Below are 453,787 nucleotides of genomic sequence, written 5' to 3' on the forward strand. Positions count from 1 at the left end.
CGTGCTGGTGGACTTCTTCCTGGGGATGCTGTTCCTGGAGATCGCCGGCCTCGTGGCCACCATCGTGTTCTTCGTCGACGTGCGCCCGGCCCTCAAGCAGGTCTCGGGCGGCGGCCGGGGCGGCCGGCGCAGCGGCGGGAGCAGCAGCGACGGTCCGTACGGCCCGTACAACGGCGGCCGCTGACGCAGGCGCCGGCCCTTCAGGACGCGTCGCGGGAGAGCAGCACCACGGCCACGTCGTCGGTGAGCTCGCCGCCGTTGAGGCGGCGGGCCTCGGTGACGGAGGCCTCCAGCAGGCCCTCCCCGGTGAGCCCGCGGTCGAGGTGCCGGTTGATCATCTCGACCATCCCGTCCTGCCCCAGCCGCTCCTTGCCCTCGCCGATGCGGCCCTCGATCAGCCCGTCGGTGTAGAGCATCAGGCTCCAGGAGCCGCCCAGCTCGACCTGGCGGCGCGGCCAGCGGGCCTTGGGCAGCAGTCCGAGCGCCGGGCCGCTGTTCTCGTACGGGAGGAGCTGCGCGCGGCGGCCCGGCCGGGATATCAGCGGGGCCGGATGGCCGGCCAGGCACAGGCCGGCGCGGCGCCCGTCGGGGGAGATGTCCACCGTGCACAGGGTCGCGAAGATCTCGTCGCCCGGGCGCTCCACCTCCAGGACCTCCTGAAGGGTCGACAGCAGGTCATCGCCGCACAGGCCGGCCAGGGTCAGGGCGCGCCAGGCGATGCGGAGCTCGACCCCGAGGGCGGCCTCGTCGGGGCCGTGGCCGCAGACGTCGCCGATCATGGCGTGGACGGTGCCGTCGGGCGTGCGGACGGTGTCGTAGAAGTCCCCGCCGAGGAGGGCGCGGCTGCGGCCGGGCCGGTAGCGGGCGGCGAAACGGAGGTCGGAGCCTTCGAGGAGCGGGTTGGGCAACAGCCCCCGCTCCAGGCGGGCGTTCTCCTGGGCCCGAAGTTTCGATTCTGCGAGCTTGTACTGGGCGATGTCCGCCCGTTTTCTCTCCACCGCGTAGCGGATGGCCCGGCTCAGCAGCCGGCCGTCGAGCTCGTCGCGGAAGAGGAAGTCCTGTGCGCCGACGCGCACGGCCTCGGCGGCGCGCTCGGCGTCGGCCTCGGCGGTCAGCACGAGGACGGCGTGGCGGGGCGCGATCCGCAGCACCTCGCGCAGGGTGTCCAGCTGGTCGACGACGGCGGTGCGGGCGCCGCCCGCCGTGGTGGATCCGGCGGCCGGGAGGGAGAGGTCGAGCAGGATGCAGTGCACGTCGTGGGTGAGCAGGCGCGCGGCCTCGGTCAGGTTGCGGGCGGTGCGGAGCCGGATGCGGTGGCGGTCGGCGTCGAGGATCTCGGGGACGGTGAGCCCGCCCCCGGGGTCGTCCTCGATCACCAGCAGGGTCAGGGACGCCTGGGGTGCGGTGGCGTGCGCGGCGGGGACGTGCGCGGCTGCCGGCGGGTCTGCCTGCGGGTTTGCCTGAGCGCTCTCCGTGGCGGGGGTGTCCCTCTGCCGCGGTACGGGTACGGCCATCGTCTCCGGTTCCTTCCCTCCCCCCGAGGGTGCGTCCGGCAGACCCTAGCGGGCGGTGGCCCGGGAGCGTAATGCCGCTCCGGGCCAGGGCCGCTGTCATATGCCGCTATCGCGGGGGAAAGTCCGCCTCACTGAGTGCCCACTGAATGAGAAACGTCACGGAGACGGCGATCGCCGTCCCGCCCAGCGAGACGCCGCCGGGCCCCGCGGGGTTCCCTCCCGGCAGGGCCGCGATCACGCGTCGGGGCGGACCACTGCCTTGATCGGCATCGAGCCGGCTCCGGCCAGGGTGACGCTGCGGCCCGGGCGGGGGGCGTGGACCATCGCGCCGTCGCCCACGTACATCCCGACGTGGCTCGCGTCGTCGAAGTAGATGATCAGGTCACCCGGCCGCATGTCCTTGATCGCGACCTTCGGCAGCAGCCGCAGCTGCTCCTGCGAGGTGCGCGGGATGCCCTTGCCCGCCGCCCGCCAGGCCTGCGAGGTCAGGCCGGAGCAGTCGAAGGAGTCCGGGCCCTCGGCGCCCCACACGTACGGCTTGCCCATCTGGGCCGTGGCGTACCGGACCGCCTTCTTCCCCGACTCGGAAGCCGAGCTGTTGAGCTCCTTGAGCACGCCCGACGAGAGCCAGGCCGTCTGCGCCTTGTACTGCGCTTCCTGCTCCAGCTGGATCAGCCGGGCCTTCTCCTCGGCCTCCAGCTTGCTCTCCAGCGACTCCGCCGACTTGATCTTCTCCTCGATCTGCTTCTTCGCGTTCTCCTGCTTGATCCGGTTGGCTTCGAGCTTCTCCCACTGCGCGCTCGCGTCCTTCGCGTACTGCTGCAAGTCGCTCTGCGTGCGGTTCATTTCGGAGAGCAGGTCGGTGGTGGCCTTCTCGCCCTGGCGGATCCGGTCCGCCCCGTCGAGGAACTGGCTCGGGGTGCCGCTCAGGGCCAGCCGCGCGCCGGCCGGCATCCCGCCCGAGCGGTACTGGGCGCGCGCGGCGGCCCCCGCGCGGTTCTTCAGGGCCGTGATCCGGTCCTGGCCGGCCACCACCTGCTTCGCGATCTCGACGATCTTGGCGGACTGCGCCTTGGCCTCGCTCTCCGCGAGGTTGTACGCGTCGGTCGCCGTGCCCGCCTGGCGGTACAGCTCGTCGATCTCCTGGCGCACCTGCTCAAGGGACTTGGCGCCGGGCTCGGGCATCGGCGCGGCCTGTGCCACGCCCGTCATGGCCGACACCGCCAGCAGTGCGGTCGCGCACAGCAGCGTGAGAGCGGACGCGCCCCGCCGCCTTCGCTCCACGGTCCCCATGGTCCCCCCAAGGTGCCCCGAGTCGGATCCCGTATCAGATCTGACTATTCATCAGTAACTTTGCTCTGCCTTCGGGATGGTGCCACGAGTGGGTGAATTCCAACACCCTCACGGATGGGCGTCCCGATCTTGGCTCCGGCCACGGGGCCGGCCCCTCCCAGTCCCCCATACCCGTCCCCGACGACTCAACGGGCCACCCCGGCAACCGGTTCCCCGCCGCGCCACATTCACCCCGCCGGGCGCAACGCCTCCCAGCGCACCGTCAGTTCCCCCTGCCGCCACCGCCGCGGACCGTCCGCCAGCGGCCAGTCCGCGGCCAGCGCCCGCGCCGTCCGGATCCAGCGCTGCCGCGCCCCGTACGAGGCGTACGGGGCGGCCGCCGCCCACGCCCGGTCGAAGTCGCGCAGGAACGCGTGCACCGGTTCCCCCGGAACGTTGCGGTGGATCAGCGCCTTCGGCAGCCGCTCCGCCAGGTCCGAGGGGCGCTCCAGGGAGCCCAGCCGGGTGGCGAACGTGACCGTGCGCGCCCCCTCGGGCCCGAGCGCCACCCACACGTGGCGCCGCCCGATCTCGTCACAGGTGCCCTCGACGAGCAGCCCGTCCGGGGCCAGCCGGGCGCACAGCCGCTCCCACACCGCCGCGACCTGCTCCTCGTCGTACTGGCGCAGTACGTTCGCCGCGCGGATCAGCGCCGGGCGGACCCCGCCCTCCAGCGGCACCTCGAAGCCGCCGTGCCGGAAGCAGAGCCCTTCGCGCTCGTACGGCTTGGCCCCCGCGACCCGGGCCGGCTCGATCTCGATTCCGACCACGCGCACCCGCGGCGCCGCTTCCCGCAGCCGGGCCAGCAGCTCCACCGCCGTCCACGGCGCCGCCCCGTAGCCGAGGTCCACCGCGACCGGGGCCTGCGCGCGCCGCAGCGCCGGCCCGTGCGTGGCCGCGATCCAGCGGTCCATGCGGCGCAGCCGGTTCGGGTTCGTCGTCCCGCGCGTCACCGTGCCCACGGGGCGGCGCGGGGGCGGGGCGGCGGAGCGGGAGGACATGCGCCGAGGGTAAGCGGAGGGCCCCCACCTGACGGAATCCGTCCCCCGGACAGGCCCTCCGCGCAAACGCCGGGGAAAAATGCACGCTCCCCCGGAATGCGGGACGCGGCCATCCGGGTTGCACTCCTTGAAGGGCGCCCCGTGCGCTCCTTCCGTCATGCCCTGTCCGTGTCCCGTCCGCGCCCCGCACGGTGGTCCACCCGCTCCACCGTGCGCCGTCCGAGTGTCGTCCGAGCGAGAGGAACTGCTCCCTTGAGCCAGTACGTGTCCCGCCTCGGCGGCAGCCTCGGCGGTCGTATCGCCGCCGCCCGCGGCACCCGCCTCGACCCGCCGCGCCTGCGCCTGCCGGCCGTCGGCCACCACCGCAGGCCGCGCCGCGTGGCCATGCTCAGCGTGCACACCTCGCCGCTGCACCAGCCGGGCACCGGCGACGCCGGCGGCATGAACGTCTACATCGTGGAGCTGGCCAAGCGCCTGGCCGCGATCAACATCGAGGTCGAGATCTTCACCCGCGCCACCGAGGGCGGCCTGCCGCCCGTGGTCGAGCTGGCCCCCGGGGTCCTCGTACGGCACGTGGACGCGGGCCCGTACGAAGGCCTCGCCAAGGAGGAGCTCCCGGCCCAGCTGTGCGCCTTCACCCACGGCGTCATGCAGGCCTGGGCCGGCCACCGCCCCGGCTACTACGACCTCGTCCACTCCCACTACTGGCTCTCCGGCCACGTGGGCTGGCTCGCCGCCGAGCGCTGGGGCGTCCCCCTCGTCCACGCCATGCACACGATGGCCAAGGTCAAGAACGCCGCGCTCGCCGAGGGCGACACCCCCGAGCCCGCCGCCCGCGTCATCGGCGAGACCCAGATCGTGGCCGCCGCCGACCGGCTCATCGCGAACACCACCGAAGAGGCCGACGAGCTCGTCCGCCACTACGAGGCCGACCCCGGCAAGGTGGCCGTCGTCCACCCCGGCGTGAACCTCGACCGCTTCACCGCGGGTGACGGCCGGGCCGCGGCCCGCGCCCGCCTCGGCCTGCCGCAGGACGCCGTCATCCCGCTCTTCGCGGGCCGCATCCAGCCGCTCAAGGCCCCCGACATCCTGCTGCGCGCCGTGGCCGAGCTCGTCGACCGCGACCCGACGCTGCGCCGGCGCCTGTGCGTCCCGGTCGTCGGCGGGCCCAGCGGCAGCGGGCTCGCCAAGCCGGAGGGGCTCCAGAAGCTGGCCGCGAAGCTGGGCATCGCCGACATCGTCCACTTCCACCCGCCGGTCCGCCAGGACGCCCTCGCCGACTGGTTCCGGGCGGCGTCCGTGTTGGTCATGCCCTCGTACAGCGAGTCCTTCGGGCTCGTCGCGATCGAGGCCCAGGCCACCGGCACGCCCGTACTGGCCGCCGCGGTCGGCGGGCTGCCCGTAGCCGTCAACGACGGGGTGACGGGGATCCTCGTACCCGGGCACGATCCGGTGGACTACGCGCGCGAGCTGCGGCGCTTCGTGGACGAGCCGGGGCTCGCGGACCGGATGGGCGCCGAGGCGGCGCGGCACGCGCAGTTCTTCGGCTGGGACACGGCGGCGAGCGGCACGGCGGACGTGTACACCGCGGCGATGCATGATCACCGCCGTCGCGTACGCTCCCACCATGGCTGACACCGCCGCGATCATCGAGAGCACGCTGACCGAGGCCGGACTGGGCTGGGAGAGCCCCGAGCCCGGTTCCTACGTCGTCCAGCTCCCCGGCACGCGCAAGCTGTCCACGACCTGTGCGCTGCGGGTCGGCCGGCACTCCCTGTCGGTCAACGCCTTCGTGATCCGCCACCCCGACGAGAACGAGGCCGGCGTCCACCGCTGGCTGCTGGAGCGCAACCTCAAGCTGTACGGGATGGCCTACGCGGTCGACCCGCTCGGCGACGTCTACCTGACGGCCCGGCTCCCGCTGTCGGTCGTCACCCCGCAGGACCTGGACCAGCTGCTCGGCACGGTCCTGGAGGCGGCGGACGGCGCGTTCAACACCCTGCTGGAGCTCGGCTTCGCGGGCGCGATCCGGCGCGAGTACGAGTGGCGGGTCTCGCGCGGCGAGTCGACCCGCAACCTGGACGCCTTCAAGCACCTGACGCAGCCGTCGCAGCCGTCGTAGAGTCGCACCCCCCGTCGCGTCGCACCCGTCGTAGCGTCGGCCTGAGCGCTGCGCGTCCCGTACGTACGGGCTACGCCTCGGCGGCGGCCGGGGCGGGGGACGGCAGCGGGGTCGGAGCCGGATCCGGGGCCGGGGCGGCCGACGCCGTGACCACGGACCCGGGAGCCGGCTCGCTCTCGGCGAGGTTCCGCATCAGCAGCCAGTACCCGAGGGCCGCCACGGTGCCCAGCACCGCCATGGACGCCCAGAGCCAGCCCGCGCCCCACCGGTCGATCATGGCTCCTGCCATCAGCGGGGCCACCAGCGCGGCCACCGCCCAGGACATCGTGTACATGCCCTGGTAGCGGCCGCGGCCGTGCAGCGGGGAGAGCCGCGCGACCAGGCCCATCTGGGTCGGCGAGTTGATGATCTCGGCCAGCGTCCACACGACGACCGTCAGCCCCAGGCTCCACACCGACCCGGCGAAGGCCGTCAGCCCGAACCCGTACCCGGCCAGCAGCGCGGAGACCACCAGCAGCTGCTGCGGATCGCCCTTCTCGATGAACCGGGTGACCGGGATCTGGAGCAGCACGATCAGCACGCCGTTCACGGCGATGACCAGGCCGTAGTCCCCGGTGGAGAACCCGCCCGTGCCCATGGCCAGCGGCAGCCCGAACGACCCCTGCATGAAGATCAGCGAGATCAGGAACGACAGCCCGACCACGCCCATGAAGCGCCCGTCCCGCAGCACCGTGCCGAGCCCGATCTCCGGCTCGGCGGCGGTCCGCTCCGCGGCGGTCCGCTCCGGCCGCGACTCCGGCAGCTTCACGTACACGAGCACCGCGCAGAGCAGCGTGAGCGCGGCCTCGCCGAGGAAGCCGGCCAGGTAGCTGTACTCGGCGACGAAGCCCGCCACCGTCGCCGAGACGGCGAAGCCGAGGTTGATCGCCCAGTAGTTCAGCGCGAAGGCGCGGACCCGGTCCTCCGGGCGGACGATGTCCGCCATCATCGCCTGCACCGCCGGGCGCGAGGCGTTCGAGGTCAGGCCGACCAGCAGCGCCACCGCCGCGATCGCCGCCGGGTGCTCCATGAAGCCGAGCAGCGCCACCGAGAAGGCCGTCGAGGCCTGGGCCGCCAGCATCGTGGGGCGCCGGCCGAGGCGGTCGGTCATCACGCCCGCGCCGAGCGAGGAGACGACCCCGCCGAGCCCGTGCAGGGCGACCACGAGTCCCGCGAAGGAGGCCGAATAGCCCCGGTCCACGGTCAGGTACAAGGTCATGAACGTGGCGACGAAAGCCCCGAGCCGGTTCACCAGGGTGCTGGTCCACAGCCACCAGAACTCGCGGGGGAGGCCGGACACGCTCTCGCGTGCCGCCCGTCTGAGACTGGCGACCGACATGATGGATTCCCCCCGGTGGTGTAAGTGTCTCTCCTGCTCACCGCACCCTACGACCGGGAGTCCGCGAAGGCCACCGGATTGACGCGCACCGTCAATCGGCGGCTCCTCGGCGGAGGCGTGGACGCGCGCGCGGGCGCGCCAGCGCGTCCATTAGGCTCGTACGCATGGCCGACGCACCGTACAAGCTGATCCTCCTCCGCCACGGCGAGAGCGAGTGGAACGCGAAGAACCTGTTCACCGGCTGGGTGGACGTCAATCTCAACGAGAAGGGCGAGAAGGAGGCAGTCCGCGGTGGCGAACTCCTGAAGGACGCCGACCTCCTGCCCGACGTGGTCCACACGTCCCTCCAGAAGCGCGCGATCCGCACCGCCCAGCTCGCGCTGGAGGCCGCCGACCGCCACTGGATCCCGGTCCACCGCTCCTGGCGCCTGAACGAGCGCCACTACGGTGCGCTCCAGGGCAAGGACAAGGCCCAGACCCTCGCCGAGTTCGGCGAGGAGCAGTTCATGCTGTGGCGCCGCTCGTACGACACCCCGCCTCCGGCCCTTGAGGACGGGACGGAGTTCTCCCAGTCCGAGGACCCGCGCTACTCCACGATCCCGCCGGAGCTGCGCCCGAAGACGGAGTGCCTGAAGGACGTCGTCGTCCGCATGCTCCCGTACTGGTACGACGGCATCGTCCCGGACCTCCTCGCGGGCCGCACGGTCCTGGTCGCCGCACACGGCAACTCCCTGCGCGCGCTGGTCAAGCACCTGGACGGCATCTCCGACGCCGACATCGCGGGCCTGAACATCCCGACCGGCATCCCGCTCGCCTACGAGCTGGACGCCGAGTTCAAGCCCCTCAAGCCGGGCGGCACCTACCTCGACCCGGCCGCCGCGGCCGCCGCCATCGAGGCCGTCAAGAACCAGGGCAAGAAGAAGTAGCCGTTGCGATCATGCCTCCCACCTGCGCTCATGGCGCGAGTGGGAGGCATTTTCGTGGGTCTTGCGGGGCTCAGTCGACCGCCTGCCCGTCGTACATGCCGCCCTTGCAGACGTTGTTCGACAGATCGGCCGTTCCGCCGCCCTGCTTGCACTCGGACGGGGTGACGGAGGATGGGGCGGCCTGGGTGGTGGGGGCGGCGGTAGCGGTGGCTGCGCCCGCGAGGCCGAGCCCGGCGAGGGCTGCCGTGGCGATGACGGCGGCGAATGTTCGTCGAATGCGCATGTGGTTTCCCTTTCACGGATTGCCGCGGTTGGGGCACTAGCCAGCCTGATCTTCACCCATGTGGGTGGCACGTCGGGTTGCTCCATTCGGGTGAAGCCACCGCCGGGCCCGACGGCTGCCTCGGCGTGTTCCGGTAGGCCCGGGACCTCGGCCACGAGGGCCGGCAACGGCGAGAGGCCCCCTGCCCGCGGATCTCCGCGGGCAGGGGGCCTCTCCTTGCTCCTGGTGCCGTGACGGCCGGGCCGCCGGGCCGGTTCGGCGGGGTCAGCCGCCGCACTGGCACGGCGCGCCGGACTGGCAGCCGCAGCCGCAGCCCGAACCGCAGCCGCAGGCCGCGAGCAGCGGGAGCCGCAGCGGTTCGGGCCGCGGCTGTGGCTGCTCGTGCTCCGGTGTGATGGGGACGGGGGAATCGGGCATGGATCCTCCTCGCAGGCGGCGTGCGTGGCGTCGTACTGCCTTCGCCCTCATTCATGCCCAGCCGTACGGGCGCGTCAACGGCGCACTGGAGCAGAACGGCTCAGACGCCGTCGACCACCGTCGGGGTCTGCAGCTCGTCCGCGTGCTCGCCCGTCACCAGGTAGACCACGCGCTTGGCCACCGACACCGCGTGGTCCGCGAAGCGCTCGTAGTAGCGGCCCAGCAGGGTCACGTCCACCGCGGTCTCGATGCCGTGCTTCCAGCGGTCGTCCATCAGGTGCTGGAAGAGCGTGCGGTGCAGCTGGTCCATCTCGTCGTCGTCCTGCTCCAGCTGGAGGGCCAGGTCGACGTCCTTCGTGATGATGACCTCGGCCGCCTTCGCCATCAGGCGCTGCGCCAGCTGCCCCATCTCCAGGATGGTGGCGTGCAGGTCCCGCGGTACGGCGGTGTCCGGGAAGCGCAGCCGCGCCAGCTTCGCCACGTGCTGGGCCAGGTCGCCCGAGCGCTCCAGGTCGGCGGACATGCGCAGCGAGGTCACCACGATGCGCAGGTCGGTGGCGACCGGCTGCTGGCGGGCCAGCAGTGCGATGGCGCGGGCCTCCAGGTCGTGCTGGAGGTCGTCCACCTTCTGGTCGGCGGCGATGACGCTCTCGGCGAGCTTCAGGTCGGCGTCGAGCATGGACGTCGTGGCCCGCCCGATCGCGGAACCGACGAGCCGGGCCATCTCGACCAGGCCCTCCCCGATCGAGTCCAGTTCCTCGTGGTACGCGTCGCGCATGGGTTGTCCCTCTCTTGCCTACTGCCTCTGCTGCCCGTGTGGGACGGGCCGGGGCGGCCTCGTGCCCCCACGTTGACACGGTGGGGCGCAAACGCGTCCGACTCCGGCATCACAAGTGAATCAACCCCGTCGCCACGGTGAACTCTGGGCGACGAGTGTTCGAGGTGCCACCCGAACGGCTGTGGAAGTGCCGTCGGGCCTGCTTAACCTTGAGGCATGGACGTGAACGCGGCGGTCGCCGCAGCTGCAGCGATCGCCGGTCTTTGCACCGGTGTGATCGCGATGCTGGCGTTCCGCTGGAGCGAGCGCGACCAAGCCCGCCCCACCCGGAGCTCCATGCGCCCCGACATCAACGCGGTGCTCCCGCCCGGCGTGGACACCGTCCTCTCCGTGCTCCGCTCCTCCGCCGTCGTGCTCGACGAGGGCGACGCGGTGGTCAAGGCCAGCTCGGCGGCGTACGCCCTCGGACTGGTGCGCGGCGGCAAACTGGCCGTCGAGCCCATGCTCCACATGGCCCGCGACACCCGCCGGGACGGGGAGATACGCCAGGTCGAGCTCGACCTGCCCCGGCGCGGCACCGGCCGCGGCGAGGCCCTCGCGGTCTCGGCGCGCGTCGCACCGCTCGGCTCGCGCCTGGTCCTGCTGCTGGTCGAGGACCTCACCGAGGCCCGTCGCATCGAGGCCGTACGGCGCGACTTCGTCGCGAACGTGTCGCACGAGCTGAAGACGCCGGTCGGCGCCATCTCCCTGCTGTCCGAGGCCGTCATGGACGCCGCGGACGACCCCGAGGCGGTCAGCCGCTTCGCCGGCCGCATGCAGATCGAGGCCACCCGCCTGATCAACCTCGTACAGGAGCTCATCGACCTCTCCCGGGTGCAGAACGACGACCCGCTGGAGGACGCGGAGCCCGTACGGGTGGACACGCTCGTGGCCGAGGCCATCGACCGCTGCCGCCACACGGCGTCCTCCAAGCAGATCACCATGGCCGCGGGCGGCACCGCCGACCTGCGCGTCTGGGGCAACCGCGGCCAGCTCGCGGCGGCCCTCGGGAACCTGGTCGAGAACGCCGTCAACTACAGCCCCGCCCGCACCCGCGTCGGCATAGCCGGACGCAGGGTCGCGGCACCCGGGGGAGACTTGATCGAGATCGCCGTGACCGACCAGGGCATCGGCATCCCGGAAAAGGACCGCGAGCGCATCTTCGAGCGCTTCTACCGCGTGGACCCGGCCCGCTCCCGTGCCACGGGAGGAACCGGCCTCGGCCTTGCGATCGTGAAGCACGTAGCGGCCTCACACGGCGGGGAGGTGTCCGTATGGAGCTCCGAGGGTCAGGGCTCCACGTTCACCCTGCGCCTGCCGGAAGCAGCCGCTCCGGCACCCGCACCCGCGGCCGCCCCGGCCGCGGAGCCCGCCCCCGCATCAAGCCACCCCACCCCTGCCTGAACCACGCGCCCCAAAGAACCACGCCAGCCATTCCTGCCCCGGAGGTCCTTCCGTGACCCGAGTGCTCGTCGTCGAGGATGAGGAATCCTTCAGCGACGCCCTGTCCTACATGCTCCGCAAGGAGGGCTTCGAGGTCGCCATCGCCGCGACCGGGCCCGACGGGCTCGACGAGTTCGAGCGCAACGGCGCCGACCTCGTCCTCCTCGACCTGATGCTGCCCGGCCTGCCCGGCACGGAGGTCTGCCGGCAGCTGCGCGGCCGCTCCAACGTGCCCGTCATCATGGTGACGGCCAAGGACAGCGAGATCGACAAGGTCGTCGGGCTGGAGATAGGAGCCGACGACTACGTCACCAAGCCCTTCTCCTCGCGGGAGCTGGTCGCCCGCATCCGCGCGGTCCTGCGCCGCCGCGGCGAGCCGGAGGAGGTCACGCCGGCCGCGCTGGAGGCCGGCCCCGTACGGATGGACGTCGACCGCCACGTGGTCACCGTCGCCGGCGCCAAGGTGGACCTCCCGCTGAAGGAGTTCGACCTGCTGGAGATGCTGCTGCGCAACGCGGGCCGCGTGCTGACGCGCATGCAGCTGATCGACCGGGTCTGGGGCGCCGACTACGTCGGCGACACCAAGACCCTGGACGTCCACGTCAAGCGCCTGCGCGCCAAGATCGAGCCGGACCCGGGTGCCCCGCGCTACCTGGTCACGGTCCGCGGCCTGGGCTACAAGTTCGAGCCGTAAGCCGCGGGCGTCGGCGCAGTGCTCCCGACCGGCCACGGCCGGTCGGAGGCCGGCCCAGGGGCCCGAAGCCCGGGAGGCCCTCCAGGGCCGAGCGGCGCGAGGGGCGCACGTGGGAGGGGATCGAGCCGGACCCGGGCGCCCCGCGCTACCTGGTCACGGTCCGCGGCCTGGGCTACAAATTCGAGCCGTAAGCCGCCGTGACGCGCCCCGCCTGACGTAGGCGGGTGTACGAAAGGGCCCCGGCCGCTGCTGCGGACGGGGCCCTTCGTACGTTGCGGCGCGGGCTCAGTGGCCGGCGCTGGGCGAGGGGGAGCCCGACGGGGAGCCCGAAGCGGAGCCCGAGGGGGTCGTGGCCGGGGAGCCGGACGGGCTGCCCGAGGGGGTGCCGGAGGGGCTGCCCGACGGCGTGGCGCCGGGGGCGGCCACCGGGGCCTCGGTCGGGCCGAAGCCGGCGTACATGCCGGTGCCCGGGACGACGAAGGCGGCGATCTCCACGTCACCCGCGTTGCTCAGCTGGAACACGAGCGGCTGCGCGTTGCCCTTCTGCACGGCCTCGCCGCCCTCGATCACGGCGGAGGCGTTGCCCTTGCCGCCCAGGACGATCGAGCCGCCGGCCGGCACGGTGACCTTGGAAGCGCCCTCGGCGGGCTTCAGGGTGACCTTGGCGCCCTTGCCACCCACGAGGGTGATGGCGTCAAGGGTCTGCGGCTTGATGCCGGTGTTGAAGAGCGTCGCGGAGACGGCGGCCGGGCCCTTCTCCTTCTCGCCCTGAGTGATCACCAGAGCGTTCTGGATCTTGATGTTGCCCTTGGTGACGGCGGCGTTGTCCGGCTTGATCTGGAGCGTTTCCGCGTGGTTGCCTGCACCGCAAGCGGCCAGCGAGGCGATCGAGAACACGATGGCGGTGGCGGCGAGGGCGCCGCGTCGAAGGCTGCGGCTCACGGCGGCGGCATCTCCTTGGACGTACGGAACGGAAGGGTGGGCAGTCTCGGAGCGGCCGAGGTAAAGCCGCCCTAAGGGTGTGTCAGCGCGCTTAGGTTACCGAGCCGCCGCCCCGCCCCCGCACCCGACCCTCCGCAGCGCACGGGCCACCCTGGCCCGGCCCCGCGATCTTGCATTCGGCCCGACCTTCGCCCGACCTTCGCCCCGACCTCCGGCCCGGCCTTCGGCGTGCGCTTCGGCCCGCCCTTCCGCTCCGGACTTCCCGCGCCGTTCATCCGCCGATCATGTGCCGCCCGCATATCGCCCGCACGGTGCCCGGTGATCAATTCCGGGATTCCTTCGAACGCCCCTCCGTGATCAATTCCGGATTGGGCCTGAACCGCTCCGTACGAGTGGTCGCCAGTCGAACGGAGTAGTTCGGTTTCCCGGCTTCGAAACCGGCAAAACGGGACGTACATCACACCTCTGCGGCCGGTGGCCGGGTGTAGCTTGGCCGTTTCGCCCGGTCCGCACAGCACCTCCGACCTGCGAATACCCCCCTCCGGAACCCCTTCGCAGCACGATCCCGGCGTTGTTGTCAAGCCCTGAGATGGGCCCTGACCTGCGAAAACGCCATTCATAACAGTCGGTTCTCGTGTTACCCTGGATAGCCACGGAAGGGGTACCTGTCACATGACGTTCAAGGTTGGCGACACCGTGGTCTATCCCCATCACGGGGCCGCGCTGATCGAGGCCATCGAAACTCGCCAGATCAAAGGCGTGGACAAGACCTACTTGGTGCTCAAGGTCGCCCAGGGCGACCTGACGGTTCGTGTGCCTGCGGACAATGCGGAGTTCGTCGGCGTTCGCGACGTAGTCGGCCAGGACGGGCTGGACCGGGTCTTCGAGGTGCTTCGTGCACCGTATGCCGAAGAGCCGACGAACTGGTCCCGGCGCTACAAGGCAAATCTGGAGAAGCTCGCTTCTGGCGATGTCATCAAGGTCGCCGAAGTGGTGCGTGACCTGTGGCGTCGTGAGCGTGAGCGCGGGCTTTCCGCGGGCGAGAAGCGCATGCTCGCGAAGGCGCGCCAGATCCTGGTGAGCGAGCTCGCGCTCGCTGAGAACACCAACGAGGACAAGGCCGAGGCCCTCCTCGACGAGGTTCTCGCGTCCTGACGCGAAAGCTTCACACAGTTGTGCCGCGGTGCCCGATGACTGGCCCTCTCCTCCACGAGAGGGCTGTTGCCGGGCGCTGCGGCATGTCTGTACCCACACCTTGCTGCACTTTTTCCCACCGGCGTGCCGGGTCCTGAAGCCTGCCCGACCAGCCTGCTCGACCGGTCGTCACGGAAAGGGCGAGGGCGTCGCACCCGGCACCCTTCAGGCCATACCCATGTCGGCCGAAGTCACAAACCTGGCTCGGAGCTACTGATGTCTGACGAATCGCGCCCCCACCGCACCGCCGCGGTGATCCCGGCCGCCGGCCGCGGGGTACGCCTCGGCCCCGGTGCCCCCAAGGCCCTCCGGGCCATCGGCGGCACCCCCATGCTCATCCACGCGATCCGCGCGATGGCCCGCTCCCGGGCCGTCTCCCTCGTGGTGGTCGTGGCCCCGTCCGACGGCGCCGCCGAGGTGCGCCGGCTCGTCGACGAGCACACGCTGCCCGACCGGACCGAGATCCTGGTCGTCCCCGGCGGCGAGACCCGCCAGGACTCCGTACGCGCCGGCCTCGCCGCGCTCCCCGCGGACATCACCTCCGTCCTCATCCACGACGCGGCCCGCCCGCTCGTCCCCGTGGACACCGTCGACTCCGTCGTCGAGGCCGTACGCGACGGTTCGCCCGCCGTGGTGCCGGCGCTGCCGCTGGCCGACACCGTCAAGGAGGTCGAGCCCGGCGAGCCCGGCGAGGCCGAGCCGGTCGTGGCCACCCCCGAGCGCGCCCGGCTGCGCGCCGTACAGACCCCGCAGGGCTTCGACCTCGCGACCCTCGTACGGGCGCACGAGGCCATCGCCGTCAACGGCGAGGGCGCCACCGACGACGCCGGAATGGTGGAACAGCTCGGCATCACCGTCATGGTGGTCCCCGGCCACGAAGAGGCCTTCAAGGTCACCCGCCCGCTCGACCTGGTCCTCGCCGAGGCCGTACTCGCCCGCAGGAGGGCCACCGATGCCTACTAGCCCCAGCGGTTCCGCCGCCCCCCTGATCCCGCTCGTCGGGATCGGCACCGACGTGCACGCCTTCGAGGCCGGGCGCGAGCTGTGGTGCGCCGGGCTGCTCTGGGAGGGCGAGGACGGCCTCGCCGGCCACTCCGACGGCGACGTCGCCGCCCACGCCGCCTGCGACGCCCTGTTCTCCGCCGCCGGCGTCGGCGACCTCGGCGCCCACTTCGGCACCTCCCGCCCCGAGTGGTCCGGCGCCGCCGGGGTCACCCTCCTGGCGGAGGCCGCCCGCATCGTCCGCGCCGAGGGCTTCGAGATCGGCAACATCGCCATCCAGGTGATCGGCGTGCGCCCGAAGATCGGCAAGCGGCGCGAGGAAGCCCAGAAGACCCTGGCCGCGGCCGCCGGAGCCCCCGTCTCCGTCTCCGGCACCACCACCGACGGCCTCGGCCTCACCGGCCGCGCCGAAGGCCTCGCCGCCATCGCCACCGCACTGGTGTACCGGACGAATCCGTAGTCCCGGGGACACCTCTTCCGCAACAAAGCACCCCCGCGCCCCGAAAGGGTCGCGGGGCACTGCTACAGGCCCACTACCCTGGATGCCGTGACTATTCGCCTGTACGACACCAGCGCCCGGCAGATCCGCGACTTCACCCCGCTCGTCCCGGGCTGCGTCTCGATCTACCTCTGCGGCGCCACCGTCCAGGCGGCCCCGCACATCGGGCACGTCCGCTCCTACCTGAACTTCGACATCGCGCGCCGCTGGTTCACCTACCGCGGCCTCGACGTCACCTTCATCCGCAACGTCACCGACATCGACGACAAGATCATCACGAAGGCCGAGGACCAGGGCCGCCCGTGGTGGTCCATCGGCTACGAGAACGAGCGCGCCTTCAACGACGGCTACGACGCGCTGGGCTGCCTCCCGCCCACGTACGAGCCGCGCGCCACCGGCCACGTGCCCGAGATGATCGAGATGATGCGCGGGCTCATCGAGCGCGGCCACGCGTACGAGGCCGACGGCAGCGTCTACTTCGACGTGCGCTCCTTCCCGGGCTACCTGGAGCTGTCGAACCAGAGCATCGACGACCTGCGCCAGCCCGCCGAGGAAGGCATCACCGGCAAGCGCGACCCGCGCGACTTCGCCATGTGGAAGGCCTCCAAGCCCGGCGAGCCCGACTGGGAGACCCCGTGGGGCCGCGGCCGTCCCGGCTGGCACCTCGAATGCTCCGCGATGGCGCACAAGTACCTCGGCAGCGCCTTCGACATCCACGGCGGCGGCCTCGACCTGATCTTCCCGCACCACGAGAACGAGATCGCCCAGGCCAAGGCCTTCGGCGACGAGTTCGCCCGGTACTGGCTCCACAACGCCTGGGTCACCATGTCCGGCGAGAAGATGTCCAAGTCCCTGGGCAACTCGGTGCTCGTCTCCGAGATGGTCAAGGCCTGGCGCCCGATCGTCCTGCGCTACTACCTCGGCACCCCGCACTACCGCTCGATGATCGAGTACAGCGAGGAGGCGCTGCGCGAGGCCGAGTCGGCCTTCGCGCGGATCGAGGGGTTCTACCAGCGCGTCATCGAGAAGGCCGGCAAGACCGTCGACCCGGCCGCCGAGGTCCCGCCCGCCTTCGCCGAGGCCATGGACGACGACTTGGGCGTCCCGCAGGCGCTGGCCATCGTCCACACCACGGTCCGCCAGGGCAACAGCGCCCTCGCCGCCGACGACAAGGACGCCGCCATCGCCCGGCTCTCCGAGGTGCGGGCCATGCTCGGCGTCCTCGGCCTGGACCCCCTCGACCCGCACTGGGCCGGGGAGTCCGACCGCGGCGAGGACCTCCACGGCGCCGTCGACACCCTCGTACGCCTCGTCCTGGAGCAGCGCGAGTCCGCCCGCGCCCGCAAGGACTGGGCGACCGCCGACGCCATCCGCGACCAGCTCCAGCAGTCGGGCCTGGTCATCGAGGACAGCCCCACCGGACCGCGCTGGTCGCTCGGCCCGCGCTGAGCGCGCGCGGCCGCCCGGAGCAGTCCGACTGTGCCGCCCGGCCTCCCGGGCGGCACACTCTTCATACGTACATATCGCAGCATCAACGAAAACAGGTAGAGGTCATGGCCGGGAACAGCCAGCGCAGGAACCGCCGCACGTCCAACAAGAAGGGCGCCACGGTCGGCAGCGGTGGCCAGCGGCGCAAGGGCCTGGAAGGAAAGGGCCCCACGCCCAAGGCCGAGGACCGCAAGAAGCACAAGGCGAACCGCATCGCCAATGCCATGGCCCGCCAGGCCGCCAAGCGCCGCCCGGCCCCGCGCCGCGGCGGCCCCAAGGGCACCAGCGAGATGGTCGTCGGCCGCAACCCGGTCTTCGAGGCGCTGCGCGACGGCGTCCCCGCCACCACCCTCTACGTCCAGCAGTTCATCGACAACGACGAGCGCGTCCGCGAGGCCCTCCAGCTCGCCGGCGAGCGCGGCACCATCAACCTGATGGAAGCCCCGCGCCCCGAGCTCGACCGCATGACCAACGGGCTCAACCACCAGGGCCTGGTCCTCCAGGTCCCGCCGTACGAGTACGCGCACCCCGAGGACCTCACCTCCGCCGCGTACGACGAGGGCGACGACCCGCTGATCGTCGCCCTCGACGGGGTCACCGACCCCCGCAACCTCGGCGCGATCGTCCGCTCCGTCTCCGCCTTCGGCGGCCACGGCGTGGTCATCCCCGAGCGCCGCGCGGCCGGCATGACCGCCGGTGCCTGGAAGAGCTCGGCCGGCACCGCCGCCCGCACCCCCGTCTCCCGCGTCACCAACCTGACCCGCGCCCTCCAGGACTTCAAGAAGGCCGGCATCGCCATCGTCGGCCTCGCCGCCGAGGGCACGCACGAGGTGCAGGACCTGGAGGCGCTCGGCGGCCCGGTCGTCATCGTCGTCGGCTCCGAGGGCAAGGGCCTCGGCCGCCTCGTCGGCGAGAACTGCGACTACCTCGTCCGCATCCCCATGCCGGGCGGCGCCGAGTCGCTGAACGCCGGTGTCGCCGCGGGCGTCGTGCTCTACGAGGCGGCTCGCCGCCGGGCCACCCGCGGCCGCGTCTGACCCCCGGGCGGCCCCGCCGCCTTGATCCACTTGGCTCAGGGAACGTGACCCGTGAGCGTGCCACCCCGCCCCTTTCGGGCGGGGTGGCTTGATCTTGACGGGTCTCGGACACATCCCTGCTGTCAAGGCAGTGTCCTAAACACTGATCACTCGGTTAGATGAGTGTGGACACCAGAACGTCAGGGTTCGACGACCAGCCCGCGCTGAGCATGGTCAAGGTGCCGTGCGACCCCGCACAGGTCATCGTCAACCACGCCAGCTTCCGCGTGCGGCTCGCACCGAGCCCGAGCGCGCGTTCCAAGCCCGCGAACGCCCCCGGCCGCGTGCCCGTCCTCGGCGGCGCCGCGGTCGCCGCCGCTGCCGGCGCCGGCCGCCGCCGGGCCCCCGTCGTCTGGAGCGGCAAGTCCGCCCCCGGCGACACCGCCGCCATGGGCGGACTCCTCCAGGCCGTCCGCGAACACGGGCGCGGGTACGATGAGTTCGACGGCGGCGCCACCCAGACCATCCCCCGCGTCGACCTCGCGCACGACCTCGCCGAGGACACGCTGGCCACGCCGACCGTCATCGGCCAGCGCACGTACGGCGACCCGGACGAGACCCGCCGGCTGACCCCCGTACGCGACCACCCCCACGGCCCCCGGTACGCGGGCGGCGGCGGCCCGTACGACGGCCCCGGCGGCGGCAGCGCCGCCGACACCCGCCGCGCCCCCGCCGACACCCGCGGACAGGCCTCCTACTACCCCGGCCGCCGGATGAACCTCGGCGTCGTGCTGCTCCCGCTGCGCGTCTTCCTCGGCTTCATCTGCATCTACGCCGGCATGGGCAAGCTGTGCGACCCCGTCTACTTCGACGGCGGCGAACGCGGCTCCATGGTCACCTGGCTGCGCACCCTCCACCCCTGGGCGCTCGCCGAACCCCTGCGTGACTTCGCCCTCGCCCACCCCGTCGGGGCCGGGCTCAGCGTGGCCTTCCTCCAGGTCATCGTCGGCGTGCTGACCGTCCTCGGCCTGTGGCAGCGGTTCGCCGCCTGCATCGGCGCCCTGCTGTCCGCCGCCCTCCTGATGACGGTCAGCTGGAAGACCGTCCCCGCGTACGACGCCCCCGACATCATCTACCTCGCCGCCTGGAGCCCGCTGATCATCGCCGGCGCCCCCGTCTACTCCCTCGACGGGCGCCTCGCCGGCGAGGCCTGGCGGACCCTCGGACCGCGCTCCGAGATCTGGCGGCTGCGCCGGCGCGTCCTGCGCCGCGGAACCATCATGGCCACCCTCGTGTGCGGACTCACCCTGCTCATCGGCTCGCTCCTCGGCGGCGCCGTCCGCTCCACCACCGTGGTCACCGTTCCCGGGCCCGGCCAGGCCCCCAGCAACTACCTGCCCGGCTCCCCGCTCCCGCAGCCCCCCTCCGGCAAGCAGCAGCGGCCCCAGCAGCAGCCCGCCACCCAGCAGCCCTCCAAGCCGGCCGAACCCACCGCCAGCGCCTCGGCGCCCGCGGCCAAGTCCAGCCGCGGGAACACCGGTTCCACCGCCAAGCAGAGCGCCGGAACCGGTTCGCAGTCCCCGGCCGCCACCCGCGGCTCGGGCAGCGGCTCGAACTCGGGCGTCCCGCCCAGGCAGTCCACCCCGAAGCCCCCGTCCTCCAGCTCCGGCAGCGGAGGCGGCAGCGGCGGCGGGGACACGGCCCCGAAGAAGCCCGGACTGGTCGGCGGCCTCCTCGGCTGACGCCGGTACGAACGCAAGAGGGGCCCGGCGCGCACGCTGCGCGCCGGGCCCCTCTTCCGTGGGCTCAGGAGCCGCTCTGGGCGGCCAACTCCCGCGCCGCCTCGGTCAGGTCCTTCGCCGTGTCGATCGCCCGCCAGTAGGCCCCCTGCGGCAGCGGGAAGCCCGCCAGCCGCCGCTCCCGGGCCAGCCGCGGGAACGTCGTACGCTCGTGGTCGCCCAAGTCCGGCAGCAGCGCGGCGAATTCGGGGCCGAAGACGTACACCCCCGCGTTGATCAGGTACGGCGAGGGCGGCGACTCGATGAAGTCCAGCACCTGCCCGAACTCGTTGGTCTCCACCGCCCCCCACGGGATCCGCGGCCGGGCGAGCGCCAGCGTCGCCGTCGCCCCCCGCTCGGCGTGGAACTCCGCCATCTCGCGCAGCGAGAACCGCGTCCAGATGTCCCCGTTCGTCGCGTACCACGGCCGGTCCGCGTACGGCAGGTGGCGGGCCGCGTACTTCAGCCCGCCCCCGCGCCCCAGCGGCTCCTCCTCCACCACCGTGGTCACCCGCAGCGGCAGGTCCGCCTCCGCCAGCCAGTCCTGGAGCACCTCCGCGAGGTGCCCGCACGAGATCACGGCGTCCGTCACCCCCTCGGCCGCCAGCCAGGCCAGCTGGTGCCCGATGATCGGCACCCCGGTCCCCGGGATCTCCACCATCGGCTTCGGCCGGTCGTCCGTATACGGACGCAGCCGCGAACCCTGGCCCCCCGCCAGTACGACCGCCTGAACGGGCGCCTGAGCGGGGGAGGCCGGGTACGCGGCCGCGGAAACGGAGGAGCGGGACTCGGGGGGTGCGTCGGTCATGGCCGCCAGGGTAGGGGCCCCGGTACGGACGGGGACGGCGACGCCCGGCGGCCGTCAGCCCATCGAGGCGACGCCGGTCGCGTACGAGGTGTCGCACACGGGACGCGCGAAGGACTGCGCCTTCGTCGGGCCGTACACGTCGACGGCGGCCCGGCCCAGCGCCCGCGCGATCCCCACGCAGTGCTCGGCCAGCGACGGACGCCGGTCCACCTCCTGCTGGAGGTGCGTCAGGACGTCACCAGGCGTCTCGCCCTGCTGGAGCTCGCCCAGCAGCTTGTCGCGCAGCACGTCCTGTGCGGCGCGCGGCTTCGCGGGGACGGAGACGTCCTCGGCGGACGCGGTCAGGATCTGGGAGGGCGTGTTGTCGGCCCAGGGGACCATGGTGACCGCGAGGGTCCCGGACAGGACCAGGACGACGGGCAGGACCAGGGCGAGGGAACGGCCGATACGGCGGGCAGAGTGGGTCACGAGGGCGAGAGTAGCGCTCGGTGAAGATTTGGCGACATTTAGTCACCCGGTCGGGGGATGGTTCGACGTGGCTTTTCGATTTAAGGGTTGACGACCGGGGTCGAATGGCCCGGTCTGCCCCGGATGCCCGGCGGGGGCGCCCCTCCCTCGGGAGGAACGCCCCTGTCCGTGCCTGCTCTTGGCGGCGGGTCAGCCGGAGAGCCGCTCGCCCGACGAGGTCGAGAAGACGTGGATCTCGCCGGCCCGCGGCACCACGTGCAGCGTCGAGCCCTTCTCCGGCACCTGGCGGCCGCCCACGCGCACCACGATGTCCTGCGCGCCCTCGGCCTCCGTGGTGCGGCCGTACACGTAGCCGTCGGCGCCGAGCTCCTCGACGACGTTGACCGTGATGGTCAGGCCGCCCTCGGTACCGATGTCGAAGTGCTCGGGGCGCACGCCGACGGTGACGGTGCGGTCGCCCGCGTCCGCGGCGGCGGACAGCGCCTCGCGCGACACCGGGACCACGCTGTCGCCGAACTTCACGCCGCCGTCGGCGATCGGGACCTCGACCAGGTTCATGGCCGGGGAGCCGATGAAGCCGGCGACGAACAGGTTCGCCGGGCGGTCGTACATGTTGCGCGGGGTGTCGACCTGCTGGAGCAGACCGTCCTTGAGGACCGCCACGCGGTCGCCCATCGTCATGGCCTCGACCTGGTCGTGGGTGACGTAGACGGTGGTGATCCCGAGGTCGCGCTGGAGCGCGGCGATCTGGGTACGGGTGGACACGCGGAGCTTCGCGTCGAGGTTCGACAGCGGCTCGTCCATGAGGAACACCTGCGGCTTGCGGACGATGGCGCGGCCCATGGCGACGCGCTGGCGCTGGCCGCCGGAGAGCGCCTTCGGCTTGCGGTCGAGGTACTGGGTGAGGTCCAGCATCTTCGCCGCGTCCTCGACCTTCCTGCGGATGGTCGCCTTGTCCTCGCCGGCGATCTTGAGCGCGAAGCCCATGTTGTCGGCGACGGTCATGTGCGGGTAGAGCGCGTAGTTCTGGAACACCATCGCGATGTCCCGGTCCTTGGGCGGCAGGTGCGTGACGTCGCGGTCGCCGATGCGGATGGCGCCGCCGTTGACGTCCTCCAGGCCGGCGAGCATGCGCAGCGAGGTGGACTTGCCGCAGCCGGAGGGGCCGACGAGGACGAGGAACTCGCCGTCCTCGATGTGCAGCTCCAGCTCGTCGACGGCGGGCTTGTCGCCGCCGGGGTACAGCCGGGTCGCCTTGTCGAAAGTGACAGAAGCCATGGTGGTGAATCCCTTCTACCGGCAGGAACGTGCCGGACGATCCGAGTGGAAGGTCTAGTCCAGCAAGCCGGACTCCGCCCGACGCTACCCCGCGACTCCCCGTCCTGTCAGCACCCCGCCGGCCGTGACTTCCGCCTCTGTCAGTGGCGTCTGCTTGGCTGCGCCCCATGAACGTCCACGACCTGATCCGGGCGCTGCCCGACATCCCCACCCTCCGCAGCCGCTGCCGAGCCATGGCGGCACTGGAGTTGCTGATCGGCGGGAACACCGAGTACGGCTACTTCTCGTACGCCCCGATGTGGGCGCCGGGGGTCGAGGCCGCGCTGATGGACGACGGCTCGGGAGGCGAGTACGCCGTCGTCTTCACGGCGGACGGGGCGTTCGGGCGCGGATTCGACCACGAGTCCCCGATGAGCCCGTGGGGTGACGAAGACATCGCACTGTGGCCCGGCCTGGTGGACACCGTGCCGGAGGTCTTCCGGCCGTGGGTGACGGAGCCCGCCTTCTGCGCCGAGGAGGGCGTGCTCCAGGCGACGGTGGTGTTCTGGCGCGAGACGTCCGACACCGCGTGGCGGGCCGGCGAGGTGGAGATCCCCGTGGGTGCCACCGACGGCGCCGGGCGCCTCTTCGCCGTCCTTGCGGCGGGCACCTCGGAGGGCTACCGCGCCTTCGCCGAGGACTACTACGAGACCGCCCTCGACCCGGCGGCGATCGAGCACGTCTGGAACCTCCGACCCCTGACGGAGACCGTCGTGAAGGCCCTCGACCCCGACCTCACCCCCGCCCGGGCGGCCGCCGCGGTCGCCCTGATCGGGTACCCCGGGGGCGGGACAACGTGATGGCCCGGGGGATGGGGCGCTGTGTAAAGTGAGGGCGGTTACGCGCCTCCTTAGCTCAGTCCGGCCAGAGCAACGCACTTGTAATGCGTAGGTCGTCGGTTCGAATCCGACAGGGGGCTCCGCGGGAAGCCCGGCTCAGACCCGTCTGAGCCGGGCTTCCGTGTCAGTGGCGGCCTGAGATGCGGTCGGCCAGGCGGGCCAGGGGGGTCGTCCGCGGGGTGTGGGTCGCCGTCTCGTGGCGGTCCGCCTCGCGGTAGGCCGCGTAGAGGGCCTGGACGCCGAGCCAGCGGAAGGGCTCCGGCTCCCAGCGGCGCACCCGGTGGTCGACCCAGGGGAGGGTGGTCAGGTCCGAGGTCTCGCCGAGGACCAGGTCGCGCAGGGTGCGGGCCGCGAGGTTCGAGGTGGCGACGCCCGAGCCCACGTAACCGCCCGCCCAGCCGAGGCCCGTCGTGCGGTCCAGGGTGACCGTGGCGCACCAGTCGCGGGGGACGCCGAGGACGCCCGACCAGGCGTGGGTGATCTCCACTCCCGTGAGGGCCGGGAAGAAGGAGGTCAGGAGCGCGGTCAGGGAATCGATCGTCGACTGCTGCGTGGTGCCGTCCGTGTCCGTGCGGGAGCCGAAGCGGTACGGGACGCCGCGGCCGCCGATCGCGATGCGGTCGTCCGCGGTGCGCTGGGCGTACATGTAGGCGTGGGCCATGTCGCCGAGGGTGAAGGCGTCCGACCAGCCGATGCGGGACCAGACCTCGGGCGGCAGCGGGGCCGTGGCGATCATCGAGGAGTTCATCGGGAGCCACGAGCGCTTCTGGCCCTTGAGGGCGGCGGTGAAGCCCTCCGTGCAGCGCAGGACGTACGGGGCGCGGACGGTTCCGTACGGGGTGATGGCCCGGCGGGGGGCGATTTCGGTGACGGGCGTGGATTCGTGGATGACCACGCCGAGGCGTTCGCAGGCGGCGGCCAGGCCCTTGACCAGCTTGAGGGGGTGGATGCGGGCGCCGTGCGGGGTCCAGGTGGAGCCGACGGCGTCGGCGACGTCGACGCGGGCGCGGGTGTCGGTGGCGTCGTAGAGCTCGCGGTCGCTCTCGCCGAAGGCGAGTTCGGCGGCGTGGAAGGCCCTCAGACGGCTCAGCTGGGCGGGGGTGCGGGCGACTTCGAGGACGCCGCCGCGGTGGATGTCGGCGTCGATGGACTCCTTGGCGGCGGTGTCGATGACCTCGGTGACGGTGTCGTTCATGGCCCGCTGGAGGCGGAGCGCGGCGTGGTGGCCGTGGAGTTGGGCGTAGCGGTCGCGGCCGGCGATGCCGTTGTAGAGCCACCCGCCGTTGCGGCCGGAGGCCCCGTAGCCGCAGAACTTCTGCTCCAGGACGGTGACGCGCAGGTCGGGGGCGGCGGTCTTGAGGTAGTACGCGGTCCACAGGCCGGTGTAGCCGCCGCCGACGATGACGACGTCGGCCGTGGCGTGGCCGGTGAGGGGGGCGCGGGGTGGCCGGTGGGTGGCCGTCTGATCCGTCGCGTACCAGAAGGAGATGCCGCCGTTGATCGTCATGGGGAGTTGGTACAGGGCGTGGTGGAGGGGTGTCCAGGTACCGGATGTCGGGTTTCGGGGTGGCGGAGGTGGCCGTTTGGCCGATGTGCGGGGGTGGTGGGGTCCGTAGGGTGCCGGTGGGGGGTTTGTGCCGGTTGAGAGAGGTTTGGTTGATGGTGGGCGTGCGGAGGGCAGGGCGTGTCGTCGGGGTGGTCGTGGCGGCGGCTCTGTGCGGTGGAGCGGTGGCCGGGTGCGGAGCGGGGGCGGGACCGGGGGTGGGCTCCGGTTCGGGCGCGGCCGGGGCGGTCGTGCGGACGAGTCCGGTCGCGGGCCGGTTGGCGGACCTGCCGGCCCGGGTCGACGGGCCGAAGATCGTCGTCGGGGATCCTGGGGCGCCGCGTACGGCGCAGGTGCTGGTGGATCCGCGGTGCGGCTACTGCGCGAAGTTCGAGGGCGCGGGCGGCGAGGTGCTGCTGGAGCTGGCCGCGGAGGGCAAGGTCAAGGTCGAGTACCTGCTGGCGTCGTTCCTGGACGGGGGCGGAGGCGGGGACGGTGTGGGGGCGAGCGGTTCGGTCCGGGCCGTGAACGCGCTGCGGGCGTCGGTGGAGGCGGGGAAGTTCGCGGAGTACCAGGCGGCGGTGTTCGCGAGCCAGCCGAAGGGGAGGTTCACGGACGGGCACCTGCTGGCGATCGCCGCGGCGGTGCCGGGGCTGCGCGGGGAGGCGTTCGACCGGGCGGTGGCGGAGCAGACGTACAAGGGGTGGGTCGGCGAGGCGGAGGAGGCGTTCGAGGCGACGGGGGCGCAGGGGACGCCGATGGTGCGGGTGGACGGCCGGCCGGTGGGGGCGAAGGACGGGGCGATGTTCGACGCGGCGGCGTTCGCGAAGGCGTTGGAGGGCGTCGGCATCGGCGGCGCGGCAGCCTAGTTTCCATGGTGGAGATTCCGGACGGGCTGGTGCGGGCGCAGATCGGGTACGAAGGGGACGGGGGGCGGGAGTTCATCGCCGGGCTGCCCGCGCGGGCGGCGGAGTTCCTGGAGCGGTGGGACCTTCGGCGTACCGGGCCCGGGATGCACGGGATGACGGCCCTGGTGCTGCCCGTGGAGCGGGCGGACGGGTCGGCGGCCGTGCTGAAGCTGGGGCGGGTGGACGAGGAGAGCGCGGGGGAGCCGCTCGCGCTGCGCGCGTGGGACGGGCGGGGCTGCGTACGGCTGTGGGAGCACGATGCGGCGACCGGCGCGCTGCTGCTGGAGCGGCTGGACGAGCGGCGGCCGCTGTCGGCGCTGGCGGAGCGCGAGCCGCGGCAGGCGGTACGGGTGGTGGGGGAGCTGCTGGTGCGGCTGACGGGGGTGCGGGCCCCGGCCGGGGTGCGGGGGCTCGGGGGTGTGGCGGCGGGAATGCTGGAGTCCGTACCGGCGGCGCTGGAGCGGGTGGTGGCCGGGCGGGCGCGGGGGCTGGTGGCGGACTGCGCGGCGGCGCTGGCGGAGGTGGCGGGCGAGCCGGGGGACCGGCTGCTGCACTGGGACCTGCACTACGGCAATGTGCTGGCGGGCGGCGGGGGCGGCCGCGGGCCGTGGCTGGCGATCGATCCGAAGCCGCTCGCGGGTGATCCGGGTTTCGAGCTGCTGCCGGCGATCCGGAACGAGTTCGCGGCGGACGAGGTGCGGTGGCGGTTCGACGCGCTGACGGGGGCGTTGGGCCTGGACCGGGAGCGGGCCCGGGCGTGGACGCTGGGACGGGTGCTGCAGAACGTCCTGTGGGACGTGGCGGAGGGGGAGTCGGAGCCGGAAGAGGAGCAACTGCTGGTGGCGGAGGCCCTGCTGGGTCGGCGGTGACGGCACCCCCTAGCATGCGGGCATGATCCGGAGTGCTGTCGTCGAAGACGTTCCCTTCATCCACGCCATGATCCGCGAGCTGGCGGAGTACGAGAAGGTGCCGCACGAGGCGCGGGCCACGCCGGAGCAGTTGCGGGAGGCGCTGTTCGGGGAGCGGCCGGCGGCGTTCGCGCACATCGCGCAGACGGAGGACGGGGAGGCCGTCGGGTTCTCGGTGTGGTTCCTGAACTTCTCGACCTGGCGCGGGGTGCACGGGATCTACCTGGAGGACCTGTACGTACGCCCGGACGCGCGCGGCGGCGGGTACGGGAAGGCGCTGCTGGCGGAGCTGGCGCGGATCTGTGTGGAGCGCGGGTACGAGCGCCTGGAGTGGGCGGTGCTGAAGTGGAACGCTCCGACGATCGCGTTCTACGAGGCGTTGGGGGCGCGGCCGCAGGACGAGTGGTCGGTGTACCGGCTGACGGACGAGCCGTTGAAGCGGCTGGGTGCGCCGCGGGGCCCGGCGCGGGACTGAGGCCGCTGCGCCGGGCCGGTGGCGCCCCGGGGCGGGTCAGGCCGCCGTGATCTTCGCCGTGAAGGAGTCGAGGTTCGCGCGGGTGCGCTCGATCTTCTCGGGGAGCGTCAGGGTCTCCTCGTACTGGCCGGCGCGCAGCTTCGGCTGGCGCTTGCCCCGGACGTAGAGGGAGCAGGCGAGGTCGGAGCAGAGGTAGATGCCGATCGTGTTGCCCTCGCGGCCGCGGGCCCCGGCGAGGGGGGCGACCAGGAGGGAGACGCCGGAGGCGGCGTGGCCGGTGAGGCAGATCTGGCAGACGCTGGACTTGAGGGCGCTGGTGCGGCTCGTGCCCGGGACGCGCAGGGTGATGCCGACGGGGGTGCCGTCGGAGTCCTGGTGCACGAGGTGGGCGCGCAGCGGGGCGCCGGGGTCGACCCAGCCGAGGAAGTCGAGGTCTTCCCAGGGGAGTTCGCTGAAGTCCAGCGGGAGCTTGAGGCGTGCGGCCTCGCCCTTCGTGCAGTTCACGAAGGAGGAACGGATCTGTTTTTCGGTGAGCGGGTCCACGTGGGTGGACGGTACGTGGGGATACGGGCCGCTGTCATCCGATATTGCCGGCGGGGCCGGTGCCGGGGCCGGTGCCGGGGGCCGGGGCCGGGGCGTCTCAGGGTTCGAGGACGACCTTGCCCGTGGTGGCGCGGGTCTCCAGGTCGTGGTGGGCGGCGGCCGCTTCGGCGAGCGGGTAGCGCTGGAGGGCGGGCCGGAGCCGGCCGGCGGCGGCTTCGGCGAGGGCGAGGGTTTCGAGGTGGCGCATGGGGTCGTCGCCGCCGCCGGCCGCCGCGGCGCGCCGGAGCATGGCGGGGCCGAGGACGTTCTCGGTGGTGACGCGGCGGGCGGCCAGGCGGGCGCGGTCGGCGTCGGTGAGGGGGACGGGTCCGGCGGACCAGCCGAAGACGAGGTGGCGGCCGCCGGGGGCGAGGAGGTCGAGGGCGGCGCGGGCGGTGGTGCCGCCGACGGAGTCGAAGAGGACGGTGGCGCCGGCCGGGTGGGCTGCGCGTACGGCGTCCGGCCAGCCGGGGGCGGTGTAGTCGAGGGCGAGGTGGGCGCCGTTCGCGGCGGCGAGGGCGGTTTTGGCGGGGCCGCCGGCGAGGGCGATGACGGTGGCGCCGGCGTTCCGGGCGTACTGGACGAGCAGGGTGCCGATGCCGCCCGCGGCGGCGGGGACCAGGACGGTGGAGTCCGGGCCGAGGTCGGCGAACTGGAGGATCCCGAGGGTGGTGCGGCCGGTGCCGATCATGGCGACGGCCTGGGCGGGGTCGAGGCCGGACGGTACGGGGTGCAGGCGGTCGGCGGCGGCGACGGCGTACTCGGCGTAGCCTCCGGGCGCGAAGCCGAGGTGGACGACGACCTGCCGGCCGAGCCAGGCGGGGTCGGTGCCGGGGCCGAGGGCGTCGACGGTGCCGGCGACCTCGCGGCCGGGGACGGTGGGGAGCTCGGGGAGGGTGTGGGCGGGGCCCGGCACGCCTTGGCGCAGGGCGGTGTCGAGGAGGTGGACTCCGGCGGCGGCCACGGCGATGCGGACCTGGCCGGGGGCGGGTACGGGGATGCCGGTGCGTTCGAGGGTGAGGTTCCCGGCGGGGCCGAAGGCGTGGAGGCGGATGGCGCGCATGGTCTGCGAGGTGTCCATGGCGACAGGCTCCGACCTCAAGCGCGGTTGAGGTCAAGGGGCTGCGGGCCGTTGTCAGTGGGGCGGGGGACGATGGGGGGATGGCGCGCAAGGATCAGCAGGGGCAGCGGGAGACGGTGAGGGCGGCGCGGCGGCCGGAGGTGCGGCTGCCGGAGCTGACCGCGTGGGAGGGCGGTGAGCTGGAGCCGGACGGGGACTACGACGGGCTGGACTTCGCCGACCTGGACTTCGCGGGGCAGGAGGGCGTCGGGGCCCGGTTCATGGACTGCGCGCTGCGGCGGTGCGCGCTGGACGAGGCGGGGCTGGCGAAGGCCCGGATCCTGGACTCGGTGCTGGAGGGGGTCCGGGGGGTGGGGACGGATCTGTCCGGGGCCTCGCTGCGGGACGTGGAGGTGGTGGAGGCCCGGCTCGGCGGTGTGCAGCTGCACGGGGCGGTGCTGGAGCGGGTGGTGTTCCGCGGGGGCAAGATCGACTATCTGAACCTGCGCAAGGCCCGGCTCAGGGACGTGGTCTTCGACGGGTGCGTGCTGGTGGAGGCGGACTTCGCGGGCGCGGTGCTGGAGCGGGTGGAGTTGCCCGGGTGCGCGCTGCGGGGGGCCGACTTCACGGGGGCGCGGATGACGGACGTGGACCTGCGGGGGGCCGCGGAGCTGGGCATCGCGCGCGGGGTGGAGGCGCTGGCCGGTGCGGTGATCAGCCCGCCCCAGCTCTTCGACCTGGCCCCGGCCCTGGCGGCGCAGCTGGGGCTGCGCGTCCTGTCGTAGCCGCGCGTCCTGGCGTAGCCGCCCGGCCCGATCGGGAGGGCCCGGCCTACGCCGGGACGCGGGGGAAGCGGGACTGGAGGGTCCAGATGGTGGGGTTGTCGGCCAGGGTGTCGTGCATGTCGGTCAGGTCCGCGATCAGGTCGTGCAGGAAGTCGCGGGCCTCGCGGCGCAGCAGGCGGTGGCTGAAGGTCAGCGGTTCCTCCTCCGCCGGCATCCAGTCGGCCTCGATGTCCACCCAGCCGAAGCGGCGCTCGAAGAGCATGCGGTCGGCGGACTCGGTGAAGTCGAGTTCGGCGTACTGCCGGTGGGCGGAGCGGCTGCCGCGTGGATCCCGGTCGAGCTGCTCGACGATGTCGCACAGCGCCCACGCGAAGTCCAGTACGGGAACCCATCCCCAGGCTGTGGACACTTCCCGGTCCTTGACGGTGTCCGCGAGGTAGACGTCCCCGCAGAACAGGTCGTGGCGCAGGGAGTGGACGTCCGCCGAGCGGTAGTCGGTCTGCGGAGGGTCCGGGAAGCGCCGGGAGAGGGAGTAGCCGATGTCGAGCACGTACCCGATGGTGTCACGGGTGCGGCCCGGCGGTGTTACCGGTGTGCGGCCGTGTACGGCCCTCCCCGTCCCGGCGGTGGGGTCAGCGGACGTTGACGGCCGCCCAGGCCGCGGCGACGCGGCCGTATTCGGCGCTCGACGGGCCGTAGAGGTCGGCGGCGGCCATGAGGGTGGCGCTGCGGGCGCGGGCGTAGTTGGTGGTGGAGTTCATGTACGTGCTCAGGGCCCGGTACCAGATGCGGACGGCCTTGTCCCGGCCGATGCCGAGCAGCTTCGAGCCGTCGTAGGTGGGGGAGTCGTAGGCGATCTTGTTGATCACCTTGGGGCCGCTGCCCTCGGCGAGGAGGTAGAAGAAGTGCCGGGCGGGCCCGGAGGCGGCGTACGGGTCCAGGGTGCCGATGTCGCGTGACCAGTAGTCGCAGGAGTGGCCGTCGAGGCTGGGGTGGTCCATGCGGCGCAGGGGGCCGCTGGTGAAGACGCGTTCGCCGATGAAGTAGTCGCCGACGTCGGCGGGGTTGTCGGCGAAGAACTCGATGGCGGTGCCGAGGATGTCGGCGCTGCCCTCGTTCAGGCCGCCGGGTTCGCCCGCGGAGCCGAGGCCCGCGGTGGAGGCGATCACGCCGTGGGTGAGCTCGTGGCCGGCGATGTCGAGGGTGGCGAGGGTCTTGCCGGTGACGGGGTCGTCGCCGTAGTTGGCGCAGAAGCAGCTCGGGTCGAAGAAGGCGTTGGGGTAGTTGCTGCCGTAGTGCACGCGGGAGGTGATGCCGGTGCCGTCGCCGCGGATGCCGTTGCGGCCGAGGACGCCCTTGTAGAAGTCCCAGGTGACGGCGGTGGCGTAGTGGGCGTCCACGCCGGCGGACTGGCGGTCGGCGGGGGCGCCGGCGCCGCCCCAGTCGTTGTCGGGGTCGGTGAAGAGGGTGCCGCCGCCGGTCTGGTTCATGGCGTCGAGGGTGCGCTGGTCACCGCGGCCGGGGTCGCGGAGCTGGTAGGCGCTGCCGGTGAAGTAGGTGCCGAGGGGGACGGTGCCGGAGTGCTGGCTGTGGCCCGTGCCGGTGGCGGCGGGGCCGGGGCCGACTCCGGTTCCGGTCGCGATCACGGCGCCGGCGCCGGCGGCTCCGTACGGGGTCTCGGCCGCGGCCGTCGCCGGGGCGGTCACCGCCGTGGCCGTCAGGGCGGCGGCCGCTCCGAGGAGGAGGGCGAGGCGGGTGCGGCGAGAGGACGTGGGGTGGGTCACTCGGGCTCCTTCGCGGTGGCCGGGGTGGCGGCGCGAGAGAGCGTGACAGGGCGCGGGCCGTCTTTGGCAGGTCTACGACAAGGATTCCCGCGGATCCCGGAACGTTGTCCGAACACGCCCCGGCGGGTGTCCGGATCCCGCCGGACGCCGGACGCGAAGCCGGACGCCGGACGCGAAGCCGGACGGCGTACGCCCGACCTCGTGGACCCCGCCGGACGCGACGGCAGACGGCCGGACCTCGTGGACCCCGCCCGACGCGGCCTACGACAGCAGGCGCTGCTCCTTGGCCACCGCGACCGCCCCCGCGCGGGTGTCCACGCCGAGCTTGTCGTAGATGCGGCCCAGGTGGGTCTTGACCGTGGCCTCGCTGATGAACAGGGCCCGGGCGATGTCGCGGTTGCCCAGACCGCGCGCCAGCTGGCCCAGGATGTCCCGTTCGCGGTCGGTCAGCGTCGGGCGCGAGCCCCGCATGTGGGCCATCACGCGGCTCGCCACCGGCGGGGAGAGCGTGGTGCGGCCCGCCGCCGCCGAGTGGATCGCGGCGAACAGCTCCTCCGGGCGCTCCGCCTTCAGCAGGTAGCCCGTGGCGCCCGCCGCGATGGCCCGGGTGACGTCCGCGTCCGTGTCGTACGTCGTCAGGACCAGTACGTGCGGCGGGCCGGTCACCGCCGTGATGCGGCGCGTCGCCTCCACCCCGTCGATGCCCTCGCCCAGCTGGAGGTCCATCAGCACCACGTCCGGCCGCAGCTTCGCCGCCAGGGCCACGGCCTCCTCGCCGCTGCCGGCCTCGCCCAGCACCTCGATGTCGGGCGCGCTGCCCAGCAGCGCCAGCAGCCCGGCGCGCACCACCGCGTGGTCGTCGCAGAGCAGGATCGTCGTCGTCGGGCCGGTTCCGGTCGTCATACGGGGGGCTCCAGGGGGATGGCCGCGGAGAGGACCGTGCCCTCGCCGGGGGTGGATTCGAGGGTCAGGGTGCCGCCGAGCTGGCGGACGCGGGCGCGCATCGCCGGGAGGCCGTGCCCGCGGTCCCCGGCCGCCTCCCGGGGCTCGGTGAAGCCCTCGCCGTCGTCGGCGACGTCCAGGACCACCTGGTCGCCCAGGAAGCTCAGGGTCAGGGCCGCGGTCCGGGCGTGCGCGTGCTCCCGTACGTTGGCCAGCGCGCCCTGCGCGATCCGCAGCAGCGCCGACTGGACGCGGTCCGGGAGCGGGGCCGGCGAGCCCTCCAGGTGGAAGCGGACCTCGATGTCCGGGCCCGCGTCGAGAGCGAGCAGCGCGTCGGCGAGCCCGCCGCCCCCTTCGAGCTCCGGCGGGGCCAGGTCGTGGACGAGGCGCCGCGCCTCCGCCAGCCCGCGCGCCGCGATGCCGGTGGCGGTACGGACGTGCGCTCGGGCGGTGGCAGGGTCGCTGTCCCAGGTGCGGTCCGCGGCCTGGAGCAGCATCTGCTGGCTGGACAGGTGCTGGGCGAGCGTGTCGTGGATCTCCATCGACAGCCGCTGCCGCTCGGCGAGGGTGCCCTCGCGCCGCTCGGTGGCGGCGAGTTCGCGCCGGGTGCGGATCAGGTCGTCGATCAGGGCGCGCTGGGACTTCGCCTGCCGCTCCATGTGGACGAAGACGGCGGTGGCCAGGGCCGCGATCGCGGGCGGGGCCAGCAGCAGGTTCGGGTCGAACTCGCGCGAGAGCTCGAGCTGGGCCGCCACCACGAACACCGTCAGCAGGGCCACGAGGACGATCGCCGCGCGCGGCGGCAGGGTGCGCAGGGCGGTGAAGAAGAGGGGGACGGCGCACCAGGCGAAGCTGGGCGCGAGGACCACCAGTACCACCCAGACCGCCACCACCAGCCCGAGCCAGAGCAGCCGGCGCGCGGTGGGCGCGGCCCCGAGCGCGGGGCCGAGCACGTACAGCAGGGCCAGCGTGATGCTGAGGGCGATGATCCACGGGGTGCTGGGGGAGCCCGGGTGGCGCAGCAGGAAGCGGGCCACCGAGGCGCCGAGCAGCAGGAAGAACGCCGTGTGCATGACGGCCGCCAGGGCCCGCGTGTCCGCCTTCCCGGGCGCACCGGGCGCACCGGGCGCACCCGGCCCACCCGGAGCCTGGGGCGCCTGTGGCGGTACGCGGCTCACGTGGCTCACTGCGTGCTCCCGGGTCGGTGTCTGGCTCCTCCATCGTGCCTGGTCGTACGCGATGGCGCCGACCAGCCAATCCGCATCCGTACCCGCTCCGCATCGACCGATCGGTTGACCCCCGGGTCAGCCGGAGCGGCAGCCGTCGCGAGCCGGTACGGGGAGGGGCCGGGGCCGGGTGCGGCCCCAGGCTTGGAGCAGCAGGAACGAGCCGACGTACGCAACCAGCCGACGCACCCAGGAGCAGCAGACATGAACACCCGCACCCGCGTTCTCACCGGTACCGCCCTCGCCGTCGCGCTCGGCGCCGGGACCTTCGGCGCCGTCAGCGCCAGCGCCGCGCAGTCCGAGACCGCGCCGGCCGCCGCTGCCGCCGCCACCGCGAAGAAGGACGGCGGGGTGGACGAGAAGGACTTCACCACCACGACCCACCTCACCGTCGACGCCGCCACCCGCGCCGCCCAGGCGGCGCTGGAGGCCGCGCAGAAGGAGAACCAGAAGGTGACGGTCGCGGTCGTGGACCGGAACGGCAACACCATCGTCACCCTGCGCGGCGACGGCGCGGGCCCGCAGTCCTACGAGTCGGCGCAGCGCAAGGCCTTCACCGCCGTGTCCTGGAACGCCCCGACCTCGGTGCTGGCGGGCCGCCTCGCCCAGACCCCGAACCTGAAGGACATCCCCGGCACCCTGTTCCTCGGCGGCGGCACCCCGGTGCAGGCCAAGGGCGCCCCGGTCGCCGGCATCGGCGTGGCCGGCGCCCCCAGCGGCGACCTGGACGAGAAGTACGCCAAGGCCGGCGCCGACTCCCTGGCGAAGTAATCACCCCGAAGTACGACATCGGGCCCGCATAGGATCGGGCGCGTGGACCACCGCCGCGCGCTCTCCCGCCTCACCTCGGCCGCCCCCGCAGCCGCCGCTGCCGCCCTGCTCGCCCTCACCACGGCGTGTACGGCCGGCACGGTGCAGGGGCGGCCGGGTGCGTCCGGGCTGCGCGACCCGTACTTCCCCAAGGCCGGCAACGGCGGCTACCAGATCGAGCACTACGGCCTGGACCTCGACTACGACCCCGCCGACGGGGAGTTGAACGCGACGGCCGTCATCACGGCCCGCGCCGGACAGGGGCTCAGCTCCTTCAACCTCGACCTCGCGGGCCTGGAGGTCGAGGGCGTGACCGTGCAGGGCGCGGGCGCCCGGTACAACCGGACCGGCCGGGAGCTGACGGTGCGTCCCGCGAAGGACCTGAAGAAGGGCGAGGTCTTTCGTACGGAGATCGACTACCGCGGCAAGCCGAAGCCCATCGCGGACGCGGACGGCTCCAAGGAGGGCTGGATCGCCACCGCCGACGGCGCCGTGGGGGTCGGCGAGCCGATCGGGTCGATGGCCTGGTTCCCCGGGAACCACCACCCCAGCGACAAGGCCACCTACGACATCAGCCTGACCGTGCCCAAGGGGTACGAGGCGGTTTCGAACGGCGAGCTGGCCTCCCGGAGCGACACCGGCGACGGCCGCACGGAGTTCGTCTGGCACAACCCGCAGCCGATGGCGAGCTACCTGGCCACCGCCGCGATCGGGAAGTTCAAGGTGACCACCGGCCGGACCCCCTCCGGGGTCGCCCTGTACGAGGCCGTCGCGCCCGCCGAGGCGGCCGCGAGCGCCCCGGCGCTGGCGAAGCTGCCGGAGATCGTGGAGTGGGGCGGGCGCCGGTTCGGCCCGTACCCCTTCGGGACCGCCGGGGCGATCGTGCTGCCGGCCGGTTCCCTCACGTACGCGCTGGAGACGCAGACCAAACCCGTCTTCTCCGGCGCGCCCGACGAGGACCTCGTCCTGCACGAGACGGCGCACCAGTGGTTCGGCGACTCGGTGTCGCCGAAGTCCTGGAAGGACATGTGGCTCAACGAGGGTTTCGCGACCTACGCCGAATGGCTGTGGTCCGAGGACCACGGCGGGACCACCGCCCAGCGGTACTTCGACGCCTACCTCAAGGGCGACACCTCCGTGGTCGAGGACGCGGACGCCGACTGGGCCGCCTTCCCGCCCGCCGACCCGCCCGGTGCCAAGGACATCTCCGAGACCCCGGTGTACGTCCGGGGCGCGATGGTCCTCCAGCGGATCCGGCAGGAGGTCGGCGACGAGAAGTTCTTCGCCCTGCTGCGCGGCTGGGCCACCGACCACAAGTACGGGAACGCGAGCACGGCCGATTTCACGGCGTACGCGGAGCGCTCGACGGGCCACGACCTGAAGAAGGTCTGGGACGTGTGGCTGTACGGGGAGGGCCGGCCGAAGTAGCCCGTACGGCCGCACCCGTACGCGGCTCGACCGCGCGTCCCGTACGCGTCCCCTACAGGGCCTTGCGCATCACGGTGCACTCGCGGCCGTGCTCGCGGTCCCGCGAGCTGCGCAGTGCGGAGTAGCCCTGCGCGTGCCAGAACGCCAGGCCGGCCGCGTTGGCGTCCAGTACGGCGAGCCGTACGCCGCTGCGTCCCGCGGCGCGGAAGCGGTCCTCGACGAGGCCGGCGACGGCGCTCCCGTACCCCTCGCGGTGGGCGGTGGCGTCGATGAGCAGCAGGCCGATCCAGGGGTCCGGGTCCCCCGAGGAGGGGCCCGGGTGGTGGGCGAGGGTGGCGGCCAGCCCGACCAGGCGGCCGCCGGAGCGGGCCAGGAGCACCTCGGCGCCGTCGTGGGCGAGTTCGTCGGCGAGGGCCGCCGCCACCTGTTCCACCGTGATGCGGCCCGGGTCGGGGAAGTCCCCGCTGAGCTCGAAGAAGGCGTGGTTGGTCGCGTAGAGCGCGGCGACCTCGGTGAGGACCGGGCCCGGCAGGGCGCCGTCCACGGGGGTGAGCGGTTGCAGGATCACCTGCCGAACCGTAGCGAAGCCCCCTCCCCGGACGGCCGGGAGGAGGGGGCTTCGCCACGGCGGGGCCCGCAGGGCGGGCTCAGCCTCAGACGTTGACGCCGAAGTCCTGGGCGATGCCGGTCAGGCCGGAGGCGTAACCCTGGCCGACCGCGCGGAACTTCCACTCGGCGCCGTTGCGGTAGAGCTCGCCGAAGACCATGGCGGTCTCGGTGGCCGCGTCCTCGGAGAGGTCGTAGCGGGCGATCTCGGCGCCGCCGGCCTGGTTCACGACGCGGATGTACGCGTTGCGGACCTGGCCGAAGTTCTGGCTGCGGGCGTCGGCGTCGTAGATGGAGACCGGGAAGACGATCTTGTCCACGTCGGGCGCGAGGGCGGCGAGGTTGACGTTGATGGACTCGTCGTCGCCGGAGCCCTCGCCGGTGCGGTTGTCACCGGTGTGGACGATGCTCTGGTCCGGGGTGGACTTGTTGTTGAAGAAGACGAAGTGACCGTCGGAGACGACCTTGCCCATCGGGTTGACCGCGATGGCGGAGGCGTCCAGGTCGAAGTCGACACCGGTCGTCGTACGGACGTCCCAGCCGAGGCCGACCGTGACGGCGCTGAGGCCGGGGGCCTCCTTCGTGAGCGAGACGTTGCCGCCCTTGGACAGGCTTACTGCCATTTTGACTGGTGTCCCTTCGTCTTCAGATGGCCGCGAGATCGTGGCCAAGGTACCGCTGCCCTTCATAACGCGGGGAGGGGGCCGCGAGGTTCCGCAGCCGGGGATACGGGAGGCAATACGCCGTGAAATACGGGTGACGGCGGCCCCGGCGGGGCGCGATCATAGGACGCATGCCTGGTCCCTATGTCATCCGCGGTTCGGTCGCGCTCCCCGAGGCGGAGCTCGCCTGGCGCTTCTCGCGGTCCTCCGGACCGGGCGGGCAGCACGTGAACACGTCCGACTCGCGCGTGGAGCTGCTCTTCGACGTGGCGGCGACCAAGGCGCTGCCGGAGGTGTGGAAGGAGCGGGCCCTGGAGCGGCTCGCCGGCCGGCTCGTGGACGGGGTGCTGACCGTACGGGCCTCGGAGCACCGGTCGCAGTTCCGCAACCGGGAGATGGCGCTGGTCCGGATGGCGTCCGTGCTCGCGGAGGCCACCGCCGCGCCGCCGAAGGCGCGCCGCGCGACGAAGATCCCCCGGGGGATCAACGAGCGGCGGCTGCGCGAGAAGAAGGCCCGCGCGCAGACGAAGCGCGGCCGCACCGGCCGCGACTGGTAGCGGTCCGCGACGGGCGGCGGCGCAGAGCTCCGGGCCCGTCGGGACGTCAGCCCCGCAGAGCTCCGGGCCCGTCGGGACGTCAGCCCGCCAGGTGGCGGTAGCGGCCGCGGAAGTACGTCAGCGGCGGGGAGTCGGGGGACGGGAGCGCGGCCGTCAGGACGCGGCCGACGACCAGCGTGTGGTCGCCCGCCTCGACGCGGTTCTCCGTACGGCATTCGAGGGTGGCCAGGGCGCCCGTCAGCAGCGGGGCCCCCGAGACCTCGCCGCGCCCGTAGGGCAGGTCCGCGAAGAGCAGCCGGTCGCTGATGCGGTTCTTCATCGAGAAGCGGCTCGCCACCTGGACCTGGTGGTCGGCGAGCACCGAGACCGCCCACAGCGGCTGCTCGGCCAGCAGGTCGTCCATGCGGGAGCCCTCGCGCAGGCTGACCAGCACCAGCGGCGGGTCCAGGGACACGGACATGAAGGCGGTCGCCGTCATGCCGACGTCCTCGCCGTCCGGGCCGGCCGGCGTCAGGGGCGGCTCGTGCGCGGTGATCAGGCACACGCCCGCCGCGAGTCGGGACATCGCGGCACGGAACTCGTCGTTGCTCACGCCCTCAGGATGAAGGGTGGCGGGGATCGGCAGGGGTACGGGGGTCGTCTTCGGCACGTTCGGAACGCTAGTCTCGCCCTCCCGCACCGCGCATCGGGCCGGAGCCCGAGCCGCGCCCCCGCCCCTCGCCCTAGGCCTCGGCGTATCGTTTGCTCCCGGGAATGTGGGGGAGCGCTCCCATGCGGTACGAGCCCCCTCGCCCACCTTTATTCATCTCATGTGACTTGAGTCACAGAGGGCAAGATTTGTTGACCCTGTGTACCTGCCGCACAGCTCACTGTGATTCAGTGGACGGGACACCGCAACGAAACGCCGATGACAAACCTGGAGTTGCTGTCGAGGTCTCGGGGAGAGCGAGCAATGGAGACCGAGTCGGAGCCGTACGTCCGTCTTGCGACCCTGCGGCAGCTCCATCAGGTGGTGGCCGAGCTCAACACGGCCAGGAGCCTGGCGGACACCCTGCAGACCGTCGTGGACGGCATCGTCGTGGGCCTCGGCTACGAACTCGCCTGTGTCAACCTCGTACGCCCTGACGGGGATCTCGTCGTCGCCGCCTTCGCCGGAGACCCCGCCGCCGAGGCGCTCATCACCGGCCGCGTCGGCTCCCGCGCCTCCTGGGAGCGCCGTCTGACGATGGGTGAGAGCTGGGACGGGCTCCGCTTCATCCCGCACACCGAGGGCTGGGTCCTCCTGGAGGACGACGTGCCCCAGTGGCACACGGACGGCCCCGATCCGCGCTTCGCGGACGAGTGGCATCCCGAGGACCGGCTCTACGCCCCCATGTATGCGTCCGGCGGGGAACTTCTGGGTGTCATTTCGGTGGACAGACCGCGCAACGGGCGCCGCCCCGGCGCGTGGGGGCGCGAAGCGCTCCAGATGTACGCCTTCCAAGCGGCGATTGCGATCAGCAACGCACGGCTGCGCGCGAACATGCAGCGGGCCCTGGTCCGGCTGGAGCGGGAACAGCAGGCGCTGCGCGCCAGCGAGGAGTCGTTCCGGCAGGCCTTCGAGTACGCGCCCAGCGGCATGGCGATCGCCGAGATGGGCGGGGACCAGCACGGCCGGCTGCTGCGGACCAACGACGCGCTGTGCCGGCTGCTGGGCCGGCCCGCTTCCGTACTGCGCCGGTACTCCTTCTCCGACCTCGTCCACCCGGAGGACATCGGGACCCTGCTGCGGACCTCCGCCGAGGGCGGCCGGGCCGAGCTGCGGCTCGGGCGGCGCGACGGCACGTACGTATGGGTCTCGCTGCGCAACTCCGTCGTCGCGGACGCCGCCGACGGGCCGCGGTTCCTCCTCACGCACGTCGAGGACATCGAGGAGCGCAAGCGCCACGAGCTCCAGCTCGCCCACCGGGCCAGCCACGACTCGCTGACGGGCCTGCCCAACAGCGCCGAGCTGCGCTCCCGGCTCGGCGCGCGGCTGTGCCGCCGGCCGCAGTCGGTCCGCGCGACCGCCGTGGAAGCGCTCGACGCGGCGTACGAGGGGCACGGGGCGCACGGCGGCAACGGGGCCCACGGCGCCCACGCCGGGCACGGGGCCTACCCGGGAGGCGCCGTCGAGGCGGGCGGCGCCGTCGGGGAACACGGCTTCCGGCCCGACGCCTACCCGGAACCCTTCGACTACACCGGCGCCCCGGTGGTGCCCGCGCCCGGAGCCCCGGGCCCGTACGACCACCACGTGCACGCGGTGGCGCCCGCGAGCGACGTCGATGACGGGACGAAGGGGCTCGCGGTCCTCTTCTGCGACCTCGACGGGTTCAAGTCGATCAACGACCGGTTCGGGCACCACACGGGTGACGCGGTCCTCATCGAGGTGGCCAGGCGGCTGACGACGGGCGTCAGGGACGGTGACACCGTCGCTCGGCTGGGTGGTGACGAATTCGTCGTCCTCGCGGACGGACTGGGCGCGGCCGACGCCGCGGACCTGGCCGTCCGGCTGCGCAACGCGATCATCCCGCCGATCCGGGTGGACGGCCGCGCGGTCCGCGTGGGCGCGAGTTTCGGCATCGGCTGGGCCAGCTGCGGCATGTCGGCGGATGAGGTGCTGCGCTCCGCCGACCAGCGCATGTACATCGAGAAAAGGTCCCGCTCCAAGGCGCACCGCCGGGCCGGCTGAGGCGATCGGCCGCCCGTGGGTGCACCTGTTCGGGGTAGGCTCCCGTGGGTCGAAAGGAGTGACCTGCGATGACGACGCCCGCGAACCACGGCCCGAACAGTGGGGCGAACAAGCCCGAGGACGACGATCCGTTCGGCTATCTCTACGCGGACGGCCAGGCCGCCGGAGCCACCCCGCCCGCCTCGGGCGGTGGATACGGCTACCCCGGCCCGGGGGTCGGCGGGCAGCCCGGCGTGCAGCCCGGTGTCCCCCGTACCTCGTACAACCAGGTGCGCACGGTCGGTGAGCGGACGTACGGCGGCCAGCGCGGCGCCCAGGTCCCGCCACAGCCGCAGCCGGGTTACCAGGCCCAGTACCAGTCTCCGGAAGCCCTCCAGGCCGGCGGCTACGGGGTTCCGCCGCAGCAGGGACAGGCCACGTCGACGATCCCCGCGCCGGGCGGCCACGGCGGCCGCGGCCAAGGCGGCGGTTCCAGCCGCAAGGGCATGCTCATCGCGGCGGTCGCGGTGGTCGCCGCGGTCGCGATCGGCATCGGTGCGGCCGTGGCCTTCGGCGACAAGGGCGACGACAAGAAGGACAAGGGCAACACGGCGGGCGGGCAGCAGTCCGCGCAGCCGCAGAACTCCTCGTCGGCCGGGCCGAGCCCCTCTCAGTCCTCGGAGGCCCCGCTGCCCAAGGCGGACGCCTCGGGCGCGGGCATGTCCCTCACGGGCGGCGCGCACCTGGAGGGCACGGTCCCGGGCGCCAAGAGCGCGGGCGGCCAGTACGTGACGGGCTTCAACGCGCCCGGTGCGGCGCTGACCTGGACCGTGGACGTCCCGGCGGCCGGGGACTACACGCTCTTCGTGAACTACGGGGTGCCCGGCAAGGACGCGAAGGCGACCCTCACGGTCAACGGGCAGAGCCCGACGCAGTCGCTGAACCTGTCGAACTTCGCCAAGGCCGGGGCCGGTGCCTGGGACAAGGGGTGGACCCGCACGTTCGCGTGGATCACCCTGAAGAAGGGCACCAACACGATGAAGATCTCGTGCGAGTCCGGTGACCAGTGCGACGCGGTCTTCGACCAGCTCGACCTGGGCCGGGGCCACGTCAAGCGCTGACCTCCCGCCACGGCTTCGAAACGGGTCCGGCCCCACCGCGCACGCGGTGGGGCCGGACCCGTCATGTGCCGATCCGGTACCGATGTCCCCTGGCGGGGGCGTCAGTTGCCGGCGGTGATCGTGATGGTGTGGCGTAGTTCCTCGTAGGTGCCGGGGTCGAAATCGCCCGCCGTGGGGGCGTGCACCGTGGCCGCCGAGAGGGCCACGGCCCGGGTCAGGCGGGCGGGCCAGTCCAGGCCCTCCGTGAGGGCCGACAGCAGGCCCGCCACGGCGGAGTCGCCCGCTCCGGTCGGGTTGCCCGTCAGGGCGCGCGGTGGGGCCGCCCGCCAGGTGCCCTCGGGGGTGGCCGCCAGCAGCCCGCCCGGGCCGAGCGAGGTCACCACGGCGTGCGCGCCGCGGCGGCGGGCGTCGCGGGTGGCCTGGAGGGGCTCGCGGGAGCCGGTCAGCTCGGCGAGCTCGGCTGCGTTCGGCTTGATCATCTCGGGCCGGGCGGCGACCCCGCGGCGCAGGGCCTCGCCGCTGGTGTCCAGGAGCACCGGCACCCCCGCCGCGCGGGCCGCCCGTACGAGCACCGCGTACGCGCCCACCGGGACGCCCGGCGGGAGGCTGCCGCACAGGGCCACCGCGGCGGCCCCGGCCAGCAGCTCCTCGTAGCGGCCGAGGAAGGCGGCCCATTCCGCGGAACCGATCAGCGGGCCCGGCTCGTTGAACTGCGTGGTGTCGCCCGAGGCCTCGTCGACCACGGCCAGGGTGCGCCGGGTGGTGCCCGCGCAGGGGACCAGAGCGTCCGTCAGCCGGTCGGTGCCGGCGAGCAGTTCGCGTACGACGGCGCCCGTGCGCCCGCCCGTGAAGCCGGTCGCGGTGACCTCGTGCCCGAGCGCGGCCAGTACCCGGGCGACGTTGAGGCCCTTGCCGCCCGGCCGCTCGCTCACGGCGGTGACCCGGTGCGAGGTGTGCGGAATCAGCTTCGGTACGTGGTGGGTGACGTCGAGTGCGGTGTTGAGCGTCACGGTGAGGATCATGGCAGGCCCCGGTCTCGGTGTGTGCCGGGATCATGCCAAACAGGAGTGCGGGCGGCCCAGTCCCGCGGGCCGTCCGCTCCCCTGCGTACCTGCTCGGACCAGCGGCCGCGGCCGCCCTCAGGCCAGCGGGTCCACGATCCACTCGCCGCGCCGCATGACGCCCTTGACGTCGAACTCGGCGTCCAGGACGACGAGGTCGGCGTACTTGCCCGGCTCCAGCGAGCCGACCTCGTCGTACAGGCCGATCAGCTTGGCGGGATTGGCCGAGATCGCCTGCACCACCGACTCCACGGGCAGCTTGTCCAGGGTCACCGACCGCTTGAACGCGGTGTCCAGGGTCAGCGTCGAGCCGGCGATCGAACCGCCCTCGACGAGGCGGGCCACGCCCTCCTTGACCTCGACCTCCAGCGGCCCCAGGTGGTAGATCCCGTCGCCGAAGCCGGCCGCGTCCATCGCGTCGGTGATCAGCGCCACCCGGTGCGCGCCCGCGTGGTGGAAGGCCAGCTCCAGCATCGCGGGGTGCAGGTGGGTGCCGTCGTTGATCAGCTCGACGGTGACCCGCTCGTCCTCCAGCAGGGCGGCGATCGGGCCGGGTGCGCGGTGCTCCATTCCGGGCATCGCGTTGTACAGGTGCGTGGCGACGGTGGCGCCCGCGTCGATGGCCTGGCGGGTCTGCTCGTAGGTGGAGTCGGTGTGGCCGATCGCGGCGATGACCCCGTGCTCGGCCAGCAGCCGTACGGAGTCCAGCCCGCCCGGGAGCTCGGTGGCGAGGGTGAACATGCGGGCGGCGCCGTGCGCGGCGTCGATCAGCTTGCGGACCTCGGCCGGGTCGGGGTCGCGGAGCAGGTCCTCCTTGTGGGCGCCCTTGCGGCAGGGGTTGATGAACGGCCCCTCGAAGTGGACGCCGGCGATCTCGCCCTGCTGGGTCAGCTCGGCCAGCAGTCCGGCGCGGCGGGCCAGTTCGTCCAGGTCGCCGGTGACGGTGGAGGCGACGAGCGTGGTGGTGCCGTGCTCGCGGTGCGTCCGTACGCCCTTGAGGACCTCCTCGGCGGTGCCGGAGGTGAAGGAGGCGCCGCCGCCGCCGTGGTTGTGCATGTCCACGAAGCCGGGGACGAGCCAGTGCCCGGACAGGTCGACGGTGCGCGCGCCCTCGCCGGCGCTGCCGGCGATGCGCTCGCCGTCGACGATGACGCGGCCGCCCGCCACGGTCCCGGTGGGCAGGACCACCCTGGCGCCGGAGAGAACGGTGCTGTGTGCGCTTCCGGACATCAGGCAGGTACCTCCGTGGCGAGTAGGTCCCAGGCGAGCAGCCCTGCGCCCAGGCATCCGGCGGTGTCCCCGAGGGCCGCCGGCACGATGTCGGGCAGCCGCTGGAACGTCACGCGCTCCTCGACGGCCGTCCGCAGTGGTGTGAACAAGGTTTCCCCCGCCTCGGCGAGCCCGCCACCGATGATCAGCGTGCGCGGGTCCAGCAGGGTGATCGCCGTGACCAGGCCGTCGGCGAGGGCGCCGACCGCGGCCAGCCACACCTCGTGGGCGCGGGCGTCGCCGGACTCCACGGCCTTGGCGCAGTCGGCGGCGTCCGCGGCCGGGTCGCCGGAGGCGGCCGCCCAGGCGCGGCTGACGGCGGACGCGGAGGCGAGGGTCTCCAGGCAGCCGTACTGGCCGCAGCCGCAGGCGGGTCCGCCGGGGCGGACCACGATGTGCCCGATCTCGCCCGCGTAGCCGTGGGCGCCCGCCTCGATGCGGCCGGCGATGCCGATGGCGCCGGCGATGCCGGTGCCGAGGGGGACGAACAGGAAGCGGTCGGCGCCCCGGCCGGCGCCGATGCGGCCCTCGGCGAGTCCGCCCGTGCGGACGTCGTGGCCCAGGGCGACCGGGATGCCGCCGAGCCGGCCGCTGAGCAGCTCGCGCATGGGTACGTCGCGCCAGCCCAGGTTCGCCGCGTACACGGCGATCCCGTTCTCGGCGTCGACGATGCCGGGGACGGCGACGCCGGCCGCGGCGGCGGGCGCGGCGAAGCGCTCGCGGCCGAGGGCGGACAGCTCGGCGGCGAACTCCAGGATCGTCTCGACGACGGCGTCGGGGCCCCGGTCGCGGCCGGTGGCGCGGCGCGCTTCGTGCAGCAGGGTGCCGTCGTCGGCGATGAGGGCGGCCTTCATCCCGGTGCCGCCCACATCGAGGGCGATGACGTGTTTCACGGGTTTCACAGGTGACAGTCTCGCGTGCTCGGCGGGGAAAGGTCTAGTCCATTGGAGGGGATTGTTGAGCGGCCATACAAAATCGAACGCCTTGGTCGGGCGACGAACCGCACACCGTGCGTTCCGGATGTGGACGAGCCGCCAAAGTGGTGTAGACCTTACGTGGATCGTACGTACAACAAGGGGTGGATCGAGAACTGTGAAGGGCCGTTACCAGAGCCTGGCCGCGACCGGCGCCGCGCTGAGCCTGACCGCCGCGGCACTCACCGGCTGCGGAGCCGTGGGGAGCATCACCGGGGACAACGAGGTGACCCTGCGGGTCGTGGCGGCCGACTACGGGGACAATCCGCAGAACTCCTCGGCGGGCTACTGGAAGGACCTCGCCGCGGGCTTCCAGAAGGACCATCCGGGCGTCAAGGTCGAGGTCAGCGTCTACTCCTGGTCCGAGGTCGACGCCAAGGTCGCCGAGATGGTCAAGGCCGGCAAGGCCCCCGACATCGCGCAGATCGGCGCGTACGCCGACTACGCGGCCGCCGGAAAGCTGTACACGGCGGAGGAGCTGCTCTCCGTCAGCACCGAGGCCGACTTCCTGGCGCCGCTCGCCGACGCCGGCAAGGTCCGGCGGGTCCAGTACGGGATGCCCTTCGTGGCCAGCACCCGCCTGCTCTTCTACAACGAGAAGCTGCTGACGGACGCCGGGGTCCTGCCGAAGGACGCCAAGGGCGGCTGGCAGCCGAAGAGCTGGGCCGACCTGGAGGCCGCCGCGAAGAAGCTCAAGGCCGCGGGCGTGGCGACGCCGTTCGCGCTGCCGCTGGGCCGCGAGGAGGCGCAGGCCGAGACGATGATGTGGATGCTCGCGGGCGGTGGCGGCTACACCGACAACGAGGAGGCGTACGCGATCGACTCCGCCGACAACGTCAAGACGTTCGAGTTCCTGCGCGACAAGATGGTCGGCCAGGGGCTGACCGGGGCGCTGGAGCCGGCGAAGACGGACCGGCAGGCCGCGTTCGACGCCTTCACGCGGGGCGAGGTCGGCATGCTCAACGGCCACCCCACGCTGCTGAAGCAGGCGGCCGAGAAGGGCGTGAAGTTCGGCATGGTGGCCCTGCCGACCGAGGACGGCACCGAGCACCCGACGATGGGCGTCGCGGACTGGGTGATGGCTTTCAAGAACGGCCACCGCAAGGAGTCCGGGAAGTTCCTGGACTACCTGTACGAGGCCAAGAACGTGACGACGTTCACCAACAAGTACGACCTGCTCCCGGCCACCACGACCGGCTACCGGGCGATGGACGCCAGTACGGGCGGCTCGGCCACGCAGCTCAAGACGTTCCTGCAGGCGCTGCCGAACGCGCGGCTCTACCCGGTCGGCAAGAAGTCCTGGGCCGGGGTCAGCGAGGACGTCAAGCGGAACATCGGCAAGAGCGTGCAGCCGGGCGGACAGCCGGCCAAGGTCCTGGAGGCCATCGCCGAGTCGGCGCGCAAGGCGGACGCGCAGTAGGGGCGCGGGCCGGGCGGGCGGTGGCGGCGCGGGCCGGGCGGGCGCCGGGGGGCGCGGCCCGGCCGCTGTCACCGGGCGACGTTAATCTGGCGGTATGACGGACGACGTGGGGCTGACGGCCACCGAGGCCGCGGTGCTCGCGTACGAAGGACGCACCTGGCCCGGGCCCGGAGCCAAGGAGCGGGCGATACGGGAAGGGCTGGGGATGACCCCGGTCCGCTACTACCAGCTGCTCAACGCGCTGATGGACGACCCGCGCGCGCTGGCCCACGCCCCCGGCACCGTCAACAGGCTCCGCCGCATCCGCGAGGCGCAGCGGGCCCGGCGCTGAGGCCCGCCCGTGGCGCCCGGGGGCCGCGCCGTAGCCGTGGCCCGGCGGGGCCGTTAGGGTCGTCCGTATGGGGAGCCATCCGCACGACTTGCCGATGCCCGTCACCGCTGCCGGACGTGAGGGCCTCGAAGCCCTGCTCCGCGCACCCCGCCGTTCCGTGGTCGCGCTCGATTTCGACGGTACCCTCGCCGAGATCGTCCCCGACCCGGACCAGGCCCGGGCCCACCCAGGGGCCGTTCCGGCCCTGTCCGCACTCGCCCCCGAGGTCGATTCGGTGGCCGTGATCACCGGTCGGCCGGCCGGCGTGGCCGTCCGCTACGGGGGCTTCGCCGGCGTTCCCGGACTGGAACACCTCGTGGTCCTCGGCCACTACGGCGCCGAGCGCTGGGACGCGGTGACCGGCATCGTCCACGCCCCCGCCGAGCACCCGGGGGTCGCCGCCGTACGGGCGGAGCTGCCCGGGTTCCTGGAGTCCATCGGCGCCTGGCGCGGCACGTGGATCGAGGAGAAGGGCCGGGCGCTGGCCGTCCACACGAGGCGCGCCGACGACCCGGCGGCGGCCTTCGCGGCACTGCGCGAACCCCTGGCCGAACTGGCGGCCCGCCACGGGCTCATGGTGGAGCCGGGCCGCGCGGTCCTGGAGCTGCGCCCCCCGGGCATGGACAAGGGCGTCGCCCTGACGGAGTTCGTGGCGGAGCGGGATGCGGAGGCGGTCCTCTACGCGGGCGACGACCTGGGCGACCTCGCCGCCTACTCCGCGGTGGAGAAGCGCCGGGCCGACGGTCTGCCGGGGCTGCTGGTGGCCAGTGGCTCGGTGGAGGTCCCCGAGCTCGCCGCCCGGGCCGACCTGGTCCTGGGCGGCCCGGCCGAGGTGGTCGGCTTCCTGGCCGCCCTGGCCGGAGCCATCCGCGGCTGACAGGCCCGGCCCTGCGGGGCCGGTCCTCCCCGTCCCCGTCCCGTTCACCGGGGCAGGCCCCTCACCTCCCGGGCCCGCCCGGGGCCGGGAGGGCCCGGGAAACGGTGGTAGGGCGGGTAGGGGGAGCGCTCCGCGCAGCGGCTGCCGTCAGGCCTCGCGCAGGGCGTCCAGCTGGGCCGTGAACCAGGCCGTCGGGGGCAGGGCGGTGGCGGCGGCGGCCAGGCGCTTCGTGCGCTCCAGCCGCTCGCCCGCCGGCATGGACAGCGCCGCGTGCAGCGCCTCCGCCGTCGCCGTCACGTCGTACGGGTTCACCGTCAGCGCGTCCTCGCGCAGCTCCCCGTACGCCCCCGCCCCGGTCGACAGCACCAGCGCGCACCCCGCGTCCGACACCACCGGGATCTCCTTGGCCACCAGGTTCATCCCGTCCCGCACCGGGTTGACCAGTGCCACGTCCGCCAGCCGGTACGCCGCCAGGGAGCGGGCGAAGTCGTCCTTCACCGACACCAGCACCGGCTGCCAGTCCCGCGTACCGAACTCCTCGTTGATCCGCTCGGCCAGCTCCCGTACCGCCTGCGTGTAGGACCGGTAGACCTCCAGGTCCTGCCGGGAGGGGTACGCCGAGGCCAGGTGCACCACCCGCCCGCGCCACTCGGGGTGCGCCGTCAGCAGCTCCCGGTAGGCCAGCAGCCCCCGGATGATGTTCTTCGACAGCTCCGTCCGGTCCACCCGGACGATCGCCTTGCGGTCCCCGACCTCAGTCCGCAGCGCGGCCAGCTTGTCGTTGACCTCCGGCCGGTGCGCCAGCGCCCGCAGCTCGTCCTCGTCCACGCCCAGCGGGTACACGGCCACCTCGGTGGAGCGCGCGTCCGCGCCCGCCTTCCGGTGCCGCACGCCGCGCCGCCGGTCCCCGGCCGGTCCCGCGCTGCCGCTCGCGTCGTCGATGTGCGCCCCGGCCACGAAGGCCTCGGCCCAGGCCCAGGTGTGGAAGCCCACGACGTCCGCCCCGAGCATCCCCCACAGCAGCTGCGCGCGGATGTCGTCGGGAAGCATCCCCAGGAACTCCGGCGAGGCCCACGGGGTGTGCGTGAAGTGGCTGATCCTCAGGTCGGGCCGCAGTTCGCGCAGCTCACCGGGGACCAGCGCCAAGTGGTAGTCCTGTACGAGCACGGCCGCGCCCTCGCCCGCCTCCTCGGCCAGTGCCACCGCGAAGGCGTGGTTGTACGCGGCGTACGCGTCCCACTGCTGCCGGAACCGCGCGTCGAACACCGGCTCGCGCGGGATGTCGTACAGGTGGTGGTGGGTGAACCACAGCACCGAGTTCGCGATGCCGTTGTACGCGCCGTCGTACGTGGTGGGATCGATGTCCAGCATCCGGACGCCGGTCTCGGAGACGCCCCGCCGGACCGCCTCCCGGTCCGCGTCCGACAGCGCCGCGCAGATCCACAGCGCCTCCGGCTGGCGGGCGAGGGCGGCGGAGAGGCCGGAGACGAGTCCGCCCCCGCCGCGCCGGGCCGTGAGGGTGCCGTCGTCGCCGAGTTCGTAGGAGAGCGGGCCGCGGTTCGCTGCAACGAGTACCTGAGAAGCCATGCGGCGAACCTAGCCCGGGGCCCGCCCGCTCAAACGTCAGTTCCCTCACGCCACCCGGCGGCCGGAGTACTCCTTGACCCCGGCCATCGGCGGCCGCTCCTCGGTGTCCACGGGGTGGGTGCGCGGCGTGAACCCGTCCGGGCCGCGCTCGAACTGCGTCAGCTCCGGCCGTACGGGCGGGTGCCCCCAGCGGTGGCCGGCGGAGTTCCCGGGCGCGAGCCGCAGCTGCGCCGTCCGGTAGATCGCCGCCGCCATCCGGCCGAGTGCCTGGCCGTCCTGATGGCGGTGGAGCCGTACGCCCACGTCCACCTGGGCCAGCGCGTCCAGCCCGACGGTGTGCAGCGCGTCGACCAGCAGGCCGAGCTCCACCCCGTACCCGACGGGGAAGGGCAAACGTTCCAGCAGGGACCGGCGCACGGCGTACTCGCCGCCCAGCGGCTGGACGAAGCCGGCCAGCTGCGGCCAGTGGAGATTGAGCAGGGGGCGGGCGACGAGCTCGGTGACCCGGCCGCCCTGGCCGGGGGCGTCGCCCAGCGGGCGGTCGTACATCGCCTTGACGAACTGCACGTCCGGTTCGGTCAGCAGCGGGCCGACGATCCCGGACACGAAGGCGGAGGAGAAGTCCCGCAGGTCCGCGTCGACGAAGCAGACCACGTCCCCGCCGGTCACCAGCAGCGAGCGCCACAGCACCTCGCCCTTGCCGTGCACGGCCGGGATCCGCGGCAGGATCTCGTCGCGGTGCACCACCCGGGCGCCGGCCTTGGCGGCCACCTCGGCGGTCCGGTCGGTGGAGCCCGAGTCGATCACCACCAGCTCGTCGACCAGGGGCAGCCGCATCCCGTCGATCAGATCGCGCCGGATCACCTCGACGATCGCCCCGACCGTCTCCTCCTCGTCGAGCGCGGGCAGCACCACGCTGACCGTGGTGCCCGTCGCCCGCTTGGCCGACAGCAGCTGGTCGAGCGGTCGGTCGGCCGCGGACCAGGAGCGGTCCGCGAACCAGCGCTCCACCTCTTCCAGCACGTTCAGCACTCCCTGGTCGTCCGTAGGTAGCCCGTAGCCCTCGGCGCTTTCGGCCGAAAAGTGATCCATCTCGCGGTTCGGACGGCTGTCTCAACCACCCGGACCTTCGGTTACAGTCTTGAACAACGCGAAGGACCACCGCATGCCGGGGGTCCCCGCGCACAAACGCCCGGACGTGCCGCAGAGCGCGCGAGCCGGTGCCATACCGCTCATCCAGAGGGGCAGAGGGACACGGCCCGTTGAAGCCCCGGCAACCCTCCAGTCGGTTCTCGCGCTTGCTTGCAGCAGCGAGGTCCCCGGCTAGGGAAGGTGCCAATTCCGTCTCATGGCGAAGTGCGCCATGGGGAAGATGAGGAGAAAGGGCCTCGCCATCATGGCTGCACAGACTGTTGCCACCTCTGTCGATCTCGGACCTGCCACCGGCCTCTCGTGTCGTGAGTGCGGTACCCGTTTCGAGCTCGGCCCCATCTTCGCCTGCGTCGAGTGTTTCGGTCCGCTGGAAGTCGCGTACGACCTCCCGGCCGGCGACCCCGAGGCGCTGCGCGCGGCGATCGAGGCCGGCCCGAACAACATCTGGCGCTACGCCCCGCTGCTGCCCGTCCCCGCGGACGTGGCCTCCAAGCCCAGCCTGAACCCCGGCTTCACCAAGCTCGTGGACGCGGCCAACCTGGCCAAGGAGCTCGGCGTCACCGGCAAGCTGTACGTCAAGGACGACTCCGGCAACCCGACGCACTCCTTCAAGGACCGCGTCGTCGCCATCGCCGTCGAGGCCGCCCGCGCCTTCGGCTTCACCACCCTGTCCTGCTCCTCCACCGGCAACCTGGCCGGCGCCGTCGGCGCCGCGGCCGCCCGGGCCGGCTTCCGCTCCTGCGTGTTCATCCCGCACGACCTGGAGCAGGGCAAGGTCGTCATGGCCGGTGTGTACGGCGGCGACCTCGTCGGCATCGAGGGCAACTACGACGACGTCAACCGCTTCTGCTCCGAGCTCATCGGCGACCCGCTCGGCGAGGGCTGGGGCTTCGTCAACGTCAACCTGCGCCCGTACTACGGCGAGGGCTCCAAGACCCTGGCGTACGAGATCTGCGAGCAGCTCGGCTGGCGGCTGCCCGACCAGATCGTGATCCCGATCGCGTCCGGCTCGCAGCTGACGAAGATCGACAAGGGTCTGCAGGAGCTGATCAAGCTCGGGCTCGTCGAGGACAAGCCGTACAAGATCTTCGGTGCGCAGGCCGAGGGCTGCTCCCCGGTCTCGACCGCCTTCAAGGCCGGTCACGACGTGGTCCGCCCGCAGAAGCCGGACACCATCGCCAAGTCGCTCGCCATCGGCAACCCGGCCGACGGCCCGTACGTCCTGGACATCGCCCGCCGCACCGGCGGCTACGTCGAGGACGTCACCGACGAGCAGGTCGTCGAGGCCATCAAGATCCTCGCGCAGACCGAGGGCATCTTCGCCGAGACCGCGGGCGGCGTGACCGTCGGCGTGACCAAGAAGCTCATCGAGAACGGGCAGCTCGACCCGGCGCTGACCACGGTGGTCCTCAACACCGGTGACGGCCTCAAGACCCTGGAGGCGGTGGCCGCGGACAGCGGGCAGACCGCAACCATCCGCCCGAGCCTGGACGCGTTCCGCGCCGCCGGCCTGGCCTGATCCGCCGGACACCCCTCCCCTCCCCTCGCACCCGGAAAGGCAGTAGCGCCATGAGCGTCAACGTCCGCATCCCCACCATCCTGCGCACCTACACCGGCGGCCAGGCCGAGGTCTCCGCCGAGGGCGCGACCCTCTCCGAGGTCATCGCCTCCCTGGAGGCGAGCCACCCGGGCATCGCCGCCCGCGTCCTGGACGACCAGGGCAAGCTGCGCCGCTTCGTGAACGTCTACGTCAACGACGACGACGTGCGCTTCGAGGGTGGTCTGGACGCGGTGACGCCGGACGGCGCGGGCGTCTCGATCATCCCCGCCGTCGCGGGCGGCTGCTGATACGCGAAAGCCCAGAATTACCCCCTCCGGTAAAAGCGGAGGGGGTAATTCTGCTTGGTTGGGCGCGGTAGAGTTGGGGAAGTCCCCTCCGCTGTTCTTGCCCGCCGCATATGAGCGGGTCGCGTGATGGTTGACATTGAGTCAATGTCCGAGTGCGGTATGGGGCTTTGGCGAGATATGCCGGGTCCGAGTTGCCCAGGAATATGCCAACTTTTCACTCTATTTCAATGTATCCCCGTGTCCAGATTTCTCGTCGGATTGACCTGTTGCAGACAGCAGCGGTGCAGATACATTCAGCCCCGGTCGAGGCGTTCCGGCGCAAGTTCTGACCCGGGACCGCGAAGTGCGGTCCTGCGCAAGGGCCAGTAATAGGGGAGTTAGGCATGGCTCAGGGCACCGTCAAGTGGTTCAACGCGGAGAAGGGCTACGGCTTCATCGCGGTCGACGGTGGTGCGGATGTGTTCGTCCACTACAGCGCCATCCAGATGGACGGGTACCGCACCCTTGAAGAGGGTCAGCGGGTCGAGTTCGAGATCTCGCAGGGCCAGAAGGGTCCGCAGGCGGACATGGTCAAGCTCGCCGTCTAGTCCCGGCGCGATCGACCACCGACACGTACACGCGGGGCCCGCACCTCAGAGGAGGGGTGCGGGCCCTTCGTGCTGCCCGGGGCCGGCCGGGACCCGCCTTCTCCGAAGCCGCTTGCACTCTCGGGGGTCGAGTGCTAATCATTGGCGTTAGCACTCTCTGCTTGAGAGTGCTACTACACAGGACCGGGTCGGTGAGGCCCGCAGGGTCCGGCGGGAAGGAACCGCCGGGCACGCAGGCCGTCCGTCGCGGGCGCGGGCGCGGTCCGGAGCAATCCAAGCCTCCCCTCGTACCCGACGGTGCAGGGGGAACCCCAGTCCTGGAGGACCACTTCAGATGGCCAAGATCATTGCGTTCGACGAGGAGGCCCGGCGCGGTCTCGAGCGCGGGATGAACCAGCTCGCCGACGCCGTCAAGGTCACCCTCGGCCCCAAGGGTCGCAACGTCGTCCTTGAGAAGAAGTGGGGCGCCCCCACGATCACCAACGATGGTGTCTCCATCGCCAAGGAGATCGAGCTCGAGGACCCGTACGAGAAGATCGGCGCCGAGCTGGTCAAGGAAGTCGCCAAGAAGACGGACGACGTCGCGGGCGACGGTACGACCACCGCCACCGTGCTCGCCCAGGCGCTCGTCCGCGAGGGCCTGCGCAACGTGGCCGCCGGCGCCAACCCGATGGCCCTCAAGCGCGGCATCGAGAAGGCCGTCGAGGCCGTCTCCGGCGCCCTGCTGGAGCAGGCGAAGGACGTCGAGACCAAGGAGCAGATCGCTTCCACGGCCTCCATCTCCGCCGCCGACACCCAGATCGGCGAGCTCATCGCCGAGGCCATGGACAAGGTCGGCAAGGAAGGCGTCATCACGGTCGAGGAGTCCCAGACCTTCGGTCTGGAGCTGGAGCTCACCGAGGGCATGCGCTTCGACAAGGGCTACATCTCGGCGTACTTCGCCACCGACATGGAGCGTATGGAGGCGTCGCTCGACGACCCGTACATCCTGATCGTCAACTCGAAGATCGGCTCGGTCAAGGACCTGCTGCCGCTCCTTGAGAAGGTCATGCAGTCCGGCAAGCCGCTGCTGATCATCGCCGAGGACGTCGAGGGCGAGGCCCTGTCGACCCTGGTCGTCAACAAGATCCGCGGCACCTTCAAGTCCGTCGCCGTCAAGGCCCCGGGCTTCGGCGACCGCCGCAAGGCCATGCTCGGTGACATCGCCATCCTCACGGGCGGCACGGTCGTCTCCGAGGAGGTCGGCCTCAAGCTGGAGAACGCGGGCCTGGACCTGCTCGGCCGCGCCCGCAAGGTCGTCATCACCAAGGACGAGACCACGATCGTCGACGGTGCCGGTGACAGCGACCAGGTTCAGGGTCGCGTCAACCAGATCCGCGCCGAGATCGAGAACTCCGACTCGGACTACGACCGCGAGAAGCTCCAGGAGCGCCTCGCGAAGCTGGCCGGCGGCGTGGCCGTCATCAAGGCCGGTGCCGCGACCGAGGTGGAGCTCAAGGAGCGCAAGCACCGCATCGAGGACGCCGTTCGCAACGCGAAGGCGGCCGTCGAGGAGGGCATCGTCGCCGGTGGTGGCGTGGCCCTGCTCCAGGCCTCCGCGGTCTTCGAGAAGCTCGACCTGCAGGGTGACGAGGCGACCGGCGCCAACGCCGTGAAGCTCGCCCTGGAGGCCCCGCTCAAGCAGATCGCCGTCAACGGTGGTCTTGAGGGCGGCGTCGTCGTGGAGAAGGTCCGCAACCTGACCGTCGGCTGGGGCCTCAACGCCGCCACCGGCGAGTACGTGGACATGATCGCCGAGGGCATCATCGACCCGGCGAAGGTCACCCGTTCCGCGCTGCAGAACGCGGCGTCGATCGCGGCCCTCTTCCTCACCACCGAGGCCGTCATCGCCGACAAGCCCGAGAAGGCCGGCGCCCCGGCCGGCGGCGGCATGCCGGGCGGTGACATGGACTTCTGATCGGCCCCTGGCTGATCGGCTGTTCTTCGACCGAGGGCGGCACTCCCCACACGGGGGGTGCCGCCCTCGGGCGTTTCCGGGGCCCCTAGAAGCCGGTGGTGTCGAGGGAGAAGCCGAAGGGCTCGGGGACGGGCAAGTCCTCGCCGAAGGCGACGGTCTTGCGAGAGCGGTAGCCCTGCGGGGAGGGGTCCGAGAAGCAGGTGATCTCGGATCCCTGCATGTCCACGACCAGGTAGACGGGCACGATCCGGCCGTACACCTCCAGCTTCTCCTCCCAGTCGGCGTCCTTGGTGGACACGGAGGTGAACTCGCCGACGAGGGACAAGGCGGCGCCGTCCGCGTGGCGGCCCTCCTCATCGAACGCGGCCTCGTCCGCGACGTACAGGTCCGGCCCGTAGCCGCGCTGAACCGACGGGAACTGGAAGAGGAAAGGGGAGGTGTCTGCGAAATGCCCCTCGGGAAGGTGCGCCTGAAGCTGCTCGCGCAGCGCCCGCATGCGACGGGAGTAGCGAAGCCTGGACCACGGTGACACGACGATCTTCCCCCGGATGAGCTCGGCCTTGTAGCCGTCAGGTGTGTCCATCTCCTCGACCGTGCGCAGGAGCGTCTCGAATGTCGGTGGTGCCGCCTGCTCTATCGGTGTGGCCCGTTCAACCATGATCGTCACCGTTGTCCTCCGCGTGGCGTGCCGTGCACGGGGCGTGAGCCCCCGTTCCAGGCTAGCGGCGCAAGGAAGGACCCGCCCGGTCCCCGGGACGGATCGCCACCCAACAGGGCGGTTTGGTTGACTGGGGGGATGAGCGAGCTGTTCGTGAAGATCTGCGGGCTGAAGACCGGGCCCGATGTCGACGTGGCCGTTGCGGCCGGGGCGGACGCCGTCGGCTTCGTCTTCGCCCCGGGGAGCCCCCGTACGATCGGCGCCGACGCGGCGCGGGAGCTCGCGGCGCGGGTACCGGAATCGGTGCTGACCGTCGGGGTGTTCCGGGGGCAGCCGGTCGAGGAGGTGCGGCGGCTGACCGAGGAGAGCGGCGTACGGGGGGTCCAGCTCCACGGGGACGAGGGCCCGGAGTACTACGAGGCGCTGCGCGCCGAGGGCCGGACCCTGCTGCGGGCCACCGCCGAGCACGTGGAGCGCTGCGGGGAGTACGGGGAGGACCTGCTGCTGCTGGACGCGCCCGACCCCGGCTCCGGCAAGCCGTGGAACTGGGGCTCGGCGCAGTTCACCGCCCCCGAGGGCCGCTGGCTGCTGGCCGGCGGGCTGACCCCGGGCAGCGTCCGGGAGGCCGTGGAGACCACCGGCGCCTGGGGCGTGGACGTCTCCAGCGGGGTGGAGCGGGAGCGCGGGGTGAAGGACCCCGCCCTGATCCGCGCCTTCGTCGAGGCCGCCCGGGGCTGAGCCCTGACCCCCTGGGGGGCTGGCCGCGTCAGGCCGCGCGCCACACCGTCATGTCCGCGGTGATCCAGCCGGGCAGATCGGGCAGCCGCACGACCGGCTTGGTCTGGATCACGAGCAGTGCGATGTCCCCCGAGGGGTGCCGGAGGCAGATCTCGGTGCCGGGCGCCGATGCGGCCAGCGGCAGCTCGTGCTGCGTGGCGGCCTTCGTGAGGAGGCCGCACGTGTCGAGGTTGCCGGTGCCGGGATCGGCGTACAGCTGGACGATCACGCTCGTGTCGCTCGCCAGCGCGCAGCTGTTCTTCTCGCAGTCCAGACGGATGTCCCCCGTGCGGTCCTCCCGCCGGACCGGGTCCTTGATGCCGATCGAGTTCTCCTGGTCCAGCCGAACCTGGGGGAAGGGGACGGCTGCGGGCGCCTTGGAGGCCTTGGGCGTACTCGCCGCGGACCCGCCGGGCCCGGTGGACCCGCCGGACCCCTTGGACCCGCCGGACCCGGTGGTCTTGCCGCCGCTCGCCGGGCCGGAGGAGGTGGCCGCGGCCGCGCTCCGTTCGCGCGCCCGGTCCGCCGCGTCCATGACCTTCCAGGCCAGCCCGGTCAGCAGGACGGCCGACACCGTCACCACCGCGCCGACGATCAGGGCGGTACGCCGCCTGCGCCGCCGCCGCTCCTCCGGCGTGAGCGGCGTCGTGGCCGGCGGTTGCCAGGCCATCGGGGACGGCTGCGACGGCTGCGGCGAATGCGGTGGCCGCGACGGCTGCGTGCCCAGGGCCCGCGTGTGCACCGACGTGGGGTCCGGGACAGGGGCCGGGACCACCGGCTCCGGCCCGGCCACCTCCCGCCAGACGGCCGGACCGCCACCCGCGTCCGCGTCCCCGCCCAGCCGCTGCCTGCACCACGCCACGACCTCCGCCGGGGTGGCGCGATCGTCGGGATCGGCTGCCAGGCACCGGGCGATCAGCGGGCGCAGCGACTCCGGCAGCCGGGACAGGTCGGGCTCGGAGTGCACGATCCGGAACAGCACGCTGACGGACGGGCCGTCCCCGTACAGCGGCTCGCCCAGCGCGGCGAACGCCGCCGTCTGTCCCAGTGCGAAGACATCGGTGGCCGCCGTGGTCTCACCGGCCAGCGCCTGCTCGGGGGCCATGTACTGGGGCGTGCCGATGGCGCTGCCCGTGGCGGTCGGCGAGGTGGTGTCGGACGCCAGCGAGATGCCGAAATCGATGACGCGGGGCCCGTCGGCGGCCAGCAGTACGTTCGACGGCTTCAGATCGCGGTGCACGATCCCCGCACCGTGGATGACCTGCAAGGCCTCGGCCACTCCGGCCATCAGCCACAGCACCGCCGGGACCGGCAGCGGTCCGCGCCGGGCCACGGCCTCCGACAGCGAGGGCCCCGGCACGTACACGGTGGCCAGCCAGGGCGGCGACGCGTCCACGTCGGCGTCGATCAGCTCGGCGGTGTACGCACCCCGGACCCGCCGGGCCGCCTCCACCTCCCGGCGGAACCGCCGCCGGAACGCCGGGTCCTCGGCCAGTTCCGGCCGCACCACCTTGATCGCCACCGGGCGGCCGCCCGGCGTGTGCGACAGGTAGACCCGGCCCATGCCGCCCGCCCCGAGCCGGGCCGCGAGGCGGTAGCCGGAAACCGTCTGCGGATCGTCCTCGCGCAGGGGCTGGAACGCCTCGGTCGCGCTGTTCATCGGTCTCCCCCCGAATCCCCCGACCAACCGACGGGTTGATCGTCCTCACCCTAAGTGGCGGGCGGGCGGGGCGGCGCAGCGGCCGGGAGCCGTCAGCCTGCCGAGGTGCTGCCGTCCTGCTCGACGGCCTCGACGCCCGGCAGTGCGTGCAGCGCGGCCACCTGGCCGGGGCTGAGCGGGGCGGCGAAGCCGTGCAGGGTGGAGCGGAACACGTGGACCGGGGTGACGCCGACCAGCTGCGCCACGCCGGCCGGGTCGAGGTCCCTCCGTACGGTGACGATGTAGGTGGGGTGGTCGGCGGGGGCCGCGTACGGGGCCGGTTCGCGGGTGGCGGCCGTCGCCGCCGGGGCGGGCAGGGCGGCGAAGGCGGCCAGTACGGCGACGGCTGCGGGCAGGGTCCGGCTCAGACGGGTGCGCATGGGCCGAGGCCATCACGTGCGACGGCGCAGGTCAACCACGTCCGAGGGGGTGGCGGGGGCATCGGGGGGCGCACCGGCCGTGCGCTCGCTGGTGTGGGGGCGGACCGTACGGGTGATCTTGCTTGGCGGTCGTCGGCGGTACGCGGCGGGGCCGTTCGGGGCACGGCCTTGACGGCACAGGGGATAACCCTCTCTGCAGTTTGTGCGACCGGGAGCGCGGGCGTCGACGGCCGGCGACCGGCCAGGCGGTGCACGGTGGTTCATGACGCGCCCGGGTGGCACCGATGGAAGGGAAGGCCGCCCCGCAGGCACTCGTCCTGGTCGGGGCGGCTCCTTCATGCCGACCTGCCGTCCCACCCCTCCAGGGAGTTCCTTCCATGCGCCTGCTCGCACGCCTGGCCACCGCCGCCCTGCTCACCGTGCCCCCGGTCGCGGCCGGTACCGCCGCCGCCGACACTCCGGAGCCGACCCCGGTCCCGCTGCACACCGCCGCGAACGCCGTACCCGGCAAGTACATCGTGACCCTGGAGAAGGGGGTGGACGCGGCGAAGGCGGCGACGAGCCTCGGCCTGAAGCCGTCGTTCGTCTACTCGAAGGCCATGAACGGCTTCGCGGTCCCGCTGACCCCGCTCCAGCTCCAGATCGTCCGGGTCAGCCTCGGGGTGAAGTCGGTCACGCAGGACGCGAAGGTGCAGTCCGGGCTGATGCCGAACAAGACCCCGGGCATGCGGGCGCCCTCCACGTCGTGGGGGCTGGACCGCATCGACCAGAGGGAGTGGGACCGGGTCAACGGAAAGGGCGACGGCCAGTTCACCACCACGGGCAACGGCACCGGGGTGACCGCGTACATCCTCGACACCGGCATCGACTACACGCACGACGAGTTCGGCGGCCGGGCCACCTTCGGCTTCGACGCGATGGGCGACGGGCGCAACGGCCTCGACTGCAACGGCCACGGCACGCACGTCGCCGGCACGGTCGCGGGCAAGACGTACGGGGTGGCGCGCAAGGCGAACCTGGTCAGCGTCCGCGTCCTCGGCTGCGACGGTACGGGCACGTACTCGGGGATGATCGCCGGACTGGACTGGGTGGCCAAGAACGCCAAGCAGCCGGCCGTCCTGAACGGCTCCCTGGGCGGGGACAAGTCGGTCGCGCTGAACGACGCCGCGACCGCCCTCTCCGACGCGGGCGTGCTGCCCGTCATCGCGGCGGGCAACTCCTCGAAGGACGCCTGCACGGTCTCGCCCGCGTCCGCCGACCGCGTGTTCACGGTCGGTGCGAGCAACAAGTGGGACGAGGAGACGAGCTTCTCCAACTACGGCACCTGCCTGGAGGCCTACGCCCCCGGTGAGGCCATCGTCTCGGCGAAGCTCGGCGGCGGCAGCGTGGCCCTCGACGGCACGTCGATGGCCTCGCCGCACGTGGCCGGTGTGGCCGTCCTCTACAAGCAGGCGCACCCCACGGCGGCCCCGGACGAGATCGCCGAGTTCCTGGAGACGGAGTCCACCAAGGACGTCCTGACCAACATCAGCAAGGCCAGCCCGAACATGCTGCTGTTCACCGCCGGTCTCTGACCGTCTCCGGGTCCGGACGGACCCGCTCCGGCCCGTGCGGCAGCCGCGCACGGGCCGGGGTCATGTCCTGGCGCGTGCGCGGCTAGGCTGCGGGCCGGGGGGATCATGGACACGCCACCGCCGCCGCTCGTGAAGCGGCTCCGGGACCACGTACGGCTCGCCGCGGCCTGCGCGTTCAGCGCGGTCGCGGTGCTGTGGGCCGTGCTGTGCGTGAAGTTGACCGCCGCGGACATGGCTCCCGCCCTCGTGTGCGGGGACGGGGGCTGTCCGCGCGGGCTCGGCACGCTGGTGCTGTGGGCCGTGGCCGCCGGGCCGGCCGCGGGCGGGCTGTGGTGGTCGGTCGTGAAGGGCCGCGCGTACCGGTCCGCCGGCGGCTGGACCGCGGCGGTCGTCGTCGCGCTCGTCGCGCTGTGGCCCGGCTGGCTCGGCTTCTCGTGGCTGCGCGGCCCGCACATGGACCTCTTCTCGTACCAGGCCCCAGGGAGTTCGGCAGTCGGGAAGCCGCTCGGCTCCTGGGCGGGGCCCCCGGCCACCGGGTTCGTGGTCCGGGCCGGCGCGGACGGCGTGACCGGTTACGACGGGGAGGGCCGCCACGGCTGGAGCCTGCGCGTTCCGGCGGGCGGGGCGGTGTGCGCGATGAGCGCGGACAGTCCCTCCGGTACCGGTCTGCTGACCTTCGCCACCGTGCTGGACGGCTGCGGAGGCCGCCTGGTGGCGGTGGACGTCACCTCCGGCAAGCAGCTCTGGACCATTAACATCCCGCACCTCGTGGGTCGGCCGGCCGCGGGCGGCTCCTTGGCCGTGACCGCGACCGCGGACGCCGTGGTCGCGTACGACCTGGCCACCGGTGCCGATCGGTGGCGCTCCCCGCTGCCCGCGGGCGCCTCCGCGACGGAGGTGGCCGCCGGCCCCGATCGGGTCCTGCTCCTGGCCCGGACCGGCGAGGGGGTCGAGCTGTTCGCGCTCGACGCCCGCACCGGCGGCGTCGCCTGGCGGCACCCGATGCCGGTCGGGTACGAGTCCCCGCGCATCGTGTCGGCCTCTCCGCCCGCCGCCGTCGGTGACGGCCGCCTGGTGGTGTTCGACGAGGCGGGCCGCCCGCGCGCGGAGCCGGAGGCGCCGTACGTCCCGACCACGGGCGAGGCGGACTGGCTGGTCGCGGGTGACGTGCTGTACGCGTCGGTCCCGGAGCGCGAGAAGCGTGAGCTGCTGGCGGCGTTCTCGCTGAAGGACGGCCGCCACCTGTGGACCCGCGCCTTCGACCAGGACTGGCGGGTCCGCGCCCTGGCCGCCGACCGGTACGGCCGGATCGCCGTGGTCACGGAGGGCGGGTACACCCACCTCTGGCACCTCGCCCCGGGCACCGGGAAGCCGACCGGCGAGCCGACGGTCCTGCGGGGCCTGCGGCTGGGCGAGTCGTTCGCCCTCTACGGCAGGACGTTCGTCAACCTCGACGACGACGGCCGCCTCCCGCCGGTCTTCGACGTGGCCCCGACGATCGGCTGGTGAGTCAGAGGCTGGTGACGAACGCGGTCCAGGCAGGGCCGTTGAAGGTGAGGTGCGGGCCGTCCGGGACCTTGGAGTCCCGGACGGGGACGATGCCGGGGTGGCCGTCGGCGACTTCTAGGCAGTTGCCGCCGTCGCCACCGCTGTGGGTGGACTTCCGCCAAGTGGCTACCGACAGATCGTACTCAGGCATGCTGATCATGTTCGTAATCCTCCGCCACCGACTCGACCAGGGCCAGGGACTTGCGCGGCGACAGCGCGCTGGCCGTAAGGAGATCGTAGGTCAGGGTGTGGCGGGCAACGGTGGCCGGATCGTCGAACAACTGGCCCATCCCGATGCCGTCCACGTAGGCGAGTGGGGGTGCGTCATCGAAGGACATGAGCTTTAGGGCGCCGTCCAGTCCCGCGTGGAAGCCTGCGCTGAACGGCAGTACCTGCACGATGATTCTGCGCGACCGAACCAGGCTCGCGATGTGTCGCAGGGCCTCCGCCAGGATCGCCGTGTTCTCGCCCGCCCTGCGGAGGACCGCCTCGTCGAGCACACACCAAAACAGGGGGGTTGTTGGATCACTGAGCAGCGCGGCCCTAGCCAGTCGGTTCGTGACCAGCTCGTCGATGGTCTCCTCCGTGGCCGTCGGCTGGTACGCGCGGAATACCTCCCGCGCGTACGCCTCCGTCTGGAGCAGTCCGGGGATCAGCTGGGGCGCGTACTCGCGGATGGCCTTCGCCAGAGCTTCGGCCTCGGCCGCCGCCGCGAAGTGGTCCGGGTACTTGGACTTCGCCGCCGCCCCGCAGTTGCGGCTGAAGAAGCCGTCCGTGCCGAGGATGTCGTCGATCTGCCGGGCGAACTCGATGTGCATCCGCCGGGTGCCGGCTTCGAGCTGGCCGATGAACGAGCCGCTGACGAAGAGGGGTTCGCCCAGCTCGGCCTGGCTGAAGCCCGCGCGTTCGCGAGCCACCCGCAGTTCGGCGCCGAGCAGGGCGCGGGGTGAGGAGGACGGGTCGAGGTTCTTACCTGCCATCGCAACTCTCCTGGCAACACGTGCCGTTGTTGAGGTGTCCGTATGGAAAGGCTAGCGAGCGCGCCGCCACTCTGTGTGTCGAAGTTGAACACTCAGAGTAGAAAGGTGACATGTCATGGTGCTCAGTCCTCAGGAGCGGATGCAGGCCGCAGAGGAGGCCGTGCGGCAGCTCAAGGACTCGCTGACCGGGGTCGGGGTCGTGTTCCCGTCCCTCGGGGTGGACGGGGTTTCGGCGGCCGGTACGTACGGGCTGCCGCTGGTCGATCTGGGTCGCTGCAACCTGGACACCGCGCTCCGGCTGGCCGCCGTGCTCCACGAGCGGGCCAACCCGTGATCGGGGACGCCGCCGCCGAATGGGGCTTCGAACTCGGCTGGAAGCTGCGCGGACTGGAGCACGCCCTCCTCGGCAGCGGTTGGAAGCGCGACGGGCGGCCGGGGCCGTCCGCCTCGGGCGTGCAGCGGTTCACGCTGATCCACTGGCCGGTGGGGGAGGACACCCGCTTCGAGGACGCCCGCTACGACGGGCTGAAGAAGCGGCCGCCGCAGGGCTGTGAGGTCGAGGAGATCGGCGGGCGCTTCGGGCTGCGCTGCGAGCGGCCGGGCGCGCGGCTGCTGGAGGCGGTGGCCGAGCTGTGCGGGGAGGTCCGGGCCGGGCACGGGCTGCTCATGACCGACCTCGGGGTCGAGAAGTTGTGGGAGCGGTCGGCGGACGGCACGGACGGCTGGGGCGCGGAGGTCGTGGGCCAGCTGCTCCTGATGGCCGCCGAGCGGGGCCCGCGCCTCGGCTACGGCGTCGATGACCTGGTCCGCTTCCTGCGGACCGCAGCCGGGCCGGGCCCCGCGGGGGTGGTCAGACCCTGACCGTGGCGAGGCGTTTGCCGCAGAGGGCCGTCAGGTCCTCCGGGTCGGAGGTCAGGACGGTGACCGGCCCGGGCGCCGCGAGCGCGGTGGCGGCGAGCATGGCGTCGATGGCGTGCTTGTGCCCGTGGAGTCCCGCTTCGCGGAGCAGATCGGTGGCGCGGTGGGCGATCTCCTCCGTGACGGGTTCGACGACCACGCGGGACAGCGCCCACTTCAGTGCCGGCACGTTGATCTGAGGGTGGATCACCTCGACGAGGGTGGCGGTGCTGGTGATGACGCGCAAGTCGTCGGCGCGGGCGAGGGCGAGCCACCGCGTGATCATGCGGTCCCGCAGGACGGCCTTGGCGAGCCCCTCGCTGTCCAGGACGAGCGTGCCGCCCGGTGTTGCCGCCTGACGGGTCATGAGGCCTTCCTCTCGGGCTCGCTGTCGGACGTCTGCTCGGCGCGGGCACGCCGCTGGATCTCGCGTGTGGCCTCGATCTCTTCCTCGGTGATGGGCCCGTGCTCCGCCTCGGCGACGGCGATGAGCTCGGCGAGGTTGTCGCGCTCGATCTGGCGGGTGACGGCTGCGGTGACGTAGGCGGACAGACCCGAGGGGCCGCTGCGGGCACGAGCGGCCTCGGCGACGTCGCGGGGCATCGAGATCGAGTACTTCTGGGTGGGCTCGCTCATGCCACCCATGCTACTTCCGATGCCACCGCCGTACCCGGCGTGTGGGGTGAGGGAATACATGGTGCATAGGCTGCTGGCATATGCCGATCTGTGAAGGGTTCATCGCTGTGTGTTGGCTCGATGGTGTGATCATGCGGCGAGATTCAGGCGGGGACCGGGCCGGCCGTGCGGGTCCGGTGCCGGATGTCCGGGTCCGTGCCGGAGACGGCCGGCGAAGGGGCGTCGTATGCCGGGGCTCCGGTTCAAGAGCCCAGCGCGTCCTCGATGTTCTGCTGCCAGTACGTGACCGTCAGCGAGCTGTCGTAGTAGATGCCCTTGGCCGGCAGGGGCGGGGTGGCGGACGCGCCGCCGCTGCTATTGGGCGTGCGGCCCTGGAAGGCGATCGTGAGCTTCTGTCCGGTCGTTCCGCCCTCGCCGCTGCCGTCGGCGGCTGCCAGCATGGCCGCCGCGTGGCCCGACTGGCCGGGCGCGAGGGACACCACGGCCTGGGGGCGGGTCTCCTGCCGCGGAGCCGGGGCCCACTGCATCTCGTCGAAGCGGAGGACCGGGTAGTACGTCAGGTCGCAGGACTTCGAGCCGGTGTTCTTCACCGAGATCAGCATGTGGTTGAGCGGCCGGGCGACCGGCTGGACGGTCACCTCGGTGTTGGAGCCGTTGCACAGGACGTGATTGCCCGCGGCGGCGGCCGGGTCCGACGAGCCGCCCTTCGCCTGTCCCGAGCCGGTGCCCTTGCCCGTGCCGGTACCGGTCTTCGTGGAGCCCGGGGCGGGGGTGCCCGGGGCGGGGCTCGTGGCGCCCGTCGGCGAGGGCGACGCCGTGGAGGAGTCCGAGGCGGTCGCGGCTCCTCCGTCCTTGAGACCCGTGCCGTTCTGGCACGCGGTGAGGGCGAGCGCGGCGAGGGCGACGGCGGCGGCACCGGCGAGGCGCCGGGTCGTACGGGTGGTGCGGAGCGCGGTCATGGCTGATTGCCTTTCATATGGCCCGGCAGGGGAGGCGGTTCGTCCCGACCGGAGCCGGGAGCCGTGTGCTTGGATGACCTCAGCCTGTGGGGTGATCCGTCCCAGCCGCCGCACCCGAGGGGCAGTCAGGGACGCTGGGATGCTGAAGCAGGCTCTGAGCTGCTGAAACAGCCTGTTGCTGGGATGCGTGACGGGACACGGGGTGGGAGGAACAGTGTCGGAAGACACTGCTGATGCCGGGTTCGCCCGGCTGCTGCGAGAGCTGAAGGACAGGTCCGGGCTCAGCTACGGAACGCTCGCCAAACGGCTCCACATGAGTACGTCGACCTTGCACCGGTACTGCATCGGCGACGTGGTCCCCGCGGACTACGCACCGGTCGAACGGCTCGCCCGCCTCTGCAAGGCATCGCCCGAGGAACTCGTCGAACTGCACCGGGCCTGGGTGCTGGCGGACGCCAACCGCCCGCGCAAGGGCGGTGAGCCGGGCGCCAGGACACCGAGCGCGCCGGCGCCCCCGCCGAACGGGCGCCGCCGGATGCGCACGGCCGTCCTCGTGGGGACCGCCGTGGCCGTCGTGGCCGGGGCGGGGGCGGTCATCGCGTACCTGCCGATACGGGAGAGCGGCGTCCGGGAGCGCCCCGCCGGTGCCGTGTCCCTCGCGGACGGCGCGGGACAGCGTACGGACGGCGGGACGACGGGGGCGTCCGAGGCGGCACGTTCGGGAGCCTCGCCCTCGCCCTCGCCCTCGGACTCCGCGCCGGCGGCCGGCGCCGTACCCACCGCGAGCCCGTCCCCCGCCGGTCGCGGCGGCGACACCGCGTCCGGTACGCCGGTGAAGGTGACCACCCAGCCCTACACCTGGGAAACACCGTGCGAGCAGCACTACCTGATCGAGAGGCCTCCGGCCCAGGTGGCCCCGCCGCCCCTGGAACGGGACGCGCCCGCGTGGGTGGGGGCGGTCGGAGCCGTGTCCGCGGGCGGGCAGTACGTCACGCTGACCCTCCAGGGCACCGGCAAGGACACCGTGGTCCTGGAGAGCCTGACCGTCCGTATGGCGGGCAAGCGTGCGCCGCTCGCCTGGAACGACTACGCCATGGGCTACCCGGGCGTCGGCTGCGGCGCCGGGGTGCCGACGCGCTCCTTCACCGTCGCCCTCGACGCCGTGCGCCCGGCCGTCGTACCCGAGGCGGGGCAGCCGAACTTCCCGTTCAAGGTGAGCGAGTCCGAACCGGAGGTGTTCTACGTCAAGGCCGACGCCTCCGCCTACGACGTGAGCTGGTACCTGGAGCTCGCCTGGACGAGCGGGTCCCGCCACGGCACCGTCACGGTCGACAACGGCGGAAAGCCCTTCCGTACCAGCGGTCGCAACGGGCGGCCCGGCTACGAGTTCCCCCTCGGCGGCGACGGCTGGGTCCCGGCGGGAACGACTCACTGAGCGGCCGTACCGGACCGCCACGGCGGCCGGCGGCGCCGTCAGGTCATCGCCGGTTCCTTGTCGGCGTCCGCCGTCGGGGCGGTGGCCGCAGGCGGCTCCTGGTCGGCGTTGAGCTCGGTCAGCATCTGGCGCGTGAAGCCGAAGAAGTACGTGGCGGCGAAGCCGGCCAGGTAGCCGGTCAGCAGCCCGCCCGCGTAGATCGCCAGGTTCGTGCCGAGCCCCGAAGGACCGTCCAGCAGCGGGAACAGGGCCCAGCCGGACGGGCCGATGGCGGTGGCGCCGAACGGGAGCCCGAGCTGGTTGAAGAGCCCGACGAACGCCCCGCCCGCCGCACCGCCCACGCAGGCGGTGACGAAGGGGCGGCCGAGCGGGAGCGAGACCCCGTAGATCAGCGGCTCGCCGACGCCCAGGAAGCCCGCCGGGAGCGCGGACTTGATGGTGGTGCGCAGGGACCGGTTGCGCGGCAGCCGGCAGTAGACGGCGAGCGCCGCCCCGACCTGGCCCGCGCCCGCCATGGCGAGGATCGGCAGGAGGGCGGTGTGGCCGGTCTGCTCGATGAGGGTGGTGTGGATCGGGATCAGCGCCTGGTGCAGCCCCAGCATCACCAGCGGCAGGAACAGTCCGCCGAGGACGAGCCCGGCGAAGGCCCCGCCGGCGGAGAGCAGCCAGGTGGCGGCGGAGCCGATGGCGGTGGCGACCTCACCGGCCAGGAACATCAGGCCGTAGATCGTCACCAGCCCGGACACCAGGACGGTGAGCGTGGGGGTGACCAGCGCGTCCACCGTCTCGGGGACCCACCGGCGGCACAGCCGCTCCACGTGGACGGCGAGGAAGGCGGCGGCCAGGGCGCCGAGGACCCCGCCCTGCCCGGGGGAGAGGTGCTGGCCGAAGGCGTCGATCTTCGCGACGCCCGGGAAGACGATGATCGCGGCGACGGCGCCGCCCAGGACCGGCGTACCGCCGAACTCCTTGGCCGTGTTGTAGCCGACGAAGACGGCGATCAGCGACATGAATCCGGAGGCGATCGCGGCGAGCGCGGGGACCACGGCGGGCAGCCAACCCGTGTTGAGCAGGACGCCGTTCAGGCCCGCGATGATGCCGCAGCCGATGAGAGCCGGGATCAGCGGGACGAAGACGTTCGCGATCCGGCGCAGGAACAGTTTCACCGGCGTGCTGTTGCGGGCCTTCTGTTCCTGCTTCAACGCGGCGCCCCGGTCGGCGAGTTCCTCGGCGGTGACCGGCGTCCGGGGGGTGCGGGGGGAGCGGCCCTCCTCGACCAGCGCCTCGAACTCCGGGGTCACCCGGGCGACCGTCCCCGGCCCGAGCACGATCTGGTAGGTCTCGTCCTCGACGACGCCCAGCACCGCGGGCAGCGCCCGCAGCGCCTCGTCGTCGACCAGCGAGCGGTCGTGCAGGGCGATGCGCAGCCGGGTCATGCAGTGGGCGATGGAGCTGATGTTGTCCGGGCCGCCGACCAGGGGGAGGATCGCGGCGGCGGTGGCGCGGTTCTTGTCAGTGGACATGTGGTGATCGCCTTGCGTCGGGGAAACGGGGCAGTCAGCGGGTCAGGTCGGCGGGTCAGCGGGTCAGCGGGTCATGGGGCGGGCGTACGGGCCGAGGCCAGCGCCTCGCGGAGGTGGCCGTGCGCGGCCGTGAGCAGTTCGGCCGCCGCCGGGCCGTCCACGCCGCCGAGCAGTACGAGCACGGCCTGCTTGACCTCGCCGCCCGTGGCGTCGAGCGCGGCCTCGATCTCCTCGTCCGGCGCGCCGGTGGCCAGTGCCACGATCCGGCGGGAGCGGGCGCGCAGCTTCTCGTTGGAGGCGCGCAGGTCGACCATGAGGTTCCCGTACGTCTTGCCGAGCCGGATCATGGTGATCGTCGAGATGAGGTTCAGTACGAGCTTCTGCGCGGTGCCGGCCTTCAGGCGGGTGGAGCCCGTGAGCAGCTCGGGCCCGGTGACCACCTCGATGCCGTGTTCGGCGGCGGCGGCCAGCGCCGAGCCGGCGTTGCAGGACAGCCCGACCGTGAGCGCGCCCCGCGTACGGGCGTGCTCGACGGCGCCGATCGCGTACGGGGTGCGGCCGGAGGCGGAGACGCCGATGACGGTGTCGTCCGCTCCGACGTCCAGCGCGGTGAGGTCCTCGGCGGCCAGCTCCTTCGAGTCCTCGGCGCCCTCCACGGACCGGACCATGGCGCCGGGCCCGCCCGCGATCAGGCCGACGACCTGTGCCGGGTCGGTGTTGAAGGTGGGCGGGCACTCGCTGGCGTCCAGGACGCCCATCCGGCCGGCCGTACCGGCGCCCGCGTACACGAGCCGCCCGCCGCGGGCCATCCGCGGGGCGATGGCGTCGATCGCGGCGGCGATCCGCGGCAGCTGCGCGGCGACGGCGGCCGGGACGCGGGCGTCCTCGGCGTTCATGGTGCGGGCGATGTCGAGGGTGGACAGCCGGTCGATCTCGGCGAGTTCGGGGCGGAAGGCCTCGGTGGTCAGGGTGTCGAGCTGGGCGCGGAGTACGGCGTACGGGCCGTCGGCGTACGGGCCGGTCATGGGCGGGGGCTCCTGGCGGATCGGCGGGGGGCGAGCGCCTCGTACGAGGCGGCGAGGGCGGGGGCGGCGGTCTCGTACGTGCGCTGCGCGACGGCGACGAACAGGCAGTCGACGACGAGGAGCTGGCTGGTGCGGCTGGACATGGCGGCCGGGCGCAGCCGGGTCTCGCGGGCGGCCGAGGTGGCCAGTACGAGGTCGGCGTAGTGGGTGACGGGGGCGTTCGGGCGGCCGGTGAGCGCGATGGTGGTGGCGCCGCGCTCGAAGGCCGTACGGAGGGGGTCGATCACGTCGCCGGTGGAGCCGGAGTGGGTGATCGCGACGGCGGCGTCGCCGGGGCGCAGCTGGACGGCGCCGGTGACGGCCAGGTGGGGGTCGGCGTGGGCGTGGGCGACGAGGCCGATGCGCAGCAGTTTCTGCGCGAGGTCCTGGCCGACGAGGGCGGAGGCGCCGACGCCGTAGATGTCGATCCGGCGGGCGGTCGCGAGCGCGGTGACGGCGGCGCCGAGCGCGGTGAGGTCGAGTCCGGCGGCGGTGTCGGCGAGGGTCTGGGCCTCCTCGTGGGCCAGTTTCGCGACGACGTCGGCGAGCGGGTCGTCGACGGCTATGTCGGCGGTGACGGCGGGGGCCGCGCCGGAGTCCTGCTGGGCGGCGAGGGCGGCGAGGGCCAGGCGCAGGTCGCGGTAGCCGGGGTAGCCGAGGAGGCGGGCGGTGCGGACGACGGTGGCCTCGCTGGTGCCGGTGCGGGTGGCGAGGGCGCTGACGGTGAGGCGGGAGCAGCCGGCGGGGTCGGCGGCGACGGTTTCGGCGACGGCTTGGACGGAGCGGGTCATGGAGGGCCCGAGGCTGCGGACGCGTGCCCGCAGCGGGACGGTGTCCGGGACGGCTCCGGGGGCGGTTCCGGGGGCGGCTCCGACGAGGGCGCCCGCACCCTCGCTGAAAGTTTCTTTCGGGTCGTCGCTCATCTTTGAAATCTATTTTCGGCCGGGGCGGTGGTCAAGGCACCATTCGGGCAACGGTGCGGGACCGGCCTTCACCACGTGACCCGTACGGGTTCACAATGGGCGCATGGACCACGCGACCCCCCTGGAACAGGCGCTTCACGTCGCTCGCGCCCTCGTCCTCGCCGATCTCGCCGCCGGAGAGGTCGCGGACGCCGATGTCGTCTCCCTCGTCGAGGACTCGGTCACGCACCGCCGGTGGTGGGTGGAGCAGTGGCCGGAGGGGGTCGACTACCTCGCCGGACTCGTCGCCCAGGACGTACAGGACGCGCTGCTGGAGAAGTACGGGCGCTGGCCGCTGTGCCCGGTCTGCTCGCACGGCGATCCGCACGCGCTGGACGTGGAGCCGGAGTTGGGACCCGATCCGCACTGGGTGTGCGCCAAGGCCGGCGTGAAGGTCGCCGCGGTCGGCGGCCTCGCCCCCGTGTTCGGCGCCGGCCGGTGAGGCGCCGGTGACGCTCTACATCGACCCGCCGACCTGGCCGGGCCACGGCCGCATGTGGTCGCACCTGGTCAGCGACGTCTCGTACGAGGAACTGCACGCCTTCGCGGAGTCGATCGGCTGCCCGGCGAAGGCGTTCGAGCGGGACCACTACGACGTGCCCTCGCACCGCTACGCGTCCGCGGTCGGCGCGGGCGCGGTGGAGGTCGGCAGCAAGGAACTGGTCCGGCGTCTGACGGCCGCGGGCCTGCGCCGTCCGAAGGGGCGCCCGGCGGCGTAGCGGCGGGCCCGGGTCCAGGCCTGAGCCCGGGTCCGGACCCGGGTCAGCGGGTGGCCGACGGCGCGGTGGCCGGGGTTGCCGCCTCCGGGACGGAGGACGCGATCACCCGGGTCGGGGGCTGGGGCGTGCGAGTGTGCAGGCGCAGGGCGATCGCGCCCAGGGCGATGGCCGTCACCGTCATCGCGGCGCCCGCCCAGGCGGTGGCGGCGAAGCCGCGGCCGGCGTCGATCACCGCGCCGCCGAGCCAGGGGCCGCCCGTGTTGCCCAAGTTGAACGCGGCCGTCGTGGTGGCTCCGGCCAGGGTCGGGGCCGCGCCCGCCACGTTGAACATGCGGGCGTTGAGCGCCGGAGCCGTGGCGAACGCCGAGAGGCCCATCAGGAACGACAGGGTGACGGCCGCCACGGCCGAGGAGGCGAACAGGGCCAGTGCGACGAGGAAGACCGTCGACGCCGTGATGCCCCACAGCATGACGCCGAACAGGTGGGCGTCCGCGATCCGCCCGCCGATCGTCGTGCCGGCGAGCGCGCCGACGCCGAACAGCGCGAGCACCCACGGCACCCAGCCCGCGTCCAGCCCGGCGACCTCCGTCAGCAGCGGCGACAGGTAGCTGAAGGCGCAGAAGACCCCGCCCGCGGCCAGCGCCGTGACGCCGATCGACAGCCACACCTGGCGGTCGCGGTAGATGCGCAGCTCGCGCGAGAGGGTGGGCCGTACGGCGGGCCGCGGGATGTCCGGGATCAGCGCCAGGATGCCGACGAGGGCGACCGCCGAGGCCGCTGCGACCGACCAGAACGCGGACCGCCAGCCCAGGTGCTCACCGAGGAAGGCGCCGGCCGGGACGCCGAGGACGTTGGCGATGGAGAGGCCGCCGATCATGACGGCCATGGCGCGGGCCCGCTGGTCCTTGTCGACCATCGCGATGGCGACGGCCGCGCCGACCGCCCAGAAGCCCGCGCAGGCGAGCGCGGAGACGATGCGGGAGGCGAAGAGGAGCTCGTACGAGGGGGCCAGCGCGCCCGCCACCTGCCCGAGGCCGAAGAGGCTGATGAGGGCGATGAGGGTGGTGCGGCGCGGGAGCCGCAGGGTGGCCACCGCCAGCAGCGGCGCCCCCACGACCATGCCGATCGCGAAGGCCGATATCAGCAGGCCGGCCTGCGGGATCGTGACGTCCATGTCCCGCGCGATGGGAGGCAGCAGCCCCGAGAGCATGAACTCGCTCGTCCCGAGCGCGAAGACGGACAGGCCGAGGACGTAGACGGCGACGGGCATGCGCGAGCGGACGGGGGACGGCGGTATGGCGGAGGGCATGCTCTGCACGAACCGCCGCGAACGCGATCTCATTCCCCGGCGGCCAGAAGGGCCAGCTCGGCGGCGAGGTTGCGGCGGGCCGGGGCCTCCCAGTGCGCGGCGCCGTACGGGGTGCGGAAGAGGCGGGGCAAGCCCAGCAGCTGGCGCAGTACGGCGGCCCGGCCGGCGCGGAAGGCGTCCTCGGGGACGAAGCCGTACTCGGCGCGGACGGCGGCCGCGTACGCCGCGTACGCCTCGGGCGCGCCCGCGAGCACCGCCAGGTCGGCGTCGCAGAGCGCCTCGCCGTTGGTGTCGCCGGGGGCCGGGTCGTGGGTGACGGTCAGCCGCACCAGGCGGGCGACCTCGGCGGTGCGCGCCGCGCCGATGCCGAGCTCGGGCAGGGCGCGCTCGGCGAGGGCCGCGCTGCGCTCCTCGTTCTCGGAGCGGTCGGGGCGGTAGACGGCGTCGTGGAACCAGGCGGCCAGCTCGACGGCGGCGGGGTCGGCGGCGTACGGGGCGAGTTCGTCGATGCGCGCGAGTACGTCGGCCAGGTGCGCGGTGGTGTGGTAGCGGCGCTGGGGCTCCGCCCAGGCGGCGAGGAGGCGGTCGGCGTACGGGTCGGGGTCGCGGTCGGCGGCTGCGCCGGCCGCGGCGGTGGTCGCGTGCCAGCGGGCGCGGAGCGGGGCGGTGTCGGGCGCGGTGTCCATGCGCACATTGTGCGGGTGGCGTGATTGTGCTGGTGGAGGGTGGGCGGGGGCCCGTACTCTGGATATTGGACTAGACCTATTTTCCATACCAGCAGCTTTCCGGAGGAGTGGGGCCCAATGAGCAACCGTGCAGTCCTGGAGGTGATCGCCCTCGACGCGGAGGACGCGGTCGCGGCCCAGGCGGGTGGGGCGGACCGCCTCGAACTGGTCACCGACATGGCCGCCGACGGGCTCACCCCGCCGCGCGAGACCTTCGCGGCGATCAGGGCGGCGGTCGACATCCCGCTGCGCGTGATGCTCCGTACGGCCGACGGGTTCGCGGCCGGCACCGCCGCGGACGTGGAACAGCTGGCCGCGCGGGCGAGGGCGCTGCGGGCCGAGGGGGCGGAGGAGTTCGTCCTCGGCTTCCTGGACGCGCACGGCAATCCGGACCTGGCGGCGATCGAGGCGGTCGTGGCGGAGCTGGACGGCTGCAAGTGGACCTTCCACCGGGCCATCGACCGGGCCGCGGACCGGGACCAGCTGCGCAAGGCGATCGCCGAGCTGCCGCGGTCCGCGGCGCCGGACACGTACCTGACGGCGGGGGCGGCGGCCGGCGTGGACGCCGGGCTGCCGGTGCTGCTGGCCGAGGCGGCGCGCCGGGGCGAGCCGGGCTACACCGCGCAGATCCTGGTGGGCGGCGGGCTGGCGCTGTCCCACCTGCCGGTGCTCCGCGCGGCCGGGATCGACGCGTTCCACATCGGCGGCGCGGCCCGCCCCGACGGCTGGTCCGCCCCCGTCTCGGCGGCGGCAGTCGAAGACTGGCGCACCGCCCTGTCCTGACACCGCGGCTGCGCCCCGGAGCCCGTGAGGGGCCGGGGCGCAGCTCCGGAGCCCCTACGACGCCAGCGCCGCCGGCAGCGGATCCGCGTGGAGCAGCGTCAGGCCCGACACCGCCCGGGTGAGGCAGACGTAGAGCCGGCGCAGCCCGGTCCGCTCGTCCGGCTCGCCCGACACGATCGCCGCCGGCTCGTCCAGGACCACGTAGTCGTACTCCAGGCCCTTCGCCAGCGAGGCCGGGACCAGGGTCAGGCGCGAGGCCGCCGTTGTCTCCTCGCCGGGCGACAGGTACGCCATCCCGGCCGCCTCCAGCGCCCCGGCCAGCTCCGCGATCCGCGCGTCCGCCGCGATCAGGCCGATCGAGCCCTCGTGCCCCAGGGAGGCGCGGCACGCCTCGATCACCGAGGCGGTCAGGTCGGCGCCGTCCACCGCCGGCGAGACGACCAGCGAGCCCGGCGTCTCACGCACCGAGGAGACCGCCGCCAGCCCCGGCGAGATCGACGGCAGCAGCCGCGAGGCGTACGCGATCACCTCGCGCGGCACGCGGAAGCCCGCCGTCAGCTCCTCCAGCACCGCCTCCGCCTTGCCCAGGTGCGCCAGCGCCTCGTCCCAGCTGCGCGTGGCCCACGGGGTCGTGCCCTGCGCGAGGTCGCCGAGGACCGTCGCCGAGCCGGTCGTACAGCGCCGCCCCACCGCCCGGTACTGCATCGGCGACAGGTCCTGCGCCTCGTCGAGGACGACATGGCCCAGCGAGTGCGTACGCTCCACGAGGTCGGCCGCCTCGTCGATCAGGACCAGGTCGGCCGCCGACCACTTCGCCGACTTCACGCTGCGCGGCGGCTTCGCCCACAGCAGCAGCTCCTGCTCCTCCTGCGAGAGCACCCCCTGCGCGTGCTCCGCCAGGAACTGCGCGTCCGACAGCAGGCGCAGCACCAGCTTCGCCGGGTCCACGGCCGGCCACATCGCCTTGACCGCCGTCTTCACGGCGGCGGTGCGGGCCACCGCGTCCTGGACGCGGTCGTCCGGAGCCTCGCCCGCCTGCTCCATCCGTACGAGCACGGTGTGCGCGATCCGCTGCGGCAGCGCGTCGCGGGCGGCGCCGTAACGGATGTCGCGGGCCTGGAGCTCCGCCACGATCTCCTCCAGCTCGTACGCCGGCACCCGCCACCGGCGCGAACCGCGCACCACCATCAGCGGCTCGGTGGGCGCGGTGACGTGCGAGCGGACCGCGCGGCGCAGCACCTGCGCCATGCGGGCGTCGCCCTTGACGACGGCCGTGGCGGCGGCGTCGGCGCCGCGGATCTCCAGACCGCCCTGGGTGACGAGGTCCTCGACGGTGGCCTGCTTGACCTCCAGCTCGCCCAGCGCCGGGAGGACCTGCTCGATGTAGTGCAGGAAGGAACGGTTCGGCCCGATGACGAGCGTGCCGGTGCGGGCGAGCCGCTCGCGGTGGGCGTACAGCAGGTACGCGACGCGGTGCAGGCCGACGGCCGTCTTCCCGGTGCCGGGGCCGCCCTGCACGCAGACGGAACCGGACAGGCCGGAGCGGACGATCTCGTCCTGCTCGGGCTGGATCGTCGCGACGATGTCGCGCATGGGGCCCACGCGCGGGCGCTCGATCTCCTGCTGGAGCAGCTTGCTGACGGCGGCCGCCTCCGAGGGGTCGGAGAGGTGCTCGTCCTCGTACGCGGTGAGCTCGCCGCCGGTGTAGCCGAAGCGGCGGCGCAGCGCGATGTCCTGCGGGTCCTTCTTGGAGGCCCGGTAGAAGGGCTGGGAGACGGGCGCGCGCCAGTCGATCACCATCGGATCGCCGTCGGCGTCGTGGACGTGGCGGCGGCCGATGTAGAACTGCTCGCCCTCGGCCCCTTCGGCGAGCTCGGCGCCGGGTGCGTGCAGGTAGTTGAGGCGGCCGAAGAAGAGCGGGGTGTGCGCGAGGTCGGCGAGGGCCTTGATCCGGTCGTCGATCTGGGCCTGGAGGACGATCGCGTTGACCCAGTTCGCCGTGACGTCGCGGATGTCGAGGGCCTCGACGTCCTCGCGCATGGCGCGCAGCGCGGCGCGGGAGGCGGTGAGGTGGGCCTGCTCGCGGGCGAGGGGGTGGGCGGCCCCGGAGTCGTGGTCGCTGTCGTCGTCGATGCCGGTCTCGGGGGCGTGCGCGGACACGGGGATGCCTCCAGCTGCTGATCGGTACGGAACGAAGCCCGCCGGTTTCCGACCGGGGGGCGGCTCTCCCCGAAACGGCGGCGGGAGGCGGCAAGAGCGGAGATTGTAGTCAGGGGGTGGCCGGGACGCGAACGGAATTCACCCCTCCCCGGCCGTGCGGCCATCCGGTGTCGTACCGGGGGGTGTCAGACCCCGGGCAGAGCCACTAGGGGACGGCATGGGCCGGGAGGAGTAGGCGCGAGGACCTGCGGTTCCACCCCGAGACCGATGTGATGTCCGGGAAGAGAACGCACCATGGATACATGAGCACCGCAACCTTGACCCCGATCCGGGGCGGCCGCCCTAGCGGCGCCACCGCCACCTCCGACTCCCGCCCCCGCCACCTGGTGGGCAATGCCCTGCGCGCCGCGAAGGTCTTCGCGTCCGCCGCCGTCAGCGTGGTCGTGCTGGGCGAGTACGCCGAGGACGCCGGCGTCATACGCCGCTGACCCGCCGGCTGACCGCCGAGCCGCTGGCCTGCGTCCACGCTCCGCGTGGCCGGATAGCGGCGGAGTGGCCGTGGTGATCCACTAGGGTCACGCGCGTGACCCGGAGCCTTCCTTCCAGCCCCCCGACGTCGCCCTTGGTCGGCGTGCTGGTCGCGGGCCCGCTCCTCGTGCTCGGCGTGCTCTGCATCGTGGTGCGGATCCCCATCGCCGACGGCCTCGCCGCCGGGCTCAGCGCCGCCGAGTGGCAGCCCCCCGCCGCGTACCCGCCGTTCGCGGCGATCCTGTTCACCCCGGCCGCCTGGCTGCCCTCCGGCGTGCTGAAGGCCGTTTTCGCACTCGGGAACGCGGGCCTGCTCACGCTGCTGATCCTGATGTCCTGCCGCCTCGCGGGACTGCGGGCCCGGCCCGGGCCCGTGCTGGCCGCCACCATCGCCGGGCTGTGGGTGGAGCCGCTGTTCCAGAGCCTGCTCGCCGCGCAGATCAACCTGGCGCTGGCCTGCCTGGTCCTGTGGGACCTGCGCCGGCCCCGCGCAGCCCTCGGCCAGGGCTTCGCGCTGGGCACCGCCGCCGGGATCACCCTGACCCCGGCGCTGCTCATCCCGTACCTGCTGCTGACCGGCCGGATCCGGGCCGCGCTGACGGCGCTCGGCGCCTTCGCCGGTACCGCCCTGCTCGGGCTGCTGGTCCTCCCGCAGGCCTCCGCCGAGTTCTGGGCCCGGCACCTGCCCGCCTCCGGCCGGGCCCTGCTGCCGGACTGGCCGCACCTGTGGGTCTGGTCGGTCCCGCTGCTCGCCCTCCTGGCCCGGGCGGCGGCCCGCCGGCGGCCGAAGCCCCCGCCGGACCTGCCGGACCTGGTCCCGGTCCCCCTCCCCGTCCGCAGGTCACCCCTCGGGCAGCAGGATGTCCGCGTCGTCGAAGATCCTCAGCACCACGAGCAGCAGACGGCCGCGCGACACCACGTACTCGGCCAGGACCTGTGAGGTGAGCCGGCCTGCCGGACGTGCGTCCTCCTCGGCGTAGCGACCGGGCGGCGAGCCGCTCAGTCGCTCAGTCGCTCAGTCGCTCGTCAGGATGTCGTCGGCGTCCATGATCCGGTAGGCGTAGCCCTGTTCGGCCAGGAAGCGCTGGCGGTGGGCCGCGAAGTCCTGGTCGATCGTGTCGCGCGCGACGACCGAGTAGAACCGCGCCTCGTGGCCGTCCGCCTTCGGGCGCAGCACGCGGCCGAGGCGCTGGGCCTCCTCCTGGCGGGAGCCGAACGTACCCGACACCTGGATCGCGACCGTGGCCTCGGGCAGGTCGATCGAGAAGTTCGCGACCTTCGACACCACCAGCACGCTGATCTCGCCCTCGCGGAAGGCGTCGAAGAGCTTCTCGCGCTGCGCGTTGGAGGTCTCGCCCTTGATCACGGGGGCGTCCAGGTGCTCGCCGAGCTCGTCCAGCTGGTCGATGTACTGCCCGATGACCAGCGTCTGCTCGCCCTTGTGCTTGGCGACGAGCGCCTCCGTCACCTTCCGCTTCGTCGCCGTCGTCGCGCAGAAGCGGTACTTCTCCTCCGTCTCGGCGGTCGCGTACGCCAGCCGCTCGCTCTCGGTCAGGTTGACCCGCACCTCGACGCAGTCCGCCGGCGCGATGTAGCCCTGCGCCTCGATCTCCTTCCACGGCGCGTCGAACCGCTTCGGGCCGATCAGCGAGAACACGTCCGACTCGCGGCCGTCCTCGCGGACCAGCGTCGCGGTCAGGCCGAGCCGGCGGCGGGCCTGGAGGTCGGCGGTGAACTTGAACACCGGCGCCGGCAGCAGGTGCACCTCGTCGTAGAGGATCAGGCCCCAGTCCCGGGAGTCGAAGAGCTCCAGGTGCGGGTAGACGCCCTTCCGCTTCGTCGTCAGGACCTGGTACGTGGCGATGGTGACCGGCCGGATCTCCTTGCGGGTACCGGAGTACTCGCCGATCTCCTCCTCCGTCAGCGAGGTCCGCTTGACCAGCTCGTGCTTCCACTGGCGGGCCGAGACGGTGTTCGTGACCAGGATCAGCGTGGTCGCCTTGGCCTTCGCCATCGCACCGGCCCCGACCAGCGTCTTTCCGGCGCCGCAGGGCAGCACGACCACGCCCGAGCCGCCGTGCCAGAAGCCCTCGACGGCCTGCTGCTGGTAGGGGCGCAGCGCCCAGCCGTCCTCTTCGAGCTCGATCGCGTGCGCCTCGCCGTCGACGTACCCGGCGAGGTCCTCGGCAGGCCAGCCCAGCTTCAGCAGGGTCTGCTTGATCTGCCCGCGCTCGGAGGGGTGCACGGCGACCGTGTCGGGGTCGATCCGGTCCCCAACCAGCGGGGCGACCTTCTTCGAACGCAGGATCTCTTCCAGCACCGGCCGGTCGGTGCTGGTCAGGACCAGCCCGTGCACGGGGTGCTTGGAGAGGGTGAGGCGGCCGTAGCGCGCCATGGTCTCGGCGACGTCGACGAGCAGCGCGTGCGGGACGGGGTAGCGGGAGAACTCGACGAGCGCGTCGACGACCTGCTCGGCGTCGTGCCCGGCGGCCCGCGCGTTCCACAGGCCGAGCGGGGTGATCCGGTAGGTGTGGATGTGCTCGGGGGCCCGCTCCAGCTCGGCGAAGGGGGCGATGGCCCGACGCGCGGCCCCGGCGAGCTCGTGGTCGACCTCGAGAAGCAGTGTCTTGTCGCTCTGGACGATGAGAGGCCCGTTCACAAACGTCCCTTTCCTGCGTGGGGTGGCCGCCCGAACGCGGACGGCCAAACCTCCAGTCTGCCGCATCCGGGGCCCGGTGTGGGGGCCGCGCGTCACCGCACGAGGCTCGGTGGGCATGGCGAAGGGGCCCGGCGCGTGGTGTGCCGGGCCCCTTGCGTGGTGCGGGTGATCAGGCGCGCGTCGCGCGGCGGCGGCGGGCGCCGAGCCAGGCGGCGGCCCCGCCGAGGGCGACGAGGACGGCGGCCAGGCCGGAGTACAGGCCGGTGTTCGAGTCGGCGCCGGTGTGGGCCAGGGAGCCCGTGGAGCCGGTGGCCGTGGTGTTGGTGTTCGCAGCGACGGCCGCCGTGGTGGAGGACGAGGGCGACGGGGAGGCGGACGCGGAGGGCTGGGTCGTGGCGGACTTGCTCGGGGTCGGCGAGGGCGACGTGGTCGCGGTGGCCGGGGCGAGCTGGAACTTCGTGTCGTCGCCGGAGAACTCGGTGCTGTTGTCCTCGGCGAGGCGGACGCCCGCGTGCAGGGTGACGTCGGTGGCCTTCTTGTAGTCCGTGTTCGGGCCGAACGAGGTCCGCAGGCGCAGGACGCGCTCGCCGGAAGCGGCGCTGAAGCCCTTCGGGATCGTCGGCAGCATGAAGTGGTACGGGTCGTCGGTGCTCAGACCCTCCCACTTGCCGTTGACCTGAGCCCACACCTGGAGGTTGGGCACCTTGACCTGGGAGCCGAAGTTCAGGTCCAGCGAGGTGTAGAGGGCGTCGTCGAACGAGCCGTCGCCGGTGAGCCGGTACGTCAGGTCCATCTCCCGGCACTGGAGCGCCGGGACGCCCTTGCAGTCTCCGACGTTCTTGAACGCGGTCTCCAGCTTGCCCTTCTTGACCGAGGGGTCCGTCTTGAAGGTCATGGTGGCGGAGCCGTCGTCCGCCGCCTCGCCCGTGTAGCTCGTGGCCGTCAGCTTGAAGTCGCCGTTGGTGGTCGGGTAGCTCTTGCCGAGGCCGATCGTGACCTTCCAGGTGAGCTTGGCGCCCGCCGGGATCTCGAAGCCCTCTCCGCCCGGCTTGCCCGCCGGGTGGAACATGCCCTGCCACTCGCCGTCCTGGTGCCCGATGAAGGACTCGGTCGCCGGCGCGGTCACGCCCTCGACCTTGAAGCTGACGTCGCTCTGCCGGAGCGGGCTCGCACCGGCGTCCTCCAGCAGGATCCACGGGTGGAAGGAGCTCGCCTTGTCCGCGGGGTTGGTGACCGTCAGTTCGAAGGTCTCCGCCGCGCCGCCGCGGGTCAGCGGGCCGCTCGGCGCCGGGGCGCCCATCGTGATCTTCAGCGCGTGCAGGTTCTCGGCGGCCGGAGCGGCGTACGCCGACAGTGGCATCAGGGCCGTACCGGCGACGACGGCGACGACGGCGGTGGCGGCCGCGGAGCGGAGGGTGGTGCGGCGGGCGGCGGTGCGAGCGGACATGGTGGACTCCCCCCAAGGAATCACGAAGGCAGGCGAGCAGCGCAGAGCGGTGGCGGCCGGCAGGGCAGACGGAAGAGGACGTGCGAGGTGCCGCGGCAGAGCGCCGACGGCGGGTGGTGCGGGTTTTCGCTCCGGCGCCGGTTCCTACTTCCTCGGCCGCTTGCTGCGATGAACTGATCTTCACACATCGTGGATCACCAATCCATCGTCCGTCTGTCACCGCTCTGCAACAGGAACCGGAGATCCTCACACCCCTTCTGAACTGGGGAAACGACGGTTCGGATTCCGCTTCGGCGGTGCTGATCCGCTACGCGCCCAAGTGCCCCAGCGGGGGCGCCGGATACGGGGTCTCCACCGGCAGCAGCGCCCGCGCCGCGGCCTCGTCCCCCGAGCGGACCAGGCCGTGGATCTCCCGGGCCATCGCGGTCACGTCGCGGATGGAGACCGTCCACTCGTCGGCGTACGCGCGCGAGGCGGCACCGGACAGGCCCAGCTGCAGCGAGCGGTGGCCCAGCGGGTTCAGGTGCAGGTCGCGCTCCGGGTCCCACTGGACGCGGGCGGGGGAGTCGCGCAGGGACCGCTGCCACGCCTCGTGGTCGGCGTGGGTGCCGCGTTCGTAGTGGGACAGGCAGGCGCGGCGCAGCGCGTGGTCGAAGCCCTCGCGGGTGATCTCGACGGCCAGGACCGTCTCCTGGTCGGCCTTGGTGGCCCAGCCGCAGCGGTACATCATCCACAGGAACGACGGCTTGATCCACGTCATCCGCTCCCGCTTCCAGGCGGCCGGGAACCGGCCGTCGCGGGCCGCGGGCAGGCCGAGCGCGGGTGCGTACGCCTGGTAGACGGTCACCGTGGTCTCGGTGTGCGCCGCCCTGATCCGCCGGTCGGGCCGGTCGGTCAGGTCGGGCCGGTCGGTCCGTGCTTCTTGCATGCGGCAAGGGTGCTCGGCCCGCGCCCCGGACCGCCAGTCCTTTTTACAGGTGCTCCTCCGCCAGCTCGGCGACCCCCGTGATCCGGTGCAGCGCGTACGTCCGCACCTCGTCCGCCGTGTGGTCGTACCCGGTGACGAAGCCGCCCTCCACCCGGACCGGGGCGATGACCCGCTGGCTCGCCGCGCCGTCCGCGTTCACGTACCCGATCCACACCGCCGACCCGGTCAGCGCGGCCGCCTGCACCGTGGCGAGGGTCTCCGCCGGGCTCGTACGCGGGAGTTCGCCCGGCACGACGGACGCCGATGCCGCCGCCGGCTCCTTGCGCACCGCCGTAGCCGCCAGGTCGCCCGCGCGGATCGCCCGTACGGCCGCCGCCAGCAGCGTCGTGTCCGGTACCGGCGGGCCGTCCGGCACCGGGACCGGCGCCGAACGCGCCGGGGTCCGGTGGGCGTCGGCCCGCGTCACCACCACGTCGCCGGTCGGCGACTCCGCCGCCGGGGCGTACCCCATCGAACGCAACCCGTCGAGCAGCGCGCCCGGTTCGGCCTGCGCCGCCAGCACCGTGGGGGCCAGGCGCCGCAGCCCCAGCCCGGCGGAGCGCCGGTCGGCCATGATCTCGTTCAGCATGCCGTCGTCGTCGCAGCGCACGTACGAGGAGGCCGCGCCCACCCGCAGGTGCCCGTGCCGCCGCGCCACGTCGTCGATCAGGTAGGCCAGCGGCTGCGGAACCGGGGTGATGCTGTGCTCGGCGAGGAAGGCGTGCAGGTCGGAGGCGGTCCGCCCGGAGTCCAGCGCCCGCCGTACGGAACCGGGCGTGAAGCGGTACACCGTCGCCCCGCCCTTGGACTCCACGTCCGCGAGGACGGCCAGCACCTCGCCGACCCCCCGGCGCAGCGGCCCCGGGGCGACCGCCGTCAGGTCGGCCTGGAGCAGTACGTGGTCCACCGGCTCGGGGAACAGCGGCGCCAGCAGCGGCGCCGGGTCGCGGTGCTCCAGCAGCGCGCGGCCGTGGGCCGCGAGCGCGCCGCGGCCGGTCACGCCGAGCACCTCGGCCTCGGTCAGCGCCCACCGCGCGAGGCGGGCGCGCAGCGGGCTCGCCCCCCGTACGGGCCGCTCCCAGTCCAGCCGGGCGAGCAGGGCCTCCGGGTCGGCGGAGCCGCCCTCGGGCAGCGCGGCGAGGAGTTCGAGGACGCGGCGGCGCACCTCCGGGGCGGCGGAGCGGTCGAGGTCGGGGCCCAGCGCGGACAGGGTGCGGCCCTTGGCGTCCTGTTCGCCGACCAGGCCGCAGGTCCGGGTGGCCGGCAGCCAGGCCCTGGCGAGGGCCGACCACCGCTCGGCGGGCGGGAGTTCCACCCAGTCGTCGAAGGCGGGGGTGGGCGCGTACCGCTCGTCGGCCTCCCCGTCGCTGGCCAGCAGCCCGGCCGCGTAGGCGAGTTCGATCCAGAACGCGGCCACCGGCTCGGAGACGTCCAGCGTGACCGCGGTGCGCTTCAGGTCCCGTACGGACAGCCCGCCGGCCCGCAGCACCGGCGGCCCGGCGTGCTCCCAGGACTTCACCAGCTCCTCGACGGTGGCCAGCGCGGCCAGCGCCTGCCCCGCCGCGTTGGCGTCCACAAGCTGTGGACGGTGCTCGTGAGCCGCGGGCACCGCCGGGGCCAGCGGCTCCGTCTCCCGGTGCGCCAGCCCGCCGCGCAGGTGCAGTGCCACCTCGCGGGGCAGTACGACGGTCCGCGCCGAGGCCGGCAGCAGCAGCCCGCGGTCGCGCAGCCAGCGCACCGGCGGGGTCGGGTTCGGCGTGACCTCCCCGTACGGAGGCCCCCACACCAGCCGGCCCAGCACCTGGTGGGCCTCGGCCGGGGCCTCGTCCAGCAGCGCCGACATCCGCTCCGGGTCGGTGAACAGGCCGCTCAGCGCCGCCACGGCGGACACCGGGTCGTGGGTGGCGGGCAGCCCCGCCGCCGCCACGATCTCCTGGATCCGGGTCGGCGACATCCCGGACGTGGCCTCGGCGACGGTGGGCCCCAGCCCGGTCGGGGAGGGCCGGCCGGCGGCCGGCGCCAGCAGCTCGCGGGCGGTGCGGACCAGCCGCAGCCGCTCGTCGTCGCCCCACACCAGGGCCTGGTCGCGCAGGGTGGCCAGGGCGCGCGGGAGTTCGGCGCGGGCGCCGTTGTCCTCGCGGGAGCCGGATCCGCCGCCGTGCTCGCCGGCCAGCAGCGATTCCAGTACCGGGTACGGGCACGGGTCCGGGGCCACCGCGAGGGCCTCCGCCGTCTGGAGCGCGAACCGGTCGAGCCGGTCCAGCGCGCGGACCACCGAGGCCCGGGTGCCGGCCCGGGTGGCCAGCTGCGTGATGTCACCCGGCACCGGGCCGAGCAGGTCCGGGCGCGCGTGCAGCAGGGTGGCGAGCGACGCGTCGTCGCGGGCGCGCAGCGCCTCGGCGAGGGAGCGCGGGGCGCTGCTCGCTGTGGCGCTTCCCGCAGCACTGCTGGGCTCGGGCAGCTCAGGCACGGTCGCCTCCATGGTCGCGTCGGCCGGTCCCCATCCGGCCAACGGTATCCGCTGAGCCCTCGGCAGCTCCACGGGCGCACGCGCTACCTTTCCCGTGGGTGGTACGGGAGGAGCCGGGCATGGGGATCGAGAGCGACCATCTGGTCTACGAATATCTGAGCCGGGTCGGGGACTTGGCGCAGCGGCGGCAGCTGTCCTCCGGGGACCGGATGCGGCTGGTGGCGCGGTTGAGGGACGAGATCGACCTGCGGCGCGCCAAGTACGAGCCGGAGACCCCGGCGGCCGTACGGCGCATCCTGGAGCGGATCGGCACGCCCGAGGAGGTCCTCGACGGCGTCGGCGCGTCGCCGGCCACCGAGACGCGGGCCGCCACCCCCGATCCGGCCCCGGCGGTGCCGACCCAGCGGGGCCCCGGCAGGCTGCTGCGCAAGTCCGTGCCGGAGCCGCGTCCGGCGGACACCGCGCCCGCGCCGCCGCACCTGGCGGGGCTCGACGAACTCGGCGCGGACGGTGGGGCGGAGCCCGACTGGTGGCGCGTCGCGCCGGGCCCGTACGGGGCCGGGCCGCAGGTGGAGGGCTTCGCGGGCGGCATCGAGATCCCGGAGCTGTTCACGCACCCGGAGGAGGAGAAGCCCGGGTCCCCGGCGGGGCCGGCCGGCGCGCCCGCCGCAGCCGCCGGGGACGAGTCGGCCGTACGGGGCCTCCTGCGGTTCCTCAAGCAGCGCCGGCAGGCCAAGGCGCAGGCCAAGGAGGCGGCCGCGCCCGGTGCGGGGGCCGCGCCCGCCGCCGTCCCGCGCCCGAAGCCGTACGCCTTCCTGCTGCTGGCCGCGGCCGTGCTCGTGGCGGGCGCCGTCACCGGCTCCTGGCTCCTGCTGATCGGCGGCTGGCTGCTCGCGTACGCCTCGCGGGTGCTGGGGCCGGCCGAGCGCAAGGCGGTCGTGTTCGGGCTGCCGGGGGCCGTCTTCGCGGGCGCGGTGGTGTGGCTGTGGGGCCGCCTGGAGGGGCGCTGGGGCGCGCCGCTGACGGACGAGGGGCTGGGCGGGGTCTTCCAGGGCATGTGGCCCTGGCTGGCCCGCGGCGCGGCCGTGGCCTCGGCCCTCTACCTGGCCTGGCGCTCGCGCCGCCGCTGAGGCCGGCCGGCGTCAGGCCGCCGGGCTCCACGGGGACGACGGGACGATCGGCGGCGAGCCCGTCACGCGCGGTGCGACGGGCCGTCAGGGCGCACGTGACGGGGCCGCGCGCGGGACGGGGACCCCGGGGACGGGCGCTGACATGTCACCACATTTCACCGTCCGGTAAGGCGAGGCTACGTCCGCGTTCCCGCCCGTGCGTACCGGCTCGGCACAATGGAGGCATGAGCTCCGAGACCCCCGCCGTGCCCGCCGTGCCCGCCCAGCTGACGGTCGGCTTCGACCTCGACATGACCCTCATCGATTCGCGCCCGGGCATCAAGGCCGCCTACCTGGCGCTTTCCGCCGAGACGGGTACGTTCATCGACGCCGACGAGGCGGTCACGCGGCTCGGTCCGCCGCTCGACGAGGAGCTCGCGTACTGGTTCCCGGAGGCGGAGATCCCGGCCATGGCCGACCGCTACCGGGAGATCTATCCCACTCACGCCATCGAGCCGACCCCGGCGATGCCCGGCGCCCGCGAGGCGATCGAGGCCGTCCAGGCGCTCGGCGGGCGCGCGATCGTCGTCACGGCCAAGCACGAGCCCAACGCCCGGCTGCACCTCGCCCACCTCGGCATCGAGCCGGACGCGGTGATCGGCTGGCTGTGGGCCGAGGCCAAGGCGGGCGCCCTGCGCGAGTACGGCGCCCAGGTCTACGTCGGCGACCACGTCGGCGACGTGCGCGGGGCCCGTACGGCCGGCGCGCTGTCGGTGGCGGTGCCCACCGGCCCGTGCCCCGAGCCGGAACTGCGGGAGGCGGGCGCCGACGTGGTGCTGCCGGACCTCACCGCGCTGCCGGGGTGGCTCGCGGAGTACGTTCGCGCGCAGGCGGCCTGACCCGACGGGGAGTCAGGCCTGGGAGGCGCGGGCGGCCCGGCGCTGGGCCGCCGCCGAGCGCAGCACGCCCGCCGCGGAGATCAGGAAGCCGACGCCCATCAGCATGCACACCGCCCAGGCGTACGAGGGGAACGGGTCGGTGTCCAGGAACAGCGGGGCCATCGTCGCGAGGGTCGCCACGGCGCCCACGATGAACACGATGCCACCGGCGCGCACCAGGCCGTCGCCCGGCCGCGCTTCGTCGGGGTGAGGAGTAACAGTCACCTCACCAGGGTAGTTCCCTGGCCGAAGCAGCCGACGGCGCAGCCGGATGGGAAGAGCCGGCGAAGGACCGGGGAACGTCTTGTCTCCTGTGAAACGCCCACTAGCCTGGATACGGCGGGTCACCATGACCCGCTGCGCTGTTGTCCGGACCCGCCGCGCGGCGTCCCGGACCCCGACGAGCACAAGGACAGAGGACGGACGTGCCTACCGGCAAGGTCAAGTGGTTCAACAGTGAGAAGGGCTTCGGCTTTCTCTCCCGCGACGACGGCGGAGACGTCTTCGTCCACTCGTCGGTGCTCCCGGCCGGGGTCGACGCCCTCAAGCCCGGCCAGCGCGTCGAGTTCGGCGTCGTCGCCGGACAGCGCGGTGACCAGGCGCTTTCCGTGACGGTGCTGGACCCGGCGCCCTCGGTCGCGGCCGCTCAGCGCCGCAAGCCGGACGAGCTGGCCTCGATCGTGCAGGACCTCACGACCCTGCTGGAGAACATCACTCCGATGCTGGAGCGCGGCCGCTACCCCGACAAGGTGCACGGCACGAAGATCGCCGGCCTGCTGCGCGCGGTGGCCGACCAGCTCGACGTCTGAGTCCGCTCTGAGCCCGTACGCACGACGGTGCCCCGGCCCTCGAAAGGGCCGGGGCACCGTCGTACGCACGTCCGGCGCAGCCGGAGAACGACTACGGGAAGTCCAGCGCGTCCGCCGCGATGGCCGGTACCAGACCCTCCGCCGCGGCCCGCGTCAACAGCCCGCGCACCGCCGCGTACCCCGCGTCGCCCAGGTCGGCGGTGAACTCGTTGACGTAGAGCCCGATGTGCTGGTCGGCGACGGCCGGGTCCAGCTCCTGCGCGTGGGCGCGCACGTACGGGCGGGATGCCTCCGGGTCGTCCCAGGCCATGCGGACCGAGGCACGGGCCGACTCGGCCAGCGCGCGCAGGGTCTCGGCGCCCAGCGAGCGCTTGGCGATGATCGCGCCGAGCGGGATCGGCAGACCGGTCGTGGACTCCCAGTGCTCGCCCATGTCGGCGAGGCGGTGCAGCCCGTAGTCCTGGTACGTGAACCGGGCCTCGTGGATGACCAGTCCGGCGTCGACCCGGCCGTCGCGGACGGCCGGCATGATCTCGTGGAACGGCAGGACGACGACCTTGCCGACGCCCTCCGCCAGCACGTCCGCGGCCCACAGCCGGAACAGCAGGTAGGCGGTGGAGCGTTCGCTGGGCACGGCCACGGTCTTGCCGGTCAGGTCCAGTCCCGGCTCGCGCGTCAGGACGAGGGGCCCGCAGCCGCGCCCGAGCGCCCCGCCGCAGGGCAGCAGCGCGTACTCCTCCAGCACCCACGGCAGTACGGCGTACGACACCTTCAGCACGTCCAGCTCGCCGCGTTCGGCCATGCCGTTGGTGATGTCGATGTCCGCGAAGGTGACGTCGAGGGCGGGCGCGCCCGGGATCCGGCCGTGCGCCCAGGCGTCGAAGACGAACGTGTCGTTCGGGCAGGGCGAATAGGCGATGGCGAGCGGTCGGGCGGGCGCTGCGGCGGATGCTCCGGCGAGCCGGTCAGCGGTGCTCATGGCGTTCTCCCCAGGTGACGAGTACGGGCCCCAGGGCGCGGAATCCGGCGGTGAGCGCGGCCAGCGCGTCCCCGATCCGCCAGGCGTCGCGGTCGCGGGGGCCGACGGCGTTGGACACGGCGCGGATCTCCAGTACGGGCAGCCCGTGCGCCGCGGCGGCCTCCGCGACCCCGAAGCCCTCCATGGCCTCGGCCCCGGCGAGCGGATGCCGGGCGGAGAGCCGGGCCGCGCCCTCGGCGGTGCCGGTGACGGTGGAGACGGTCAGCACGGGCGCCAGCAGCGCCCCGGTGGCCTCGGCGGCGCGGGCGGCGAGCTCGGCGGGCGGGAGGTGCACGCTGTGCCCGAAGCCCAGCTCCTGTACGTCGAGGAAGCCGTCGGCGGTCTCGGCGCCCAGATCGGCGGCGACGAGGGCGTCGGCGACCACGAGGGAGCCGACCGGGGCGGCGGGCGCGAACCCGCCGCCGATGCCGGCGGAGACGACGAGGGAGTACTCGGACAGCGCGAGCGCGGTGGCCGTGGCGGCCGCGGCGGCGGCCGGCCCCACCCCGCCGACGAGCACTTCGGCGGCGAGACCGGGCAGATCGCGCCGGGAGAGGAGGTACCGGCCGGGAAGGACGCGCGGCTCCGGCGTGACCGGGTCCTGATGAGGGGTGGACCCGGTCAGGCCACTGACGACGGAGTCTGCCTCCGCCGCCACCGCGGTCACGATGAGCGCGCGCACCGTCGGTACGGGGTTACTTGAGCTTGACGTTGTAGGCCCAGACGGCGAGGGGCTTGCCGTCCTCGCCGACCTGGACGATGTTCAGCTTCTTGGAGGACGGGGCCTCGCCCTGGCCGCCGGTGGCGAAGATGTCGGCGCCCGGGAAGCTGCGGTAGGTGTTGGCGGAGGGCTCGGTGATCGGCTGGCCGTCCAGGACCGCCTGCCACCGCTTGCCGTCCTCGACGACTTCCGGCTCGACGCCGAGACGCAGGGTGTCCCCGCGGCCGTAGTCGACGGTCTTGGCGTCCTTCATGTCGGTGAGGCACTCCTGGACCTTGTCCATGGAGAGCTCCTTGGAGTCGGAGCAGACGGCCTCGGTGGACACCGACGACGTGCCGACCGTCACGGTCGCCAGCGGCGTCGGCTTGTCGCAGGCGGAGAGGAGGAGGAGGCCGGCGGACACGGCTCCGAGGGCCGCGACGCTGCGGCGGCCCCTACCCGAGAAAAGCGGTGCGGTCATGAGCCGAAGGCTATCGGGCCACCCCGCTCTGCCGCCGCACGGGGGTGTCCGTGGCCTGCCGCGCGGCGCGCGGGCCGCCGGACGGGGTCGATTTGCCCCGCTCAGGGGGTGTTCGGCGGGCCGGGGCCGCGGGGACGGGCATCCCCGGGCCCGCCCTGATCCGAAAGACACGGCCTAGGCCACCCGGGGGTGGGGAGAACCCGGATGGTGGTGGCGCGGGGCGCAGAGGCGGCCGCGTACGGCCATAGTGGTGCCCGCCGCGACGATCACCGCGGCCCCGGCCATGCCGAGCACCCCGTTCAGCGGCAGCGCGATCCCGATCGCGCCGCCCAGCACCCACGCCATCTGGAGCAGCGTCTCCGAACGGGCGAACGCGGAGTTCCGCACGGCCTCCGGCACGTCCCGCTGGATCATCGCGTCCAGCGACAGCTTCGCCAGCGCCTGGCAGAAGCCCGCCGTGGCCGCCAGTACGGCCATGAACAGCCCGCTGAAGAACACCGCCGCCAGGATCGCGACCCCGAGGGTCACCGACAGCACCGACGCGATGATGGTCTCCGGGGCCCGCGCCCGCAGCCACGCGCCCACCGCCGTCCCGCAGGCGTTGCCCACGCCCGCCGCGACCCCCACGATGCCCAGCGAGACGGCCGCGCTCTGCCCGGCGAGCGGGTGCTCGCGCAGCAGGAACGCCAGGAAGAAGATCAGGAACCCGGAGAGCGCCCGCATCGAGGCGTTCGCCAGCAGGCCGCACAGCACCGACGGGCTCACCGTGCGCAGGCCCGGCTTGCGCGAATGCGGCTCGTGCGTGGAGAGCCGGGCCCGCCGCTCGCCCTTGGCCTCGTCCACTTTCGGCGGCAGCGACAGCGCCGCGAACGTGCCCCACACGAAGATGGCGCAGGCCCCGTACAGCGGCCACGGCGGCCCGATGGCGTGCAGCCCGGCCGCGACGGGCGCCGCCGCGCCGGTGGCGAGCAGGCCCGCCAGGGTGACCCGGGAGTTCGCCTTGACGAGTGAGAACTTCGGCGGGAGCAGCCGCGGCACCACCGCGCTGCGCACCACCCCGTACGCCTTGGACGCCACCAGCACGCCCAGCGCCGCCGGATAGAGCTCCAGCCCGCCCGTGGCCACCGCGCCCGACATCATCACCGCGAGCAGCGCCCGCGAGAGCATCGCGACGGCCATCGCGGCCCGCCGTCCGTGCGGCAGCCGGTCCAGCGCCGGACCGATCACCGGGGCCAGCAGGGTGAAGGGGGCCATCGTGATCGCCAGGTACAGCGCGACGCGGCCGCGTGCCTCGTCCGTGGGTACCGAGAAGAACACCGTCGAGGCCAGCGCCACTGTGATCATCACATCGCCGGCGCCGTTGATGGCGTGGAGCTCGATCAGCCTGCCGAGACCCGATTCGCCGGCCCCGTGCGCGTGCGTGGCCCGCCGGATCCCGCGCGCCGTGACGGTGAACGGCCGCCGCAGGGCACGCCCGACGGCCCGGCCGGCCCGACCGGCCGGTCCCGAGCCGTCGGGGGACGACCGTACGGGTGCCACACCCGCCATAGTGCCCCACGGACCCCTCCCGGTCCCGCCCCGGCGCGTTACGGGCGCCCGTCGGATCGCCGTCGGGCCGGCGTCGGGGGGTCGTAGGAGGGGTGTCGCCGCGCGCTCTCGTCCGCGAATCGGACCTTGCATGTGGGCCCGGGGCTTCGGAGGAGGTAGCGTGCGTAGCGCGCCACCGGCGGTTGCTCTCGGCCGCGCGCCTCTTCGCGATCCCGCAGAATGGATTGCAGGTAGGTGCGCCCGAGGCCGATCGGGTGCGGACGTCGACGCGGCCCTCTGGTCCGCTCCGCCCGCGCCACGTACGGACAGGACCGACGGGTCGTTCAGGACGACAGTACGGACGGCGCACTCGTGAGACGGCGTAGGAGAGAACGAGACCTGTGAGTGCTGCGACGACGCGAAGCCGTACCCCCGACCGCCTGTGCGCCGAGGCGGTAGACCTCGCCCGCACGGCGGCCGAGGAAGCCGCCGCTCCCTCCGTGGTGGGCGAACACGTCTCGGCCGTCGCGGAGGGCGACCGGGTCGTCACGCACTTCTTCGAGTGCAAGGACCCCGGCTACCGTGGCTGGCGCTGGGCCGTCACCGTCACGCGGGCCTCCCGCGCCAAGAACGTCACCCTCGACGAAACGGTGCTGCTCCCCGGCGACGACGCGCTCCTCGCCCCCGAATGGGTGCCGTGGAGCGAGCGGCTGCGCCCGGGCGACATGGGCCCCGGCGACCTGCTGCCCACCGACGCCGAGGACCTGCGGCTGGAGCCGGGCTGGTCCGGCGAGGACGCGCCGCCGCCGAACTCGGTCGTCTCCACCGAGATGGCCGAACTGGTCGAGGCCGAGGACGCCGACGTCACCGACCGCGCCGTGGTCCCCGTACGGGGCTCCATCACCTCCGTCGCGGAGGAGCTCGGCATGCGCCGCGCCCGGGTCCTGTCCCGGTACGGGCTGCACAGCGCGGCCGACCGCTGGGACGAGTCCTTCGGCGCCAAGACCCCGATGGCGCAGGCGGCCCCCGCCTCCTGCGTCTCCTGCGGGTTCCTCGTCGCCATCGGCGGCTCCCTCGGCCAGGCCTTCGGCGTCTGCGCCAACGAGTTCGGCCCGGCCGACGGACACCTCGTCTCCCTCTCGTACGGCTGCGGCGGCCACTCGGAGGCCGCGGTCATGCCGAAGCCGCTGCGGCCGGCGCCGCCGGTGCTCGACTCGATGGCCACGGACGAGTTCCCGCTGCGCCCGGCCGCCGACTCGGGCTCGGTCCCCTCGACGGACCTCCCGGCCGCGGACCTCGGGCACTCGTAGCGCGGAGCGGGGCCGCGAAGCCGCACCGGCCCGGGCAGGGCGGCGTACCCTCGGCGCATGGGGGAAGACGGCATGATCGGGCTGGACGGCCGGGTGACCGGCACGGTGGGCCCCGGGCTCGTGGGCGAGGTCATCGTCCGCATCCGGGGCGGCGCGGAGCACTTCCTCGCCCATCCGGCGCACGGGACGGGCCGGCTGCCGGTCGGCACCGTCGTGACGGTCGTCGAGTACCTGCCTCCGCGCACGGTGTACGTGATGGCGGCGTACGACAACTGAGCCCCGGCGCGACCTGCGCGGATGTGGTTCGTATCAAGATGGCGACAAGAAAGCGCGAGCGTCTTCTTAACGGCCCGCCACAGGAGCACACTCGCCCTCGTCAGTGTCGAACGGCACTGCGATAAGGGGGCGTTGCCGATGGCTATCGGCGTCGTGGCGGGAATCGTTCTCGCCGCAATCCTGGCTTTGATCGGCCTGTTCAAGCTCATGTGGCGGGTGGCCGAACCGAACGAGGCACTCGTCATCTCCGGCTCCACCCACCGCACCGAGGGCATCGGCGAGGGCATGGGGTTCCGGATCGTCACCGGGCGCGGAACCCTCGTGGTCCCCGGCGTCCAGGCGGTGCGCAAGCTGTCGCTGGACCTCAACGAGACCCAGCTGAACGTGGACTGCGTGACCCACCAGGGCATCCCGCTGCGGGTGAAGGGCGTCGTGATCTTCAAGATCGGCGACGACCTCGTCTCCATCGCGAACGCGGCGCGCCGCTTCCTGGACCAGCAGAAGATGATGCCCGAGCGGGTGCACATCGTCTTCGCGGGCCATCTGCGGTCCATCGTGGGCGGGTTGACGGTCGAGGACATGATCCGCGACCGGGAGAAGCTCACCGGGCAGACCCGGGCGGCCTGCGGTACGGAGATGGAGAAGCTCGGCCTCATCGTCGACTCGCTCCAGATCCACGAGATCGAGGACCCGACCGGCTACATCAAGAACCTGGCGATGCCGCACGCGGCCGCCGTCCAGCGGGACGCGCGCATCGCGCAGGCCGAGGCGAACCGTTTGGCCACCGAGGCCGAGCAGACCGCCTTCGCGCGGATGGCGGAGGCCACCCGCGACAGCGAGATCCTCCAGGCCGGCTACCAGGCCGAGCGCGACAAGGCCGCCGCGACCGCCCGCCAGGCGGGCCCGCTCTCCGAGGCGGCCGCCCGCCAGGAGGTCGTCGTGCAGGAGACCCGGGTCGCCGAGCTCGAAGCGCACCGGCGCGAGCAGCAGCTCCAGGCGGACGTGCGCAAGCCCGCGGACGCGGCGGCGTACGAGACCCGCACCCGCGCCGAGGCCGAGCGCGACGCGCGCATCTCGGCGGCGCAGGCGAAGGCCAAGGAGACCGAGCTGGCGGCCGCGGCCGAGGCCACGCGCGTGACCACGGCGGCGACCGCGGACGCGGCGGCCACCGAGGCCCGGGGCCTGGCGGCGGCGAAGGCCACCCGGGCGACCGGTGAGGCCGAGGCCGCCGCCACCCAGGCGAAGGGCCTCGCGATCGCGGCTTCGGCGAAGGCCAAGGGCCTCGCCGAGGCCGACGCGATCAAGGCGCGGGCCGCCGCACTCGCCGAGAACCAGGAGGCGGTCGTCGCCCAGCAGCTCGCCGAGAACTGGCCGGCGATCGTGGAGGCGGGCGCGGGCGCCTTCGGCAACGTGGAGCACATGGTGCTCCTGAACGGCGCCGAGGGCATGTCGGAGATGTTCGCGAAGGCGCTGACCATGGGCGGTACGGGCCTCGGCCTGGCCCGCCAGCTGCTCGCGTCGATGTCCCAGCCGGGGACCGCCCCGGGGGCCGCGTCGGACACCGCGCCCGGCAGCACCCCGGGCGCCGGCCCGGTGAACGGAAAGACCGCGCCGGCCTCCCACCAGATCCCGATCGCGGAGGCGTAACCCGCAGCCGGGCGCGAGCCCGACCCGCCGTGCGGGTTAGGCTCGCGCCCATGAGGCTGTTCGCCGCGGTGATGCCGCCCCAGGAGGCCGTCGAGGAGCTCCGCGAGGCGGTGGAGCCCCTCCGGGACGACCGGCTGCGCTGGACGGGGGAGGCGGGCTGGCACTTCACCCTCGCCTTCATGGGCGAGGTACGGGACGAGCTCCTGCCGGACCTGCACGCCCGCCTGGCCCGCGCCGCCCACCGCACCGAGCCCTTCGCCCTGCGCGTCCACGGCTCCGGCCACTTCGGGGACCGCGCCCTGTGGGCCGGCGCCGCCGGCGGGATCGACCCCATGCGGATGCTCGCCGAGCGCGCCGACGCAGCCGCCCGCCGGGCCGGGGTGCCGATGGAGCACCACCGCCGCTACACCCCCCACCTCACCCTGGCCCGCAGCCGCACCGGCGTCGACCTGCGCCCCTACGTCGAGGCCCTGGCGGGCTTCGAGGGGACGCCCTGGCGGGTCGGGGAGCTCAGCCTGGTCCGCAGCAACCTCCCGGCCGCCGGTGTTCCCGGGGAGCAGCCCCGCTACGAGGTGGTCGAGGCCTGGCCCCTGGCCGGCTGACCCCCGTACGGGAACCGGCGCGGCCCGCGTTACGCTCGACGGGTGGATCCCAAGACCCGAAACCGTGTGATGGCCGGTGTACTCGTTCTGATGTTCGTCGTCGTGGCCGTGGCGGCCGCCGTGGGGCAGTAGTCCGGCCCGGACGCCTCCCCGCCCGCGCGGGCCCTTGCTTCGAGTGGACTCCAGGCAGTTGGCTTGGGCGTCATGAAGTACACACAGCTCGGACGCACCGGACTCAAGGTCAGCCGACTCGTCCTCGGCACGATGAACTTCGGTCCGCAGACAGACGAACCCACCAGTCACTCGATCATGGACGCCGCGCTCGGCGCGGGCCTGAACTTCTTCGACACCGCCAACGTCTACGGCTGGGGCGAGAACAAGGGCCGCACCGAGGAGATCCTCGGCACCTGGTTCGCCCAGGGCGGCGGCCGGCGGGACAAGACCGTGCTGGCCACCAAGGTGTACGCGAACATGGCCGGCGAGGGCGACCCGTGGCCCAACTACGACCGGCTCTCGGCGCTGAACATCCGCCGGGCCGTCGAGGCCAGCCTCAAGCGGCTCCAGACGGACTACATCGACCTGTACCAGTTCCACCACGTCGACCGCCGGACCCCCTTCGAGGAGATCTGGCAGGCCGTCGACGTGCTGATCCAGCAGGGCAAGGTGCTGTACGCCGGGTCGTCGAACTTCCCCGGCTACAAGATCGCCCAGGCCAACGAGACGGCCGCCCGGCGCGGTTCGGTCGGGCTGGTCAGCGAGCAGTGCCTGTACAACCTCGCCGAGCGGCGCGCCGAGATGGAGGTCATCCCGGCGGCGCAGGAGTACGGGCTCGGCGTGATCCCGTGGTCCCCGCTGCACGGCGGGCTGCTGGGCGGTGTCATCAAGAAGGAGGTCGAGGGCGGCCGCCGCGCCTCCGGGCGCTCCGCGGACGCCCTGGCCAACAGCTCGGTACGGGCGCAGGTGCAGGCGTACGAGGACCTGCTCGACAAGCACGGCCTGGAGCCCGGCGAGACGGCGCTGGCGTGGCTGCTGACCCGGCCCGGGGTGACGGGCCCCATCGTCGGCCCGCGCACCGCCGAGCAGCTGGAGAGCGCGCTGCGGGCGCTGGAGCTGGAGCTGAGCGAGGAGGTGCTCTCGGCCCTGGACGAGGTCTTCCCCGGCCCCGGTGCCTCGCCGGAGGCCTTCGCCTGGTGACCCGCCCGAAGTGACCTCGCGCCCGGTCCGCCCTCCCCTGCGGGGCGCGGACCGGCCGCAGGGGCGGGGGACGCGGCCCCGCGGGCCCTCAGGGCGTCCGGTAGGGGCCGCCGATCCCCCAGGCCTGGTGCAGGACCGCCGCGAACTCGCCGGCCAGGCGGTGCTCGCCGGAGGCGTTGGGGTGGGTGCCGTCGTAGGTGTCGTGCGCGATCTCGTACGAGGCCGGGCGGGCGGCCAGCAGGATCGGCGAGGCGTCGGTCGACAGGTCGGCGACGGCCTTGGCGAGGAGCTCGTTGAACCGGGCCACCTCGGCCGCGAACGGCGCGTCGGACTCGGCCCGGACGTTCGGGATGACGGGGAGCAGGACCATCCGGATGCCGGGGCGGGCCGCCCGGGCCTCCGCGACGAAGCGGCGGGCGTTGGCCGCGGTCTCCTCGGCTCCGGTGTAGAAGCCGAGGTCGATCAGGCCGAGGGAGACGAGCAGGACGTCGGGCTCGCCGGAGCGGACGGCGGAGCCGATGAGGGGGGCCATGTGCTGCCAGCCCTCGCCCCAGCCGGCGAGGTGGCGGCGGGCGGGCCCGGGGAAGCCGGGGTCGGCGTAGGCGTGGCTGGTGGGCTCGTTCGTGCCGGTGTCGAAGAGCGCGGTGCGCGGGCCCACGATCTCGTACGGGCCGCCCGGGACGGTGCTCAGGTGCTGCCACATCCGGTAGCGCCAGGTGTAGTCGCCGGCGCGTCCGATGGTCATGGAATCGCCGACGAACATGAAACGCATCCGGTCATCATCGCGGATCACGCGCCGGGCGCCCCTGTGATGCCGGACACGCGGGACGGGCTGGCAGGCTTGGGGTATGCGCCTGCTGCCGTTGACCGCCGTCATTGCCCTTGTCGTGCTGCCGGGTTCGGCCGCCGCCGCTGCCGGGTCGGCGCCCGCCGGCGCCTCCGGGTTCACGATCACCGACCCGCGGATCAAGGAGTCGAGCGGGCTGGCGGCCAGCCGGATCCACCCGGGCGTGTACTGGACGCACAACGACAGCGACGACGGCCCGTACGTGTACGCGGTGGACTCCGCGACCGGCAAGACCGTGGCCCGGGTGACGCTGACCGGGATCGGGACCCCGCGCGACGTCGAGGCGATCTCGCTGGGCCCGGACGGGCAGCTGTACGTCGGCGACATCGGGGACAACCTGAACGGGACCTGGGACCACGTCTGGATCTACCGTTTCCCGGAGCCGAAGCAGCTGGCCGATGTCACGGTCAAGGCCGAGCAGTTCACGGTGAGGTACGCGGACGGGGCGCGCAACGCGGAGGCGCTGATGGTGCATCCGGTGACGGGCCGGGTCTACATCGCGAGCAAGAGCGAGGACAAGGGCGGGCTGTACGAGGGGCCGGAAAAGCTCTCCGCCTCGGGGACGAACGTGTTCCGGCGGGTCGCGGACCTGCCGTGGGTGACGGACGGGGCCTTCTCCCCGGACGGCGGCCGGCTCACGCTGCGCGGCTACTTCTTCGCCAAGACCTATCCCTGGAAGGACGGGAAGCCCGAGGGCGAGGGCGAGCGGGTGGACGCGCCGTGGCAGGGGCAGGCCGAGTCGGTGACGTACTCGGCGGACGGGTCGACGCTGCTGTTCGGCTCGGAGGGGGAGTCGAGCCGGGTGGTGGCGGTTCCGGTGAAGCCCGCGGCCGGAGGCTCGGCGTCCCCCGCTCCCGGGAAGCCGGGCGGGACCCCGGCCCCCGGTGCCCCCGGCCCCGCGGGGGAGCAGGGCGGGGGCGGCTTCACCAAGGGCGCGGCCGTCCTGGCCGTGGGCACGGCCCTGGTCCTCGGCGCCAAGCGGCTCCTGCGCCGCCGGCCGCGCGACTGACGTAGGGTGCGCGACGGACGTAGGGTGCGCGCCTGACGTACGGTGCGCGACTGACGTACGGCGCCTACGCGGCGGTGACCAGCTCGCGCTGGCGCGGCGAGGGCACGAACGTGACCCCGCGGCGGCTCACGCTGAGCCGGAGGTTGCCGACCCGGGACAGGATCAGCGCGATCGTCACGGCGGCGGCCAGGGAGACGAGGCCGCCCGCGGCCATGCCGATCCGGGCCCCGTACGTGTCCGTCACCCAGCCGACGACCGGGGCGCCGATCGGGGTGCCGCCGGTGAACACCATCATGTAGAGCGCCATCACCCGGCCCCGCATCTCGGGGTCGGTGGCCATCTGGACGCTCGCGTTCGCGGTGACGTTGACCGTCAGCCCGAACATCCCGATCGGCACCAGCAGCGCCGCGAACAGCCAGAACCCGGGCGCGAAGGCCGTCACGGCCTCCAGTACGGAGAACAGCGCCGCCGCCGCGACCAGCAGCCGCAGCCGCGAGTGCCCGCGCCGGGCCGCCAGCAGGGCGCCCGCCAGGGAGCCCGCCGCGATCAGGGTGTTGAAGAGCCCGTACGTGCCCGCGTCCCCGTGGAACACGTCGCTGACGAACGCCGACAGCCAGATCGGGAAGTTGAACCCGAACGTGCCGATGAACCCGACCAGCACGATCGGCCAGATCAGCTCGGGCCGGCCGGCGACGTACCGCAGGCCCTCCCGCAGCTGCCCCTTGGCGCGCGGCTGCGTCTCGACCGGGTGCAGTTCGCGGGTGCGCATCAGCAGCAGGCCGGCGATCGGCGCGGCGAAGGACAGCCCGTTCAGCAGGAAGGCCCAGCCGACGCCGACGGCGGTGATCAGCACGCCGGCGATCGCCGGGCCGACCAGCCGCGCGGACTGGAAGTTCGCGGAGTTCAGGCTGACGGCGTTGGCGAGCTGCTCCTTGCCGACCATCTCGGACACGAAGATCTGCCGCGCGGGGTTGTCCACGACGGTGACGAGGCCGAGCAGGAAGGCCGCGAGGTACACGTGCCAGACCTGTACGTGTCCGGCGAGGGTGAGCGCGGCGAGGGCGACGCCGGTCAGGCCCATCAGGGTCTGGGTGGCGAGCAGCAGCGGCCGCTTGGGCAGCCGGTCCGCGAGTACGCCTCCGTAGAGGCCCAGCAGCATCATCGGCAGGAACTGCAGCGCGATCGTGATGCCGACCGCGGAAGCCGAGCCGGTCAGGGACAGGACCAGCCAGTCCTGGGCGATGCGCTGCATCCAGGTGCCGGTGTTGGAGACGGCCTGTCCCGTGGCGAAGAGCCGGTAGTTCCGGATCCTCAGCGAGCTGAACATCGAGTTGTTCTTGCCCGTGGAGCGGGTGGAGCGCGTCGGGCGCCCGGTGGTAGTGGTGGATATGTGGCCGGGTGCGGAATCTGCTCCGTTTCCCGTACTCAAAAGCGTTCGCCTCCTGGCGTCGTCCGTTACAAGTGCGCGAGCTTCTCCAGGACGGGCGCGGCCTCGCGGAGCTTGGCCCATTCGTCCTCGGTGAGCTCGGCCGCGAGCCCGGCCAGGAAGGCGTTCCGCTTGCGACGGCTCTCTTCGAGCATCGCCTCGGCCTCCTCGGTCTGGGTGACCACCTTCTGGCGGCGGTCGTCCGGGTGCGGCTGCAGCCTGACCAGTCCCTTGGCCTCCAGCAGCGCCACGATGCGGGTCATCGACGGCGGCTGGACGTGCTCGCGCCGCGCCAGCTCACCGGGGGTGGCCTGGCCGCACCGGGCGAGGGTGCCGAGGACCGACATCTCGGTCGGGCTCAGCGATTCGTCGACGCGCTGGTGCTTGAGGCGCCGGCCCAGCCGCATGACGGCGGAGCGGAGGTCGTTCACGGCGGCAGCGTCGTCGCCATGGGAGAGGTCACGCATGTATTTAGACTACCTCATTACTCTGGCTAAAGAATGCCATTGAAGCGTGTCACTCGTACGGGTGAGTCGGCGGCGGAAAGTGACACGCGTCCACGTCCTGTGCCACGACCCTTTCGGCATGGGGACACACGTGCTGAGCATGCGCATAGACGGGGAGCTGCTCGACCGCCTCCGGACTCATGCGGCCAAACGCGGAATGAGCGTCCAGGACTATGTCGTCCGGACGCTCATTCGCGATGACTTCGACGAGCGCTTCAAGGCGGCCGTCGACGAGACGGAGAAGTTCTACGGGCTCACGTGAGCCCGCGCGGCGTACAGGACGGCTGAGGCTTCACGGCCTCGGTCGGCCGCCGAAGGAGGATCCGTTCCACCTGCCCGCGCTCAGTCGGCGGTGCCGGACGGGACGACCCAGCGGGCGGCCTGCCCGGTGATGGCCGCGATCATGTCGTAGTCGCCGTCGTAGTGCAGGACCGTGACGCCGTGCCGCTCGGCGGTGGCGGCGATCAGCATGTGCGCCATGGAGAGGGCCCGGTGGTTGCCCCGGAAGAGGGCGAGGCGTTGGACCTCCTTGGCCCGGTCCCAGACCTCGTCCGTGCAGGGCAGGTGGTCGAAGCCCCTGAGCAAGTGGCTCAGCCGGTCGGCCTCCGCTGCGCTCCGAGCACTGTGCAGGACCTCCATCTCGACCGCCGCACTCACCGCGAGGAGTGCGCGTTGCGAGAGGTCGTCGAGAACCGGCCGTACCGTCGGCTTCCCCCAGCGGGCCAGAGCCGACTTGTCGATCAGATAGCGCTCCCGGGTCACGCCGCAGCCGAGTCGCCCGGCTCGTCGAGGAGGTTGAACTCCCCGTTGGCGATGGCATCGGCAAGCTCTATCCGCCGGGCCAGTTTCACGGCCTCCAGCAGGGCGGCGTTGACCGTGGCGACCTTCGTCGTCGTGCCGAACAGACGCTGCGCCTCTGCCAGCAGGTCCTCGTCGAGGTCGATCACCGTGCGTGCCATGGCCGCTCCTCCCTCTGCAGGCAACGAGAAAACGATACCTTCCAAGCGTCGCTTTTGATATCGCCGATCACCCCGGCAACGGCCACAGCACCCTCGGGGAAGGTGGGGCCGGAAGCCGGGCAGGGGGATCGGGTGGCCTTACGTGAGGCCGAGGGCCGGCATCGCGTAGTAGAAGACGAACACCGCCGATACGACGTACATCGCCGCCGGGACCTCGCGGCCCCGGCCGGTCGCCAGTCGCAGCACGCAGAAGCTGATGAAGCCGAAGCCGATGCCGTTGGTGATCGAGTACGTGAAGGGCATCATCACCATGGCCAGGAAGGCCGGGACGGCGATGGTGAAGTCGCTCCAGTCGATGTCCCTGACCGAGCCCGCCAGGATCAGGAAGCCGACCGCCACCAGGGCGGGGGTGGCCGCCTGGGACGGGACCATGGTGGCCAGCGGGGTCAGGAACAGCGCCACGGTGAAGAGGCCGCCGGTCACGACGTTCGCGAGGCCGGTACGGGCGCCCTCGCCGACGCCGGCCGTGGACTCCACGAAGCAGGTGGTGGCCGAGGACGAGGTGGCCCCGCCGGAGGCGACGGCCAGGCCGTCGATGAGCAGCACCTTGTTGATGCCGGGGAAGTTGCCGTCCTTGTCGATCAGCTTGGCCTCGTCGCCGACGCCGAGGATCGTGCCCATCGCGTCGAAGAAGCAGGACAGCAGGACGGTGAAGACGAACAGGACGCCGGTCAGCACGCCGACCTTGCCGAAGCCGCCGAAGAGGCTGACCTGGCCGACGAGCCCGAAGTCGGGCGCGGCCACCGGATTGCCCGGCCACTCGGGGACGGTCAGGCCCCAGCCCGAGTCGGGCAGCCCGACGATCAGCTGGACGGCGACGGCGACGACGGTCATGACCACGATGGAGATCAGGATCGCGCCGGGCGTCTTGCGGATCAGCAGGGCGAGGGTCAGCAGCACGCCGACGATGAAGATCAGGACCGGCCAGCCGTGCAGGTGGCCACCGGTGCCGAGGGTGAGCGGCACGGTGGTGTGCGCGGCGTCCGGGATGCGGGTGACGAAACCGGAGTCGACCAGGCCGATCAGCATGATGAACAGCCCGATGCCGATCGCGATGCCCTTGCGCAGGCCGAGCGGGACGGCGTTCATGACCCGCTCGCGCAGGCCGGTCGCGACCAGCAGCATCACGACGAAGCCGGCCAGCACCACCATGCCCATGGCGTCGGGCCAGCTCATGCGCGGGGCGAGCTGGAGGGCGACGACGGTGTTCACGCCGAGGCCGGCGGCGAGCGCGATCGGGACGTTGCCGATGACGCCCATGAGGAGCGTGGTGAAGGCCGCCGTCAGGACGGTCGCGGTCACGAGCTGGCCGCTGTCGAGCTGGTGCCCGTACATGTCCTTCGCGCTGCCCAGGATGATCGGGTTCAGCACGATGATGTAGGCCATCGCGAAGAAGGTGGCGAAGCCGCCGCGGACCTCGCGGGCGACGGTGGAGCCGCGCTCGGAGATCTTGAAGTGGCGGTCCAGGGCGGAGGTCCCGCCGGAGGCGGGGTCCGGGCGGGAGGGCGCGGGGGCCGGGGCCGACGACGTGCTCATGCGGTCCTCTGGGTCTTCATCGCGGGGGCATTGGGGTATTCATACGAAGAAAATGGGCCATGCCCACACCGTTTCAGTATGAACACATGAACGAAAGCCCGTCCATCTCCGCGCGTAGACCCCGTTTCCGCGCACCTAGACTGGGCGTCATGGCGAAATGGACTGCGAAGCACGAGGCGCCCGCGCCCCTTGAGGGCCCGGTCGTCGCGACCGTCACCGGCGGCACGATCATCTGGTTCGCCATGTTCGTCGTCCAGCTCCCGTTCTACGGCTGGTTCGCCGACCGGGACCTGCTGTGGTGGGTCTGGTGCTGCGCGGCCGGCGCCTTCCTCGGCCTGATCGGCCTCTGGTACGTACGCGGCCGTGACGCCGCGCTCAAGCGGCACGCGGCCGAGCAGGCCGCCCGGGACGCGGAGGGCTCCGCCGGCTGAGACGGGCGCCGGGGTCCGGGGGACCTGGGGACGATTCGGGTCATCCCGAAGTCGGATCTTCGGACTTCTCGGCGGGTGGAGCGGTAAAACCCCCTTTACCGTCGATTGCATGACGCAGCGGGCAGAGATCGAACCAGGCGGTCCCGAGCCGGGCAGCGGCGGCGGGCCCGGCGGCGCGGCCATCGACGCGGGGGCCGAGCTGGATCCGGTACACCCGGTCCGGCCGCCCGCGCCCCGGTTCAAGCCCGGCGGGCTGACCACCGCCGAGGTCGCCGAACGCGTCGCGCGCGGGGCCGTCAACGACGTGCCCGTCCGCAGCAGCCGCTCCACCGCCGACATCGTCCGCGCCAACGTCTTCACCCGGTTCAACGCCATCATCGGCGTGCTCTGGGTGATCATGCTCATCGTCGCGCCGCTCCAGGACAGCCTGTTCGGCTACGTGATCATCGCGAACACCGGCATCGGCATCATCCAGGAGATGCGCGCCAAGAAGACCCTGGACGGCCTCGCCGTCATCGGCGAGGCCAAACCCAGCGTCCGCCGCGACGGCCGGACCGCCGAGATCTCCACCTCCCAGATCGTCCTCGACGACGTCATCGAGCTCGGACCCGGCGACAAGGTCGTCGTCGACGGCACGGTCGGCGAGGCCGAGGGCCTGGAGATCGACGAGTCCCTGCTCACCGGCGAGGCCGACCCCGTCCTGAAGAAGCCCGGCGACCCCGTCATGTCCGGGTCCTTCGTCGTCGCCGGCGGCGGCGCGTTCACCGCCACCAAGGTCGGCCGCGAGGCCTACGCCGCCCAGTTGGCCGAAGAGGCCACCCGCTTCACGCTCGTCCACTCCGAGCTGCGCTCCGGCATCTCCACCATCCTCAAGTACGTCACCTGGATGATGATCCCGACCTCGATCGGCCTGATCATCAGCCAGCTCGTCGTCAAGGACAACAACCTCAAGGACGCCATCGCCCGCACGGTCGGCGGCATCGTCCCGATGATCCCCGAGGGCCTGGTCCTGCTGACCTCCGTCGCCTTCGCGATCGGCGTCATCCGGCTCGGCCGCAAGCAGTGCCTGGTGCAGGAGCTGCCCGCCATCGAGGGCCTCGCCCGCGTCGACGTGGTCTGCCTCGACAAGACCGGCACCCTCACCGAGGGCGGCATGGACGTCACCGAGCTCCGCCCGCTCGGCGGCGCGCAGGACACGTACGTCAAGAAGGTGCTCGGCGCGCTCGGCGAATCCGACCCCCGCCCCAACGCCAGCCTCCAGGCGATCATCGACGCCTATCCGGACAGCGCCGAATGGCGCTGCACCGAGTCCCTGCCCTTCTCCTCCGCCCGCAAGTACAGCGGCGCCAGCTTCAGCGAGGGCGACGGCGAGAACAGCACCTGGCTGCTCGGCGCCCCCGACGTGCTCCTGGCGCCGGGCGACCCGGCCCTCGACGAGATCAACGGCCTCAACGAGCAGGGCCTGCGCGTCCTGCTGCTCGCCCGGGCCGCGCGCGAGCTCGACGACGCGGCCGTCGCCGCCGGGGCCAAGCCGACCGCCCTGATCGTCCTGGAACAGCGGCTGCGCCCCGACGCGGCCGACACCCTGCGCTACTTCGAGGACCAGAAGGTCCACGCGAAGGTCATCTCCGGCGACAACGCCGTCTCGGTCGGCGCGGTGGCGGGGAAGCTGGGCCTGCCAGGCGCCGAGAACACCGTCGACGCGCGCAAGCTGCCGGCCGACCGGGCCGACATGGCCAAGGTCCTCGACGAGAACGCCGTCTTCGGGCGGGTCACCCCGCAGCAGAAGCGCGACATGGTCGGCGCGCTGCAGTCCAAGGGCCACACCGTCGCGATGACCGGCGACGGGGTCAACGACGTCCTGGCCCTCAAGGACGCCGACATCGGCGTGAGCATGGGCTCCGGCTCCGAGGCCACCCGGGCGGTCGCCCAGATCGTCCTGCTGAACAACAGCTTCTCCACCCTCCCCTCGGTGGTCGCCGAAGGGCGCCGCGTCATCGGCAACATCACCCGGGTCGCCACGCTGTTCCTCACCAAGACCGTCTACTCGGTGCTCCTGGCGATCCTGGTGGTCTGCTTCCAGGTCGAATACCCCTTCCTGCCGCGGCACCTGACGCTGTTGTCCACGCTCACGATCGGCATCCCGGCGTTCTTCCTGGCCCTCGCGCCGAACAAGGAGCGCGCGCGGCCGCACTTCGTGAAACGGGTGATGCGGTACGCGATCCCGGGCGGTGTGATCGCGGCGGTGGCCACGTTCGTGACGTACCTGGTCGCCCGCCACCACTACACGGGCCCCGAGGCCCTCCAGGCGGAGACGAGCGCGGCGACGCTCACCCTGTTCCTGACCTCGATGTGGGTCCTGGTCATCATCGCCCGCCCGTACACGTGGTGGCGGGTCGCCCTGGTCGGCGCGATGGGCGGGGCCTTCCTGATCGTCCTGGTCGTACCCTGGCTGCAGAAGTTCTTCGAGCTGAAGCTGGTGGGCACGCAGCTCCCCTGGACCGCGGTGGGCATCGCCGCGGCGGCCTCGGCCCTGATCGAGGTCACCTTCCGCTGGGTCAACCGCAGGTTCCCGGCGTAGGCCGTAACACCGTCGGGGGGTGTCCGGCGGATCGGGGCGCGCCCGGGGCGCGCCCCGATCCGGCCTCAGTCGAACCAGCGGTCGCGGGCCAGTTCCGCCGTGCGGGAAGGGTCTTCCAGGAGGGCGGCCACCTCGAAGCGGCGGGGCCACTGGGCGGCCGCCCAGGCAAGGCCCGCCGCCACGCCCTCCAGGGTGGAGGCGTGCAGGGTGCCGTCCGGGGTGCGGCGCCAGTCGAGTTCCACGCCGCCCGCGATCAGCTCCTCGTGCTCCAGGTAGGTCTCCGGGGCCGAGGGGCCCAGCAGGATCCGTACGGACTCGGGCACCTCGTGCTCCTCGCCCGGCGTCGTGACCTCCGCCGGGACCGTCTCCGAGACGCGGCGCACCTGGAGCAGCTCCGCCAGCTCGGCCGCGCGGGCCGGGGCCACCGGGAGCAGGGGGAGGCCCGCCGTGAGCGGCAGCAGGTCCGGGGCGTCCGCGATCAGCGCGTCCGCCGCGTCGACCACGACGACCTCGCCGTCCACCACCGCGCGCAGCTCGTCCGGGAGCGTGACCTGCTCGGGGTCCAGTTCGGCCAGTGCCCCGTACAGGGCGTGCAGCTGACGGTCCGACACCTCCCGGCCCGGGTCGGCGAGCCGGCCCAGGAGCTCGGCGGCGCCACCGGGTTCGTCCAGCAGCGCCGACACGGTGGTGCGCACACCGAGCGCCCGCAGGACCTGCTCGTCCTCGAAGCCCGTCGCGTCCGCCGGGGTGTAGAGCCCCGCCAGCAGCGGGTCGCCGCCCGCCGCGCGCAGGCCCGCCGGGCGGCGCCCGTCGAGCACCGGGTGGTCGCGCAGCCACCAGGCGGTGTACGGGCGCACCGACTGCGTGGTGCCGTCCGGCAGCAGCACCCGTACGGGCTGGGTCAGCGCGTCGCGCAGCGGCGGCTGCGCGAGCATGGCCAGGGCCTGGGGCCAGCAGTCGTCGTCGACCAGGTCGAGGTCGCGGACCGCGACGAGCTCCGTGGCCACGGGCGGCAGCGGGGTCTCGGGGAGCTGGTCCAGTACGTCCTCGCACCACACGTCCACCGCGTCCAGCAGCCCCGCGTCGTCCGGCTCGGCGAAGTCCCCTTCGCGCGGCTCCAGTTCGTCCGGGTCGAGGACGACGTCGGTGGCGCGGACCAGCTGGAAGACGGCCAGCACCCCGCAGGCGGTCAGCGGCTGCGCGCCCCACCGCTCGGCCAGCTCGCCGTCCACGTACGGGATTTCGTCCTCACGGATCACCGAGGCCAGCGGGGAGCCCGGCAGCAGCAGCTCGCCCGCGGGGGTGAGCTCCCCGTCCTCGTCCGGCAGGGCCAGGGCGCCCAGCCACGGCTCGTCGCCCGGCGCCAGATCGGCGTCGCGGACCAGCCGCAGGACCACCTCGGCCAGTTCGTCGGCGTCGAGGGCGTCCTCGTCCCAGATCTCCCCGGCATCGAGGGAGGCGGCCACCGCGGCCCGCACCTGCGGGGTCGTCAGGACCGCTCGGGGCGTGGCCGGGAGCGCGCCGAGGCGCTCCAGCAGCGGGTGCACGGCGTCCGGGTGCGCCACCTTCAGCCCCAGCCGGGCCAGGTCCTTCGGGGTGTCGGCATCGGGCAGCAGTACGTGCCGCGGGCCGATCGTGGTCCGTCCGTCGGCCAGCGGCACCGGCAGGCCCGAGAGCCGGTCCGGGTCCACCCCGGCCAGGGTGTCGTACAGCCGGTGCCACCACTCCGGGCCGCGCTCGATGCCCGCGATCCGCTCGATGGCGTCGCCCAGCGGCAGCCTGCCCACGCCCAGCGTGCGCAGCTCGGGCCGGCGCTCCAGCCCGGCGGGCAGCAGCGTCGGCAGCACCTCGGACAGGACCCGTACGGTCTCGGCGCCCGCGCCCTCCACCACCTCGGCCTCGAAGGGGCGCAGGGCGGCCCGCTCCTCGGCGTGCTCGGCGTGCTCGGCCGGGGCCGCCGGGGCGAGGAACGCCGTACGCGGCAGCCGCTCCAGCACCGCCGCGCGCAGCGCCCCGTCCAGCGGGCCCTGGCCGAGCGGCCCGGGTACGAGGTCCACCAGGGCGGTGCTCACTGGGTCCCAGGAGCCCAGCAGTTCGGCGTACGCGTCGGCCGCCCGCTCCACCAGGAAGTCGGTCAGCGGCCCCGGCGCGGGGTGGCGGCGGGCGGTGTCCAGCGGCAGCGTCGCGATGAGCAGCGCGGGGATGCCCAGCGGCTCGTCGGTCGGGGTCGGCGCGTGCACCACGCTCGCGGTGGCCGGGCGTACGGGGGCGCCCTCGGTGTCGACGGGCACGGCCCAGGCCACCGTCCAGACGGGTCGCAGCCGCTCCTCGACAGGGCGGTCGGCGAGCAGCGCCCGCTCGATGAGGCCGCTGTGGCGGACGGTGCGCCAGCGCCGGGTCTCGCCGCCGGCGCCTCCCGCCGAGTCCTCCACGACCGTGTACGGGCCCTCGTCGCGGCGGCGCAGGGTACGGGTGCCCTCCTGCGGGGTCTCCACGACGATCTCCGCCAGCCCGGGCAGGGTCAGCAGCAGCGCGTCGTCGATGCCGGCCAGCAGCCGCTGCACCAGGTCCCCGGCGGAGGCGTCGCGCAGCGGGAGGACGACCACGGTGTCGTAGCCCTCGGGGGCGGTGCCCTCGGCGGGCAGCGGCAGCCGCAGCAGCGGGACGTGCCCGTCGCGGCGGCGCAGTTCGTCGCCGAGGCCGGGGCTGCCGGTGGCGGCGTCGCGGGCCATCTCGCGGGCCTCGGCGAGGGACCAGCGGACGCCGCCGTGGCGCCCGAGCACGGCGGGCTCGTCGGACACCGCGAGGACGGCAGCGAAGCCGACGCCGAAGCGGCCGACGGTGTCGGCGGAGCCGGCCGGGCCGGCCGTCGTGCCGGGCGGGCCCGCGGGCTCCCGCTTCGCGGAGGCCCGCAGGGTGCTCAGGGATTCCACGCCCGTCGCGTCCAGCGGGGCACCGGTGTTGGCGACGGCCAGCACCGCGTGCCCGCCCTCGCCGGGGTGCAGGGTGAGCCGCAGCCGGCCGGGCACCCCGGCCCGGGCCGCGGCGTCGGCGGCGTTCTGCGCCAGCTCGACGACGAGCCGGTCGCGGTAGCCGCCGAGGGCCAGGTCCTCCTCGGCGTTGGCGTCCTCGCGGAAGCGGGCCGGGCCCGCGCCCCAGGCGTCGAGCACCCCGCGCCGCAGCCTGGCCGTGCCGAAGGGGTCCGCGCCGCCCTGGGCTGCCGTCACTCGCACGCTCACGCCGCTGCCTCCATGCTGTCCTGCGCCGTACCGCATTCGCGGGAAATGCCGAATGCCGAGGCCCTGAAGGTATCGCGTGCGGGTGCCGGCGGTCGGAGCGGCCGGGCCCGGTCGCGCCCTTCCTACGCCTGTCCGGTGAGGTGGGCGAAGACGACGACGTTGGAGTCCCAGTGGCGGTCGGCGGTGAGGTTGCCGCCGCAGGTGATCAGGCGCAGCTGGGCGGAGCCGTGGGTGTCCCCGTAGACCTTGTCCGTGGGGAAGGCGTCCTTCTTGTACGTGTCGACTCCGTCGACGGCGAAGACGGCGGTGGTGCCGTCGGCCCGGTGGACCTCGATCTTCTCGCCCCTCTTCAGGGTCTTGAGGTCGAAGAAGACGGCCTTCGGGGCCTGCGGGGTGTCCATGTGGCCCACGATGGCGGCCGCGCCCGCCTCGCCCGGGGTCGGGCCGTCCTTGTACCAGGCGGCGTCGTCCGGCTTGGCGAAGTCCGGCTCCCGCATGACGCCTTGGCCGTCGAGGCCGACCGTGTCGAGCGGTGCGTCGACCTTGATGTCGGGGATCTCGATGCGGTCCGGGACGGACGGGGACAGCGCGGACGCCGCCTTCGCGGGCCCGGCCCCGCCGGAGGCGCTGCTCGCCGACGCCGAGCAGCCCGAGGTGAGGACGGCGGCGAGGGCCGCGGCCCCCGCCAGGGCGGCGGCGCGGCGTGCGCGGCCGCCCCGGCGGGAAGGGGCGGACCGCTGCTCAGCCACGGGTGTTCGGGGCGTCGGCCGGGCCGGCCGGGGCCGCCGTGCCCGCCGGGGCCCGGCCGGTGTTGACGGAGCCCTTGGGCTTCTTGTGCTCGCCCGGCTTCAGCGGGGTCACGGGCTTGACGTCGGGCGTGCCGCCACCGCCGCCGCCCGCCTCGGTGGAGAACTTGACGGTGTCGAACTCCTTGCCGCCCGCGAAGGCGTGCACGCCGTAGTAGCCCGTCTTGACGCCCTTGGCGACGACCGCGGTCCCGGTCCAGGTGCCGTGGCCGTCGCCCACCAGGTCGACCCGGCCGCCGAAGGCGTCGGAGCTGACGTACGCGCTCTTCACGTCGGCCGCCGTCCTGACCGTGACACCGATCTTGTCGCCGGGGCGGCCGGAGTCCTTCGACAGCTTCAGGGAGGAGACCGGGGCGGGCGGGGTCACTGCGGCCTTGACGGTCAGCTGCGCGGTGGCCTGGAGCTTCGCGCCGTCCGGGCCGGCGCCGGTGAGGCTCACGCCGTAGGTGCCGTCCGCGACCGCGGCCGTCTTCGCGGTGCCGGTCCAGGTGCCCTCGCCGGCCGGGCTCAGCCGTACGTCCGTCAGGGCCTTGGAGGAGACCGACAGGGCGGTGGAGCCCTTGGGGGCCTTGACGGTGACCTCGACCGCCTCGCCGGGCTTGCCGGAGGCGGCGGACAGCGCCAGGGAGGCGGAGCCGTCGCTGCGGTCCGGGCTCTGGCTGGCGGAGGGGGACGGGCTGGTGGCGGCGGCGAACGCGGGGGCGGCGGCGCCGAGGGCCAGCGTCGAGGTGAGGGCTACGGCCGCGAGGGTGACTGCCTTGCGCATGGGATTCCTCCTGAACGGGAGGCCGGGCTTCGTTCCCGGCACACCAGACATGAGGGTCATATCGGATGGTTCGGTTGCGGGCCCGCGGAGGGCCCCGCGGCACCCCTGCCAAAGGTCCCTGCGCGTAAAGCCGCAGGCCTCGGACCCGCCAAGGTGGTTCGTTTACAGGCTCTTTGCCCCGATTTTTGGGACCAAGGTCCCGGGGTCCGGGCGTTCCCGGCAGCCCCTGGCGACAAGGAGTCGCCAGGGGCCCGTACGGTGCCGTTCAGGCCGTGGTCAGAGCTGCTCGATCACGTAGTCGATGCACGCGGTCAGCGCCTGCACGTCCGCCGGGTCGATCGCCGGGAACATCGCGATGCGGAGCTGGTTGCGGCCGAGCTTGCGGTACGGCTCGGTGTCCACGATGCCGTTGGCACGCAGCACCTTGGCGACGGCGGCCGCGTCGATGTCGTCCGAGAAGTCGATCGTGCCGATGACGGCGGAGCGCTTGTCGGCGTCCACGACGAACGGGCTGGCGTACTTCGACGCCTCCGCCCAGCCGTACAGGTGGCGCGCGCTGGCCGCGGTACGGCCCGTCGTGAACTCCAGGCCGCCCTGGCCGTTCATCCACTTCAGCTGCTGGTCCAGCAGGAAGAGGGTGGACAGGGCCGGGGTGTTGTACGTCTGGTTCTTCAGCGAGTTGTCGATCGCCGTCGGCAGCGAGAAGAACTCCGGGATGTGCCGGCTGCCGGAGGCGTGCACGCGCGCCGCCCGCTCCAGGGCGGCCGGGGAGAACGCCGCAAGCCACAGGCCGCCGTCGGAGGCGAAGGACTTCTGCGGGGCGAAGTAGTAGACGTCGCTCTCGGTGATGTCGACGGGCAGACCGCCGGCGCCCGAGGTGGCATCCACCAGGACGAGTGAACCGGCGTCGGCGCCCGCGACGCGCTTGACCGGCGCCGCCACACCCGTCGAGGTCTCGTTGTGCGTGTACGCGTACACGTCGACGCCCGCCTCGGCCACCGGCTCGGGGTGCGTGCCCGGCTCGGAGGAGATGACGGTCGGCTCGTCCAGCCACGGCGCCAGCTTCGCGGCCTTGGCGAACTTGGACGAGAACTCGCCGAAGGTCAGGTGCTGGGACTTGCGCTCGATGAGCCCGGCGGTCGCGATGTCCCAGAAGGCGGTGGAGCCGCCGTTGCCCAGGATCACCTCGTAACCCTCGGGGAGGGAGAACAGGTCCCGGATGCCGTCCCGTACCGAGCCGACCAGGTTCTTGACCGGGGCCTGGCGGTGGGAGGTTCCGAGCAGGGAGGTACCGGTGGCGGCCAGGGCGTCCAGCGCCTCGGTCCGCACCTTGGAGGGGCCCGCGCCGAAGCGTCCGTCGGCGGGCTTGATGTCAGCGGGAATCTGGATCTCGGCCACGAGCGGAGCGTATCGGGTCCCGGTCCACCCCTCGGAGGCGCGTCCACCGGATGAGACGGGCCCGGCCGGTGGCAGGGTGGGACCCGTGACGTCACCCGGGGAACTCGAACGGACATTGCGGGAGAACCTCCGCGGGGAGGTGGACTTCGGGGCCGCGGCGCGCGCCCTGACGACGATGGACGCCTCGAACTACCGCCGCGTGCCGGTGGGCGTGGTCCGGCCGCGCGACGCCGGGGACGTGGCGGCCGCGCTGCGGATCTGCGCGGAGGCGGGCGTACCGGTCGTCCCGCGCGGCGGCGGGACCTCGATCGCCGGGCAGGCCACGGGCACCGGGGTGGTGCTGGACCTGACCCGGCACATGAACGCCCTGGTGTCCCTGGACCCGGCCGCCCGCACCGCCGTGGTCCAGCCGGGCCTCGTCCTCGACCGGCTGCGCGAGGCGGCCCGCCCGTACGGGCTGACCTTCGGCCCGGACCCCTCCACGCACTCCCGCTGCACGCTGGGCGGGATGATCGGCAACAACGCGTGCGGGGCCCACTCGGTGGCCTGGGGGACCACCGCCGACAACGTGGCGGAGCTGGCGGTGACGGCGTACGGGGGCGCGTCGTACCGGCTCGGGACGGGCTGGGCGGGGGCGCCGCAGGGCCTGCGGGAGCTGGTGGCGGGGAACCTGGCGGTGCTGCGTACGGGCATGGCGGGAGGTTTCTCGCGGCGGATCTCCGGATACGGCGGACTGGACGCGCTGCTGCCCGAACGGGGCGTGGAGGTGGCCCGGGCCTTCTGCGGGAGCGAGGGCACGCTCGGGGTGGTGACGGAGGCGGTCGTACGCCTGGTGGAGGCGCCGCGCGCACCGGCGCTCGCGGTCCTCGGGTACGCGGACGAGAGCGCGGCGGCCGACGCGGCGGCCGGGCTGCTGGGGTACGGGCCGCTGACGGTGGAGGGCATGGCCGCCGACCTGGTGGGCGCGGCTCCCGGGCTGCCGAGGGGCGGCGGGTGGCTGTTCGTCGAGATGCCGGACGAGGGGACGGCGCGGTCGCTCGTACGGGCCGCCGACGCGGTGGACTCGGTGGTGGTCACGGACCCGGCGGCGCAGCGGGCGCTGTGGCGGATCCGCGAGGACGCGGCGGGCACGGCGACGCGGATGCCCGACGGGGGGATGGCCTGGCCGGGGTGGGAGGACTGCGCGGTCCCGCCGGCCCGGCTGGGCGCCTACCTGCGGGAGTTCCGCGGCCTGCTGGCCCGGCACGGGCTGCGGGGGACCCCGTACGGGCACTTCGGCGAGGGCTGCGTGCACGTACGGATCGACTTCGACCTGGCCTCCGAGGCGGGGATCGCGCGCTTCCGCTCCTTCTCCACCGACCTGGCGGACCTGGTGGTCTCCCACGGCGGCTCGCTCTCCGGTGAGCACGGGGACGGCCAGGCGCGGGCGGAGCTCCTGCCGAGGATGTACGGGCCGGAGGTGATCCGGCTCTTCGGGGCGTACAAGGACGTGTGGGACCCCGCGGGCGGGATGAACCCGGGGATGCTGGTCCGGCCGGACCGCCTGGACGAGAACCTCCGCTTCGCGGTGCTGCCGCCGACGCCGTTCGCGGGGGAGGTGGCCCGCTGCGTGGGCGTCGCGAAATGCCGCTCCGATACCGCGGCGGGGCCCGAGGTGATGTGCCCGTCGTACCGGGTCACGGGGGAGGAGCGGCATTCGACGCGCGGCCGGGCGAGGCTGCTGCACGAGATGCTGGCGGGTGAGGTGCTGACCGGCGGCTGGCGCTCACCGGAGGTCGCGCAGGCGCTGGACCTGTGCCTGGCCTGCAAGGGCTGCCTCAGTGACTGCCCGGTGGGCGTGGACATGGCCTCGTACAAGGCGGAGTTCCTGCACCGTCACTGGGCGGGACGCCTGCGCCCCCTGTCCCACTACACCCTGGGCGGCCTGCCCGCGTGGCTCCGCCTGATCGCGGCGCTCCGCCTGGCGCCCTTCGCGAACGCGGCGGCCCGCCGCCTCCCGGTCCCGGGCCTGGCGAGGGAGCGTCCCCTGCCGCCCCTGGCCGCCGAGCCCTTCACCCGCTGGTGGCGGCGCGCGGCCCGCGCGGCCGCGGCGCCGCAGGGGCCTCTGCGTCCGGGCCCGCTCCCGGGCCCGGCTCCGGCCGGGTCCGGTGTCACGCTCTGGCCGGACACGTTCACCGAGTACCTGTCCCCGCGGACCGGCAGGGCGGCCGTCCGGGTCCTCCGGGACGCCGGGCTCGCCGTCTCCCTCCCCCCGAAGGGGGTCTGCTGCGGGCTGACCTACCTCTCCACCGGCCGCCTCGACCGCGCCCGCGCCGTCCTGCGCCGCACCCTCGACGCCGTGGGGGACGTACGGGGACCCGTGACGGTCCTCGAACCCAGCTGCGCCGCCGCCCTGCGCACCGACCTCCCCGCCCTCCTCCCCGAGGACCCCCGCGCGGAGCGCCTCGCGGCAGCCGTCCGCACCTTCGCCGAGACCCTGGAGGAGTACGCCCCGCAGTGGCGGCCGCCCCGCCTGGACCGTCCCGTCGTCGGCCAGACCCACTGCCATCAGCACGCCGTCCTCGGTGACGCCGCCGACCGCCGGCTGCGCGAGCGCGCGGGTCTCGGGGGCGAGCTCAGCGGCGGCTGCTGCGGGCTCGCCGGGAACTTCGGCTTCGAGCCGGGCCACCACGAGGTGTCCGTGGCCTGCGCCGAGGAACAGCTGCTCCCCGCCCTGCGCGCGGCTCCGCCGGGGGCCGCGGTCCTGGCGGACGGGTTCTCGTGCCGTACGCAGATCGCCCAGCTCGCCGGGCTCCCCGACAGCAGCCGGGCGCGCCACCTCGCGGAGCTCCTGGCGGAGGCCCTGTAAGCCAACACACGGCGCCGCGGCCCTTACGTACCCCTTAGTCTGGATTAATGCCCGCAACCTCGCCCAAGTCCGACCGCGCCGCCCTGGCGCCCGCCGACCTCACGACGTCGGCCGGCGCCGCCCCGTCCCGCTTCGGCCCGGTCGTGCTGGTCATCGCCGCGGGCATCTCGGTGCAGTTCGGCGCCGCCCTCGCGGTCATGATCATGCCGGGGACGGGCGCCGCGGGCGTGGTCACGCTGCGGCTCGCGGCCGCCGCGCTGGTGCTGCTGCTCCTGTGCCGGCCGAAGGTCCGCGGGTACGCGCGCGCCGACTGGGGCACGGTCGTCGCCTTCGGCGTCGCCCTGGCCGGCATGAACGGGCTCTTCTACCAGTCCATCGACCGCATCCCGCTCGGCCCGGCCGTCACCCTCGAAGTGCTCGGCCCCCTCGTCCTGTCGGTCGTCGTCTCGCGCCGCCTGGTCAGCCTGCTGTGGGCCGGTCTGGCCCTCGCCGGTGTGGCCCTGCTCGCCGGTCACGGCGGCGGCGAGGGCTTCGGCGGCCTCGACCTCCTCGGCGCCGGCTTCGCGCTCGGAGCGGGCGCGATGTGGGCGGCGTACATCGTGTTCAGCGCGCGTACGGGCCGCCGCTTCCCGCAGGCGGACGGGCTGGCCCTGGCCATGGCGGTGGCCGCGGTGCTCTCGCTCCCGCTGGGCGTGGTCGAGGCCGGCTCCGCGCTCCTGGTGCCGAGCACGCTGGCACTGGGCGTCGGCGTCGCCGTCCTGTCCTCCGTCCTGCCGTACACGCTGGAGCTGCTGGCGCTGCGGCGCCTGCCCGCCCCGACGTTCGCGATCCTGATGAGCCTGGAGCCGGCGATCGCGGCCACGGCCGGGTTCCTGGTCCTGGACCAGGCGATGTCGGCCGTCGACGCCCTGGCCATCGCGCTGGTCATCGCGGCGAGCATGGGCGCGGTCCGCTCCCAGACCCGGAAGGCGTCCGCCTGACGCCGGCGGCGACGGCCGCCGTACGGGACGCCTTCGCGGGCCCGTCCGCACCTGACCGCCCCGCCGGGTGCGGGGGTCGCTCGGCGGGGCGGGTGGCGGGGCTCAGCCGAGCGGCAGGTCCAGGTACGAGGGCGTGGCCTCCGGGGAGGTGAACGCCAGCGTCGCGCGCGGCAGGTTGGCGTCCGCGTAGAACGGGTCGCGGGCGTCGATCACCAGCATCAGCCGGTGCCCGCGCGGGACGTCGTACGCCGTCGCCTGGAGCTCGATGTCGGCGCTGACCAGGCTGTCGGGCGCCGCGTCGAGGTGTGCGTACGGGGCGTGCGTGACGATGTGCGCCCTGCCGTCGGGCGCCACCGCGAGCAGGTAGGCGACGAACGAGGAGTCGGGGTTCGCGGCCCGGTACGTGACGCGCAGCCGCGGCGTGCCGCGCAGCCGGGCGGTCTCCGCCTCCGGGTCCGCCGTCCACACGGCGGCGACGGTGCGGTCGATGTCGTCGGTGCGGTACGTCTTCGGGCGGCCCGCGATCTCGTCGTACCCGGAGCGGACGATCTCGTCGGCCACGGTCGCCGGGGTGTCCACCCCGCACAGCACGCCCGCGCTCCAGCCGGCCTCGGGCCGCTCGGTGAGCTCCCCGCCGCTCGCCAGGTGTAGCCGGCGCACCTGTTCGGTGACGGAGTCCCAGGTGGGGCGGGGTTCCAGGGTCTGGCCCCACATGACCTCGCTGAGGACCTGGCCCTCGTCCGCGATGCCGTTGTCGATGTCCCTCAGATGGTGGTCGAACCAGCGGTGGGCATTGGTCCAGATCCGGTTGGGCAGGCCGATCATGCCCGTCATCTCGGGCCCGGAGTGGTCGCCGATGGAGAGGTCGAGCCGCTTGGGCCCGGTCAGCTCGTTGAAGAGCTTCAGCGTCTGGTTGCCGGGGAAGAGCGTCTCGTGCCAGGCGTGCGAGAAGTAGACGGGAACCTGGCGCCGGTTGAGCTCCTTGATGTGGGTGAACGGCGAGCGCTGCTCCGCCCAGCGCAGGGTGCCCTGGACGTCCCGGCCCGCGAGGACGTTCTCGAACACGCTCTGGGTCTGCGGGCTCAGCCGGGCCTTCGAGGCGGCCCTGAGCAGCGCCTCCACGGCGGCCACGTGCCGGGTCCGGTTCTCGTAGAAGGCCTCGCCGAGGTCGCCCCAGGTGCTGAGCGCGACGACCGCGTCGACGCGCGTGTCGTGCGCCGCGACGAGCTGGCTGATGCCGGAGCCGTACGAGTCCCCCAGGAAGCCGATCTTCGTGACCGGGCCGGCGGTGCGCTCGATGAGGTGGTCCAGGGCCCGGCTGCCGTCCGCGACGTCGAGCGGGCCGGCCACGTCGACCTGGCCCTCGGAGCCCGCGAAACCGCGGGTGCTGTAGGCGAGCACGTTGTAGCCGCGGGCCGCGAACACGCTGGCCTGGACGGCGTACGGGAACCAGCCGTGGTTCGTCCACGGCGAGGGCATCACGATCACCGGTCGCGGCAGGGCCGCGTTGTGCCGCCACAGCGCGGCGTCGAGCAGGTCCCCGTCGGAGCCGGCGACCTTGACGCGGCTGAAGACGGCGACGGACCGGGCGTCGGCGACCTCGGTGGCGCGGGCGGGGGCGAGGCCCGTGACGTCGCCGGTTTCGAGGGCGGCGACGAAGGCGGTGAGGGTGTTCGCATCGAGTTCGGGATAGAGGGAGAAAGCGGCTGAGATCACTTCGGTCATCCTCTTCGTCGAGTGACGTTCGGCGAGTGTCTGCTGCGCGTGGGGGTGGCTTCGCGGGCTTCGCTGGCGACGAAGCGTTCAGTATCGGGGCGGCGTCCGGCCCGGGTCGGGCGCTTGGCGGCGTACGGCCTGAACCGTGCCCTCCGGGCCCGCGGGGCAGGTGCCCCCTGACCTGCCCCGCGTGGTGACTCGAAGCCAAATCCAGCCCCGTGCACGTGACTTGGCGGCGCTGGCGGGAAGGGGTCCCGGCGGCAGGTGCCGGTCGGCCAAATCATGCAAGCATGCTTGATTGTTTTGTGTGCGGCTGCCAGTCTTCCCCTCACGCCGAAAGGGGAGCCCGCCGTGCTCGATCCGTCAGCCGCCGCCAGCGCCGACATCGCCGCCGTCTTCGCCGATCTGCGCGAGGAAGGCCTCGCGCTCGAAACCCTCGTACGGGACCTGCCCGACGCCGGCTGGGCCGAGCCCACCCCGGCACCCGGTTGGACCGTCGCCCACCAGATCGCCCACCTGCACTGGACCGACCGGGCCGCGCTGGTCTCGCTCACCGACCCCGAGGGCTTCGCCGCGCTGGTCGAGGAGGCGGCCAAGGCCCCCGAGTCCTTCGTGGACGAGGGCGCGCAGGAGGGCGCCGCGCTGGCGCCCGCCGAGCTGCTGGCCCGCTGGCGGTCCGGGCGCGCCGAACTCGACGCGGCGCTCGCCGCCGCCTCGGCCGACACCCGCTTCCCCTGGTACGGGCCGCCGATGAAGGCCGCCTCCATGGCCGGCGCCCGCCTCATGGAGACCTGGGCGCACGGCCAGGACGTGGCCGACGCCCTCGGCGTACGCCGTACCCCGACCGCGCGGCTGCGGCACGTGGCGCGGATCGGCGTACGGGCCCGCGACTACGCCTTCGCCGTACGGGGACTGCCCGCGCCCGCGGGGGAGTTCAGGGTGGAACTCGTACCGCCGGACGGCGGGGAGCCCTGGGTGTACGGTCCGGCGGACGCGGCGGACCGGGTCACCGGTCCGGCGCTCGACTTCTGCCTCCTGGTGACCCAGCGGGCCCACCGCGCCGACCTGGACCTGACCGCGACCGGCCCCGACGCCGACCGCTGGCTGGACATCGCCCAGGCCTTCGCGGGCCCGGCGGGCCCCGGCCGCGCCCCCGGGACGGCCCGGTGACCCGCGGCCGGCGGCCGCTGCGCGTCGGCAACGCCTCGGGGTTCTACGGGGACCGGTTCAGCGCCTTCGAGGAGATGCTGACCGGCGGCCCGCTGGACGTGCTGACCGGCGACTACCTCGCCGAGCTGACCATGCTGATCCTGGGCCGCGACCGGCTGAAGAGCCCGGAACTCGGCTACGCGAAGACCTTCCTGCGCCAGCTGGAGCAGAGCCTGGCCCTCGCGCGGGAGCGGGGCGTGCGGATCGTCGCCAACGCGGGCGGCCTGAACCCTGCGGGCCTGGCCGACGCGATCCGCGCGCTCGCCGCAGCGGCCGGGATCCCGGTGTCGGTCGCCCACGTCGAGGGCGACGACCTGATGCCCTTCGCGGAAGGAGCGCTGACGGCCAACGCCTACCTCGGCGGGGCGGGCATCGCGGCCTGTCTGCGGGCGGGCGCGGACGTGGTCGTCACGGGCCGGGTCACGGACGCGGCGCTGGTCAGCGGGCCGGCGGCCTGGTGGTTCGACTGGGCCCCGGACGACCACGACCGGCTGGCCGGGGCGGTGGTGGCGGGACACGTCCTGGAGTGCGGGACCCAGTCCACCGGCGGCAACTACTCCTTCTTCACGGCGCACGACGTCCGCCGCCCCGGGTTCCCGCTGGCGGAGATCGCGGAGGACGGCTCCTCGGTGATCACCAAGCATCCCGGTACGGGCGGGGTCGTCTCGGTGGGCACGGTCACGGCCCAACTCCTCTACGAGACCCAGGGCCCCCGCTACCTGGGCCCGGACGTGACCGCCCGCCTGGACACGGTGCGCCTGGCGCAGGTGGGCGCGGACCGGGTGTCGATCACGGGAGTCGTCGGCGAAGCCCCGCCCCCCACCCTCAAGGTGGGGGTGACCCGGATCGGGGGCTGGCGCAACGAGGTGGTCTTCGTCCTGACCGGTCTGGACATCGACGAGAAGGCGGCGCTGGTCCAGGCCCAGTTGGCGGACGCGCTGTCCCAAGTGGCCACGGCGGACTGGACGCTGGCGCGCACGGACCACGAGGACGCGCGGACGGAGGAGACGGCGAGCGCGCTGCTCCGCCTGGTGGTGCGCGACCCGTCCCCGGACCGGGTGGGCCGCGCGCTCACCTCGGAGGCCGTCGAACTGGCCCTGGCCAGCTACCCGGGCTTCCACGTGACGTCCCCGCCGGGCCCGGCCCAGCCGTACGGCGTCTTCACGTCGTCGACCGTCCCGTCGGCCACCGTCCCCCACGTGGCGGTCCTCCCGGACGGCACCCGCCACCCGGTCCCGAGCCCGCCGGTCCCGACCGACCCGAGCGCCCCGGTCCCGACCGACCCGAGCCCGCCGGTCCCGACCGACCCGAGCGACCCGGTCCCGCCGGACCCGACCCGCCCGCTCGACCAGGCCCCGGCCGCGCCGGCCCCCGCGGAGCCCACCGTCCGCGTGCCCCTCGGGCGGCTCGCCGGCGCCCGCAGCGGGGACAAGGGCGGCGACGCCAACATCGGGGTGTGGGTCGAGGGCGACGAGGCCTGGGAGTGGCTCCACGCCACCCTCACCGTCGAGGAGCTCCAGGCCCTGCTCCCCGAGACGGCAGGGCTGCCGGTCACCCGCCACCCCCTGCCCAACCTCCGCGCGCTCAACTTCACCATCGCCGGGATCCTCGGCGCCGGCGTCGCCTCCGCCCACCGCTTCGACCCCCAGGCCAAGGCCCTCGGCGAATGGCTGCGCGCCCGGCACGTCGACGTACCCGCCCGCCTCCTGCCGACGCACCTCCCGCTCACCCCGGAGGGGACCGCCCCATGACCCGCCTCACCACCACCGTCGACCCGCACACACCCGACTTCCTCGCCCACCGCGAGGCCGCCGCCGCCCGCCTCGCCGAACTGGACGCCGAGCACGCCAAGGCCCTCCTCGGCGGCGGAGAGAAGTACACGGCCCGCCACAAGGACCGCGGCAAACTCCTCGCCCGCGAGCGCATCGAGCTGCTCCTCGATCCGGACACCCCGTTCCTGGAGCTGTCCCCGCTCGCCGCCTGGGGCAGCGACTACCCCGTCGGCGCGTCCATGGTCACCGGCATCGGCACGGTCGAGGGCGTCGAATGCGTGGTCACCGCCAACGACCCGACCGTCCGCGGCGGCGCCTCCAACCCCTGGACCCTCAAGAAGGCCCTGCGGGCCAACGAGATCGCCCGGCAGAACCACCTGCCCTGCATCAGCCTCGTCGAGTCCGGCGGCGCCGATCTCCCCTCCCAGAAGGAGATCTTCATCCCGGGCGGCGCGATCTTCCGCGACCTGACCCGGCTCTCGGCCGCCGGTATCCCCACCGTCGCCGTCGTCTTCGGCAACTCCACCGCCGGAGGCGCGTACGTCCCGGGGATGTCCGACCACACCATCATGATCAAGGACCGCTCCAAGGTGTTCCTCGGCGGTCCGCCGCTCGTCAAGATGGCCACCGGCGAGGAGAGCGACGACGAGTCCCTCGGCGGCGCCGACATGCACGCCCGCACCTCCGGGCTAGCCGACCATTACGCCCTCGACGAGCACGACGCGATCCGCCGGGCGCGCCGCGTCGTCGCCCGCCTGAACCACCGCAAGCCGCACCCCGATCCGCAGCCGGCGCAGGAGCCGAAGTACGACCCGGAGGAACTCCTCGGCATCGTCCCCGCGGACCTCAAGACCCCCTTCGACCCCCGCGAGGTCATCGCCCGCATCGTCGACGGCTCCGACTTCGACGAGTTCAAGCCCCTCTACGGCACCAGCCTGGTCACCGGCTGGGCCACCCTCCACGGCTACCCGGTCGGCATCCTCGCCAATGCCCAGGGCGTGCTGTTCAGCGCCGAGTCGCAGAAGGCCGCCCAGTTCATCCAGCTCGCCAACCAGCGCGACATCCCGCTCCTGTTCCTCCACAACACCACCGGCTACATGGTCGGCAAAGAGTACGAGCAGGGCGGCATCATCAAGCACGGCTCGATGATGATCAACGCGGTCTCCAACTCCCGCGTACCCCACTTGTCCGTCCTCATCGGCGCCAGCTACGGGGCCGGCCACTACGGCATGTGCGGCCGCGCCTACGAGCCCCGCTTCCTCTTCGCCTGGCCCAGTGCCAAGTCCGCCGTCATGGGCCCGGCCCAGCTGGCCGGGGTGCTCTCCATCGTGGCCCGGCAGTCCGCGGCCGCGAAGGGGCAGCCGTACGACGAGGAACAGGACGCCGGGATGCGCGCCTTCGTCGAGGCGCAGATCGAGTCCGAGTCCCTGCCGATGTTCCTGTCCGGGCGGCTGTACGACGACGGGGTCATCGACCCGCGCGACACCCGTACCGTCCTCGGCCTGTGCCTGTCGGCCGTCCACAACGCCCCCGTCGAGGGCGCCCGCGGCGGCTTCGGCGTCTTCCGGATGTGAGCCCGCACATGACTCAGCAGCCCCTCACCTCGCTCCTCGTCGCCAACCGCGGCGAGATCGCCGTACGGATCTTCCGTACCGCCCGCGCCCTCGGCCTCGCCACCGTCGCCGTCCACTCCGACCCGGACGCCGACGCCCTGCACGTACGGGAGGCCGACGCGGCCGTACGCCTGCCCGGCGCCGCCCCCGCCGACACCTACCTGCGCGGCGACCTCGTCATCGAGGCCGCCCTCGCCGCCGGCGCGGACGCCGTCCACCCCGGCTACGGCTTCCTCTCCGAGAACCCGGACTTCGCCCGCGAGGTCGTCGCCGCCGGGCTCACCTGGATCGGTCCGCCGCCCGAGGCCATCGAGGCCATGGCCTCCAAGACCCGGGCCAAGGAGCTGATGCGCGCCGCTGGGGTCCCGCTCCTCGACCCCGTCGACCCGGCGACCGCCACCGCCGCCGACCTGCCCCTCCTCCTCAAGGCCGCCGCGGGCGGCGGCGGCCGCGGCATGCGCGTCGTACGGGACCTCGACACCCTTAAGGAGTCGCTCGACGCCGCCTCCGCCGAAGCGGCCTCCGCCTTCGGCGACGGCGAGGTCTTCGCCGAGCCCTACGTCGAGCGGGGCCGCCACGTCGAGGTGCAGATCCTCGCCGATTCCCACGGCACCGTCTGGGCCCTCGGCACCCGGGACTGCTCCCTCCAGCGACGCCACCAGAAGGTCATCGAGGAGGCCCCGGCCCCCGCCCTCCCCGAGACCCTGCGCACCACCCTCCACGAGGCCGCCGTGGCCGCCGCCCGCGCGGTCTCCTACCAGGGCGCGGGCACCGTGGAGTTCCTCGTCACCGCCGACGGACGCCCGTACTTCCTGGAGATGAACACCCGCCTCCAGGTGGAACACCCCGTCACCGAGGCCGTTTTCGGCATCGACCTCGTCGCCCTGCAACTGCGCATCGCCGAGGGCGCGGCGCTGCCGCTGACGCCCCCCGAGCCCGCCGGCCACGCCATCGAGGCCCGTCTGTACGCCGAGGACCCCGCCCAGGACTGGCGTCCGCAGACCGGCGTCCTGCACACCCTCGCCGTCCCCGGTGAGGTCCGCGTGGACACCGGCTTCGCGGACGGGGACACCGTCGGCGTCCACTACGACCCGATGCTGGCCAAGGTCATCGCCCACGCCCCGACCCGGGCCGAGGCCGTGCGCGCCCTCGCCCACGCCCTGGCCGGAGCCCGCGTCCACGGGCTCACCACCAACCGCGAGCTGCTCGTACGGTCCCTGCGGCACCCGGAGTTCACCGAGGCCCGGCTCGACACCGGGTTCTACGAGCGCCACCTCGACGCCCTCACCGAGCCCGCCCCGGACACCGCCGCCCGCACCGCGCTGGCCGCCCTCGCCGCGGCGCTCGCCGAGGCGGCCCCGGAACCGGGCGCACCGCTGGCCCGGCGGCTGGGCGGCTGGCGCAACGTCCGGTCCGCGCCGCAGACCCGCCGCTACACCGTGGCCGGCGCCGAGCACGAGGTCCGGTACCACCCCGTGGACCATCCCGGGGTGCGGGTCCTGTCCGCCGAACGCCACCTGGTGGCCCTCGAAGTCGACGGGGTGCGGCGGCTGTTCCACGTGAAACACAATTCGAACAAGCCTGAGGTGTACGTGGATTCGCCCTTCACCGGCGCCCACACCCTCACGCCCGTGCCCCGGTTCGCCGATCCCCAGGACCGCACCGAACCCGGCTCCCTGCTCGCCCCCATGCCCGGCACCGTCGTCCGAGTGGCCGAGGGCCTCGCCCCCGGCGACGCCGTCACCGCCGGGCAGCCCCTGCTCTGGCTGGAGGCCATGAAGATGGAGCACCGCATCGTCTCGCCCGCCTCCGGCACGCTCACCGCGCTCCACGCCACCCTCGGCCACCAGGTCGAGTTCGGCGCCCTGCTCGCCGTAGTCCAGGAGGAATCGCCAGCATGAGCCCCGCCATCGGCACGACCGTCGAGACCGAAGAGCACAAGGCCCTGCGCGCCGCCGTCGCCGCACTCGGGCAGCGGTACGGACGCGAGTACCTCGCCCGGGTCGCCCGCGAGGGCGGCCACCCCGACGAGCTGTGGGCCGACGCGGCCAAGCTGGGCTACCTCGGGGTCAGCCTCCCCGAGGAGTACGGCGGCGGAGGCGGCGGCATCGCCGAACTCTCCATCGTCCTGGAGGAACTGGGCGCCGCGGGCTGTCCCCTGCTGATGATGGTCGTCTCGCCCGCCATCTGCGGCACGGTCATCTCGCGCTTCGGCACCGAGGCCCAGAAGCAGGCCTGGCTGCCCGGCCTCGCCGACGGCAGCCGCACCATGGCCTTCGGCATCACCGAGCCGGACGCCGGCTCCAACTCCCACCGCATCACCACCACCGCCCGCCGCGACGGCGACGAGTGGGTTCTGACGGGCCGCAAGGTCTTCATCTCGGGGGTGGACATCGCCGATGCCACCCTCATCGTCGGACGCACGGAAGACGCCAGGACGGGAAGCCTGAAGCCCTGCCTGTTCATCGTCCCGCGCGACGCCCCGGGCTTCTCCCGCTCCGTCATAGACATGGAACTCCACGCCGCGGAGAAGCAGTTCGAACTGACCCTGGACGATGTGAGGCTGCCTTCCTCCGCCCTGGTGGGGGACGAGGACGCGGGCCTGCTCCAGCTCTTCGCGGGCCTCAACCCCGAACGCATCATGACGGCCGCCTTCGCCATCGGAATGGGCCGTTACGCCCTCGCCAAGGCCGTGGACTACGCGAAGACCCGCCAGGTCTGGAAGGAGCCGATCGGCGCCCACCAGGCCATCGCCCACCCCCTGGCCGCGGCCCACATCGACCTCGAACTCGCCCGCCTGATCATGCAGAAGGCCGCCCACCTCTACGACGCGGGCGACGACATGGGCGCCGGCGAGGCCGCGAACATGGCCAAGTACGCCGCCGCCGAGGCCTGCGTGAAGGCCGTGGACCAGTCCGTCCACACCCTGGGCGGCAACGGCCTCACCCGCGAATACGGACTGGCCGCCCTGATCACGGCCTCCCGGGTCTCGCGCATCGCCCCCGTCAGCCGCGAGATGATCCTGAACTTCGTCTCCCACCAGACCCTGGGCCTGCCCAAGTCTTACTAATCTGGACGGCGCAGCTCCCCGGCCGGGGGCGGGGACGGGGTGGGGTGGTGCCAGGGGCCGGAACGAGATGATTTCGGCGCGGGGCACCGCCCTGCAACCGGAGCGCGCCCCGGGCGCCGAACATCGAAGCCCGCCCCGGGCACCACCCCACCCCTGCCCCACCCCCGGCCACGCCGGACCGCATCGGCACCGGCACCGGTACTGCCCGGCACCCGGGTCCGCCCGAGCGCGGGTCCAGGCCGCGGGGGAGCTCCCACGATCCGCACAACCTCCGGAGGACATGGCATGAGCCGCCCCGTCGGCGCCGCGCGAGCGCTCGGCATCACCACCCTCACGCTCGACTCCCCGGCCAACCGCAACGCCCTCTCCGCGGACCTCGTCGGCGAGCTGCGCGAGGCCCTCGCCGCCGCGGCGGCGGACGCGGGGACGCGGGCCGTCGTCCTCACCCACACCGGCAACACCTTCTGCGCGGGCGCCGACCTGAAGTCCCCCTGCGATCCCGCCGACTTCCTCGCCCTGCTCCGCGAAATCGCCGAGCTCACCAAGCCCGTCGTGGCCCGCGTCACGGGCCACGTCCGGGCCGGCGGCCTCGGCCTCCTCGGCGTCTGCGACATCGCCGCCGCAGGTCCCGCCTCCACGTACGCGTTCACCGAGACCCACCTGGGCGTGGTCCCGGCCGTGATCTCCGCGCCGCTGCTCCCGCGCCTGGACCCGCGCGCCGCGGCCCGGTACTTCCTCACCGCCGAGGCCTTCGACGCCGCCGAAGCCGCCCGCATCGGCCTGCTCACCCTGCACGGCGAGGACGTGGACCAGGTCCTCGCCCCGGTGCTCGCGGGCCTGCGCAAGGCGGGCCCGGAGGCCCTCGCGGCCACCAAGGACCTGCTCACCGCCCCGGTACGGGCCGTCCTGGCGGCCGACGGCGGCGCGCTCACCGAGCTCTCCGCCCACCACTTCGGCTCGGCCGAGGCCCGCGAGGGCATCACCGCCCGCTTCGAACGACGGGACCCGTCATGGGCCCTGTGACCGACACCCAGCCGGCCGAGGACGCCCTGTCCGCCGGCGATCCGCAGCCTGCGGGCCACGCCCCGTCCGCGGGCGGCGACACCCCGTCCGGCCCCAAGCAGGCCCGCAGCCGCGTCACCCGCCGCCACCTCCTGGAGGCGGCCGTCGCCTGCCTCGCCGAACAGGGCTGGGCCGGCTCCACCGTCGCCGTCGTCGCCGAACGCGCCGGAGTCTCCCGCGGCGCGGCCCAGTACCACTTCCCCACGCGCGAGGACCTGTTCACCGCTGCCGTCGCCTACGTCTCCGAGGAGCGCTACGCGGCACTGCGCGACCTCTTCCAGGCCGGACCCGCCGCCCGCCCCGCCGTGGTCGAGGCCATCGTCGACCTCTACACCGGAGCCCTCTTCCGCGCGGCCCTCCAACTGTGGGTCGCCGCCTCCAACGAGGAGCAGCTGCGCCCCCAGGTCACCGAACTGGAGGCGCGCGTGGGCCGCGAGACCCACCGCATCGCCGTGGAGCTCCTCGGCGCGGACGAGTCCGTCCCCGGCGTACGCGAGACCGTCCAGGGCCTGCTCGACATGGCCCGCGGCCTCGGCCTGGCCAACGTCCTCACCGACGACACGGCCCGCCGCGCCCGCGTGGTCGCCCAGTGGTCCCGGATCCTGGACGCCGCCCTCGGCTGAGGCCGCTGCCCCGCACACGCCGAGGGCGCCTCTCCCGTGTCCCCACGGGAGAGGCGCCCCGACCGGTGTGCGAAGGCCTGCGAAGGCGTACGAACAGAAGGCTCAGGCCGTGTCGGCGATGTCGGCGTACCCCTCGATCTCGCGCGGGTCGCGCCGTCCCGGGCCGATGTAGCGCGCCGACGGCCGCACCAGGCGGCCCGTGCGCTTCTGCTCCAGGATGTGCGCCGACCAGCCGGCGGTCCGGGCGCAGGTGAACATGGAGGTGAACATGTGCGCCGGGACCTCCGCGAAGTCCAGCATGATCGCGGCCCAGAACTCCACGTTCGTCGCGAGCACCCGGTCGGGGCGGCGGGCGTGCAGCTCCTCCAGCGCGGCCTTCTCCAGCGCGGCGGCCACCTCGTAGCGCGGGGCGTCCAGCTCCTTGGCCGTACGCCGCAGCACGCGGGCGCGCGGGTCCTCGGCCCGGTAGACGCGGTGCCCGAAGCCCATCAGCCGCTCGCCCTTGTCCAGGGTTTTCTTCACGTACGCCACGGCGTCGCCGGTGCGCTCGATCTCCTCGATCATGCCGAGGACGCGGGAGGGCGCACCGCCGTGCAGCGGCCCGGACATGGCGCCCACGGCGCCGGAGAGGGCGGCGGCCACGTCGGCGCCGGTCGAGGCGATCACGCGCGCGGTGAACGTGGAGGCGTTCATGCCGTGCTCGGCGGCCGAGGTCCAGTACGCGTCGACGGCCTTGACGTGCTTGGGGTCCGGCTCGCCCCGCCAGCGGATCATGAACCGCTCGACGACGGACTCGGCCTTGTCGATCTCGCTCTGCGGCACCATCGGCCGGCCCTGCCCGCGCGCGGACTGCGCGACGTACGACAGCGCCATCACGGCGGCGCGCGCGAGGTTGTCGCGGGCGGTCCGCTCGTCGATGTCGAGCAGCGGTTTCAGACCCCACACGGGGGCGAGCATGGCGAGGGCGGACTGCACGTCGACGCGGATGTCGCCGGAGTGCACGGGGATCGGGAAGGGCTCGGCGGCGGGGAGGCCGGGGTTGAACGCCCCGTCGACCAGCAGGCCCCAGACGTTGCCGAACGAGACGTGTCCGACGAGATCTTCGATGTCGACCCCGCGGTAGCGGAGCGATCCGCCTTCCTTGTCCGGTTCGGCGATCTCGGTCTCGAACGCGACGACCCCTTCGAGCCCGGGTACGAAATCGGACATCAGGCGGCTCCTCAGATAGTGCGAACACGCGCGGCTCCCGGCGTGACTCGCGGTCCGGCGCGGTCATCCCCGTTGATGCCCGGCACGGCCGTCGGTCACCCGTGTGGGGACCTCCGGACCGGCCCCAAGATTTTGGCTGTTCCGGATGGCAGGCGGAAGCGTGACATACGGCACACTGCCGCGAGCACTCCTGCGGCAGGATGGCACGCGTGACCGACCAGGACATTGACCCCGCCACGATGCGCAAGCAGTACCGCTCGGAGATCGTCCACGAGGACGGGCTCGCCGAGGACCCCATGCGGCAGTTCGCCGAGTGGTTCCAGCAGGCCGCGGACTCGCACCTCTTCGAACCCAACGCGATGGTCGTCTCGACGGCGACCCCCGACGGCCGGCCCAGTTCCCGCACGGTGCTGCTGAAGCAGTTCGACGAGCGGGGATTCGTCTTCTACACCAACTACGGCTCCCGCAAGGGCCGTGAGATCGACGCCAACGCGCACGTCGCGCTGCTCTTCCCCTGGCACCCCATCTCCCGCCAGGTCATCGTCACGGGCACGGCCTCGCGGACCGGCCGTGACGAGACGGCGGCGTACTTCCGCTCCCGTCCGCACGGCTCGCAGCTGGGCGCCTGGGCGAGCGAGCAGTCCCGGGTGATCGCCTCCCGCGCCGAGCTCGACCGGCGCTACGCGGAGCTCGCGGAGCGCTACCCCGAGGGCGAGCAGGTCCCGGTCCCGCCCGAGTGGGGCGGCATCCGGGTCGTCCCCGACGGGATCGAGTTCTGGCAGGGCCACGAGAACCGCCTGCACGACCGGCTGCGCTACGTCCTGGAGGACGGGAAGTGGCGTCTGGAGCGCCTGTGCCCGTAGCGCACCGCCGCCCGTAGCGCCCTGGCGTCCGTACGCCCTGGCGCCGACACGCAGACGACCCGCGAGCTCGGGTTTCTCTCCTGCAGTGAGAGAAGCCGGCCGGACGTACCGGCGAGCTCGCGGGTCGGGTGACTGCTTGGGATTGGCGCCTGGCTACCCGCCGGGCACCGCACTGGGTGCGTGCGACGACGGGCCCTTAGCCCGCAGCCACCTCACGCGTCCGGTTTCCGTACATTTCGGGAACCACCTCCCTTCTCGTGTAAGGCAGAGCCTAGAACCGCTGCCCGAGGTCCTCAAGCTATTTATTTCGGGGCGATTCGGGGAATGCGGTGTGGGCTGCGTCACGTTCCAGTTCAATGATCTGACGTGCCGCACACGCGAACACCTGCAGGGGGTGCCAGGTGAGTGCTTCCGGACGTGGTGAGACCACCGACGATCTGCTCGCAGCGCTGCTCGACGGGATGGACGCCGCCTTGTGCGCGTTCGACTCCGACGGCGTGATCACGCACTGGAACCGCGAGGCCGAGCGGATCCTCGGCTGGAGCGCCGCCGAGGCGGTCGGGCGCAAGGGCTTCGCCGGGTGGGCCGTGCGCCCCGCCGACGCGCAGGACGTGGAGGAGCGTCTCATGTCCGCCCAGGACGTGCCCGGGCGACAGGTGCACGAGTTCGCGCTGCTGACCAAGGAGGGCGGACGGGTACTCGTACGGACCCAGTCCGCCGGGGTGCCAGGGGCGGACGGGAAGCCCGCCGGGGTGTACTGCGCCTTCAGCGAGGTGCACGCCCAGATCGACCTGGAGCGGTCCATCGCTCTCAGCGAGGCGCTGATGGACGACGCCTCGTGGGGCGTGGTCCTCGTCGACGTGGACCTGAGGCCCGCGGTGGTCAACGCGCACGCGGCCCGCGCCTTCGGCTCCGGGCGCACCGCGCTGCTCGGGCGGCCGCTGGGGGACCTGCTGGCCCAGGGGGTCGAGGAGCTGGAGGGGGCGCTGCAGCACGTGCTCGCCGAGGGCTCCCCGCCGGCGCCCATGGAGCTGTGGGTGTCGGTCCGCACGCCGGAGGGGGTGCGGCGGCGGTGCTGGCGGTCGGGGTTCCTGCGGCTGGGCTCCCCGCTGGCGGAGGAGCCGGTGCCGCTCGGGGTGGGCTGGCTGTTCCAGGACATCACCGAGGTCCGGCAGGCGGCTCTGGACACGGCGCAGCTGCGCTTCCGGGCCGGCCAGCTGCACCGCTCGGGCCGGGCTGCCGCCGAGTGCGAGGACCCGGCCGAGGCGGCCGCCGTACGACTGGACTTCGCGCTCGCCGGCTTCGCGGAGCACGCGCTGCTCGACGTACTGGAGCGGTCGGGCGATCCGGACCGGCGCCGGCTCGTACGCATGGCGGCGTCACCGCCCCTGCTGCCGGGCGCGGGCGCGCTCCCGGCCCGGTACGCGCCCGGGCACCCGGCGCTCCAGGCGCTGGACCGGATCGGCTCGGTGCGTACGAGCGCTCCGCGCGGGGAGCCGGCCGGGAGCTGGGCGCGGGAGCGGCAGTGGCCCGAGGACGCGGCGCACGTGCTGTGCACGGTGCTGCGCAGCCGCGGACGGACCGTGGGGGCGCTCACCTTCGTACGGGCCGCTTCGCGGGCCGCCTTCGAGCAGGCGGACGCGGCGTACGCGGAGGAGGTGGCGGCCCGGGTGGCGGCCGACCTCGACCTGGCGTCCCGCCCCCGCCCGCCCAGGGACGGGGAGCTGCCCGGCGCGTAGAGGTGCGTGGAGGCGTGTGGACGTGTGGACGTGTGGAGGGGAGGGCCGGTGGCGGAAGGGAGCTCAGTGGCGGAAGAAGATCCGGTCGCCGTACTCCTTGAGGACGCGGCCGTTCCATTCGTGGCCGCCGTCCACGTTGCCCGAGCGCAGCAGCGGGGGCTCCAGGCCGCGGGCGGCGAGCTCGCCGGCGGCCGCCGCCATCACGGCCTGCATGATCGCGCTGGTCACGACGGTGGAGGCGGGGGCGAACGGCGCGTCGATGCCGTCGAGGCTCAGCTCGGCGTCGCCGACGGCGATCTTGCTGTCGAGGACGATGTCGCAGTGGTCCTTGAGGAAGCTGCCGGAGGCGTGCCGCGACTTGGTCCCCGTCGCGTACGCCACCGAGGTCACGCCGATCACCTTGAGGCCGATGGCCCGGGCGTTCATGGCCATCTCCACCGGAAGCGCGTTGCGCCCCGAGAGGGAGATGATCACGAGGACGTCCCCGTCGGTGGCCGGGCTGCTGTCGAGGACGGCCCCGGCGAGGCCGTCCACCCGCTCCAGGGCGCTGCCGAGGGTGGCCGGCATGACGTCGATCCCGACGGTGCCGGGGACCGCGAGGAAGTTCATCAGCGCGAGTCCGCCGGCCCGGTAGACCACGTCCTGCGCGGGGAGCGAGGAGTGCCCGGCGCCGAAGGCGAAGAGCCGGTTCCCGGCGGCCACGGCGTCCGCGATGACGGCGCCGGCCTCGGAGATGTGCGCGGCCTCCTCGGTCCGCACCCGCTCCAGGAGCCCGATCGCTGCGTCGAGGAACTGACCGGCCAGCTTGCTCTCGCTCATACGCCGATGGCCCTTCCAGAGGTGGGGTTCGTCCGTGTCCGCCGCTCACCGTGCGGTCTGGACCAAGGGCGTGTCAATACGAACGTCAATCCCGGGGCCGGGTCGTCCGGGGATGTCCCGGGCGGGGTTGACGTCCGGCACGGGACGGTTGTCGGCGCGATGCGTCAGAATTGGGTGCAGGGCCAGCGCACGATATCCGAGGGGCACGAATGTCCGGACTGATCGATACCACGGAGATGTATCTCCGCACCATCCTCGAGCTGGAAGAGGAAGGCGTGGTCCCCATGCGCGCCCGCATCGCCGAGCGGCTCGACCAGAGCGGCCCGACGGTGAGCCAGACGGTGGCGCGCATGGAGCGCGACGGCCTGGTGGCCGTGGCGAGCGACCGCCACCTGGAGCTGACGGAGGAGGGGCGCCGGCTGGCGACGCGCGTGATGCGCAAGCACCGGCTCGCCGAATGCCTCCTCGTCGACGTCATCGGCCTGGAATGGGAGCAGGTGCACGCCGAGGCCTGCCGCTGGGAGCACGTGATGAGCGAGGCGGTGGAGCGGCGGGTGCTGGAGCTGCTGCGCCACCCGACGGAGTCGCCGTACGGGAACCCGATCCCGGGCCTGGAGGAGCTGGGCGAGAAGGCCGAGGCCGACCCGTTCCTGGAGGACGGCATGGTCAGCCTGTCGGAGCTCGACCCGGGCGCCGACGGCAAGACGGTGGTCGTGCGCCGGATCGGGGAGCCGATCCAGACGGACGCCCAACTGATGTACACGCTGCGGCGGGCGGGCGTGCAGCCCGGCGCGGTGGTCAGCGTGACGGAGTCGCCGGGCGGGGTGCTGGTCGGCAGCGGCGGCGAGGCCGCGGAGCTGGATGCGGAGATCGCCTCGCACGTGTTCGTGGCCAAGCGCTGACGGCCTCGGCACGGGCGGGCGCGCGGCACTGTCGGTGGCAGCACGGTCGATGGTGGGCGTGGGCGGTCCCGGCGCCTTGCGGCGCCGGGACCGGTCCTCCCCTTTGCTGACCCGGAGCCCCGAGCTCTCAAGGTCATCCCCTCGGACCGTCTTCCCCGAGCGGCCCGCCTCCCTGTTGAAAGGATCTCCATCGGCAGGGGCGGCCAATCCTTGAGCAAGGTCACTCGAAAGAGCGGTGTTGAAGGCGAGAACCCCGTTTTCGAATACGGGTTCGATAGTCTGGCCGCGAGCGAAGGGGGTGCATCTGCCGTGGTACAGCGCATCGATGTGACAGGGGCAGACGGTGTGCGCCTGGCCGCCTGGGAGTTCCGGGAATCACCCACGAGTGCGCCCCCGGATCCGGACGTGCCCCGGGTGCTGTTACTCCACGGTCTGATGGGCCGCGCCTTCCACTGGGCGGGCACCGCCCGCTGGCTCTCCGAGCACCGCCGCGTCATCGCCCTCGACCAGCGCGGTCACGGCCAGAGCGAGCGCCCCGCCGCCGGCCCGGGCGCCTCGACCCCCCTGGGACGCGACGCGTTCGTGGCCGATGCAGAGGCCGTCATCGAGCAGCTCGGCCTGGCCCCCGTGACCCTGGTCGGCCACTCCATGGGCGCCCTCACCGGCTGGCAGCTCGCCGCCCGCCGCCCCGACCTGGTCGAGGCCCTGGTCATCTGCGACATGCGCGCCTCCGCCCTCGGCGAGGCCTCCCAGCAGGAATGGGAGGAATGGTTCCGCCGCTGGCCCCTCCCCTTCCCCACCCAGGACGCCGCCCGCCGCTGGTTCGGCGAGGACGATCCCCGGGTGGAGCGCCCCGATCCCGGCCGCGGCGCCTTCTTCGCCGAGGTGATGCACCAGGCCACGGACGGCTGGCGCCCCCTGTTCTCCCGCCGCCAGATGCTGACCGCCCGCGAGACCTGGGTCCACGACGCGCACTGGGAGGAGCTGGCCCAGGTCCGCTGCCCGACCCTGGTCGTCCGCGGCCTCGACGGTGAACTGGGCCGCGCGGAAGCCCAGGAGATGGTCCGCGTCCTGCCGGCCGGCCAGTACGCCGAGATCCCCGACGCCGGCCACTACCTCCACTACGACCAGCCGGCGGCCTGGCGCGCCGCCCTCGAACCCTTCCTGGACCGGATCGCGAGCGCCGCCCGCTGAAGACGCGGGAGGGGGTGACGGGCGCGCAGCCCGTCACCCCCTCCCGCGTACCGGCCGCTCAGCCCTTGCTGACCGCCAGGAGGATCTCCGGCAGGGTCCTGGCCACCATCGGGGCCGCCAGGCGCAGTCCCGCCCAGGCCGCGAAGGTGCCCCAGGCCGCGCCCAGCGGGAGCACGATCCAGGTCAGCGCCTGCTGGTCCGTCACGTTGAGGAAGACCGTCAGTGCGATCACCGGCGAGCAGATCAGCGCCGACACCAGCATGCCGCCGAAGATGCCCGCCCACGCGAGCCCGCCCTGGCCCGGCGCCACGTTCTTGAACGCGCCGTCCGACGGGATCGAGTACGGGAACCGGGCCGAGGCCAGCGCGCCCGTGCACAGCATCGAGCCGAGCAGCGCCAGGCTCACCCCGAGCCCCGCCGGGAGCGCGGCCCAGTCCTCCAGGAGCGCCGCCGTGACCGCCGTCAGCACGACCGTGTACGGGACGGTCACCAGGGCCAGGGCGTACGCGCGGGCGCGCAGCTCCTCGAACGCCTCCCGCGGGGTCGAGATGGTCTGCGCGACCATCCAGAACGCCGAGGTGTCCTGCCCGAACTGGTTGTACATCTGCATGCCCAGCATGCCCGCGCCGAAGCAGGCCAGGTACATCGAGCCCGTGCCCTGCAGGGCGTTGAAGACCGGGACGATCGCACCGACCGCCAGCGCCGTCACCCACGCCGACTTCGTCTTCGGGTCGCGCACCACGTAGCGCAGCGAGCGCTGCATGACCGCGCCCGTCCGGCCGGCCGGCAGGAACGCCCACGCACCGGCGCCGCCCGCGGACTCCCGCTTCCCCGACGGCTTCGCCGCCGCGATCGTCGACCCGTCCGGGGTGACCATCAGCGCGGTCAGGCTCCGCTCCCAGAACCGCAGCAGCAGGACCAGTGCGAGGACGGTCACCGCCAGCTGGCCCGCCGCCACCCCGTACGAGCCCTTGCTCGCCGAGTCCACCATGCCGACGGCCGTCGCGGGCGGCAGCCACCGCACCACGGCCTCGGCCGGCTCCAGCTGCGCGAGCCCGCCCGAATCGAAAAGGCGCTGGCTCGCGAAGTTCGCCACCTGCGCGCCTATCGCGATCAGCAGACCGCTGAGCAGCGCCAGGTCGCGCCCCTTGCGGCTGGTCAGCAGCCGCACGTTGGCCGTGGCCACCGAGCGGGCCAGTGCGACGCAGCCCAGCACCAGCAGCGGCACGGCCACCACGGCCGCCACGATGCCCGCCGCGCCCCGCGCGACGGCCACCACCGAGCCCACCGCCAGGCAGACCGTGAACAGCGGGCCGATGCCGACCAGCGAGGAGGCCAGCAGGGCCCGTACGAGGGGCCGCGGCCGCAGCGGCAGCATGACGAGCCTGCTCGGGTCGAGCGTCTCGTCCCCGCTCGGGAAGAACAGCGGCATGAAGGTCCAGCCCAGCGCCAGGATCGCGGCGAGCAGTACGACGACGGTGCCCGCGTGCGCGTTCCCGTGCAGTACGGCCAGGCCGGTCATCGCGAGGCAGGCCACCGCCAGCGACAGGGCCAGCGAGGTGAAGTACGCGGCCTTGCGCTTCGAGGAGCCCTTGAGCCCGTTGCGGAGCAGCGAGAGCTTGAGGCGGACGAAGACCGAGGTCAGGTTCACCGCGGGAGCGGCGGCCGGGGCCGCGGCCGAGGTGCGCCCGGCCGCCGGGGCGGGGGCGGATGCGGCGCTCATCGGGCGGCCTGCCCGCCGAGCCAGTCCAGCGAGTCCCCGGCGTCGCGCCCGCCCGCGCCGACCAGCTCCAGGAATGCGGCCTGCAGCGAGGGTGCGTCGCCCCGTACGTCGGCCAGCGGGCCCGCGGCGCGGATCCGGCCGGCGGCCATGACGGCGACCCAGTCGCACAGCGACTCGACCAGCTCCATCACGTGGGAGGAGAAGACGACGGTGGCGCCGGACGCCGTGTACCGCTCCAGCACCCCGCGGATGGTCTGCGCCGACACCGGGTCCACGCCCTCGAACGGCTCGTCCAGGAAGAGGACTTCGGGGTTGTGCAGCAGGGCGGCGGCCAGGCCGATCTTCTTCCGCATGCCCGTCGAGTAGTCCACGACCAGCTTGTGCTGCGAGCCCGCGAGGTCGAGCACGTCCAGCAGCTGCGTGGCCCGCTTGTCGGTCTCGTCGCCCGGCAGCCCGCGCAGCCGGCCCATGTAGCCGAGCAGTTCGCGCCCCGAGAGGCGCTCGAACAGCCGCAGGCCCTCCGGCAGCACGCCGATCCGCGACTTCACCTCGACCGGGTCGCTCCACACGTCGTGTCCGGCGACGAAGACCCGCCCCATGTCCGGGCGCAGCAGCCCGGTCACCATCGACAGCGTCGTCGTCTTGCCCGCGCCGTTCGGCCCGACCAGGCCGATGAACTGCCCCGCGGGCAGCTCCAGATCGATCCCCGCGACCGCGACCTGCTCGCCGAAGCGCTTCCACAGGCCCTCGACCCGTACCGCCGCCCGTCCGGCGGACGGCGCGGATCGCGCGCCGTCCCGTCCGTCCGTCCCGCCCGTCGCAACTGCCTGGTCCGGCATGTGCGCCTGCCTCTCGTCCTGATCCCCGTGGTCTTGCCCTTCTCACGATAGGAGGGCGGGGAGGGGCTGGGCAGTTACTTATGTTATGAGTTCCCGGGCACGAACATCCCGGTCCTGACCTGCGATCTCGGCGGTTCGGCTCAGGCGCCCCGCCGGTCCCGGTCCGCCGCAGCCTCGCGTCCGCACGCGTACGCCAGCGCCGCGATCAGCTCCTCGGTGTCCGGCAGCCACCGGTTGGCCGGGGTGGGCCGCCGCGCCCACTGGACCGCGCCGCGGCCGCCGAAGCGGGTGGGCGGGGCGGCCACGTACTCGCCCTCGCCCCGCGCGGTCAGGTCGATCGAGGCGGGCGACCAGCCCAGCTTGCGCACCAGGTCCGGCACCTTCGCCCCGGCGCCCGGCAGGACGAAGAACAGCATGCGGTGGTCGGGCGTCAGGGCGACCGGGCCGAGGGTGCGCTCCATCCGCTCCAGGCGCGCCAGCGCCAGGAACCCGGCCGAGTCAGGCACGTCCAGCGCGTCGAAGGTCCGCCCCGTCGGCAGCAGGATCGAGGCCTCGGGCCGCTTCGCCCAGATCCGCCGCACCTGGACGGCGCTGCCCGTGGCCAGAGCCGCCCAGTCCTTCACCGTGGGGTGGGCGCCGGGCGCCGGGCAGTCCTGCGCCCCGCAGGAGCACACCTCCCGCCCGTCCGCGGACTCCAGCCAGGTGCCGGCGAAGACGTCCCAGTGCCGTTCTTCCGCGTACCGCACGGCATGGTCCAGCAGCTGCTCGCCGCGCTGCTTGGGGATGGGTGCGGTCTCCGTGACTCCGATGGTCTCTTCCACGCCCATCACAACTCCCGGGGTCACTCGGGGTTACGGGCGTAAACCGGCCGGTGGCCGGAGCATCGATCCTGCATACGGGGCGCACTGGAGCACGTGTGGGGGCGCGTAGGAGGTCGGGGCGCCGGAGTTGGGTAGCGACACGACGCAGAGCGGATGATTCTCCGCAACTCAGGCGGGAAGTGATCATTCCAACGATCACCCGCGGCTACTGGGGGTTTTCATGGCAGCCAGGCCTCTCGTCGCGCGCCAGCCGAATGAACGGCTTCAGGCGCTCATCCAGGAAGCCGGGTGCTCGAACGCCGGGCTCGCCCGGCGCGTCAACATGTGCGGGGCCGAACACGGCCTCGATCTCCGCTACGACAAGACGTCGGTGGCCCGGTGGCTGCGCGGTCAGCAGCCGCGCGGCCGGGCGCCGGGCATCATCGCCGAGGCGCTGGGGCGCAAACTCGGCCGGACCGTCACCATCGACGAGATCGGCATGGCCAACGGCAAGAACCTCGCCTCCGGCATCGGCCTGCAGTTCTCCCCGACCGTCGTCGGCGCCATCGAGCAGGTCAGCGAGTTGTGGCGGAGCGACGTCGGCCGCCGCGACTTCCTTTCGGGCTCCAGCGTGGCCGCTTCGGCGCTGGTCGAGCCGAGCCGCGACTGGCTGATCACCGGCGCCGACGCGCAGGTGGCGCGCAGCGGCGGCTCGCGCGTCGGGATGCCGGACGTGGAGGCGGTACGGGCGACCACCGACGCCCTCAAGGAACTCGACCACCGCTTCGGCAGCGGGCACGTGCGGCCCGTCGTCGTGCACTACCTCAACTCCGTGGTCTCAGGGCTGATCGGGGGCTCCTACCGGGAGCCGGTCGGGCGAGCGCTGTTCGCGGCGGTGGCCAGACTGACCGAGCTGGCCGGGTACATGGCGGTGGACACCGGCCAGCCGGGTCTGGCTCAGCGCTACTACATCCAGGCGCTGCGGCTGGCGCAGGCGGCCGGGGACCGGGCGTACGGGGGCTACGTGCTCGCGGCGTCGATGAGCCACCTCGCGGCGGAGCTGGGCAACCCGCGGGAGATCGCGCAGCTGGCGCGGGCCGCGCAGGAGGGGACCCGCGGGCAGGTCACGCCGCGGGTGGAGGCGATGTTCTACGCCGCCGAGGCGCGCGGGCACGCGCTGCTGGGCGACGCCCGGGCCACGGCGGTGCTGTCCTCGCGGGCGGTGACGGCGCTGGAGCGGGCGGAGCCGGAGTCGGGCGACGACCCGGTGTGGATCCGGCACTTCGACGCGGCGTACCTCGCGGACGAGCTGGCGCACTGCCACCGGGACCTGGGCCAGGCGGACGCGGCGGCCCGGCAGGCGCAGGAGGCGCTGCGGGGGCTCCCGGCGGGGAAGGAGCGGCGCCGGTCGATCGGGCTGCTGCTGCTGGCGGCGGCGCAGGTGCAGCAGCGCGAGGTGGAGCAGGCGTGCCAGACGGCCGCGAAGGCGGCCGAGCTGCTGTCGGGGCTCCGCTCGAACCGGGGTGCGGAGTACCTGGACGACTTCCGGACCCGCCTCGCCCCGTACCGCGAGGAGCCGGCGGCCCGCGAATTCACCGCGCGGCTGGAGGTGGTGGCGTAGGGGGGGTGTCTCGCCGATCGGTCCGGGGGGCCTCCGGCGGCGGGGGGTGACCGGGTAGCGTGAGCCGACGATTCGGAATACCGGAGTGGTCGGCGAAGGAGTCCCGGTGACGGAGAGCGGACAGGGCGGCAGCCCGCAGGCGGGCACGCCGTGGGGCCCCGACCCGGCGTACCCGCAGCCCGGCTACGGATACCCGCCACCGGCGCAGCCCGAGCCGGGCCGGCCGGCGTACGGCTACCCGCCGGCCGCGGGCCAGGCCCCGGCGGGCCCGCCGCAGCCGGAGGGCCAGCCGCAGCCGGGCCCGCCCGCCCACGCCCAGCCGCCCGCGCCGGGGCAGGCGCCGCCCGGGCACGTGGTGGGGCCCGGGTACGAGGGGCCGGGGGCGCCGCACGGGTACGGCTACCCGCCGCTGCCCGAGGCGGTCACCCAGTACATCCCGCCGGTCCCGGCCGGTGACGAGGGCGCGGCCCCCTACCCGCCGGTCCCGGGCGCGCCCGCGCACGACGAGGGCGCCACCCAGTACATCCCGCCGGTCCCGGCCGGTGACGAGGGCGCGACCCAGTACATCCCGCCGGTGCCCCCCGGCGCCGCGCACGAGGAAGCGGCCACCCAGTACATCCCGCCCGTACCGGGCGGTGCCGGGCCCGGCGAGGCCGCCACGCAGTACATCCCGCCCGTCACCGACGGGTTCGACGCGCTGTTCCGCGAGGAGGGACAGGGCGCCGGGCACACGCGGCAGTTGCCGCCCGTGCAGGAGCCGGTGCTGCGGCAGCCGCCGCCGCGGGGGTACCCGCCGCGCGGGCAGCGGCCCGGACCGGCTCAGCCCCAGCCGTTCCCCCAGCCTCCGCAGGCCCAGCAGCCCCAGCCGTTCCAGCAGCACCCGCAGGCCCAGCAGCACCCCCAGCAGCAACCGCAGTACGCCCCGCCCCCGCCCCCGCCGGAGGCCGGCCGCCGCGTGCCGGCCTGGGTGATCGCCGCCGTCGTCATCGGCCTGGCCGTCGTCGGGCTCGGTGTCGGGGCGCTGCTCAGCGACGGCAAGAAGCAGAACAACGACCCCGCGGCGGCGGACGCGACCCCCAGCGCCGGAAGCTCGGCCGCGGCGGGCGCCGAGGCGCCCGTGGACCCGGCCCGCTCCCAGGCCGTCCAGCTGGACAAGCTCCTCGCGGACAGCAACGACAGCCGTGCCGCCGTGATCCGCTCCGTCGACGACATCAAGGGCTGCCGCAACCTCGGCCAGGCGGCCACCGACCTGCGCGACGCCGCCCGCCAGCGCGAGGAGCTCGTCACCCGGCTCCAGGACCTGAAGATGGACCAGCTCCCCGACAACGCGAAGCTGGCCGCCGCGCTCACCAAGGCCTGGCAGTCCTCCGCGGCCGCCGACAACAGCTACGCGGCGTGGGCGGACGACACCGCCGCCGACAAGAAGGGCTGCAAGGACGGGCAGGCCAAGGGCACCGGCAACGCCAACGAGGGCAACAAGGCGAGCGGCGAGGCGACCAAGGCGAAGGAGTCGGCCGCGACCATGTGGAACGCGATCGCGGCCAAGTACGCCCTCACCAAGCGGGACAAGTCCCAGCTCTGAGCGACGGGCGGAGCGCTACGCCGCGCGCGGCGCCTGCTCCAGGGTCTCCGTCATGTCCATCGACGCCTCGCCGCCCTGCTGGGCGACGAGGCGGCCGGCCTGGACGACCTGGAAGTTGACCCGCCCGTTCACCATGCGCGGGAAGCCGGCGACGGCGCGCATGTCCTTGTAGCGCCAGCTGAGGTCCGGGGTCAGCCCGCCGGTCTTGACGGGCTCCTCCTGGCTCAGCATGCGCGCCACCTTGCGCGCCGTGACGTCCTCGTCGGGCCCCAGCCGCTTCAAGGTCTCGCTGAGGACCGTGTACGCGATCCAGGTGGTCTGCGTTCCGCTGTCGTCCGGGTCCACCGCGTCGTTGCCGAAGGCGCGCTCGGAGATCACCTTGCGCATCGGCTCCCACAGCGCATCCGTGGAGACCGGGTACCAGCTGGTGACGTACGCGCCCTCGAAGGGGCTCTCCTTGCCGCCGGTACGGTCGACCACGGCCTGGCTGACACTGCCGAGGACCGAGGAGATCTGCGGGTTCTTGTGCTTGGAGTCCTCGCGCCGGAACGCGTCGAAGAAGGTCTCGGTGCGCTCGCCGAGCACGGCCGTCACGCAGCCGCGGTCCTTGCCGCCCGAGGAGTTGGCCAGTGCCTCGCGGGCCTGCGCGATGTAGTCCGCGGAGTCCTCGGCGGCCCGGATGTCGTTGGCCTCGGGCGCCTTGTTGAGCTTCAGTCCGGCGTTGAGCAGGATCGGCATGGAGTCGCCGGCGAGGGTGTCGGGGCGGACGATGGCCACCTGGCTGCAGGCCTTGCCGAGCTGGTGTCCGGCGCCGGCGAGGAGTGCGGGCTGGCCGCCGTTGACCGGGTAGGACAGGGTGCTCTGGAACTCCTCGGAGGAGACTCCGTACCCGCCTACGAAGGGGATGCCCTCGGCCTCCAGCGGGGCCATGAAGGCGCGTCCGTGCTGGCTGTACGAGCCGACGACGGCGACGGCCTTCTCGTCGATGGCCTTGCGGGCGCAGTCGGCGGCGCCGGTCGGGGTGTTCTTCTCGTTGCAGGTCAGGACGCGCAGTTTGTGGCCGTTGATACCGCCCTTGGAATTGATCCAGGCCTCGTAGGCCTTGGCCATCCCCGGCATTCCCGGCATATTGGTCGCCTTGGTGTCCTGCGGCGCGAAGGTCATGACCGTGATGGTCGACCCGGAGCCCCCCGGGCTCCCGGGGAGCACCCCGCATCCCGCGACGAGACACGCCCCCGTCGCCGTTGCCACCAGGGTGCGGGTCAGGGAAGCCGTGCGTCGCCATTTGGTCATGTCCACGCACGCTTCCGCCCCACGGGTAACTGAAGAGTGAGAAGGGCACAACGCTGGGTGACGTGAAGGTGAATTACCGGGGCCGGATTGCGCACAGGTGCTTCAAGATCGCGCAAGCCGTGAACGTAACATCGCAAGCGTGACATTCGCCCAAGGTTCGAAGAACTCTTCCCGCCGCGGTGGCCGCTCCTCCACCATGGGCGGCATGCCCCTGAACGACATGCCCTGGTGGCGCTGGCGCAGCAACGTGCGCTCGGCGCTCCACATGCTTTCCGACCCGGTCTTCCACGAGGAGACCTGGCTCGCCGGCGGCGAGGGGTACGGGGACGTCACAGACGCCGTGTACCGCCTCGTCGAGGACACCTGGCTCGACAGCTGGTCCGCCGAGAAGTACGTCGGCACGATCTTCCGCGACTCCCAGGAGGCCGCGCTCGTGGACCTCGCGGTGCTGCGCGTGCTGCGGATCCTGCACCAGGTCGGGCCCGACGCCCCCGTCACCGCCTACCTGGAGCACCACGCCTGGCCCGAGGCGGTCCGTGCCGCGCGCGAGGCGCACGTACGGCTGGCGACGGCGGACGGGGACGAACCGGACGCACCGCCGCGGTCCTTGGAAGTGCTGAGGATACTGACCCGCGCGGTGTGAGCCGCGGGGTGTGAAAGGCTGTGGGGTCATGAGCGACGACCCGCAGACCCAGGCCCCCCAGCAGTACGTACTGACCCTGTCATGCCCGGACAAGCAGGGCATCGTGCACGCCGTGTCCAGTTACCTGTTCATGACCGGGTGCAACATCGAGGACAGCCGGCAGTTCGGCGACCACGACACCGGCCTCTTCTTCATGCGGGTCCACTTCTCCGCCGACGCTCCGGTGACGCTCGACAAGCTGCGGGCCAGCTTCGCCGCGATCGGCGACTCGTTCCGGATGGACTGGCAGATGCACCGCTCCGACGAGCGGATGCGGATCGTCCTCATGGTGTCGAAGTTCGGGCACTGCCTGAACGACCTGCTCTTCCGCTCCAGCATCGGCGCGCTGCCGGTCGAGATCGCGGCGGTGGTCTCGAACCACACGGACTTCGCCGAACTGGTGCGCTCCTACGGAGTCCCCTTCCACCACATTCCGGTGACCAAGGAGACGAAGGCCGATGCCGAGGCGCAGCTGCTGGCGCTGGTGCGGGCCGAGAACGTCGAGCTCGTGGTGCTGGCCCGGTACATGCAGGTGCTGTCGGACACCCTGTGCAAGGAGCTGAGCGGCCGGATCATCAACATCCACCACTCCTTCCTGCCGAGCTTCAAGGGTGCGAAGCCGTACCACCAGGCGCACGCGCGCGGTGTGAAGCTGATCGGTGCCACCGCGCACTACGTGACGGCCGACCTCGACGAGGGCCCGATCATCGAGCAGGAGGTCGAGCGGGTCGGCCACGAGGTGACCCCGGACCAGCTCGTGGCCATCGGGCGCGACGTGGAATGCCAGGCGCTGGCGCGCGCCGTGAAGTGGCACAGCGAGCACCGCGTGCTCCTGAACGGCACCCGCACGGTCGTCTTCGCGTAGCCCGGCCCGGCCCCCGCCGGTGCGGCGGTGGCTCCGGCGGGGACGGGCGGGGACCAGGGCGACCTAGAGCCGGCTGAGCGAGGCCGCCGCGAACAGGACGTCGCGGATGGCCTCGCGGTCGCCGTGCTGGCCCACGGCCGCCTCCTCCGGGGAGATGTGCCCCGCTGCCAGCTGGCAGAACTCGGCGCCGTCCATCGCGATCTGCGCCACCGTGTGCTCCGCCGACGGTTTCGCCGCCGGGGAGTCCAGGGCGATGTCCCAGCTGCCGCCGCCCGCGCCCTCGATCTCCAGGTGCAGGGTCCGCCCCGGAGCGCCCGCCGCGACCAGGCCGCGCGCCGGGGCGGCGAGGCCGGCCCGGCGCCGGTGGGCCAGCGCGCTCGGCAGCAGCCGCGCCGCCAGGTCGATCATCCGGTGCAGGTGCGGCCCGGACGGCGGGTCGTACGGGTAGTCCACCGCCTCCGCGATGTCCCAGGCGTGCACTCAGCACTCGAAGGCCCGCTCCAGGAAGGCGTCCCCGAGCGGCAGCGCGAAGGGGCCGTAGTCCACCGACAGTTCCCCGACGCCCCGGCCCGCGAACGACACCGTCCGTACCAGCGTGTGGCCCTGCTCCCGCCACGGCTCGCGGATCCGCCGGGTGATCGGCTGCTCGGCGGAGCTCCAGTAGTGCTCCGTACGGTCCGTGGCGCCCGCCGGGGCCTCCGGGCCGAGCGGGTCGTCCAGGCCCAGCGCCGTCGCGATCAGCCCGTCCACCGTCAGCAGGTGCCCGATCACCCCGGCCACCGTCGTCCGGCGCGAGCGCCGCTGCTCCTCCTCGAACCACTTCAGCCGGACCGGGGTCTGCCACTCCGAGTCGCCGAAGTCCCGCAGCAGCGCGTCGAGCCGCGCGGTCTCCGTGTCGTACGGGTTCGCCCACGCGGGCACCGGGATGCGGGCCGGCCGCCTGCCGAGGCAGTCCTCCAGGACCCGTGACCGCAGGAGCGGCTTGAGGTCCAGGTTGTCCTCGGGGTGCAGCAGGCCGACCGCGTCGCGCAGCCGCAGGGCCTCCTCGGCGCACTGCGCGCACTCGGTGAGGTGGTCCTCGACGGCCTGGGTCTCCTCGGCGGAGCAGGCCGCCAGCGCCCACGCACCGAGCAGGGACTTCAGTACGGCGTGGGTGCGCGGAGGCTCGGGCAGCGGCTCGGGCGCGTGCCGCGGGTCGAGGTCGTCGGCGGCCCCGCGCGGACCCGGTATGCGCGCCGGACCCCCGGGGCGCTGCTCCTCGTGTCCCTCGTCGGGCGGGTCGGCGGGGCCGTTCATCGGGGGGATCCATATCCGGGCGGAGCGGTGTCCTCCTGCGGGAGGACGTTGGCGGTCGACAGCAGCTGGAGGCCCAGGCGCAGCCTGCGCCGGGCCTCGTCCTCGCTGATGCGCAGGTCGGCGGCGGCCTGCCGGTAGTTCCGGCGCTTGAAGTACGCGAGCTCCAGCGCGGCGCGCAGCGGCGCGGGCATCGACGTGACGATGTAGTCCGCGCGCGCGGCGGCGCTGGCGCTGCGCACCTTCTGTTCGAGCTCCTCGCGCGAGCCGCGGCCGAGTTCGGTCTGGCGCAGCCGGGCCACGGCCTGGCCCTGGGTGATCCGGGCGACCCAGGAGCGCATGGAGCCCTGCTTGGGGTCGTACGCGTCGGGGTTCTCCCAGATGTAGCCGAACACCTCGCGGGTGATCCGGTCCGCGGCGCCCTCGTCGCCGAGGACGCGGTGGGCCAGGCCGTGCACGAGCGAGGCGAAGCGGTCGTACAGCTCTCCGAGCGCGGCGGCCTCGCCGCGGGCGAGGCGCTGCTGCATGCGGCGGTCCCAGCGCGGTGGTACGTCCTTCGGCATAACTGCCCCCAGCCGTGTGTCGACGCCTCGAATGTAGTCGCCACAGGCGGGTTCGCGCCCGTTTTGGGGGAACGCGGTCCAGGAAGAGTGCCCTGCGTGATAGGTGCGGCGCGGGGTGTGAACGGTGGTGCGGGATCCGGCACATGGGTACAGGTGTACGCGCCCCGCCGCGCTTCCCGTGCGCGGGTTCGATGCGGCCATCTGCTTGACGACTTCGCTTAACGGGCAGGCCACGTAGGGCTTACGCTCCTGCCTTGTCTTGAACTGAACTCCACCGCACATGTGAAGGCGGAACGCCGCATATGGACAGCGCAGAATACGAGCGCAAGATCGCCGCCCGGTTTGCCACCTTCGACCAGGACGGGAACGGATACATCGACCGCGAGGACTTCAGCGCGGCCGCGAAGGCCGTCCTGGCCGAATTCGGCACCACCGCGCGGTCGGACAGGGGCCAGGCCGTCTTCGCCGGCGCGGAGGCCTTCTGGCAGGGGATGGCCGGGATCGCGGACGTCGACGGGGACCAGCGGGTGACCCGCGAGGAGTTCATCACCGGCGCGGCGAAGCGGCTGCGGGACAACCCGCAGCGGTTCGCGGAGATCGCGCGGCCGTTCCTGCACGGGGTGATCGCGGTCGCGGACGAGGACGGCCTCGGTACGACCCCGCAGGCGGCGGCCCGCGTCCTGCGCGTCCTGGGCACCCCGCCCGAACTGGCCGACGACGTGGCCCAGGCCCTGGACGCCGATGCCGACGGCCGCATCACCGAGGACGAGATCCTGACTGCCTTCGCCGCGTACTGCGGCGTCGAGGCCCCGGACGCATAGGGAGTGTCGTCAAAGTGGCGTCGGCCGCCCGTCAGGGCGGTGGTCGGCGGGGTCTGGTGCGTGCGATCGCAAGGCGGAGGAGGGAATCGACGCGGTGGGGGCACCTCCCAGCGGTAGCTGGGGGACGTCGGTGACCGACGACAACGCGGCGAGCGGGCGTGCCAGACCCCGCCGACCAGACGGGACTTTGACGACACGACCTAGCCGGCGCCCGGCGGACCGGACCGCCGGGCGGCGGCCCGTACCGGGTGCGCCGCGCGGCGGTCCGCCGCGCCCTAGGCGAAGCGTTCGCGGAGCTTGTACTTGAGGACCTTGCGCAGGGTCTCGTTGCGGGGCAGGGCCTCGACCAGTTCCAGCTGTTCCGGGAGCTTGTGCGGGGACAGGCCCTGGGCGCGCAGGTGGGCCGTCAGCTGCGGGAGGGTCAGGGGGGCCGCGCCCGGCGGCTGTTCCACCACCGCGCAGACGCGCTCTCCGCGCTCCGGGTCCGGGAGGCCGATCACGGCCACGTCGCCGATGGCCGGGAGCAGGTGCAGCAGGTCCTCGATCTCCTTCGCGGAGATGTTCTCGCCCTTGCGGATGATCACGTCCTTGCTGCGGCCGGTGAGGACGAGGTAGCCGTCCGGCGTCAGGTGGCCGAGGTCCCCGGTGATCAGGTAGCCGTCGGCGTCGAAGACCTCGGCCGGGCGGCCCTCCCGGTTCAGGTAGCCCTGGCAGACCGCCTCGCCGCGCAACCGGACCTCGCCGTCGGTGTCCGGGGGCAGGGGCGTGCCGTCGGGGGCGGTGATGCGGATCGACATGCCGGCCGGGGGGCGGCCCTCCGTCGTGGCGAGGTGCTCGGCGCTGTCGTCCGGTGAGCCCATCGTGATCATCGGGACCTCGGTCATGCCGTAGCCGTGGGTCAGTTCGCAGCCCAGTTCGCGCACGACCGCGTGGTAGATCTCGGGGGGCTTGGGCGCGCCGCCGCCCGCGAGGAGGCGCAGGGTGGGGATCAGCTTGGCGGACGGGTCCTTGCGCTGCTCCGTCAGGAACATCGAGTAGAAGGCCGTGGAGCCGCCGGCCACCGTGACCCCGTGGCGCCGGTAGCCGTCCAGGGCGTCCGGCAGCGCGAACTTCTCGAAGAGCACCGCGGGGAAGCCGTACAGGAGCAGCATCACCAGGTAGTCCGGTCCGCCTATGTGCGCGTACGGGAAGGCGATCGAGCCGACGTCGGCCGGCCCCAGCCGCAGGGCGTGGGCCAGGCAGGAGCCGCCCGCGATCAGCGAGCGGTCGGTGTGCAGGACGCCCTTGGGGTCGGAGGTGGTCCCCGAGGTCCAGTAGATCCACCGCACGTCCGTGCCGTTCGCGGGCGGCGCGGGCAGTACGGCCGGATCGCCCGTCGGCAGCTCCTCGTACGCCTCGAAGACCCCGCGCGCGCCGAGCCGCCCGGCCATCGCGGTGTGGTCGAAGCCCCGCCAGACGCCCGGGACGGCGAAGTGCTCGGCCTTGGACTCGCGCAGCGCGAAGCCCGCCTCGCGGTCCCGGTAGAAGGGGATCACCGGGGTCTGGACGGCCCCGATGCGGGCCAGGGCGAGGGAGAGCAGGACCGTCTCGATCCGGGTGGGCAGCTGCCAGGCGACGACCGTGCCGGGGCGTACGCCCCTCCCGTACAGCCCCGCCGCCACTCGTTCGGAGCGCTCGCGCAGCTCGGCGAAGGTGAGCGTGCGGTCGTCGGCGGGGTCCTCGGCCGCCTCGATCAGCACGGGGGCGCCGGGGGTCAGCGCGGCCCGCGCCGTGACCAGCTCCCACAGGGTGGGTGAGTGGCTCAGCCGTACCGCCGTGTCCTTGGTGTCCGCCATTGCCGGCCTCCCGTAGCTGACGCCCAGTCAGATCCAGCCAGAGCGTAGGGCTCCGGCGCTTGTCGGTCCAGGGGTGGCGGGGCTAGCGTGCTTTCTGACGCTCCATCAGATTCACCGGATTCATCGGCTCGCGAGGGGACACCATGGAACTGGAACTGCCTCGGATCATCAGCGTCGACGACCACGTCATCGAACCCGCGCACCTCTTCGACGTCTGGCTGCCGGCCAAGTACCGCGACCGCGGGCCCAAGGCGCTCACCGCCGGCATCGGCGAGCTCCAGTACACCGGCGGCAAGTACGTGATCTCCATGGACCCCGAGGGACCGCCGACCGACTGGTGGATCTACGAGGACCTGAAGTTCCCGTACAAGCGCAACATCGCCGCCGTCGGCTTCGACCGGGACGACATGACCCTCGAAGGCATCACACGCGAGGAGATGCGCCGCGGCTGCTGGGACCCCAAGGCGCGCCTCGCCGACATGGACCTCAACCACGTCGAGGCCTCGCTCTGCTTCCCGACCTTCCCGCGCTTCTGCGGCCAGACCTTCGCCGAGGCCCACGACAAGGAGGTGGCCCTCGCCTGCGTGCGCGCCTACAACGACTGGATGGTCGAGGAGTGGTGCGGCGACAGCGGTGGCCGGCTCATCCCGCTGTGCATCATCCCGCTCTGGGACATCGACCTCGCCGTCGCTGAGATCCGCCGCAACGCCGCCCGCGGGGTGCGCGCCGTGACCTTCTCCGAGATCCCCACCTACCTCGGGCTCCCCTCCATCCACTCCGGCTACTGGGACCCCTTCTTCGCCGTCTGCCAGGAGACGGGCACGGTCGTCAACATGCACATCGGGTCCAGCTCCCAGATGCCCGCCGCCTCGCCCGACGCGCCGCCCGCCGTCCAGGCCTCGCTCAGCTTCAACAACGCCATGGCCTCGATGATGGACTTCCTCTTCAGCGGGGTCCTCGTGAAGTTCCCGACGCTGAAGCTGGCCTACAGCGAGGGCCAGATGGGCTGGATCCCGTACGCCCTGGAGCGCGCCGACGACGTCTGGCAGGAGCACCGCGCCTGGGGCGGGGTCCGCGACCTGATCCCCGAGCCGCCGTCCACGTACTACTACCGGCAGATGTTCTGCTGCTTCTTCCGCGACAAGCACGGCATCGCCTCGCTCGACGTCGTCGGCCGCGACAACGCCACCTTCGAGACCGACTACCCGCACGTGGACTCGACCTTCCCGCACACCAAGGAGGTCGCCCTCGACCACGTGAAGGGGCTGGACGACGAGACGGTCCACAAGCTGATGCGCGGCAACGCCATCCGCATGCTCGGCCTGGACCTCGTCTGATGGATCTGACGTACACCGACGAGGAGCGGGACTTCCGCGCCCGGCTGCGCGAATGGCTCGGCAAGACCCTGCCCGAGCTGCCGGCCCGGCCGTCCCCCGACGACTGGCCGGGCCGGCGCGCGTACGACGCCGGCTGGCAGCGCCGGCTGTACGACGCCGGGTACGCCGGGCTGCACTGGCCCGTGGACGCGGGCGGGCGCGGGGCCACCCCCACCCAGCACCTGATCTTCCTGGAGGAGAGCGAGCGCGCCGGAGCCCCGTACGTCGGCGCCAACTTCGTCGGGCTCCTGCACGCCGGACCGACCATCGCCGCCGAGGGCACGGCGGAGCAGCGCGCGCGCTGGCTGCCGCCCGTACTGCGCGGGGACGAGGTGTGGTGCCAGGGGTTCAGCGAGCCCGGGGCGGGCTCCGACCTGGCCGCGCTGCGCACCCGCGCCGTGCGCGACGGGGACGACTACGTGATCACCGGCTCGAAGATATGGACCTCGCACGCGGAGGTCGCCGACTGGTGCGAGCTGCTCGTACGGACGCGGCCCGTCAGCGAGGCCTTTCCCAAGCACCGGGGGATCTCCTGGCTGGCCATGCCCATGGACGCGCCCGGGGTCACGGTGCGGCCGCTGCGCACCCTCGCCGGGTCGACCGAGTTCGCGGAGGTGTTCCTCGACGAGGTGCGCGTGCCCGTCGCCAACCGGGTCGGGGCGGAGGACGACGGCTGGCGCGTCACGATGGTCACCCTCTCCTTCGAGCGGGGGACGGCCTTCGTCGGCGAGGTCGTGGCCTGCCGCCGCACCCTGGGCGAGCTCGCGGCGGCCGCGCGGGCGAACGGCCGCTGGGACGATCCGGTGCTGCGGCGCCGGCTCGGGCGGCTGTACGGGGAGTTCGGCGCGCTGTGGCGGCTCACCCAGTGGAACGTCAGCGAGTCCGAGGCCTCGGGCGGGGTGCCGGGCGTCGGCGGCTCGGTCTTCAAGCTGGCCTACTCGCACGCGCGGCAGGAGCTGTACGACGCCGCCGCCGAGGTGCTGGGCGCGCAGTCCCTCGCGCTGGAGGGGGAGTGGACCCTGGACCGGCTCTCGTCCCTCTCGTACACGATCGCGGCGGGCACCTCGCAGATCCAGCGCAACATCGTCGCCGAGCGGATCCTCGGCCTCCCGAAGGGCCGGTGAGGGCCGTGGACTTCCGGTTGACGGACGAGCAGCGCGACCTGCGGGCGGGCGTACGGGAACTGCTGGCGGGCCGGTACGGGCGCGAGGCGCTGCGGGCCTCGGTGGACGCGGGCGGGGCCCTGGACCGGGGGCTGTGGCGGGAGCTCGGCGAGGCCGGGTTCTTCTCGCTGCGGCTCCCGCAGGAGCGCGGCGGGGTCGGGGTCGGACTGCCCGAGGCCGCCCTCGTCTTCGAGGAGGCGGGGCGGGCGCTGCTGCCGGGGCCGCTCGTCGCCACGCACCTGGCGGCGGGGTCGGTTCCGGGGGCGGCCGAGGGAACGGCCGTGGTCACGGCGTTCGACCTCGGCGGATCCCTCGTGACCCACCTCGGGGAGGCGGACGCGGTGCTCGGCGCGCCCTCGCTCCCCGCGGGCGAGCCGGTGCCCTCGGCGGACCCGCTCACCCCGCTGCACCGGGTGGCCCGGCCGCCGGCCGGCGCAGGGGCGCGGGCGTACCGCGACGAGGGCGCGCTGCTCACGGCGGCGCTCCAGGCCGGCAGCGCGCTGCGCACGGTGGAGCTGGCGGTGCGGTACGCGGGCGAGCGCGAGCAGTTCGGGCAGCCGATCGGGGCCTTCCAGGCGGTCAAGCACCTGTGCGCGCAGATGCTGGTGCGGGCCGAGGTGGCCCGTACGGCGGTGTACGCGGCGGCCGTGACCGCGGATCCGGCGGAGGTGGCCGGGGCCAAGCTGCTGGCCGACGAGGCCGCCGTACGCAACGCCCGCGACTGCCTCCAGGTGCACGGCGGGATGGGCTTCACGTGGGAGGCGGACGTGCACCTGCACCTCAAGCGGGCCTGGGTGCGCGCCGAGCAGTGGCGGACGGCGGGGGAGGCGGAGGAGGCGCTGGCGGCCGAGCTCGCGGCCGGGCTCGCGGCCGGTCCGGCGGTCGGTCCGGCGGCCGCTTCGGGGTAGCTCGCTGTCACGAAGACCGGCGGGGCGGGGCACGGTCGGGACGACCCGGGACGCATGTCCGATTACAGAGAGTTGATATCGGTTTGTGTCCTTGGCCCGGCCCCTTGCGGCCCGGACTCGGGGGCCTGCTCCGGTACGCTCCCGGGAATGCGAGCGGCACGGCAGCGCGAGGGACGCGCAGTATGCACCACGCCTACTCCTTCGCGCTGGAATATGCCCGAAGCGCTTGTTGTGGTGACTGTATGTCAACCATGCTGCTCCGCAAGGGGATCACAGTCGGTGATTCCATCCTGTCGCGAGGCGAAGTGTCCGCCGGTTCGGATGGTGTGAGCGGTGCAGGTGCTTCAGGTGCAGCTGGAGGTAGGACCGGACCCCGCCGAGGTCGGCCGGGCGCGCCGCTGGGCGCGCTCCCGGCTGGCGGGGTCGGGCATAGGGGACGACGAACCGCTCGCCGAGACGCTGATCCTGCTGATCTCCGAGCTGGTCACCAACGCGGTCGTGCACACCGGCTGCCCGGCCGTCCTGCGGATGCTCTTCCGGGAGCCGGGCGTACGGGTCGAGGTCGCCGACACCAGCTCCCGGGGGCCGGCCCGGCGGCAGGCCGCCGGGGACGACACGGGCGGGCGCGGGCTGGAGCTGGTGGACGGCCTGGCCGACCGCTGGGGCTGGCAGCGCGAGGGTGCGGGCAAACGGATCTGGTGCGAGATCGACCGCGCGGACAAGCCCGAAGACGGCCGCTCGGCGTGGGAACCGCGCGTGTACCTCTAACGAGGTGTTGACGGTTCGTCAACTGTTGATCACCCTTGTACTGAGCGATTCGTCGCGAGGGGACGCCAAGGGCAGACCTTGACGAGTGCGGGTCGTGGGGTGGCGGCTTGTCGTGCCGTGCTCGGGGCGCGCACGACCGTACGCCGCCACCCACTGGTTCGCGTGCCGCCCCGCCGGCGCCTGCCGGCGCTCACCGGGGCGGCGCGACCAGGCCCATTTCGTAGGCCTTGATGACCAGTTGCACCCGGTCCCGGGCGTCCAGCTTGGTCAGCAGCCGGGCCACGTGCGATTTCGTCGTCGCCACCGTGATGAACAGGTCCTGCGCTATCTCGCTGTTCGACAGGCCCCGCCCCACCAGCGTCAGCACCTCCTGCTCCCGGCCCGTGATCGCCGGGACGCGCTCGGGGGCGGGCGCCGGGCCCGCGGCGAAGTCCGCTATCAGGCGGCGCGTGACGCCCGGCGCGATGAGGGCGTCGCCCGCCGCGACCACGCGGACGGCGGCGAGGATGTCGTCCAGCGCCATGTCCTTCACGGCGAAACCGCTGGCGCCGGCGCGCAGCGCCCCGTACACGTGCTCGTCCTCGTCGAAGGTGGTCAGGATCAGCACGCGGGCGCCCCCGGGACCGTCGGCGGCCGTGAGCCGGCGGGTGGCCTCGATGCCGTCCATCTCCGGCATGCGGATGTCCATCACCACCACGTCGGGAGCGAGCTCGGCGGCCATGCGGACCGCCTCGGCGCCGTTCGAGGCCTCGCCCACGACCTCCAGGTCCGGGGTGTCGGCCATGAGGACGCGCAGCCCCGAGCGCACCAGGGGCTGATCGTCGGCGAGCAGTACGCGGACGTTGCCGCTTCCGTTGCCGTTGCCGTTGCCGTTGCCGCTTCCGGTGCCGCCGCTCATCGCTTCTCCCCGGGTCGTCCCGTCCCGGGCCGTGCGGCCGCGGGTCGTGCCGGCGCGGCTGCGTCGACCGGCAGGGCCGCGGCCACGCGGAAGCCGCCTCCGGGCCGTGGGCCGGCCTCGAATCGGCCGCCCAGCAGGGTGGCGCGCTCCCGCATGCCGGTGAGGCCGAATCCGGCGCCCGGCGTGGAGCCGTCCGGGAGGCCGCGCCCGTCGTCGGTGATCTCCAGGGCCAGTTCTTCCGGCCCGTACGCGATCTCCACCCGGCAGCCGTCGGCGCCCGCGTGGCGGACCACGTTGGTCAGCGCCTCCTGCACGATGCGGAACGCGGCGAGCTCGATGTCGGCCGGCAGCGGGCGCCGCTCCCCCGACCACACCAGGTCCACCCGTACGCCGGTGTCGGCCGCGGTGGCGGCGGTCAGCCGGTCGACGCCGTCCAGGCCCGGTGCGGGCGCCGTCGGTGCGGGCTCGCTGCGGCGCAGCGCGACCAGCGTGCGGCGCAGCCCCGCGAGCGTCTCGCGGCTGGTGGCCTCGATGGCCCGCAGCGCCTCGCGGGCCTGCGCCGGCTGGGTCTCGATGACCCGGCTGCCGACCCCGGCCTGGATGGCGATGACGCCGATGCTGTGGGCGACCATGTCGTGCAGCTCACGGGCGATGCGCAGCCGCTCGTCGGTGAGGGCCTGCTCGGTGGCGCGCGCCTGTGCCCGCGCCGCGGACTCGCGGCCGCGCCGTACGGAGTCGCCCATCAGCCAGCCGAGGACGACGACCGGCAGCTGGCTCTGGGACAGGACCCGGGCGGCGGACCCCTCCGCGGGCACCGCGAACTGGGCGGTGATCAGCAGCAGGACGGTGAGGCCCAGGGCCGACAGGGTCACCGGGCGCGAGCGGGTGGCCGCGACCGTCCCCAGGGCCACCGCGGCGGGGACCACCAGCGTGATCGTGAGGGCGGGGGCGCGGGCGAGGAAGAGCATCAGGTACGTGCCGAGGAGCATCAGGGCGAGGGTGGCGAGCGGTGCCCGCCGCACCAGGAGGGCGCCGGTCAGCACGCCGATGAGCGCGAGGAGCGGTCCCACCTGGAAGATCTGGTTCCCCGCGCCGAGGGGGACGCGGAAAGCGAGGTTCGACAGCAGGAGAGTGCCGAGCGCGGCGCCCGCCCACAGGGCCGCGACCTGCCATCGGAACGCCGGCCGACCCCCGTCCACCTGGCTCGATGAGGTGTTCATGCCGCGACCCTAACGACCCCTGCGGGTACGGACATCCGCCCCCGGGATGCATCCCGGGGGAGGGTTTCGGACCCGGTGGTAACCAGGCATTCCACTTTCGAGGACAATTGGGGCGCACTCGACGTTACTCAGCAGTAGGAGCAAGCGCGTGAACCAGGACCGGCGCCGCCAGGCCGAGGACTTCCTGCAGCCCGACGAGCAGTTGATCGCCGTATGTGCCTGCGAGCCGGGTCCGGGCGTGCCGTCCCCGCCGGAGGACCTGCTCGCCCCGCAGGAGCCGGCGGCGCTCGGCCGGCGGATCGAGGAGAAGCTCCCGCGCCCCCTCCAGCAGTTCTTCAAGGCCCGCGCGCACGATCCGCGCCGGGAGGCGGCGGAGCCGGTCCCGGACCCGGCGGACGGCAAGGGCATGGAAGGCGGCTGGCAGAGCGCGGCGGGCCGGTTCCTGGTCGACCGCGCCAACGCGCACGGCGCGCAGACGGACCTCTTGGTGGTGACGGACCGGCGCTGGTTCGCCCTGACGGACGTCTCGCCGCTGTGGCAGTCGACGCCCGTGATGAAGCAGTACTGGGAGGTCCCGCGCTCGGCGGTCACCGTCGTCCGGGCCGCCCCGGGTCTGCAGGGCCGGATGGACATCGAGTTCGCCGACTTCTCGTGGGTGGCCGTCACGGCCGCGACCCCGGCCGAGGCCCCGTCCTTCGCGGCATCCGCGGCCCGCTACCGCTGAGCCGTCCCGCTGCCGCCGTCGCCCCGGCCCACCGGCCGGGGCGACGACGAGCAGGGGCAACGGCGAACAGGGGCGCGCACGGTGGGGCGGGCTAGGCGGGGCCGGCTCCGGTGATCACCGCGAAGGTGCCGCCCTGGGGGTCGGCGAGGACGGCCATGCGGCCGGCCGCCATGTCGAACGCCGGGGCCTTGACGCTGCCGCCGGCCCGCACCGCGGCCGCCTGGATGCTGTCGACGTCGTCGACGGCGAAGTACGGCAGCCAGTGCGGCGGAACCCCGGTCGGCATGGAGGCGAGGTCCATCATCCCGCCGACCGCACGGCCCCCGACCTTGAACTCCGTGTACTCCCCGACGTCCGGGATCTGCGACTTCGCCGTGGTCAGCGGCAGTACGGCGGAGTAGAACGCGGACGCGGCGGGGATGTCCCCGGTGCTCAGCTCGTTCCAGATCAGCGCGCCGTGCTCGTTGACGATGCCCGCCCCGGCGAAGGTGCCGTACTGCCACAGGCCCACGACGGCGCCCGTCGGGTCGGTGATGACGGCCATGCGCCCGAGGTCCATGACGTCCATCGGGCCCGTCATCACGCTGCCGCCCGCGTCCGTGACCGCCTTGAGGGTGGCGTCGATGCCGTCGGTGGCCAGGTACGTGGTCCACACGGTCGGCGGCATCGGGTCCGGGACGGAACCGTCCGGGTTGGACGCGCGCATGATCCCGGCCACCGGCTTGCCCTTGAGGGTGCAGACGGAGTAGCCGCCGGTCTCCGGCGGGCCGATCTCGCCCTGCCAGCCGAAGAGGTCGCGGTAGAAGTCGAGGGCGGCCTGCTGGTCGGGGACCATCAGGTCGATCCAGCAGGGGGTGCCGGCCTGGTAGGGGCCGTTCATGTCGGGCACGGATGCCTCCGGGGCTGCCGATGGGGGGTGGACGGCCGCTCCCTACCCCGCCCCCACCCGCCGAATCGGGCCGTACGGCTGAACGTGCTCAGAGGACGGCCACCGGGGCGACCGGGGTGCCGACGCCCCCGACGAAGGGCTCCGGCATGGCCGACAGCAGGAAGGAGTACCGGTTCTCTTCTGCACAGGCTGTGGACAACTTTTCGAGGTTCCAGTTCTGGCCCTGGTGCATGCCCATCTCCACCAGGTCCAGCGCGTGCACCGGCAGCCACAGGTTCTCGATCTCCGGGGGGAAGATCTCGAAGGTCAGGGTGTCGTTCGCCACCGCCGCCACGTCCCGTGCGTGGAACCACTGCGGCGTACGGACGGACAGCCCGGGCGAGGGGAAACCGTAGCCGTGCTTGTCGCCCGCCAGGTACACCTGGATCTGGCCGGTGCGCACCAGGACGATGTCGCCGGGGCGGACCGTGACCCCGCCGAACTCCTCCGCCTGCGCCAGGTCCTCCGGGGTCACCGCGTGGCCGCCCGGCAGCCGGTCCAGGCCCTTCGCGCGGGCCACGTCCAGCAGGACGCCCCGCGAGACGATGTGCCCGGCCTTGTCGATCCCGCTGAACTCGGCGCGCGCGTGCGCCGTGATCGTGGACGCGGGACGGCCGTTGTAGATGCGGCCGGAGTGGGAGACGTGCGTGAGGGCGTCCCAGTGCGTGGCCGACTGGAGCCCCATCGTCACGGCGTCGTCGCTGCACGCCACCGTGCCCGGCCCGAACAGCTCCTGGTTGATCTGCACCATCGTGTGCAGCGGGTTGACCCGGCCGGGGATCAGGCCGGCTTGGACCCCGTCCTCCTTGAGGGGGAGCGCGAGCGGGATCCGGCGGCCCGTGCGGATCTCGGCCGCGGCCGCCCGGACGACCTCGTCGGTGACCAGGTTCAGGGTGCCGATCTCGTCGTCGGCGCCCCAGCGGCCCCAGTTGTTGACGCGCTTGGCGATGTCGTGGAACTCGGGGGGCATGGTCATGGCTTCCATCAGCTCCTGGGGTGCGCCGGGCAACTGAGGCCGACGAGGGCTTGTGTCTGGGCGTCTGACTGGTCATAGAATCTAACGGACCGTCAGAAAACGCGGGAAGGGGTCGGGCGTGGGGAACTTCTTGGCCGGCAAGGTCGTGGCCGTCACCGGCGCGGGCCGGGGCATCGGGCGGGCCGTGGCACTCGCGGCGGCCGCCGAGGGAGCCAGGGTCGTCGTCAACGACTACGGGGTCGGCATCGAGGGCGGGGAGCCGACGAGCGAGATAGCCGACGGCGTGGTGAAGGAGATCCAGGCCGCCGGCGGCGAGGCCGTCGCCGTCGCCGACGACATCTCGACCATGGCGGGCGGCCAGCGCATCGTCGACACCGCGCTCGCGCAGTTCGGCAGGATCGACGGCGTCGTGTGCGTCGCCGGCATCCTGCGCGAGCGGATGCTGTTCAACATGTCCGAGGAGGAATGGGACCCGGTCGTCGCCACCCACCTCAAGGGCACCTTCACCGTCTTCCGCGCCGCCTCCGCCGTCATGCGCCGCCAGGGATCCGGCACCCTCATCGGCTTCACCAGCGGCAACCACCAGGGTTCCGTCGCCCAGGCCAACTACAGCGCCGCCAAGGGCGGGATCATCTCCCTCGTCCGCTCCGCCGCGCTCGGACTGGCCAAGTACGGGGTCACCGCCAACGCCGTCGCACCCGTGGCCCGCACCCGGATGTCTGCGGGCGTCCCCATGGAGCTCAAGGAGATCGGCGAGCCCGAGGACGTGGCGGCGCTCGTCACCTACCTGCTCTCCGAGAAGGCCGTCGCCGTCGGCGGCGAGAAGATCACCGGGCAGGTCTACACGATCGCCGGCCCGAAGATCGCCGTCTGGGCGCAGCCGCGCGAGCTGCGGGCCGGTTACGCCGAGGGCTCCTGGACCCCCGAGAAGATCGCCGACTTCCTGCCCGGGACGGTGGGCACCGACCCGATGCCGATGCTCGCGCAGCTGGAGGCCATGGCCAAGGCGGCGGCCGCCAAGGACCGCCCCAACGCGTAGGGAGCCCGGACGACATGGACTTCAGCTTCGGGGCCGAGGACGAGGAGCTGCGCGCCCGCGCCCGCTCCTGGCTCACCGGGCACCTGGTGGGCCCGTACGCGGACGCCCTCGGCCTCGGCGGGCCCGGCAGCGAGCACGAGGGGGTCGGGGCCCGGCGCGCGTGGGAGCGCGAGCTGGGCCGGGGCGGCTGGATCGGCCAGGGCTGGGCGCTGCCGTCCGGGGCGTACGGCCAGCAGCGGCTCTCGCTGACCGGCCAGGTCGTCTGGGCCGAGGAGTACGCGGCGCTGCGCGCCCCCGGCCGGGTCGGCCACATCGGGGAGAACCTCCTCGCGCCGACCCTGATCGCGTACGGCTCCCAGGAGCAGCGGGACCGCTTCCTGCCGGGCATCGCACGCGGCGAGGAGCTGTGGTGCCAGGGGTACAGCGAGCCGGGCGCCGGCTCGGACCTGGCAGGGATCCGTACGGCGGCCGTACGGGACCCCGCCGACGGGCGGTTCCGCGTCACCGGGCAGAAGATCTGGACCTCGCTGGCCCGGGACGCCGACTGGTGCTTCGTCCTGGCCCGGACCGAGCCCGGCTCGCGGCGCCACCGCGGGCTGTCCTTCCTGCTCGTACGGATGGACCAGCCGGGGCGGGTCGAGGTCCGCCCGATCCGCCAGATGTCGGGGACGAGCGAGTTCAACGAGGTCTTCTTCGACGGGGCGGTGGCGGCCGAGGCGGTCGGGGGCGAGGGCAACGGCTGGACGGTGGCCATGGGGCTGCTCGCCCTGGAGCGCGGGGTCTCGACCCTCGTCCAGCAGATCGGGTTCGCGGCGGAGCTGGAGCGGGTGGTGGGGGCGTACCTCTCCCGGGGCGCGGCCGGGGACCCCGTGCTGCGCGAACGCCTCGTACGGCAGTGGGCCGAGCTGCGCACGATGCGCTGGAACGCCCTGCGGACCCTCGGGTCCGCCGAAGACCCGGGCGCGCCGAGCGTGGCCAAGCTGCTGTGGGGCGGCTGGCACCGGCGGCTCGGCGAGCTGGCGGTGGCGGTCCGCGGGGCCGGGGCCTCGGCCGGGCCGGCGGACTGGGCGCCGGGGACCCCGTACGAACTCGGACTCGACGAGGAGCAGCGCCTGTTCCTGTTCACCCGCGCCGACACGATCTACGGCGGCTCGGACGAGATCCAGCGGAACATCATCGCCGAGCGCGTGCTCGGCCTGCCTAAGGAGTCCAGGTGAGAGGCGTCGTCTTCGACGGAAAGCAGGCCCGGGTGGTGGAGGATCTGGAGATCCGCGATCCGGGACCGGGGGAGGTGCTGGTCGCGATCGCGGCGGCCGGGCTGTGCCACAGCGACCTGTCGGTGATCGACGGGACGATACCGTTCCCGCCGCCGGTGGTCCTCGGGCACGAGGGTGCGGGCGTGGTGGAGGCGGTCGGGTCGGGCGTGACGCACGTGGCTCCGGGTGACCACGTCTCCCTGTCGACCCTCGCGAACTGCGGGGCCTGCGCGGACTGCGACCGGGGCCGGCCGACGATGTGCCGCAAGGCGATCGGGATGCCGGGGCAGCCGTTCTCGCGGGGCGGGAAGCCGCTGTTCCAGTTCGCCTCCAACTCGGCCTTCGCGGAGCGGACGATCGTCAAGGCCGTCCAGGCCGTGAAGATCCCGGACGACATCCCGCTGACCTCGGCGGCGCTCATCGGCTGCGGTGTCCTGACGGGCGTGGGGGCCGTACTGAACCGGGCCCGCGTCGACCACGGCGAGTCGGTCGTCGTCATCGGTACCGGGGGCATCGGGCTCAACGTGATCCAGGGCGCGCGGATCGCCGGTGCCGGGGCGATCGTGGCGGTGGACGCCAACCCGGCCAAGGAGGCGGTGGCCCGGCGGTTCGGGGCCACGCACTTCGTCGACGCGTCGGCCGTCGCCGACTCCTCGGCGGCGGTGCGCGAGATCCTCCCGACGGGCGCGGACCACGCCTTCGAGTGCGTGGGCAACGTCAAGCTGATCCGCCAGGCCGTCGACCTCCTGGACCGCCACGGTCAGGCGGTCCTGCTCGGGGTGCCGGGCTTCAAGGAGGAGGCCTCGTTCCTGGTCTCGTCCATGTACCTGGACAAGACCATCATGGGCTGCCGGTACGGCTCCTCCCGCCCGCAGCGGGACATCGCCCTGTACGCGGAGCTCTACCGGCAGGGCCGGCTGCTGCTCGACGAGCTGGTCACGGAGACCTACCCGGTCGAGGACTTCGCGAAGGCCGTGGAGGACGCACAGCACGGGCGGGTGGCGCGGGGCGTGCTCACGTTCTGACGTCCTCGCGCCCTGGCGCCCTGAGGTCCTGACGCCCTGGCGCGTACGACGGGAAGGCCCGCCTCCGGCCGGAGGCGGGCCTTCCCGTCGTACGCGGGGCCTACTCGGCGGCGAGCCGGCCGAAGCGGCCCTTGTGGAAGAGGAGCGGGCCGTCCTCGCCGGCGGCGCCCATGGCCTCGACCCGGCCGACGACGATCAGGTGGTCCCCGCCGGTGTGCACGGCGTGGATGCGGCAGTCGATCCAGGCGGGCACGGCGTCGAGCTGCGGTGATCCGGTCACGGGGGCCGGGGTGTGGGTGATCCCCGCGAACTTGTCGGCGCCGCTGACGGCGAAGGCCCGGCACAGCTCGCCCTGCTCGGCGCCCAGGATGTTGACGCAGAACACCCCGGCGCGGGCGATCCGGGGCCAGGTGGTCGACGTACGGGCGACCATGAACGTGACCAGCGGCGGGTCGAGCGACAGCGAGGCGAAGGACTGGCAGGCGAACCCGGCCGGGCCGGCCTCGCCCTCGGCGGCCGGGGCGGTGATGACGGTGACCCCGCTGGCGAAGTTCCCGAGCACGGCCCGGAACTCGGCGGGGCTGACGGGTGCGCGCTCGTCGTCGCCGACGGCCCGCAGATCGGGGCGCGGCAGCGCGTCGACGCGGCCGGCTTCCGGGTCCTGCTCCGACGGGGCGGAGGTGGGGGAGCCGACTGACCTGAGGTATCGGACGACGGTGGCCGCCATCCCTGCGTGTCCCATCACGTCAACGATTGAAGCTGACGGTCCGTCAGATGGGAAGGGGTGCGGGCGGGTGACTCGTGAAGGGGGAGGGTGTATCGTCCCCATCGATTGAACGTGTTCAATTTTGGTTGGGGTGGGGGCATGGGGATGCCGGAGACGCACACGGGACCGGCCGCGCGGGCAGGGAGCCGCTCCCGTCTGTCGACCGGGTCGGAGCTGGCGTTCACGGGGCAGTGCATCGTGGCGGGAGCGGTCTTCCTCGCCACCTCCGGCATGCGCGACGACCACGGCCTCGGCATCGACTCCTCCGTCTTCGTCGCGGTACCGCTGATGACCCTCGTGGTGGTCGTGGCCGCGTACCTGCACCGGCTGCTGTTCACCCTGCCGGTGATGGCGCTGACGCGAGAGCTGGGGAGACCGTGGTCGGCGCCGCTCTGGGGCGGTGGCGTCGCCGCCGCGTACGCCGGCTTGGCCGCGGACGCCTGGGACCTGCCGTACGGCTGGACGCTGCTGTGGATCGCGGGCCCCGGGGTGCTCCCGGTGGTGGCGGCCTCGTACGCGCACCACCGCTCGCTGGGGTGGACCGGTACGGCGGCCCGGGTCGGCGCCGCCACCGGGATCGCGCTGCTCCTCTGCGCGTTCGGCGCCTTCCTGCTGGAGCGGACGGGAATCGGCGCGTACGAGCCGCCCCGGCTGGAGCGGGAGCGGTACGCCGGGGAGTGGACCGGCGGCGGGGGCGCGTACCGGCTGCGGCTGGGCGAGAACGGCGAGGCCGTGGCCGAGAACCTGGCGCTGGTCGCGCCGGCCGGGGTGTGGGACGGGTGCTCGGGGACCGGGACGTGGACGTTCGAGCGGGGGCGGGAGTCCGGCGGCCTCTTCGACCGGGCGCGGGACCGGGTCACGCTCAGGATCGAGGGCTGCGGCGCCCTGCGCGACTGGCAGGTGGCCGGCACGGCCGAACGGCCCGAGCTGTTCAGCGTCATGGGCGATCCGGACGACCTCCACCCCCGGTACGCCGAAACCCTGCACCGGCTGTAGCCGGAGGCCGGCGGGGCGGGGGCGGCGCGGCCCGCGCCGTTCGCCCGTACGGGTGAATCCACTGCCCCGCCGGGATCCGTACGGCGGACAGCCCCGTGGGAGGTCGGCATCGTGGCCCCCGGCCCGATCCACCCGCCCCCCAGGAGGACTCCCATGCTCGGCACCGACTTCCGTCACGGATCGCCCGTCTGGCTCGACCTCGGCAGCCCCGACACCACCGGCGCCGTGAGGTTCTACGGCTCCGTCTTCGGCTGGACCTTCACCGACCTGGGTCCCGACGCCGGCGGGTACGGGTTCTTCCAGGTGGACGGGAAGACCGTCGCCGCCCTCGGGCCGCTCACCGAGGAGGGCGCGGTCTCGGCCTGGATGCTCCACTTCCAGGCCGACGACATCCAGGCCACCGTCTCGGACGTGCGGGCGGGCGGCGGGCAGATCCGGATGGAGCCGACGGACGTCATGGGCGAGGGCTGGCTCGCGCAGGCCACCGACCCGCAGGGCGCCGAGTTCGCGATCTGGCAGCCCGGGAAGACCGCCGGGCTCGGGAAGGCCTCCGACGAGAACTCCCTGGTGTGGGCCGAGTTGCACGTACCCGACCCGGCCGCGGCCATCACCTTCTACAACGGCGTCTTCGGCTGGCGCAGCCAGGAGATGGAGACGCCGGGGATGACGTACCGCGTGCTGAGCCTGAAGGACGGCGACCAGCAGCAGACCTCGTTCGGAGGGGTCGCGCCGATGGGCGACGGGGCCGGCGGGGGCGTCGAGAAGCCGCGCTGGGTCCCGTACTTCAACGTCGCGGACGTGGACGCGACGGTCTCGGCGGCGGACGGGAACGGCGGATCGGTGCTCATGCCGGCCGCGGACGTACCGGACGTCGGCCGGATCGCGTGGGTGGCGGACCCGTCCGGAGCCGTGTTCGCCCTGCTGAAGCCGAACCCGATGGCGTGAGGCGCCTCGCTCAGCGGCCGAGGTACTTGGGCGAACGGCGCTCCACGAAGGCGGCCACGCCCTCGTTCGCGTCGGCGGTGGTCATGTTGATCTCCTGAGCGGTGGCCTCGGCGGCCAGCGCGGCCGCCCGGCCACCGTCCAGGGAGGCGTTGACCAGCTGCTTGGTCAGGGCGAGGGCGCGGGTGGGGCCCTGCGCGAGCCGCTCGGCCCACGCGCGGGCGGTGGCCTCCAGCTCCGGGTCGGGAACGACCCGGTTCACGAGGCCGAGGCGTTCGGCCTCGGCCGCCTGCACGGCGTCGCCGAAGAACATCAGCTCCTTGGTCTTCTGCGGGCCGACGAGGCGGGGCAGCAGGTACGCGCCGCCGCCGTCGGGGACCAGCCCGCGGCGGACGAACACCTCGATGAAGCGGGCCGATTCGGCGGCGATGACGAGGTCGCAGGCGAGGGCGAGATGGGCGCCGATACCGGCGGCCGTGCCGTTGACGGCGGCGAGGACCGGCTTCTCGCAGTCGAGCACGGCGGTGATCAGGCGCTGCGCGCCGAGCTTGATCATGCGGGCCACGTCGCCCGCGATGCGCTCGGCCGGTGAGGCGGGGGCGCCGCGCAGGTCGGCGCCCGCGCAGAAGCCCTTGCCGGTGGCGGTGACGACGACGGCCCGCACGCCCGGGTCGGCGGAGGCCTCGGCGAGCAGTGCGATGACGCGCTCGCGCTGGTCCCAGGTGACGGCGTTCATGGCCTGCGGCCGGTTGAGGGTGATCCACGAGACGCCGCTCTCGACGCGGTGCAGCACGTCTTCGGCGGGGGCGCTGGTCATGGGGCGAACTCCCGTTCGGGGTAGGGGTGGTCGGGGCTCCGCCCCGGGGGACCGGGGCGTGCGGCGCCTCGGTGACGGCTCGCCGGCGCCCGGCCGCGGCTCAGCGGCAGATCGCCAGTGCGTCCAGGGCCACCGCGCCCTGGCCCCGGGGGAGGACCATCAGCGGGTTGATGTCCAGTTCCGAGAGGACGCCGCCCAGTTCGAGCGCCATCCGCTGGACCCGGAGCACCACCTCCACCAGCGCGTCCACGTCCGCCGGCGGGGCGCCCCGTACGCCCTCCAGCAGGGCGTGGCCCCGCAGCTCCGTCAGCATCGCCCGCGCCTGGTCCTCGCCGAAGGGCGGGACGCGGACCGCCGCGTCGTGCAGGACCTCCACCAGCACCCCGCCCAGGCCCACCGTCACCGTCGGGCCGAAGAGCTCGTCCTGGGTGACGCCGACGACCATCTCGACCCCCCGCTCCACCATCTGGCAGACGAGGATGCCGTCCAGCGGGACGTTCTCGTAGCGGGCGATGTCCGTGAGCTCCCGGTAGGCGTCCCGGATCTGGCTCGCCGAGGTCAGGCCGATCTTGACCAGGCCCAGCTCCGTCTTGTGCCCGAGCTGCGGGCCCGAGGCCTTCATCACCACCGGGTAGCCCACCAGCCCCGCGGCCCGTACCGCCGCCGCCGCGCTGGTCACGAGCTGCTCGCGGGGCACCCGTATCCCGTACGCCCGCAGCAGCTGCTTCGCCGCGTGCTCGCTGAGCTGCTGGCCCGGCCGCATGAGCGCCTGCGCCTTGCGGTACGAGGGGGACGGGGTGCGCGGGGCGTCCTCGAAGGGGGAGCGGTAGGCGGCCGTGAAGCGGTGGTGGCCGAGATAGGCGCGGACGGCGGTGATGCAGTTGCCGAACGTGCGGAAGGTGGCCACGCGGGAGGAGCCGAGCAGGGTGGTGCGGTAGGCCTCCTCGGTGCCGACCGGGGAGCCCCAGACCACGCAGACCAGCTTGTCGCTCTGCTCGGCCGCGTCCACCAGGTCCTGCGCGAGCTTGTCGCTCATCGGGGGGAAGGGCCCGGTGATCGGGCAGATCAGGACGCCGACCGCCGGATCGGCGAGGATCGCGTCGATGATCTTGCGGCCGCGCCAGTCGCCGACCGGGTGGCCGCCGTTGTCGACGGGGTTGGCGACGTTCAGGTACGGCGGGATCCACTGGTGGAGTTCGTCCTGCTTGGCCTGCGAGAGGGTGGGCAGGGTCAGGCCCGCCTCGGTCGCGAGGTCCGAGAAGTGGGCTCCGGTGCCACCGGAGATGGAGTACACGACGACCCCGTCGGCCAGCGGCTTGCGGGCCCGGGCGAGCAGCGCGGCGGTGTCCTGGAGCTCGTCCAGCCCGTCGACCCGTATGACGCCGAACTGGCGCATCGCGGCGTCCACGACGGTGTCGGCGCCGGTCAGCTTCCCGGTGTGGGAGGCGGCCATGCGGGCGCCGGTCTCGGTGCGGCCGACCTTGACGGCGACGACGGGGACGCCGTTGCGGGCGGCCCGGTCGGCGGCCAGGAGGAACTGGCGGCCGTCCTTGAGGCCCTCCACGTAGCAGGCGATCGCTCCGACCTCGGGGCGCTCGGCGAAGTAGGAGATGAAGTCGGAGGTCTCCAGGTCGGCCTCGTTGCCCGTCGGAGCCCAGTGGGAGAGCCGGATGCCCAGCTCCTGGAGGGTGTAGACGGGCCGGCCCTGGTGGCCGGACTGGGTGATCAGTGCGATCGCCGGGCCGTCGAGGTCCTCGCGGAACTCCTCGAAGGCGTTGAGGTTGGTGTTCGGGCCGAGCAGGCGCAGGCCGGAGCGCCGGACGGCCGCAGCGAGCCGCTCCTGCGCGGCGGCGCCCTCTCCGCCGGTCTCGGCGAAGCCGGAGGCGAAGGCGACGGCGAACTTCACCTTGGCCTCGGCCAGTTCCTCGATCACCGGCAGCGGATCGCCCACCAGGAGGACGGCGAGGTCCACCTGCTCGGGCAGGTCGGCCACCGAGGCGTGGCAGGCCAGCCCGAAGACGGTGGGGCGGGTGGGGTGCACGGGGTGGATCCGGGCGCCGACGCGCTCCGCCCAGGCGATGAGCTGGCGGGTGATACCGGTGTTCGGTCTGCCTTCGGCGTCGGAGGCGCCGATGACGGCCACCGACTCGGGCCGGAAGAACCGGTCGAGGTCGGGGACGTCGGCGTGCAGGGGCCGTCCGCTGACGTCCACCGCGACCGCGTCCGCGGCGGACGGCGCCGCCGTGGAGTGGACGGCCGTCCTGGGGGTCTCCCCGCAGGCCTCGACACGTGCGCGGAAGTCGGTGGTGAGGGTGCCGTGAGTAGATCCAAGCATCGCTTCGCCCGCTCCTGCTCGATGAACCTCAATAACTGACGCGTAGTCAGATTACTGAACTGACGTGCCGTCAGGAACAGTGCTGCGCAGGAAAGCTGGTGGAGGTGGTGTGTGGAACGGTGACAGATCCCTCCGGTACGGGTCCAGGGCGCGATTCGGCCGCGCCGGACCGGGCGCGGGCGGGCGTGATCCGGGCGGGGCGGGGGTGATCCGGGCGAGGCCGGGCGCGGGCGCGGGTGATCCGGCCCCGTCCGGGCGCGGGTCTCAGGCGAGCGGGTCGACCGGGCGCAGGCCCGTGTCCGGCAGGTCCTCGTACGGCTGTCGCGCCGCCTGGGGGCCCAGCCGGCGGGCCACGGCCCTGGCGATCTTCTCGGCGTCCAGCGCCATCTCGCGGAACATGCCGCTGATGGGGTTGGTGAAGCCGGTGAAGTACAACCCGGGGGCCTGCGCGGCGGTGCGCGTTCCGTGCGTACGGGGACGGCCGCGCCCGTCGAGCACGTCCAGGTGCCCCACCAGCCCCTCCAGGCCGCGGCGGTATCCGGTGGCCGCCACCACCGCGTCCGGGGCGATGCGGGAGCCGTCGGCGAGCACGACCTCCGCGCCCTCGAAGGAGGCCACGGCCGCGACCGGTTCCACCCGCCCCGCGCGGACGGCGTCGATCAGGCCGACGTCCTGGACCGGGATCGCCCCCTCCTTGACCCTGCTGTACAGGCCGGTGGCGGGGCGGGGGAGGCCGTACGCCGTCAGATCGGGTACGGACACCTTGGCCAGGAGCGCGCCGACCCGGTCCACGAGCCGCACGGGCAGCCGCCGGACCAGGATCCCGGTGCGCTGCGCGGGCCAGCCCGCGGTCGAGCGGCGCACGATGTGCGGGGCGGTGCGCACGGCGAGCCGCACCCGCGCGGCGCCGCCCTCGACGAGGTCGACGGCTATCTCGGCGCCGGTGTTGCCGGCCCCGACGACGAGGACGTCCCGGCCCACGTACGGCGCGGCGTTGCGGTACGCGCGGGCGTGCAGGAGCTGTCCGGTGTACGTGTCGCGGCCCGGCCAGCCGGGGAGCGCGGGCGTGTGGTTGAACCCGGTGGCGACGACGACGGCCCGGGCGTCGAGCACCCGCCCGCCGGTCGCGTGCAGCAGCCAGCCGTCCCCGCCGGGGGCGGGGTCGATCCGGGTCACCTCGACGCCGGTGACGAGCTCCAGCGCGTGGAACTCGGCGTACTTCTCCAGGTACCGCACCACGTCGTCCCGCGACACCCACCGCCCGAACCGGCGCGGCATGGCGAGCCCCGGGAGGGCGGAGAGCCGGCGCGTGGTGTGCAGGTGGAGCCGGTCGTAGTGTCCCCGCCAGGAGGAGCCGACGGCATCGGACTTCTCCACGACCACCGCGCGCACCCCGCGGGCGCGCAGCGCGGCGGCCGCGGCGAGGCCGCCGGGCCCGGCGCCGATCACGTAGACCGGGCGGGGCTGGGTGGACAGGTCGGGGGTTTCGGGGACTGCGGGCATGAGGGGTGAGCGTATCGACACACAGCGTTGATGGGTCTCGGACAAGGAGGGAATCGATTGCGGATCGATCACGGGCGCCGGCGGGCGGCCGGCGCGGAGCCGGAGGTTCCGCGCGGTTCCGCGCGGTTCCCCACCGGGGCCTTGCGGGATCGGCGCGGATCCGATGAACTGACGTACCGTCAGATCAAGGGAGGGAGGGCCGATGCAGACCATCTGGCTCAGTGGGGCCGAGTGGCTCGCCGTGCTCCGGATCGGGCTCGGCCTGTGGTGGCTGGAGAGCTGGCGGCACAAGGACAAGAAGGGCTGGTTCGAACGCGGCACGGGCATCGCCTGGGCCGCCGACGTCGCGGGCAAGCACCGCTGGCCCTTCGTCAAGGGCGGCTTCGAAAAGGTCGTGCAGCCGCGCCCACGGCTGATGGCGTACATCGTGGTCTACGCGGAGCTCGCCCTCGGGCTGGGCCTGGTGCTCGGCTTCCTGACCCCGGTCGCACTCGCCGGCGGGCTGCTCCTGAACCTGCTGTACCTGGTACTGATGATCCACGACTGGGCCGAGCAGGGGCAGAACGCGATGATGGCCCTCATCTCGCTCGTCGCGCTCCTCGCGATGGCCTGGCAGACCTGGTCCCTCGACGCGGCGATCGGACTCTTCCTGTGACCACGCGCCACGACCTCCCCGAGGTCGACGACTTCACCCGCCCCTACTGGGACGCGGCCGCCGAGGGCCGGCTCCTGCTGCGCCGCTGCGCGGACTGCGGACGGGCCCACCACTACCCGCGGGAGTTCTGCCCGCACTGCTGGGCCGGGGAGGAGCGGGTGACCTGGGAGCCCGCGAGCGGCCGGGCCACCCTCTACACCTGGTCCGTCGTCCACCGCAACGATCTGCCCCCCTTCGGGGAGCGGGTGCCGTACACCGCCGCGGTCGTGGACCTGGCGGAGGGGCCGCGCATGATGACGGAGGTCGTGGGGTGCGAGGCGGCGGACCTGCGGATCGGCATGCCGCTGCGGGTCGCGTTCCGCGAGGGCGGTCCGGACGCGGCCGCGGCCGCCGTCCCCGTCTTCCGTCCGGACCGCGGATAGGGCTCCCGCGCCGGGCGCCGGGCGCCGGGCGTCGGCGTCGGTCGGTCCGGCGTACGGGGTCACCGTCGCGCGCCGTGTGTGTCACAGGCACGCACCGGTCCGGCGGAACGACTGCCTCCGCGGACGGGGCCGGGCGAACCTGGGGTGTCGCCAGAAAGGCCGGTACCACCTCACCCCTTGGAGCAGCCGGTGTCCTCGCAGGAGATCCAGCTCACGATCACTCCGGAGCAGGCCGCCCACGGCGTGATCCTGCCGGTGTCACTGCCCGGCGGGGTCACGCGCTTGCGGATCCCCTCCGGCTGCCGTGACGGCCAGCTCGTCAGCGTCCGCGCCGGCGGCGCCGAGGTGGCGGTGCGCTTACGGATCGCACCGGCCGCGGGCGCAGCCGCGCCGCCGCCGACCGTCGCCACGCCCACGCCCACGCCCGCGCCGCCGCCGACCGTCGCCGCGCCCGCGGTGCCCGGCCAGCGCCCGTCCAGGTCGGGAAGCACGGCCGGCTGTCTGGCGGTGCTCGCCGCCGTCGCGACCGTGATCATCGCCGCCGTCGCGCTGAACAGCGGGGACGACGGCAAGGGCACTGCCTCCTCCTCGCCCACCCCGACGTACAGCTCCTGGTCGCCCACGCCGCTGCCGACCAGCACCTCGTACACGTCGGGGACGGGCACCGGCTCCGGCAGCAGCTCCGGCAGCAGCTCCGGCAGCGGTTCGTACCCCTCCACCGCCCCCACCGCGGCGGCCCCGGCGCCCAGCCCCTTCGACGCCGGCACCTGCCTCAACGGGCAGCTCCCGGACTCGACGACCGCACAGCGGGTCGAGGACGTGGAGGAGGTCTCCTGCTCGGCGTCGGACGCCCACTACAAGGTCATCCAGCGCTTCGGGTTCACCTCGGACCTGCACAGCTGCGATGCCAACCCGCGTACGGAGTACGCCTTCTCGTACCGCTACACGCTCAACGGAACCCCGATCAACCAGTACGTGTACTGCCTGGTCGGCCTGGGGTCGTACGCCCGCAGCTGACCGGTCTCACGGCCACAGGAGGGTGCGGGTCCAGAGCCCGCCGGGCCCGCGGCGGTAGTGGAGCCGGACGTGGCGGCGGGCGGCGTCGCCCTGGAAGAACTCGACCTCCGTGGCGTCCAGTACGTACCGGGTCCAGGTCGGGGCCGGGGCCTCCGGCTCCGCACCGGCCCGCTCCCAGGCCGCTTCGGAGGCGCGGCGGAGCTCGTCCAGACTGTCGAGCGTCTCGCTCTGACGGCCGGTCAGCGCCGCCGCGAGGGCGCCCCGCGAGCGGACCGCCAGGTCGGCGCGGCTCTCCTCGGGACCGCAGGCGGCGACCCGGCCGCGGATGCGGACCTGGCGGGCGACCGCCGGCCAGTAGAAGCCGAGGGCGGCGTCCGGGCGCCCGGCGAGCTGGCGGCCCTTGGCGCTGGTGGCGTGCGAGGCGAAGTGCCAGCCGCGCGCGTCGGCGTCGTGCAGCATCAAGGTGCGTACGTCGGGCCGCCCCTCGGCGTCCACGGTGGCCAGGCTCATCGTGTGGGGCTCGGGCTGCCCGGCCGCGGCGGCCCCGACGAACCACTCGTGGAAGAGGGGCAGGGGCTCGGCGGGCGCGGAGTCCGGATCGAAGTCCGGCAGCGGGCCGTCCCATACGCGCAGGGAGTGCAGGGTGGTGCGGAAGGCGTCGCCGCTCGTGTCACCGGTCGTCATGGCGCCCATCGAACACCATCCCAGCCGGGCGGGCCGACGCGGACCCGACGGTGTCGACCGTCGGATCCGCGCGGGAGCCGGTGGAGCGGGTGGAGCCGGCGGCTAGTCGGTGCAGTACCTCTTGATCGCCGCGTTGAACGCGGAGTTGTAGGCCTGGTCGTGGGCTTCCTTGGCCTGCTTCTTGCCCTCGTTGTCGGGGACCAGGCCCTGGAGGTTCTGGTTGGCCGGAGGCTTCGGTTCGGCGTCGCAGTTGCCCGCCTGGGCCAGCGTCTTTCCGTCGGTGAAGCCTTCCGTGGCGCCGCGCTGGCGTTCCTTCGTGATCAGCTTCTGGTTGATGGCGTCCTGGGCCTCCTGGCCGCCCAGGCAGGTGGCAGTGGCGCCGCCGTTCTGGAAGGCCTTGTACTTGCCGGCCGCCACCTCACCGGAGGTGAACTTGCCGTCGTCGCCGACCGTGGCGGTGCCGCCACCGGCGCCGTCGGTCTGGTCGAGGAAGACCTTGCCCTTGGCCTTGTCGAACCCCTCGCCGGAGACGATCGCCTTCGTCGCGTCGCCGGCTTTGAGTTCGACGAAGCACGCCGCCGCGGCAGGTGCGGCGACCGGTGCGGCCTTCGGGGCGGCGGCCCATCCCGTGGCGGCCGCCCCGAGGGCGAGCGAGCAGGCTATCAGGGGGGTGAACAGGGTGATGCGGGTTCGTCGGTTCATCGTTGTTCCTCACCTGTGGTGCGGGAGGGTCGAGGAATCACGAGGCCAACACTGCGATGGGGGGCACGCGGTGGGCGTACGGACTCGTGCCCACAGTGCCCGCACAGTGCGCGGGAGCGGGTGCGCTCCACGCGCACGTCCCGATCGGCCCCGGAAGGAGTCCGTCCCTCCTATCGTCCCCCGCCTCCCCGGAGCTGTCGACCGGGAGCCCGGCCGCCCCGGATTCGCCCGCGGTCACCGCCCCAGGATCACCGTCCCGGACGAGCAGAACCAGCCTCCCGTGCCCGAGGCCACGGCCACTTCGGGGAGCCGGCCTCCCCGCTTGGTGACCTGGCGGCCCGGGCCCGCCTCGCCGCGCAGCTGCCGTACCGCCTCGACCAGGAGGAACAGGCCCCGCATACCGGGGTGGCAGGCCGAGAGGCCGCCGCCGTCGGTGTTGACCGGGAGTTCGCCGTCGCGCAGCAGCCGGCCCTTCTCGACGAAGGCGCCGCCCTCGCCCTTCGCGCAGAAGCCGAGGTCCTCCAGGGTGACCAGCGTCATGTACGTGAACGCGTCGTAGATCTGGGCGATGTCGACGTCCGCCGGGGTCAACCCGGCCCGCTCGAACGCGAGGCGGCCCGAGACCGCCGCCGGTGAGACCGTGAAGTCCTCCCACTGCGACATCGTGGTGTGCGAGACCGAGGTGCCCGAGCCCAGGATCCAGACCGGCGCCTTCGCCGTGTCCGGTACGTACTCCTCCGCCGCCAGCAGCACCGCGCAGCCGCCGTCCGAGCGGATGCAGCAGTGCAGCTTCGTGAACGGGTCCGCGATCATCTCCCCGGACAGGACCTCGTCGACCGTGATCGGATCGCGGAACATCGCGTCCGGGTTGGCCGCCGCGTTCGCCCGGGCCTGGACCGCCACCGAGGCGAGCTGCTCCAGCGTGGTCCCGTACGCGTGCATGTGGCGGCGGGCGGCCATCGCGTACTTCGAGACGAGCGTGTGCCCGTACGGCACTTCGAACTGGAGCGGGCCCCGCGCCCCGAACGAGAGGTTCGAGGTGCGCCGGCGGGCCTTGATGTCGGCGCGCGCGGTGGACCCGTACACGAGAAGCACGGCGTTGGCGCGGCCCGCCGCTATCGCGTCCGCCGCGTGCGCCGCCATGACCTCCCAGGTGGAGCCGCCCACCGAGGTGGAGTCGACCCAGGTGGGGCGCAGTCCCAGGTACTCGGCCACCTCCACCGGTGCGAGGGTGCCGAGGCCGGCCGAGGCGAAACCGTCGATGACCGAGCGGTCCAGGCCGGAGTCGGCCAGGGCCCGGCGGGCGGCCTGCGCGTGCAGGGCGTAGGGGGTGGGACCGTCCACCCGGCCGCAGTCGGAGAGGGCGACGCCGACGACGGCGACCCGGCGGCGTCCGTTGCGAGGTTCAGTCGTGGGTCCAGGCATGCACCGAAACGTACATCTGACGTACTGTCAGTTTCTAGTCCACGCCGCGCGTCCCCGCGATGCCGGCGGCCCCAGCCCCTGTGCATCTGTCGCCGCCCGCCCTAACATGACGGCCCGTCAGATACGGGAGGAGCCCGACGATGGACGCCGCCTTCACCGCGGAGCAGGACGAGATGCGCCGCACCCTGCGCGAGATCCTGGGCAAACGCTGCGGCCCGGACGAGGTCAAGGCCGCCGTCCGCACCGCCGCCGGACACGACCGCGAGCTCTGGCAGCAGCTCGCGCGGCAGCTCGGCCTGCCCGGCATCGCCGTCGCCGAGGAGTACGGGGGCGTCGGCTGCACCCCGGCCGACCTGGCGCTGGCCTGCGAGGAGACCGGGCGGGCGCTGCTGCCCTCGCCCCTGCTGGCCACCGCCGTGCTCGCCGTACCGCTGATCACCGCCCTGGGCACCGATGCGCAGCGCTCCGCCCTGCTCCCGCCGCTCGCCGCCGGCGGGCTCACCGCGGCCCTCGCCGTCCCCGGCCCGGCACTGTCCACGGCCCTCGCGCTGACCGGCGAGAACGCCCCCGGGGAGTGGGCCGGCGGGGGCCGGGCGGGCGGGGTGCAGGCCCGGCCCGGGGCGGACGGGGGCTGGCGGCTGTACGGGGAGGCCGCCCAGGTGCTCGACGGGCACAGCGCCTCCCTCCTGCTGGTCGCCGCGCACACCGGCGGCTTCGCCCGCAGCCGGACCCTGCTGTTCCTCGTACGGGAGGGCGCGCCCGGCCTGGCCCGCTCACGGCAGGCCACCTTGGACGAGACCCGGCCGCAGGCCCGGATCCAGCTCCGCGACACCCCGGCCGAACTGCTCGGGGCCGACGCCGCGGGCGCCACCGGCGACGGGGTCCTCGCCGCGCTCGCCGCCACGGGACGCACCGCGGCCGCCGTCCTCGCCGCCGAGGCCGTCGGCGCGGCAGGGCAGGCGCTGGCCCGCACGGTGGAGTACGTACGCCAGCGCGAGCAGTTCGGCCGGCCCATCGGCTCCTTCCAGGCGGTCAAACACCGGCTCGCCGACCTCTACGTCCACGTCCAGGCGGCCCGCTCGGCGGCCTACTACGCCGCCTGGGACCCGCGGCAGGGCGGACTCGCCCTCGCCCAGGCCCTCGAAGCCCTGCGGATCACGGCCGGAGAGGCGATCCAGCTGCACGGCGGCATCGGCTTCACCTGGGAGCACGACGCGCACCTCTACTTCAAGCGGGCCGCGGCCGACGAGCTGCTCTTCGGCCCCGTCCACCGGCTGCGGGCGCACGCCGCCCACCGCGCGGGCCTGTTCACCACCCCACAAGAGAAGGTGGCCGTCTGATGGCAATGGCAGCCGGCGTCAAGCTGATGCAGAAGGTCTCCTCGACCATGCTGTTCGCCAGGATCGCACCGCATTTCATCCCCGCCATGGACAAGGCGGTGCACAAGCTGACCCGCGGCAAGGCCATGCTGAGCGCCCGGATGCTCCCCGGTGTGATCCTGACCGCCAAGGGCGCCAAGACGGGCGAGCCGCGTACGACGCCGCTCGCCTGCATGCCGGAGGAGGGGGGCGTCAGCTGGCTCCTGATCGGCTCCAACTTCGGCCGCCCCGGACATCCGGCGTGGACCGCGAACCTGCTCAAGAACCCGGAAGCGGAGGTGAGTTGGAAGGGTGAGGACATTGCGGTGCGGGCCCGGCTGCTGGAGGGGGAGGAGCGCGCGCGGGCATGGCGGGCCGTGCTGAGGTTCTGGCCGCCGTACGCGACGTACCAGGCGCGCATCGAGCGCGAGATCCGGCTGTTCCGCCTGGAGCGTCGCTGATCGCGGCGGAAGGAGAGGGCGGCGGAAGGGGAGACGGCGGAAGGGGAGACGGCGGAAGGGGAGGACGGCGGACCCGGTGAGGGTCCGCCGCTACTTGGTCGGCTTCTTCCCCGTGATGCCCAGGTGGACGAGCAGTGCCAGGTTCGGCTTGAGCTCGGCCTGCTTGACGCCCCAGGTCTGGAAGCCCTTCTGGTGCGAGGCGACCGCGGCCAGCATCGCCACCAGCGAGCCCGCCATCGCCGCCGGGCTGAGGTCCTTGTCGACCTTGCCCTTGGCCTGGAGCTCCTTCATCGAATCCGTGAGGGAGTTGGTGACGGAGTTCAGGATCTTCATGCGGATCTTGTAGAAGCGCTTGTCGCCCTCGGCCGCGCCGAGGTCGACGACCCGCAGGATCGCGTCGTTGCGCCGCCAGAAGTCCAGGAATCCCTCGACGAGTTCCTCGGCGGCCTGCCAGCCGGCCTTGCCGACCCAGCTGCGGCCCTCGACGAGCGCCGTCAACTGCGCGCCCTCCGTGGCCATTTGCTCGGCGATCTCCAGGACGGCGCCCTCGACGTCCGGGAAGTACTGGTAGAAGGTCGCGGGGGAGGTGCCGGCCTTGCGCGCGACGTCGATCACCTTGACGTCGCGGTACGGCGAGGAGCTGAGCATCTCGCTGAGGCAGTCGAGCAGCTTCTGCCGCGTCGCCTGACCGCGCCGGCCGGCAACGCGGCCGTCGACGGTGCGTACTTGTCCTGTCATGCCGTCAGCTTACCGAGGGGTGATCCGCGCGCGATTCGGCCGCCTGCAAATGGGGTTACGTGACCCCTGGCCTGGGTGAAGACCGCGCCCCGGGCCGGTGCGCATGGCGGTTTCCGGGCGGCGGACGTGTCGATTCCGGGCCCATTCCGCACAGATCCGGTGCGAAATCCGGGCGCCCGAGGCACGGCCCACCCCGCCCGCTTCCTCTAGAAATCCCCCGATTAGTCTTATCAACAGGCTGTGGACAAGTTTTCGGGCAGATCATGGCTGAGGGACATAGAAGGGCACAACGGAAGGAACCGGGCCATGGCCGCATTCGCGGAGGGAACACCCTGCTGGGTGGACGCCTCGCTGCCGGACGTCGAGGCCGGGAAGCGCTTCTACGGTGAGCTCTTCGGGTGGACCTTCTCCGCCGGCGCGGGCCCCGAATACGGCGGTTACACCCAGGCCTACAGCCGCGGCCGCAACGTCGCCGCCCTCGCCCCCAAACCCGACGGCCGCATGCCCACCGTATGGGGGATCTACCTCTACACCGTCGACGCCTACGCGTGCGCCTCCCGCATCCGCGCCTCCGGCGGCCAGATGGTCATGGACCCCCAGCCGGTGGGCCCGTACGGCGGCGCCGCGCTGGCCGCCGACCCCGGCGGAGCCGTCTTCGGCCTGTGGCAGCCCGGCAGCCACCACGGCTTCGAGGCCCAGCAGGAGCCGTACACGTACTGCTGGAGCGAGGTCTACACGCGCGCCCGCGACGCCGTCGACGTCTTCTACGCCAACGTCTTCGGCTACGTCCCCGAGGACCAGGACGACGCCGGCAGCGGCGTCGAGTACCGCCTGTGGTCCCCGCCCGGCAGCCGCCCCGGGGCCGAGACCGCGGTCCTGGGCCGCAGCCTGATCACCGACGCGTTCCCGGAGATCATGCCGGCGCACTTCCTCGTGTACTTCGCCGTCCCGGACGTGGACGAATCCGTCGCGACGGTCAAGCGGCTCGGCGGCCGCGTCACCGCGGACCCCTTCGACACCCCGCACGGGCGGATCGCGGTCGTCGCCGACAACCAGGGCGCGGTGTTCGCCCTGCTCTCCGAGCCCCGTACGGGCCCGCTCGGGTAAGGGGTGCCCGGGGGACGTCCGCGCCCGGGCCCCGACTGTGACGACGCGCCCCTCGCGCGGGCCTGACAGAATCGGGGTTGCGCGACCCCGGGCGGCGCCCGGGGTGAGACGCTGCACGGGGCCGACCGCCGTGCCGGCGCGCGTGCAGGTGGGAACGGGCCCGGCGAGGGCCCGTACGGGGATTGTGAGGCGAGTGGTGGAGCAGCTGACGCAGCACGACCCGAGACGGATCGGCCCCTTCGAGGTGCTGGGACGGCTCGGCGCCGGCGGCATGGGGCTGGTCTATCTCGCACGGTCGGCATCCGGACGCCGGGTGGCGATCAAGACGGTGCGGACCGAGCTCGCCGAGGACCAGCTCTTCCGGGTGCGCTTCACCCGTGAGGTGGAGGCGGCGCGCGCCGTCTCCGGCTTCTACACCGCCGCCGTGGTCGACGCCGACCCGCGGGCCGCCGTGCCGTGGCTGGCGACCGCGTACGTCCCGGCGCCCTCCCTGGAGGAGATCGTCAACGAGTGCGGGCCGATGCCCGCCCAGGCCGTACGGTGGCTCGCCGCCGGCATCGCCGAGGCCCTGCAGTCCATCCACGGGGCGGGCCTGGTCCACCGCGACCTGAAGCCGTCCAACGTGCTCGTCGTCGAGGACGGCCCGCGCGTGATCGACTTCGGCATCGCGAGCGGTGTCTCCAACACCCGCCTGACCATGACGAACGTCGCCGTCGGCACGCCCGCGTACATGTCGCCCGAGCAGGCGAAGGACTCGCGCAGCGTCAAGGGGGCCAGCGACGTCTTCTCGCTCGGCTCCACCCTCGTCTTCGCCGCGACCGGGCATCCGCCGTACCACGGGGCCAACCCGGTGGAGACGGTGTTCATGCTGCTGCGCGACGAGCCCAACCTGGAGGGGCTCCCGGACGAGCTGCGGCCCCTGATCGACTCCTGCATGCAGATGGACGCCACCCAGCGCCCGACCCCGGCCGACCTGCAGGCGCAGCTCGCCCCGCACCTCTTCGACGGCGGGGACGACAGCGGCACCGCCTCGGCGTGGCTGCCGGGCCGGGCCGTCGCGATGATCGAGGCCCGGCGCGCCGGGCAGCGTACGGCCGCCGCACCGGTCCCCGCGCCCGGCCGCGGCCCGGGGCGCGGCTCCGACGCCCCGACGCACCGCCGCGAGCCCGGCCGCGGCGCCGGCCCGGGCGCCGGCGACCCCTGGGTCGACCCGCGGACCGGCCAGGCCCTGCCCCAGCGCCCGCAGCACCCGCCGCGGCCGGTCGCCCCGGCGCCGTCCGGCGAACCGGTGCGGCTGGCCGGCTCCCCGGTGCCGATCGGGCCCGGACCGCGCGCGAGCGCCGCCGCGCCCGCCGCGCACGCGGCCGCCGCCGACTCGGCGACCGGCTGGGTCCGCCCTCCGGGCGGCGTGGTGGCCACCTCCCAGGGCCGCGCCCCGGCCTCCTCCTCCGCCTCGCCCGTGGTGCCCTCGCCCGCCGCGGGGCCCGACAGCGGCCGCTGGCGGCCCTGGCGCTTCCGCATGTCGAACGAGGTCTGGGGCACCCCGACCGTCGCCGGGGACCTGCTGTACGTGACCTCCTTCGAGGTGCACGCCCTGGACGTGGCCAGCGGCCGCCGCCAGTTCAAGACCCGCGACGTCGCCTGGTCCATGGCCGTCTCGGACGGCCGCATCCACGCCTCCGACGGCCCCTCCCTCTACGCGCTCGACGCCGGCGACGGCTCCGAGCGCTGGCGGCTGAACACCGACGCCTGGGTGTACGCGCTGCGCGCCGACCGGGGCACCGTCGTCACCGCCACGCGCGGCGGCGGCGTACAGGGCTGGGAGGCTTCCAACGGGCAGAAGCTGTGGGAGCTGACCGGCGCCCAGAGCGACTTCGAGACCCCCGAGGCGGCCCCCGTCCTCCACGAGGGCACGGTGTACGTGTGGCAGGAGGCGCGGCTGCGCGCCCTCGACGCGCGCAGCGGCCGCGAGTCCTGGTCGTACCCGGTCGGCGACGCGGCCTCCTGCGGCAACGTCCCCGTACGGGTCACCCCGGCCCCCGACGGCAACGTCTACATCGCCGCCGGCACCCGCGTACTGTCCGTGGACCGCGCCTCGGGGCGGGTCCGCTGGCACTTCGAGGCCCCGGCGGTCTTCCTGGCGCCCCCCGCGTTCGCGCCGGGCGCGGCGGTCACGGGCGGCGGGGTCTACCTCGCCGACTACCTGGGCACGGTCTACGCCCTGGACGCGGCCACCGGCAACGACCGCTGGCGCATCGCCACCGAGCCGCGCCCGTCCTCGGACCCGGTGATGGTCGCGGGCGGCAACGTCCACCTGGGCGCGGGCAGCGCGCTGTACACGCTCGACGCGGTCACGGGCACCCCGAAGTGGCGCTTCGCCGCGGGCGGCGAGATCACCGGCCCGCCGGCGGTCGCGGACGGCCGGGTGCACTTCGGATCGGCCGACCACTGCCTGTACACGCTGGACGCGGCGGGCGGCCAGCTGCGCTGGAAGCTGGCCACCGGCGGGGAGATCACGGGGGCCCCGGTGGCCGAGGCGGGCGTGGTCTACGCATGCAGCAAGGACCGCTGCGTCTACGCGCTGGACGCTGCCAAGGGCACGGGGACCCGTACCGCCGGGTGAGGGTTTTCGGGCCCCTCCGAGTCGCGTGCGGCACCGGGAGTGACAGGATGGACCCCATGAGCAACGTTTACTTCGACATCAACATCAACGGCGCCCCGGCCGGCCGCATCGTCTTCAACCTCTTCGACGATGTCGTCCCGCAGACGGCGCGCAACTTCCGCGAGCTGGCCACCGGCCAGAACGGCTTCGGCTACGCCGGTTCCGGTTTCCACCGGGTCATCCCCCAGTTCATGCTCCAGGGCGGTGACTTCACCAACCACAACGGCACCGGTGGCAAGTCCATCTACGGTGAGAAGTTCGCCGACGAGAACTTCAACCTGAAGCACGACCGCCCGTACCTGCTGTCGATGGCGAACGCCGGCCGCAACACCAACGGCTCGCAGTTCTTCATCACCACCGTCGTCACCCCGTGGCTGGACGGCAAGCACGTCGTCTTCGGCGAGGTCGTCGAGGGCCAGGCCCTGGTCGACCAGATCGAGGCCCTGGGCTCCCAGTCCGGCGCCCCCAAGGGCAAGATCGAGATCGCCGCCTCCGGCGTAGTCGACAAGGCCTGACCCACCGCGCACCACCCGCCGCACCGGCTGGTCGGCCCCGCCCCCGCACGTGGGACGGGGCCGCCGCCGTTTGCCGGGGAAGAGGAGATCGGGCCGCAGCCTTCCCCCGGCTTGCCGAAGCAGGCGGCAGTGGTCACCGGCCGAACAGCAGAGTCGACCTCGAACGGGAGCCCCACCAGTGGCTGCACGAAGCAGGCGCCACGTCACCGCGATGACGCTTCTGGGCGCCCTGACCCTCACCGCAGGATGCTCGTCCGCGGACGGCACACCCCAGGGCACGTACGACCCCCGGTCCCGCAGCCGCCAGGAAGTGGAGAAGGAGGTCGGCGACCTGTCGAGCGGGGCGCTCGGCCTGACCCGGATCAACGGCAAGGTGACCGAGGGGGGACCGGCGGTCTCCCCCTGCGGCACGAGCGAGGAGAAGAAGGGCCTCCGGTCCGTCCGGCACGTCTGGTCCGTTTACGGCGTGGACCACGACGCGCTCGGCCAGGGCATGCGGAGTCTCGCCGTACAACTTCCGGCGAACGGCTGGAAGGTCGTGAAGAACGGCCCGAACCCCCACACCAAGGCCAAGACGCCCGAGGTCTTCGCCGTCCACGAGACGACCCGCACCCAGCTCGAGGCCAGCTGGATGGACGGCTCCGACGGAGGCGAGGAACTGATCAACTTCAGCGTGTACTCCGAGTGCTTCAAGGACACCGACCCGGAGTGACGCCGGAGTACGGCGGGGTCAGAGCTTGAGGACCCCGCGCCAGGTCCAGCCGGACTTGACGACCGCCTCGCGCAGGGGGTCCTTCATGTCCCGCGTGTCCAGGCCGAACGTTTCGACCTTGTGGCGGCGCCCGTCGGGGCCCCGCTCCAGCGTCCATTCCTTGTGGACGCTGCGGATGGGCCCCCGGCCGCGCTCGCGCCGGATCTGACGGCCGGGCGGCGGTCCGGCCAGTGTGACCGCCCACTGCTCGTCCATGGCCCGCACCTCGCGTTCCGCCGGGACGAAGCGCAGCCAGATCTTGAAGGTCCGCTGCACCTGCGTCCGGGTGGGGCCTGAACCCCGGGCGGGCTCCCTCACCTGCCACTGGGCCACCAGATCGGATCCCGAGGACTCGCGGACGGTGAACGGGACACCGGTGCCGTTCAGGGCGAGCAGTGCGTGGCGGAGCTCCTGGGTGGGGACGGCCGCGCCGTCGCCGTCGGGGTACCGGGTACCCATCCACTTGTCCCAGAGACGGCCCATCGCCATTGATTCCTCACGCTGTTGGGTTGGATCTGCGCTTTGCGAACGTGTTCATAGGATGATTCCTCGATCTGATCAAAGCGAAGACGGGGGTCGATTCGGCGTGGTGACGTTCGACACGGAGTGGGCCGGACTCAAACAGCAGGCGGCGGCCGGGGTGGACATGCGCCTCGCGAGCGCCGCTCCCACCGACGGCGGCGGTGGCGGTGGCAGCGGCGACCTGAAGTCCGACCAGGCGGTCTGGAACCGGGCCAGCAAAGACCTCGGCGGTCTGTCGACGAGCATCAAGACCGGCGCGAGCGCGCTGGAGGCGGGCCAAAAGGGCGCGGCCCTGACCGGCGTGGAGAGCGCGACGGCCCAAGCGGAGCTGTACCAGTCCTGGAAGACGTACCTGGAGAACCTGGCGGGCAAGTGCACCGCCCTCCAGGGGCCCCTGGAGAAGGCCGGCCAGGGCCAGTACGAGAACGACGAGGCCATCCGGGGCGGCTTCCACCAGATCGACGGCAAGTACAAGGACACTCCCGCCACCGGCGGCAGCGACGGGGGCCGGTGAGCCTGACCCATGGACTACGCAGCGCTCAAGGCCCTCAAGCCGTCCGAGTTCACCGAGGCGGCTGACGGTTACAAGGCGGCCAGTGACATGGCCGACCACGCCCACGGCGACACCGAGGGGCAGATATCGGCCCGCCTGCAGGCAGGCCTCCACGGCGTGGCCGTGGAAGCCGCGCTGGGATCGCTGAGGGACCTGGCGAAGAACTTCCACTACGTGCAGGTGGAATGCGGTCTCGCGGCCACGTCCCTCAAGGCGTTCGCGGCCGCGATGACGGACGCGAAGAAGAAGCTGGACGATGCCCTGGAGGACGCGGCGCACCAGAAGCTCACGGTGGGCGCGGACGGTTCGGTGACCTTCCCGCCCGGCGGTGAGGAGAAGGACGGGAAGATCCCCGAGGGCGGCACGGTCACGGGCAGCGCGAAGGGCAAGCCCGCCGGAACGATCATCGATCCGACGCGCGACGCCAACGACCTGGCCTCCGCCCTGGAGCGCCAGGCGGCGAACATCCACCCCAACCCGAACTTCGGGAAGGCGGTGGCGATCGCCAACCGGATCGCGCAAGCCGTCGCCGAGGCGACCGAGGCGGACGCCCTCTGGGCACCCAAGCTGCGCAAACTCAAGGCAGACGACGACCTGGTCGTCTCCGACAGGGACTGGGCGGACACCCAGAGCGACACCGCCGACGTCCGCGCCGGAGCCAAGGACTACCTGGACCACATCAAGCCTCCGCCGAAGGGCGATGACCCGAAGGCGAACGCGGACTGGTGGAAGGGGCTGTCCCCGGACGAGCAGTCGGCCTACCTCTCCCTGAACGCGGCCGAGGTGGGGGCGCTCGACGGGCTGCCCTCCGCGGTCCGGGACGAGGCCAATCGCACCGTACTCGCCGAGAAGAAGGCCGAGTTCCAGATCAAGTACGACGCGATCCCCAAGGAACCCAAGTCCAGGTACCACTACGTCCAGCACGGGCGCGCCTGGACGCGCGAAGAGACCGACGAGTGGCGTGAGTGGCACGACAAGTACGCCAAGGACGAGGAATTCCTGAAGAGGAACCTCGAAGGCATGAACGCCATCCAGGCCCGCTTCGACGCAACCGGTAAGGAAGGCCTGCCGGAGGCCTACCTCCTCGGATTCGACACCAAGGGCGGAGGCCGGGCCATCGTCGCGAACGGCAACCCGGAAACGGCCGACCACACGGCCGTATTCGTCCCCGGTACTTTCACCGCCATCGAGAAGAGCGACGACTACATCGGTCACATGGGTGAGCTGTGGAAGAAGACCCACGCCCAAGTACCCGGCCAGAACGTGTCCACCATCACCTGGATCGGATACGACGCCCCGCAGAGCATCGTTCCCGAGGCGATGACCAAGGGCTACGCCCACGATGCGGCGCCCGACCTGAACCACTTCATGGCGGGCCTTGAGCACATCCAGGGCGGCGACGGCGGGAGCCACACCACGCTCATCGGGCACAGCTACGGCAGCACCGTCATCGGTGCCGCCTCCAACGCGGGCGACCTGCGGACGGACGACATCCTCGTGGCGGGCAGTCCCGGCATGCTGGTCGGCCACGCCAAGGACTTGGACGTCGAAGAGGGGCACGTGTGGTCGGAAGCCGCGTCCTTCACCAAGGACCAGGTGCCGGCGGGCGGCAAGTTCGCGGGGCTCGGCGGCGGTACGCCGTTCTGGAAGGAAATATTGCCGTTCGGGTCGGTCTGGGGGCAGAACGTGCCTTCCGACGAGGATTTCGGAGCCCATATCATGGACAACGACGCGGACAGCCACACCGACTACTGGAGAAAGGACTCCTTCAGTCTTGAAAACCAGGCGAGAGTGGTTGCCGGTCGTTACGACAAGGTGGTCCTTGACTGATATGAGGAAGTCAACGGCCGATCGCACGAAGTCCATACCGTTGCGGGCCACGGCTCTCGCCGTCGTTCTCGCCGGCTCGCTTTCCCTGTTGTCCGTGGGGTGTTCCAACGTGAAAGAACTGAGTTACACGCCCGTCAGGATGGATCCGGATCCTGCGCGCACGAAGACGAAGCAGATCTCCAGCCGGCTGCTGGAGATGACCGGGATCAAGGGCAAGGTGACCGAGCCCGGGCCGAGCGTCACGCGCTGCCGGGAATACGGAGACGACCTGTTCTCCACGGACCACCCGTGGTCGGTGTACGAGATCTCCGACGCCCAGGTCGAGGAGGGCATGCAGAACCTGCGCAAGGCGCTCGGTGAGAACGGCTGGAAGATCACCAAGGACGGCAAGGCCAACAGCCAGGCGCAGGACCCCGAGATCTACGCCGAGAACAAGGCCGAGCAGTTCGCCGTGCACATCACGGGCGAGAAGAAATCGGCCACGGGGGAGCCACTGATCCTCTTCAGCGTCGTGTCCGCCTGCTTCCGCGCCGCCTCCTCCTCCGCGCTCGACGGCGAGTACTGATCCGGGATCCCAGGGCCCTGGGGACCCCAGGGCCCCGGGGGGCCTCCCGACGTCTCGCCGCGGTACGGCCGGTGCCGTGGCGGTGGGGGAGGGAACGGGCGGTGGTAGCGTGGCCCGCCGTTGTCCAGGGGAGGGAATCGGGCCATGGTGGCTGGGCGTCGCATCAGGTTCACGGCGGTGCTGGTCGCCGTCGTCTTCGCGCTCACCGGATTTTCTTCGAGCGGGCACGGGCACGGCTCGAAGAGCAGTGGCAGTGGCAGCGGTGGCGGTTGCTCCAGCTCCAAGAAGAGGAGCAGCTACAACGGCGGCAACAACGGCAACAGCAGCAGTAGCGGCAGCAGCGGCAGCGGGAAGTCCACCCCCTCGCCCACCAAGAGCGCCGGTGCACCCGCACACGCCTCGGTCGTCACCTGCGCCGGACCCGGCAGGCCGGAGGCCGTGCTCCGGGTGACCTCCGACGTGGACACCACGCGCCTGGTCAACGTCCCGGTCGTCTTCCAGGGCGCGACCGGCGTCGTGGAGCGCACCACCGTCCCGGTCTCGCTCAAGGCCCACGAGACCCGTACGGTCACCGCCGCCCTGACCCAGAAGGACAAGGCGGCCGACGTCGGTACCTGCGTCGTGGGCACCATCAACTAGAGGGCCCGGCTCTGCGTCCCCCCGGTTAGCGGATCCGCGGCTCCGGCGCCCTCCCGCGCCCCGCGAACAGGCCCGCCTGCCGCTCCGGGGAGAGGTTCCCCAGCGAGATCAGCGCCGGGGCCTGCGCCAGCGCCTGCTGCAGCGCGGCCTGCTTCGCCGACCACAGGGCCCGTACGGTGCCCTGCACGGCCTCCGTCGGACAGCCGGCCAGCGTCCGCGCCGCCCGCAGCGCCGCCGGGAGCAGCTCATCGGGTCCGGCCAGCTCCGAGACCAGGCCGATCTCGTACGCCCGCCGCGCGGACAGCCGTTCCGCCGTCCCCATCAGGGACATCCGGGCGGCCTCCCCGAACGGCATCCGCTGCGCCATGTACACGGCCTCGTACGCGCTGACCATCCCGTACGTCGTGTGCGGGTCGAAGTACGTCGCCGCCCGGGAGGAGACGATGAACTCCGACTCGCCCAGCAGGTAGAACGCCCCGCCGCACGCCATGCCGTTGACGGCTGCGATCACCGGCTTCCACAGGTCGTTCGCCTTCGGGCCGATCGCCACCAGCGGATCGTCCACCGAGTACGGGGAGGACGGCTGGGGCACCTCCACCCCGCGGTCGATGCCCGTGCAGAAGGCCGCCCGTCCGGCGCCGGTCAGCACGACCGCCCGTACGTCGTCGGCGGACCGGAACTCCCGCCACACCGAGGCCAGTTCCGCGGCCGTCGCCAGGTCGATCGCGTTGTGCTTGCGCTCCCGGTCCAGGGTGACGACCGCGACCCCGCTCGCCTTGTCCCGCTCGACCCGTACCGTCACGGCTTCTCCAGCACCCAGCGCGGCACGCTCACCCCGCCGGTCCGCGTGAACACCACTTGGACGCGGGCGCCGATGCGCAGGCGGGCCGGGTCCACCGAGTTCAGCGGGGCGTCGGCCGAGGTGACCAGGTTCCCGGCGAGGCGGATGTGCGGGGCGTCGGCGAGCTCCACGAGGATCACGTTGTACGGGGCCTGCGCGGCGTACGCGGGCAGCAGCGGCGGATGCGGCCGTACGTACGACCAGATCCGCCCGCGGCCGCTCATCGGGCGCCACTCGGAGTCGAACGACTGGCAGTGCGGGCAGCAGGGGCGGGGCGGGAAGCGGAGCCGGCCGCAGGAGGCGCAGGCCTGGACGCGGAGTTCGCCCCGGGCGGCGTACTCCCAGAAGGGGGCGCCGTCCTCGTCGGGGACGGGCAGGAGCAGGTCGTCCACGGCGGCGGAGGTGGTGGTCATCGGGTCAGCTCCTCAGCAGGATCGCGGACGTCGGGACACCCTCGCCGGCCGTCACCAGACAGGTCGCGGCGTCCGGCACCTGGGCGGTGGAGATCCCCCGGAGCTGCTTGACGCCCTCGTTGATCAGGTTGAAGCCGTGCACGTAGGCCTCGGACAGGCCGCCGCCCCCGGTGTTGATCGGGAGCCGGCCGCCCATCTCCAGGGCCCCGCCCTCGGTGAACGCGGCGCCCTCGCCGCGCCCGCAGAAGCCGTAGCCCTCCAGGGAGAGCGGGATGAGCGGGGTGAACGCGTCGTAGATCTGGGCCACGTCCACGTCCTGGGGCCCGAAGTCGGCGTGCTTCCACAGGTGCCGGGCGGCGGTCCAGGCGGGCCCGGACAGCGGGTCGTCGTTCCAGTAGTTGACCATGCCGTGGTGCTGGGCGGGCAGGCCCTGGGCGACGGAGTGGACGTACACGGGTTTGTGGCGGCAGTCGCGGGCGCGCTCGGCGGAGACGATCACGCAGGCCAGCGCCCCGTCCGTCTCCAGGCAGTTGTCGAAGAGGCAGAGCGGGTCGCTGATCATGCGGGAGGTCATGTACATCTCGCGGGTCAGCGGGCGCTCGTACATCATCGCTGCCGGGTTCTCGTTGGCCCGGTTGCGGCAGGCCATGGCGACGTTGAAGAGGTGGTCGCGGGTGGCGCCGTACTCGTGCATGTAGCGCCGGGCCAGCATGCCGATCTCGTCGGCGGGGCGCAGCAGCCCGAAGGGGCGGGTCCACTGGCCGGGGGTGGGCAGTTGGACCGCGGTGTTCTTCCAGGGGCGGGGGCCGGAGCCGCGTTTGCGCGAGCGCCAGGCGACGCCCACGCTCGCCTGCCCGGTGGCGACGGCGGCCGCGAGGTGGCCGACGGTGGCGCAGGAACCGCCGCCGCCATAGCCGATCTTGGAGAAGAAGGTGACGTCGCCGGCGCCGATGGCCTTGGCCACCTCGACCTCGTCGGTCTCCTCCATCGTGTACGAGGAGAAGGCGTCGACTTCGGAGGGCGCTATTCCGGCGTCGGCGAGGGCGGCGAGGACGGCGCGGCACGCCAACTCCTTCTCCGACTCGGGGAGCCGTTTGGCAAAGGCGGTCTGGCCGATCCCGACTACCGCCGTAGCGTCCTTGAGTGTTGCCGCCATCGCCACCTCCGGGGCTGCACCAGTACTGACAGCCGCGAAGGCTACAGCTAATCTGACGGATAGTCAGCTACCGGGAGGGGTGTGCGATGACCGAAGACGCGCGGGGGGATCTGCGCTGGGGCTCCATCGCGGGACTGGTGCGCGCGGCGGCCGCGGAGTACGCCGACCGCGAAGCCGTCGTCGACGGGCGCGTCCGCATCAGCTACGCGCAGCTCGGCGAGCGCGTGGAGCGGGCCGCGGCCGCCGCCATCGCCGCCGGGATCGAGCCGGGGGACCGCGTCGCCGTCTGGGCCCCCAACACCCTGGAGTGGATCGTCTGCGCGCTCGGCGCGGTCTCGGCGGGCGCCGTCCTCGTCCCCCTCAACACCCGTTTCAAGGGCTCGGAGGCCGCGTACGTCCTGCGGCGCAGCCGGGCCAGACTCCTGTTCGTCACCGGCACCTTCCTCGGCACCTCGTACGTCGCCTCCCTGCGCCGGGCGGCCGCCGAAGGGGAGGGCCACGGCCCGCTGCCCGGGCTGCCGCACCTCGAACAGGTCGTCGTGCTCGCCGAGGACGCCCCGCAGGAGTTCCGCACCTGGAAGGACTTCCTGGCCGGCGGGGACGGGACCGGCGCCGACGCCGTGCGCGAACGCGCCGAGTCCATCCGCCCCGAGGCCCCCTCCGACATCATCTTCACCTCCGGCACCACCGGCAGCCCCAAGGGCGCCGTCATCAGCCACGCCCAGTCGCTGCGCTGCTACGACGTCTGGAGCGAGCTCGCGGGGCTGCGCGAGGGCGACCGCTATCTGATCGTGAACCCCTTCTTCCACACCTTCGGCTACAAGGCCGGCATCATCGCCTGCCTGATGCGCGGGGCCACGATGGTCCCGCAGCCCGTCTTCAACGTGGACACCGTCCTCGCCAACATCGCCGCCGAGCGGATCTCCGTACTCCCCGGCCCGCCCACCCTCCACCAGTCGCTCCTGGACCACCCCCAGCGCGACCACCACGACCTGTCCGCGCTGCGCCTGGTCGTCACCGGCGCCGCCGTCGTCCCGCTCCAGCTCGTCGAACGGCTCCGCGGAGAACTGCACATCGCCACCGTCCTCACCGCGTACGGGCTCTCCGAGGCCAGCGGCATCGTCACCATGTGCCGCCGCGGGGACCCGGCCGAGGTCATCGCCGCCACCTCCGGGCGGCCCATCCCGGACACGGAGGTCAGGGTCGTCGCCGACCGGCAGGGCACGGAGCGGCCCGTGGGCACCGCGGGCGAGGTGTGGGTGCGCGGCCACCACGTGATGCGGGGCTACTTCGAGGACCCGGCCGAGACCGCCGAGGCCATCACCCCCGACGGCTGGCTGCGCACCGGCGACGTGGGGGTCCTCGACGCCGAGGGCAACCTGCGCATCACCGACCGGATCAAGGACATGTTCATCGTCGGCGGGTTCAACGCCTACCCAGCGGAGATAGAGCAACTCCTGGGCCTGCACCCGGACGTGGCCGACGTGGCCGTCGTCGGGATCTCCGATCCGCGCCTGGGCGAGGTCGGCAAGGCGTACGCGGTCCGCCGCCCGGGCTCCACCCTCACCTCCGACGACCTGATCGCCTGGTCGCGCCGCGAGATGGCCAACTACAAGGTGCCGCGCGAGGTCGAGTTCGTCACCGAACTCCCGCGCAACGCGAGCGGAAAGGTCCTCAAACGCGAACTCCGCGCCCGCCCGCTCAGGGCGTGAGGGTGCCCAGGTCGATGTCCAGGGGGAACGGGACCGCCACCTTGATCCGGTCGCGGTGGATCCCGGTCGGGACGTACGTCCGGGTGACCACGTCCAGCTCGTAGACGTGCACGACGGGATCACCCTCCTCGTCCTCGACCCGCCAGGGGTGGGGGGCGCTCCGTCGATGAGCTCGGTGTGCCGGGGGGCCTGCGGCCAGTGGTCGAGGTCGTCCGCTTCCCAACCGCTCGGGCGGGGCGGGAGCATCCATTCGGGAAGCCCGGCTGCCACGGCGTCCTCCAGTGGATGCTGAGTCGGCTACTCGTCCTCAGCTCTCCCTACCGGCGCTCCGGTCGCCCTGCGGGCCAGGACCAGGCGCCAGCGGGGGGTGCCGTCGGGGCGGCGGCCGAAGTGGTCCAGCGGGACCGTCTCCACCGTGAAGCCGGCCGCGCGCAGGTCGGCGCGGACGCCGCCCAGCGGGAAGGTCCGGTAGTACATGACGAACGGCGGCCGCCACACCGCGTTGCGCACCCGCATCGCGGCGTCGAAGCCCGTCACCGCCCACCACGCGGCGGAGGCCGGCGTGATCGGCGCCCCGATCGGGAAGGCGAAGAGGCCGCCCGGGCGCAGCGCGGCGTGGACGCCGGAGAAGAGGGCGGGCCGTTCGGCCGGGAGGAAGTGGCCGAAGGCCCCGAAGCTGACGGCCAGGTCGTACGGATCCGCCGGCCCGGGCGGCAGCGCCCGCGCGTCGGCCCGTACGAGGTCGACGCGCTCGTCGGGGTACGCCCGCGCGGCCTCCGCCAGCATGCCCGCGCTCAGGTCCACCCCGGTCACCCGGCCCCGGCACAGCCGCAGCAGCATCCCGAGCCCGGCGCCGGTCCCGCAGCACACGTCGAGCCCGGACCCGAAGGAGCCCTCCCGCTGGGCGAGCGTCTCCTCGACCGCGTCGAGCATCCGGTCGGGCGTGCGGAAGGGGGTCTGGTCGAACTTGGGGGAGAGCAGGTCGTACCCGCGCTCGACGGACGAGAGCGCCTGCGCGGCGAGCTCGCGGACGGTGGGTCCCTGTGAGGTGAACACGGGCCCAGCCTAATGAGGGAGGGCCCTGGCCGGGGCGGGTCCTTCCGCGCGGCCGCGACCGCGGATCAAAACGGTCTTCTCGTGACGTACAGTAGAAAACGTCCATTTTGCCAAAGCTTGGGGTTTCGTGGTGAGCGCCGTACGGAGCTCGATGGCCGGAAGCAGCGCCCTGGAGAAGACCCTGCGGATCATCGAGGAGCTGAGCGCACCCGGCGGCCCGCACCGGCTCGCGGAGGTGGCCGCCGCCTCGGGCGTGCCCAAGTCCAGCACGTACCGGATCCTGGCCTCGCTCGTCGAGCAGGGCTACGCCGTCACCGACGGGGAGGGCAGCTACGGCATCGGCCTGCGGCTGCGCTCGGTTGCCGCCAGGGTCTGCGCCGAGCGGCCCGAGGGGATCACCGAGCTGCTGGAGTTCCTGCACAAGGGCACCGGCCACGCCGTCCACCTGGCGCTGCGCCACGGCGCCGCCCTCACGTACATCCGCAAGGTCGAGAGCGGCCGCCCCTTCCGCAGCCCCGCCCGCCTCGGCATGCGCGCCGCCCTGCACTCCACCGCCATCGGCCGCTCCGTCCTGGCCCACCTCCCGCCGGAGGAGGCGCGGGCGCTGTGCCGGGCCGCCGGAGCGCCGGCGCACGCCCCCGGCGAGCTGAGCGAGGTACGCGAGCTCGGCTACGCCCTGGACGACGCGGAGGAAGGGACGCAGGCGGGGGCGGGGGCCGGGTCCGGGGCCGTACGCTGCCTGGCCGCGCCCGTCTTCGGCCACGACGGAGCCCCGGTCGGCGGCATCAGCCTCACCGCGGCCGCGGCCCTGACCACCCGGACGGAACTGGAGCGCTTCTCGCCGGCGCTGCTCGAAGCCGCGCGGGGCGTGGAACTCCTGCTCCAGCGCGGCTGACCCCCTCGTCGGCCCGTCATCGGCCCGGCCCCGGACATGGGCATGCGACGACGGCCGCGGTGGCTCCCCCTCCGGGCCACCGCGGCCGCCGTCCCTGTGGTGCTCCCCCGTTGTTCTCGTGCACCGGTGGTCCCCCGTGACCCACCGGCTCGTGCTCCCCCGTCGACCACGGCGGGTTCCCCCGAATCCCGCCGTGGCCCCCCCGTTGAACCCGGTCCCCCGTATCCCCCGTGGGACCGGCCCCCCGTCCCCCGTATCCCCCGTGGGACGTCTTACGGCCGCGGCCCCGAGGCGTGGTTGTCCATCGCCACGATGTCCTCGGCCGAAGCCGGGTTCTTCTCCAGCGGCTTGATCTCGATGCCGGAGGCGTGATTGTCCATCGGTGTGATGTCGACGCCCGGTGTCAGGCTGTCGTCGAGCGGCTTGATCTCGATCCCGGACGCGTGATTGTCCATCGGCTTGATGTCGCCGTCGTTCGGCAGGATGTTCTCGTTCGTCGTCATCGGTTCTCCTGATGGGTGTGTCGGGCCCGTTCGGCGATTCCCCCGCGGACCGCCGAACGGGTGGTCCTCCAGCCGACTCCCGCGTCCCCCGATGCGGTGAGTCGATGTCTCTATCGTGCCGGGCGGCGATAAACGAACGATGAATGCCTCGTTCATCAGTCGATCAGCGGACGGCCCGGAGCCGTCCCGCCGCCGGTCCCCCCAGCTCAGGCCGCGACCTCGGCCGCCAACAGGGCCTGTACCTCGGCGAGCTCGGCCGACTTCAGCTGCTTGAACACGACCTCCGCGTCCCGCCAGCACACCCGCGCCCGGTCCCGCTGGCCCAGCCTGCGCAGCGCCTTGCCCAGTACCGTCAGCACCGTCGCCCGCCGCCACTCCCCGCCGATCCCGCGCAGCGCGATCGCCTGCTCGGCGTGTGCGGCGGCCAGCGTGGGCCGGTGCGCGGCCAGATGGGCGACGGCGAGCCGGAAGTGCGTCACGCCCTCCCACAGCGGCTGCCGGTTGTCGTGGAACAGCGAGAGCGCCTCGGTCAGCTGCGTCTGCGCCTCGCCGAGCCGCCCCGCCTCGGTGAGGGCGATGCCCAGCGCGTAGCGGCCGTTGGCCAGGCGCAGGGTCAGCCCCATCCGGTCGTATATGGCGATGCCCTGCTCGGCGAGGTCGATGGCGCTGGTCAGACGGCCCAGTTCCACGTGGATCCGGGACAGGTTGCACAGCGCGCTGGCCTCGCCGATGTGGTTGCCGTCGGCACGGAAGTTGTCGATGGCCTCCAGCAGGTACCGCTCGCCGTCGGCGTGCCGCCCCTGGTAGAGGGCGATGATCCCGCGGTCGTTGGGCGCCCAGCAGCTGGGCAGCGGGTCGCCGGCCTCGCGGGCGAGGTCCATCGCCTGGCGGGCCTCCTCGTCGGCCTCGCCGAAGCGGCCCGCGACCAGGTGGACGTTGGTGAGGGTGGTCCGGGCGCGGCCCTCCGCGTGCGGGTCCTTCGCGGCGTGCGCGGCGTCGCGCAGGGCCACGGCGGCGGACTCGTACTGCTTGGAGTTGGCCCCCGACTCGGCGAGGTCCTTCGCCGCCCACAGGAGGTCGACGGCCCGGCGCAGTACGTCCGCCCGCCCGGTCGAGCGTACGGAGGCCTGCCGGACGCAGGCCAGCAGCGGGTCGGCCTCGGCGTACAGCCAGTCGAGGGCGGCGCGCGGCTCGGCGAAGCGCAGCCCGGGGTAGTGGGTCGCGGACAGGTGCGCGGGCAGCCGGTCACCCGGGCGCTCCATCGCGTACACCGCGGAGGCGGTGGCGAGGTAGAAGTCCAGCAGCCGGTCCAGGGCGGCGTCCCGGCTGCTCGGCGGCTGTTCGTCGCGCTCGGCGCACGCACGCGCGTAGAGCCGTACGAGGTCGTGGAAGCGGTAGCGGCCGGGCGCGGCCGATTCGAGGAGGGAGCAGTCCACCAGCGCTTCGAGGAGGTCCTCGGTGTCGTACTCGGGCAGGTCGAGCGCGGCGGCCGCGGCGGCCAGGGAGATGTCGGGCCCGTCGGCGAGGCCGAGGAGGCGGAAGGCGCGCTGCTGCTCGGGCTCCAGCTGCCCGTAGCCGAGCTCGAAGGTGGCCTTGACGGCGAGGTCGCCGGCCTGGAGCTCGTCGAGGCGGCGGCGCTCGTCCGCCAGCTTCGCGGCGAGGACGGACACGGTCCAGGTGCGGCGGGCGGCGAGCCGGGAGGCGGCGATGCGGATGGCGAGCGGCAGGAACCCGCAGGCGCCGACCACGTCGAGGGCGGCCTGGCGTTCGGCGCCGACGCGCTCCGTGCCCACGATCCGGGTGAACAGCTGGAGGGCTTCCTCGGGGCTCATCACGTCGAGGTCCACGAGATGGGCCCCGGCGAGGCCCGCCATGCGGACCCGGCTGGTGACGAGCGCGGCGCAGCCCGCGGTGCCCGGAAGCAGCGGACGGACCTGGGCGGCGTCGCGGGCGTTGTCGAGCAGGACCAGGACGCGGCGGCCGTCGAGCGTGGAGCGGTAGAGCGCGGCCCGCTCGGCGGCGCTGTCCGGGATGGCCGTGTCGGGGGTGCCGAGGGCGCGCAGGAAGGAGCCGAGGACGGCGACGGGCTCGGCGGGCCGGGGCTCGGTGCCCTGGAGGTCCACGTAGAGCTGGCCGTCGGGGAAGTGCGGGCGGGCGGCGTGCGCGACGTGCACGGCGAGGGTGGTCTTGCCGACGCCGCCGATGCCGGCGAGGGCGGAGACGGCCATGACCTGGCCGCCGACGCCGGCCAGGATCTCGCCGAGCTCGTTGACGAAGGTGGCTCGGCCGGTGAAGTCGGCCACGGTGGCGGGCAATTGGGCGGGCCTTACGAGTGCGGGCGCGGCGGCCGGGGCCGGATCTTCGGCGCGGGCGAGTTCGGCGTCCGCGCGCAGGATGCGCTGCTGGAGCGCGGCGAGTTCGGGCCGGGGGTCCACGCCGAGTTCGTCCGCGAGGAGCCGGCGGGTGTCGGCGTACACGGCGAGGGCCTCGGCCTGCCGGCCGCTGCGGTACAGGGCGAGCATGAGGAGCTCGCGCAGCCGTTCGCGCAGCGGGTGGGCGGCGGTGAGGGCGGTGAGCTCGGAAACGGCCTCGGCGTGGTGGCCGACCTCCAGGTCGAGGTCGAGGCGGGTCTCCAGCAGCTGCAGGCGCCACTCCTGGAGCCGGGTGCGCTCGGTGTCGGCGTGCGGGCCGGGGACCCCGGCGAGCGGTTCCCCGTCCCACAGGTCGAGGGCGCGGTCGAGGAGCGTACGGGCGAGGATCCGGTCGCCGGCGCCGCGCGCCTGCTCGGCTTCGGCGGCGAGGGCGCGGGCGGTGCCGAGGTCGAGGGCGTCGGCGGGGGTGTGGATGGCGTAGCCGCCGGACTCGGTGACGAGCATGCCCGGCGCGAGGACCTTGCGCAGGCGGGAGGCGTACGTACGGATCGTGGCGAGGGCCTGCTGCGGCGGGTCCTCGCCCCAGATGGCGTCGATCAGCTCGGGCGCGGTCGCGGTACGGCCGCCGCGCAGCAGGAGCGCGGCGAGCAGGGCGCGCTGCTGGGGGGTCCCGGAGGGCAGTGCCTCGCCGCCGCGCCAGGCGCGGATGGGGCCGAGGACGGCGAAGCGGCAGGAGTCGGGGGCGGGGGCGCGGTCGGCGCCGGCCGCCGGGTGCGCGGTGGGCGGGGCGTCCGGGGCATGGGCGGCGTCCGGGGCGTGGGCGGCGTCGGGGGCGTGCGGGTCCGCGGTGGGCGCGGGCGCGGGTGTGGTGTGCGGCTGCGCGGAGCGGGCGGTCGTGGAGTCAGGCCGGGCCCCGGTCGTGGCGTCCGGCGCGGCAACGGAGTGGCGCCGGGCTGCCTCGGGGCGGTTCCGCTGGTGCGGGATGGCCGGTATGCCGTCCATCTGTCGTCCCCCCTGCCTTCCGTCGGTGTAAGGGCCAGTCTGCCCTGTCTTGCGCTTACCCGTCAGCCCGTGTCGGACCGATCACTCCCCAACTAGCTGACGGTTCGTCAGATCGGCGCTACCGTAGTCCACATGGAGACCTTCCCGAAGATCATCTCGGTGGACGACCACACGGTTGAACCTCCCCACGTCTGGCGGGACCGGCTCCCGTCCAAATACCAGGACACCGGCCCCCGGATCGTCCGCGCCCCCTTGAAGGAAATGACCTTCCTCGGCGGCAAGTTCGCGCCCGTCATGGGAGCCAGGGGCGACGACGGTCCGATCGGCGACTGGTGGGTGTACGAGGACCTGCACCGACCCCTCACCCGCCTCGACACCGCCGTCGGCTACGACCGCGACGAGATCAAGCTCGAAGTCATCACGTACGAGCAGATGCGCCCCGGCTCCTTCTCGGTTCCCGAGCGCCTCGCCGACATGGACGTCAATCACGTCCAGTCGGCGCTGTGCTTCCCGACCTTCCCCCGCTTCTGCGGCCAGACCTTCACCGAGGCCAAGGACCGCGAGCTCGGGCTGCTCGGCGTGCGGGCGTACAACGACTGGATGGTCGAGGAGTGGTGCGGCCCGGACGCGCGCGGCCGCCTGATCCCCCTCACCCTCATCCCGCTCTGGGACGCCCACCTCGCCGCCGCCGAGGTCCGCCGCAACGCGGCGCGCGGCGTGCGCGCCGTCGCCTTCTCGGAGATACCCCCCCACCTGGGCCTCCCCTCGATCCACACCGACGAGTGGGACCCCTTCCTCCAGGCGTGCGACGAGACCGGCACCGTGATCGCGATGCACATCGGGTCCTCGTCGAGGATGCCGTCGACCTCGGCGGACGCGCCGCCGGCGGTCGGCTCCACCATCACCTTCGCCAACTGCTGCTTCTCGATGGTCGACTGGCTGATGAGCGGCAAGTTCGAGCGCTTCCCGAACCTCAGGATCATGTACGCGGAGGGCCAGATCGGCTGGATCCCGTACATCCTGGAGCGCGCGGACGTGGTGTGGGAGGAGAACCGCGCCTGGGGCGGGGTCGCGGACAAGGTGCACCGTCCGCCGTCGGAGCTCTTCGCGGAGCACGTCTTCGGCTGCTTCTTCGACGACCCGTTCGGCCTGAAGAACCTGGACTCCATCGGCGTCGCGAACGTCCTCTACGAGACGGACTATCCGCACTCCGACTCGACGTGGCCGAAGTCGCGGGAGGTGGGCGAGGCGCAGATGTCCCACCTGGCGCCGGACGTGGTGGACCGCATCGTGCGCGGCAACGCCATCGACCTGCTGGGCCTGACGGCGGAAGGGCTGTGGGCGGGGGCGTAGGCGGGGGCGGGCGGCCGGGTCGGCGGGAGGCCGGAGGTCCCCTTGCGGCGAGGGCGGACATCAAGGCATGCTTCGCCGGAGCAAAGTGGGAGGGGCGGTGGCGGTGGACAAGCGGACCGTGGTGACCGGGGTGTTGTGCGCGGTGGCGGCGCTGGGCGCGTCGGCTGCCATGACGAAGGTGGTGCCGGCCGCGGAGGGCCGGTCTCGGGCGCCCGTCGAGGCGGCGGCTCCGGCGAAGCCCTCGCCGAGCGCGCCTTCGCGATCGCAAGCTGCGAAGCAGCCGCAGTTGAGCGCCTCGGGAACTCCCCGGCCGGGCAGCCCCGCCGCCTTCACCGGCGCCCTGTTCGAAGGCGGCGTACAGGGTGACCACTTCTGCACCGCCACCGTCGTGCACAGCCCGGGCAAGAACATGATCGTCACCGCCGGGCACTGCCTGCTCGCCGGGAAGCACGGCGACGCGGGCGCGGTCTTCGCACCCGCGTACGCGAACGGCAGCGCCCCGTACGGCGCCTGGACCATCGAAGAGGTCTTCGAGGACACCCGCTGGTCCGAGGACTCGGACGACGACTACGACCTCGCCTTCGCCCGCCTCGCCCCGGACGCCTCGGGCCGCAACATCGAGGACGTCACGGGCGCCGCCACCCTGGACACCACGGGCCGCTCGGGCGAGGAGATCACCGTCACCGGCTACCCGGCGGACCGCAAGGTCCCGCGCACGTGCACGGCGTCGGCGATCCGCGAGACCCCGACCGAGCAGCGCTTCGACTGCGCGGACTTCCCGGGCGGCACGAGCGGCAGCGCGTGGCTCGCGAAAGACGGCAAGATCATCGGGATCCTGACGGGCGGGGACACGGACGACGTCTCGACGAGCACGATCCTGGGGGAGTACGCGGCGACGCTGTACGCGAAGGCCACGTCGGGCCACTGACCCGCCGGAGGTGGGCCGGCCGCCCAGGGGAGCGAGGGGCGGCCCGTGGAGGGTTCGCAACCCGGCCGCCGGGGCCACGACCATTGCGCTCGCCGGAAACTGACGGTCCGTCCGTGGTGACGCTCCGGGTTCGGTACGATGGCGCATAGCCGTAAACAATCGGCCACTCGACCGCTCGAAGGACTGGATCGGTGTCACCTGGCATGACGCCCGCAAGGCGGCGGGAACGCGGCCGCCCTTCGGTCGCGGCGGGCGTCGCGGCCGCTGCGGGCGGACCGCTCCGGACAACCGGCGGCGCCGGACGCGGGGCCGTCCGTCGTCGGGGGAGCCAGTCCGGGCGCTACCCGTTGGGCCGGATAGGTGGTCTTCACCATCCGGGTGCGCCCCCCGCCGGTTCGGGTAAGCAGAATGCTTTTGGCGCTTGCCGTGGGCCCTGCATCTCTGTGTGAGTTCGTGTAGTTGGAGGTAGAACCGCCCATGGCGGCGAACGGAAGCCCCACCGTCAGAAGGCTCCGCCTGGGCGCGGAACTTCGGCGGCTGCGTCGGGCCTCGGGCATGACGTCCCAGCAAGTGGCCGGTCTGCTGCTGGTGTCCCAGTCCAAGATCAGCCTTCTGGAGACGGGCCGTCGTGCGATCAACCCCCGTGACGTGCGTGATCTGTGCGAACTCTACGGCGTCATCGACCAGTCGCTCGTCGCCTCGCTGATGCGGATGGCGAAGGAGTCGGGCCGGCAGGGCTGGTGGGTCGCCTACGGCGACGTGCCCTACGGCGTGTTCGTCGGCATGGAGACGGAGGCCGTCTCCATTCACTCGTACGAGCCGCTGGTGATGCCCGGTCTGCTGCAGACCCCCGCCTACGCCGAGGCGGTCATCGGGGAAACGAACCCTCACATCACGGCCGAACAGGCCGCCGTCCGTCTTGAGGTGCGGCTACGCCGCCAGCACCGCGCCCACCACCCCGCCCGCCCCTTTCGTTTATGGGTCGTCCTGGACGAATCCGCGTTACACCGCATCGTGGGCACCGCCGACATCATGCGTGAACAGCTCGAACACCTGGACCGCATCAGCGCCCAGCCGCACATCACCGTGCAGGTCCTCCCGCACACCGCAGGAGCCCACCCCGGTCTCTCGGGGCAGTTCTCCATCCTCACGTTCTCCGACAACGACGCGGGAGTCGTGTACCTGGAGCGTTTCACCAGCGATCTCTACCTGGAGAAGCCCGCGGACCGCCGGCCCTACCACTTCATGTACGACCACCTCCAAGCACAGGCACTCGCACCCGAACAGAGCCGTCAGTTCATCCGCGACACCAGCCGGATCTACGCGCGGCCCTCATGAGCGGCGGGCGGCGCCGGTGTTCAGCCAGGGGCCCCGCCTTCCCACCCGGCGAGGGCTCCGCAGGCGGAACACGTCGGGGTGCCGACGGGCTCCCGCGCCGGCGCGGCGGTATCCGGCATTTCGTGCTGGAAGAGCCAGGGGGCATTCGCGTTCCGCTCCGAGACGTACCTGAAGCGCTGCTGGCGCCTCAGTTCGAGGGCGTCCTTGTGCCGCATGCGGCCCACGCCCGACGACGCCATTGCGCTCCAGAACGCGCCTAGTACTGCACAGATCAGCACGAGCCTCACCAACATGTCTGCCACAGCGACTCCCTTCCGGTGACGGATTCGCGCAACGAGGGCCCTCGTTCGAGTCCTCGGCAACATCTCCACATAACGCAGCGGCATATGCAGAGTTATGCCCCGCGCCCTCATTGCAGCCATGTGCAGCACCCTGTCGGATTGCCGCAATTTCCTATTTTCGTGAGGCGGCCCGGTTCCGGGGCAGGGTGGGCGGGGGTGCGCCGGCCCGACAGCACGGCGGTCGCACAACCCCCACACAGGCGACCCCGAGAACCGCGCGGGGCGACGCCGGCCGGCACGGTTCGGCCCCCGGCCCTACCCCGTTCCATCCCGTCCCAATCCTCGCCACCACCGCTCTGATCTGCGGAGAAGCCCGGCTCTGGCGGTTCGCCGCGACGGCGGAAACGGTGAAAGGCAACGGCCTGTACGCGCGCGCTCCGTCATCATCACCCGCATGGCTCACACCCTGCTCGGGGCCGGAAGCGTTGGGTGGACTATGACAACAGCAAACCTCGGTGCAATCTTCCGTCGGCATTCAGGGGAAGAGGATGGCGCCGTCAGTCCAGAGGCCGCCCGGATGGGTAAGTGGACATTCACACCGGCTTCATCGGACCGAGCCCAGGGCGAGACCGCGGCTCTCCATCACGAAGGTCGGAAAATCGAGCTGAACTACTCGTCCTCGATCTTCGAGGATTTCCTGGAAGCGATGAGCTCGATCCGCCACGAGTTCAATCGACGGTCGCACGGCACGGCCGTACCCGGCATGTGCGACACCGACGGCCGATCGAGGCAGGAATCCCTTGTATGAACCATACGGTCATCATGACTGGACCGGATTCCCCTCCCAGCCCGATGCCCGCACGTTCCGGCCGGCACCCGATCCCGAACAGCACATCGGCATGGGGTATTCGCCACTCGGCGCGGCCCAGGAGAACGGCGCGTGGGATCCGGCGGAGGAGCTCGCCTGCCTGCTCCAGGGGAGCATGGGCGACGCGACGCACTCCTTCGACCGGGTCGTCTTCGACGAAGTGAACGACGCGATGAGCACCACCAAACTGGTGGCCGGACCACCGGGCACCGGGCCGGCGGGCACCGGGCCGGCGGAAGCATCCGCGGGGCACCGCCGACGGACCGTACGGGCCAAGCCCGCGGCGGCCCTGGTGCGCACGGGCAGCCTGTGCACGTCCGTGCTGGTCGCGCTCATCGCCGCCGTCGTGAGCATCTTCAGCGGGCTCGCCATCTGCGACGCGCTACGGCACAGCGCCGTACCCCACACCGGCCACGACGTCGTCAGCTGGTGGCCACTGCTGATCTACGGCCCCTGGATGGTCGCCTCGCTGTCCATCCTCAGGGCGGCCCTGCACCAGCGCCGCGCCGTCCACTCCTGGTCCATCGTCCTGTTGTTCTCGACCCTGGCCACGCTCTTGTGCGTGGCCCAGGCGCCGAGGACGCTCCCCGCCCAAGCCGCGGCGACCCTCCCCGCCATTGCCGCACTCGCCTGCTTCCAGCAGCTCGTCCGCCAGATCACGCTCACCCGGCCGCCCCGCCAGCAGACGCCGCGACACCGCAACCCCAGGCCCTCCCCGGCCCCCAGACTCCACTACGGAGCATGACGCCCACGCCCGAGAAGCCCCCGGCCGGCACCGGTTGGCCTCCCGCGCGAAGTTCCGCGCCCCCCGGGCGCTCGTCGGGTGCGGCCGAGGACGGTGAAGGCCGCGCCGACGCCCCGGCGAAACGCGAGACCGCCGGGACGGACACGGCCGCGGTCCGCCGAGCCGGCCGTGGCCGCGCAGACGAGGAAGGAGACGGCGCCACCGCGTACGGCGCGCGGGAGGAAGGCGCGACAGTCTCTGACCGCATGGAGAACGTGGTCCTTCCGGGAGCCCGTCGCAGTGATCGTTTTCATCTCAGGAACGACAACCGAATCCGATAGGTCACGGGCGGTCCGCAATCCGGTCGCGACGGCCTCCGAGGACTGCTCCGTACCCTCCCCGTCCCGCACATCCGCACCACTCACCGAGAGAGGACAGCAACCATGTCGTACGAGCCCTCATACGCTGAACGAATCCGGTACAAGCGGCTTCAGGACGCCGCCTACCAGGCGGGCCTGGACGCCGCCACCAATCTCCAGGCAGCCCTCGCGCTGGCGGGAATGGTGCTCCCCTCGCTGGCCAACGACGGGCCCGTGGGCGCCCGCGGGTTCGTCCGGCTCGGCGGATGCAGCGTCGCCGTCGCCAACCAGCTCGCCGAGGTGATCGCGGCGGGCGCCCACGCCCTGCAGGAGCGGAGCATGTGAGCACCCGTCCTCCCACCGCACCCGTACAGACCCGCCGCAACTTGCCCACCGCCAGGCCGGCTCCAGGAGGTCCTCGTATGAAGTGGCGCGATTCCCCGCGCGTGCCGAAACCGCGGGAGGCGCTCGACCCCTACCGCTTCCCCGGCATGCGGGACTTAGAGAACAGGGAGGACACGGAGGGCGCGTGGGGCGGGGTGGGCACGGGGGACGCCGCCCTCGCGAGCTCCGTGCCGATCCCGGACCCGGGGGAGCAGTCCCGCAGCCGGATCGGCGCAGCGCATCACCGGCGCCTTGAGCTGCACGCCGCGCTGACCGCGGCGGGCATCCCACCGCTCGCCGGAGACCTTCACGCCATCGAAGCCGTCTCCGCCCTGGACGACACCACCAACGCGGCCGTCCGACGATGGATCGCCGGCGCCCGATGACTCATGTCGCCGTACGGCCCTGGTTGCCGACCAGGCCGAGGTGGACGGGCTCGCCCGGCGCGTCGGCCAGCAGCTCCGCGAGCCGGGGCGGCCACAGCGGCTCCCCGAGCGAGGCCAGGGCCTGCTGCGACAGCCACCGCCAGTGCGCGTCGGGCGACTCCGGTACGGGATCGCGGCGCGGGCCGGTGGTGACGTAGATGTGCTCGTGCTGGCGTACGGGTATGCCCTGGTGGGTGAAGTCGTGCTCCCAGGTGCAGAGCAGGCGCTGCGGCTCCAGGTCGGTCCACCCGGTCTCCTCGCGCAGCTCGCGCCGCACGCACTCCTCGGGGGTCTCCCCGGGATCGATCCCGCCGCCGGGCGGCAGCCAGTGGATCCCGACTTCGATGTTGTTCTCCCGGAAGAGGAACACCGACCCACGGGGGGAGAGGACGACAATCCGCGCTGCCTGCCGAGGAGTTCTCATCAGCTCAGGGTACGACGGGGGCGGCAGGGATGGCTCGGGGTCGGGGGGCTGGGCGGGGTGTGGGGGGCATCCCCGGCTCGGGGTCGGGGCGGCTGGGCGGGGTGGGGGGGCGGGGTCCGGTGGGGCGGGGGTGGGGTTGTTGGGCGGGGTGTTGGGGGCGGGGTCCCGTGGGGCGGGGTTGTGGAGGGTTCGGGGGTTTCCCGGCAGTCCACTGTCCTTCCGTGTCGGGCCGGGCCGTCAAGGGCGCTCCCTGCGGTCGCGTCGCTTCGCGATGGCCTTCGGCCACCCTTGACTGCCCGGCCCGCCCCGGAATGCCATAAGACTGCCGGGAAGCCCCCGAAGGAACGGTCAGGGGGACAGCCATGCACATGCCCGCGTCAGGGACGCCGATCCCGCGCCCTGGCAGCCCCTGACCTGCACCCGGCAGCGATGAGATGCGCATGTAGCGCGGGGTGGCGCGCCAGATCGCTACGCGCTCCTCTCGGCACAGCGTCCGACGACCGTCTGTGGCCGGACATAAGCCGCCCACGACGGATCCGGATGCTTCCCGGCCTGCGACAGCGGGTTGTTTGTCCCTTTTGGTGGCCGGTCGAGGCCTGCAAGAGGCCTTGCCTGACTGAGAGGTTGGAAAGTCCGGCATCAGGCTCCACCTCGCCCCCCTCACCGCCCCATTCCGCCCCCATGGGCCTCATTCCGCCCCTGCCAGGCCGCTTGTCCGTCCCCATGGGCCTCATTCCGCCCCCGCCAGGCCGCTCGCCTGCCCCGCCGAGCCCTCATCCGTCCCGTTCAGCCTCATGCCCGCCCCGCTGAGCGCCTCGTCCGTCCCGCTGGGCCTCTTGACCGTCCGGTCGACCCCGTATCCGTCCCGTTCGACCTCTTGGCCATCCCCCTGGTCTCCTTCTGCACCCAAGGCCGGCCCGCTCTTCAGCCAGGAACGGGCCGCAGACGCCGGCATGGTCGTCCGTGGACTCCGTCTGGGCGGCTTATGTCCGGCCACAGGCGGTCGTCAGTCGCTGAGACGTGAGAAGCGCGTAGCGATCGACCGCGCCCTCCGTCTTGGCCGGGGCTGGTGGTGCGGGGAAATGGGGGGTGGCTGAACGGGAGGTGCTGGTCGGCATCTCAGGGGGCCTTAATCCGTCGCTTAACCTCCCGGCCATTCCTTCGGGGGCTTCCCGGCAGTCTTATGGCATTCCGGGGCGGGGCGGTCGGTCAAGGGTGGCCGAAGGCCATCGCGAAGCGACGCGAACGAAGTGAGCGCCCTTGACGGACCGACCCGACACGGAAGGACAGTGGACTGACGGGACGCCCCCGGACCCTCCCTGATCCCGAGTCGGGGATCCCGCCCCCGAAGCTCCCGCCGGCCGCTCCGACCCCGCCCCCGGGCCCCCCGCCCCCCGAAGCCCCCGCCCGCCCGTCCACCCCCCCCGCCCCCCTACCCCGCCTGGAGTGCCAGGGTCGGGGAGAGGCGGGCCGCTCTGACCGCCGGGTAGAGGCCGGCCAGGGTGCCTATCGCGAGGGTCGAGGCGAAGCCGCCCGTCACCGCCCAGAGGGGGACCACCCAGGGGAGGTCCCCCGCGTGGGCGTACGCCGCCGTGGCCGCCGCTCCGAGCGCGATGCCCGCCAGGCCGCCGAGGCCCGACAGGAGCAGGGACTCCGTCACGAACTGGATGCGGACCTGGCCCTTGGTCGCGCCCAGCGAACGGCGCAGGCCGATCTCGTGGCGGCGCTCCAGGACCGAGATGATCATGGTGTTCGCCACCCCGACCCCGCCCACCAGCAGGGCGATCCCGCCCAAGCCGAGGAGGAGGGTGCTGAAGGCGCCTTCCGTGGCCGCCTTCGCCTGGAGCGCCGCCGACGGGTCCGACACCGACACCGTGCTCGGGGCCTGCGGATGGGCCGTCGGGGCGATCAGGCCCCGCACCTCCGCGACGCGGTCGTCCGCCGAGCGCTCGTAGATCGCCGTCGGGTGGCCGTCGAAACCCAGCAGCTGCTCCGCAGCCTCCCAGCCGACGAGTGCCGAGCGCTCGATCTCCGGGGCCAGCGGGATCGGGTCCAGGATGCCGATGACCGTGAAGTACCGGCCGCCGATGAACACCTGCTGCCCCGGCTCCGTGATGCCCAGCCGCTCCGCCGAGACGTTGCCGAGCACCACCGACGGGTAGCGCCCGGTGGCCCCGTTCAGCCAGGTCCCCTTCTGCATCCGCGCGCGCAGCGTCTCCAGCAGGTCGTCCTTCGCCGCCTTCAGGCCGATGCCGCCCGTCTCCTCTTTGGGGATGTTCTCCGAGCGCCGTACGGACTGGGCGACATCGCCCGTCGTACCCACCGACTCGACCCCTTCCATCCGCGAGACCATGCCCGGGGCCTCCTTCGGCAGCTTGGTGTCCTGCCCCGAGAACATCGACTGGCCCGGCGTCACCACCAGCATGTTCGTACCCAGCTTGTCGAGCTCCCGCAGCAGCTTGGCCTGGCTGGACGAGGACACCCCGACCACCGCGATCATCGTCGCGATGCCGATCGCGATGCCGAGCGCGGACAGGAACACCCGCATCGGGCGCGAGCGCAGCCCCGCCGAGCCGACGTGCAGGACGTCGCGCGGACCCAGCCGGGCCGGGGTCAGCCTTCGCGAGGCCCTCATGGCGCGCTCACCCCCGCCGTGTTCCACACGTCCGCGACGATCTCCCCGTCCCGGATCCGCACCTGCCGCGGCAGGCTGGCCGCGATCTCGTGGTCGTGGGTAATCACGGCGATGGTGGCCCCGTCCGCGTTCAGCTCGTGCAGCAGCTCCATCACCGACTGCCCCGACGCGGAGTCCAGGGCGCCCGTCGGCTCGTCGGCGAGCAGCAGGTCCGGTTCCCCGGCCACCGCCCGGGCGATCGCCACACGCTGCTTCTGCCCGCCGGACAGTTCGTGCGGCCGGTGCTCCATCCGGTCCCCGAGGCCCACCCGCTCCAGGGCCCGCGCCGCCCGGCGGCCGCGCTCGGCCCGGGACAGGCCCGAGTACAGCAGCCCCTCGGCGACGTTCGCCCGCGCGCTGATGCCCGGTACGAGGTGGAACGACTGGAAGACGAACCCGACATGGCGCGAGCGCAGCGCCGACAGCGCGCGGTCGGACAGGGTCGCGATGTCGTGCCCGGCGATGGCGACCGCGCCGGCGCTCGGGCGGTCCAGGGTGCCGACGATGTGCAGCAGGGTGGACTTGCCGGAGCCGGACGGGCCGACGATGGCGAGGAGTTCGCCGGTCAGGACGGTGAGGTCCACCCCGCGCAGCGCCTTGACCCCGCCGGGGTACTCCTTGGTGACGCCCGCCAGCTCCACGACGGCGCGCGCGTGCCGGTGTTCTGCCGTACTCACGGTGGCCGTCGTCATGGCTTGGGGATCCCTACCTGCATGCCCTCCTTGAGGGCGTCCCCCTTGACCTCGACGCGGCCCTGGCCGAACATGCCGAGTTCGACGGGCACTTCGCGGACCGCGCCGTTCTCCACGACCTGTACGCCGAAGCCCCCGCCGGACAGCGCGAGGAGCGCGTTGACCGGTACCGAGAGGACGCCCTTGCGGGTCTCGCCGGTGAGCCGGACCGATACCGGGGACTGGTCGGGGCCCTTGATCTCGGAGGCGTTGTCCAGGGACACGTTCACCTCGACCTTCGGCTTCCCGCCACCGCCGCCACCGCCCCCGCCCCCACCGCCGGAGCCGCCGCCCGGGTCGTCCGGGTTCGCCGTACTGCCCACCGAGTCGATCTTCCCGGTCGCCGTTCCGCCGCCCGGCAGGTTCACGGTCACCTTGTCGCCCGTCTTCGCCGCGCCCGCCTTGGCCACGTCCAGCTGGAAGCGGACCATCCGCTCGGTTCCGGTCAGGGTCATCACGGGCTTGCCCGGCGCCGGCTCGTCGCCGACCGCCGTGTCGTTCTTCTGCACGCGCTGGGGCCCGGTCGCGAAGGCGATGTCCTCCTTGCCGACCTCGCCCGTCTCCGCCGCCTTGTGCGCCTTCTGCCAGCGCTTGACCGCCGTGGCCGTACCCGCCGTGAAGGTGCCGTCCTCCGGGTCGAGCCCGGTTCCGTACCCGAGGGCCTGGAGGTTCCGCTTGAGCTGCTTGACGTCCTCGCCCTTGTCCCCGGTCTTCATCTGCCGGTACACGGGCGTGCTGCCGTACATGAGCCGTACCGGCCTGCCGTTGACCTCGTACAGCCTCCCGTCCCGCTCGATCGCCGTGCCCGCGCCCGCGGCCCAGGTCAGCACCCCGGGGCCGCCCGCGGCCAGCTTGCGCTCCTGCGCGTAGCCGAGCGTGCCCTCGACCGTGAGGCCGGAGCTGAGGTCGCCGCGGGAGACCGGGGCCGTCGCCTGCGGCAGCCCGTCCGCGCGCCGGTCCTTCGAACCGTCGGAGTCCGCCCGCGGCTGGGCGGCCGTCACCGCGTACCCGCCGCCCGAGACGGCGAGTACGGCGGCCAGCGAGCCCAGCAGCCATTTGGCGCGCCGCCTCACGCGGCTTCGCACTTCTTCTGGGCGTCCTGGAAGGCCTGCTCCTGCCCCTCGGGGATCTTGGTGGCGCTCATCGCGCTGCCGTTGAACTCGGGGTCGGGGATGTTCACGCCGTTGTCCCGCATGCACTTGGCCCACTTCAGGGCCTTGTCCTTGTCCTCCTGCGAGACCTGGCCGCTCCCCGGGGCCTGGAGCCCGCACGCGTCGAAGGCCTTCTTCACCGCCTCCGGGTCCTCGCTGCCCGAGCCGAGCGTCATACCGCGCGGGTCCTGGCCGGGCTCCGGGTCGGGGGCGTCCAAGCCGTGCTCGCGCAGGCACTTGCGCGTCTTGAGCGCCTTGTCGGCGTCGGCGCCGCTCGCCTTCCCGTTGCCGCCGCTCGACGCGTTCGACGACGTGCCGTCCTTCTTCCCGTCCTTGCCGTCCTTGCCGTCCGAGCCGGCGCCGCCCGTGCAGGCGGTGACGAAGAGGGTCAGGCCGGTGAGCGCCGCGGCCGTGGTCATGGTCAGGGATCGATTCATGCGCCAGACCCTGCACCCGGAGCGGGTTTCGCTTCTCTCTCCGATCTTGCTTATGACGAGGAAATACGGGATTCCGGTAAAGAGGGCGGCATGCGAGTTCTGGTGGTGGAGGACGAGGAATTCCTCCGGGAGATGATCGCCGACGGGCTGCGCCGCGACGCGCTGGCCGTCGACGAGGCGGGCGACGGCCTGGAGGCCCTGCGGCGCCTGCGCCTGGGCGAGTACGACGTCCTCGTCCTCGACCGCGATCTGCCCGGCCTGCACGGGGACGAGGTCTGCCGCCAGGTGGTGCGCGAGCGGCTGCTGACCCGCGTCCTGATGCTGACCGCCTCCGGGACCGTACGGGACCGGGTCGAGGGGCTCGGCCTCGGCGCCGACGACTACCTCACCAAGCCCTTCGCGTACGACGAGCTCCTCGCCCGCGTCCTGGCGCTGGGCCGGCGCACCCGGCCGGCCCTGCCGCCCGTGCTGGAGCGGTGCGGGATCAGCGTGGACACCGCGCGGCGCAGCGCGAGCCGCGACGGGCACCGGCTGGCGCTGTCGCGCAAGGAGTTCGCGGTGCTGGAGGCGCTGCTGCGGGCGCAGGGGGCGGTGCTCGGCAACGACGACCTGATCGAGCAGGTGTGGGAGGAGGACACCTCGTACAGCACCAATGCGGTACGGGTGACCCTCAGCAAGCTGCGCGCGAAGCTGGGGGAGCCGCAGCTGATCGAGACGGTGCCGGGGGCCGGCTACCGGATCGCGGGCCCGGGCGCCGAAACGAACCCCGATGCGAACTCCGGCGCGAACCCCGATGCGAACCCCGACGCGAGCGCCGATCCGCGATGAGAGCAGTGCTCCATTCCGAGCGCGCCCGTCTCACCGCGCTCTACGGCTCCCTGCTCGTCCTCGCCGGCGGCGGCCTGATCGCCCTGATCAACGTCCTGCTGCGGGGCGGCCTCTACACCCGCATCAGCGGAGCCGTCACCACCGCCGTCCCCGGTACCGCCTTCGAGCGCGCCGCCGTCGAGGGCCAACCGCTCAAGGCGGTCCCCGCCCAGCGGCTCCCGCCCGGCGCCGCCACGCCCACCCGGGAGCAGCTCCAGACCTGGGCCGCCACCCGCAACCTCTCCACCGCCGTCGAGAGCGCCACCCTCCACGAACTGCTGGTCGTCTCGCTCATCGCCCTCGCCGTGTTCGCCGTACCGTCGATCTGGCTGGCCTGGTGGATGGCGGGCCGCGTACTGCGACCGGTCGGTGTCATCACCGAGACGGCCCGCCGCCTTTCGGGGGAGAACCTGCACGAGCGGATCGGCCTCAAGGCCCCGCCCGGTGAACTCAAGCGGCTGGCCGACACCTTCGACGGGATGCTCGACCGGATGGAGAGCCTGGTCGGCGCGCAGCGCCGGTTCGCCGCCAACGCCGCCCACGAGCTGCGCACCCCGCTGGCCGTGCAGCGGGCGGCCGCCGAGATCGGTCTGGCCGGGGACCCGCCGCCGGAGAAGGTGGCCCGGATCCGGTCCAAGCTGATCGGCGTCGCCGACTCCAGCGAGCACCTCGTCGAATCGCTGCTGCTGCTCGCGGTGTCGGAGGAGGGCCTGGAGTCCACTGCCCCGGTGGACCTCGCCGCCCTCACCGAGGCGGAGCTGGCGGAGGTGGACCCGGCCGGCGGGGGAGTCGCGGGGGGCGGCCCGGCCGTCGTACGGAGCCTTGAGCCGCTGAGCGTGGTCGGCGACCGGGCCCTGCTGGGCCATCTGGTGCGGAACCTGCTGGCCAACGCCGTACGGCACAACCGGCCGGACGGCCGGATCAGTGTGAAGACCTCCGCCGACGGGGTGCTGACGGTGTCCAACACCGGGCCGGTGATCGACCCCGCCGACGTACCGCGGCTGCTGGAGCCGTTCCGGCGGCGCGCCGAACGGCAGCACACGGCGGGGGAGGGCGCCGGGCTGGGGCTCTCGATCGTCGCCTCGATCGCGCGGGCGCACGGGGCGAGGCTCGTGGTGCGGGCCAATCGGGGGCCGGGCGGCGGTCTGACGGTCCGAGTGCGCTTTCCGGGCACACCTGCGCCGCACCGGGCGGCGTCGCCTCAGCAATCCTGATGATCGGATGTGTAACGTCGGTCACATGAGCAAGCATCCCCGCGCCGGCTCCCGCAGTCCCCTCTCGTTCCGTACGCTCCGCGGCCTCCGTTCGCCGCGGCGCGTGGCGCTCGCCGCCGCCGTTGGCCTGCTGGCCTTCGGTGCCGGGTGGGTGTACACGGTCCAGTACGACGACCCCGGCGTCACCGCCCAGGCCCGGTCCGGGGACCGCCCGGGGGACGCGCCCCGTAAGCCCTCCCCGGGCGGCACCGCCGATGCCGCCACCTCCGACTCGGCCCCCGCCGGCGCGGCCGGCCACGCCACCCGAGGCGCCCGCGGGGCGCCGGGCGCACCAGGCGCGCCGGCCGCCCCCGCGACCTCGGGAGCACCCGGAGCACCCGGAGCACCCGGAGCCCCAGGGGCGCCCGGCGCCCCCGCCACCGCCGATCCCGACGACGGCCTGCCCGAGCTCAGCGAGGACACCCGGGCCCTGATCCCGGCCGATGCCCGCCAGCTCCTCCTCGTCTCCGGCCGGACGAGGGACTCCGCGGAGTCCACGGCGACCCTCTACAGCCGGCCGGCGGCCGGCGCCGACTGGGTCCGCGCCTCCGAGAGCTGGCCCGCGCACAACGGCGCCAGCGGCTGGAACTCGGGTGTGCGCGAGGACGGGGACCTCACCACCCCCGTCGGCGTGTTCACCCTGTCCGACGCCGGAGGTCTGCTGCCGAAGCCGCCGGGCACGAAGTTCCCGTACGACCAGAACCGGCTCTTCGTCCCCACCGGCCGGGGCGTGAACGGGGAGTCCCTCGCGGGGGCCTTCGAGTACGTCATCGCGATCGACTACAACCGCCGCAAGGGGCACTCCCCGCTGGACCTGGTCAAGCCGGAGGGTGAGGACAAGGGCGGCGGCATCTGGCTCCACGTCGACCACAACGGCCCCTCGCAGGGCTGCATCGGCATCTCGAAGGAGGCCATGAAGAAGCTCCTGACCACCCTGGACCCGGCGGCGAAGCCGGTCGTCGTGATGGGCCCGGCGGGCTTCTGACGGTCAGGCCGCCCGGTCGGCGGCCGGCAGCAGGACGGGAGCGGCGGCCACCCGCCGCTCCCGCAGCAGCAGCCCGATGTACGCCAGGTCGAAGACGCTGCACAGCACCCCGAGCCCGAGGATGAACGGCGAGTCCTCGATCACCCCGAAGAGCAGGGTCGGGGCGAGCGTCCCGAGCCACTTGGCGACGGCGATGACGAGGGACTGCCCGCGCGGCCCGCGCCGGTCGGCGTACAGGGCGATGAACAGCCCCGACATCAGCAGGTTCTGCAGGAACGCCGCGTACCGGGTCGCGTCGTGCGTCCCGAAGTGTGCGAGGAAGAGCCACTGCACGGCGAAGCCGCTGCCGAACACGAGCACGCTCCACGCCGCGAAGAGGGGCCGCGTCACGAACTCGGGCAGCTCGGCGCGCCCGAAGCGCAGGTAGGTCCAGATGATGACGACGTCGGCGAGGGCCCACACCACGTTGACCACGCCCTGGGCGGACACCCCGGAGCGGACCTCGCCCACGGCGTAGGTCGCCTCCCACGCGAAGTTCAGCGCGAGCGCGGCCACCGGCATCGCGTACGTCCGGTCCCGCAGCCCGACCCGGATCGCCTCGACGTACACGACGGTCCACGCCACTCCGCTGACCAGCGTCAGAAACAGATCCACGCCCGGCACCCTAGCGGGCGCCCGTACGGACGACACCCCCCTCGGCCCTCCTGACTTGCTTGACCCCGACGTCAGATCCTGACGACCCGGACCCGGCTTCCGCAGAGCGCGGACAGGTCTTCGGGATCCGAGGTCAGCAGGGTGACGGGACCCGGCTGCTCCAGGGCGGTGGCCGCCACGATGGCATCCAGCGCGTACTTGTGCCCGTGCAGCCCGGCAGCGGCGAGCAGCTTGCTCGCATGCCGGGCGATCGCCTCACTCGGTGGGATCATGTTGACCCGGGAGACGGCGTAGTCGAACCGGGACTGCTTCACCCGGGGATCACGCGCCTCGACGAGGGTGACCGAGCTGATCGACACCCGGATGTCCTCGCATTCGCAGGCGGTCAGCCATTCGAGGAGACCTTGGTCTTGGCGTACGAGACGGGAGAGGCCCTCGCAGTCGAGGATCAGCGTCCCGCTCACGCGGCGTCTGACGAGGCTGCCGTCTCGCCGCGCAGGATCGCCCGCTTCGCCTCGACGGCCGCCGGGTCGGCGGGCCCGTTCACCGACTCGGAGTCCTCGATCAGCTCGCGGAGCCGGTCGCGTTCCAGCTGCCGCTGAATGAGCCCTTCGATGAACGCGGACATGCCGCGCTTGCCGGTGCGTGCCTTGAGTGCCGCGATGGTGCCCTCGTGGAGGGAGACGGACACGGGGCGCGTCGGGCCTTCGCCGGGCGGGGGAGTGTCGACCATGGCGTCATCGTAACAAAGTGAATGTTATTCGGCTCGTGCTTCCTCTTCGGGTTCGATCGCCCGCTCCCCGCTTCCCGCCCACCCCTTGCCTGACGGACCGTCAGCTACGACGATGGCCCCCGGCGCCGGCGGGTCCCCGTGCCGGGGCCGCGGCGGACGTGGTCGACGAAGCGGAGGCGGCATGGCGCGCGTGTTTGCGGAAGGCCGGCTGGTCTACGGGATGCAGCTCCCGATCCAGTCGCAGAGCACCATCTACGCCGAACCCTGGGAGGCCTCGGCGAGCGCCGCCGACCTCGCCGAGGTGGCGCGGGCCGCCGACCGGGCGGGCTTCGGGTACCTCGCCACCTGTGACCACGTCGCCATCCCGCGCCGCCTCGCCGGCCCCATGAGCACCGTCTGGTACGACCCGGTGGCCACCCTCTCCTTCCTCGCCGGAATCACCGAGCGCGTACGGCTGCTCAGCCACGTCGCGATCCTCGGCCTGCGCCACCCCCTCCTCAGCGCCAAGCAGTACGCCACCCTCGACCACCTCTCCGGCGGCCGGCTCATCCTCGGCGTCGGCGCGGGCCACGTGCAGGAGGAGTTCGAGGTCCTCGGCGTCGACTTCGCCCGTCGCGGGGCCGTGCTCGACGAGACCCTGGACGCGCTGCGCGCCGCCCTCGGGCCCGAGGAGTACCCGCGCTTCGAGGGCGAGCTGTTCTCCTTCAAGGACCTCGGCCAGCTGCCCCGCCCCGCCCAGGCCCGCATCCCCGTCTGGGTGGGCGGCTCCTCGCCCGCCGCCGTCCGGCGGGCCGCCGTGCGCGGCGACGGCTGGCTCCCGCAGGGCGACCCGCGCGACGAGCTGCCCGCGCGGATCGCCCGGATCAAGGAGCTCCGCGCGGCGGCCGGGGTCGAGGGTCCCATCGAGTTCGGCGCGATCACCGAGGCGCTGTACGTCGGAGAGCCCGGCTGGGACACCGGCCGGCGCACCCTCACCGGCAAGGCGGAGGCGCTCGCCGAGTCGCTGCGCGCGTACAAGGCCCTCGGCGTGGACCAGATCCAGGTCCGCTTCCGCAGTCGCGACCGGGCCGAACTGACCGACCAGATCACCGCGTTCGGGGCCGAGGTCGGCCCCCTCCTCAACGACTGAACACCTCGGCGACTGAACACCTCGGCGACTGAACACCTCGACGACCGATCGACTCAACGACTGGAGTACGGGCATGGGCAAGCTGGACGGGCGCGTCGTCGTCATCACGGGCGCGGCGCGCGGCCAGGGCGAGCAGGAGGCCCGGCTCTTCGCCGCGGAGGGGGCCAAGGTGCTCCTGTGCGACGTGCTGGACGAGCAGGGCGCCGCCGTCGCCAAGGAGATATCCGGGGAGGCGGGCGAGGACCGCGCCCGGTACGTACGGCTCGACGTGAGCCGGGAGGAGGACTGGGCCGCCGCCGTCGACACCGCCAAGGAGGCCTTCGGGCCGGTCAGCGGCCTGGTCAACAACGCCGGCATCCTGCGCTTCAACGAGCTGGTCTCGACCCCTCTGGAGGAGTTCGAGCAGCTGGTCCGGGTCAATCAGGTCGGCACCTTCCTCGGCATCAAGGCCTTCGCCCCCGAGATCGAGGCGGCCGGCGGCGGCACGATCGTCAACACCTCCTCGTACACGGGCCTGACGGGCATGGCCTACGTGGGCGCGTACGCGGCGACCAAGGCGGCGATCGTCGGCCTGACCCGGGTGGCCGCCCTGGAGCTGGCCGCCAAGGGCATCCGGGTCAACGCGATGTGCCCGGGCGCGGTGGACACCCCGATGGCCAACCCCGGCCTGCTGGACCCGGCCAACATGAGCGACGAGGCCCGGGACGCCATGGCGGAGCTCTACGGGCGGGTCGTGCCGATGGGCCGGGTGGGCCGCCCCGACGAGATCGCCAAGCTGGCCCTGTTCCTGAGCAGCGAGGACTCCTCGTACATCACCGGCCAGCCGTTCGTCATCGACGGGGGCTGGATGGCCGGCGTCAGCATCATGTGACCTGCGCCCCGGCCGCATCTGATGAAGTGTCAGGTATTGACGCTCCCGCTCTCCCGATGGAACAGTCGACTCATCAAATCTGACGACACGTCAGAAATCAAAGGACGGTGAACCCCCTTGGAATTCGGACTCTTCGTGCAGGGATACGTGCCTGAGGCGCGGTCCAAGGTCGACCCCGAGGCAGAGCACAAGGCGCTGATCGAGGAGACCGAGTACGTCATCCAGGCCGACAAGTCCGGCTTCAAGTACGCCTGGGCCTCCGAGCACCACTTCCTGGAGGAGTACTCGCACCTCTCGGCGAACGAGGTCTTCCTCGCCTACCTCGCCCACGCCACCGAGCGCATCCACCTCGGCTCCGGCATCTTCAACCCGCTCGCCCAGGTCAACCACCCCGTCAAGGTGGCCGAGAAGGTCGCCATGCTCGACCACCTCTCCAAGGGCCGCTTCGAGTTCGGCACCGGACGCGGCGCGGGCAGCCACGAGATCCTCGGCTTCCTGCCCGGCATCACGGACATGAACGCCACCAAGGAGATCTGGGAGGAGACCATCGCCGAGTTCCCCAAGATGTTCCTCCAGGAGGAGTACGAGGGGTTCCAGGGCAAGCACTGGTCGCTGCCCCCGCGGAAGATCTTCCCCAAGCCGTACGGCAAGGCCCACCCGGCCATGTGGTACGCGGCCGGCTCCCCCTCCTCGTACGCGATGGCCGCGAAGAAGGGCCTCGGCGTCCTCGGCTTCAGCGTCCAGAAGGTCTCCGACATGGAGTGGGTGCTGGAGCAGTACAAGACGGCCGTCCAGGAGGCCGAGGCCATCGGCGCGTTCGTCAACGACAACGTGATGGTCACCTCCACCGCGATCTGCGCCGAGACGCACGACAAGGCGGTGGAGATCGCGGTCAACGCGAACATGAACCGCTTCCAGTCGCTGGTCTTCCGCTACCACGACACCTTCCCGCGGCCCGAGGCGATCCCGCAGTGGCCCGAGACGCTGCCCGAGTACAACGCGGAGATCATCGAGCTGCTGATCGCCGAGGAGCTGCTGATCTGCGGGGACCCCTCCGAGGTGCTCGCGCAGTGCAAGCGCTGGGAGCAGGCGGGGGCGGACCAGCTGTCGTTCGGCCTGCCGACCGGCGTCTCGTACGAGGACACGATGAACACCGTCAAGCTGATCGGCGAGCACGTGATCCCGAAGATCGACACCGACCCGGTCCACCGCACCACGCGCTTCCGCCAGGCCGTCTGACCGGGCGGGCAGTACGGGGGCGGCGTCTTCCCGGACCGCCGCCCCGCACCGGCCCCGGCCGGAGGTCATGCCGAGGCCGCGGCCGGCCCGGCGGCCCCCGGCCGGGGCGCGCGGGCGTCCGGGCGAAGCGTCCGGGGCGAAACGTCCGGGGGGAAGCGCCCGCGGGGCGCGGCGCGGCCCCGGGCGACGGCCAGCAACAGGAACACCGGCAGAGGGGACGTCATGCTCGACCACCTGATCAAGGGAGCCACCGTCGTCGACGGCACCGGCGCCCCCGCCCGCGTGGCGGACGTCGGCCTGCGCGACGGGCGGATCGCCGTCATCGGCGAGCCCGGCACGGTCACGGAGGAGGCCCGGACCACCGAGGACGCCACCGGGCTCGTCCTGTGCCCCGGATTCGTCGACCCCCACACGCACTACGACGCCCAGCTCTTCTGGGACCCGTACGCGACCCCCTCCATGAACCACGGCGTCACCACCGTCGCCGGCGGCAACTGCGGGTTCACCCTCGCCCCGCTGCACCCCGACCGCCCCGAGGACGCCGACTACACCCGGCGCATGATGAGCAAGGTCGAGGGCATGGCCCTCAAGGCCCTGGAGGAGGGCGTCGACTGGACCTGGTCCACCTTCGGCGAGTACCTCGACGCCCTGGAGGGCCGGATCGCCGTCAACGCCGGCTTCATGGTCGGCCACTGCGCGCTGCGCCGCCACGTCATGGGCGCGGACGCCGTCGGCGGACAGCCCACCCCCGAGCAGATGCAGCAGATGCTCGACCTCTTCCACGACGCCATGGACGCCGGTGCCTGGGGCCTGTCCACCACCCAGTCCGCCACCCACTCCGACGGGGACGGCGCCCCCGTCGCCTCCCGTCACGCCGAGCCCGCCGAGCTGCTCGCGCTGTCGAAGGCCGTCGCCGAGCACGAGGGCACCCAGCTCGAAGCGATCGTCGCGGGCTGCCTCGACCAGTTCGCCGACGAGGAGATCGACCTCTTCGTCGACATGAGCGCCGCAGCCGGCCGCCCCCTGAACTGGAACGTCCTCACCATCGACGCCGCCGTCCCCGAACGGGTCCCGCGCCAGCTCGTACCGAGCGAGCGCGCCCGCAAGGCGGGCGGCCGCATCGTCGCGCTGACCATGCCGATCCTCACCCCCATGAACATGTCGCTCGGCACCTTCTGCGCCCTGAACCTGATCCCGGGCTGGGGCGAGATCCTCGGCCTGCCCGTGCCCGAACGGATCGCGAAGCTGCGCGACGCCGGCGTGCGGGAAGAGATGCTGCGCCGCGCCGACAGCAAGGAGGCCGGGGTCTTCCGGCGCCTGGCCAACTTCGGCCGCTACGTCATCGGCGACACGTACAGCAAGGAGAACGAGGGCCTGTCGGGCCGCGTCGTGAACGACATCGCCGCAGAACGCGGCCAGGACCCCTTCCAGTGCCTGGTCGAGATCTGCGCCAACGACGACCTGCGCACCGTGCTCTGGCCGATGCCCACCGACAACGACCCGGCGAGCTGGGCCCTGCGCGCCGAGACCTGGCAGCACGAGGACGTCATGCTGGGCGGCTCCGACGCAGGCGCGCACCTGGACCGCATGTGCGGGGCCCCGTACACGACCCGCTTCCTCGGGGACTGCCTGCGCGGGCGCAAGCTGGTGCCGCTGGAGCAGGCGGTGAAGATGCTCACCGACGACCCGGCGCAGCTGTTCGGGCTGCGCGAGCGCGGCCGGATCGCCGAGGGGTTCCACGCGGACCTGGTCCTGTTCGACCCGGAGCGCATCGAGGCCGGGCCCGCGACCCTCGTCCACGACCTGCCCGGGGACAGCCCGCGGCTGGACGCCCGCGCGATCGGGATCGTGTCCGTACGGGTCAACGGGGTGGAGACCATCCGCGATGACCAGGTCACGGGGGCGATCCCCGGGATCGTGCTCCGCTCGGGCCGCGACACGAGGACGGTGAGCACGCGTTGAGCGAGCCGGCGGAGCAGAAGCTGTACATCGGCGGGGAGTGGGTCGAGCCCGCCGCCGGCCACTACGAGGTGGTCAATCCGGCCGACGAGTCGGTGGTCGGGCTCGCCCCCGAGGCCTCGCGGGCCCAGGTCGAGGAGGCGGCGCGCGCGGCCGCGGAGGCCTTCGGGAGCTGGTCCCGTACGGCGCCCGAGGAGCGGGCGGCGATCCTGGACCGGGCCGCGGACATCATGCAGCGCGAGTACGAGCCCTGGTCGGCCCTCGCCCGCGCCGAGACGGGCGCGCCGACCGGGATCGCGCGCGGGATGCAGGTCGGGGTCGGGGTCGCGCGCTTCCGGCGGTACGCGAAGGGCGCCCTCGAACCGGTGGAGCGCGGGCTGCCGCCGCAGGTCACCGAGGCCGGGCCTATGGGGAGGGCGAGCATCCTGGGGGCGCTGGAGGTGCGCCAGCCGGTCGGCGTGGTCACCTGCATCACCTCGTACAACAACCCGTGGGCCAATCCGGCGGGCAAGGTGGCCCCGGCGCTGGCCATGGGCAACACGGTGGTGGTGAAGCCGGCCCCGCAGGACCCGCTGTCGGTGTTCAAGATGGCCGAGGCCCTGCACGAGGCCGGCGCCCCGGCGGGCGTGGTGAACGTGGTGTGCGGCGCCTCGGTCGAGGTCGGCGAGGCGGCCGTGGACTCCCCGTACGTGGACATGGTGTCGTTCACCGGCTCGACGGGCGTCGGGCAGCGCATCGCGGAGGTCTGCGGCCGCTCGATGAAGCGGCAGCTGATGGAGCTCGGCGGCAAGGGCGCGGCGATCGTCTTCGAGGACGCCGACCTGGACGCGGCGGTCATGGGGATCGGCACCACCTTCTCCTTCTACTCGGGCCAGATCTGCACCGCCCCGACCCGGGTGATCGTGCACCGGTCGGTGTACGAGCGGCTGGTGGAGAAGCTGACCGGCTACCTGGCCTTCATGAAGGTCGGCGACCCGGCGGCGGCGGGCACGGTGGTGGGCCCGGTGATCTCGGCGGCGCACCGGGACCGGGTGGAGTCGTACGTGGAGCTCGGCCGCAAGGAGGGCGCGCGCCTCGCGTACGGCGGCGAGCGGCCGGTGGTCGGGGACGGCCGCGGCTTCTACGTGGCGCCGACGCTGCTGGTGGACTGCACGAACGACATGCGGGTGGTCCGGGAGGAGATCTTCGGGCCGGTGGTCGTGGTCGTGCCCTTCGACGGGGACGAGGAGGAGGCGGTCCGGCTCGCCAACGACAGCGATTTCGGGCTGCTGAGCTACGTGTGGTCCGGGGACGCGGCGCGCGCCTTCCGGGTGGCGCGGCGGCTGCGGGCCGGCGGGGTCGGCGTGAACACGATCGGCCGGAACATGGAGGCCCCGTTCGGCGGCTTCAAGCGCTCGGGCGTCGGGCGGGACGTGGGCTCGTACGCGCTGCACGCCTACAGCGAGATGCAGTCGATCGTCTGGACGACGTGAGAGGCGTCGGGGCGGGCTGAGACCCAGGTCACACGGGAAAGTTCAAAGCGGTACAAAAGGGGTTACTGCTGCGGTTTCCGCATTCCGGAACGGGCTGTCCGCTCCCTGTCGAGCAGGGGGCGGACGCGCGCATGAACCTTTCATTACAGGTTAATGAACGGCCGCAAACTCTGGATTCGAAGGTGTTCCCGCCGGTAGCCGTTCGGACTCAATCCCTCCGGATATGGAAAACGCAGCCTCTAACGTCCTGACCCATGACACAGCTGGACGTTCGGCCTCGGGTCGGAGACACGGTGAACGGCGTCGCCGGCGGCGAGGGCGGCGACGGCGACGTGCGCGGCAAGGGCCTCGGCAAGGGCTCCGTGGGCCTGGTGGGCAGTGCCGTCATCGGCATCTCCACCGTCGCCCCCGTCTACTGCCTGACCTCGACCCTCGGCTCCACCGCCGGCGAGGTCGGCGTCCAGATGCCGGCGGTCTTCCTGGCCGGCTTCCTGCCGATGCTCCTCGTCGCCTTCGCGTACCGCGAGCTCAACAAGGCCGTACCGGACTGCGGCACCTCCTTCACCTGGACCGTGAAGGCCTTCGGCCCGCGGATCGGCTGGATGTGCGGCTGGGGCCTGGTGATCGCCACGATCATCGTGCTCTCCAACCTGGCCGGCGTGGCCACGTCCTACTTCTGGCTGCTGGCCGGAGAGATCACCGGCAATCCGTCGATCGCCGCCCTGGACGACAACAAGCTCGTCCACATCGCCACCTGCCTCACCCTGATCGCCGCCGCCACCGCCATCAGCTACCGCGGCATGACCGCCACCAAGGGCGTCCAGTACACCCTCGTCGGGCTCCAGCTCGCGGTCCTCGCCCTCTTCGTCGCGATGGCCCTCCAGAAGGCCTCGGCCGGCACCTTCGACACCGGCCTGGACTTCTCCTGGCAGTGGATGAACCCCTTCGCGGTCGAATCCATGGGCGCCTTCACCGCCGGACTCTCCCTCTCGATCTTCATGTACTGGGGCTGGGACGCGTGCCTGGCCACCAACGAGGAGACCACCGGCTCCGCCAAGACCCCCGGCCGCGCCTCGCTCATCGCCATGGTCGTCCTGGTCGGCTCGTACCTGGCCACCGGCATCGCCGCCCAGATGGCCGTCGGCTCCGGCACCGCCGGCCTCGGCCTCGGCAACCCGGAGACCTCCGGCAACGTCTTCGCCGCCCTCGCCGGCCCCGTCATGGGCCCGGTGCTCGGCATCCTGCTCTTCGTCGCCGTCCTCGCCTCGGCGACAGCCTCGCTCCAGACCACCTTCATCCCGGTCGCCCGTACCGTCCTGGCCATGTCCACGTACGAGGCCCTGCCGGCCTCCTACGCCAAGGTCCACCCGCGCTTCAAGACCCCGGGCCGCGCCACCGTCATGGCGGGCGTCGCGACCGGCGCGTTCTACACCGTGATGACCCTCGTCAGCGAGAACGTCCTGACCGACACGATCTTCGCGCTCGGCCTGATGATCTGCTTCTACTACTCGCTGACGGCCTTCGCCTGCGCCTGGTACTTCCGCGGCGAGCTGCGCCGCTCCGCCCGCGACCTGTTCTTCAAGGGCGTCTTCCCGGTCCTCGGCGGACTGCTGCTCGCCGCCGTCTTCCTCAAGACGCTGATCGACATGTGGAACCCGTCGTACGGCTCGGGATCCACCGTCCTCGGCGTCGGCAGCGTCTTCGTCATCGGCGTCGGCCTGCTGGCCCTCGGCCTGGTGATCATGCTGATCACGCAGCGCCGCAGCCCCGCCTTCTTCCGCGGGGAGATCCTGACAAAGTCCACCCCGGCCCTGGTGGTCGAGGACTGACCCCGCCGCACACTGGAGGAGTCCCCCCGCGGCCCGGACCGATCCCCCCGATCCGGGCCGCGGACCCCACACCGGACGTCACCCCCAGGAGGGCCGGGCGGTGACCCTGGGTGGCGGCGGGTCGTTGGGTACGGCATGAACCCCATGAAGCGCCGCCTCGCCGCCCTGGTCCTCACCAGCGGCGCCGCCCTCGCCCTGAGTCCCCTCGCCGCCCACGCCGACACCAAGGGCCCCACCATCGAGGGACAGCCCGTCACCAAGCGCATCACCGACATCGCCAACCACCCCGGCCAGGCCGTCGAGGACACGAAGACGGCCCTCGCGGTGACCACCTCCGCCGCCGGCTCCGCCACCCACGCCACCGACAGCTCCCTCGCGGGCGCGGGCAACGCCATCGACGGACTCCCGAAGGCCCCGTCGGTACGCTGACGCGTGGCCGTCCGAGCGCGGGCGGCGGGTCTGCGGGCGGGCCCTCAGGGGGAGTTGATCGTTGAGCAGGCCATGATCCTGTGGCTGCTCAACACCTTCAGCACGTTCACCCTCGGCGTCCTCCTCGTCGGCGGCTTCGTCGCCCTCGCCGTCGGCGGCAGCCTCGCCGCCCGCCGCCGCTTCCCGCACCTGGCGGGCGGCGAGCACAACGAAATGGTCGGCGTGGCCCTCGGCATGTTCGGCGCGATCTACGGCATCATCCTCGCCTTCGTCGTCGTCACGCTCTGGACCCAGCTGGAGAACACCCAGACCGTCGTCGCGACCGAGGCCACCGACCTCGCCCTCGTCGTCCGCAGCGCCGAGGCCTTCCCGCCGGCCGAACGCGCCCGCGTGGAGCGGGCGGTGGGCGACTACGTGCACGCCGTCGTCGAGGTCCAGTGGCCGATGATGCGCGACGGCCGCCCCAGCTACGAGGCGACCTCCGAGCAGACGCACGAGCTGTACCAGGCGCTCCAGGCGTACGAGCCCGCCGGAGCGCGCAGCCAGACCTTCTACGAGGAGGCCGCGGGCCGCCTCAACGACGTCGCGGCGCAGCGCCGGGCCCGCATCACGATGGCGGAAACGTCCCTGCCGGTGCTGCTCCAGGTGCTGGTGTACGGGGGCGCCCTCGTGATCCTCCCGCTCACGTTCCTGTTCGGCCTGCGCAGCCTGAAGATGCAGCTGCTGTTCGTGTCGGCGGTGGCGGGGCTGATCGGCTTCAGCCTGCTGCTGGTGATGGCCCTGGACCGCCCCTTCGCGGGCGACCTGAGCGTGACCCCGGCCCCGTACAAGGAGGCGGCACTGGCCCAGTTCTGGCGGGCGGGGTAGGGGAGGGCGGGGCCGGTCGGGCGGGGTCGGGGCGGCTGGGCGGGGGCTTCGGGGGGCGGGATCCCCGACTCGGGGTCGGGGAGGGTCCGGGGGCGTCCCGTCAGTCCACTGTCCTTCCGTGTCGGGTCGGTCCGTCAAGGGCGCTCACTTCGTTCGCGTCGCTTCGCGATGGCCTTCGGCCACCCTTGACCGACCGCCCCGCCCCGGAATGCCATAAGACTGCCGGGAAGCCCCCGAAGGAATGGCCGGGAGGTTGAGCGACGGATGAAGGCCCCTTGAGATGCCGATCCGGACCTCCCGTTCAGCCACCCCCCATTTCCCCGCACCACCAGCCCCGGCCAAGACGGGGGGCGCGTCAGATCGCTACGCGCTTCTCACGTCTCGGCGACTGACGACCGCCTGTGGCCGGACATAGGCCGCCCAGACGGAGTCCGTGGACGACCATGCCGGCGTCTGCGGCCTGTTCCTGGGTGAAGAGCGGGCCGGCCTTGGGCGCAGAAGGAGACCAGCAGGATGACAAGAGGTCGAACGGGACGGTCGAGAGGCCCAGCGGGGCGGACGAGGCGCTCAGCGGGGCGGGCATGAGGTTGAACGGGACGGATGAGGGCTCGGCGGGGCGGGCATGAGGTCGAACGGGACGGATGAGGTGATCAGGGGGCAGGCGAGCGGCCTGGCGGGGGCGGAATGGGGCCCATGGGGGCGGACAAGCGGCCTGGCAGGGGCGGAATGAGGCCCATCAGGACGGAATAGGGCGGTGAGGAGGGCGAGGTGGAGCCTGATGCCGGACTTTCCAACCTCTCAGTCAGGCAAGGCCCCTTGCAGGCCTCGACCGGCCGGCCACCAAAAGGGACAAACAGCCCGCTGTCGCAGGCCGGGAGACATCCGGATCCCCCGTGGGCGGCTTATGTCCGGCCACGGGCGGTCGTCGGACGCTGTGCCGAGAGGAGCGCGTAGCGATCTGGCGCGCCACCCCGCGTTACATGCGCATCTCATCGCTGCCGGGTGCAGGGAGGGGGCTGCCAGGGCGCGGGATCGGCGTCCCTGACGCGGGCATGTGCATGGCTGTCACCTGACCGTTCCTTCGGGGGCTTCCCGGCAGTCTTATGGCATTCCGGGGCGGGCCGGGCAGTCAAGGGTGGCCGAAGGCCATCGCGAAGCGACGCGAACGAAGTGAGCGCCCTTGACGGCCCGGACCGACACGGAAGGACAGTGGACTGCCGGGAAACCCCCGGACTCCCTCTGATGCCGTCCGGCCGGAGCTCAGGCTCCGGTGACCCCGCCCAGGAACGCGGCCCAGGCCGTGGGCGCGACGGCCAGCTCGGGCCCGGCCGTCACCTTCGAGTCCCGGACGTGGACGGCGTCGGGACATGTGGCGACCTCGACGCAGCTGTCCCCGTCGCCACTGCTGTACGTCGACTTGTGCCAGGAGAGGGCGACTTCAACGCAGTCGTCGCCCTGGCTTCCGCTGTAGCTGCTCTTGAACCACCGCAAGGGAGAGCTGTTCACAGGGATCCTCGCATTCGCATCAACAGGCCCGCGCTGTCAGCCGGGTTGAGGGCCTGGATACGAAGTTTGGCATACCGTTGATGGAGAAGGCTGATGTCTTTTGGGCCTGAGATGACGAGGCCCGACTGCTGTCCCTCGCTGTAGGCCAGCCACTCGTTGTCCTCGGTTTCCAGGAGTCGGAAGGGGCCATCGGTGCCCGCGTGAATCGGCTGGATCGTCGGCATGATCTGGATGTCGACGTTGGGCAGTTTCGCGCGCTCCACCAGATGGTCGATCTGTTCGCGTGTGACCTCCACTCCGCCGGTCCGTCGTTCGATCACCGCCTGCTCGATGATGAAGCTGAAGGCGATGTACGGCGTGCGCACCAGCAGCTTCTGTCGTTCGGCGCGGGCCGTTATACGGGCCTCGGCCTCGCCGGGCGTGATCAACGGAGGGACGTTGTCGATCTGCGCCCGACCGTAGGCCTCCGTCTGTAACAGCCCCGGGATCGACCTGCACTCGTAGGTATTGAGCGCAATGGCGACGTCCTCCAGCTCCGCCCACCGCCTGAACCACGACGCGAGCCCCCGCCGTCGTTGCAGCTGCTTCGCCGCGATGCGGATCACCCCGAACGCGTCCAGCGCCTCCTCCGAGCGGCTCACGAACTTCACCGACGGGTGCCGCCGGCCCTGCTCGACCGAGCCGACGTACTGGACCGAGTACCGGACCTGCTCGGCCAGTTGCTCCTGTGTGAGTCCCGCGCGTCTGCGGAAGGCCTTCACGGTCTCCCCGAAGTTCCGCAGGTCGCTGTCCGGCTCGACCTCGCCGTCGCCGCTCTCCTCGTGACTCACCATCGCGGTCACCTCCTGCGTTCAGGTTCACGGGCGGTGACCGCCACTGTCCAGAGCGTGAACTCGTACAGTTGAAAAGTAGCGGTCGACTTTCTGGGAACTGCCCCTCTCACCCGGGCACGTTGCTCCCATGACCGCAGCCCCTGCCTGTGCCCAGGCCCCCGTACGCGTGTTCACTCAGCGTTTCAGCAGCACCCGGCGCGGCGCCCGCCTCGCGCGGTGTCTCGCCATGGTCGAGCTGCACGACTGGGGGATCCCGCACCGCAGCCCGCTGTCCGAGGACGCGGAGCGGATCGTCGCCGAGTTCACCGCCAACGCCGTCCTCCACGGGAATGCCGCCGGACGGGACTTCGAGCTCAAGCTGACGCTCCTCGGGAGCGTGCTCCGGATCGAGGTGTCCGACGCCCGCCGGGAGCGACGGCCGGTCGTCCAGCCGCATGCCGACCAGGCCGAGGGCGGCTACGGCCTGCGGATCGTCGATGCCGTCGCCGCCGACTGGGGCGTCGCCGACCGCGTGATCGGCAAGACGGTCTGGGCCGAGCTGGGCTCAGGGTGCAGTGAGCGGCGGGGTCTGAGCCGACGTGACCGGCGTGGCGGTGGCTGTGCCCCTCTTGTGGGTGATGGCGGTCCGAACAATTTCGAAGTATTTTCAAAGTTGTGACCGCTGAGAATGCTGTGAACTTCTCCGAGCTGGTGAACAAGAACAAGCAGACGCTCGCTCGGCTCAAGGAATCACCCCGGCTGCTCCTCCACCGCAGAGACGGTGAGGACTTGGTCCTCACCACGGCCGCGAGAGCGGAGCAGGACCAGACCGTCGTATCGGCTGCTACCCGCATGCTGGCCGCGATGGCGCGGCGGGAGCCTGGCAGCATGGAGTTGCTGCTCGACATACTGCCGGACGCGTTTCCCTGGGTCCGCTTCCTGCCCGAACCCGATGTCCATGCGTTCGCCGTCGAGCTGGTTGACACGATGCGTGCAGCCGACTCCATCGGCAACAGTGCCTCCGTGGCCCAGTTGCTCGTCGCATGGCAGCACACGGCCGAAATCCACTCGGACCCCGAGCTGTTCGAAGCGCTGTCCAGGGATCATGATGCGGACTACGGGCCGGTGCCCGATCCGCGAGGTGTCGCATGACGCCAGGGCGCGGGGACCGCGCGGCGCCGCCCGCCCCTGACGGCCTGGATCACCTTCGCGGGCACCGGGCACCCGCGAGCCACCGACCGGCGGTGAGCGCGGTTCGGCCGGCTCGGGCTCTCAGCGGCGCCAGCGGGGGGACCTGTCGTCCGGGCGGTCCGGGCTCGGGAAGTGGAAGGGGACTCCCAGGTGGTCGGCGAGGGCCGTGCCGGCGCGGGTGGCCACCGCAGCGGCCGTGGCCCGGTGGACCGTGGCCAGGTGGTGTTCGCCGGCCGGGGCTTCGGTGATGGCCAGCAGCTCCACGAACCAGTCGTGGACGGTGTCCCCGTCCCACACGGCCTCCACCGCCACCACGCGCCCGGGGAACCCGGCGGCGCGGGCCGCCAGCGAGTCGAGGTCGACCGGGGAGTCGGGGGTGCGGGCCACCCGGGCCCCGAAGTGCGCGTAGCGGGCGCCGACCAGGTCCTGGGCCTCCCCGAGGCCGAGGCCCCAGGTGCGGCAGGCTTCCCAGACCGCCCGGACCGCGTACATGTACCGGTCCTGGAGGACGTACCCGTCGGCCTGTTCGCGGACGCCCGCCGGGACGCTCTCCCACCGGAAGCTCACGCGGAAGGCTCCGGGACGAAGACGCTCACCCGGTACGTCGTCGGGTGGATGGTGCGGCCGCAGAACTGGTCGATCCGCACGCACTCGGGGTCGACGCCGCGCTCGGAGCGGAGGCGGCGGACGTACTCCTTCATCTCCCCGTGCTCCTGCGTCGAGAACAGCGGTTCCCAGTGGCCGCGTACGGCCGCCGCCCGGCGGTGGGCACGTTCCCTGCTCCGCTTGCGCTTCTGCTGCCCCGGCATGTGGATCAGCCCCCTTTCGGGGGCCATCGTCGGACCGGCCGTGCGCCCGCGTCGAACGAATTAGAGGTACTGCGCGAAGTCGTCGAGGACGCGCAGGATCTCCGGCTCCCGCTCCGGCGGGAGCTGGAGGACGACCTCCTCGATCCCCAGCTCCGCGTAGTGGGCGAGCTTGCCCGGGTTCGGCTGGACGGCGTACGGGACCACCTGGAGGCCCTTCGGGTCGCGGCCCGCGGTCTCCCAGACCTGGCGCAGCACCGGCAGCGACTCGGTGAGGCCGCCCCCGCCGATGGGGAGCCAGCCGTCGGCGTGGTCGGCGATGGCCGCGAAGAGCTTCGGGCCGGCCGCGCCGCCGATCAGGGTGCGGGGGCCGTGCAGGAGGTGGCCGGGGCCGAGGGAGCGCGGCGCCAGGACCGGCTTGGGGTGGGCCATGCTGGCCTGCACGGAGGAGAACTCACCGACGTACGCGGTGGGTTCCGGCGCCCACAGGGCGCGCATGAGGGCCATCCGGTCCCGGACCAGTTCGCGGCGGGTGTGCCACTCGATTCCGTGGTCGGCGGCCTCCTCCACGTTCCAGCCGTAGCCGATCCCGAGGGTGAAGCGGCCGCCGGAGAGGTGGTCGAGGGTGGCGACCTGCTTCGCGAGGGCGATGGGGTCGTGCTCGGTGACGAGGGTGATGCCCGTGCCGAGCGCGAGGCGTTCGGTGACGGCGGCGGCCTGGCCGAGGGCGACGAAGGGGTCCAGGGTGCGTCCGTACATCTCGGGGAGGTCGCCGCCCATGGGTGCGGCGGTGTCGCGGGCGACCGGGATGTGGGTGTGCTCGGGGAGGTAGAGCCCGGCGAACCCGCGCTCCTCCAGGGCTCGGGCGAGGCGGACGGGGGAGATGGTGTGGTCCGTCAGGAAGACGGTCGTGGCGATCCGCATGACTGGGGGCACCTCCGTGGCTCTTCGGTGGAGGGCCACGCTACGGCCTGCCGGGTCGATTGTTGAGGGGGCGTCAGCTGCCGCCGACCGGATAGCGGGCCTGCCAGCCGGTGGAGGGGACCTGCGGGCCGTGCAGGGAGGGCCCCTGGGTCATTTCGAGGGCGAAGTCGTCGGCGAGTTCCAGGAGGGTGGCGCGGCCTTCGAGGTCGGCCAGCCAGGCGCCGGGCAGCGCGGTCTCGCCGTGGAGGGCGCCGAGCAGGGCTCCGCAGAGGGCTCCGGCGGCGGTGGAGTCGCCGCCGTGGTTGACGGCGAGGCGCAGGCCGTGCGGGACGTCCTCGGCGACGAGCGCGCAGTAGACGGCCACGGCGAGGGCGTCCTCGGCGGCGCCGGGGCCGGCGCCGCTGTCGCCCAGGGCCGACACCGTGCCGGCGGAGGGGGCTCCCTGGGGGACCGCCGCGAGGGCGCGCTGGAGGGCGTCGGTGACGGCCTGGTGGCCGGGGCGTGCGCCGAGCAGGCCGAGGGAGCGCTGGACGGCCGCGTCGAGGGAGTCGCCGCGGGTCAGGCCGTGGACGATGACGGCGAAGGCCCCGGCGGTGAGGTACGCGGCGGGGTGGCCGTGGCTCTGCGCCGCGCACTCGGTGGCGAGTTGGAGGACCAGGCCGGGCTCCCAGCCGACGAGCAGGCCGAAGGGGGCGGATCGGGCGGCCGCGGCCGCGTCGCGTGCGGTGGGGTTCTTGGGCCGGTCGAGGGTGCCGAGGACGTCGTCGGCGAAGCCGGTCAGGCAGGCGCGGTCGGGGCCCCGGCGGACGTAGAGCCACTCCTGGCGCGCGAGCCAGCCGTTGTCCTGGCGGCGCTCATCGGGGCCCCAGTCGTGCTGGGTGGCGGCCCAGCGCAGGTACGCGCGGTGGATGTCGGTCGGCGGGTGCCAGGCGCCGGTGTCCCGGCGTACGTGGGCACGGATCAGCCCGTCGGCGGTGAACAGGGTGAGCTGGGTGGCGGCGGTGACCGTGCCGCGGGGGCCCTGCGGGCCCGGGACGGGCCCGGTCAGGCCCTGCGGGCCGTGCGCCGCGCGGATGGCGTCGAGGGAGAGCCCGGCCACGGGGGCCCCGAGGGCGTCGCCGACGGCGGACCCGAGGAGCGCCCCGCGGACGCGGCTGCGGAAGTCCTGCTGCTCGGTGCGGCCCCAGAGCCCGGAGACGACGCGGGTCCGCCCTCCGAGCGTCCCGCCGGCCTGCGCCGCGGGGCGGGCTCCGCCGACCCGGGCCGCGATCCCGGCCGCGGCGGCGGCCCCGCCCGCGATGCGGACCGCAGCTCTGGCCTCGGCCCCGGGGCCGAGCCCGGCCCCGGGACCGGTCTCGGGGCCTGCTCCGGTCCCGGCTCCAGCCGCGGCTCCCGTTCCAGCTCCAGCCGCCGCTCCGGATCCGGCTCCAGCCGCCGCTCCGGCTGCGACCCCTATCCCGGCTCCCGCCCCGGCCCCGGCCCCCGTCCCAGCCCCGGCCTCGGCCCCGGTCAGGCCTCCGACTCCGGGCGCGGGCGCAGCGGCAGCCCCGGCCGTGACCCCGATCCCGGTCAGGCCTCCGACTCCGGGCGCAGCCGTAGCCGCGGACCCGGCCGTGGCGCCGGCCCCGGCCCCGGCCGTCGGGTGCGGGAGCGCGCCGGTGGTCGGCGGTGTGGGGTGCTCCCCGGTCGTCGTGTCGTCCATCGCGATCCCCCTGCCCCGCCCCGGCATGCTCTGGCGCGCACTGTAATGGACACGTCTGATCGAATCCGGAACCGGGGCGTCCAGCAGGCCGCACGGGCCCGCGGAACGGCTGGAACCCGTACGCCGCCTCCTCGGCATCTCGTTCCCATCCGGTCCGAATCGGTCGACAGACGCCCAGGTGACGGCCCTTGATCAAGAAGTGGCACGTTTTGTCACTGGCCTTGGAGCCGGTCGGTTTCGGCCATGTCTCGTTCATGCAGAGTTCTCCGACGGCCAACAGCCTCAAGGGCATGAAGAAGGCACTCCTCGCCGCGACCGTCGTCGCCTCCGCGCTCACCGCGTCCCTGGTCGCAGCCCCCGCCGCCTCGGCCACCGGTTGGGACCTCCCCTGGAACAACCACCACAGCCGCACCACCTCCATACCCTTCACCGAGGCCACCGTCACCGCCGGCGCCGACGGCCGGTTCACGCTGAAGTGGAAGGCCCAGGGCGCCAAGCGGGTCCAGATCAAGGCGAACGGCAAGGTAGTCGCCAAGGGCGGCGCCCAGGGCACCGCCGTCGTCTCCGGCCTGCCCGCCGCCGACCGCCAGTGGTTCGACTTCGAGCCCGACCGCGGCGAGGGCCTGCGCCTCGCCGACCGCCTCGTCAAGCTCGACGGCGCGGTCAACTTCCGCGACGCGGGCGGCTACCGCACCACCACCGGCCAGTGGGTCAAGATGGGCGAGGTGTACCGTTCCGACGCCCTCAACAAGCTGACCGCCGCCGACCTGGCCAAGCTCCAGCGCCTGCGCGTCAAGAACGTCTTCGACCTCCGCATGGAGAGCGAGCGCACCACCGACCCCGACAAGGTCCCGGCGGGCGCCAAGTACACCGTCGCCGACGTCTTCGCGGGCTCCGGCTCCTTCCAGACCCTGCCGAAGTCCCCCGACGAGGCCGTCAAGGCCATGGTCGACGCCGAGAAGGCGATGGTCGGCGGCGAGGGCGGCAAGAAGGCGTACAGCCAGGTCTTCGAGGGCCTGGAGCGCGACCGCGACCGCGCCGTCCTCTTCCACTGCACCGCCGGCAAGGACCGCACCGGCTGGGCGAACGCCGCCCTGCTGACCGCCCTCGGCGTACCGGCCGACACCGTCATGGCCGACTACCTGGCCAGCAACGACTACCGCAAGGCCGCCAACGAGGCCGTCCTGTCGCACCTGCCGGCCCCGCAGGCCGCCGTCTACAAGCCGATGCTCGACGTCCGCGCCGAATACCTCAACTCCGGCTACGACGAGGTCAAGGCGGAGTACGGCACCTTCGACCGCTACCTGAAGGACGGCCTCGGCCTCGACTCCCGCGAGCTGAAGCAGCTCAAGAAGGACCTCCTCGTCGGCTGATCCCCCCGCCGCCACGACGAAGGGCCCGGCCGGGCGGAGCGCTCCCCGGCCGGGCCCTTCCCCTGCGCGCTAGTCCAGCACCGGCAGCAGCTGCGGCAGGTGCCCGTCCGAGGCGCGCGCCGCGTCCTGCCGCTCCTGCGGCACCTCCCCGTACAGCGTCGTACGGGCCTTCGCGGGCCGGCCCGCGGCCTCCGCCACCGCGATGAGGTCCTGTACGGACTTGTACGAGCCGTAACTCGACCCCGCCATACGGGAGATGGTCTCCTCCATCAGCGTCCCGCCGAGGTCGTTGGCCCCCGACCGCAGCATCTCCGCCGCGCCCTGCGCACCCAGCTTCACCCAGCTCGTCTGGATGTTGGTGATGTGCGGGTGCAGCAGGATCCTGGCCATCGCCGTCACGGCGCGGTTGTCGCGGACCGTCGGACCGGGCCGGGCGATGCCCGCCAGGTACACCGGCGCGTTGGTGTGGATGAAGGGCAGCGTCACGAACTCCGTGAACCCGCCCGTCCGCTCCTGGATCCGGGCGAGCGTGCGGAAGTGCCCCAGCCAGTGCCGCGGCTGGTCCACGTGCCCGTACATCATGGTCGACGAGGAGCGGATCCCCAGCTCGTGCGCCGTCGTGATGACGTCGATCCAGTCCGCCGTCGGCAGCTTGCCCTTGGTGAGCACCCAGCGGACCTCGTCGTCCAGGATCTCCGCCGCCGTGCCGGGGATGGAGTCCAGACCGGCCTCCTTGGCGGCCGTCAGCCACTCCCGTACCGACATCCCCGTCCGCGTGGCGCCGTTGACGACCTCCATCGGCGAGAACGCGTGCACGTGCATCCCCGGCACCCGCTTCTTCACCGCGCGCGCGATGTCGAAGTACGCGGTCCCCGGCAGGTCCGGGTGGATGCCGCCCTGCATGCACACCTCGACCGCGCCCACGTCCCAGGCCTGGGCGGCCCGGTCGGCGACCTGGTCCAGCGACAGCGTGTACGCGTCGGCGTCCGTACGGCGCTGCGCGAAGGCGCAGAAGCGGCAGCCGGTGTAGCAGACGTTCGTGAAGTTGATGTTCCGCGTGACGATGTACGTGACCTCGTCGCCCACCACCGACTTGCGCAGGTCGTCCGCGATCCGGCACAGCGCGTCCAGCGCCGACCCGTCCGCGTGCAGCAGCGCCAGCGCCTGCTCGTCGGTCAGCTTCGTCGGATCGTCGGCGGCCTGCGCGAGCGCCGCCCGTACGTCGGTGTCGATGCGCTCGGGGACCATGCCGGGGGCCGCCGCCTCGCGCAGCGCCTCCCAGTCCCCGTAGACGTGGTCGAAGTCCTCGCGCCGGTCCCCGGTGCGGCCCTCGGTGTCGATGGTGGCGTGCAGGTCGGTGCGCCCGTACGCGCCGAACCCCTCGTCGGGCTCCTGCCAGGGGTGCCCGACGACCTCGGCGTCCGGGTTCGCGAGGCCGGTGGCGGGATCGGCCAGCGCCCGTACGTGCGGCAGCAGCCGCGGGTCCAGCCACGGCTCGCCGCGCTGCACGAACTCCGGGTACACGCACAGCCGCTCGCGCAGCTCGAAGCCAGCCGCGGCGGACTGCTCGGCCAGGGCGTCGATCTGCGGCCAGGGCCGCTCGGGGTTGACGTGGTCCGGAGTCAGCGGGGAGACGCCGCCCCAGTCGTCGATGCCCGCGCCGATCAGCCGCGCGTACTCCCCGTCGACCAGGTTGGGCGGCGCCTGCAGGCAGCCCGACGGGCCCATGATGTGCCGGGCGACGGCCACCGTGGCGACCAGGTCGTCCAGCTCGGCGTCGGGCATGCCGCGCATCGCCGTGTCCGGCTTGGCGCGGAAGTTCTGGATGATCAGCTCCTGCACGCCGTGGTACGAGCGCGAGACGCGGCGCAGCGCGAACAGCGACTCCGCGCGCTCCTCGTACGTCTCCCCGATCCCGATGAGCAGCCCGGAGGTGAACGGCACGGAGGACCGTCCGGCATCCTCCAGTACGCGCAGGCGTACGGCCGGCTCCTTGTCGGGGGAGCCGAAGTGCGGGCCGCCGGGCTCGGACCACAGGCGCGTGGCCGTGGTCTCCAGCATCATGCCCATCGAGGGCGCGACGGGCTTGAGCCGCTGGAAGTCGGCCCAGGACATCACGCCGGGGTTCAGGTGGGGGAGGAGCCCGGTCTCTTCCAGGATCAGGATCGAGATGGCCCGCACGTAGGAGATGGTGTCGCTGTAGCCCTGCGCGTCGAGCCACTCGCGGGCCTCGGGCCAGCGCTCCTCGGGCTTGTCGCCGAGGGTGATGAGCGCTTCCTTGCAGCCGAGCGCGGCGCCCCGGCGGGCGATGTCGAGCACCTCGTCGGGGGACATGTACATCCCGTGGCCGGCCCGGCGCAGCTTGCCGGGGACGGTGGCGAAGGTGCAGTAGTGGCATTTGTCGCGGCACAGGCGGGTCAGCGGGATGAACACGCTCTTCGAGTACGTGATGACGCCCGGCCGCCCCGCGGCCGCGAGGCCGGCGTCGCGGACCCGGGCGGCGGAGGCGCAGAGGTCCTCCAGGTCCGTTCCGCGTGCCTGGAGGAGTACGGCCGCCTCGGCGGCGTCGAGCGCGACGCCGTCGCGGGCCCGGCGGAGCGCCCTGCGCATCGCGTTGTCGGTCGGAGTCATGCGGTGAGCATACGATCCGACGCCCGGCGGGTGAGGCGGCTCCCGGCCGTCATCGCATCAGCTCACCGGCGTTGACCAGCAGGGATTGGCCGGTAATCGCCCGTGCCCGGTCGGAGGCGAGGAACACGGCGGCGTCCGCGACGTCGCCGTCGGTGGCCAGGTCGGGCAGCGCCATCCGGTCCGTCAGCCGCTTGTGCACCTCGGCCTCCGCGACCCCCTCGGTGTGCGCGGTGAAGGTGACGAACGCCTGGACGGGCGGTCCCCACATCCATCCGGGGAGAACGGTGTTGACCCGGATCCGGTGCGGGCCGAGCTCGCGGGCCATGGAGTACATCGCGGAGGTCAGGGCCCCCTTCGACGCGGCGTAGGCGGCCTGCTGCACCTCGTTGGGCGCGGCCACGGCCGACTGGGTCCCGACGATGACCACGGACCCGCCGCGCTCCTTGAGTCCGGGCAGGCAGGCCCGGGTCATCCGCAGCGTCCCCAGCAGGTTGACGTCGATGATCTGCTGCCAGGTCCCGAAGTCGGCGTCTTCGAGACCGCCGAAGTACGAGTCCCAGGCGGCGACGTGCACGACGGCGTCGACGCCCCCGAACCGCTCCTGCGCGAGGGCGGCGAGGGCCGTGCACTGCTCCTCGTCACGGATGTCGGTCGGCAGGTGGGCCGTGTGCGTCCCGTCGGGGTCGATCTCGGCGGCGGACTTGGCGAGATTGGCCTCGGTCCGCGCGCCGAGCACGGCGTTCCCGCCGTCCCGTACGACGGCTGCGGCCACCTGGTGTCCGAGCCCGGCCCCGACGCCGGAGACGATGACGGTCTTCCCTTGCAGCAGCATGCGCGTGCCTCCCGACGGGGGGTCTATCTGACGGTCCGTCAGGCTAGGGCTTCGGTCCGGGCTTGGGAAGGGGTGCGGCCCGCGCCGGATCCGTCCCGGACACCGGCCCGGCCGGTCCTCAGCGCCCCCGCCAGCCGCTCCAGCCCCACACCGATCTCCTGCGGCGTGTGCGTCGTGAACGACAGCCGTAGCGTGCGCGGATCCGGGACGCCCGTGTGGAACGGAGCCCCCGGGACGAAGGCCACGTCGCGCGCGATCGCGGCCCGCAGCGCCTCCGTCGCGTCGTACCCCCGCGGCAGCCGGGCCCACACGAACATCCCGCCCTCCGGCCGGTTCCACGTCGAGCCCTCCGGCAGGGCCGCGTCCAGCCCCGCCAGCAGGGCGTCGCGCCGGTCGCGGTAGGCCGTGCGCACCGCGGCGATGTGCGCGTCGAGGTCCGCGGTGCGCAGGTAGTGGGCCGCCGCCAGCTGGTCCACCGTCGACGTGTGCAGGTCCGCCGCCTGCTTGGTCACCACCGCCGCCCGCCGCAGCGCCGCCGGCGCGCGGAGCCAGCCCAGGCGCAGCCCCGGGGCCATGACCTTCGAGAAGCTCCCGAGCAGCGCCGTGCGGTCCTGCGCCCCCGGGTGCGCCGCGAGCCACGGGACCTCGGCCCCCTCGAAGCGGAGCTCCCCGTACGGGTCGTCCTCCACCAGCCACAGCCCGCGCCGCGCCGCGATCCGCGCCACCGCCGCCCGCCGCTCTCCGGGGAGGGTGCGTCCGGTGGGGTTCTGGAAGGTGGGCACCGTGTAGAGGGCCTTGGGCCGCTCCCGGGCCACGATCTCCTCCAGCGCGTCGGGCAGGATGCCCTCGTCGTCGCAGGGCACGGGGATCACCCGGGCCCCGGCCAGCCCGAAGCACTGGAGCGCCGCCAGGTACGTCGGGTTCTCGACGAGGACGGCGTCGCCCGGCTCGACCAGCGTGGCGGTGATCAGCGCGAGGGCCTGCTGGGACCCCGTGGTGACCAGCAGGTCGTCCGGGCCGGTCTCCAGCCCCCGGGCCGTCACCCGCGCCGCCACCGCCTCGCGCAGCTCCGGCGCGCCCTCGGTGGTCGAGTACTGGAGCGCCCGGGCGGCCGATTCCGCGAAGGTGGCGTCGTACGCGGCCCGCAGGCCCCGCGCGTCGAAGAGCTCGGGCGCGGGCAGGCCGCCGGCGAAGGAGATCACCCCGGGGCGGGCGGTGAGGGCGAGGATCTCGCGGACCGGCGAGCCCCCGACGGCGGTGGCGCGGGCCGCGAAGCCGGGCGGCGGGGCGGCGGCCGGGACGGCGGGGGAGGGTATCGCAGACGGCATGGGGACTCCTGGGGGAGACGGGTGCGCGCATCCTAGCCACACAAAGATGCATACGGCACCTATATGTCACAGGGTGGAACGCTGCGCACCCCCTCCCCATCTGACGGCACATCAGCTAGACCCTTCGGCATGACGACGGAACACCAGAGCCAGGACACCCGCCCCGACGCCTACGCCGAACTCGCGGCGGTGGGCCCGTACGGGGTCCGCCCCGGCCACGCGCTGATCACCATGGTGGAACCGCACCCGGGCCACGAGTACGCGTACAACCGCTGGTACGAGGACGACCACTACTACGCCGGCGCCATGGCCATGCCCTGGATGTACGCGGGCCGCCGCTGGGTCGCCACCCGCGAGCTCCAGGAGCTGCGCTACCCCGAGAAATCGGCCGTCGCCCAGCCCGTCACCGCCGGGTGCTACATCTCGACGTACTGGGTCACCGAGGGTCGCTACGACGAGCACATGAAGTGGACGGTCGGCATCAACAAGCGCCTCAACCGGGACGGCCGCGTCTATCAGGACCGCACCCACGTCTTCACCTCCTTCCAGGACCACGAGGCGACGGTCTACCGCGACGGGGCCGCGGGCCCCCGGGACTTCCACGCCCTCGACCACCCCTACGCCGGCCTGGTCCTCCAGGTGATCGACGCCGACGGCCCCGAGCAGCGGGCGGATCTGCTGGAGTGGCTGCGCTCGCGCGCCCTGCCGAAGCGGCTGCACGGATCGCCGGCCGCGATGGTGACGGTCTTCCGGCCGACCCCGCTGCCGGGCGACCGGATGACGTACGTCAAGCAGGTCGAGGGGGTCGACACCCGGCTGACGCTGCTGTGGTTCCTGGAGGCCGATCCGCGCAGCTGCTGGGACCGGTTCCGGGGCCTGGACGCCGAGGTGGCGCAGGCCGGGCTGGGGCGGGTGGAGCTGGTGGCGCCGTTCATCCCCACGGTGCCGGGGACGGACCGGTACGTGGGGGAGCTCCGCTAGCGGGCGGCGGGCGGCGGGCGTCGGGCGGCGGGCGGCGCGCGAACGCCGTGCGAGGGGTGCGGGGCGCGGACATGGCCGAGCCCCCTCGGCCGGGACGGCGGGCCAGTCGAGAGGGCTTCAGTCAGTGGTGCGTGTGCTGCGGTGGTGGCGCGTGGTGCAGAGGAGGGACTTGTGGGGCCGTACGCAGTGACGTTCAGGCCAGGCGTCCCAGTCGGCCCTCGGTGACGTCGGCGACGAAGGAGGTCCAGGAACCCGGCGCGAAGGTCAGGGACGGACCGTCCTGAACCTTCGAGTCGCGGACCGCGATGGCCTCCACGACCGGGGACTTGACCTCGACGCAAGCGCCGTTACCACCGGAGTAGGAAGACTTGATCCAGTTGTCCGTGGCGCCCTGACGAATAGCCATGTTTCTCTCCGGTTCAGCGAGTTGTGCCAGTGAGGTGTCGGCCATTTCGCTTCCCTGGCCGACGTGATCGACGCTACCGGCACCTCTCGACAGGTGAAGGGGTCATTCACCCGACCGAGTGGCATATTCCATTCAGGACTTCTGTGGCCGGGGAGCGACGGTGTACCGTACCGGCCCCCCTTCGCCACCTGCCCTGTTTCCTCCCTTTTTACCTCGTTCTGTGCTCCTCCTTGCCGTTGCCCGCGTACTCGCCGATGATCTGGTCGATGAACTGCCGCGTCTGCTCCACGTTGAGGGCCTGCGCGCGCAGGTGCTCGTACATCACGCTGTACTTCTGGACGTCGTTGGCCTTCTCCAGGTACAGGTCGCTCGTCACGCCCTCGATGTAGACCACCGTCGAGTCGGACGCGTCCGGGAACTCCAGGATCGCGTACTGGCCGTTCACGCCCGGGTGGGCGCCCATCGAGAACGGCATCACCTGCACGGTGATGTAGGGCTGTTCGGACTGCTCTATCAAGTATTCGAGCTGCTTGATCATCAGCTGCGGGTCGCCCACGTGCCGGCGCAGCGCGGCCTCGTCGATGACCGCCCACAGGCGCAACGGGCCGACTTCCGGATTGTTGTTGTCCGTCTCGGAGAGCCGTTTCTGCCGGTGCATGCGCACTTGGACGCGCTTCTCGACATCGGCCGGAGCGGTCTCGGGCAGCGCGCCGCGGATCAGGGCCTGGGCGTACTCCGGGGTCTGGAGCAGGCCGGGCACCATCTGGGGTTCGTAGGTGCGCAGGCTGGCGGCATCGGTCTCCAGACCGATGTACACGCTGTACGGGATGTCGCCGAAGGCGTGCCACCAGCCCTGCTGGCGGGAGTCCTTGGCCATCTGCATGAGGGAGTCGACGAGCCGGCGGTCCTCGACCTCGTACACGTCGCACAGGTCGCGGACGTCGCGCTGGCTGATCGAACGGCGGCCGTTCTCCAGCCTGCTGATCTTCGACTGGGAGACGAGCAGACGTTCGGCGACCTGCTCGGCCGTCATGCCCTTGTCCTCGCGGAGCTTGCGCAACTCCATGCCCAGTCGGCGGCGTCGGACGGTGGGATTGACATTGGACGCCACTTGAACGGCACCTCCGCCTTCTTCTGGTTCTGTCTCTCTGCGTGTCTGATGGTGAGCAGACTGCCACCGAAGGGCGGGGCGGCGCCGGAGAACGGCCCGGAAAACGCAGACGCGCGGGACGGCGGGGCCGGCGGACCGGCCCCGCCGTCCCGCGCGCTGGCGGCTCCCGAACCGGGTCATCGGGGACGCCGGTTGCGGCGATGGCGGTTCGGTGGAGCGGTGGATCGGATGGAGCGGTGGATCGGGTGGATCAGTGCGCGGCCACACCGGCGCGTGCCATCGCGCCCGTCCGGCGCGCCTGCATCGGTACGCCGTTCGCCGTGGCCCGGGCGGCCGGCGGGGCCGCCGGTGCGCGGTCGCGGCGCGGCTGCGCCGCCACGCCGTTCTGGACGTCCATGACGGCGTGCGCCACGAGACCGCCCATCGGGTCGTGCCGGATCAGGTCCCGCAGCCGGGATCTGGACGACCGCCCCTCGTTGCCGGGGTACAGGTGCTTGCCGAGTCCGACCGCGTGGGCCAGTGCGGCGAGCGCCGCGGTCCGCGGGTCCGGCGGTACGCCGGTGCGGATCGCACTGTCGAGCCGGGCACGGATCTCCCGGCTGATCGCCGTGTCGGTCGCCTGGTAGCGAGTCGTCGGCAGCACTCCGCACATCTGGCCCGCGACGGCATGGACCATGCCGCAGCGCTCCAGATGAGCGAGGTAAATCTGGCGGAGCCCCAGCCGGGGTCCACCGATCCAGTGGACGGCCCGTACCGGGCTGCCGCGCCTGCGCAGCAGTTCCAGTGCGGAGTCCAGAGTCGGATCTCCTGTCGGCCGTGGCATCACCACGGCGATACGATCCCCGTCAGGGGCTATCCGTCCTGCCAGAGCCAGCTCTACTAGCTGTGCCCCGGCCAGGCCGAGGTCGAGCGACTGCGGCTGCGCCGTGGTACCCGTGGTCGGGTCCAAAGCGAGCAGCAGAAGCTCCTCCGGAATTGTTCTGCGGCTCCTGCCCATCCATGCCTCCCCGCGTGGATGAGTGACAGGGTGACGCCTCTCACATTCATCTGTCGAGAGCGCCTGGTCGCTTTGTGGGGGAACCCGCAACTATGTCGTTCTCGTCTAGCGCGGGGGCGATGCTCCCTAGACGGGACACTGTTAGACATTCGGACAGCCGGACGTGGTGGCGATCGAGGAGGAACTGGTGGCGGGCGAGTCCCCCGACAAGTCGGTTGATGAAGGAGCGTCGGGGGCGGCGATGTCGTCCGCGGAGCGTGACCCGAGGCTGTCGGTGTTCCGGCCGCGGGACCCGGAACCGGGTGCCGGTGGCGAGAACCGTGACCCGCTGCGCGACGCGGTGGCGGCGTGGGTGGCCACGACCGAGGACGAGACCGAGTCCTCCGGTCGGGTGGACTCCGATGCCGATGCCGATGCCGATGCCGATGCCGACGCGGATGCGGATGTCGGCGCCCACGCGGATGCGGATGCGGGCGCCGACGCGGATGCGGCCCCGCCGGCCCCTGCCTCGACGCCGGACCGCCCCTCGACCCCGGCCGGGGGCGACCGCACCGTGGCCTTCCGCGCCCCGTCGCCCACGCGGACCGAGCCGGAGCCCGCCCCGGCCCCGGCCGAGGCCGCTGCGAAGGCCCCGGCTCCGGCCCCCGAGGAGGCCGGGACGTCCGCCGCGGAGCCCGCCGCCCCGGCTCCGGCCCCCTCGGCGGCCGAGGCGTCGACCCGCGGTGAGGGCGGTACCGACTCCGCGGCCGAGGGGCCGGCGCACGACAGCGAGCGCACCGCGGTCTTCCGCGCCGTGCGGCCGGACGGTGGTACGGATGCCCCGGCGTCCGCCGCCGGGAAGCCGGGCGGAGGCGAGCGGAGCCCCGCAGCGGGTTCCGGTGCCGGTTCCGGTGCCGCACGTACGGATTCCGCTTCGGCCTCCGGCGCGGACCGGCCGGAGGCTGTCGACGCGTCGGCCGGGCCTTCGTCGGACGACAGTGGGCGCACCGCCGTGTTCCGCGCCGTGAGGCAGGATTCCCCGGCCCGAGGTACGGGTTCCGCTTCGGAAGCGGACGGGACGGCCGTGAAGCCGGCTCCGGCGTCCGCCCGGGGTGGTGCGGACTCCGCCACCAAGGGTTTCGGTGCTTCCGACGCTCCGGCCCGGAGGCCGGGTTCGGCTCCGGCGGACCGGAACGCAGATTCCGCTTCGGCCTCCGGTGCCGGTAAGCCGGCCGCCGGCGGCGCCTCGGCGGACGACAGCGAGCGCACCGCCGTGTTCCGTGCGGTCAGGCCCGGCTCCGCCCCCGTGCAGGGCGGCTCGGTCGGCGGGGCCAAGGGCTCCGCTTCGGCTGCCGCCGACGCCCCGGCAGCGAAGCCGGGTTCGGGTTCGGCGGAGGACAGCGAGCGCACCGCCGTCTTCCGGGCCCCGAAGGTGGACTCCGGGTCCGCCACCGCGGGCAAGGGCGCCGACGAGGCGGCCGACAGCGAACGCACCGCGGTGTTCCGGGCCGTCAAGCCGGACACCAAGGCCCCGGCCAAGGCTCCCGCCAAGGACCCGGCCCCCGCCAAGGACCCGGCCCCGGGCAAGGGCCCGGCCTCCGCCAAGGACTCGGCCCCGGAGAAGCCCGCGGCCTCCCGGCCGGTGCCGCCGAAGGCGGTCGGCGGGGAGCGGGCCAGTACGTTCGTGCCGCTGCGCAAGGACGACGGCCCCGCTCCGAAGCCCGCTTCGGCGTCCGCCCCCGCGGCGGCGGCTCCGGCCGCCCCGGCTCCGGCCGCCCCGGCCCGGACCGCGCCCGCACCCGCGCCCACCCCCGTACCCGAGCGGTCCGAGCGGACCACGCAGCAGCCGCTGCCGCCCAAGCCGCCGCTCGACATGCTCGCGGACCTCACCAACAACCCGCCCCCGCCGCCGAGCCCGATGCGCACGGCGATCCGGCGGTTCAAGATCTACGCCCCACTCGTCGTCCTCCTCGCGATCGTCCTGGCCGTCGTCCAGCTCGTGCGCCCCATGCCCGAGCCGAAGCTCACGATGACCGCGAAGTCCTCGTACACCTTCGACGGCGGCAACCCGGTCCTGCCCTGGCCGAAGGAGGGCCAGGCCTACATGGCCGCCGCCGGCCTCGGCACGGTCGGCAGCTTCGGCGAGCAGAAGCCGGTCGCCATCGGCAGCGTCGCCAAGACGATGACGGCGTACGTGATCCTGAAGGACCACCCCCTCAAGAAGGGGGAGAAGGGTCCCATGATCGACATCGACCAGACGGCGGTCGACGACGGGGCCAAGAGCTCCGAGGGCGAGTCCACGGTCGGCACGCTCAAGGCGGGCGACAAGATCTCGGAGTACGACGCCCTCGCCGCGATCATGATCCCGTCGGCCAACAACGTCGCGCGGCTGCTCGCGCGCTGGGACGCCGGCGGCGACCAGGAGGCGTTCGTCAAGAAGATGAACGAGGCCGCCAAGGAACTCGGCATGGCCAACACCACGTACACGGACCCCTCGGGCCTGGACGCGACGACGGTCAGCACCGCCGAGGACCAGGTCAAGCTCGGGCTCAAGGTCGTGGAGATGCCGGAGCTGGTCGCGATCACCAAGCTGCCGGAATGGACCGACCAGTACGGCAAGAAGTGGCGCAACTACAACACCCTCATCCCGGGCAACGGCGCGCTCGGCATCAAGACCGGCTCCACCACCAAGGCCGGCGGCAACCTCCTCTTCGCCGCCGAGAAGCAGGTCGGCAAGACCAGGCAGCTGATCGTCGGAGCGGTGCTCGGCCAGTACGGCGTCCCGATCCTCGACACGGCGATCGCGGCCAGCAAGCAGGTCATGCTGGCCACGCAGAAGATGCTGGTGAACGCGCCCGTCGTGAAGAAGGGCGACGTGGTCGGGTACGTGGACGACGGTCTCGGCGGCCACACCCCGGTCATCGCGACCGCGGACGTGGAGGCGGTCGGCTGGCCGTCGCTCACCGTCGACGTCAAGCTCGGCGCGGGGGACGGCAAGCTGCCGCAGACCGCCAAGGCGGGTACCGAGATCGGCGTCCTGACCGTCGGCGACGGGGCCAGCCAGGTGAAGGTGCCGGTGGCGCTGCAGAGCGACCTCGCCGCGCCGGGGATCGGCAGCAAACTGACCCGTGTCGGCTGATCGCCCCCGCGATACCGCGTGAATCCGGCGCCCCGGGCAACCCCGGGGCGCCGCCGCGCGTCTAGCGACCCGGGAACGGCGTGCAGAAGTTCGATCGATGCTCCGGTGAACCCGGGGAGTCCGGGGAATCCGGGGAGTAGTGCAGTGACCACCGCTGAGCAGCAGAGCCAGGGAGACCGGGACGTACCGGAAGCCGCCGGCGGAGGCGACGTGCCCGAGGCCGCACCCGGCGGCATAGGGGCCGCCGCCCGGGCTGCTGCCACGCCCGTCCTGGCCGTCACCCCGGCTCCGGTCGTCACCCCGGCTCCGGTCGCCACGCCGGCTCCGGCCCTCACGCCCACCGCACCCGCTGCGGCACCCGCCACCGCCACCGCGGGCTCCCGCGCCCCCGGCCTGCTGCGCCGCCACCCCGTGCTCGTCGCCACCGCCGTGGCCGCCCTGCTGCACGTCATCTGGTTCTTCAGCTTCGCCAACAGCGGCGGCGACCTGGCCGCCCAGGACGCGTGGGCCGAGTTCGTCGGCCGCCATCCGGACTCGGCGTACAACCTCGCCTGGTACGGCGGCATGCACCCCGTCTCGTACAGCGTGGTGTCCCCGTACGTGATGCACATGATCGGCGTGCGGACCACGATGATGGTCGCCGGCACGGTCTCGGCCGGGCTGCTGGCGCTGATCCTGACCCGCAGCCGCGCCACCGTCCGCGAGCCGCTGTGGCCGGCCCTGGCCGGGGTGTACGGCCTGCTGTGCAACGCCCTGTCCGGCCGGGTCACCTTCGGGCTCGGCGCGATGTTCGCGCTGGGCGCGGTCGCCGCCGTCTTCTGCTGGCCCCGCAGATGGGCGGAGCGGCGCTGGGCCAAGGCGGCCGTGGCGGCCCCGCTGGCCGGGCTCGCGACCGCCTCCAGCCCGGTCGCCGGGCTCTTCCTCGGGGTGATCGCGGCCGCGCTGTTCCTGAGCGGGCGGCGCCCGGGGGCGTACGCGCTGGGCCTCGCCCCGGTGGCGGTCGTCGGGCTGTCGGCCTGGCTGTTCCCGTTCTCCGGGACGCAGCCGATGAAGCTGGGCTCGGCGGCGCCGCCGTTCGTGTTCGGGCTGGCGATCCTGTTCCTCGTACCGAAGCGGTGGAAGACGGTCCGGATCGCCTCCGCCGTGTACTCCTTCGGGGTGCTGCTGACCTGGGCTATCGACTCGCAGGTCGGCTCGAACGTCACCCGGATGGTCATGCTGTTCGGCGGTGCCGTGCTGCTCGCGGCCCTCCCGTACGCGGTCCCGCGCAGCCGGCGCTGGTACGGGTTGCTGTTCGCGTTCGTCGGCATCAACGTCTGGATCACCGCCAACAGCATCACGGACATCGTCCGCACCACCCCGGTGGCCGCCTGGAACCGGGAGCTGGCCCCGCTGGTCGACCAGCTGAAGAAGGTCGACGCCGAGCGCGGCCGGGTCGAGGTGGTCCCCGCGAGCAGCCACCGCGAGTCCTCCGCCTTCCCCGCGTACGTGAACCTCGCGCGCGGCTGGAACCGGCAGGCCGACCTGGAACGGAACCCGCTCTTCTACGACGACACCCTCACGGCCGCGAGCTACCGCGAGTGGCTGGACCGCTGGGCCGTGCACTACGTGGTGCTGCCCGCCGACAAACCCGATTCGGGCGGTGAGGACGAGGCGAAGCTGGTGCGCGAGGGGCTCCCGTACCTGGAGCAGGTGTGGGGCGACCGGAACTGGCAGCTGTTCAAGGTCGACGGGCCTACGGACCTGGTGTCCGGGCCGGCCACGGTGGTGCGGGCGGGCGCGGACCAGCTGGTCGTGGACGTGAAGGCGGCCGGGCGGGTGCTCGTACGCATCCCGCACTCGCCGTGGCTGGGGCTGGTGGACGGGGCGGGCAAGCCGGTGCCGCCGCCGCAGGAGACCTTCGCGTCGAAGGCGCGCGGCGGGGGCGGGGGCGGCGGCTCGGGCACGCTGCCGAAGGAGTACGCGAACACGGCGGGCTGCCTGTTCAAGGCGGCTCCGGACCCGGCGGGTGATGTCTGGACGGAGCTGCTGGCGCCGGGGCCGGGGGTGTACCGGGTCGCGGCGAAGTACCAGCTGCCGCGCGGGACGCCCTGTCCGGAGGAGCTGACGCGGTGGCTGTCGGGGCCGCTGGAGCGCCCGGCTCCGCCGCGCCCTTGATCGGGAGTTTTTACGGTCGGTCCGGGTGCGTTGCTCCGCATATCTGCATACGATCCCAATAGTCCGATTGGGTGCTTCCCGAGGGAGTTGACGACGGGATGAGCAAAGAGCAGCAGAGGCAGGATTTCCGCGAGGCCTTCCAGGCCCAGGAGCCGGATCGGCCGCCGCGTCCGGCGGGCCACGGGTTCGACGGGCTGGTGCGGAGCAAGGTCAAGGGCGGAGCGCACACGAAGGCGTCCCTGAAGCGGGCCGGGGCGCCCCAGGGCGACCGCATCGGTGAACGCAGCAGAGGCCTGAGCTGATCCCAGGACCCAGGACGCACGCGTCTCACGTCCCAGCCCTCCCGGTTTCGGCCGGGAGGGCTTTCGTACGGCTTCCACCTGGGACTTCGGTCCTTCACGGGGCTGCGCCCGAGCGTCCGGACAATCGTTACATTGCCGACGGATTACCAGAACATGACCCCCGTAATGTCGGTTCCGTCGCCGGCCCGCCCACGCCGCCCCACCGCGCCCCGGCCGTCGGGCCTCCGCCCGGCGGCCCTTCCCTGCACGGAGAACGCCATGCCCCCCAGCACCCTCATGCCCCGTACGCGCCGGGCGATCATGACGACGACCCTGACGCTCTCCGTCACGGGCGCCCTGGCCGCCTGCGGCGCCGGAGGCACGAAGCTCCCGCCCGACCCCGAGGTCGGCAACGCGTCGGCGGCAGCCCCCGCCGCCCACACCTCGACCGCCCTGCCCCCGTCGAAGCCCACCGGAATGAAGATCGACGCGGCGGGCGTGGACGCGAAGAAGATGGTCGACCTCAAGGTGGACGCCACCGGCGAACTCGGCGTTCCCGACGCCGACACGGAGGCGAACAGCCCCGGTTGGTGGACCGGGGGTGCGACCCCGGGCGAGAAGGGCGTCTCCGTCCTCGTCGCCCACTTCGACACCAAGCACGGCCCGGCGCTGATGAAGGACGTCAAGAAGATCAAGCTCGGCGACCTGATCGAAGTACCGCGCGAGGACGGCAGGACGGCCACGTTCGAGATCCGCGAGATCGAGGACGTCAACAAGAAGGACTTCCCGACCGACAAGGTCTACGGCGAGACCCGGCGCCCCGAACTCCGCCTCCTCACCTGCGGCGGCGAGATCAAGGACGGCCACCGCACCAACAACGTCATCTTCTACGCGGACCTGGTCGCCTGACCCACCGCACGCAAAAGGGCACTTACCGACTTCGGTAAGTGCCCTTCGGGCTGTGCCCTCGGCAGGATTCGAACCTGCGACACCGGCTTTAGGAGAGCCGTGCTCTATCCCCTGAGCTACGAAGGCGCGACCGAGCGCTGACAGCCTAGCCGATCAGGCCGGTCGAGGTCGCCTCGATTCCCGTGCACCCGCGCCGGGCTCGTCTGAGGCCGCGTGCGGCTCGGCCGCCGCGCGATGAACGAGGTCGGCGCCGGCCCGCAGGGCGACACCGGCCGGCAGTACACCGGCGCTCAGTGGCGTGTTGCCGGGCGGGCGGAGGCCGGGGCGCGCCGTCGCCGAGGGGAATTCCGGACGATTCGGTTTGAGGTTCCGTGCGCCGGTCCATGGGACTCCCATGGAATTCCTTCGTCCCGCCGGCTGGGAGGAGGCGCTCGCGGCCAAGGCGGAGCACCCCACCGCCGTGCCCATCGCCGGCGGCACCGACGTGATGGTCGAGATCAACTTCGACCACCGCCGGCCGGAGTACCTCATGGACCTGAACCGCATCGGGGCGCTGCGGGAATGGGAGACCGGCGAGGACGTCGTACGGCTCGGCGCCTCCGTCCCGTACACGCAGATCATGGAGCACCTGCGGGCGCAGCTCCCGGGCCTGGCCCTCGCCTCGCACACCGTGGCCTCCCCGCAGATCCGCAACCGCGGCAGCGTCGGCGGCAACCTCGGGACCGCCTCCCCGGCCGGTGACGCCCACCCGGCGCTGCTCGCCGCCGGGGCGCAGGTCGAGGTGGAGTCCGTACGGGGCTCCCGGCTGATCCCGATCGACGCCTTCTACACCGGGGTCAAGCGCAACGCCCTGGCCCCCGACGAGCTGATCAAGGCCGTGCACGTCTCCGTGGCCGACGGGCCCCAGCAGTTCTCCAAGGTCGGCACCCGCAACGCCATGGTCATCGCCGTCTGCGCCTTCGGCCTGGCCCTGCACCCGCGCACGCGGAGCGTCCGTACGGGCATCGGCTCGGCCGCGCCCACGCCGGTCCGGGCCGAGACGGCCGAGGAGTTCCTGGCCGCCGCGCTGGACGAGGGCGGGTTCTGGGAGTCCCGTACGGCCATCACCCCGTCCATCGCCAAGCAGTTCGGGGATCTCGCCGCCGCGGCCTGCAATCCGATCGACGACGTGCGCGGCACCGCGAAGTACCGCCGGCACGCCGTGGGCGTCCTGGCCCGCCGTCAGCTCCTGTGGACCTGGGAGGAGTACTGCGGCCGCCCGGCCGCGTGACCGCGTGCCCCGGCCCGGCGGTCCGCCTCAGACGCCCATCGGGGTGTGCAGCTCCACGACGACCTCCACCTCGACGGGCGCGTCCAGCGGCAGCACCGCCACCCCCACCGCGCTGCGCACATGGATGCCGGCGTCGCCGAAAGCGGTGCCGAACAGCTCGCTCGCCCCGTTGACCACGCCGGGCTGGCCGGTGAACCGCGGATCGCTGGCGACGAACCCGACCACCTTGACCACCCGCTTCACGGCGGACAGGTCCCCGGCCACCGAGGCGATCGCGGCGAGCGCGTTCAGCGCGCACTGTCGGGCCAGCCCCTTGGCCTGCTCCTCGGTCACCTCGGCCCCGACCTTGCCGGTCAGCGGCAGCGCGCCGTCGACCATCGGGAGCTGGCCGGAGGTGTACACGTGGTGCCCGTTGACCAGGGCCGGCACGTACGCGCCCAGCGGGGCGAGGGTCTTCGGGAGGGTGAACCCGGCCGCTGCGAGCCGCTCTTCGGGGGTGCCGGTCGTCATCCTGCGTCTCCTCGGTGTCGTGCCGGTGTCTCAGGGGCGGGTGATGCGGACCTGGAAGCTGCCGTTGCGCAGTTCGCCCACCACCGAGACGCTGATGCCGGTCTGTTCGTCGGTGAAGGTCTCGCCCGGCCGGAACGGCGCGTCCGACAGCTCCCCGTGCACGTTGGGGCGCCGGGTGCAGCCACCGCTGCCGACCGCGCTGTCCGAGACGGTGACGGGCCCGCGCCCGGTGTCCACCTGGGAGTCCACCTTGTAGATCAGTACGCCGGGCTTGCAGACGGCCTCGTCGTTCCCGGCCTGGGTGCGCACCTCCACCGCGTACCCGGCGGTGTCCGACAGCGGGACGAAGGCCAGCTTGGTGCCGCCCTGCACCCCCAGCGGGGTCAGGGTGTGGTCGCTGACGCCGGATTTCGCGGCGCAGCTGATCTGCGAGCTGTCCAGCCAGCCCAGCTTCCACTTGTGCCAGCCCAGCAGGTCGTTGTTGGCTCCCCAGTCCTCGCTCATGATGTCCCAGTGCCCGACCGTGCCCCCGCCGTCGGCGGTGTAGAGGTCGGGCAGCCCGAAGACGTGCCCGTTCTCGTGGGGGAGCACCCGGTAGCCGGTCTCCCGGTAGGTGCCCGAGCCGTCGTCCTGGCGGCTGTAGACGAAGGACGTGTTGGCGAGGGGTACGCCGTCGGCCATCGGCGCCTCGGCGTTCCCCGAGAAGGTCACCGAGAGCACGGTGTCCAGGGCGGACGGTCCGGCGTTGGGCGTGACCAGGATGTTGACCAGGTCGTAGCGGCTGAAGTCCACCTCCGCGTCGGCGGCCTTCACGATGTGCTCGACGAGCTGCCGGTAGCCCGGCTCGTACGTGGATCCGCGCCCGATCCCGTACGCGGCGAACGGCATCGGCATCCGCAGCCAGGTCCTTATCGGGGCCTCGGCCCGGTACGTGAGCCGCCCGTACGAGCTGGTGCGGAACCAGTCGGAGGTCTGGGGGAAGAACTCCGCCATGCGGTCCAGCGCCGTGCCCTCGCCCTTGGCGTCCGGGAAGTCGATCATCAGGTTCAGCGCGCGGACCTCGCCGGTCGAGCGGGAGTACCCCGGCGGGGTCGGCAGCCCCTCGGACATCTGGACGCCCATCGCGCCGGTGATCCGGCAGGGTGCCAGCGCCGACTCGGCGCTCGTGGCCACGGGCCCGGCCGCGGAGTGGCCTCGGCTGGATATCCCGGTGCTCGCGGTGGCGGTGATCCCGAGGGCCAGCACGGTGAGGCCGATGTACGCGCCGGCGCGGCGTGGTGCGCGTATCCGGTGGCGGGTCTGCGGCATGGAGATCGCCTTCGGGTCCGCGGCAGCCGGCCGGGCCCGGACTGCGCTCTGTGCGATCACCCTCCGTCGGCCGCGGCGCGCCCGCGCGTCGGGTACGTCCGAACGGGAACCCGAATGTGACCCAGGTCACACAAGAGAGTGAAATAACCGGGGACGCAATCCCCGTTTGTACGGGAGTCCCGCAAAGCGGGGACCGGCTCCCCGTTTGGGAGCGGGTACGAGACCCAAGGCCCAGGGAGGCCCCGCATGAAGCGCCCCACCACCTCGGCGGCGGCCCCGTCCGCCCCGGAGGCGGCCGTGGACCTGCCGGCGGATCCGTCCGCGGAGTCCACCCCGGTCCCGCGGCCGCGCGCGGACGCCGTCCGCAACCGCGAGCGGATCCTGGCGGCGGCGCGCGAGGTACTGGTGGAGCAGGGCTCGGCGGCGCCGTTCGACGAGATCGCCCGCCGGGCGGGCGTCGGCAACGCGACCCTCTACCGGCACTTCCCCGACCGTGCGGCCCTGGTCCACCACGTCGTGCTCTTCGTCATGGACCGGGTCACGGTCCAGGCCGAGGACGCGCTCGCGCAGGAGGCCGACGCCTTCGCGGCGCTGTGCCGCTTCACGCACGCCGCCGCGGACGAGCGGATCGGCGCCCTGTGCCCCATGCTCGCCGGGGACTTCGACGGCGAGCACCCCGAACTCATCGCGGCCCGCGAGGCCTTGGCGGAGGCCGTCGAGACCCTCGTGACCGCGGGTCAGGAAGCCGGGCTGGTCCGGACGGACATCGGCGTGGGCGACCTGATGGTCGCCCTCTCCCAGCTCAGCCGGCCCCTTCCGGGCATCTCGTGCATGGCGGTCGACGGGTTCGTCCACCGTCATCTCCAGCTGTTCCTGGACGGGTTGCGTGCGCCCGCCCGCTCCGAACTGCCGGGTGAGGCGGCCACCCTCGAAGACCTCCGGCAGAAAACCATGTGACGCCGCCGGGTCGCGCCCGCTAGCGTCGTAAACCCGCCTTAAACAGTTTTAAACACCAGATTTCAGTCATTCCACACAGTAAGTGGGTACCCCCATGTCCAAAACAGCCGCGCCCGCGCCGCTGGCTGCCGATCCCAGTCGCTGGAAGGCACTCGTCTTCATAGCCCTGGCCCAGCTGATGGTCGTCCTCGACGCGACGATCGTGAACATCGCGCTCCCGTCCGCCCAGACCGACCTCGGCATCTCCGACGGCAACCGCCAGTGGGTCATCACCGCGTACGCGCTCGCCTTCGGCGGACTCCTGCTCTTCGGCGGCCGCATCGCCGACAAGTGGGGCCGTAAGAACGCCTTCATCGTCGGCCTCATCGGCTTCGCCCTGGCCTCCGCGCTCGGCGGCGCCGCCAACGGCGAGGCGATGATGCTGGGTGCCCGCGCCCTCCAGGGTGCCTTCGGCGCACTGCTGGCCCCGGCCGCGCTCTCCCTGCTGGCCGTGATGTTCACCGACGCCAAGGAGCGGGCCAAGGCCTTCGGCATCTACGGTGCGATCGCCGGTGGCGGTGGCGCCGTCGGCCTGATCCTCGGCGGCTTCCTCACCGAGTACCTGAACTGGCGCTGGACCTTCTTCGTCAACATCCCGTTCGCGATCATCGCGGCCGTGGGTGCGTGGATGATCATCCGTGAGCCCGCGGGCGGCCGCAACCGCGCCCCGCTCGACATCCCCGGCGTGATCCTGTCGACCACGGGTCTGGTCGCGCTGGTCTACGGGTTCACCCGGGCCGAGTCGGCCGGCTGGTCGGACGCGCTGACCGTGACCATGTTCGTCGCCTCGGCGGTGCTGCTCGCGGCCTTCGTGTTCGTCGAGTCCCGCGTGAAGTCCCCGCTGCTGCCGCTGCGCGTCCTGCTGGAGCGCAACCGCGGTGGTGTCTACCTCTCGCTCGGCCTGGCCGTCATCGCGATGTTCGGCCTGTTCCTCTTCCTCACGTACTACCTCCAGGTCGTGAAGGGCTTCTCGCCGGTCAAGACCGGCTTCGCCTTCCTGCCGATGATCGCGGGCATGATCACGGGCTCCACCCAGATCGGTGCCCGTCTGATGACCCGGGTCGCACCCCGGCTGCTGATGGGCCCGGGCTTCCTGCTCGCCGCCACCGGCATGCTGCTGCTGACCCAGCTGGAGGTCGGGTCCTCGTACCCGGCGCTGATCCTGCCGGCGCAGCTGCTGCTGGGTCTGGGCATGGGTACGGCGTTCATGCCGGCCATGTCGCTGGCCACGCACGGTGTGAACCCGGCCGACGCCGGTGTCGCCTCCGCCATGGTCAACACCTCGCAGCAGGTGGGCGGCGCCATCGGCACCGCGCTGCTGAACACGATCGCCGCCTCGGCGACCACCGCGTACCTGACCGACCACGCGGCCGCGGTCGCGGCGGGCGGCCCGGCGGCGAAGCTGGTGCAGGCCCAGGCGATGGTGGAGGGCTACTCCTCCGCCATCTGGTGGGCCGTCGGCATCCTGGTCGCCAGCGCGACCATCGCCCTGACGCTGATCACCACGGGCCGGCCGGGCGCGGGCGGTCCGGTCGCCTCCGGTGACGGCGCGGGCGCCGACGCCGAGGTGAAGATCCCGGTGATCGCCCACTGACGCGCCTCGGGGAACCCCGGGAATGACTGATGGCCCCGTGCCGTTCGCTCGCGAACGGCACGGGGCCGGTCCTGTTCCCGCGCTAGCCCGCCCCGCCGGGCCCGGTGATGTCGCTGCCGATGGTGAACCCCTTGGCGGGGCCCGAGGGAACGGTGACGCCGGTTCCGTAGGAGGCCCTGACCTCGTCCTGGTAGACGGCGCTCCCCGGATCGGGCGCGCTCAGCACGGTGACGGTGCCGCCCGCGTCGTAGTCGTCGATGAGCACGTAGACCGCGATCCCCGCGCGCGCGTACTCGCGCCGCTTGCGGGTGCGGTCGCGGGTGATGTTGTCGTGGCCGGGGGATACGACTTCGACGATCAGCTGGACCGCGGTGGCGTCGATCCCGAGGCCGTCCTCGGTCACGTGTTCCTCCGCGTCATCCAGTGAGATGAACAGGTCGGGGATCCACGCCTTGCGGTGGTGGACGACGTTCATGTCCTGGTACGCAGCGAACTCGCCGCGGGGCAGGAACGCGTCCAAGGCGCGCCGAAGCCGGTTCGCGATCCGTCCGTGTGAGTAGCGCCCCGTGGGTGACACCTCGATGAACCCCTCGACGATCTCGGCGTGATAGCCCTCGGGGGGGTCCATGGCTTTCCATGACTGCCACACGGCCTCGTCCTGGTCCGACGGGGACGTCGCGACCTCCGGCATTACGGCCTCCAGCGTCTCGTGGGCGAGAGCGGTCATGGTGCAGCACCTCCTCTCAGTCTGGGCGTCGCCGGCCGGGCGGCACAAGCGACTCTCCCAAGCCAGGAGGCGGCCCGGCCATGCCGCGGGAATACGCCCGCCTCTCGTCCGGACGGGTGAGGGAGGGGTGGGTTTGGGGTGGTTGTCGGGTATCCGGCGGTTCGGTGGGTGGGGGAGGCAACCAGAAGGGGGCGGGGGTCGTCTTCAGGGGCGGAGTGAGCAGCCGCGGCGCGCGTCGCGGAGTGTGACGGCGGTCACCCCGACGCGGTGGCGGGGCAGGATACTGCAAGATCCCCAAAAAGAGGGACCGCCGTGGGAATTCTGTCCCGATTCCAGTCGTTGTTTCCTTCGGAAGCGGGCACTCGGGAGAGTGTCCAGGGATGCGGGGACGCACCGGCAAGACCCCCGCGTTCCAGCAGCCGCACCGCGACCTAACTCATTGCAAGGGAGCACGCATGGCAACCCGCGCCGTCGCCCGTAGTCAGTCCAGGGGCAGCGCCCGCGCTGTGGGCGGGGAGATCGCCGACCGCGACCTGGTGGGCATGTACCTCGACGAGATCGCGCGTACCCCGCTGCTCGACGCGGCCAAGGAAGTGGAGCTCTCCCAGATCATCGAAGCGGGCGTCTACGCCCGGCAGATCCTCGACGGAGAGATAGAGCGCGAGGGCGAGACCCCGGCCCGCGAGGAGCTGGAAGCCCTGGCCGCGGAGGGGGAGCGGGCCAAGGAGATCTTCATCCGCTCCAACCTGCGCCTCGTCGTGGCCGTCGCCCGGCGCTACCCGCGCAGCGGCCTGCCCCTGCTCGACCTGATCCAGGAGGGCAACGCCGGCCTGGTGCGCGCCGTCGAGAAGTTCGACTACGCCAAGGGCTTCAAGTTCTCCACGTACGCGACGTGGTGGATCCGCCAGGCCATCACCCGCTCCATCGCCGACCAGTCCCGCACCATCCGCCTCCCCGTCCACCTGGTCGAGGAGCTCGGCCGGATCCGCCGCGTGCAGCGCGAGTTCAACCGCGAGAACGGCCGGGATCCGGAGCACGCCGAGATCGCCGCCGAGCTGGACACGACGGAGAAGCGCGTCGGTGACGTACTGGACTGGGCGCGCGACCCCGTCAGCCTGAACATGGCGGTGGACGACGAGGGCGAGACGCAGTTCGGCGACCTCCTGGAGGACACCTCCGCGATCTCCCCCGAGCAGTCTGTCCTGTCGCTCCTGCGCAGCGAGGAGCTGGAGGACCTGCTGGGCAAGCTGGACCAGCGCACGGCGTCCATCATCAAGATGCGGTACGGGATCGACGACGGCCGCGAGCGGACCCTGACGGAGGTCGGCAAGCAGCACGGCCTGACCCGCGAGCGGATCCGGCAGATCGAGAAGCACGCCCTGCTGGAGCTGAAGCGGATGGCCCGCGACACGGGCTTCGACGCGGTGGCCTGACCCGGACCGACCGGCCGCCCGCCCGCCCGACCGGCGGGCCGCGCCCCCAGAACGAGCCCCCGGTGCCTACCCCCCCCCAGGCGCCGGGGGCTCCCCCGCGCCCCCACTCACCCCTGCGGCCGCACCGCCGCCGTGAGCCGGGACGCCAGCGCGCGGGCCGCCTCGGTCAGGAAGTCGGGGGTGTGGACCGTGAAGGGCACCGCGGTCAGCGCCAGCCGGGCCGCCACCCACTCGGGGGAGTCCCCGCTGGAGAACCGCACCCGGCAGCCCCCGTCCACGGGCTCCGCGTGCTGGCGCAGCCATCCGGGCAGCACCTCGGCCGGGGCCTCGAACGACACGTCCACCGGGTACGTCTCCCCGCCCCGCAGCCCGCGCCGTACGAACTCCGCCGCGTCCATCGGCAGCTCCCGCGGAGTGAACCGGGCGCCCGTCGCGAACGGCTCCGCCACCCGGTCCACCCGGAACGTCCGCCAGTCTCCCCGGTCCAGGTCGTACGCCACCAGGTACCACCGGCTCCCGGTGCTCACCAGCCGGTACGGCTCCACCAGCCGCTTCGAGTCCGCCCCGCCCCGCGCCCGGTACGCGAACCGCAGCCGCTCGGGGCCGGCCACCGCCGCCGCCATCGTGGTCAGCGTCCGCGGGTCGATGCTCGGCCCGTCCCCCCGGGTCACCGCGACCGTCGCCGACTGCAACGCCCCCACCCGGCGCCGCAGCCGCCCCGGCAGGACCTGTTCCAGCTTCGCGAGGGCCCGTACGGAGGCCTCCTCCACCCCCTCGATGGCGTGCCCGGCACCCGCCCGCAACCCCACCGCGATCGCCACCGCCTCCTCGTCGTCCAGCAGCAGCGGCGGCATCGCGGCCCCCGCCACCAGCCGGTACCCGCCCTCGGCGCCCAGCGTGGCCTCCACCGGGTACCCCAGCTCCCGCAGCCGCTCGATGTCGCGGCGGATCGTGCGCGGGCTGACCCGCAGCCGCTCCGCCAGCTCGCTGCCGGGCCATTCGCGCGGGGTCTGGAGCAGGGAGAGCAGGGTCAGCAGCCGCGCCGGGGTGTCGGTCATACGATCCACATTGCCACGGGAAGTAGGACACCCTCTGGCCTAGATGGGGTCTAGGTTTCCTTCCATGACCTCCGAGACCACCTCGCCCGCCGATCGCCGCCGCTGGCTGGCGCTGGCCATCGTGATGACCGCGTCCTTCATGGACCTCGTCGACGTCACGATCGTCAACATCGCGATACCCAGCATGCGCCAGGACTTCGGCGCCTCCACCAGCGCGATCCAGTGGATCACCGCCGGCTACGCGCTCGCCTTCGCCGCCGGCCTCATCACGGGCGGACGCCTCGGGGACATCTACGGACGCAGGCGCCTCTTCCTCGTGGGCGTCGCCGGCTTCACCGCCGCCTCCCTCCTGTGCGGCATCGCGGCCGACCCCGCCATGCTCGTCGCCTCCCGCCTCCTCCAGGGCGGCATGGCGGCCATGATGGTGCCGCAGGTCCTGGCGATCATCCACGTCACCTTCCCGCCGCACGAGCGCGGCAAGGTCTTCGGCATGTTCGGCGCGATCGTCGGCCTCGGCGCGGTCTCGGGGCCGATGCTCGGCGCGCTGCTCACCGAGTGGAACCTCTTCGGCCTCGAATGGCGCACGATCTTCCTGATCAACCTGCCCGTCGGCATCGCGGCCGTGATCCTGGGCCGCAAGTTCATCTCGGAGTCCAAGGCCCCCAAGGCCCTGCGCCTCGACCTGGTCGGTGTGGTCCTGGCCACCCTCGCCCTGGTCATGCTGATCTTCCCGCTCACCCAGGGCCGGGAGAACGACTGGCCGCTGTGGGGCTTCCTGTGCATGGGCGCCTCGCCGCTGGTCTTCGCCGCCTTCATCGCGTACGAGAAGTACAAGATCAAGAAGGACGGCTCCCCGCTCGTCGAGCTCTCCCTCTTCCGGATCAAGAGCTTCGCCGGCGGCATCGCCGTCCAGCTGACCTTCGGCCTGGCGACCGGCATCTTCTTCCTCGTCTGGACGCTCTACATGCAGATGGGCCTCGGCTGGAGCCCGCTGCGCGCCGGCACCACCGGCATCCCCTTCTCCATCGCCGTCTCCGTCGCGGCCGGGCTCTCGGTCGAGAAGCTCGTCCCGCGTTTCGGCCGCAAGGTGCTCCAGGCCGGCGCGCTGACCATGGCCGCGGGTCTGCTCCTCTACATCTGGGAGTCGCAGCACTACGGCATGGGGATCGCCTCCTGGCAGATGGCCGCCCCGCTGGTCGTCATGGGCATCGGCATGGGCCTGATCGTCGCCCCGCTGAACGACACCATCCTGTCCCAGGTGCCGCGCGAGCACGCCGGCTCGGCCTCCGGCCTGATCAACACCACCGGCCAGATGGGCAACGCGCTCGGCCTCGCGCTGACCTCCGTCGTCTTCTTCGGGTCGATCGAGGACGACCGGGCCTTCGGCGCGCCGTACGTCGACGCCTTCCGCGGCTCGCTGTGGTGGGTCGTGGCGGTGCTCGTCGTGATCTTCGCGGTGATGTTCGTGCTGCCGCGCAAGCAGGTCCCGATGGAGGAGCGCGAGGGCGGTACGCAGGCCCCCGCCTCCGAGGCCGTTCCCGTCGGGTAACGCCTCCCTCACCCCCGTACGGGCATGTCCGCTTCTGTTGGCGGGCGTGCCCGTTTGGTTTGGTATGGCTTGATATCGGCGTACAGTAGGCGTAATCCGCAGAAACGGACGCGAACCCACATGTACGCACCGGAGCGCCAACAGGAGATCCTCCGCCTCGCCCGCGAGGCGGGCCGGATCGACGTGCTCTCCCTCGCCGACCGCTTCCAGGTGACCGCCGAGACCGTACGCCGCGACCTCAAGGCCCTGGACCGGGCCGGCCTGGTCCGCCGCGTGCACGGCGGGGCCATCCCGGCCGGCCGCCTCGACTTCGAACCGGACCTCACCGAACGCGAGACCACCCGCGCCGACGAGAAGGACCGCATCGCGGCCGCCGCCTTCGCCGAGATCCCCGCGGGCGGGAGCGTCGTCCTCGACGCCGGCAGCACCGTCGCCCGCCTCGCCGCCGCCCTCCCCGTCGACGCCGCGCTCACCGTGGTCACCCACGCGCTGCCCGTCGCGGCCCGCCTCGCCGACCACGCCGGCATCGACCTCCACCTCGTCGGCGGGCGCGTCCGCCACCGCACCCGGGCCGCCGTGGACGCCTGGGCGCTGCGCGCCTACGCCGAGATCCGCGCCGACGTCGCCTTCCTCGCCGCCAACGGCTTCTCGGCGCACGGCCTGTTCACCCCCGACCTCGCGGAAGCCGCCGTCAAGCGGGCCGCGATGGCGGCCGCCCGCCGGGTGGTGCTGCTCGCCGACTCCTCGAAGGCGGGCCGGGAGCACTTCGCGTGCTTCGGCTCCCTCGCGGACGTGGACCTCCTGATCACCGACCAGGGGCTCGCCCCTGCCCAGCAGGCGGCCATCGAGGCCGCCGGTACGGAAGTCGTGCTCGTATGATCCTGACCGTCACCCCGAACCCCTCCCTCGACCGGACGTACGAGGTCCCCTCGCTCGGCCGGGGCGCGGTGCTGCGCGCCACCGGCGAGCGCGTCGACCCCGGGGGCAAGGGGGTCAACGTCTCCCGCGCGGTGGCCGCCGCGGGCGGCCTCACGACGGCGGTCCTCCCGCTCGGCGGCTCCGCGGGCGCCCTGATCGCCGAACTCCTGGGCGTACAGGGCGTGGACGTCACGGCGGTGACGATCTCCGGGCAGACCCGGTCCAACATCTCGCTCGTCGAACCGGACGGCACCCTCACCAAGATCAACGCACCGGGGCCCGAACTCACCGGGGAGGAATCCGCCCTCCTGCTGGAGACCGTACGCACCGCCGCCGGCCACCCCGACTGGATCGCGGCCTGCGGCAGCCTCCCGCGCGGCCTGGCCCCCGACTGGTACGCCGACGCGGTCGCCCGCGGCCGCGAGGCCGGCGCCCGGGTCGCCCTCGACACCTCGGGCCCGGCGCTGACCGCGGCCCTCGCGGCCCGCCCGGACCTGATCAAGCCGAACGCCCCGGAACTCGCCCAGGCGGTCGGCCGCCCGCTGGCCACCCTCGGCGAAGCCGTCCGGGCGGCCCAGGAGCTCCGCTCGCGGGGCGCCGGCGCCGTACTGGCCTCACTCGGCGCGGACGGGCAGCTCCTGGTCGGTGCCGAGGGCACCTTCCACGGCACGGCCCCCGTGGCCGCCGTCCGCAGCGACGTCGGGGCGGGCGACGCCTCGCTGGCCGGCTTCCTGATCGCGGGCGGAACCGGCCCCAAGGCCCTCGCCTCGGCCCTGGCTCACGGCGCGGCCGCGGTCCGGCTCCCGGGCAGCGCCATGCCGACCCCGGCGGACCTGCGCCCGGAAGACGTCCGCATCACGCAGGACCCGCCCCCGGAGCTCCGCCTCTCCCGCCCCGCCCTGCCCTGAGGCGCGGTCACCTCACCCGCGCGCGCAGCTCCATCGCCCCGCGGGCTGCCGCCTCGCTCTCGTACACCTCGCACATGTGCCGCCCGTCCGGCGTCGCCGTGTGCTCCACCTCCCACAGGCTGAGCTCGCTGCCGTCCAGCAGCACGAACGAGTGCTCGTACAGGTTGAACCCGGTGCCCCGCCCGTCCGCCGTGAACGGCCGCGGCCCGAACGCCTGGGTGATCTGGTGCGCGTACGCCGAGCGCAGCAGCAGCGCCGTCCCCTCGCCGGGCCGGTCCGGGTTCTCCGCGCGCCGCAGCACCCGGCGGGCGTGGTCGGCGGACTCCTCCACCGCGTACTCCCGGTGCCGCCGCGCCGGCGGCGTCGCCGCGAACAGCGCGCCCAGCCCCGCCACATCGGTGTCCGGCCCCTCCTCGGCGGCCGCGAGCGCCGGATCCAGCTCGGGGTCGAACGCCGCCTCCGCCGGGGCCTCGCCGAACAGCCGGGCCACGGCCAGGCAGGCCTCCGCCTTGCTCACGAAGACCTCGTGCCGGATCGTCCGGTCGCCCACCAGCCGGTACACCAGCTCCCACAGAGAGGCCGAACCGCCGTCGGACAGCAGGTACGTGTGCCGGTGGGTCTCCCGCCACAGGCCCGCCGCCGGGCTGTGGTGGGTGGCGTACAGCGAGGAGCTGTGGGCGAGCGCCGTACCGAGGCGCTCGACCAACCGGTCCGGCAGGTCGAAGGAGTTGAGGGCGCGGCCCAGGAGTCGCTCGAGGTGCGCCTCGGTTGTCTCGTACGGATCGCTCAAGGTGGGTCTCCAGGCCGTCGCAGCTAGTGACTTCTCGGAAGCTCAACGTAGCCCCTGGGTCTGACATCACGTCCGGGGTTCGGTAAAACGTCCGGGAAGCATCAGGGGTTCCCGCCACACCTTCAGGTCAACTTGGCCCGGGATGAGCATGGTTCGCCCGGGTCTGTGCGGGAGCGCGGGAACATGGGCCGTATGGCAACGAAAACAGTGGGCCTTCCCCGCCAACAGGGGCTGCCCTCCCAAGGGGACGAGGGCGGACCGGAGGCCGGCCGGCGGGCGCCCGCCTGGCTGCTGGTGCTCACCGGGGCCGCCGGGGTGCTGGCCTCCTGGGTGATCACCCTCGACAAGTTCCTCCTGCTGGAGGACCCGGACTTCAAACCCGCCTGCAGCCTGAACCCGGTGGTCTCCTGCGGCAGCGTCATGAAGAGCGAGCAGGCGGCGGCCTTCGGGTTCCCCAACCCCCTGCTGGGCCTCGTCGCGTTCGCCGCCGTCGTCTGCGTCGGCGCGGGCCTGCTGGCCGGCGCCCGCTACCGCGGCTGGTTCTGGCTGGGACTGAACGCCGGGACGGTCTTCGGAGTCGGCTTCTGCACCTGGCTGATGGTCCAGTCCCTGTACGAGATCAACGCGCTCTGCCTGTGGTGCTGCCTGACCTGGGCGGCCACCCTGCTGATGTTCTGGGCGGTGACCGCCCACAACGTCCGTACGGGCGCCCTGCCCGCGCCCGGCCCGGTACGGACCTTCTTCGCCGAGTTCGCCTGGGCCCCGCCCGCCCTGCACATCGGCGTGATCGCCATGCTGATCCTCACCCGCTGGTGGGAGTTCTGGACCGGCTGACCGCCCCGCACGCCCGAGGGCCCCGGCAGCTGGACGCTGCCGGGGCCCTCGTCACATCGCTCCACGGGCACGATGGGCCCGTACCGCGGAAAGCAGGGGAGCGGAGATCAGCTGCCGACGGAGCCGTTGCCCGACAGGACCGGGATGTTGTCCAGGATGTGGGAGAGCGGCTCGTCGCCCTTGGCCTGGGTGGAGTTCTCGGTGCACTGCTGGTTCATCGGGTTGGACAGGACGTTGATGTCCTGGACGCCGACGTTGACGAGGGCGAGGATCGACTGCGCGTTGACCTTGACCGGCAGACCGATGCAGGGCTTGTTGAGGGTGCCCTGGACCAGGCCGAGCTGCGGGCTCTGCGCGCCTTCGGTCTTCTGGTTGCCGTAGATCTGCTGAGCACCGTTCCCGTTGACGGTGTTGATCCCGTTGTCGTTGCCGATGGCCATGGCCGGGGCCGCAACAGCAGCGCCCGCGCCGACGGCGGCGGCGGTGACCGCGGCAGCAGTCATGATCTTCTTGAACATCATTGGTCCTTTTGTCGCACGAGTGCCCGCTAGTGGAGCGCCCTGGTCAACTGCCCTTCCCGGGGGTTGGTTCCGCCGCTTCACTCAAACGGCCCGCCGCGGCCGGGGATTTCCCCGTCCAGGGTGAGTCTTCTGCGGACGCGTGCGCGAAGCCCGTACGCAGCACTCAGAGGCAGCTGGTGGCGCACGCTCCGGTTGCGCTCCGTGGAAGGTATTCGCACGGTGGGTGAGGAAGCGGATCGCTCGGGTCCGCATCTGTGCGACCACCGAAGGAACCGCCATGCACCGCACGAAGCCGTCCCGCGTCCGCGTCCTCGTCCCGTCGGCCCTCGCCGTCGTCATACTCTCCGGCGCGGCCGCCCCCGCGGGCGCCGCGGACGGTGACACGGCCGCCGCCGTCCGGAACAGGGTCGCGGCCGTCCAGCAGCAGATCGACCGCCGCGCGGCGGCCGCCGGCCCGCTCGACGACCTCCTCGCGCAGATCACCGCGATCCTCGACGGGCTCACCAAGTCCCTGGAGGGACTCCTGCCCGGGGTGAAGCTCCCGCCGATCTCGCTGCCGACCCTGCCCAGCCTCCCGGCGATCCCGGCGATCCCGTCGCTGCCGATCCCGTCCCTCCCCGAGATCCCGTCGATCCCCGAGGTCCCGGAGATCCCCGTCTCCAACCCGGTGGCGCCGGTCTCCAAGCCGGCGGCGCCCGCAGTCCCGGCACGGCCGGCACCGGTGAAGCCGGTCAAGCCGCTCTACCCCGTCAACCCCGTCAAGCCGGCCGAGCCGGCCGACCCGGGCCTGACGCCGGTGGAGGTCGTGCCGGAGCTCCCCGCCCTCCCGTAGCGGGGAGGAATGATCGCAGATGAACGGCCGAAAACCGCGCGTGGTTACGACTATTGAGCTGAACAGGTCTGATTGCGCGCGGAGCCGTGTCGTACGGGACGCTGGACCGTTTCGCTCGGTGTGAGCCCCACGTCGGGGCAGAACATCGAACAGAAGGTGCACTTCCCATGAACTCTGCCAAGAAGGCCGCCCTGGTCCTGGCCACCGCCGGTCTCGCTGCGGCCGGTGCCGCCGGCTCCGCCATGGCCGACTCGTCGGCCGAGGGCGCGGCCGTGGGCTCCCCCGGTGTCCTCTCGGGCAACCTGGTCCAGGTCCCGGTTCACGTTCCGGTCAACGTCTGCGGCAACACCGTCAACGTGATCGCCCTGCTGAACCCCGCGTTCGGCAACGTCTGCGTCAACGACTGACGTCAGTCGTAACACCTGACTGTGGGCGCCACCGGCCTCGCCGGTGGCGCCCACAGCTCTTTGCTCCCGCTGATCCCGCGGATCCCGCCGGGGGCGGGGGACCGGACCGGCTCAGTGCGCTCCGCCGTTGAGCTTGACGCCGCCGAGGAGCGCCGGGGAGGCCTGGGTGGCCCCGTTGGCGACCTTGAGCACCTCGCCCGGAGCATCGTTGCGGACCTTGTTGACGCGCTGGGCGGTGTCCACGACCTTCGTGACGGCCTCGCCCTGTTCGGCGACCCCGTTGCCCACCGTCTGCGGGAGCGACTCGGTGACCGGGGCCAGCGAGTTGACGGCCTCGGTGGCCCCGCTCGTCAGGCTCATGGGGGGCATCGCGACCGGCGCTGCGGAGGCGAAGGCGGGGGCGGAGGCGCCGAGCGCGGCAACGGAGCCGGCGATGACCGCGGCGACCTTCGTGAGCTTCATAATCGAAATCCTCTTCTTTCGTGGGCGGCGGACGTCGGCGGCGACCGTGGCGCCGCTTTCGCCCTGGGTAACGATTACCCGCCGCTCCGGAAACGCGTACGGCAACGGCCGGAGAACCCGACGAAGGATTCTCCGGCCGATATTTCTTCCGATTACCGGTATTGCCGGTCAGGCGATTCGGGACCTCCGGTAGAGAATGGCGCCGCCCAGGATCAGCGCCGAGGCGAGGGCCGCCGCGGCGCCGGGCCGGCCCGCGCCCGTCGCGGCGAGCTCCGGCGCGGACACGTGCGCCGGGGCGGGCGCCGGGGCCGGTACGGGGGCCGGCGCGGCCGGGGTTACGGGGGTCACCGGCACGGGGGCCGGAGCGGGCGCCGGCGCCAGGTGGATCGGGGTGTCACCGGCGGGGGCGGCCGGCGGCTGGTCGGCGGGACGGACGACCTCGGGCGCCGGAGCGGGCGCCGGGTGCTCCTCGAAGTGGCTGCCGTGCGGCGGCGCCGGTACGGGGGCCTCCTCGGCCACCGGCGCGGGGGCCGGAAGCGGCCGCGGCGCCTCCGCGACCGGCGCGGGGAGCGGTACGGGTGCCTCGTGGACCGGGGCCGGCAGCGGCGCGGGGAGCGGCGCCGGCGCGGGCACCTCGTGGACCGGCGGCTTCGGCGCCGGGTGGGGGATCGGCTTCGGCGCCGGGTGGGGCTTCGGCGCGGGCTTCGGAGCCGGGTGCTCCGCCTCCGGCTTGGGCCGCGGCCGCGGCTGCGGGCGTTCGGGCGCCGGGGGAGCGTGGTGGGCCACCGGCGCCGGGGCCGGGAGGGCGTGCGGGTGGTCGTCGCACTCCTCCTCGTCCGAGCCCCCGTACCCGCCCTCGTCGCGCGGCTCCTCGTAGCGGGGGGCCGCGTGCCGGGGTGCGTGGTGGCGGGCCTCCTCGTAGCGCGGCTCCTCGTGGCGCTGCTCGGGCAGCGCGTGCCGGCCGCCCTGGTGCTCTTCGAGGTAGCGCTCGACGGCCTCGGCGTGTTCGGGGCTGAGGTAGCGCTCGTAGTCGCGGTCGGCGCGGTCGGCATGGTGGACGTCCGGGCCGGTCGTAGTGGCGCAGTTGTTCCCCATCGAGGGGTTGAGCGCCGCTCCGCCGTCCACGCTGTTGCCGCACACGTTCGGCGAGAGGGTGATCGGTACCGAGACGCTGTTGCCGGACAGCACGCCCGGCGAATGCGAGGCCTCGGCCATCGCCCCCGGGTGCGCGTAGGCCGCGCCGGTCGCGATCGAGAGCAGGCTGGAGGCGGCCGCCGCCGTGAGCACCCCCTTGCCCAGTACCTGTCGGCTCAGTACCTGTCGCATGGGTCCTTCCCTGTCTACCGGCACTCCCGCCGGTGCTGGATCGAAGGTGGCCTCGGAGTGCACCGCCGTGCACTCCGAGGCCACCCCGAGGAGGTTTGCCCTGGCGGGCGGGCGCTTCGTCAGGCGTTGACGCAGGTGTTGCCGAACGCGGGGTTCAGCAGACCGATCACGTTGACGGTGTTGCCGCAGACGTTGACCGGGACGTGCACCGGAACCTGGACCAGGTTCCCGGAGAGCACGCCGGGGGAGCCGACGGCCTTGCCGTCGGCAGCCGCGTCGGCCATGGCGGGCGAGGCGGCACCGGCGGCCATGAGAACGCCGGCGGCCAGCACCACTGCCTTCTTGTACGTCATTTGTTTTCGATCCTTCCCGCAGGGGCGTGTCCACTGCAGAAATAACAACGAGTGTGTCCTGGAAAAGAAACCGGAGATTTTCGCGAGCGGTGTCATGAATTTACTCGCGCGTGCGCCACCCGGAATTCGCGACGGATTTACGCGCTATTCGCGGCGCGGGCGGGAGGGTGCGGCGCGGTGTGGACGAGCGGTGTGGAGAAGCGGCGAGGCCGCCGCGACCCGGAGGGTGCGGCGGCCTCGCTTGCGCGGGCTGCGGTCAGCTGCCGGAGGAGACGTTGCCCGACAGGACCGGGATGTTGTCCAGGATGTGCGAGAGCGGCTCGTCGCCCTTGGCCTGGGTGGAGTTCTCGGTGCACTGCTGGTTCATCGGGTTGGACAGGATCGGGATGTCCTGGACGCCGACGTTGACGAGGGCGAGGATCGACTGCGCGTTGACCTTGGCCGGCAGCGCGATGCAGGGCTTGTTGAACGAGCCCTGGATGAGCGCCATCTGGGGGCTCATGTTGCCGTAGGTGGCCTGGTTGCCGTAGATCTGCGAGGCGCCGTTGCCGTTGACGGTGTTGATGCCGTTGTCGTTGCCGATCGCCATCGCCTGCGGGGCCATGGCGGCACCGATGCCCACGACCGAGGCTGCGGCAGCCGCAGTGGCCATCATCTTCTTGATCATTGTCGTCCCTTTTTTGCTGGATTGCCCGGTGGTGGAGCACCCGGAACAACGGGCCCGCCCCGGTTCGGGTTGCGTCGCTTCACCCGGATGCCTTGGTTTCGAGCGGCCTGATTGACGGTTCGGCTGACAGTCGGACCGTCGGTCAGGCGTTGACGCAGGTGTTGCCGAACGTCGGGTTCAGGGCGCCGACCAGGTTCGCCGTGAGACCGCAGACGTTCACGGGGATGTTGACCGGCACCTGGACCAGGTTGCCGCTGCCCACGCCGGGGGACTCCGCCGCGAGGCCCGCGGCCGTCGAGTCCGCGGAGGCGAGGCCCGCGCCGCCCATCAGCGCCGCAGTGCCGGCGACCGCCAGGGTGGTGCCGCGCATCAGCCTCTTCTTCATCTCCGTTTTTCCTTTCGGTTCGAACAATGGTGCACCGCATAACGACCCGCCGCCTGTGAGGGTGCGTGTTATCGCCCAAAAGGCCGTACGAGCGAGTCCGGCGTGATTTCCCGCCTCCTTTCTGACAAAGTTCACTTCTGTTTTGTCCCCTTGATCGAAAATGGAGACAGGGTCATGGGTTCGTCCCGCAGAATCCTCGGCACGCTCGGTCTGCTGTCCTGCCTCGCACTTTCGGCCAACGTCCCGGCAGCGGCCGCCGCCGCTGCGCCGCCGGGCCCCGCCGCCCCCGCCGTGCGGGAAATGGCCAAGGTCCCCTTCACCCAGCGTTACCAGGCCGTGCAGCGCGGCGGACTGGTCCGGGCCTCCAACTCCTCGATCGCCTGCCGCGGCGCGGAGGCCCCGGACGCCGAGCCGTGCGCCGAGGTCAACCGGGGCGCGGCGGGGGTCAACGGCGATTTCGACATGTTCTACAGCGAGGTCGACAAGGACCCGGACACCTACAACTCCACCCGGGCCGAGCTCAAGGTCCCGCAGGGCGCGAAGGTCTCGTACGCCCGCCTGTACTGGGGCGGGAACCTGCGGGTGGGTGAGCAGAAGCCGCCGGAGGACAACGGCCGGGTGCTGGTCGCCGAGCCGGGCGGGGCCTACAAGGAGGTCCTCGCCGACACGGTGATCGGCCACCGCTCGGACGCGGGCAGCGATGCCTACCAGGCCTCGGCCGACGTCACGCCGATGGTCCGCAAGGGCGGCGCCGGGATGTGGACGGTGGCGCAGCTGAACATCGCCATGGGCCACTCCGAGGTGGGCGCCTGGGGCGGCTGGACGCTGGTCGTGGCGTACGAGCACCCGCAGGAGCCGGTGCGCCGGATCTCAGTGTGGGACGGCTTCGAGTCGATCGCCGCGGGCGCCGGCGCCGGGGCCGTCGACACGGTCGAGATCGCCGGGCTGGACGCGGCCGCGGGTGCTGCGGGGAAGGCCGGGGTGGTCGCGTACGACGGGGACCGGGGGACCCTCGGGGACTCACTCACGGTGACCTCCGACAGTGGCCGCCGGGTCGACATCAGCGATGCAGAAAATCCTTTTAATGATGTTATGAATTCCACCATCACGGAATTCGGGGATCCCTCGTTCGTGCGACAGCCCGAACATATGAATAATCTCGGATATGACGCGGACGTGTTCGACCTGAGTCCCGCCCTGTCCGGTGGTGCCCGCAGCCTGAGCTTCAGGTTCACGGGCGAAAGCCAGGGTCAATTCCTCGGCGTGCTCTTCGTTCAGACAGACGCGCGCCGCTGAACGTAGGAGACCGCTCCGCGTGCCGACACAGCCTCCCCCTGCGCATTCCTCCCGCGCGCAGGCTCCGATTCCCCGCCCCCTGTCCGTCCTGCACCTCGTCCAGCCCGTCGACGGCGGCGTCGCCCGCGTCGTCGTCGACCTCGTCCGCGCCCAGACGGCCGCCGGCCTGCGGACCGCCGTCGGCTGCCCGCGCGGCGGACAGCTCGCCGACGCCGCCCGGGCGGCCGGGGCCGAGGTGCTCACCTGGCGCGCCGGGCGGGCCCCCGGCCCCGACCTGCCCGCCGAAGTGCTCGGTGCCCGGCGGGTGATCGGCCTGGTCGGGCCCGACGTCCTGCACGCCCACAGCGCCAAGGCGGGCCTCGCCGGGCGGCTCGCCGTACGCGGGGCCGTGCCCACCGTCTTCCAGCCCCACGCCTGGTCCTTCGACGCCGTCGGCGGGGCCACCGCGGCCCTCGCCCTGCGCTGGGAGCGGTTCGGGGCCCGTTGGGCCGACCGGGTGCTCTGTGTCAGCGAGGCCGAGCGCCGGGCCGGAGAGGCCGAGGGGATCGCCGCCCACTGGGCCGTGATCCGCAACGGGGTGGACCTCGACCACTTCCGGCCCGGCGGCCCCGACCGCGAGGCCGACCGGGCCCGGGCGCGTACCGAACTCCCTTTGCCCGCCGCCTTCGTGGGCGACGGACCGCTCGCCGTCTGCGTGGGCCGGCTCTGCCAACAGAAGGGCCAGGACATCCTGCTCCGGGCCTGGCGGGAGGTGCTCGGCAACGTCCCCGAGGCCCGTCTCGCGCTCGTCGGCGACGGCCCCGACACCGAGAAACTGCGCCGCAGCGCCCCGCCCGGGGTGCTCTTCGCGGGGGCCGCCCCCGACATCCGACCGTGGCTTCGGGCCGCCGATCTCGTTGTACTGCCGTCGCGGTGGGAGGGCATGGCGCTCGCCCCGCTCGAAGCCATGGCCTGCGGCCGACCGGTCCTGGTCTCCGACGTCAGCGGTGCCCGGGAGAGCCTGCCGCCCGGCCAGGGACGGCTCTGCCTGGTACCGCCGGAGGATCCGACGGCCCTGGCCAAGGCCCTGGGGCGGCTGCTCGCCGAACCGCGGCTGCTCGCCGAACTCGGGGAGCAGGCCCAGCAGCACGCCCGGACCGATTTCGACGTGCGGCGGACCACGGACGCGGTCACCGGTCTGTACCACGAACTGCTGGGCAGGCCCCGGCCCTTGAACCAGGAGCGCATCAGCCGATGACGATGGACAGCGCACCCGCCCGGCACACCGGGCAGGGCGGCACGGGGCCCGCCGGCGGCACCGCCGGCACCGCAGCCGTCCGACGGTCCGTGACCGCCATCCACCCCCCACGCCGGCCCCGGGCCGACCAGGCCCGGCCCCTGGCGCGTCCACAGCGGGTCCGCCGCCGCGACGGGATCCTCCCGCTGCTGACCGCCGATGCGCTGGCCGCCGTACTGACCACGACGGTGCTGTCCGCGCCGGTCCTGTCCGCGCCGGGGGCGGTGCTGCCCGCCGGGGCGGCCGCCCCGATGGCCGTGCTGACCGCCGCCCTCCACGCCCGGGCCGGGCTGTACCGGCCGCGGCTCGCGCCCTCGGCGCTGCTGGAACTGCCCGCGCTGGCCGGGCGGGCCGCGATCCTGTGGTGCGCCTTCGCCGCCGTCGTGGCCGCCACGGCGCCGGACGGGGCGCTGGGCTGGCAGGCCCTGCTGGGCGCCGTCTGCCTCCAGACCGTACTGACCTGCGCCGGGCGCGGATCCGTCAACCGGCTCCGCCGCCGCGCCGCCCGCCGCAGGCCCGCCTCCGCCCTCGTCGTGGGCCCCGGCGCCGGGGCGAGCGCGGTCGCCGCCGCGCTGCACGGGCGCCCGGAGTACGGGCTGCGGCCCGTCGGGCTCGCCGCCACCGGAGCCTGCGAGGAGGACGGCGGCGCCGTACCGGTGCTCGCCACGCACGAGGACATCCGGCGCGCGGTCATCCAGAACTCGGTCCTGCACGCGGTGTTCACCCGCCCGCCGGAGGCCGACGAGCGCACCGCCTCCCTGGTCCGCCTCTTCCACGACCACGGCTGCCGGCTCTGGCTCGCCGATCCGGCCGGCACCGCCAAGGTGACCGGCATGCGGCTGGCGCAGCCCGCCGACCAGCTGTGGGGCTACGCGGTACAGCCGATGCTGCCGCGCCCGTCCCGGCCGGTGGAGCGCTGGGTGAAGCGGGGGATCGACGGGCTGCTGGCCGCCCTCGCGCTGATCGCCGCCGCGCCCGTGATGGGTGCGTGCGCGCTCGCCGTACGGATCTCCGACGGGCCCGGGGTGATCTTCCGGCAGGAGCGGGTCGGCCTGTACGGGCGCCCCTTCACGCTGCTGAAGTTCCGCACCCTGCGCGCCGACGAGCACGAGTCGGCCACCCGCTGGACCGTCGCGGGCGACCACCGGATGAGCCCGGTCGGCTCCTTCCTGCGCAAGTCCTCGCTGGACGAGCTGCCGCAGCTGTGGAACGTCGTACGGGGTGACATGAGCCTGGTCGGGCCGCGCCCGGAACGCCCCTTCTTCGTGGCGAAGTTCGCCGCCGTGCACCCCGGCTACGAGGCCCGGCACCGGATGCCCGTCGGCATCACCGGGCTCGCCCAGATCAACGGGCTGCGCGGGGACACCTCGATCGAGGACCGGGCCCGCTTCGACAACCACTACATCGACACGTGGTCGCTGTGGCAGGACCTGTGGATCCTCGCCCGCACCGCGGCCTCCTTCTTCCGCTTCCGGCTGGGGGGCAGCTGATGAGCCTCGCCGTATCCCCGGCCGGCGCCGCACCCGCCGCGGCCGCCGCCCGGCCCGACCCGGCCGGGCTGCTGCGGCGCCACTGGCCGCTGCTGCCGCTCGCCGCGACCGTCCTGCTGCTCCTCGCCCCGATCGCGGCGGGTGACGCGAGCACCTCCGGCAAGGTCGGCCCGGCCGACGCCGCCTCGCTGCTGCTGGTGGTGGTCTGCGCGGTGCAGGCGCTGCGCGGCCGGGTGCGGGCGCTGAGCCCGCTGGGCGCGGCGGTGCTCGGGGTGCCCGCCGTGGGGCTGGCGGTGGCGACCGCGACCGCCGGGGACCCGTACGCGGCGCTGCCCGGGTTCGTGCGCTACCTCCAGGTGTTCGTGCTGGTCCCGGCGGCGATCGTGCTGCTGGTGCGCGACGCCGGGGAGTTCCGGCTGGCCGCCGGGTGCTTCGTGGTGCTGGCGCTGGTGCAGGGCGCGGTGGGGGTCGTGCAGTTCGCCACCCACACCGGGGCCTCGTACCAGGGCGAGGACATCCGGGCCGTCGGCACCTTCGGGCCCGGCGACGTCATGGGCATGGCCACGGTCGTGGCGTACGGGCTGGTCGTGGCGACCGCGGTGGCCCTGGCCCCGGGGCTGCCGGGCCGGGTCCGGCGGATCGCGGGCGGCGCGGCCCTGGTGCTGGTGGTGCCGCTGGTGCTGTCGTTCAGCCGGGGCGCGTGGATCGCCACGGTCGGCGCGGCGCTGCTCGTGATGGTGCTCGCCGGGATCCGGCGGGCGCTGAAGGTGCTGCTCGCGCTCGTCGCGGCCGGGGTGGTCCTGGTGGGCGGGTTCGGGGTCGGCTCCGAGATGGTCGCGGAGCGGCTGACCTCGATCACGCAGGTCTCCAGCGCCCCCGACCAGTCGGTGACCGACCGGTACACGATGTGGGCCGCCGCCGAGTCGATGTGGCGCGAGCGCCCGGCGGTCGGGGTGGGCCTCAAGGGCTTCCCGGCCAACCGGGACGGGCACTCCTCGCTGGGACTGTCCTCCGGCAGCGACACCGCGGGCGCGGGGCAGGCGTACATCCGCCAGCCGCTGCTCTCCCCGCACAACATGTACCTGCTGGTGCTCAGCGAGCAGGGGCTGATCGGGCTGACCGCGCTGGCGGGCGGCTGGGCGGCGCTGCTCGTGGCGGGCCTGCGGCGGTGCGCCGCCGGCGGCGCCGGGATCCGGGACTGCGGTCTGATCGCGATCGGGCTGTTCGTGTGGCAGCTGACCGACTTCCTGTACGCGGACATCGGCGGCCCCTCCACCGTCCTGACCGGAGTGATCATCGGCCTGGCGGCCTGGTGGGCCCTGCCCTCGCCCTCCGGACGGGACACGGCCCCTGCGGCGGACGGGCGCACCGGCCTCCTGGCCGCACCGCGCGCCGTTCCGGGTGCGGACGGCCGGTGACCGATACGACGCCCTGGCGGCCCGCCTCCGGCCCTCCGGCCGGGGCGGGCCCCGCCCGCGTCCCGGCCACGCCGGCCCCGGCGTCCCCCGCGGCCCCGCACGGCTCCGCCGGAGGCCGCCCGTCCGCGGACGCGCCCGCGGACGGGCGCGGTGTGCGGGTGGCGGCCCGGGCCAGGGCCGCGCGCCGCGAACCGGCCGCAGGCCCGGGGCCCGTACGGGAAGACCCGCCCGCCGGGACCTCGGGCGCGGCGCCGGCTCCGCTCGGGCGGTTCCTGGCCAAGGCAGCCGCCGTCACCGCCGGACTGACCGCCGCCGGGGCGGTGTTCGGTCTGTTCCGGGACCAGACCATCGCGCACCTCTTCGGAGCCGGGCACGACAGCGACGCGTTCCTGATCGCCTGGACCGTGCCCGAGATGGCCTCGACGCTGCTCATCGAGGACGCCATGGCCCTGCTGATGGTGCCGGCGTTCAGCCAGGCCCTCGCCCGCAGGGCGGCCGCCCGCGCCGGGCTGACCCGTCAGGCGGCCCGCGCGCAGGACCCCGTACGGCTGCTCGTGGGGGCGACCCTGCCGCGGCTGACGGTGTTCCTGGCCGCCATCGCCTCCCTGCTCGTCCTCGCCGCCCCGCTGGTCGTCGCCGTGCTCGCGCCCGGGCTGCCCGACCCGGAACTGGCCGTGGAGTGCACCCGGATGACCGCGCTGACCGTGCTGTCCTTCGGGATCGCGGGGTACTTCAGCGCCGCGCTGCGGGCGCACCGCTCCTTCGTGCCGCCGGCCGCGATCTACGTCTCTTACAACGTCGGCATCATCGGGACGATGATCGCCCTGCACGCGGTGTGGGGGGTGCGGGCCGCCGCGGCCGGGGTGGCCGCGGGCGGAGTGCTGATGGTGCTCGTCCAACTGCCGGCGTTCATCCGCAACGTGGGCTTCGGGCCGCCGCGCGCCAAGGGCGCGCCGCGCAGCCAGCGCGACCGGGACCGGCCCACCCTCATCGCGTTCGGCCTGATCGCCCCGGTGATCTTCTTCGCCGTGTTCCGGCAGTCGCAGGTGCTGGTCGAGCGGTTCCTGGCCGCCTCGCTGCCGCCCGGGGCCATCTCCCATCTGAACTACGCGCAGAAGGTCGCGCAGATGCCGATGGTGCTGTCGCTGATGATCTGCACCGTCACCTTCCCCGTCGTCGCCCAGGCCATGGCCGGCGGGGAGCGCGAGAAGGCCCGGCGCCGCGTCGAACAGGACCTGGCGCTGGCCTCCCTCGCCGTCCTCGTGGGCAGCGCCCTCGTCATCGGGTACGCGCCCCAGATCATCCAGGTCCTCTTCGAACGCGGCGCGTTCACCCACCGCGACACCCTGGCCACCGCCTCCGTCATGCGGGTCTACGCCCTGGGACTGCTCGGCCACTGCCTCGTCGGGGCGCTGTCCCGGCCCTTCTTCTCGACCGCCCGGCCCACCTGGTTCCCGGCGCTCGCGATGGGCGCCGGACTCCTCGTCAACATCGTGGCCGGAGCCTTCGCCGTCCGCTGGTGGGGCACGTACGGCATCGCCGCGGCCAACGCCGCCGGCATCTCCACCACCGCCGCCCTGCTGCTCACCGGGCTCGGTTCGCGGATCGTCGCCATCCAGGTCCGCCGGGTCGCGCTGAGTATCGGCCGGCTCTCCGTCGCCGCCGTCGGCGCCTGCGGCACCGGCTGGATCGCCGGGCCGATGATCCCCGACCCGCTGCTCAGCGCGGCGCTCGGCTGCCTGCTCGTCCCCGCCATGTTCGGCGCCTGCGGCATGGCCATACGGGCGCTTGAGATCACCGCCCTGCCCGCTCAGATCGCCCAGATGACCCAGAGGTTCCGCAATGCCCGCTGACACCCGCACGGCGCCGGCCGCCCACGCGGTCCCCGCCCGCCGGACCGCCTCGCCGTGGGTCCTGATGTACCACTCGGTCGCCGAGTTCACCGACCCCGCCGAGGACCCGTACGGCATCACCGTCACCCCGGCCACCCTGGAGGCCCAGCTCCTGTGGCTGCGCTCGCGGGGCCTGCGCGGGGTGTCCGTCGGCGAACTGCTGCGGGCCTGCGCGGCCGGGCGCGGCGACGGGCTCGTCGGGCTGACCTTCGACGACGGCTACACCGACTACCTGACCCGGGCGCTGCCGCTGCTGCGCCGCCACGGCTGCACCTCCACGCTGTTCGTGCTGCCCGGGCGGCTCGGGGTGGACAACGTGTGGGACCCGCTGGGCCCGCGCAAGTCGCTGCTGAGCGCCGAGGGCATCCGCGAAGTCGCCGCCGCGGGACAGGAGATCGGCTCGCACGGGCTGCTCCACCAGGACCTCACCGCGACCGCCGACGACATCCTCCAGCAGGAGCTGCGCGGCAGCCGGGAGCTGATCCGGGAGCTCACCGGAACCCTGCCGGAGGGGTTCTGCTACCCGTACGGGCACCTCGACGCGCGGGTGGTCGCGGCGACCCGGGCCGCCGGGTACGGGTACGCCTGCGCCATCGACCCCGGCCGGCTGGCCGGCCCGCACGCCCTGCCGCGCACCCACGTCAGCCAGGCGGACGGGCCCGGGCGGCTGCGGATCAAGCAGCTGCGCCACCGGGTGCGGGAAGTACGCCGGGCGGTGCGCCGGTGAAGACGCTGCGGGCGCTGCACATCATCACCGGGCTCGGCGTCGGCGGGGCCGAGCAGCAGCTGCGGCTGCTGCTGCGGCACATGCCGATGCGCTGCGACGTGCTGACGCTGACCAACCCGGGGCCGGTGGCCGAGGGCCTGCGCGCCGACGGGGTCCGGGTGGTGCACCTGGGCATGAAGGGCAACCGGGACCTGGGGGCGCTGCCGAGGCTGGTGCGGTTCATCCGGCGCGAGCAGTACGACCTCGTGCACACGCACCTGTACCGGGCCTGCGTGTACGGGCGGCTCGCCGCCCGGCTCGCGGGGGTCGGGGCGACCGTGGCCACCGAGCACTCGCTCGGCGACGGCGAGATCGAGGGCCGGAAGCTGACGGGCGGGGTGCGGGCGCTGTACCTGGCGAGCGAGCGGCTGGGCGCGGCGACCGTGGCGGTGTCGGACACCGTGGCGGCCCGGCTGGAGGGGTGGGGGGTGCCGGCCGCGCGGGTGCACGTCGTACCGAACGGGATCGAGGCCGCCCGCTTCCGCTTCGACGAGGAGGTGCGCCGGGCCGCGCGGGCCCGGACCGGGCTGCCGGAGCGGGCGTTCGTGGTCGGCGGGGTCGGCCGGCTGGTGCCGGGCAAGCGGTTCGACTCGCTCGTACGGGCGGTGGCGGCCCTGCCGGGGGCGCACCTGCTGCTGGCCGGGGACGGGCCGGAGCGGGCGGCGCTGCGGGGGCTGGCCGCGGAACTGGGTGCGCAGGGCCGTATCCACCTGCTGGGGGAGCGGGATCCGCTGGGCGACGCCGCGGACGGGCGCACGCCCGGGATCCCGGCGCTGCTGGCCGCGATGGACGTGTTCGTATCGCCGTCGCGCGAGGAGGCGTTCGGGCTGGCGGTGGTGGAGGCGCTGGCGGCGGGGCTGCCGGTGCTGCACGTCACCTGTCCCGCGATCGACGACCTGCCGGCCGCGCAGGCGCCGGGGGCGCGGCGGATCGGGACCGGGACGGAGGAGCTGGTCGCCGCCCTGCGCGGGCACATGGAGGCGGGCGCGCGACGCCTCCCCCAGCCCCCGGTGGCCCGCCGCTACGACATCGCCCGCAGCGCGGAGCGCCTCCTCGACGTCTACGCCCTGGCCCTGCCGGGGTCCCGTCCCGCCCCGACGCCGCCGAGGGGCGCCCCGATCGACGACGCACCACCGACGGGGTTCCCCGCGCGGGGGCCCGAAACCACTCCCACCCCTCCAGGAAGGCACGTACATGGCTGACACCGCCGATCCGAAGAAGACCGACCAGATGAAAGCCGATCAGAAGAGGACCGACCAGAAGAGGACCGACCCGAAGAAGGCCGACCCGAAGAGGACCGACCGCCGCCGTCGCAAGGTGCGGCTGCTTCCGCCGCCCGCGTGGTGGCCGCTGCCCGCCGCCGCCGTGCTGGGGCTGGCCGCGGGCGGGGCGTACGGGGTGCTGAAGGCCCCCGAGTACGCCGCCACCAGCTATGTCGTCGCCGTACCGGACGACACCACCGAGCCGGCCACCGCCCTCGGCTTCGCCCAGGCGTACGCCCGCATCGCCACCAGCAGCTCCACCCTCGCGTACGCCCAGCCGCGCGCGGGCATCAGCGCCGGCCGGCTCCGTACGCAGGTGCGCGCCGAGACCTCCCCCGAGTCCCCGATGATCGCCATCACCGGGACCTCGAAGAGCGCGACCGAGGCCGCCGACATCGCCAACGCCGTCGCCGACGCGCTCTCGCTGAGCAGCAATCAGGCCGCCAAGAACACCGGCGTCCAGCTGCTGCTGTTCAACCAGGCGGTCGCGCCGAGCGAGCCCGCCTCGCCCTCCGCCGCCATCAGCGGGGCCGTCGGGCTGTGCGCCGGCGGGCTGCTGGGCGGTCTGTGGCTGCTGGCCCGGCCCACCGCCCGCCGGCGGCCCGAGGAGCGGCACCCCGTCGCCGCGCCCGTCGTCGAGGAGTACGCCTCCCTGCCCGCCCAGGGTGACCACACCGACACCAAGGAGAAGGAGTCCGTGCGATGACCACGGGCTCCACCGGGGCCCTGTCGGTGACGCTGTGCCGGGACTCCCGGCAGTTCGCCGCGCTGGAAGAGCCGTGGAACCGGCTCCTGCGGGCCTGTCCCACCGCCACCCCCTTCCAGAGCCACGCCTGGCTGCACTCCTGGTGGCTCTCGTACGGCAGGGACGGACGGCTGCGGATCGTGCTGGTGCGGCGCGGCGAGGAGCTCGTGGGCGCCTGCGCGCTGATGCTCGTCCACCGGCCGCTGCCGCTCCTGGTGCCGCTCGGCGGCGGCATCACCGACTACTTCGACGTGCTCGTGGACGCGGAGTACGCCGGCCAGGTCGTCCCGGCGCTGGCCCGCGGCCTGCACCGGGCCGCCCGCGGCGCGGTCGTCGACCTGCGCGAGGTACGGCCGGGAGCCGCCGCCGAGGCGCTGTTCGAGGAGTGGCCGGGGATCCGGAGCAAGCTCACCGACTCCACCTGCATGGAGCTGCCCGCGCTGCCGTTCGACGAACTGGTCAAGCGGATGCCGGCCTCCGGGGCCCAGCGGGTCCGGGCCAAGCTGCGCAAGACCGACGCGGCCGGGATCGAGGAGCACGAGGTCACCGAGCAGGAAGTGCCGGGCGCCGTACGGACGCTGCTGCGGCTCCACGAGAAGCAGTGGCGCGGCCGCGGGGTGACCCCGGAACACCTGAGGCCCCGTTTCGCCGAGCACCTGACCCGGGCCACCCGGCGGATGGTGCGGGTCGGCGAGGGCCGGCTGACCGAGTTCCGGCTGGACGGGAAGGTGGTCGCCGCCAACGTCACCCTGCTGTCGGGGGCGCTCAGCGGCGGCTACCTGTACGGGGCCGACCCGGACCTGCGGACCCGGAAGGTGGACGTGGCCACGCTGCTGCTGCGCTACGAGGCGGGCCGCGCCCTGGCGGAGGGCCGCCCGGTGGTGAGCTTCCTGCGCGGCAACGAGCCGTACAAGAACCACTGGCGGCCCGAGACCGTCGTCAACCAGCGGTTCCTGCTGGCCAGGACGGCGCTCGCGCCCCTGCTCCGCCTGCACGAAACGCAGGTGGCGGGGCGCGAGCGGGCGGTGGACGCGCTGCGCGAGGCGCTGCCGGCCGCCAGGGACTGGCGGGCGCGGCTCAACGAACTGCGGGTCCGATGAGGGCTCTACCAGGGCCAGAAGCCGGAGTCCTTGCCCCAGTCGACCTTGACGCAGACCGACTGCTTGCCGACCAGCTTGGAGAGCCACTCGCCGAAGTTGATCGGCACGCACCACTCCGTGCTGTTCGCGGGCGGTTCGGGCGTCTCGGGCTTCGGCACGACCGGGACCGGGACCGGCGGCAGCACCGGCGAGGGCTCCGGGACGGGGACCGGGTCCGGGCTCGGGCTCGGGCTCTGGCCCGGGCCCACCGGGGTCTGCGGCGACGGGACCGCCGGCGAGGGCACGGGCTCGGGAACCGGCTCGGGCGAGGGGCTCTCGGGTGCCGGGACCTGCGGGCTCGGCTCGACCGGCTCCGGGGAGACCGGAACGGGCACGGGCTCGGGCACCGGGTCGGGGGCGGGTTCGGTGACGGGACTCGGGCTGGTGCTCGGGCTGGTGCTCGGGCTCGGGCTCTCGGGCGAGGGGACCGGAGCCGGGATCTGCGGGCTCGGGACCACCGGCGAGGGCACGGGGACCTCGGGGGTCGGGATCGCGGGCGTCGGGACCGACGGCGTCGGCAGGACCGGGGTCGGGACCACCGGCGTCGGGATGACCGGCGTGGGAACCACCGGGGTCGGGATCACCGGGCCCGGCCGCTCGGGTGCGAGCGCGGCGCGGAAGGCCTTCGCGGAGCGGGGGTTCTGCTTGCACTGCCACACGCCGTGCGGGCAGTAGTCGGTGATGGTGTGGTAGAGCGGCTTGTGCTGCTCGATCCACTTCAGCATGCGCTGGACGTAGGTCGGGTTGTCCCCGTGCCGGAACAGCCCCCACTCCGGGTACGAGATCGCTTTGCCGTGCGCTTTCGCGAAATCGACATGCTGCTGGAGTCCGTACGGCTGCTTGACCATCTCGTCGAAGGTCTTGCCGGGAGCCTGGTCGTACGAATCCATGCCGACGATGTCGACCACGTCGTCGCCCGGGTAGCAGGCGGTCCAGCCGATCGCGTCCGAACCGCGGTTCGGGGCGTAATCGAACTTGAACCGCTGGCCGGGGACGGAGCGCATCGTGTTGACGATGCGGTTCCAGTACTCCTTCCAGCCCTCCGGGTCCGGCGCGCAGCGGTGCGTGTACGTGGCGCCGTTCATCTCCCAGCCGAGCACGATCACCGTGTCCGGGACGCCCAGCTCCACCAGCTTGTGGGCGAGCTGCTCGAAGTGGTGGTCGAACCGGCCCTCCGCGCCCGCCCGGATCAGCCGGGCCACCTCGCGGTCGGGGACGTGGTCCTCGTTGTGCTCCTGCATGGGCACGTTGAGGACGAAGAGCCGGTCCGGCTTGGCCCGGCGCCACTGGGCCCAGGCCTCCAGGAAGTCGGGGTTCTCGATGCGGGCCCAGCGGTCGCCGGGCAGATAGGTGTGCCCGACCCGGATCTCCTTGCCGCCCAGCCAGCGCGACAGCTGCGGGATCCGGGCGACCCCGGCCTGGCCGGAGTCGAGAAACGCGCCCATGGCGACGTCGGGACCCTTGGGCTGCTCCTTCTCGGGGGCCGCGAGCGCGGCTCCGGTGGCGAGCAGACCGGCCGTCACCGTACCGATGCAGGTGCTCGCCAGTCGGCGGTGTGGTCTGGGCATGGCGTCTCCCGAACTTTCCTGAATCGGTGTGCTTGTCAAAGACGTTAGGCATCACATCTGACGAATGGCCTGTCCGGTGACCGCCGCGTAGGCCATTCGCAGCTGCGTATCCTCCCCGCTTGGTCCGACTAGGTGAAAGACACCGTTCCCATGCACGCGTTCGACGGCCATGTGCCCGCAGTAGTGCTCAGACTCGATCGGAATCCGTTCCACCACGGAACCCTCGGCGCCGTCAGATCGCTCGGTCGCAAGGGCGTGGAGGTCCATGCCGTCGTCGAGGCCGGGGGAGGTCCCATGGGGCGTTCGCGCTACCTGCACGCCCTGCATCCCGGACCTGACGGGGGGTTGGACCCCGAGGCGCCGGAGACGCTGCTGGAGTGCCTCGTCGGGGTGTCGGAGCGGATCGGCCGGCCCGCGGTGCTCGTCGCGATGGACGACCTCAGCGCCATCGCCGTCGCGCGGATCGCGCCGATGCTCGACGGGCGGTTCCGGATCCCCCATCAGCCCGACGGGCTGCCGGCCCGGGTGGCGGACAAGGCGGAGCTGTCGCGGCTGTGCGCGCGCTGGGACGTCCCGCACCCGGAGACGGTGATCCCGGCGAGCGGGGCCGAGGCGGCGGAGGCCGCGTGGCGGCTCGGTCTGCCGGTCGTGGCCAAGTGGAGCCGGCCCTGGCTGCTGCCCGCGGGCGCGGGCCTGCGCAGCACCACGCTCGTGCACTGCGCCGCCGAGGCGCGCCGGCTGTACGAGCGCACCCAGGAGGCGGGGAGCCGGCTGCTGCTCCAGCGGTTCCTGCCGGCCGGGACGGACACCGACTGGTTCTTCCACGGGGCGTTCGGCCGGGGCGGGCATCCGCTGCTCGCGGGGTCGGGCCGCAAGGAGCTGTCCTGGCCGGTGCGCACGGGGCTGACGGCGGTCGGGCGCTGGCTGCCGGACCCGGCGGTGGAGGAGGCGGCGCTGCGGCTCGCCCGGCGGCTGGGCTACCAGGGGATCCTGGACCTGGACTTCCGCCGGGACGAGAACGGCTGCTTCCGGCTGGTGGACTTCAACCCCCGGCCGGGGGCGCAGTTCCGGCTGTTCACGGACGCGGGCGGGCTGGACGTGGTCCAGGCGATGTACCTGGACCTGACGGGGCAGCGGGTACCGGAGCCCTCGGGCGGCCCCGGCCGGGTGTTCGTCGCGGAGAACTACGCCCTGCTGGCGGCCGTGCGGGGCCGTCAACTCCCCTGGCGCTCCGGTTCGGTCGGCCGCGATGCCGTCCCCGCTCCGGCGCGCTCCCCGGAGGCGGGGTCCGGGTCCGGGCCGATCGGTACGGGTGGCGAGGGGTCCGGGGTTGAGGGGTCCGGGGGCGAGGGGTCCGGGGGCGAGCGGGCCGGGGGCGAGCGGGCCGGTGGCCCGCGGCCCGGCGGGCCGCGACCGGGGCCCGTACGGGTGGCGCCGCGGGCCGAGCGGGGGCGGGTGGAGGCGGCCTGGTTCGCCGCCGACGACCCGCTGCCGTTCCTCGCGATGCTCGCCGCCTTCCTCGGCCGGGGCGCGGGGAAGGGTGCGCGCGCCCTGCGCGGTGTCCCGGCGCACGGCCGGCGCACGGCGCGCGCGGTGGTGCGCGCCCCGCGCCAGCGCGGCCGCGACCTGCCCCCGTCGTCCACCCAGGCGGCCCCGGCCAACCCGGCCGCCCCGGCCGAACCGGACGAGCTGGTGACCCGGTGACCCCCCGTCACCCGCCTCCGCCCCCGCCTGCCGTCGCAGGCAGGGGCGCGGACGGTGGCGCGGGGCCCATGAGACTGGAGGGACAGCGGTGACGCGGATCAACGATCTCGTCGTGGTCGGCGCCGGTCCGTACGGGCTGTCGATCGCGGCGCACGCGGCCGCGGCCGGGCTCGGCGTACGGGTGCTCGGGCGGCCCATGGCCTCGTGGCGGGACCACATGCCCGAGGGCATGTACCTGAAGTCGGAGCCCTGGTCCTCCAACCTGTCGGCGCCCGGCGGCCGGCACACCCTCGCCGCGTACTGCGCCGGACGCGGGCTGACGGCGGAGCACGCCGCCCCGCTGCCGATCGACGTGTTCAGCTCGTACGGCATGTGGTTCGCCCGGCACGCCGTCCCCGAGGTGGAGGAGGTGACGGTCACCGAGGTCTCCCCGCAGGGCGACGGCTTCCTCGTCCACACCGCCGAGGGGCCGCCGCTGCCCGCCCGTACGGTCGCCCTCGCGGTCGGGGTGATGCCCTTCGTCCACCTCCCCGAGCCCTTGCGGGAGCTGCCGCCCGGACACTGCTCGCACAGCAGCGACCACCGCGATCTGGCCCGCTTCGCCGGTCAGGAGGTCGCGGTCATCGGGGCCGGGCAGGCGGCCCTGGAGACCGCCGCCCTGCTGGCGGAGAGCGGGGCCCGGCCCTGCCTGGTCGCCCGCCGCTCCCGGCTGAACTGGAACACCGTGCCCCAGCCGCTGGAGCGCCCGCTGCTGCGCGCCCTGCGCGAACCGCACAGCGGCCTCGGCACCGGATGGCGCAGCTGGGCCTGGTCGGAGCTGCCCTGGGCGGTGCGCCGGCTGCCGGCGCGGACCCGGGAGCGCATCGCGGCGACCGCGCTCGGGCCCGCCGGGGCCTGGTGGCTGCGGGACCGCTTCGAGCGGAGCGTGCCGGTGCTGCTGGGGCACCGGCTGCACCGGGCGGCGGCGGTGGGCGAGCGGACCCGGCTCGGGCTGACCACGGCGGCCGGGGAGTCCGTCGTACTGGACGTCGCGCACGTGGTCGCCGCCACCGGGTTCACCCCGCACCTGGGGCGCCTGGAGCTGCTGGACGCCCGGCTGCGGGCCGTCCTCGACACCGTCGGGGACGGCGGTACGCCGGAGCTCGGTGCCGGTTTCGAGTCCTCGTGGCCGGGACTGTTCTTCGCGGGGCTGCTGACGGCTCCCTCATTCGGCCCTTCCATGCGATTCGTGCACGGTGCGGGGTTCACGGCGGGGAGACTGGTCGCAGGAGTGCGAAAGCGCCTCGGTGCCCGGGGCAGGCCGACGGGCTCCACCGGGACCGTACGGCCCGAGGACCGGGCCGGTGCGGGGCATCCGAAGACGTCTCTGCGGTGAGGTCGAGAGGGGTCCGCGATGAGTGCGGAGCAGCGAGCACAGGGCGGCCGGGGCTGGGTGCGCATTCCCGCGAGCCGGACGGAGCAGCCCGGGGCGGCCAGGCCCTCCGCGAAGCCCGCGGCCAGGGCCTCCGCCTCGCCGTACGCCCCCGGCTCCCACACCCCCGCCGGGCACGCGGCACCGGACCAGCCGACGATCTACCTCTCGCTCGTCAAGCGCTGGCAGGAGGCCGGGCGCACTCTTCCGGGGCATCCTGACGAGGAGTGGGAGCGGCTGATCTCCCAGCCGTGCTGGCCCGGCCGTTAGGTGGTGTGTCTCTCGTGGCAGCGGCGGAGCGCGACAGATCCGGGCAGGGCAGCCGGGACCCCGTGACCGGGCCCGGCGAGCGGCTCGCGCTGAACGGCATGGGCAGCTTCGAGTGGGACCTGGACACCGGGACGCTGACGCTGGACGAGTCCGGGCTCGTGGTCTTCGACCTGGAGCGGGAGGAGTTCGACGACACCCCCGAGGGGCTGGGACTGCGGATCCCGGCCGACGACGGCGTGCGGCTGGCGGAGTCCACGCAGGCGGCCCTGGACGGCGGCATGGAGACGTACGGCTCGTACTTCACGGTGCAGCGGCGCGACGGCGTCGACCAGTGGACGCACACGCAGGGCCGGATCCAGCGGGACGCCGAGGGCCGGCCCGTGCGGATCGTCGGGATCGTGCGGGACGCGACGGCCGAGCTCGCGCACGCCACCGTGCTGCGCAAGCTGGAGTCGGCGCGGGCCCAGCAGGCCACGATCGTGCAGCGGACGACGGAAGCCCTCTCACGGGCGGTGACGGTCGACGACGTCACCGCCACGCTGACCGGCGCGGGCGCGCTGGAGCGCCTCGGCGCGGACGGGCTGGCCCTGGGGCTGGTCGAGAACGGCGCCATCAAGATCATCGCGCTGAGCGGGGAGTCGCTGGAGATCCTCAGCGAGCGGCGGTTCACCCGGCTGGACGGCTCGCTGCCGCTGTCACAGGCGGTGCTCACCCGCACGGCGCGGTTCGTCACCTCCCTGTCCGACCTGGCGGGAGAGTTCCCGCTGCTCGCGGACTACCTGAGCCGGATCCGCTTCGACGCCGCCGCCTACCTGCCGCTGATCGCGCAGGCCAAGGCCATCGGCGGGCTCGTGCTGTTCTACCGGCGGCGCACCGAGTTCAGCCCGGAGGAGCGCAACCTCTGCCTGGGCCTGGCCGGCATCGTGGCGCAGTCCCTCCAGCGGGCGCTCCTGTTCGACCAGGAGCGCGAGTTCGCCACGGGACTTCAGGCCTCGATGCTGCCGCGCCGGATCCCCGAGATCAGCGGCGGGGAGATCGCGGTGCGCTACCACTCCGCGTGGAGCGGGCGGGAGGTCGGCGGGGACTGGTACGACGTGATCGCGCTGCCCCGCGACCGGGTCGGCATCGTGGTGGGGGACGTACAGGGCCACGACACGCACGCGGCCGCGATCATGGGCCAGCTGCGGATCGCGCTGCGGGCGTACGCGGGGGAGGGGCACCCGCCGTCCACCGTCCTGGCCCGGGCCTCCCGGTTCCTCGCCGAGCTGGACACCGAGCGCTTCGCGACCTGCATGTACGCACAGGTGGACCTGGAGACCGGCGGCGTACGGGCGGTCCGCGCGGGCCACCTCGGGCCGCTGATCCGGCACACGGACGGGCGTACGGGCTGGCCCAACGTACGGGGCGGACTGCCGCTCGGGCTGGCCTCGGTGTTCGAACAGGAGGACTTCCCCGAGACCCGGCTCGACCTGGTGCCGGGGGAGACGCTGGTGCTGTGCACCGACGGCCTGGTGGAGGAGCCCGGCACGGCCATCACCCAGGGCATGGAGGCCCTCGCCCACGCCGTGCGCAGCGGGCCGCAGGAGGCGGGGGCGCTCGCCGACCACCTCTCGGACCGGCTCTGGGAGCGCTGGGGTTCCGGGGACGACGTGGCCCTGCTGGTGCTGCGCCGGGCGCCCGACCCGGGTACCCACCGGGCTCCGCGGATCCACCAGTACATCCACCAGGCGGACCCGGAGGGCCTCTCGGAGGCCCGCTACGCCCTGCGCCAGGCCCTGCGCGACTGGGGCATGCCGGACCTCGCCGACGACGTGGAACTGGCCGCCGGGGAGCTGCTGGTCAACGCACTGCTGCACACGGACGGCGGGGCGGTGCTGACCATGGAGGTGCTGCCGGAGCCGGTCCGCAGGATCCGGCTGTGGGTCAAGGACCGCTCCAGCGTCTGGCCCCGCCGGCGCACCCCGGGCGAGGCCGCGACCACCGGGCGCGGGCTGCTGCTGGTGGACGCGCTGGCCACGCACTGGGGCGTGGAGTCCCGGGGCGACGGCAAGGCGGTGTGGTGCGAGTTCGACGTCGCCGGCAGCGCCCGCGGCGTGGGGTGACCGCGCGGTCACCCCGAGTTGTGGGATGCCGGGACCGGAGTGATGATGCCGTCCATGGAACGGACGACCACACGGACCGGGACCCCGCCGTGCACCGGCTGAGCAAGCGGCCGGGCAAGGGGACCGCGACCGCTCTCCTCGCGCTGCTCCTGCTGACCGTCGGCGTACCGGCGGCCGTGCACCGCGCGGCCGGGCAACCGCACGCGGATCCCGGCTGCCAGGCCGTCGCCTTCATGTCGATGACCGGCGTGGCCCCCGCCTGCCGGTAGCGGCGGGCGCCGGCCACCGGCCGCGGGCGGGGCGCTCAGCGGTGCTTCTCCTCCAGGACGATGTCCCGCTCGGCCTGCGCCAGGTAGGACACGCGCACGCCGAACCCGGAGTTCAGGCTCGCCGCCTGGAGCCTGGCCTGCGCACCGGCCGCGCCCGGGTGCACGTCCACCAGCTCCAGCGAGGCGGAGGCGGACCAGTCGTGCTCCCGCCCGTCGCACACGGCCTCCTCGCCGCCGAAGCCGAGGCGGGTGGCGTCCTGGGCGAGCGTGAGCTGGATTTGCACTCCACGGGGTGACGAGGGCGCGCACGCGTAGGTCCCGTAAAGGGTGACGTGGCCGTCCTCGGAAATGTGGCCGACTTCCTGTACGGAAATCGAATTCTCGTGGGAACGGGCGTCGGCCGGAGCGGTGAACGCGGTGGCGGCGGCCAGTGCGGAAAGCGCCGTCACGGTCAGCCGGCGGGTGGAAACGCGCATGAATCCTCCATGGGGGGTGGGGCGGCACAAAAGCGCCGAAACGCATTGTGCTGGCAGATGGCGGGCAACTCCTTCCGCGCACCCGTGTCGGTGTGTGCAATTGCCCGCTCGGGCGCGTGAGACTGGCCGGAAATACCTCCCGAAGGTCCCCGAAGGGATCACGCATGCGCCAGAACGCTTCCGTCCTCGCCGCCGCTCTCCTGCCCTTCCTGCTGTTCGGTGCCACGGCCTGCTCCGCCCCCGAGGGGGCCGCCCTCGCCCCCGCCGCGGCGCCCGCCGTCCCGGTGGACGACGGCGCCCCGGGGGCGGCCGCCCCGAAGGATGCCCATGTGGGTGAAGCCGTACGGGTGCGCGGGCGCCAGGTGGGCCGGCACCTGCAGGCCGTGCTCAACGCGTACGTGGACCCCGCGGTCAGCGTCGAGACGAACTACGCCCCGCCCGCGGGCAAGCGCTGGGTGGCCGCGTCGATGTCGTTCGTCAACGTCGGCGGGGACTCGTACGGGGAACTGGGGCAGATGTGGGCGTACGACAGTGCGGGAGGGCGCCACGGGGTGGTGCCGACCGGTGAACTGACCACCGGAAAACCGCTCGCCTTCGATTCCCTCGCCGTCGGCGGGCGGGCCGAGGGGTGGGTGGTGTTCGAAATTCCGGAAAAGGCGCGCATCGTGCGGCTCCAGTACCAGGACGCGAACATGCAGGCGAATTCCGGAGAGGGATTCTGGGCCGTCTAGCCCGCCCGGGTGAAGGGCCGGAAAGGCGCGGCGGAGAGAGCACTAGGGTGCGGCGCATGACTTCAACTCAAGCCGAAACCGACCGGTCCCACCTCGGCACCCTTTCGGTGCTCGCCTGGATCGGCGACCCCGCCGAGGGCCACGACATCCCGTACCTGCTCGCCTACACCCTCGGCGACGGGCCGCAGGGGCGGGAGGCCGGGGAGACGGCCGCCCGCGGGCTGCTGGAGGAGATCGGCCTGCCCATCGGTGACGTGGTCATGGACGGCACCCGCAATCCGGCCGGCTTCCCCGTGCAGATCGTGCTCGCGGACAACCAGGTCGCGCTGACCCTGCCGGGGCTGAACGCGACCTGCACGGCCCCGGACGAGTGGGTCGCCGCGGCGAACGAGAGCGGCCAGGCCTACTTCCTGTTCGCCACGCGCGCCTGGCCCGAGGCCGTCCCGGGCCAGCCGGTCGATCCGAAGACCCTGCAGGAGTTCGCGGGCGACGAGGCCGTGCTCACGGGCAGCGCCCACTGCGTGCTCGCGGTGCGACGCCTGCAGTAGGGCGCTCCCGCGCTCCGGCCGCCGGGCTCCCAGCCTGCCCGGTGGCCGGCCGCGCCCTCAGGGGCGCTCGAACGCGAACTTGAGCGAGCGGACCCGGTTGTCGAAGTTCGAGCCCGCCAGGTCCGGCAGCCCCACCGCCCTCAGCCCCACCGGCCGGGTCAGCAGTTCGCGGAACAGGGCCTTCATCTCCACGCGGGCCAGGTGCGCGCCCAGGCAGAAGTGCGGGCCGCCGCCGCCGAAGCCCAGGTGCGGATTGGGCGAGCGGGTGATGTCGAAGGCGTCGGGGTCGGGGAAGACCGCCTCGTCGCGGTTGGCGGAGGCGTAGTACAGCACGACCTTGTCGCCGGGGTGGAACAGGTGCCCGCCCAGGGTGTGTTCGGCGGCCACGGTCCTGCGGAACTGGATGATCGGCGTCGAGTGGCGGATCATCTCGTCCACCGCGCCGTCCGCGTACGTCTCGAAGTCCCCGATCAGCAGGTCCCGTTGGGCCGGGTGATCGGTCAGCAGGCTCAGCCCGTGGGTGATCGCGTTGCGGGTGGTCTCCACCCCGGCCACCATCAGCAGCGAGAAGAACGCGCCGAGCTGGCGGGCGTTCAGCCCCTGTCCGTCCACATCGGCGCTGACCAGCGCCGAGATCAGGTCGTCGGTGGGGTTCCTGCGCCGCTCCCGGCCGATGCCCGCGACCATCCGCTGCATCCTGGCCAGGGCCCGCAGCCCGCGTCCCGGCATCCGCAGCCGGGCGGCCAGGCCCCGCTCGACGCCGATGTTCTCCGAGGCGTGGTTGACGCGGTCGGCGATCTCGGCGCGGTGGCGTTCCGGGATCCCCATCATGTTGCAGATGACCTCCAGCGGCAGCCGGGAGGACACGGCCGAGACGAACTCGTCGGGCTCCTGCGCCAGTACGTCGTCCACGATCCGGGCGGCCACCGCGTGGATGTCCGCCTCGGCCGCCGCCAGCAGCCGCGGGGTGAACGCCCGCTGCACGATCTTGCGCAGCCGCGCGTGGTCCGCGCCGTCGAGGTTGACCATCGAGTCCCCGAACAGGGCCCGCACCCACCGGGCCGGCTCGGGCGTGGTCACCCCGGGCGCGCTGGCGAACACCTTGGGCAGCCGGCTCGCCTCCTGGACGTCCGCGTGGCGTACGAGGGCCCAGTGGCCGCGGCCCTTGCCCTCGGGCACGTAGACCGGCGAGTCCAGGGCCCGCAGCCGGGCGAACGCCGCGAGGCGCGCCGCCGGGGGCTGCTGCCAGAACGCCGGGTCGGCGAGCTCCCCGTACTCCGCCACCGCCGCGCCCGTGTCCGCGTACCGCTGTACCGGGACCTTCATCGTTTCTTCTCCCTGTCGACGGCGCGCTCGCCGTGGCCGCCGCGGCCGCGGAGCCCGCCGTCCTCACGCACCAGAACGCTGCCGGTGGGCCAAGGTCACGCCCGCCGCGACGGAGGCCGCGCCGACCAGCCCGGCCCACAGCACCGCGTGCGCGCCGGTCCACGCGCAGGCGAGGATCGCCAGCGCCGTGAGCGGCAGCACCAGCTGCTGGGCCGTACCGCGCTTGAAGTGGCGGGAGTGCAGGAGCCAGACGAAGGCCAGGAAGAGCGCCGCAGGGACGCACACCGCGAGGTTGGCGGACAGTTCCGAGATGTGGGCGTTGCCGACCGCGTGCTCGATCGCCACTTCCAGGCCGGCCCCGATGGCCGCGGCCGAAGCGAAGATCACGTAGTGCCCGTACCCCCACGGGATGGCCTCGCGGTTGCTCCGCAGCCGGTCGTGGGCGGGGACGGCGAAGTAGATCCACCAGGCCGCGAAGACCAGCAGCAGACCGCCGGCGGCGATCGGCAGCAACTCGCCCAGGGCCTCGTGCTCGTCGATCGCCGACTGGACGGCGACCGTGCTGGCGGCGATGGTCTCGCCGAGCACGATGATGGTGAACAGGCCGTACCGCTCGGCGATGTGGTGCGGGTGCCACTGGGTCTGGTAGCTGCGCTCGGCGAGCACCGGGATCAGCAACTCCACCAGCACGAGCGCCAGGAACAGCCATCGGCGGGAGTCCTCGGGCGCCCAGAGCAGCGCCACCCAGCCGGCCTGGCAGGCCAGCAGGCCGATCGCGTACGTGAGCGCGGTGCGCCGGGCCGGACCCTGCTCCCCGGCGGCGGCGCGCAGCCACTGCGCGGTGAGCGCGAAGCGCATCACCACGTAGCCGAGGACGGAGACGGTCCAGTCGTTGTCGTTGAAGGCGCGCGGGATCCCGGCCGAGTAGATGAGCACACCGGCGATCTGCACGAGGGTCGCGATCCGGTACGGCACGTCGTCGACGTCGTAGGCGGAGGCGAACCAGGTGAAGTTCATCCAGGCCCACCACACCCCGAAGAACACGAAGAGGTAGCCGGTGACGCCGGCGCCGACATGGCCCTCGGCGAGCGCGTGGACGAGCTGCCGGCCGGCCTGTGCCACGGCGACGACGAAGCAGAGGTCGAAGAACAGCTCCAGCGGGGTCGAGGCCCGGTGGCTCTCGTGCCTGCTGCGGGACGTCATCGGCACGTATGTCATGGTCATACCGCACAGGACAGCAGCCGTACGCCGGTCGGCAGGCGAGGCGCGCGGCCGGGGTCCCAGACCTACGCACTGTGGGCGACGGGACCTTGTCCTTGTCGCCCGCGCGACGTTCTCCTCTGATGCCGGGGGACCCGCGGGACGGAGCCTGGACAGGTCAGGACCCTCAGGAGTCTTCTCAAACCCCCAGGACACGCCATGAGTTCCGCCACGCAGGATCTGCGCACGGAGGCGGGCCGCCGCGCGCAGGCGCCCGATCCGGCGCAGTACCGCCCCGGCCGCACCATCACGGACTGGGCGCCGCAGGATCCGTCCTTCTGGCGCGCCACGGGCAGGCGGGTCGCCACCCGCAACCTGTGGATCGCGGTGCCGGCCCTGCTCGTGGCCTTCGTGGTCTGGCAGGTCTGGAGCATCACGGCGACGAACCTCAAGGACGTCGGCTTCGGCTTCAGCCGGTCGCAGCTGTTCTGGCTGACGGCCGTCCCGGGCCTCACCGGCGGTACGGCGCGGATCCTCTACACCTTCCTCGGGCCGATGATCGGCCAGCGCCGCTTCACGGCGATCTCGACGGTGGTGCTGGTCGGCCCGCTGCTGTGGCTGGGCTTCGCCGTGCAGAACCCGGACACCCCGTACGGCACGATGATCGCGATCGCCGCGCTGTGCGGCATCGGCGGCGCGAACTTCTCCTCCTCGCTCGCCAACATCGGCTTCTTCTACCCGAAGCAGGAGAAGGGCAACGCGACCGGCATCAACGGGGGCCTGGGCAACCTGGGCGTATCGGTGGTCCAGCTGCTGACCCCGATCCTGATCACCTCCTCCGTGCTGGCGATCGGAGCGGGTCAGAGGAAGGCGGACGGCTCGGAGATCTACCTCCAGAACGCGGCGTTCGTCTGGATCCCGGTCCTGATCGTGCTCGCGGCCGTGGCCTGGTTCGGGCAGAACGACCTGAAGGTGGCCTCCACCCCCTTCAGCCAGCAGAAGGTCATCTTCAAGCGCAAGCACAACTGGCTGATGACCTGGCTGTACGTCGGTACGTTCGGCTCCTTCATCGGCTTCGCGGCGGCCCTCCCGCTGCTCATCAAGACCACCTTCCCGGCGTACTCGGTGGCGACGTACGCCTGGATGGGCCCGGCGCTGGGCGCCCTGGCGCGTTGGGCGGGCGGCTGGATCGCAGACAAGCTGGGCGGCGCCCGGGTGACGATCCTGTCCTTCGTGGGCATGGCCGGCTCGATCATCGGTGTGATCACCTTCCTCCCGGCGGGCTCGGACCAGGGCTCCTTCCACGGGTTCTTCCTCTGCTTCCTGGCGGCGTTCTTCTTCTCGGGCATCGGCAACGGCTCGACGTTCCGCCAGATCCCGGTGATCTTCCGGGGCCGGCACCTGAAGGGCCTGACGGAGGGCACGCCGCAGTACGCGGCCGCGCTGAGGCAAGCGGAGATCGAGTCGGGAGCGGTCACCGGTTTCACGGCGGCGATCGCGGCGTACGGCTTCTTCTTCATCCCGGCGATGTTCGCCAACTTCGCGGTGACCAGCGCCATGTGGGGCTTCGTGGGCTTCTACGCCAGCTGTGTGGCGGTGGCCTGGTGGTTCTACGCCCGCAAGGGCGCGGAAGCCCCGAGCTAGACCGACCCCCGCCGCACCGGTGAGGCTGGGGCGGCCCCTCTTGTGAAAATCTTCACGAGCTCGTGAGGGGCCTTGGGCCTGGGAGGAATCCCAGGTCGGAGGGGGTGTCAGGGTCTCGGGCGGTGAGACGGCAGGACCTTTGGACGTCGGATCGGGACCATCGCGGCGGCAAATGATCGATCAAAAGGCGTGCAATGGAGGCAAGCGATGACACGCGACGGAAGAAGGTGCCGGCCATGACTGCCACTCCTGTGGAGACCACGAAGAACGGCGAGGCCTGGGAGGGGTTCAGGGGCGGTCTGTGGCGCGACGCCATCGACGTCCGCGACTTCATCCAGCAGAACTACACGCCGTACGAAGGCGGCGACGAGTTCCTCGCCGGGCCCACCGCCCGCACCACCGCCGTGTGGAGGGCCGTCACGGACAAGTTCCCCGAGGAGCGCGAGAAGGGCGTCCTCGACGTCGCGTACGACGTCCCCTCGACCATCACCGCGCACGCGCCCGGCTACATCGACCGCGACAAGGACCTGATCGTCGGCCTCCAGACCGACGCCCCGCTCAAGCGCGCGATCATGCCGTACGGCGGCTGGCGCATGGTCGCCGGCGCCCTGGAGACGTACGGCTACCCGGTCTCCGAGGAGCTGGAGCAGGTCTTCACGCAGTACCGCAAGACGCACAACGCCGGTGTCTTCGACGCCTACACCCCCGAGATCCGCGCCGCCCGCAAGGCCGGCGTCGTCACCGGGCTGCCGGACGCGTACGGCCGCGGCCGCATCATCGGCGACTACCGCCGCGTCGCCCTCTACGGCGTCGACCGCCTCGTCGAGGTCAAGAAGGAGGAGAAGGAGGAGCTGAACTCCCTCTCCGCGAGCCCCCGGCCGCTGGAAGAGACGATCCGCCTGCGCGAGGAGCTCTCCGAGCAGATCCGCGCCCTCGCCGAGCTCAAGGCGATGGCCGCCTCCTACGGCTGCGACATCTCCGGCCCCGCGCGCACGGGCCGCGAGGCCGTCCAGTGGCTGTACTTCGCCTACTTGGCCGCCGTGAAGGAGCAGAACGGCGCGGCCATGTCGCTGGGCCGGACCTCCACCTTCATCGACGTCTACCTCCAGCGCGACATCGAGTCCGGCCTCCTGACGGAGGAGCGGGCGCAGGAGCTCGTCGACGACTTCATCATCAAGCTGCGGATCGTGCGCTTCCTGCGCACGCCCGAGTACGACGAGCTGTTCTCCGGCGACCCGACCTGGGTCACCGAGTCCATCGCCGGCATGGGCGAGGACGGCCGCCCGCTGGTCACCCGTACCTCCTTCCGCTACCTCCAGACCCTCTACAACCTGGGCCCGGCCCCCGAGCCGAACATGACCGTCTTCTGGTCGCCGCGGCTGCCGCAGGGCTTCAAGGAGTTCTGCGCCCGCGTCTCCATCGACACCTCCTCGGTGCAGTACGAGTCCGACGAGCTGATGCGCCCGCGCTTCGGCGACGACACCGCGATCGCCTGCTGCGTCTCCGCGATGCCGGTCGGCAAGCAGATGCAGTACTTCGGCGCCCGCGTGAACCTCGCCAAGACCCTCCTGTACGCGATCAACGGCGGCCGGGACGAGAAGTCCGGCGCCCAGGTCGGCCCGGCGAGCGGCGCCATCACCTCGGACGTCCTCGACTACGACGAGGTCATGGCCAAGTTCGACACGCAGATGGAGTGGCTCGCCGACACCTACGTCCACGCGCTGAACGTCATCCACTACATGCACGACAAGTACGCGTACGAGCGCATCGAGATGGCGCTCCACGACCGCGACGTGCGCCGCACGATGGCCTGCGGCATCGCCGGCCTGTCGGTCGCCGCCGACTCGCTGGCCGCCATCAAGTACGCGAAGGTCCGCGTGCACCGCGACGGGACCGGCCTGGCCACGGACTACACGGTCGAGGGCGAGTACCCGGCGTACGGGAACAACGACGACCGGGTCGACGGCATCGCGGTCCGGCTGGTCGAGGAGTTCATGCGCAAGGTGCGCCGCCACCCGACGTACCGCGGAGCCGAGCACACCCAGTCCGTACTGACGATCACCTCGAACGTCGTCTACGGCAAGAAGACCGGCAACACCCCGGACGGCCGCCGCGCCGGCGAGCCGTTCTCCCCGGGCGCCAACCCGATGAACGGCCGCGACACCCACGGCTACGTCGCCTCGGCGCTGTCGGTCGCGAAGCTGCCGTACGAGGACGCCGAGGACGGCATCTCGCTGACCAACACCGTCACCCCCGACGGCCTGGGCCGCACTCCCGAGGAGCGGATCAAGAACCTGGCGGGTGTCCTCGACGGCTACATGGCCAGCGACGGCTTCCACATGAACGTCAACGTGCTCAACCGCGACGTGCTGCGGGACGCCATGGAACACCCCGAGGAGTACCCGCAGCTGACCATCCGGGTCAGCGGCTACGCGGTGAACTTCGTCCGGCTGACGCGGGACCAGCAGCTCGACGTGCTGAACCGCACCTTCCACGGCTCGCTGTAGCCCGCGGGGCCGTGCGGTCCGGGGCCGGCCCTCATCCGGCTCCGGACCGCGCACCAAGGATCTCCGACCGGGATCGAGAAACGACGGACCACCGCTCAAGGGGTGCCTGCCATGACCGTCCTGCTTCCCTCCACCCTGGCCGCCGCGGCCACCCACCGGCCCAGCGAGGGTTCGGTGCACTCCTGGGACCTGTCCACCGGCGTGGACGGCCCCGGGACCCGCTTCGTCACCTTCCTCGCCGGCTGCCCGCTGACCTGCCTGTACTGCCACAACCCCGACACCTGGCGGATGCGGGCCGGCGAACGGACCTCCGCGGACGACGTCATCGCCGAGGCCCGTACGTACACGCGGTTCATCGCGGCATCGGGCGGCGGCGCCACCGTCTCCGGCGGCGAGCCGCTGCTCCAGCCCGTCTTCGCGGGCGAACTGCTGCACCGGATGAAGCACGAGCTGGGGCTGCACACCGCCCTGGACACCTCCGGCTTCCTCGGCGCACGGGCCACCGACGCGCTGCTGCGCGACGTGGACCTCGTCCTCCTCGACGTCAAGTCCTGGGACCAGGAGACGTACCGGAGGGTGACCGGGCGGCCGCTCCGGCCGACGCTGGACTTCGCCCGCCGCCTCGCCGGCCTCGGCAAGGAGGTGCACCTGCGCTTCGTGCTGGTGCCGGGGCTGACCGACGCCCGGGAGAACGTCGAGGGCGTCGCCGCCTTCGCCGTCGGCCTCGGCAACGTCTCCCGGGTCGACGTGCTGCCCTTCCACAAGCTGGGGGAGGGGAAATGGGAGGCGCTCGGCAAGGAGTTCACGCTGCACGGCACCCCGTCGCCGACGGCGGAGCAGGTCGCGGGGGCCAGGGCGGTCTTCGAGGCGCAGGGGCTGACGGCCGTCTGAGCCCTCACCCGTCCGGCCTACTTCCATATACGTCATAACGGGCTCAATCGGTACAGACCACCTAGCGTGGTGCTGTGTCCGAGCCCTCAGAAGCCCTCGCCGCGGAGCCGCCCCCGCCACCGCCACCGCCCCAGCCCCCGTCCGCGCCTCCGCGTCCGGCCGCGCCGCCGCTGACGGGGACCCTTCCGCCGGCCGGGCCGTCCGTCACCGCGCGGGCGACACTCGCCGGAGTGGTCGTCTCCCTGCTGCTGATCGCCGCGATCGTGCTCGGCAGCCGGCTCCTGCGCGACTTCGACTCGGCGCTGCTGCCGTACGCCGTCGCCACCGTCTTCCTCGCCTTCGGCGTGGCCTACCGGTACACGGTCTGGGTCTCCGCGCCCGGAGCCCGGCGCCTGTTCAAGAAGGGCTTCGGCAGCTTCTTCTCCGCCGCGAACTTCCGCAAGGCGCCCACCGCCGTGCCGCGGATGATCGCCACCTACCTCGGGTTCCAGAAGTTCCTCGGCGCCCGCTCGCGCTCGCGCTGGGCCGCGCACCAGATGATCTTCTGGGGCTGCCTGCTGGCCGCGGCGATCACCTTCCCGCTGACCTGGGGCTGGTTCACCTTCACCTCCGCGACCGGCTCGGGACCCGGCTACGAGATGCGGATCTGGGGCTTCAAGGTCCTCGGCTTCGACGCGCTGAACGTCGTCGGCTGGCTGATGTTCCACGGCCTGGACATCGCCGCCGTGCTCGTCATCCCCGGGGCCTCGTACTTCCTGTGGCGGCGGATGAAGGACCGCGGGGCCATCACCGGCCAGCGCTTCGCCTATGACCTGCTGCCGCTGATCTGCCTGATCGTGATCTCGGTGACCGGGCTGCTGCTGACCTTCTCTTCGATCTTCCTGCACGGCGGAGGCTACGAGTTCCTGGCGCTGCTGCACATGGTGTCGGTGGTGTTCACCCTCATCTACATCCCGTTCGGGAAGTTCTTCCACATCGTCCAGCGGCCCGCCGCCGTCGGCATGCAGCTGTTCAAGTACACGGCCCGCCAGGACGAGCAGGTCTTCGCCTGCAAGCGCTGCGGAGAGCCCGTCGACACCGCCCCGTACGTCGAGAACCTGCGCGCCACGATGCAGGACCTGAAGCTCGACTTCAACGCCTTCGTCGAGTACTGCCCGCGCTGCAAGCGGGTCCTGCGCGGCAACGCGTACCTCGCGCACGTCAAGAAGGGCTTCAAGTGACCGCGACCGACCCCGCCAAGCCGGCCGCCCTGCCCCTCGACCCGTCGATCGCCCCACCCGGCACGCGCAACTTCCGCGACGCGGGCGGCATTCCGGCCGACCAGTGGCACGCCGACCAGAACGGCGAGACCCTCGTCCCCACCCACTGCTGCTTCTGCGGGGTGCAGTGCGGGATGTACCTGCGCGTGGACCGCGGGGGCAAGGTCTTCGGCGTGGAACCCCGCAACCACGACATCAACCGGATGCGGCTGTGCCCCAAGGGCATCAACGCCTACCAGCAGGTCAACCACCCCGACCGGCTCACCGCCCCGCTGATGCGCCGCTCCCGCGACGAGGAGTTCCGCGCGTGCTCGTGGGAGGAGGCCCTGGACTTCACCGTCTCCGAGATCCGCCGCATCCAGGGCGCGTACGGGAACGACGCGTTCGGACTGCTCGGCGGCGCCAGCCTCTTCTCCGAGAAGACGTACCTGGTCGGCAAGTTCGCCCGGGTCGCGCTGAAGACCAAGCACGTCGACTACAACGGCCGCCTGTGCATGGTCAGCGCCGCGGGCGCCAACAAGCTCGCCTTCGGCATCGACCGGGCCGGCAACCCCTTCTCCGACATCCTCCTCACGGACTGCCTGCTCATCGCCGGGTCGAACGTGGGGGAGTGCTTCCCCGTGATGACCCAGTACCTGTGGGGCGCGCGGGACCGCGGCGCCACGCTGATCGTGGTCGACCCGCGCGAGACGGCCATCGCCCGCACCGCCGACATCCACGTCGCGATCAAGCCCGGTACCGACTCCGCCTTCTTCAACGCCGTCCTCCACGTGGTCGTCGCCGAGGGGCTGACCGACGAGGCCTACCTCGCCGCGCACACCACCGGCTGGGACGAGGTCAAGGCGGCCGTCGCGCAGTACCCGCCCGCCCGCTCCGCCGAGATCTGCGGGGTCCCGGAGCAGCAGATCGTCCAGGTCGCGCGCGTCTTCGCCGGTGCGGGCAAGGCCATGGCCTGGCACGCCCGCGGCATCGAACACCACTCCCAGGGCGTCGAGAACTGCCTCTCCGTCATCAACCTGTGCGTGGCCACCGGCAACATCGGCAAGCCCGGCGCGGGCTACGGGACCATCACCGGCCAGGGCAACGGCCAGGGCGGCCGGGAGCACGGCCAGAAGTCCGACCTCCTCCCCGGCGGCCGCTCCATCACCAACCCGGAACACCGGGCGCAGATCTGCCGGATCTGGGGCATCGAGGAATCCGAACTGCCCGGCGCCGGCACCTCCATGATGGAGATGGTCTGGCAGATGCAGCGCAAGGAGATCCGCGGCCTCATCGGCATCTGCAACAACCCCTTCGTCTCCCTCCCCAACTACGCGGTGGTCAAGGACGGCTACGACACCACCGAGTTCCACGCCCAGTTCGACTTCTTCCTCTCCGAGACCGCGGCCAACGCCCACGTCGTCTTCCCCGTCACCACCTGGGCCGAGGACGAGGGCGTGATGGCCAACGCCGAGGCCCGTGTGGTCAAGCACAACAAGGCCCAGGAGCCCCCGGCCGGGGTGCGCACCGACACCTGGGTCATGTGCGAGCTCGCCCGCAGGCTCGGCGCCGGTGAGCACTTCGACTTCCCCGGCTCCCGCGAGGTGTTCGAGGAGCTGCGGATCGCCTCCGCCGGCACGGTCAACGACTACTACGGCATCACCTACGACCGGCTGGAGGAGACCGGCGGGATCGCCTGGCCCTGCCCGTCCACCGAGCACCCGGGCACGCCCCGGCTCTTCGAGGACGGCCGGACCTACCACCCCGACGGAAAGATCCACCTCCAGGTCGTGGAGTGGCATCCGCCCATGGACGCCTACACCGACGAGTTCCCCCTCTCCCTCACCACCGGCCGCACCGTCGCGCACTTCCTCTCCGGCAACCAGACCCGCCGCCTGGGCGCCCTCGTCGAACAGACCCCCCGCCCCTGGGTGGAGGTCCACCCCTCGCACGGCTTCCAGAGCGGCGACCCGGTCCGGGTGGTCACCCGCCGCGGCAGCGAGGTCTTCCCGGCCCTGGTCACCGAGGCCATCCGCCCCGACACCGTCTTCATCCCGTACCACTGGCCCGTCCCGACGGCCGCGAACGCCCTGACCATCGACGCCCTCGACCCCCGCTCGAAGATCCCCGAGTACAAGGTCTGCGCCGCCCGGATCGAGGCCGCCGAGCGGGTCGACGAGGTGCCCGCGCCGCCCATGGCCCCTGGCCAGTCGGCCTATCCGGAGGCCCAGGCCTCCCGCACCGACCCCCTGCCCCCCACGTCCCCGCAGGGCCGTGGCACGGCGGAGAGGAGCTGACCCCGCCATGATGGGCCGCACGATCTTCATCGACCCGGGGCGCTGCATCGGCTGCCAGGCCTGTGTCTCCGCCTGCCGCGAATGCGACTCCCACCGCGGCAAATCGATGATCCACCTGGACTACACCGACCCCGGCACGTCCGTCGCCTCCCTTCCGACCGTCTGCATGCACTGCGAGGACCCGGTCGCCCCGTGCGCCGAGGTCTGCCCCGCCGACGCGATCCTGGTGACCGCCGACGGCGTGGTCCAACAGGCCGACACCACCCGCTGCATCGGCTGCGCCAACTGCGTCAACGCCTGCCCCTTCGGAGTACCGAAGATCGACCTCCAGGCGAAGCTTCAGATGAAGTGCAACCTCTGCTACGACCGCACCGCCTACGGCCTGGCCCCGATGTGCGCGACCGTCTGCCCGACCGGGGCCCTCTTCTACGGAACCCTCGAAGAGCTCCAGGCCGAACGCCCCGGCGTCCAGGTCGCCGACTCCTTCGCCTTCGGTGACGTCATGGTCAGCACCGGCGTCGCGATGGTGGTTCCCGCCGACAAGGTCCAGTGGCCCGTCCCCGGCGGCCTGCCCGTCGTCGAGATCAACGGAGTGGATGTCCGATGAGCCTCACCGAACCGCCCCCGCCCGCCACGGGACCGGAACTCGCGGGAGAGGACGCCGCCGAGCGGCTGCGCGACCGGATCAGCGCGGACTCCCTCACCACCCGCCGCGACTACCTGCGGATCGTGGCCACCGTCTCCGGCGGCCTCGCCATCGGCGGTGTGGGCGTCGCCTCCGGCATCCTGCACCGGCACGGCGACGGTGACAGCCCGCCCCGGGCCAAGAAGGTCGCCGACCAGCTGGCGCCGGGCGAGTCCGTCGCCTTCCGCTTCCCCGGTGACGAGGACCGGGCCCTGGCCGTACGGCTGTCGGACGGTTCCCTCGTCGGCTACTCCGCCGTCTGCACCCACCTGGCCTGCGCCGTGCTGTGGCGCGAGGACCGGGGAGCCGACGGGGAGTTGTACTGCCCCTGCCACGAGGGCTTCTTCGACGCCCGCACCGGCGAGGTGACCGCGGGCCCGCCGCCGCGGCCCCTCCCCAGGATCTTCCTGACCGAGGAGGTCGACGGCAGCGTCTGGGCCGTCGCGACCGCCCGGTCGGGAGAGCCGGCGAGGGAGGCCCTGTGCCGGCAGTTCGGCGAGTCCCGCCCCGACATGGCCCGCAGGCTCGGCTGCGCCGGTGCCGACCGCGTCGCCGAGAGCAGGCGCACATGAGCGACGGCGCCCTGCCTCCGCGCCCCGACTACCGACCGGGCAGTGCCCAGCCCCGGCTGAACCGGCCGGTGCGCGAGCGGTACCCGCAGATCCGCCCCACCAGCGGCTACGGCGACCCGCGGATCCGGCACACCGGCCCCGGCCCGGGCGCCGGCTCCGAACAGGAGCCGGAGCGCTCCTCGAAGCTCAACGCCCGTCTGGCTCTGGCGCTCACGGTCGTGATCGGCCAGCTCTGGGCGCTGACGGTGACCGTCAACGAGTGGATGGAGGGCAACACCGGCACGGCCTGGTGGGGTGCGGGATTCCTGATCCTGTCCTTCCTCGTCGTGCTGGGACTGTGGCTCCTCGACCCGAAGGACCGATGACCATGTCCATACCCACCCCCACCCCCACCCCGTCCCGGGTGCGCTCGCACCGCCGCGAGACCTACAAGCCCGGCGCCACCATCGGTGACTGGCGGCCCGAGGACGAGGGCTTCTGGCAGTCCACCGGCCGCACCGTCGCCCAGCGCAACCTCTGGGTCTCGATTCCCGCGCTGATGCTCGGCTTCGTGGTCTGGCAGGTCTGGTCGGTCACCGTGGTCAAGCTGAACGACGTCGGCTTCGGCTTCTCGAAGTCGCAGCTGTTCTGGCTGACCGCCATCCCCGGCATCACCGGCGGCACCTTCCGGATCCTCTACACCTTCATCGGGCCGATCTTCGGCGAGCGGAAGTTCACCGCGTTCAGCACGATCATCCTGGTCGGGCCGATGCTGTGGCTGGGCTTTGCGCTCCAGGACACCGGCACCCCGTACTGGGAGCTGGCGCTGATCGCGGCCGTCTGCGGGATCGGCGGCGCGAACTTCGCCTCCTCGATGGCGAACATCGGCTTCTTCTTCCCCAAGAGGGAGAAGGGCAGCGCCAACGGGCTCAACGGAGGCCTCGGCAACCTCGGAGTGAGCGTGGTCCAGCTGGTCGCCCCGCTGGTGGTCACCGCCGCCGTGCTCGGCGCGCCCGCGGGCGGCCCCCAGCACGACGCGAGGAAGAACACCGACATCTGGCTCCAGAACGGCGCGTTCCTCTGGGTGCCCCTGCTGGTGATCATGGCGCTGCTCGCCTGGTTCCTGATGAACGACCTCCGGGTGGCCGCGGCCCCCTTCAGCCAGCAGAAGATCATCTTCAAGCGCAAGCACAACTGGCTGATGACCTGGCTCTACGTCGGCACCTTCGGGTCCTTCATCGGCTTCGCGGCGGGCCTGCCCCTGCTGATCAAGAACAATTTCGAGGCGCAGGGCTACCAGGCGACCACCTATGCCTGGATCGGTCCGTTCATCGGCGCGCTCATGCGCTGGGCCGGCGGCTGGCTCTCCGACAAGATGGGCGGCGCCAGGGTCACGATGCTGTCGTTCGTCGGCATGGCCGCGGCCCTGGTCGTGGTGATCTTCGCGCTGCCCTCGGGTGGCGACCAGGGCAGCTTCTGGGCCTTCTTCATCGGCTTCCTCGCCGCCTTCGCCTTCTCCGGGCTGGGCAACGGATCGACCTTCCGGCAGATCCCGGTGATCTTCCGGGACCAGCACATGCGGCAGGCCGAGGGCGGGGGCCCGGAGGCGCAGGCCGCGGCGCTGAAGCAGTCGGAGATGGAGGCGGGCGCCGTCACCGGCTTCTCCTCCGCCATCGCCGCCTACGGGTTCTTCTTCATCCCCGCGATGTTCGCCGCGATGACCGTCACGAGCGCCCTGTGGCTCTTCATCGGCTTCTACGCCACCTGTCTCGCCGTGTGCTGGTGGTTCTACGCCCGCCCGGGCGCAGAGGCCCCGAGCTGACCCCGGGCCGGGACCGGGGCCGGAGCGGGCTCGCGGGCCGGGGCCGGGGCGGCCGTACTCTGGAGCCATGAGCACCGCTTCCGACCCGCAGCCCCCGCAGTCCCGGCCCGAGGCCGCGCCCGCACCGCGGGCCAAGCCCCGGCTCGTCTTCGACGACCCGCTGGACCAGCAGTCCTCCGACGACACCGACCGCGGGTGGGGCGAGCGGCCGGCCTCCGCCGGGAGCGCGGCCGACCTGGCCCGCTTCCTCGACGAGAAGCCGCCGCACCACGTCTGACCTGTCAGTAGCCCGGGCCGGCGTGGCCGCTGTGGCCGCCCTGGTTCCCGTACCCGGCCTGGCCGCCTTGGTTGCCCTGGCCGACCTGTCCGTACTGACCGTTCTGGTGGGCGCGCTGGGCGACCAGCTCGTCGCGGATCTCCTTGAGGACCACCAGCTCGGTGATCTCCATGGTCTCCTGGACGCCCTCCTTGGCCCGGCGGCGCTGCTCCACCTTGGCCAGGTACTTCGCCATCGGCAGCACCATCAGGAAGTAGACGACCGCGGCGGTGATCAGGAAGGTCAGCGCGGCGTTCAGCACCGAACCCCAGAGGATGTTCACACCGATGGCATCCCCCTTCGCGTCGATGCCGCAGGGACCCTTCAGGCAGGACGTGTAGCCGTCCAGGCTCTTCGTCCCCACGGCGCCGACCAGCGGGCTGATGATCCCCTTCACGACCGAGTTCACGATGTTCGTGAACGCGGCGCCGATGACGACCGCCACCGCCAGGTCGACCACGTTGCCACGCATCAGGAAGGCCTTGAAGCCTGCCAGGACGCTCTCCTGCTTCTTCTCGCTCATCACTGAGCCTCTCTTCGAATCCGCCGAACATGGAGCCAACGGTTCCGAAAGCTACGGCAGTCCGGGCCCGGCGTGTCCAATCGGTGCCCGTCTTGCGGTGACTTGACTGCACGCGAGTCCGATTCAGCACAGTGTCACCGCCAGCCGTGCCACGGCGCCCGCCCCGACGAGGGCCCTCGCGGTGTCCCGGGGCACCGACAGGACGACCAGCGCCCCGGCGTCCCCCACACCCTTCTCCGGATCCGGTACCTCGGCCACGCGGGCGCCGGCGGCCACCACCCGGGGCGGCCCGGCGCGCTCCGCCGCGACCACGTCCACCCGGTCGCCGGGCCGCAGCAGCCGCACCGTCGCCGCATCCGCGATGCGCACCGGCGCCGATACCCACCGCATCGCCGCCGGAGGGGGCTTCACCTCGGGCGGCGCGCCCGCGCCCCGCGAAGCCTGGGCCGCCTCCGTCCCGCCCACCACCGCCAGCGCGGCCGCCAGTACGGCCAGACCGGCCGAAGCGGCCCGCCGCCGACGCCGTACGGCCCGGCGCAGCCGGTCCCCGCCCCGGCCCACGCGAAGCGGGGGAAAGGAGGGCACGGGGCGCGCGGGGGGACACGTAGAAGAGGCGGAGGAGGCAGAAGGAGCAGAAGGAGCAGAAGAGGCGGAAGGAGCAGAAGAGGCAGAAGAGGCGGGGAGGAACGAGGACTTGGACATGGCGGCCACCACCGGCGAATCGAGTTCCGACGCCCGGACCCTGCGCCCGGACACCCCTCACGATCCGCCGCCCCGCGAAACCCCGCTCGCCCCTGTGGACAATCCTCAGCCTGTGGACAACCCCATCACCCACACGAGTGGACCACCCGCCGGTCGGCCGCCCTCGCTCGGCGCCCCGCGAAGCCGAGGGCGCCGATCGTCCCGCCGCCGCCCCTCCCGGCCCTACGGGAGTTCGATGCCGAGGTCCCAGCCGTCGTGGGCGTGGGTGCACAGGCAGTCGCGGGACTCGGTCGCGGGGAGGGCCGAGACCGCGTCGAAGAGGACCTCGCGCAGGCGGTCCACGTTCTCGCCGAACACCTTCAGGACCTCCGTGTGGGACACGCCCTCACCCGTCTCCGCGCCCGCGTCCAGGTCCGTGACCAGGGCCATCGACGTGTAGCAGAGCCCCAGCTCGCGGGCGAGGACCGCCTCCGGGTGGCCCGTCATGCCGACGACCGACCAGCCCATCGCCGCGTGCCACTTCGACTCGGCGCGCGTCGAGAAGCGGGGCCCCTCGATGACGACCATCGTGCCGCCGTCCACCGGCTCCCACTCCCGGCCGCGCGCCGCCGCCAGCGCCACCGAGCGGCCCACCGGGCAGTACGGGTCGGCGAAGGTGGTGTGCACGACGTTCGGGACGGTCCCGTCGGGCAGGGGCTCCCCGTCGAAGAAGGTCTGGGCGCGGGACTTCGTACGGTCCACCAGCTGGTCGGGGACGAGCAGCGTGCCCGGGCCGTACTCGGCGCGCAGGCCGCCGACCGCGCACGGGCCGAGCACCTGGCGCACGCCCACCGAGCGCAGCGCCCACAGGTTGGCCCGGTAGTTGATCTTGTGGGGCGGGACCTTGTGGCCGCGGCCGTGCCGGGGGAGGAAGGCGACCTGGCGCCCGGCCAGCTCACCGAGGAAGAGGGAGTCGCTCGGGGGCCCGTACGGGGTGTCCACCTCGACCTCGGAGACGTCGTCCAGGAAGGAGTAGAAGCCCGAGCCGCCGATGACACCGATCTCTGCGTTAGCCATGCCGCCACCCTAACCGGGCATGCGTGAGGCCCCGCTGACCGGAAGGGCTGCGGGGCCTTACGTATCGGAGACGGAGATCAGGCGGCCGACGTGGAGCTGCTGCTCGTGCTCGACGACGAGGTCGTCGAAGCGGCCGGGGCGGCGGCAGGCGTCGACGGCTTCGAGGAGGCAGGGGTGCTGCTCGACGAGGCGCCACGGCTGTCGTTCCGGTAGAAACCGGATCCCTTGAAGACGATGCCGACCGCGGAGAACACCTTCTTCAGGCGTCCCTGGCAGTTCGGGCACTCGGTCAGTGCGTCATCGGTGAACTTCTGCACGGCCTCAAGGCCCTCACCGCACTCGGTGCACTGGTACTGGTAGGTCGGCACGAATTTCCTCCTGGCACTCTGACTCGATGAGTGCTAACGACGTTCCATGGTGACGTATTCCGGCCGATCAGTCCACCGTCACCGGCACGCGGTGACCGACACCACGCTCGTTCCCCCGCGCGGCAGGGACCTCCGGAGCGGCGGCGGGGGTTCCCGCCGAGGAGTTGATGATCCGGCTCGGCGCCTTCGGGGCCAGGCTGGAGCGCAGCGCGAGCAGGGTCGCGAGCGCCAGCACGGTGCCCGCCATGGGCACCAGGAAGCCGTACGAGGACCCGTGCGCGTCCGTCAGGCGGCCGGCCAGGGTCACGGCGGTGGCCTGGCCGAAGGCGACGGCGCCGGTGAGCCAGGTGAAGGCCTCGGTGCGGGCGTTCGCCGGGATCAGGGACTCGATCATCGTGTAGCCGGTGATCAGGGCCGGGGCGATGCACAGGCCGACGACCAGGCCGAGCGCGCCCAGCAGGATCATCGAGTGCGCGGTCCACAGGACCGAGGCGGCCACGGTGAGGCCGGCGTAGCCGAGCAGCAGCCGGCGGCGCGGGCCGATCTTCCAGGCGATGGCGCCGCAGGCGATGCCCGCGGTCATGTTGCCGGCCGCGAAGACGCCGTAGAGCAGGCCGTTGGCGCCCGGGTTGCCGATCTCGTTGGAGAAGGCGGCCAGGGACACCTGCATGCCGCCGAAGACGGCGCCGATGCCGAGGAAGGCCACGATCAGGACGCGCAGGCCCGGGAAGGACAGCGCGGAGGCGTGCTTCTCGCCGCCGGCCGGGGCGGCGTGCGCCTTGGGCTGGGTGGCGCGCTGGGCGGCGAAGACCAGACCGCCGGCCAGCGTCAGCGCGGCCTCGGTGATCAGACCGGCGGCCGGGTGGACGCCGGTGCACAGCGCGGTGGCCAGCACCGGGCCGACGACGAAGGTGAACTCGTCGGTGACGGACTCGAACGCGGCGGCCGTCGGCAGTAGCGGGGAACCCTCCAGCTTGGCGGCCCAGCGGGCCCGGACCATCGGCCCGACCTGCGGGACGGAGGCGCCGGCGGGGACGGCCGCCAGGGCCAGCGCCCAGACGGGAGCGCCCAGCAGTGCGAGCGCCACGAGGGTGGAGACGGCGGTGGCGTGCATGAGGACGACGGGGACCAGGACGGCGCTCTGGCCGCGGCGGTCGGTGAACTTGCCCATCACCGGGGCGGACAGCGCCATCGAGACGCCGGTGACGGCGGCGACGATGCCGGCGCTGCCGTAGGAACCGCTGGTGTGCTGGACGAGCAGCAGGATGCTGATGGTCAGCATGCCGAAGGGGAGCCGGGCGGCGAATCCCGGGAGAACGAAGCCGATGGCGCCGGGCGTGCGCAGGAGCTGCCCGTAACCGGGGCGGGCGGACTTGTCGGTCGTGACCGCGGATGTCACGGCCTGGCCTTTCCGCTGCCTGGTAGAGCGTCCCCGTCTGCGGACGGTGTGCCGCCTCGTGAGCGACCGCACCCGTACATGTGGGAGCCCCGAGAGCTGTCCTCTTGCGCAGAACCGAGTGATACCTGGGCGCCCACTGCGGGAGGGAGCCACGGCCGCTTTGCGGTCGCGCCAGCTCTGCGTCAGGCAGAGTTGGTTCGATGTGGTGTGCCTTTATCGTACAGGCAGACCAGGTATGTGTCCTGTGATTCCGGCGACATGCGGTGTCTTCACCTGCGATTAACTGGAAGTTCGCATTCCGGAGCCCATGAAAACGGGGTGAAACCGCCCCCACACCCCGAAAACACAGAATTAGAACGGCACTCTAACGCTCTGTTGATGTCAGATCCGGGGCCCTCGGCCCCCGCTCAGCCCCCGTTCGAGCCCGTCCCGAGCCATCCGGCCAGCTTGCCGCCCCGCGCCACCGCCCGCAGCCGGGCCTCCGCCGCGTCCCGTACCGGATCCGTGGCCACCACCAGCAGCTCGTCCCCGCGCCGCAGCACGGTCGACGGCAGCGGTACGAAGCTCTTCGCGTCCCGGACCACCAGCGTCACCGAGGCTCCCGGCGGCAGCCGCAGCTCGCTCACCTCGACGCCGTGCATCCGCGAGGCGGCCGGGATGGCGAAGGACAGCAGGTGCCCGCGCAGCTTCTCCAGCGGCGCCGACTCGATCCCCAGGTCGGCCGCGCCCGCGTCGGAGTCGCCGAGCTCCAGCTTGCGCGCGAGCCAGGGCAGGGTCGGCCCCTGGACCAGGGTGTAGACGACGACGAGCACGAAGACGATGTTGAAGACGCGGTCGCTGCCCTCGATCCCGGTCACCATCGGGATGGTCGCCAAGATGATGGGTACGGCGCCGCGCAGCCCCGCCCACGACATCAGGGCCTGCTCCTGCCAGGGGATACGGAAGGGCAGCAGGCTGAGGAAGACCTCCAGCGGGCGCGCCACCATCGTCAGCACCAGGCCGATGACCACGGCGGGCCAGAAGTCGTTCACCAGCTCGTGCGGGGTGACCAGGAGCCCCAGCAGGACGAACATGCCGATCTGGGCGATCCAGCCGAGCCCGTCCGCGAACCCCCGGGTCGCCGGCCAGTGCGGCAGCTTCGCGTTGCCGAGCACCATCGCGGCCAGGTAGACGGCGAGGAAGCCGGAGCCGTGCGCCATGGCGCCGGCCGCGTACGCCGACACCGCGATCGCCATCACGGCGATCGGGTAGAGGCCGGAGGCGGGCAGGGCCACGTGCCGCAGGCCGTACGCCCCCAGGAAGCCCACCGACAGGCCGATCGCGACGCCGATCAGCAGCTCAAGGGCGATCTTGCCGAGCAGGACGTACCACTGGTCCACCGGGCCCACGGTCGCGAAGGCGACGACCAGGATGACGACCGGAGCGTCGTTGAAGCCCGACTCCGCCTCCAGCACACCCGTGATCCGGGAGGGCAGCGGAACCTTGCGCAGTACGGAGAAGACGGCCGCGGCATCGGTCGAGGAGACGACCGCGCCGATCAGCAGGGCCTGCCGCCACTCCAGTCCGACCAGGTAGTGCGCGCCCGCGGCCGTGACGCCGACGCTGATCGCGACGCCGACCAGCGACAGGACGATCGCGGCCGGAAGGGCCGGTCTGATCTGTTTCCACTTGGTGCCCAGACCGCCCTCGGCGAGGATCACGACGAGCGCGGCATAGCCGATGACCTGGGTCAGCTCGGCATTGTCGAAAACGACGTTGCCTATGCCGTCCTGGCCTATCGCTATGCCTATGCCGAGGTAGATGAGCAGGCTGGGGAGGCCGCTGCGTGAAGAGATGCGTACCGCCGCGACGGCGACGAGCAGCACGAGCGAGCAGACCAGCAGGAGCTCATTGAGCGTGTGGACGGTCAGCGGGCGGCCCTTTCCTCAAGTCGCCCGGCGGAACGTTCCTCCAGGCGACAAGTCCGGCAAGATCGGCAGGTACTTCGTTACCTTACCTAATATTTGACGCGCCCTTTACGCGATACCCACATTGTGAAACGCCTGTTCGGCCCTGTCCTCGTCACCTCGACCCCTGGCGGATCAACGCACCCGGTGCTGCGCCTATGGTTGCTCCCAGCACTCCCAGGACCACCCTGCCCCTCTAAGGACAGCGATGCCCGCCAACGAAACCGCTCCTCCCGTCAAGAAGAGGGGACGACGCGCCCGTCTGATCGTGCTCGTGCTGGTCCTGGCGCTCCTGTCGGGCTTCGGGTACGGGACGTACTGGGGCATGGACAACGTCCGCGCCTCGTTCCCGCAGGCCACCGGCACCCTCAAGGTCCCCGGCCTGACCGGGACCGTCGAGGTCAAGCGGGACTCCCACGGCATTCCCCAGCTCTACGCCGACAACGACGACGACCTCTTCCGCGCGCAGGGCTTCGTCCACGCCCAGGACCGCTTCTGGGAGATGGACGTCCGCCGCCACATGACCTCGGGCCGCCTCTCCGAGATGTTCGGCGCCGACCAGGTCGAGACCGACGCCTTCCTGCGCACGCTCGGCTGGCGCCAGGTCGCGCAGGCCGAGTACGACACGAAGCTGTCGGCCGAGACGAAGAAGTACCTCCAGGCCTACGCCGACGGGGTCAACGCGTACCTCAAGGGGAAGTCCGGCAAGGACCTCTCCGTCGAGCACGCCGCCCTCAAGCTCAGCGACGACTACCGGCCCGAGCAGTGGACGCCGGTGGACTCGGTGGCCTGGCTCAAGGCGATGGCCTGGGACCTGCGCGGCAACATGCAGGACGAGATCGATCGCGCGCTGATGTCCAACAAGCTCACGCAGGCGCAGATCGACGAGCTGTACCCGCCCTACCCCTTCGACCGGAACAAGCCGATCGTCGACGCGGGCAAGATCGAGGGCGGCAAGTACGCGCCCCAGGGCGCGGCCGCGGGCTCCCCCGGCTCCGGCAAGGGCTCCGGCGGCAGCACCACCGGCTCGCAGGTGTCGGCGGGCGGTTCCCAGGCCCCGGCGGGCGGCTCGTCCTCCACGCCGACCGGCCTCGCGGACGACACCACCGCCCAGGGCGCCATCGTGGGCCTGCGCACCTCGCTGACCTCCCTCGCCAAGACCCTGGACAAGGTCCCGGCGATCCTCGGCCCCAACGGCAGCGGCATCGGCTCGAACTCCTGGGTCGTCTCCGGCCAGTACACGACCACCGGCAAGCCGCTGCTCGCCAACGACCCGCACCTGTCCCCGCAGCTGCCCTCGGTCTGGTACCAGATGGGCCTGCACTGCCGCACGGTCTCCAACCAGTGCAAGTACGACGTCGCCGGCTACACCTTCTCGGGCATGCCCGGCGTGGTCATCGGCCACAACGCCGACATCGCCTGGGGCATGACCAACCTCGGCGCCGACGTCACCGACCTCTACCTGGAGCAGGTCAAGCCCGAGGGCTACGTCTACGACAACAAGGTGGTCCCCTTCACGACCCGCGAAGAGGTCATCAAGATCGCGGGCGGCAAGAGCAAGAAGATCACCGTCCGCACCACCAACAACGGCCCGCTGATCTCCGACCGCAGCGACGAGCTCGGTACGGTCGGCAGCCGCGCCCCCGTCTCCAGCTCGGCCCCCGACCGCGGCAACGGCTACGCCGTCGCCCTGCGCTGGACCGCCCTGGACCCCGGCAAGTCGATGGACGCGGTCTTCGGCATCGACCGGGCCAAGGACTTCGCGGGCTTCCGCGCCGCCGCCCGTGACTTCGAGGTGCCGTCGCAGAACCTGATCTACGCCGACACCAAGGGCAACATCGGCTACCAGGCCCCGGGCCGCATCCCGGTCCGCGGCGCCGGCGACGGCCGCATGCCGGCCCCGGGCTGGGATTCCAAGTACGCCTGGAAGGGCGGCAAGGACGGCAGCACCGGCTACGTCCCGCAGGACGAGATGCCGTACGACTACAACCCGGCGCGCGGCTACATCGTCACCGCGAACCAGGCGGTCGTGGAGAGCGGGACCGGCGCGGGCAAGTACCCGTACGTCCTGACCACGGACTGGGGCTACGGCGCCCGCAGCCAGCGGATCAACGACCTCATCGAGGCGAAGATCAAGGACAACGGCAAGATCTCCACCGACGACATGCGCACCATGCAGATGGACAACAGCAGCGAGATCGCCGCCCTGCTGACGCCGATGCTGGCCAAGATCGAGGTCTCGGACCCGGACGTGCGCTCGGCGCAGAAGCTCCTGGAGGGCTGGAACTACACGCAGGAGCCCGATTCGGCGGCCGCCGCGTACTTCAACGCGGTCTGGCGCAACATCCTCAAGCTGTCCTTCGGCGACAAGATGCCGAAGGAGCTGCGGATCGAGGGCAGCTGCATGAACGTCCAGGAGGAGAGCAGCGGTCCGGTCGACGACCTGGCCAAGACGGTCCGCGAGTGCGGTGCGCGCGACGCGGACTCGGCGCAGCCGGACGGCGGCGACCGCTGGTTCGAGGTGGTCCGCCGCCTGGTCAAGGACGAGAAGTCGGCCTGGTGGCAGACGCCGGCCGCCCGCAACCAGCCGGCGACCGCGACGCGCGACCAGCTGTTCGCGCGGGCCATGAAGGACGCCCGCTGGGAGCTGACCGCCAAGCTGGGCAAGGACCAGTCCACCTGGAGCTGGGGCCGCCTGCACCAGCTGACGCTGAAGAACCAGACCATCGGCACCGCGGGCCCGGGCTTCATGCAGTACCTCCTCAACCGCGGCCCGTGGAACCTGGGCGGCGGCGAGGCCACCGTGAACGCGACCGGCTGGAACGCCTCCAGCGGGTACGGGGTCACCTGGGTCCCGTCGATGCGCATGGTCGTGAACCTCAACGACCTGGACAAGTCGCGCTGGATCAACCTGACCGGCGCCTCGGGCCACGCCTACCACGACAACTACTACGACCAGACGGACATGTGGGCCAAGGGCGAGCTGCTGGACTGGGCCTTCGGCAAGGAGGCCGTGGACAAGGCCACCACGGAGACCTTGACGCTCAAGCCGTGAAGGCCCTCCCGCGGTGACGGCCCTCAGGCCGTGAACCTGACCACCCCCGACGGGGTGGCCACTGCCTGAACGGGGTGGTCGTGCGGTTCCTCCGGGACCCGCGCGACCACCTCTTCGTCGTAGAGGAGCACGACCAGCGCGGGATGCGCCCCGGCGCGCGCCAGGCGCGCCAGCACCCGGTCGTACGAGCCCCCGCCGCGCCCCAGGCGCATCCCGCGCCGGTCCACGGCCAGTCCGGGCAGCAGGACGGCGTCGGCCCCGGTGACCGCGTCCGGCCCGAGCCGGGTCCCGGCCGGCTCCAGCAGCCGCATCTTCCCGGGGTGCGCGGCCTCGGCCAGACTGTCCGGGCCCTCGTAGGCCGCCCAGTCGAGGTCGTTGTCGGGGAGCAGTACGGGCAGCAGCACGCGCTTCCCGGCGGCGAGCAGGGCGTCCAGCAGATCGCGGGTGCCGGGTTCGGAGCCGACGGAGACGTACGCCGCCACCGTCCGCGCCCCGGCCAGCTCGGGCAGTTCACAGGCGGAGCGGGAGAGCGCGCGGGCCGACGTACGCAGGGAATCGGCGGACAGGGCCCGGCGCGCGGCGAGGAGCTCCCGGCGCAGCCGGGCCTTTTCGGACGGGTTCGGCGGTTTCTCTACCACAGCTGACTCTGAATTCCTTTCAAATCGGGCCAATGTCGGATCTATTTACCGGAATCAAGCCCGGAGCGGTCCGCGTGACCCACTATCGTTCTGCCCATGACTCAGTTGCACCCTGTGATCAAGAAGGCCGTGATCCCGGCCGCAGGTCTCGGTACCCGCTTCCTTCCGGCGACGAAGGCGACGCCCAAGGAAATGCTCCCGGTCGTGGACAAGCCGGCCATCCAGTACGTGGTCGAGGAGGCGGTTTCGGCCGGCCTCGACGACGTACTCATGATCACAGGACGTAACAAGCGAGCCCTCGAAGACCACTTCGACCGCAACTACGAGCTGGAGTCGGCCCTCATCGCCAAGGGTGACGACGACCGCCTGAAGAAGGTCCAGGAGTCCAGCGACCTGGCCACCATGCACTACGTCCGCCAGGGTGACCCGCGCGGCCTCGGCCACGCCGTCCTGTGCGCCGAGCCGCACGTCGGCGACGAGCCCTTCGCCGTCCTCCTCGGCGACGACCTGATCGACCCGCGCGACCCGCTGCTGCGCCAGATGACCGACGTCCACGCCCGCACCGGCGGCACGGTCATCGCCCTCATGGAGGTCGACCCCGCCAACGTCCACCTCTACGGCTGCGCCGCCGTCGAGGCCACGGACGAGGAGGACGTCGTCCGGATCACCGGCCTCGTCGAGAAGCCCGACCCGGCGGACGCGCCCAGCAATTACGCGGTCATCGGACGGTACGTCCTCAACCCCGCGATCTTCGACATACTGCGGGAGACCGAGCCGGGCCGCGGCGGGGAGATCCAGCTCACCGACGGCCTGCAGAAGCTGGCCGCCGACGAGACCGTGGGCGGCCCGGTGCACGGCGTGGTCTTCCGGGGCCGCCGCTACGACACCGGGGACCGCGGGGACTACCTGAGGGCCATCGTCCGCCTCGCGTGCGAGCGAGAGGACCTGGGCCCGGAGTTCCGCACCTGGCTTCACCGTTACGTCACGGAGGAGATGTAGCACCTTGAGCAGCCGCGCACCGCAGGACACCGGCCAGGGCGCACAGCGCCTGTGGTCGGTCGACGAGCACCTCGCTGACGTCCTCGCCGCGATCCGGCCGCTGGAGCCCATCGAGCTCCAGCTGCTCGACGCCCAGGGCTGTGTCCTGGTCGAGGACGTCACCGTGCCCGTCGCGCTCCCGCCCTTCGACAACAGCTCCATGGACGGGTACGCCGTCCGCACGGCCGATGTCCAGGGCGCGAGCGAGGAGTTCCCCGCGGTGCTGACGGTGATCGGGGACGTGGCGGCGGGCAGCGGCGCGCTGCCCACCGTCGGCCCCGGCCAGGCCGCCCGCATCATGACCGGCGCACCGCTGCCCCCCGGCGCGGAAGCCGTCGTACCGGTCGAGTGGACCGACGGCGGTACGGGCGGCGGCGCGGCCGCCGGAATGACCCCGGCCAGCGCGGCCCCCGAGGGCGCGGCCGGCGAGGTGCGGGTGCACCGGGCCGCCGAGGCGCGGGCCCATGTCCGCGCGCGCGGCAGCGACGTCCAGGCCGGGGACCTCGCGCTCGCCGCGGGCACGGTCCTCGGCCCGCCGCAGATCGCGCTGCTCGCCGCCATCGGGCGGGGCACCGTACGGGTGCGGCCTCGCCCGCGCGTGGTCGTCCTGTCCACCGGCAGCGAGCTGGTCCAGCCGGGCGAGTCGCTGGCCGCGGGGACGATCTACGATTCGAACAGCTTCGCGCTGGCCGCGGCCGCGCGCGACGCCGGGGCGATCTCCTACCGGGTCGGGGCCGTGGCCGACGACGCCGAGACCCTGCGCTCGACCATCGAGGACCAGCTGATCCGGGCCGACCTGCTGGTCACCACGGGCGGCGTGAGCGTCGGGGCGTACGACGTGGTCAAGGAGGCGCTGACCTCGGTGGGCACGGCGGACGACGAGGCCGACGGCGGGCGGGTGGACTTCCGCAAGCTGGCGATGCAGCCCGGCAAACCGCAGGGCTTCGGCACCATCGGCCCGGACCACACCCCCCTGCTGGCCCTGCCCGGGAACCCGGTGTCCTCGTACGTCTCCTTCGAACTGTTCGTGCGGCCCGCGATCCGCGCGCTCATGGGCCTGCCGGACGTCAGCCGGCCCAGCGTGCGGGCCGTGCTGGAGGCCGACAAGGCGCTGGGCTCCCCGGCCGGGCGCCGCCAGTTCCTGCGCGGCAAGTACGACGCCGAGACGGGCACGGTCAGCCCGGTCGGCGGATCGGGCTCCCACCTGATCGCGGCGCTGGCCCACGCCGACTCCCTGATGGTCGTACCGGAGGACGTCACCTCGGTGGAGCCGGGGGCCGAGCTCGAAGTGGTCCTGCTCGGCTGAAGTACGGCCGGTGCGGGTAGCGTGTTGCACCACACAGGCCCTCGGGGCCCGGAGCGGGAGCGGCACGAACCTATGACCACGCACAGCAGGCTGACGCACATCGACGAGGCCGGCGCGGCCCGGATGGTGGACGTCTCGGAGAAGGACGTCACGACGCGGACGGCACGGGCCAGCGGGCGCGTGCTCGTCTCCGCGCGGGTGGTCGAGCTGCTGCGCGGCGAGGGCGTGCCCAAGGGCGACGCCCTCGCCACCGCGCGGATCGCCGGGATCATGGGCGCGAAGAAGACCCCCGACCTGATCCCGCTCTGCCACCCGCTGGCCGTCTCCGGCGTGAAGGTCGACCTGTCGGTCGCCGACGACGCCGTCGAGATCCTCGCCACCGTCAAGACGACCGACCGCACGGGCGTCGAGATGGAGGCGCTGACGGCCGTCGCGGTCGCCGGGCTCACCGTGATCGACATGGTCAAGGCCGTCGACAAGGGCGCCGTCATCACGGACGTCCGGGTGGAGGAGAAGACCGGCGGCAAGTCCGGCGACTGGACGCGCGCGTGAACGCCCCGCGCGGCGGCGACGCCTTCAGCCACGTGCCCGTACCGGCGGGCGGGAGCGGACCGGCCCGGTCGGCCGAGCCCGACGCGGCGGGCGAGGTGCGCGAGCCCGAGCGCGCCCTGCGCGGACTCGTGGTCACCGCCTCGAACCGCGCCTCGGCGGGCGTGTACGCCGACCGGGGCGGGCCGTTGCTGGCCGAGGGGCTGGAGAAGCTCGGCTTCGCGGTGGACGGCCCGCGGGTCGTCCCCGACGGGGACCCGGTCGAGCAGGCGCTGCGCGAGGGCGTGGCCGCCGGGTACGACGTCATCCTGACGACCGGCGGCACCGGCATCTCGCCGACCGACCGCACCCCGGACGCCACGGCGCGGGTGCTGGACTACGAGGTCCCGGGCATCCCGCAGGCCATCCGCGCCGAGGGCCTGGCCAAGGTGGCGACCGCGGCCCTGTCCCGGGGGCTGGCGGGCGTGGCCGGGCACACGCTGATCGTGAACCTGCCGGGCTCGCCGGGCGGGGTGCGCGACGGCCTGGCCGTCCTGGCCCGGATCCTGCCGCACGCGGTGGACCAGATCCGGGGCGGCGACCACCCCAGACCCGCGGAGCCCCACGGGAGCACGAGCTGAACGGACCCACCTGGCCGGTGGTGCTCACCGACGGCGACGTCACGCTCCGGCCGATAAAACTGCGGGACCAGAGTGCCTGGCGCGAGGTCAACCGGCGCAACCGCGACTGGCTCCGGCCGTGGGAGGCGACGATCCCGCCGCCCGCGCCCTGGGGGCCGGTGATCCAGCGGCCGACGTACCGCCAGATGGTCCGCCATCTGCGGGCCGAGGCGAACGCGGGGCGGATGCTGCCCTTCGTCATCGAGTACCGGGGACGCCTCGTCGGCCAGCTCACGGTCGCCGGGATCACCTGGGGGTCGATGTGCGCGGGCCACGTGGGCTACTGGGTGGACCGCGAGGTGGCGGGCCGGGGCGTGATGCCGACGGCCGTGGCGATGGCGGTGGACCACTGCTTCGGCAAGGTCGGGCTGCACCGGATCGAGGTCTGCATCCGCCCGGAGAACGGGCCGAGCCGGCGGGTCGTGGAGAAGCTGGGCTTCCGCGAGGAGGGGCTGCGGCCGCGCTACCTCCACATCGACGGCGCCTGGCGCGACCACCTCGTGTACGCGCTGACGGCCGAGGAGGTCCCGGAGGGGCTGCTGCGCCGCTGGCACCGGGCCCGCGCATAAACGAATAGGTGTTCGAATTATCGGGGGATGGAGCCGATTCGCCCATAACCTGATCCGAAGAATCACAAAAAAAGTCCGTGATATCAGCCGGTTCGCGCGACACACCGGCCCAATTGGCGGATCCGCCCGGCCGCGCCCCTCTACGGTGTGAGGTGTGAGCAGCAGCGGCCTCATCTACGCAGTCATTGTCGGGGCCTGGGCCGCCTACTTGGTGCCCATGTGGCTCCGGAGGCAGGACGAGCTGAACGAAGCCCGTCCGACGGAACGCTTCTCCACTGCCATTCGGCTGCTTTCCGGCCGGGCGGGAATGGAGCGCCGTTACGCCAAGGGGCTGCGTGAACGCGGCGACCAGGAGGCCGGTCCCGAGTACCGCGCGGACCCGGACGCCGCGACGGAAACGGTGAATTCCGTGGACGCCGACGCCCGGGCCGTCGCCGTACCCCCGACCAGGGCGGAGCCGAGGTCGGCCGTGGCGGAGCGGCACCGGCGCGAGCAGCGCCTCCAGGTGCTCGCGCGCCGCCGGCGCACCACCGCGCTCCTCTTCCTGATCTTCACGCTCGGCGCGGTCGTCGCCGCGGTCGGCGGTCTCGGCTACCTCTGGGCGCCCGCCGTACCGGCCCTGCTGCTGAGCGCGTACATCGTGCACCTGCGGGTCCAGGAGCGGCGCCGCTACGAGTTCACGATGGACCGGCGGCGCGCCGAGGCCGCCGCCCGGCAGCTGCGCGAGAACCGTCCGCGCCGCCGCGAGCCCGAGGCGCCCGCGGGATCCGAACCGGACCCCGCTCCACCGGTCTCCCCGCAGGAGGCCGGACGGCGCGCGCTGGTCGAGCAGACGGACCACGCCGAGTGGGTGGACCAGCAGCGCGAGCGCGAGCGCGGCCCCGCCCGCGGTGACAGCTGGGAGCCGGTGCCGGTCCCGCTGCCGACGTACGTGACGGCCCCGGTCGCCCCGCGCGCCACGGGCCCCGCGACCCCGGACGCGTGGAGCGCGACCCGCTCCAGCACGGCCGAGCCGACGGACCCGCGGCTGCGCGCGCAGCCCGCGCCGGCCCCGAAGCCCGAGCCGAAGCAGGACGCGAAGCCGGAGCAGAAGCCGCTCCCGAACGCCCGCGGACGCGGCCAGGGCCGCGGCCGTACGCCGCTGTTCGACCAGTACGAGAGCGACGACCGCCCCCGCGCCGCGAACGAGTGACCGGACCTGCGCGGACGCTCCCCGGTATCGGTTTTGGAGCACCAGCGCGGGGATGCTAATGTTTCACACGTCGCAAGGGCCTGTGGCGCAGTCTGGTAGCGCACCTCGTTCGCATCGAGGGGGTCTGGGGTTCAAATCCCCACAGGTCCACAAACGACAGTTTCCGAGTAGCTCTCGGAAACGTCCCGAGATCCCGTCCGGTCGAAAGACCGGGCGGGATCTCGGCGTTTGAGGGCCGGTCACCGGGGGCGGGTACCGGGGTGGTCCCGGGTGGGGCCCGAACGGGGGCTGTTCGGGGGTGGTTTGATCAGCCCGACGCCCGCTCCAGCAGAGCGACCGCCCAGGCGGGCAGCGCGGCCGCCGCCGGGCGGGCCGGGCGCGGGTCCGCCGTGATGCCGATGCCGCCCGCCGGATCGCCGTAGGTGAAGCTCGCCGACCACCACAGCCAGGACCGGACGAACAGGTTCGCGCTCCACGCCAGGGCGAGGGCGCCGCGCTGCTCCGGGGTCTCGTACCAGTAGCTGGTGAGCACCACCGCGCGGGAGACCGCCTCGTCCGTGTCGGCCGGGCGGGAATCCGCGGAGAGGCCGGCGGCCAGTACGGACGCGGTGAACCGGTTGTCCGCGAGCAGCCCCCCGGCCTCGCGGACGACCGCGTCCACGAGGTCCGGCGGCAGGGCCAGGGCGTACCGCTCCAGCCGTCCCGGCACCTCGGACAGCGCCGGGTCGGCGGCCGTCTCCGCTCCCGGGACCACCCGCAGGTCCTCCAGCAGCCGGGCGTCCGCGGTCCCCGCGGCCAGCGCGTGTACGTAGGCCAGCGCGCGCAGCGTCTGCCAGCGGCACAGCGCGTCCAGCAGGGCCATCCGGGAGGCGCGGAAGGCCAGCCGCACCGGCCAGTCGGCCGCCCGGACCTCCTGCCCGAGGGCCCGCAGCTCCGCGGGGACCGGGCCGGGGAAGACCAGGCTCTGGCCGGGATCGTGGGACGGCTTCGAGCGGTAGCCCGGCCACTGCCGCGCCCCGGTGGGGTTCTCGCTACTCATTGACCTCGTCCGCATTCGGGGTTCGCCACTTCGCCGCATCCTTGCCGTCTCGCGGGGTGATGTAGTTCGAGATGTCCTTCTCCTCCACGTGGTAGGCGTGGATCATATGGTCCTGGCGGATGATCACCACCGGGTTGCCGCTCCCGTCCCGCAGGCTGCGGTCGATGATGATCCGGGCCCCCGACGCGTCGTCCACGTAGTTGGCCGGTGCGCGCAGCTGGCCCTGCAGGTACTTCTCCAGCTTCGCCTCGTCGCCCCCGATGCCCGACAGGTAGTGGTTCGCCTTTCCGCTCTCCGCCTCGTTGAGCTGGTGGTCGACGCCCTGCGCCGTCCGGGTGCTGTCCGAGTACGGGGCCAGCCCGAACGGGTCGCACCAGCGGTGCGGGTTCGAGACGTACGCCGACGGGTTCTGCGCCGCCGCCAGGCCCAGCGGGTCGGGGCTCAGGTAGCGGGCGGTCTCGGGGTCGTAGGTGCGGAAGTAGTTGTGGTGCAGCCCCGACTCGGGGTCGAAGTACTGGCCGGGGAAACGCAGCGGGGTGTAGGCGGTGGCGTCCCGGCTCCAGGCCGTGGACCCCCACAGCGTCGACCGGCTGCGCCAGGCCAGGCCGCCCTCTTCGTCGACCAGCTCGGTGGGCGCGCCCACCAGGTCGGTCACGATGGCGTAGAACCGTTCGTCGACCACCTCCTGGGCCGCCGTCAGGATCCGCTCCGTCTGCGCCAGCGGGTGCAGGCCCCGGTGGTCCCAGGTCACGGCGACCTCGTGGGAGCCGTCCGCCGTGGTGGTGACCTGCTCGCACAGCACGTTCCCGTCCCAGGTGAAGACCGTGCGCTCGGCCACCTCCAGGCCGTCGGCCGTCATCCGCTCCTTGGCCGTGCGCCGGCCCAGCGCGTCGTAGGAGTACCTCCAGCGCGTGCCGTCGGGGGTGGTCACGGCGGTGATGCGGTCCTCGGCGTCCCACTCGTACCGCCAGGTGTCGGGCTTGCGGGAGAGGCGTGACTTGCGGCGCATCACGACGCGACCCAGGGCGTCGTACTCCTGGCGGACCCGGCCCGCGGTGATCAGCCGGGTGCCCTCGTACGCGCGGGGGCCGGCGGCGTCCTGGCCGCCGGGGTGGGAGCCGGGCCAGGACGCGGAGGACTGGTTGCCCGCCTCGTCGTAGGCGTAGCGCTCGGTCCAGTTCTCGGCCCGCACGCCCGTCACCCGGCCGCGCGGGTCGAGCTCGAAGGTGCGCGGGCCGGCCAGCAGGTCGTCGATCGCGGTCAGGGCCCCGTCGGCCCGGTAGGTGTACCCGCGGCGCTGCAGGACGCTGCGGCCGGGGCCCGTCAGCAGCTGGTCCGTCAGCCGGCCCGCCCCGTCCCAGCCGCTGGTCAGGGTGACCACGTCGGCGTAGGTGCGGGTGAGCTCCCGGCCCGCCGCGTCGTGGGTGAAGCCGATCCGCCGCCCCGAGGTCGTCAGGGCGTCCCGGCGGCCCGAGTCGTCGTAGGACCAGGCGGAGCCGGCCCCCGTCGGCGTGGTCCGGCCGGTGCGGCGGCCCGCGGCGTCGTAGGTGTGGACGAGCCTGCGGCCGTCGACCGTCTCCTCCAGCAGGCGGCCCGTCCGGTCGCGCAGCCGGGTCAGTACGCAGTCCCCGCGCACCGCGAGCGCGAGCTGGTCGAAGACGTCGTACTCGAACGTCGTCACCTCGCCGGCGGCGTCCTTGCGGACGGTCTGGCCCAGCGCGTTGCGTTCGTAGGCGATCGTCCGCCCGAGCCCGTCGGTCCGGCCGACGAGCCGGTCCGCGGCGTCGTAGGCGTAGGCGAGCGAGCGGCCGTCGAAGTCCGTCTCCGTGACCAGCCGTCCCGCCGCGTCGTACACGTACTGCCAGGTCAGGCCCTGGGGGTTGCGCACCCCGGTGAGCCGCAGCCCGGCGTCGTAGGTGTACGCGTGGCGCGAGCCGTCGGCGTCGGTGCGGGCCACGACGACGTCGAAGTGGCCGTACTCGAAGCGCACCGTCGCGCCGCCGGCGTCCGTACGGGTCAGGCAGTTGCCCTCGCCGTCATAGGTCCAGGAGCGGTGGCCGTGCGGGCCGCTGCGGTGCAGCGGCTTGCCCTCCACCGACCACTCGGTGCGCGTGACCGCGCCGAGCGGGTCGGTGACCGCGGTCGTACGCCCGAAGGCGTCGCGTTCGTACGTGGTCGTGGCACCGCGGTGGTCGGTGACCGCGACGGGCAGCCCGGCCCGGTCGGTGCGGACCAGGGTCACCGCACCCAGCGGGTCCGTGACCGCGCGCAGGTGGCCGCGCCCGTCGTACGCGAAGCGGGTGAGGGACCCGTCGGGCCGGGTGACGGACGTGCGGTTGCCGCGCTCGTCGAAGGTCTGACGGGTCACGGAGCCGTCCGCGGCGATCACCTTCACCGGGCGGCCGAGGCCGTCGTACTCCGCCCGCGCCTCCCGGCCGTCCGGGCGGACCACCGAGACGAGCAGGCCCCGGTCGTCGTACCTGTTGTGCGTGGTGTGGCCGAGCGGGTCGGTGGTCGACGTCTGCCGGCCCCGGGCGTCGTACCCGTGGCGGGTGACCGCACCGAGCGGGTCGGTCTCGGCGACGAGGCGGCAGCGCTCGTCGAAGAGGTAGCGGCGGGTGTGGCCGTCGGCGGTGGTCATGCGGGTGGCCCGCAGCCCGGTCGCCGCGTCGGCCTCGTCGTAGCCGAAGGTGAGGGCGTAGTGGCCCGCCTCCCCGGCCTCGGCGACACAGCGGTCCCGATCGTCGTAGGCGTACTCGTACCGGCTGCCGTTGGTGTCGGTCCAGGAGGTGATGCGCGCGCGGTCGTCGTAGGTGAGGCGCAGGGGCAGGCCCGAGGAGTTGGTGATCTCGGTCAGGTGCCCGCCGGTGTAGCCGTACGAGAGGATCCGCGGGCCGCCGCCCAGGTGCAGGGCGGTGATCCGTCCGCCGGCGGTCTCGAAGCGCAGGCGATAGCCACCGGAATGGGAGATGCCCAGGGGGGTGCCGTGGGCGTCGTACTCGAAGGTGATCAGGTTGCCGTTGCGGTCCTCCAGCTGCGAGACCGGTGCGATGCCGTTCTCGGAGCCGTCGGCCGGCGGAGTGAAGCGGCGGGTGTGGCCCGTCTCCGGGTCGGTCAGCGTCCAGTCGCCGTCCGGGGTGCGCTCCAGCGGGTGCTGCGGGGCGGACGCGGACAGCGGCGGGACCGGGAGGCCGGGCGCCGGGTGCGGGTAGCCGACGACCAGGCCGTCCTCCGTCACGAGTACGACGCCCTCGGCATCGACCTCCAGGTGCTGGTCGACCGTGGACGACCAGGCCGGCCCGAACCAGCGGCCCGCCGTGTAGCCCGATTCCGCGCGGCGCGTGAAGACGAGCGGCAGGGCCCCGGGCAGGACCACGTCCGTCTGCGGCAGGTACATCCGGCCGGTGGCGAGGTCGACGGGGTCGGTGTACTTGCTGGGCTTCTCCAGGTCGGGCCGCTCGCCCGGGTGCGGTCCGTGCTCGCCGAGGCCGGTGCGGCCCGGGCCCTTCTTGACGTCGTCGAGGTGTTCGAGGTCCCGGACGCCCTTGGCGCCCGCGCCGAGTTCGCCCAGGCCCTTGTCGGCCAGGAGCTGGGGGAGCAGCTTGCCGATGCCCTCGGAGGGGTCCTTCATGAACTCGTCGAGCATCTGCTTGCCCGCGCCCCACGGATCGTTGACGGCGGTGACCAGGCCCGCGGCCGTGGAGTTGAGGCTCGTCAGGTACTCGGCGGGGTGGGTGATGTTGTAGATGTCGTACGGGTTCAGCGCCCGGGCGAAGTCCACCATGTCGGCGGTGCCCTTGATGACGCCGCCCGCGAGGTGCGTCCGGGCGAGGTCCAGGTAGTCCAGGCCGTCGCCGAGCTGCTTGGCGTACGAGGGCTTGGGCGGGGCGGCGTCGCGGGCCGCGCGGACCGCGGCGCCGGCCGTCTGCGCGACGTCGTTGCGCTGCTTGCGCGCGCTGTCGAGCTTGTCCTGGGCGGCCGTGGCCAGGGCCTTGCCGGGGTCCTGGAAGTCCCCGGTCGGCTTGGGCGGCAGCGGGTCCTTCTTCGCCTTGACCGCGTCCTCGTAGGCGTCGATCGCGTTGTTGTGCGCGGTGCGGGCGTCGTTGGAGGCCTTCTTGGCCTTCTCGTACTCCTCCAGTGCCTCCTTGGCCTGGCCCTGCGCCCATTCCACGGTGTCCGCGAAGCGGTTCATCGCGTCTGCGGCCTTCCCGAAGGACTCCGCCGCCTTGAACCAGCGCGGCGGCTCCTTGGCCACCTTCTCCCGGAAGGTCTCCGCCGTCTTGCCCTTGAGGCCGTCGGGCTCCGCGATGCCCTTGAGGCCCTTGCCGACCAGCGTGAACGAGCGCTCGAAGTCGCTCAGGTGCGAGACCTGCGCCCGGATCTTGGAAACGCTGCCGTAGACCAGCTTCTTCGGGTCGTCGGTCTGCCCGAGCTCCAGCTCGCGGACGTCCGCGCCCAGTTGGTTGGCGGCCGAGCGGCTCTTGTCGCGGATCCAGTCGCCGGCCTCGTCCAGGCCGACCTTGTCGGCGACCCCGGCCAGTTTGTCGCCGGTCCACTCGATCGCGTCGCCGACGTCCTCGGCGCGGTCCTCGACCCAGTCCTCGACCGGATCCGGTATGAAGTCGCCCAGCCCCATCAGCCGTTGCCCCCCTTGCCGTCGGCTTGGTCCAGCAGGTCCTTCAGCGAACCGATCTTCCCGGTCGAGGTCACCTTGTCCTTCGTGTCCGACCAGGTCTTCCTGATGTCCTCGGCGCCCTTCTCGAACGACTCCGCGCTGTAGTCCGGCTTGTAGACGTCGGCCGAGAAGATGTCGCCCCAGTCCTTCTTCGCGATCTCCTCGTCGGTGGCGTGCGGATTGCCGTACGCGGCGTTCACGGCGACCTTGAAGGCGCCCTGGACGTACTGGTCCTCCTCCCAGACGGTGCCGGCCGCGATGCCGAGGGAGTGCGCGAGGGTGCTGGCGTTCTGCACGAGGCTGCGCACGCCCCACTCCCAGCGTTCGCAGAAGTCCTCGAAGTCCTTGGACAGGCCCATGTGGCCCGCCTCCATGCCCGTCATGGCCAGGTCGCTGAACCCCGCGCCCTGGGAGGCTCCCGCGGCGTCCGACGACTCGCGCAGTTCCGCGATCGCCGAGCGCAGGCCGTCCTGTACCGCCTTGACCGCCGCGGGGGAGACTTCGAGGTCCCCGTCGCCCGCCATCAGGCCGCGCCCGCGGGGTCGATGTCCACGGCGTACGCGTCGGGGACGATGCCCGAAACGGGCGGGAAGAACATCGAGCCGTCCTCGTCGGCCACGTTGACGGCCACTCCGGCCGGTCCGTCGACCATCGGGATCACCGCGTCGGTGAGACGGGCGCCGAGGATCGAGAGGTACTCCCACGAACGGTCGGCGTCCGCGCGCGCCACCGCGAACCGGGCCAGGGCCTGCTCGTCGGTGAAGGCGTAGAACCAGCGGATGCCGCCCGACACGGCCGACATCAGGCCGTCGTGGGATCCGTCGTCGCCGACGGCGAGCGGGACGAACAGGGCGGCGCGGCGGAACTCGCCCACCAGGCGCGCCGGGTCACCCCCTCCTCCGCGGATCGCAGCGATTTCTGCGGCCAGTTCCACGACGTGAACCCCCTTCGTGAGATCCGATCTCTGAGGAAGACACGTTCCCCGCCGCATGGCCGGTTCCTCACGCCGGCCGGATCTCCCCGCCCGCGTGGGCGGTGAGCGTACTCCGGGGAACGGGTCCGTGACGGTCTTCGACCGCCCCGCCGCGACCGCCGGAGTCGGACCCGCCGGAGTCGGACCCGCCGGAGTCCGACCCGCCGGAGTCCGACCCGCCGGGGTGCGGCGTGCGGCGCGTCACGGCCGGAGCGGTTTGGCCATGCAGCGGCTGGAGTCGTACTCGCGGTAGTGGCCGAACTTCGCCGTGGGGGCGTAGTCCGCGGAGGAGTAGAGGGCTATCGCCTCCGGCTGGCGGTCTCCCGTCTCCAGGACCATGCGGGTGCGGCCCGCCGCGCGGGCGTCGGCTTCCAGTGCGGCCAGGATGCGGCGGGCCAGGCCCAGGCCGCGGGCCCCGGGGACCACGTACATGCGCTTGAGCTCGGCGTCGCCGTCCGAGTAGCCCTCGTCGTTCTTCTCCTGGCTGCGCCAGCCGCCGCTGGCCACGGGCGTGCCGGAGGAGTCGTACGCGAGCAGGTAGAGGCCCCTCGGCGGGGCGAACATCGCCGGGTCGAGGGGTGTGACATCGCCCTCACCGCCGTAGCGCACCTGGTATTCGATCTGGACCTGGCCGTTGAGTTCGAGGGCGTCCGGGTGGTCGTAGGGCACGACGCGGAGCTCTATCCCGTGAGACATCGGAACATCGTACGGAACGGTCCCGTTAGGGTGCGGGGATGCTCACTGTGACCTCCGTGAATGTGAATGGGATCCGCGCGGCCGCCAAGAAGGGGTTCTCCCCGTGGCTGGCCGGGTCGGACGCCGACGTGGTCTGCCTGCAGGAGGTGCGGGCCGAGGAGGGGCAGATTCCGGACGAGGTCCGCACGCCCGAGGGCTGGCACACGGTGTTCGCGCCGGCGGCCGCCAAGGGCCGGGCGGGGGTCGCGCTCTACACGCGGCGCGAGCCCGACGCCGTGCGGGTGGGGTTCGGGAGCGACGAGTTCGACGCGAGCGGGCGCTACGTCGAGGCGGACCTTCCTGGGGTCACCGTCGCCAGCCTCTACCTGCCGTCCGGTGAGGCCGGGACCGAGAAGCAGGACGAGAAGTACCGGTTCATGGGGGAGTTCCTCCCCTACCTCGCCGAGCTGAAGGTGCGGGCCGCCGCCGAGGGGCGCGAGGTCGTCGTCTGCGGTGACTGGAACATCTGCCACAAGGAAGCCGACCTCAAGAACTGGAAGACCAACCGCAAGAACGCGGGCTTCCTGCCCGAGGAGCGGGAGTGGCTCGGGCAGGTGTACGACACCGCCGGGTACGTGGACGTCGTACGGAGCCTGCACCCCGACACCGAGGGGCCGTACTCCTGGTGGTCCTACCGCGGCCGGGCCTTCGACAACGACGCCGGCTGGCGCATCGACCTCCAGGTCGCGACCCCGGGCCTGGCCGCCCGGGCCGTGAAGGCGTTCGTGGAGCGGGCCGAGACGCACCCGGAGCGCTGGTCCGACCACGCGCCCGTGACCGTGGTCTACGAACTGGGGTCCTGAGCCGAGGCCAGCAGGCGGTCCATCGCCATCGTGAGCTCCGCCTCCACCACGCTCTTCGCGAGGGGGCGCAGCCGGGGGAGGGCCTCCTGCGACAGGTGGGCGGAGATCAGCTCCGTGAACAGGGCCGCCATGGCGTCCGCGTGCTCGCGGACCCGGCGGCCGGTCTCCAGCACCGCCGCGAGCGGGACCCCCTCGCGGACCAGCGCGGAGGAGACGTCCAGCAGGCGGCGGCTGACGTGGACGATCTCGTCGCCGTCGGTGGCGAGGTAGCCGAGGTCCAGCGAGGCCGCCAGGTTCTCCGGGGTGACCTCGCCCTCGAAGTAGTCGGCGAGGGCCTCCGGGGTCAGCCGTACGGGGGTTTCCTCGGACCAGCCGATGCCGAGCAGTTCGCCGAGCTGGCTGACGTCGCGCCCGTTCTCGAAGGCGGCGGTCAGCTCGGCGATGCCGCCGAGGGTGTGGCCGCGCTCCAGCAGGGCGGCGATGGTGCGCAGCCGGGCCAGGTGGTGCTCGTCGTACCAGGCGATCCGGCCCTCGCGGCGCGGTGGCGGGAGCAGCTTGCGCTCGCGGTAGAAGCGCAGGGTGCGGACGGGGATGCCGGCCGCCTCGGCCAGTTCCTCCGTACGGTATTCACGCACTGTCGTCCCCGCTTCCGTGTCGTCCACAGGCGCAGCCTATGGCGTACCGACAGTAACTTTCCGGGCGCGACCTCTACCCATGAGTACGGAGCTGCTCTACTCTCCCGATTGTGCCAGTGATTGCTGGCAGTGTTGCGCTGTGGGGCTGCGGAAGGCGGCAGGCATGAGCGGTGGCATGGGTGGGCGCGAGCACGTACGCGTGGCGGTGATCGGATCCGGGTTCGGCGGACTCGGCGCGGCCGTACGGCTGCGGCGCGAGGGGATCACGGACTTCGTGGTCCTGGAACGGGCCGATTCCGTGGGCGGGACCTGGCGGGACAACAGTTATCCCGGGTGCGCGTGCGACGTCCCCTCCCATCTCTATTCGTTCTCGTTCGCGCCCAATCCCGACTGGCCGCGGACCTTCTCGGGGCAGCCGGCCATCCGCGCCTACCTGGAGCACGTCGCCGACACCTTCGGGCTGCGCCCGCACGTGCGGCTGAACTCCGAGGTGCGGATGATGCGCTGGGACGCCGACCGGCTGAGGTGGGAGATCGAGACCGCGGCCGGTGAGCTCACCGCCGACGTCGTGGTCTCCGCCACCGGGCCGCTGTCCGACCCGAAGATGCCGGAGATCCCCGGACTCGCCGCGTTCCCCGGCAAGGTCTTCCACTCCGCGCGCTGGGACCACGACTACGACCTGCGCGGCAAGCGCGTCGCCATGATCGGCACCGGCGCCTCGGCCATCCAGATCGTGCCGGCGATCGCGCCCGACGTGCGGCGGCTCACTCTGTTCCAGCGGACCCCGCCGTGGGTGATGCCGCGCACCGACCGGGCGATCAGCGGCGCCGAGCGCTGGCTGCACCGCCAGCTGCCGTTCACCCGGGCGGCCCGCCGCGGGCTGCTGTGGGGGATCCGGGAGCTCCAGGTCAGCGCCTTCACCAAGCGGCCGAACCAGCTCGGGCTCATCGAATCCCTGGCCAAGGCCAACATGGCGCGCTCGATCAAGGACCCGGAGCTGCTGGCCAAGCTGACGCCCTCGTACCGGATCGGCTGCAAGCGGATCCTGCTCTCCAGCGAGTACTACCCGGCGCTGGCCCGGCCCAATGTGGACCTGGTCGCCTCCGGGCTCCAGGAGATCCGCGGCAACACGCTGGTCGCCGCCGACGGGACGGAGACCGAGGCCGACGCGATCGTCTTCGGCACCGGCTTCCACGTCACGGACATGCCCATCGCGGACCGGGTGGTGGGCGCCGAGGGCCGGACGCTGGCGGACCACTGGAAGGACGGGATGCAGTCGCTGCGCGGCGCGACGGCGGCCGGCTTCCCGAACTGGATGACGATCATCGGGCCGAACACCGGGCTCGGCAACAGCTCGATGATCCTGATGATCGAGTCGCAGCTGAACTACATGGCGGACTACCTGCGCCAGCTCAGTGTGCTCGGCGGACCGGTCGCGCTCGCGGCCCGGCCGTCGGCCGTGAACCGGTGGAACCGGCAGGTCCAGACCCGCATGGAGCGCACCGTCTGGAACACCGGCGGCTGCACCAGCTGGTACCTGGACGCGCAGGGGCGCAACACGACGGTCTGGCCGGGCACGACCGGCGAGTTCCGCAAGGAGACGCGGAGCGTGGACCTGTCCGAGTACGAGGTCATCCGGCTCCGGGAGGACCGGCCCGAGCGGGTCCCCGCCGGCGCCGGGAACGCGGAGGGCGCCGCGTGAGCCGGACCGCGTACGTCACCTCCGGGCGCTACGCCCCGCCCGCCGCCCGGCGGGAGCTGGTCGCGGTCTCCGCCGACGGGGCCCGGCTGCACGTGGAGGAGCACGGGGACGAGGGCGCGCCGGCCGTGGTGCTGGCCCACGGCTGGACCTGCTCCACCGCCTTCTGGGCCGCGCAGATCCGCGAGCTGGCCCGCGACCACCGGGTCATCGCCTACGACCAGCGCGGGCACGGGCGCAGCCCCGCCGCCTCCCGGTACGCCACCGGGGCCCTCGCCGACGACCTCGTCGCCGTCCTCGGGGCCACCCTGGCCCCCGGGGAGAAGGCGGTCGTCGCCGGGCACTCCATGGGCGGCATGACGATCATGGCCGCCGCCGGGCGGCCGGAGTTCGCCGAGCACGCCGCCGCCGCGCTGCTGTGCAGTACCGGCAGCGCCCGGCTGGTCGCGGAATCGTTGGTCGTGCCCCTGCGCCCCGGGCGCGTACGGACCCGTATCACCGGCGCGGTCCTCGGGGCGCGCGCCCCCCTCGGGCCCGTCACGCCCCTCGCCAAACGGGTGCTGAAGTACGCCACCATGGGCCCCGGGTCCGCGCCCGACAAGGTCGAGGCCTGCGCCCGCATCGTCCACGCCTGCCCCACCGGGGTCCGCCACGCCTGGTCCGCGGTGCTCGCCGGGCTGGACCTGGAGGCCGACCTCGCGGCGCTCACCGTGCCCACCGCCGTCATCGGCGGCAAGGACGACCGGCTCACCCCGATCGTGCACGCCCGGGGGCTGGCCGCCGCGCTGCCGCGCTGCGTGGGGCTGACCGAACTGACCGGCATGGGGCACATGACGCCGATCGAGGCCCCCGAGGCGGTCACCGGCGCCATACGCGAGCTGACCGTCCACCTGACGCACGTGACCGACGAACTGAAGGAGACGACGCCGTGAGCGCGAGCAGGAGTCTGGAAGGCCAGGTCGCCGTCATCACCGGCGCGGCCCGCGGGGTCGGGGAGCTCCTCGCCCGCAAGCTGTCCGCCCGCGGCGCGAAGGTGGCGCTGGTGGGCCTGGAGCCGGAGGCCCTCAAGGAGGTCTCCGAACGGCTGCACACCGACAGCGAACACTGGCACGCCGACGTCACCGACCACGAGGCGATGGCGCGCGTCGCGCAGGAGGTCAAGCAGCGGTTCGGCAAGATCGACCTCGTCGTGGCCAACGCGGGCGTCGCCGCGGGCGGGCCTTTCGCCGACTCCGACCCCGAGGCCTGGCGCCGGGTCATCGAGGTCAACCTGATCGGCGGGGCGGTCACCGCCCGCGCCTTCCTGCCCGTACTCACCGAGAGCCGCGGCTACTTCCTCCAGATCGCCTCGCTCGCCGCGATCACCCCGGCGCCGATGATGAGCGCGTACTGCGCCTCCAAGTCGGGCGTCGAGGCCTTCGCGCACTGCCTGCGCGCCGAAGTCGGCCACAAGGGCGTCAAGGTGGGCGTCGGCTACCTCTCCTGGACCGACACCGACATGGTGCGCGGGGCCGACCAGGACGAGGTCATGCGGGAGCTGCGCGGACGGCTGCCGTGGCCGGCGAACCGCACGTACCCGCTGGGCCCGGCGGTGGACCGGATCGTGGCCGGCATCGAGCGGCGCTCGCCGCACGTGTACGCCCAGTGGTGGCTGCGCGGGATGCAGGGCGTGCGCGGCTACCTGCCCGGGATCATCGCGACCGTCGGGCAGCGGGAGATGAAGCGCTTCGAGCCCCGGCTCGCGAGCGTCTCCCGGGGGCTCGTGGGGGCCGGGGGCGCGGCCGACGAGAAGGAACGGACGTCGGCCACGGAGCGTCATTGATCGAAATGCGAGCTTTGTCCGCTCGTGCAAATCTGGTCGCAGCCCGGTCCCCTACACCCCTCCAGGAGTGAACAGCATGGGCATCAAGGACCAGTTCCAGGACAAGGCGCGCGAGCTCAAGGACAAGGCCGACCAGGCCGGCAGGAGTGCGAAGGACGAGGCGTCCCAGCGCGGTGCGCACGCCTCCGAGCCGGCCAAGAAGAAGAAGGAAAAGGTCCACGACGAGCTCGACGACAACTGGGACTTCTGACGCCCGGAGTTCGACCGGAGTCCGTCGCGGAAGTTCGGCAGTTCGGAAGTGAGGAAGGGGCGCGGCCCGTGCAGTGCACAGGCCGCGCCCCTTCCCCGTGTTGCCGCGGCAGGCGCCCTACGGCCTCGGCGGCAGCTTCGGACGCCTCAGGTCCGGTACGTCCGCGTACCCGGGCGGCACCGCGGCCGGCTCCTGCTCCAGCAGCTCCACCGCCAGGAACACGGCGTCGTCCAGCTGCGCGTGCCGCCCCTCCGCCCAGTCGAGCGGGGTCCGCAGGATCGCCAGGTCCGGCTCCACGCCGTGGTTCTCCACCGACCAGCCGTACTCCGGGAACCAGGCGGCGTTCATCGGCACCGTGATCACCGTGCCGTCGCCCAGGGTGTGCCGGCCGGTCATCCCGACCACCCCGCCCCACGTGCGCTGGCCGACCACCGGCCCGAGCCCGAGCAGCTTGAAGGCCGCCGTGATCATGTCCCCGTCCGAGGAGGTCGCCTCGTCGGCCAGCGCCACGATCGGACCGCGGGGCGCGTTGGAGGCGTAACTGACCGGCTGGGCGTTGCGCGTCAGGTCCCAGCCGAGGATCGAGCGGGTCAGCTTCTCCACCACCAGCTCGCTGATGTGCCCGCCCGCGTTGCCGCGCACGTCCACGATCAGCGCCGGCCGGGACATCTCCATCCGCAGGTCCCGGTTGAACTGCGCCCAGCCCGAGCCGCCCATGTCCGGGATGTGCAGGTAGCCGCACTTGCCGCCACTGAGCTCCCGGACCACCGCGCGCCGCTTGGAGACCCAGTCCTGGTAGCGCAGCGGCCGCTCGTCGATCAGGGGCACGACCGCCACCCGCCGGGCCCTGCCCTCGCCCTCGGCCGGCTGGAAGGTCAGCTCGACCGTGGTGCCGCCCGCCGCCGCGAGCAGCGGGTACGGCCCGGCCACCGGGTCCACGGGCCGGCCGTCGATGTGGGTGAGCACGGCTCCCTCCCGGATGCCGGTGCCGGCGAGCGGGGAGCGGGCCTTGGAGTCGGAGGACTCGCCCGGCAGGATCCGGGCGAGCATCCAGCCCTCCTCGCGGGGCACGAAGTTGGCGCCGAGCAGACCGATGGGACGGTGGTAGTGCGGCGGGCCCTCGTTGCGGCGCGCGGGGGCCACGTACGCGTGCGAGGTGCCGAGCTCGCCGAGCACCTCGCGCAGCAGGTCCGCGAACTCGTCGGGCGTGGCGACCCGTTCGACCAGGGGGCGGTACTGGCGCAGCACCCCGTCCCAGTCGATGTTGCACATGTCCGGCTCCCAGAAGTACGCGCGGATCAGCCGGCCGGCCTCCTCGAAGGCCTGGCGCCACTCGGAGGCCGGGTCCACCTCGTGCAGGATGCGCCGCAGGTCCAGGTAGACGGTGGAGTCGCCGTCCCCGGACTCGGTCGAGGGGACCGCGCGCAGATCGCCCTCGTCGTTGATGACGAGCCGCGTGCCGTCGCCGCTGACCGCGAACCAGTCCAGTCCGGAGGCCAGTTCGCTCTTGCGCGCCTTGGTGATCTCGAAGTGCTCCAGGGTGGGCTTGCCGCTGGTGTCGGTCGGGTTGGCGAAGGTCTCGCCGAGCGCGCCCGAGATCGGCCAGCGCAGCCACACCAGCCCGCCGCCGCTGACCGGGTACAGGGCCGAGTACTTCGACGCCGTCACCGGGAACGGGGTGACGCGGCTCTCCAGCCCCTCGACCTCCACCATGACCGCGCCCTCGCCCTCGCCGGACTCGCCCTCGCCCGGGTCGAGTCCGCCCGCCGCCGGGCGCCCGTCGGGGGTGAACGCGAACGGCGAGGGGGTCGCCGAGGACAGCGGCACCAGGTACGGGCGGCAGCCCAGCGGGAAGGACAGGTCGCCGGTGTGCACGTCGTACACCGGGTCGAACCCGCGCCACGAGAGGAACGCCAGGTAGCGGCCGTCGCGGGTGAAGACCGGGTTCTCGTCCTCGAACCGGCCGTTGGTGACGTCCACGACGGAGCGCGGGCCCGGGCCGGCGATCCGGGCCATCTTGATCTGGCGCAGCGAACGTCCGATGCCCGGGTGCGACCAGGCCAGCCACGTCCCGTCGGGCGAGAACGCAAGGTCGGTGACGGGCCCGTTGATGGACCGGATCAGCTCGGTCACCCCGCTGCCTCCCTCCTCGTCCGCCGGGGCGCCGGCCTCGTCGTCGGAGACGCCGATGAGCAGCAGCCGCCCGTCGTTGGAGGCGACCGCGAGCCGCTCCCCGTCCGGATCGGAGAGCAGTTCCAGTACGCGGCCCAGCTCGCCCGAGGCCAGCCGGCGCGGCTCCCGGTCCCCGGAGGCCCGCGGCAGGTAGGCGATCTCGATCGCGTCCTCGCCCTCCGCGTCCGTCACGTACGCGACCCGCCCGCTGCTGCCGAGCATCTCGGGCAACCGCACCCGTACGCCCGGGGTGTCGGCGATGGTCCGGGCCGGCCCGTCGCGGTGGGTGAGCCAGTACAGGCTGCCGCGGACGACGACGGCGCTGGCCCGGCCGGTGGTGTCGACGGAGAGCGAGTCGACGTGGCTGGCGGCCGGGACCTGGTACGTACGGCGGCCCGCGCGGGGGCCGCCGAGGCGGACGTCGAGTCGGCGCGGGGACGCCTCGGGCGCGAGGGAGTCGACGAGCCAGAGGTCCCCGCCGCACTGGTAGACGACGCGGGAGCCGTCGCTGGAGGCGTGCCGGGCGTAGAACTCCTCGTGGTCGGTGTGCCGGCGCAGGTCGGTACCGTCGGGCAGGCAGGAGTACAGGTTGCCGATGCCCTCGTGGTCGGAGAGGAAGGCGATCCGGCCGCCGACGAACATCGGGGCGTCCAGGTGGCCCTCGATGTGCTCCAGCAGCCGCTCGCCGTGCAGCCACAACCGGCCCATGGCGCCGCCGCGGTAGCGCTTCCAGGCGGCGGGCTCGTGCGGGGGCTTTCCGGTCAGGAGCAGGGTGCGCCGCTCCCCTCCCGGTTCGTCGTGGACGGCGATGTCGGAGACCGGCCCCCAGGGCAGCCTGCCGCCGGGCGAGCCGTCGGTCGGCACGCTGTAGGCCCAGGCGTAGTAGGAGAAGGGCTGCCCGTGCGAGGACACGGCGAGGATGTCGCTGCGGCCCTCCTTGTCGGGCGGGGTCCAGCCGCAGACGCGGGTGTCGGTGGCCCCCCAGTAGCTGAGCTGGCGGGCCGGACCGCCGTCCACCGGGGCGAGGTGGATCTCCGGGTCGAGGCTGCGCCAGGTCGTGAAGGCGATGTGCCGGCCGTCGGGGGAGAAGCGGGGGTGGCCGACCCGGGTCCGGTCGACCGTGATCCGCCAGGCCCGGCCGGGGCTGGCGCCCTCGGGGACCAGCGGGGCGACCCAGAGGTCGTCCTCGGTCGCGAAGCACAGCAGATCCTCGTGGAGGTGGGGGAAGCGGAGGTACGCGCCGTCGTGACTCACCCCACAATGCTTTCCGCGCCAAGGGGGGCTGGCAACTCGTACAGGTGATCCATGCCCGCGGCGGGTCGCACGAGGGGTGACCCGTGGGGTGACCGATGCCACTCGCCCGAACGAAACGGAACGGTTTCGTTTCGTTCGGGTCGGGGGTATCGTCATGGGTGTACGAAACGGTTTCGTTCGCAAGGGAGGTGCCGGAGATGCCCGAAGAAGTCTCGTCGCGGCGCAGCCGGATCACCCCCGAGCGGGAGGCCGAGCTCCACGAGGCGGTCCTCGACCTCCTGCGCGAGGTCGGTTACGAGGCGCTGACCATGGACGCGGTCGCCGCCCGTACCAAGTCCAGCAAGGCCACCCTCTACCGCCAGTGGGGGAGCAAGCCCGAGCTGGTCGCCAGGGCCCTGCGCTGTACCCAGCCGATGTCCCTCCGGGAGATCGACACGGGCAGCCTGCGCGGGGACTTCGCCCTGATGGTCCAGCATTCCGACGATGCGCAGATGGCGAAGGACACCGCGCTGATGCGGGGTCTGGCCCATGCGGTCCACGAGAGCCCCGAGCTCCACAAGGCCCTGCGCGAACTGCTGGTCGACCCGGAGATCACCGGTCTCCAGGCGCTCCTGCAGCGGGCCGTCGACCGGGGAGAGATCGCCCCGGACTGTCCGGCCGTCGCCTTCGTACCGCACATGCTCATCGGGGCGTTCATCGCCCTCCCGCTGATCGAGGACCGGTCCGTCGACCGCGCCTTCCTCGGTCACTTCATCGACGCCGTGGTCTTCCCCGCCCTCGGCGTCTGAGTCCCGCGACTCGTTCCTGCTGCTCCTGACACGCCGCTCTCGTCGTCGGGCCGGCTCTCCACGCCCTGATCCGTCCGGATCCACCACGACCTGAACGGGAGAACCGCCTCCGTGGCTACCTTCCTCTACCGACTCGGCAGGGGCGCCTTCCGGCGCCGAGGCCTCGTCGCCCTCCTGTGGGTGGCGCTGCTGTTCGCCGCCGGCTTCGGCGCGGCGACGGCCTCCGCACCCACCTCCGGATCGTTCTCGATACCCGGCACGGAGGCCCAGAAGGCCTTCGACGTGCTGGACAAGAAGTTCCCGGGCATGGCCGCCGACGGCGCCACCGCCCGGATCGTCGTCAAGGCGCCCGCGGGCTCCAAGATCGACGACCCGAAGAACAAGGCCGAGGTCGAGAAGATCGTCTCCGGCCTGAAGGACGGTCCGGGCAAGGCGCAGATCGCCTCCGTCGCCGACCCGTACGAGACCCACGCGGTCAGCCAGGACGGCTCCACCGCGTACGCGAGCGTCAAGTACACCGTCAGCGGCATGGAGCTGAAGGACGAGACGCGCGACGCGCTCAAGGACTCCGGCACCGCCGCCCAGGCCGCCGGGCTGACCGTCGAGATCGGCGGCGACGCCCTGATGACGGCCCCCGAGACGGGCTCCGGCGAGATCATCGGCATCCTGATCGCGGCGATCGTCCTCGTCATCACCTTCGGCTCGCTGGTCGCGGCCGGGCTGCCGCTGCTGACCGCGATCATCGGCGTGGGCATCGGCGTCTCCTCGATCACCGCCCTCGCCAACGTGCTGGACCTCGGCTCCACCACTTCCACGCTCGCGATGATGATCGGGCTCGCGGTCGGCATCGACTACGCCCTCTTCATCGTCTCCCGCTACCGCGTGGAGCTCGCCGCGGGCCATCAGCGGGACGAGGCCGCGGGCCGCGCTGCCGGAACCGCCGGTTCCGCGGTCGTCTTCGCCGGTCTCACCGTGGTCATCGCCCTCGTGGGCCTGGCCGTCGTCAACATCCCGATGCTGACGAAGATGGGCTTCGCGGCCGCGGGCACCGTGGTCATCGCCGTGCTCGTCGCCCTCACGCTGGTCCCGGCCATCCTGGGCTTCGCGGGCAAGAAGGTCCTGCCGGCGGGCAAGAAGAGCAAGCTGTTCGGCAAGGGCAAGCCGGCCGACGCCGAGCCCAAGGCCAACGGCGGCACCCGCTGGGCCCGCTTCGTCCTGCGCCGCCCGATCATGGTCCTGCTCGTCGGCGTGTTCGGCCTCGGCGCCATCGCGATCCCCGCGAGCAAGCTGGAGATGGGCCTGCCCGACGACGGCGCCCAGCCGGTCTCCACCACCCAGCGCAAGGCGTACGACCTGCTGTCCGACGGCTTCGGCCCGGGCTTCAACGGCCCGCTGATGGTGGTCGTCGACGGCGACAAGAAGCTGGCCGACGCGACCGAGGCCCGGATCAAGGGCCTGGAGGGCGTGGCCGCGGTCATGCCGCCGGCCCCGAACGGGGCCGGGGACGCATCGGTGATCACGGTCATCCCGAAGGACCGCCCGTCCTCGGCGCAGACCGAGGACCTGGTCCACACGATCCGCGACGGCAGCGGCGACGACGTCCTCGTCACCGGCGCGACCGCGATGAACATCGACTTCTCGCAGAAGATGAACGACGCGCTGCTGCCCTACCTGGCGCTCGTGGTCGGCCTCGCCTTCCTGCTGCTGATGGTGGTCTTCCGCTCAGTCCTGGTCCCGCTCAAGGCGGCGCTCGGCTTCCTGCTCTCGGTGGTCGCCGCCCTCGGCGCGGTCGTCGCGGTCTTCCAGTGGGGCTGGCTCGGCTCGCTCTTCGGGGTGGAGCAGACCGGTCCGATCATGTCGATGATGCCGATCTTCATGGTGGGCGTGGTCTTCGGCCTGGCCATGGACTACGAGGTCTTCCTCGTCACCCGCATGCGGGAGGCGTACGTCCACGGCGAGCGCCCGGGCCAGGCCATCGTGACCGGCTTCCAGTACAGCGCGCGGGTGGTCGTGGCGGCCGCCGTCATCATGATCGCGGTGTTCTCGGGCTTCATCGGGGCCAGCGAGCAGATGATCAAGATGATCGGCTTCGGTCTCGCCATCGCCGTCCTCTTCGACGCCTTCGTCGTCCGCATGGCGATCGTCCCGGCGGTGCTCGCGCTGCTCGGCCACAAGGCCTGGTGGCTGCCGCGCTGGCTCGACCGGCTGCTGCCCAACGTGGACGTGGAGGGCGAGAGCCTGCGCAAGCACCTCGAAGGCTCCGCCGGTTCCTCGGAGGGTCCGGACAAGGACCGCGAGCTGGTCAACGCCTGACCCGTCGGGTTCCCGAAGAACCGGCCCCGCACCTGATCACAGGTGCGGGGCCGGTCCCGTTCGGGTCCGGTCCCGCATTCCGTGCGGGTCCGTTACGCCTGCCGGGTGACGGCGGCGTTCGTACGGCGCAGGAAGCGGCGCAGCGCGGCGATGTCGAACTGGATCACCGCGACGCCCTCGGGGGAGTGGAACTCGACGACCGCCTGGACGCGGCCGCAGGGCCAGATGCGTACGTCGCCGGTGCCGGTCGGCGCCTGGAGGCCCGCTTCGAGGAGGGCGCGGGGGAAGACCCACTCGTTCTCGGTGCCCTCGGGGGAGAGCCCGGCGGGGAAGACGATCCGTACGGCCAGCGGCTCCGCGGGGGCGAAGCGCAGGGCGACCGGGATCTTCCGGAAGAGCGGGTCGTCGCTGATCACGCGGGCGGTCACGCGGTCCTCGACGGCGGCGGCGACGGCTGTGGCGACGGCGGTGGCGGCTGCGGCCGCGGGGGGATTCTCGGCGGTGGCTGACACGACAAGACTCCTCGAATCGGAACATATGAGTCCGTAGTGCCCCCAGCCTCGCACATTCCCACGAATCCGCGCGGAGGTATTCGTGGTGCCGACGCTCTTGCCAATGGTTTGCAATTGGGCACTATTCTTAAGCGGTTAAAGATTTGTCAGCTCGAAGACCGCAGGAAGCGGAGCAGCCCCATGCATGTGCCCGACGGCTTCATCGACGCCCCCGTCTCCATCGCCGCAGGTGTCGCCGCCGCGGGCGTGGTGGCAGTGAGCCTGCGCGGCGCCCGCCGCGAGCTCGACGAGCGCGCGGCGCCACTGGCCGGGCTCGTCGCCGCGTTCATCTTCGCCGTCCAGATGCTCAACTTCCCCGTGGCCGCCGGCACCAGCGGACACCTGCTCGGCGGAGCGCTCGCCGCGATCCTCGTCGGCCCCTATACGGGTGTGCTGTGCGTGTCCGTCGTCCTGCTCATGCAGGGCGTCCTGTTCGCCGACGGCGGGCTGACCGCCCTCGGGGTCAACGTCATGAACATGGCCGTCGTGACCGTGGTCGTCGCGTACGCCGTCTTCCGCGGGCTGCTGAAGCTCCTGCCCGACACCCGCCGCTCCGTCACCGTCGCCGCCTTCGCCGGAGCCCTGCTCTCGGTGCCCGGCGCGGCCGTCATGTTCACCCTGCTGTACGCCCTCGGCGGCACCACCGACGTCCCGCTCGGCAAGGTGTTCACCGCCATGGTCGGCGTGCACGTGCTGATCGGCATCGGCGAGGCCGTGATCACTGCGGCGACCGTGGGCGCCGTACTGGCCGTACGCCCGGACCTGGTGCACGGGGCGCGCGGGCTGGCCGCCCCGCTGAAGCTGCGCGTGGGGGGCGAACTGGTCGACGCCCCGGCGGCCGCCCCGGCCGCCGTCCCCGCCCCCGCGCGCTCCACGAAGTCCGTGTGGATCACCGGTCTGGTCACCGCCCTCGTCCTGGCCGGTTTCGTCTCCTTCTACGCCTCCACCAGCCCCGACGGCCTGGAGAAGGTCGCCGCCGACAAGGGCATCGACCAGAAGGTGAAGGAGCACGCCAGCGCCGACTCCCCGCTCGCCGACTACAGCGTCAAGGACGTCGGCGACGCCCGTCTCTCCGGCGGCCTCGCCGGTGTCATCGGCGTCGGCGCGACCGTCGCCGTCGGCACCGGGATCTTCTGGACCGTACGCCGGCGCCGCGCCGAGGACCTGACGGCCACCTCGACCGGTTCCACCGCGTCCTCGGCGGTCTGAGATGGGTGCGGGCCACGCCCACAAGCTCTACCGGCACGGGCACTCACCGATCCACGACCTGCCGCCCCACTGCAAGCTGGCCGCCGCCTTCGCCTTCGTCGTGGTCGTCGTCTCCACACCGCGCGAGGCGGTGTGGGCCTTCGGGCTGTACGCCGCCCTCATCGCCGCGGTCGCCGTGGCGGCGAGGATTCCGGCCGGTTTCCTGCTGCGGCGGCTGCTGATCGAGGTCCCGTTCGTGGCCTTCGCCGTGCTCATGCCCTTCGTGGCGCAGGGCGAGCGGGTCGAGGTGCTCGGCATGTCGCTCAGCGTCTCGGGTCTGTGGGGAGCCTGGAACGTCCTGGCCAAGGGCACGCTCGGGGTCGCCGCCTCCGTCCTGCTCGCCTCGACCACCGAGCTGCGGGCGCTGCTGCTCGGACTCCAGCGGCTCAAGCTGCCGCCGCTGCTGGTGCAGATCGCCTCCTTCATGATCCGGTACGGCGACGTGATCACCGACGAGCTGCGGCGGATGTCGATCGCCCGGCGCTCGCGCGGCTTCGAGGCCAGCGGGATCCGGCACTGGGGGGTGCTGGCCAAGACCGCCGGAGCGCTGTTCATCCGCTCCTACGAGCGCGGTGAGCGGGTCCACCTCGCGATGGTGAGCCGCGGCTACGCGGGCTCGATGCCGGTGATCGACGAAGTCGTGGCCACGCGCGCCCAGTGGGCGTACGCGGCCGTACTCCCGGCGGCGGCGCTCGCCGTCTGTCTGATGGGATGGACCCTGTGACTCCCTCTGCCCCGCCCCCCGCCCCCGCCTCGCCCGCCCCCGCCTCCCTGGAGGTCTCCGGCCTCGCGTACGCCTACCCGGACGGGCACCAGGCCCTCTTCGGCGTGGACCTGACCGTCGGACAGGGCGAGCGGGTGGCCCTGCTCGGCCCGAACGGCGCCGGCAAGACCACGCTGGTGCTGCACCTCAACGGCATCCTCGGCGGCGGGGTCGGCACCGTGACGGTGGCCGGGCTGCCGGTCGAGAAGCGGAACTTCGCCGAGGTCCGGCGCCGGGTCGGCATCGTCTTCCAGGACCCGGACGACCAGCTGTTCATGCCGACCGTGCGCGAGGACGTGGCCTTCGGCCCGGCGGCCGCCGGGATGCGGGGCGCGGAGCTGGAGACGCGGGTCCGCGAGGCGCTGGAGCAGGTCGGCATGGCCGGCTTCGCGGACCGGCCGCCGCACCACCTGTCCTTCGGACAGCGCCGCCGGGTCGCGGTGGCGACCGTACTGGCGATGCGGCCGGAGATCCTGGTCCTGGACGAGCCCTCGTCGAACCTGGACCCGGCGTCACGGCGCGAGCTCGCCGACATCCTGCGCTCGCTCGACGTGACCGTCCTGATGGTGACCCACGACCTGCCCTACGCGCTGGAGCTCTGCCCGCGGTCGGTGATCCTGAGCGAGGGGGTCATCGCGGCGGACGGACGCACGCAGGACCTGCTGTGCGACGAGGAGCTGATGCGGGCGCACCGGCTGGAGCTTCCGTTCGGCTTCGACCCCCGTTCGGTGTCGGTGGCATAAGTCCGACCAGGCGATTGTTGGACCGCTCGTGGACATCCAGGGTGAGGTGGCGGCCGGCTTCGAGGCCGTCCGGGACGCTTTCGTACGCAACTTCGAGGTGCTCGGGGACCGGGGCGCGGCCGTGGCCGTGTACCGGGACGGCCGCAAGGTCGTGGACCTGTGGGCGGGCTCGCGGGACGTCGAGGGCGGCGAGGACGGTGCGCCCTGGGCCGCCGGTACCGCACAGGTGGTGCGCTCGGCCACCAAGGGCGTCGCGGCCGTCGTACCGCTGCTGCTGCACCAGCGCGGTCTGCTGGACCTGGACGCGCCGGTGGGGGCCTACTGGCCGGAGTTCAAGGCGGGCGGCAAGGAGCGGGCGCTGGTACGGGACCTGCTCGCGCACCGGGCGGCCGTTCCGGCGCTGGACGTCCCGCTGACGCCGGGCGAGGCGGTGGACGGGGTCTCGGGGGCGCGCGCGGTCGCCGGGCAGCGGGCCTTCTGGGAGCCGGGCTCCGCCCACGGGTACCACGCGCAGACGTACAGCTGGCTGCTGTCGGAGCTGGTGTTGCAGGTGACCGGGGCCTCGCTGGGCCAGTGGCTGGCGCAGGAGGTCACGGGGCCGCGGGGGCTGGAGTTCTGGATCGGCCTGCCGGCGGCGGAGACCGGGCGGGTGGGCCGGGTGGGGCCCGTGGAGGCGCCCTCGGGGATGGCGGGCGGGCTCAGGACGCGTCCGCGGAGGAACGTTTCGCAGGCTTGGGACGACCCGTCCTCGCTGACCCGGCGGGCGTTCGCGGCGATCACCCCGCTGCCGGACGAGAACGCCCCGGAGTTCCGCGCGGCCGAACTCCCGGCGTCGGCCGGCATCGGCACGGCGCGGGGCCTGGCGGGCGTGTACGCGGCGCTGCTGGGCGATACCCAGGACGGACCGGGGCTGTTCACCGAGCGGACGCGCCGACTGGCGGGTACGGAGCTGTCGTCCGGCCCCGACCGGGTGCTGGTGGTCAACACGCGCTTCGGGCCGGGGTACATGCTGCACAGTCCGGCGTCGCCGCTGCTGTCGGCGGGGTCCTTCGGCCATCCGGGGCGCGGCGGGTCGCTGGGGTTCGCGGACCCGGAGTCGGGCGTGGCCTTCGGGTACGTGACGAACGCCCACGCCAAGTCGGTCACGGCCGACCCCCGCGCGCAGGCGCTGCTGCGGGCCGTTCGCGGCGCGCTCTGACCACCCTTCCCGGAGCCTCCCGGCTCCCCCCCCAGCGCATCGAACGCCGGGGGGCCGGACACACCGCGGTCCGGGCCTACGAGGCGTTCAGGACCGCGGCCACCAGCGGGCCCGCGGCGTCTCCGCCGTGGCCGCCGGCCTCGACCATCGCCGCCGCGGCCACGTCGCCGCTGTAGCCCGTGAACCAGCTGTCCGGGCTGCCGGCGCCGTCGACCTCCGCCGAGCCGGTCTTCGCCCCCTTGTCGCCGCCCACCGAGCTCATCGCCTGGGCCGCCGTGCCGCTGGTGGCGGTCAGCTTCATCATCCGGACCAGCTGCTGCTGGACCGAGGGCTTCATCTGCCGCGCCGCCTGCGCGATCGGCCGCCCGTCGAGCTCCGGCGGGACGAGGAGCGGCTGGTGGAAGGCCCCGCTGCGCGCGGTGGCCGTGAACGAGGCCACGTTCAGCGGGTTCATGGTGATCCGGCCCTGCCCGATGTACTCGGCCGCCGCCTCCGCGCCCTTCGCATCCGGCACTTGGCCGTCGGCCGAGCGGATGCCCGTCTTCCAGTTGTCCAGCCCGAGGCCGAAGACCTCCCTGGCCTCCTTCGCCAGCGCCGAGTCGTCGTCGACGTCGTCGATCTGCTTGATGAAGGCGGTGTTGCAGGACTTGGCGAAACTGGTCGCGAAGTTCGCGCCCGGCAGTTCGAAGTTGTTCAGGTTGTGGAAGGTGCGCCCGCCCCAGGAGGCCTCCTTGGTGCACTCCGCCGACTTGTCGGCCGCCGCCTTGCCGCGGTCGATCAGCATCGCCGCCGTCACGACCTTCATCGTCGACCCGGGCGCCCGCCGCCCCTCCATCGCCGCGTTGAAGCCGTCCTTGCGGTTGTTGGCGACCGCGAGGACGTGCCCGTTGCCCGTCTGGACGGCGACCACCGAGGACTCCGGGTACTTGGCCACGGCCTTCTCGGCCGCCGCCTGCACCTTGGCGTCCAGGTAGGTCTTCAGCGTGCTCGGCTCCCCCTCCACCAGCGTCAGCAGCGTCCGCTTCGGCGCGTCCTGGGCGGCCGGCTCGATCCACAGCTCGGCCCCGGGCTTGCCGCCCGCCTTGCCGCCGTACGTCTGGCGCAGCTGGTCGAGGACCGGCCGCAGCGAGGGGTACTTCTCGGCGCTGAGCTCCTCGCCATTGCGGTCCACGGCCTTGACCGGCGGGGCCGCGGGCGCGCCCGCGCGCAGCTTCTCGTCCTTCTGCAGCTGCGGGTGGATGACCGAAGGCTGCCAGTCGACGAGCGGCTTCCCGCTGGTCAGACCGCGTACGACGGTCAGCTTGGACTCGTACGCGAGGGGCTTGGTCGCGCCCTGGTACGTGACCTCCGCGGCGACGGCGAACGGGATGGTCGTGCCCGTCTGCGTCCCCGGAGTGATCACGGCCTTCGACACGTAGGCCGTGGCCCGGTAGCCGGCCACGGCGCTCTGCGCGGCCTGCACGTTGTTCGTCAGCTCCGCCGCGCCCTGCGCGTCCCCGGCCGCCCAGGCGGCGAGGAAGGCCTTCGCCGTCTGCGCCGCCTCCTTGTCGGTGACGGGCCCGCTGCCCTTCTCCGCCTTCACGGCGGTGTCTGCGGCGCCGTTCCCGCCGTCGTGGCCGCCGTCCCCGACCAGCGCGTACACCCCGTACCCGGCCCCGCCCACCATCGCGAGGAACACCCCGCCGACGATGGCCCCTTTCGCCGCCCCGTTCACCTACGTCCTCCCCAGATCCCCGTTGTTCTCTGAACATGTTCAAAGAACCTCTGGTGCGGACCTTACTCTGTGCAAACGGGGCGCGTACGGCTTGTTACCAGAACGGAACACCGCGGCCGGTCAGCTGACCGCGACCTTGGTCCCGTCGGGGAGCGTGCACCAGGTTCCGCCGTAGGGCTGGCTGGTCACCGTTCCCCCCTGGTCCGTGCACTCCGCGGACGTGATGGCCGGGGCCGCCGCCTGGGCCGTCGCGGCACCGAGGGCACCTGCTCCGGCCAGCGCCGCCGTGGCGAGAACGAGGCCGAGCAGTCGTCGTATGCGCATGACTCTTCACCTCCTCCTTCCAGCATGGCCACGGCCCGCCACCCCCGCGAGCGGTGACGGGCCGTGCCACGGGATCCGGCGGCTAGACCCAGGTGTCCAGCCACATGCGGCCGCGCCAGGAGTCCATCGGGAGCGTCTGGCCCGTGTAGATCGGCCAGAAGTAGATGAAGTTCCAGATGATGAGGAGGACCAGGACGCCCGCCGCGATCGCCCCCAGCGCGCGCCTTCGCTCCGTCGAGCCCGACGGGCCCAGCAGGGCGCCGATCATCATCGCCACCGCCAGACACAGGTACGGGACGAAGACCACCGCGTAGAAGAAGAAGATGGTCCGCTCCTGGTAGTTGAACCAGGGCAGCAGGCCCGCTCCCAGCGCGCACGCGATCGCGCCGGCCCGCCAGTCGCGGCGGAAGAACCACCGCCACAGCACGTACAGCAGCGCGAAGCAGCCCGCCCACCACAGCAGCGGGGTGCCCAGGGCCAGCACCTCGCGGGCGCACTTGCCCGCCTCCGTCGCCGGGCAGCCGTCCGTCCCCGGGTCGGGGGACTCGTAGAAATAGGAGACGGGCCGGCCCAGGACCAGCCAGCTCCACGGGTTCGACTCGTACGTGTGTCCCGAGGTCAGCCCGACGTGGAACGCGTAGACCTCGGTCTCGTAGTGCCACAGGCTGCGCAGCCACTCCGGCAGGAACGACAGCGAGCTGTGCTGGTCGTTCTTGGCGGCCCAGTCGCGGAAATAGCCGCCCTTGCCGTTGTCCGGGGAGAGGATCCAGCCGGTCCAGGAGGCCAGGTACACCGCGATCGCCACCGGCACCGTCGACAGGAAGCCGGGCAGCGCGTCGCGGCGCAGCATCGCCGCGTACGGGGCGCCCGCCCCCGCGGTGCGGCGCGCGGCCGCGTCCCACAGCACGGTCAGCACCCCGAAGAACGCCAGCACGATCAGGCCGTTCCACTTCGTGCCGAACGCCAGACCCAGGCAGACGCCCGCCAGGATCCGGTACGGGCGCCAGCCCAGGCGCAGGGTCTCGGCGACGGTGACGTCCGGGCGGGTGCGCCCCTGCTCGTCCACCGGGAGGGCGTCCGCGAGTCTGGCCCGGGCCCTGTCCCGGTCGATCAGCAGCGCCCCGAAGGCGGCCAGCACGAAGAACATCAGGACCAGGTCGAGCAGGGCCGTGCGGCTCATGACCAGGTGCAGGCCGTCCACCGCGAGCAGCGCGCCCGCCAGGCAGCCCAGGAACGTGGAGCGGAACAGGCGGCGGCCGATCCGGCACAGCATCAGCACCGACAGGGTGCCGAGCACGGCCGTCATGAACCGCCAGCCGAACGGCGTGAAGCCGAACATCCACTCGCCGAGCCCGATGACCCACTTGCCGACCGGCGGGTGCACGACGTAGCCGGGGTCCAGCGGGAGCGCGATCCCGTCGGGGTTGGCGAGGATCGACTTGTCGATGTCCTTCGGCCAACTCGCCTCGTAGCCCTGCCGGATGGTCGCCCAGGCGTCCTTGGCGTAGTACGTCTCGTCGAATATCACCGCCTTCGGGCTGCCCAGGTGCACGAAGCGCAGCACCCCGGCCACCAGGGCCACCAGCAGCGGCCCTGCCCACGCCAGCACGCGCTCCCAGGCGCCCGCCGCGGAGGGCGGGACCCCGAGCGCCGTCCACAGCTGCGCGGAGGGCCGGGCGTACGGGGGCACCAGGCGGGTGCGGACGTCCGGACTCGGGGCGGGCGCCCGCCCGGGGCCCGGACGCCAGGCGTCGCCGGGCGGCGCGTAGCCGAAGCTGCGCAGGCGGCGCAGCCAGGCGGACGGCTGGTCTGCGCGTCCCGCCGGAGGGGCGGGCGGGGCCCCCGCGGGGCTGGGCGGCGGCGTCGCGGTACTGGTCACCGGGTCATCGTAGGGAACGCGGCTGTGCGAACCCCAGTGCCGGGGACCCCTGGTGCGTGTGCCGGGTGGGACGGATGACGCGTGCGGGTGGGGCGGATGAGCGTGCCGGGTGGGGCGGACGACGGGTGCGGGCGGGACGGATGAGCGTGCCGGGCGGGGCGGACGACGGGTGCGGGCGGGACGGATGACATGTGCCGGGCGGGACGGCTGAGAGGATGGACGGGTGACGACTGACCAGCCCACCGGCTCCGAAACCCCCTCCCCGGCCTCCTCCTCCGCGGGCGTGCTCGTGCTCGCCGGCACCCCGATCGGCGATCTCGCCGACGCCCCGCCGCGGCTCGCGGCCGAGCTGGAGCGGGCCGACGTGGTCGCCGCCGAGGACACCCGGCGGCTGCGCCGCCTGACGCAGGGGCTCGGCGTGCACACCACCGGCCGCGTCGTCTCGTACTTCGAGGGCAACGAATCGGCCCGCACCCCGGAGCTGGTCGAGGCGCTGGAACAGGGCAGGCGGGTGCTGCTGGTGACCGACGCCGGCATGCCGTCCGTCTCCGACCCCGGCTACCGCCTGGTCGCCGCCGCCGTCGAGAAGGACATCAAGGTCACCGCCGTGCCCGGGCCGTCCGCGGTGCTCACCGCGCTCGCCCTGTCGGGGCTGCCGGTGGACCGCTTCTGCTTCGAGGGCTTCCTGCCGCGCAAGGCGGGCGAACGCCTCGGGCGCCTGCGCGAGGTCGAGGGCGAACGCCGCACTCTCGTCTACTTCGAGGCCCCCCACCGGCTCGACGACACCCTCGCCGCGATGGCCGAGGTCTTCGGCGCGGACCGGCGGGCCGCCGTGTGCCGCGAGCTGACCAAGACGTACGAGGAGGTCAAGCGCGGCGGACTCGGCGAGCTGGCGGCCTGGGCCGCCGAGGGCGTGCGCGGCGAGATCACCGTCGTCGTGGAGGGCGCACCGGCGGCCCGGCCCGGCGATGTGGACGTCGAGGAGCTGGTGCGCAGGGTGCGCGTGCGGGAGGAGGCCGGGGAGCGTCGAAAAGAAGCCATCGCGGCGGTCGCGGCCGAGGCCGGAGTACCCAAGCGGGAGGTCTTCGACGCGGTCGTCGCGGCAAAGAATGCGGCTCAAAAGGTGCTGTAAGACGGTAAAGGGCTAACCTGAAAAGCAAAGCTCAGACCGCGCACCGGGCGCTTTGGGACATGAGTCGCCCAAAGACCGTCCAACAGTCGACAGGGCCTGATGCGCTCCTGCCCGAAGAGGCGTCCACTGGCAATGGCACCAGTGGAACAAGAGGAGCTGGCATGAGTGAGATCGCAGACACCTCGGTACCCGTCCCCGCGCCCGCAGTGGCCGTACCCGTCGCCGTGCCGAAGCCGCTCGTGCACACCGTGCACGAGGCCTACTCCTTCGCCTGCATGAAGTGCGGCTACGGCTGGGAGCAGGGCTACGAGATCGAGCACCACGTCGACGGCCAGGGCCAGCCCTTCATCATCTACACCGTCAAGGGCGAGCGGGTCCCCTCCCCGCTGTCGAACCCGACCTGCCACAACTGCGGCGGGCACGTGGTGCGGATCATGCGCGAAGGCCAGGTGTCCTCGGTTCTCGGCACGATCGACAAGCTCTACCACCACCGCATCTCGCCCGGGATCGCCGGCCCGGTACCGGCCGGCGCGAACGTACCGCGGACCCCGAAGCAGCGCAGGACCCCGCCTCACGACTCCCCCGGGCCCGTCACGGCGGACGGAGGGCGCGCCGAGCGCGGGGGCTGGCTCTCCCGGCTGCTGCGGCTCTTGCGCCGGTCATGAGACGCCGGTCATAAGATCGGCCCCATGAGCACTGCCGCCAAGGACGCTTCCAGGGACACCCCGCCGCCGCTGCCCGAACCGCTGCGGGTCGCGGTGGCGGACTCCCACACCCACCTGGACATGCAGCGAGGCACCGTCGAGGAGGGCCTCGCCAAGGCCGCCTCGGTGGGCGTGACCACCGTCGTCCAGGTCGGGTGCGACGTGAAGGGCTCCCGCTGGGCGGCCGAGACGGCGGCGGCGTACGAGAACGTCCACGCGGCCGTCGCCCTTCACCCGAACGAAGCGCCCCGCATCGTGCTCGGGGACCCTGAGGGAGGCTGGTCCCGCCAGGGGGCGCGGGCCGGCGGCGGCGAGGCCGCGCTCGACGAGGCGCTGGCCGAGATCGAGGAACTCGCGAAGCTGGCGCACGTCAAGGCCGTCGGCGAGACCGGACTCGACCACTTCCGCACCGGACCCGACGGGATGGCCGCGCAGGAGCGTTCCTTCCGCGCCCACATCGAGATCGCCAAGCGGCAGGGCAAGGCCCTGGTCATCCACGACCGGGACGCCCACGCCGACGTCCTGCGCATCCTGCGCGAGGAGGGCGCGCCCGAACGCACCGTCTTCCACTGCTACTCCGGGGACGCCGACATGGCGCGCGAATGCGCCGCCGCCGGGTACTACATGTCGTTCGCCGGGACCGTGACCTTCAAGAACGCCGCGCCGCTGCGCGAGGCCCTCGCCGTGGCCCCGCTGGAGCTCGTCCTCGTCGAGACCGACGCCCCCTACCTCACCCCGGCGCCGTACCGCGGACGGCCGAACGCCCCGTACCTCATTCCGCTGACCGTACGGGCGATGGCGGCGGTGCGCGGGATCGACGAGGACGCGATGGCCACCGCCCTGGCGGCGAACACCGCCCGCGCCTTCGGCTACTGAGGGGCCGCCGACCCGCCGCGCCCGCCCCGACACGCTCGGTAGCCGCCCGACTTTGGTGAGTGACGGGCGTCCGCTAGGGTGCCGTGCCCGAACCGATGGGGCCGGACCAGTGGAGCGAGCGTCGTGAGCGAGAGTCCTTTCACCGGGGTGTACGGGAACGAGGCCGTGGTCCCGGACCCCGAGCCCGCAGCGGTGCCCGCCCCGCGCACCGGGGACCGGCGGGCCGCCCGGCGGCGCAAGGGCGCCGAGGCCGCGGCGGCGCCCGTAGCCGCCCCGACCGGACGGCGCCGGGCGGCCCCCGCCGCCGGCCCCGACCTCGCCGCGCCCCCGGGCCCGGGCCCCGGAGCCGGCACGGGCCGGCGCCGCAGCCCCGACCCCGGCCCGGGCCTGCCGTCCATCGCCGCCCCCACCGGCCGGCGGCGCCGCGGCGCCCCCGCCCCCGCCCCCGCCCCCGCGGGGCAGGGCAACTGGCGGCGGATCGTCCCGCAGGCCCTGGTCGTCGCCTTCCTGGCCGGGGGAACCACGGCGTTCGTCGCCGCCGACAAGTCCGTGCGGCTCACCGTCGACGGGGAGCCCCGGACCCTGCACACCTTCGCCGACGACGTCGACGAACTCCTGGACGCCGAGGGTCTCGGCGTCGGCCCCCACGACCTCGTCGCCCCCGCCCGCACCGAGGCCCTCGACGACGGCGACGAGATCGTCGTCCGCTACGGCCGCCCCCTGCGCCTGACCCTCGACGGGCAGAGCCGCCAGGTGTGGACCACCGCCGCCACCGTCGAGGGAGCCCTGCGCCAGTTCGGCGTCCGCGTCGAGGGCGCCTACCTCTCCGCCCCGCGCACCGCCCCCGTGCCACGGGCCGGCCTCACCCTGGCCGTCCGCACCGAACGCAGCGTCACCTTCATGGCGGACGGCCGCGAAACCACCATCCGCACCAACGCCGCCACCGTCCAGGAAGCCCTCGGCCAGGCCGGGATCACCCTCCAGGGCCAGGACACCACCTCCGTCCCGCCCGCCTCCTTCCCGCGCGACGGCCAGACCGTCACGGTGCTCCGCATCACCGGCACCCGCGAGGTCCGCGAGGAGCGCATCCCGTACGCGGTCGAGAAGACCGAGGACGACTCCCTGTTCGCCGGCACCGAGGTCGTCGAGCGGGCGGGCCGGCCCGGGGCCCGCCGGGTCACGTACGTCCTGCGCACCGTCAACGGGGTGCGGCAAAAGCCCCGCAAGGTCGCCGAGGAGACCGTCCGCGACCCCGTCACCCAGCTCGTCAAGGTCGGCACGAGGCCGCTGCCGACCTCCGTCGCCGGGGCGGACGGCCTCGACTGGGGGGCGCTGGCCCAGTGCGAGTCCGGCGGCCGCCCCTCCGCCACCGACGCCTCGGGCACGTACGGCGGCCTGTACCAGTTCGACGTCCGCACCTGGCAGAGCCTCGGCGGCTCCGGCCGCCCCCAGGACGCCCCGGGCCCGGAACAGACGTACCGGGCGAAGAAGCTCTACGTACAAAGGGGCGCGACCCCGTGGCCCCACTGCGGCCGTAGGCTTTACCGGTGAGCACCGCAGAGCAGCAGCCCGAGGGCACTACCAGCAGTACGACCGGCACCACCTCCGACGCCCTTCTCGGGCCGGCGGACATCCGCGAGCTGGCCGCCGTACTCGGCGTACGGCCGACGAAGCAGAAGGGCCAGAACTTCGTCATCGACGCCAACACGGTGCGCCGCATCGTGCGCACCGCCGAGGTGCGGCCCGACGACGTCGTCGTCGAGGTCGGGCCCGGGCTGGGCTCGCTGACGCTCGCGCTGCTGGAGGCCGCCGACCGGGTCACCGCCGTCGAGATCGACGACGTGCTGGCGGCTGCGCTGCCCGCCACCATCGAGGCGCGGATGCCGCAGCGCAAGGACCGCTTCGCGCTGGTGCACTCCGACGCGATGCTCGTGGAGGAGCTGCCGGGGCCGGCGCCGACCGCGCTCGTGGCGAACCTGCCGTACAACGTGGCCGTGCCGGTGCTGCTGACCATGCTGGACCGGTTCCCGACCATCGAGCGCACGCTGGTGATGGTGCAGGCGGAGGTCGCCGACCGGCTGGCCGCCAAGCCGGGCAACAAGGTGTACGGGGTGCCCTCGGTCAAGGCGAACTGGTACGCGGACGTGAAGCGGGCCGGGTCCATCGGCCGCAACGTGTTCTGGCCGGCGCCGAACGTGGACTCCGGCCTGGTCTCGCTGGTGCGGCGGGCCGAGCCGATCAGGACGAGCGCCACGAAGGCCGAGGTCTTCGCCGTCGTGGACGCCGCCTTCGCGCAGCGCCGCAAGACGCTGCGGGCCGCGCTGGCCGGCTGGGCCGGTTCGGCGGCGGGCGCGGAGCAGGCGCTGGTCGCCGCCGGGGTGTCCCCGCAGGCGCGCGGGGAATCGCTGACGGTGGAGGAGTTCGCGGCGATCGCCGAGCACAAGCCGGCGGCGGAGAGGCCCGCGCTGTGAGCAGGAAGAAGAGCGTGACCGTACGGGTCCCCGCGAAGGTCAACGTGCAGCTGGCGGTGGGCGCGGCCCGGCCCGACGGCTTCCACGACCTGGCGAACGTCTTCCTCGCGGTGTCCCTGTACGACGAGGTGACGGTCACCGCGGCCGAGACCCTGACGGTCACCTGCGCCGGCCCGGACGCCGACCAGGTCCCGCTGGACCGTACGAACCTGGCGGCGCGGGCGGCCGAGATCCTCGCGGCCCGCCACGGCCGCTCCGACGCCGTCCACATCCACATCGCGAAGAACATCCCGGTGGCCGGCGGCATGGCGGGCGGCAGCGCCGACGGCGCCGGCGCCCTGCTGGCCTGCGACGCCCTGTGGGGGCTGGACACCCCGCGCGCCCAGCTCCTGGAGATCTGCGCGGAACTCGGCAGCGACGTGCCGTTCAGCCTGGTCGGCGGGGCGGCGCTGGGCACCGGGCGCGGGGAGCTCCTGACCCCGGTCGAGGCGGGCACCTTCCACTGGGTGTTCGCGGTCGCCGACGGCGGGCTGTCGACGCCCGCGGTGTTCCGCGAGTTCGACCGCCTGGCCGAGGGCCGCAGCATCCCGGCCCCCGAGGCCTCGCCGGCGCTGCTCACCGCCCTCGCCTCGGGCGACCCGGCCGCGCTCGCCGCGACCCTGGCCAACGACCTCCAGCCGGCGGCCCTGTCGCTGCGCCCGCAGCTGGCCGCGACGCTGGAGGCGGGCACCTCCGCCGGAGCGCTGGCCACGCTGGTCTCCGGCTCCGGGCCGACGACGGCCTTCCTGGTCCGCGACGCGGAATCCGCCCTCAAGGTCGCCGCGGCCCTCGAAGCCTCGGGCACCTGCCGCACGACCCGGACCGCCACCGGCCCGGCCCCGGGGGCCACGGTCCTGGCGTCCTGAGGAGCACCCACCCGCAACCCACCCGTACGCGGGTACCCAGGGCGAAGTGAGTATCCGCGCTCTGTTCCCGCCCGGGTCCCGGGCGGGAGGGTGCCCGCATGGGATATGCCGCGCACACCGCCAAGGACCTCGCCGAGGCCACCCCCGACAGCCGGGACCGGTACGTCGACCTGCTGCGGGTCGCCTCGCTCGGGACGGTGCTGCTCGGGCACTGGCTGATGGCCGCCGTCAGCGCTGACGGCATAGGGAACCTGCTCGCCCTGGTCCCCGCACTCCAAGTCCTCACCTGGGGCCTGCAGATCATGCCGGTGTTCTTCTTCGTCGGCGGGTTCTCGCACGCCCTGTCGTACCGCTCGCTGGCCCGGCGCGCCGACGGGCGGCCCGTCTACGCCGCCTTCCTGCGGGCCCGGCTCCAGCGGCTGTTGCGGCCCACCCTCGTCTTCGTCCTCCTGTGGACCGCGGGCGCGCTCGCCGTCCAGCTCGCCGGGGGCGGGCAGGGGAAACTGAGCGGGGCCGCGCTGCGGGTGGTCACCCAGCCGCTCTGGTTCATCGGGATCTACCTGGCCATGGTCGCCTTCACCCCGGCCCTGCTGGAGCTGCACCGGCGGTGGGGCTGGGGCGCCTTCGCCCTGCTGGCCGGGTCCGCGGCCGCCGTCGACGCACTGCGCTTCGCGCTCGCCGTCCCGTACGTGGAGTTCCTGAACTTCGCCTTCGTCTGGCTGGCCGTCCACCAGCTCGGCTTCCTGCGGGCCGACGGGCGGATCACCCGCCCCGCGCTGCTCGCCGCCGCCGGGCTCGCCGGCGCCGTACTGCTCGTCGCGTACGGCCCGTACCCGCTGTCCATGGTCGGGATGCCGGGGGAGAAGGCGTCCAACATGGCCCCGCCCACCCTCGCGCTGCTGGCGCACGGGACGTGGCTGGTCGCAGCCGTGGAGCTGCTCGCGAAGCCCGCCGCCGCGCTGCTCGCCCGGCCGCGCGTCTGGCGTTCGGTGGTCGCCGCCAACGGGATCGCCATGACCGCGTTCCTGTGGCACCTCACCGCCATGCTCGCCGTGTACGCCGCCCAGCTCGGGCTCGGCCTGCGCCTGCCCGAGCCGGCCACCGGCGCCTGGTGGGCGCAGGTCCCCGTCCGGCTGCTCGCGGCCGCCGCGCTGACCGGCGTACTGGTCGCCGTCTTCCGCCGCTTCGAGGCGCCCGGCCGCGGCGACGCCGAGCCCGGGTCCGGGCCCCGCGCCGCCCTCGGGATCACCCTGTGCCTGCTCGGGATCCTCGGCCTGTCCATGACCGGGCTCGGCGGACTGCTGGAGGGCCACAGCGCCACCCTCATCGCCCTTCCGGTCACCGCTCCCGCCGCCATCGGCATGGCTCTGGGAGGCTGGCTCCTGGTGGAGCGCTCGGCACCGGCTCGGAGGGTTAGGCTGAGGGGCTGATCCACACCCTTCCCTGGAGCGCGTCTGATGGCCGTCAATCTGGTCAATGTCGAGGCAGTCGGCAAGGTGTACGGAACCCGTGCCCTGCTCGACGGCATCTCCCTCGGCGTGTCCGAGGGAGACCGGATCGGTGTCGTGGGCCGCAACGGCGACGGCAAGACCACCCTCATCCGCATGCTCGCCAAGCTGGAGGAGCCCGACACCGGCCGGGTCACCCAGAGCGGCGGACTGCGCATGGGCGTCCTCACCCAGCACGACTCCCTCGACCCCGCGGCGACCATCCGCCACGAGATCATCCGGGACATGGCGGACCACGAGTGGGCCGGCAACTCCAAGATCCGCGACGTGCTCACCGGGCTCTTCGGCGGCCTCGACCTCCCCGGCTTCGGCCAGGGCCTCGACACCGTCATCGGCCCGCTCTCCGGCGGCGAGCGCCGCCGCATCGCGCTCGCCAAGCTGCTCATCGCGGACCAGGACCTCCTCGTCCTCGACGAGCCCACCAACCACCTCGACGTCGAGGGGATCTCCTGGCTGGCCAAGCACCTCCAGGAACGCCGCTCGGCCCTCGTCTGCGTCACCCACGACCGCTGGTTCCTCGACCAGGTCTGCACCCGCATGTGGGACGTCCAGCGCGGCTCCGTCTACGAGTACGAGGGCGGCTACAGCGACTACGTCTTCGCCCGCGCCGAGCGCGAGCGCATCGCCGCCACCGAGGAGACCAAGCGGCAGAACCTGATGCGCAAGGAGCTGGCCTGGCTGCGCCGCGGCGCCCCGGCCCGGACCTCCAAGCCGCGCTACCGCATCGAGGCCGCCAACGAGCTCATCGCCGACGTGCCGCCGCCGCGCGACAAGTCGGAGCTGATGCGCTTCGCCAACGCCCGCCTGGGCAAGACCGTGTTCGACCTGGAGAACGTCAGCGTCCAGGCCGGTCCGAAGGTCCTGCTCAAGCACCTCACCTGGCACCTGGGCCCCGGCGACCGCATCGGCCTCGTCGGCGTCAACGGCGCGGGCAAGACCTCGCTGCTGCGGGCGCTCGCCGAGGCGGCCCGTACGCAGGGCGACGTCCAGCCGGTCGCCGGGACCGTCACCGTCGGCAAGACGGTCAAGCTGGCGTACCTCTCGCAGGAGGTCGGCGAACTCGACCCGTCCCTGCGGGTCCTGGAGGCCGTGCAGCGCGTACGCGACCGCGTCGACCTCGGCAAGGGCCGCGAGATGACGGCGGGTCAGCTGTGCGAGCAGTTCGGCTTCACCAAGGAGAAGCAGTGGACGCCCGTCGGCGACCTGTCGGGTGGTGAGCGGCGCCGGCTCCAGATCCTGCGCCTGCTGATGGACGAGCCCAACGTGCTCTTCCTCGACGAGCCCACCAACGACCTCGACATCGAGACCCTCACCCAGCTGGAGGACCTCCTCGACGGCTGGCCCGGCTCGATGATCGTCATCTCCCACGACCGGTTCTTCATCGAGCGCACCACCGACACGGTGATGGCGCTGCTGGGCGACGCGAGCCTGCGGATGCTGCCGCGCGGCCTGGACGAGTACCTGGAGCGCCGGCAGAAGATGATCGAGGCAGCCGCCCCGGCGCCCGCCCCGGCCGCCGCCGCCAAGTCGAGCGCCTCCGGCGACTCGCGCGCCGCGAAGAAGGAGCTCCAGAAGATCGAGCGGCAGCTCAACAAGATGTCGGACCGCGAGTCGAACCTGCACGCGCAGATCGCCGAGAACGCCACCGACTTCGACAAGGTGGCCAAGCTGGACGCGGAGCTGCGCGAACTCATCGCCGACCGCGACGAATTGGAGATGCGCTGGCTGGAGCTGGCCGAGGACGCCTAGACCCGCCTGGATTCCGCCGGGCGGATGCGTCGGCCGACCGGATAACGGCGTTGTCACGGGCCGGTCCTCCCTTGGGAACAGGGGTCGGACCGGCCCGATGTAAGAACGCCGTCAGTGATAGAAAGGTCATCCCCCTCCACCACCCGACGCCGAAGGTATGCGCTGATGACCGAGCCGCCCCAGCCGCCGAACCAGCCGCCTCCGCCCTCCGGTTACGGTCACCTGCCGGGTCCGCCGCAGCCCGGTTACGGGTACCCGCAGCAGGGTGAGAACCCGTACGCGCAGCAGCCCCCCACGCAGCCCATGCAGCAGCCCGCGCCCCAGCAGGGCTACTTCCCTCCGCCGCCCGGCATGCCCACCGCCGGCATGCACCAGGTCGGGGGCGCGCCGCAGCCGCCGAAGAAGAAGACGGCCGTCATCGTCGCCGCGGCCGTCGCCGGGGTCCTCGTGCTCGGCACCGGCGGCTACTTCGCCTTCGTGAGCGGCGACCACGACCCGAAGCAGCCCGTCGCGCAGGGCTCCACGCCCGCCGACGCCAAGCCCTCCGCCAGCGTGGACAACGGCGACGGCAGCGGCAACGGGGGCGGCCAGAGCGAGGACCTCAACGCCGGCCGCAAGCAGGGCGAGGACAAGACCCTCTGGCTCAAGACCGCCAAGATCGACGGCCCCGGCCTCGGCGTGGACTCCGCCGGCCAGTGGATCGTCGGCGACACCGTCGTCAAGAGCGTCTGGAAGAACCTCACCGCGTACGGGGTCACCGACGGCAAGGAGAAGTGGACGCTGGCCTTCCCCGCTCCGATCTGCTCCGTCACCAAGCAGACCACCGCCGAGCGCAAGACCGTCGTCATGTTCAAGGACGGCGAGGGCGACTCCGCCACCTGCAACCAGATGAAGCAGGTCGACCTCAAGACGGGCAAGGAAGGCTGGACGAAGGAGGTCCCCAAGGAGGGCCTCTTCGACATCATGACCAGCCCCAGCCTGGGCATCACCGGCGACACCGTCGCCGTCAGCCGCAGCGGCACCGCCAGCGCCTTCAAGGTCAGCACCGGCGACAAGCTGTTCGGCAGCGCCACCGCCGAGGGCTGCAAGCCGGACGCGTACGTGGCGGACAAGGGCAAGATGATCGCCATCGCGACCTGCTACGACGACGACCTCTCCAGCGAGGTCTCCGACGCCGACCCGGTCACCGGCAAGAAGACCTGGACCTTCAAGCTGCCCGCCAAGTACAAGGTCGGCGCCGTCTATTCGCTCGACCCGCTCGTCCTCGACATCGGCAACCAGGACAAGAAGGAACGCGCCATCGTGGTCCTCGGACCCGACGGCAAACAGCGCGCCACCGTGAGCGGCGAGGGCAGCTTCGCCACCGAGTGCACCAACGGCCTCTTCCGCTCCGTCGAGATCTGCTCCACCACCGCCGTGGACGCGGGCACGCTCTACCTGCCGACCGTCGCCGAGTCCGGCAAGGCCAACGAGATCGTCGCCTTCGACCTGGGCACCGGCAAGGCCAAGTGGCGCACCCCCGCCGGGGACGGCCGCACCATCGTCCCCGTGGGCGCCGCCAACGGGCAGCTGATCGCCTACCGCAAGGCCACCTCCGACCAGGGCGGCGAGGTCCTCTCGATCCCGGCCGCCGGCGGCACGCCCACCGCGCTGCTGCGCAACCCGTCGGGAACCTCCGCCCCGATCGAGAGCTCCTTCTTCACCCCGATCGTCGACTACGCGGACGGCAGGCTCTACGTCTCCCAGTCCCGTCTTCTCGCCAAGGGCACCGCCGAGAAGCTCCTGATGGTCTTCGGCAAATGACGCGCAGCGAGTCCACCGAGCCGCCCACCGAGAGGCAGTAGCAAGCGATGAGTACCCCGCCGCCACCCCAGCAGCCGCCCGTCGGCGGCTTCGGAGCGCCGCAGGAGCCCGCACCCGGGGCCTTCGGCGCGCCGCCGCCGGTGCCGTCCGCGCCGCAGGGCGCACCGCAGCCGCCGGCCCCGCCGCAGCAGCCGCCCGTACCGCCGGGCCCGCCGACCGCGCCCGCCACGCCCGCCGCCCCCGCCGCGCCGGGTGCGGCGCCGCAGGGGCAGGCGGCGTACGGCTATCCCCAGCAGGGCTACGGCTACCCGCAGCAGCCGCAGCCCCCCGGCGGGGCCGGGGCCCCGCCGGCCTACGGCGCACCCGCGGCCCCCATGTACGCGGCCCAGCCCCCGGCCGGCCCGGGCGGCGGCAACGACAAGCGCACCCAGCTGATGATCGTCGGCGCGGCCCTCCTGGCCATCGTCCTGATCATCGCGGGCGGCTTCTGGTACGTGTCCGGCGAGGACGGCGGCAACGGCAAGCAGCCCGCCGCGAACGGCACCACCGGCGGCGACAAGCCCGGCTCCGGCACGCCCGGTTCGGAGAAGGTGCCGGCCAACACCAAGTCGAAGCCGCTGTTCAACCAGCCCAACCCGACCCCGGAAGAGGTCGTCACGGTCGCGGGCTCCTGGATCACCGACTCCACGTACATCAAGTCGGACGTGGCGAAGGTCGTCGGCTACAACACCGTCGACGGCGGCAAGAAGTGGGAGGTCCCCCTCCCGGGCGAGCTCTGCGCCGCCACCAAGCACGTCAGCGACAACAAGACGGCCGTCCTCTTCCGGCCCACCAAGCCCACGCCCGACAACAAGTACCCGGCGTGCACCGAGGTCGGCGTCATCGACCTGGAAGCCGGAAAGCTCCTGTGGTCCGGCAACGCCAAGGGCGCCACCACCGGCGACAAGCCCGCCTCCTACTACGAGGTGACCCTCAGCGGCCAGACCGTCGCCGCGGGCGGCACCAGCGGCGGCGCCGCCTGGAACCTTGCCGACGGAAAGTCCCTGTGGACCCCCAAGGTCGACGGCGACGGCTGCTACGACAGCGGCTACGCCGGCGGCGAGGCCCTCGCCGTGATCCGCAAGTGCGGCCGCGGCGACAACCAGACCCTGTACGCCCAGACGCTGGATCCGGCCACCGGCGCCCAGCTGTCCTCGTACAAGCTCTCCCCGGGCATCGAGTGGGCGTCCATCGTCTCCACCAAGCCCCTCATCGTCGGCGCGGACGTCGGCAAGACCGCCAAGAACGCCTCCGGCGTCAGCGACCTCTTCGTCGTCGACCCCAAGGGCGAGTTGAAGGCGCGCATCTCGCTCGCCTCCGGCACCTACGGCGGCAAGTGCGGCGGCACCGAGGTCGAGAAGTGCGCCGGGTTCGTGATCGGCAACGGCAAGATCTACCTGCCCTCGATCGAGCACCAGGGTTCGGCGGAGGTCGGCCGCACCAACGAGCTGCTCTCCTTCGACCTGGAGACCGGCAAGCAGACCACCGACCGCGCCGACGCGGGCGAGCGGTACACCCTGTTCCCGCTCCGCATGGACGGGCCGAACATCATCGCGTACAAGGAGCCCCCGTACGACAAGGGCGGCCAGGTCGTCAGCATCGACGGCAAGACGATGAAGGAGACCGTCCTCATGGAGAACCCGGCGGAGAAGGCCAGCCGGACCGCCGAGACCGGTTTCTCGCCCGACTACTCCGAATACCGCTACCACAACGGCAAGCTCTTCATCTCCCGGACGACGGCCAGGAAGCCGTACTCCGACAAGGGCGACCCCGAGTACCTGTTCGTCTCCTTCACCGCCAGCTGATACCCGGCCGATCGCGGCCGCGCGGCGCAGCGGGCAGAAGCCCCCGGAAGGTCCGCCTTCCGGGGGCTTCTGCGCGGTAACGGACGCGCACCGTCGAACAAGCGTGTAGCTTGCCGGGTCAGAAGGGCGGGGGTGGGTGCGCGATGGGCGTACGGGTCATGGTGCTCGACGAACACCGGCTGCTGGCCGAGGCGCTGGCCTCGGCCCTCAAACTGCGCGGGCACCGGGTGCTGGCCGCGGCCGCCCCGGCCGCGGGCGCCGCCGAGCTGGTCATCAGCCGGGCGCCGGAGGTCTGTCTGCTGGGCACCGCCACGCCCGCCGAGCCGGGGGTCTTCGAGCCGGTCGTCCGGATCAAGCGGGAACGGCCGCAGATCGCCGTGGTCGTCCTCGGCCCGGTGCCGAGCCCGCGCGGGATCGCGGCCGCCTTCGCCGCCGGCGCCTCGGGGTACGTACGCCACGACGAGCGGATCGAAGGGGTGGAGCGGGCCCTGGCCAAGGCCCGGGCGGGGGAGGTGGCGATCTCCCCGCAGCTGCTCCAAGGCGCCTTCGCGGAGCTCCTCAACCCCGCGGTCCAGCCCGACGACGAGGGCAGCCGGCTGCTGCGGCTGCTCACCCCGCGCGAGGTGGAGGTGCTGGTCCGGGTCGCCGAGGGCGAGGACACCCGGATCATCGCGGCGGGCATGGAGATCGCGCCGAGCACCGCCCGTACGCACGTGCAGCGGGTGCTGATGAAACTGGGCGTGGGCTCACGGCTGGAGGCGGCGGCGCTGGCCGCCCGTACCGGCCTGCTGGACCGGGCGGGGGTGCCCTCGGCGGCCGCCGATTTCCCCGGAGGCCCGTAATCCGGTAAGCCAGTGACCGGCACGTGCACGCGCCCGCGTGCATCCCCCGGCGAGAGGCAGTGGACGAGTGAGCGAGACGGCGACTTCCAGAACGGCGACTTCCCGCACGGCGGCGTTCAAATACATGGTCACCGGCGGCGCCGGGTACGTCGGCAGCGTCGTCGCGGCGCACCTCCTGGAGGCCGGGCACGAGGTCACCGTCCTCGACGACCTGTCCACCGGCTTCCGCGAGGGCGTCCCGGCGGGCGCCGCCTTCATCGAGGGCCGGATCCAGGACGCCGAGCGGTACCTGGACCCCTCCTACGACGCGGTGCTGCACTTCGCGGCGTCCTCGCAGGTCGGCGAGTCCGTCGCCAACCCGGGCAAGTACTGGGAGAACAACGTCGGCGGCACGCTCGCCCTGCTGGCCGCGATGCGCTCGCACGGCGTGCGCAAGCTGGTGTTCTCCTCCACCGCCGCCACCTACGGCGAGCCCACCGAGGGCCTGCTCACCGAGGACTCGGTCACCAAGCCCACCAACCCCTACGGCGCTTCGAAGCTCGCCGTCGACCACATGATCGCCGGCGAGTGCGCGGCGCACGGCGTCGCGGCGGTCTCGCTGCGCTACTTCAACGTGGCCGGCGCGTACGGGGAGTTCGGCGAGCGGCACGACCCCGAGACGCATCTGATCCCGCTGGTGCTCCAGGTCGCCCTGGGCGAGCGGGAGTCGATCTCGGTGTTCGGCGAGGACTACCCGACCCCGGACGGCACCTGCGTGCGCGACTACATCCACGTCGCCGACCTGGCCGAGGCCCACCTGGCCGCCCTGGAGGCCGCCACCGCGGGCGAGCACCTCATCTGCAACCTCGGCAACGGCAACGGCTTCTCGGTCCGCGAGGTCGTCGAGACGGTCCGCAAGGTCACCGGCGCGGAGATCCCCGAGGTCGTCGCCCCGCGGCGGGCCGGAGACCCGGCGGTGCTCGTCGCCTCCGCGCGCACGGCGCACGAGCGGCTCGGCTGGACCCCGGCCCGCTCGGACCTCACGGGCATCATCACGGACGCCTGGAACTTCACGCGCAAGCACCGCTCCTGACCCGCCGCCCCGCCTCACCCGCGCCCCCCGCACCCGACGGTGCCGGGGGGCGCGGTGCGTACGGCGCGTGCGTACCGCGGTGTGCGGACCGCGGCGTGCGCGGGGAGCGCGCGGGCGCCGGCCGCGCCGTGGGCGGGCGCGGTGCGCGGGCGCCCGGCGTGCACACGCCGGGTGAAATGCCCTCCGTGCAACTGCCCGCGGCACGGGCCCGCCGGAAACCGTCTTCCAGACCGTTTACATGGTCGAATTCCGGCCACAGCGATCCCGGTTCACGCCTGCCCAGCCGGAAAATCCCTCGGAAAACTTCTGCTATTCGGCCAACCGTGAGCGGCGACCCGTTCTACGCTGATGCGTGACACCGGTGGGGGCCGGTGTTGATTCAGGGGTCGAGACACGCCGGGTACGGCGTCCGGTCCGGGGTAGTGCAGAGATGTCTCGGCGGCGGCCGCGGCAGCTGCGGATCACCGGGTCCGGGCGCCGTACCCGCAGTCGTCCGTTCCCCGACCCTTGGGGGTTTTGTGGTTCGCATCCGGGTTCTCGTGGTCGACGATCACCGCATCTTCGCCGAATCGCTCGCAGCCGCGCTCGCGGCCGAGCCCGACGTGGACGTGTCCGCGGCCGGCAGCGGCCCCGCCGCGCTGCGCTGTCTCGAACGCGCGGTGGCCGAGGGCCGCCGCTTCGACGTCCTGCTCGTCGACGCCGACCTCGGCGCCGCCGCCGGGGCCGTGCCCGCCCAGCGCGAACCGGGCTCCGGGCCACCGCCCGCCGCCGACGGGATCGCGCTCGTCGCCGGGGTGCGGGTGTCCCACCCCGGGGTCCGCACCGTCGTGCTGGCCGAGCGCGACGATCCGCGCCGGGCCGCGCACGCCCTGCAGGCCGGGGCCTCCGGCTGGGTGGCGAAGGACTGCTCGCTCTCGCGGCTGCTGGCCGTCATCCGCGGGGTCCTGCGCGAGGAGACCCACCTGCCTCCCGCGCTGCTCACCGGGGTCCTGCGGGAACTGACGGCCGCGCGCAAGCACCGGACGGACAGCGAACGGCTCGTCGAGTCCCTCACGCCGCGCGAGCACGAGGTGCTGCGCTGCATGGTGGCGGGGCTGGGCCGCAAGGACGTGGCGGCGCGGCTGTTCCTGTCCCCGCACACCGTCCGCACGCACATGCAGAACGTGCTGGGCAAGCTCGGGGTGCACTCCACGCTCGCGGCGGTGGCACTGGCCCGGCGGGCGGGCGTACGACCGGCGGACCTAGCCGGGGATGTTGTCGAACGGAGCGGTCAACTGGCGTAGCAGTGCCGCGAGGTCGCCGCGCTGGGCCTGGGAGAGCTGGGCGAGGATCGCCCTCTCCTGGGCCAGCAGGCCGGCCAGGGCCTCGTCGGCGCGGTCACGGCCCTCGGGGGTGAGGCGCACGAGCACCCCCCGCCGGTCGTTGGGGTCGGGCAGCCGCTCGACGAGGCCCTTCTTGGCGAGCCGGTCGATGCGGTTGGTCATGGTGCCCGAGGTGACCAGGGTCTGCGTCAGGAGCTGGCCGGGGGAGAGCTGGTAGGGCGCGCCGGCGCGGCGCAGCGACGTCAGGACGTCGAACTCCCAAGGCTCCAGGCCGTGCTCGGAGAAGGCGAGCCTGCGGGCGCGGTCGAGGTGCCGGGCGAGCCTGCTGACGCGGCTCAGCACTTCGAGCGGTTCCACGTCGAGGTCAGGGCGTTCCCGCCGCCATGCCGCGACCAATCGGTCGACCTCGTCCTCCATGCCGATCAGTGTAAGGGGTCTGTCGACGTGAAGTCTCTTCAAATCGAGGATCTCGGGAATGGATATCTCGATCTCATGAATCTTGACATCGAGATATATTCTGAGTGACGATGGGCATGGAGGGGGCCGGAACCGCTTCCGCTTCCGCCCGCCCCGTCAGTAGGGAGGCTCGAACATGCATTCCGATACCGCGTCGGCAAAGATCCCCGCACCCTCCGCCCACGCCGCGCCCACCTGGGACCCCCAGCAATACCTCCGCCACGCCGGACACCGAACCCGCCCCTTCCTCGACCTCCTGAACCGGATACCCGAGCTGCCCACGCGCCCCGCCCGCATCGCCGACCTCGGCTGCGGCCCCGGCAACGTCACCGCACTCCTCGCCGAACGCTGGCCCGAGGCCCACATCACCGGCTTCGACCTCTCCCCGCAGATGCTCCGCCGCGCCGACGACGAGTACGCGGGCCCCACCCCGGGCGGCGGCAGCCTCGACTTCCGCCACGGCGACCTCGCACACTGGCTCCCCGAGGAGCCCTACGACCTGATCGTCTCCAACGCGGCCCTCCAGTGGGTCCCCGGCCACGCCGGCTCCTTCGCCGCCTGGACCAACGGGCTGCGCCCCGGCGGCACCTTCGCCTTCCAGATCCCCGCCAACTTCACCGCCCCCAGCCACGCGCTCCTCGCCCGGCTCTGCGACACCCCGCGCTGGCGCGGCCGCCTCGCCGGCCACGGCGCCCGCTACGTCCACCTCCTCGAACCCGGCGACTACCTGGACCGGTTCATCGAGCTGGGCTGCACCGTCGACACCTGGGAAACCACCTACCACCAGCTGCTCACCGGCCCCGACCCGGTACTGGACTGGGTCAAGGGCACCGCCCTGCGGCCCGTGCTGACCGCCCTCGGGGACGACCGGACGGCCGCGGAGGCCTTCCTCGCCGAATACCGCGACCTGCTGCGCGAGGCCTACCCGCCCGGCCCGCGCGGCACCGTCTTCCCGTTCCGCCGCATCTTCGCCGTCGCCCGAAAGGAGCTCTGACCGCCAAACCGCCCGTACTCGCCGCCCGCGGCGGCTGCTGGTTCGCCGCCGGGCCCGGACACCGCCGCTTCTCCTGCGAGGACCCCGCGGACAACCGGCTGAAGTTCCTCGAACCGCTGGACTGAGCGCCAGGGGCGGCGGTACGACGCGACGACGCCCCGCCACCGGAGATCCGGTGACGGGGCGCCGCCGCGGGGTGCGTTCGCGCGGTGCGTGGCCGTACGGCTCAGCTCTTGCGGTGGCCGACCAGCCGCGGCTTCGACTCCAGCCCGTCCAGCCCGTGCCAGGCCAGGTTCACCAGGTGCGCCGCGACCTCCGCCTTCTTCGGCCGGCGCACGTCCAGCCACCACTGCCCGGTCAGCGCGACCATCCCGACCAGCGCCTGCGCGTACAGCGGGGCCAGCTTCGGATCGAACCCGCGCGCCTTGAACTCCAGCCCCAGGATGTCCTCGACCTGCGTGGCGATATCACTGATCAGCGAGGCGAACGTCCCCGTCGACTGGGCGACCGGGGAGTCCCGGACCAGGATGCGGAAGCCGTCCGTGTACGACTCGATGTAGTCGAGCAGCGCGAACGCCGCCTGCTCCAGCAGCTCCCGCGGGTGCCCGGCCGTCAGCGCGCCCGTCACCCCGTCCAGCAGCTGGCGCATCTCCCGGTCCACGACGACCGCGTACAGCCCCTCCTTGCCCCCGAAGTGCTCGTACACCACCGGCTTGGAGACCCCGGCCTTCGCCGCGATCTCCTCCACCGACGTGCCCTCGAAGCCCTTCTCCGCGAACAGGGTGCGGCCGATGTCCAGCAGTTGCTGACGCCGTTCGGCGCCCGTCATCCGGACCCGGCGGCCACGCCGGGGCTTGTCGCTGCTGGAACTGCTGCCGTCGATCGCCACGTCCCCCATCATGCCGCGTTCGACGCGTTTTCCCTGCGCCGGGCATCGACGCGGCCCTTGGACGGCCAGCGCACGTCCGTAGCCCAGCCCGCCAGCTCGAACCAGCGGATCAGCCGGGCACTGGAGTCGACCTGCCCGCGCAGCACGCCGTGCCGGGCCGACGTCGGGTCCGCGTGGTGCAGGTTGTGCCAGGACTCCCCGCACGAGAGCACCGCCAGCCACCACACGTTGCCCGAGCGGTCCCGGGACCGGAACGGACGCTTGCCCACCGCATGACAGATCGAGTTGATCGACCACGTCACGTGGTGCAGCAGCGCGACCCGGACCAGCGAGCCCCAGAAGAACGCCGTGAACGCACCCCACCACGACATCGTCACCAGACCGCCCACCAGCGGCGGGATCGCCAGCGACACGACCGTCCACAGGACGAAGTCACGCGAGATCCGCCGGATCGCCGGGTCCTTGATCAGGTCAGGGGCGTACTTCTGCTGATTGGTCTGCTCCTCGTCGAAGAGCCACCCGATGTGCGCCCACCACAACCCCTTCATCAGGGCCGGAACGGTCTCGCCGAACCGCCACGGCGAATGGGGATCGCCCTCGTGATCGGAGAACTTGTGGTGCTTGCGGTGGTCCGCCACCCAGCGCACCAGCGGACCCTCCACCGCCATCGAACCCATCACGGCCAGCACGATCCGCAGCGGCCGCTTCGCCTTGAAGGAACCGTGCGTGAAGTACCGGTGGAAGCCGATGGTGATCCCGTGGCAGGCCAGGAAGTACATGAACACCATCAGGCCGAGATCCAGCCAGCTCACCCCCCAGCCCCAGACCAGCGGCACCGCCGCCAGCAGCGCCAGGAAGGGAACGACGATGAACAGCAGCAGGGCGATCTGCTCGACGGACCGCTTGTTCTCGCCTCCGAGGGTCGCGGAGGGCGCGGGGGTATCGGAATCGGAGGCCGCCGAGGCGTCCTCGATCAGCTCGGGACTGATGGTCATGAGGGTCCCCTGGGGGGTGAGTGATCGGCGGGGCGCCCGTGACGCCCGCCCTGGCTACGGATCCGTAACCTACGGCAACGTAAGTATGGCAAAGCCGGAGCCCGGGGCAAGAGGAGCACGGCCGGGCCCGAGGCGCTCTCAAGGGCGCTCGCAGCAGGCCGCGCGCCGCCTGGTGAGACGTTTAGCGAGGCACGAGGCCCGGACACCTATCCTGGTGTCGTCGGACAGCGCGGTCCGCACGGGCAGCCGAGCTGCGCACCAGGTGGGGGACACCCCCTGGACCCCCTCCCGGCAACAGCCGGGGCAGGAGTCCGGGCCCGCCCCCCGCGCATCCCGGAGCCCACCTCCCAGTAGCGCTCGAACACTGCAAGGAGCCGCACCTGTGAGCAGTGCTGACCAGGCCTCCTCCACCCCCGCCAAGGCCCCGGCCACGGCCGTCGCCGCCAACGCGGAGCTGCGGGCGGACATCCGCCGCCTCGGCGACCTCCTTGGCGAGACCCTCGTCCGCCAGGAAGGCCAAGAACTCCTCGACCTCGTCGAACGAGTACGCGCCCTGACGCGCACCGACGGCGTCGCCGCCGCCGCACTGCTCGGCGACACCGACCTGGAGACCGCCGCCAAGCTGGTACGGGCCTTCTCCACCTACTTCCACCTCGCCAACGTCACCGAACAGGTGCACCGCGGCAAGGAACTGCGCGCCCACCGCGCCGCCGAGGGCGGACTCCTCGCCCGCACCGCCGACATGCTCAAGGACGCCGACCCCGAGCACCTGCGCGAGACGGTCAAGAACCTCAACGTCCGCCCCGTCTTCACGGCACACCCCACCGAGGCGGCCCGCCGCAGCGTCCTCAACAAGCTGCGCCGCATCGCCGCCCTCCTGGAGGAGCCCGTCGCCGGCGCCGGCGAACGCCGCCGCCACGACCTGCGCCTCGCCGAGAACATCGACCTCGTCTGGCAGACCGACGAGCTGCGCGTCGTACGGCCCGAACCCGCCGACGAGGCCCGCAACGCCATCTACTACCTCGACGAACTGCACGCCGGCGCGGTCGGCGACGTCCTGGAGGACCTCGCCGCCGAGCTCCAGCGCGTCGGCGTGGAGATCCCCGCCGGGACCCGCCCGCTCACCTTCGGCACCTGGATCGGCGGCGACCGCGACGGCAACCCCAACGTCACCCCCGACGTCACCCGCGACGTACTGATCCTCCAGCACGAGCACGGCATCACCGACGCCCTCGAACTCGTCGACTTCCTCCGCGGCCTGCTGTCGAACTCCATCCGCTACACCGGCGCCACCGAGGAACTCCTCTCCTCCCTCCAGGCCGACCTCGAACGCCTCCCCGAGATCAGCCCGCGCTACAAGCGGCTCAACGCCGAAGAGCCCTACCGGCTCAAGGCCACCTGCATCCGGCAGAAGCTCGTCAACACCCGCGAGCGCCTCGCCAAGGGCACCCCCCACGAGGAAGGCCGCGACTACCTCGGCACCGCCGAGCTCCTCACCGACCTCACCCTCATCCAGACCTCCCTGCGCGAACACCGCGGCGCCCTCTTCGCCGACGGCCGCATGGACCGCACCATCCGCACCCTCGCCGCCTTCGGCCTCCAGCTCGCCACCATGGACGTCCGCGAACACGCCGACGCCCACCACCACGCGCTGGGCCAGCTCTTCGACCGCCTCGGCGAGGAATCCTGGCGCTACGCCGACATGCCGCGCGAGTACCGGCAGAAGCTGCTCGCCAAGGAGCTCCGCTCGCGCCGCCCGCTCGCCCCCACCCCGGCACCCCTCGACGCCGCCGGACACAAGACCCTCGGCGTCTTCTTCGCCATCAAGGACGCCTTCGAGAAGTTCGGCCCCGAGGTCATCGAGTCGTACATCATCTCGATGTGCCAGGGCGCCGACGACGTCTTCGCCGCCGCCGTCCTCGCCCGCGAGGCCGGCCTCGTCGACCTCCACGCCGGCTGGGCCAAGATCGGCATCGTCCCGCTCCTGGAGACCACCGACGAGCTCAAGGCCGCCGACGTCATCCTCGACGCCATGCTCGCCGACCCCTCCTACCGGCGCCTGGTCTCCCTGCGCGGCGACGTCCAGGAGGTCATGCTCGGCTACTCCGACTCCTCCAAGTTCGGCGGCATCACCACCAGCCAGTGGGAGATCCACCGCGCCCAGCGCCGCCTGCGCGACGTCGCCCACCGCTACGGCGTGCGCCTGCGCCTCTTCCACGGCCGCGGCGGCACCGTCGGCCGCGGCGGCGGGCCCTCGCACGACGCGATCCTCGCCCAGCCCTGGGGCACCCTCGAAGGCGAGATCAAGGTCACCGAGCAGGGCGAGGTCATCTCCGACAAGTACCTCGTACCGTCACTGGCCCGCGAGAACCTGGAGCTCACCGTCGCGGCCACCCTCCAGGCCTCCGCCCTGCACACCGCCCCCCGCCAGTCCGAGGACGACCTCGCCCGCTGGGACGCGGCCATGGACACCGTCTCCGACGCCGCCCACACCGCGTACCGCGAGCTCGTCGAGGACCCGGACCTGCCGGCGTACTTCTTCGCCGCCACCCCCGTCGACCAGCTCGCCGACCTCCACCTGGGCTCGCGCCCCTCGCGCCGCCCCGACTCCGGCGCGGGCCTCGACGGCCTGCGCGCCATCCCCTGGGTCTTCGGCTGGACCCAGTCCCGCCAGATCGTCCCCGGCTGGTACGGGGTCGGCTCGGGCCTGAAGGCCCTGCGCGAAGCCGGCCAGGGCGACGCCCTCGCCGAGATGGGAGAGCGCTGGCACTTCTTCCGCAACTTCCTGTCCAACGTCGAGATGACGCTGGCCAAGACCGACCTGCGGATCGCCCGCCACTACGTCGACACCCTGGTCCCGGACGACCTCAAGCACGTCTTCGCCCGCATCGAGGCCGAACACGAACTGACCGTCCGCGAGGTCCTGCGCATCACCGGCGGCCACAAGCTCCTGGACTCCAACCCGGTCCTCCAGCAGACCTTCGCCGTCCGCGACGCCTACCTGGACCCCATCTCCTACCTCCAGGTCTCCCTGCTGGCCCGCCAGCGCGCGGCCGCCGCCCGCGGCGAAGCCCCCGACCCGCTGCTGGCCCGCGCCCTGCTCCTCACCGTCAACGGCGTGGCGGCGGGCCTGCGCAACACCGGCTGACGCCGCCCGCAGGGCCCGTACCGGCCCGCCAACGCGAAGGGGCCCCCGCACCGTCCGGTGCGGGGGCCCCTTCGCGTCATGCCCGTCAGGAGTTGTAAGCGGACTGGGCGCGCTCCAACCCCTCCGCGATCAGGCACTCCACCGCGTCGGCGGCCCGGTCCACGAACCAGTCCAGCTCCTTGCGCTCCGTCGACGAGAAATCCTTCAGCACGAAGTCCGCGACCTGCATGCGGCCCGGCGGCCGGCCGATGCCGCAGCGCACCCGGTGGTAGTCCGGGCCCATCGACTTCGTCATCGACTTCAGGCCGTTGTGCCCGTTGTCCCCGCCACCCAGCTTCAGCCGCAGCGTCGGGTAATCGATGTCCAGCTCGTCGTGGACCGCCACGACCCGCTCCAGCGGCACCTTGTAGAAGTCGCGCAGCGCCGTCACCGGCCCACCCGACAGGTTCATGAACGACATGGGCTTCGCCAGCACCACCCGGCGGTTCGCCGGCCCGGGCGGGCCCATACGGCCCTCGACCACCTGCGCCCGCGCCTTGTGCGCCTTGAACTTCCCACGCATCCGCTCGGCCAGCAGGTCCACCACCATGAACCCGATGTTGTGGCGGTTGCCCGCGTACTCCGCCCCGGGGTTACCGAGGCCGACGATCAGCCACGGCGCCGCGTCGTCCGACATCCATGCTCCTTAACGAGGACGACCGCCGTCCCGCTCCCAGTGGAGCCGGACGGCGGTCGATCAGCAAGTGCTGAGGGGGAAGGGCGAGGCTCAGGCCTCGTCGCCCTCGGTGGCGGCCTCGGCGGCCGGCTCCTCGGCCTGCGGCGCGACGACCTGCAGAACGGCGGTCTCGCCGTCGACGGCCAGCGTGGTGCCGGCCGGCAGGACCAGGTCCTTGGCGTGGATGGAGGCACCGGCCTCCAGGCCCGCGATGGAGACGGTGACCTCGGTCGGGATGTGGGTGGCCTCGGCCTCGACCGTGATCGTGTTGAGGAGGGTCTCCAGCATGTTGTTGCCGGGAGCCAGGTCACCCTCGGTGACGACGGCGACCTCGACGGTGACCTTCTCGCCCTTCTTGACGATCAGGAAGTCGACGTGGGAGACCGAACGCTTCAGCGGGTGCTTCTGAACGGCCTTCGGGATGACCAGCTCGGTGCCGTCGCCCGCGATGTCCAGGGAGATCAGGACGTTCGGGGTGCGCAGCGCCAGCGCCAGGCCGTGGCCCTCGACGTTGACGTGCTTCGGGTCGTTGCCGTGGCCGTAGATGACACCGGGAACCATGGCGTCGCGACGGGCCTGGCGGGCGGAGCCCTTGCCGAAGGTGGTGCGGAGCTCGGCGGAAAGCTTGACCTCGGACATGCTCACTCCTCGTGGGGTGATGGAAAGGGACACAGTCACCCGGCCTGAACGGCCTGCTACGAAGAGCGCGTCGATAACGGAGCGCCGACACCGAAAAGGTGCGGCCTCCCTCGCCGAGCAACTCGTGGAGTCTACCCGGCGCGGAGGCCGCACCCAAAAGGATCTCTGTACTACCGGTTACTGCTGCTCTTCGAACAGGCTGGTGACCGAACCGTCCTCGAAGACCTCGCGCACCGCGCGCGCGACCATCGGGGCGATCGACAGCACCGTGATCTTGTCGAGCTCCAGGTCGGACGGGTCCGGCAGGGTGTTCGTGAAGATGAACTCGCTGACCTTCGAGTTCTTCAGGCGGTCCGCCGCCGGGCCCGACAGGATCCCGTGCGTGGCCGTCACGATGACGTCCTCCGCGCCGTGCGCGAACAGCGCGTCGGCGGCGGCGCAGATCGTGCCACCCGTGTCGATCATGTCGTCGACCAGGACACAGACGCGGCCGCGGACCTCACCGACGACCTCGTGCACGGTCACCTGGTTCGCGACGTCCTTGTCACGGCGCTTGTGGACGATCGCCAGCGGCGCGTCCAGACGGTCGCACCAGCGGTCGGCGACGCGCACACGGCCGGCGTCCGGGGAGACGATCGTCAGCTTCGAACGGTCCACCTTCGCGCCCACGTAGTCCGCGAGGACCGGCAGCGCCGACAGGTGGTCCACCGGACCGTCGAAGAAGCCCTGGATCTGGTCCGTGTGCAGGTCGACCGTCAGGATGCGGTCCGCGCCCGCGGTCTTCAGCAGATCGGCGACCAGGCGGGCCGAGATCGGCTCGCGGCCCTTGTGCTTCTTGTCCTGGCGGGCGTACCCGTAGGAGGGGATGATCACGGTGATGGAGCGGGCCGACGCACGCTTCAGCGCGTCGATCATGATCAGCTGCTCCATGATCCACTTGTTGATCGGAGCCGTGTGGCTCTGGATCAGGAAGCAGTCCGCGCCACGAGCCGACTCCTGGAAGCGGACGTAGATCTCACCGTTCGCGAAGTCGAAAGCCTTGGTCGGCACGAGGGCGACGCCCAGCTGATGCGCAACCTCCTCGGCCAGCTCGGGGTGGGCGCGGCCGGAGAAGAGCATCAGCTTCTTCTCGCCGGTCGTCTTGATCCCGGTCACAGCACAGTCTCCTCAGACGTGTTGAAAGCTGCTCGCCCCCGTGTGCGTCCGTCCCGCACACGGTGAGCCAGCCGAATTGCGTGCACCTATCACGGTACGCCCTGACGGGCCTACCTGTTTCCGGTCAGTTCACCTCAACGAGGCCTCAGCGGGGGTCCGAATCCTCCGGGGCCGCCGACTGGGCCGCCGTCGCCGCCGCGCTACCCGGCCGCTTACGGGCCACCCAGCCCTCGATATTGCGCTGCTGGCCGCGCGCCACGGCCAGCGCACCCGCCGGAACGTCCTTCGTGATGACCGAACCGGCCGCCGTGTACGCGCCGTCCCCGATGGTGACGGGCGCCACAAACATGTTGTCCGAACCCGTCTTGCAATGTGAGCCGACGGTCGTGTGGTGCTTGTGCTCACCGTCGTAGTTCACGAACACGCTCGCCGCGCCGATGTTCGTGTACTCACCGATCGTCGCGTCGCCCACGTACGAGAGGTGGGGCACCTTCGTACCCTCGCCGATCGTCGCGTTCTTCATCTCCACGTACGTACCGGCCTTCGCCTTCAGCCCCAGGTTCGTACCGGGACGCAGGTACGCGTACGGGCCGACCGAAGCCGACTCACCGATGACCGCCGTGTCCGCCACCGTGTTGTCCACCCGCGCACCCGGACCCACCCGCGTGTCCTTGAGCCGCGTGTTCGGACCGACCTCGGCGCCCTCGGCCACGTGCGTCGCGCCGAGCAGCTGCGTACCCGGGTGGACCAGCGCGTCCTGCCCGAAGGTCACCGTCACGTCGACGAACGTGCTCGCCGGGTCGACGACCGTCACGCCCGCGAGCATCGCCCGCTCCAGGAGACGGGCGTTGAGCAGCGCGCGGGCCTCGGCGAGCTGGACGCGGTTGTTGATCCCGAGGATCTCGCGGTGGTCGCCGCCGACGGCCGCGCCGACGCGGTGGCCCGCCTCGCGCAGGATGCCGAGCACGTCGGTGAGGTACTCCTCGCCCTGGCTGTTGTCGGTGCGCACCTTGCCCAGCGCGTCCGCGAGGAGGGCGCCGTCGAAGGCGAAGACTCCGGAGTTGATCTCCCGGATCGCTCGCTGGGAGTCGGTGGCGTCCTTGTGCTCGACGATGGCGGTGACGGCGCCGGCGCCGTCCCGGACGATGCGCCCGTAGCCGGTGGAGTCGGGGACCTCGGCGGTGAGCACGGTGACGGCGTTGCCGTCGGCCACGTGCGTGGCCGCGAGCTGCTGAAGAGTCTCCCCGGTCAGCAGGGGGGTGTCGCCGCAGACGACGATCACGGTCCCGTCGACGGCGCCGCCGAGCTCTTCGAGGGCCATGCGGACGGCGTGGCCGGTGCCGTTCTGCTCGTACTGGACCGCGGTGCGGACGGAGGCGTCGATCTCGGCGAGGTGCGCGGTGACCTGCTCGCGGGCGTGGCCCACGACGACCACGAGGTGTTCGGGGTCCAGCTCGCGCGAGGCGGCGACGACGTGGCCCACGAGCGAGCGCCCGCAGATCTCGTGCAGAACCTTGGGAGTGGCCGACTTCATGCGGGTGCCTTCACCCGCTGCGAGTACGACGACGGCTGCCGGGCGGTTGGCGCTCACGGGGATGCCCTTCGGCTTCGGGTGGTGGACCCGTGAAGGATACCGGGGGGCCGCACCCCGGAAACGAAGCCGGGTCCCGACCGACCGGTCAGGACCCGAACCAACAGGAGCTCCCCCGCCAGGACTCGAACCCGGACATAAGGCACCAAAAGCCTCAGTGCTGCCAATTACACCACAGGGGACCATTTCCGACTAAACCGGACATTACGTCTCGTTGGTCGAGTCGACGGCATCTACTATGCCGCACCACCACCCCTCGATGCGACGGTAAAGATCAGCGCCTTGCAGTACGCGTACGGCCAGGCACCCGTAATAGGCCTCGCCGACGTTCTTTCGGTTGGTGCGCGGGTTGTGGCGCTTGAGCGTGGTCTTGTAGAAGTGGGACGAGTCCAGGCCCACGACCTGGGCCCAGTGGTCCTCTGCCGCTGCCACGTCGGCGGTCTCGTGGATCTGGAGTCCGAACCGCAGGCGGTCGTCCGTCACGCCCATGAGGCGTAGCCACTTGAGGAACGTTCTGATCATGTTCGCGTCGCTGTTGGTGAACGTGATCTGGGGATATGGCTGGTGCGGCTTCGTCTTTCCTCCCTCGGACCAGTAGAGGGCGACGCCGACGAGGAGCAGCTCACGGTCCGTGAGAGTTCCGATCTCCCGCTCGGCGGTCTGGCGGGTCACCACGTGCTCGGCCTTCCTCCGCTCATGAGCCTCCTTGCGGCCCTGCTGGGCTCGCGCCATGTCCGTGCCGGGAGGCCGGAAGGTCCGCTCCGGCCTGGGGAGGTCGCGGACCCAGAGGGAGATCGAGCTCTTCGAGCAGCCCAGCTCGACCTGGATCTGGTCGTAGGTCAGGCCCTGGAGGCGGAGTTCGCGGGCCCTGGCGCGCAGGTCGTCCTTCGCGTTCGGGCGCTTGGTCCATTCGGGGGCGGGCTCGCCGTCCAGGAGGCGGTTCAGGATGTCGTTGTTGTGGACGTGCAGGCGGTCGCGGATCTGGCGGCGGCTGAGGCCCTCGCGGCGCAGGGCCACCGCCTGCTCGCGGAGGGAGTCGAAGGTGGCGGCGCCCGTGCGGAGGCCGCCTGTGCCGTCGCCGGGGCGACGTCGGATTTCGGTCATGTCCCCAATGTCGTCCGGAATGTGGGATTCAGGTCTCGCTCAGCGGATGAATCAGCCGTACGTGCGATTACCGCGGGATCGCCGGAATTCCGTTCGCGTGTGTGCTGGGGGCGCTGCGTACGCTGGACGGCATGACCAGTACGGGGGATGAGCAGGGCGGCGCCGGGCGGGACGGGCCGTGGTGGTGGGAGCGGCCGCGGGGGGCGGTGCTCGACGTGGGGCTGGGGGCCGTGTCGGCCGTCGAGTGCGCCGTCGAGGGGGTGCCCTTCGCGCACGAGGCCGGGCTCCCGGTCCCGGTCGGGGTGCTGTTCGGGCTGCTCGTGGGGTCCACGCTGGTACTGCGGCGGCGCTGGCCGATCGCCGTCGTGCTGGTTGGGATCGCCGTGTCGCCGGCCGCGATGGGCTTCCTGCTCGGGGTGGTCGGGCTGTACACGCTCGCCTCCTGCGAGGTGCCCCGGCGGATCACCGCGACGCTGACCTCGATGGCGCTCGTGGCGACCTTCGTGGTGATGTACGTACGGACCATCGGGGACCAGGGGGCCTCCCGGTCGCTCGTGATCGTGCTGTCCGTGTTCGTGGCGGTGGCGCTGACCGTGCCGCCGGTGCTGCTCGGCCTGTACATAGGGGCGCGGCGGCGGCTCATGGAGAGCCTCCAGGAGCGGGCGGATTCGCTGGAGCGGGAGCTGTCGCTGCTCGCGGACCGGGCGGAGGAGCGGGCCGAGTGGGCCCGTACGGAGGAGCGGACGCGGATCGCGCGGGAGATGCACGACGTGGTCGCGCACCGGGTGTCGCTGATGGTGGTGCACGCGGCGGCGCTGGAGGCGGTGGCGGCCAAGGATCCGGAGCGGGCGGTGAAGAACGCCGCGCTCGTGGGGGACATGGGGCGTCAGGCGTTGACGGAGCTGCGGGAGATGCTGGGGGTGCTGCGGGCGGTGGAGTCGCCGAAGCCGGCCCCGGCCGCGGCGGCTGCCGCTGCCGCTGCCTCCGCGTCGGCGGCGCCGGTGGCCGCGCTGGTGGGGAGCTTCGAGGACGGGCCCTCGCTCGGTGAGCTGGAGGTGCTGGTCGGGCAGTCGAGGGCGGCCGGCATGGTCGTGGAGCTCGACGTCCGGGGCGCGGGGGCGGGGTATCCGCCGGAGGTGGAGCAGACGGCGTACCGGGTGGTGCAGGAGGCGCTGACGAACTGCCACAAGCACGCGCCGGGTGCGCGGGTGGTGGTGCGGCTGGCCCACCGCGAGGGTGAGGTGGCCATGCAGGTGGAGAACGGGCCGTGCGGGGCGGACGTGGTCCAGCCGGGCCTGCCGAGCGGTGGGAACGGGCTGGTCGGCATGCGCGAGCGGGTGCTCGGGCTCGGTGGCGTCTTCGTGTCCGGTCCGACGGACGAGGGCGGCTTCAAGGTGTCGGCGGTCCTGCCGCGCGCTCCGCGCGGGGCGTAGGGCGTCACGGCTGCGCCCGGCGGGACCGGGGCCGGGGCCGGGGCCCGGTCCGGCCGCGATCCGGGCCCTGATCCGGCCCCGGCCCGGCTCCGGCGCTGACCGGCTCTGGCCCTGATCCGGCTCCGGGCCGGCTCCTGCCCCGGCCCTGGCCCGGTCCGGCTCCGGCTCGGCCCTGATCCGGCCCCGGCGGTCCGGCCCCCGGCCCTGCCCTACGGGGACGTGGTGAGGCGGGTGGGCTGGAGGCCGCTGAGGAGGAGGGTGAGGGCCTCGTCGAGGTCCGTGCCCAGGTACCAGTCGCCGGTGTGGTCGATGCCGTAGACGCGGCCCTCGCGGTCGATGGCGAGGTGGGATCCGGCGTCCGCGTCGATGCCGAGGGGGCAGAGCTCCGTGGACAGGGCGCGGCCGAGGTCGGCGAAGGTGCGGGCGAGGTGGAGGCCCGTGAGGGGGTCGAGGCGGACCGGGGCGGGGGCTATCTGGCGGCCGGGGCCGGGCGCGTTGATGTGCAGGCCGCCGAATTCGGCCCAGGCTTCGACGGCGGCCGGGAAGACGGTGTGCCGGTGGCCGGCCGGGGTGGTGTGGTCGCGCAGGGCGTCGGCCCAGTACTCGGCCTGCTTGATGTCCCAGCGGCCGGGCTCCCAGCCGGCGGTGCGCAGGGCGGTGTCCACGGGGCCCGGGAAGCGGGTGGCCGAGGAGCGGTCGTAGGAGGCGGAGGAGGTGGTCATGGTGGCGGAGGTCAGGCCTTCTCTGACGCGGGGGTGAGGTCGACGGCGCGTACGCCGAAGTGGGCGAGGAGGGCTTCGCAGGAGCGGCAGGGCGGTGCGTAGCTGCCGTGGAGCGGGTCGCCGTCCTCGCGGATGTGGCGAGCGGTGATCTTGGAGTGTTTCAGCGAGCGGCGGGCTTCGCCGGCGGTGAGGGGTTTGCGGGAGGCGCGTTTGCTGCGGGCGCCTTCGACGGCCGCGAGGTGGCGCGAGAGCAGGATCGCCTCGGGGCAGCGTCCGGTGAAGCGTTCGCGCTGGCCGCTGGTGAGGGTGTCGAGGAAGTCCTGGACGAGGGGGTGCAGGGCGGGTGGCTGGTCGGCCTTGCCCGCGGTGCCGGTGAGGGTTTCGCCGCGTACGGAGAGGGCGGCGGCGACGGTGGGGAGGATGCCGTCGCGGCGGAACCGCAGGACGGGTGCGGCGGGCCGGCCGTCGGTGCTGCTCCAGCGCAGCCGGGGGTCTCCGGCCGTGGCCGTCGCCTGGGCCGGTGCGTCGGTCGCCGGGTCGCCGTGGTCGCCGGGTCCCGAGGCGCCGTCGGCCGTGTCCGTGCGTGTCGCCGTGTTCTGCATGGTCGCGTCTTCCCTCCCGTGGCGGCGGTGGTGGCCGCTGTCGCGCACGCCCCCGTGCCGAGGGGACAGCCTGTCAAATGTCCCCTGTCGTGTGGAAGCGGGGTCGAATATTCGTATCAATTCGGATGTTCCTGGCCCTCGCGGGGGTGCGGGGGTCGCGGGCGGGTGACGCTCTTGCCCGAGCACATAGGCTGTGGTGAACCAGCCAGATCCAGCAGGGGGCTACCGCCATGACGACAGGTCGGCTCGGGCAGCAGGCCGTGCCACCCAACGCCGCGTACTCCGGGCAGGTCGTGCATTTCCCGGACCCGGTCCGGGCCGCTCGGCATCCCCACGGGGTACGGATGGACGCGGACGGACATCCCGACTTCTCCCCGTACGCGCGTGCGGCGGTGGAGATCGCCGAGCCGCCGGAGGGCTTCGGCGTGGACGAGCTGCGGCTGACGGACTGCGTGTCCGCGAACGCGGCGATGCACGCGGCGGGGCACTCCTTGTGGGACACGGTCGGGCCCGTGGCGACTCCGCACGGCTGGACCTGGCACCACGTGGCCCGCACGCGGCGCATGGAGTTGGTGCCGGTCGAGGTGAAGGCGCTGCTGCGGCACCACGCGGGGCTGGCGACGGCGCCGGTCGACCACGACAAGCGCGGGACGCGGCCGTTGCAGGAGCTGCGCCCGGTGCACCTGGGTTTGCCGAAGACGGTGGTGTCGGTCTCCGAGGAGGCGGTGCAGGGTGTCGAGGAGGACCTCGGTTACCGGCTGCCGGAGGCGTACCGCGCGTTCCTGAAGGCGGCGGGCGGCTGTGCGCCGGTGGGCGCCGGGCTCGACGTGGAGCTGGGCCTGCTGGTGGACCAGCCGTTCTTCACGGTGCGTGAGGAGGCGGCGGTCAACGACCTCGTGTACGTCAACAAGTGTCTGCGGGACCACCTGACGAAGGACTACCTGTGCGTGGCCTTCGTCCAGGGCGGTCTGCTCGCGGTGAAGGTCAGGGGCGAGGCGATCGGCTCGGTCTGGTTCTCCCCGTACGACGACGCCCGTGACCGGGACGGCTGGTCCGTGCAGGAGCGCGTGGAGCGTCTGTTGCTGCCGTGCGGCGGTGATTTCGATGCCTTTCTGGAGCGGTTGGCGGGTAACCCGCCGGAGTTGGAAACGGTGGCCGGTCTGATGGTGGACGGCGGATTCGCACGCTCGGTTCCCGTGTCGGGTGCGGCACCGGTGGAGGGGTGACGGCGCGATGGTGACGTTTGCGCAGGCGCAGGAGCGCGCCGAGGAATGGATCAACGGTGACGTGCCGGCGTACCAGCACCGGGAGGTGCGCGTACGGGAGTTCGGACTCGGGTTCGTGGTGTGGGCGGAGGACCGTGCCGCCGCTCCGGTTTCCGGTGGCGGCCGGCAGCGGCTGGTCATCGCGCGGGACAGCGGTGAGGTGACGCTGTGGCCCGGTCTGCCGGTGGGTGAGGTGATCCGCCGGTACGAGGAGGAGTACGGGGCGGCGGCCGCTCAGGTGGCGGAGGTCTCGGTGCCGACGCCGCGGATCGACTCGGAGCAGACCTCGTTCATGCTGAGTCCGCCGGAGTGGCTGCAGGAGGCGGCGGACCGGGCGGGGATCCCGGCGGCGTCCGCGCCCGCGTCCGGGCCGACGCCGCTTCCCGCGGAGCCCGTGGCCGCCGCGCCCGTTCCGCCCGTTCCGGCTCCGGAGCCTGCTGCTCCGGCTCCCGCGGCGGTGGAGGCGGTGCCGTTGCGCCGTGAGGTGCCGTACGAGCCGACGGCGAACGACGGGGTCCCGGCCGGGGCCACGCCGTGGGCCGGGACCGATGTGAACCCGGGTGCGGACGACGTGTCCGTACCGCTGCCCGCGACGGTGTTCGCGCCGCCGCTTTCGGGCTCGGACCTGGACGACCTGGCGCCGCCTTCGGGTGTGGCTCCGGAGGCCAAGACCGCGCTCATCCCGGGGGGGAGCCGGCTGCCGAAGACCGCGATCGCCCCCGCGCTGGACCTCGGTGCCGCCGCGGGCGAGGGCCCGGATTCCGGGTCGATCGCCGACGCGCCGACGAGCAAGGCCCAGGTCTCCCGGCCGGGCGCGGGGCCCGCGACGCCGCCGGGTCCGCCGGGGGCTCCCGGTGCGCCCGGCCTCGACCATGCGGCGACGATGCTGGCGGGTCCGGCCGTGACGGGTCAGCCGCCGGCGCCTCCGGGTCCGCCGGGGGCTCCGGGTTCGCTGGGGCGGGGTCTGGATCATGCCGCGACGATGCTGGCGGGTCCGGCCGTGACGGGTCAGCCGCCCGCGCCTCCGGGTCCGCCCGGGGCTCCGGGTGCCGGTCAGCCGCCGGCTCCTCCCGGTCCGCCCGGGGCTCCGGGTTCGCTGGGGCGGGGTCTGGATCATGCGGCGACGATGCTGGCGGGTCCGGCCGTGACGGGTCAGCCGCCGGCGCCTCCGGGTCCGCCGGGGGCTCCGGGTGCCGGTCAGCCGCCGGCTCCTCCCGGTCCGCCGGGGGCTCCCGGCGGTGCGGCCCACCAGGCCGCCACGATGCTCGCGGGTCCCGGCGTACCCCAGCCGCCCGGTCCGCCGGGGGCTCCCGGCGCGCCCGGCGCCGGGCTGGACCATGCCGCGACGATGCTGGCCGGTCCGGCCGTCACGGGTCAGCCGCCCGCGCCCCCCGGTCCGCCCGGGCAGCCGCAGGCCGGCCCCGGCCCCGCGGCGCAGCCTCCGGCGCCCACCGGCGCGCCCACGGTCGGCCCGGGCTACCAGGCGGTCCTGCGCTACCGCGCGCCCGACGGCTCCGAGCAGCAGCTCATCCGGCGTTCCGCGCCCGGCACCCCGCATCCCGAGTGGCAGATCCTGTACGAGCTGCGCGCGATGAACGTGCCGCCGCAGCAGGTGCTGGAGCTGCACACCGAGCTGGAGTCCTGCGAGCTGCCCGGCGGTTACTGCGCGCGGATGATCCGGGAGACCTGGCCGCAGGTCCGCATCACGAGCGTGGCCCCTTACGGCAAGGACCACGCGGGCCGTCAGCAGGGCATGCGGCACCTGCTGACCCATCAGGGTGAGCTGCACCAGGTGGCGGACGGTCCGGCGCGCCCCGCGCCGGTACGGGCTCCGCTGCAGCCGGTGCCGCTCCAGCCGGCGATTCCGCTGGAGGCCATCGGCGCGGAGCTGGCCGGGGCGTTCGGCCCGCAGGGTGTGTTCCGTTTCGATCAGCGGGCGGTATCGCGCCAGGGTGTGCCGGAGATCGTGGCGCAGACCTTGGTGTGGGCGGGTCTGCCGACGGACTTCGGGCCGTTCTTCTGGGCGCAGGCGGTGCCGGGCCAGCCGGTGCCGACGCTGGCCGAGCTCGCGGCGCAGCGGCAGGTCCAGCCGGCGTCCGACGCGGGTTCGTACCTGGTGGTGGGCAGCGACTTCGGCAAGGCGCTGTGCGTGCAGTACGGGACGGCGCACATAGTGGCGGTGCCGGTGGAGGCCGGTCCGGGCGGTGCCCCGGTGCCCCCGCAGTTCGTGAATTCGAGCCTGCCGCAGTTCGCGCGTTCGCTGGCGATGCTGGGTCACATGTGGCGGCTGCGCCAGCATCTGACGCCGGAGCAGGCGGGTCGTTGGACCGTCGATTTCCAGACGAATCTGGCGGGGCTCGACAGTGCGGCGCTGGCGTCGCCGGAGAGCTGGTGGTCGGTGCTCCTGGAGCAGATGTGGGACGGGTTGCTCTGATCGGATGATCGGGCGGATGGCCGGGCCGGGACCCTCGTGCGGGGTACCGGCCCGGCCATTCCGGCTTCTGGTCGCAAATGGCGCATCCTTGACAGGAATCCCCCCGAGAGAGGCGCTTCCAGGATGACTGCTCCCATGTCACCTCACGGACCGGGTTTCGCGACCGTACGAGGTCGCGGCTACCGCACGGACGAGGTCGACCGGTATCTCGCCCGCCTCTCCGGCAGCCGGGACGAGGCGTGGGAGCGGGTGGCGCGGCTGACGGTCCTGGCCAAGCGGATGGAGGCGGAGGCGGAGCGGCTGCGCGAGGCCGTGGCGGCGCTGGCTCCGCAGACGTACGACGAGCTGAGCGAGCGGGCGCGGCGGATCCTGCTGCTGGTGGAGGAGGAGGCGGACAGCGTACGGCGGGACGCGCGGGCGGACGCGGTGGACGCGATGGGCGCGGCCGAGGCGTACGCGGACCGGGTGGCGGAGCTGGCGCGCCAGGACGCGGAGGCGGTGCGCGAGCAGACGGAGGTCCGGGCGCGCCAGGGGCTGCTGCGGGCGGGGCGGGAGGCCGACGCGGTCCGGGCGGAGGCCAGGGACGAAGCGGCGCAGTGGCGGGCGCAGGCGCAGGCGGCGCTGACGGAGATGCGGCGCCGTTCGGACGCGTTGCTGGCGGACCGCGAGCAGGAGCGCGTGGAGCGCTGGGACGCGGCGGAGCGGGAGCTGGCGGCCCGGGAGGCCGATCTGGAGGCGCGGCACGCGGAGCTGGAGCGGTCCGCGGAGGTGCGGCTGGCGGAGGCGCGGCGCGGGTACGCGGAGGCGGAGGAGTCGGCTCGGCACGGCCAGGAGGACGCGGAGGCGCGGGCGGCGGAGCTGCTGGCGGAGGCCCGGGTGCAGGAGGAGCGGACGGCCCGGGAGACGGAGCGGATCCTGCGCGAGCACGGGGAGGCGCAGGACGAGATGCGGGCCCACATGAACCACGTCCGCTCCAGCCTGGCGGCCCTGACGGGCCGCGCCCCGGCCGAGGGCTGACGGCCGCACGCCGCGGGCCGCCGGCGGGTCAGGGCTTGTGGCGGGCGTAGTAGCGGGCCACGCGGGCGCGGTTGCCGCAGGTGGAGGCCACGCACCAGCGGCGCCTGGGGTGCGCCGGGAGGAACAGCAGGACGCAGTCCGCCCCTTCGCACTGCCGTACGTCCCGTACCCGGGGGTCCGTCAGGAGCTCGGCCGCGGCGTCCGCCAGTTCCGCGGCGAGCCGCCGGGCGGGGGTGCCTGTCCGGTGCGGGGCCGCCGTCAGGCCGGCTTCCGGGGTCCAGGCGAGCTCCCGGTGGGCCGGGGCGCCCGCCGAGGCCTCGTTCAGTGCGCGCAGGGCGCCGGCCGGGGGACGCTCGCCGCGCCGCGCGGCCGTGAGCGCCGCGCCGGCCGCCTCCCGTACGGCGTGCACGGCCGCCACCTCCGCCGGGCCCGGCTTCGCGACCGGCGCGAGCCGGCCCTCCTGGACGGCCAGCCAGGCCGCGAGCCCCTCCGGCCCGGCGATCAGGTCGCCCGTGCCGGCGGGCCGGGTGTTGAGCAGGTCCAAGGCGAGCGGCTCGCCCGTGAGCGGGAACGGGGGGTTCGCGGGGTCCGGCGGGTTCGCGGTCATGCCCCTAATGCTACGTGAAGCACTTGACCCGTTAGAGATCCAGGGCAAGACTAATGGGAACAAGGCCATTGGAGGCATGTGATGCTGCTCGTTCACCACCGCACCGCCGATGTGCACGGGGTCCGCGTCGCCTACCGCGAGAGCGGCCCGGCCGACGGGCCGGTCCTGCTGCTCCTGCACGGGTTCCCCACCTCCTCGCACCAGTTCGCCCGGCTGATGGACGCCCTCGGCGACACCCGCCACCGGCTGATCGCCCCCGACCTCCCCGGCTTCGGCCGCACCGAGACCCCGGACGGGTTCACGTACACCTTCGACCGGCTCGCGGACGTCGTGGAGGGCTTCACCGACGCCCTCGGGCTGGACCGCCATGCCCTGTACGTCTTCGACTACGGCGCCCCCGTCGGGCTGCGGCTGGCCGCGCGCCGGCCCGGGCAGGTGACCGCCCTGATCGTCCAGAACGGCAACGCGTACGAGGAGGGGCTCTCCGACGCGGCCCGCGAGTTCGCCGGACACCGGCGGGAGGTGCCCGGCGACGAGGAGAAGGTGCGCGCCCTGTTCAGCCCGGAGGGCATCCGCTTCCAGTACGAGGCCGGCGTCGCCGAGCCCGCCCTGCTCTCACCGGACGGGCGCACGCTCGACGTGCACTACGTCGGGCTGCCGGGGCGCGCCGAGGCGCAGGCCGACCTGGCCTTCGACTACTCCTCGAACTTCCCGCAGTACCCGGCCTGGCAGGCCTGGCTGAGGGCCTCCGGGGTGCCGGTCCTGGTCGTCTGGGGCGCGGGTGACCCGTTCTTCGTTCCGGCGGGGGCGAAGGCGTACCTGCGGGACGCGCCGGACGCCGAGGTGCACATCGTCGAGGGGGCCGGGCACTTCGCGCTGGAGACGCACCTCGGGGAGATCGCCCCGCTGATCGAACGGTTCCTCGCGAAGCTTCCGTAGCCCCCGTAGCCCGGTCCCCCCGTAGCTCCCTACTGTCCCGCCGGCTGCTGGGCCTGGTCCGCGGCGGGAGCCAGGTCCGGCGCCGGAGCGGGGGCCGGAGTCGGAGCCGGCGCGTACTGGTACGGGTCGCTGCGCAGGCCGCGCGAGGTGACCACCACCGTGAACGCGGCGGGCACCCCGGTGGCGGGCAGCTGCGCGCCCAGGGTGCCCGTCGCCGGGTCGTACCCGGTCGGCAGCGCCGTGGAGTCGAGCTCCACCCGGGCCTCCGGGCCGAAGCCGCCGCCCTCGACGACCAGCGCGGTGCCGGCCACCGTCACCCGCGTGATCACCGGGTTCGCGCGCGTGGCCATCTTGTTGACCAGGTAGGCCCCGGCCGGTGCGCCCGTCAGCGCCCAGATCTCGGCGGGGAGGCGGGGGAGCCCGCCGCCCACGTCGGAGAGGAAGAACAGCACCACGTAGAGCATGGTGACCGCGCTGAGCGCCACGTACTGGAGGTCGACGAGGTCGGTGCGCCCGCTGTCGTTCGCGATCAGTTCGCGCAGCGGGCGCTTCCCGGAGCCCGTCGGCTTCGGGGCGGGCTTGGCCATGGTGCCGTTCTCGACGCGGATGCCGACGACCGTCTTGGCCGCGATCATCGCCACGTACGGGCCTCCGAGCAGCGGCAGGTACACCGTGGTCAGGGGGGACAGCGGGCCGTGCTCCCCGGCGAACCAGCCGATGCCGCCGCCCGCGGTGAGCCCGTAGGCGAGGATCGTGAGCAGGAGCCAGACCAGGATCACCGTCCAGGCCAGGGCCAGGGTGATGGAGGTGGACAGGCGCCCGTCGCGGCCGGTGACGAAGCCCGGACGGCGGCGCAGCCGCAGGGCCGTGGGCCCGGCCAGGGCGGCCAGTAAGGCGAGTGCGAAGAGTGCGGAAGCCATGTCGTCCCCCCGGAGCGGATCCCGGACGCGGAACTCCGGGATGCAGGACTCCGAGGTCTACTCCGTTGACCGGGGTCATGACAAGCCGGACGGGGTGCGGTCGGCCTACGTGTCGGCCTGCTGCTGCTCCTGCTCCTGCTGCTTGTCCTGGTGCTCCTCCAGTATCGGGAACCGCCGCGGCGCCACGAGGAGCAGGACCAGCAGGGCCGCGACCGCCGCGGCGGTCGCGCCGAGGAAGATGTGGTCGACGGCGGTGGCCACCGATGCGCGCAGGTAGTCGGCGGCGGCCGGGGGGAGCAGTTCCGGCCGGTCGAGCGCCTTGGACACGTCGTCGAGGTGGTCCGGCAGCCCGGGCATGGGGGCGTGCGCCAGCCGGGCGGCGATCGTCGCGTTGGCGACGGCGCCGAGCAGCGCGGCCCCGAGGCTCTGCCCGACCTGGCGGCAGAACAGAACGGAGGCGGTGGTCGTACCGCGCTCGGACCACCCCACGGTGGACTGGACCCCGACGATCAGCGGCAGTTGGAACAGTCCGAGGGCGGCGCCGAGCAGCAGCATGATCAGCGTGGGCTGCCAGGGCCGGGCGGGGTACGGGAGCAGCGTGAACGAGAACAGGATCACGGCGGCCAGCGAGATCCCGACGGCGGCGGAGTTGCGGAAGCCGATGCGCCGGTAGACGTGCTGGCTGAAGGCGGCGGACAGCGGCCAGGTGAGGGTCATTGCGGACATGACGAGGCCGGCGCTGATGGCCCCGAGGCCGAGTACGGACTGGGCGTACGTCGGGACGAAGACCATCGGGGCGATCATGAGGACGCCGAGCGCGCCGAGGGCCAGGTTGACGGCGGCGATGGTGCGCCGGCGCCAGACCCACCCCGGGATGATCGGTTCTGCGGCCCGGCGTTCGATCCGGACGACCGCGGCCGCCAGTACCGCGCTCGCGCCCAGGAGTCCGAGGGAGGGGGCGGAGAGCCAGGGCCAGGCGACCCCGCCCTGTACGAGGGCGAAGAGCAGCAGTCCGCCGCAGGCGAAGACGGCGAGGGCGCCGGCCCAGTCGACCGGGCCGCGGCGCCCGGGGGAGCGTACGGGCTCGACGAGGTGGCGGGCGAGCATCCACAGGGCCAGGACGCCGAGCGGCAGGTTGATCAGGAAGATCCAGCGCCAGTCGGCGTACGAGGCGATGAGCCCGCCGAGCGCCGGGCCGGCCACGGCGGAGGCGGCCCAGACGGAGGACATCCGGGCCTGGATCCTCGGCCGGTCCTTGAGCGGGTACAGATCGGCGGCCAGGGTCTGCACGGTGCCCTGGAGGGCGCCGCCGCCGAGCCCCTGGACCAGGCGGAAGGCGATGAGGGCGGCCATGTTCCAGGCGAGCGCGCACAGCAGCGAGCCGACGACGAACAGGGCTATGCCGAACAGGAGCACGGGCTTGCGGCCGAAGGTGTCGGAGAGCTTGCCGTAGACGGGGAGGGTGACGGTGACGGCGAGGAGGTAGCCGGCGAAGAGCCAGGAGAAGACGGAGAAGCCGCCGAGGTCGCCGACGATCTGGGGGACGGCGGTGGAGACGATGGAGCTGTCGAGGGCGGCGAGCGCCATCGCCAACATGAGGGCACTGACCAGGGCGGTACGGGGCGCCCGCCCGCCGGTCCCCGAAGCGGCTGCGGCTGCGGCTGCGGTTCCGGATCCGCAAGCCGCCGTTTCCCCGGTGCGTTCGCCCGTGCTCTCCTCCGCGTCCACCAAGATCCTTTCACCGTGCACGCATGTGCGGGGAACACCATCTCATCGCGGGGTATCCGGCGGTATCCCCCCGGTATCCCCCAGAGCCGGTCCGCCAAAGGATGCAGAACCCCTAGGGGTTGCTCCTCACAAGGGCCCAGGGGCCGTTCGTCCCGGCGGAGGAGGAGGACGGCCGGATGAGGTCCTTAACTGGTTCCTACGGGCGGGGTGGGGTTAACCCCCCTGCGGATACGGCGATGGGCACCAGGGCGCCGGCCGCCTCCGGCCCCGCAGACTTCACGACGGCAAGACAGCGGAATCCGGCCACCTACGCGACAGCGCGAACGGCCTATCAACGAGGGGAAACACCGTGACAACGGCTATGACCGAAACCAGGCACGGGGGTACTGGAGGGCATGGAGCCGTCGCGGCCCGGGCGCGCAAGGTCGTCAAGGCCTACGGCGCCGGGGAGACCCGCGTGGTCGCCCTCGACGAGGTCGACGTGGACATCAAGCGCGGCCAGTTCACGGCGATCATGGGCCCCTCCGGCTCCGGCAAGTCCACGCTGATGCACTGCCTCGCCGGTCTCGACACGGTGACCAGCGGGCAGATCCACCTGGACGACACCGAGATCACCGGGCTGAAGGACAAGAAGCTCACGCAGCTGCGCCGCGACCGGATCGGCTTCATCTTCCAGGCCTTCAACCTGCTGCCCACGCTCAACGCCCTGGAGAACATCACGCTCCCCATGGACATCGCGGGCCGCAAGCCCGACGCGGAGTGGCTGAACCGCGTCGTCGAGACCGTCGGTCTCGCCGGGCGTCTCAAGCACCGCCCGACCGAGCTCTCCGGCGGCCAGCAGCAGCGCGTGGCCGTCGCCCGCGCCCTCGCGGCCCGCCCGCAGATCATCTTCGGCGACGAGCCCACCGGAAACCTGGACTCCCGGGCCGGCGCCGAGGTCCTCGGCTTCCTGCGCCGCTCGGTGGACGAGCTCGGCCAGACCATCGTGATGGTCACGCACGACCCGGTGGCCGCCTCGTACGCGGACCGTGTGATCTTCCTGGCCGACGGCCGGATCGTGGACGAGATGTACGGGCCCACCGCCGAACAGGTCCTCGACCGCATGAAGGACTTCGACGCGCGCGGGCGGACCTCGTGAGCGCCGGCACCGTACTGAAGACCTCGCGGCGCAACTTCGTCGCGCACAAGGGGCGGATGGCGCTCTCGGCCGTCGCCGTCCTGCTCTCCGTCGCCTTCGTCTGCGGCACGCTGGTGTTCACCGACACCATGAACACCACCTTCGACAAGCTCTTCGGCGTCACCAGCGCCGACGTCACCGTCAGCGCGAAGGTGGCCAAGGACGGGGAGGACAACCCCAACCGCGGCAAGCCCGAGGTGCTGCCGGCCTCGGCCGTCGAGCAGGTGGCGAAGGCCGAGGGCGTCAAGAGCGCCGAGGGCGCCGTGGTCTCGATGTCCGTGACGGTGGTGAACGCCAAGAACGAGAACATGGGCTCGACCACCGGCGCCCCGACCATCGCGGGCAACTGGAACGACAACGAGCTCAAGTCGATGAAGATCACCTCCGGCCAGGCCCCGCGCGGCCCGACCGAGATGATGGTCGACGCCGACACCGCGAAGAAGCACCACCTGAAGCTCGGCGACGAGCTGCGCACCATCGCCATCACCGGGGACGTCCGCGCGAGGATCAGCGGCATCGCGACCTTCACCGTGACCAACCCGGGCGCCGCGATCGTCTACTTCGACACCGCCACCGCGCAGGAGAAACTGCTCGGCGGCCCCGGCCTGTTCACGCACGTCAACGTCACCGCGAAGGACGGGGTCGGCGACGACCGGCTGAAGGCGAACGTGGCGAAGGCCGTCGGCGCGGACACGTACAAGCTCCAGACCGCCAAGGAGTCCGCGGACGCCAACCGCAAGGACGTCGGCTCCTTCCTCGACGTCATGAAGTACGTGATGCTCGGCTTCGCCGGGATCGCCTTCCTCGTCGGCATCTTCCTCATCTTCAACACCTTCTCGATGCTGGTCGCCCAGCGCACCCGCGAGATCGGCCTGATGCGCGCCATCGGCGCCGACAGCGGCCAGATACTCAAGTCCGTGATCGTCGAGGCCTTCCTGCTCGGCCTGGTCGGCTCGGTCCTCGGGGTCGGGGCCGGTGTGGGGCTGGCCGTCGGCCTGATGCAGCTCATGGGCCAGATGGGCATGCACCTGTCCACCGACGACCTGACCGTCGCCTGGACCACCCCGGTCGTCGGCCTGGTGCTCGGCATCGTCGTCACCGTCGTCTCGGCCTTCATCCCGGCCCGCCGGGCCGGCAAGGTCTCCCCGATGGCCGCCCTGCGCGACGCCGGCACCCCCGGCGACAAGAAGGCCGGCCGGATCCGGGCCGCCGTGGGCCTGGTCCTCACCGGCATCGGCGGCGCGGGCCTCTTCCTCGCCGCGGGCGCCGACAAGGCGTCGGCCGGCTCGCTCTGGCTCTGCCTGGGCGTGCTGTTCACCCTCATCGGCTTCATCGTGATCGGCCCGCTGCTCGCCGGCCTCGTGGTCCGGCTGCTGTCCGGCATCGTCCTGCGGCCCTTCGGCTCCGTCGGCCGGCTCGCCGAGCGCAACGCGCTGCGCAACCCGCGGCGCACCGGCGCCACCGCCGCCGCCCTGATGATCGGACTGGCGCTGGTCGCCTGCCTGTCGGTGGTCGGCTCCTCGATGGTGGCCTCCGCCACCGACGAGCTCGACAAGTCGGTCGGCGCGGACTACATCGTCCAGTCCCAGACGGGCCAGCCGATCATGCCGCAGGCCGAGCAGGCGCTGCGCGCCACCAAGGACCTGGACCACGTCACCGCCTACCGGGAGGTGGAGGCGAAGATCACCGCTCCCGACGGCTCCGTCAAGGACGACGGCATCAGCGTCACCGACCCGACGTACGCCCAGGACGTCCGGCGCAAGATGATCGCCGGCGAGCACGCGGCGGCGTACGGCAAGGACGCCATCTCGGTCGGCTCGCTCTACGCGGACGAGCACCACGTCAAGGTCGGCGACGAGCTGACGGTCGCCTTCGCCGGCGGCCGGACCACCCGGCTGAAGGTCGCCGCGATCACCTCCGACGAGGGCAACCTCGACAAGGGCGTGAAGTACATCAGCACCGCCACCGCCGAGCAGTTCCTTCCGGCCGACCGGATGCCGCGGCCGTTCATGCTGCTGGCCAAGGCCGCCGACGGGAAGGCGGACGCCGCGTACGGCGCCGTCAAGGGCGCGCTCGCCGAGTACCCCCAGTACGCGGTGCAGAACCAGACCGACTACAAGCAGACCCTCAAGGACCAGGTCGGCCAGCTGCTGAACATGGTCTACGGGCTCCTCGGCCTCGCGATCATCGTGGCGGTCCTGGGCGTCGTGAACACCCTGGCCCTCTCCGTGGTCGAGCGGACCCGCGAGATCGGCCTGATGCGCGCCATCGGCCTCTCCCGCCGCCAGCTGCGCCGCATGATCCGCCTGGAGTCGGTGGTCATCGCCCTCTTCGGCGCCCTGCTGGGCCTGGGCCTGGGCATGGGCTGGGGCGCCACCGCGCAGCAGCTGCTCGCCCTGGAGGGCCTGAAGGTGCTGGAGATCCCCTGGCCGACGATCATCGGCGTCTTCGCCGGGTCGGCCTTCGTGGGCCTGTTCGCCGCACTGGTCCCGGCCTTCCGGGCAGGGCGGATGAACGTACTGAACGCGATCGCGAGCGAGTAACCGGCTCGGCGTTCGTTCGGGGGACCGCCGGCCCCGGCCGGCCCTTCGGGGCCGTCCGGGGCCGACGGCCGTGTGCCGGCGCCCGCCGGGGCCGCAATCCCTCGCGCGGGGGACCGGGGCGCGTCGTAGGGTGGAAGCCCCGGCCCGTGAGACGTGTCGGGTCCTTCGCGTTGCCCCTTCACCGGACGGAAGCCTCCTTTCATGAGCCTGCACGGACTGCTCGACGCCGTCACCCGGGACCCGGCCCTCGCCGAGGCGGTCACCGCGGCCGGGGACGGCAACCGCATGCACGTGGACCTCGTCGGACCCCCGGCCGCACGGCCCTTCGCCATCGCCGCGCTGGCCGCCAGGAGCGGGCGGACCGTGCTCGCGGTCACCGCCACCGGCCGGGAGGCCGAGGACCTGGCCGCCGCGCTGCGGTCCTTCCTGCCGCCCGACGAGGTGGCCGAGTACCCGTCCTGGGAGACCCTTCCGCACGAGCGGCTCTCCCCGCGCAGCGACACCGTGGGCCGGCGGCTCGCCGTACTGCGCCGGCTGGTGCACCCGAGCAAGGACGACCCGGCCGCAGGCCCCGTCTCCGTCGTCGTCGCGCCGATCCGCTCCGTGCTCCAGCCGCAGGTCAAGGGGCTCGGGGACCTGGTTCCGGTGAGCCTTCGCCAGCGCGAGAGCGCCGATCTGGGCGAGGTGACCGAGGCGCTCGCCGCGGCCGCGTACGCCCGCGTCGAGCTCGTCGAGAAGCGCGGCGAGTTCGCCGTGCGCGGCGGCATCCTCGACGTGTTCCCGCCCACCGAGGAGCACCCGCTGCGCGTGGAGTTCTGGGGCGACGAGGTCGAGGAGATCCGCTACTTCAAGGTCGCCGACCAGCGCTCCCTGGAGGTCGCCGAGCACGGACTGTGGGCCCCGCCCTGCCGGGAACTGCTGCTGACCGACGAGGTACGGGAGCGGGCCGCGGCCCTCGCCGAGGCCCACCCCGAGCTCGGCGAACTGCTGAACAAGATCGCCGAGGGGATCGCGGTCGAGGGCATGGAATCCCTCGCGCCGGTCCTCGTCGACGACATGGAGCTGCTGATCGACGTCCTGCCGGCCGGGTCCATGGCCGTGGTCTGCGACCCGGAGCGGGTGCGGACCCGGGCCGCCGACCTCGTCGCCACCTCCCAGGAGTTCCTGATGGCCTCCTGGGCCGCGACCGCCGGCGGCGGCAAGGCCCCGATCGACGTCGGCGCGGCCTCGCTGCGCGGGATCGCCGACGTACGGGAGCACGCGCGCGAGCTCGGCATGATGTGGTGGTCGGTCTCCCCGTTCGCGGCGGACGACGCCGGCCTGGCCGCGGACACCCTCAAGCTGGGCATGCACGCCCCCGAGGCCTACCGCGGCGACACCGCCCGCGCGCTCGCCGACACCAAGGGCTGGATCGCCGACGGCTGGCACACCGTCTTCCTGACCGAGGGCCACGGCCCGGCCGCCCGCACCGTCGAGGTGCTCGGCGGCGAGGGCATCGCGGCCCGCCTGGAGGCGGACCTGCGCACCCTGGAGCCGTCGATCGTCCACGTCACCTGCGGCTCCCTGGACAACGGGTTCATCGACCCGGCGCTGAAGCTGGCCGTCCTGACCGAGACCGACCTGACCGGCCAGCGCACCGCCACCAAGGACCTCGGCCGGATGCCGACCCGGCGCCGCAAGTCCATCGACCCCCTCACCCTGGAGGTCGGCGACTACATCGTCCACGAGCAGCACGGCGTCGGCCGCTACATCGAGATGGTGCAGCGCACCGTCCAGGGCGCCACCCGCGAGTACCTCCTCGTCGAGTACGCCCCCGCCAAGCGCGGCCAGCCCGGCGACCGCCTCTACATCCCCACCGACCAGCTGGAGCAGGTCACCAAGTACGTCGGCGGCGAGGCCCCGACCCTGCACCGGCTCGGCGGCGCCGACTGGACCAAGACCAAGGCGCGCGCGAAGAAGGCCGTCAAGGAGATCGCCGCAGACCTCATCAAGCTCTACAGCGCGCGCATGGCCGCCCCCGGCCACACCTTCGGCCCGGACACCCCCTGGCAGCGCGAGCTGGAGGACGCCTTCCCGTACGCGGAGACGCCCGACCAGCTGACCACCATCGCCGAGGTCAAGGAGGACATGGAGAAGTCCGTCCCCATGGACCGCCTGATCTGCGGCGACGTCGGCTACGGCAAGACCGAGATCGCCGTCCGGGCGGCCTTCAAGGCCGTCCAGGACGGCAAGCAGGTCGCCGTCCTCGTCCCCACCACCCTGCTGGTGCAGCAGCACTTCGGGACCTTCTCCGAGCGGTACAGCCAGTTCCCCGTCAACGTGAAGGCGCTGTCCCGCTTCCAGTCCGACACCGAGTCCAAGGCCACCCTGGAGGGGCTGAAGGAGGGTTCGGTCGACATCGTCATCGGTACCCACCGGCTGTTCTCGCAGGAGACCAAGTTCAAGGACCTGGGCCTGGTCATCGTCGACGAGGAGCAGCGCTTCGGCGTCGAGCACAAGGAGCAGCTGAAGAAGCTGCGGGCCAACGTGGACGTGCTGACCATGTCCGCGACCCCGATCCCGCGCACCCTGGAGATGGCGGTCACCGGCATCCGCGAGATGTCGACCATCACCACCCCGCCGGAGGAGCGCCACCCGGTCCTCACCTTCGTCGGCCCCTACGAGGAGAAGCAGATCGGCGCGGCGATCCGCCGCGAACTGCTGCGCGAGGGGCAGTGCTTCTACATCCACAACCGGGTCGAGTCCATCGACCGGGCCGCCGCCAAGCTGCGCGAGATCGTGCCCGAGGCGCGGATCGCGACCGCCCACGGCCAGATGTCCGAACAGGCCCTGGAACAGGTCGTCGTGGACTTCTGGGAGAAGAAGTTCGACGTGCTCGTCTCGACGACGATCGTCGAGTCCGGCATCGACATCTCCAACGCCAACACCCTCATCGTCGAGCGCGGCGACAACTTCGGCCTCTCCCAGCTCCACCAGCTGCGCGGCCGCGTGGGCCGCGGCCGCGAGCGCGGGTACGCGTACTTCCTCTACCCGCCGGAGAAGCCGCTGACCGAGACCGCGCACGAGCGGCTCGCGACGATCGCCCAGCACACCGAGATGGGCGCCGGCATGTACGTGGCGATGAAGGACCTGGAGATCCGCGGCGCGGGCAACCTGCTCGGCGGCGAGCAGTCCGGCCACATCGCGGGCGTCGGCTTCGACCTCTACATCCGCATGGTCGGCGAGGCGGTCGCCGACTACCGGGCCGCCGTGGAGGGCGGGGTGGAGGAGGAGCCGCCGCTGGAGGTGAAGATCGAGCTGCCGGTCGACGCGCACGTCCCGCACGACTACGCGCCCGGTGAGCGGCTGCGCCTCCAGGCGTACCGGTCCATCGCGTCGGCGAACTCCGAGGCGGACATCAAGGCCGTACGGGAGGAGCTCCACGACCGCTACGGCAAGCTGCCGGAGCCGGTGGAGAACCTGCTGCTGGTGGCGGGGCTGCGGATGCTGGCGCGGGCCTGCGGGGTCGGCGACATCACCCTCCAGGGCGTCAACATCCGCTTCGGGCCGGTGGAGCTGCGGGAGTCCCAGGAGCTGCGGCTCAAGCGGCTCTACCCGGGCGCGGTGCTCAAGCCGGCGACCTCGCAGGTGCTGATCCCGCGGCCGAAGACGGCCCGGGTGGGCGGGAAGCCGCTGGTCGGGCGGGAACTGCTGGCCTGGACCGGGGAGTTCCTCACCACGATCCTCGGCTCGTAGGACGGCCGCGGCCGGGGACCACGCGGTCCCCGGCCGCGGCGCGGGCCGCGAAGGCTCAGACCGTCTCGGCCGGTCCGCCGTCGCCCAGCTTGGACAGGTCCAGGACGTCCGCGCCCTCCGGCAGGGCGGTGTCGACCGGCGTGCCGAAGTCCGAGAAGAGGACCTCCCCGGTGTCGTCCCCCGAGACGGTGGACTTGAGGACGTACGGGGTGCCCTGGGTGGCGATGTAGTCGGTCTCCGTACCTTCCTTGGCGGCCGTCACGACGGCCAGCGCCTGCTTGCCGTCGATGGTCACCGTCTCGCCCTTGCGGGCCAGCGGGTGGGGCCGGCCGCCGCCGTCCGTCAGCTTGTTCAGATCGCACATCTGCTTCAACGCGGCGGCCTTGGCGTCGGAGACCGGCATCTTCAGCCAGCGGTCGGCGAGCATCGTGACCATCGCCTCCGCCTGCCGCTTGGGGGCGTGCTCCTTCGCGGCCGTGGCCCGCCAGTAGTCGGCGTCGCCCTTGAAGTGGACGAGGTCGGCGGACTTGATCAGGTCCACCTTGCCCATCGCGTCGTACCGGATCGACCCCTTGCAGCTGCCCTTCTTGTCGAGGGCGAGGTCGAACTCCACCCGGGTGCCCTCCTCGCGCATCTTCGCGACGACGCGGGCCGATTCGACCTTGCGCATGGCCTCGTGCGACTGGCTCAGGATCTCGGCGCCCGACAGGTCCGCGATCAGGCCGCCGCCCTTGACCGCCGCCCTGCCCTTCGCGGTCGGCGCCGGCGTGGCCCCGGCCGCGGCCGGCGCGGCGGCGCGGGCCGCCCGGCCGATGTCCGCGGCCTTGCCCCCGCCGGCCGGCGCGCAGGCCGCCGTCAGTCCGAACAAGGCCGTCGTGGTCAGCACCGACACGCCGATGGTCCGGCTTCGCATCTGGATTCCCCCCTGGAACAACAACTCGACTGCCGAGGGTAGTCGCCGCCGGTCAGGGGGCGTCCGCGATTTCCGCACGCCCCGGCCGGCCCGCGCCCGCCGGGAGGTGTGCGGCGACCCTGCAACGGTTGCGCACATCCCCTCACTGACGGCCGGAAACGCTGTATACGCTCTGACCCGAAACTTCGTCGACACGGTCCGTCAGGAGCAGCGATGCACGGCCCCGGCCTCCCGCCGCAGCAAGGCCCCCAGCCCAGTACCGGGGGAGTCGTGGCACTGCGCGTGCTGTTCGCCCTGCTGCCCGTCCTGAGCTGCGGCTTCCTGGGCTGGGCCACGATGCTGCGGCTCGCGGTCGTCACCCGCAAACCCCGCGACTGGTGGCTGCTGGGCCTCAACTGCGTGCTCTCCGTCGGCTGGATCGCGCTGATCGGCGCCGACCCGACGCCCGAGACCGACGGCTGGCAGGGCAATACGGGCGCCTTCGGCGTCATCATCACCGGCTTCGTGACCTGCGTGTACTTCCTCGTCGCCGATATCCAGCACCACGCGGGCCGCACCGCGGCCCAGGCCGCCGCCTGGTACCCGGCGCAGCCCGCGCCGTACGTTCCGCAGCAGCCCCAGCGCCCGGCGTACGGGTACCCGCCGGTGCAGCAGCAGACGCCCACGCCCACGCCCGCGCCCGCGCCGGCCCCCGGACCGGCCAACCCGCCGCGCATCGGGCAGGTCCGCGCCGAGCTCGACGAGCTGAGCGAACTGCTGCGCAAGCAGACGCCGCACCCCCACAACCCCCACCCCAACCCTGGCGCCGGCCCGAACCCGAACGCCCCCGGCAACGACGCTGAGGGCCAGGCCCGGTGACGGAGGACGACCGGATCATCGGCGAGCGCTACCGCCTGGCCTCCGTCCTGGGACAGGGCGGCATGGGCCAGGTGTGGACGGCGTACGACCAGAGGCTGGACCGCCGCGTCGCCGTCAAGCTGCTGCGCCCCGACAAGGTGGCCGGCCCCGGCTCCGTCGCGGACGAGCTGCGCCGCCGCTTCGTGCGCGAATGCCGGGTCACGGCGCAGGTGGACCACCCGGGTCTGGTCACCGTCCACGACGCGGGCAGCGACGGCGACGAGCTGTTCCTCGTCATGGGCTACGTCGAGGGCACCGACCTCGCCGACCACCTCGCCCAGCACGATCCGTACCCCTGGCCGTGGGCGGTCGCCGTGGTCGCGCAGCTGTGCGGGGTGCTGTCGGCCGTGCACGCGGTGCCGATCGTGCACCGCGACCTGAAGCCGCGCAACGTGATGGTCCGGCCGGACGGCACCGTACTGGTCCTCGACCTCGGTGTCGCCTCGGTGATGGACACCGACACCACCCGGCTCACCAGCACCGGCACCCCGATCGGCAGCCCGGCGTACATGGCGCCCGAGCAGGCGATGGGCGGCGCCGTCGGCCCGTACACCGACCTGTACGCACTCGGCGTGCTGCTGTACGAACTCCTCAGCGGCAACGTGCCGTTCGCCGGGTCCACCGCGCTCGGCGTCCTGCACCGCCACCTCTACGAGCCGCCCGTCCCGGTGCGCCGGCTGCGCCCGGAGGTCCCGCACCAGCTGGAGGCGGTCCTGCTGCACCTCCTGGCGAAGGACCCGCAGGACCGGCCGGCCTCCGCGCAGCACGTGTACGAGGCCCTCGCCCCGCTGCTGCCCAAGCAGGGCACCCCGGCGGGCACGCTCGACCCGACCCGCCCGTTCCTGCGCCCGCACGCCCCCTGGCCGGACCGCGCCGCCACCATCCCGCCGCAGCCGACGACGCCGCCCGCGCCCCAGGCGCCGCCCAAGCCGGACATCCCGGCCGCGGTGGACGAGGCCCGCAGCCTGCTGGAGCAGGGCCGCCTCACCCAGGCCGTGGACATCCTCGGCGGGATCCTCCCGGCCGCGGAGGCCGAGCACGGCGAGCACTCCACCGTGGTCCGCTCCCTGCGCAAGCAGTACGCGGCCACGCTGATGGACGACGGGCAGTACCGCCGCGCCCTGCCCGAACTGCGCCGCCTCGCCGACGAGTTCCCGGCCGGCGACCCCCAGTCCCTGCGCTTCCGCTACGACGCGGCCCAGTGCCTGGAGCAGCTGGACGCGCCGGGGGCGGCCCTGGCCGAGTACCGCTCACTGCTCCCGCTGTTCGAGAACCACTACGCCAACCCGGACCCGGGGCTCCCGCTGGAGGTCCGGCGCCGGATAGCCCACCTGCTGCTCTCCCTGGGCGACCGGCCGGCCGCGCACGACACCCTGGCCCGCCTCCTCTTCGACGCGGACCGCGTGCACGGTCCGAACCACCCCTTCTCCACGGAGGTGCGCCGGACCCTGCACTGGCTCAGCCAGGTCCGCTGAGCCGGGCGGGGTCGGCCGCGCCTCAGGCCCCGGCCGGGGCGAGTTCCGCGGTCGCGCCGGCCCGCGGGCCCTGCGGACCGGGTCCGAGCCCGGCCCGCCGCCCGCGGCGGCGCTCCACCAGCAGCAGCCCGGCCAGGACCAGCAGGGCCGCTCCCGCCGCCGCCGAGCCCGGGACGAGGCCCGGAGGGCGGAACGAGCAGCTGATCGTGGTGGTGGCGGGGGTCAGCGGGACGGACACCAGGCCCAGGTAGGGCGTGGCCGGCCGGCCGTTGCAGGTCCAGCCCGCGATCGCCGGGGAGGAGAGGACCGCCGTCCCCGTGGTGCCCGCCGGGACCGTGGCGCCGACGGTCGAGGAGCCGACCCGCAGCCCCGTCGGCGCCGATGCCCGCAGGGCCGCCACCGCCGGGTCGAGGCGGGCGCGGTCCAGGCAGGACAGGGCCCAGCGCGGCGGCGCCGAAGCGTCGAAGACCAGCGCCGAGGATGCCCCCCGGGAGGTGCCCAGCGGCTGGAGGGCCGCCCGGTTGCGCGGCGCGTTGCCGTTCAGGCGGAAGGCGCGGCCGTCCGCGAGGCGGGCCGTCGCGTTGTACTCCGGGGCCCACAGGTAGGCCTCGGTCCCCGCGCGGCACACCCCGGGCGCGACGGGGTCCTCGTACACCCGCGTGCCCAGCAGCAGCTCCTGGTTGGCGAACGGGGGGCCGTCGAAGGGGCCGTAGGAGGGGACGGGCCCCGCCGGGCGGATCGTGATCAGCGGCGGGACGTCCCCCGCGCGGCTGACCGTTCCGTCGGGCCGCAGGCGGGCGCCGACCGCGAAGAGCGCGTCCGTCACCGGGTTGTCGATGCTCTGCACGTTGCGCCCGCGCGAGGTCCAGCCCGCGCCGAGCGCCACCATCGTCCGCGTGAACACGTCCGGGGTGTGGCTGCTGTAGTACGCGCCGCCCTCCCCGCCCAGCAGCAGCGGATCGTTGCCGGTCAGCGCCGGCCGGCTCGGGTCCGTGCGGTACGCGGGCCAGCCCTCGGCGCCGGCCAGGGCCTCGGAGCGCGCGGTGTGCGCCGTGCCCCAGGAGGGGTAGTCGTCCAGCCCGCCCAGCTTGCCCTTGTGCCCGAACGCGGCGGTCGCGGCCGCCTGCCCGATCAGTACGAGCGCCAGCACCCCGGCCGCCGGCAGCACCAGCCGGCGGTGGCGCAGGGACCACCAGGCCGCGGCGGCCGCCGCCAGGCCGCCGCAGAAGAGCGCGAGGCCCCAGGCCGTCGCCAGCGTGCTGGCGCTCGCCGCCACGGCCGCCGCGGCCAGCACCGCGGCCCCCGCCGCCAGCGCCCGGAGCCCGGGCAGTCCGGCCGCCAGCCCGGTCCACGCGGCGATCACGGCCACCCCGGCCAGCACGAACGTCTGCCGGTACGGGCTGCCGTTCGGGGTCGCGAAGACGTGCCAGGCCAGATGCGTCGGCGTCCACTGGAAGGAGAGCAGCACCGCCGCCGTCAGCCCCGCCCACCACAGGCGGGTGCGCAGCGGTACGGCCGTGTGGAACGGCAGGGCCGCGACCAGCAGCAGCGTCCCCGTGCCGACGAAGAGCGCCGGCGAGGAGAAGGAGTACGTCGCGGGCAGGATCCGCGCGAACAGGTCCGGCCAGGACACCGGGTCGAACTGCCGCGTCCACCCCGGGTACGCCTGCTTCGAGCTCAGGAACAGCGGCACCAGCACCGGCGCGGACACCGCGACGCCCAGCAGGGTCGTCAGGGCGCCGCGGCAGAGCACCGCCAGCCGCTCCCCGACGCCCTCGCGCGTCAGCACCACCCGTACCAGGAGCACCAGGGCCGCGCCCAGCGTCGCCATGTAGGCCGTGTAGAAGTTCGCCGTCCAGGACACCGCCACCACCAGGACGGCGAGGGCGGGCCGGCGCCCGCGCAGCGCCCATTCACCCGTCAGGCACAGGAGCGGGAAGGCGATCAGCCCGTCCAGCCACATCGGGTTGTACGAGGCCTCGATCACCGACCAGCCGCACAGCGCGTACGAGGCCCCCAGCAGGCCCGCCGCCCACCCCGGCCCGCGGCGCTGCGTGCGCAGCAGCCAGGCCATCGCCGCCGCGGCCGCGGCCGTCTTCACCACCGTGACCACGTACACCGCGAGGTCGATGTCCTCGCGCGGGAAGAGGGCGACGAGCACCGCGAAGGGGCTGGAGAGGTAGGTGCCGAAGTCGGGCAGGAAGCTGGTGCCGAAGCCGGACTGCCAGTTGAACAGCAGCCCGCCCCGGGCCCGCCCGTGCAGCAGGTCCCACAGGTGGGCGTGGAAGGGGACGAACTGGTTGCCGAGGTCGTTGATGCTGCGGTGGCGGTGTCCGTACGGGAAGACGCGGGCGACCGCGTCCCCGGCGCAGACGGCCACCACCGTGATCAGGGCGGCGAGGGCCGAGCCGCGCAGGCTCAGGCGGCGCGGCGAGCGGTGCGGTGTCGACATGGTGGGCCGACTGTGGCACCGCCGGTGGACCGGAGGGTGGCCGCCGAGTGGCGGTGACATCAACAGACGCGTACCCCAACACCCCGGGAATCGTTGGTCGAACCAGTGGCTCGGACCGCTCAGACTGCATACCATCGATCACCGCACGGACCTTGTGCACCGACGCACAATCTCCCGGCCCTGGAGGCTCCTTTGCACCGTCGCACTGCGCTCTCCGTCTCCGCCGTCCTGCTCGCGGCGGCCCCCCTGCTGTCCGCCTGCTCGGGCCAGGCCCGGCCCGGCACCGCGGCCGTCGTCGGCGGCGAACGCATCACCACCTCCGCGCTCCAGGCCCAGGTCAACGACGTCCGCGCGGCGCAGAACGAGACCGGCTCCACCGCCGCCCAGCTGATCCAGTCCTCGCCCGACCTGGAGCGGGTCAAGCTCAACAAGATGATCCAGACGATCGTGCTGGAACGGGCCGCCGAGGACGCGGGCGTGAGCGTCAGCGAGAAGGAGGTGCAGGACTTCCGCAAGGCCCAGCTGCAGCAGGCGGGCGGCACCGAGAAGCTCGCCGCGGCCGCCCTGGAGCAGGCCCAGCTCGCGCCCGGGCAGCTCGACGCCGACGCCCGCTTCAAGCTGCTGCGCGACAAGCTCTTCGAGAGCTACGGCAGCCAGGACAAGGCCGTCGAGAAGCTGGCTTCCGCCGCGAAGGCCCTGCACATCGAGGTGAACCCGCGCTACGGGGTCTGGGACGCGCGGCAGATCGTGCTCGGAGACCCGGAGACCCCCTGGATCGTCCAGCGGACCCGGCCCGAGCAGGCCCCCGCCGGAGCCTGAGCCGCCCGTCCGGAGGTAGGTTCGGAGGGTGACCGACCACACCGCCGAACCCGCCCCCGCCGGACCCGCCGCCGTGCCCGCCCCGTCACCGCCCCGCCCGGCGGGCACCGACGGTACGGCCGCCGGCCGCATCGTCCTGCTCACGGCGAGCCACCGGGTCGCCCCCGGCCTGCTGTCCTGGCCGGCCTGGCAGGCCCTGCGCGCCGCGGACCGCGTGCTGTGCGCCGACCCCGGCCACCCGCAGCTGCCGTACCTGCGCGAGGCGGGCGTCAAGGTCGCGCACGAGTCCCCCGACGCGCACGCGCTCGTCGAGGCCTGCGCCGGCGGCCGCACCGTCGTGGTGATCCCGTCCGGCGAGGGCGACCGGCGGCTCACCGACGGGCTGGCCCGGCTGGCCGGCTCCGGCCGCGTCGACATGCCCGACCTCGAACTGCTGCCGGGCTCGTACGACCTGCCCGGCGCCCGCCTGCTCGACCTGGTCCAGGTGATGGACCGGGTCCGCCGCGAATGCCCCTGGACCTCGCGCCAGACCCACGAGGGACTGGTCAAGTACGCCACCGAGGAGGCGTACGAACTCGTCGAGGCCATCGAGGACGGCGACCGGGACGCGCTGCGCGAGGAGCTCGGCGACGTCCTGCTGCAAGTGGTCTTCCACGCACGGATCGCCGAGGAGGACGGTGACGAGCCGTTCTCCATCGACGACGTGGCCGGGGGCCTCGTCGAGAAGCTGATCCACCGGCACCCGCACGTCTTCGGGGACGCGGACGCGCAGACCCCGGAGGACGTCAGCGCGCACTGGCAGCGCACCAAGGCGGTCGAGAAGCAGCGGGAGTCGGTCACCGACGGGATCCCGCTGGGCCAGCCCGGGCTCGCGCTCGCGGCCAAACTGGCCGGGCGGGTCCGTACGGGCGCCCTCGCCGTGGAACTGCCCCGCGGCGAGGGCATCGGGTACGAGCTGCTGGAACTGGCGGCGCGCGCCGAAGCGGCGGGCGTCGACCCCGAGACCGCGCTGCGCGCGGCGGCCCGCGCCTACCGGGACGCGATCCGCGCCGCCGAGGGCCTCGGGAGCGGCGGGGAGCGGACGATCTAGCGCGGCGCGCGGCCCGAGGGGTTGTGCCACTGCGGCCCGGGGCGGCCCAGGAACCACTCGCCGAAGCCCAGGGGACGGCCGCCCGGGCCGTGGCCGGTGCCCGCGGCCGGCACCGAGTCGTGGAAGATCCGGCCCGGCAGCGCGCCCAGCTCCTTCAGCACCTGCACGGTCTGCTCGACGAACGGCGGCGGCCCGCTCAGGTACACGTCCTGCTCGGGCCACATGGCCCGGTGGCCGAGCGCGGTCGCGAGGCGCCCGGTGGCCTGCTCGCGGTGTTGCCCGGGGGCGGGGGTGATGTAGGTGACGCCGAGCCGGCCGAAGGCGGCGGCGTACTCGTCGATCAGCGGGCGGTCGTACAGGTGCGCGGCGTCCCGGGCGACGACGAAGAGCCGTACGTCCTGATCGGGGGGCTGCCCGGCGAGCTCCTCCACGATGGCCCGGACCGGCGCCCAGCCGGTGCCCGCAGCGATGAGGGTGACGGGCCGGTCGGCGCGGCGGAAGGTCAGCTGCCCGCCGGCCGCGCCGATCCGCAGCGCCTCGCCGGGCCGCACCTCACGGACCAGGGCGGTGCTGAGCCGGCCGCCCTCGATCCGGCTGACGTGCAGGTCGAGGGTGCCGTCCGGGCGCGGGGCGTTCCCGATGGAGTACGTGCGCCAGGTCCTCGGGACCCGCTCGCTGCTGACGCTCGCGTACTGGCCGGGGAGGTGGGGGAAGGGGGCGTGCGGGCGCAGGGTCAGCACCCCTATGTCCTGCCCGTACTGGAGGTGGCGCACGATCTCGGCGTCCCACCACGGCGGGTCCTCGCTCGCGGCGGCCCCGGCCATCATGGCCTCGGCGATCACCTGGTACGCCTCGGACCAGGCCTTCTCCACGGTCGGGGTCCAGGCCTCGCCGCAGGTGCGGGCGAGTGCGGCGAGCAAGGAGGCGCCGAGGGCCGCGTAGTGCTCGGGGCCGGCGAGGAACTTGCGGTGGTCGCGGCCGAGGTCGTGGAGGTAGGGGAGCAGGCTCTCGTCGTCGAGGCGGGCGACCACGTGGGTCAGCGCGGCGAAGAGCCGGTCGCGCTGGCGTTCCATGTCCTCGGCGGAGGCCGGGAAGAGCTCGCGGATCCCGGGGTTGTGCCAGAAGAGGTGGGAGTAGAAGTACTTGACCGCGTGCTCGGCCCTTCTCTCGACCACCGCGAAGCTGCTCCTCAAGATCCTCACATCCACAAGACCGAAAGTAGGAACGCCGGGGAAGGCGAGGTCAAGCGTTGGCGGATCTACGGACAGCCGCGGCGAACGACCCATATGGGATGGCGGCGGGCGCGCGGGATACGGTCAGCGGGTGCATGAGCCGACCCCCGCAGCCCCCGCATCCCCCCAAGACGGCACGCCTCCCCAGGGCCCGACCCTGTTCGACTGGGAGTTCGCGACCGACCCGTACCCGGCGTACGCCTGGCTGCGCGAGCACGCCCCGGTGCACCGCACGAAGCTCCCCAGCGGGGTCGAGGCCTGGCTGGTCACGCGGTACGCCGACGCCCGCCAGGCCCTCGCCGACCAGCGGCTCAGCAAGAACCCGGCGCACCACGCGGAGCCGGCGCACGCCAAGGGCAAGACCGGGATCCCGGGGGAGCGCAAGGCGGAGCTGATGACGCATCTGCTCAACATCGACCCGCCCGACCACACGCGGCTGCGGCGGCTGGTGTCGAAGGCGTTCACCCCGCGCAGGGTGGCCGAGTTCACCCCGCGGGTGCAGGAGCTGACCGACCACCTCATCGAGCAGTTCGCGAGCCGGGGGGAAGCGGACCTCATCCACGAGTTCGCCTTCCCCCTCCCCATCTACGCCATCTGCGAGATGCTCGGCGTACCGCGCGAGGACCAGGACGACTTCCGCGACTGGGCCGGGATGATGATCCGGCACGGCGGCGGCCCGCGCGGCGGGGTGGCCCGCTCCGTGAAGCAGATGCGGACCTATCTCGGCGAACTCATCCACCGCAAACGGGACGATCTGGGCAATGACCTGATTTCGGACCTGATCCGCGCGAGCGACCACGGCGACCACCTGACGGAGGCCGAGGCCACCGCCATGGCCTTCATCCTGCTGTTCGCCGGATTCGAGACCACCGTCAACCTCATCGGCAACGGCGTCCACTCCCTCTTCATGAACCCCGATCAGCGCACCCGCCTCCAGGACTCCCTCGCCGCCGGCGAGAGCGCCCTGCTGGAGACCGGCATCGAGGAACTGCTGCGCTACGACGGCCCCGTGGAGCTGGCCACCTGGCGGTTCGCCACCGAGCCGCTGACCCTCGGCGGGCAGCAGGTGGCGGCGGGCGACCCGGTCCTCGTCGTCCTGGCCGCGGCCGACCGCGACCCCGAGCGGTTCGCCGATCCGGACACGCTCGACCTCTCCCGTACCGACAACCAGCACCTCGGGTACGGGCACGGAATCCACTACTGCCTGGGTGCTCCGCTCGCACGACTTGAGGGACAGACGGCGCTTGCGACTTTGCTGACGCGTCTGCCGGATCTGGAACTCGCTGTTCCGCCCAACGAGCTTCGCTGGCGCGGGGGTCTGATCATGCGTGGCCTGCGCACCCTTCCCGTCAAGTTCACAGCCCGAAACCCCTGAACCCCCTTTGACCGTAAGTCAGCCCCCGTCGAGAGTTGTTACTCGCGTGCTAAGACGGCTAGGTTCTGCCGTTACCCAGCCGTTATGCGAAAGGTGCAGCTCATGCGTTCCGGGAACGGCCGCCACAGACGGCCCCGCCAGGTACCCGCGATAGTCGTCACCGCCGGAGTCACCGGTTCCGCGTTGGCCCTGCCCCTGCTCGCCGCCACCGGCGCGAGCGCGGCCGAGGCCTCCACGTGGGACACGGTCGCCGAGTGCGAGAGCGGCGGCTCCTGGAGCGCCAACTCCGGCAGCGGTGCCTACGGCGGACTTTCGTTCACGCAGGAGCAGTGGAACGCCTCGGGCGGCCTGGAGTTCGCCGAGCGCCCCGACCTCGCGAGCCGCTCGCAGCAGATCGCCGTCGCCGAGCGCGTGCTGGGCGCCCAGGGCCCCTCGGCCTTCGGCCACTGCTCGGAGTCGGCCGGACTGACCCAGCAGGGCCCCGCGGCGGCCGTCGACCCGGGCCTGCCCGGCACCCTCGGTCCGATCGGCGCGAGCCCCTCGCGCCCCGACGACTCCGTCCCGGCGGGCGGCTCCGGCGCGAAGCCCCAGGACTTCGGCGCCCCGACCCCGACCCCGTCCCCGGTCTTCACGCTTCCGCCGGCGCCGCTCGCGCCCAACAGCGGACTGCCCGTCATGCCCGACCCGGACGCCCCCTCCACCTCGCCGGGCGCCCCGGTGCTCCCGGGCGCCCCCGGCGACCCGACGGCCCCGGGCACCCCGACGGCGCCCTCCGACCCGACCGCCCCGGGGACCCCGACCACGCCCGGCAGCCCGGACCCGACCGCTCCGGTCACCCCGGCCGACCCGAGCGCCCCCGCTTCCCCGTCGGCCCCGGGCACCCCGGGTGCCACGACCGACCCGGCCGGCATCCCGGACCCCTCCGGCGTCGGCAAGCACCGTGGTGCGCCCGCTCTTGAGGTGCCCGTCACATCCGACGCGGCGTCAGACCCCTCGTACACGGTCCAGGCGGGCGACAGTCTGGCGACCATCGCGTCTGCCAAGGGGGTCAAGGGCGGCTGGAACGCGCTCTACCAGGCCAATGAGCAGGTCATCGGCGATGACGCAGATCTGATCAAGCCCGGTCAGAATCTGGATCTAAGTTGAAAATAGCGGCACTTCGGACACCCAGAAAAGGCTGAATGTCCGTTATCTGCAAGTGAGACATGTGTCTCTTCCGGTCAACTGGCGTGTCCCGCCTGTGACCTTCCGCAAACCCCGCCCTCACCTGCGCAAATGCCATCGGGAGGGGCGCAAGTAGGGCCCGTTTCTCCCCGGTGTTCCTCGTTGAACATCGGGGAGGGACCTGTCTACCTTCTGAGTCGCCCGCCACCGCGGGCTCCTTCGACCGCATCGCCGAATCCTGCCGGCGGACGGGGGGAACAGTCGTCGCGTCAAGCGCCGAAGGCAGGAGCGGGGGAACCAAGGTAGGCGCCGGGACCGGCCGTTGAGAGACGGCAGGGGAACGGCTAGGGGTTAAGTCGTGCGCCACACCGCACGGCCGGGCACTCATCAGCCCGAACCCGACAGCTCACCTCGCAGGCGTCGGTGAGGAGAACTCCATGCTGATTTCCGGCAAGGGCAAGCACCGCCGCGCCTCCAAGGCCGCCCGCATCGTCACGCTCGCCGGTGTCACCGGTGTCGCCGTCGCCGCCCCCCTGATGGCGGCCGGCTCGGCCTCCGCCGCCACCGCCTCCCAGTGGGACGCCGTGGCGCAGTGCGAGTCCGGCGGCAACTGGTCCATCAACACGGGCAACGGGTACTACGGCGGCCTGCAGTTCTCGTCCTCGACGTGGGCCGCGTACGGCGGCAAGTCGTACGCCGCGCAGGCCAACCAGGCCTCCAAGTCGCAGCAGATAGCCATCGCCGAGAAGGTCCTCAAGGGCCAGGGCAAGGGCGCCTGGCCGGTCTGCGGCAAGGGCCTCTCGAACTCCGCTTACACCGGTGGTGGCGCGACCGACACCCCGAAGAAGACGGAGACGAAGACCGAGACCAAGAAGACGCAGCCGAAGCAGACGGCGCCGAAGAAGGAGACCAAGCGCGAGACCCCCGCGCCGGTCACCCGCTCCGAGCGCGCCGAGGCCCCGGCCGTCAAGACCGGCAACGGCTCGTACGAGGTCAAGGCGGGCGACACCCTGGGCACCATCGCCGAGGCCAACGGCGTCAAGGGCGGCTGGGAGAAGCTCTTCGAGCTCAACAAGGACATCGTCTCGGACGCCGACCTGATCTTCCCGGGCCAGAAGCTGAAGCTCAGCTGAATCCTGCAGTGACACCCGCGGCCGCCCGTGCGGCGCCGCGGCAGCCCGACCGCCCGGCGCGTCGTCCCCCCACGCGCCGGGCGGCGGCATGTGTGCCGGCGGTCAAGGGTCCTATGTACCGGAAGGCGGGTATTCGGGCCCTTTTTCGTCCCAGCGGGCGGGCGGTCGGCCGGCCGAGCGCCCGGAGGCGGTTAGGCTCTAGTCGGCGGGGCCATCCCACGGCCCGACATGCCACCGCACACCCAGCGTCACATCCCAGAAGGAGATGCTCGTGCCGTCCATCGACGTCGTCGTAGCCCGGGAAATCCTGGACTCCCGAGGCAACCCCACGGTCGAGGTCGAGGTGGGCCTCGACGATGGCAGCACCGGCCGTGCTGCAGTTCCGTCCGGCGCCTCCACCGGTGCCTTCGAGGCCATTGAGCTCCGTGACGGTGACCCCAACCGTTACATGGGCAAGGGTGTCGAGAAGGCCGTCCTCGCGGTCATCGAGCAGATCGGCCCGGAGCTCGTCGGCTACGACGCCACCGAGCAGCGCCTGATCGACCAGGCCATGTTCGACCTGGACGCCACCGACAACAAGGGCTCGCTCGGCGCCAACGCCATCCTCGGCGTCTCCCTCGCCGTCGCGCACGCCGCGTCCGAGGCCTCGGACCTCCCGCTCTTCCGCTACCTCGGCGGCCCGAACGCGCACCTGCTGCCCGTTCCGATGATGAACATCCTCAACGGCGGGTCGCACGCCGACTCCAACGTGGACATCCAGGAGTTCATGATCGCGCCGATCGGCGCGGAGTCCTTCTCCGAGGCGCTGCGCTGGGGTGCCGAGGTCTACCACACCCTCAAGAAGGTCCTGCACACCAAGGGTCTGTCCACCGGTCTCGGTGACGAGGGCGGCTTCGCCCCGAACCTGGAGTCCAACCGCGCCGCGCTCGACCTCATCATCGAGGCCATCAAGCAGGCCGGTTACGTCCCGGGCAAGGACATCGCGCTCGCGCTCGACGTCGCCGCGTCCGAGTTCTACAAGGACGGCAAGTACGAGTTCGAGGGCCAGTCCCGCTCGGCCGCCGAGATGACCGAGTACTACGAGGAGCTCGTCTCCGCGTACCCGCTCGTCTCCATCGAGGACCCGCTGTACGAGGACGACTGGGCCGGCTGGAAGACCATCACCGATCGCCTCGGCGCCAAGGTCCAGATCGTCGGCGACGACCTCTTCGTCACCAACCCGGAGCGCCTGGCCCGCGGCATCGAGGAGGGCTCCGCGAACGCCCTGCTCGTGAAGGTGAACCAGATCGGTTCGCTGACCGAGACCCTCGACGCCGTCGAGATGGCCCAGCGCAACGGCTTCAAGTGCATGATGTCGCACCGCTCCGGCGAGACCGAGGACGTCACCATCGCCGACCTCGCCGTCGCCGTGAACTGCGGTCAGATCAAGACCGGCGCCCCGGCCCGCTCGGACCGCGTCGCCAAGTACAACCAGCTGCTGCGCATCGAGGAGATCCTCGACGACGCCGCCGTGTACGCCGGCCGCAGCGCCTTCCCGCGCTTCAAGGGCTAATCACGGCAGCCCTCCGGGGCTGGCCTCCGTACGTCCCCGCACTCGGTCCCGTACCGTGTGCGGGGACGTATTGCGTAGCGCGTACATAGGGGAGGCGGGATCAATGGCCGGGAACCGGGATCGGTTCTCCACCTTCTCCACCGCGACCAGGCTCAAGCAGCTCGGTGAGCGGACCGCCGCCCACGTCTACCGCTCGCAGACGCGCCGCCAGGTCCGCCGCAGCCGGCTCACCGGACGCGCCGCGCTCCTGGTGCTCGTCCTCTGTACGCTGGTCGTCGCCCTCGCGTATCCGATGCGCCAGTACGTCTCCCAGCGCTCGGAGATCGCGGAGCAGCGGCGGGCCGCCGAGGCCGCGAGCCGGCGCCTCGAACGCCTCCGCGACGAGAAGGCCCGCTGGCAGGACAACGCGTACGCGGAACAGCAGGCGCGCAAGCACCTGCACTTCGTCCGCCCGGGCGAGATCAGCTACATCATGACCGACCCCGGGGCCGGCGCCGCCGAGCGGCACCGCACCGGAACAGCCGGCTCCGACCGGCCCTGGTACTCGAACGTCTGGGACGGGGTCGACAAGGCCGACCGCCCCGGCGAGTGACGAGCACCCGCACCCACCCACGAGAACGAAGAGACTTCCTCCAGGCATGCAGACGCCCCCGCCCCAGACCGACCGGACCGAGCCGACCGACGCGGACATCGACGCGTTCCAGCAGCAGCTCGGCCGCCCGCCGCGCGGGCTGCGCGCCATCGCGCACCGCTGCCCCTGCGGCCAGCCGGACGTGGTGGAGACCGCCCCGCGCCTCCCCGACGGCACGCCCTTCCCGACGCTGTACTACCTCACCTGCCCGCGCGCGGCCTCCGCCATCGGCACGCTGGAGGCCAACGGCGTGATGAAGGAGATGCAGGCCCGGCTCGCCGAGGACCCCGAGCTCGCCGCCGCCTACCGGGCCGCGCACGAGGACTACATCCGGCGCCGCGACGCCATCGAGGTGCTCCAGGGCTTCCCGAGCGCCGGCGGGATGCCGGACCGGGTGAAGTGCCTGCACGTGCTCGTCGGCCACTCCCTGGCCGCGGGCCCCGGGGTGAACCCGTTCGGCGACGAGGCGCTGGCGATGCTGCCGGAGTGGTGGGCCAAGGGCGCCTGCGTGACGCCGTGCGCGGACAAGGGCGACGCGAAGGAGCCGGACGCGTGACGCGCGTCGCGGCCGTCGACTGCGGTACGAACTCCATCCGCCTGCTCGTCGCGGACTGCGACCCGTTCACCGGCGAGCTGGTCGAGCTGGACCGGCGGATGACGATCGTGCGCCTGGGCCAGGGCGTGGACAAGACGGGCCGGCTGGCCCCGGAGGCGCTGGAGCGCACCTTCGCGGCCTGCCGCGAGTACGCGGAGGTCGTCAAGGAGCTGGGCGCGGAGCGCCTGCGCTTCGTGGCGACCTCGGCCTCGCGCGACGCCGAGAACCGCGAGGAGTTCGTCCAGGGGGTCCTCGCCATCCTGGGCGTCGAGCCCGAGGTGATCTCCGGTGACCAGGAGGCGGAGTTCTCCTTCACCGGCGCCACCAAGGAGTTGACGGGCGCGACCCACCTGGAGAAGCCCTTCCTGGTGGTGGACATCGGCGGCGGCTCCACCGAGTTCGTCGTCGGCGAGGAGCACGTGCGGGCGGCCCGCTCGGTCGACGTGGGCTGCGTCCGGATGACCGAGCGTCACCTGGTCGTGGACGGGGCGGTCACCGACCCGCCGACCGCGGAGCAGGTCGCCGCCATGCGGGCCGACATCGAGGCGGCGCTGGACCTGGTCGAGCGGACGGTCCCGCTGGCCGAGGCGCGCACCCTGGTGGGCCTGGCCGGCTCGGTGACCACGGTCGCCGGGATCGCCCTCGGGCTGGCGGAGTACGACTCCGCCGCGATCCACCACGCCCGGGTGACGTACGAACAGGTCCGCGAGATCACCGACCGCATGCTGACCTCGGTGCACGCCGAGCGCGCGGCCGTCCCGGTCATCCACCCGGGCCGGGTGGACGTGATCGGCGCGGGCACCCTGGTCCTGCTCGCCGTCATGGAGCGCACCGGCGCCCGCGAGGTCGTCGTCTCGGAGCACGACATCCTCGACGGCATCGCCTGGAAGACGGCAGAAGAGGTCGAGGCTGACGAGCAGCGGTCCTGACCCGCGGGAAACGCCGGACGGCGGCGCTCCGGTCACCTGACGGGAGCGCCGCCGTAAGGGTCGCATTCAGATGGTGCGGTAGCTGTCGCGGCGGTCGCCGATTCTGACGACGAGGATGACGAGCTCGCCGTCCAGGACCTGATAGGCGATCCGGTAACCGCCCAGCCGGTAGGGGCCGGAGGGGCCGGTGGGTGCCGAAACGGTGGGTTCCCGCCTGAGCGAGGGCTGTTTCGAAGGTCCTGGAGGTCCCTCGGAGGGCTTTCGGAGGGGCTTACGGGGGCCTTAGGTCCCCTCCTCCACAGAAAGTTCGTGAAGTTCTTCACAAGGAAAAGAGGCCTGATGGGCCACGGGGAGGGTCCTTCGGGGCCCTCGGCGGGTCATCGGGCCTCTGTTGTCCGAGTGTTCGTGCGAAATGAGGGTGCCGTCCGGCCTCGTCGGTAGGTATCCACCAACCCGGTGGTCTACTCCGCTTTCAGGCCTGGAGGCCAGTTCAGGACGGGTGAACAACGAGTCCCGTGACACCCTGGTTCCCGTTTCGCGCCATGAGCTCCGTCACGTGGGCCGCGCAGTGTAGCAGAGGCCTTCCGGCACCTTGTGAAGGGGCTCACGAGCGTCACCCCTTGGGGTGCTGGATACTCGTTGCATGAGCACCACGGAGCGTCCCAGGATCCTCGTTGTAGGAGGTGGGTACGTAGGCCTGTACGCGGCCAAGCGGATCATGAAGAAGATGCGCTATGGCGAGGCGACCGTCACGGTCGTCGACCCGCGGTCGTACATGACCTACCAGCCCTTCCTCCCCGAAGTGGCCGCAGGCAGCATCTCGCCTCGGCACGTCGTCGTCCCGCTGCGACGCGTGCTGCCCAAGGCAGAGGTTCTCACCGGCCGGGTCACCAGCATCGACCAGGACCGCAAGGTCGCCGTCGTCACGCCGCTGGTCGGCGAGGCGTACGAGCTGCCCTTCGACTACCTGGTGATCGCGCTCGGCGCCGTCTCCCGCACCTTCCCGATCCCCGGCCTCGCCGAGCAGGGCATCGGCATGAAGGGCGTCGAAGAGGGCATCGGCCTGCGCAACCACGTCCTTGAGCAGCTCGACAAGGCCGAGTCCACGACGGACGAGAACGTCCGCCGCAAGGCCCTCACCTTCGTCTTCGTCGGCGGCGGCTTCGCCGGTGCGGAGACGATCGGCGAGGTCGAGGACATGGCCCGCGACGCCGCGAAGTACTACACCACGATCAAGCGCGAGGACATGCGCTTCATCCTGGTGGACGCCGCCGACAAGATCCTTCCCGAGGTCGGGCCCAAGCTGGGCACCTGGGGCAAGGAGCACCTTGAGTCCCGCGGCATCGAGATCTACCTCAACACCTCCATGGACTCCTGCGTGGACGGCCACGTGGTGCTGAAGAACGGCCTTGAGGTCGACTCCGACACCCTCGTGTGGACCGCCGGCGTCAAGCCCAACCCGGTGCTGGCCCGCTACGGCCTGCCGCTGGGCCCGCGCGGCCACGTCGACACCGCCCCGACCCTCCAGGTCCAGGGCACCGACTACATCTGGGCCGCCGGCGACAACGCCCAGGTCCCGGACGTCGCCGCCCGCAAGGCCGGCGTCGAGAACGCCTGGTGCCCGCCGAACGCACAGCACGCGCTGCGCCAGGCCAAGGTCCTCGGCGACAACGTCATCTCGGGCATGCGGGGCTTCCCGCAGGCCGAGTACTCGCACTCCAACAAGGGTGCGGTGGCGGGCCTCGGCCTCCACAAGGGCGTCGCGATGATCGTCATGGGCAAGACCAAGATCAAGCTCAAGGGCCGGCTCGCCTGGTACATGCACCGTGGCTACCACGGCATGGCCATGCCGACCTGGAACCGCAAGATCCGCGTCTTCGCCGACTGGACCCTCGCCATGTTCCTCAAGCGCGAGGTCGTCTCCCTCGGTGCGCTGGAGACCCCGCGCGAGGAGTTCTACGAGGCCGCCAAGCCGGCGCCGGCTCCGGCCGCCGCCGCTGCCCCGGCCGCGAAGGCCAAGGCCTCCTGACCCGGGCCTGACCGGCAACACCTCCCGTACGTCCCGAAGGGGCCGCCCGCCATCCGTGGTGCGGGCGGCCCCTTCGGCATGCCCCCGTAGGCCTGTTCGGAGGGTCGTCCGATTGAGCGCCGCCCGGAGTGGGTATGCCGTTCGGTCGGATCATTACTGGAGGTGCCTACGATGACCGAAGCCGCGCCGCGGCTGGCCGCTCTCGCCGAGACCCTGCTGGGCGCCCCCCTGCCCGTCAGGATTCGTGCCTGGGACGGCAGCGAGGCCGGACCGCCCGACGGACCCACCCTGGTGCTGAACAACCGCCGTGCCCTGCGCCGCGTGCTGTGGCGCCCCGGCGAGCTGGGCCTGGCCCGGGCCTGGGTCGCCGGGGACCTGACCGTGGACGGCGACCTGTTCGACATGCTGGACCGGGTGGCCGGGCTGCTCTGGGAGCGCGGGCCCGCCCCGGCCCCCGAGGTCGCGCCGGCCCTGCGCCGCTCGGGCCTCGGCAAGCTCGGCGCGGTGCACCGCCGGCTGCCGCAGCTGCCGGAGCGGGCCGCGGGCGCCGCCGAGGCCGCCGCGCTGCTGCGCGACCCCGAGGCCCGCTCCGCCCTGCGCGACCTCGTCGCCCTGGCCCGGCCGTGGCCGGCGCCCGCCCCGCCGCCCGAGGAGGCGCCCGGCCGCCGGGGCGGTGCCATCCACAGCAAGGGCCGGGACAAGCAGGCGATCAGCCACCACTACGACGTCGGCAACGAGTTCTACGAGCACGTCCTGGGCCCCTCGATGGTGTACTCCTGCGCCTACTGGAGCCCGGGCTCCACCCTGGAGGAGGCCCAGCGGGACAAACTCGACCTGGTCTGCCGGAAGCTGGGCCTCCAGCCCGGTCAGCGGCTCCTCGACGTCGGCTGCGGCTGGGGCTCCATGGCCCTGCACGCGGCCCGGGAGCACGGGGTCCACGTCACCGGCATCACCCTCTCGCGCGAGCAGGCCGTGTACGCCCGCAAGCGGGCCGCGGAGGAGGGCCTGGCCGACCGGCTGGACATCCGGATCCAGGACTACCGGGACGTCAAGGACGGCCCGTACGACGCGATTTCGTCCATCGGCATGGCCGAACACGTCGGCGCGGAGCGCTACCGCGAGTACGCCCGCACCCTGCACGCCCTGCTGGCCCCCGGCGGCCGGCTGCTGAACCACCAGATCGCCCGCCCGCCGGAGCCGGACGAAGAGGCGTACCGCATCGACGAGTTCATCGACGCCTACGTCTTCCCCGACGGCGAACTCTCCCCGCTGGGCACGACGGTGGGCGAGCTGGAGCGGGCCGGGTTCGAGGTCCGCGACGTGGAGGCGCTGCGCGAGCACTACGCGCTGACGCTGCGGGCCTGGGTGGCGCGGCTGGAGGACAGCTGGGAGGAGGCCGTACGGCTCACCTCGCCGGGGCGGGCCCGCGTCTGGCGGCTGTACATGGCGGCCTCGGCGCTGGGCTTCGAGCACGGCCGGCTCGGCGTCAACCAGGTCCTCGCGGTGAAGCCGGCCGGGGCCGGGCGCTCGGGGCTGCCGCTGCGGCTGCGCACCTGGGGCGCGTGAGCCCGTGGGGCGGCCCGCGCGGCGGCCCCGTACGACGGCGGGAAGGGCCCCGGGGCGTGTGCCCCGGGGCCCTTCCGTGTCCCTGCCGTGAACGGCGCGTCCTACTCCGTCTTGATGGCGGTCAGCATGTTCAGCCGGGCCGCGCTGCGGGCGGGCCACATGGCCGCCAGGACGCCGACCACGCCGGCCAGCAGGAGGAAGATGCCGATCCGGTCCCACGGGAGGACCAGGGCGTAGTTCGGGACCCCCTTCGAGATGGTGGTGCCCACGGCCCAGGCGAGGAAGATGCCGATGCCGACACCGAGCACCGCGCCGAAGAGCGAGATGACCACCGCTTCCAGGCGGATCATGTTCTTGACCCGGCTGCGGTCGAGGCCGATCGCCCGCAGCATGCCGATCTCCTGGGTCCGCTCGAAGACGGACATCGCCAGGGTGTTGACCACGCCGAGCACCGAGATGATCAGGGCCATGCCGAGCAGCCCGTACATGATGTTCAGCATCGTGTTGATGATGCCGCCCATCTCGTTGCGCATGTCCTCCTGGGTGGAGACCTTGATCGCCGGGTTCTTGCCGAGGGCGTCGACGACCGTCTGCTGAGCGGCCTTCGAGGCGCCGGCGGCGGTGTTGACGTACACCTCGCGGATGTACTGCTCCTCGCTGTGCGAGGCGAGGATCTTGTTGTCGAGCACGTACGGGGAGAGCAGGCCCTCCAGGTCCTTGTAGACCGCGCCGACCTTGAGGGTGCCCTTCTGGCCGTCGTCGTACTGGACCTCCAGCGCGGAGCCGACGGAGAGGTTCTGCTTCTTCGCCGTGGTCTCGGCGACGGCCACCTCACCCTTGGCGAGGCTGTCCATCGAGCCGCTGAGGGTGTCGATGTTCAGCATCTGGCCGATGGCGGAGGGGGTGACGCCGGAGGCGGAGCGGAACGAGCCGCCGATCCGCAGGTAGCCGTCCGCCTGGGGGGAGACCGCCTTGATGCCGGGGGCCTTGGCCAGGGTCTCGGCGACCGACTTGTCCAGGCTCATGCCCTCGGCGGCCATGGAGACCTTGTAGTCGGCCTTCAGCTTGTCCGTGCTCATCTTGTCGACGGCGGTGCCCATGGTGATGCCGAGCACCGACAGGGTGGTGACCAGGGTCAGGCCGATCGACAGCGAGGCGGCGGTGACGGCGGTGCGGCGCGGGTTGCGCACGGCGTTCTGCGCGGCCAGCTTGCCGGGGATGCCGAACACCTTCTGCAGCGCGGGGCGTACGGCCCCGATGACCGGCTTGGAGAGCAGCGGCAGGACCACGATCAGGCCGATGAGCATGAAGAACGCGCCGGCGCCGAGGATCAGGCGGCCGTTCTGACCGCCCGTGGACACGCCGAGCAGGACCAGGCCGATGCCGCCGAGGCTGATGACCGAGCCGAGGACGTTCCGTACGACCAGGGACTTCGCGGTGGCCGGGAGGTGGGCGCTGCCCATGGCGGCGACCGGGGCGATGCGGCCGGTGCGCCAGGCGGGCAGCAGGGCCGCGAGGGTGGTGACCAGGACACCGATGACCACGGCCGCGACCACGGTGCCCGGGGCGATCACGAGGTCGCCGGCCGGGAGCTTGGCGCCGAAGGCCTCGATCGCGGAGCGCATGCCGATCGCCAGGCCGGTGCCGGCGACGAGGCCGACGACGGCGGAGACGACGCCGACGACCAGCGCCTCGGTGAGGACCGAGCGCATGACCTGGCCGCGGTTGGCGCCGACGGCGCGCAGCAGGGCCAGTTCCTTGGTGCGCTGGGTGACCAGCATGGTGAAGGTGTTGTAGATCAGGAAGATGCCGACGAAGAGGGCGATGCCGGCGAACGCGAGCAGCATCTGGTTCATGTTCGACATGCCCCGCTCGACGTCCTTGGCCTGCTCGGCGGCGAGGGCGGCGCCGGTCTGGGCCTTGGTGTGCTTGGAGTCGAGCAGCGGCTTGATGTCGGTGAGCAGCTGGTCGGCGGAGGTGCCGGCCTTGGCGGCGACGGACAGCTCCTGGTAGTAGCCGGGCTTGAGGTACAGCTCCTGGGCGACGGCGGTGTCGAAGAGGACCAGGCTGCCGCCCGCGCTGACCGCGCCGTCCTCGGTGGTGAAGATCCCGGAGAGGGTGTACTCCTTCACCGGGCCGTTGGTGGCGACGCGGACCTTGTCGCCGACCTTGTACTTGCCGGTGTCGGCGGTCGCCCTGTCGAGGGCGATCTGGTCGGCCTTGGCCGGGCCGGTGCCCTGGGTGAAGGCGTAGCGCGGGTCCTTGCCGTCCTTGACGGGGGCGTAGTTGGAGCCCTTGTTGGACCAGCCGGAGCCGATCAGCTCGCCCTTCTCGTCGCCGACGCCGGCGAAGCCGGAGACGCGGCCGGAGACGGAGTCGACGCCTCCCAGCGCCTTGACCTTGTCGAGGGTCTGCTGGCTGAGGCCGACCTCGCCCTCCTTCTGGCCGTCGTCGCCCCGGCCCTGGCCGTACGAGGTCACGGAGACGGCGACGCCGTCGTAGCTCTTGGCGGACTGGCTGGAGAGGGCCTTGCTGAGGGTGTCGGTGAAGACGAGGGTGCCGGAGACGAAGGCGACGCCGAGGACGACGGCGAGCACCGTCATCAGCAGCCTGGCCTTGTGCGCGAGCACGTTGCGCAGCGCGGTACGGAACATGGTGGAGGAGTCCAGGTGGTAAGGGGTCAGCGGGGACGGGGAGGGAACGTCCCTCAGCTGGTGCGGCCCTTGGCGTCGAAGGCCTTCATGCGGTCGAGCACCCCGTCGGCGGTGGGGCCGTGGACCTCGTCGACTATGCGGCCGTCGGCGAGGAAGATGACGCGGTCCGCGTAGGAGGCGGCGACCGGGTCGTGGGTGACCATGACGACGGTCTGGCCGAGCTCGCGGACGGAGTTGCGCAGGAAGCCGAGGACCTCGGCGCCGGAGCGGGAGTCCAGGTTTCCGGTGGGCTCGTCACCGAAGATGATCTCGGGGCGGGAGGCCAGGGCGCGGGCCACGGCCACGCGCTGCTGCTGGCCTCCGGAGAGCTGGGTCGGGCGGTGGCCGAGGCGGCCGGAGAGGCCGACCATCTCGATGACGGTGTCCAGCCACTGCTTGTCGGGCTTGCGGCCCGCGATGTCCATCGGCAGGGTGATGTTCTCCAGCGCCGTCAGCGTCGGCAGCAGGTTGAACGCCTGGAAGATGAAGCCGATCTTGTCCCGGCGCAGCTGGGTCAGCTGCTTGTCCTTGAGGGTGCCGAGCTCGGTCTCGCCGATGCGGACGGAGCCGGCGGAGAAGGTGTCCAGGCCGGCGACGCAGTGCATCAGGGTGGACTTGCCGGAGCCAGAGGGGCCCATGATCGCGGTGAACTGGCCCTGGCCGAAGTCCACGGAGACGTTGTCCAGGGCGACCACCTGGGTCTCGCCCTGGCCGTACACCTTGGAGAGGCCGGTGGCCCGGGCGGCCACGGCCTGGGTGGTGTGCGGGGCGTAGTTCATGGTGGTCACGGAAGCGACTCCTCGGGCTGCGGACCGGCTGCGGTCTGCGGATCGGCGGGACGCTCCCATCCTCGCCGTGCGCACCCCCGGCGGGGATCAGCCGCGGTGCCCGTTCCCTGGCCCACTGGAGTCTGATCGCGGGGCGGGCCGCCTCCTCCTTTGGTATGACGGCCGCCCCCGGGCGGTCTCGGGGGGGTGGGGTGGCCCGGGGTGGCGGGGAGGGTGGCGCGCGGGGTGGCGGAGGCCATCGAAATCCCGTCAATCCCGCGTCACGGGTGATCGCGCCCCGTAACGGGCCCACCGCGTGTTCTGCCGTCTGACGGCCTCTCAAGCGCCAATAAAATCAGACAACATCGGATAGACGGCCCACTGGTGACCAGGGTGATCCGGATAGGCTCGGCACAGCGTTCAGTGCTTTGTACGGGAGCCGCCACACCCTGCCCGGATGGTGGAATGCAGACACGGCGAGCTTAAACCTCGCTGGCCTAGGCCGTGCCGGTTCAAGTCCGGCTCCGGGCACGAGTTCGTTTCGCAACACGCACCGGAACATCCGGACGGCGGGGGCGCCCCAGGGCGCCCCCGCCGTCGTGTTTCCGGAAGCGGCTATGTGCGGAAATCATTGGAAACCTGCGGTGCGGTCGGCGTAAATACGGGCCCGGGTGTTGGGCAAAGATCCTCCCTGAGCAGTAGGGTCAGATTTTTGCTAACGCATTACTCTTGTTGCAAGGCCGCGCACGGTGGCCATGGAGGAGTGAGATGAGGAGCAGTAACCCGGTCTTCTCGCGACGGGGGTTCAGCCGCGACAACGGTGGCTACGCGGGCTTCGGCGCGCCGCAGCACCAGCAGGCCGGGACCAACCCGTACGCGACGAATCCTTACGCCACGGACGCGGCCACCGGTATGCCGCAGGCGCCCGCCCGTGCCGACGTGATGACCATGGACGACGTCGTGAGCCGTACGGCCATGACGCTCGGTACCGTCATCCTCACGGCGACGATCGCGTGGATCGCCATGCCGGTCGACCCGGCGAACGTCAACAAGTCGTACGGCATCGCCGTGGGCGCCGCGCTCGTCGCGATGGTCCTCGGGCTCGTCCAGTCCTTCAAGCGCAAGGCCTCCCCGCCGATCATCCTCGGCTACGCGGCCTTCGAGGGCTTCTTCCTCGGCGTCATCAGCGCGGCCACCAGCACCTACTTCGGTGCCGGCGTGGTCATCCAGGCCGTGCTGGGCACGATGTGCGTCTTCGCGTCCGTGCTGTTCGCGTACAAGATGCGCTGGATCCGCGTCACCCGCCGCTTCTACGGCTTCGTGATGGCGGCCGCCATGGGCTTCATGCTGCTCATGGTCGCGAACCTGCTGTTCTCGGTCTTCGCGGGCGGTGACGGCCTCGGCTTCCGCAGCGGCGGCCTCGGCATCCTGTTCGGCATCATCGGCGTCGTCCTCGGCGCCTGCTTCCTCGCCCTGGACTTCAAGCAGGTCGAGGACGGCATCACCTACGGCGCCCCGCGCGACGAGGCCTGGCTGGCGGCCTTCGGCCTCACGCTGACCCTGGTGTGGATCTACCTGGAGCTGCTGCGCCTGTTCCAGATCCTCTCCGGCGACGACTAGTCGTACCGGCGCCCGCGCACGGCGAGGGGGAAGGCCCCGCGAGCTCACCGCTCGCGGGGCCTTCCCGCGTCTCGGAGGGGTACGGGGTCGGGGACGGGAGGGGTGGGTGTCGGGTCGGGGGCGGGCTCAGCCGAATTTGCGGGCCGCCCTGCGCAGGTCGTACTCGTGGATGATCGCCTTGGCCTGGCCGTACGACAGTTCGTGCGCGCCGCGCAGCCAGCTGACCTTCTCCTCGAACCGGACGAGGGAGGGGCCGTCGTCCACGGTGCGGAGCCAGTCGGACACTTCACGACCGGTCGTCAGGGGGATTCTGTCGATCATGTTGCGGTGGGTCTGCTCGGAGAACTCTACGGACATGGGCGCCTCCGGAGGTATCGCCGTGCTGTGCTGTTCTCTTCACGCCACCGTGCCGGAGAGTTCGCCCGTTGGCAATGGCGCCGCAGCGGCGCGTAAGGTCGGCCGGGTGCTTGATACTTCGCCTCTGACCGCCGCCGTGGAACGTTTCGCCGACCGGCTGCGGGCCATGCCGCAGAGCCGTCTCCAGCAGGGGGCCGCCGCCCGGGCGCTGGAGCTGGCCCGGGAGCTCTCCGTACGGGCCCAGGCGCTGGAGGCGCCGCCGGAGGGCGCGGGGGCGGCTCCGGCGCGCGAGATGCCGGACGCGGGGGTGTTCGTGGTCGGGGACCAGGTGGCGGTGGCCGGGCTGGACCTCGCGGAGGCGCTGCGCGCCGCGGCCGCCGAGGGGGCCCCGGACACCGCGAAGGCCCCGTCCGAGATGCTGGACGAGGCCGTACGGCTGGTGGAGCGGGCGGAAGCGGGAGCGACGCGCTGACCGGGACACGGCCCGGTCCGCGCGCGGTGCGTCAGAGCGAGGCGATGACGCGGTCCGCGAGGATGTAGACGTTGTCGTCCGGGTCCTGGGCGTCGCCGCAGGAGAAGGTCAGCGCATAGGCGCCCGAGATGCCGGAGCCGCCCAGCAGGACCGGCGCGGTGCCCGAACGCAGCGCCTCGGCGAGGCGCTCCGCCGTCTCCCGGTGGCCCGGGGTCATGCACAGCGTGGTGCCGTCGGTGAACACGTACACGTCGAGGGTGCCCAGCGGCCCGGGGCGGACGTCCGCGAGGGCCGTACGGGCCTCCGCGAGCTCCTCCAGGCGCGAGACGGTGCGCTCGTGGTCGGCGCCGGGGGCCGGAGCCTGGACCGGTACGAAGTCGGGGTGTGAGGGGTGGCGCCGGCGGGCGGCGGCCAGCTCGGCCGAGTCCTCGGGATACTCGTCGACGGCTTCGTCGCCCAGCACCGGCTCCAGACCCACCAGGTCGGCCTGGCGGGGCAGGAAGACGGCCGGGCCGTCCTCACCGAGGCCGGGCAGGCCGCCGAGCAGCGAGGTAGGGGTGTCCCCGGCGAAGCGAGGGGAAGCGTCCGCGGCGTCGCGCGCCTCCTGCGCGGCCCAGAAGGCCCGGGCCTCGGCGAGCTCGCGCTCGCGCTCCTCGGCCAGGGCCTCGGCCACGGCGGCTCGTATCTCGGCGGCGGGGGACTGGACGGCACTGCGGGCGTGCGGGACGGTCGTGCCGCGGGTGTGGGCGGGCGTCGCCAGCTCACCGCGGAGGGCCGTCACCTGCTTGCGCAGGCCGTGTACGGCGTGCAGCGCAGCAGCGCCCACGGCCGCGGCGGCGGCCGTGGTCAGCAGCAGGGCAAGAGACATGGCGCTCACTGACTAACTCCTGGTTGATTCGATCCCCCGACTTCCTACATCAGAGTGTCCTGACCTGGGAATGGCGTGCAGTGCATTACGTCACGAATTGGACAGGGCTTTCGTCACACGGGGCCCCTGCAAAACTGCTCTGACCTGCGCAAATGCCGAACCCCCAGGACGAAGGTCACATCCTGGGGGAGATTCGGTCACAGGTCGGCCGCGACGGGGTTGGATCCGGCGCCGTTACGCCGCAAGGGATCAAGCGGAACCCTTGCGGCGTCTGGACGCCGAACGGGCTCAGCTCAGGCTGCTCCGGCTCAGCTCAGGCGCTCGCCTCTCTTGGTCGCGCTGATCCTCGCCACCGCTGCGGGCAGGTGCCGCCGTTCGTTCCTCACGGCGACCCCTACCCTCCGCTCCGGCTCAGCTCAGGCGCTCGCCTCTCTTGGTCGCGCTGATCCTCGCCACCGCTGCGGGCAGGTGCCGCCGTTCGTTCCTCACGGCGACCCCTACCCTCCGCTCCGGCTCAGCTCAGGCGCTCGATGACCATCGCCATGCCCTGGCCGCCGCCCACGCACATCGTTTCGAGGCCGAACTGCTTGTCGTGGAACTGCAGGCTGTTGATCAGCGTGCCGGTGATGCGGGCGCCGGTCATGCCGAACGGGTGGCCGACCGCGATGGCGCCGCCGTTGACGTTCAGCTTCTCCAGCGGGATCTCCAGGTCGCGGTACGACGGGATGACCTGGGCCGCGAAGGCCTCGTTGATCTCGAACAGGTCGATGTCGCCCACGGTCAGGCCGGCGCGCTTCAGGGCCTGCTTCGACGCCTCGACCGGGCCGAGGCCCATGATCTCGGGGGAGAGGCCGGTGACGCCGGTGGAGACGATCCGCGCCAGCGGGGTCAGGCCCAGCTCCCGCGCCTTGGTGTCGCTCATGATGACCAGCGCGGCGGCGCCGTCGTTGAGCGGGCAGCAGTTGGCGGCCGTGACCAGGCCGTCGGGGCGGAAGACGGGCTTGAGGCCCTGGACGCCCTCCAGGGTCACGCCGGCGCGCGGGCCGTCGTCGGCGGAGACGACGGTGCCGTCCGGGGTGGTGACCGGGGTGATCTCCCGCTCCCAGAAGCCGTTCTTGATGGCGGCCTCGGCGAGGTTCTGCGAGCGGACGCCGAACTCGTCCATGTCCTGGCGGGTCACGCCCTTGACCCGGGCCAGGTTCTCGGCGGTCTGGCCCATCGCGATGTACGCGTCGGGGACGAGGCCGTCCTCGCGCGGGTCGTGCCAGGAGGAACCCTCGCTCTGCGCGACGGCGGCCGTACGGGCCTCCGCCTCGGCGAAGAGCGGGTTGTGGGTGTCGGGCCAGGAGTCGGAGTTGCCCTTGGCGAACCGCGAGACCATCTCGACGCCGGCCGAGATGAAGACGTCGCCCTCGCCGGCCTTGATGGCGTGCAGCGCCATGCGGGAGGTCTGGAGGGAGGAGGAGCAGTAGCGGGTGATCGTGGTGCCGGGCAGGTAGTCCATGCCCATCTGCACGGCCACGATGCGGGCCAGGTTGTTGCCCTGCTCGCCGCCGGGCAGGCCGCAGCCGAGCATCAGGTCGTCGATCTGGCGCGGGTCCAGCTCGGGGACCTTGGCGAGGGCGGCCTGGATGATCGTGGCGGTCAGGTCGTCCGGACGCACGTCCTTGAGGGAGCCCTTGAAGGCGCGCCCGATGGGGGAGCGGGCGGTGGAAACGATGACTGCTTCGGGCATCGGGGCTCCAAGGGGGGTGAGTTGCGGCTCGTTGCTGGACCGCAAGCGAAGTTACCGGCCCGTACGGTCGAGGTCACCGGCTCGGGCGTGTGATGCCGGTCGCTCCGCGGGTGGAACGCGCCGGGCCGGCCGTCTGTTCCGGCCCGCGGACGCGCCCCGGGGGCCGGGGCCGCCACCCGGGCGGCGGCCCCGGCCCCGCGGCGGCGGACCTCAGCCCGGGGACGGGGTGTCGGCCCGCGGCGGGGACCCGGCCCCCGCCGGGGAGGCCGGAGCGGCCGCCAGGTCCTCGGCCGGGACCCGCCTGCGGCGGCGGTGCTTGAGCAGGGCCCACGGCCCGCGGGCCGGGGTGACCTCCGTGCCCGCCTGCCCGGCGGCGGCCGACGCCGCCTTGGCCACCGGCAGCATGTCCTCGTCCCGCGCCACCTCCAGCCGGTCCGACTCGGGCCACAGGGACAGCGCCGCGCACAGCGTGGGCAGGACGGCCATGGCCGCCGTCGCGTAGCCCTCCGCCGAGGGGTGGTACGAGTCCGGGCCGAACATCTCGCGCGGGTTCGCCGCGAACTCCGGGCCCAGCAGGTCACCCATCGAGACCGTACGGGCCCCCAGCGCGACGACCCCTATCGTCTGCGCGGCGGCCAGCTGGCGCGAGACCCGCCGGGCCAGCCAGCGCAGCGGCTGGTAGACCGGCTCGATGGTGCCCAGGTCGGGGCAGGTGCCGACCACCACTTCGGAGCCGGCGAGCCGCAGTCTCCGTACCGCCGAGGTCAGGTGGCGCACCGACTGCGTCGGCGGCATCCGCCGCGTCACGTCGTTCGCGCCGATCATGATCACGCATACGTGCGGCGGGGGCAGCTCCCCGTCCAGGAGCAGCCCCGCCTGCCGGTCGAGATCGTCGGACATGGCCCCCGAGACGGCCACGTTCCGCAGCTCCACCGGCCGCTCGGCCACCGCCGCCAGCCCCGAGGCGAGCAGCGCGGCCGGGGTCTGTCTGGCTCTGCGCACGCCGAGTCCCGCGGCCGTGGAGTCGCCCAGCATGCCGAGCCGCAGCGGCCCCGCGTCGGGATCCGGACCGGCGGCGAGCAGCGCCGCGAACTCGCTCCCGTACAGCCCGTCCGCCCGCGGCGGATCGCCGAGCCCGGTGCCCACCGTCCGCTTCGCGAACTGGACCTCCGCCAGCACCAGCCCCACGGCGGCGACCCCGACCAGCCCGAGCCCGCCTCCGCCGTACGCCGCGCCCGCCGCGATCCGGCGGGCCGTCCTCGCCCTGGACACCCCTCCAGCCACCTTCCCTTCCTGCCGGGTCCCGATGACCTACCTGCCCCGTACTGACGGTCGGCCAATCCCTTTCCGCATAGTCTGGCGGGACCTCCCGGAGAACCCGTGGAGTCCCCTCCCTGGAGAACATGGTGCAATTCCACGACTCGATGATCAGCCTCGTCGGCAACACCCCGCTGGTGAAGCTCAACCGTGTGACCGAAGGCCTGCAGGCCACCGTCCTTGCCAAGGTCGAGTACTTCAATCCCGGTGGATCCGTTAAGGACCGGATCGCCGTCCGGATGATCGAGGCCGCCGAGCAGAGCGGTGCCCTCAAGCCCGGTGGCACCATCGTGGAGCCCACCAGCGGCAACACCGGTGTAGGACTCGCCATCGTCGCCCAGCAGAAGGGCTACAAGTGCATCTTCGTCTGCCCTGACAAGGTGTCCATGGACAAGATCAACGTGATGCGCGCGTACGGAGCCGAGGTGGTGGTCTGCCCGACCGCCGTCGACCCGGAGCACCCGGACTCGTACTACAACGTCTCCGACCGCCTCGCGCGCGAGCCCGGCGCCTGGAAGCCCGACCAGTACAGCAACCCGAACAACCCCCGTTCGCACTACGAAACCACCGGTCCCGAGCTGTGGGACCAGACGGAGGGGAAGATCACCCACTTCGTCGCGGGCGTCGGCACCGGCGGCACGATTTCGGGTACCGGCAACTACCTCAAGGAGGTGTCCGGCGGCAAGGTCAAGGTCATCGGCGCCGACCCCGAGGGCTCGGTCTACTCCGGCGGCTCGGGCCGGCCGTACCTGGTCGAGGGCGTCGGCGAGGACTTCTGGCCGACCGCGTACGACCCGAACGTGACGGACGAGATCATCGCGGTGTCCGACAAGGACTCCTTCCAGATGACCCGCCGCCTCGCCAAGGAGGAGGGCCTGCTCGTCGGCGGCTCCTGCGGCATGGCGGTCGTCGCGGCGCTGAAGGCCGCCGAGGGGCTCGGCCCGGACGACGTGGTCGTCGTCCTGCTGCCGGACAGCGGCCGCGGCTACCTCAGCAAGATCTTCAGCGACGAGTGGATGGCGGGACACGGCTTCCTGGAGGAGGCCGGCCCGGCGGCCCGCATCGGCGACGTGCTGAACGACAAGGAGGGCGGCATCCCCTCCCTCGTCCACATGCACCCCGAGGAGACCGTGGGCGAGGCCATCGACGTGCTGCGCGAGTACGGCGTCTCGCAGATGCCGATCGTCAAGCCCGGCGCGGGCCACCCGGACGTGATGGCCGCCGAGGTCATCGGCTCGGTCGTGGAGAAGGAGCTGCTGGCGGCGCTGTTCGCCAAGCAGGCCTCGCTGTCCGACCCACTGGAGAAGCACATGAGCCGGCCGCTGCCGCAGGTCGGTTCGGGCGAGCCGGTCTCGGAGCTGATGTCCGTACTGGGCGAGGCGGACGCGGCGATCGTGCTGGTCGAGGGCAAGCCGACCGGCGTGGTGAGCCGTCAGGACCTGCTGGCGTTCCTCGCCAAGGGCGCGAAGTAGCCGCGAAGTGCCGGGGAGCCGTGGCGCGATGACGCCGTGCCGGGCCGTCGCACAAACGGTACGGGCCCGTCATGTGGCGGCAGCACCGGCTTAACACGGCTCCGGCACAGTGGTGGTTGTCGGCAGGGAACGCGCGAAGCTCCCGGCCGGCACCACCGAACGGCGTTGGCGTACTTCCGGAGCGGCTCCCGGACCGCGTGAACGCCACGGACGCGGACGGCCCTGACCCGGCCCGTGTCCTTCGCGGGGACCGCCGTCGTCCCGCCCCTCGCTCCGACGCGAGGGTGCGGCGGTCCCCGCGCACACCCTTGTGGTCCGGTGCGTCACTCGGCCTTGTCGCGCAGGCGCAGGCGCAGGTGCTTCCTCGCGTGGATGAAGTTCACGCCGAGTACGCCCGCCCAGGCGACCAGCAGGCCGCTGAGCCCCGCCTGCGCGGCGCCGATCGCCGACAGCGGGATCGCGAGGACCAGCGTGACGACGGCGAAGCCGAAGCGCTCGCCGAAACCGCCGTCCAGCGGGGCCGGCCGGCCGGCCGGGCCGCCGCGGGCGGCGGCCAGGCGCTCCTCGGCCAGCCTGCGCCGGACCTGGGTGTCGACCTTCTCCACGAAGGAGTCCACGAGCGCGGCCTCGTAGTCCGGCCCCAGCTCGCGCCGGGCGTCCAACGTCGCGTCGAGTTCCTTCTTCAGCTCCTGGGACTCCATGCGCCCAGCGTAGGAACGGCCGGCGGCCCGGACACTGGGGTTAGCCCCCGTATCCCCGCCCGGCACGTCTCGCGGAGCGGTCCGCGGCTTGCCGTGCTGCATAAGCGCATGCAGAGTGCTCGATGACTGAATATTCACGGGGACGGAGGGGTCGGGATGAGCGACAGCCCGGCAGCGCGGCTGCAGAAGCTGTTCGAGGGGCACCGGCTGACGCCCACCCAGCGGCGGATCGCCCACTGCATGGTGCGCGGGGCGGCCGACGTGCCGTTCCTGTCGAGCGTCGAGCTCGCCGACCTGGCCGGGGTGAGCCAGCCGTCCGTGACCCGCTTCGCGGTGGCGCTCGGCTTCGACGGCTATCCGGCGCTGCGCCGGCACCTGCGCGAGGTGGCTCCCGCCGAGCGCGCCGCGGCCGCCGCGCAGGAGGACGCGTACAACGAGTACCAGCAGGCCGTCCAGGGCGAGATCGAGAACCTGCGGCAGCTGTCGGCGATGCTCGCCGATCCTTCGCCGGTCGAGGAGGCGGGCCGGGTGCTGGCCGGGTCCCGTCCGCTGCCCGTACTGGGACTGCGCGCCGCGTCCTCGCAGGCGCGCGGGTTCGCGTACTTCGCCGCCAAGGTGCATCCGGACGTACGGCTGCTCGACGAGGGCGGCTCGATGCTCGCCGACCGGATCGACGCGGCGGCGGGGGCGGGGGCCTCGGCCCTGTTGTGCTTCGCGCTGCCGCGTCATCCGCGGGAGGTGGCGGAGGCGCTGGACCACGCGCGCGAGGCGGGGCTGAAGGTGGTGACGGTCGCCGATTCGGCCTTCGCTCCGGTGGCCCGCTCCTCGGACCTGCTGATCCCGGCGCCGGTCGGCACGGGCCTCGCCTTCGACACGGCCTGCGCGCCGATGCTGCTGGGCCGGGTCCTCCTGGAGGCGATGGCCGACGCCCTCCCCGACGCCCAGGCCCGCCTGGAGGCCTTCGACGCCCGGGCGGCGGCGCGGGGCCTGTTCGTGGAGTGACCCCCGGGCCCCGGACCCCCGGCCCCCGGGCTACAGCAGCGCGTCGCGCAGGGGGCCGCCGGATTCGGCGACGATCTCCGCGAGGGACTGGGCGGGGCGGACCTCCGCGAAGCGGACCCCGCCCTCCGGGGTGACCGTGAAGCCGTGCACCGCCGGGCGCGGGAGGCTGTTGTAGCCGTAGTGGGCGGTGAAGAAGTACGCGCCGGTGTCCGGGACGCCGATCAGGTCGCCCGGGGCCAGCGGCGGCAGCTCCCGGGCCGTCGCCAGGAGGTCCCCCGCGAAGCAGGCCGGACCGGCCACGTCCTGGGCCACCGGGTCGCCGTCCTTCGGGGCCCCCTTGGCGTCGTACGGCAGGATCCGCAGCGGCCACTGGGCCGGGGCGTAGACCGTCCGGGTCGCCAGCTGCACCCCCGCGTGGGTGAGCGCGATCGGCCGGGCCCCCGTGCTCTTGGTGTACTCGACCCGGGCCAGCACCAGCCCGTGCTTGGCCAGCAGCGACCGGCCGAACTCCGTCACCAGCCCGTACCCGCCGTCGAAGAGCGCGGGCACCGCCTCGCGCAGCGCGCCGACGTACTGCGCGTACGTCGGCGCCCGCTCGTCCGAGGCGAAGTTCACGGGCAGGCCGCCCCCGATGTCGAGGGTGTCGACCTGGCGCCGGCCGGCCGCCGCGTTGATCTCCTCGGCGAGGTCGTGGAGGTCCCGCACCCCTTGCGCGATCAGGGGGAGGGGGACGCCCTGGGAGCCCGAGTGGACGTGCAGCCGGGTCAGCCACGGGCGGTCGAGGTAGGCGCGGACCAGCCGGTCACGGGCTCCGGGGTCGCGCAGGGCGACGCCGAACTTCGAGGTCGCCGTGGCCGTGGACAGGGCGCCGATGGTGCCGGCCCCGGTCTGGGGGTTGATCCGCACGCCGATCGGGGACCGGACCGGTCCCGCGCCGACCAGGGCGTCGAGCCGTTCCAGTTCCTGGAGGTTGTCGGCGTTGACGGCGACGCCCAGCGCCAGGGCCTCGCGCAGCTCGGCCGCCGTCTTGGCGGGGGAGTCCAGCACGGTCCGGGCGGCCGGTACCCCGGCCGCCCGGGCCAGCGCCAGCTCGCCGGGGCCGGCCACCTCGCAGCCGATCCCGGCCTCCGCCAGCAGCCGCAGCACCGGCACCAGCGGGCAGGCCTTCACCGCGAAGGCGTGCAAGGCGGGGGTGCCGGGCGCCAGCGCGGCCTCGAAGGCATCCTTCAGGGCGGCGGCGGAGGCCCGGATCCCGGCCGTGTCCAGCAGGCAGACCAGCGGCGGCGCCTCGTCTGTCCCGCCCACCAGGCCCTGCTCCACCGCGGCCCGTACGGCCAGGTCCCGGCGCGCGGCGGCGCGCTGTGTGTGCATCTCGGCAGCCATGTCCGCCAGCCAATCATCCGGCGGGTCGGCCCGCAGCTGTTGACTGAATCTATTCAGGGAGCCAGGATGTGAATAGATTGCCCAACACCGGAGGAGGCACCGCCATGTCAGGACCCCGCCCCGTACGTGCTGCGCGAGGCACCGAGCTCAGCACCCTGGGATGGCAGCAGGAAGCCGCCCTCCGGATGCTCCAGAACAACCTCGACCCCGAGGTCGCCGAGCACCCCGACAAGCTCGTCGTCTACGGAGGCACCGGCAAGGCGGCCCGCGACTGGCGCTCCTACGACGCGATGGTGCGCACCCTGCGCACCCTCAAGCAGGACGAGACGATGCTCGTCCAGTCGGGCCGCCCGGTCGGCGTGATGCAGACCCACGAGTGGGCGCCGCGCGTCCTGCTCGCCAACTCCAACCTCGTCGGCGACTGGGCCAACTGGGAGGAGTTCCGCCGCCTGGAGTCCCTCGGCCTGACCATGTACGGCCAGATGACCGCCGGCTCCTGGATCTACATCGGCACCCAGGGCATCCTCCAGGGCACGTACGAGACCTTCGCGGCCGTCGCCGCCAAGAAGTTCAACGGCACCCTGGCCGGCACCATCACCCTCACCGCCGGACTCGGTGGCATGGGCGGCGCCCAGCCCCTGGCCGTGACGATGAACGACGGCGTCGCGATCTGCATCGACGTCGACCCGCGCGCCATCGAGCGCCGCATCGAGCACCGCTACCTGGACGTCAAGGCCGACAACCTCCGCCACGCCCTCCAGCTGGCCACCGAGGCCCGCGACGCCCGCAAGCCGCTCTCCATCGGCCTCCTGGGCAACGCCGCCGAGCTGCTCCCGCAGATGCTCGCCGAGGGCGCCCCGATCGACATCGTGACGGACCAGACCTCCGCCCACGACCCGCTCGCGTACCTGCCCGTCGGAGTCGACTTCGACGACATGGCGGCGTACGCGGCCAAGGACCCGGCCGGGTTCACCACCCGCGCCCGCGAGTCCATGGCCAAGCACGTCGAGGCCATGGTCGGCTTCATGGACGCCGGCGCCGAGGTCTTCGACTACGGCAACTCCATCCGCGGCGAGGCCCAGCTGGCCGGCTACGACCGCGCGTTCGCCTTCCCCGGCTTCGTCCCGGCCTACATCCGCCCCCTCTTCTGCGAGGGCAAGGGCCCCTTCCGCTGGGCCGCCCTGTCCGGCGAGGCCTCGGACATCCACAAGACCGACAAGGCGATGCTGGAGCTCTTCCCCGAGAACGAGTCCCTGCACCGCTGGATCAAGATGGCCGGCGAGCGCGTCCACTTCCAGGGCCTGCCGGCGCGCATCTGCTGGCTCGGCTACGGCGAGCGCGACAAGGCGGGCGAGCGCTTCAACGAGATGGTGGCCGACGGCACCCTCGCCGCCCCGCTGGCCATCGGCCGCGACCACCTGGACTGCGGCTCGGTCGCCTCCCCGTACCGCGAGACCGAGGCCATGCTCGACGGCTCCGACGCGATCGCCGACTGGCCGCTGCTCAACGCCATGGTCAACGTGGCCTCCGGCGCCTCCTGGGTCTCCATCCACCACGGCGGCGGCGTCGGCATGGGCCGCTCGATCCACGCGGGCCAGGTCACCGTCGCCGACGGCACCAAGCTGGCGGGCGAGAAGATCCGCCGCGTGCTCACCAACGACCCCGGCATGGGCGTCATCCGCCACGTCGACGCGGGCTACGACATCGCCGAGACGGTGGCGGACGAGCGCGGCGTCCGCGTCCCCATGCGCGAGGGCGACGACGCGTGAGCGACAACCCCGCCGGGGCGGCCTCGTTCCACACGATGTGGAACGAGCTCGCCCCCATCGGCCGCCACGCCGAGTCCGGCGGCTACCGGCGCTACGCGTGGACCGGCGCCGACGCCGACTGCCGGACCTGGTTCCAGGCCCAGGCCGAGGCCCGCGGCCTCACGTACGAGACCGACCGCAACGGCAACCAGTGGGCCTGGCTCGGCGACCCGCTCGCCGGTGACGCCGTCGTCACCGGCTCCCACCTGGACTCCGTGCCCGACGGCGGCGCCTTCGACGGCCCCCTCGGCGTGGTGTCCTCCTTCGCGGCCCTGGACGAACTCCGCAGGAGGGGCGCGGAGTTCGCCAGGCCACTGGCCATCACCAACTTCGGTGACGAGGAAGGGGCCCGCTTCGGCCTCGCCTGCGTCGGCTCCCGGCTGACCGCCGGACAGCTGACCAAGGAGAAGGCGTACGAGCTGCGCGACGCCGACGGGATCAGCCTGCCGCAGGCCATGGAGGCCGCCGGGTACGACCCCTCGGCCATCGGCGCCGACCCGCAGCGCCTCGCCCGCATCGGCGCGTTCGTCGAGCTGCACGTCGAGCAGGGCCGGGCGCTGGACCTCTCCGGCGACCGCGTCGGCATCGCGTCCGCGATCTGGCCGCACGGCCGCTGGAGGTTCGACTTCCGCGGCGAGGCCAACCACGCCGGGACCACCCGCCTCGTGGACCGCCGCGACCCGATGCTCACGTACGCGTCGACCGTGCTGGCCGCCCGTACCGAGGCGGCCCTCGCCGGCGCCGTCGCGACCTTCGGCAAGATCGCCGTCGAGCCGAACGGGGTCAACGCCATCCCCTCGCTGGTGCGCGGCTGGCTCGACTCCCGCGCCGCCGACCAGGCGACGCTGGACACCGTGGTCACCGCCATCGAGAAGGCCGCCCGCGAGCGTGCCGACCAGGACGGCATCGATCTGGCCGTCGTACGGGAGTCCTTCACCCCGGTCGTCGAGTTCGAGCACGCGCTGCGCGACGAGATGGACCGGATCCTCGGCGGCTCCGTCCCCGTCCTCGGCACGGGGGCGGGACACGACGCCGGAATCCTCTCCGCCGCCGTCCCGACCGCGATGCTGTTCGTACGGAACCCGACCGGGGTCTCCCACTCCCCGCGGGAGTTCGCCGCCGAGGACGACTGCGTGGCCGGTGTCCTCGCGCTGGCCGACGTACTGGAAGGACTGGCCTGCCGGTGAAGACGTACTGGTTGGAACACGCCTGGCTCGGCACGCACGTGGAGCCGGGCGTGGCCCTGACCGTGTCCGGCGGCGACTGTGCCGCGGGGGGCGCCGACGGGCGGATCGCGGACCTGCGGACCGGGGTCGAGGCCCCGCCGCCGGGGGCCGAGGTGCTGCGGGGCCTGACCCTGCCCGGGCTGGCCAACGCGCACTCCCACGCCTTCCACCGGGCGCTGCGCTCGCTGGTGCAGGTGGGCTCCGGGACCTTCTGGACCTGGCGCGAGTTCATGTACCAGGTCGCCCAGAACCTCACCCCCGACACGTACTTCGCGCTCGCGCGCGCCGTGTACGCGGAGATGGCGCTGGCCGGCATCACCAACGTCGGCGAGTTCCACTACGTGCACCACGCGCCGGGCGGCGCCCCCTACGCCGACCCCAACGCGATGGGCGAGGCGCTGATCGAGGCGGCCGCCGCGGCGGGCATCCGGATCACGCTGCTGGACACGGCGTACCTCTCCTCCGGCTTCGGCCAGGCCCCCAACCGCCATCAGCTGCGGTTCTCCGACGGCACGGCCGAGGCCTGGGCGGAGCGGGTCTCGGCCCTCAAGCCGCGCGAGCACGCGCGGATCGGGGCCGCGATCCACTCCGTGCGCGCCGTACCGGCCGGGCAGCTGGGCACCGTCGCCCGCTGGGCCGAGGAGCGGCATGCCCCGCTGCACGTCCACCTCTCGGAGCAGACGGCCGAGAACGAGGCCTGCCAGGCCGCGCACGGGCGCACCCCGACCCAGCTGCTGGCCGACCACGGGGTTCTCGGTCCCCGGACCGTCGGCGTCCACAACACGCACCTGACGGACGGGGACATCGCCCTGCTGGGCGGGACGACCACCGGCACGTGCATGTGCCCCACCACCGAACGCGACCTCGCGGACGGCATCGGCCCGGCGACCCGCCTCCAGCACGCGGGCAGCCCGCTCTCGCTCGGCAGCGACAGCCACGCGGTGATCGACCTCCTGGAGGAGGCCCGCGCGATGGAGCTCAACGAGCGGCTGCGCAGCCGCACCCGCGGGCACTGGACGGCGAACTCGCTGCTCACCGCCGCCACCGAGGACGGCCACGCCGCCCTCGGGCTGCCGGACGCGGGCCGCCTGGAGGCGGGGGCGCTCGCGGACTTCACCACGATCGCCCTGGACTCCGTCCGTACGGCAGGCCCGCTGTCGCGGCTGGGCGCGGAGACGGCCGTCTTCGCGGCGTCCGCCGCCGACGTCCGCCACACGGTGGTCGCAGGCCGCCACATCGTCCGCGACGGCGCCCACACGCTGGTCCCGGACGTCCCGTCCGCCCTGGCCGAGTCCATCGCAGCCGTCCGCGGCTGACGCCCCGGGAGAACGAACCCGAAGGGAACCATGACCACCACGCTCGTCACCAACATCGGCAGCCTCGTCACCAACGACCCCGCCCCCGGCGACGGGTCACCCCTCGGCCTGATCGAGAACGCGGCCGTCGTCATCGACGGCGGGACCATCGCCTGGGTCGGCCCCGCCGGCCAGGCCCCGGCGGCCGACTCCGCCTTCGACGCGCACGGCCGCGCCGTCATCCCGGGCTTCGTCGACTCCCACTCCCACCTCGTCTTCGCCGGTGACCGCACCGCCGAGTTCAACGCCCGCATGTCCGGGCGGAGCTACTCCGCCGGCGGCATCCGGACCACGGTGGCCGCCACCCGCGCCGCCACCGACGCCGAGCTCGAAGCCAATCTCGTCCGCCACCTCGACGAGGCCCGCCGCCAGGGCACCACCACCTTCGAGACCAAGTCCGGCTACGGCCTCACCGTCGAGGACGAGGCCCGCGCGCTGCGCATCGCCGCCGCGCACACCGAGGAGGTCACCTACCTCGGCGCGCACATCGTCTCCCCCGACTACGCCGAGGACCCGGCCGGCTACGTCGCCCTCGTCACCGGCGAGATGCTGACGGCCTGCGCCCCGTACGCCCGCTGGGTCGACGTGTTCTGCGAGAAGGGCGCCTTCGACGGCGACCAGGCCCGCGCGATCCTCACCGCCGGCGCCGCCGCCGGCCTGATCCCGCGCGTCCACGCCAACCAGCTCTCCTACGGGCCCGGTGTGCAGCTCGCCGTGGAGCTGGAGGCCGCCTCCGCCGACCACTGCACCCACCTCACCGACTCCGACGTCGACGCCCTCGCCCAAGCCGCGGACACCACCGTCGCCACGCTGCTGCCCGGCGCCGAGTTCTCCACCCGCGCCCAGTGGCCCGACGCCCGCCGCCTGATCGACGCGGGCGCCACCGTCGCGCTGTCCACGGACTGCAACCCCGGCTCCTCGTACACGAGCTCTATGCCCTTCTGCATCGCCCTCGCCGTACGCGACATGGGGATGACCCCGGACGAGGCGCTCTGGGCGGCCACCGCCGGCGGCGCCCGCGCCCTGCGGCGCACCGACATCGGCCGGATCGCCCCCGGGGCCCGCGCCGACCTGGCGCTCCTGGAGGCGCCGAGCCACGTCCACCTGGCCTACCGGCCGGGCGTTCCGCTGGTTTCGGCGGTCTGGCAGAAGGGCGTTCGCGCGCACTGACGAACGGTCGATCCGGGCCTGTCCTTTGTCTTCCCTCCGTAAGGCCCCGGGCGTACCTTGAGCCACCGATCTGATGTGCCGTCAGGAAACTGGCGGTCAGGAACCCGTGGCCCGAGGGGAAGACGAAGGTGTCCGACCGGAAACGCTCCACCGCGCTCGCGCTGGCCTCCGCGCTGGGCGCGGCGGCGGTCCTGCTGGCCGCCCCCGCGGCCCACGCCGACGTCGTCGACGTCGCGTACGACTGCAAGACCCCCATCGGGGACAAGTCGGCGGTCTCGCCCATCGACATCAAGGCCGTCAAGGAAGGCGGCGGGTACAAGCTGACGATGTCCTTCCAGAAGGGCGTCTCCTCCAGCCCCGTCGAACTCGGCAAGGGCGCCATGAGCCCCAGCGCCGTCGTCCTCGTCGGCGGCGCGGAGAAGGCGTCCGTGCCGGTCTCGGGAGCGTCCAATCCCGAGGCCGTGCCCGCCAACACCCCCATCAAGATCACCGACCTCTCGGGCACCTACACCCCCAAGAAGAGCGGCAAGGTCACCTTCACCGCGGGCGTGCTCACCATCAAGGCGCTGGGGACCACCACCACCTGCACCCCCGGCAACAGCCCCAAGCCCTCCCTGGAGCTGGACGTGACGGGCGCCGGATCGTCCGGGGGCTCCGGCGGCGCTGAGGAGGACACCCTCCCGCAGACCGGACCCACCGACTCCGCGCTCGCCCTCGGCACCCTCGGCGCCACCGTGTTCCTCACCGGCGCCGCCGGCGTGCTCTGGCTGACCCGGCGCGGCCAGCGGGCCCGGTCCTGAACGGAGCGCCCCCGGCCATGCCCGTGCTCCACACCCCCGCGCTCCCCGCCGGCCGGCGCCCGCTCACCGCCCTGCTCACCGCGGCCCTGTTGCTCGGGGCCGCGGTCGGCACCGCCGCCGCCACCCCCGCCACCGCCGCCGCCACCGCCGCCCACGCCGACGAGCCCGGCTGGACCGCCGAGCCCGCCGCGGGCAGCGCCGGCCCGGCCCGCCCGTACTTCTACCTCTCGGGCCCCGCCGGCACCGTCCTGGAGGACCGGCTGGCCCTGACCAACAGCTCCGACCGCGAGCGCACCGTCACCCTGCGCGGGGCCGACGCCTACAACACGGCCGACGGCGCCCTCGCCGTACGCCCGGCGGAGCCCCCGGCGGCGCAGGGGCGCGGCGGCACGGGCCGGGGCGCCGGCTCCTGGATCAGCTTCGGGACGGCCACCACCGTGCGGATCCCGCCCCGCACCCGCGCGGTGGTCCCCTTCACCGTCACCCTCCCGCCCGCCTCCCCGCCCGGCGACCACCCGGCCGCCGTGATCGCAGCCGAGGACGGCCGCGAGGCGGGCGTACGGGTCCACCTGCGCGTCGCGGGCCCGACGCTGGCCGCCCTCACGGTCGAGGACGTCTCCGTACGCGGCGAGGGCGCCCGCGCGGTCGTCGCGTACACCCTGGTCAACCGGGGCAACGTGGCCCTCGTCCCCGAACTGGCGCTGCGCGCCGAGGGGCTCTTCGGCGAGGTCCCGGGCCGTACCGCCCGCGCCCTGCCCATGGAACTGCTGCCCGGCCAGCGGGTGTCGCTGACCGAGCCCTGGCCCGGGGCCCCGGTCCTCGACGACGTCGACCTGACCCTCACGGTCACCGCCCCCGGCGCGGCCCCGGCCACCGCGAGCACCTCGGCGTGGTTCGTCCCCTGGGGGATCGCGGCCCGGACCGGCGCCGGGCTGCTCGGCCTCGGCGGGGTCGCCCTGGCCGCGCTTCTCCTCGTACGCAGGCGGCGGACCCGCGGCGGGGGACCGGCGGACGAGGAGCCCGTACCCGGGGGGAAGCGGGCACCGGAACACGAGCTGACGGGAGCATCCAGGTGAGCGCAAGGGTCGGCGGGACGGCAGCCGGAGCGGTCGGCGCCGCGGTCGTGGCGTGCCTGGCGACGGGGCTGGCGCTGTGCGCCCTGGTCCTGTTCCCGGCCCCGGCGGCCCGCGCCGCCGACGGCAAGCCCGCCGTGGCGCTCTCGCTCCAGGAGGCCGCCAAGGGCACCGAGATCACCGTCACCGGTACCGGCTGGCAGGCCAAGACCCTGGTGATGCTGCTGGTCTGCGGGCAGAACATGATCGGCGGCACCAACAGCTGCGCCAACGCCGACGGGGCCGCGGTCTCGGTCGGCGACGACGGCCGCTTCGCCGCCCAGCTGGCCGTGGCGGCGCCGCCCAAACCCTGCCCCTGCGTCGTCAACGTGACCTCCGTGGGCGGGGACCAGGCCACCGTCGCCGCCCCGCTGAAGATCACCGACCACCCGGTGGCCGAGCTGCCCGCCGAGTCCGGCTCGGCGCGCCTGGCCATGCTCAGCGGGGTCCGGCTGGAGGGCGAGGACGGGGTGCTGACCTGGTTCGGGGCCCCGCCCGCCCGCACGTTCACGGTCACCGTCGGCAACCTCGGCTCGGCCCCGGTCAAGGACCCCGTCTTCCAGCTCGGCACCGCCCACGGGGTGTTCGCGCCGCAGTGGGACGAGGCCCGGTGGAAGGGCACGATCCCACCGGGCGGCAAGGCGGAGGTCCGGCTGGGCGTCAGCCTGGCGGCGGGGGCGCACGGGGACTACACCGTCTCCCTCAAGTACGGGGACACGGTGGTGGCCACGCAGCCCTGGGGCGTGGACCGCCCGTACGGGGTGCTGCTGTTCTGGGGCCTGCTCCTGCTGGTGATCCCGGCCGGAGTCTTCCGTATCGGCATGGCCGTCGTGGACAGGGTCCGGCCGCGTTCGGCGGCGCCGGGCGGTGGCCGCCACCGAGGCGCGAAGGCGCCGTTCCCGGAGCAGGAGGCCGCCCAGGGGGCCGCGCCGGTCTCCCCCCAAGCCACCACGGCGGTACTGCCGTGGTTCACCCCGGACAGCGCGCCGGGGCCGAGTGACCCACACGTACCACAGGCGTCCGCACCGTCTGAGAACAGTCCGACGACGAAAGGACCTTTGTGAAGACCCAACGGAGGGTGAGCGCGGCCGTGATCGCGCTGCTGCTCGGCGGCGCCGGCATCGCGATCGGGGCGAGCCCCGCCCAGGCGGCCGAGACCAAGTTCAACGTCAAGTGCGTGCCGCCGGCGGGCGGCGGCGACCCGGTGGAGGGCGAGACCACCGCCAAGGTCAGCGCCCCGGCGTCGGCGAAGGTCGGGGACGAGGTCGAGGTGTCCTGGGAGACCGTCAAGCCGGCCTCGAACAACACGGACCTGATGGACATCCCGCAGGACTCGGTCCAGCCCACCGGCTGGATCACGGTGGGCGGCGGGGGCGGCGAGCTGAAGGTCGTCGGGGAGAAGAAGAACCCGCCGATCCCCAAGAAGGCGCCCATGCAGATGTCGACGATGAAGGGGAAGCTGAAGCTCACCAAGGCGGGCAAGATCACGCTGACCCCCGGCAAGTACGACGTCGCGGTCACCTTCTCCTTCGGCACGTTCGTCACCAAGTGCGCACCCACCGGTGCCGTGGGCGTCGGCGCCACCATCGACGTGTCGGCCGGCACCAGCGGCGGCACGACCTCCGGTACGACGTCCGGCACGACCAGCGGCACGACCTCCGGCACCACCGCCGGTACGACCAGCGGCACCACGTCCGGGACGACCAGCGGTACGACCTCCGGCACCACCGCTGGGACCACCGCCGGGAGCACCGCCGGTGGCGGTGGCGGCCAGACCGACTTCCCCGGCAAGCCCGTCGAGGTCGCCTTCGACTGCGGGCCGGTCGTCCCCGGCGGCATCAAGACCCCGGTCACGATCAACGCCAAGAAGAACGGCGGCAGCTACGACCTGACCGTCAAGACCGCCAAGGGCGCCATGGCCAGCCCGATGGCCCTGCCCGCGGGCGCCCTCAAGCCCTCGATGAACATCAAGCTCGGCGGCGCCGACAGCGGCATGGTCAAGGTCTCCGGACCGGCCAACGCCGAGCCGATCCCGGACAAGGCCCCGGTCAGCCTCAGCGACATGACCGGCAGCTACAAGCCCGGCAAGACCGGCAAGGTCACGCTGAGCCCGGACCAGCTGACGATCGACGTCACGATGGCCCCGGGCGCCACGCCGATCAACGTGCCCTGCAAGGCGGCCAGCAGCGGCGTCTCGCTGGAGCTCGACACCACCGCCCAGGAGGGCGGTTCCGGCTCACCGGCCACCACCGGCTCCACCTCCGCCTCGGGCGGCCTCGCCGAGACGGGCGCCGAGGACGAGGGCGGCATCAAGGCCCTCGCCCTGGTCGCCGGCACGGTGATCCTGCTCGGGGGCGCGGTCTTCACGTTCACGCCATGGCGCCGCCTGCGCGGCCCCCGCTGACCGGCCGCTCCCCCCGCCGCGCGCCCCTCCCCCCAGGAAGGGCGCGCGGCCCTTTTCGTGCCAGGCTCCGGGAGTCGATCGATACGTCCGGTCCACAGGGACAGCGGGGAAGAAACATGACATTCAAGTACGCCGCGGTCGGGCTCGTCGCCCTCTGCGTGCTGGGGGCTCTCGGTACGCCTTCCGCGTCGGCCGCGCACCACAGCGGGAAGTGCAGGACCACGGCCGACATGGACGGCTTCGGGCGGCCGAACGCCACCTCCCGCTGCACGGGCGGCTTCCCTTCCGGCGCCAGGCACCGCGCGGTCATCACCTGCGACACCGTGCAGGGGGTCCGCGAGCACGTGGTGCGCCGCACCTACCGCAGTGCGTGGGCGAAGACGGGATCGCCCGCCAAGGTCGGCTGCGGATTCAAATCGTTCCTGGTCGGATTCGCGTCGGAGACGCGCGGCAACTGACGTCCGCCGGGGCACTCACCCCTTCGGGGGAAACAAAAGGGGCGGCTCGGCACACCTTCCGGTGTGCCGAGCCGCCCCGCGCGCGGGTGGTGCGTCAGCGCACGTCGCCCATGAGCGTCTTGACCTTCTTGCGGTACATGAACACCGCGGCCGCGGCCAGGACGGCCAGGGTGGCCTCGATGGCCACCGCGGAGGTGCCGTTGAGGTCGATGCCGAAGACGGCCGGGTCGGACAGCAGGCTGGTGATGGAGTCGCCCGCGGTGACCGCGAGGAACCACACGCCCATCATCTGCGAGGCGTACTTGGCCGGTGCCATCTTCGTGGTGACCGACAGGCCGACCGGGGAGAGGCAGAGCTCGCCGACGGTCTGGATCAGGTAGATGCCGACGAGCCACATCGGGCTCACCGCCTGGCCGTTCGCGGCCAGACCGATCGGGACCAGGAAGAAGAAGAACGACACGCCGACGAAGAACAGGCCCGCGGCGAACTTGCCGACCGTGGACGGCTCGCTGCCCTTGCGGTTCAGCCACACCCAGATCCAGGCGAAGACCGGGGCCAGGGCCATGATGAAGACCGGGTTCAGGGACTGGTACCAGGACGAGGGGAACTCGAAGCCGAGCAGCGCCCCGGAGGCCTTGGTCTCACCGAAGGACTGGACGGTCGAGGCACCCTGGTCGTAGATCATCCAGAAGACGGCCGCGGCGACGAAGAACCAGATGTAGCCGGTCATCTTCGACTGCTCGTCGCGGTTGAGGTCCTTGTCCCGCTTGATGCGGATCAGCACGCCGGCCGGAACGATCAGACCGATCAGGGTCAGCGGGATGGTCGCCCACGCCTTGGTGAACATGCCGGACATGCCCACGGCGGTGTAGAACACCGCGACGGCGGCGAGCACGGCGACGATCTTGCGGATCCAGGAGGTGCGCTCCTCGGCCGACAGCGGCTTCGGGACGACCGAGCTGACCGGGTTCAGGTTTTTGGTGCCCAGCAGGAAGGCGACGAGGCCGATGCCCATGCCGACCGCGGCGAGCGCGAAGCCGAGGTGCCAGTTGACCTTCTGGCCGACGGTGCCGATGATCAGCGGCGCGAAGAAGGCACCGGCGTTGATGCCCATGTAGAAGATGGTGAAGCCGCCGTCACGACGCGGGTCGTTCGCGTCCTTGTACAGCTGGCCGACCATCGTGGAGATGTTGGCCTTGAGCAGACCCGAGCCGAGGGCCACGAGGGCCAGGCCGACGAAGAACGTCGCGCCGCCCGGCAGGGCGAGGATGATGTGACCGGACATGATCGTCACGGCCGCGATCGTCACCGTCTTGCGGGGGCCCCAGACGCGGTCGCCGAGCCATCCGCCGGGCAGCGCGAGCAGGTAGACCATGGAGACGTAGATGGAGAACACGGTGATCGCCGTGCCCTCGTCCATCCCGATGCCGCCGGCCAGGCTGCCCTTCTTGGCATCCGGGCCACCGGAGAGCAGGTAGACGAGGAGGAGGGCCTTCATGCCGTAGAAGCTGAACCGCTCCCACATCTCGGTCATGAAGAGAGTGGCCAGGCCACGGGGGTGTCCGAAGAAGGTCTTCTCGTCGGCAGGAGTCGCCGCCGGATCCTTCGTCAGGCTGGAAGCCATGGTCGATCCTTGCTTGCTCGGGACGCTTCGCTTCGTGAGCGGAACAGCGCCCGGTGGGGGGTGGCCGGCACCGGCGACGGGTGTCCCACCCCACGCCCAGGGGTCTGCCCCCGTCCTTGAGGAGGGGGGCAGGGAACATCCGTAACCGGGATCCACGCCCCGTCGCGCACCTTCGCGCGAGGGGCCCGGCCCACAGGTCATTCACTGTCATCTGGGCCGGTTGAAACCGACCAGAGCAGAATTTGAGGTCCTCGGCTCGCTTTTCGGCACAAAGGTCCCCTGGGTAGTGCATCAGGCGTCTCGCCACCATACGACAGGACACTGCGGCATATGGAAGGACTTGAGATATGGATCACAGGATTCCGGGGAACCGTTTGATCGTATTCGAAGGCCGTTAGTAGTTCATGAGCCCAGATCGGAAGGGGTCCCCGGGCACGCCCCTGCGCACACCCGCCGCGGACTACCATCACCCACATGACGCGTGTACTGCTCGCCGAGGACGACGCTTCCATCTCGGAGCCCCTGGCCCGCGCCCTGCGCCGGGAGGGGTACGAGGTCGAGGTCCGCGAGGACGGCCCCACGGCCCTGGACGCGGGACTTCAGGGCGGCGTCGACCTCGTCGTCCTGGATCTGGGCCTGCCGGGCATGGACGGCCTCGAAGTCGCCCGCCGGCTGCGCGCCGAGGGCCACGGCTTCCCCATCCTCGTACTCACCGCCCGCGCGGACGAGGTCGACACGGTCGTCGGCCTGGACGCCGGCGCCGACGACTACGTGACCAAGCCCTTCCGCCTCGCCGAACTGCTGGCCCGGGTCCGGGCCCTGCTGCGGCGCGGGGCCAACGAGGCCACCCAGGCCCCCGCGACCCACGGCGTGCGGATCGACGTCGAGTCGCACCGCGCGTGGATGGGCGAGGAGGAGCTCCAGCTCACGGCCAAGGAGTTCGACCTGCTGCGGGTCCTGGTCCGCGACGCCGGCCGGGTCGTCACCCGCGACCAGCTGATGCGCGAGGTCTGGGACACCACCTGGTGGTCCTCCACCAAGACCCTGGACATGCACATCTCCTGGCTGCGCAAGAAGCTCGGCGACGACGCCGCCAACCCGCGCTACATCGCCACGGTCCGCGGGGTCGGCTTCCGCTTCGAGAAGAGCTGAGCGGCCTCCCGGGACCATGCGCCGCCGCCTGATCAACTCCACGCTCGCCGTGGTGCTCGTCGTCATCGCCGTGTTCGGGGTCTCCCTGGTGATCGTGGAGACCCGGACGATCACCAGCAGCGCCCAGGACCGCATCGAGTCCGAGGCGCTGCGGCTGGTCGGCATGGTCGAGTCGAGCGTCCTGGAGCGCAAGCCCATCGACGCCCACGCCCTCGCCGAACAGCTCGACATGGGCGGGTACGCCCGCATCACCGTCCCCGGGCAGCCGCCCGTGGAGGTCGGCGACAAGATCCCCGACAGCGTCATCCGCGGCACCGCCAAGGGCGAGCAGGGCGAGACCGTCGTCGTCGAGGAGTCCCGCTCCACGGTGACCCGGGAGGTCGGGCGGACCCTGGCCGTGGTCGGAGCGGTGGCGCTGCTCGCCGTCGTGGCGGCCGTACTGCTCGCCGTACGGCAGGCCAACCGGCTGGCCTCGCCGCTCACGGACCTGGCCGAGACGGCCGAGCGGCTGGGGTCGGGCGACCCGCGGCCGCGGCACAAGCGGTACGGGGTCCCCGAGCTGGACCGGGTCGCGGACGTACTGGACTCCAGCGCGGAGCGGATCGCGCGGATGCTGACCGCCGAGCGGCGGCTGGCCGCGGACGCCTCCCACCAGCTGCGCACCCCGCTCACGGCCCTGTCGATGCGGCTGGAGGAGATCACGGTCACCGACGACCTGGAGACCGTACGGGAAGAGGCGACGATCGCCCTGACCCAGGTGGAGCGGCTCACGGACGTGGTCGAGCGGCTGCTGACGAACTCGCGGGACCCGCGGACGGGCTCGGCGGTCCCCTTCGACCTGGACGAGGTCGTCAAACAGCAGGTGGAGGAGTGGCGGCCCGCCTACCGCAGCGCCGGGCGGGCCATCGTGCGCTCCGGGAAGACGGGCATGCGGGCCGTCGGCACCCCGGGCGCGGTCTCGCAGGTGCTGGCGACGCTCGTGGAGAACGCGCTGATGCACGGCGGCGGCACCGTCGCGCTGCGTACCCGGGTGATCGGTAACCAGGCGGTGCTGGAGGTCACGGACGAGGGGCCGGGGGTCCCGCCGGACCTGGGCAACCGGATCTTCGAGCGGGCGATCAGCGGGCGCAATTCCACCGGGATCGGCCTGGCGGTGGCCCGGGACCTCGCGGAGGCCGACGGGGGGCGCCTGGAGCTGCTGCAGACGCAGCCGCCCGTGTTCGCGCTGTTCCTGAGCCGGACGGCCCCGGAGCGGCCGGCGCCGGAGCAGACGGTGCGCTGAGCGGGCCGGCGCGCGAGTCACGCGCAGGTGGCGCGCGGGCGATGCGCTACTTGGCGGCGTGCTCGGGGGCCCGGGTGGTGCCGGTCGTGCCGGCGGCGTCGCCGCGCGGCGAGGAGACCACGGCCGCGACCTCGACGGGCTCCGGCCGCGGCTCCGGCAGGGCCTTGAAGACCCAGGTCCGGTACGACCAGAAGCGGAAGACGGTGGCGGTGCCGATGCCGATGAACTTGAACACGTTCGTGGCGAGCGGGCCGTCCCAGCCGAACCCGTAGGTGGCGGTGTACAGCACGCCGTTCTCGATCACCAGGCCGATCACGCTGAAGGCCACGAACAGCGGCAGCTCGCGGGAGCCGCCGGCGCGGGCGCGGTCACGGTAGGTGAAGTACCGGAAGCCCAGGTAGTTCGTGATGATGGCCACGACGGTGGCTATGACGCTGGCCCGGACCACCTGGAGGTCGGTGGTGTGGCGGATCAGGTTGAAGACTCCGAGGTTGACGAGCACACCGACGCCGCCGACGGCCCCGAACTTCGCGACCTCGCGGGCGAGGCCCCGTACGCGTTCGAGCGCGGAACCCTGCTGCGGCGTGCTCATGTGATGGATCAGTCCTGTCGTCACCGCCCCGCTCGGGGGCGTCCGTGGAGGCGTCTGCCGCCTTCGGTCAACCCGCCCATGCTAAGTGTCGCCCCGCAGGCCCGTCTGTGCCTTCGCACACCGTGCGACGCACGGCACACGGCACGGCACACGGGGCGCGAATGCTACGCGCGTCGACCAGAACGGGCCAGGGTCACGTCCGGATGGCGGAATACCGGCGGATACCCTGGAGAGGTGACGTTCCCGGTAGTCGGCATGGTCGGCGGCGGTCAGCTCGCCCGCATGACCCACGAGGCGGGCATCCCCCTCGGCATCAGATTCAAGCTCCTCAGTGACACCCCGCAGGACTCGGCGGCCCAGGTCGTGAGCGATGTCGTCATCGGCGACTATCGCGACCTGGAGACGTTGCGCGCCTTCGCGCGCGGCTGCGACGTGATCACCTTCGACCACGAGCACGTGCCCATCGAGCACCTGCGGGCCCTGGAAGCGGACGGCATCGCCGTCCGCCCGGGGCCCGACGCGTTGATGCACGCCGCCGACAAGGGGGTGATGCGCGCGAAGCTCGACGAGATCGGCGCCCCGAGCCCCCGCCACCGGATCGTCAGCGATCCGGCGGACGCGGCGGCCTTCGCGGCCGAGGTGGGCGGCTTCCCGGTCATCCTCAAGACCGTGCGCGGCGGCTACGACGGCAAGGGCGTGTGGTTCGTCCGCACTCCCGAGGACGCCGAGGCCCCGTTCAAGGCGGGCGTGCCGGTCCTCGCGGAGGAGAAGGTCGACTTCGCCCGCGAGCTCGCGGCCAACATCGTCCGCTCCCCGCACGGCCAGGCGGTGGCCTATCCGGTGGTCGAGTCCATCCAGGTCGACGGCGTGTGCGACACGGTGATCGCCCCCGCCCCGAACCTCTCCGAGGCCCTCGCGGGCGAGGCCCAGGCCCTCGCCCTGCGCATCGCCAAGGAGCTGGGCGTGACCGGCCACCTGGCCGTGGAGCTGTTCGAGACCACGGACGGCCGGATCCTCGTCAACGAGCTGGCGATGCGCCCCCACAACAGCGGTCACTGGACCCAGGACGGCGCGATCACCTCCCAGTTCGCCAACCACGTACGGGCGGTCCTGGACCTCCCCCTGGGCGACCCGCGCCCGCGGGCCCGCTGGACGGTCATGGCGAACGTGCTCGGCGGGGACTACCCCGACATGTACGCGGCGTACCTGCACTGCATGGCCCACGACCCGCAGCTCAAGATCCACATGTACGGCAAGGACGTGAAGCACGGCCGCAAGGTCGGTCACGTCAACACCTACGGCGACGACCTGGACGATGTGCTGGAACGCGCACGCCACGCAGCCGGCTACCTCAGGGGAACGATCACCGCATGAGCACCTCCACCGCAGGTCCCGTCATCGGCATCGTCATGGGCTCGGACTCCGACTGGCCCGTCATGGAGGCCGCCGCCCAGGCCCTCGACGAGTTCGAGATCCCCTACGAGGTCGACGTGGTCTCGGCGCACCGGATGCCGCGCGAGATGGTCGCGTACGGGGAGCGGGCCGCCGGGCGCGGCCTCAAGGCGATCATCGCGGGGGCCGGCGGCGCCGCCCACCTCCCCGGCATGCTCGCCTCCGTCACCCCGCTGCCGGTCATCGGCGTACCGGTGCCCCTGAAGTACCTCGACGGCATGGACTCCCTGCTGTCGATCGTCCAGATGCCCGCCGGGGTTCCCGTCGCCACCGTCTCCGTCGCGGGAGCGCGCAACGCCGGGCTGCTGGCCGTACGGATGCTGGCCGCCCACGACCCGGAGCTGCTCGCCCGCATGAAGGAGTTCCAGCAGGAGCTGAACGACCAGGCCACCGAGAAGGGCAAGCGGCTGCGGACGAAGGTCGCGGGCGCCGACTCCTTCGGATTCGGCAAGTGAGCGCCGCGCAGCGCCTGGGCGAGGCGCGGGAGCTGCTCGCCGAGCACCCGGTCGTCGACGGTCACAACGACCTGCCGTGGGCGCTGCGCCAGCAGGTGCGCTACGACCTGGCGCAGCGCGACCTCGCCGACGACCAGCGCGACCACCTGCACACCGACATCCCGCGGCTGCGGGCCGGCGGCGTCGGCGCGCAGTTCTGGTCGGTGTACGTACGCTCCGACTACGCGGGCGACACGGCGGTCAGCGCCACCCTGGAGCAGATCGACGCCGTCGCCCAGCTGATCGACCGTTACCCGGCCGACCTGGTACGGGCGCTGACGGCCGACGACATGGAGGCGGCCCGGGCCGAGGGCCGGATCGCCTCGCTGATGGGCGCCGAGGGCGGCCACTCCATCAACAACTCGCTCGCCACGCTGCGCGCCCTGCACCGCCTGGGCGTGCGGTACATGACGCTCACGCACAACGACACCATCGACTGGGCGGACTCGGCGACCGACGAGCCGCGCCACGGCGGTCTGAGCGACTTCGGCCGCGAGGTCGTCCGCGAGATGAACCGCATCGGCATGCTCGTCGACCTCTCGCACGTCGCCGCGACCACGATGCGCGACGCGCTCGACGTCTCCGCCGCACCGGTGATCTTCTCGCACTCCTCCTCGCTGGCGGTCTGCGAGCACCCGCGCAACGTCCCGGACGACGTACTGGAGCGGCTGGCCGCCAACGGCGGCGTCGCGATGGCCACGTTCGTACCGAAGTTCATCCTCCCGGCAGCCGTCGAGTGGACCCTGGCCGCGGACGAGAACCTGCGCGCGCACGGCTTCCACCACCTCGACACCACCCCCGAGGCGATGGCCCTGCACCGGGCCTTCGAGGCCGGGCGCCCGCGCCCGGTGGCCACGGCCGCCACGGTCGCCGACCACCTGGACCACATGCGCGAGGTGGCCGGCGTCGACCACATCGGCATCGGCGGCGACTACGACGGCACGGCCTTCACCCCCACCGGGCTGGACGACGTGGCGGGCTACCCGAACCTGATCGCGGAGCTGCTCGCGCGCGGCTGGTCGCGGGCCGACCTGGCCAAGCTGACCTGGTCCAACGCCGTACGGGCGCTGCGCGACGCGGAGGCGGTGGCGCGCGAGCTCTCGGCGTCCCGAGGCCCCTCCAACGCGGTGCTCTAGCGGCGGGGGCCCCACCGGCCGGGTCCGGCGTTCGGGTGTGACCCGCGGGCGACACCCGAACGCCACATCCGCCGGGCGGCCCGGCCGCCCCGCGTGTCACCGTGGCAGCATCTCTCTCCCTGCTGCCGCCGAGACCGGAGCCGAACGCCATGGCCGACCTGCAGGATGAACCGCACACCGACTACGCGGCGCCCACCGCGTACACCGCGTACACCGCCGACCCGGTCCCCGCGGGACCCGGCACCGCCGGTGCCGAGGACACGTCCGCCCCGGCGGCGGGCAGCGCCCTGGAGCGGGCCGTCGCGCTGCTGTCCGTACATCCCGTCACGGACGGGCACAACACCCTCGTCTGGACGCTGCGCCAGAGCCCGTACCACGACATCGACACCCCCGACAGCGGTGTCGACACCGACATCCCGCGGCTGCGCGCCGGCGGGGTCGGCGCCCAGTTCTGGTCGCTGCTGCTGCCGCAGGAGGCCGCGGCCCCCGACCAGGTGCTGTCCGACACCCTCGACCAGATCGACGTCGCGCTGGCCCTGATGCGCCGCTACCCCGACGGCCTGTGCCTCGCGCTGACCGCCGACGACATGGCCGACGCCCGCAACCGGGGCCGTATCGCCTCGTTCCTGGGCCCCGTCACCGGCCGTACGCTGACCGATTCGCTGGGCGCGCTGCGCGCCTTCCACGCGCTGGGCGTACGGATCCTCGCGCCCGCGGGAGCGCCCTGGGCCCGGGACGAACTGACCCCCTTCGGCCACGAGGTGGTCAAGGAGATGAACCGCCTGTCGATGCTGGTGGACCTGACCGGCTGCACGCCGGAGGTGGCCTGTCAGCTCGCGGGGGCCTCCAAGGCCCCGGTGATCGTCTCGCACACCGCCGCGGCGGCGCTGAAGCCGCATCCGGGGAACGTCACGGACGAGGTGCTGCTGGCCCTGCGGGCCGCGCAGGGGCTGGCGATGGTCACGTTCGACGCGGCGCAGACCGGCGACTCCCTCCACGCGGTCGCCGACCACGTGGAACACGTACGGGCCGTGGCGGGCCCGGACTGCGTCGGTCTCGGAGCCACCTTCGGCACCGAGCCGGGCGTCCCCCGGCCGGCGGGCCTGACCGACCCCTCGGGCTATCCGCGGCTCGTCGCGGAACTGCTGGAGCGGGGCTGGTCGGAAACCGACCTGGCCCTGCTGACCTGGGGCAACGCCCAGCGTGTGCTGCGCGACGCCGAGTTCACGGCCCGCGCCGCCCAGCACCGCAGACCGGCATGAGCTCAGGCCCGGCCCGGAGCCCCGCTCGGAGCCCGGCCCGGAGCCCGGCCCGGAGCCCGGCTCGGAGCCCGGAGCCCCGCCCGGCATCCGGCGCTCAGGCGCGCGGGCGGCCCATCGCGCGGTAGGTCCAGCCGGCCGCGCGCCAGCGGTCGGTGTCCAGGGCGTTGCGGCCGTCGAGGATCAGCCGGTCGGTGACGACCGCGCCCAGCGCCACCGGGTCGAGGTCGCGGAACTCGCGCCACTCGGTGAGGTGCAGGACGACCTCCGCGCCGCGGGCCGCCTCCAGCGCCGAGTCCGCGTACCCGAGCGTCGGGAAGACGCGGCGGGCGTTGTCCATGCCCTTCGGGTCGTAGACGGTGACCTGGCCGCCCTGGAGGTGGATCTGCCCGGCCACGTTCAGCGCGGGGGAGTCGCGGACGTCGTCGGAGTCCGGCTTGAAGGTGGCGCCGAGCACCGCGACCCGCTTGCCGAGGAAGGACCCGCCCACGGCCTCGCGGGCCAGCTCGACCATGTGGCCGCGGCGGCGCATGTTGATCGAGTCGACCTCGCGCAGGAAGGTCAGCGCCTGGTCCGCGCCGAGCTCGCCGGCGCGCGCCATGAAGGCCCGGATGTCCTTGGGCAGGCAGCCGCCGCCGAAACCGATGCCGGCGCGCAGGAACTTCTTGCCGATGCGGTCGTCGTGGCCGATGGCCTCGGCCAGCTTGACCACGTCGCCGCCGGCCGCCTCGCAGACCTCCGCCATCGCGTTGATGAACGAGATCTTGGTGGCGAGGAAGGAGTTGGCGGCGGTCTTGACGAGCTCGGCGGTCGGGAAGTCGGTCACCACCAGCGGGCTGCCCTCCGCCATCGGCGTGCCGTACACCTCGCGCAGTACCTTCTCGCCGCGCTCGCCGTGGACGCCGATCACGATCCGGTCGGGGTGCAGGGTGTCCTGCACGGCGAAGCCCTCGCGCAGGAACTCCGGGTTCCACGCCAGCTCGACCTCGTCGCCCGCGGGGGCCAGCTCGGCCAGCTTCGCGGCGAGCCGCTCCGCCGAGCCCACCGGCACGGTGGACTTGCCGACGACCAGGACCGGGCGGGTCAGGTGCGGGGCGAGGGACTCGATCGCGGAGTCGACGTAACTCATGTCGCAGGCGTACTCGCCGTGCTTCTGCGGGGTGTTGACGCAGACGAAGTGGACGTCACCGAAGGCGCCGACCTCCTCCCAGGACTGCGTGAAGCGCAGCCGCCCGGTGGAGCCCGGCAGGCCCTCGACGTGCGCGGCGAGGAGCTCCTCCAGCCCGGGCTCGTACATCGGCACCCGGCCCGCGGACAGCATCTCGATCTTCTCCGACACCACGTCCAGCCCGAGCACCTCGAAGCCCAGCTCCGCCATCGCCGCGGCGTGGGTGGCGCCGAGGTAGCCGGTGCCGATCACAGTGATCCTGAGGGGGGCCATGGGTGCTCCAGAGGTGCGGGGCCGTTTGCGGCCACTGAGCATAGTCGGGCCGCTCAGGGGGGACGTTCCCCAGGAGACCCGGCTGTCACGCAGCTCACGTACTCCGTACATATCGCTGCCGGGACGCCGGACACTAAGATTTGGGTTACTTAACGGTAGTTAGCATCACGCATCACACTTGGGGAGTGAGAGTCTTGGCGGGTTCTGCCGACTTCGACCTGTACCGCCCGGCCGAGGAGCACGACATGCTCCGCGAGTCCGTCCGCTCGCTCGCCGAGGCGAAGATCCTGCCGTTCGCCGCCGCGGTCGACGAGGAGGCCCGCTTCCCGCAGGAGGCGCACGACGCGCTCGTCGCCAACGACCTGCACGCCGTCCACGTCCCGGAGACCTACGGCGGCGCGGGCGCGGACGCGCTGGCCACCGTGATCGTGATCGAGGAAGTGGCCCGCGTCTGCGCGTCGTCCTCCCTGATCCCGGCCGTGAACAAGCTCGGTTCGCTCCCGGTGATCCTCTCCGGCTCCGAGGACCTGAAGAAGAAGTACCTCGGCCCGCTGGCCAAGGGCGACGGCATGTTCTCGTACTGCCTCTCCGAGCCCGACGCGGGCTCGGACGCGGCCGGCATGAAGACCCGCGCGGTGCGCGACGGTGACTTCTGGGTGCTCAACGGCGTCAAGCGCTGGATCACCAACGCGGGCGTCTCCGAGTACTACACGGTCATGGCCGTGACGGACCCGGAGAAGCGCTCGAAGGGCATCTCGGCCTTCGTCGTGGAGAAGTCCGACGAGGGCGTCTCCTTCGGCGCCCCGGAGAAGAAGCTCGGCATCAAGGGCTCCCCGACCCGCGAGGTCTACCTCGACAACGTGCGGATCCCGGCCGACCGCATGATCGGCGCCGAGGGCACCGGATTCGCCACCGCGATGAAGACCCTGGACCACACCCGCATCACCATCGCGGCCCAGGCGCTCGGCATCGCCCAGGGCGCCCTGGACTACGCCAAGGGCTACGTCCAGGAGCGCAAGCAGTTCGGCAAGCCGATCGGCGACTTCCAGGGCGTGCAGTTCATGCTCGCCGACATGGCCATGAAGGTCTCGGCCGCCCGCGCCCTGACCTACCAGGCCGCAGCCGCCTCCGAGCGCGGTGACGCCGACCTGACGTACCTCGGCGCGGCGGCCAAGTGCTTCGCCTCCGACATCGCCATGGAGGTCACCACGGACGCCGTCCAGCTCCTCGGCGGCTACGGCTACACCCGCGACTACCCGGTGGAGCGCATGATGCGCGACGCCAAGATCACCCAGATCTACGAGGGCACGAACCAGGTCCAGCGGATCGTCATGGCCCGCAACCTCCCGTAGCGGCCCGCACCGCGACGAACGGCCCCCGGCGTGTGCCGGGGGCCGTTCGCGTGCGGTGGGCGGGCGGCGCGTGCGATCTGTCACCCGGATGGGTCTAGACAGGGGCCCGCCCCCGGGCCGCCGGGGTGGGGGCGGGGCACGATCGGCTGGGGCCGTGGTTTCGGTCGTACGGCCCGCACGCGTGAGGTGAGGGGACGGAACGCCAGTGACGGACAGCGCAGGCATACCGGGCGGCCCCGAAGCCGCCGGAGGCTCCTCGAAGCCTCCGCGCGGCCGTCGGCGCCGTCTGCTGCGCTGGATCGCCCTCGGGCTGGCCCTGCTGGTCCTGTGCGGGGCGGCGGTCGGCTGGTGGATCTACCGCAAGCTCGACGGGAACATCACCGAGGACACCTCGGCCGCCGCCGAGCTGGAGCGCTACGAGCGCGAGCGCCCCACCCACTCCGTGGGCGGCTCGCAGAACATCCTGCTCATCGGCTCGGACTCGCGCTCCGGCAAGGAGAACGCCCGCTACGGCCGGGACCGCGGCACCGAGCGCTCGGACACCGCGATCCTGCTGCACCTGCCCGCGGACCGCAGGAGCGCGACGGCGGTCTCGATACCCCGGGACCTGATGACGCCGATCCCCGCCTGCCTGACGGCCGACGGCAGCCGCACCGCCGAGCGGCTCGCCCAGTTCAACTGGGCCTACGAGTGGGGCGGGGCCGCCTGCACGATCCGTACGGTGGAGAAACTCACCGGAATCCGGATCGACCACCACATGGTGGTCGATTTCGGCGGGTTCAAGAAGATGGTCGACGCGGTCGGCGGGGTGGAGATCTGCCTCAAGCAGCCGATGAAGGACTCCGAGGCGAAGCTCAAGCTCCCGGCCGGCCGGCAGACCCTGCACGGCGAGCAGGCCCTCGGGTTCGTCCGCGCCCGCTACAGCCTCGGCAACGGCAGCGACACCGAACGGATGGAGCGCCAGCAGCAGTTCCTCGGCTCGCTGGTCAAGAAGGTGCAGAGCAACGGGGTGCTGCTGAACCCGGGCCGCCTCTACCCGCTGCTGGACGCCGCCACCTCCTCGGTGACCACCGACCCCGGGCTGGCCTCGCTGCGCGGCCTGTACGAACTGGTACGGGGCGTGCGGGACATACCCGCGGAGCAGGTCAAGTTCCTCACCGTGCCCCGCCGCCCGTACGCCGCCGACCCGAACCGGGACGAGCTGGTGCAGCCGGAGGCGGCGCAACTCTTCGAGCGCCTGCGGACGGACAAGCCGCTCACGGTGACCCCGCCGAGCCCGGCGGCGGCCGAAACCGAACAGGCCCCGCAGAGCTCCCGCGACGGCGAAACGGAGCCCTCCGCGCCCCCCGAGGGAACCGCGACCGCCCCCGTTCCCGTCCCCACCTTCACGGGAACCACGGCGGGCGCGGCCGATTGCCGGTAAAGCAATCCCAAAAGGCGGTGCCCGAACCGAAGGCCTTGGGTGGTTTGGCCCGTTATAAGGGGAGTGGAATTTGTCACCACCATGGTTTGCGGTCAACTGGGGCGGATAAGGTGAGCGATCCGGTGCCCAGGTCAGACCAGAGAGGCCGTGCACCAGCAGCCGGATCGTTGACCGAGCGTCTTGGGGGAGACGCGTCGCGAGGCACCGACGGAGGATTCGAGCAACCGTGGATGCGCAAAGCCGTGGGCGGGCGGAAGAAATCGACCCCGCAGACCAGTGGGTGCTCAACCCCCGCACTGGCAACTACGAACTGCGACTGGACCGTTCCGCTGCGCAGCAGCCGCCCTCTGTCGCCGCCCCCCGCAGACCGTCCTCGGCGCGCACCGGTGCGCCCGGCGCCCCCAAGGCGCCCAAGGCGCCGTCTCCGGCGGTGCCCGGGCCGCGGCGCGGCGACGGTCCGCCCGGGCGGCGCGGCGGCCGGCCGCGCAAGGGCGGCGGCGGAGGGGGCCGGCGCAAGAAGGTCCTGGTCGTCACCGGCGGCACCCTGGCGTTCCTGCTGGTCGCCGGCTCGGTGGGGGCGTACCTCTACTACGACCACCTGAACAGCAACCTCAACGTCACCGACGTCGGCGACGCGGGCACGGGCGGGTTCAAGAAGGACCAGCCCATCAACATCCTGGTCATCGGCACCGACAAGCGCAGCGGCGAGGGCAACGAGGGCTACGGGGACGCGGAGAGCGTCGGCCACGCCGACACCACGATCCTCTTCCACGTCGCCAAGGACCGCAGCAACGCCACCGCGCTGTCCATCCCCCGCGACCTGATCACGAACATCCCGGCCTGCCCGACGAAGCAGCCCGACGGTTCGACCAAGACCATCCCGGGCCAGAAGGGGACGCGGTTCAACGTGAGCCTCGGCCAGGAGGGCCGCGACCCGGGCTGCACCATGCGTACGGTGAAGGAGATCACCGGCGTCACCGTCGACAACTTCATGATGGTCGACTTCAACGCGGTGAAGGTGCTGAGCACGGCGGTCGGCGGCGTCCCGGTGTGCCTCGCGAAGCCGGTGGACGACAAGGACTCCAAGCTGAAGCTGGACGCCGGCGAGCACCGGCTGCAGGGCGAGCAGGCCCTGGCCTTCGTACGGACGCGGCACTCGTTCGGCAACCACGGCGACCTCGACCGGATCAAGACCCAGCAGCAGTTCCTGGGCTCGATGATGCGCGAGATGAAGTCGAAGGAGACGCTGACCAGTCCGAAGAAGTTCTTCTCCCTCGCGGAGGCGGCCACCAAGTCGCTGACCGTCGACTCGGGCATAGGGTCCATCGACAAACTCACCAACCTCGCCGGTGAGTTGAAGGACATCGACCTGAAGAACATCACCTTCACCACGCTCCCGGTGCTCGACAACCCGGCCGAGCCCGAAGGCAAGAAGGCGACCGTCGTCGTCGACCAGCGGGTGGCCGACCCCCTGCTGAAGATGATCCAGGCCGACGTCTCGCTGACGGAGGTCGAGAAGAAGGAGCAGGCGGCGAAGGACGCGGCCGACGCGGAGGCCAAGAGCAAGGCGGACGCCCTGCTCCAGGGCAACCGGGCGCCCGCAGGCGACGTACGGGTGGACGTCTACAACGGCGGCGGCCCCGGCGGCGCGGCCTCGACCACCGTGACCTGGCTGCAGAACAGCAAGGGCGTGAACAAGTCCAGCAACCGCGGCAACGCGCCCGCCAAGCTCGACGCGACGCAGCTGGAGTACGCGCCCAACCAGGCCGACCAGGCCCGGGCGCTGGCCGACCTGATGGGGCTGCCGGCCACGGCGCTGAAGATGGGCTCGGCGGACGCCGCGCCCAAGACCCCGATGAAGCTGACGCTCGGCGGCGACTTCAAGGGGGCGGGGGTCTCGCTGACGGCGCCGCAGAAGGCGCCGGAGGACATCCAGCGGGTCGAGGCGGACAAGGCGATCTGCGCGAAGTAGGCCGACAGGGGAAAGGCCGAACCGGCCGGCCGGGCACGACCGGGCCGGCCGGGCCGGGCACGACCGAGCAAGGCGAGCGGCCGGCCCGTGCCGGTGCGACCGGCACACCACGACACGAATTGAATCTTGAGGGGGACGTGTGAGGCACAGCAGCGTGCGAGGGGAGGGGGCGCCCGCCCAGCCCGGTGAGATATCCGGCGGTGGATCCGGCGCGTCCGGCGCCGTCCCCCCACCGAGAGAGGGGTCCGGCGGCGGCGTCCCCAAGCGGCGCGGCCGGCGGCGGGTGCTGCGCTGGGTGTCCTCCGTCCTGTCGTTCCTCATACTCGCGACGGCGGCGGGCGGCTACCTCTACTACCGCCACCTCAACGGCAGCATCAAGACGGACGTCCTGAACCTCGGCGAGAACAAGCTGGGCGGTTCCAAGCCCAACGCCTTCGGCCAGACCCCGCTGAACATCCTCCTCATCGGCTCCGACGCCCGTGACGACGCGGCCAACCAGGCCCTCGGCGGCGCCAAGGACACCTTCGACGGGCCGCCCCTCGCGGACGTGCAGATGCTGCTGCACCTGTCGGCGGACCGCAGCAACATGTCGGTCGTGTCGATGCCCCGCGACACGATGCTGATGATGCCGAAGTGCACCGAGCCGGGCGGCAAGGTCCACCAGGCCAGCAAGGGCCTCGTGCAGACCAACGAGTCGCTCGGCCGGGGCGGGCCGGGCTGCACGGTCGCCGCCTGGACCGAGCTCACGCGCATCCCGATCGACCACTTCATGATGATCGACTTCAAGGGCGTGGTGACGATGGCGGACGCCATCGGCGGCGTGCCGGTCTGCGTCCAGCAGAACGTGGAGTCGCGCACCCGCGACGGCAAGGGCTCCGGCCTGAAGCTGCCCGCCGGTACGAGCACCATCCAGGGCGAGCAGGCCCTCCAGTGGCTGCGCACCCGGTACGGGTTCGAGGACGGCACCGACCTCGGCCGCACCCACGCCCAGCACATGTACATGAACTCGATGGCCCGCGAGTTCCGCAAGAACGCCAAGCTCAGCAACCCGGTGAAGCTCAACAGCCTGGCGCAGGCGGCGATCAAGGCCATGGTCGTGGACCCGGGCCTGAACAAGATCGACAAGCTGTACGACCTCAGCATGGAGCTCAAGAAGGTCCCCACCGGGCGGATCACCATGACCACCATGCCGTGGGTGTACAGCACCCGCGAGGAGGGCCGCGTCGAGCCCAAGCCGGTCGAGGCCGAGGCCCTGTTCCGGATGGTCCGCGAGGACATCGCCCTCGACGGCAAGGGCTCCGGTACCCCGAACCCGGACGGCACCCCGGCCTCGCCGGCCGCCTCCACCGCCCCCGCCGCGCCCTCCCAGCCCGCGGCCGACCCGGCCGCGCCCCCGGCGAAGATCGCGGTCTCCGTGCGCAACGCCACCGGCGGCAAGGACGGCGCCCAGGTCCGGGTCAAGGGCCGGGCCGACGAGGTCGCCGCGATCCTGGTCGGCAAGGGCTTCACCAAGGCCCAGTCCACCCAGCAGACCGGGGCCGAGGACGCCACCGTGGTCCGCTTCTCCACCCCCGGCCAGGCCGGTGACGCGGCGGCCGTGGCCACCGCGCTGGGCCTGCCGGCCACCGCCGTGGAGAAGTCCGACGAGGTCACCGGGATCGTGCTGTTCGTCGGCAAGGACTGGCGCAGCGGCAACGCGCCGACCCCGCCGCCGCCCGCCCCCACCAAGGCCCCCGACTCCGCCCGTCCGCTCAACGGCGACGACGACAAGGAGTGCATGGCGGTCCAGCCGGGCTTCACCTGGTAGGACCGGTATGCACGAAGGGGCCCGGTGGCGCTGTCGCCACCGGGCCCCTTCACGTGTGTACGTCCGTACGTGTGTACGCGGCCCGCTCAGACCTCGCTGGCCAGGTCCTGGCGCACCGCCGGGCGGCGGCTCGCGATGACCTTGGCCGCGAGCGCGCGCGGGCTGGTCAGGAAGCCGAAGCCCCAGGACATGTGCATGGTGGCCAGGGCCACCGGGATCTGCGCCCGCGCCTTCAGCGAGAGGCCCTTGCCGGCCGGGACCGAGCCCGCGGTGATCGCCGCGAGGTAGCCGGCCGGGACCAGGAAGCCCCACGGGGTGACGGCCGCGCCGACCACGACACCGGCGGCGATCGCGCACAGCGCGGTCGGCGAGGCGAGGTAGCGCAGGTTGATCGAGCCCGAGTGGTAGCGGGCCACGACGTGGCGCCAGCGGCCGTAGTCCTTGTACTGCTTGGCGAGCGCCCGTACGGAGGGCCGCGGGCGGTACTGGACCTTCAGCTCGGGGGAGAACCAGATCAGCCCGCCGGCCTCGCGGATGCGGAAGTTCAGCTCCCAGTCCTGGGCGCGGATGAACTCCTCGTTGTAGCCGCCCGCCAGCTCCAGCGCCTCGCGGCGGAAGACACCCAGGTAGACGGTGTCGGCCGGGCCGGCCTTGCCCCCGGTGTGGAAGGCCGCGTTGCCGACGCCGATCCGGGAGGTCATCGCGGCGGCGACCGCGTCCTCCCAGGCGTTCTCGCCCTCGGCGTGCATGATGCCGCCGACGTTCTGCGCGCCGGTCTCCTCCAGGAGGCGGACCGCGGTGGCGATGTAGTTCGGCGACAACATGCCGTGGCCGTCGACGCGTACCACGATCGGGTGACGCGAGGCCTTGATGGCGGCGTTGAGGGCGGCCGGGGTGCGGCCGGAGGGGTTCGGAACGGTGACGACGCGGACGCGGCTACTGGATGCGGTCTCGCGTACGAGCTCGGCGGCGATCTCGTCGGTGCGGTCCTCGGACGGCCCCAGTGCGATCACCACCTCCATCTCACCGGCGTACTCCTGTCCGAGGATGTGACGGACGGAGTCACGCAGATGGCGCTCCTCGTTGAGCACCGGCATGATCACCGAGACTGCGGGCTGCTGGGCGGGCATGTGGTCCTTCAAGGTCGGGTATCGGTGTCACGTTACCGCGTACGGGGGAAACGGGTGCGCGCCGCATGATCGGTAGGGACAGCGGCTGATCGTATGGGCCTACTGTTCTGACGATCTGCCCGATGTGTCCGGTCCGAAGGGTCCGGCACCCGTGTGTCCGGCTCGTCCCTGTAGGTCCTGCTGCCCCCGCGGAGGTGTCCCCCGTGCCCCAGCCGCACCGCCCCACCCGACCCGCCCGGCCCCCGCAGCCGCAGCGCGCACGGCGCGGAGGTGCCGCGGCCCGGCGCCGGGGGGACGCCCGGCCCCGGTGGGGGGTCCGGCTGGCGGCCGCGCTGGCGGTGACGGTGCTGGGCTCCGGGGCGATCGGGCACGCGGTGATGACCGGCCTGGACACCGGGATCGAGCGGGTGGACCCGTTCAAGGACATGAAGAACCGGCCGCAGGCCGGGCACGGCCTGAACTTCCTGCTGGTCGGCACCGACGGACGGGACAAGATCACCCCCGCGGACAAGCGCGCGTACCGCCTCGGCGGCGCCCCCTGCCACTGCACCGACACCGTCATGCTGGTGCACCTCTCCGCCGACCGGGAGCGGGCCAGCGTGGTCAGCCTGCCCCGCGACAGCTACGCCGAGCTGCCCGCGCACCGCGACGAGTCCAGCGGGAAACAGCACGGGCCGCACCCGGTGAAGCTGAACGCCGCGTACGCGGAGGGCGGACCGCAGCTGACCGTGCGGACCGTCGAGAGCATGACCCGGGTGAAGATCGACCACTACCTGGAGGTCGACTTCGCCAGCTTCATGAAGACGGTCGACGCGATGGGCGGTGTGGAGATCTGCACCGTCAAGGCCCTGCACGACCAGAACACCGGCCTGGACCTGCTGCCGGGCAGCCACCGCCTCAGCGGCGGACAGGCCCTGCAGTACGTGCGCTCGCGCCACGTGGACGGAGCCGCCGACCTCGGCCGGATGCAGCGCCAGCAGAAGTTCGTGGCGGCCCTGATCAAGCAGGCCACCGGCGGCGGGGTGCTGCTGAACCCGGTCAAGTTCAAGGAGGTCAGCTCCACCCTCCTGGGTTCGGTCCGGGCCGACCGGGGCTTCGGATCGGAGCAGATGCTGGCCCTGGGCCAGGCCCTGCGCGATTTCACCCCCTCGTCCTCGGAGTTCGCCTCGGTCCCGATCGGGAACCCCTCGTACCCCGTCAAGGGCATCGGCTCGACGGTGAAATGGGACGAGCCGAAGGCCGCGAAGCTGTTCGAGGCGCTGCGCCTGGACCGGCCGCTGGCCCCCGCCGCACCGGGCAGCCGGCCCGCCGGCCGGCCGCAGCAGCCCGCAGCGGTGCCGGTGGACGTGCCGCCGGGGCAGATCCGGGTACGGGTGGAGAACGGCACCCGGATCGACGGGCTCGGCGGGCGCGTGGACACGGCGCTGCGCGCCACCGGCTTCGACACCACCCGGGCCCCGGGCAACGGGGCGAGCCGTGACGTCAAGCGCACGGTGATCGCGTACGACCCGCGCTGGGACCGCTCCGCCCGTACGGTGTCGGCCGCGCTGCCCGGCAGCGAGCTGCGGGCGGTGGCGGGCCAGGGCCGGACGGTGCTGGTGATCGCCGGGGCGGACTACCGGAAGGTCGTGCCGGTCCGGCCCGAGGACCCGCCCCAGGGCGAGTACGGGGTGGTCACGGGCGACCAGGTGATCTGCGGAAAGTAGCTCCGGCCCCGGGGACCGGAGGCCGGGCGGGCTCAGTCGTCGTCGAAGCCCTGGGCGGCGCGCTCCTCGCGCAGCGCCATGATCGCCCGGCGCCGGGCGAGCCGGTGCGTGCGGCGGATCTGGGCCTCCTGGTTGCGGCGCCGGTCCTGGTCGGTCTCGGGGAGCACCGGCGGGACCGTGCGCGGCTTGCCCTCGGCGTCCACGGCGGTGAAGACCAGGTAGGCGCTGCCGACCTGGGTCGCGGGGGTGGACTCGTTCCACCGCTCGGCCAGGACCCGTACGCCGATCTCCATGGAGGAGCGGCCGGTCCAGTTGACTTGCGCCTTCACGTGGACGAGGTCGCCCACGCGGACGGGGGCGAGGAAGGCCATCTCGTCCATGGACGCGGTGACCGCGGGGCCGCCGGAATGGCGCCCGGCGACGGCGCCGGCCGCGTCGTCGACCAGCTTCATGATCACGCCGCCGTGCACGGTGCCGAGCAGGTTGGTGTCGTTGGCCGTCATGATGTGGCTGAGCGTGGTCCGCGAGGCCGAGATCGGCTTGCCCTGGGGTTCGCCGGCGTTCGCGCCCGGTATCTCTGTCATGCGCCCACCTTAAAGCCGACGCGCAGGCATCAGCTCTGCAACAGCACCGGAACGAAGCTCGGCCCGGACTGTCGGGCACCCCGTCCGGCCAGGCATCCTAGGCGGCATGAGTGAGTGGCCCGAGGGGCGCAACGACAGCGGCGACGACCGGTACGGACGGGGCAGCGCGCAGGCGCAGCCCGAGGGTGCCCGGCGGATGCCGCACGTCCAGCGCCGGCAGCAGCGGCCGGTCCCGCCGCAGCAGCGACCGCAGCGGCCGGCGCAGCCGCCGGCCCGGCCCGGGCAGCCGCCCGCTTACGGGGTACCCCCGCAGCAGGCCCCGGGCCACGACACGTACGGCGGCTACGACAGCGGCTACAACACCGGCCAGGTCTACGGGCGCCCGCAGAGCACCCCGGCGGGTCCGGGCGGTCCGGGCTCGCCCACCGGTCCGGGGGGCCCGCAGGGTCCCGGCGGGCCGGGGCGCAGGCCCGCGGGGCCGGCCCCGGACTGGCGCAAGCGGATCAAGGTCGGCTCCATCGTGCTCGTCACGGCGCTGCTCGCGACCACCATCGGCACCTACTTCTGGGCCGACTCCAAGGTCCGCCGCGAGGTCGACCTCTCCAAGGTCATCGAGCGCCCGAAGGAGGGCGACTGCACGACGTACCTGGTCGTGGGCTCCGACAGCCGCGAGGGCCTGTCCGACGAGGACAAGAAGAAGCTCCACACGGGCTCGGCCGAGGGCAAGCGCACCGACTCGATGATGATCCTGGCGGCCTGCTCCAGCGGCAACACCATGATCTCCCTGCCGCGCGACTCGGACGTGGAGATCCCCTCCTTCGTCGGCTCGGAGTCCGGGAAGAAGTACGCGGGCACGGGCAAGCACACCAAGCTCAACGCGGCGTACGCGGACGACGGCCCGGAGCTGCTCGTGCGCACCGTGGAGCACAACACGGGCCTGCGCATCGACCACTACGCGGAGATCGGTTTCGCCGGGTTCGCGAACATCGTGGACGCGCTCGGCGGTGTCGACATGAACATCGAGAAGGGCTTCAAGGACGAGAAGTCGGGCGCCGACTTCAAGGCCGGCGAGCAGACCCTCAACGGCAGCCAGGCGCTGGCCTTCGTCCGGACCCGGTACGCGTTCGCCGAGTCGGACCTGGCCCGTACGAAGAACCAGCAGAAGTTCCTGTCGACGCTGGCCAACCAGGCGGCGACGCCGGGGACGATCCTCAACCCGTTCAAGCTGTACCCGGTGTTGGGCGCGGGGCTGGACACGCTGATCGTGGACAAGGACATGTCCCTGTGGGACCTGGCCGACATGTTCTTCGCGATGAAGGGCATCAGCGGCGGCGAGGGCGTGTCGATGAACATGCCGATCGCGGGCGAGCGCGGCGGCAACCTGCTGTGGGACAAGGCGAAGGTGCAGCAGCTCGTCAAGCAGATCCAGAACGACGAGAAGGTCACCGTCACCTCCAACTAGCCCCGCGCGGACCGGAGACGGGCCGGCGCCCGCACCGGACGCGACGATGCCGCCGACCCCGAGGGGCCGGCGGCATCGTCGTACGTCGTCACCGGTCGGAGGAGAACCGGACGGCGCCGGAGGGCAGTTCGGCCCCGCACCACACCCGCGCGCCCGCGCGCAGCTCGTTGTCCGGGCCGACGACGGCCCCGTCGCCGAGGACCGCGCCGTCCAGCACCGTCCGCACGCCCACGGTGGCGCCGACGCCGATCAGGCTGGCGCGCACCTGGGTGTCCGCGGCGATGACCGCGCCGTCGAGCACGATCGAGCCCTCGACCACCGCGCCCGCCCCGATCCGGGCGCCCGCGCCCACGACGGTGCCCCCGGACAGCTTCGCGCCGGCGGCCACCTCGGCGCCCGGCAGCACCAGGGACTCGCCGCGCGGGCCCGGGACGGCCGGGGAGGGGACGACTCCGCGTACGAGGTCGGCGGAGGCCTGGACGAAGGACTCGGGCCTGCCGAGGTCCAGCCAGTACGTGTTCTCGGTGACCCCGTGCAGCCGGGCCCCGGAGGCGAGCAGCCCGGGGAAGGTCTCGCGTTCGACGGAGACGGGCCGCCCGGCCGGGATGGAGTCGATGACGCTGCGGCGGAAGACGTAGCAGCCGGCGTTGATCTGGTCGGTGACGATCTCCTCGGGGGTCTGCGGCTTCTCGGTGAAGGCCAGCACCCGCCCCTCGGAGTCGGTGGGGACCAGGCCGAACGCGCGCGGGTCCTCGACCCGCACCAGGTGCAGCGAGACGTCGGCGGCGGCCGCCCGGTGGGAGTCGACCAGCCCGGCGATGTCCAGGCCCGTGAGGATGTCCCCGTTGAAGACGAGCACGGGCTCGTCCGGCCCGCCGGTCAGCCGCCGCGCGGCGTTGCGGATGGCTCCGCCGGTGCCGAGGGGCTCGTCCTCGACGACGTATTCGAGCGAGACGCCGAAGGCGGAGCCGTCACCGAAGTACGGCTCGAAGACCTCGGCGAGGTAGCAGGTGGCCATCACGATGTGCGTGACCCCGGCCGCCGCGGCCCTGGCTATCTGGTGGGCGAGGAACGGAACACCGGCCGCGCGCACCATCGGCTTGGGGGTGTTGACCGTTACGGGGCGCAGGCGCGTCCCCTGGCCCCCGACCAGCAGGATGGCTTCCAAAATTGTTTCTCCCCACCCGGTTCGGGCCCTATGAGGGTCCCAAGTTAGCCCATCCGCGTCAGCACCCGCCCGGCCCCCGAAGGAGACGAGACCCACACCACCCGGCTCCCGCGGGGCGCCCGTCCTACGCGGCGGTGTGGGTGACGCGTTCGGTTTCGACGCGGCTCGTCAGGGCTTGCGGGGAGAGGCGGTCCAGGTTGCGGCACAGGACCACCGAGCCGTCCGCCGCCAGGGCGGCGAACAGGCCCGCCGAGAGGCCGTCCCAGGTGTCGTAGCCGAGGCCCGAGAGCAGGCGCGAGCCCGCCGTGAGGCCGCGCTTCGCCGCGTCCTCGCGGGCGCGGTCGACGAGCTGCGCGTACGAGAGCTCCTCGCCGCCGACCACCAGGCCCGGCCCGTCCGCGTCCACGGGGACGAAGGGGGCGAAGCGGTCGCCCTGGCCCGGTACTTCCACCGCGTAGTCCGCGAACCCGGCGGGCGGCTGCGGGAACCGCCCGCCCAGCGGCCGCAGGGCGAGCGCCACGCGCTCGCCGGAGCAGGCCGCGGCCTCCTCCAGGGTGTCCGGCCCGCTGACGACGAGATCGGCGCCGGCCGGGTCCCCGCCCACTTCGGCGACGACCCCGACGGAGGCGCAGGCGAGCAGCCACACGGCGCTCTGCCAGTGCGCGGGGAGCAGCAGCGCGAGCCGGTCGCCGGGCTCGGCGCCCAGGTCGCCCTGGAGCAGATTGGCGGTCTTGGCCACCCAATTGGCGAAGGTGGCGACGGACAATTCGACGCGCTCGCCCGTGGCGTCGTCGTAGAACGTGACGAGCGGGCGGCCCGGATCGGCGGCGAGCGCGGATCGCAGCAGGTCGGCAGGGGTGCGGTCAGTGGCGTTCACCCGGCCCAGCCTACGCGGGCCCCTCGCCCGTACGGAGGGCGTCGGCTCCTCCGTACGGGCGAGGGACGCGCGGGAGCGATCGGACGGACCGTCAGTTCTCCGATGGCGCTTCGTGCCGACTGTGCTCAGCATCGCTTTCATGCGTGGATTCCTTGCTTCCTCGATCGGTGTCGCGACGGCCGCCGCCCTGGCCCTGCCGCTCGCGCTCTCCACTCCGGCCCTGGCCGCGCCTTCGCAGGGCGCGGCCGCCGCCCCCGTGGCCCCCGCCGGGTCCACCCAGTCGCTGCCGCTCGGCCCCCTGGGGTCCGCGGCCGACCGGTCGCCCGGCGTCCCCGGCAT

General features: G+C 72.7%; 408 protein-coding genes, 5 tRNA genes, 4 pseudogenes and 2 riboswitches (2 of these 419 cut by a window edge). Of the genes and pseudogenes, 241 read left to right on the top strand and 176 right to left on the bottom strand.

The genetic code is table 11. The features are described 5' to 3' along the window. Positions 1–184: the 3' portion of a DUF2516 family protein gene (locus tag CP980_RS18350; RefSeq protein WP_099891140.1), read on the top strand. It extends 164 nt beyond the left edge of the window; 184 of the gene's 348 nt are visible here — the last part of the coding sequence; its start codon lies off the left edge, out of view; it ends in the stop codon at positions 182–184. Positions 185–200: 16 nt separating this feature from the next. Here CP980_RS18350 and CP980_RS18355 read toward each other — a convergent pair whose 3' ends face one another. From CP980_RS18355 to CP980_RS18365, 3 genes are all read right to left on the bottom strand, one after another. Continuing rightward, on the bottom strand, positions 201–1,514 hold the full coding sequence (locus tag CP980_RS18355; RefSeq protein WP_150528628.1) for a PP2C family protein-serine/threonine phosphatase: 1,314 nt from the start codon (positions 1,512–1,514) through the stop codon (positions 201–203). A 234-nt stretch (positions 1,515–1,748) separates the two neighbouring features. Continuing rightward, positions 1,749–2,807: a C40 family peptidase gene (locus tag CP980_RS18360; RefSeq protein ID WP_132757827.1), complete on the bottom strand. Its 1,059-nt coding sequence runs from the start codon at positions 2,805–2,807 to the stop codon at positions 1,749–1,751. 227 nt (positions 2,808–3,034) lie between these two features. Further along, on the bottom strand, positions 3,035–3,847 hold the full coding sequence (locus CP980_RS18365; protein WP_132757825.1) for a class I SAM-dependent methyltransferase: 813 nt from the start codon (positions 3,845–3,847) through the stop codon (positions 3,035–3,037). A 252-nt stretch (positions 3,848–4,099) separates the two neighbouring features. Here CP980_RS18365 and mshA point away from each other — a divergent pair, with 252 nt between their 5' ends. After that, positions 4,100–5,482: a D-inositol-3-phosphate glycosyltransferase gene (mshA, locus tag CP980_RS18370; protein WP_373312962.1), complete on the top strand. Its 1,383-nt coding sequence runs from the start codon at positions 4,100–4,102 to the stop codon at positions 5,480–5,482. After that, complete coding sequence (locus tag CP980_RS18375; RefSeq protein ID WP_132757824.1) at positions 5,475–5,969, top strand: type III secretion system chaperone family protein; 495 nt, start codon at positions 5,475–5,477, stop codon at positions 5,967–5,969. The genes mshA and CP980_RS18375 overlap by 8 nt, the downstream gene beginning before the upstream one ends. Before the next feature lie 70 nt (positions 5,970–6,039). Here CP980_RS18375 and CP980_RS18380 read toward each other — a convergent pair whose 3' ends face one another. After that, positions 6,040–7,347, bottom strand: a complete 1,308-nt coding sequence (locus CP980_RS18380) for an MDR family MFS transporter (RefSeq protein ID WP_150528629.1) — start codon at positions 7,345–7,347, stop codon at positions 6,040–6,042. A 164-nt stretch (positions 7,348–7,511) separates the two neighbouring features. Between CP980_RS18380 and CP980_RS18385 the strand changes: the two genes are divergently transcribed. Next, the gene (locus CP980_RS18385) at positions 7,512–8,273 is read left to right on the top strand and encodes a phosphoglyceromutase (protein WP_132757821.1); all 762 of its coding nucleotides are present in this window, start codon (positions 7,512–7,514) and stop codon (positions 8,271–8,273) included. A gap of 70 nt (positions 8,274–8,343) precedes the next feature. Here the strand turns inward: CP980_RS18385 and CP980_RS18390 are convergent, their stop codons facing one another. From CP980_RS18390 to phoU, 3 genes are all read right to left on the bottom strand, one after another. Next, on the bottom strand, positions 8,344–8,556 hold the full coding sequence (locus tag CP980_RS18390; RefSeq protein ID WP_132757820.1) for a hypothetical protein: 213 nt from the start codon (positions 8,554–8,556) through the stop codon (positions 8,344–8,346). A gap of 264 nt (positions 8,557–8,820) precedes the next feature. Next, positions 8,821–8,973 carry a hypothetical protein gene (locus CP980_RS35200; protein WP_165937307.1) on the bottom strand — a complete coding sequence of 51 codons (153 nt, stop codon included), beginning with the start codon at positions 8,971–8,973 and terminating at the stop codon, positions 8,821–8,823. Between the two features lie 100 nt (positions 8,974–9,073). Continuing rightward, positions 9,074–9,751, bottom strand: a complete 678-nt coding sequence (gene phoU, locus CP980_RS18395) for a phosphate signaling complex protein PhoU (RefSeq protein WP_053693399.1) — start codon at positions 9,749–9,751, stop codon at positions 9,074–9,076. Between the two features lie 216 nt (positions 9,752–9,967). Here phoU and phoR point away from each other — a divergent pair, with 216 nt between their 5' ends. The 3 genes and pseudogenes from phoR to CP980_RS36845 form a co-directional block, all read left to right on the top strand. Then, positions 9,968–11,194, top strand: a complete 1,227-nt coding sequence (gene phoR / locus CP980_RS18400; protein WP_132757819.1) for a two-component system sensor histidine kinase PhoR — start codon at positions 9,968–9,970, stop codon at positions 11,192–11,194. A 61-nt stretch (positions 11,195–11,255) separates the two neighbouring features. Next, positions 11,256–11,927, top strand: a complete 672-nt coding sequence (gene phoP / locus CP980_RS18405; RefSeq protein WP_466527820.1) for a two-component system response regulator PhoP — start codon at positions 11,256–11,258, stop codon at positions 11,925–11,927. A 119-nt stretch (positions 11,928–12,046) separates the two neighbouring features. Continuing rightward, positions 12,047–12,118 (top strand): annotated as a pseudogene (locus tag CP980_RS36845) (DNA-binding response regulator); the annotation flags it as partial. Positions 12,119–12,212: 94 nt separating this feature from the next. Here CP980_RS36845 and CP980_RS18410 read toward each other — a convergent pair. Beyond that, positions 12,213–12,869 (bottom strand): copper chaperone PCu(A)C domain-containing protein, encoded by a 657-nt coding sequence (locus CP980_RS18410; protein ID WP_150528630.1) that lies wholly within the window; start codon positions 12,867–12,869, stop codon positions 12,213–12,215. 672 nt (positions 12,870–13,541) lie between these two features. On the opposite strand from CP980_RS18410, the gene CP980_RS18420 reads away from it, so the two are divergent. From CP980_RS18420 to CP980_RS18445, 6 genes are all read left to right on the top strand, one after another. Beyond that, on the top strand, positions 13,542–14,024 hold the full coding sequence (locus tag CP980_RS18420; protein ID WP_003953493.1) for a CarD family transcriptional regulator: 483 nt from the start codon (positions 13,542–13,544) through the stop codon (positions 14,022–14,024). Positions 14,025–14,279: 255 nt separating this feature from the next. Beyond that, complete coding sequence (ispD, locus tag CP980_RS18425; RefSeq protein ID WP_150528631.1) at positions 14,280–15,026, top strand: 2-C-methyl-D-erythritol 4-phosphate cytidylyltransferase; 747 nt, start codon at positions 14,280–14,282, stop codon at positions 15,024–15,026. Beyond that, positions 15,016–15,525, top strand: coding sequence for a 2-C-methyl-D-erythritol 2,4-cyclodiphosphate synthase (ispF, locus tag CP980_RS18430; protein WP_132757814.1), 510 nt, complete (start codon positions 15,016–15,018; stop codon positions 15,523–15,525). The genes ispD and ispF overlap by 11 nt, the downstream gene beginning before the upstream one ends. 87 nt (positions 15,526–15,612) lie before the next feature. Further along, complete coding sequence (cysS, locus tag CP980_RS18435) at positions 15,613–17,013, top strand: cysteine--tRNA ligase (RefSeq protein WP_132757812.1); 1,401 nt, start codon at positions 15,613–15,615, stop codon at positions 17,011–17,013. 104 nt (positions 17,014–17,117) lie between these two features. Next, positions 17,118–18,089, top strand: a complete 972-nt coding sequence (gene rlmB / locus CP980_RS18440) for a 23S rRNA (guanosine(2251)-2'-O)-methyltransferase RlmB (RefSeq protein WP_150528632.1) — start codon at positions 17,118–17,120, stop codon at positions 18,087–18,089. 158 nt (positions 18,090–18,247) lie between these two features. Next, positions 18,248–19,810 carry a DoxX family protein gene (locus CP980_RS18445; protein WP_150528633.1) on the top strand — a complete coding sequence of 521 codons (1,563 nt, stop codon included), beginning with the start codon at positions 18,248–18,250 and terminating at the stop codon, positions 19,808–19,810. Positions 19,811–19,874: 64 nt separating this feature from the next. Here CP980_RS18445 and CP980_RS18450 read toward each other — a convergent pair whose 3' ends face one another. The 3 genes from CP980_RS18450 to CP980_RS18460 form a co-directional block, all read right to left on the bottom strand. Then, positions 19,875–20,654, bottom strand: coding sequence for a nucleotidyltransferase family protein (locus CP980_RS18450; protein ID WP_132757809.1), 780 nt, complete (start codon positions 20,652–20,654; stop codon positions 19,875–19,877). Positions 20,655–20,708: 54 nt separating this feature from the next. Continuing rightward, positions 20,709–21,122, bottom strand: a complete 414-nt coding sequence (locus CP980_RS18455) for a hypothetical protein (RefSeq protein WP_132757807.1) — start codon at positions 21,120–21,122, stop codon at positions 20,709–20,711. 189 nt (positions 21,123–21,311) lie between these two features. Next, positions 21,312–22,400 carry an ABC transporter ATP-binding protein gene (locus CP980_RS18460; protein WP_099891170.1) on the bottom strand — a complete coding sequence of 363 codons (1,089 nt, stop codon included), beginning with the start codon at positions 22,398–22,400 and terminating at the stop codon, positions 21,312–21,314. 167 nt (positions 22,401–22,567) lie between these two features. Here CP980_RS18460 and CP980_RS18465 point away from each other — a divergent pair, with 167 nt between their 5' ends. Next, positions 22,568–23,239, top strand: coding sequence for a hypothetical protein (locus CP980_RS18465; RefSeq protein WP_150528634.1), 672 nt, complete (start codon positions 22,568–22,570; stop codon positions 23,237–23,239). Between the two features lie 44 nt (positions 23,240–23,283). Beyond that, positions 23,284–23,358: transfer RNA gene (locus tag CP980_RS18470), tRNA-Thr, on the top strand. A 44-nt stretch (positions 23,359–23,402) separates the two neighbouring features. On the opposite strand, the gene CP980_RS18475 is transcribed toward CP980_RS18470, so the two are convergent. After that, a complete protein-coding gene (locus CP980_RS18475) occupies positions 23,403–24,785 on the bottom strand; it encodes an NAD(P)/FAD-dependent oxidoreductase (RefSeq protein WP_132757804.1) in 1,383 nt (460 codons plus the stop codon). A 287-nt stretch (positions 24,786–25,072) separates the two neighbouring features. Between CP980_RS18475 and CP980_RS18480 the strand changes: the two genes are divergently transcribed. The 3 genes from CP980_RS18480 to CP980_RS18490 are packed head-to-tail and all read left to right on the top strand — an operon-like array spanning position 25,073 to position 27,112. Then, positions 25,073–25,690, top strand: a complete 618-nt coding sequence (locus CP980_RS18480) for a DsbA family protein (RefSeq protein WP_167535850.1) — start codon at positions 25,073–25,075, stop codon at positions 25,688–25,690. A gap of 5 nt (positions 25,691–25,695) precedes the next feature. Next, positions 25,696–26,598: an aminoglycoside phosphotransferase family protein gene (locus CP980_RS18485; RefSeq protein ID WP_150528635.1), complete on the top strand. Its 903-nt coding sequence runs from the start codon at positions 25,696–25,698 to the stop codon at positions 26,596–26,598. A 22-nt stretch (positions 26,599–26,620) separates the two neighbouring features. After that, complete coding sequence (locus CP980_RS18490; RefSeq protein ID WP_099891179.1) at positions 26,621–27,112, top strand: GNAT family N-acetyltransferase; 492 nt, start codon at positions 26,621–26,623, stop codon at positions 27,110–27,112. Between the two features lie 36 nt (positions 27,113–27,148). On the opposite strand, the gene CP980_RS18495 is transcribed toward CP980_RS18490, so the two are convergent. Both CP980_RS18495 and CP980_RS18500 read right to left on the bottom strand, forming a co-directional pair. Continuing rightward, on the bottom strand, positions 27,149–27,655 hold the full coding sequence (locus CP980_RS18495; protein WP_132757798.1) for an FBP domain-containing protein: 507 nt from the start codon (positions 27,653–27,655) through the stop codon (positions 27,149–27,151). 97 nt (positions 27,656–27,752) lie between these two features. Continuing rightward, a complete protein-coding gene (locus CP980_RS18500) occupies positions 27,753–28,757 on the bottom strand; it encodes a zinc-binding dehydrogenase (protein ID WP_150530261.1) in 1,005 nt (334 codons plus the stop codon). Positions 28,758–28,855: 98 nt separating this feature from the next. Here CP980_RS18500 and CP980_RS18505 point away from each other — a divergent pair, with 98 nt between their 5' ends. Then, positions 28,856–29,539, top strand: coding sequence for a pentapeptide repeat-containing protein (locus tag CP980_RS18505; RefSeq protein ID WP_132757797.1), 684 nt, complete (start codon positions 28,856–28,858; stop codon positions 29,537–29,539). A 46-nt stretch (positions 29,540–29,585) separates the two neighbouring features. On the opposite strand, the gene CP980_RS18510 is transcribed toward CP980_RS18505, so the two are convergent. From CP980_RS18510 to CP980_RS18525, 4 genes are all read right to left on the bottom strand, one after another. Next, complete coding sequence (locus CP980_RS18510; RefSeq protein ID WP_132757795.1) at positions 29,586–30,089, bottom strand: hypothetical protein; 504 nt, start codon at positions 30,087–30,089, stop codon at positions 29,586–29,588. Positions 30,090–30,171: 82 nt separating this feature from the next. Beyond that, a complete protein-coding gene (locus CP980_RS18515) occupies positions 30,172–31,323 on the bottom strand; it encodes a M4 family metallopeptidase (RefSeq protein WP_150528636.1) in 1,152 nt (383 codons plus the stop codon). Positions 31,324–31,584: 261 nt separating this feature from the next. Beyond that, complete coding sequence (locus CP980_RS18520; RefSeq protein WP_132757792.1) at positions 31,585–32,226, bottom strand: response regulator; 642 nt, start codon at positions 32,224–32,226, stop codon at positions 31,585–31,587. Continuing rightward, positions 32,223–33,452, bottom strand: coding sequence for a sensor histidine kinase (locus CP980_RS18525; RefSeq protein WP_373312960.1), 1,230 nt, complete (start codon positions 33,450–33,452; stop codon positions 32,223–32,225). Before CP980_RS18525 ends, CP980_RS18520 begins: the two co-directional genes overlap by 4 nt. A 243-nt stretch (positions 33,453–33,695) precedes the next feature. Here CP980_RS18525 and CP980_RS18530 point away from each other — a divergent pair, with 243 nt between their 5' ends. Further along, the gene (locus CP980_RS18530; RefSeq protein ID WP_132757791.1) at positions 33,696–34,262 is read left to right on the top strand and encodes a GlcG/HbpS family heme-binding protein; all 567 of its coding nucleotides are present in this window, start codon (positions 33,696–33,698) and stop codon (positions 34,260–34,262) included. A 42-nt stretch (positions 34,263–34,304) separates the two neighbouring features. Next, positions 34,305–35,729, top strand: coding sequence for a M1 family metallopeptidase (locus CP980_RS18535; RefSeq protein ID WP_132757789.1), 1,425 nt, complete (start codon positions 34,305–34,307; stop codon positions 35,727–35,729). Positions 35,730–35,781: 52 nt separating this feature from the next. Here CP980_RS18535 and CP980_RS18540 read toward each other — a convergent pair whose 3' ends face one another. After that, complete coding sequence (locus tag CP980_RS18540) at positions 35,782–36,297, bottom strand: GNAT family N-acetyltransferase (RefSeq protein WP_150528637.1); 516 nt, start codon at positions 36,295–36,297, stop codon at positions 35,782–35,784. Between the two features lie 85 nt (positions 36,298–36,382). Further along, the gene (locus tag CP980_RS18545) at positions 36,383–36,958 is read right to left on the bottom strand and encodes a TerD family protein (protein WP_099891199.1); all 576 of its coding nucleotides are present in this window, start codon (positions 36,956–36,958) and stop codon (positions 36,383–36,385) included. Positions 36,959–37,128: 170 nt separating this feature from the next. Here CP980_RS18545 and arfB point away from each other — a divergent pair, with 170 nt between their 5' ends. Continuing rightward, complete coding sequence (gene arfB, locus CP980_RS18550; protein ID WP_189999036.1) at positions 37,129–37,554, top strand: alternative ribosome rescue aminoacyl-tRNA hydrolase ArfB; 426 nt, start codon at positions 37,129–37,131, stop codon at positions 37,552–37,554. A 79-nt stretch (positions 37,555–37,633) separates the two neighbouring features. Here arfB and CP980_RS18555 read toward each other — a convergent pair whose 3' ends face one another. After that, on the bottom strand, positions 37,634–38,203 hold the full coding sequence (locus CP980_RS18555) for a flavin reductase family protein (protein ID WP_229907309.1): 570 nt from the start codon (positions 38,201–38,203) through the stop codon (positions 37,634–37,636). Between the two features lie 303 nt (positions 38,204–38,506). Here CP980_RS18555 and cdgB point away from each other — a divergent pair, with 303 nt between their 5' ends. Next, positions 38,507–40,264: a diguanylate cyclase CdgB gene (cdgB, locus tag CP980_RS18560; RefSeq protein ID WP_132757784.1), complete on the top strand. Its 1,758-nt coding sequence runs from the start codon at positions 38,507–38,509 to the stop codon at positions 40,262–40,264. A gap of 68 nt (positions 40,265–40,332) precedes the next feature. After that, on the top strand, positions 40,333–41,364 hold the full coding sequence (locus tag CP980_RS18565; protein WP_132757783.1) for a CBM35 domain-containing protein: 1,032 nt from the start codon (positions 40,333–40,335) through the stop codon (positions 41,362–41,364). A gap of 101 nt (positions 41,365–41,465) precedes the next feature. On the opposite strand, the gene CP980_RS18570 is transcribed toward CP980_RS18565, so the two are convergent. The 3 genes from CP980_RS18570 to CP980_RS18580 form a co-directional block, all read right to left on the bottom strand. Beyond that, a complete protein-coding gene (locus tag CP980_RS18570) occupies positions 41,466–42,386 on the bottom strand; it encodes a 1-phosphofructokinase family hexose kinase (protein WP_132757781.1) in 921 nt (306 codons plus the stop codon). Positions 42,387–42,503: 117 nt separating this feature from the next. Next, on the bottom strand, positions 42,504–43,655 hold the full coding sequence (nagA, locus tag CP980_RS18575; protein WP_132757780.1) for an N-acetylglucosamine-6-phosphate deacetylase: 1,152 nt from the start codon (positions 43,653–43,655) through the stop codon (positions 42,504–42,506). Then, positions 43,655–44,587 carry an ROK family protein gene (locus tag CP980_RS18580; RefSeq protein ID WP_132757989.1) on the bottom strand — a complete coding sequence of 311 codons (933 nt, stop codon included), beginning with the start codon at positions 44,585–44,587 and terminating at the stop codon, positions 43,655–43,657. Before CP980_RS18580 ends, nagA begins: the two co-directional genes overlap by 1 nt. A gap of 199 nt (positions 44,588–44,786) precedes the next feature. Between CP980_RS18580 and CP980_RS18585 the strand changes: the two genes are divergently transcribed. The 3 genes from CP980_RS18585 (at position 44,787) to otsB (ending at position 47,335) form a co-directional block, all read left to right on the top strand. Further along, a complete protein-coding gene (locus CP980_RS18585; protein WP_229907308.1) occupies positions 44,787–46,088 on the top strand; it encodes an extracellular solute-binding protein in 1,302 nt (433 codons plus the stop codon). Positions 46,089–46,182: 94 nt separating this feature from the next. Further along, positions 46,183–46,419, top strand: a complete 237-nt coding sequence (locus CP980_RS18590) for a DUF3263 domain-containing protein (RefSeq protein WP_048475765.1) — start codon at positions 46,183–46,185, stop codon at positions 46,417–46,419. Between the two features lie 67 nt (positions 46,420–46,486). Beyond that, on the top strand, positions 46,487–47,335 hold the full coding sequence (otsB, locus tag CP980_RS18595; RefSeq protein WP_132757777.1) for a trehalose-phosphatase: 849 nt from the start codon (positions 46,487–46,489) through the stop codon (positions 47,333–47,335). Between the two features lie 147 nt (positions 47,336–47,482). Here the strand turns inward: otsB and CP980_RS18600 are convergent, their stop codons facing one another. Then, a complete protein-coding gene (locus tag CP980_RS18600; RefSeq protein ID WP_132757776.1) occupies positions 47,483–48,922 on the bottom strand; it encodes an alpha,alpha-trehalose-phosphate synthase (UDP-forming) in 1,440 nt (479 codons plus the stop codon). A gap of 45 nt (positions 48,923–48,967) precedes the next feature. After that, positions 48,968–49,945: a glucosyl-3-phosphoglycerate synthase gene (locus CP980_RS18605; protein ID WP_099895519.1), complete on the bottom strand. Its 978-nt coding sequence runs from the start codon at positions 49,943–49,945 to the stop codon at positions 48,968–48,970. 206 nt (positions 49,946–50,151) lie between these two features. Further along, positions 50,152–50,301: riboswitch (SAM riboswitch) on the top strand. Between CP980_RS18605 and thrC the strand changes: the two genes are divergently transcribed. From thrC to groL, 4 genes are all read left to right on the top strand, one after another. Further along, positions 50,295–51,593, top strand: a complete 1,299-nt coding sequence (gene thrC, locus CP980_RS18610; protein WP_132757775.1) for a threonine synthase — start codon at positions 50,295–50,297, stop codon at positions 51,591–51,593. Its footprint overlaps the riboswitch before it by 7 nt. 50 nt (positions 51,594–51,643) lie before the next feature. After that, positions 51,644–51,922, top strand: a complete 279-nt coding sequence (locus CP980_RS18615) for a MoaD/ThiS family protein (protein ID WP_030156974.1) — start codon at positions 51,644–51,646, stop codon at positions 51,920–51,922. A 383-nt stretch (positions 51,923–52,305) separates the two neighbouring features. Next, positions 52,306–52,509 (top strand): cold-shock protein, encoded by a 204-nt coding sequence (locus CP980_RS18620; RefSeq protein ID WP_005315736.1) that lies wholly within the window; start codon positions 52,306–52,308, stop codon positions 52,507–52,509. 334 nt (positions 52,510–52,843) lie between these two features. Then, on the top strand, positions 52,844–54,466 hold the full coding sequence (gene groL, locus CP980_RS18625; RefSeq protein WP_099891226.1) for a chaperonin GroEL: 1,623 nt from the start codon (positions 52,844–52,846) through the stop codon (positions 54,464–54,466). A gap of 85 nt (positions 54,467–54,551) precedes the next feature. On the opposite strand, the gene CP980_RS18630 is transcribed toward groL, so the two are convergent. Continuing rightward, positions 54,552–55,049, bottom strand: a complete 498-nt coding sequence (locus tag CP980_RS18630) for a Uma2 family endonuclease (protein WP_229907307.1) — start codon at positions 55,047–55,049, stop codon at positions 54,552–54,554. Between the two features lie 213 nt (positions 55,050–55,262). Between CP980_RS18630 and CP980_RS18635 the strand changes: the two genes are divergently transcribed. Next, positions 55,263–55,862 (top strand): phosphoribosylanthranilate isomerase, encoded by a 600-nt coding sequence (locus CP980_RS18635; RefSeq protein WP_150528639.1) that lies wholly within the window; start codon positions 55,263–55,265, stop codon positions 55,860–55,862. A gap of 28 nt (positions 55,863–55,890) precedes the next feature. Here CP980_RS18635 and CP980_RS18640 read toward each other — a convergent pair whose 3' ends face one another. Both CP980_RS18640 and CP980_RS18645 read right to left on the bottom strand, forming a co-directional pair. Further along, positions 55,891–57,561 carry a serine/threonine-protein kinase gene (locus tag CP980_RS18640; protein ID WP_150528640.1) on the bottom strand — a complete coding sequence of 557 codons (1,671 nt, stop codon included), beginning with the start codon at positions 57,559–57,561 and terminating at the stop codon, positions 55,891–55,893. Positions 57,562–57,653: 92 nt separating this feature from the next. After that, complete coding sequence (locus tag CP980_RS18645) at positions 57,654–57,980, bottom strand: protease inhibitor I9 family protein (RefSeq protein WP_150528641.1); 327 nt, start codon at positions 57,978–57,980, stop codon at positions 57,654–57,656. A 377-nt stretch (positions 57,981–58,357) separates the two neighbouring features. Here CP980_RS18645 and CP980_RS18650 point away from each other — a divergent pair, with 377 nt between their 5' ends. Further along, positions 58,358–59,554 carry a S8 family peptidase gene (locus CP980_RS18650; RefSeq protein WP_132757769.1) on the top strand — a complete coding sequence of 399 codons (1,197 nt, stop codon included), beginning with the start codon at positions 58,358–58,360 and terminating at the stop codon, positions 59,552–59,554. A gap of 105 nt (positions 59,555–59,659) precedes the next feature. Next, the gene (locus tag CP980_RS18655) at positions 59,660–61,063 is read left to right on the top strand and encodes an outer membrane protein assembly factor BamB family protein (protein ID WP_150528642.1); all 1,404 of its coding nucleotides are present in this window, start codon (positions 59,660–59,662) and stop codon (positions 61,061–61,063) included. A 1-nt stretch (position 61,064) separates the two neighbouring features. Here CP980_RS18655 and CP980_RS18660 read toward each other — a convergent pair whose 3' ends face one another. After that, positions 61,065–61,253, bottom strand: a complete 189-nt coding sequence (locus CP980_RS18660) for a DUF397 domain-containing protein (protein WP_132757766.1) — start codon at positions 61,251–61,253, stop codon at positions 61,065–61,067. Then, the gene (locus CP980_RS18665; RefSeq protein ID WP_132757765.1) at positions 61,246–62,082 is read right to left on the bottom strand and encodes a helix-turn-helix domain-containing protein; all 837 of its coding nucleotides are present in this window, start codon (positions 62,080–62,082) and stop codon (positions 61,246–61,248) included. The genes CP980_RS18660 and CP980_RS18665 overlap by 8 nt, the downstream gene beginning before the upstream one ends. A gap of 115 nt (positions 62,083–62,197) precedes the next feature. Here CP980_RS18665 and CP980_RS18670 point away from each other — a divergent pair, with 115 nt between their 5' ends. Together CP980_RS18670 and CP980_RS18675 are read left to right on the top strand one after the other, a co-directional pair. Beyond that, positions 62,198–62,416, top strand: a complete 219-nt coding sequence (locus tag CP980_RS18670; RefSeq protein WP_099891242.1) for a hypothetical protein — start codon at positions 62,198–62,200, stop codon at positions 62,414–62,416. Continuing rightward, the gene (locus CP980_RS18675) at positions 62,413–62,943 is read left to right on the top strand and encodes an amidase (protein WP_229907305.1); all 531 of its coding nucleotides are present in this window, start codon (positions 62,413–62,415) and stop codon (positions 62,941–62,943) included. Before CP980_RS18670 ends, CP980_RS18675 begins: the two co-directional genes overlap by 4 nt. Here CP980_RS18675 and CP980_RS18680 read toward each other — a convergent pair. The 3 genes from CP980_RS18680 to CP980_RS18690 form a co-directional block, all read right to left on the bottom strand. Then, complete coding sequence (locus tag CP980_RS18680) at positions 62,933–63,346, bottom strand: PIN domain-containing protein (protein ID WP_132757763.1); 414 nt, start codon at positions 63,344–63,346, stop codon at positions 62,933–62,935. The genes CP980_RS18675 and CP980_RS18680 overlap by 11 nt on opposite strands. Then, positions 63,343–63,615, bottom strand: coding sequence for a CopG family transcriptional regulator (locus tag CP980_RS18685; RefSeq protein ID WP_132757762.1), 273 nt, complete (start codon positions 63,613–63,615; stop codon positions 63,343–63,345). Before CP980_RS18685 ends, CP980_RS18680 begins: the two co-directional genes overlap by 4 nt. Before the next feature lie 242 nt (positions 63,616–63,857). Next, positions 63,858–64,574 carry a DUF4232 domain-containing protein gene (locus tag CP980_RS18690; protein WP_132757761.1) on the bottom strand — a complete coding sequence of 239 codons (717 nt, stop codon included), beginning with the start codon at positions 64,572–64,574 and terminating at the stop codon, positions 63,858–63,860. Between the two features lie 214 nt (positions 64,575–64,788). On the opposite strand from CP980_RS18690, the gene CP980_RS18695 reads away from it, so the two are divergent. Beyond that, the gene (locus tag CP980_RS18695; protein WP_150528643.1) at positions 64,789–66,009 is read left to right on the top strand and encodes a helix-turn-helix domain-containing protein; all 1,221 of its coding nucleotides are present in this window, start codon (positions 64,789–64,791) and stop codon (positions 66,007–66,009) included. Positions 66,010–66,047: 38 nt separating this feature from the next. Here CP980_RS18695 and CP980_RS18700 read toward each other — a convergent pair whose 3' ends face one another. The 3 genes from CP980_RS18700 to CP980_RS18710 all read right to left on the bottom strand — a co-directional run bounded on the left by CP980_RS18700 (position 66,048) and on the right by CP980_RS18710 (position 69,519). Beyond that, positions 66,048–67,532, bottom strand: coding sequence for a PTS transporter subunit EIIC (locus tag CP980_RS18700; RefSeq protein WP_150528644.1), 1,485 nt, complete (start codon positions 67,530–67,532; stop codon positions 66,048–66,050). Positions 67,533–67,603: 71 nt separating this feature from the next. Next, positions 67,604–68,557, bottom strand: a complete 954-nt coding sequence (gene murQ / locus CP980_RS18705) for an N-acetylmuramic acid 6-phosphate etherase (RefSeq protein ID WP_132757756.1) — start codon at positions 68,555–68,557, stop codon at positions 67,604–67,606. Continuing rightward, positions 68,554–69,519 (bottom strand): MurR/RpiR family transcriptional regulator, encoded by a 966-nt coding sequence (locus tag CP980_RS18710; RefSeq protein WP_150528645.1) that lies wholly within the window; start codon positions 69,517–69,519, stop codon positions 68,554–68,556. The genes murQ and CP980_RS18710 overlap by 4 nt, the downstream gene beginning before the upstream one ends. A 103-nt stretch (positions 69,520–69,622) precedes the next feature. Here CP980_RS18710 and CP980_RS18715 point away from each other — a divergent pair, with 103 nt between their 5' ends. After that, positions 69,623–70,000 carry a hypothetical protein gene (locus CP980_RS18715; protein WP_099891255.1) on the top strand — a complete coding sequence of 126 codons (378 nt, stop codon included), beginning with the start codon at positions 69,623–69,625 and terminating at the stop codon, positions 69,998–70,000. Between the two features lie 7 nt (positions 70,001–70,007). Continuing rightward, positions 70,008–70,277 carry a DUF4031 domain-containing protein gene (locus CP980_RS18720; protein ID WP_099891256.1) on the top strand — a complete coding sequence of 90 codons (270 nt, stop codon included), beginning with the start codon at positions 70,008–70,010 and terminating at the stop codon, positions 70,275–70,277. A gap of 43 nt (positions 70,278–70,320) precedes the next feature. Here the strand turns inward: CP980_RS18720 and CP980_RS18725 are convergent, their stop codons facing one another. Further along, positions 70,321–71,547, bottom strand: a complete 1,227-nt coding sequence (locus CP980_RS18725) for a Cmx/CmrA family chloramphenicol efflux MFS transporter (RefSeq protein ID WP_150530264.1) — start codon at positions 71,545–71,547, stop codon at positions 70,321–70,323. 68 nt (positions 71,548–71,615) lie between these two features. After that, on the bottom strand, positions 71,616–72,272 hold the full coding sequence (locus CP980_RS18730; protein ID WP_150528646.1) for an HD domain-containing protein: 657 nt from the start codon (positions 72,270–72,272) through the stop codon (positions 71,616–71,618). Positions 72,273–72,389: 117 nt separating this feature from the next. Between CP980_RS18730 and CP980_RS18735 the strand changes: the two genes are divergently transcribed. Then, the gene (locus CP980_RS18735) at positions 72,390–73,094 is read left to right on the top strand and encodes a copper homeostasis protein CutC (protein WP_132757750.1); all 705 of its coding nucleotides are present in this window, start codon (positions 72,390–72,392) and stop codon (positions 73,092–73,094) included. Positions 73,095–73,148: 54 nt separating this feature from the next. Here the strand turns inward: CP980_RS18735 and CP980_RS18740 are convergent, their stop codons facing one another. After that, the gene (locus tag CP980_RS18740; protein WP_229907314.1) at positions 73,149–75,134 is read right to left on the bottom strand and encodes a HelD family protein; all 1,986 of its coding nucleotides are present in this window, start codon (positions 75,132–75,134) and stop codon (positions 73,149–73,151) included. A gap of 422 nt (positions 75,135–75,556) precedes the next feature. On the opposite strand from CP980_RS18740, the gene CP980_RS18745 reads away from it, so the two are divergent. Both CP980_RS18745 and CP980_RS18750 read left to right on the top strand, forming a co-directional pair. Further along, the gene (locus tag CP980_RS18745) at positions 75,557–75,742 is read left to right on the top strand and encodes a hypothetical protein (RefSeq protein WP_099891262.1); all 186 of its coding nucleotides are present in this window, start codon (positions 75,557–75,559) and stop codon (positions 75,740–75,742) included. Between the two features lie 95 nt (positions 75,743–75,837). Next, on the top strand, positions 75,838–76,722 hold the full coding sequence (locus tag CP980_RS18750; RefSeq protein WP_150528647.1) for a glycosyltransferase family 87 protein: 885 nt from the start codon (positions 75,838–75,840) through the stop codon (positions 76,720–76,722). A 75-nt stretch (positions 76,723–76,797) separates the two neighbouring features. Here the strand turns inward: CP980_RS18750 and CP980_RS18755 are convergent, their stop codons facing one another. The 4 genes from CP980_RS18755 to CP980_RS18770 form a co-directional block, all read right to left on the bottom strand. Further along, positions 76,798–78,441, bottom strand: a complete 1,644-nt coding sequence (locus tag CP980_RS18755) for a DNA repair helicase XPB (RefSeq protein WP_150528648.1) — start codon at positions 78,439–78,441, stop codon at positions 76,798–76,800. A gap of 169 nt (positions 78,442–78,610) precedes the next feature. Next, positions 78,611–79,888 (bottom strand): LPXTG cell wall anchor domain-containing protein, encoded by a 1,278-nt coding sequence (locus CP980_RS18760; protein ID WP_150528649.1) that lies wholly within the window; start codon positions 79,886–79,888, stop codon positions 78,611–78,613. Positions 79,889–80,195: 307 nt separating this feature from the next. Then, on the bottom strand, positions 80,196–80,816 hold the full coding sequence (locus CP980_RS18765; protein ID WP_150528650.1) for a DUF4291 domain-containing protein: 621 nt from the start codon (positions 80,814–80,816) through the stop codon (positions 80,196–80,198). A gap of 43 nt (positions 80,817–80,859) precedes the next feature. Continuing rightward, entirely contained in the window at positions 80,860–83,337 is a 2,478-nt protein-coding gene (locus CP980_RS18770) for a helicase-associated domain-containing protein (protein WP_150528651.1), read from the bottom strand. Between the two features lie 107 nt (positions 83,338–83,444). On the opposite strand from CP980_RS18770, the gene CP980_RS18775 reads away from it, so the two are divergent. Beyond that, positions 83,445–84,455: a hypothetical protein gene (locus tag CP980_RS18775; protein ID WP_132757736.1), complete on the top strand. Its 1,011-nt coding sequence runs from the start codon at positions 83,445–83,447 to the stop codon at positions 84,453–84,455. A 224-nt stretch (positions 84,456–84,679) separates the two neighbouring features. Then, entirely contained in the window at positions 84,680–85,333 is a 654-nt protein-coding gene (locus CP980_RS18780) for an HAD family hydrolase (RefSeq protein ID WP_099891275.1), read from the top strand. 12 nt (positions 85,334–85,345) lie between these two features. Here CP980_RS18780 and CP980_RS18785 read toward each other — a convergent pair whose 3' ends face one another. Next, entirely contained in the window at positions 85,346–85,597 is a 252-nt protein-coding gene (locus CP980_RS18785) for a hypothetical protein (RefSeq protein WP_048475788.1), read from the bottom strand. A 200-nt stretch (positions 85,598–85,797) separates the two neighbouring features. On the opposite strand from CP980_RS18785, the gene CP980_RS36385 reads away from it, so the two are divergent. Further along, on the top strand, positions 85,798–86,181 hold the full coding sequence (locus CP980_RS36385) for a cold-shock protein (protein WP_030012939.1): 384 nt from the start codon (positions 85,798–85,800) through the stop codon (positions 86,179–86,181). 91 nt (positions 86,182–86,272) lie between these two features. Here CP980_RS36385 and CP980_RS18795 read toward each other — a convergent pair whose 3' ends face one another. The 4 genes from CP980_RS18795 to CP980_RS18810 all read right to left on the bottom strand — a co-directional run bounded on the left by CP980_RS18795 (position 86,273) and on the right by CP980_RS18810 (position 89,928). Continuing rightward, the gene (locus CP980_RS18795) at positions 86,273–87,160 is read right to left on the bottom strand and encodes a 1,4-dihydroxy-6-naphtoate synthase (protein WP_132757734.1); all 888 of its coding nucleotides are present in this window, start codon (positions 87,158–87,160) and stop codon (positions 86,273–86,275) included. Further along, entirely contained in the window at positions 87,147–87,881 is a 735-nt protein-coding gene (locus CP980_RS18800; RefSeq protein ID WP_150528652.1) for a futalosine hydrolase, read from the bottom strand. Before CP980_RS18800 ends, CP980_RS18795 begins: the two co-directional genes overlap by 14 nt. Positions 87,882–87,894: 13 nt before the next feature. Beyond that, entirely contained in the window at positions 87,895–88,380 is a 486-nt protein-coding gene (locus CP980_RS18805; RefSeq protein WP_132757730.1) for a DUF2771 domain-containing protein, read from the bottom strand. Positions 88,381–88,554: 174 nt separating this feature from the next. Further along, positions 88,555–89,928 carry an MFS transporter gene (locus CP980_RS18810; protein ID WP_150528653.1) on the bottom strand — a complete coding sequence of 458 codons (1,374 nt, stop codon included), beginning with the start codon at positions 89,926–89,928 and terminating at the stop codon, positions 88,555–88,557. A gap of 380 nt (positions 89,929–90,308) precedes the next feature. Between CP980_RS18810 and CP980_RS18820 the strand changes: the two genes are divergently transcribed. From CP980_RS18820 to CP980_RS18840, 5 genes are all read left to right on the top strand, one after another. Continuing rightward, positions 90,309–91,217: a DUF3027 domain-containing protein gene (locus tag CP980_RS18820; RefSeq protein ID WP_099891286.1), complete on the top strand. Its 909-nt coding sequence runs from the start codon at positions 90,309–90,311 to the stop codon at positions 91,215–91,217. A 57-nt stretch (positions 91,218–91,274) separates the two neighbouring features. After that, on the top strand, positions 91,275–91,493 hold the full coding sequence (locus CP980_RS18825) for a hypothetical protein (RefSeq protein WP_078864531.1): 219 nt from the start codon (positions 91,275–91,277) through the stop codon (positions 91,491–91,493). A 138-nt stretch (positions 91,494–91,631) separates the two neighbouring features. After that, positions 91,632–93,140, top strand: a complete 1,509-nt coding sequence (locus tag CP980_RS18830) for a flotillin family protein (protein ID WP_229907303.1) — start codon at positions 91,632–91,634, stop codon at positions 93,138–93,140. A gap of 50 nt (positions 93,141–93,190) precedes the next feature. Next, positions 93,191–93,742, top strand: a complete 552-nt coding sequence (thpR, locus tag CP980_RS18835; protein ID WP_150528655.1) for an RNA 2',3'-cyclic phosphodiesterase — start codon at positions 93,191–93,193, stop codon at positions 93,740–93,742. A 204-nt stretch (positions 93,743–93,946) separates the two neighbouring features. Then, complete coding sequence (locus CP980_RS18840; RefSeq protein WP_150528656.1) at positions 93,947–94,936, top strand: aldo/keto reductase; 990 nt, start codon at positions 93,947–93,949, stop codon at positions 94,934–94,936. 88 nt (positions 94,937–95,024) lie between these two features. Here the strand turns inward: CP980_RS18840 and CP980_RS18845 are convergent, their stop codons facing one another. Further along, positions 95,025–95,708 carry a GDSL-type esterase/lipase family protein gene (locus CP980_RS18845; protein WP_132757718.1) on the bottom strand — a complete coding sequence of 228 codons (684 nt, stop codon included), beginning with the start codon at positions 95,706–95,708 and terminating at the stop codon, positions 95,025–95,027. Between the two features lie 76 nt (positions 95,709–95,784). Here CP980_RS18845 and CP980_RS18850 point away from each other — a divergent pair, with 76 nt between their 5' ends. After that, entirely contained in the window at positions 95,785–96,792 is a 1,008-nt protein-coding gene (locus CP980_RS18850; RefSeq protein ID WP_099891297.1) for a PQQ-dependent sugar dehydrogenase family protein, read from the top strand. A 64-nt stretch (positions 96,793–96,856) separates the two neighbouring features. Here the strand turns inward: CP980_RS18850 and CP980_RS18855 are convergent, their stop codons facing one another. Beyond that, the gene (locus tag CP980_RS18855; protein ID WP_373312959.1) at positions 96,857–98,221 is read right to left on the bottom strand and encodes an MFS transporter; all 1,365 of its coding nucleotides are present in this window, start codon (positions 98,219–98,221) and stop codon (positions 96,857–96,859) included. A 26-nt stretch (positions 98,222–98,247) separates the two neighbouring features. Then, a complete protein-coding gene (locus tag CP980_RS18860; protein ID WP_099891301.1) occupies positions 98,248–98,685 on the bottom strand; it encodes a MarR family winged helix-turn-helix transcriptional regulator in 438 nt (145 codons plus the stop codon). Positions 98,686–98,803: 118 nt separating this feature from the next. Between CP980_RS18860 and CP980_RS18865 the strand changes: the two genes are divergently transcribed. Beyond that, a complete protein-coding gene (locus CP980_RS18865; protein ID WP_030156886.1) occupies positions 98,804–98,986 on the top strand; it encodes a hypothetical protein in 183 nt (60 codons plus the stop codon). An 80-nt stretch (positions 98,987–99,066) separates the two neighbouring features. Here the strand turns inward: CP980_RS18865 and CP980_RS18870 are convergent, their stop codons facing one another. From CP980_RS18870 to CP980_RS18880, 3 genes are all read right to left on the bottom strand, one after another. After that, a complete protein-coding gene (locus CP980_RS18870; protein WP_150528658.1) occupies positions 99,067–99,486 on the bottom strand; it encodes a PIN domain nuclease in 420 nt (139 codons plus the stop codon). Continuing rightward, complete coding sequence (locus CP980_RS18875; RefSeq protein WP_132757713.1) at positions 99,483–99,683, bottom strand: type II toxin-antitoxin system VapB family antitoxin; 201 nt, start codon at positions 99,681–99,683, stop codon at positions 99,483–99,485. Before CP980_RS18875 ends, CP980_RS18870 begins: the two co-directional genes overlap by 4 nt. 138 nt (positions 99,684–99,821) lie before the next feature. Further along, positions 99,822–101,279, bottom strand: coding sequence for an NCS2 family permease (locus CP980_RS18880; protein WP_132757711.1), 1,458 nt, complete (start codon positions 101,277–101,279; stop codon positions 99,822–99,824). Between the two features lie 149 nt (positions 101,280–101,428). On the opposite strand from CP980_RS18880, the gene CP980_RS18885 reads away from it, so the two are divergent. Next, entirely contained in the window at positions 101,429–101,710 is a 282-nt protein-coding gene (locus CP980_RS18885) for a DUF2530 domain-containing protein (RefSeq protein ID WP_132757710.1), read from the top strand. A 109-nt stretch (positions 101,711–101,819) separates the two neighbouring features. Continuing rightward, positions 101,820–104,291 carry an HAD-IC family P-type ATPase gene (locus CP980_RS18890; RefSeq protein WP_150528659.1) on the top strand — a complete coding sequence of 824 codons (2,472 nt, stop codon included), beginning with the start codon at positions 101,820–101,822 and terminating at the stop codon, positions 104,289–104,291. 65 nt (positions 104,292–104,356) lie between these two features. On the opposite strand, the gene CP980_RS18895 is transcribed toward CP980_RS18890, so the two are convergent. From CP980_RS18895 to serC, 4 genes are all read right to left on the bottom strand, one after another. Next, a complete protein-coding gene (locus CP980_RS18895; protein WP_150528660.1) occupies positions 104,357–107,530 on the bottom strand; it encodes a sacsin N-terminal ATP-binding-like domain-containing protein in 3,174 nt (1,057 codons plus the stop codon). A 122-nt stretch (positions 107,531–107,652) separates the two neighbouring features. Further along, positions 107,653–108,279 carry a class F sortase gene (locus CP980_RS18900; protein ID WP_132757702.1) on the bottom strand — a complete coding sequence of 209 codons (627 nt, stop codon included), beginning with the start codon at positions 108,277–108,279 and terminating at the stop codon, positions 107,653–107,655. Beyond that, entirely contained in the window at positions 108,272–109,102 is an 831-nt protein-coding gene (locus CP980_RS18905; RefSeq protein WP_150528661.1) for a hypothetical protein, read from the bottom strand. Before CP980_RS18905 ends, CP980_RS18900 begins: the two co-directional genes overlap by 8 nt. A 276-nt stretch (positions 109,103–109,378) precedes the next feature. Then, the gene (serC, locus tag CP980_RS18910) at positions 109,379–110,500 is read right to left on the bottom strand and encodes a phosphoserine transaminase (protein ID WP_099891319.1); all 1,122 of its coding nucleotides are present in this window, start codon (positions 110,498–110,500) and stop codon (positions 109,379–109,381) included. Positions 110,501–110,585: 85 nt separating this feature from the next. Here serC and CP980_RS18915 point away from each other — a divergent pair, with 85 nt between their 5' ends. Further along, entirely contained in the window at positions 110,586–113,348 is a 2,763-nt protein-coding gene (locus tag CP980_RS18915) for an FAD-binding and (Fe-S)-binding domain-containing protein (protein WP_229907302.1), read from the top strand. Positions 113,349–113,395: 47 nt separating this feature from the next. After that, positions 113,396–114,328 carry an EamA family transporter gene (locus tag CP980_RS18920; RefSeq protein ID WP_150528663.1) on the top strand — a complete coding sequence of 311 codons (933 nt, stop codon included), beginning with the start codon at positions 113,396–113,398 and terminating at the stop codon, positions 114,326–114,328. 102 nt (positions 114,329–114,430) lie between these two features. On the opposite strand, the gene CP980_RS18925 is transcribed toward CP980_RS18920, so the two are convergent. Further along, the gene (locus CP980_RS18925; protein WP_229907301.1) at positions 114,431–116,044 is read right to left on the bottom strand and encodes an alpha/beta fold hydrolase; all 1,614 of its coding nucleotides are present in this window, start codon (positions 116,042–116,044) and stop codon (positions 114,431–114,433) included. Between the two features lie 351 nt (positions 116,045–116,395). On the opposite strand from CP980_RS18925, the gene CP980_RS18930 reads away from it, so the two are divergent. The 7 genes from CP980_RS18930 (at position 116,396) to CP980_RS18960 (ending at position 125,393) form a co-directional block, all read left to right on the top strand. Beyond that, positions 116,396–117,214, top strand: a complete 819-nt coding sequence (locus tag CP980_RS18930; protein WP_229907300.1) for a TIGR03084 family metal-binding protein — start codon at positions 116,396–116,398, stop codon at positions 117,212–117,214. Beyond that, the gene (locus tag CP980_RS18935; protein WP_373312957.1) at positions 117,211–119,004 is read left to right on the top strand and encodes an acyclic terpene utilization AtuA family protein; all 1,794 of its coding nucleotides are present in this window, start codon (positions 117,211–117,213) and stop codon (positions 119,002–119,004) included. Before CP980_RS18930 ends, CP980_RS18935 begins: the two co-directional genes overlap by 4 nt. Further along, complete coding sequence (locus tag CP980_RS18940) at positions 119,001–120,599, top strand: acyl-CoA carboxylase subunit beta (protein ID WP_150528666.1); 1,599 nt, start codon at positions 119,001–119,003, stop codon at positions 120,597–120,599. Before CP980_RS18935 ends, CP980_RS18940 begins: the two co-directional genes overlap by 4 nt. Before the next feature lie 8 nt (positions 120,600–120,607). Next, on the top strand, positions 120,608–122,539 hold the full coding sequence (locus CP980_RS18945) for an acetyl/propionyl/methylcrotonyl-CoA carboxylase subunit alpha (RefSeq protein ID WP_150528667.1): 1,932 nt from the start codon (positions 120,608–120,610) through the stop codon (positions 122,537–122,539). Next, a complete protein-coding gene (locus CP980_RS18950; RefSeq protein WP_167535851.1) occupies positions 122,536–123,708 on the top strand; it encodes an acyl-CoA dehydrogenase family protein in 1,173 nt (390 codons plus the stop codon). Before CP980_RS18945 ends, CP980_RS18950 begins: the two co-directional genes overlap by 4 nt. A 285-nt stretch (positions 123,709–123,993) precedes the next feature. Continuing rightward, positions 123,994–124,731, top strand: a complete 738-nt coding sequence (locus CP980_RS18955; protein ID WP_132757688.1) for an enoyl-CoA hydratase family protein — start codon at positions 123,994–123,996, stop codon at positions 124,729–124,731. After that, positions 124,719–125,393, top strand: coding sequence for a TetR/AcrR family transcriptional regulator (locus CP980_RS18960; protein ID WP_229907299.1), 675 nt, complete (start codon positions 124,719–124,721; stop codon positions 125,391–125,393). Before CP980_RS18955 ends, CP980_RS18960 begins: the two co-directional genes overlap by 13 nt. Positions 125,394–125,495: 102 nt before the next feature. On the opposite strand, the gene CP980_RS18965 is transcribed toward CP980_RS18960, so the two are convergent. Next, positions 125,496–126,602, bottom strand: a complete 1,107-nt coding sequence (locus CP980_RS18965; protein WP_099891331.1) for a citrate synthase 2 — start codon at positions 126,600–126,602, stop codon at positions 125,496–125,498. A gap of 200 nt (positions 126,603–126,802) precedes the next feature. Between CP980_RS18965 and pdxH the strand changes: the two genes are divergently transcribed. After that, on the top strand, positions 126,803–127,465 hold the full coding sequence (pdxH, locus tag CP980_RS18970; RefSeq protein ID WP_180291085.1) for a pyridoxamine 5'-phosphate oxidase: 663 nt from the start codon (positions 126,803–126,805) through the stop codon (positions 127,463–127,465). A gap of 401 nt (positions 127,466–127,866) precedes the next feature. Next, positions 127,867–129,204: a PAS domain-containing protein gene (locus CP980_RS18975; RefSeq protein ID WP_132757684.1), complete on the top strand. Its 1,338-nt coding sequence runs from the start codon at positions 127,867–127,869 to the stop codon at positions 129,202–129,204. 63 nt (positions 129,205–129,267) lie between these two features. Here the strand turns inward: CP980_RS18975 and CP980_RS18980 are convergent, their stop codons facing one another. Continuing rightward, positions 129,268–130,023 carry an SIS domain-containing protein gene (locus CP980_RS18980; protein ID WP_150528668.1) on the bottom strand — a complete coding sequence of 252 codons (756 nt, stop codon included), beginning with the start codon at positions 130,021–130,023 and terminating at the stop codon, positions 129,268–129,270. 209 nt (positions 130,024–130,232) lie between these two features. On the opposite strand from CP980_RS18980, the gene CP980_RS18985 reads away from it, so the two are divergent. Together CP980_RS18985 and CP980_RS18990 are read left to right on the top strand one after the other, a co-directional pair. Then, positions 130,233–130,925, top strand: a complete 693-nt coding sequence (locus CP980_RS18985) for an iron-dependent transcriptional repressor DtxR (RefSeq protein WP_132757682.1) — start codon at positions 130,233–130,235, stop codon at positions 130,923–130,925. Between the two features lie 309 nt (positions 130,926–131,234). Then, positions 131,235–132,119 (top strand): alpha/beta fold hydrolase, encoded by an 885-nt coding sequence (locus CP980_RS18990; protein WP_123513931.1) that lies wholly within the window; start codon positions 131,235–131,237, stop codon positions 132,117–132,119. Positions 132,120–132,177: 58 nt separating this feature from the next. Here CP980_RS18990 and CP980_RS18995 read toward each other — a convergent pair whose 3' ends face one another. From CP980_RS18995 to CP980_RS19005, 3 genes are all read right to left on the bottom strand, one after another. Beyond that, positions 132,178–133,842, bottom strand: coding sequence for a transporter (locus CP980_RS18995; protein WP_150528669.1), 1,665 nt, complete (start codon positions 133,840–133,842; stop codon positions 132,178–132,180). Further along, complete coding sequence (locus CP980_RS19000; RefSeq protein WP_132757678.1) at positions 133,839–134,681, bottom strand: ABC transporter ATP-binding protein; 843 nt, start codon at positions 134,679–134,681, stop codon at positions 133,839–133,841. The genes CP980_RS18995 and CP980_RS19000 overlap by 4 nt, the downstream gene beginning before the upstream one ends. 140 nt (positions 134,682–134,821) lie before the next feature. After that, on the bottom strand, positions 134,822–135,502 hold the full coding sequence (locus CP980_RS19005) for a bifunctional DNA primase/polymerase (RefSeq protein WP_132757676.1): 681 nt from the start codon (positions 135,500–135,502) through the stop codon (positions 134,822–134,824). 220 nt (positions 135,503–135,722) lie between these two features. Between CP980_RS19005 and CP980_RS19010 the strand changes: the two genes are divergently transcribed. Beyond that, on the top strand, positions 135,723–137,102 hold the full coding sequence (locus CP980_RS19010) for an NsdA family TPR-like regulatory protein (RefSeq protein ID WP_132757674.1): 1,380 nt from the start codon (positions 135,723–135,725) through the stop codon (positions 137,100–137,102). A gap of 106 nt (positions 137,103–137,208) precedes the next feature. Continuing rightward, entirely contained in the window at positions 137,209–138,684 is a 1,476-nt protein-coding gene (locus CP980_RS19015; RefSeq protein ID WP_229907298.1) for a hypothetical protein, read from the top strand. A 15-nt stretch (positions 138,685–138,699) separates the two neighbouring features. Here CP980_RS19015 and CP980_RS19020 read toward each other — a convergent pair whose 3' ends face one another. Then, positions 138,700–139,977: an ABC transporter substrate-binding protein gene (locus CP980_RS19020; protein ID WP_150528671.1), complete on the bottom strand. Its 1,278-nt coding sequence runs from the start codon at positions 139,975–139,977 to the stop codon at positions 138,700–138,702. Positions 139,978–140,173: 196 nt separating this feature from the next. Here CP980_RS19020 and CP980_RS19025 point away from each other — a divergent pair, with 196 nt between their 5' ends. Together CP980_RS19025 and purU are read left to right on the top strand one after the other, a co-directional pair. Next, entirely contained in the window at positions 140,174–140,620 is a 447-nt protein-coding gene (locus CP980_RS19025) for an SCO4402 family protein (protein WP_099891350.1), read from the top strand. A 28-nt stretch (positions 140,621–140,648) separates the two neighbouring features. Further along, positions 140,649–141,524: a formyltetrahydrofolate deformylase gene (gene purU, locus CP980_RS19030; protein WP_132757669.1), complete on the top strand. Its 876-nt coding sequence runs from the start codon at positions 140,649–140,651 to the stop codon at positions 141,522–141,524. Between the two features lie 63 nt (positions 141,525–141,587). Here purU and CP980_RS19035 read toward each other — a convergent pair. Together CP980_RS19035 and CP980_RS19040 are read right to left on the bottom strand one after the other, a co-directional pair. After that, positions 141,588–142,820 (bottom strand): annotated as a pseudogene (locus CP980_RS19035) (zf-HC2 domain-containing protein). Beyond that, complete coding sequence (locus CP980_RS19040) at positions 142,817–143,380, bottom strand: sigma-70 family RNA polymerase sigma factor (RefSeq protein ID WP_150528672.1); 564 nt, start codon at positions 143,378–143,380, stop codon at positions 142,817–142,819. Before CP980_RS19040 ends, CP980_RS19035 begins: the two are co-directional and overlap by 4 nt. Before the next feature lie 302 nt (positions 143,381–143,682). Here CP980_RS19040 and CP980_RS19045 point away from each other — a divergent pair, with 302 nt between their 5' ends. Beyond that, entirely contained in the window at positions 143,683–144,201 is a 519-nt protein-coding gene (locus CP980_RS19045) for an EF-hand domain-containing protein (RefSeq protein WP_132757663.1), read from the top strand. 275 nt (positions 144,202–144,476) lie between these two features. Here the strand turns inward: CP980_RS19045 and CP980_RS19050 are convergent, their stop codons facing one another. Further along, the gene (locus CP980_RS19050) at positions 144,477–146,036 is read right to left on the bottom strand and encodes a class I adenylate-forming enzyme family protein (RefSeq protein ID WP_150528673.1); all 1,560 of its coding nucleotides are present in this window, start codon (positions 146,034–146,036) and stop codon (positions 144,477–144,479) included. 143 nt (positions 146,037–146,179) lie between these two features. On the opposite strand from CP980_RS19050, the gene CP980_RS19055 reads away from it, so the two are divergent. From CP980_RS19055 to CP980_RS19070, 4 genes are all read left to right on the top strand, one after another. After that, positions 146,180–147,373, top strand: a complete 1,194-nt coding sequence (locus CP980_RS19055) for an amidohydrolase family protein (protein WP_099891362.1) — start codon at positions 146,180–146,182, stop codon at positions 147,371–147,373. Next, complete coding sequence (locus tag CP980_RS19060; protein WP_150528674.1) at positions 147,373–148,536, top strand: acyl-CoA dehydrogenase family protein; 1,164 nt, start codon at positions 147,373–147,375, stop codon at positions 148,534–148,536. Before CP980_RS19055 ends, CP980_RS19060 begins: the two co-directional genes overlap by 1 nt. 5 nt (positions 148,537–148,541) lie before the next feature. Further along, the gene (locus CP980_RS19065) at positions 148,542–149,483 is read left to right on the top strand and encodes an acyl-CoA dehydrogenase family protein (protein WP_150528675.1); all 942 of its coding nucleotides are present in this window, start codon (positions 148,542–148,544) and stop codon (positions 149,481–149,483) included. 333 nt (positions 149,484–149,816) lie between these two features. Beyond that, positions 149,817–150,251 (top strand): ATP-binding protein, encoded by a 435-nt coding sequence (locus tag CP980_RS19070; RefSeq protein WP_099891368.1) that lies wholly within the window; start codon positions 149,817–149,819, stop codon positions 150,249–150,251. A 190-nt stretch (positions 150,252–150,441) separates the two neighbouring features. Here the strand turns inward: CP980_RS19070 and CP980_RS19075 are convergent, their stop codons facing one another. Further along, positions 150,442–151,149 (bottom strand): response regulator, encoded by a 708-nt coding sequence (locus CP980_RS19075; protein WP_150528676.1) that lies wholly within the window; start codon positions 151,147–151,149, stop codon positions 150,442–150,444. After that, the gene (locus tag CP980_RS19080; protein WP_150528677.1) at positions 151,146–152,369 is read right to left on the bottom strand and encodes a sensor histidine kinase; all 1,224 of its coding nucleotides are present in this window, start codon (positions 152,367–152,369) and stop codon (positions 151,146–151,148) included. Before CP980_RS19080 ends, CP980_RS19075 begins: the two co-directional genes overlap by 4 nt. Positions 152,370–152,517: 148 nt before the next feature. Between CP980_RS19080 and CP980_RS19085 the strand changes: the two genes are divergently transcribed. Further along, on the top strand, positions 152,518–153,093 hold the full coding sequence (locus CP980_RS19085; RefSeq protein ID WP_132757651.1) for a hypothetical protein: 576 nt from the start codon (positions 152,518–152,520) through the stop codon (positions 153,091–153,093). Positions 153,094–153,184: 91 nt separating this feature from the next. Here the strand turns inward: CP980_RS19085 and CP980_RS19090 are convergent, their stop codons facing one another. Then, entirely contained in the window at positions 153,185–153,973 is a 789-nt protein-coding gene (locus tag CP980_RS19090) for a VOC family protein (protein ID WP_150530269.1), read from the bottom strand. 97 nt (positions 153,974–154,070) lie between these two features. After that, positions 154,071–154,997, bottom strand: coding sequence for a cyclase family protein (locus tag CP980_RS19095; protein WP_132757649.1), 927 nt, complete (start codon positions 154,995–154,997; stop codon positions 154,071–154,073). Between the two features lie 118 nt (positions 154,998–155,115). Between CP980_RS19095 and CP980_RS19100 the strand changes: the two genes are divergently transcribed. From CP980_RS19100 to CP980_RS19110, 3 genes are read left to right on the top strand one after another with little or no spacing between them, the layout of a single operon-like run. Continuing rightward, positions 155,116–156,036 carry an SDR family oxidoreductase gene (locus tag CP980_RS19100; RefSeq protein WP_132757647.1) on the top strand — a complete coding sequence of 307 codons (921 nt, stop codon included), beginning with the start codon at positions 155,116–155,118 and terminating at the stop codon, positions 156,034–156,036. A 14-nt stretch (positions 156,037–156,050) separates the two neighbouring features. Beyond that, on the top strand, positions 156,051–157,253 hold the full coding sequence (locus tag CP980_RS19105) for an acyl-CoA dehydrogenase family protein (RefSeq protein WP_132757645.1): 1,203 nt from the start codon (positions 156,051–156,053) through the stop codon (positions 157,251–157,253). Further along, complete coding sequence (locus CP980_RS19110; protein ID WP_132757643.1) at positions 157,250–158,317, top strand: Zn-dependent alcohol dehydrogenase; 1,068 nt, start codon at positions 157,250–157,252, stop codon at positions 158,315–158,317. Before CP980_RS19105 ends, CP980_RS19110 begins: the two co-directional genes overlap by 4 nt. A 100-nt stretch (positions 158,318–158,417) precedes the next feature. On the opposite strand, the gene CP980_RS19115 is transcribed toward CP980_RS19110, so the two are convergent. After that, a complete protein-coding gene (locus tag CP980_RS19115) occupies positions 158,418–159,044 on the bottom strand; it encodes a flavin reductase family protein (RefSeq protein WP_132757967.1) in 627 nt (208 codons plus the stop codon). A gap of 138 nt (positions 159,045–159,182) precedes the next feature. Between CP980_RS19115 and CP980_RS19120 the strand changes: the two genes are divergently transcribed. Together CP980_RS19120 and CP980_RS19125 are read left to right on the top strand one after the other, a co-directional pair. After that, on the top strand, positions 159,183–160,079 hold the full coding sequence (locus CP980_RS19120; protein ID WP_150528678.1) for a hypothetical protein: 897 nt from the start codon (positions 159,183–159,185) through the stop codon (positions 160,077–160,079). A 153-nt stretch (positions 160,080–160,232) separates the two neighbouring features. Then, positions 160,233–161,024, top strand: a complete 792-nt coding sequence (locus tag CP980_RS19125) for a VOC family protein (protein ID WP_132757639.1) — start codon at positions 160,233–160,235, stop codon at positions 161,022–161,024. A gap of 10 nt (positions 161,025–161,034) precedes the next feature. On the opposite strand, the gene CP980_RS19130 is transcribed toward CP980_RS19125, so the two are convergent. The 3 genes from CP980_RS19130 to CP980_RS19140 form a co-directional block, all read right to left on the bottom strand. Then, positions 161,035–161,838, bottom strand: coding sequence for an enoyl-CoA hydratase/isomerase family protein (locus CP980_RS19130; protein WP_150528679.1), 804 nt, complete (start codon positions 161,836–161,838; stop codon positions 161,035–161,037). Between the two features lie 100 nt (positions 161,839–161,938). After that, the gene (locus CP980_RS19135) at positions 161,939–164,173 is read right to left on the bottom strand and encodes an acetate--CoA ligase family protein (protein WP_132757635.1); all 2,235 of its coding nucleotides are present in this window, start codon (positions 164,171–164,173) and stop codon (positions 161,939–161,941) included. 264 nt (positions 164,174–164,437) lie between these two features. Continuing rightward, positions 164,438–165,676, bottom strand: coding sequence for a flavin-containing monooxygenase (locus CP980_RS19140; protein WP_150528680.1), 1,239 nt, complete (start codon positions 165,674–165,676; stop codon positions 164,438–164,440). A 202-nt stretch (positions 165,677–165,878) separates the two neighbouring features. On the opposite strand from CP980_RS19140, the gene CP980_RS19145 reads away from it, so the two are divergent. From CP980_RS19145 to CP980_RS19155, 3 genes are all read left to right on the top strand, one after another. Continuing rightward, complete coding sequence (locus tag CP980_RS19145; protein ID WP_132757631.1) at positions 165,879–166,331, top strand: DoxX family membrane protein; 453 nt, start codon at positions 165,879–165,881, stop codon at positions 166,329–166,331. Further along, positions 166,328–166,753: a Zn-ribbon domain-containing OB-fold protein gene (locus CP980_RS19150; RefSeq protein ID WP_189999033.1), complete on the top strand. Its 426-nt coding sequence runs from the start codon at positions 166,328–166,330 to the stop codon at positions 166,751–166,753. The genes CP980_RS19145 and CP980_RS19150 overlap by 4 nt, the downstream gene beginning before the upstream one ends. Positions 166,754–166,942: 189 nt before the next feature. Continuing rightward, complete coding sequence (locus tag CP980_RS19155; RefSeq protein ID WP_150528681.1) at positions 166,943–167,770, top strand: LppU/SCO3897 family protein; 828 nt, start codon at positions 166,943–166,945, stop codon at positions 167,768–167,770. 6 nt (positions 167,771–167,776) lie between these two features. Here CP980_RS19155 and CP980_RS19160 read toward each other — a convergent pair whose 3' ends face one another. The 3 genes from CP980_RS19160 to CP980_RS19170 all read right to left on the bottom strand — a co-directional run bounded on the left by CP980_RS19160 (position 167,777) and on the right by CP980_RS19170 (position 170,581). Beyond that, on the bottom strand, positions 167,777–168,454 hold the full coding sequence (locus tag CP980_RS19160) for a pyridoxine/pyridoxamine 5'-phosphate oxidase (protein WP_167535853.1): 678 nt from the start codon (positions 168,452–168,454) through the stop codon (positions 167,777–167,779). A 102-nt stretch (positions 168,455–168,556) separates the two neighbouring features. Beyond that, on the bottom strand, positions 168,557–169,156 hold the full coding sequence (locus tag CP980_RS19165) for a hypothetical protein (protein ID WP_150528683.1): 600 nt from the start codon (positions 169,154–169,156) through the stop codon (positions 168,557–168,559). A 234-nt stretch (positions 169,157–169,390) separates the two neighbouring features. Continuing rightward, complete coding sequence (locus tag CP980_RS19170) at positions 169,391–170,581, bottom strand: thiolase C-terminal domain-containing protein (protein ID WP_132757623.1); 1,191 nt, start codon at positions 170,579–170,581, stop codon at positions 169,391–169,393. A gap of 140 nt (positions 170,582–170,721) precedes the next feature. On the opposite strand from CP980_RS19170, the gene CP980_RS19175 reads away from it, so the two are divergent. Then, entirely contained in the window at positions 170,722–171,921 is a 1,200-nt protein-coding gene (locus CP980_RS19175) for an acyl-CoA dehydrogenase family protein (protein WP_132757621.1), read from the top strand. A gap of 5 nt (positions 171,922–171,926) precedes the next feature. Further along, a complete protein-coding gene (locus CP980_RS19180; RefSeq protein ID WP_150530270.1) occupies positions 171,927–172,400 on the top strand; it encodes a nitroreductase family deazaflavin-dependent oxidoreductase in 474 nt (157 codons plus the stop codon). Between the two features lie 90 nt (positions 172,401–172,490). On the opposite strand, the gene CP980_RS19185 is transcribed toward CP980_RS19180, so the two are convergent. After that, positions 172,491–173,138: a TetR family transcriptional regulator gene (locus tag CP980_RS19185; protein ID WP_132757619.1), complete on the bottom strand. Its 648-nt coding sequence runs from the start codon at positions 173,136–173,138 to the stop codon at positions 172,491–172,493. A gap of 306 nt (positions 173,139–173,444) precedes the next feature. Here CP980_RS19185 and CP980_RS19190 point away from each other — a divergent pair, with 306 nt between their 5' ends. The 4 genes from CP980_RS19190 (at position 173,445) to CP980_RS19205 (ending at position 178,134) form a co-directional block, all read left to right on the top strand. After that, complete coding sequence (locus CP980_RS19190; protein ID WP_099891406.1) at positions 173,445–174,245, top strand: VOC family protein; 801 nt, start codon at positions 173,445–173,447, stop codon at positions 174,243–174,245. A 196-nt stretch (positions 174,246–174,441) separates the two neighbouring features. Next, on the top strand, positions 174,442–176,868 hold the full coding sequence (afsK, locus tag CP980_RS19195) for a protein serine/threonine kinase AfsK (RefSeq protein WP_150530271.1): 2,427 nt from the start codon (positions 174,442–174,444) through the stop codon (positions 176,866–176,868). Positions 176,869–176,924: 56 nt separating this feature from the next. Then, positions 176,925–177,422, top strand: coding sequence for a peptidylprolyl isomerase (locus CP980_RS19200; RefSeq protein WP_132757618.1), 498 nt, complete (start codon positions 176,925–176,927; stop codon positions 177,420–177,422). A 178-nt stretch (positions 177,423–177,600) separates the two neighbouring features. Next, positions 177,601–178,134, top strand: coding sequence for a hypothetical protein (locus tag CP980_RS19205; protein WP_150528684.1), 534 nt, complete (start codon positions 177,601–177,603; stop codon positions 178,132–178,134). Between the two features lie 18 nt (positions 178,135–178,152). On the opposite strand, the gene CP980_RS19210 is transcribed toward CP980_RS19205, so the two are convergent. Further along, positions 178,153–178,656, bottom strand: coding sequence for a hypothetical protein (locus CP980_RS19210; protein WP_132757614.1), 504 nt, complete (start codon positions 178,654–178,656; stop codon positions 178,153–178,155). A 106-nt stretch (positions 178,657–178,762) separates the two neighbouring features. Between CP980_RS19210 and CP980_RS19215 the strand changes: the two genes are divergently transcribed. The 4 genes from CP980_RS19215 (at position 178,763) to CP980_RS19230 (ending at position 182,282) form a co-directional block, all read left to right on the top strand. After that, entirely contained in the window at positions 178,763–179,209 is a 447-nt protein-coding gene (locus CP980_RS19215) for a hypothetical protein (protein ID WP_150528685.1), read from the top strand. A gap of 9 nt (positions 179,210–179,218) precedes the next feature. Next, on the top strand, positions 179,219–181,078 hold the full coding sequence (locus tag CP980_RS19220; protein ID WP_150528686.1) for an alpha/beta hydrolase: 1,860 nt from the start codon (positions 179,219–179,221) through the stop codon (positions 181,076–181,078). A 139-nt stretch (positions 181,079–181,217) separates the two neighbouring features. Then, a complete protein-coding gene (locus CP980_RS19225) occupies positions 181,218–181,643 on the top strand; it encodes a hypothetical protein (RefSeq protein WP_132757608.1) in 426 nt (141 codons plus the stop codon). A 144-nt stretch (positions 181,644–181,787) separates the two neighbouring features. Continuing rightward, positions 181,788–182,282 (top strand): hypothetical protein, encoded by a 495-nt coding sequence (locus CP980_RS19230; protein WP_150528687.1) that lies wholly within the window; start codon positions 181,788–181,790, stop codon positions 182,280–182,282. A 25-nt stretch (positions 182,283–182,307) separates the two neighbouring features. Here CP980_RS19230 and CP980_RS19235 read toward each other — a convergent pair whose 3' ends face one another. From CP980_RS19235 to CP980_RS19245, 3 genes are read right to left on the bottom strand one after another with little or no spacing between them, the layout of a single operon-like run. Continuing rightward, positions 182,308–183,084, bottom strand: coding sequence for an enoyl-CoA hydratase/isomerase family protein (locus CP980_RS19235; protein ID WP_150528688.1), 777 nt, complete (start codon positions 183,082–183,084; stop codon positions 182,308–182,310). Continuing rightward, positions 183,081–183,536 (bottom strand): Zn-ribbon domain-containing OB-fold protein, encoded by a 456-nt coding sequence (locus tag CP980_RS19240; RefSeq protein WP_099891422.1) that lies wholly within the window; start codon positions 183,534–183,536, stop codon positions 183,081–183,083. Before CP980_RS19240 ends, CP980_RS19235 begins: the two co-directional genes overlap by 4 nt. Positions 183,537–183,540: 4 nt before the next feature. Next, a complete protein-coding gene (locus tag CP980_RS19245; protein ID WP_150528689.1) occupies positions 183,541–184,692 on the bottom strand; it encodes a lipid-transfer protein in 1,152 nt (383 codons plus the stop codon). Positions 184,693–184,778: 86 nt separating this feature from the next. On the opposite strand from CP980_RS19245, the gene CP980_RS19250 reads away from it, so the two are divergent. Beyond that, positions 184,779–186,404, top strand: coding sequence for a FadD3 family acyl-CoA ligase (locus CP980_RS19250; RefSeq protein WP_150528690.1), 1,626 nt, complete (start codon positions 184,779–184,781; stop codon positions 186,402–186,404). On the opposite strand, the pseudogene CP980_RS19255 reads toward CP980_RS19250, so the two are convergent. Both CP980_RS19255 and CP980_RS19260 read right to left on the bottom strand, forming a co-directional pair. Continuing rightward, positions 186,394–186,650 (bottom strand): annotated as a pseudogene (locus CP980_RS19255) (hypothetical protein). The gene CP980_RS19250 and the pseudogene CP980_RS19255 overlap by 11 nt on opposite strands. A gap of 51 nt (positions 186,651–186,701) precedes the next feature. After that, positions 186,702–187,460, bottom strand: a complete 759-nt coding sequence (locus CP980_RS19260) for a class I SAM-dependent methyltransferase (RefSeq protein ID WP_150528691.1) — start codon at positions 187,458–187,460, stop codon at positions 186,702–186,704. A gap of 130 nt (positions 187,461–187,590) precedes the next feature. Between CP980_RS19260 and CP980_RS19265 the strand changes: the two genes are divergently transcribed. Then, on the top strand, positions 187,591–188,355 hold the full coding sequence (locus tag CP980_RS19265) for an IclR family transcriptional regulator (protein WP_150528692.1): 765 nt from the start codon (positions 187,591–187,593) through the stop codon (positions 188,353–188,355). 272 nt (positions 188,356–188,627) lie between these two features. Here the strand turns inward: CP980_RS19265 and CP980_RS19270 are convergent, their stop codons facing one another. Further along, on the bottom strand, positions 188,628–188,858 hold the full coding sequence (locus tag CP980_RS19270) for a hypothetical protein (RefSeq protein WP_132757598.1): 231 nt from the start codon (positions 188,856–188,858) through the stop codon (positions 188,628–188,630). Between the two features lie 206 nt (positions 188,859–189,064). Next, entirely contained in the window at positions 189,065–192,232 is a 3,168-nt protein-coding gene (gene afsR / locus CP980_RS19275; protein ID WP_229907296.1) for an SARP-family global regulator AfsR, read from the bottom strand. Between the two features lie 132 nt (positions 192,233–192,364). Between afsR and CP980_RS19285 the strand changes: the two genes are divergently transcribed. The 7 genes from CP980_RS19285 to CP980_RS19315 all read left to right on the top strand — a co-directional run bounded on the left by CP980_RS19285 (position 192,365) and on the right by CP980_RS19315 (position 198,853). Further along, complete coding sequence (locus tag CP980_RS19285) at positions 192,365–193,585, top strand: amidohydrolase family protein (RefSeq protein WP_150528693.1); 1,221 nt, start codon at positions 192,365–192,367, stop codon at positions 193,583–193,585. A 103-nt stretch (positions 193,586–193,688) separates the two neighbouring features. Continuing rightward, entirely contained in the window at positions 193,689–194,513 is an 825-nt protein-coding gene (locus tag CP980_RS19290) for a trypsin-like serine peptidase (protein WP_229907295.1), read from the top strand. A gap of 477 nt (positions 194,514–194,990) precedes the next feature. Further along, positions 194,991–195,851 (top strand): helix-turn-helix domain-containing protein, encoded by an 861-nt coding sequence (locus CP980_RS19295; protein WP_132757592.1) that lies wholly within the window; start codon positions 194,991–194,993, stop codon positions 195,849–195,851. 735 nt (positions 195,852–196,586) lie between these two features. After that, complete coding sequence (locus CP980_RS19300; RefSeq protein WP_150528695.1) at positions 196,587–196,940, top strand: hypothetical protein; 354 nt, start codon at positions 196,587–196,589, stop codon at positions 196,938–196,940. A gap of 91 nt (positions 196,941–197,031) precedes the next feature. Further along, on the top strand, positions 197,032–197,745 hold the full coding sequence (locus CP980_RS19305) for a hypothetical protein (RefSeq protein WP_229907294.1): 714 nt from the start codon (positions 197,032–197,034) through the stop codon (positions 197,743–197,745). A gap of 422 nt (positions 197,746–198,167) precedes the next feature. Continuing rightward, positions 198,168–198,428: a hypothetical protein gene (locus CP980_RS19310; protein WP_132757586.1), complete on the top strand. Its 261-nt coding sequence runs from the start codon at positions 198,168–198,170 to the stop codon at positions 198,426–198,428. Between the two features lie 77 nt (positions 198,429–198,505). Then, positions 198,506–198,853 (top strand): hypothetical protein, encoded by a 348-nt coding sequence (locus CP980_RS19315; protein ID WP_150528697.1) that lies wholly within the window; start codon positions 198,506–198,508, stop codon positions 198,851–198,853. 1 nt (position 198,854) lies between these two features. On the opposite strand, the gene CP980_RS19320 is transcribed toward CP980_RS19315, so the two are convergent. The 5 genes from CP980_RS19320 to CP980_RS19345 form a co-directional block, all read right to left on the bottom strand. Then, positions 198,855–199,316, bottom strand: a complete 462-nt coding sequence (locus CP980_RS19320) for an NUDIX hydrolase (protein ID WP_150528698.1) — start codon at positions 199,314–199,316, stop codon at positions 198,855–198,857. Positions 199,317–200,748: 1,432 nt separating this feature from the next. After that, complete coding sequence (locus CP980_RS19330) at positions 200,749–201,951, bottom strand: ABC transporter permease (RefSeq protein WP_150528699.1); 1,203 nt, start codon at positions 201,949–201,951, stop codon at positions 200,749–200,751. After that, on the bottom strand, positions 201,948–202,682 hold the full coding sequence (locus CP980_RS19335) for an ABC transporter ATP-binding protein (protein WP_150528700.1): 735 nt from the start codon (positions 202,680–202,682) through the stop codon (positions 201,948–201,950). Before CP980_RS19335 ends, CP980_RS19330 begins: the two co-directional genes overlap by 4 nt. After that, the gene (locus CP980_RS19340) at positions 202,679–203,794 is read right to left on the bottom strand and encodes a peptidoglycan-binding protein (protein WP_229907233.1); all 1,116 of its coding nucleotides are present in this window, start codon (positions 203,792–203,794) and stop codon (positions 202,679–202,681) included. Before CP980_RS19340 ends, CP980_RS19335 begins: the two co-directional genes overlap by 4 nt. Further along, positions 203,791–204,309 carry a hypothetical protein gene (locus tag CP980_RS19345; protein WP_150528702.1) on the bottom strand — a complete coding sequence of 173 codons (519 nt, stop codon included), beginning with the start codon at positions 204,307–204,309 and terminating at the stop codon, positions 203,791–203,793. Before CP980_RS19345 ends, CP980_RS19340 begins: the two co-directional genes overlap by 4 nt. Positions 204,310–204,399: 90 nt before the next feature. Between CP980_RS19345 and CP980_RS19350 the strand changes: the two genes are divergently transcribed. Genes CP980_RS19350 through CP980_RS19360 form a run of 3 tightly spaced genes read left to right on the top strand, consistent with a single transcriptional unit; the run spans position 204,400 to position 207,414 of the window. Next, positions 204,400–205,137, top strand: a complete 738-nt coding sequence (locus tag CP980_RS19350) for a response regulator transcription factor (protein WP_165937301.1) — start codon at positions 204,400–204,402, stop codon at positions 205,135–205,137. After that, positions 205,134–206,390, top strand: a complete 1,257-nt coding sequence (locus tag CP980_RS19355; RefSeq protein WP_132757572.1) for a sensor histidine kinase — start codon at positions 205,134–205,136, stop codon at positions 206,388–206,390. Before CP980_RS19350 ends, CP980_RS19355 begins: the two co-directional genes overlap by 4 nt. Before the next feature lie 25 nt (positions 206,391–206,415). Further along, positions 206,416–207,414 (top strand): L,D-transpeptidase family protein, encoded by a 999-nt coding sequence (locus tag CP980_RS19360; RefSeq protein ID WP_150528703.1) that lies wholly within the window; start codon positions 206,416–206,418, stop codon positions 207,412–207,414. Positions 207,415–207,417: 3 nt separating this feature from the next. Here the strand turns inward: CP980_RS19360 and CP980_RS19365 are convergent, their stop codons facing one another. The 3 genes from CP980_RS19365 to CP980_RS19375 all read right to left on the bottom strand — a co-directional run bounded on the left by CP980_RS19365 (position 207,418) and on the right by CP980_RS19375 (position 208,801). Then, on the bottom strand, positions 207,418–208,068 hold the full coding sequence (locus tag CP980_RS19365; RefSeq protein WP_167535854.1) for a transmembrane-type terpene cyclase: 651 nt from the start codon (positions 208,066–208,068) through the stop codon (positions 207,418–207,420). A 71-nt stretch (positions 208,069–208,139) separates the two neighbouring features. Beyond that, positions 208,140–208,532 carry a type II toxin-antitoxin system VapC family toxin gene (locus CP980_RS19370; RefSeq protein WP_132757568.1) on the bottom strand — a complete coding sequence of 131 codons (393 nt, stop codon included), beginning with the start codon at positions 208,530–208,532 and terminating at the stop codon, positions 208,140–208,142. Then, positions 208,529–208,801: a hypothetical protein gene (locus CP980_RS19375; protein WP_132757566.1), complete on the bottom strand. Its 273-nt coding sequence runs from the start codon at positions 208,799–208,801 to the stop codon at positions 208,529–208,531. Before CP980_RS19375 ends, CP980_RS19370 begins: the two co-directional genes overlap by 4 nt. 181 nt (positions 208,802–208,982) lie before the next feature. Here CP980_RS19375 and CP980_RS19380 point away from each other — a divergent pair, with 181 nt between their 5' ends. From CP980_RS19380 to CP980_RS19415, 8 genes are all read left to right on the top strand, one after another. Beyond that, positions 208,983–209,930: an LLM class F420-dependent oxidoreductase gene (locus tag CP980_RS19380; protein ID WP_189998974.1), complete on the top strand. Its 948-nt coding sequence runs from the start codon at positions 208,983–208,985 to the stop codon at positions 209,928–209,930. Positions 209,931–210,003: 73 nt separating this feature from the next. Next, positions 210,004–210,801: an SDR family NAD(P)-dependent oxidoreductase gene (locus tag CP980_RS19385; RefSeq protein ID WP_150528704.1), complete on the top strand. Its 798-nt coding sequence runs from the start codon at positions 210,004–210,006 to the stop codon at positions 210,799–210,801. A gap of 117 nt (positions 210,802–210,918) precedes the next feature. Then, positions 210,919–212,040, top strand: coding sequence for an LLM class flavin-dependent oxidoreductase (locus tag CP980_RS19390; RefSeq protein WP_132757562.1), 1,122 nt, complete (start codon positions 210,919–210,921; stop codon positions 212,038–212,040). Between the two features lie 222 nt (positions 212,041–212,262). Beyond that, a complete protein-coding gene (locus tag CP980_RS19395) occupies positions 212,263–214,002 on the top strand; it encodes an N-acyl-D-amino-acid deacylase family protein (RefSeq protein WP_150528705.1) in 1,740 nt (579 codons plus the stop codon). Beyond that, the gene (locus CP980_RS19400; RefSeq protein WP_150528706.1) at positions 213,999–215,471 is read left to right on the top strand and encodes an aldehyde dehydrogenase family protein; all 1,473 of its coding nucleotides are present in this window, start codon (positions 213,999–214,001) and stop codon (positions 215,469–215,471) included. The genes CP980_RS19395 and CP980_RS19400 overlap by 4 nt, the downstream gene beginning before the upstream one ends. Before the next feature lie 254 nt (positions 215,472–215,725). After that, on the top strand, positions 215,726–217,300 hold the full coding sequence (locus CP980_RS19405) for an APC family permease (RefSeq protein WP_132757557.1): 1,575 nt from the start codon (positions 215,726–215,728) through the stop codon (positions 217,298–217,300). A gap of 135 nt (positions 217,301–217,435) precedes the next feature. Further along, entirely contained in the window at positions 217,436–217,729 is a 294-nt protein-coding gene (locus CP980_RS19410; RefSeq protein WP_099891476.1) for a hypothetical protein, read from the top strand. A gap of 72 nt (positions 217,730–217,801) precedes the next feature. Then, the gene (locus CP980_RS19415; RefSeq protein WP_132757953.1) at positions 217,802–218,596 is read left to right on the top strand and encodes a bestrophin-like domain; all 795 of its coding nucleotides are present in this window, start codon (positions 217,802–217,804) and stop codon (positions 218,594–218,596) included. A 1,260-nt stretch (positions 218,597–219,856) separates the two neighbouring features. Here CP980_RS19415 and CP980_RS19420 read toward each other — a convergent pair. Both CP980_RS19420 and CP980_RS19425 read right to left on the bottom strand, forming a co-directional pair. Next, positions 219,857–220,102 carry a DUF397 domain-containing protein gene (locus CP980_RS19420; RefSeq protein ID WP_150528707.1) on the bottom strand — a complete coding sequence of 82 codons (246 nt, stop codon included), beginning with the start codon at positions 220,100–220,102 and terminating at the stop codon, positions 219,857–219,859. Continuing rightward, positions 220,099–220,935 (bottom strand): helix-turn-helix domain-containing protein, encoded by an 837-nt coding sequence (locus CP980_RS19425; protein WP_150528708.1) that lies wholly within the window; start codon positions 220,933–220,935, stop codon positions 220,099–220,101. The genes CP980_RS19420 and CP980_RS19425 overlap by 4 nt, the downstream gene beginning before the upstream one ends. A gap of 127 nt (positions 220,936–221,062) precedes the next feature. Here CP980_RS19425 and CP980_RS19430 point away from each other — a divergent pair, with 127 nt between their 5' ends. Next, positions 221,063–221,593: an ATP-binding protein gene (locus CP980_RS19430; RefSeq protein WP_229907234.1), complete on the top strand. Its 531-nt coding sequence runs from the start codon at positions 221,063–221,065 to the stop codon at positions 221,591–221,593. Then, positions 221,590–222,066, top strand: a complete 477-nt coding sequence (locus CP980_RS19435; protein ID WP_150528709.1) for a hypothetical protein — start codon at positions 221,590–221,592, stop codon at positions 222,064–222,066. Before CP980_RS19430 ends, CP980_RS19435 begins: the two co-directional genes overlap by 4 nt. A gap of 120 nt (positions 222,067–222,186) precedes the next feature. Here CP980_RS19435 and CP980_RS19440 read toward each other — a convergent pair whose 3' ends face one another. The 4 genes from CP980_RS19440 to CP980_RS19455 form a co-directional block, all read right to left on the bottom strand. Beyond that, entirely contained in the window at positions 222,187–222,672 is a 486-nt protein-coding gene (locus CP980_RS19440) for a hypothetical protein (protein ID WP_150528710.1), read from the bottom strand. Further along, positions 222,669–222,941 (bottom strand): hypothetical protein, encoded by a 273-nt coding sequence (locus CP980_RS19445; protein ID WP_150528711.1) that lies wholly within the window; start codon positions 222,939–222,941, stop codon positions 222,669–222,671. The genes CP980_RS19440 and CP980_RS19445 overlap by 4 nt, the downstream gene beginning before the upstream one ends. 33 nt (positions 222,942–222,974) lie before the next feature. After that, a complete protein-coding gene (locus tag CP980_RS19450) occupies positions 222,975–223,835 on the bottom strand; it encodes a TIGR03619 family F420-dependent LLM class oxidoreductase (protein ID WP_132757543.1) in 861 nt (286 codons plus the stop codon). 73 nt (positions 223,836–223,908) lie between these two features. Next, positions 223,909–225,105 carry an ADP-ribosylglycohydrolase family protein gene (locus CP980_RS19455; protein ID WP_150530275.1) on the bottom strand — a complete coding sequence of 399 codons (1,197 nt, stop codon included), beginning with the start codon at positions 225,103–225,105 and terminating at the stop codon, positions 223,909–223,911. A gap of 722 nt (positions 225,106–225,827) precedes the next feature. Here CP980_RS19455 and CP980_RS19465 point away from each other — a divergent pair. Continuing rightward, positions 225,828–226,910 (top strand): tyrosine-protein phosphatase, encoded by a 1,083-nt coding sequence (locus CP980_RS19465; protein WP_150530276.1) that lies wholly within the window; start codon positions 225,828–225,830, stop codon positions 226,908–226,910. A 69-nt stretch (positions 226,911–226,979) separates the two neighbouring features. On the opposite strand, the gene CP980_RS19470 is transcribed toward CP980_RS19465, so the two are convergent. The 3 genes from CP980_RS19470 to CP980_RS19480 are packed head-to-tail and all read right to left on the bottom strand — an operon-like array spanning position 226,980 to position 231,701. Beyond that, positions 226,980–229,541, bottom strand: coding sequence for a bifunctional FO biosynthesis protein CofGH (locus CP980_RS19470; RefSeq protein WP_150528712.1), 2,562 nt, complete (start codon positions 229,539–229,541; stop codon positions 226,980–226,982). Between the two features lie 49 nt (positions 229,542–229,590). Continuing rightward, a complete protein-coding gene (locus tag CP980_RS19475) occupies positions 229,591–230,373 on the bottom strand; it encodes an SDR family oxidoreductase (protein WP_132757539.1) in 783 nt (260 codons plus the stop codon). 38 nt (positions 230,374–230,411) lie between these two features. Continuing rightward, positions 230,412–231,701, bottom strand: coding sequence for an aminotransferase-like domain-containing protein (locus CP980_RS19480; RefSeq protein WP_150528713.1), 1,290 nt, complete (start codon positions 231,699–231,701; stop codon positions 230,412–230,414). Positions 231,702–231,830: 129 nt separating this feature from the next. On the opposite strand from CP980_RS19480, the gene CP980_RS19485 reads away from it, so the two are divergent. Further along, entirely contained in the window at positions 231,831–232,682 is an 852-nt protein-coding gene (locus CP980_RS19485) for a hypothetical protein (protein ID WP_150528714.1), read from the top strand. Between the two features lie 193 nt (positions 232,683–232,875). On the opposite strand, the gene CP980_RS19490 is transcribed toward CP980_RS19485, so the two are convergent. The 3 genes from CP980_RS19490 to CP980_RS19500 form a co-directional block, all read right to left on the bottom strand. Then, on the bottom strand, positions 232,876–233,088 hold the full coding sequence (locus CP980_RS19490) for a DUF397 domain-containing protein (RefSeq protein ID WP_048474551.1): 213 nt from the start codon (positions 233,086–233,088) through the stop codon (positions 232,876–232,878). Between the two features lie 208 nt (positions 233,089–233,296). Next, positions 233,297–234,199 carry a helix-turn-helix domain-containing protein gene (locus tag CP980_RS19495; protein ID WP_132757533.1) on the bottom strand — a complete coding sequence of 301 codons (903 nt, stop codon included), beginning with the start codon at positions 234,197–234,199 and terminating at the stop codon, positions 233,297–233,299. Between the two features lie 250 nt (positions 234,200–234,449). Further along, positions 234,450–235,196, bottom strand: coding sequence for a GOLPH3/VPS74 family protein (locus tag CP980_RS19500; RefSeq protein ID WP_030156705.1), 747 nt, complete (start codon positions 235,194–235,196; stop codon positions 234,450–234,452). Between the two features lie 163 nt (positions 235,197–235,359). On the opposite strand from CP980_RS19500, the gene CP980_RS36390 reads away from it, so the two are divergent. The 4 genes from CP980_RS36390 to CP980_RS19520 all read left to right on the top strand — a co-directional run bounded on the left by CP980_RS36390 (position 235,360) and on the right by CP980_RS19520 (position 241,661). Next, positions 235,360–238,314, top strand: a complete 2,955-nt coding sequence (locus tag CP980_RS36390; RefSeq protein WP_268257443.1) for a D-alanyl-D-alanine carboxypeptidase family protein — start codon at positions 235,360–235,362, stop codon at positions 238,312–238,314. 144 nt (positions 238,315–238,458) lie between these two features. After that, positions 238,459–240,471, top strand: a complete 2,013-nt coding sequence (locus CP980_RS19510) for an MFS transporter (RefSeq protein WP_373312945.1) — start codon at positions 238,459–238,461, stop codon at positions 240,469–240,471. A 98-nt stretch (positions 240,472–240,569) separates the two neighbouring features. After that, positions 240,570–240,773: a hypothetical protein gene (locus CP980_RS19515; RefSeq protein ID WP_229907236.1), complete on the top strand. Its 204-nt coding sequence runs from the start codon at positions 240,570–240,572 to the stop codon at positions 240,771–240,773. A 258-nt stretch (positions 240,774–241,031) separates the two neighbouring features. Next, the gene (locus tag CP980_RS19520) at positions 241,032–241,661 is read left to right on the top strand and encodes a sortase domain-containing protein (protein WP_229907237.1); all 630 of its coding nucleotides are present in this window, start codon (positions 241,032–241,034) and stop codon (positions 241,659–241,661) included. Positions 241,662–241,714: 53 nt separating this feature from the next. On the opposite strand, the gene CP980_RS19525 is transcribed toward CP980_RS19520, so the two are convergent. Continuing rightward, positions 241,715–241,787: transfer RNA gene (locus CP980_RS19525), tRNA-Arg, on the bottom strand. Between the two features lie 268 nt (positions 241,788–242,055). Here CP980_RS19525 and CP980_RS19530 point away from each other — a divergent pair. Then, a complete protein-coding gene (locus tag CP980_RS19530) occupies positions 242,056–242,931 on the top strand; it encodes an FAD binding domain-containing protein (RefSeq protein ID WP_150528715.1) in 876 nt (291 codons plus the stop codon). A 27-nt stretch (positions 242,932–242,958) separates the two neighbouring features. Here CP980_RS19530 and CP980_RS19535 read toward each other — a convergent pair whose 3' ends face one another. Then, complete coding sequence (locus CP980_RS19535; RefSeq protein ID WP_150528716.1) at positions 242,959–243,441, bottom strand: RidA family protein; 483 nt, start codon at positions 243,439–243,441, stop codon at positions 242,959–242,961. Positions 243,442–243,471: 30 nt separating this feature from the next. Next, positions 243,472–244,749, bottom strand: coding sequence for a M6 family metalloprotease domain-containing protein (locus CP980_RS19540; protein WP_132757527.1), 1,278 nt, complete (start codon positions 244,747–244,749; stop codon positions 243,472–243,474). Positions 244,750–244,995: 246 nt separating this feature from the next. Here CP980_RS19540 and CP980_RS19545 point away from each other — a divergent pair, with 246 nt between their 5' ends. Both CP980_RS19545 and CP980_RS19550 read left to right on the top strand, forming a co-directional pair. Next, the gene (locus tag CP980_RS19545; RefSeq protein ID WP_132757525.1) at positions 244,996–245,706 is read left to right on the top strand and encodes a TetR/AcrR family transcriptional regulator; all 711 of its coding nucleotides are present in this window, start codon (positions 244,996–244,998) and stop codon (positions 245,704–245,706) included. Between the two features lie 94 nt (positions 245,707–245,800). After that, complete coding sequence (locus CP980_RS19550; protein WP_099891589.1) at positions 245,801–247,339, top strand: MFS transporter; 1,539 nt, start codon at positions 245,801–245,803, stop codon at positions 247,337–247,339. A gap of 82 nt (positions 247,340–247,421) precedes the next feature. Here the strand turns inward: CP980_RS19550 and CP980_RS19555 are convergent, their stop codons facing one another. Continuing rightward, positions 247,422–248,066, bottom strand: coding sequence for a Uma2 family endonuclease (locus CP980_RS19555; RefSeq protein ID WP_132757523.1), 645 nt, complete (start codon positions 248,064–248,066; stop codon positions 247,422–247,424). Positions 248,067–248,521: 455 nt separating this feature from the next. On the opposite strand from CP980_RS19555, the gene CP980_RS19560 reads away from it, so the two are divergent. After that, positions 248,522–249,499 (top strand): sigma-70 family RNA polymerase sigma factor, encoded by a 978-nt coding sequence (locus tag CP980_RS19560; RefSeq protein WP_099891593.1) that lies wholly within the window; start codon positions 248,522–248,524, stop codon positions 249,497–249,499. Between the two features lie 107 nt (positions 249,500–249,606). On the opposite strand, the gene CP980_RS19565 is transcribed toward CP980_RS19560, so the two are convergent. Next, positions 249,607–250,557: a helix-turn-helix transcriptional regulator gene (locus tag CP980_RS19565; RefSeq protein ID WP_132757521.1), complete on the bottom strand. Its 951-nt coding sequence runs from the start codon at positions 250,555–250,557 to the stop codon at positions 249,607–249,609. Positions 250,558–250,621: 64 nt separating this feature from the next. Between CP980_RS19565 and CP980_RS19570 the strand changes: the two genes are divergently transcribed. The 3 genes from CP980_RS19570 to pfkB all read left to right on the top strand — a co-directional run bounded on the left by CP980_RS19570 (position 250,622) and on the right by pfkB (position 253,932). Further along, a complete protein-coding gene (locus tag CP980_RS19570) occupies positions 250,622–252,106 on the top strand; it encodes an MFS transporter (protein WP_229907238.1) in 1,485 nt (494 codons plus the stop codon). Between the two features lie 120 nt (positions 252,107–252,226). Then, positions 252,227–252,985 (top strand): DeoR/GlpR family DNA-binding transcription regulator, encoded by a 759-nt coding sequence (locus tag CP980_RS19575; RefSeq protein ID WP_150528717.1) that lies wholly within the window; start codon positions 252,227–252,229, stop codon positions 252,983–252,985. Then, the gene (pfkB, locus tag CP980_RS19580) at positions 252,982–253,932 is read left to right on the top strand and encodes a 1-phosphofructokinase (protein WP_150528718.1); all 951 of its coding nucleotides are present in this window, start codon (positions 252,982–252,984) and stop codon (positions 253,930–253,932) included. The genes CP980_RS19575 and pfkB overlap by 4 nt, the downstream gene beginning before the upstream one ends. Before the next feature lie 7 nt (positions 253,933–253,939). Here pfkB and CP980_RS19585 read toward each other — a convergent pair whose 3' ends face one another. Continuing rightward, entirely contained in the window at positions 253,940–254,722 is a 783-nt protein-coding gene (locus CP980_RS19585; protein WP_132757513.1) for a DUF6227 family protein, read from the bottom strand. A 192-nt stretch (positions 254,723–254,914) separates the two neighbouring features. Between CP980_RS19585 and CP980_RS19590 the strand changes: the two genes are divergently transcribed. Further along, the gene (locus CP980_RS19590; protein ID WP_132757512.1) at positions 254,915–255,556 is read left to right on the top strand and encodes a vitamin K epoxide reductase family protein; all 642 of its coding nucleotides are present in this window, start codon (positions 254,915–254,917) and stop codon (positions 255,554–255,556) included. A 107-nt stretch (positions 255,557–255,663) separates the two neighbouring features. Here CP980_RS19590 and CP980_RS19595 read toward each other — a convergent pair whose 3' ends face one another. Further along, positions 255,664–256,074 carry a rodlin gene (locus CP980_RS19595; protein WP_132757510.1) on the bottom strand — a complete coding sequence of 137 codons (411 nt, stop codon included), beginning with the start codon at positions 256,072–256,074 and terminating at the stop codon, positions 255,664–255,666. A 280-nt stretch (positions 256,075–256,354) separates the two neighbouring features. On the opposite strand from CP980_RS19595, the gene CP980_RS36395 reads away from it, so the two are divergent. After that, the gene (locus CP980_RS36395; RefSeq protein WP_150528719.1) at positions 256,355–256,909 is read left to right on the top strand and encodes a hypothetical protein; all 555 of its coding nucleotides are present in this window, start codon (positions 256,355–256,357) and stop codon (positions 256,907–256,909) included. Positions 256,910–257,076: 167 nt separating this feature from the next. Next, positions 257,077–257,316: a chaplin gene (locus CP980_RS19605; RefSeq protein ID WP_054222414.1), complete on the top strand. Its 240-nt coding sequence runs from the start codon at positions 257,077–257,079 to the stop codon at positions 257,314–257,316. Between the two features lie 111 nt (positions 257,317–257,427). Here the strand turns inward: CP980_RS19605 and CP980_RS19610 are convergent, their stop codons facing one another. From CP980_RS19610 to CP980_RS19630, 5 genes are all read right to left on the bottom strand, one after another. Then, positions 257,428–257,778, bottom strand: a complete 351-nt coding sequence (locus tag CP980_RS19610) for a hypothetical protein (RefSeq protein ID WP_132757508.1) — start codon at positions 257,776–257,778, stop codon at positions 257,428–257,430. 168 nt (positions 257,779–257,946) lie between these two features. Next, positions 257,947–259,104, bottom strand: coding sequence for a chaplin (locus CP980_RS19615; protein WP_150528720.1), 1,158 nt, complete (start codon positions 259,102–259,104; stop codon positions 257,947–257,949). 119 nt (positions 259,105–259,223) lie between these two features. Further along, positions 259,224–259,457 carry a chaplin gene (locus tag CP980_RS19620; protein ID WP_132757504.1) on the bottom strand — a complete coding sequence of 78 codons (234 nt, stop codon included), beginning with the start codon at positions 259,455–259,457 and terminating at the stop codon, positions 259,224–259,226. Between the two features lie 256 nt (positions 259,458–259,713). After that, positions 259,714–260,124 (bottom strand): rodlin, encoded by a 411-nt coding sequence (locus CP980_RS19625; protein WP_099891617.1) that lies wholly within the window; start codon positions 260,122–260,124, stop codon positions 259,714–259,716. 142 nt (positions 260,125–260,266) lie between these two features. Next, a complete protein-coding gene (locus CP980_RS19630) occupies positions 260,267–260,494 on the bottom strand; it encodes a chaplin (RefSeq protein WP_229907252.1) in 228 nt (75 codons plus the stop codon). A gap of 189 nt (positions 260,495–260,683) precedes the next feature. On the opposite strand from CP980_RS19630, the gene CP980_RS19635 reads away from it, so the two are divergent. From CP980_RS19635 to CP980_RS19675, 9 genes are read left to right on the top strand one after another with little or no spacing between them, the layout of a single operon-like run. Next, positions 260,684–261,805 (top strand): DUF3344 domain-containing protein, encoded by a 1,122-nt coding sequence (locus CP980_RS19635; protein ID WP_308439401.1) that lies wholly within the window; start codon positions 260,684–260,686, stop codon positions 261,803–261,805. Positions 261,806–261,824: 19 nt separating this feature from the next. Beyond that, positions 261,825–263,042 carry a glycosyltransferase gene (locus CP980_RS19640; RefSeq protein WP_373312946.1) on the top strand — a complete coding sequence of 406 codons (1,218 nt, stop codon included), beginning with the start codon at positions 261,825–261,827 and terminating at the stop codon, positions 263,040–263,042. After that, a complete protein-coding gene (locus CP980_RS19645) occupies positions 263,039–264,571 on the top strand; it encodes an exopolysaccharide biosynthesis polyprenyl glycosylphosphotransferase (RefSeq protein ID WP_373312947.1) in 1,533 nt (510 codons plus the stop codon). Before CP980_RS19640 ends, CP980_RS19645 begins: the two co-directional genes overlap by 4 nt. Further along, on the top strand, positions 264,571–265,989 hold the full coding sequence (locus CP980_RS19650) for an O-antigen ligase family protein (RefSeq protein ID WP_150528723.1): 1,419 nt from the start codon (positions 264,571–264,573) through the stop codon (positions 265,987–265,989). The genes CP980_RS19645 and CP980_RS19650 overlap by 1 nt, the downstream gene beginning before the upstream one ends. Next, a complete protein-coding gene (gene murJ / locus CP980_RS19655; protein WP_229907239.1) occupies positions 265,986–267,842 on the top strand; it encodes a murein biosynthesis integral membrane protein MurJ in 1,857 nt (618 codons plus the stop codon). The genes CP980_RS19650 and murJ overlap by 4 nt, the downstream gene beginning before the upstream one ends. Beyond that, complete coding sequence (locus CP980_RS19660; protein WP_150528724.1) at positions 267,832–268,608, top strand: polysaccharide deacetylase family protein; 777 nt, start codon at positions 267,832–267,834, stop codon at positions 268,606–268,608. The genes murJ and CP980_RS19660 overlap by 11 nt, the downstream gene beginning before the upstream one ends. A gap of 5 nt (positions 268,609–268,613) precedes the next feature. Then, positions 268,614–269,849, top strand: coding sequence for a glycosyltransferase (locus CP980_RS19665; RefSeq protein WP_229907253.1), 1,236 nt, complete (start codon positions 268,614–268,616; stop codon positions 269,847–269,849). Positions 269,850–269,877: 28 nt separating this feature from the next. Then, the gene (locus tag CP980_RS19670; protein ID WP_373312953.1) at positions 269,878–270,615 is read left to right on the top strand and encodes a YveK family protein; all 738 of its coding nucleotides are present in this window, start codon (positions 269,878–269,880) and stop codon (positions 270,613–270,615) included. Beyond that, positions 270,612–271,754: a GNAT family N-acetyltransferase gene (locus CP980_RS19675; RefSeq protein WP_150528726.1), complete on the top strand. Its 1,143-nt coding sequence runs from the start codon at positions 270,612–270,614 to the stop codon at positions 271,752–271,754. Before CP980_RS19670 ends, CP980_RS19675 begins: the two co-directional genes overlap by 4 nt. Before the next feature lie 5 nt (positions 271,755–271,759). Here the strand turns inward: CP980_RS19675 and CP980_RS19680 are convergent, their stop codons facing one another. Continuing rightward, entirely contained in the window at positions 271,760–273,361 is a 1,602-nt protein-coding gene (locus CP980_RS19680) for a glycoside hydrolase family 26 protein (RefSeq protein WP_150528727.1), read from the bottom strand. Between the two features lie 294 nt (positions 273,362–273,655). Here CP980_RS19680 and CP980_RS19685 point away from each other — a divergent pair, with 294 nt between their 5' ends. From CP980_RS19685 to CP980_RS19705, 5 genes are all read left to right on the top strand, one after another. Beyond that, the gene (locus CP980_RS19685; protein WP_425281771.1) at positions 273,656–275,065 is read left to right on the top strand and encodes a carboxylate--amine ligase; all 1,410 of its coding nucleotides are present in this window, start codon (positions 273,656–273,658) and stop codon (positions 275,063–275,065) included. Between the two features lie 97 nt (positions 275,066–275,162). Further along, positions 275,163–276,440, top strand: a complete 1,278-nt coding sequence (locus CP980_RS19690; protein ID WP_132757936.1) for an NAD(P)-binding domain-containing protein — start codon at positions 275,163–275,165, stop codon at positions 276,438–276,440. A gap of 18 nt (positions 276,441–276,458) precedes the next feature. Then, positions 276,459–276,746, top strand: a complete 288-nt coding sequence (locus tag CP980_RS19695) for a hypothetical protein (protein WP_132757489.1) — start codon at positions 276,459–276,461, stop codon at positions 276,744–276,746. A 14-nt stretch (positions 276,747–276,760) separates the two neighbouring features. After that, complete coding sequence (locus CP980_RS19700; RefSeq protein ID WP_229907254.1) at positions 276,761–278,848, top strand: SpoIIE family protein phosphatase; 2,088 nt, start codon at positions 276,761–276,763, stop codon at positions 278,846–278,848. A gap of 89 nt (positions 278,849–278,937) precedes the next feature. Further along, a complete protein-coding gene (locus tag CP980_RS19705; protein ID WP_150528729.1) occupies positions 278,938–279,117 on the top strand; it encodes a hypothetical protein in 180 nt (59 codons plus the stop codon). A 35-nt stretch (positions 279,118–279,152) separates the two neighbouring features. Here CP980_RS19705 and CP980_RS19710 read toward each other — a convergent pair whose 3' ends face one another. Then, the gene (locus CP980_RS19710) at positions 279,153–279,593 is read right to left on the bottom strand and encodes a DUF6299 family protein (RefSeq protein ID WP_132757484.1); all 441 of its coding nucleotides are present in this window, start codon (positions 279,591–279,593) and stop codon (positions 279,153–279,155) included. A gap of 164 nt (positions 279,594–279,757) precedes the next feature. Between CP980_RS19710 and CP980_RS19720 the strand changes: the two genes are divergently transcribed. Both CP980_RS19720 and CP980_RS19725 read left to right on the top strand, forming a co-directional pair. Beyond that, the gene (locus tag CP980_RS19720; protein ID WP_167535855.1) at positions 279,758–280,324 is read left to right on the top strand and encodes a DUF4352 domain-containing protein; all 567 of its coding nucleotides are present in this window, start codon (positions 279,758–279,760) and stop codon (positions 280,322–280,324) included. Between the two features lie 56 nt (positions 280,325–280,380). Beyond that, positions 280,381–280,872, top strand: coding sequence for a DUF5949 family protein (locus CP980_RS19725; protein WP_099891647.1), 492 nt, complete (start codon positions 280,381–280,383; stop codon positions 280,870–280,872). A 57-nt stretch (positions 280,873–280,929) separates the two neighbouring features. On the opposite strand, the gene CP980_RS19730 is transcribed toward CP980_RS19725, so the two are convergent. Next, positions 280,930–282,198 (bottom strand): cytochrome P450, encoded by a 1,269-nt coding sequence (locus tag CP980_RS19730; RefSeq protein WP_150528732.1) that lies wholly within the window; start codon positions 282,196–282,198, stop codon positions 280,930–280,932. A gap of 63 nt (positions 282,199–282,261) precedes the next feature. Beyond that, complete coding sequence (locus CP980_RS19735) at positions 282,262–283,422, bottom strand: low temperature requirement protein A (protein WP_132757479.1); 1,161 nt, start codon at positions 283,420–283,422, stop codon at positions 282,262–282,264. Positions 283,423–283,617: 195 nt separating this feature from the next. On the opposite strand from CP980_RS19735, the gene CP980_RS19740 reads away from it, so the two are divergent. The 10 genes from CP980_RS19740 to CP980_RS19785 all read left to right on the top strand — a co-directional run bounded on the left by CP980_RS19740 (position 283,618) and on the right by CP980_RS19785 (position 295,310). After that, positions 283,618–285,042, top strand: a complete 1,425-nt coding sequence (locus CP980_RS19740) for an MFS transporter (protein ID WP_229907240.1) — start codon at positions 283,618–283,620, stop codon at positions 285,040–285,042. Positions 285,043–285,278: 236 nt separating this feature from the next. Continuing rightward, a complete protein-coding gene (gene pflB, locus CP980_RS19745) occupies positions 285,279–287,549 on the top strand; it encodes a formate C-acetyltransferase (protein ID WP_132757478.1) in 2,271 nt (756 codons plus the stop codon). Positions 287,550–287,660: 111 nt separating this feature from the next. After that, positions 287,661–288,440, top strand: coding sequence for a pyruvate formate-lyase-activating protein (gene pflA / locus CP980_RS19750; RefSeq protein WP_132757476.1), 780 nt, complete (start codon positions 287,661–287,663; stop codon positions 288,438–288,440). A 74-nt stretch (positions 288,441–288,514) separates the two neighbouring features. After that, entirely contained in the window at positions 288,515–289,660 is a 1,146-nt protein-coding gene (locus CP980_RS19755; protein WP_132757474.1) for an MFS transporter, read from the top strand. Next, entirely contained in the window at positions 289,657–291,975 is a 2,319-nt protein-coding gene (locus CP980_RS19760; protein ID WP_150528733.1) for a molybdopterin oxidoreductase family protein, read from the top strand. The genes CP980_RS19755 and CP980_RS19760 overlap by 4 nt, the downstream gene beginning before the upstream one ends. Before the next feature lie 7 nt (positions 291,976–291,982). Then, positions 291,983–292,582, top strand: a complete 600-nt coding sequence (locus tag CP980_RS19765) for a 4Fe-4S dicluster domain-containing protein (protein WP_132757471.1) — start codon at positions 291,983–291,985, stop codon at positions 292,580–292,582. Continuing rightward, entirely contained in the window at positions 292,579–293,232 is a 654-nt protein-coding gene (locus CP980_RS19770) for a QcrA and Rieske domain-containing protein (protein ID WP_150528734.1), read from the top strand. The genes CP980_RS19765 and CP980_RS19770 overlap by 4 nt, the downstream gene beginning before the upstream one ends. Then, positions 293,229–293,597 carry a hypothetical protein gene (locus CP980_RS19775; RefSeq protein WP_229907241.1) on the top strand — a complete coding sequence of 123 codons (369 nt, stop codon included), beginning with the start codon at positions 293,229–293,231 and terminating at the stop codon, positions 293,595–293,597. Before CP980_RS19770 ends, CP980_RS19775 begins: the two co-directional genes overlap by 4 nt. 2 nt (positions 293,598–293,599) lie before the next feature. After that, positions 293,600–295,033, top strand: coding sequence for a NarK family nitrate/nitrite MFS transporter (locus CP980_RS19780; protein WP_229907242.1), 1,434 nt, complete (start codon positions 293,600–293,602; stop codon positions 295,031–295,033). 67 nt (positions 295,034–295,100) lie between these two features. Continuing rightward, positions 295,101–295,310 carry a hypothetical protein gene (locus CP980_RS19785; RefSeq protein WP_132757468.1) on the top strand — a complete coding sequence of 70 codons (210 nt, stop codon included), beginning with the start codon at positions 295,101–295,103 and terminating at the stop codon, positions 295,308–295,310. A gap of 4 nt (positions 295,311–295,314) precedes the next feature. On the opposite strand, the gene mscL is transcribed toward CP980_RS19785, so the two are convergent. The 6 genes from mscL to CP980_RS19815 all read right to left on the bottom strand — a co-directional run bounded on the left by mscL (position 295,315) and on the right by CP980_RS19815 (position 301,262). After that, a complete protein-coding gene (gene mscL, locus CP980_RS19790; protein WP_132757467.1) occupies positions 295,315–295,872 on the bottom strand; it encodes a large conductance mechanosensitive channel protein MscL in 558 nt (185 codons plus the stop codon). Between the two features lie 123 nt (positions 295,873–295,995). Further along, positions 295,996–296,574: a hypothetical protein gene (locus CP980_RS19795; protein ID WP_167535856.1), complete on the bottom strand. Its 579-nt coding sequence runs from the start codon at positions 296,572–296,574 to the stop codon at positions 295,996–295,998. 222 nt (positions 296,575–296,796) lie between these two features. After that, the gene (locus CP980_RS19800; protein WP_150528736.1) at positions 296,797–297,630 is read right to left on the bottom strand and encodes an S-methyl-5'-thioadenosine phosphorylase; all 834 of its coding nucleotides are present in this window, start codon (positions 297,628–297,630) and stop codon (positions 296,797–296,799) included. A 77-nt stretch (positions 297,631–297,707) separates the two neighbouring features. Next, entirely contained in the window at positions 297,708–297,998 is a 291-nt protein-coding gene (locus CP980_RS19805) for an FmdB family zinc ribbon protein (protein WP_099891673.1), read from the bottom strand. Between the two features lie 67 nt (positions 297,999–298,065). Continuing rightward, a complete protein-coding gene (locus CP980_RS19810) occupies positions 298,066–299,397 on the bottom strand; it encodes an MFS transporter (RefSeq protein WP_150528737.1) in 1,332 nt (443 codons plus the stop codon). Positions 299,398–299,804: 407 nt separating this feature from the next. Then, on the bottom strand, positions 299,805–301,262 hold the full coding sequence (locus CP980_RS19815) for a potassium/proton antiporter (protein ID WP_308439402.1): 1,458 nt from the start codon (positions 301,260–301,262) through the stop codon (positions 299,805–299,807). Positions 301,263–301,551: 289 nt separating this feature from the next. Here CP980_RS19815 and CP980_RS19820 point away from each other — a divergent pair, with 289 nt between their 5' ends. Further along, a complete protein-coding gene (locus CP980_RS19820; RefSeq protein WP_150528738.1) occupies positions 301,552–304,398 on the top strand; it encodes a penicillin acylase family protein in 2,847 nt (948 codons plus the stop codon). Between the two features lie 23 nt (positions 304,399–304,421). On the opposite strand, the gene CP980_RS19825 is transcribed toward CP980_RS19820, so the two are convergent. Beyond that, entirely contained in the window at positions 304,422–305,036 is a 615-nt protein-coding gene (locus CP980_RS19825; RefSeq protein ID WP_132757458.1) for a 5-formyltetrahydrofolate cyclo-ligase, read from the bottom strand. 96 nt (positions 305,037–305,132) lie between these two features. Here CP980_RS19825 and galU point away from each other — a divergent pair, with 96 nt between their 5' ends. From galU to CP980_RS19860, 7 genes are all read left to right on the top strand, one after another. Further along, positions 305,133–306,035, top strand: a complete 903-nt coding sequence (galU, locus tag CP980_RS19830; RefSeq protein WP_030302749.1) for a UTP--glucose-1-phosphate uridylyltransferase GalU — start codon at positions 305,133–305,135, stop codon at positions 306,033–306,035. A gap of 4 nt (positions 306,036–306,039) precedes the next feature. Beyond that, a complete protein-coding gene (glp, locus tag CP980_RS19835) occupies positions 306,040–307,380 on the top strand; it encodes a molybdotransferase-like divisome protein Glp (RefSeq protein WP_189998978.1) in 1,341 nt (446 codons plus the stop codon). Positions 307,381–307,452: 72 nt separating this feature from the next. Next, positions 307,453–307,932, top strand: a complete 480-nt coding sequence (gene moaC / locus CP980_RS19840; protein ID WP_132757456.1) for a cyclic pyranopterin monophosphate synthase MoaC — start codon at positions 307,453–307,455, stop codon at positions 307,930–307,932. A 95-nt stretch (positions 307,933–308,027) separates the two neighbouring features. Then, on the top strand, positions 308,028–308,549 hold the full coding sequence (locus tag CP980_RS19845) for a MogA/MoaB family molybdenum cofactor biosynthesis protein (protein ID WP_132757926.1): 522 nt from the start codon (positions 308,028–308,030) through the stop codon (positions 308,547–308,549). A gap of 17 nt (positions 308,550–308,566) precedes the next feature. Then, on the top strand, positions 308,567–309,157 hold the full coding sequence (locus CP980_RS19850) for a GNAT family N-acetyltransferase (protein ID WP_099891683.1): 591 nt from the start codon (positions 308,567–308,569) through the stop codon (positions 309,155–309,157). 154 nt (positions 309,158–309,311) lie between these two features. Beyond that, entirely contained in the window at positions 309,312–310,349 is a 1,038-nt protein-coding gene (gene sepX / locus CP980_RS19855) for a divisome protein SepX/GlpR (protein ID WP_123514069.1), read from the top strand. Between the two features lie 76 nt (positions 310,350–310,425). Then, positions 310,426–310,499: transfer RNA gene (locus tag CP980_RS19860), tRNA-Ala, on the top strand. 157 nt (positions 310,500–310,656) lie between these two features. Here the strand turns inward: CP980_RS19860 and CP980_RS19865 are convergent. The 5 genes from CP980_RS19865 to CP980_RS19885 form a co-directional block, all read right to left on the bottom strand. Further along, on the bottom strand, positions 310,657–311,388 hold the full coding sequence (locus CP980_RS19865; RefSeq protein WP_150528739.1) for a hypothetical protein: 732 nt from the start codon (positions 311,386–311,388) through the stop codon (positions 310,657–310,659). Further along, positions 311,381–316,024: a putative T7SS-secreted protein gene (locus tag CP980_RS19870; protein ID WP_150528740.1), complete on the bottom strand. Its 4,644-nt coding sequence runs from the start codon at positions 316,022–316,024 to the stop codon at positions 311,381–311,383. Before CP980_RS19870 ends, CP980_RS19865 begins: the two co-directional genes overlap by 8 nt. Then, complete coding sequence (locus CP980_RS19875) at positions 316,024–316,587, bottom strand: hypothetical protein (protein ID WP_132757451.1); 564 nt, start codon at positions 316,585–316,587, stop codon at positions 316,024–316,026. Before CP980_RS19875 ends, CP980_RS19870 begins: the two co-directional genes overlap by 1 nt. Continuing rightward, on the bottom strand, positions 316,587–316,997 hold the full coding sequence (locus tag CP980_RS19880) for an SseB family protein (protein ID WP_132757449.1): 411 nt from the start codon (positions 316,995–316,997) through the stop codon (positions 316,587–316,589). The genes CP980_RS19875 and CP980_RS19880 overlap by 1 nt, the downstream gene beginning before the upstream one ends. 240 nt (positions 316,998–317,237) lie before the next feature. Next, entirely contained in the window at positions 317,238–317,732 is a 495-nt protein-coding gene (locus tag CP980_RS19885) for a GNAT family N-acetyltransferase (RefSeq protein WP_132757447.1), read from the bottom strand. Positions 317,733–317,770: 38 nt separating this feature from the next. Here CP980_RS19885 and CP980_RS19890 point away from each other — a divergent pair, with 38 nt between their 5' ends. Next, positions 317,771–318,574: an exodeoxyribonuclease III gene (locus CP980_RS19890; RefSeq protein ID WP_150528741.1), complete on the top strand. Its 804-nt coding sequence runs from the start codon at positions 317,771–317,773 to the stop codon at positions 318,572–318,574. Here the strand turns inward: CP980_RS19890 and CP980_RS19895 are convergent. Further along, a complete protein-coding gene (locus CP980_RS19895; RefSeq protein ID WP_099891695.1) occupies positions 318,556–319,236 on the bottom strand; it encodes a MerR family transcriptional regulator in 681 nt (226 codons plus the stop codon). The two genes, CP980_RS19890 and CP980_RS19895, sit on opposite strands and share 19 nt — an antisense overlap. Positions 319,237–319,384: 148 nt before the next feature. On the opposite strand from CP980_RS19895, the gene CP980_RS19900 reads away from it, so the two are divergent. From CP980_RS19900 to CP980_RS35205, 4 genes are all read left to right on the top strand, one after another. Continuing rightward, a complete protein-coding gene (locus tag CP980_RS19900; protein ID WP_150530283.1) occupies positions 319,385–320,911 on the top strand; it encodes a flavin-containing monooxygenase in 1,527 nt (508 codons plus the stop codon). Beyond that, complete coding sequence (locus CP980_RS19905; RefSeq protein ID WP_132757444.1) at positions 320,908–321,840, top strand: alpha/beta fold hydrolase; 933 nt, start codon at positions 320,908–320,910, stop codon at positions 321,838–321,840. The genes CP980_RS19900 and CP980_RS19905 overlap by 4 nt, the downstream gene beginning before the upstream one ends. Then, the gene (locus CP980_RS19910; protein ID WP_132757442.1) at positions 321,837–322,730 is read left to right on the top strand and encodes an SDR family oxidoreductase; all 894 of its coding nucleotides are present in this window, start codon (positions 321,837–321,839) and stop codon (positions 322,728–322,730) included. The genes CP980_RS19905 and CP980_RS19910 overlap by 4 nt, the downstream gene beginning before the upstream one ends. A 76-nt stretch (positions 322,731–322,806) precedes the next feature. After that, positions 322,807–322,980 (top strand): hypothetical protein, encoded by a 174-nt coding sequence (locus CP980_RS35205; RefSeq protein ID WP_165937297.1) that lies wholly within the window; start codon positions 322,807–322,809, stop codon positions 322,978–322,980. A 117-nt stretch (positions 322,981–323,097) separates the two neighbouring features. Here CP980_RS35205 and CP980_RS19915 read toward each other — a convergent pair whose 3' ends face one another. Beyond that, a complete protein-coding gene (locus CP980_RS19915; protein WP_150528742.1) occupies positions 323,098–326,406 on the bottom strand; it encodes a S41 family peptidase in 3,309 nt (1,102 codons plus the stop codon). Positions 326,407–326,603: 197 nt separating this feature from the next. On the opposite strand from CP980_RS19915, the gene CP980_RS19920 reads away from it, so the two are divergent. Together CP980_RS19920 and CP980_RS19925 are read left to right on the top strand one after the other, a co-directional pair. Further along, complete coding sequence (locus tag CP980_RS19920) at positions 326,604–327,194, top strand: TetR/AcrR family transcriptional regulator (protein WP_132757438.1); 591 nt, start codon at positions 326,604–326,606, stop codon at positions 327,192–327,194. A 111-nt stretch (positions 327,195–327,305) separates the two neighbouring features. Next, positions 327,306–329,507 carry an MMPL family transporter gene (locus CP980_RS19925; protein WP_150528743.1) on the top strand — a complete coding sequence of 734 codons (2,202 nt, stop codon included), beginning with the start codon at positions 327,306–327,308 and terminating at the stop codon, positions 329,505–329,507. 92 nt (positions 329,508–329,599) lie between these two features. Here the strand turns inward: CP980_RS19925 and CP980_RS19930 are convergent, their stop codons facing one another. Continuing rightward, complete coding sequence (locus CP980_RS19930) at positions 329,600–330,019, bottom strand: SsgA family sporulation/cell division regulator (protein WP_132757434.1); 420 nt, start codon at positions 330,017–330,019, stop codon at positions 329,600–329,602. Positions 330,020–330,199: 180 nt separating this feature from the next. On the opposite strand from CP980_RS19930, the gene CP980_RS19935 reads away from it, so the two are divergent. The 4 genes from CP980_RS19935 to CP980_RS19950 are packed head-to-tail and all read left to right on the top strand — an operon-like array spanning position 330,200 to position 334,010. Continuing rightward, complete coding sequence (locus CP980_RS19935; RefSeq protein WP_150528744.1) at positions 330,200–331,267, top strand: energy-coupling factor ABC transporter permease; 1,068 nt, start codon at positions 330,200–330,202, stop codon at positions 331,265–331,267. 1 nt (position 331,268) lies between these two features. Next, positions 331,269–332,030, top strand: coding sequence for a cobalt ECF transporter T component CbiQ (gene cbiQ, locus CP980_RS19940; RefSeq protein ID WP_150528745.1), 762 nt, complete (start codon positions 331,269–331,271; stop codon positions 332,028–332,030). Continuing rightward, a complete protein-coding gene (locus tag CP980_RS19945; protein ID WP_132757430.1) occupies positions 332,018–332,812 on the top strand; it encodes an energy-coupling factor ABC transporter ATP-binding protein in 795 nt (264 codons plus the stop codon). The genes cbiQ and CP980_RS19945 overlap by 13 nt, the downstream gene beginning before the upstream one ends. Before the next feature lie 28 nt (positions 332,813–332,840). Next, a complete protein-coding gene (locus CP980_RS19950; RefSeq protein ID WP_132757429.1) occupies positions 332,841–334,010 on the top strand; it encodes a serine hydrolase domain-containing protein in 1,170 nt (389 codons plus the stop codon). A 76-nt stretch (positions 334,011–334,086) separates the two neighbouring features. Here the strand turns inward: CP980_RS19950 and CP980_RS19955 are convergent, their stop codons facing one another. The 3 genes from CP980_RS19955 to CP980_RS19965 all read right to left on the bottom strand — a co-directional run bounded on the left by CP980_RS19955 (position 334,087) and on the right by CP980_RS19965 (position 337,927). Further along, complete coding sequence (locus CP980_RS19955) at positions 334,087–335,724, bottom strand: penicillin-binding transpeptidase domain-containing protein (RefSeq protein ID WP_150528746.1); 1,638 nt, start codon at positions 335,722–335,724, stop codon at positions 334,087–334,089. A 120-nt stretch (positions 335,725–335,844) separates the two neighbouring features. Next, entirely contained in the window at positions 335,845–336,048 is a 204-nt protein-coding gene (locus CP980_RS19960; protein WP_132757425.1) for a hypothetical protein, read from the bottom strand. Positions 336,049–336,130: 82 nt separating this feature from the next. Then, positions 336,131–337,927 carry a dolichyl-phosphate-mannose--protein mannosyltransferase gene (locus tag CP980_RS19965; protein ID WP_132757423.1) on the bottom strand — a complete coding sequence of 599 codons (1,797 nt, stop codon included), beginning with the start codon at positions 337,925–337,927 and terminating at the stop codon, positions 336,131–336,133. Positions 337,928–338,150: 223 nt separating this feature from the next. Here CP980_RS19965 and rsmI point away from each other — a divergent pair, with 223 nt between their 5' ends. From rsmI to CP980_RS20030, 13 genes are all read left to right on the top strand, one after another. Further along, positions 338,151–339,059, top strand: coding sequence for a 16S rRNA (cytidine(1402)-2'-O)-methyltransferase (rsmI, locus tag CP980_RS19970; protein WP_373312948.1), 909 nt, complete (start codon positions 338,151–338,153; stop codon positions 339,057–339,059). A 161-nt stretch (positions 339,060–339,220) separates the two neighbouring features. Continuing rightward, complete coding sequence (locus CP980_RS19975) at positions 339,221–339,724, top strand: hypothetical protein (RefSeq protein WP_373312949.1); 504 nt, start codon at positions 339,221–339,223, stop codon at positions 339,722–339,724. A 24-nt stretch (positions 339,725–339,748) separates the two neighbouring features. Further along, a complete protein-coding gene (locus CP980_RS19980; RefSeq protein ID WP_132757421.1) occupies positions 339,749–340,639 on the top strand; it encodes a TatD family hydrolase in 891 nt (296 codons plus the stop codon). 123 nt (positions 340,640–340,762) lie between these two features. Continuing rightward, positions 340,763–342,190, top strand: a complete 1,428-nt coding sequence (locus CP980_RS19985; protein WP_150528747.1) for a resuscitation-promoting factor — start codon at positions 340,763–340,765, stop codon at positions 342,188–342,190. Continuing rightward, entirely contained in the window at positions 342,187–343,110 is a 924-nt protein-coding gene (rsmA, locus tag CP980_RS19990) for a 16S rRNA (adenine(1518)-N(6)/adenine(1519)-N(6))-dimethyltransferase RsmA (protein WP_150528748.1), read from the top strand. The genes CP980_RS19985 and rsmA overlap by 4 nt, the downstream gene beginning before the upstream one ends. Further along, positions 343,107–344,015, top strand: coding sequence for a 4-(cytidine 5'-diphospho)-2-C-methyl-D-erythritol kinase (locus CP980_RS19995; protein ID WP_150528749.1), 909 nt, complete (start codon positions 343,107–343,109; stop codon positions 344,013–344,015). Before rsmA ends, CP980_RS19995 begins: the two co-directional genes overlap by 4 nt. 98 nt (positions 344,016–344,113) lie before the next feature. Beyond that, positions 344,114–345,445 (top strand): acyltransferase family protein, encoded by a 1,332-nt coding sequence (locus CP980_RS20000; RefSeq protein ID WP_150528750.1) that lies wholly within the window; start codon positions 344,114–344,116, stop codon positions 345,443–345,445. Positions 345,446–345,472: 27 nt separating this feature from the next. After that, complete coding sequence (locus tag CP980_RS20005; RefSeq protein ID WP_132757415.1) at positions 345,473–347,272, top strand: ABC-F family ATP-binding cassette domain-containing protein; 1,800 nt, start codon at positions 345,473–345,475, stop codon at positions 347,270–347,272. A gap of 165 nt (positions 347,273–347,437) precedes the next feature. Continuing rightward, on the top strand, positions 347,438–349,075 hold the full coding sequence (locus tag CP980_RS20010) for an outer membrane protein assembly factor BamB family protein (RefSeq protein ID WP_132757413.1): 1,638 nt from the start codon (positions 347,438–347,440) through the stop codon (positions 349,073–349,075). A 47-nt stretch (positions 349,076–349,122) separates the two neighbouring features. Beyond that, positions 349,123–350,919, top strand: a complete 1,797-nt coding sequence (locus CP980_RS20015) for an outer membrane protein assembly factor BamB family protein (protein WP_150528751.1) — start codon at positions 349,123–349,125, stop codon at positions 350,917–350,919. Between the two features lie 143 nt (positions 350,920–351,062). Then, positions 351,063–351,761 carry a response regulator transcription factor gene (locus CP980_RS20020; protein ID WP_132757410.1) on the top strand — a complete coding sequence of 233 codons (699 nt, stop codon included), beginning with the start codon at positions 351,063–351,065 and terminating at the stop codon, positions 351,759–351,761. 124 nt (positions 351,762–351,885) lie between these two features. Beyond that, a complete protein-coding gene (gene galE / locus CP980_RS20025; protein ID WP_132757408.1) occupies positions 351,886–352,833 on the top strand; it encodes a UDP-glucose 4-epimerase GalE in 948 nt (315 codons plus the stop codon). A gap of 518 nt (positions 352,834–353,351) precedes the next feature. Further along, the gene (locus CP980_RS20030; protein ID WP_150528752.1) at positions 353,352–354,116 is read left to right on the top strand and encodes a response regulator transcription factor; all 765 of its coding nucleotides are present in this window, start codon (positions 353,352–353,354) and stop codon (positions 354,114–354,116) included. On the opposite strand, the gene CP980_RS20035 is transcribed toward CP980_RS20030, so the two are convergent. Continuing rightward, positions 354,075–354,572, bottom strand: a complete 498-nt coding sequence (locus CP980_RS20035) for a MarR family winged helix-turn-helix transcriptional regulator (RefSeq protein ID WP_132757404.1) — start codon at positions 354,570–354,572, stop codon at positions 354,075–354,077. The two genes, CP980_RS20030 and CP980_RS20035, sit on opposite strands and share 42 nt — an antisense overlap. 175 nt (positions 354,573–354,747) lie before the next feature. Between CP980_RS20035 and CP980_RS20040 the strand changes: the two genes are divergently transcribed. Then, positions 354,748–355,605, top strand: a complete 858-nt coding sequence (locus CP980_RS20040; RefSeq protein WP_132757402.1) for a trans-aconitate 2-methyltransferase — start codon at positions 354,748–354,750, stop codon at positions 355,603–355,605. Positions 355,606–355,831: 226 nt separating this feature from the next. Here the strand turns inward: CP980_RS20040 and CP980_RS20045 are convergent, their stop codons facing one another. Further along, complete coding sequence (locus tag CP980_RS20045) at positions 355,832–356,503, bottom strand: TetR/AcrR family transcriptional regulator (RefSeq protein ID WP_030865813.1); 672 nt, start codon at positions 356,501–356,503, stop codon at positions 355,832–355,834. Beyond that, positions 356,503–357,489 (bottom strand): acyl-CoA desaturase, encoded by a 987-nt coding sequence (locus CP980_RS20050; RefSeq protein WP_189998980.1) that lies wholly within the window; start codon positions 357,487–357,489, stop codon positions 356,503–356,505. The genes CP980_RS20045 and CP980_RS20050 overlap by 1 nt, the downstream gene beginning before the upstream one ends. A gap of 382 nt (positions 357,490–357,871) precedes the next feature. Between CP980_RS20050 and ppc the strand changes: the two genes are divergently transcribed. Further along, positions 357,872–360,637, top strand: a complete 2,766-nt coding sequence (ppc, locus tag CP980_RS20055) for a phosphoenolpyruvate carboxylase (RefSeq protein ID WP_373312950.1) — start codon at positions 357,872–357,874, stop codon at positions 360,635–360,637. An 85-nt stretch (positions 360,638–360,722) separates the two neighbouring features. Here the strand turns inward: ppc and pth are convergent, their stop codons facing one another. The 6 genes from pth to CP980_RS20085 all read right to left on the bottom strand — a co-directional run bounded on the left by pth (position 360,723) and on the right by CP980_RS20085 (position 365,841). Continuing rightward, a complete protein-coding gene (gene pth / locus CP980_RS20060; RefSeq protein ID WP_132757401.1) occupies positions 360,723–361,313 on the bottom strand; it encodes an aminoacyl-tRNA hydrolase in 591 nt (196 codons plus the stop codon). Positions 361,314–361,403: 90 nt separating this feature from the next. After that, positions 361,404–361,991 (bottom strand): 50S ribosomal protein L25/general stress protein Ctc, encoded by a 588-nt coding sequence (locus CP980_RS20065; RefSeq protein WP_132757399.1) that lies wholly within the window; start codon positions 361,989–361,991, stop codon positions 361,404–361,406. Between the two features lie 177 nt (positions 361,992–362,168). Further along, positions 362,169–363,146 (bottom strand): ribose-phosphate diphosphokinase, encoded by a 978-nt coding sequence (locus tag CP980_RS20070; protein ID WP_030156542.1) that lies wholly within the window; start codon positions 363,144–363,146, stop codon positions 362,169–362,171. Between the two features lie 145 nt (positions 363,147–363,291). Beyond that, positions 363,292–364,737: a bifunctional UDP-N-acetylglucosamine diphosphorylase/glucosamine-1-phosphate N-acetyltransferase GlmU gene (gene glmU, locus CP980_RS20075; protein WP_132757398.1), complete on the bottom strand. Its 1,446-nt coding sequence runs from the start codon at positions 364,735–364,737 to the stop codon at positions 363,292–363,294. A 110-nt stretch (positions 364,738–364,847) separates the two neighbouring features. Continuing rightward, positions 364,848–364,919: transfer RNA gene (locus CP980_RS20080), tRNA-Gln, on the bottom strand. A 22-nt stretch (positions 364,920–364,941) separates the two neighbouring features. Continuing rightward, complete coding sequence (locus CP980_RS20085) at positions 364,942–365,841, bottom strand: hypothetical protein (RefSeq protein WP_150528753.1); 900 nt, start codon at positions 365,839–365,841, stop codon at positions 364,942–364,944. A 131-nt stretch (positions 365,842–365,972) separates the two neighbouring features. Between CP980_RS20085 and CP980_RS20090 the strand changes: the two genes are divergently transcribed. Then, positions 365,973–367,274, top strand: coding sequence for a sensor histidine kinase (locus CP980_RS20090; RefSeq protein ID WP_132757394.1), 1,302 nt, complete (start codon positions 365,973–365,975; stop codon positions 367,272–367,274). 209 nt (positions 367,275–367,483) lie between these two features. Here CP980_RS20090 and CP980_RS20095 read toward each other — a convergent pair whose 3' ends face one another. Both CP980_RS20095 and CP980_RS20100 read right to left on the bottom strand, forming a co-directional pair. Then, positions 367,484–367,996, bottom strand: a complete 513-nt coding sequence (locus CP980_RS20095) for an SUKH-3 domain-containing protein (protein WP_150528754.1) — start codon at positions 367,994–367,996, stop codon at positions 367,484–367,486. Between the two features lie 11 nt (positions 367,997–368,007). Continuing rightward, positions 368,008–368,598: a YwqJ-related putative deaminase gene (locus CP980_RS20100; protein WP_132757391.1), complete on the bottom strand. Its 591-nt coding sequence runs from the start codon at positions 368,596–368,598 to the stop codon at positions 368,008–368,010. Positions 368,599–368,828: 230 nt separating this feature from the next. Here CP980_RS20100 and CP980_RS20105 point away from each other — a divergent pair, with 230 nt between their 5' ends. The 3 genes from CP980_RS20105 (at position 368,829) to CP980_RS20115 (ending at position 373,314) form a co-directional block, all read left to right on the top strand. Further along, complete coding sequence (locus tag CP980_RS20105; protein ID WP_132757389.1) at positions 368,829–369,824, top strand: SMI1/KNR4 family protein; 996 nt, start codon at positions 368,829–368,831, stop codon at positions 369,822–369,824. 7 nt (positions 369,825–369,831) lie between these two features. Next, positions 369,832–372,297: an SUKH-4 family immunity protein gene (locus tag CP980_RS20110; protein ID WP_150528755.1), complete on the top strand. Its 2,466-nt coding sequence runs from the start codon at positions 369,832–369,834 to the stop codon at positions 372,295–372,297. A 135-nt stretch (positions 372,298–372,432) separates the two neighbouring features. Further along, a complete protein-coding gene (locus CP980_RS20115; protein WP_132757385.1) occupies positions 372,433–373,314 on the top strand; it encodes a cellulose-binding protein in 882 nt (293 codons plus the stop codon). 28 nt (positions 373,315–373,342) lie between these two features. Here the strand turns inward: CP980_RS20115 and CP980_RS20120 are convergent, their stop codons facing one another. Beyond that, positions 373,343–373,921 carry a CGNR zinc finger domain-containing protein gene (locus tag CP980_RS20120; RefSeq protein ID WP_150528756.1) on the bottom strand — a complete coding sequence of 193 codons (579 nt, stop codon included), beginning with the start codon at positions 373,919–373,921 and terminating at the stop codon, positions 373,343–373,345. Positions 373,922–374,002: 81 nt separating this feature from the next. On the opposite strand from CP980_RS20120, the gene CP980_RS20125 reads away from it, so the two are divergent. Continuing rightward, a complete protein-coding gene (locus CP980_RS20125) occupies positions 374,003–374,860 on the top strand; it encodes an alpha/beta fold hydrolase (protein ID WP_167535857.1) in 858 nt (285 codons plus the stop codon). Between the two features lie 29 nt (positions 374,861–374,889). Here CP980_RS20125 and CP980_RS20130 read toward each other — a convergent pair whose 3' ends face one another. Then, positions 374,890–375,780 carry a hypothetical protein gene (locus CP980_RS20130; RefSeq protein ID WP_229907244.1) on the bottom strand — a complete coding sequence of 297 codons (891 nt, stop codon included), beginning with the start codon at positions 375,778–375,780 and terminating at the stop codon, positions 374,890–374,892. A 105-nt stretch (positions 375,781–375,885) separates the two neighbouring features. Next, complete coding sequence (locus CP980_RS20135) at positions 375,886–377,508, bottom strand: MFS transporter (protein ID WP_229907245.1); 1,623 nt, start codon at positions 377,506–377,508, stop codon at positions 375,886–375,888. A gap of 361 nt (positions 377,509–377,869) precedes the next feature. Between CP980_RS20135 and CP980_RS20140 the strand changes: the two genes are divergently transcribed. The 3 genes from CP980_RS20140 (at position 377,870) to mfd (ending at position 384,963) form a co-directional block, all read left to right on the top strand. After that, complete coding sequence (locus CP980_RS20140) at positions 377,870–378,646, top strand: ABC transporter ATP-binding protein (protein WP_373312951.1); 777 nt, start codon at positions 377,870–377,872, stop codon at positions 378,644–378,646. A 56-nt stretch (positions 378,647–378,702) separates the two neighbouring features. Next, positions 378,703–381,228 (top strand): ABC transporter permease, encoded by a 2,526-nt coding sequence (locus tag CP980_RS20145; RefSeq protein WP_132757912.1) that lies wholly within the window; start codon positions 378,703–378,705, stop codon positions 381,226–381,228. Between the two features lie 201 nt (positions 381,229–381,429). Further along, positions 381,430–384,963 carry a transcription-repair coupling factor gene (gene mfd, locus CP980_RS20150; protein WP_132757380.1) on the top strand — a complete coding sequence of 1,178 codons (3,534 nt, stop codon included), beginning with the start codon at positions 381,430–381,432 and terminating at the stop codon, positions 384,961–384,963. 55 nt (positions 384,964–385,018) lie between these two features. Here the strand turns inward: mfd and CP980_RS20155 are convergent, their stop codons facing one another. Then, complete coding sequence (locus CP980_RS20155; RefSeq protein ID WP_150528758.1) at positions 385,019–385,876, bottom strand: hypothetical protein; 858 nt, start codon at positions 385,874–385,876, stop codon at positions 385,019–385,021. 270 nt (positions 385,877–386,146) lie between these two features. Here CP980_RS20155 and CP980_RS20160 point away from each other — a divergent pair, with 270 nt between their 5' ends. Further along, positions 386,147–386,734 (top strand): hypothetical protein, encoded by a 588-nt coding sequence (locus tag CP980_RS20160; protein ID WP_189998982.1) that lies wholly within the window; start codon positions 386,147–386,149, stop codon positions 386,732–386,734. Then, positions 386,731–388,248, top strand: coding sequence for a serine/threonine-protein kinase (locus CP980_RS20165; protein WP_280116501.1), 1,518 nt, complete (start codon positions 386,731–386,733; stop codon positions 388,246–388,248). Before CP980_RS20160 ends, CP980_RS20165 begins: the two co-directional genes overlap by 4 nt. Before the next feature lie 22 nt (positions 388,249–388,270). On the opposite strand, the gene CP980_RS20170 is transcribed toward CP980_RS20165, so the two are convergent. Beyond that, positions 388,271–390,700 carry a YfhO family protein gene (locus tag CP980_RS20170; protein WP_150528759.1) on the bottom strand — a complete coding sequence of 810 codons (2,430 nt, stop codon included), beginning with the start codon at positions 390,698–390,700 and terminating at the stop codon, positions 388,271–388,273. A gap of 192 nt (positions 390,701–390,892) precedes the next feature. Here CP980_RS20170 and CP980_RS20175 point away from each other — a divergent pair, with 192 nt between their 5' ends. Together CP980_RS20175 and CP980_RS20180 are read left to right on the top strand one after the other, a co-directional pair. Beyond that, positions 390,893–391,519 (top strand): SurA N-terminal domain-containing protein, encoded by a 627-nt coding sequence (locus CP980_RS20175; protein ID WP_132757374.1) that lies wholly within the window; start codon positions 390,893–390,895, stop codon positions 391,517–391,519. Positions 391,520–391,592: 73 nt separating this feature from the next. Beyond that, positions 391,593–392,609, top strand: a complete 1,017-nt coding sequence (locus tag CP980_RS20180) for a nucleoside triphosphate pyrophosphohydrolase (protein WP_150530288.1) — start codon at positions 391,593–391,595, stop codon at positions 392,607–392,609. Here CP980_RS20180 and CP980_RS20185 read toward each other — a convergent pair. Next, positions 392,606–393,784 carry a globin domain-containing protein gene (locus tag CP980_RS20185; RefSeq protein ID WP_229907246.1) on the bottom strand — a complete coding sequence of 393 codons (1,179 nt, stop codon included), beginning with the start codon at positions 393,782–393,784 and terminating at the stop codon, positions 392,606–392,608. The two genes, CP980_RS20180 and CP980_RS20185, sit on opposite strands and share 4 nt — an antisense overlap. Positions 393,785–393,932: 148 nt before the next feature. Between CP980_RS20185 and CP980_RS20190 the strand changes: the two genes are divergently transcribed. The 7 genes from CP980_RS20190 (at position 393,933) to CP980_RS20220 (ending at position 401,220) form a co-directional block, all read left to right on the top strand. Beyond that, on the top strand, positions 393,933–395,216 hold the full coding sequence (locus CP980_RS20190; protein ID WP_132757371.1) for a cytochrome P450 family protein: 1,284 nt from the start codon (positions 393,933–393,935) through the stop codon (positions 395,214–395,216). A 102-nt stretch (positions 395,217–395,318) separates the two neighbouring features. Beyond that, the gene (locus CP980_RS20195; protein ID WP_150528760.1) at positions 395,319–396,362 is read left to right on the top strand and encodes a LysM peptidoglycan-binding domain-containing protein; all 1,044 of its coding nucleotides are present in this window, start codon (positions 395,319–395,321) and stop codon (positions 396,360–396,362) included. A 282-nt stretch (positions 396,363–396,644) separates the two neighbouring features. Next, positions 396,645–396,815, top strand: a riboswitch (cyclic di-AMP (ydaO/yuaA leader). A gap of 2 nt (positions 396,816–396,817) precedes the next feature. Further along, positions 396,818–397,513: a LysM peptidoglycan-binding domain-containing protein gene (locus CP980_RS20200; RefSeq protein ID WP_132757367.1), complete on the top strand. Its 696-nt coding sequence runs from the start codon at positions 396,818–396,820 to the stop codon at positions 397,511–397,513. 265 nt (positions 397,514–397,778) lie between these two features. Further along, a complete protein-coding gene (eno, locus tag CP980_RS20205) occupies positions 397,779–399,065 on the top strand; it encodes a phosphopyruvate hydratase (protein WP_099891797.1) in 1,287 nt (428 codons plus the stop codon). Positions 399,066–399,168: 103 nt separating this feature from the next. After that, positions 399,169–399,657 (top strand): FtsB family cell division protein, encoded by a 489-nt coding sequence (locus tag CP980_RS20210; RefSeq protein ID WP_099891799.1) that lies wholly within the window; start codon positions 399,169–399,171, stop codon positions 399,655–399,657. A gap of 46 nt (positions 399,658–399,703) precedes the next feature. Next, positions 399,704–400,252: a DUF501 domain-containing protein gene (locus CP980_RS20215; RefSeq protein ID WP_132757365.1), complete on the top strand. Its 549-nt coding sequence runs from the start codon at positions 399,704–399,706 to the stop codon at positions 400,250–400,252. Then, positions 400,249–401,220, top strand: coding sequence for a Ppx/GppA phosphatase family protein (locus tag CP980_RS20220; protein ID WP_150528761.1), 972 nt, complete (start codon positions 400,249–400,251; stop codon positions 401,218–401,220). Before CP980_RS20215 ends, CP980_RS20220 begins: the two co-directional genes overlap by 4 nt. A gap of 66 nt (positions 401,221–401,286) precedes the next feature. Here the strand turns inward: CP980_RS20220 and CP980_RS20225 are convergent. Beyond that, positions 401,287–401,415 (bottom strand): annotated as a pseudogene (locus tag CP980_RS20225) (type II toxin-antitoxin system RelE family toxin); the annotation flags it as partial. A gap of 448 nt (positions 401,416–401,863) precedes the next feature. Between CP980_RS20225 and CP980_RS20230 the strand changes: the two are divergent. Both CP980_RS20230 and CP980_RS20235 read left to right on the top strand, forming a co-directional pair. Further along, positions 401,864–403,249 carry an NAD(P)/FAD-dependent oxidoreductase gene (locus tag CP980_RS20230; RefSeq protein ID WP_030865901.1) on the top strand — a complete coding sequence of 462 codons (1,386 nt, stop codon included), beginning with the start codon at positions 401,864–401,866 and terminating at the stop codon, positions 403,247–403,249. A 171-nt stretch (positions 403,250–403,420) separates the two neighbouring features. Further along, positions 403,421–404,815: an SAM-dependent methyltransferase gene (locus tag CP980_RS20235; protein ID WP_150528762.1), complete on the top strand. Its 1,395-nt coding sequence runs from the start codon at positions 403,421–403,423 to the stop codon at positions 404,813–404,815. A gap of 101 nt (positions 404,816–404,916) precedes the next feature. Here CP980_RS20235 and CP980_RS20240 read toward each other — a convergent pair whose 3' ends face one another. Together CP980_RS20240 and CP980_RS20245 are read right to left on the bottom strand one after the other, a co-directional pair. Then, a complete protein-coding gene (locus CP980_RS20240) occupies positions 404,917–407,469 on the bottom strand; it encodes an ABC transporter permease (protein ID WP_132757359.1) in 2,553 nt (850 codons plus the stop codon). 53 nt (positions 407,470–407,522) lie between these two features. Continuing rightward, positions 407,523–408,287 (bottom strand): ABC transporter ATP-binding protein, encoded by a 765-nt coding sequence (locus tag CP980_RS20245; RefSeq protein WP_099895579.1) that lies wholly within the window; start codon positions 408,285–408,287, stop codon positions 407,523–407,525. A 439-nt stretch (positions 408,288–408,726) separates the two neighbouring features. On the opposite strand from CP980_RS20245, the gene CP980_RS20250 reads away from it, so the two are divergent. Together CP980_RS20250 and CP980_RS20255 are read left to right on the top strand one after the other, a co-directional pair. Then, a tRNA-Leu gene (locus CP980_RS20250) sits at positions 408,727–408,806 on the top strand. A 237-nt stretch (positions 408,807–409,043) separates the two neighbouring features. Then, entirely contained in the window at positions 409,044–409,895 is an 852-nt protein-coding gene (locus CP980_RS20255) for a Bax inhibitor-1/YccA family protein (RefSeq protein ID WP_099891809.1), read from the top strand. A 126-nt stretch (positions 409,896–410,021) separates the two neighbouring features. Here CP980_RS20255 and CP980_RS20260 read toward each other — a convergent pair whose 3' ends face one another. Beyond that, complete coding sequence (locus CP980_RS20260) at positions 410,022–410,252, bottom strand: DUF4287 domain-containing protein (RefSeq protein WP_048479109.1); 231 nt, start codon at positions 410,250–410,252, stop codon at positions 410,022–410,024. 106 nt (positions 410,253–410,358) lie between these two features. On the opposite strand from CP980_RS20260, the gene CP980_RS20265 reads away from it, so the two are divergent. Then, positions 410,359–410,724: a hypothetical protein gene (locus CP980_RS20265; RefSeq protein WP_150528763.1), complete on the top strand. Its 366-nt coding sequence runs from the start codon at positions 410,359–410,361 to the stop codon at positions 410,722–410,724. Between the two features lie 31 nt (positions 410,725–410,755). Here the strand turns inward: CP980_RS20265 and CP980_RS20270 are convergent, their stop codons facing one another. From CP980_RS20270 to CP980_RS20280, 3 genes are all read right to left on the bottom strand, one after another. Beyond that, positions 410,756–411,592, bottom strand: a complete 837-nt coding sequence (locus CP980_RS20270) for a hypothetical protein (RefSeq protein ID WP_180291329.1) — start codon at positions 411,590–411,592, stop codon at positions 410,756–410,758. A gap of 514 nt (positions 411,593–412,106) precedes the next feature. Further along, positions 412,107–413,327, bottom strand: coding sequence for an acetyl-CoA C-acetyltransferase (locus CP980_RS20275; RefSeq protein WP_150528764.1), 1,221 nt, complete (start codon positions 413,325–413,327; stop codon positions 412,107–412,109). 210 nt (positions 413,328–413,537) lie between these two features. After that, positions 413,538–414,599: an SGNH/GDSL hydrolase family protein gene (locus tag CP980_RS20280; RefSeq protein ID WP_373312952.1), complete on the bottom strand. Its 1,062-nt coding sequence runs from the start codon at positions 414,597–414,599 to the stop codon at positions 413,538–413,540. Positions 414,600–414,733: 134 nt separating this feature from the next. Between CP980_RS20280 and CP980_RS20285 the strand changes: the two genes are divergently transcribed. Continuing rightward, entirely contained in the window at positions 414,734–416,116 is a 1,383-nt protein-coding gene (locus CP980_RS20285; protein WP_150530290.1) for a cystathionine beta-synthase, read from the top strand. A gap of 323 nt (positions 416,117–416,439) precedes the next feature. Here CP980_RS20285 and CP980_RS20290 read toward each other — a convergent pair whose 3' ends face one another. Next, a complete protein-coding gene (locus tag CP980_RS20290; RefSeq protein WP_150528765.1) occupies positions 416,440–416,817 on the bottom strand; it encodes a hypothetical protein in 378 nt (125 codons plus the stop codon). 156 nt (positions 416,818–416,973) lie between these two features. On the opposite strand from CP980_RS20290, the gene CP980_RS20295 reads away from it, so the two are divergent. Continuing rightward, positions 416,974–417,819 carry a MurR/RpiR family transcriptional regulator gene (locus tag CP980_RS20295; protein WP_099891819.1) on the top strand — a complete coding sequence of 282 codons (846 nt, stop codon included), beginning with the start codon at positions 416,974–416,976 and terminating at the stop codon, positions 417,817–417,819. Between the two features lie 30 nt (positions 417,820–417,849). Here the strand turns inward: CP980_RS20295 and CP980_RS20300 are convergent, their stop codons facing one another. After that, complete coding sequence (locus CP980_RS20300) at positions 417,850–419,202, bottom strand: type III PLP-dependent enzyme domain-containing protein (RefSeq protein WP_150528766.1); 1,353 nt, start codon at positions 419,200–419,202, stop codon at positions 417,850–417,852. A 104-nt stretch (positions 419,203–419,306) separates the two neighbouring features. On the opposite strand from CP980_RS20300, the gene hutU reads away from it, so the two are divergent. From hutU to CP980_RS20345, 9 genes are all read left to right on the top strand, one after another. Continuing rightward, a complete protein-coding gene (gene hutU / locus CP980_RS20305) occupies positions 419,307–420,971 on the top strand; it encodes a urocanate hydratase (protein WP_150528767.1) in 1,665 nt (554 codons plus the stop codon). 35 nt (positions 420,972–421,006) lie between these two features. Further along, positions 421,007–422,197 carry an allantoate amidohydrolase gene (locus CP980_RS20310; protein WP_150530291.1) on the top strand — a complete coding sequence of 397 codons (1,191 nt, stop codon included), beginning with the start codon at positions 421,007–421,009 and terminating at the stop codon, positions 422,195–422,197. Then, positions 422,188–423,552 carry a formimidoylglutamate deiminase gene (locus CP980_RS20315; RefSeq protein ID WP_150528768.1) on the top strand — a complete coding sequence of 455 codons (1,365 nt, stop codon included), beginning with the start codon at positions 422,188–422,190 and terminating at the stop codon, positions 423,550–423,552. Before CP980_RS20310 ends, CP980_RS20315 begins: the two co-directional genes overlap by 10 nt. A gap of 30 nt (positions 423,553–423,582) precedes the next feature. Then, positions 423,583–424,761 (top strand): imidazolonepropionase, encoded by a 1,179-nt coding sequence (gene hutI, locus CP980_RS20320; protein ID WP_150528769.1) that lies wholly within the window; start codon positions 423,583–423,585, stop codon positions 424,759–424,761. 128 nt (positions 424,762–424,889) lie between these two features. Continuing rightward, a complete protein-coding gene (locus CP980_RS20325) occupies positions 424,890–425,561 on the top strand; it encodes an LPXTG cell wall anchor domain-containing protein (protein WP_132757346.1) in 672 nt (223 codons plus the stop codon). A 17-nt stretch (positions 425,562–425,578) separates the two neighbouring features. Beyond that, positions 425,579–426,637, top strand: coding sequence for a COG1470 family protein (locus CP980_RS35210; RefSeq protein ID WP_167535858.1), 1,059 nt, complete (start codon positions 425,579–425,581; stop codon positions 426,635–426,637). After that, positions 426,634–427,737, top strand: a complete 1,104-nt coding sequence (locus CP980_RS20335) for a hypothetical protein (RefSeq protein ID WP_167535859.1) — start codon at positions 426,634–426,636, stop codon at positions 427,735–427,737. The genes CP980_RS35210 and CP980_RS20335 overlap by 4 nt, the downstream gene beginning before the upstream one ends. A gap of 14 nt (positions 427,738–427,751) precedes the next feature. Continuing rightward, a complete protein-coding gene (locus CP980_RS20340; RefSeq protein ID WP_167535860.1) occupies positions 427,752–429,077 on the top strand; it encodes a hypothetical protein in 1,326 nt (441 codons plus the stop codon). A 116-nt stretch (positions 429,078–429,193) separates the two neighbouring features. Then, entirely contained in the window at positions 429,194–429,535 is a 342-nt protein-coding gene (locus CP980_RS20345) for a hypothetical protein (protein WP_099891836.1), read from the top strand. A gap of 94 nt (positions 429,536–429,629) precedes the next feature. Here CP980_RS20345 and CP980_RS20350 read toward each other — a convergent pair whose 3' ends face one another. Continuing rightward, complete coding sequence (locus tag CP980_RS20350) at positions 429,630–431,159, bottom strand: peptide MFS transporter (protein ID WP_132757344.1); 1,530 nt, start codon at positions 431,157–431,159, stop codon at positions 429,630–429,632. A gap of 474 nt (positions 431,160–431,633) precedes the next feature. On the opposite strand from CP980_RS20350, the gene CP980_RS20355 reads away from it, so the two are divergent. Beyond that, complete coding sequence (locus CP980_RS20355; RefSeq protein WP_099891841.1) at positions 431,634–432,311, top strand: response regulator transcription factor; 678 nt, start codon at positions 431,634–431,636, stop codon at positions 432,309–432,311. A gap of 16 nt (positions 432,312–432,327) precedes the next feature. Beyond that, positions 432,328–433,593, top strand: a complete 1,266-nt coding sequence (locus CP980_RS20360) for an ATP-binding protein (protein WP_099891843.1) — start codon at positions 432,328–432,330, stop codon at positions 433,591–433,593. A 46-nt stretch (positions 433,594–433,639) separates the two neighbouring features. On the opposite strand, the gene CP980_RS20365 is transcribed toward CP980_RS20360, so the two are convergent. Then, on the bottom strand, positions 433,640–434,185 hold the full coding sequence (locus CP980_RS20365; protein WP_150528770.1) for a GtrA family protein: 546 nt from the start codon (positions 434,183–434,185) through the stop codon (positions 433,640–433,642). A gap of 234 nt (positions 434,186–434,419) precedes the next feature. On the opposite strand from CP980_RS20365, the gene CP980_RS20370 reads away from it, so the two are divergent. From CP980_RS20370 to CP980_RS20385, 4 genes are all read left to right on the top strand, one after another. Continuing rightward, positions 434,420–435,559 carry a 5-(carboxyamino)imidazole ribonucleotide synthase gene (locus CP980_RS20370; RefSeq protein WP_132757341.1) on the top strand — a complete coding sequence of 380 codons (1,140 nt, stop codon included), beginning with the start codon at positions 434,420–434,422 and terminating at the stop codon, positions 435,557–435,559. Then, entirely contained in the window at positions 435,556–436,092 is a 537-nt protein-coding gene (gene purE, locus CP980_RS20375) for a 5-(carboxyamino)imidazole ribonucleotide mutase (RefSeq protein ID WP_132757339.1), read from the top strand. The genes CP980_RS20370 and purE overlap by 4 nt, the downstream gene beginning before the upstream one ends. After that, positions 436,089–437,267 carry a dipeptidase gene (locus CP980_RS20380; protein ID WP_132757337.1) on the top strand — a complete coding sequence of 393 codons (1,179 nt, stop codon included), beginning with the start codon at positions 436,089–436,091 and terminating at the stop codon, positions 437,265–437,267. Before purE ends, CP980_RS20380 begins: the two co-directional genes overlap by 4 nt. Positions 437,268–437,368: 101 nt before the next feature. After that, positions 437,369–438,529: a dipeptidase gene (locus CP980_RS20385; protein ID WP_229907248.1), complete on the top strand. Its 1,161-nt coding sequence runs from the start codon at positions 437,369–437,371 to the stop codon at positions 438,527–438,529. A 94-nt stretch (positions 438,530–438,623) separates the two neighbouring features. Here the strand turns inward: CP980_RS20385 and CP980_RS20390 are convergent, their stop codons facing one another. Further along, positions 438,624–439,967: a UDP-glucose dehydrogenase family protein gene (locus CP980_RS20390; RefSeq protein WP_150528771.1), complete on the bottom strand. Its 1,344-nt coding sequence runs from the start codon at positions 439,965–439,967 to the stop codon at positions 438,624–438,626. Positions 439,968–440,161: 194 nt separating this feature from the next. Between CP980_RS20390 and CP980_RS20395 the strand changes: the two genes are divergently transcribed. The 4 genes from CP980_RS20395 (at position 440,162) to CP980_RS20410 (ending at position 446,521) form a co-directional block, all read left to right on the top strand. Then, a complete protein-coding gene (locus CP980_RS20395) occupies positions 440,162–441,319 on the top strand; it encodes an acyl-CoA dehydrogenase family protein (RefSeq protein ID WP_053693660.1) in 1,158 nt (385 codons plus the stop codon). A gap of 205 nt (positions 441,320–441,524) precedes the next feature. After that, positions 441,525–442,742, top strand: a complete 1,218-nt coding sequence (locus CP980_RS20400) for an LCP family protein (protein ID WP_132757333.1) — start codon at positions 441,525–441,527, stop codon at positions 442,740–442,742. Positions 442,743–442,968: 226 nt separating this feature from the next. Then, positions 442,969–444,714 carry an LCP family protein gene (locus CP980_RS20405; protein WP_132757332.1) on the top strand — a complete coding sequence of 582 codons (1,746 nt, stop codon included), beginning with the start codon at positions 442,969–442,971 and terminating at the stop codon, positions 444,712–444,714. 139 nt (positions 444,715–444,853) lie between these two features. Continuing rightward, positions 444,854–446,521: an LCP family protein gene (locus CP980_RS20410; protein ID WP_229907249.1), complete on the top strand. Its 1,668-nt coding sequence runs from the start codon at positions 444,854–444,856 to the stop codon at positions 446,519–446,521. Between the two features lie 86 nt (positions 446,522–446,607). Here CP980_RS20410 and CP980_RS20415 read toward each other — a convergent pair whose 3' ends face one another. Continuing rightward, a complete protein-coding gene (locus CP980_RS20415) occupies positions 446,608–447,651 on the bottom strand; it encodes a glycosyltransferase family 2 protein (RefSeq protein ID WP_132757330.1) in 1,044 nt (347 codons plus the stop codon). 203 nt (positions 447,652–447,854) lie between these two features. Here CP980_RS20415 and CP980_RS20420 point away from each other — a divergent pair, with 203 nt between their 5' ends. Beyond that, on the top strand, positions 447,855–449,357 hold the full coding sequence (locus tag CP980_RS20420; RefSeq protein ID WP_167535861.1) for an LCP family protein: 1,503 nt from the start codon (positions 447,855–447,857) through the stop codon (positions 449,355–449,357). A 32-nt stretch (positions 449,358–449,389) separates the two neighbouring features. On the opposite strand, the gene CP980_RS20425 is transcribed toward CP980_RS20420, so the two are convergent. After that, the gene (locus CP980_RS20425) at positions 449,390–449,941 is read right to left on the bottom strand and encodes an acyl-CoA thioesterase (RefSeq protein WP_132757326.1); all 552 of its coding nucleotides are present in this window, start codon (positions 449,939–449,941) and stop codon (positions 449,390–449,392) included. A 106-nt stretch (positions 449,942–450,047) separates the two neighbouring features. Between CP980_RS20425 and CP980_RS20430 the strand changes: the two genes are divergently transcribed. Continuing rightward, positions 450,048–451,403, top strand: a complete 1,356-nt coding sequence (locus CP980_RS20430; protein ID WP_150528773.1) for an LCP family protein — start codon at positions 450,048–450,050, stop codon at positions 451,401–451,403. An 88-nt stretch (positions 451,404–451,491) separates the two neighbouring features. On the opposite strand, the gene manB is transcribed toward CP980_RS20430, so the two are convergent. Continuing rightward, positions 451,492–452,574: a mannose-1-phosphate guanylyltransferase gene (gene manB, locus CP980_RS20435; RefSeq protein ID WP_099895587.1), complete on the bottom strand. Its 1,083-nt coding sequence runs from the start codon at positions 452,572–452,574 to the stop codon at positions 451,492–451,494. Between the two features lie 121 nt (positions 452,575–452,695). Further along, the gene (locus CP980_RS20440) at positions 452,696–453,448 is read right to left on the bottom strand and encodes a TIGR03089 family protein (RefSeq protein ID WP_150528774.1); all 753 of its coding nucleotides are present in this window, start codon (positions 453,446–453,448) and stop codon (positions 452,696–452,698) included. A gap of 139 nt (positions 453,449–453,587) precedes the next feature. On the opposite strand from CP980_RS20440, the gene CP980_RS20445 reads away from it, so the two are divergent. Continuing rightward, positions 453,588–453,787 carry the beginning of a peptidoglycan recognition protein family protein gene (locus tag CP980_RS20445; RefSeq protein ID WP_150528775.1) on the top strand. The gene runs 1,240 nt beyond the window's last position, so only the first 200 of its 1,440 coding nucleotides appear in the window; its start codon is at positions 453,588–453,590; its stop codon lies beyond the right edge, outside the window.

The sequence above is a fragment of the Streptomyces vinaceus genome (assembly GCF_008704935.1).
Classification (GTDB): Bacteria; Actinomycetota; Actinomycetes; order Streptomycetales; family Streptomycetaceae; genus Streptomyces; species Streptomyces vinaceus.

What these genes read in the sequence shown, in the direction of transcription:
- CP980_RS18355 (WP_150528628.1), bottom strand. Translation starts at nt 1,514, where the DNA reads ATGGCCGTACCCGTACCGCGGCAGAGGGACACCCCCGCCACGGAGAGC.
- CP980_RS18360 (WP_132757827.1), bottom strand. Translation starts at nt 2,807, where the DNA reads ATGGGGACCGTGGAGCGAAGGCGGCGGGGCGCGTCCGCTCTCACGCTG.
- CP980_RS18365 (WP_132757825.1), bottom strand. Translation starts at nt 3,847, where the DNA reads ATGTCCTCCCGCTCCGCCGCCCCGCCCCCGCGCCGCCCCGTGGGCACG.
- CP980_RS18375 (WP_132757824.1), top strand. Translation starts at nt 5,475, where the DNA reads ATGGCTGACACCGCCGCGATCATCGAGAGCACGCTGACCGAGGCCGGA.
- CP980_RS18380 (WP_150528629.1), bottom strand. Translation starts at nt 7,347, where the DNA reads ATGTCGGTCGCCAGTCTCAGACGGGCGGCACGCGAGAGCGTGTCCGGC.
- CP980_RS18385 (WP_132757821.1), top strand. Translation starts at nt 7,512, where the DNA reads ATGGCCGACGCACCGTACAAGCTGATCCTCCTCCGCCACGGCGAGAGC.
- CP980_RS18390 (WP_132757820.1), bottom strand. Translation starts at nt 8,556, where the DNA reads ATGCGCATTCGACGAACATTCGCCGCCGTCATCGCCACGGCAGCCCTC.
- CP980_RS35200 (WP_165937307.1), bottom strand. Translation starts at nt 8,973, where the DNA reads ATGCCCGATTCCCCCGTCCCCATCACACCGGAGCACGAGCAGCCACAG.
- phoU (WP_053693399.1), bottom strand. Translation starts at nt 9,751, where the DNA reads ATGCGCGACGCGTACCACGAGGAACTGGACTCGATCGGGGAGGGCCTG.
- phoR (WP_132757819.1), top strand. Translation starts at nt 9,968, where the DNA reads ATGGACGTGAACGCGGCGGTCGCCGCAGCTGCAGCGATCGCCGGTCTT.
- CP980_RS18420 (WP_003953493.1), top strand. Translation starts at nt 13,542, where the DNA reads ATGACGTTCAAGGTTGGCGACACCGTGGTCTATCCCCATCACGGGGCC.
- ispD (WP_150528631.1), top strand. Translation starts at nt 14,280, where the DNA reads ATGTCTGACGAATCGCGCCCCCACCGCACCGCCGCGGTGATCCCGGCC.
- ispF (WP_132757814.1), top strand. Translation starts at nt 15,016, where the DNA reads ATGCCTACTAGCCCCAGCGGTTCCGCCGCCCCCCTGATCCCGCTCGTC.
- rlmB (WP_150528632.1), top strand. Translation starts at nt 17,118, where the DNA reads ATGGCCGGGAACAGCCAGCGCAGGAACCGCCGCACGTCCAACAAGAAG.
- CP980_RS18445 (WP_150528633.1), top strand. Translation starts at nt 18,248, where the DNA reads ATGAGTGTGGACACCAGAACGTCAGGGTTCGACGACCAGCCCGCGCTG.
- CP980_RS18450 (WP_132757809.1), bottom strand. Translation starts at nt 20,654, where the DNA reads ATGACCGACGCACCCCCCGAGTCCCGCTCCTCCGTTTCCGCGGCCGCG.
- CP980_RS18460 (WP_099891170.1), bottom strand. Translation starts at nt 22,400, where the DNA reads ATGGCTTCTGTCACTTTCGACAAGGCGACCCGGCTGTACCCCGGCGGC.
- CP980_RS18465 (WP_150528634.1), top strand. Translation starts at nt 22,568, where the DNA reads ATGAACGTCCACGACCTGATCCGGGCGCTGCCCGACATCCCCACCCTC.
- CP980_RS18475 (WP_132757804.1), bottom strand. Translation starts at nt 24,785, where the DNA reads ATGACGATCAACGGCGGCATCTCCTTCTGGTACGCGACGGATCAGACG.
- CP980_RS18485 (WP_150528635.1), top strand. Translation starts at nt 25,696, where the DNA reads ATGGTGGAGATTCCGGACGGGCTGGTGCGGGCGCAGATCGGGTACGAA.
- CP980_RS18490 (WP_099891179.1), top strand. Translation starts at nt 26,621, where the DNA reads ATGATCCGGAGTGCTGTCGTCGAAGACGTTCCCTTCATCCACGCCATG.
- CP980_RS18500 (WP_150530261.1), bottom strand. Translation starts at nt 28,757, where the DNA reads ATGCGCGCCATCCGCCTCCACGCCTTCGGCCCCGCCGGGAACCTCACC.
- CP980_RS18505 (WP_132757797.1), top strand. Translation starts at nt 28,856, where the DNA reads ATGGCGCGCAAGGATCAGCAGGGGCAGCGGGAGACGGTGAGGGCGGCG.
- CP980_RS18520 (WP_132757792.1), bottom strand. Translation starts at nt 32,226, where the DNA reads ATGACGACCGGAACCGGCCCGACGACGACGATCCTGCTCTGCGACGAC.
- CP980_RS18530 (WP_132757791.1), top strand. Translation starts at nt 33,696, where the DNA reads ATGAACACCCGCACCCGCGTTCTCACCGGTACCGCCCTCGCCGTCGCG.
- CP980_RS18545 (WP_099891199.1), bottom strand. Translation starts at nt 36,958, where the DNA reads ATGGCAGTAAGCCTGTCCAAGGGCGGCAACGTCTCGCTCACGAAGGAG.
- arfB (WP_189999036.1), top strand. Translation starts at nt 37,129, where the DNA reads ATGCCTGGTCCCTATGTCATCCGCGGTTCGGTCGCGCTCCCCGAGGCG.
- cdgB (WP_132757784.1), top strand. Translation starts at nt 38,507, where the DNA reads ATGGAGACCGAGTCGGAGCCGTACGTCCGTCTTGCGACCCTGCGGCAG.
- CP980_RS18565 (WP_132757783.1), top strand. Translation starts at nt 40,333, where the DNA reads ATGACGACGCCCGCGAACCACGGCCCGAACAGTGGGGCGAACAAGCCC.
- CP980_RS18570 (WP_132757781.1), bottom strand. Translation starts at nt 42,386, where the DNA reads ATGATCCTCACCGTGACGCTCAACACCGCACTCGACGTCACCCACCAC.
- nagA (WP_132757780.1), bottom strand. Translation starts at nt 43,655, where the DNA reads ATGTCCGGAAGCGCACACAGCACCGTTCTCTCCGGCGCCAGGGTGGTC.
- CP980_RS18590 (WP_048475765.1), top strand. Translation starts at nt 46,183, where the DNA reads ATGACGGACGACGTGGGGCTGACGGCCACCGAGGCCGCGGTGCTCGCG.
- otsB (WP_132757777.1), top strand. Translation starts at nt 46,487, where the DNA reads ATGGGGAGCCATCCGCACGACTTGCCGATGCCCGTCACCGCTGCCGGA.
- CP980_RS18600 (WP_132757776.1), bottom strand. Translation starts at nt 48,922, where the DNA reads ATGGCTTCTCAGGTACTCGTTGCAGCGAACCGCGGCCCGCTCTCCTAC.
- thrC (WP_132757775.1), top strand. Translation starts at nt 50,295, where the DNA reads ATGAGGAGAAAGGGCCTCGCCATCATGGCTGCACAGACTGTTGCCACC.
- CP980_RS18615 (WP_030156974.1), top strand. Translation starts at nt 51,644, where the DNA reads ATGAGCGTCAACGTCCGCATCCCCACCATCCTGCGCACCTACACCGGC.
- CP980_RS18620 (WP_005315736.1), top strand. Translation starts at nt 52,306, where the DNA reads ATGGCTCAGGGCACCGTCAAGTGGTTCAACGCGGAGAAGGGCTACGGC.
- groL (WP_099891226.1), top strand. Translation starts at nt 52,844, where the DNA reads ATGGCCAAGATCATTGCGTTCGACGAGGAGGCCCGGCGCGGTCTCGAG.
- CP980_RS18630 (WP_229907307.1), bottom strand. Translation starts at nt 55,049, where the DNA reads ATGGACACACCTGACGGCTACAAGGCCGAGCTCATCCGGGGGAAGATC.
- CP980_RS18635 (WP_150528639.1), top strand. Translation starts at nt 55,263, where the DNA reads ATGAGCGAGCTGTTCGTGAAGATCTGCGGGCTGAAGACCGGGCCCGAT.
- CP980_RS18640 (WP_150528640.1), bottom strand. Translation starts at nt 57,561, where the DNA reads ATGAACAGCGCGACCGAGGCGTTCCAGCCCCTGCGCGAGGACGATCCG.
- CP980_RS18645 (WP_150528641.1), bottom strand. Translation starts at nt 57,980, where the DNA reads ATGCGCACCCGTCTGAGCCGGACCCTGCCCGCAGCCGTCGCCGTACTG.
- CP980_RS18650 (WP_132757769.1), top strand. Translation starts at nt 58,358, where the DNA reads ATGCGCCTGCTCGCACGCCTGGCCACCGCCGCCCTGCTCACCGTGCCC.
- CP980_RS18655 (WP_150528642.1), top strand. Translation starts at nt 59,660, where the DNA reads ATGGACACGCCACCGCCGCCGCTCGTGAAGCGGCTCCGGGACCACGTA.
- CP980_RS18660 (WP_132757766.1), bottom strand. Translation starts at nt 61,253, where the DNA reads ATGCCTGAGTACGATCTGTCGGTAGCCACTTGGCGGAAGTCCACCCAC.
- CP980_RS18665 (WP_132757765.1), bottom strand. Translation starts at nt 62,082, where the DNA reads ATGGCAGGTAAGAACCTCGACCCGTCCTCCTCACCCCGCGCCCTGCTC.
- CP980_RS18670 (WP_099891242.1), top strand. Translation starts at nt 62,198, where the DNA reads ATGGTGCTCAGTCCTCAGGAGCGGATGCAGGCCGCAGAGGAGGCCGTG.
- CP980_RS18680 (WP_132757763.1), bottom strand. Translation starts at nt 63,346, where the DNA reads ATGACCCGTCAGGCGGCAACACCGGGCGGCACGCTCGTCCTGGACAGC.
- CP980_RS18685 (WP_132757762.1), bottom strand. Translation starts at nt 63,615, where the DNA reads ATGAGCGAGCCCACCCAGAAGTACTCGATCTCGATGCCCCGCGACGTC.
- CP980_RS18690 (WP_132757761.1), bottom strand. Translation starts at nt 64,574, where the DNA reads ATGACCGCGCTCCGCACCACCCGTACGACCCGGCGCCTCGCCGGTGCC.
- CP980_RS18700 (WP_150528644.1), bottom strand. Translation starts at nt 67,532, where the DNA reads ATGTCCACTGACAAGAACCGCGCCACCGCCGCCGCGATCCTCCCCCTG.
- murQ (WP_132757756.1), bottom strand. Translation starts at nt 68,557, where the DNA reads ATGACCGGCCCGTACGCCGACGGCCCGTACGCCGTACTCCGCGCCCAG.
- CP980_RS18710 (WP_150528645.1), bottom strand. Translation starts at nt 69,519, where the DNA reads ATGAGCGACGACCCGAAAGAAACTTTCAGCGAGGGTGCGGGCGCCCTC.
- CP980_RS18715 (WP_099891255.1), top strand. Translation starts at nt 69,623, where the DNA reads ATGGACCACGCGACCCCCCTGGAACAGGCGCTTCACGTCGCTCGCGCC.
- CP980_RS18725 (WP_150530264.1), bottom strand. Translation starts at nt 71,547, where the DNA reads ATGCCCGTCGCCGTCTACGTCCTCGGCCTGTCCGTCTTCGCGCTCGGG.
- CP980_RS18730 (WP_150528646.1), bottom strand. Translation starts at nt 72,272, where the DNA reads ATGGACACCGCGCCCGACACCGCCCCGCTCCGCGCCCGCTGGCACGCG.
- CP980_RS18735 (WP_132757750.1), top strand. Translation starts at nt 72,390, where the DNA reads ATGAGCAACCGTGCAGTCCTGGAGGTGATCGCCCTCGACGCGGAGGAC.
- CP980_RS18740 (WP_229907314.1), bottom strand. Translation starts at nt 75,134, where the DNA reads ATGCGCGAGGACGTCGAGGCCCTCGACATCCGCGACGTCACGGCGAAC.
- CP980_RS18745 (WP_099891262.1), top strand. Translation starts at nt 75,557, where the DNA reads ATGAGCACCGCAACCTTGACCCCGATCCGGGGCGGCCGCCCTAGCGGC.
- CP980_RS18760 (WP_150528649.1), bottom strand. Translation starts at nt 79,888, where the DNA reads ATGTCCGCTCGCACCGCCGCCCGCCGCACCACCCTCCGCTCCGCGGCC.
- CP980_RS18765 (WP_150528650.1), bottom strand. Translation starts at nt 80,816, where the DNA reads ATGCAAGAAGCACGGACCGACCGGCCCGACCTGACCGACCGGCCCGAC.
- CP980_RS18770 (WP_150528651.1), bottom strand. Translation starts at nt 83,337, where the DNA reads ATGGAGGCGACCGTGCCTGAGCTGCCCGAGCCCAGCAGTGCTGCGGGA.
- CP980_RS18775 (WP_132757736.1), top strand. Translation starts at nt 83,445, where the DNA reads ATGGGGATCGAGAGCGACCATCTGGTCTACGAATATCTGAGCCGGGTC.
- CP980_RS18780 (WP_099891275.1), top strand. Translation starts at nt 84,680, where the DNA reads ATGAGCTCCGAGACCCCCGCCGTGCCCGCCGTGCCCGCCCAGCTGACG.
- CP980_RS18795 (WP_132757734.1), bottom strand. Translation starts at nt 87,160, where the DNA reads ATGAGCACCGCTGACCGGCTCGCCGGAGCATCCGCCGCAGCGCCCGCC.
- CP980_RS18805 (WP_132757730.1), bottom strand. Translation starts at nt 88,380, where the DNA reads ATGACCGCACCGCTTTTCTCGGGTAGGGGCCGCCGCAGCGTCGCGGCC.
- CP980_RS18810 (WP_150528653.1), bottom strand. Translation starts at nt 89,928, where the DNA reads ATGGCGGGTGTGGCACCCGTACGGTCGTCCCCCGACGGCTCGGGACCG.
- CP980_RS18825 (WP_078864531.1), top strand. Translation starts at nt 91,275, where the DNA reads ATGGGGGAAGACGGCATGATCGGGCTGGACGGCCGGGTGACCGGCACG.
- CP980_RS18830 (WP_229907303.1), top strand. Translation starts at nt 91,632, where the DNA reads ATGGCTATCGGCGTCGTGGCGGGAATCGTTCTCGCCGCAATCCTGGCT.
- thpR (WP_150528655.1), top strand. Translation starts at nt 93,191, where the DNA reads ATGAGGCTGTTCGCCGCGGTGATGCCGCCCCAGGAGGCCGTCGAGGAG.
- CP980_RS18840 (WP_150528656.1), top strand. Translation starts at nt 93,947, where the DNA reads ATGAAGTACACACAGCTCGGACGCACCGGACTCAAGGTCAGCCGACTC.
- CP980_RS18845 (WP_132757718.1), bottom strand. Translation starts at nt 95,708, where the DNA reads ATGCGTTTCATGTTCGTCGGCGATTCCATGACCATCGGACGCGCCGGC.
- CP980_RS18850 (WP_099891297.1), top strand. Translation starts at nt 95,785, where the DNA reads ATGCGCCTGCTGCCGTTGACCGCCGTCATTGCCCTTGTCGTGCTGCCG.
- CP980_RS18860 (WP_099891301.1), bottom strand. Translation starts at nt 98,685, where the DNA reads ATGCGTGACCTCTCCCATGGCGACGACGCTGCCGCCGTGAACGACCTC.
- CP980_RS18865 (WP_030156886.1), top strand. Translation starts at nt 98,804, where the DNA reads ATGGGGACACACGTGCTGAGCATGCGCATAGACGGGGAGCTGCTCGAC.
- CP980_RS18875 (WP_132757713.1), bottom strand. Translation starts at nt 99,683, where the DNA reads ATGGCACGCACGGTGATCGACCTCGACGAGGACCTGCTGGCAGAGGCG.
- CP980_RS18880 (WP_132757711.1), bottom strand. Translation starts at nt 101,279, where the DNA reads ATGAGCACGTCGTCGGCCCCGGCCCCCGCGCCCTCCCGCCCGGACCCC.
- CP980_RS18885 (WP_132757710.1), top strand. Translation starts at nt 101,429, where the DNA reads ATGGCGAAATGGACTGCGAAGCACGAGGCGCCCGCGCCCCTTGAGGGC.
- CP980_RS18890 (WP_150528659.1), top strand. Translation starts at nt 101,820, where the DNA reads ATGACGCAGCGGGCAGAGATCGAACCAGGCGGTCCCGAGCCGGGCAGC.
- CP980_RS18905 (WP_150528661.1), bottom strand. Translation starts at nt 109,102, where the DNA reads ATGCGCAAGGCAGTCACCCTCGCGGCCGTAGCCCTCACCTCGACGCTG.
- CP980_RS18920 (WP_150528663.1), top strand. Translation starts at nt 113,396, where the DNA reads ATGCCCGCAACCTCGCCCAAGTCCGACCGCGCCGCCCTGGCGCCCGCC.
- CP980_RS18940 (WP_150528666.1), top strand. Translation starts at nt 119,001, where the DNA reads ATGACCCGCCTCACCACCACCGTCGACCCGCACACACCCGACTTCCTC.
- CP980_RS18945 (WP_150528667.1), top strand. Translation starts at nt 120,608, where the DNA reads ATGACTCAGCAGCCCCTCACCTCGCTCCTCGTCGCCAACCGCGGCGAG.
- CP980_RS18950 (WP_167535851.1), top strand. Translation starts at nt 122,536, where the DNA reads ATGAGCCCCGCCATCGGCACGACCGTCGAGACCGAAGAGCACAAGGCC.
- CP980_RS18955 (WP_132757688.1), top strand. Translation starts at nt 123,994, where the DNA reads ATGAGCCGCCCCGTCGGCGCCGCGCGAGCGCTCGGCATCACCACCCTC.
- CP980_RS18960 (WP_229907299.1), top strand. Translation starts at nt 124,719, where the DNA reads ATGGGCCCTGTGACCGACACCCAGCCGGCCGAGGACGCCCTGTCCGCC.
- CP980_RS18965 (WP_099891331.1), bottom strand. Translation starts at nt 126,602, where the DNA reads ATGTCCGATTTCGTACCCGGGCTCGAAGGGGTCGTCGCGTTCGAGACC.
- pdxH (WP_180291085.1), top strand. Translation starts at nt 126,803, where the DNA reads ATGGCACGCGTGACCGACCAGGACATTGACCCCGCCACGATGCGCAAG.
- CP980_RS18980 (WP_150528668.1), bottom strand. Translation starts at nt 130,023, where the DNA reads ATGAGCGAGAGCAAGCTGGCCGGTCAGTTCCTCGACGCAGCGATCGGG.
- CP980_RS18985 (WP_132757682.1), top strand. Translation starts at nt 130,233, where the DNA reads ATGTCCGGACTGATCGATACCACGGAGATGTATCTCCGCACCATCCTC.
- CP980_RS18995 (WP_150528669.1), bottom strand. Translation starts at nt 133,842, where the DNA reads ATGAGCGCCGCATCCGCCCCCGCCCCGGCGGCCGGGCGCACCTCGGCC.
- CP980_RS19000 (WP_132757678.1), bottom strand. Translation starts at nt 134,681, where the DNA reads ATGCCGGACCAGGCAGTTGCGACGGGCGGGACGGACGGACGGGACGGC.
- CP980_RS19010 (WP_132757674.1), top strand. Translation starts at nt 135,723, where the DNA reads ATGGCAGCCAGGCCTCTCGTCGCGCGCCAGCCGAATGAACGGCTTCAG.
- CP980_RS19020 (WP_150528671.1), bottom strand. Translation starts at nt 139,977, where the DNA reads ATGACCAAATGGCGACGCACGGCTTCCCTGACCCGCACCCTGGTGGCA.
- CP980_RS19025 (WP_099891350.1), top strand. Translation starts at nt 140,174, where the DNA reads ATGGGCGGCATGCCCCTGAACGACATGCCCTGGTGGCGCTGGCGCAGC.
- purU (WP_132757669.1), top strand. Translation starts at nt 140,649, where the DNA reads ATGAGCGACGACCCGCAGACCCAGGCCCCCCAGCAGTACGTACTGACC.
- CP980_RS19040 (WP_150528672.1), bottom strand. Translation starts at nt 143,380, where the DNA reads ATGCCGAAGGACGTACCACCGCGCTGGGACCGCCGCATGCAGCAGCGC.
- CP980_RS19045 (WP_132757663.1), top strand. Translation starts at nt 143,683, where the DNA reads ATGGACAGCGCAGAATACGAGCGCAAGATCGCCGCCCGGTTTGCCACC.
- CP980_RS19050 (WP_150528673.1), bottom strand. Translation starts at nt 146,036, where the DNA reads ATGGCGGACACCAAGGACACGGCGGTACGGCTGAGCCACTCACCCACC.
- CP980_RS19055 (WP_099891362.1), top strand. Translation starts at nt 146,180, where the DNA reads ATGGAACTGGAACTGCCTCGGATCATCAGCGTCGACGACCACGTCATC.
- CP980_RS19060 (WP_150528674.1), top strand. Translation starts at nt 147,373, where the DNA reads ATGGATCTGACGTACACCGACGAGGAGCGGGACTTCCGCGCCCGGCTG.
- CP980_RS19075 (WP_150528676.1), bottom strand. Translation starts at nt 151,149, where the DNA reads ATGAGCGGCGGCACCGGAAGCGGCAACGGCAACGGCAACGGCAACGGA.
- CP980_RS19080 (WP_150528677.1), bottom strand. Translation starts at nt 152,369, where the DNA reads ATGAACACCTCATCGAGCCAGGTGGACGGGGGTCGGCCGGCGTTCCGA.
- CP980_RS19090 (WP_150530269.1), bottom strand. Translation starts at nt 153,973, where the DNA reads ATGAACGGCCCCTACCAGGCCGGCACCCCCTGCTGGATCGACCTGATG.
- CP980_RS19095 (WP_132757649.1), bottom strand. Translation starts at nt 154,997, where the DNA reads ATGACCATGCCCCCCGAGTTCCACGACATCGCCAAGCGCGTCAACAAC.
- CP980_RS19105 (WP_132757645.1), top strand. Translation starts at nt 156,051, where the DNA reads ATGGACTTCAGCTTCGGGGCCGAGGACGAGGAGCTGCGCGCCCGCGCC.
- CP980_RS19115 (WP_132757967.1), bottom strand. Translation starts at nt 159,044, where the DNA reads ATGGCGGCCACCGTCGTCCGATACCTCAGGTCAGTCGGCTCCCCCACC.
- CP980_RS19120 (WP_150528678.1), top strand. Translation starts at nt 159,183, where the DNA reads ATGGGGATGCCGGAGACGCACACGGGACCGGCCGCGCGGGCAGGGAGC.
- CP980_RS19125 (WP_132757639.1), top strand. Translation starts at nt 160,233, where the DNA reads ATGCTCGGCACCGACTTCCGTCACGGATCGCCCGTCTGGCTCGACCTC.
- CP980_RS19130 (WP_150528679.1), bottom strand. Translation starts at nt 161,838, where the DNA reads ATGACCAGCGCCCCCGCCGAAGACGTGCTGCACCGCGTCGAGAGCGGC.
- CP980_RS19135 (WP_132757635.1), bottom strand. Translation starts at nt 164,173, where the DNA reads ATGCTTGGATCTACTCACGGCACCCTCACCACCGACTTCCGCGCACGT.
- CP980_RS19140 (WP_150528680.1), bottom strand. Translation starts at nt 165,676, where the DNA reads ATGCCCGCAGTCCCCGAAACCCCCGACCTGTCCACCCAGCCCCGCCCG.
- CP980_RS19145 (WP_132757631.1), top strand. Translation starts at nt 165,879, where the DNA reads ATGCAGACCATCTGGCTCAGTGGGGCCGAGTGGCTCGCCGTGCTCCGG.
- CP980_RS19160 (WP_167535853.1), bottom strand. Translation starts at nt 168,454, where the DNA reads ATGACGACCGGTGACACGAGCGGCGACGCCTTCCGCACCACCCTGCAC.
- CP980_RS19165 (WP_150528683.1), bottom strand. Translation starts at nt 169,156, where the DNA reads ATGAACCGACGAACCCGCATCACCCTGTTCACCCCCCTGATAGCCTGC.
- CP980_RS19170 (WP_132757623.1), bottom strand. Translation starts at nt 170,581, where the DNA reads ATGCCTGGACCCACGACTGAACCTCGCAACGGACGCCGCCGGGTCGCC.
- CP980_RS19175 (WP_132757621.1), top strand. Translation starts at nt 170,722, where the DNA reads ATGGACGCCGCCTTCACCGCGGAGCAGGACGAGATGCGCCGCACCCTG.
- CP980_RS19180 (WP_150530270.1), top strand. Translation starts at nt 171,927, where the DNA reads ATGGCAGCCGGCGTCAAGCTGATGCAGAAGGTCTCCTCGACCATGCTG.
- CP980_RS19185 (WP_132757619.1), bottom strand. Translation starts at nt 173,138, where the DNA reads ATGACAGGACAAGTACGCACCGTCGACGGCCGCGTTGCCGGCCGGCGC.
- CP980_RS19190 (WP_099891406.1), top strand. Translation starts at nt 173,445, where the DNA reads ATGGCCGCATTCGCGGAGGGAACACCCTGCTGGGTGGACGCCTCGCTG.
- CP980_RS19200 (WP_132757618.1), top strand. Translation starts at nt 176,925, where the DNA reads ATGAGCAACGTTTACTTCGACATCAACATCAACGGCGCCCCGGCCGGC.
- CP980_RS19210 (WP_132757614.1), bottom strand. Translation starts at nt 178,656, where the DNA reads ATGGGCCGTCTCTGGGACAAGTGGATGGGTACCCGGTACCCCGACGGC.
- CP980_RS19220 (WP_150528686.1), top strand. Translation starts at nt 179,219, where the DNA reads ATGGACTACGCAGCGCTCAAGGCCCTCAAGCCGTCCGAGTTCACCGAG.
- CP980_RS19225 (WP_132757608.1), top strand. Translation starts at nt 181,218, where the DNA reads ATGGATCCGGATCCTGCGCGCACGAAGACGAAGCAGATCTCCAGCCGG.
- CP980_RS19230 (WP_150528687.1), top strand. Translation starts at nt 181,788, where the DNA reads ATGGTGGCTGGGCGTCGCATCAGGTTCACGGCGGTGCTGGTCGCCGTC.
- CP980_RS19240 (WP_099891422.1), bottom strand. Translation starts at nt 183,536, where the DNA reads ATGACCACCACCTCCGCCGCCGTGGACGACCTGCTCCTGCCCGTCCCC.
- CP980_RS19245 (WP_150528689.1), bottom strand. Translation starts at nt 184,692, where the DNA reads ATGGCGGCAACACTCAAGGACGCTACGGCGGTAGTCGGGATCGGCCAG.
- CP980_RS19250 (WP_150528690.1), top strand. Translation starts at nt 184,779, where the DNA reads ATGACCGAAGACGCGCGGGGGGATCTGCGCTGGGGCTCCATCGCGGGA.
- CP980_RS19270 (WP_132757598.1), bottom strand. Translation starts at nt 188,858, where the DNA reads ATGACGACGAACGAGAACATCCTGCCGAACGACGGCGACATCAAGCCG.
- afsR (WP_229907296.1), bottom strand. Translation starts at nt 192,232, where the DNA reads ATGGACGGCATACCGGCCATCCCGCACCAGCGGAACCGCCCCGAGGCA.
- CP980_RS19285 (WP_150528693.1), top strand. Translation starts at nt 192,365, where the DNA reads ATGGAGACCTTCCCGAAGATCATCTCGGTGGACGACCACACGGTTGAA.
- CP980_RS19295 (WP_132757592.1), top strand. Translation starts at nt 194,991, where the DNA reads ATGGCGGCGAACGGAAGCCCCACCGTCAGAAGGCTCCGCCTGGGCGCG.
- CP980_RS19300 (WP_150528695.1), top strand. Translation starts at nt 196,587, where the DNA reads ATGGCTCACACCCTGCTCGGGGCCGGAAGCGTTGGGTGGACTATGACA.
- CP980_RS19305 (WP_229907294.1), top strand. Translation starts at nt 197,032, where the DNA reads ATGGGGTATTCGCCACTCGGCGCGGCCCAGGAGAACGGCGCGTGGGAT.
- CP980_RS19310 (WP_132757586.1), top strand. Translation starts at nt 198,168, where the DNA reads ATGTCGTACGAGCCCTCATACGCTGAACGAATCCGGTACAAGCGGCTT.
- CP980_RS19315 (WP_150528697.1), top strand. Translation starts at nt 198,506, where the DNA reads ATGAAGTGGCGCGATTCCCCGCGCGTGCCGAAACCGCGGGAGGCGCTC.
- CP980_RS19320 (WP_150528698.1), bottom strand. Translation starts at nt 199,316, where the DNA reads ATGAGAACTCCTCGGCAGGCAGCGCGGATTGTCGTCCTCTCCCCCCGT.
- CP980_RS19330 (WP_150528699.1), bottom strand. Translation starts at nt 201,951, where the DNA reads ATGAGGGCCTCGCGAAGGCTGACCCCGGCCCGGCTGGGTCCGCGCGAC.
- CP980_RS19335 (WP_150528700.1), bottom strand. Translation starts at nt 202,682, where the DNA reads ATGACGACGGCCACCGTGAGTACGGCAGAACACCGGCACGCGCGCGCC.
- CP980_RS19345 (WP_150528702.1), bottom strand. Translation starts at nt 204,309, where the DNA reads ATGAATCGATCCCTGACCATGACCACGGCCGCGGCGCTCACCGGCCTG.
- CP980_RS19350 (WP_165937301.1), top strand. Translation starts at nt 204,400, where the DNA reads ATGCGAGTTCTGGTGGTGGAGGACGAGGAATTCCTCCGGGAGATGATC.
- CP980_RS19355 (WP_132757572.1), top strand. Translation starts at nt 205,134, where the DNA reads ATGAGAGCAGTGCTCCATTCCGAGCGCGCCCGTCTCACCGCGCTCTAC.
- CP980_RS19360 (WP_150528703.1), top strand. Translation starts at nt 206,416, where the DNA reads ATGAGCAAGCATCCCCGCGCCGGCTCCCGCAGTCCCCTCTCGTTCCGT.
- CP980_RS19375 (WP_132757566.1), bottom strand. Translation starts at nt 208,801, where the DNA reads ATGGTCGACACTCCCCCGCCCGGCGAAGGCCCGACGCGCCCCGTGTCC.
- CP980_RS19380 (WP_189998974.1), top strand. Translation starts at nt 208,983, where the DNA reads ATGGCGCGCGTGTTTGCGGAAGGCCGGCTGGTCTACGGGATGCAGCTC.
- CP980_RS19385 (WP_150528704.1), top strand. Translation starts at nt 210,004, where the DNA reads ATGGGCAAGCTGGACGGGCGCGTCGTCGTCATCACGGGCGCGGCGCGC.
- CP980_RS19395 (WP_150528705.1), top strand. Translation starts at nt 212,263, where the DNA reads ATGCTCGACCACCTGATCAAGGGAGCCACCGTCGTCGACGGCACCGGC.
- CP980_RS19405 (WP_132757557.1), top strand. Translation starts at nt 215,726, where the DNA reads ATGACACAGCTGGACGTTCGGCCTCGGGTCGGAGACACGGTGAACGGC.
- CP980_RS19410 (WP_099891476.1), top strand. Translation starts at nt 217,436, where the DNA reads ATGAACCCCATGAAGCGCCGCCTCGCCGCCCTGGTCCTCACCAGCGGC.
- CP980_RS19415 (WP_132757953.1), top strand. Translation starts at nt 217,802, where the DNA reads ATGATCCTGTGGCTGCTCAACACCTTCAGCACGTTCACCCTCGGCGTC.
- CP980_RS19425 (WP_150528708.1), bottom strand. Translation starts at nt 220,935, where the DNA reads ATGGTGAGTCACGAGGAGAGCGGCGACGGCGAGGTCGAGCCGGACAGC.
- CP980_RS19430 (WP_229907234.1), top strand. Translation starts at nt 221,063, where the DNA reads ATGACCGCAGCCCCTGCCTGTGCCCAGGCCCCCGTACGCGTGTTCACT.
- CP980_RS19445 (WP_150528711.1), bottom strand. Translation starts at nt 222,941, where the DNA reads ATGGCCCCCGAAAGGGGGCTGATCCACATGCCGGGGCAGCAGAAGCGC.
- CP980_RS19450 (WP_132757543.1), bottom strand. Translation starts at nt 223,835, where the DNA reads ATGCGGATCGCCACGACCGTCTTCCTGACGGACCACACCATCTCCCCC.
- CP980_RS19465 (WP_150530276.1), top strand. Translation starts at nt 225,828, where the DNA reads ATGAAGAAGGCACTCCTCGCCGCGACCGTCGTCGCCTCCGCGCTCACC.
- CP980_RS19470 (WP_150528712.1), bottom strand. Translation starts at nt 229,541, where the DNA reads ATGACTCCGACCGACAACGCGATGCGCAGGGCGCTCCGCCGGGCCCGC.
- CP980_RS19475 (WP_132757539.1), bottom strand. Translation starts at nt 230,373, where the DNA reads ATGCTGCTGCAAGGGAAGACCGTCATCGTCTCCGGCGTCGGGGCCGGG.
- CP980_RS19480 (WP_150528713.1), bottom strand. Translation starts at nt 231,701, where the DNA reads ATGCCGTCTGCGATACCCTCCCCCGCCGTCCCGGCCGCCGCCCCGCCG.
- CP980_RS19485 (WP_150528714.1), top strand. Translation starts at nt 231,831, where the DNA reads ATGACGACGGAACACCAGAGCCAGGACACCCGCCCCGACGCCTACGCC.
- CP980_RS19490 (WP_048474551.1), bottom strand. Translation starts at nt 233,088, where the DNA reads ATGGCTATTCGTCAGGGCGCCACGGACAACTGGATCAAGTCTTCCTAC.
- CP980_RS19500 (WP_030156705.1), bottom strand. Translation starts at nt 235,196, where the DNA reads ATGGGCAGGAGCCGCAGAACAATTCCGGAGGAGCTTCTGCTGCTCGCT.
- CP980_RS19515 (WP_229907236.1), top strand. Translation starts at nt 240,570, where the DNA reads ATGAGCAAAGAGCAGCAGAGGCAGGATTTCCGCGAGGCCTTCCAGGCC.
- CP980_RS19520 (WP_229907237.1), top strand. Translation starts at nt 241,032, where the DNA reads ATGCCCCCCAGCACCCTCATGCCCCGTACGCGCCGGGCGATCATGACG.
- CP980_RS19530 (WP_150528715.1), top strand. Translation starts at nt 242,056, where the DNA reads ATGGAATTCCTTCGTCCCGCCGGCTGGGAGGAGGCGCTCGCGGCCAAG.
- CP980_RS19535 (WP_150528716.1), bottom strand. Translation starts at nt 243,441, where the DNA reads ATGACGACCGGCACCCCCGAAGAGCGGCTCGCAGCGGCCGGGTTCACC.
- CP980_RS19540 (WP_132757527.1), bottom strand. Translation starts at nt 244,749, where the DNA reads ATGCCGCAGACCCGCCACCGGATACGCGCACCACGCCGCGCCGGCGCG.
- CP980_RS19545 (WP_132757525.1), top strand. Translation starts at nt 244,996, where the DNA reads ATGAAGCGCCCCACCACCTCGGCGGCGGCCCCGTCCGCCCCGGAGGCG.
- CP980_RS19550 (WP_099891589.1), top strand. Translation starts at nt 245,801, where the DNA reads ATGTCCAAAACAGCCGCGCCCGCGCCGCTGGCTGCCGATCCCAGTCGC.
- CP980_RS19555 (WP_132757523.1), bottom strand. Translation starts at nt 248,066, where the DNA reads ATGACCGCTCTCGCCCACGAGACGCTGGAGGCCGTAATGCCGGAGGTC.
- CP980_RS19560 (WP_099891593.1), top strand. Translation starts at nt 248,522, where the DNA reads ATGGCAACCCGCGCCGTCGCCCGTAGTCAGTCCAGGGGCAGCGCCCGC.
- CP980_RS19565 (WP_132757521.1), bottom strand. Translation starts at nt 250,557, where the DNA reads ATGACCGACACCCCGGCGCGGCTGCTGACCCTGCTCTCCCTGCTCCAG.
- CP980_RS19570 (WP_229907238.1), top strand. Translation starts at nt 250,622, where the DNA reads ATGACCTCCGAGACCACCTCGCCCGCCGATCGCCGCCGCTGGCTGGCG.
- CP980_RS19575 (WP_150528717.1), top strand. Translation starts at nt 252,227, where the DNA reads ATGTACGCACCGGAGCGCCAACAGGAGATCCTCCGCCTCGCCCGCGAG.
- pfkB (WP_150528718.1), top strand. Translation starts at nt 252,982, where the DNA reads ATGATCCTGACCGTCACCCCGAACCCCTCCCTCGACCGGACGTACGAG.
- CP980_RS19590 (WP_132757512.1), top strand. Translation starts at nt 254,915, where the DNA reads ATGGCAACGAAAACAGTGGGCCTTCCCCGCCAACAGGGGCTGCCCTCC.
- CP980_RS19595 (WP_132757510.1), bottom strand. Translation starts at nt 256,074, where the DNA reads ATGTTCAAGAAGATCATGACTGCTGCCGCGGTCACCGCCGCCGCCGTC.
- CP980_RS36395 (WP_150528719.1), top strand. Translation starts at nt 256,355, where the DNA reads ATGCACCGCACGAAGCCGTCCCGCGTCCGCGTCCTCGTCCCGTCGGCC.
- CP980_RS19605 (WP_054222414.1), top strand. Translation starts at nt 257,077, where the DNA reads ATGAACTCTGCCAAGAAGGCCGCCCTGGTCCTGGCCACCGCCGGTCTC.
- CP980_RS19610 (WP_132757508.1), bottom strand. Translation starts at nt 257,778, where the DNA reads ATGAAGCTCACGAAGGTCGCCGCGGTCATCGCCGGCTCCGTTGCCGCG.
- CP980_RS19615 (WP_150528720.1), bottom strand. Translation starts at nt 259,104, where the DNA reads ATGCGACAGGTACTGAGCCGACAGGTACTGGGCAAGGGGGTGCTCACG.
- CP980_RS19620 (WP_132757504.1), bottom strand. Translation starts at nt 259,457, where the DNA reads ATGACGTACAAGAAGGCAGTGGTGCTGGCCGCCGGCGTTCTCATGGCC.
- CP980_RS19625 (WP_099891617.1), bottom strand. Translation starts at nt 260,124, where the DNA reads ATGATCAAGAAGATGATGGCCACTGCGGCTGCCGCAGCCTCGGTCGTG.
- CP980_RS19630 (WP_229907252.1), bottom strand. Translation starts at nt 260,494, where the DNA reads ATGCGCGGCACCACCCTGGCGGTCGCCGGCACTGCGGCGCTGATGGGC.
- CP980_RS19635 (WP_308439401.1), top strand. Translation starts at nt 260,684, where the DNA reads ATGGGTTCGTCCCGCAGAATCCTCGGCACGCTCGGTCTGCTGTCCTGC.
- CP980_RS19645 (WP_373312947.1), top strand. Translation starts at nt 263,039, where the DNA reads ATGACGATGGACAGCGCACCCGCCCGGCACACCGGGCAGGGCGGCACG.
- CP980_RS19650 (WP_150528723.1), top strand. Translation starts at nt 264,571, where the DNA reads ATGAGCCTCGCCGTATCCCCGGCCGGCGCCGCACCCGCCGCGGCCGCC.
- CP980_RS19660 (WP_150528724.1), top strand. Translation starts at nt 267,832, where the DNA reads ATGCCCGCTGACACCCGCACGGCGCCGGCCGCCCACGCGGTCCCCGCC.
- CP980_RS19670 (WP_373312953.1), top strand. Translation starts at nt 269,878, where the DNA reads ATGAAAGCCGATCAGAAGAGGACCGACCAGAAGAGGACCGACCCGAAG.
- CP980_RS19675 (WP_150528726.1), top strand. Translation starts at nt 270,612, where the DNA reads ATGACCACGGGCTCCACCGGGGCCCTGTCGGTGACGCTGTGCCGGGAC.
- CP980_RS19680 (WP_150528727.1), bottom strand. Translation starts at nt 273,361, where the DNA reads ATGCCCAGACCACACCGCCGACTGGCGAGCACCTGCATCGGTACGGTG.
- CP980_RS19685 (WP_425281771.1), top strand. Translation starts at nt 273,656, where the DNA reads ATGGGGCGTTCGCGCTACCTGCACGCCCTGCATCCCGGACCTGACGGG.
- CP980_RS19695 (WP_132757489.1), top strand. Translation starts at nt 276,459, where the DNA reads ATGAGTGCGGAGCAGCGAGCACAGGGCGGCCGGGGCTGGGTGCGCATT.
- CP980_RS19710 (WP_132757484.1), bottom strand. Translation starts at nt 279,593, where the DNA reads ATGCGCGTTTCCACCCGCCGGCTGACCGTGACGGCGCTTTCCGCACTG.
- CP980_RS19720 (WP_167535855.1), top strand. Translation starts at nt 279,758, where the DNA reads ATGCGCCAGAACGCTTCCGTCCTCGCCGCCGCTCTCCTGCCCTTCCTG.
- CP980_RS19725 (WP_099891647.1), top strand. Translation starts at nt 280,381, where the DNA reads ATGACTTCAACTCAAGCCGAAACCGACCGGTCCCACCTCGGCACCCTT.
- CP980_RS19730 (WP_150528732.1), bottom strand. Translation starts at nt 282,198, where the DNA reads ATGAAGGTCCCGGTACAGCGGTACGCGGACACGGGCGCGGCGGTGGCG.
- CP980_RS19735 (WP_132757479.1), bottom strand. Translation starts at nt 283,422, where the DNA reads ATGACCATGACATACGTGCCGATGACGTCCCGCAGCAGGCACGAGAGC.
- CP980_RS19740 (WP_229907240.1), top strand. Translation starts at nt 283,618, where the DNA reads ATGAGTTCCGCCACGCAGGATCTGCGCACGGAGGCGGGCCGCCGCGCG.
- pflB (WP_132757478.1), top strand. Translation starts at nt 285,279, where the DNA reads ATGACTGCCACTCCTGTGGAGACCACGAAGAACGGCGAGGCCTGGGAG.
- pflA (WP_132757476.1), top strand. Translation starts at nt 287,661, where the DNA reads ATGACCGTCCTGCTTCCCTCCACCCTGGCCGCCGCGGCCACCCACCGG.
- CP980_RS19765 (WP_132757471.1), top strand. Translation starts at nt 291,983, where the DNA reads ATGATGGGCCGCACGATCTTCATCGACCCGGGGCGCTGCATCGGCTGC.
- CP980_RS19770 (WP_150528734.1), top strand. Translation starts at nt 292,579, where the DNA reads ATGAGCCTCACCGAACCGCCCCCGCCCGCCACGGGACCGGAACTCGCG.
- CP980_RS19775 (WP_229907241.1), top strand. Translation starts at nt 293,229, where the DNA reads ATGAGCGACGGCGCCCTGCCTCCGCGCCCCGACTACCGACCGGGCAGT.
- CP980_RS19780 (WP_229907242.1), top strand. Translation starts at nt 293,600, where the DNA reads ATGTCCATACCCACCCCCACCCCCACCCCGTCCCGGGTGCGCTCGCAC.
- CP980_RS19785 (WP_132757468.1), top strand. Translation starts at nt 295,101, where the DNA reads ATGAGCACCGCTTCCGACCCGCAGCCCCCGCAGTCCCGGCCCGAGGCC.
- mscL (WP_132757467.1), bottom strand. Translation starts at nt 295,872, where the DNA reads ATGAGCGAGAAGAAGCAGGAGAGCGTCCTGGCAGGCTTCAAGGCCTTC.
- CP980_RS19795 (WP_167535856.1), bottom strand. Translation starts at nt 296,574, where the DNA reads ATGTCCAAGTCCTCGTTCCTCCCCGCCTCTTCTGCCTCTTCTGCTCCT.
- CP980_RS19800 (WP_150528736.1), bottom strand. Translation starts at nt 297,630, where the DNA reads ATGGCTAACGCAGAGATCGGTGTCATCGGCGGCTCGGGCTTCTACTCC.
- CP980_RS19820 (WP_150528738.1), top strand. Translation starts at nt 301,552, where the DNA reads ATGCCCGCCAACGAAACCGCTCCTCCCGTCAAGAAGAGGGGACGACGC.
- galU (WP_030302749.1), top strand. Translation starts at nt 305,133, where the DNA reads ATGACTCAGTTGCACCCTGTGATCAAGAAGGCCGTGATCCCGGCCGCA.
- moaC (WP_132757456.1), top strand. Translation starts at nt 307,453, where the DNA reads ATGACCACGCACAGCAGGCTGACGCACATCGACGAGGCCGGCGCGGCC.
- CP980_RS19865 (WP_150528739.1), bottom strand. Translation starts at nt 311,388, where the DNA reads ATGAGTAGCGAGAACCCCACCGGGGCGCGGCAGTGGCCGGGCTACCGC.
- CP980_RS19870 (WP_150528740.1), bottom strand. Translation starts at nt 316,024, where the DNA reads ATGGGGCTGGGCGACTTCATACCGGATCCGGTCGAGGACTGGGTCGAG.
- CP980_RS19875 (WP_132757451.1), bottom strand. Translation starts at nt 316,587, where the DNA reads ATGGCGGGCGACGGGGACCTCGAAGTCTCCCCCGCGGCGGTCAAGGCG.
- CP980_RS19885 (WP_132757447.1), bottom strand. Translation starts at nt 317,732, where the DNA reads ATGTCTCACGGGATAGAGCTCCGCGTCGTGCCCTACGACCACCCGGAC.
- CP980_RS19890 (WP_150528741.1), top strand. Translation starts at nt 317,771, where the DNA reads ATGCTCACTGTGACCTCCGTGAATGTGAATGGGATCCGCGCGGCCGCC.
- CP980_RS19900 (WP_150530283.1), top strand. Translation starts at nt 319,385, where the DNA reads ATGGGTGGGCGCGAGCACGTACGCGTGGCGGTGATCGGATCCGGGTTC.
- CP980_RS35205 (WP_165937297.1), top strand. Translation starts at nt 322,807, where the DNA reads ATGGGCATCAAGGACCAGTTCCAGGACAAGGCGCGCGAGCTCAAGGAC.
- CP980_RS19920 (WP_132757438.1), top strand. Translation starts at nt 326,604, where the DNA reads ATGCCCGAAGAAGTCTCGTCGCGGCGCAGCCGGATCACCCCCGAGCGG.
- CP980_RS19935 (WP_150528744.1), top strand. Translation starts at nt 330,200, where the DNA reads ATGCATGTGCCCGACGGCTTCATCGACGCCCCCGTCTCCATCGCCGCA.
- cbiQ (WP_150528745.1), top strand. Translation starts at nt 331,269, where the DNA reads ATGGGTGCGGGCCACGCCCACAAGCTCTACCGGCACGGGCACTCACCG.
- CP980_RS19945 (WP_132757430.1), top strand. Translation starts at nt 332,018, where the DNA reads ATGGACCCTGTGACTCCCTCTGCCCCGCCCCCCGCCCCCGCCTCGCCC.
- CP980_RS19960 (WP_132757425.1), bottom strand. Translation starts at nt 336,048, where the DNA reads ATGCGCATACGACGACTGCTCGGCCTCGTTCTCGCCACGGCGGCGCTG.
- CP980_RS19975 (WP_373312949.1), top strand. Translation starts at nt 339,221, where the DNA reads ATGAGTGAGATCGCAGACACCTCGGTACCCGTCCCCGCGCCCGCAGTG.
- CP980_RS19980 (WP_132757421.1), top strand. Translation starts at nt 339,749, where the DNA reads ATGAGCACTGCCGCCAAGGACGCTTCCAGGGACACCCCGCCGCCGCTG.
- CP980_RS20000 (WP_150528750.1), top strand. Translation starts at nt 344,114, where the DNA reads ATGGGATATGCCGCGCACACCGCCAAGGACCTCGCCGAGGCCACCCCC.
- CP980_RS20005 (WP_132757415.1), top strand. Translation starts at nt 345,473, where the DNA reads ATGGCCGTCAATCTGGTCAATGTCGAGGCAGTCGGCAAGGTGTACGGA.
- CP980_RS20010 (WP_132757413.1), top strand. Translation starts at nt 347,438, where the DNA reads ATGACCGAGCCGCCCCAGCCGCCGAACCAGCCGCCTCCGCCCTCCGGT.
- CP980_RS20015 (WP_150528751.1), top strand. Translation starts at nt 349,123, where the DNA reads ATGAGTACCCCGCCGCCACCCCAGCAGCCGCCCGTCGGCGGCTTCGGA.
- CP980_RS20020 (WP_132757410.1), top strand. Translation starts at nt 351,063, where the DNA reads ATGGGCGTACGGGTCATGGTGCTCGACGAACACCGGCTGCTGGCCGAG.
- galE (WP_132757408.1), top strand. Translation starts at nt 351,886, where the DNA reads ATGGTCACCGGCGGCGCCGGGTACGTCGGCAGCGTCGTCGCGGCGCAC.
- CP980_RS20035 (WP_132757404.1), bottom strand. Translation starts at nt 354,572, where the DNA reads ATGGAGGACGAGGTCGACCGATTGGTCGCGGCATGGCGGCGGGAACGC.
- CP980_RS20040 (WP_132757402.1), top strand. Translation starts at nt 354,748, where the DNA reads ATGCATTCCGATACCGCGTCGGCAAAGATCCCCGCACCCTCCGCCCAC.
- CP980_RS20045 (WP_030865813.1), bottom strand. Translation starts at nt 356,503, where the DNA reads ATGGGGGACGTGGCGATCGACGGCAGCAGTTCCAGCAGCGACAAGCCC.
- CP980_RS20050 (WP_189998980.1), bottom strand. Translation starts at nt 357,489, where the DNA reads ATGACCATCAGTCCCGAGCTGATCGAGGACGCCTCGGCGGCCTCCGAT.
- pth (WP_132757401.1), bottom strand. Translation starts at nt 361,313, where the DNA reads ATGTCGGACGACGCGGCGCCGTGGCTGATCGTCGGCCTCGGTAACCCC.
- CP980_RS20065 (WP_132757399.1), bottom strand. Translation starts at nt 361,991, where the DNA reads ATGTCCGAGGTCAAGCTTTCCGCCGAGCTCCGCACCACCTTCGGCAAG.
- CP980_RS20085 (WP_150528753.1), bottom strand. Translation starts at nt 365,841, where the DNA reads ATGACCGAAATCCGACGTCGCCCCGGCGACGGCACAGGCGGCCTCCGC.
- CP980_RS20090 (WP_132757394.1), top strand. Translation starts at nt 365,973, where the DNA reads ATGACCAGTACGGGGGATGAGCAGGGCGGCGCCGGGCGGGACGGGCCG.
- CP980_RS20095 (WP_150528754.1), bottom strand. Translation starts at nt 367,996, where the DNA reads ATGACCACCTCCTCCGCCTCCTACGACCGCTCCTCGGCCACCCGCTTC.
- CP980_RS20100 (WP_132757391.1), bottom strand. Translation starts at nt 368,598, where the DNA reads ATGCAGAACACGGCGACACGCACGGACACGGCCGACGGCGCCTCGGGA.
- CP980_RS20105 (WP_132757389.1), top strand. Translation starts at nt 368,829, where the DNA reads ATGACGACAGGTCGGCTCGGGCAGCAGGCCGTGCCACCCAACGCCGCG.
- CP980_RS20110 (WP_150528755.1), top strand. Translation starts at nt 369,832, where the DNA reads ATGGTGACGTTTGCGCAGGCGCAGGAGCGCGCCGAGGAATGGATCAAC.
- CP980_RS20115 (WP_132757385.1), top strand. Translation starts at nt 372,433, where the DNA reads ATGTCACCTCACGGACCGGGTTTCGCGACCGTACGAGGTCGCGGCTAC.
- CP980_RS20120 (WP_150528756.1), bottom strand. Translation starts at nt 373,921, where the DNA reads ATGACCGCGAACCCGCCGGACCCCGCGAACCCCCCGTTCCCGCTCACG.
- CP980_RS20125 (WP_167535857.1), top strand. Translation starts at nt 374,003, where the DNA reads ATGCTGCTCGTTCACCACCGCACCGCCGATGTGCACGGGGTCCGCGTC.
- CP980_RS20130 (WP_229907244.1), bottom strand. Translation starts at nt 375,780, where the DNA reads ATGGCTTCCGCACTCTTCGCACTCGCCTTACTGGCCGCCCTGGCCGGG.
- CP980_RS20140 (WP_373312951.1), top strand. Translation starts at nt 377,870, where the DNA reads ATGACCGAAACCAGGCACGGGGGTACTGGAGGGCATGGAGCCGTCGCG.
- CP980_RS20145 (WP_132757912.1), top strand. Translation starts at nt 378,703, where the DNA reads ATGGCGCTCTCGGCCGTCGCCGTCCTGCTCTCCGTCGCCTTCGTCTGC.
- mfd (WP_132757380.1), top strand. Translation starts at nt 381,430, where the DNA reads ATGAGCCTGCACGGACTGCTCGACGCCGTCACCCGGGACCCGGCCCTC.
- CP980_RS20155 (WP_150528758.1), bottom strand. Translation starts at nt 385,876, where the DNA reads ATGCGAAGCCGGACCATCGGCGTGTCGGTGCTGACCACGACGGCCTTG.
- CP980_RS20170 (WP_150528759.1), bottom strand. Translation starts at nt 390,700, where the DNA reads ATGTCGACACCGCACCGCTCGCCGCGCCGCCTGAGCCTGCGCGGCTCG.
- CP980_RS20195 (WP_150528760.1), top strand. Translation starts at nt 395,319, where the DNA reads ATGCGTTCCGGGAACGGCCGCCACAGACGGCCCCGCCAGGTACCCGCG.
- CP980_RS20200 (WP_132757367.1), top strand. Translation starts at nt 396,818, where the DNA reads ATGCTGATTTCCGGCAAGGGCAAGCACCGCCGCGCCTCCAAGGCCGCC.
- eno (WP_099891797.1), top strand. Translation starts at nt 397,779, where the DNA reads ATGCTCGTGCCGTCCATCGACGTCGTCGTAGCCCGGGAAATCCTGGAC.
- CP980_RS20210 (WP_099891799.1), top strand. Translation starts at nt 399,169, where the DNA reads ATGGCCGGGAACCGGGATCGGTTCTCCACCTTCTCCACCGCGACCAGG.
- CP980_RS20215 (WP_132757365.1), top strand. Translation starts at nt 399,704, where the DNA reads ATGCAGACGCCCCCGCCCCAGACCGACCGGACCGAGCCGACCGACGCG.
- CP980_RS20230 (WP_030865901.1), top strand. Translation starts at nt 401,864, where the DNA reads ATGAGCACCACGGAGCGTCCCAGGATCCTCGTTGTAGGAGGTGGGTAC.
- CP980_RS20235 (WP_150528762.1), top strand. Translation starts at nt 403,421, where the DNA reads ATGACCGAAGCCGCGCCGCGGCTGGCCGCTCTCGCCGAGACCCTGCTG.
- CP980_RS20240 (WP_132757359.1), bottom strand. Translation starts at nt 407,469, where the DNA reads ATGTTCCGTACCGCGCTGCGCAACGTGCTCGCGCACAAGGCCAGGCTG.
- CP980_RS20245 (WP_099895579.1), bottom strand. Translation starts at nt 408,287, where the DNA reads ATGAACTACGCCCCGCACACCACCCAGGCCGTGGCCGCCCGGGCCACC.
- CP980_RS20255 (WP_099891809.1), top strand. Translation starts at nt 409,044, where the DNA reads ATGAGGAGCAGTAACCCGGTCTTCTCGCGACGGGGGTTCAGCCGCGAC.
- CP980_RS20260 (WP_048479109.1), bottom strand. Translation starts at nt 410,252, where the DNA reads ATGTCCGTAGAGTTCTCCGAGCAGACCCACCGCAACATGATCGACAGA.
- CP980_RS20270 (WP_180291329.1), bottom strand. Translation starts at nt 411,592, where the DNA reads ATGTCTCTTGCCCTGCTGCTGACCACGGCCGCCGCCGCGGCCGTGGGC.
- CP980_RS20275 (WP_150528764.1), bottom strand. Translation starts at nt 413,327, where the DNA reads ATGCCCGAAGCAGTCATCGTTTCCACCGCCCGCTCCCCCATCGGGCGC.
- CP980_RS20290 (WP_150528765.1), bottom strand. Translation starts at nt 416,817, where the DNA reads ATGGAGTCCCAGGAGCTGAAGAAGGAACTCGACGCGACGTTGGACGCC.
- CP980_RS20295 (WP_099891819.1), top strand. Translation starts at nt 416,974, where the DNA reads ATGAGCGACAGCCCGGCAGCGCGGCTGCAGAAGCTGTTCGAGGGGCAC.
- CP980_RS20300 (WP_150528766.1), bottom strand. Translation starts at nt 419,202, where the DNA reads ATGGCTGCCGAGATGCACACACAGCGCGCCGCCGCGCGCCGGGACCTG.
- hutU (WP_150528767.1), top strand. Translation starts at nt 419,307, where the DNA reads ATGTCAGGACCCCGCCCCGTACGTGCTGCGCGAGGCACCGAGCTCAGC.
- CP980_RS20310 (WP_150530291.1), top strand. Translation starts at nt 421,007, where the DNA reads ATGTGGAACGAGCTCGCCCCCATCGGCCGCCACGCCGAGTCCGGCGGC.
- hutI (WP_150528769.1), top strand. Translation starts at nt 423,583, where the DNA reads ATGACCACCACGCTCGTCACCAACATCGGCAGCCTCGTCACCAACGAC.
- CP980_RS35210 (WP_167535858.1), top strand. Translation starts at nt 425,579, where the DNA reads ATGCCCGTGCTCCACACCCCCGCGCTCCCCGCCGGCCGGCGCCCGCTC.
- CP980_RS20345 (WP_099891836.1), top strand. Translation starts at nt 429,194, where the DNA reads ATGACATTCAAGTACGCCGCGGTCGGGCTCGTCGCCCTCTGCGTGCTG.
- CP980_RS20350 (WP_132757344.1), bottom strand. Translation starts at nt 431,159, where the DNA reads ATGGCTTCCAGCCTGACGAAGGATCCGGCGGCGACTCCTGCCGACGAG.
- CP980_RS20355 (WP_099891841.1), top strand. Translation starts at nt 431,634, where the DNA reads ATGACGCGTGTACTGCTCGCCGAGGACGACGCTTCCATCTCGGAGCCC.
- CP980_RS20360 (WP_099891843.1), top strand. Translation starts at nt 432,328, where the DNA reads ATGCGCCGCCGCCTGATCAACTCCACGCTCGCCGTGGTGCTCGTCGTC.
- CP980_RS20365 (WP_150528770.1), bottom strand. Translation starts at nt 434,185, where the DNA reads ATGAGCACGCCGCAGCAGGGTTCCGCGCTCGAACGCGTACGGGGCCTC.
- purE (WP_132757339.1), top strand. Translation starts at nt 435,556, where the DNA reads ATGAGCACCTCCACCGCAGGTCCCGTCATCGGCATCGTCATGGGCTCG.
- CP980_RS20390 (WP_150528771.1), bottom strand. Translation starts at nt 439,967, where the DNA reads ATGGCCCCCCTCAGGATCACTGTGATCGGCACCGGCTACCTCGGCGCC.
- CP980_RS20415 (WP_132757330.1), bottom strand. Translation starts at nt 447,651, where the DNA reads ATGCCCGCCCAGCAGCCCGCAGTCTCGGTGATCATGCCGGTGCTCAAC.
- CP980_RS20425 (WP_132757326.1), bottom strand. Translation starts at nt 449,941, where the DNA reads ATGACAGAGATACCGGGCGCGAACGCCGGCGAACCCCAGGGCAAGCCG.
- CP980_RS20430 (WP_150528773.1), top strand. Translation starts at nt 450,048, where the DNA reads ATGAGTGAGTGGCCCGAGGGGCGCAACGACAGCGGCGACGACCGGTAC.